The sequence below is a fragment of the Pseudomonas sp. AC136 genome, from assembly GCF_979258585.1.
In genome coordinates this window covers 3,826,091-4,287,463 of the sequence record NZ_OZ409865.1, presented here as the reverse complement: position 1 = coordinate 4,287,463, position 461,373 = coordinate 3,826,091, and the positions used below count along the sequence as shown (strand labels likewise).

Below are 461,373 nucleotides of genomic sequence, written 5' to 3'. Positions count from 1 at the left end.
CGGCCCTGGCCGAACAGTTGTTGGCGCAAGGCAACCGCCTCGCCCTCAGTGCGCGCCGTGTGGAACCGTTGCAAGCCCTGGCTGAGCGGTTTCCGGGACGCGTTCTGGTAGTGCCCGGTGACTTGGGCGAAGCCGAACAAGTGCGCGAGATCGGTGAGCAGATCGCCCAGCAATGGGGTGCGCTGGATGGCGCGATTCTGAATGCCGGCACCTGCGAATACATCGACGCTCAGCACTTCGAAGCGGCCATGATCGAGCGCGTCATGCGCGCCAACCTGCTGTCGGCCAGTTACTGCATTGAGGCGGCATTGCCGTTGTTGCGTGCAGGCCACCAGCCGCATTTGGTCGCCGTTGCCAGCTCGGTCACCTATTTGCCGTTGCCTCGCGCCGAAGCCTACGGTGCCTCGAAAGCGGCGCTGCGTTATCTGATGCAGGCGCTGCGCATTGACCTCGCCGCCGAGGGCATCGACGTCACGTTGGTGAGCCCGGGCTTTGTCGACACGCCGCTCACCGCGCGCAATGACTTCGCCATGCCGATGACCTGGACCGCTGAAAAAGCCGCCACACACATCGCCAAGCGCCTGCCAAAACGCCCCCACGAAATCGCGTTCCCCGGCCCTTTTATTGCCGTGCTCAAGCTGCTCGCCAGCCTGCCTTCCACCGTGCAATTGGCCATGGGTAAACGCATGGCCCGCACCTCTGAGCCTGCTCAGCATTCCGCCAAGGACGACGTATGAAAATTGCCATTATCGGCAGCGGTATTTCAGGGCTGACCAGCGCCTATCTGCTCAATCGCCAGCACGATATTCAGGTATTTGAAGCCAGCGATTGGATCGGAGGCCACACCCATACCGTGGACGTGCAGGTCGATGGCCGCGACTACGCGGTGGATACCGGTTTTATCGTGTTCAACGACTGGACCTACCCGAACTTCATTCGCTTGCTCGACAAACTGAAAGTGGCCTACCAACCCACCGAAATGAGCTTCTCGGTGCACGACCTGCAGAGCGGCGTGGAGTACAACGGCAACACGCTAAACAGCCTGTTCGCCCAGCGCCGCAATCTGCTTTCGCCGACGTTTTGGGGCATGTTGCGCGACATTCTTCGCTTCAACCGCGAAGCGCTGGCCGAGCTGGAAAACCAGCAAATCAACTCCGGCATGACGCTGGGGACTTATTTGAAAACGCGCGGCTATCGCCAGCGCTTTATCGACCATTACATCGTGCCGATGGGTGCGGCGATCTGGTCGATGTCGCTGGGCGAAATGCTCAATTTTCCGCTGCGTTTCTTTGTGCAGTTTTTCAAGAATCACGGCCTGCTGTCGGTGAACAACCGGCCGCAATGGCACGTGATCAGCGGCGGTTCGCGTGGTTATGTGGAGCCGCTGGTTGCGTCGTTCCGCCAGCACATCCGGCTCAATTGCCCGGTGCTGAAAGTGGAACGCGATGAGCTTGGCGTGACCGTGCACAGCGCCCAGGGCATCGAGCATTTCGACAAGGTGATTTTCGCCTGCCACAGCGACCAGGCGCTGCGCCTGCTCGACCAGCCGACGGCGGCGGAGCAAAGCGTTCTCGGCGCGTTGCCGTATGCCGAAAACGACGTGGTGCTGCACACCGATACGCGCCTGCTACCCAAGCGCCGCCTGGCCTGGGCCAGCTGGAACTACCGCCTCGACGGCAACCGCGAGCGCGCGGCGGCGGTGACGTACGACATGAACATTCTGCAAGGCATTCAGAGCGACACCACGTTCTGCGTGAGCCTGAATCAGAACGAGGTGATCGACCCGGCAAAGGTGCTGTCGCGCCACACCTATGCGCATCCGCAATACAGCCTGGCCGGCGTCGAAGCACAAGGGCGCTGGCACGAGCTGCTCGGGGTAAACCATACGTACTACTGCGGCGCCTACTGGGCCAACGGTTTTCATGAAGATGGCGTCGTCAGCGCCCTGCGCGTTGGGCAGGCGTTTGGCGAGGCGCTGCAATGAACAGCGCCTTATACAGCGGCTGGGTGCAGCACCGGCGCTTCAGCCCGCGCGCCCATGATTTCCGTTATCGCATGGGCTTTCTGTTTCTTGATCTGGATGAACAGGAGCAGGTGCTGGCGTTATCGCCATTGGCGGGGCGCAGTCGCTGGGCGCCGTTTGCGTTTCGCGAGACCGACTTTCTGCCGACCTTCACCGGCGCCGGCATTCGCCTGAGCGATGCCGTGCGCGGCGTGGTCAGCGAGGCCTTGGGCACGCCGCTGCTGGGCAGAATCTGCTTACTGGCACAGCCGCGCAGTTGGGGCGTGGCGTTTAATCCGGCGAGTTTTTTCTACTGCTATGACAGCGTCGGGCAGTTGCAGGCGGTGTTGTGCGAAGTCAGCAACACGCCGTGGCGCGAGCGTTATCACTATGTGTTGCCATGCGAAGACGGCCACTCCGGCCCGCACCATGTGCGGGTGGACAAGTCGTTCCATGTATCGCCGTTTTTGCCGCGCGATTTGCAGTACCGCATGACCTTCAGCCAGCCCACTGCACGCCTGGGCGTGTTCATGGCCGACTGGCAAGGCGAGCACAAACTGTTCGACGCCAGCCTGAGTCTGACGCGCAGCCCGCTGACGCGCGCGAGCCTGCACCGGCATTTGCTGAGCTTTCCCTGGATGACCGCCAAAACCGTGTTGGCCATCTACTGGCAGGCCCTGCGCCTGCTGCTTAAACGCACGCCCCTTTTCTCCCACCAGCCGGCGCAGGGTTCTGTGCGCGTGGCTTCGCCGGAAAGCCACCATGAAAAGCCCTAGCCTCAGCAGTAAAACCTTTTCCCGCACTGGCAATGGCATCGGCGCCGGCCTATTGCGCCGCGCCGTGTTGCGCCTGCTCGGGCAACTGCGCCACGGCCAACTGAGCATCGTCGAGAACGGCGAGCGCCTGGTGTTCGGCCAGCCTGGCGCTGAGCTGCAGGCGGAAATTCACGTGCTCGACCCGGCCCTGTGGTCGCTGGTCGCCAGCAATGGCTCGATTGGTTCCGGTGAAGCGTATATCCATGGCTATTGGAGTTCGCCGGACCTGACCGCCGTGGTGCGCGTGTTTGTGTGCAACCTCGATCTGCTCGATTCCATGGAGCGCGGCCTGGCACAACTGGGGCGACCGTTGGTGGCCGGCCTGCATTGGCTGAACCGCAACACACGCAAGGGCTCGCAGAAAAACATCGCGGCGCATTACGACTTGGGTAACGAGCTGTTCGAGCAGTTCCTCGACCCGACCATGATGTATTCCGCTGCCATGTTCCAACGCGCGGACGACACCCTGGAGCAGGCGCAGCTGAATAAGCTGGAACGCATCTGCCAGAAGCTCGCGCTAAAGCCGACCGACCACTTGCTGGAGATCGGCACCGGCTGGGGCAGCATGGCGATTTACGCGGCGGTGAATTACGGCTGCCAGGTGACCACCACCACGTTGTCGCGCGAGCAATATGCCTACACCCGTCAGCGCATTGAAGCGCAGGGGCTGCAAGATCGGGTGACGCTGCTGTTGCAGGACTACCGCGACCTGGTTGGCCAGTACGACAAATTGGTGTCCATCGAAATGATCGAAGCGGTGGGCCACAGCTTTCTGCCTACCTACTTCAAGCAATGCGCGCACCTGCTCAAAGACGATGGGTTGATGCTGCTGCAGGCCATCACCATCCGCGACCAGCGCTATGAGCAGGCCAAACGCAGTGTCGACTTCATTCAACGCTACATTTTCCCCGGCGGCGCCCTGCCCTCGCTGACCACCATGCTCACGGTGGTGACTGAAGAAACCGACATGAACCTTCTGCACATGGAAGACTTCGGCCTGCATTACGCCCGCACCTTGCGCCTGTGGCACGACAACCTGCGCAACGCCCGCCATGCCTTGCACGACAAGGGTTACGACGATTACTTCTTCCGCTTGTGGGAGTTTTACCTGTGTTACTGCGAGGGCGGTTTTATCGAGCGCACCATCGGCACCGCGCAGCTGCTATTGGCCAAACCAGCGGCGCAACCTGCGCCTTTGTTGGGCCGCTTTGACGCTTAAAACCGTGGCGAACGCCGTGCTATTTCAGCTCGGTTGGTTCGCGGGGGTATATAGCCCGCAATACCCGGCATTGCTGGGGATCATCGCACTGGTGGTGGTTATTCACCTGGCGTGGCTCGGGCGCGGCGAGTGGCGCTTGCTGCTGGCAGTAACGCTGCTGGGCACCGCCATCGACAGCGCCCTGATGCACGGCGGCCTGTTCGTGTTTGCCGAGGGGCAAGCGTTGCTGGGCGGCTGGCTGATTCCCGCCTGGTTGGTGCTGATGTGGACACTGCTGGCCACCACCTTGCGCCATTGTCTGGCCTGGACGGCACGGCCGCTGGGGCTGGCGTGCGTATTGGGCGCGGTGAGTGCGCCGCTGTCGTACTACGCCGGCGCTCGGCTCACCGGGGTGCAATTGCCCTTCGGGCTGGCGGCAAGTCTGCTGACCCTGGCGATGCTGTGGGCCGTGCTGTTTCCGTTGCTGCACGCCCTGGCGCGGCGCCTGCACCCGGACGAATAGCAGCCTGCGTCGGGCGGCAATCTGTACACTGTCGCCCCCATGAGCGACCTTCCTGCCATTCCCCTCGTCACCCTCGAGCCCACGCCTGCCGTGGCCTGCTCCAACTGCGCGGCGTGCTGCTGCCAGTTGGAAGTGATGCTGCTCACCGACACCGGCGTACCCGAGCGCTACATCGACACCGATGAGTGGGGCGGCGAGGTGATGGCGCGTCTCGACGACGGCTGGTGCATTGCGCTGGACCGCGACACGATGCGCTGCACCATCTACGAAAACCGGCCCTGGGTGTGCCGGATTTTTGAGACCGGCTCAGCGGAGTGCCTGGAAGAACGCCAACAGTTGTCGACCATTTACCGCTAATTCCCACAGCAGCATCGGTATAGTCGCACCTTAGACGTAACGGACAGGGACGCCCCACGTGCGCAGCATTGAACGCATTTACCCCAAAGACCTCAACCCGCAAAACCCCGACGACCACGCCACGCTGGCCATTCATATGCAGCGCTATGAATTCGCCTCGGGTTTGCTCAGTGGCGCGCGCGTTCTCGACATGGCCTGCGGCTGCGGTTACGGCACAGCGTTATTGGCCGAGCAGAACCCGGACAAGACTGTGATCGGCGTGGACATCGACCCCGACGCCATCGCCTACGCCCAGCAGCACTATCGGCTGAGCAACCTCAGCTACGTGTGCGCCAATGCCGAAACCTTCGCGGGCGAACAGGCGTTCGACACCATCGTCAGCCTGGAAACCATCGAACATTTGCCCAGCCCTGCCCGCCTCGTCGCCAACTACAGTCGCCTGTTGGCAAGCGGCGGTCAGGTGATTGCCTCGGTGCCGATTACGCCGACCCTGGACGGCAATCCCCATCACCTGCACGACTTCAGCAAAGGCTCGTTCGCGCGGCTGTTCCGCAGCCAAGGCCTGCGCTCGGTGAAGGAGCTCGAGCAAGTTCAGTGGTGGCAATTCAAGGGGCTGTTCAGCAAGAAAGCCGATCACCAGAAACAGCATCGCTCTGAAGGCGTGGGCAATGCGGTGTTGCAGTATTACCGGCGCCACCCGTTCTATCTGCTGGCGCGCCTGGGTTCGATGCTTCGCTATGGCTTTAGCAATCGCTACCTGACGTGCCAGTTCAAGGCGCAGTGATCGCGCCCTGAGTTCAGTCAGCTGCTACGGCGGCGAACCCAGCGCGAATCTCTTCTTCGGGCAACTGGTCACCGATAAACACGATCACGCTTTCGCGAACATCGTCGGCGAGCCATCCGCGGTCCCAGTCAAAGCCGTACAGGCGCAGCACGCCCTGGAACACCATGCGCCGGTCTTCGCCGGCAATGTTCAGCACGCCCTTGTAGCGCAGCAGCGAATTGCCGTGGGTTTCCAGCAGGTTTTCCATGAAGGCGCTGAGCTTGTCGATATCCAGCGGCTGCTCGCTTTTCAGCACCAGGGTGCCGATGCGGTCCGGGCTGGCGGCCGGGGTTAGCGGGCGCAGGCTGATGGTGGTGGGAAGGTCAGCGTTGAGGTTGAAGCCGCGTACATCCAGCAGTTCGGCCAAATCGATTTGACCATGTTCAACCACACGAATCGGCGCCCGGCGGTTGATGCGCCCGAGGCGCTGCACCAGCGCGTCGTAGTGCTCGTCGGTCACCAAGTCGCGCTTGCTCACCAGAATGCGATCGGCGAACCCAACCTGCGCCTGGGCGATGGGCTCGGCCAGGTGGCGCTCGGCATTGGCGGCGTCGACCACGGTGATGATGCCGTCGAGCACATAGCGCTCGCACAGTTCTTCCTCGGCGAAAAAGGTTTGCGCGACTGGCGCCGGGTCGGCCAGGCCGGTGCACTCGATCACCAGGCGATCGAACGCCAGCTCGCCGCTGTCCAGGCGATCCAGAAGCAGGTAGAGGGCTTTCTCCAGCTCGACGTGTATGGAGCAGCACACGCAGCCGTTGGCGAGGGTCATCACCTGCACCGGCTCGGTGCCGAGCAGTTCGCTGTCGATGGGCGTTTCGCTGAATTCGTTCTCGATGACTGCAATCTTCAGCCCGTGCTCTGCCTTGAGAATATGCCGCAGCAAGGTGGTTTTGCCGGCACCGAGAAACCCGCTGAGAACGGTGACCGGAATGGGAGCGTGACTCATGGTTACGTCCTGAACAGTGACGCCGTGGGGCGCCTGAATAGAAAACGCCACGACAAGCGTGGCGCCAGAAATTTCAACAGAAGAAAAGTGCGGTCGATTCAGCAGCAGCGAATGGGCCGCCCCTTTCCGCCGCCATAACGGGCTTCCTGACGTTCACGAAAGAACTCTTCGTACGTCATTACCGGTTTGTCCGGGTGCTTGTTGGCCATGTGTTCGACGTAATTGTCGTAATCGGGCATGCCCACCAGCATGCGCGCGGCCTGCCCCAGGTATTTGCCCATGCGACTCAGGTCATTGAACATGGTCTGTCCTCAATAAAGCGGGCCGGCGCGACGCCGGCCCGTGTCCACGCACGTGATTGGCTCAGATGTGCGGAATGGGTTCGAACGGGGTTTCCTTGTCGCTGCGCTCTGGGCGAACCCAGGCCGCGCGGCCAACCTTGATGGCGTAGAACAGCACGCTGAACACCACGAACAGGAACAGCACCGTGAGGGTGGCGTTGGTGTAGGCGTTGAAGATCACGTGCTGCATTTGCTCGGCATCTTTGGCCGGGGCGATCACTTGGCCTGCGGCCAATGCATCGCTGTATTTGCGACCCAGTGCCACGAAGCCCACTGCCGGGTTGCTGTCGAACAGTTTGATCAGGCCTGCGGTGGTGGTGCAGATTAGCAGCCAGGTGGCGGGCAACGCCGTGACCCAAGCGTACTGCTGACGCTTCATTTTGATCAGCACCACGGTGCCGAGCATCAGCGCGATGCCAGCCAGCATCTGGTTGGAAATACCGAACAGCGGCCACAACGTATTGATGCCGCCCAACGGATCGACTACGCCCTGGTACAGCAACCAGCCCCACATCGCTACGCAACCGCCCGTGGCAATGATGTTGGCGATCCAGGAATCGGTTTTGCGCAGCGCCGGCACGAAGTTGCCGAGCAGATCTTGCAGCATGAACCGACCGGCTCGGGTACCCGCATCGACCGCCGTGAGGATAAACAGCGCCTCGAACAGAATCGCGAAGTGGTACCAGAAGGCCATGGTGTTTTCACCCGGCAGCACCTGGTGAAGAATCTGCGCGATACCCACCGCCAACGTCGGCGCACCACCGGCACGCGCCAGAATGGTGGTTTCACCAATGTCACGCGCCGTGGCTTCCAGCACCTCGGGCGTGATCAGGAACCCCCAACTGCTGACCGTTGCCGCCACCGAGGCAACATCCGCACCCACTACAGCGGGTGGGCTGTTCATGGCGAAGTACACGCCCGGTTCAATCACCGAGGCAGCGACCATGGCCATGATTGCCACGAACGATTCCATCAACATGCCGCCGTAACCGATGTAGCGCGCATGGGACTCGCTCGCCAGCAGCTTCGGCGTGGTGCCCGAGGAGATCAGTGCGTGGAAACCAGACACCGCACCGCAGGCAATGGTGATGAACAGGAACGGGAACAAGCCGCCTTTCCACACCGGGCCGGTGCCGTCGACGAATTGCGTCAGCGCTGGCATTTTCAGATCGGGCATGGTGATCAGGATGCCCAGCGCCAAGGCGATGATGGTGCCGATCTTGAGGAAGGTAGACAGGTAGTCACGCGGGGCCAACAGCAACCACACCGGCAGCACCGACGCCACGGCGCCGTAGCCGATCAGCATCCAAGTGATTTCAATGCCGGTGAAAGTAAACATCGGCGCCCATTCCGGGCTGGCGGCAACCTGGCCGCCGAGCCAGATGGAACCGAGCAACAGCAGCAGGCCCACCACGGAGATCTCGCCAATTCGGCCCGGGCGGATATAGCGCATGTACACGCCCATGAGCATCGCGATCGGGATGGTCGCCATCACCGTGAACATACCCCACGGGCTCGACGCCAGGGCCTTCACCACGATCAGCGCCAGCACCGCAAGGATGATGATCATGATCAGGAACGCGCCGAACAGCGCAATGGTGCCGGGCACCTGGCCCATTTCTTCGCGCACCAGCTCACCGAGCGAGCGGCCGTTACGGCGCGTGGAAATGAACAGCACCATGAAGTCTTGTACCGCACCGGCGAGAATCACCCCCGCTATCAGCCAGAGCGTACCGGGCAGATACCCCATCTGCGCAGCAAGCACCGGGCCCACCAAGGGACCTGCGCCAGCGATAGCAGCGAAGTGGTGACCGAACAGAATGTGTTTGTTGGTCGGCACGTAGTCCAGACCATCGTTATTCAACACAGCGGGAGTGGCGCGGTTGGGGTCCAGCTGCATCACCTTATTGGCGATGAACAAACTGTAGTAACGGTAGGCAACCAGATAGAGGGCCACAGCGGCCACCACTATCCATAACGCGTTGATGGCTTCACCGCGGCGCAAGGCCACGACACCCAAGGCACCGGCGCCCACTACGGCCAACACTGCCCAAGGCAGATGGCGTAGGACGCTATTGTTATTGTTCATGGAAAACTCCGAATGGATGGACGTACAAGCGGCCTTTCGAGTTTAGACGTTTCCGTGCCGCAAGGTATCCGACGTTGGTCTAGGCGCAAAGAACAAGACCGTAGCGGCCAGAGAAATCTCTCTACGTAATGCCAAAACCGCAGGTTGATTGGTCGAGCCAAAGCGTGGTGTTGACATCGAAAACGGCACATCAACTCAAACCAATAACATTATTCGGCGACGTGAAAAACCTGGCAACTTCCACATGTCCTACGCCGATAAGACTAATTTCCCACGTTATATATTTCCACCTACAGCCATGTAGGCAGCAACTTACATCCGCAGGCGAACCACATTCTACTCGGTAGCACCAGGCACATTAAGAATGCACCTCCCCATAGATGCATAGATTACCGACCATGCGCCCATCTACCGTTTCACAAGCCAGCGACACCAAACCGATATTTTCACGACGCCACTTCTGCTCGCTCTCCGACGCGATAGGTAAAGCGGTGTTAATCGGCGTTTTCGCGAGCGCAGTTTCACCGTTGCTACAAGCGGCAGATCCAATTCCACGGATTAGCCCTATTGACCGCGAACAAGACTTGCAAAACAAACAGCGGCAACAGGAGGAAATAAACCGCCAACTCGACAAAAACCAACGGGATTCGCAGGCCCCTCAACTGCAACTGCCCGAGTCACCCGAGCCAACTGACAATGGGCCTAAGTTCCTGATCACTACAATCACAATCAATAGCGGTGATCACAGCAGTAGCACTGTCAATGTTGATGAGGTACTCGCTAAGTATAAAAACCGCGAGCTCGGCAGCAGCGATCTGTTCGGCTTGATTCGAGACGTCAGCAATCGATATACCGATGAAGGTTTTTCTACAACAACCGTCAGCCTTGTGCCAAAAAACATGAAGCAAGGCGAAGTAGAACTGAAGATAAATTGGGGCTACGTCGAGGGTTGGTTAATTAATGGAAAACCGCCCAGCGGCCCGTACCAGAAACTGTTAACCGAATCGGCCATGCCCGCACTTTCAGGCAAGCCATTAAATATTCGACAAGTTGACCAAATGGTAGAAAACCTTAATAACGCAGCGAAAACCGCCCGCGTTGATATTCAACCTTCTGAGCGTTTCGGTTATTCATATTTGAATTTGGTTATTGAAGACAAAGGGCTCCCGAGCGTCACGGTCAAGGTTGATAATTCTGGAATGGACAGCCCGAGCAAGGGCCGTTACCGCTTCAGCGCTTCGACCAGCATTAGTGATCTGTTACTGGGCAACGATACCGTCGGCCTTAACCTGAGTACCCGGCGCTATGAACTCAGTGAAAGCAATTCAGAGTACAACGCCGGTGTCACATACTCGGTTCCGTTCGGATTTTCTAAAATTGATCTTCGCTTCAACCATTCGCAGTACGAGCGCCTAACGCCTGGCGGTAACTACGGCACCTATAACACCAGCGGTGACTCGCAAACCTACGCTGCCAAGTTCAGCCATGTACTCAACCGCGGGAAAACGGACAAATTAACTGCATCAGCTGAAATAGAACACAAAGAAAGCGCCAACTATCTAGAAGATGCCTTTCTGGGTACTAATAGTATGCCTTATTCCAACGTCAAGTTCGGCCTGGAACATATCACGCAGCTCGCTGGCGGCTCCTTATATTCCGACGCCACGTTTAGCCAAGGCGTATCTGCCTGGGGTTCGAAACAAGCGGCTTACGACGAACACCACCAACCTAAACACTTTCAAAAGCTTGGATTCAATACAGCGTGGTCGCGTCCATTCAAATGGCAAGACAGGGACTTTAGCTTTTCGTCCCGGGTTGGCGGCCAGTACTCAAAAGATAACTTGTTAGTCGCTGAAAAAATGGGCCTTGGCGATGAATTCACCGTTAGAGGATTCAGGGGCCCGCCTCTATGGGGCGACCAAGGAATTTATATATCAAACACCTTGACGCGCTCACTGCAAATACTAGGAGGATCTATTTCTCCATTAATCGGCCTCGACTCCGGCTATGCGCGAGACGTAACCAAAGAGACAAACGGTGGCGCGATTGCCGGCTTAGCCATAGGAGCCAGCGGAAATTGGCGCTATGGCGGCACCTCAATAACGCTAGGCCTTCCGTTGTATATGCAGGATGAATTAAAGGACGGCAACGACAGTGCCGTCCTTTATATGAGCACCTACGTCAACTTTTAAACTATTTAGATTTTAGAGGATGCACTTTCATGAACAAAAATTGTTTTCGACTGATATTTAGCAAAACCATCGGCTGCTTGATCCCCGTCGCAGAAATCTGTACAGCGCAACGCAAACCCGGGCAAACACGGGGCGCATCCGCTACCAGTACACATCGCTGGGCTTTGAAAGCGCTGCCGCTCGCGCTGCTTGGAATCTTGCCCCAGGCATTCGCACAAATTGCGATAGCGCCGAACCAACAACAAGGTATGAGCCAATCCTCCAACGGCGTACCGGTGATGGAAATCGCCGAGGATGTTCATAACATGGAGCATGAGCGTGGCAGTTGGAGCGCTTCTGTAGGGGTCGCACTCACTACCAATGGAATTATCCAGCCAACCGGTAGCTTCTCGGCTTCTGGCGGCAAGGACTATGACGATAGCCGCCTGACCGCTGAGCAATCGGGTATCAGCTCCGGTTCCATGGACTTCTACGTAGGGGGCAACCAAACGCTTACCGGCGCTCACATTCTTAACTCTTCGGGTCAAGGCTCATATCGAGTAGAGGGCACCACTACGGCTGCTGCTCTGGATGACTTCCGTAACAAAGATGGTGGCTACGGTGGCGGAGGCGCTGGCGTGAGCAAGACGGGCGTGCCGTCGGTGACCATTCAGGCCGGTCGCGTTGATCAGGTTAAATACAACGCCACGCAAAACAGTACCGTCGACTTGGGTGGTATGGAGATGAGTGTGGGCGGCGGCGTGGTAGGGCAACTCAACCGCGACGGCAATAATCTGACTAACGTAACGCAGGATCGGAAGATCGCGGGTACCGACATTAAAATCGAGCTTAGCTTGCCGACCTATAACAAGCAGAAGAAGAAAAATAAAGTTGAGCCGCAGCGAACGCTTGCTGACACCGGCTCGGCAGACGCTCCATCGCGACCAACCAGCGCGGCGAGCGCAGACGTGGATGTGCCTAACGCTCCGTCTCGACCAACCAGCACGGCGAGCGCCGACGTTGACTTGCCGAACGTGCCGTCGCGGCCAACCAATGTGGCGAGCGCAGACGTGAGCGTGCCGACCGCAACCCGGCCCGCGAGCACAGACGTGGATGCTCCCGACGCATCATCCAAGCAGCCCGTCAGTACAGCGAGCGCAGACGTTGCGGTTAACGTGCCATCGAAAAAGCCGGCCGGCCAAGGTGGTAACGATTTGGCTCGCCACGTGACGTCGCAACAGGTCGGTACGCAGCTGAAAAATGCCTTGGCAAAACTCAACGCGTCTGACAACGCCACGGTGAACTCGCTGAAAACCGCGCCGGTGACCGTTAAGGTTATGGACGCCTCTGGCAAAACCGTTGACATAAAAGTCAGCGATGCCTCGTCCCTGCAACAGCTGCATGGGATGCGCGTCGTGACGGGTGAACAGGCGGTCGGCATCAAGCCGGAGGGGAGTCAGCACGGTAAAAGCTCAGAGACGTTCATCAATATTACGAAAGTATCGCCAGGGAAATTCATCTACAACTTCATAAGCAGGGAACCGGCGCCCTTGAAAAAGTAAGGCTCGTTAACGCAACAACGGTGGGTTCTCGCTAACCCACCAACTTCAACAAAAAAGGGCTGGTTTCTAACCAGCCCTTTTTTACGCCTGCAATTTAGCGTTGGACGCTAAGCCGGTTGCTTGGCATACCGTGCCAACTGGGCGTCTTTGCTCATCACATCCAGCGTATTGGCCAGCACCTGTTCGCTGGTCACGTCAGCCTTCGAGAAGATGCTGTCGAAGTTGGCGTGGGTCACCTGGGCAAAGTGCGCGCGGTCGCCTTTTTCAACGCCGAGCAACGTGGCGTAGGCGTCTAACGCTTCCCCCTGACCTTGGGCCATGTCTTCAGCAATTGAGTCGAGCATGCCGTTCATGGCCAGCATGGAGCGGCCGCCGTACCCGAGTTTTACGTGGGAGTCGCAGCCGTTGGTGCCAGAGGTGAGGCCAAACGTGGCGTTCCCGGAAGTGCCATTGGTGGTGGTCGCAAGCAGGTGCGGCGCCAAACCGCGCTGCCCTTCAAACAGCATGTTGCCCCACCCACAGCCACCGCCGCCGGCCTGATCGGCCTGGGCCGCAAAGCTGGCCGCGCTGAGTACTGCCACTATCAAACCTTTGCCAAGCAATCGCTTATCCATGTCTGCGCTCCGCAGTGATTGTTTTTTAAACGCTCTTGCAGCTTTGGTGACACATACCCCCCTGTCAAATCGACGCCGGACGACCGGTAGGCTTGGCACGCCCTCAGCGCTCATGCACCATGGCGCGCCGCCTCCCTTGAGCCCTGCCGCACGTGCCCGTTCCACTGCCTTTGTGGCGAACCCTTTGCGTCGTTTTTTTGGCCGTCATCACCCTGGCCGGCTGCGAGCGGCCGCCCGCGATTTCGCTGGATCAGCAGGTTTATATCTGGCAGCGGCAATGGCGTGCGAGCCATGCCCAAGCACTTGCGCAAAGCCATGCCGACTTTTCCACGCTGCGCATATTGGCCGCGCAACTGCATCCGCGCGAAGGATGGATTCAGGCACGCATCGACCCGCAGTTGCTCAAGCAAGATGGCCGGCCGCTGGTGGCGGTCATCCGCCTCGATGGTCAACTGCCCCGTCTCGACAGCGCCGCCATCGCCGCACAGATGCAGACCTTGATCAGCACCTGGCAGGCTATGGGCTTGAACCTGCGTGGCGTGGAAATTGACCACGACTGTGCAAGTAATCGGCTAAGCGAGTACGCCGCCTTGCTTCATACCCTGCGTAACCAAATCCCACACGACGTCACGCTGAGCATCACTGCCCTGCCCGCCTGGCTGAGCAGTCCGGCGCTGACCGCCGTGCTTGCCCAGGTCGACAGTTCGGTGCTGCAAGTGCACGCCGTTCGCCGCCCTTCGCTTGGCTTGTTCGAGCCAGAGCAGGCGCTGCGTTGGGCCGTTGCCTACGGCGCGCTTAGCCCGAAACCGTTTTTGCTTGCCCTTCCCGCCTATGGCGTGGCGCTGACCGACAACGGCGAGGTGGAAAGCGAAGCGCCGCTGATGCAAGGTGGCACGCGCCGCGAGCTGCAAGCCGATCCACACCAAGTGGCCGCATTGCTCAAGCAATTGCAAAGCACGCCCATCAATCACTTGACCGGGCTGATATGGTTTCGCCTGCCGCTGGCCGATGACCGCCGTGCCTGGCCGCTGGCAACCCTGCAAGCGGTGCTGCACCAGCAGCCGTTGCGCGGCGATGTGCAGGTCGTCGTGCTTGAGCAAGGTTCGCTGTATGAAGTGCGCGTGATCAACCGGGGCAACGCGTCCGCTCCGCTGCCCGCTGAACTGACGACGTCAGCCCAAGGCTGCGAAGCCGGCGACGGCGCGCGCGATTACCGCCTGCAACGTCCGCTCGACAACCCGCGCTTCGTGCGCCAACAGCCCGCCCAACTCGCCGCCGGCCAGACCCGCGTAGTCGGCTGGGTACGCTGCCACCATCTCGATCAAGGAGGATTTCGTGTCACACCTTAAGTTGCGTCGTCACGTGCTTGCCGTCGCCGTCAGTGCGGTTCTGGCGAGTGCCGCCGCCGAGGCCTGCGGCCCGGATTACCCGTTGCGATTGCTGGGCGACCGCGCCAACAGCCTGGCCGAGTTGCCTGAAAGCAACTTCACCTTCGAGGCCGGACGTCTCGCCGTCTCGGTGCCAGCCCTGAAGCCCGCAGCGCCAGCAGACACCGAGAGCCGCTGGGACGAGGCGCAAAACCGCTACCTCGACGAGCGGGAAGTGGCCGAGCCCAAAGGTTTAAGCCCTGAGCAAGTGGCGAAAATCGTCGAACTGCGCCAGCTCACCGACGCCGCTCAGGCCGAAGCAGCGGGCGCAAGCTTGCCCGCCGAGCTGCGCCTTTACACCGCCGGCGCGGTGGCGTTCGTGCAGGCGGACGATGCCACGGCGCAGGCCTATTTCCGTCAGGTGCTGGCGCTGCCGGCCGGCGAACGTCAGCTGCGCGGCGCCTGGGCGGCCTATTCCCTGGGACGCAGCCTGGCCCGTTCCGCCGACGCCGCGCGCGCCGCAGACCTCACCGATGAACAACTGACCCAAGCGCGCCAGGCAGATGTCGACGGCGCTAAACAAGCCTTCCAGCAAACCCGCCAACTGGTGCTCGACGGCGCCAGCGATGCCATGGAACTGGGCATCGCCAGCCTCGGCGAAGAAGCGCGCCTGGAGCTGGATGAAGGCGACTGGTCGGCTGCTATCGGGCTGTACGCCAGTCAGCTAAAACTCGGCTCCACCACCGGCTACAGCTCCATGAAGGCGCTTGCCGTCGATCTCAGCCAGATGCCGGAAGAGCAACTGGCGCCGCTGCTTCAGCAACTGCCGGTGCAGCGCCTGCTGACGGCGTACCTCATCAGCCATGCCGGCTGGTCGTACGGCGAGCAGCCAGTGGGCGAGCAAACCTTGGTGAAACTGCTGCAACGGGGCGACATTGCCAATATGGCCAACGCCGACCGCCTCGCCGCGTTGAGTTATCAAGTGGGCGACTACGCCGCCACCGCCGCCCTGCTCGAACATGCGCCCGACAATGGCCTGACGTGGTGGCTGCGGGCAAAAATCGCCTTGCGCAACGGCGATCAGAACAGCGCCAAGGCCGCCTATGCCAAAGCCGCCCAGGCCTTTCCTGAAGACGAGTCCTGGGGCTGGCGCCGCGACGCTAACTGGAACAGCGAAACCCTGCAGCCGCACTGCCGCGTCGAGGGCGAAGGCGCCATTCTGGCGCTGCAACGCGGCGACTACCTCGAAGCCTTCGAAGCCTTGTACCGCAGCGGCTATATCTACTGGGGCGACACGGCCGAAGTCGCCGAACGGGTGCTGACCACCGACGAGCTGAAAGCCTTCGTCGATGCCAACGTGCCGGCTCCGCCCTCGATTGCCACGCCGCCCGAGCCTTACGTTTACCAACCGCGCCCGGTTGCCGCCCAATTGCGGCAACTGTTGGCACGCCGCCTGTTGCGCGATGGGCGCTATGACGAGGCGCCGGACTATTTCTATGAAGTGAGCCTGCAAACAGCTGCCCGCGAGTACGGCCAAGCCCGGCAAGCGGCGCAGTCGCGCTGGACCGACACAGGCAAAGCCGAAGCGCTGTATCAGGCCGGTAAGCTGGCGCGCAGGCAAGGCATGGAGTTGCTCGGCTACGAAATGTCGCCCGACTTTGCCTGGTTCGACGGTATGTATTCCCTCGACCGGGTGCAGGTTCAGACGCCAGGTGGACTGTTGAGCCAAGCCGAAACCGAGCGGCAAAACGCCAACCTGGCGCAGCCCAACAACCGCTACCACTACCGCTGGGTCGCGGCCGAACTGGCTAACCAAGCCGCCGACTTGCTGCCGACCACCAGCCAGGCCTACGCCGCCACGCTGTGCCGCGCCACCGGCTGGATTATCTACAGCGACCTGCCGCTGGCGCAGCGCTATTACCAGCGTTACGTGGACAACGGACCAGTGGTGCCCTGGTCCGGAAATTTCGGCCAGAACTGCGAAGAGCCGGACTTCGAGCACGTCACCCAGCGCCTGTGGCAGTACCGCCTCGACACCACCTGGAAAGCCCTGCGCCCGTATAAATTTTGGCTGTTCGGCCTGGCGCTGGTCGCCGGCCTGGCAGTGGTCGGCTACCGGCGAAAAAAGCGCGCCGTCACACTTCAGCCACCGCAGCCATAGCCGGTGCCGTAGCCTTGGCTATAGTGATGGAACCGAAATGCCCCGATGAAATCGGATAGACACTGCCTACTGGAGCAAACCCCATGAGTGAGTCAACCAACGAGCGTCGGCGCTTCCAGCGCATTGCCTTCGACGCCAGCACCGAAATCGCCCAAGGCGATCAGCGCTGGACGGTTGAACTGCACGACCTTTCGCTAAAAGGCCTGCTGGTCCAGCGTCCGGAAAACTGGAACGGCGATGTCAGCCAGCCGTTCGACGCCCACGTGCACCTGAGCCCCGACGTTCATGTGCGTATGGAAGCCACCCTAGCCCGCGACGAAGGCGGTTTGCTGGGGTTCGAATGCCGGCACATCGACCTCGACTCGGTGAGCCATTTGCGCCGGCTAGTGGAGCTGAATCTGGGCGACGAAGATTTGCTCGAGCGTGAATTGACCTCGCTCGGCGAGGCCTGAGGGAAACGCGGTCGCTTCGGCTGGTTGGATCGTAATCGCCCTACTGACAGGGTTCTCCCGACAGAGCCTGGATCCCGAATCGTCGGACCGCCGCCTGCGCGGGGATGCCAGATTTAATCGACGTTCTAAGTCCCCCCACCGTCATCCTCGCGCAGGCGGGGATCCAGAATATTGCGACGAACGCCTATTCAGCCCCAACCAAGACTGCGCGTCATGAACAGCGCTGGCTTCGCCGGCCCTACTCAAACAACGCATCCAACGCCTGCTCCAACCGCGTCACCGCAATAATCTGCAGCCCAGGCGGCGACTCCTTCGGCGCGTTGCCTTTGGGCACGATGGCGCGTTTGAAGCCATGTTTAGCCGCCTCTTTCAGCCGTTCCTGCCCACTGGGCACCGGTCGCACTTCACCCGACAACCCCACCTCGCCAAACACCAGCAAGTCGTGGGGCAGCGGCCGGTTGCGCAGGCTCGACATCACGGCCGCCATCAGCGCCAAGTCGGACGCGGTTTCCATCACTTTCACGCCGCCGACCACGTTTAAAAACACGTCCTGGTCGTGGGTCGGAATACCGCCATGGCGGTGCAGGACGGCGAGCAGCATGGCCAGCCGGTTCTGGTCCAGGCCCAGGGTCACGCGCCTCGGGTTGGCCAGGTGGCTGGTGTCGACCAACGCCTGCACCTCAATCAACATCGGCCGCGTGCCTTCCCAGGTGGCCATCACCACGCTGCCCGGCACTTCTTCCTGAGCGCGGGTGAGGAAAATGGCCGAGGGGTTCGACACTTCCTTCAAGCCACGGTCTGTCATCGCGAACACGCCCAGCTCGTTCACCGCGCCAAAGCGATTTTTCACCGCCCGCAGTAAGCGCAGGCGACCGTCGGACTCGCCTTCGAAATACAGTACGGTATCGACCATATGTTCGAGCACACGCGGCCCCGCCAGCGCGCCTTCTTTGGTCACGTGGCCGACCAGAAAAATCGCCGTGCCGCTCTGTTTGGCATAGCGCACCAACAGCGCCGCGCTTTCGCGCACCTGTGCCACGCCGCCGGGCGCCGATTGCAGTTGTTCGGTAAAAATCGTCTGGATGGAGTCGATCACCATGACCTTGGGCTTTTCCACCCGCGCGGTGGCGATGATCGATTCGATGCAGGTTTCGGTCATCACCTTGAGCTTGTCTTCCGGCAAACCGAGGCGGCGGGCGCGCATGGCCACTTGTTGCTGCGATTCCTCGCCGGTGACGTACAGCGCCGGCAGGCGCGTGGCGATGTTGCAGAGGGTTTGCAGCAGGATGGTGGATTTGCCGATGCCGGGGTCGCCGCCGATCAGCACCACCGAGCCGTCGACCAGACCGCCGCCGAGCACGCGGTCCAGCTCCACCGAGGCGGTGGAAAAGCGCGGCATTTCTTCAACACTGACTTCGGCCAGGGTTTTGAGCTGCGCCTGTTGCCCAGCCCAACCGGCACGACCGCTGGCCGCCGTTTCGCTGCCGACCTCGATCATGCTTTCGACCAAGGTGTTCCAGGCGCCGCATTCGCCGCACTGGCCGGCCCATTTGGGGAAGGTCGCACCGCATTCGGTGCAGCCATACATACGCTTGGCCTTGGCCATCTCAACCCCCTCGCCGAAAAGCGCCGATGATAACGCAGCTACCCCGTTTCAACGCGGGGCGGGGGTGCGAATTTCGCCGGTGGCCAGCCGAGCGGCGCTGTTGCCCAGACCGTCTTCGGCGTTCAAATCCGCACCTTTGGCGGCCAGGGCATCGAGCAGTTCCGCGCGGTTGAACAGGCCGGCGTACATGGCGGCGGTTTGGCCGGCGCCGTTGCGTTGGTCCGGGTTGCAATCGGTTGCCAACAGGCGCCGCGCGATGCTCACCTCGCCCTTGAAAATGGCGCCCATCAAGGCGGTGTTGCCGCGTTGGTCTTGCTGACAGGCGTCGGCACCGGCCTGCAACAGCAGTTCCACCGCCGGTTGCTGGCCGTGGTAGGCCGCCAGAATCAGTGCGGTGTAGCCCTTCTCATCCTGGCTATCGAGCGGGTAATGGGCGTCGATAAACGTTTGCAGCACCGGCACATCGCCTGCCCGTGCGGCCTCGAAAAAGTAGCTGCGCAGTTGCGCCTGTACATCGGCGGGCTCGCTCGGAGTAGCCGCCGAAACCAGCACGCTGAATGCCAGCGCGCCGAGCAGTACAACGGTTCGAATAATCATCACAGCGCTCCTGAAAAAACGGCGGCCCTCAGCAGAAGGCCGCCGCTATTACCCTCAGTCCGACAGCTTGGCGGCCAAGGCTTTCACTCGCTCCAAGTCGCCCTTGGCGACCTTCGCCACACCCGTGCCGTATTCAGGGTCGGCCTTGTACAAGAACGACAGGATGATGTGCTTGCTCTCTTCATCGGTGGTGGCCAACGAGCCGCCGAAGCTTGCGATCAGATCATCGCGCTCTTTCTTGCTGTAAGAGCGGTACAGATCACCGGCCTGTTTGAAGTTTTGCTCGCGCTGAATCTTCTTCTGCTCGGTGCTGCCCGACAGCGGCAAGCTGCTGTAGCGCGCGCTGGCAACTTCTTCACGCGGCTCCAGGCGGCTGGGCTGATAGTTGACCCCCGAGGTGGTTTTGCCGCTGTTCATGGCGCCGTCCTGGTTGCCGTTATTAACCTTCACCCGTGGTTGGTTGATGGGCAACTGCAAGGCATTCGCGCCCAGGCGATAGAGCTGGGTATCGGCGTAGGAAAACACGCGACCCTGCAGCAAACGGTCTTCGGACGGTTCGATGCCAGGCACCAGATTGGCAGGCGCCATGGCCACCTGTTCAGTCTCTTGGAACACGTTGTCGGTATTGCGGTTAAGCACCATCTGCCCGACTTTGCGCTCGGGCACATCCGGCCAGATTTTCGTGGCGTCCAGCGGGTCGAAAGCGAACGAGCTCAGTTGTTCAGGCTTGAGCACTTGCACGTACAGATCCCATTTGGGGAAGTCGCCTTTTTTACTGTGCGCGATCAGATCATTGCCCAGGTGGCTGTAGTCCTTGCCCTGCACTTGCTCGACTTGTTTGGGGTCGAGGTTGTTAATGCCTTGCAAGGTTTTCCAGTGAAACTTCACATAATGGATTTCACCGTTGGCATTGACCAACTTGTACGCGTGCACACCATTACCGTCCATTTGCCGATAGCTGGCCGGGGTGCCGTAGTTGGAATACAGCTCGGTTAACGTACGGGTGGATTCAGGCACATGGGAGAAAAAATCAAACCGGCGCGAATCATCATCCAAGTTGGTACGCGGGTCCGGCTTAAAGGCGTGCACCATATCGGGAAACTTGATGGCATCGCGAATAAAGAAAGTTGGGAAGTTATTACCCACTAAGTCCCAGTTACCGTCGGCGGTGTAGAACTTGGTGGCAAAACCACGGGGGTCGCGCAGGGTTTCGGGGGAGTGGTTGCCGTGTACCACGGCGGAGAAACGCACGAACACCGGCGTGACTTCGCCGGCGGCAAACACCTTGGCTTTGCTCAGGTCGCTGAGGTCGTCGGTAACCGTGAACGTGCCATGGGCCCCGGTGCCACGGGCGTGTACGACGCGCTCAGGAATGCGCTCGCGGTCAAAGCGTTGGAGCTTTTGCAGCAGTTGTACGTCTTGCAGCAGCACCGGGCCCGTGGCGCCGGCCGTTTGCGAGTTCTGGTTGTCGCCCACCGCCGCGCCGTTGTCGCGCGTGAGCGTGGCGGCCTGAACGGAGAAGGAAAGAAACCCGACACAAAACAGTGAAGTGGCAGGAACAAGCGATTTTCTAGTCATGATCGTCTCCCTATTATTTTTAGCGCATCAGTTGCGCTTTAGGAGACTAGAGCGATACAGCCACGTTTCTAAATAGAAAACTTTAACCATCCCGATAAATAAAACTTCCTCGTTAGTTAATAACGTCAGGCGTATTCGCGCGAATAGCTTAATGAAAATGAAAGTTACTGACGCGAATCAATATGAAATAAAAGCCTGAGGGCGGACACGTTAAATTAGAAATATCCGATACGCAAACCGGTTCTTTCTTCCAATATATAAGCGACAAACGCGAACCAAACGCTGGACAACTATCAGGCTTGGTTCGCGAGGCTTCGCTAGCGGTCTTTGGCCGCCGCTTCCAACCGCTGGGCGATTTCCAGACTCAAGGTCACCCGCTCGTTTTTCAGCGCCTTGAGCGCCATGTCATCCATGGCGTGACGCCCGTCCTCCACCTGGAAAATCTGCTTATCCAGCGCCGCGTAGTTGGCGGCGAGTTTGCTGAAGTGCGCGTCCTGGCCCAGCAGCCGTTGCAGCTCGTCCTGATACTCAGGGTATTCCACATGCAGCGGATGGTGTTCGAGGGTCATAGGCCGTCTCCTGTCGCAATGGGTGGGTTGACTCTCTGACAGCCTAGACCAGCGGCAAAAACGGGGAACGCACAGCGCCAGGGCCGGTCACTTGAAGCTGGGAGCGGCGAAACGGGTGCTCTACACTGCCCCCCAACCATCATTAGCAACAGGGAGTCGATCTATGAGCATACTCAGCGAGTTCAAAGCGTTTGCAGTCAAAGGCAATGTCGTCGACATGGCGGTCGGTATCATCATCGGCGCCGCGTTCGGCAAGATTGTGTCGTCGTTTGTGGGCGATGTGATCATGCCGCCTCTGGGTCTGTTGATTGGCGGCGTCGATTTTTCCGACCTCGCCATCACCCTCAAAGCCGCCCAGGGCGACGCCCCGGCCGTGCTGCTGGCCTACGGCAAGTTCCTGCAAACCTGCCTGGACTTCGTGATCGTGGCCTTCGCCATTTTCATGGGCGTGAAAGTCATCAACAAACTGCACAAAGAACACGCCAAAGCGCCTGCTGCGCCGACGGCTGAAGTGGTGTTGCTGACCGAAATTCGCGACCTGCTGAAAACCGAGCAAGCGCCGGTGCCGCCTACCGTAGACAAGCAACAACCGCTCTGACTCTCGCCGTTCGGGGAGCGGCTTGAGCCGCTTCTAGAACAGGCTTTTGGCCAGGGTGGCCGCTGACATCAGCACCAGCACACCGCCGATCACGCCATGCAGCGCCATCGGTTTACGCCGAAACAACACCTGCCCCGCTACATTCCCCAGCAGCGCCGGCACCAGCAAGCTGGCCGCCAGACTCACGTGTTCGTGGCCGAGTACGTTCAGCCAGTACAAACTTCCCAGCGCCAGTACATCGCTCGCGGCAAAAAATACGATGGCGGTGGCCCGCACGCTTGCTGGCGAAAGCCCGCTGCGCAGCAAGTACACCACCACCGGCGGCCCACCCGCCGAGGCCATGGCCGTGACCAGCCCGGACACAAACCCGGCCGACATTGCCCAACCCGTCTTAACCTCACTGACCGCGACCGGTTTACGCCACAGCACCAGCACGCCGCCAACCAGGCAAAGCAGCGCCACCACGGGCGCCATCCACTGCTCCGGCACGCGAGCCAACGCCAGTGAACCCACCGGCACCGCCAGCACCATGCCCAGCACCAAGCGAATGCCCACGCCCCGGTGAACCTGTTTGGCCGCGCCCGACCACAGGCTCGCGCTGCACAGCAGATCGAGCAGCAGCACCACAGGAATTGCCAAGGCTGGCGGGCAGACGGCGAGCAAGCCCAACGCCAGCACCATGGCAAAACCGAAGCCGCTGTAGCCGCGCAAAAGACCGGCGACGAAGGCGAGTATCAACAGCATGTCAGGCGCCCCTGGTAGTGGTGGCGCGAGTGTAAGGAGGGGGCTCGCCTCGCTGCGAGGGCCAGATCGGCCAAGTTACCGAGCCAGCTGGCGCGTATTGCACCGTTTTTGCCCCCCGCCTCCGGAGCGCACCAAAATCGTGCGCACAACCGATTCGTTTGCCCATCCGCTCGCTGACAAAAGCTGATCAGCAGGCCAACAAACCCGCCACCCTTCGCAGCGTTCGCCAGCCGCGCGCACCGCTTCAGCGCAAGAGGCACGGCTATTGCTCTAGCCCCTAGGTCCGAATTGACCTAAGCCTTTGATGAACGCACCCCTTCCCCCAGCCCTGTTCACCCCCAACTGGCACGCCGAGTTGGAGCTGGCCTATGCCCGCCAGGGCGAGAGCACGCGCCCGGTCATGCGCCGACATCAAGGCCCGCTGCGGGTGCAAAAGCATTTGTATGCCGAAGGACCTGAGGTGTGTCAGCACATCATCGTGCACCCGCCGGGCGGCATTGCCGGTGGCGACCGCCTGAACATCAGCGTGCAGGTTCAGGACCACGCCTGGGCGCAGCTCACCAGCCCCGGCGCGGCCAAGTGGTATCGGGCCGCAGGGCCGGCGTTTCAGCAACTGATCATCGACGTCGCCGCCGGTGGCACCCTGGAATGGCTGCCGCAAGAGACCATCGTCTACTCCGCCGCCCAGGCCGAACTCACCACCTCAATCGAACTGCACGGCGACGCCCGCCTGATGTATTGGGACATGGTCGCCCTGGGCCGCCCGGCGGCTGGCGAGCGCTTCGACAAGGGCCACTTTCAAGCGCACCTGGACATCCGCCGCGACGGCACCTTGCTGTGGCACGAACGCCAACGGGTAATCGGCGGCGATGGCCTGCTCGACTCATCCATCGGCCTCGACGGCCACCCCGTATTTGCCACGCTGCTGATCACCGGCGAGCTGGACGCTGACTTACTTGAACAGTGCCGCGAACTCTGCGCCGGCCCCCATGCCCGCGTGCGCGGTGACCTTAGCCAATTGCCCGGTTTGCTGGTTGCACGCTGCCTCGCTGTCGAGGCGCTGCACGCGCGAGCCTGGCTGATCGATCTTTGGCGTGTGCTGCGCCCGGCCCTGCTGGGTCGCGCTGCCGTCGCGCCGCGAATCTGGAGTACCTGACCGATGGACCTGAGCCCACGCGAAAAAGACAAGCTGCTGATATTCACCGCCGGCCTGGTGGCCGAACGCCGCCTGGCGCGGGGCGTGAAGCTCAACTACCCCGAAGCCATGGCGTACATTTCCGCCGCCCTGCTCGAAGGCGCGCGCGACGGTCGCACCGTGGCCGAGCTGATGCATTTCGGCACCACCTTGCTCAGCCGCGAGCAGGTGATGGAAGGCATCCCCGAAATGATCGCGGAAATTCAGGTTGAAGCCACCTTTCCCGATGGTACAAAGCTGGTCACCGTTCACCAGCCCATCGCGTGAGATCAACCAGATGATTATTCGTGACGCCCTTGCCGCCGACCTGCCCGCCATCCGCGACATCTTCAACGACGCCGTGCTCAACACCACGGCCATCTGGATGGACAGCACGGTCGATCTCGCCAACCGCGAAGCCTGGTTCGCCGCCCGTGCGCAGCAGGGCTACCCGATTCTGGTGGTGCTCGACGACAGCAGCGAGGTGGTCGGCTACGCCTCGTTTGGCGATTGGCGCCCCTTCGACGGCTTCTGCAACACCGTCGAGCACTCGGTGTACGTGCGCGCCGACCAACGCGGCAAAGGCCTTGGCCCGTTGCTGATGCAAGCGCTGATCGGGCGGGCCAAAGGCTGCGGCAAACACGTGTTGGTGGCGGCGATTGAAAGCGGCAACGCCGCCTCGATTCGTCTGCACGAGCGCCTTGGTTTCAGCATCACCGGGCAGATGCCACAAGTGGGTCGCAAATTCGGCCGCTGGCTCGACCTGACCTTTATGCAACTGATCGTCACCCCTGAAAGGAGCGCGCCATGATTCCTGGGCAATACCAGATTCAAGACGGCGAAATCGAACTCAACGTCGGCCGCCGCACCGCCACGGTGAACGTCGCCAACAGCGGCGACCGGCCGATTCAGGTGGGCTCGCATTTCCATTTTTTCGAAACCAACGACGCCCTCACCTTCGACCGCGCGACCGCTCGCGGCATGCGCCTGAACATTCCCGCCGGCACCGCCGTGCGCTTTGAGCCGGGGCAGTCGCGGGATGTGGAACTGGTGGAGCTGGCCGGCTTGCGCCGGGTGTTCGGCTTTGCTGGGCGGGTGATGGGCGAGCTTTAAAGAGCCCCTCACCCCGGCCCTCTCCCGCAAGCGAGAGAGGGGGCGTTGGCTTGGCTCCCCTCGCCCATTTATGGGAGAGGGGCTGGGGGTGAGGGCAAGGGAACACACAGAAGCACTTCTGGAAACCGACTATGAAAATCAGCAGACAAGCCTACGCCGACATGTTCGGCCCCACCGTCGGCGACAAAGTGCGCCTGGCGGACACCGAGTTGTGGATCGAGGTGGAGAAAGACTTCACCAGCTACGGCGACGAGGTGAAGTTCGGCGGCGGCAAGGTGATTCGCGATGGCATGGGCCAAAGCCAACTGTGCGCCGCCGACGTGGTGGACACGGTGATCACCAACGCGCTGATCATCGATCACTGGGGCATCGTCAAAGCTGACGTCGGCCTCAAGGGCGGGCGCATCGCCGCCATCGGCAAAGCCGGCAACCCGGACATTCAACCTGAGGTCACCATCGCCATTGGCGGCGCCACCGAAGTGATTGCCGGCGAAGGCATGATCCTCACCGCTGGCGGCATCGACACGCACATCCACTTCATCTGCCCGCAGCAGATCGAAGAAGCCTTGATGAGCGGCACCACCACCATGATCGGCGGCGGCACCGGCCCGGCCACCGGCACCTACGCCACCACCGTCACGCCCGGCCCGTGGCACATGGCGCGCATGCTCCAGGCTGCCGACGCGTTCCCGATGAACATCGGCTTTACCGGCAAGGGCAACGTCAGCCTGCCGGAGCCGTTGATTGAACAGGTGAAAGCCGGCGCCATCGGCCTGAAGCTGCACGAAGACTGGGGTACCACGCCCGCGGCCATCGACAACTGCCTGAGCGTGGCCGACCAATACGACGTGCAGGTGGCGATTCACACCGACACCCTGAACGAATCAGGCTTTGTTGAAACCACCCTCGGCGCGTTCAAGGGCCGCACCATTCACACCTACCACACCGAAGGTGCCGGTGGCGGACATGCGCCGGACATCATCAAAGCGTGCAGCCTGCCCAACGTGTTGCCCAGCTCGACCAACCCGACGCGCCCGTTCACCCGCAACACCATCGACGAACACCTCGACATGCTTATGGTCTGCCACCACCTGGACCCGAGCATTGCCGAAGACGTGGCCTTCGCCGAAAGCCGCATCCGCCGCGAAACGATCGCCGCCGAAGACATTCTTCACGACCTCGGCGCCTTCTCCATGATCAGCTCCGACAGCCAGGCCATGGGCCGTGTCGGCGAGGTGATCACGCGCTGCTGGCAGACCGCCGACAAAATGAAAAAACAGCGCGGCGCCCTGCCCCAGGACGGTGCCGGCAACGACAACTTCCGGGTGAAACGCTACATCGCCAAATACACCATCAACCCGGCCATCACCCATGGCATCAGCCATGAAGTGGGCTCGATCGAAGTGGGCAAATTCGCCGACCTGGTGCTCTGGCGCCCGGCGTTTTTCGGCGTGAAACCCACGCTCATTCTCAAAGGCGGCGCCATTGCCGCCAGCCTGATGGGCGACGCCAACGCCTCGATTCCCACGCCGCAACCGGTGCACTACCGCCCCATGTTCGGCAGCTACGGCGGCATGTTGCACGCCACCAGCCTGACCTTCATCAGCCAAGCCGCCATGGACCTCGGCGTGCCGGAGCAGTTGGGGTTGAAGAAGCAGATTGGCGTGGTGAAAGGCTGTCGCAGCGTGCAAAAAAGCGACCTGATCCATAACGACTACACGCCACAGATTGATGTGGACCCGCAGACGTATCAGGTAAAGGCGGATGGGCAGTTGTTGTGGTGCGAGCCGGCGGATGTGCTGCCGATGGCGCAGCGGTATTTTCTGTTTTAGGGGGATGGTTTTGTTTTCCCCCGTGGGGAAAGGTGTGGTGGCTTTTACGGCGTCCCTTTCACGACTCTGGATCCCGAATCGTCGGACCGCCGCGTTCGCGAGGATGACGGAGGACTTTGCAAAAACCTCCGTCATCCCTGGCAATCGCCCCCTCACCCCCCCACACCCGTCATCCTCGCGCACGCGGGGATCCAGAATTTCGGACGGTACGCGCGTCTGAAAACCCCGACTATCCAAAACTCTGGCTTCCGAATCGTCGGACCGCCGCCTTCGCGGGAATGACGGATGACTATGCAAAAATCTCCGTCATCCCCGCGCAGGCGGGGATCCAGAACTTCGGACGGTACGCGAGTCTGAAACCCCGACTTATTCGAGACTCTGGATTCCGAATCGTCGGACCGCCGCCTTCGCGGGAATGACGGATGACTACGCAAAAACCTCCGTCATCCCCGCGCACGCGGGGATCCAGAATTTCGGACGGTACGCGCGTCTGAAAACCCCGACTAATCCAGGACTCTGGATTCCCGCGTGCGCGGGAATGACGGAGGTGTTTGCACAGTCACAGGTCATCCTCGCGCAGGCGCCGGTCCGACGATTCGGAATCCAGAATTTCGGACGGCACGCGAGTCTGAAAACCCCGACTCATTCAACTCGCCAAAATCACCGACTCAACCCCAACAACCCCCAACAATCCCCCACATACCAATCCGCCAACTCCGGCCACAAGTTCTCCGGCACATTCACCAACACAGTGTGGGTGCCAGCCGCCCGCCCGCTGTCCAAGTCAAAGCGGTAATCCCCAACCATCACCATCTCACTCGGCGACACCTGCCACTGCTCGGCCAAGTGCAACAACCCACCGGGATGCGGTTTTGGCGGCGCTTCATCACGCCCCAGCACATCCTCAACCGCGAAGCAGTCGCCCAAGCCGATGGCATCAAGCGTCAACAGCGCCAGCGAGTGCGCGTTGCGGGTCAGGATGCCGAGCTGATGGCCACGCCCGTGCAGCTCGCGCACCAACTCGACCGCCCCGGGCGCCGGCTGCGAATTCAGCGCCAGCTCGCGTTCGTGCTCCAGCAGCCACGCATGTTTGGCCGCCGCCACATCGGCCGGCAAAGCAGCAAGGTGATGAAGAATGTCGTCTTCGGGGGGAATGTCCAGATGCCGGCGGATGGCGGCAAAGTCATGCACGGCAATGGTCAACGTGCCGTCCATATCGAACACCCAATGGCGAATAGCGGCCAGGCTCATCAGTTCACTCCAGTGCGAGATAGCGCTGAAGTATACGGAGCATCAAGGCTAAAGCCTCTCCCACAGGCAATCACAAACCTGTAGGAGAGGCTTCAGCCTCGAGCTTTTTCCAACCGGCAACTCAGTAATTCAACGTCATGATGATGCTGTCCTGGTAATTCCCGGCTGGCACGTTTTGCTGCGTCGCGTCGATGAGCGCATCAAAGGTGAAGTTCTGCGCCAAGCCGGTGCCCAGAAATGCCATCGGTTGGGCAGCGTTCCAGATCACCGTGGTGTCCGGCTGATACAGGTTGTAGTTCATCCGATTCGCGCCGCTGGCCATGCGCCGCCAAGGGGCGAGGTAGTTGGCGCCGTTGTCGAAGCTGACGCTGTAGCCTTCGTTGTTGGTGCAGGTAACGTTGACGGTCTGGGTCACTTTGGCGAACTGGTTGACCAGGGCTTTGCTGCCGAAGTCGACGTCCAGGGTGGCGGTGTTGATGAGGCACGATTTGGTTACCACCAGCGTCAAGGTCGCACTGGTCAGAACTCCCGTGCCCCAGTTGGTAGGGTCGGTGCAAAACACAATGCCCAGCACCGGCGCGCAGGCTTGTACCAAGCCAGGCGAACGATCCCAGGCGCAGGCGCCGAGCAGGCCGCTGTCGCAGATGGCGTAGTACCAGCGAAAACTCACGGTGCCGGTGTAGGTGCCGGCTTGTACGTTTGGCCCCAACGGCACGGTGAAGTACAGGGCAATGCCGTTGCTGCCACCGCCCAGCGACAACACGGTAAGCCCGGTGGCGGTGCCGGTGACGCCGTTTTGCAGCGGCGCGCCGCCCTGGGTCGTGCTCACGGTGTAGGGAATGCTGTAGCCGCCGTTGGTGAGGTTGAGGCTGGCGGTGTCGAGCATCAGGCGAATATACGAGCCGGACAATAGCGACAGCCCACCCGTGCAACTGATGCCCGCTGCGCCGTAGTTGCCCACGGTGGTGGTTTTCAATGCCAGCGAGCTGACGGTGCCGAGGCTGACGTTGGTGGCGCCGGTGGTGCACACGGCGCTGGCCAGTCCGCTGGCGCTCAGCAGCAGCGCACCAAGCAACCAGCGGTGCAGGTGTCGAAGCAAGCCTGGCAGGCTTGAACGCGGTGATGTGGGGCGCATGTCAGCTCCTGTTTTTATAGGCTCAGCGGCAGGTCAACGGACCCACCAGACTGACTTCTTCATGGGTATCGGCCAGGGCGAACGCGGCTTTGCAGGCCTGGCCATCGGGACGCGTGACCAGCAATTGGTTCTGCGCGCTCAGCCCCTCGAAATACACCAGGCCGTCCCAGCCAACGAAGGCGCGCAGGCTGGTGCCTTCCACTTTCACTTCGCTGCCACGGGGAATCACTTCGCCACGGCTGTCGATGAGCACAATGCTGGCGGCCACCACGCGGTGCAGATCGAAGTTCAGGAGCGCCCCGCTGCCTTGGTGCACGGCGATTTTGCTTTCCACCTGCGGCACGCGGAAATTCGCCGGCAGGCCCAAGGGGTCGATTTCGTACTGACCGCCGTAATAAGACGGCACCGAAGGCACCAGCAAATGGCCGTTTTTGTTGGTGTTGCCCATTAGCTGATGCTCGAAACTCACCGGCACATCGCTTACCCCGTTGGTGCTGATCAGCACAAACGCATCGTCAACGCGGTTGCCGGGGAATACCTCGCCGTCCATGGCGATAAACGAGCCGGTGATATCGCCCCACTGGGTCAGGCGGCCGTCGTCGCGGTACACGCCGCCTTGCAGCTGGGCGTAGGGCGTGCGCCAGGTCAGGTCGGCCTGTTCGTAGGTGCCGCCGCCGGTGGCGTAGCCGAGGTTGTAGCCAACGCCACCACTGGGCGGCGGCGTGCGGCCGAAGTTCACCCGTTCGCGCAACTGGCCCTGGGTGTCGCGCTCGACGCTGGCGCTGAAGGTGGAGCGCACGTCGAACGGAATGATCAGTTGCATCACCGCCGAGTAACCCTCGCCGTCGAGGTCGCGGTTCATCGCCACGTACATGCTGCTGTTGCCCCACAGGCTGCGCGACCACGAAAGGTTAACCAGGCGCGTGCGCTGGCCGTCCATGGTTTCGCTGGCGAAGTAGCCGACGCCGACATTGCCGACGTTGCCGGGGCTGAAAGAGAAGGTGATCTGGTCACTGGATTTGGCCAGCGTCAGCTCATCGCGCCCCAGCTCCAGCGCGCTGAGCATGCTCACGTCGACAAAACCTTTGCTGCGCTCCACATGCTGGGCGCCGAAGCCAAAACGGTTGGAGTAATAGCTGTAACCGACGTTGGCTTGCTGGCCTTTGCTGCCCTCGTACTGGCTTTGCGCGAACGAGCTGCTGAGGGTGCCGAAATTGCCCAGGCCAACAGTGGCGCCGAGGCCGCCCAGGCGCAGCGCTTCGCCGAACTCGGCGTGGGTTTCAGCGGTGAAGAAATCGGTCACGCCGTAGCGGAACGTGCCGCTGGTGACCGACGCCCCGTAGGAGAAGTTCTTTAGCCCGTAGTCATCGCGCAATTTGCCGGCCGACACCGAGTAGTCGTAGAGGTCTTCCTGCAACAGGGAGTTGGTGACGTAGAACGGCACGTCGGTCGCCACCTGCCGGCCGAGGGCGTCGGTGGTGACGACGGTGGCGTTACCGGCACCGCTGATATACGGCACGTTGCTGACGGTGTACGGGCCGGGGTTGAGCTGGTCGCTGCTGACCTTGGCGTTGTTGATAAACAGGTCCACCGAGGTCGGCACGCTGGCCTCGCCGGTGAAGCGCGGCAGTGGATACGTGATCAGGTCCGGGCGCAGGGCGAAGTTGCGCGAGATCTGCACGCCGCCGATGCGCACGGCACTGTTCCAGGTCAGCGCGCCGGTGATCAGGTCGCCGGCGATGTAGCGCGTCATGGTTTCCTGATTGTTGTAGCGCCAGTAAGTGTCGTAGCGCATGTAGCCGTCCTGGTCGGCGCCCAGTTCGTTGAAGCTGTGGCGGTACACGCCGGTGTTGCCGAACACGCCAGCGCTACCAAACACGCGCTGTTCGAGGAAGGTGCTGAGGTAATGGGCGCCGTCATCGGTGTCGTTGTAATAGGCGTCGTAGTTGAACAGCAGCCCAAACGAGCTTTGCGCCGGCACCGAGGCGTAGACCGATCGCGCGCCGACCTGCTGTTCCGGCAGCCAGTCGCTGGGCAGCACCAGCTTCAGGCGCTGCAGTTCCTGGTCGTAGGTGAACTGCAATCCGCTGATGCTATCGAGCGCCAGCTCGCCGGTAGCGCCCTCCGGCACCCGCACGCCGACGGCGCGCAGGTCTTCGCTGTCCACGAAGTAGCGTTCGCCACGTACGGTCACTTGCGCCACGCGGTCACTGGGCAATTCATTCACCACCAATTCCAGAAACAAGGTGTATTCGCCGGCTGCGGCGTCCGCTGCCGCCGGTACGTCGGGCGTTGCCTCGGGCACTGCGCTGGGGCGCATTCGTGCGGCCGGCAAGCCGTCCAGCTCCGGCGCAGGTGCCGGCAACTGCGGCGCCCCGGCGGTTGCTGAAGGCGGCGTGGCGGCCACGGCGTCACGCAAGGGCATGGGCTCGTTTGCCGCGATCACCACTGTCGGCCCCGCCGTCGTTTGCTCAGGCGCGGCGGCCACCGGCACGGCAGGCGCGGCGGCCAAGGCGTCGCGCAAGGGCCACGGCATGGAGCTGGCCGCTTGCGCGCTGGGCAACCACACCGCCAGGCAGGTGAACAGCACATACGCGCCACCGGCGCCGCCCATAAAGGGCGACGGCGTCGGCGCTTCCCTGACGCTCCGCATCCGCTGTGCTGGCTATCGTTGCGGCGAAATCGGCTGGAGATCAGCCAGTTCGTTTATTCGGGCTTCCAACGCAAACGAGTCGCCCGCCACGGCGGCCGGCAACTCCCAACGCATTCGCGCACCGGGCAATACGTAACCGAGCAAGCCTTCGGCGATTACCGTGCGTTTTTCGCCCTGTTTTACCGACACGCTCGCCAATCGCGCGTGGGCTGGTCCCTGATTGTTGAGTAGCAGGAAGCGCTTGCCGCCCTCGTTCTGCACCTGGAAACGCAGGTCGGGTTTGAGCAGTTGAATGCCCGGTTCCGGCTTGCTGGCAGCGCTGGCCAGGCTTACGCCATCGCCGAACACGAACAGCGGCACGGAATAGCGCATCTGGAATTTCACGCCGAGGGCGGCATCGGTTTTGGCGTCGGGCGGCAACAATTCATCCACCAGCACGCGGAAGGTTTGTTCAGTGGCAGCGGGCACCGGCTGCATTTTCATCAGGCGGATCATCTGCCGCTTGCCCGGCTCGATGGTCGCTACCGGTGGGCTGGCGACCACGGTGCGCTGGGCGCTGAGCTGGTCGCCGTAGTCGGCCTGGCCCCAGGCCAATACCCGTATCTGCAGACTGATGGGCGCTTGCCCGCGGTTTTCCAGCCACAACGCGGCCGCTTTTTGCGTGCTCTCGATTTGCGGATTGATCGGCCAGATCAGCACCGAGCTGGCCGCCTGGACGAAGCTGCTGGCAACGGCGAGCAGCAGTGCGGCAGCGGGCAGAAGGCGATATCGGCTCCATGCGAACATTGGAAGCTCCTTGTAGGTTTTGCTCATTTCTTTCAGTTCAATAGGTGATGGTCACCGTCACCGTATCGCTGTAAACCCCGGCAGATGGCATTGGCGTAACGGCGAACAACCGCGCGAATACCGGGTACGCCACGGTTGCACTGCCGGCTGGGAAGGTCAGACTTTTTACCGTGCCGCCGTTGCTACCGTTTCCCCAAAGGGTAGTACCCGTGTCCTGGTACAGCTGGTAGCGCAAGGTTTCGGCGCCTTTGTTGAGGAAGCGACCGCTGGCGATGTTGCTGGTGTTAAGGCCGGCGCTGATGCCGATGGTCAGGCTGGTACCGGGCGTGCACTGGAGCAAAATCGAGCCGGCGCCCGTGGTGCTGGTCACATCGACATTGCTTGGCAGCAGGCTGACCTGGCCGAAATTGATGCTGCCAAAGGTGGTCACGTCCGCCCCGCCACTGCCCAGGATGCAGCCGTTGACGATGGCCGCCTTGACCAGAAAGTTCTTTTGAATGGGGGTGTCGTTGACATTGGTATCGGCGCAGCTGAAGGCGCTGAGCACCAGCAGCAAAGCACCGAGCAAACGGGCAAGCGTTGGCGCACGGAGGCGGTCCACGCTCATTACCAACTCACAGTCACGGTGACGGTATCGGTGTAAGTGCCGGGGGTGGGCGCGGCTTGTTTGGGCACGCGGCCGAACACTTGCAGGTATTGGTCGGCGCCATTGCCCGTGCCGGTGACGCCGGTGGTGTTATCCCAAATGACGCTGTACGCCGCCGAGGTGTAGAGGTTGTAGCTGATCTGCGCGGCGGCCGGCCCGGTCATGCGGCGCGCCGCCACGTTGCCGCTGCCGCCGGCACTGAGCAGCACGCGGTACGGCGTATTGAGCAAACAATTAACCCGCAGCGACCCGTTGCCGACGCTGCTGCTGGCTGACACCAGTGTGTTGAGGGAAAAGTAGGTACCGAAATTCAGCGTTCCGAATTGGCCCAGCGTGGTGGGCGCCGTGCTGCCGGCGCTGCACGCGGGAAGAACCTCGGCGCTAAGACCGATGGTGGCGGACTTGGTGACAGCGAAAGCGTCAGTGCTGCCCAGCATTACGCTGAACAGCAATAGCCACCGGCAAGACGGATCACGTAGGCAACGCATGGCAGATCCTGGCGTTGGAAAGCGTGGCAGTGGCGAACATCCGTGTTGCGCCGGTGAGCGGAGCCCTCGGGAAGGCGGCGACTTCAGCCCACTGCACGCGAACGTCCGGCGTTACCAGGTGATGGTCACTTGTACGGTGTCGGTGTAAGTACCGGTGGCCGGCGTGGTCTGGTTCGGCACACGGCCGTAAACCACCATGTCCTGATTCGCGCCGTTACCAACGCCTGCCAAGGCGGTGCCGCCATTGGTGCCATTGCCCCACGGCGTGGCGCGCGCGGCGTCCTGATACAGATTGTAAAGCACGTAATTGCCGCCACTGGCCATGCGCCGCTGGGTGCCGGTGCTATTCAGGCCGGAGTTCAGGGCAACGCTGTAGTTGGTGGCGTTGGCGCATTCGATGCCGAACGAGCTGCCGGCACTGGCACCCACCGACTGAGCGTCGATGTTGTTGGCCAAACTTGGGTAGGAGCCGAAGGTGATGCTGCCGAAGTTGTTGGTGGTGGCGTTGCTGGTGCCGTTATTCACGGTGCAGCCGGCGCCAATAATGATCTGGATGCCCAGTTGACCCTGCACGGATCCTGCTGCGTCCACCGTCAACGAGTACGGCACCAACAGCAAGGCAGGGAACAGCAGAAAGCGGCGTTTCATCTCTAAGAACTCCTACGAAATAGTCGCGTTTTCACGCTTAATTGCAACGTAGTAGAAATTCGGCCGCATTCAAAACAACTTTATGGCGTCAACTAACAAGCAAAACCGTGTCGGTAAAATCTGTAGGAGCAGTAAGTAATTGTTCTTTGGAACAGGTCGTTAGTTTTGTAAGTGAAAGTAGTCGGTTGCTGTAGCCAATCACTTACAAAACAAACCGCGATTAAGCCCCGAACAAACCCCGGCACGCGTTGTATTCCGAGGCTTAGAGAGGGGCTAACGGCAAATTGATATGTCAGATAAGCGTTTGTTGTCTCAACTGTTTTACAACAGCGCCGTAGACGAGGCGGCAACATTCCTATAGGCCGCCATATAGCGATTGGCACTAACTTTTATTTCAACTTGGTTTTAAACCGAGCGAATTAGCGCCAGTCTTCGCGCACTCTTGTCAGCCCTTCCTGCGCAACAGAAGCCACTAATTGACCCGCACGGTTAAAGATACTGCCGCGCGCAAAACCGCGGCCATTGCCCGACCATGGACTGTCCATCGCATAGAGCAGCCAGTCATCCATGCGCAGGTCGGCGTGAAACCACAGCGAATGGTCGAGGCTCGCCACCTGCATGAACTTCTGAAACACCGAGACCCCGTGAGGCAGCATCGAGGTGGTGAGCAAGTTGAAGTCCGAGGCGTACCCGAGCAGGTATTTATGCAGCTGGCGTTCATCCGGAAGGGTGCCGTCGGCGCGGAACCACACGTACTTGATCGGCTCGCGCACCACTGGCTCGAACGGATTGGCGATGGTCACCGGGCGAATTTCAATGGGCTTTGGGCTGGTGGCGCGTTCGAGCATGCGCGGCGGAATGAACTCGGCGGCTAGGGCGGCCAGCTCGGTTTCCGACTTGAGTTCTTCCGGGCCGGGCACGTCGGGCATTTGCAGCTGGTGGCTGAAGCCTTCTTCGTCGGTCTGGAACGAGGCGCTGCAGGTGAAGATTGGCGCGCCTTTCTGAATGGCGGTGACGCGACGGGTGCTGAAACTGCCGCCGTCACGCACGCGGTCCACCAAGTACACCACCGGCAAGCTGGCATCGCCCGGGCGCAAGAAATAACCGTGCAAGGAATGCACATGGCGCTCGGCGTCCACGGTCTGGCTGGCGGCCGACACACATTGGCCCAGCACCTGGCCGCCATAGAGTTGCCGAAAACCAAGGTCCTGGCTGACGCCACGGAACATATTTTCCTCGATCTGCTCCAGGCTCAGCAGGGCCACCAGATCATCGAGTAATTGGCTCATCGGTCTTCCTCATCACGCATTTATTCAGGCGGAGGGAATGGTAAAGGCTTTGCCGGCGGATGTCGGCTACTGGAGGAAAAAAGCCCGGTGGCCATTGGTCCAACCTCAGCGGCTATTACGCCAACCAGGTTTGGCGGCCAATGCGATACAGCACATGCGCACGCAGCGGATGTCCCGCCGGCAGGTTGGGGTGCTGAAAGTCGTCCGCCGGATCACGCCGCATGCCGATGCGCTCCATCACCCCGCGCGAGGCGGCGTTTGCCGGCACGGTAAAGGCCACCACTTCCGGCAACTCCAAGCGCTCAAACGCGCAGGCCAGCGAGGCCCGCGCCGCCTCGCTGGCAAAGCCTTGGCGCCAGCTGTCACGGGAAAGGCGCCAGCCTATTTCAATGGTCGGGCCATCCGCCCGGCAAAACGGCGCCTCGAAACCCACCCGTCCCAAACCGGTAAAGCCGATAAACGCTCCGTTGTCCTTGCGCTCCAGCGCCCACAAGCCAAAACCATGCTCGGCAAAGTGCGCCCGCACTCGCGCCATCAACGCGGCGGCTTCGGCGGTGCTTTGCGTGGCGGGGAAAAACCGCATCACCTCGGCGTCGGCAACCATTTCGGCGAAAGGCCGCAAGTCGTCGTCGCGCCAGGTGCGCAGCAGCAAACGCTCGGTGTGCAATTCAATCGGTGCGCTCATGCAAGGTTCCTTCACAGTGCTCGGCTTGAGGTCACCCGGTGGGCCGGGGATACTGGCGACCTCTTCTTATCGGTTCAATGTATGCGTGTGCCCCTGGTCTATCACGACGACTACAGTCCGCCCTTCCCGGCCAACCATCGTTTTCCGATGGAGAAATTTCGTCTGTTGCGTGACCACTTAATAGACAGCGGCTTGACCACAGACGCGCAACTTTTTCGCCCCGACATCTGCCCCGCCGACGTCCTCGCCCTGGCCCACGAACCGAGTTACATCGAACGTTTTCTCAGCGGCAACCTTAGCCACGACGAACAACGCCGCCTCGGCCTGCCCTGGAGCGAGGCGATTGCGCGGCGCACCGTGCGGGCGGTCGGCGGCTCACTGCTGACCGCCGAACTGGCCCTGCAACACGGCCTGGCCTGTCACTTGGCCGGCGGCACGCACCACGCCCATTACGACCACGCCGCCGGTTTCTGCATCTTCAACGACCTGGCCATCATCAGCCGCTACCTGCTCGAAGCCGGGCGAGTGAACTGCGTGCTGATCTTCGACTGCGATGTTCATCAGGGCGACGGCACCGCGCGCATTCTGGCCGACACGCCTGAAGCCGTGACGGTGTCGCTGCACTGCGAAAAGAACTTTCCCGCCCGAAAAGCTCAAAGCGATTGGGACATCCCATTGCCTATGGGCATGGGCGACGACGAGTACCTACAAGTAGTCGACGACACGCTCAATTATCTGCTGCCGCTGTATCAGCCCGATCTGGTGCTGTACGACGCCGGGGTCGACGTGCACAAAGACGACGCCCTCGGTTATTTGCAGCTCACCGACGCGGGCGTGGCCGCGCGTGACGAGCGCGTGATTCGGCACTGCCTGAGCCGGAGCATTCCGGTGATGGGCGTGATCGGCGGCGGCTACGACAAAGACCGCGTGGCGCTGGCACAGCGTCATGGAATTCTTCACCACAGCGCGCAACGGGTCTGGCAAAGCCAAACCTGATCGCGCCTCGAGGCACCTTTAACACCATGTACTACGGAGAAAAATTCAACGCCTGGACCCACCTGGTTGGCGCTGTGCTGGCCGCTATCGGCGCGGTGTGGCTGCTGGTATTGGCGAGCTTCACGGGCGATGTGTGGAAAATCGTCGGCGTCGCCATTTACGGCGTCACCCTGGTGCTGCTCTACAGCATTTCGACCCTCTACCACAGCGTGCGCGGCCCGGCGAAACGGCTGCTGCAAAAGCTCGATCACCTGTCCATCTACCTGCTGATTGCCGGCAGCTACACGCCGTTCTGCCTCATTACCTTGCGCGGGCCGTGGGGGTGGACGTTGTTCGGCATCGTCTGGGGGCTGGCCGTCATCGGCATGTTGCAGGAAATCAAACCGCGCTCCGAAGCGCGCGTGTTGTCGTTGATCATCTACGCCGTGATGGGCTGGATTGTGCTCATCGCCGTCAACCCACTCATCGCCGCCCTGGGCCTCACCGGCTTCAAATGGCTGGCTGCCGGCGGCGTGCTCTACACGGTGGGCATCATCTTCTTCGCCTTCGACAGCCGCTTCCGCCACTGGCATGGCATCTGGCATTTGTTCGTGATTGCCGGGAGCTTGCTGCACTTTGTGGCGATTCTGTTTTATGTGCTCTGAGCGGCGAATTGCCGTTGGCAGCAATCGCGGCTAAAGCCGCTCCCACAAAGTAGCGGTGCCTTTCTGTAGGAGCGGCTTTAGCCGCGATGGTGGCTCAGCCAACGCGTGCGGCGAGCCATGCTGGATTCCCACCTACGCGGAAATGACGGCGAAACTTCGTGGCGATTCTGTTTTATGTGCTCTGAGCGGCGAATTGCCGTTGGCAGCAATCGCGGCTAAAGCCGCTCCTACAGGGTAGAGGCGCCTTTCTGTAGGAGCGGCTTTAGCCGCGATGGTGGCTCAGCCAACGCGTGCGGCGAGCCATATTGGATTCCCACCTACGCGGATATGACGGCGAAACTCCAATCACCCCAACTCCACCAACCCCGTCCAGAACGCCCAAATAGCCAGCCCCGCCACCACCACCAACGCCCCGGCCGCCACCCCTTCAGCGCGAGAAAAGAACGGTACCTGTGGCCGACTTTCCCGATGTGCAAAACAAAACACCGGCAAGCCCAGCACAAACAATAAACTCGACATCAACACAAACTGCGGCCCCGCCGCATACAGCAACCACACCGCGTACACGCTGCCCAACACCCCACTGCGCAACGCCCTGCCCCGCTCCGCCATCTGCCCGTGCTGCAACGCAAAGCGCCACAAATAAGCGGTGCTCGCCAAGTAGGCCGGCAAGATCATTACGCCCGTCACGCTGATCAGCCAGATCCAGGCGTTCTCGGCAAACAGCACGACAAACACAATTACCTGCATCACCGCACTGGATAACCACAGCGACGGCGCCGGCGAGTGGAAGCGATTTTCACGGGCCAGAAAGCGCGGAAACACGCCATCTCTGGCGCCGGCAAACGGCAGCTCGGCCACCAGAATGGTCCACGCCAGCCAGCAACTGAGTAGGGAAATCAGCAGGGACACGATCACGAATAAAGCGCCCCAGCGCCCCACCAACCGCTCAAGAATGTAAGCCGCCGCCGGCTCATCCAGCGCGGCCAGCTCCGGCTGGGTCATAAAACCGAAGGGTAACGCCGAAAGCAGGAAATACAGCAGCGTGCACACCACCAAGCCGATGTAAGTGGCCTGGCTGACCTGTTGCGGCTTACGCGCGCGGGCCGACATCACCACCGCGCCTTCGATGCCGATAAATACCCACAAGGTCACGAGCATGGTGCTTTGCACCTGACTGGTGACGCTGCCCAATTGCTGGCCAACGCCCCAGACGTCGAGGCGAAACATGTCGGCTTTGACCATCACTGCCATGATCGCGATGGTCGCCAACAAGCTGCCGACGTTCAGCACACTGGCCACCGAGCCCAGCACCGCCGCGCGGCGCACGCCGAACAACACGGTGAAGTGCATCACCCAGATCAACAGCGACGCGCCGCCGATGGACAGCCAGTTCTTGCCGTCGCCAAACGCTGGAAATAGATAACCCAGCGATTTCATGATCAGCACCGCAAACGCGACGTTGCCAAACGCCGCGCTCAGCCAATAACCCCACGCCACCTGAAAGCCGGCCAGGTTGCCGAAGCCTTCGCGGGCGTAGGCGTAAACGCCGGCCGTAAGGTCGGGGCGTTGCGTCGAAAGCAGGCGAAAGCAATTGGCAAGAAAGAACATGCCGACCAACGTCAGCAGCCAGGCAATGGCGATCGCGCCGAGGCTGGCGTGGGCCGACATGTTTTGCGGCAGGTTGAAACCGCCGCCGCCAATCATGGAGCCGATCACCACACCGCTGAGCAGAAACAGCCCAAGCTTGGCCGGTGCTGCGCTGCTGTCATCGTTTGCCATCGCTCAATCCTTTGCGTTGCGTGCCCGCAGCTGAGTGTAGCGGCCGTTTTTGCCGGCCTCGGTTAGAATGCCGCACCTCCCAGTCGTAGCCCGCCGCCATGCCCGCATCTCAAGCCACCGCCTCCCTGCCCGTCGTCGTCATCGGTGGCGGCCCTGCTGGTCTGATGGCCGCCGAAGTGCTGGCGCTGGCCGGCATCCAGGTCGAGTTGTTCGACGCCATGCCCTCGGTCGGCCGCAAGTTTCTGCTGGCCGGCGTGGGCGGCATGAACATCACCCATGCTGAAGCCAAACCGGCATTTATCGGCCGCTACGGCAAACGGGCCGGCGAGATCGGCGAGCTACTCCATGACTTCGACGCCGAGCAGTTGCGCGCCTGGATTCACGGGCTGGGCATCGACACCTTCGTCGGCACCTCCGGCCGCGTTTTCCCCACCGACATGAAAGCTGCCCCGCTGCTGCGCGCCTGGCTCAAACGCCTGCGCGAACATGGCGTGGCGATTCATACGCGCCAGCGCTGGTTAGGCTGGAGCGCCGATGGCCGTCTGCGCCTGGCGGGCGTCGACGGCGAGCAGCTAATCGAAGCCCGTGCCGTGGTGCTGGCGCTGGGCGGCGGCAGTTGGGCGCGTTTGGGTTCCGATGGCGCCTGGCAGGCGCTGCTGGCCAAGCGCGGCGTGCCGTTGCAGCCTCTGCAACCGAGCAACTGCGGTTTCGAGGTGGCAGGCTGGAGCGCCGTATTCGCTGAGAAATTTGCCGGTGCGCCGGTTAAATCGTGCGCCCTCGCGCTGCCCGGCCAGGCGCCGCGCCTGGGCGAATTCGTGGTGACCGCGCACGGCGTGGAAGGCAGTTTGGTCTACGCCCTGTCGGCGCCGATCCGCGACACCCTCACCGAACACGGCAGCGCCACCGTCTACCTCGACCTGCTGCCGCATAAAAGCCCCGAGCAGGTATTGGCCCTGCTGCACAAACCTCGGGGCAGCAAATCCATCAGCAACCATTTGCGCAGTGCCCTCGGCCTGGATGGCGTGCGCGCCGGCCTGTTGCGCGAACTGACCGACGCCGCGACCTTCGCCGATTCGGCAAAGCTGGCCGCCGCCATCAAAGCGCTGCCGCTGACCGTGGTGCGCACCCGGCCCCTCGACGAAGCCATTAGCAGCGCAGGCGGCGTGCCGTTCGAAGCGCTTGACGCCCGCCTGATGCTCACCATCCTTCCCGGCGTGTTTTGCGCCGGCGAAATGCTCGACTGGGAAGCGCCCACCGGTGGCTATTTATTGACCGCCTGCTTTGCCAGCGGCCTTAAAGCGGGCAAAGGGGTCGTTGACTGGCTCGTTCAGTCTCAATAGAGCGGTTGATCCGCGGCGGCTTCTGAGCCGTCCTACAGTTCTGTTTCGCGCCAGTTTTTAACGTTGACCGATCTCCCCTGCGATGGACGCCGGTCATGAACAAGCACTGCTTTCGCCTTATCTTCAGCAAGACGCTGGGCTTTTTAATTCCTGTCGCCGAAATCGCCACCGCCCAGCGCAAAGCCGGGCGGCAACCAGCCAAACTCCGACGTCCAACCTTGATGCTGTCCTTGCTCCTCGCCGGTGCACCCGGCTGGGTCGCCGCCGAGATTTTGCTGGATCGAAATGTTGCCGGAACCAGCATGACGAGTGCTGCCAATGGCGTGCCCGTGATCGAGATCGCCAACAGCAAGGGCTCGGCCTTGATGAACCACGGAACCTTCCGGCGTTGGATAAGACTCTTGGCCTGGCGCTAACAGGGCCTGAGCTTCTTACACCAGCGCCCCTCACACCTGTATATGACGTCGATCAATTAACGCTGCCGGATTTATTGATCGGTTTTGAGCATCTGACGAACGTTGCAAGCGCTTCTAATCCGCCAAGCCTGGACGACGCATCAGAATCCTTTCTACCGACTACGCTAGTCGCCGCTCAACCGATTAAAAGAAAGAAAAAAGTCGCTACCCAGAGCAATGCGTTTGATAGTAACGATCCAAGCAATAAGCCCCGCCGCCTTACGGTGGAGGACATGGAAGCATGGGACGCCATGTCGGCGACAAAACAATTTGACGTGAAGGCCAGCCATTGGCTGAGGGCGCGCAACATCAATAAGAACTATCAAAAATACATAACAGTGGGCGGATTTACAGACAGTGGATATCGTTACTACGACAACATGAAACATGGCACCATTCGGCGCACTTTCGCGAAAGCTTACGAACACCCATCCGACTGGGCCGCACATGTATCAAGCGCAACCATTCAAGACGCCATGCGTCAATGGGAAGGGATGAGTTACCAGCACAGAAAAGCAATTGGACTCGACAATTGGCTGAAACAAAACAATTTAACTCAGCTAGATAGCGTCCTCTTCACCCGGTTCGGCTTATCCACAACCGGAAAAATGTACGCTAAATACATAGCAGCCCCAACTGCGAAGCGCGCAGAAACTGAACGCCCCTCCCGAGTGAAACCCGCCCCGACAAGTGTCATTAACCCTGAGCAGATACTCGCTTGGAACAACCTGACCCCAGCACAACAAGAAAGTGTGGGTGGCTGGCGCAACTGGGCGTCACTGCACGGGGTCATCCAGGACGGGCCCGTCACCGATACAGCGGATAACGTAGCGGCCACCTCGCCGATCACTTTGCCGGCAGGGGCAGACATCCAACTGGTGTCCCAGAATCCGATCCATTCTACTGAGACGGACAACTTGACCGAGCGAGATTTACTCGTCGGGTTTGAACATTTGATGCCGCCTTCAGCAACTGAACGGTCTGCCACACCGCCGCCCGCCGTCGTCTCCACGAGCGGCGAGACTATGCTGCCAACGCCCCCCAGCGCACCAACACCCGCTCAATCTGGGTCAAGTGATTCAAGCACAACGCCACCTGCAACCCAGGCACTGCCGGCAAAGAAAAAAGTATTCGGCATGCGCCCGCTTTTATCCGGCGCGCTGGAAAAAAATGAAGCGTTCATCACATTCGCCAAACAAGCCAATTTGATGAAAGAAGACGGCACCTACACGCGAACAGCGTTACAACAGATAACAAAGCTGCAAACTGAAAAAAGAGTACTTATTTCGCTTCGGCAAATAAACGAGCAACTGGCTGCTAACACGGCCATGACGGAACCGGAAAAACGACTACTGGCGGACAAGATTGCCAAGCAAAATAGCGCGCCTGTCGCCAATCTGAGGTTCTACGCCGCTAACCCATCTGAGCTTCAGAAAGCGCTTGAAGACCTAAGTGCAAAGTGGGACGACTGATCTTCGCAATGACTTCAGTGCGCCACACACGCGGATCGGCAGTAGCCGGTCCGCGGCTTCACACGCTGCGCTCGCCCGCAGCGCGGCGGGCGCGTCACCGAGTCACTTCAGGTACCACCCCCACGGCTCGGTGCCGATGTATTCGGTGACCTGTTTCACCTCCAGATAATTGTCCAGGCCCCAGCGGCCCAGCTCGCGGCCGATGCCACTTTGTTTCATGCCGCCCCATGGCGCCTGGTTGAAGGTGGGTTGCGAGCAATTCACCCACACGATGCCTGCGCGCAGACCATTAGCCACGCGCGTGGCGCGCTGCGGGTCGGCGCTCATCACGGCGCCGGCCAGGCCAAAGCGGCTGGCGTTGGCCATGCGAATGGCGTCGGCTTCGGTGGCAAAGCGCTTCACGCACAGCAGCGGCCCGAACACTTCCTCGCGCCAGATGATGCTGTTCTCGGCCGGCTCATCGAAAATCGCCGGCTCAATGAAATAACCGCGATCAAGATGCGCTGGGCGTTTGCCGCCGGTGAGCAATTTCGCGCCGCTGAGCTTGGCTTGTTCCACAAAGCCGATCACCTTTTCCAACTGCCCCTGGCTCACCAGCGGCCCGAGCAATACGCCCGGTTCCATGCCATTGCCGATGGTGATGGCGCGCGCGGCTTCCACCAGACGTTCGAGCAATTTATCGGCGATGCCCTGCTGCACCAGCAGCCGCGACGTGGCGCTGCACACTTGGCCCTGGTTCCAGAAAATACCGAACAGAATCCACTCCACCGCCGCCTCGATATCGGCATCGTCAAATACGATAAACGCCGACTTGCCGCCTAATTCGAGGCTGATGTTTTTGATGTCGGCAGCTGCGGCCGACATGATTTTCGCCCCGGTCGGCACGCTGCCGGTGAAGGCCAGTTTGTCCACTTGTGGGTGCTGACTGAGCGGACTGCCCGCCTCCGCGCCAAGCCCGGTGACGATGTTCAGCACGCCCGCCGGCAAACCGATACGGTCAGCGGCGGCGGCCAGTTCCAGGGCGGTGAGCGGCGTCAGTTCGGAAGGCTTGAGCACCACGGTGGCGCCCGCTGCCAACGCCGGGGCAACTTTCCACGAGGCCATGAGCAACGGGTAATTCCACGGGATTATCTGCCCGGCTACGCCAATCGGCTCGCGGCGGATATGGCAGCGAAAGCGCTCATCTGGCAATGCCAACGGTTCGTTCTGCTGACCATCCAGCTCGCGCGCCATGTCGGCGTAGTAGCGAAAGCAACCGATGGCATCGCCAATGTCCCACTGCGCTTCGGGCAGGGGTTTGCCGTTGTCGCGCACCTCCAATTTCGCCAGGTCGTCCTGGCTGCTTTCCAGTTCGCTGGCGAGCGCGTCCAGCCATTGGGCGCGCTCGGCGCCAGTGGTTTGCCCCCAGCCATTGTCGAACGCACGCCGCGCCGCGCGCACCGCGTGGTCGATGTCTTCTTCGGTGCCTGCTGGCACGCGCTGAATGACCGTTTCGGTGGCCGGGTCCAGCGTTTCGAAATGGCCGCCCAAATCGGGGCTCACCCATTGCCCGTTGATATACAGCTGATCGCGCATGACGCTCTCCTTACGCCGACACGCCGGCACGGCGGTTTTGCAAATAACGGGAGGTGAACAACAGCGCCAGAGAGGCGAGGATGATCACCGTGGATACGGCATTGATCTCCGGGGTAACGCCCCGGCGGATCGAGGAAAAAATGTAAATCGGCAAGGTGGTTTCCGACCCCGCGACGAAAAACGCGATGATGAAATCGTCAAAGCTGAAGGTGAACGCCAGCAGAAAACCGGCCATGATCGCCGGCGCAATCTGCGGCAGAATCACTCGCCAGAAGGTTTCCAGCGGCGGCGCGTAGAGGTCGGCCGAGGCTTCGAGCAGCGATTTATCCAGCGCATCGACTCGCGTGCGCACAATCACCATCACCAGCGCCATAGTGAACAGCGAGTGCGCCGCCACCACGGTGAAAAAGCCCATGCGCAGTTTCGGAATGCCCATGTCCAGCGCCGCCAGTAGCGGATTGAACAGGTCAAACAAAGTGATAAAGGCGATCAGCGTGGCGATGCCAATCACAATGCCGGGCACGATGATTGCGCAGTACGTCAGCGCATCGAACAGCATGCGCACGCGGCCGCTGACGCGCTGCAAGCCGAATACCGCCAAGGTGCCGAACAGGGTTGCCAGCGTGGCCGAGCACAGGGCGATCAGCGCGCTGTTGCCCAGCGCTTCCATGATGAACGGGTTTTCAAACGCCCGGCCAAACCACTGCGTCGAGCAGCATTCGAACGACAGGCCGCTGCGCCCGGCGTTGAAGCTGAACAGCATGATCAGGGCAATGGGCGCATACAGGAACAGGTACACCGACGTGGAATAACCACGCAGCCATAACGCTTTGTCGTTCATGTCAGAGCATCCCGTCTTGCTGGCGGCCGCCGTAGCGCGCCACCAATTTCAGATACACCGCGATAATCGCCAGCATCATCGCCACCAGGGTCATGGCCACCGCGCTGCCAAACGGCCAGTTGCGCGATTGCAGAAACAAGTCGACCAGCGCGTTGCCGACAAAGAACACCTTGCCGCCGCCCAAAATCGCCGGAATCAGGAACTCGCCCATCAGCAGGATGAACACCAGCATCACGCCGGTAATCACGCCCGGCGCAGACAACGGCAAGGTCACGCGGCGGAAGGTTTCCAGCGCGCCGGCGCCTAGGTCGTGGGACGCCTCAAGCAAGCGCTTATCGAGTTTTTCCAGGCTCACGTAGATGGGAAACACCATCAGCGGCAGGTAGCCGTAAACGATGCCGATCAGCACCGCCGTCGGCGTGTTGATCAGGCGCACGTCGTCCAGCCCCAGGCTGGCCAGCAGCGCGGGAATGCCCTTGCCGCTGAGGATGAAAATCCATGCGTAGGTGCGGATCAAAAAGCTGGTCCAGAACGGCACGATCACCAACGTCAGCAGCAGCGAGCGGTTGCGCCGCACCTTTACCGCGAGGAAATACGCCAGCGGATACGCCGCCAGCAGGCACACCAGCGTGCCCAACGGCGCCAGAATCAGCGTGTTGCTGAACGCCGCCGCGCGCGAGGCCAGATTTAGGTAATTGGCAAAGGTAAACGCCGGGCTGTAGCCGCCGACGGCGCTGCGCTCGCCGACGCTGAACAGCAGAATGACCACCAGCGGCATCAACAGCAGCAGCACGAACCACAGCGTCGAGGGCAACAGCAGCAGCCAGGTGATACGCCGACCGAGGCTGGCCGGTCGCGCCGGGGCAGGCGCGGCCGCCGTGGAGAGCGGTGCGCTAACGGCAATGTTCATGGGATTGTCCTTGGGCATTGTCATAGGGTCAGGCCTATTGATTCCTGTGGGAGCGGCTTTAGCCGCGATGCGTTTGCAGCCAAAGCATCGCGGCTAAAGCCGCTCCCACAGGGGGCCGGCGGTCTACGCCGCTTTAAATCGCGCCATCAATTCCGCCCGCACCGGGCTGGTAAGCGTGGCCGCGGCGCCAAATTCCAGGGCGCTGAGCAGTTCAGCGGCCGGGTACATGATTGGGTCGCTGAGCATTTCTTTGGGCAGCAAGGCGTCCACGCGTTTGTCGCCGCTCGGGTAGCCGTGGGCTTCGACTTCCAGTTTGTTCACCTGCGGGTTGAGCAGGAAGTTGATAAAGGCGTACGCCGCGTCGCGGTGTTCGGCGTCTTTGGGAATGGCGAAGAAGTCGCTCCACAATTCACCGCCTTCCTTGCCCAGAGTGAATTGCAGGTTCGGCAGGTCGCGGTGCAGTTGCGAGCCGTCGCCGGTCCAGCACATGGACATCCACGCGTCGCCGCTGCGCATGCTCGGCTGGTAGTCGGAGTTGATGGCGAACAGGTGCGGTTTCACTTCGATGAGCAGCTTTTCCGCGTCAGCCAGTTCTTTCTCATCCAGCGAGTTGAAGCTGTAGCCGAACGATTTCAGCGCGTTGCCGATCGCTGTCAGCTGGTAGTCGTGGACCATCACGCGGCCGGTGGCCGGGCCTTTGGCCAGGTCCCAGAATTCTTTCCAGGAGGCGGGTTTGCCTTTGATTTTCTGGTCGTCGTACACAAAGCCCGTGGTGCCCCAGTTCTTCGGCACGGCGTACACCTTGCCGTTGACGATGCCCTGTTCCATAAAGCGCTTTTCGTAGGCGTTGGGGTCGAAGTTGCTCAGGCGCGTGAGGTCCAGCGGCTCGATCAGCCCCAATTCGACGTAGGTGCTGATGGTGTAGTTGGTGGGCACGAACACGTCCCAGCCGCTGCCACCGGCTTGCAGTTTGGCGAGCATTTCTTCGTTGGAACCGAACACGCTCATTTGCACCTTGGCGCCCGTCTGGCTGGCGAAGGCTTCGAGGTTTTTCGCGTTGTGGTAGTTGGGCCAAGTGGCGATGGCCACGCGGTCGCCGATGGCGCCTTTTTCGGCAGCGAAGGCGTTGCTGGTGAGCATGCCGGGCATGTTGGTGGCGACCACTGCGGCGGCCACGCCCAGCCCGGTGCGGCCGAGGAAGTCGCGACGGGTGATTGAGCCGTTCTGCCAGCTACGCATCGTTTTTATGAAGTCTTTGCCATCCATCGGTCATCCCCTTAAACGTGTCGGTTAGTTATTGGTGTACCTGCTGAACTGCGCTGCCTATCAAAGCCCCATCGCCAAGCCATTGGCCTGGTCCCATCCAATCTGCACGGCGACGCCGTGTTCGAAACTTGCCTGGTTGTGTTCGCGCACTCGCGGCACGCGCACGCAGACGATGCCGAAGGGATCGGTGCGCACGCGGTATTCAGTGAGGTTGCCCAGATAAATGCGGTCTTCCACGCGACCGTTAAGGGTCACCTCGCGGCCCAGCGGCGTGTTGGCGGCGCCGATGCTGATCAACTCCGGGCGTACGGCAATGCAGCCTTCCACTTGCGGGCTCAAGGCCACACCGCTTGGGCTGCGCGGGCTGCTCAGTTGTAGGCCCTGGGCGGTTTCCAGTACCACGCTGTCGCCGTCGATACGGCGCACGGTGCCGCTGAACAGGTTGGATTCACCGATAAAGTCGGCGACGTAACGGCTGGCTGGGGTTTCGTAGAGTTGCTCGGGGCTGGCGGTCTGCACGATAAGGCCGTCCTGCATGACGCTGATGCTGTCGCTCATGGACAACGCCTCTTCCTGGTCGTGGGTAACCAGGACAAAGGTGATGCCCACCTCGCGCTGCAAACGCAGCAATTCGGACTGCATTTCCTTGCGCAGCTTGCGGTCCAGCGCGGCCAGGGGTTCGTCGAGCAGCAATACGGTTGGCTTGTTCACCAGCGCGCGGGCCAGGGCCACGCGTTGTTGTTGCCCGCCCGACAGCTCGCTCGGTTTGCGTTGCCCGTAGCCGCTGAGGCGAACCATTTCCAAGGCTTCGTCGGCCAGGCGGCGCTGTTGTTTTTTGTCTGGACGCGGGGTCTGGTAGCGCAGGCCATAGGCGATGTTGTCGGCCACGCTCAGGTGCGGGAACAACGCGTAGCTCTGGAACACCATGTTCACCGGCCGCTGGAACGCCGGCACGCCCGCCACCGAACGACCGGCGAGCAATACCTCGCCTTCGCACGGCTGCTCGAAGCCAGCAATCATGCGCAAGGTGGTGGTTTTGCCGCAGCCTGAGCTGCCGAGAAACGAATGAAAGGCGCCGCGCCGCACCTGGAAACTCACGCCGTTCACCGCCGGCGTGGCGCCGTAGCGCTTAACCACCTGACGGAATTCGATATCGAATGCTTGGCTGGAATCGCTCACCGCTCGCCCCTTTCTGGTTCTTATCTGCGTTGGGGAGAAACTAGCAACGGGGGTTTGCGGGCGTATATATCCCTTGAGGGATAGAGAGCCCATGAAAGCAAAAGCTCGAGGCTGAAGCCTCTCCTACAGAGTCGCGATTCAGTGTGGGAGAGGCTTTAGCCTCGATTGATGGCTCACGAAGCGTGGCGCAAGGCGAACTCTTCGCCGCCTTCGGACCCTGCCAGCTCGCGAATGAACAAGCCCAACAACTCGGCCTGGCTGCCAATACCCAGCTTGGCGTAAATGTTCTTACGGTGAATTTTCACCGTGCCGGGGCTGATTTCCAGCTGCTCGGCCACCGAGGCGCTGGAGTGGCCGCGCAACAGCAGCTGGACAATTTCCTGCTCGCGCGCGGTCAGGCTGTGGGCGCCGAACTGGTCGAAGGCGGCGCGAATTTTATGGTCAAGGTCTTGCGCCGGACGTTGCACCCGACACTCCTGCCACGCTTCCCGCACCACCTCGGTGACCACTGCCTCGGCGCATTCCAGCATCTGCACTTCATCGCGACTGAACGCCGGGCTGGTGGTGCTGCGCATCAGCGACAACACGCCTTTGGCGCCGTCGGCAAGGTCGACGAAAAACGCCACTTCTTCGGCCAGCCCGGTGAGCTGGTAATAGTTGAGGTAGTACTCGCCCAGATAGAAGTGGTCCGGCGCGAATTGGCGCAAGCGCCACAAGCCGGGCGGTTGGTCTCGGGTGCAGGCGAGGTAGAACGGGTCGAGCAAATAGGGGCCAACCTGGTAATCGTCGACGTAAATTTTGCGTTTATCCACAGCAAAAGTATCGAACAGCGCCAGCGGGCGGTGGTTGCCTTCGTAAATGAAGAGAACGAAATGGTCGACCGGGCAAATTTGCTTCAACCATTGGCTCAAGCCCTGCAAGCGCGGCCGGCCGCTCGGCAGGGTGAGCAAATGGGCGAATCCGGTGGTCCAGTGTTTCAGGTCCTTGTGGCGCATAGCGGTGCTGCTTCAGCCAAATGTTCAGAATAGCGAACAAGAATGCAGGTTTTGCGCCATTATCCTGAAACCCCCAGCCTGGCGCCCGATGGCACTTTTAACCGGCTCGGTGATGCACCAGCATGGGCCGATAAGCACCAGTAAACGTCACTGCAGGTAACGTCTGTTCCGCTGAGCGGCAACCAGCACTGACGACTATGCTTGCTTTCATTCGGTCAGCGGCTGGCCGCATTTCTTCTTGCTCATGGTGGTAACGCGATAGTGATTCCTTTGTTGGTCTGCGACGACTCCATGATGGCCCGCAAACAGTTGATCCGCTCACTCCCAGCGGATTGGCCGGTGTCCATCACCCAGGCCGCCCATGGTCAGGAAGCCATGCAGGCCATTCGCCAAGGCCTCGGCCAGGTGGTGTTGCTCGACCTGACCATGCCGGTGATGGACGGCTACGAAGTACTAGCCGCCCTGCGCGCCGAAGGCCTGGCGGCCAGTGTGGTGGTGGTTTCGGGTGATGTGCAGGAAGAAGCGATGCGCCGCGTGATGGAGTTGGGCGCGCTGGCCTTCATCAAAAAACCAGCCGAACCGGAAAAGCTGCGCGAAACCCTGCAACGCTTGAACTTACTCGGCCAGCCTGCCCCGCCCGCTGAAGTGCCGCTGCGCCCGGCCTTTGAGCTGAAAGTGAACTTCCGCGATGCCCTGCGTGAAATCACCAACGTGGCCATGGGCCGCGCCGCCGCGTTGCTGGCCAAGGTGCTGGGCGTGTTTGTCGAGCTGCCGGTGCCGACCGTCAACATCTTCGAAGTCAGCGAATTGCACATGACCCTGGCCGATGCGCAACGCGGCGAGCGCTACAGCGCGTTGTGCCAGGGCTTCATCGGCGACGGCATCGCTGGCGAGGCGCTGCTGCTGTTCCACGACTCCGAGATTGCCGATATCGGCCGCCTGTTCAAGTGGCAGCCCAAGGACGAACACGATGTATCGGAAATGCTCCTGGACCTGGCGAGCATTCTGATCGGCGCGTGCCTAAGCGGCATTTCCGAACAGATCGACGTACGCTTTTCCCAAGGCCACCCGCAATTGCTCGGCCTGCACAGCTCGATTGAAAGTTTGATCACGGTGAACAAACAGCGCTGGCGCAAAACCCTGGCGGTGGAGATCAGCTACAGCCTGGAGGGCCATAACGTGCACTTCGATTTGCTGCTGCTGTTTACCGAAGATTCGATTCAGCGCCTGACCTACAAAATCAATTACCTGATGAACTGAGACCCGGCCCATGCCTGCGCAGATCGACATCAAAGAAGTTCACTGGCTGCTGGATATCGTGCAATGCATCGATGTGGGCGTGATCGTACTCGACCGTCAATACCGCGTGGAAGTGTTTAACAGCTTTATGGAAAACCACTCCGGCCTGGGCCCGGATGAGGTACACGGCAAGTCGTTATTCGACTTGTTTAAAGAGATTGACGAAGACTGGTTTCGGCGCAAGGTCGACACCGTGGTCACGCTCGGCACCCGGGCGTTCAGCCTGTGGGAACAGCGGCCGTACCTGGTGCATTTCAAAAACTACCAACCCATCACCGGCCGCGCCGACTTTATGTACCAGAACGTCACCCTGCTGCCGCTGGCCTCTAGCGGCGGGCAGGTGGAGCACATTTGCGTGGTGATCTACGACGCGACTGAGGCGGCGGTGCATAAGCGCGTGTCGTGAGCCCCCGCCGCGCGCTTCGCGCTCGTTTTGTCCAGGCCAATCGCGGCTGAAGCCGCTCCCACACTTATCGCCCTGCACCTGTGGGAGCGGCTTTAGCCGCGATGCTCTTGACCTTAACCCCTGCGGTTCCAGGCCCGGCCAATCGCGGCTGAAGCCGCTGCCACACTTATCGCCCTGTACCTGTGGGAGCAGCTTTAACCGCGATGCTTTTGACCTCGATCCCTGCGGTTTCAGGCCCGGCCAATCGCGGCTGAAGCCGCTCCCACACTTATCGCCCTGCACCTGTGGGAGCGGCTTTAGCCGCGATGCTCTTGACCTCGACCCCTGCGGTTCCAGGCCCGGACAATCGCGGCTAAAGCCGCTCCTACAAAAAGCGGGGCGGTCGGTTATTTCTTCTTGCGCGGCCCGGTGTTAAAGCTGGGCACTTTGCGAATGGCTTTCACCGGTGCGTCCAGCGGCTCGGCGCTTTCGGTCCATTTGCCCAGGGTTTTCTTGCCGCCTCCGCCGCCGGTTTTTGGCTTTTTCGGTTTCTTCGGTTTTTTCAGCACCTGGCCGGTGGGGTCGGTCATCGGTACGCGGTGCTCGGGTTCGAAGTCTTGTTCTTCGCTGCGTTGCAGGGTCTGGCGGGTGAGCACTTCAATGGCCGACAGCAGCTGCACTTCATCGGCACATACCAGGGAAATCGCCTGACCGCTGTTGCCCGCGCGGCCGGTGCGGCCGATGCGGTGCACATAGTCTTCGGCCACGATGGGCAAATCGAAGTTGACCACCAGCGGCAGGTCGTCGATGTCCAGGCCGCGCGCCGCCACGTCGGTGGCGACCAATATTTGCACTTCACGGTTTTTGAACCGGTCCAGGGCGCGCTGGCGGGTGGCTTGCGGTTTGTCGCCGTGGATGCCATCAGCGTTGACGCCTTGCTGCTGCAGCATTTCGCAGAGCTGATCGACACCGTTACGGGTTTTGGCGAACACCAGCACCTGGCCCCAGCGGTGCTTTTTCAGCAGGTGGAAAAACAGCTCCGGCTTGCGCTTTTTATCCACCGGGATAATCCACTGCTTCACACTGCTGGCCGCCACGTTGCGCGGGCTCACTTCAATGCTCAGCGGGTCGTTGAGGGTGTTGCCGGCAAGCGCGCGAATGGCGTCCGAGAAGGTGGCGGAGAACAGCAAGGTTTGACGCTTTTTCGGCAGCGCCGCGTAGATATCGCGCAGTTCTTCAGAGAAGCCCAAGTCGAGCATGCGGTCGGCTTCATCGAGGATCAGGGTTTGCAGCTGGCCGAACTTGACGGCGTTCTGGCGGAACAGGTCAAGCAGCCGCCCCGGCGTGGCGACCAGAATATCGACGCCTTTGCGCAGCTTCATCATCTGCGGGTTGATGCTCACGCCGCCGTACACCGCGTAGGTGGTCAACGGCAGATTCTGCCCATACACACGAATGCTTTCGTGCACCTGCTCGGCCAGCTCGCGGGTCGGACACAGCACCAGCGCGCGCACCGAGTTGCTGGAAACGGTCGGCCCTTCGAGGGTCAAGCGCTGCAGCAGCGGCAAGGCGAAACCGGCGGTTTTACCGGTGCCGGTCTGGGCGGCGGCCATCAGGTCGCGGCCGGCCAGCACGGCCGGAATGGCCTGGGCCTGAATCGGCGACGGGGTTTTGTAGTCGAGCGCTTCGAGCGCGCGCAGCAGGGGTTCGATCAGACCAAGGGCGGCGAAAGTCATAAGGGTAACCAGGGGGCGTTGCCAGGAAAGCGCGCAGTTTACCCTGTCCGCTTCTTCAGGCGTTACGCGCCAGTTTCAGCGCTTCGCCAATTTTCGCGGCCGGCACTTTTTGCAGGCGGCACAACAGGTTGTGGGAGATGGCTTGAATGCCGTGCTCGTCGCGCAGTTGACCGGTCATAAACAGGGTGAGGTTGGCGGCCATTTCGGCGTCGGCCATGGCCCGGTGAGCCTTGCCGGTGACGGGCAAGCGCGCCCAGCTGTTGAGCGTGCCGAGCTTATGGTTCGGTGCCTGCGGCAACAACCGACGCGCCAGCAGCATGGAGCAGGCGAAGGTTTGCCGGCGCTGACGGCGGATCAGCGCGAGCTCGGCGTCCCAGAATTTTTGGTCGAACGAAGCGTTGTGCGCCACCAGCGGAATGTCGCCAACGAACTCGGCCACCGCCTCCATCACCTCATCGGCCGGCGGCGCGGCGCGCAACATGGCGTTGCTGATGCCGGTCAGGTTCTCAATGAACGGCGGCACCCACACGCCCGTTTTCATCAGGCTTTGAAAGCGCCCGACGATGCGCCCGTCTTCGACGATCACCGCCGCAATTTCAGTGGCTCGGCAACTCTGGCCAGGGGAAATGCCGGTGGTTTCGAAGTCGATTACAGCGATGGGTTCCACGGTCGGTCTCGGCGGTTTTCAACGGCCGCGTAGGTTAACAGCGTTTTCGCCTTCTAACGCCGCGCAGCCGACGCGCAGCCGGCCGGTAGTTACCGCAGCAGTAGCGCGCCTTCGATGGGTACATACCGCGTCGCCGCACGAACGAGCGACTGCGCCGTCAGCCCCGGCACGCCGTAGGCCACGGCTTCAGTGCCGTAGCTGCGAACCTTGTCGAGCAGCATGTCGAAGTCACCATCGCCCGAGGCCAGCACCACGCAGTCGACGCGCTGGGCGGCGTCCATGATGTCGATGGTGATGCCCACGTCCCAGTCGCCTTTGGCCGAGCCGTCGCTGCGTTGGATGTAGGGTTTAAGCCGCACGGTAAAGCCGAGGTTGCGCAGAATTTGCTGGAATTGCTGCTGCTTGGGATCGCCACGATCGATGGCGTAGGCGTACGCCTCGACAATTTCGCCGTGCTGGGCGATGTCTGCCCATAGCGCCGAGTAATTGAAGTGGCAGCCATGGGCCTGACGTACGGTGTAGTAAAGGTTCTGCACATCGGCGAACACGGCAATTCTTTTCACCAGCCTAACTCCTGGGCGGCCAAAGTGTGGGCAGTATGCCATCACCGCGTAGGAAATGGCCGAAGCAATCTGCCAACCGGTCGCCACAATTGGCCCGTTGGTGCACCGCCGCCCTTCGGCTACAGTGGCGGCCTTGCTCCTGCTGCCGTGACCGTTTGCGATGAATCCTTTTCCCGTTATCCGCGATGCCTGGTTCTTTTTCAGCCGTAACCTGCTGAGCATCGCCCTGCTCTGTCTGCCGCTGATCATGTTGGAAAGCCTGGCGCAATACGCCTTGGCCAGCGCCAGCGGGCCGGATACCTCGCCGGCTTACAGCGTGGTGATCGGCTTGTTTTTCTACCCGTTGTACACCGGCTCGCTGATTATTTTCCTGGCGGCGCGCAGCAGCGGTGAACAGCCGGCGCTCAGCAATGTGTGGGCACTGGCCCTCAGCCTGTGGCCGCGCTTTGCGGTGCTGGCGGCGCTCAGCACGTTGTTGATCATGGTGGGCATCAGCCTGATGGTGATTCCCGGCTTGTATGTGATCGTCAAGCTGGCCTTTTCCGAATACCTGCTGGTGCTGCGTGGCCTCAGCCCGCTGGCGGCGATGCGCGACAGCTTCAGCCAAACCAACGGCCATTTCGCGCGGATTCTGCTCTGTGTGCTGAGCGTGATGGTGCCGCTCTGGGCGCTGGATCTGCTGAGCTTCAACCTCGCTGGCAAAGACAACGAGCTGATGCTGTTCGTGCTGGATTGCGCCAACGGCTTCCTGCAGTTGTTCGCCAGTGTGGTGACGTTCCGGCTGTTTATGCTGATCAGCAGCGAAACGGCGCGCGGCTGATTTCCAGCTAGGCTTGGAGAGTGCCGTTTCCGGAGCCCAAGCCATGCCCGAGAGCAATCCCAGCGTTCTTTCCCACGTGTCTGTCGGTACCAATCACTTCGAGCGCGCGGTGGCGTTTTACGACCGGGTGCTGGCGACCCTGGGTTGCCAGCGGCTGTTGGAGCATCCCGGCGCCGTGGCGTACGGCCGCATGTACCCCGAGTTCTGGCTGCAAACCCCCTTCGACGAGCAACCCGCCACGGTCGGCAACGGCACGCACATTGGCTTTGTCGCCCAAGATAAAGCCTCGGTAGACGCCTTTTACGCCGCCGCCCTCAACGCCGGTGCCAGCGCTGATGGCCCACCCGGCCCGCGTCCGCACTATGGCGAGCAATATTACGGCTGCTTCGTGCGCGACCTGGACGGCCACAAAATCGAGGCCACCTATTGGGAAGCGACCTCGCTGTATGAAATCTATGTAGAGCCTCCGGCGGGCTGAAGCGCCCTAGCGCTGCGCCTGGTAGCGCTTGGCCTGGCGCGTGATCCAGCCCTCCGCCAGCATTTTCTTCAATGCCGCGCTCATCAGCGCCTGCTCGCTGGACTGCTCCAGCACGCGGGAAAAACCAATAAACAGTTCTGTTTTTGCCAGGGGCTGATAGCGGGTCTTGGCGATGGTGGCGGCGTATTGCGGCTGCAGCAGTTCATAGTCGACCTGGCAGTCGGTGCCGATAAAGGCGGCCAACCTTCCACGCAGCAACATTTCCAGCAACTGCTGCTCGTTGTTGACGCCGTGTTTGACCAAGGCGGTGTCGGAGTCGAACGGCTCGAAATAAACCGACTCATGGACGAAGCCGATCACTTTGCCTTGCAAGTCCGCGTAGCGCTGCACCTGGCCGGCCGCCGCACTGGCGGTATAGAACCGCGGTGCGCAGGCGTAATACGGGGTGGGCAGATACTGCACGTACTGTTCGCGGTCGGCGGTTTTCGCCAGGCCGATCATCAGGTCCGCGCGGCCTTGTTGCAGGTCCGCCAGCCCCCGCGCCCACGGTGCGCGCTGGATGTCGAAGTGCAGCCCGCTACGGCGCCCGATTTCATTCAGCACGTCGATATCCAGCCCCACCAGTTCGCCCTGCGCATTGAGCATGCGAAACGGCGGCCAGAGGTCGGTCATCACCCGCAACGGCGCGCGCTCGGCAGCAACCACGAGCTGGCAGAGCACGGTGAGCAGCAACAATGCCCAGCGCATTTATCATCCTTAATAAGAGGCCCGTACCCTTGGCTCGGGCGGGATTGTCGAGAGATCGTACAACCGCGGCGTAATCTACAGTGCTGTCTATGACATTCGCCAGCCACCCGGGCCATTTGGGCTAAACGCTGTGCTCGGTTATGCTCCGGTTCGCATCTTTCTCGCCAATTGGCCACTGCTCATGCCTGTGTTACGCCCGTTTCCGTTCCGAAAACTACTGCTGATCACCGTATTGTTTGCCGTTGCCCTTTGCGTGCTGGTGTACAGCATCACCTGGCACCCGGCCGACCGCGAACCCGCTGCGCTGAGTTGCGAGGCGAATACCGCCACGTTGCAACCCGGTCAGGCGCTCAAGGTGGTGACTTGGAACGTGCAATACCTGGCCGGCAAGCGCTACGTGTTCTGGTACGACCTGGCCGACGGCAGCGGCCCCGACACCCGCCCCACCGCCGCGGACCTGGCCTACAGCCTGGACGAAGTGGTGCGCATCCTGCGTGATGAACAGGCCGATGTCGTGCTGCTGCAAGAGCTGCACGAGAACACCAAGGCCACCGATTACCAAGACCAGATGGCCCTGCTGCATGAGCGGCTGGCCGACCTTTATCCGTGCAGCAGCCAAGCGTTCTACTGGAAAGCCTCGTTTGTGCCGCACCCGAAAATTCGCGGCAGCGTCGGCATGAAACTCGGCACCCTGAGCCGTTACCGCATCAGGCAGGCCGAGCGTTTGCAGCTGCCAACGCCGCCGGCTGATTTGCTCACGCGCCAGTTCAATCTCAAGCGCGCCATGCTGGTCAGCTACTTGCCGATCCGCGACGGTGGCCAAATGGCGGTAATCAACACCCACCTGGATGCCTTCGCCCAGGGCGACGACACCATGCAACGGCAAGTGGCGATGATCGACGAGCAGCTGCACGCCTTGAATGTCGCCAATACGCCGTGGTTGATCGGTGGGGATTTCAACCTGTTGCCGCCAGGCCAGTACGAACGGTTGTCCGAGCGTCAGCGCAGTTGGTATGCGCCGCAAAGCGAGCTGCAGGTGTTGGCAGGCAAGTACCCGATGATTCCGAGCCTTGAAGAAACCGGTGGCGCGAATCAGGCCGCGTGGTACACCCATTTCCCCAACGACCCGCAGGCCACCGGCCCCGACCGCACCCTCGACTACCTCTTCCACAGCCCGATGCTGGCGCGGGTAGCGGCGAATGTGCGGCAGGTGGATACCTTGCGTATCTCCGATCACCTGCCGCTGGTGGCGCGGTTTTTGTTGCCGGAAAAGGCGCAGCCGTAATGCAAAAGCATCGCGGCTGATCGGAATGCCGCCCAGCCGCTCCCACAGGTTTCGGGGTGATCCTGTGGGAGCGGCTTCAGCCGCGATTTCCTGCAAACGCTGCAATCCAAGCCGCTTCCACAGTAGCCGCGCTCGCTTTGTTTAAATCCTGAAACTACGTACCAACTGGCTTAGCTGCGCCGCCTGCTGTTCCAGCTCTTTGCACGCCTGCAAGGTGGTGCGCAGGTTTTCGACGCCGTCCTGGTTGAGGGTGTTGATTTCGGTGATGTCCATGTTGATGGTTTCAACCACGGCGGTTTGTTCTTCGGTGGCGGTGGCGACCGACTGGTTCATGCCGTCGATTTCGTCGATGCGACTGGTCACGCTGCCCAACCGCTCGCCGGCCAGATTGGCGACCTGCACGGTTTTGTCGCTCTGTTTCTGACTTTCTTCCATGGTGCTGACGGCGCTGCGGGCGCCGGTTTGCAGTTCGTCAATCATCTGCTGGACCTGCTGCGCCGACTCTTGTGTGCGGTGCGCCAGGTTACGCACTTCATCAGCCACCACGGCAAAACCGCGCCCCGCTTCACCGGCACGCGCGGCCTCGATGGCGGCGTTCAAGGCCAAGAGGTTGGTCTGCTGGGAAATGCCGGTGATCACTTCGAGAATCTGGCCGATGTTGGCCGTCTTGGCGTTCAACGTTTCGATGGTGCCGCACGACTCGCTGATTTTTTGCGACAGCTCGCGCATGGAGCTAATCGACCGGCCCAGCACTTGCTGCCCTTCGGCGGACAAGGCGCTGGCGTCGGCCGAGCTTTCCGAAGCGACGGCCGCATTGCGGGCAATTTCATGGGCGGCAGCGCCCAACTCGTTGATGGCCGCCGCCACGCTGGTGGTGCGCGAGGCCTGCTGGTCGGAGTTCTGCAACGAGGCATTGGAGGCGACCAGCACGCGGGACACCACTTCGTTTACGTGATGCGTGGCAGAAGAAACCTCTTTGATCGACTGGTGAATACGCTCAACGAAGCGGTTGAACGAGGTGCCCATCTGGCCGAACTCGTCCTGGCGCAACACCACCAGCCGCCGGGTCAGGTCGCCCTCGCCTTCGGCAATGTCCTGCATGGCCTTGCCCATGACAAACAACGGCTGCATCAGCACGCGGATCAGGAGGCTGAGCAAGGTGATGATGGCGATTACGGCAATCACGGTGGCCAAGGTGGCGGTTATGCGAAATTCCTTGAGCATCGAGAAGGCGAAGGACTGCTCCAGTGCCAAGCCCAGCTGCCAGTTCGCCGAGGCGATGCCTTGCATCGGGGTGAACTGCACCAGCATGTCTTCGCCATTGACTGTCACATCGCTGAGCCCGCTTTTGGCCACCAGACCGCTGCCCGGAAAGGCTTCGCCGAGGGTTTTGAGGATCAGGTCTTTGTTCGGGTGAATGAGGATTTTGCCGTCGCTGCTGACGATAAACGCGTGGCCGTGGCCGTCGAAGTCCAGCGAGTTGATGGTGGCGCTGACGCTGCCCAGATCAATGTCGGCCCCGGCCACGCCGATCACTTGCCCGCCTTGTTTGACCGGCGTGGCGACAGTAATCACCAGCTTGCCCGACGAAGCGGCAATGTAGGGTTCGGTGACCACGGTCTGCCCGGCGGCCATGGCGGCTTTGTACCAGCCACGCGCCCGGGGGTCGTAGTCTGCGGCGCGTGAGCCGGCCGGCACCGAGAACATCAGGCCGTCGGCGCCGCCGAAGTAGCTGAGCTGAAACGCCGTGCCATACACCGGCAGGCCGACGATTTGCTTGAGCGTGTCGGGCGCTGCGCCTTGCGCGCTGATTTGCTGCGCCATGGAGTCGACCAACGCCATGTTGCCGCGCAGCCAGGTCTGAATATTGGAGGTGGTCAGTGCGCCCAATTCGCCCATGGAGCGCTCGGCATCGACGCGCAGGGTTTGCCGTTGTCGGTAGTCGTTGAACAGCACAAACACGGTGAAGGCAAACACCACGGTTAAACCTGCCGCCAACAAAATCTTGTGGCGAAACTTCAGATTGAGCGCCATACCATCATTCTCCAGGGTGTTCGGCGAAACGGTTGAAGGGCAGCTATCGGCTGCCCTGGGCATTGCATGAGCGCCACTTAGCGGCGAGGTTTCGCGCGGGCGGTGGGCTCGGCGATCAGCGGGTCGTCAGGCCAGTAATGCTTGGGGTAACGCCCCTTCAATTCCTTTTTCACTTCGGCGTAGGTACTGCGCCAGAAGTTGGCCAGGTCTTGCGTCACCTGCACCGGTTTGCGCCCTGGTGAGAGTAGATGGAGTTTCACCACCTGGCGGCCATCGGCAATGCGCGGCGTGTCGGCCAGGCCGAACAGTTCTTGCATGCGCACCGCCAGCACGGGCGGCTCCTCGTTGTAATCGATGCCGATCCGCGAGCCGGACGGCACTTCAATGGCTTTCGGTGCGAGCTGTTCCAGACGCTGCGGCAGCGGCCAGGGCAGCAGCGTTTGCAGCATGTTGTGCAGGTCCAGCGCGGCGAAGTGGCTCAAGCGCGTGACCTTACCGAGATAAGGTTGCAGCCAGGTTTCCAGGCTCGCCAGCAAGGCCGCATCGCTGACGTCGGGCCATTCGCTGCTGGCGTTGTGGGCCAGGTCGAGGCGACGCAACAAGGCGATGCGCGCTTGCCACTGGCGCAGCTCTGGCGTCCAGGGCAACAGCTCCAGGCCTTTGCGGCGGACCAGGCCGAGCAAGGCGCGGCTGCGGGTGGCTTCGTCGAGGTCGGTCAGCGGCTCGCGGTTGAGCACCAGCTCGCCGACGCGCCATTGCCGTTCGGCTTTCAGCGCGCCCTGGCGTTCGTCCCATTCCAGTTCCTCGCGCACCGCCACTTGCTCGCGCAATACGCTGTCGAACAGCGCCGGCTCGAGTTCGGCGGCCAGGTAGATGCGCTCTTCGCGCTGGCCCTGGCGACTGCCCAATTCGGCAATCACCAGCCACGGCTGTTTCATCAATGCATCCGGCTCACCGAACTGCGCGGCGCGGCCATTGGCCAAGCGGTATTCGCCGCCGCCAGCCCGGCGCTGTTGGGCAACACGGTCGGGATAGGCGAAGGCCAGCAGTGCGCCCAGCCAGCGTGAGTGCTCGGGGTCGCTGACCGGTTCGGTGGGTTTGCCGCGCAGGTAGGAACGGAATTGTTTGGCCAGTTGCCGGGCACGCTGCACGCCACCCTGCCCGCCTCGCTGGCCGCGCTCTTCGCCGCTGAGCAGGGCCAGGCGGCTGTGCAAGTCCGCCCCGCCGCCGCGTTGGATGTCGCGCTCGCCGAGCAACGCGGCGATGTCGCAGGCCAAGTCGCCCAATCCCAACGCCTGGCCCCGCAGCAGCAAATGGGCGATGCGCGGATGGGCCGGCAGCTCGGCCATGGCCTGACCGTGGGACGTGAGCTGACCGTTTTCCTGCAAGGCACCGAGGCGCATGAGCAGGTCCTGCGCCTGGGCATACGAAGCGCTGGGCGGGGCGTCGAGCCAGGCCAGTTCTTGCGGCGTCACGCCCCAGCGCGCCAGTTGTAGGGCGAGGCCGGCGAGGTCGGCCTGCAGAATTTCGGCGCTGCCGTAGGCGGACATTTGTTCGTGCTGGGCCTGGGACCACAGGCGATAACACACGCCCGGTTGCAGACGACCGGCGCGGCCGGCGCGTTGGGTGGCGCTGGCGCGGGAGATGCGTTGGGTATCGAGGCGGGTCATGCCGCTACCCGGATCGAAACGCGGCACGCGGGCGAAACCGGCGTCCACCACCACGCGCACGCCATCGATGGTCAGGCTGGTTTCGGCGATGTTAGTGGCGAGCACCACTTTGCGTTTGCCCTCGGGCGCAGGCTCGATAGCGGCGCGTTGGGCGCGCAGGTCCAGATCGCCATGCAATGGGCACAACAGAATGTCGCTGCGCCCTTGCAGCGCTTCGGCCAGTTGATCGTTAACCCGACGGATCTCGCCCTGCCCCGGCAAAAACACCAAGACGCTGCCGGGTTCGTCGGTCAGCGCTTGCAACACCGTTTGCACGGTGCGCGGTTCGATGCCTTCTTTGGCATACGGGCCGGCCGGCTGGAACGGACGGCCCCAGTGGGTTTCCACCGGGAACATGCGCCCTTCACTGCGCACCACCGGCGCGTTGTCCAACAGCGCCGACAAGCGCTCGCCTTCCAGCGTGGCCGACATCAGCAGCACTTTCAGCGGCGGGTCGTCGCGTAATAAGGCGCGGCCGTTGAGGGTGAGGGCCAGGGCCAAATCGGCGTCCAGGCTGCGCTCGTGGTATTCGTCAAAAATCACCAGCCCTACGCCTTCGAGCGCCGGGTCGTCTTGCAAACGGCGGGCGAGAATGCCCTCGGTCACCACTTCAATACGGGTGGCCGCGCTCACTTTGCTTTCCAGGCGAATGCGATAGCCGACGGTGCCGCCCACCGCTTCGCCCAGTTCACTGGCCAGCCGTTCGGCGGCGGCGCGTGCCGCGAGACGGCGCGGTTCGAGCATGATGATCGACTGCCCGGCCAACCAGCTTTCGTTGAGCAACGCCAAGGGCACGCGCGTGGTTTTACCGGCACCGGGCGGCGCTTCAAGCACGGCTTCGTGGCGCTCGGCCAGGGCCGCGCGCAGGGCAGGCAAAACAGCGTCGATGGGCAGCGGAGTCATGGACATGGAAAGGTCATTGGCGGCGTTCACAGTGGGGCGGCGAGTATACCGGCGAACGGCCAGTCGCTACCTGTGGTCTTAGCTGGGCAGCGCTTGCTGCGCCGGGCGTGCCTGGCTTGTATAGTTGCCCACTTTCCAGATTCAGCGAGCGAAGGTCGGCCGCGAAACCGCCCCGACGCCGCGCATAATTTTTATCTCAAAGGAGTGTTTGCGATGCCCGTAAAGTCTCGTGTAATTGGTGGTGCATTGATCGTTGCCCTGCTCACTCAACTGAGCGCGTGCGGCAGCATTTTCTTCCCGGATCGCCGGGGCCAGATTGAAGGCAAAATCGACCCGGTGGTCGCCGGCCTCGACGCCATCGGCCTGCTGTTCTATGTGATTCCCGGCCTGATCGCGTTCGGTATCGACTTCGCCACGGGCGCCATCTACTTCCCCGAAGGCCAGAGCGCGCAAATCGATCCGCAAAAACTGCAAGACACCCTCGGCGCCGACGGCAAGGCCGACCCGGTTCGCCTCAAAGCCCTCATTCAACAGGAAACCGGTCGCACCCTGCCGCTGGATGACCCGCGCCTGATTCAGCACACCGGCAGCCTGCAACAGCTGGCCGCTTTCGGTCTGCGTCCCGCCGCATGAAATTAACCGCAGCGCATGAGCGCCTGCTGCGCCAAGCCACCTTCGCTTCGCTGGCGGTAGCGATCACCCTGATCGTGGCCAAAGGTGTGGCGTGGTGGTTAAGCGGTTCGGTCAGTTTGCTGGCGGGCCTCACCGACTCTCTGCTGGATGGCGCCGCCTCGCTGCTTAATTTGCTGGCGGTGCACTACTCGCTGCGTCCGGCCGACGATGACCACCGCTACGGCCACGGCAAAGCCGAGGCGTTGTCGGCGATTGCCCAAGCGCTGTTTATTGCCGTGAGTGCGGTGTTGGTGGCGGTGCAAGCCGTCGAGCATTTGCGTCACCCAGAACCGCTCGGTTCGCCCGAACTCGGCATTGCCGTGATGGTGCTGTCGCTGGCGCTGACCGTGGCGCTACTGGCTTTCCAATACCGTGTCATCCGCATCACCGGCTCCACGGCCATTCGCGCTGACTCCCTGCATTACCGCTCCGATTTGCTGCTTAACAGCAGCATTCTGCTGGCATTGGTGTTGGCCTGGTTTGGCTGGCAACAGTTGGACGCGTTGTTTGGGCTGGGCATTGCCGCTTACATACTCTGGAGCGCAGTGCAGATTGCGCGGGAGTCGGTGGCGGTGTTGATGGATGAAGAGCTGCCGGCCGACGTAAGCGCCAACATGCTTGAACTGGCCTGCCAAGTGCCCGGGGTGCTGGGTGCCCATGACTTACGCACACGCATCTCGGGCACGCATTGGTTTGTGCAGTTGCATTTGGAGTTGCCGGGAGAGCTGAGCCTGACGGTGGCTCATGAACTGTGCGAGCAAGTGGAAAAGGCGATTATTGCCGCTTATCCACGGGCTGAGGTGTTGGTGCATGCCGATCCGCAGGAAGTGGTTCGGCAGCGGGGATGAGTAGGAGATCAAGGTAACTGTAACGGTTTCAAAACCGCGTCATTCCCGCGAAAGCGACGATCTGACGACGGGGAATCCAGGCTGGAGCAGGTAAACGCGCTCGTCATGCAAGCCTGGATTCCCGCCTGCGCGGGAATGACGGTGGATGGGACGTAGACTGTGAAACACCCCAACTTATCGCAGGGATGAAGCCCAGCAGTGACGATCACGCAAACGTAATCTCGTCGCCATCGACTACGCCGGTCACGGTCGACCCCGGCGCAAACTTGCCGCTCAGGATCAGTTGCGCCAGCGGGTTTTCGATCCAGCGTTGCACGGCTCGTTTCAGCGGCCGCGCGCCGTAGACCGGGTCGTAACCCACGGCGATCAGCTTGTCCAACGCCTCATCGCTCAAGTCCAGGTTCAGCTCGCGCTCAGCCAGGCGTTTGCGCAGGCGGCCCAATTGAATCTGGGCGATGCCGGCAATCTGGTCACGGGCCAACGGCTCGAAAATCACCACTTCGTCGATACGGTTGATGAACTCCGGACGGAAGTGGTTGCTCACTGCGTCCATCACCGCCGCACGCTGCGCTTCCTGGTCGCCGACCAATTCCTGAATCTGCGCGGAACCGAGGTTCGAGGTCATCACGATCACGGTGTTGCGAAAATCCACGGTACGGCCGTGGCTGTCGGTCAGGCGGCCGTCTTCCAGCACTTGCAGCAGCACGTTGAAGACATCCGGGTGCGCCTTCTCCACTTCGTCGAGCAGCACCACCGAGTAAGGTTTACGCCGCACGGCTTCGGTGAGGTAACCGCCCTCTTCGTAGCCGACGTAACCTGGCGGTGCGCCGATCAGGCGGGCAACCGAGTGCTTCTCCATAAACTCCGACATGTCGATGCGCACCAGTGCTTCTTCGGTGTCGAACAGGAACTCGGCCAAGGCTTTGCACAGCTCGGTTTTACCCACCCCGGTCGGGCCGAGGAACAGGAACGAGCCGCTCGGCCGATCCGGGTCGGACAAACCGGCACGAGAACGGCGCACCGCGCTGGCCACGGCGGTCACGGCTTCGTTCTGGCCGATCACGCGCTGGTGCAGCAGGCTTTCCATTTTCAGCAGTTTGTCGCGCTCGCCTTCGAGCATTTTCGCCACGGGAATACCGGTCCACTTCGAGACGACTTCGGCAATTTCCTCTTCGGTCACGCGGCTGCGCAGCAATTGGTTTTCGGTTTTGCCGTGCTGGTCGACCATCTGCAGGCTGCGTTCAAGATCAGGAATGATGCTGTATTGCAGCTTGGCCATTTGCTCGAGATCGCTGCGACGGCGCGCGGTTTCCAGCTCTTGCCGGGCTTGCTCGATCTTTTGCTGAATTTGCGCGGAGCCTTGTACTTCAGCTTTCTCCGACTTCCAGATTTCTTCCAGATCGGCGTATTCGCGCTCGAACTTGGCGATGTCTTCCTGCAATTTGTCGAGGCGTTTGAGCGCCGCGTCGTCGCTTTCCTTTTTCAGCGCTTCACGTTCAACTTTCAGTTGAATCAAGCGACGTTCCAGGCGATCAAGCACCTCCGGCTTGGAGTCAATTTCCATGCGGATGCGGCTGGCGGCCTCGTCCATCAGGTCGATGGCTTTGTCGGGCAACTGGCGATCGGTGATGTACCGGTGGCTGAGTTTTACTGCGGCGATGATGGCGCCGTCGGTGATCGCCACTTTGTGGTGAACCTCGTAGCGCTCTTTCAGGCCACGCAAAATGGCGATGGTGTCTTCCTCGCTCGGCTCATCGACCAGCACTTTCTGGAAGCGACGCTCCAGCGCCGCGTCTTTTTCAATGAACTGGCGGTACTCGTTCAAGGTGGTGGCGCCCACGCAGTGCAGCTCGCCACGGGCCAGCGACGGTTTGAGCATGTTGCCGGCGTCCATAGCGCCTTCGGCCTTGCCGGCGCCGACCATGGTGTGCAGCTCGTCAATAAACAGAATGACGCGGCCTTCCTGTTTGGACAGTTCGTTGAGCACCGCTTTCAGGCGCTCTTCAAACTCGCCACGGAACTTGGCGCCGGCAATCAGCGCGCCCATGTCCAGCGACAGCAGGCGTTTGTCTTTAAGGCCGTCGGGCACTTCGCCGTTGACGATGCGCTGCGCCAAGCCTTCGGCGATGGCGGTTTTACCTACGCCGGGTTCGCCGATCAGCACGGGGTTGTTTTTGGTGCGGCGCTGCAACACTTGTATGGTGCGGCGAATTTCGTCGTCACGGCCGATCACCGGATCAAGCTTGCCTTCTTCAGCGCGCTTGGTGAGGTCGACAGTGTATTTGTCCAGTGCCTGACGCGACTCTTCCACGTTCGGGTCGTTGACCGCGTCGCCACCGCGCAGGTTGTTTACCGCGTTCTCAAGAGCCTTTTTGCTGACGCCCTGACCCAGCAGCAGCTTGCCGAGCTTGGTGTTTTCGTCCAACGCGGCGAGGAGCACCAGTTCGCTGGAAATGAACTGGTCGCCCTTCTGCTGCGACAGGCGATCGGCCTGATTGAGCAGGCGCGCCAGGTCTTGGGAGAGGTTAACGTCGCCCGTGGGGTTCTGGATTTTGGCCAGTTGATCGAGCTCTTTGGTCAGCGCCTGACGCAGGACATTTACGTCAAAACCGGTCTGCATCAGCAGCGATTTGATCGAGCCGCCTTGCTGTTCCAGTAAGGCCTGCATCAGGTGCAATGGCTCGATGGCGGCGTGGTCCATGCCCACGGCCAGAGACTGGGCGTCGGATAACGCCAACTGCAATTTGCTGGTTAAACGATCGATACGCATAGGTTTACCTTCCTTTAGAGGGCAGCCGGCGCAATGAACGCACCTGATAAAAAATGTCTGCCGGGATGCTCAAGTAAGTGAGGCCGATTGTTCGGGATTCAAGGTGCGCTGACGGCGAACGCGAACGAACGGGCCGACAAGGCGGCCGACCGGCATTTGAATTGACTGTAGTTGCAAGGACGGCGTGGCGCCGGGCTCAGCTCAGGGTGCGAGCCATACCAATGAGGCGAAACGGCCGGTGCGGGCGGCGCGGCGGTAGGAGAAAAAGCGTGAATCGCTGACGGTGCATAAGCCGCCACCGTACACCTCCGTTACGCCACGAGCGGCCAGGCGCAGGCGGGCGAGCTGATAAATGTCGGCAAGGTATTTCCCGGCATTGGCGCTCGGCACAAAGGCTTGTTCGGCTTCGGGCTGCACGGCCATAAAGGCCTCGCGCACCTCGGCGCCCACTTCAAAGGCTTGCGGGCCGATGGCGGGGCCGAGCCAGACGAGTACGTCGCTTGGCGGTACGGCGAGCGAGTCAAGCGTGGCTTCCAGCACGCCGTTAACCAGCCCGCGCCAGCCGGCGTGTGCCGCCGCCACACGGGTGCCAGCGCGGTCGCAGAACAGCGCGGGCAGGCAATCGGCGGTCATCACCGTGCAGGCGATGCCGGGCGTGGCGGTCCAGCTGGCATCGGCTTCGGCTACCTGAGCGGGATCGGCAGCGGCCACGGCAACGCCATGCACTTGTTTCAGCCAGGCAGGCTGACAGTGCAGTTGGGCGATGAGGGAATGGCGGTTGGCAGCGACCGCGCTAGCGTCATCACCGACATGGTCACCGAGGTTAAAGCTATCGAACGGGGCTTGGCTGACACCACCGGCGCGGGTGGTGACACAGGCTTTGACCTGCGCGGGCGCAGGCCAATCCGGCGTTAGCCAGAGGGAAGTTTGCTCAGCCGACACCGATTCAGCCGACAAAAGCTTCGCGGTCCTGGCGCAGCAACGACAGCAGCCAGACGAAGTCTTCCGGCAGCGGAGACTCCCACTTCATGCGCTGGCCCGTCACCGGGTGAGTCAGCTCAAGAAAGCGCGCGTGCAGCGCTTGGCGCGGGAATTCTTTCAACGCGAGCAACATGGTCGGGTTGGCGGCTGGCGGAATGCGGAAGCGGCCGCCGTACGCCGGATCGCCCACCAGCGGGAAGTTGATGTGCGCCATGTGCACGCGAATTTGGTGGGTGCGGCCGGTTTCGAGTTTGACCCGGGCGTGGGTGTGCGAGCGGAAGCGCTCCAGCACGCGGTAATGGCTGATGGCTTGTTTGCCGCCTTCCATTACAGCCATGCGCTGACGTTGCTGACCGTGGCGGCCGATCGGCGCGTCAATCTTGCCACCGGCGGTAATCACGCCAATGACGATGCATTCATAAATGCGGCTGACCGAACGTTTTTGCAGCTGGTCGACCAGTTGCGTTTGCGCCTGAATATTTTTCGCCACCACCATCAAGCCGGTGGTGTCTTTGTCCAGGCGATGGACGATGCCGGCGCGGGGCACATTAATAATGTCGGGCACATGGTGCAGCAGCGCATTGAGCAAGGTGCCGCTCTGGTGGCCCACGGCTGGGTGAACAACCAAACCCGCCGGCTTGTTGATGACCAGGATGTCGTCATCTTCGTAGACGATGTCCAGCTCGATGTCTTCGGCCACCCATTCGCCTTGTGCTTCCTGCTCGGCATTGAGCTCCAGGACGCTGCCGCCGTGCACGATGTCACGGGGGCGCACCACCTCGCCGTCCACCGTCAAAAGACCTTCTTTGATCCAGGCGGTAAGGCGCGAACGCGAGTGTTCACTGAAGAGTTGGGCGGCGACTTGGTCGAGGCGCTGGCCGCCCAATTCGGACGGAACCTCGGCGCGCATCTGGATGGCTAACTTATTAATTGGAGGAATGCTCGGTAACGGCGCGGCGTAGGCTTTGGTTTCGGCTACGCGCTTGTGGTTAAATACGGCGTCTTTGTCCCGGGGTAACCGGGGCGCTCATCATAACAGGACGGCTCTGCTCAAGACAGCCAGCCGTCACAGGGACGCAAGCCGCCATGCAAGTGAAACACCTGCTGCTGATCGCCATCCTCGCTCTCAACGTTGCTTGTTCTTCTAATGAAGTTGTAGACGAAAACCTGAGTGAGTCCGAGCTGTACCAGCAGGCACAGACCGATCTGGACAACAAGAGCTACACCAGCGCCGTCACAAAGCTGAAGGCATTGGAGTCCCGCTATCCGTTTGGCCGCTATGCCGAACAGGCGCAGTTGGAACTGATTTACGCCAACTACAAAAACGTTGAGCCGGAAGCTGCAAAGTCCGCCGCCGAGCGTTTCATCCGCCTGCATCCTCAACACCCGAACGTTGATTACGCCTATTACTTGAAAGGCCTGGCCTCGTTCGACCAGGACGTCGGCCTGCTGGCGCGCTTCCTGCCGCTGGACATGACCAAGCGCGACCCCGGTGCCGCCCGCGACTCTTTCAACGAGTTTGCCCAGCTCACCAGCCGCTTCCCCAACAGCCGTTACGCCCCCGACGCCAAGCAGCGCATGATTTACCTGCGCAACCTGCTGGCGGCCTATGAAGTACACGTGGGCCACTACTACCTGACGCGCCAGGCTTACGTAGCCGCCGCCAACCGCGGTCGTTATGTAGTTGAGAACTTCCAGGAAACCCCAGCCGTCGGCGATGGCCTGGCGATCATGACCGAGGCCTACCAGCGCCTGGCCCTGAACGACCTGGCTGATACCAGCCTGCAAACGCTGAAGCTCAACTACCCCGACCACCCGAGCCTGGTGGACGGCAAGTTCGTGCCCCAGGAAGACGAAGCCGACAACCGCAGCTGGCTGAGCAAAGCCACCCTGGGCCTGATCGAAAGCGACGCGCCGCTGCCACCGGGCGAAACCCGCGCCAGCCAAGACGTGATCAAGCAGTACCAGGATGCCGAACAGGAAATTCCGGAAGACTTGCTGCCGCCTGAAGACGAAAACAGCGAAGCCGAGGAAGAACACGAAGCGGAAGGCAATAACACCGACCGTTCCTGGTTCAGCTACATGACCTTTGGCGTGTTCGACTGAACACGCAACGGGTAATTAAAGAGGAGGCTTCGGCCTCCTTTTTTGTTGCCCGCGTTTTTGCCGGCGTAGCTTCACAGCCGGAACTCACGGACACAACGCACACCGTGCCATTTCCCGGCTGTGCGGGCGCCACCAGCTTGGCTAAACTGCCAGCCTCACGAAACGAAGAGTCAATTATGGGACGCTTGTTAATCTGGATCGGTTTGATCTGTGCCGTGTACTGGCTATGGCGCCGCGCAACGCGCCCCGCCCCGGCTAAACCGGGCCTTGAAGAAGCCGCGCCGATGGTGCGCTGCGCCCATTGCGGCGTGCACACGCCTCGCGTGAGCGCCGTCAACCAAGGCTCGCAATGGTTCTGCAGTCAGGTCCACCTCGAGCAGGGCGCTACCCGCAGTGACCGGTGAAACTCTGACCCTGAGCAGCCTGCAAGGGCAGCGAATTCTCAAGATCTACCACCTGTACCGCGTCGCGATCGGCGTGCTGCTGGTGGTACTGATCTACAGCGAGCTGGATAACCAGCTGCTGCAAATGGCCAACGACAGCCTGTTCAAATACGGCAGCTGGTTGTACCTGATCCTCAACGCGCTCATTGCTTTGGGCGTACGCCGACCGCAACACCTGGCGCAGGTGTTCAGCCTGAGCATGGTCGATGTGATCTTGCTGTCCGGCCTGTTCTACGCCGCTGGCGGCACGCCAAGCGGCATTGGCACGCTGCTCATCGTCGCGGTAGCCATTGCCAATATTCTGCTGCGTGGCCGCATCGGCCTGCTGATCGCAGCGGTTGCTGCAATCGGCATGATCTACCTGACCTTCTACCTGAGCCTGAGCAATCCAGCCGCATCGAGCCAGTACGTGCAAGCCGGGGCATTCGGCACGCTTTGCTTTGCCGCCGCGTTATTCGTCCAAGGCGTAACCCGGCGTTTGCAAGTCAGCGAAACCCTGGCAGAAAAGCGGGCGGCCGACGTTGCTAACCTCGAAGCCCTCAACGCCCTGATTCTGCAGCGCATGCGCACCGGCATTCTGGTGCTCGACGGTCAGCACCGCGTGCTCTTGGCAAACCAGGGCGCGCTCAGCCTGTTGGGCCGCGACGAACTGGCCGGCAAAATCCTCGACCCGCACAGCCCCGAGCTGGTCAAACGCCTTCAGCATTGGCAGCGCAACCCCACGTTGCGCCCCTCCAGCATGCAAGCCGTGAACGACGGCCCGGTGCTGCAGCCCAGTTTTGTCACCCTGCAGCGCGGCGAGAAACAAGACACGCTGGTCTTTCTTGACGATATCTCTCAAATCGCGCAGCAAGCGCAGCAACTCAAACTCGCCTCCCTCGGCCGCCTGACCGCCGGCATCGCCCATGAAATTCGTAACCCGCTGGGCGCCATCAGCCACGCCGCGCAGCTGCTGCAAGAATCCGAAGACCTCGATGGCCCCGACCTGCGCCTGGCGCAGATCATTCAGGACCATTCGCGGCGCATGAATCTGGTCATCGAAAACGTGCTGCAGCTGTCACGCCGGCGCCAGGCCGAGCCGCAACTGCTTGATCTCAAATACTGGCTGCACCGCTTCGCCAGCGAGTTCCGCACGACCACCAGCGAAAGCCAACTGCTGCACCTGGAAACCGCCGGCAGCACCATCCAGACCCGTATGGACCCCAATCAGCTGACCCAGGTGCTGACGAATCTGGTGGAAAACGGTTTGCGCCACAGTGCGATCAAGAACAAGCAAGGCCAGGTCTGGCTGAAGCTGTTCCGCGATCCTGACAGCGACCTGCCGATTCTCGAAGTACTGGACGACGGTGCCGGCGTACCGGCCGAACACAGGCAGAATATTTTCGAGCCCTTCTACACTACCGAAAACAAAGGCACGGGCCTCGGCCTGTACATTTCCCGCGAACTCTGTGAAAGCAACCAGGCCCGTCTGGATTACAAAACCCGCGATGTCGGCGGTGGCTGCTTCCGAATAACCTTCGCCCACCCGCGCAAATTGAGCTGACCATGACCGCCCGGCAAAAAGCCCTGATCGTCGACGACGAGCCCGATATCCGCGAGCTGCTGGAAATTACCCTCGGCCGCATGAAACTGGACACCCGCAGCGCGCGCAACGTCAAAGAAGCGCGCGAACTGTTGGCCCGCGAGCCATTCGACTTGTGCCTGACCGACATGCGCCTGCCCGACGGCACTGGGCTGGACCTGGTGCAGCACATTCAGCAGCGCCACCCGCAGGTGCCGGTGGCGATGATCACGGCTTACGGCAGTCTCGACACGGCGATCAACGCCCTCAAAGCCGGCGCCTTCGACTTCCTGACCAAACCGGTGGACCTCGGCCGCCTGCGGGAACTGGTCGCCACCGCCCTGCGTATTCGCAGCAACGACGGCGAGGAAGTCACCGTAGACAACCGCCTGCTCGGCGACTCGCCGCCCATGCGCGCGCTGCGCAAACAAATCTTCAAACTGGCGCGCAGCCAGGCGCCGGTTTACATCAGCGGCGAATCGGGCAGCGGTAAGGAATTGGTAGCACGCCTGATCCACGAACAAGGCCCGCGCACCGAACTGCCCTTCGTGCCCGTGAACTGCGGCGCGATCCCGTCCGAGCTGATGGAAAGCGAATTCTTCGGCCATAAAAAAGGCAGCTTCACCGGCGCCATCGAAGACAAACAAGGCCTGTTCCAAGCGGCCAACGGCGGCACCCTGTTCCTCGACGAAGTTGCCGACCTGCCGCTGGCCATGCAAGTGAAACTGCTGCGCGCCATTCAGGAAAAAGCCGTCCGCACCGTCGGCGGCCAGCAAGAAGTGGTGGTGGACGTGCGCATTCTCAGCGCCACTCACAAAGACCTCGCCGCCGAAGTGGCCGCCGGTCGCTTCCGCCAGGACTTGTACTACCGCCTGAACGTGATCGAGCTGCGGGTGCCGGCCCTGCGCGAACGTCGCGAAGACATCGCGCAACTGTGCGACGTGATGCTCAAGCGCCTCGCTGAGGGCACAGGCCTAGCCGCCGCCAGCCTCGACCCCGACGCCCTGGAAAAGCTGAAAAACTACCGCTTCCCCGGCAACGTGCGCGAACTGGAAAACATGCTGGAACGCGCGTACACCCTGTGCGAAGACGACCGCATTCAAGCCAGCGACCTGCGCTTGGCCGACGCCAGTGGCTCCGGCGAAAACGGCGAGGCGAGCCTGGCGCAAATCGACAATATCGAGGACTACCTCGAAAACATCGAACGCAACCTGATCATGCAAGCGCTCGAAGAAACCCGCTGGAACCGCACCGCGGCGGCCCAGCGCCTAGGGCTGACCTTCCGTTCCCTGCGCTACCGCCTGAAAAAGCTCGGCATCGACTGATCACAGCGCTTCGAGTCGACCCTGCGGCGCGTAAGGCGCGGGGTCGATGATGGGCGGGTTGCCCAGCATCAAATCCGTCAGCAACTGACAGGACGCCGGCGCCAGCACCAGCCCATTGCGGTAATGGCCGCAATTCAACCACAACCCCTCGAACCCCGGCACCGGCCCAATAAACGGAACGCCCTCCGGCGACCCCGGCCGCAACCCCGCCCAGTGCCCCACCACCTCGGCATCTGCCAAGGCCGGCAGCAATTCGATGGCCGACGCCTTCAAACTGGCGAGTGCCTCATCGGTAGGCGTCTTATCGAACCCGCAATGCTCCAGCGTGCTGCCGACCAGAATGTGGCCGTCCTTGCGCGGAATGGCGTAACGCCCCTTAGCCAACACCATGCTCGGCAAAAAGTCGGCAGCGCACTTGAACAGGATCATCTGACCTTTTACCGGCACCACGGGCAAGTCGAGCCCCAGCGTGGCAAGCAATTCGCCACTCCAGGCGCCGGCAGTAAGTACCACGCGTTCCGCGCGGATTTCGCCTTCGGCGGTGTGCACACCAACAATGGTGTCGCCCTCGCGAATAAACCCCGTAACCGGCGTTTGCTCACGCAGCGTGACGTTTGGCATCTGCATCAGCGCGGCACGCAGCGCTTTGACCAGGCGAGGATTACGGACGTTGGCAACGCCGTTCATGTGAACCGCGTGTTGATAGCCCGAACCGAGAACCGGAACGGCGCCGTACACCTCGCTCATCGGCACCGACGCCAATGGCCGACCGAGCGCTCGCGCCCAGGCCAGCGCTTGAGCCTCGTCGTCCAGATCCAGCCAATACAGTCCGGTGACGAAGACTTCGGGGTCTACCAGAGTTTCTGCCTTTAACTGTTCACCCAGGCCCGGGTAAAAATCTTGCGACCAATGAGCGAGCGCAGTAACCGCCTCGCTGTAGCGCCACGGGTAGAGTGGAGAAACGATGCCGCCGCCGGCCCAGGAAGATTCGCTGCCCATTGACTGGCGATCAAACAAGGTCACCTGTAGCCCTTTGCGCGCCAACATGAGGCCCGACAACAAACCGAGCACACCACCACCTACCACTACGTAAGACACAACCACCTCACTCGAATATGAAAAATAGTGCTGTCGCCGGCGCTGACGACGGCGGGTAAGAAGACGTTGCAACCCGTTCAGCAGCCACGTATCCATACGATGAATAAAAAGGCGCTAGACGGGATGTCTGATCAGCGCCAGCGGGACCCTAAAGCCCCCAGAGCCACTGGTTAGCAGGCAAGCGCGCCAATCGTCTCCGCGAAAAAACCACTCATCTCCTCCTGTACGACAAATCGTCCTTGCTCGTGGGAATCTTCCTACCAGTCATAGGAGTCGGTTTATGCGCGTCAAAAAATTATCCGAAGGATTCACCCTGGTGGAGCTGCTGATCGTCGTCGTGTTACTGGCGATCTTCGCATCCATAGCGATACCTTCGTTTACCGCCACCGTCAGAAACAGCAGGTTGCAGAGCTCGGCCAACGAGTTGCACACGCTGCTACTGTCCGCGCGCACCGATGCTGTGTCTAAGCGCAACCCGGTGACGGTGAAGCAGAACGACGACAACTCCTGGACCGCCGCTCAGGGGGGCGTGACCATCAACTCCGTCACGATCCCGACTAGCGTCGAGGTGGTTCCGACCGTAAAGACTATTACCTTCCAGCCTGACGGCACAGCAACAGCAGCTTCGATAGCCATCACCAATAACGAAGACGGCACGTCATATACCGTTTCCGTCACCCTGCCAGGGCTGATTAAAAATACCAAGTCGACGACCACCAGCCCGGAAGATCAGAAATGAACATGCGCTTTCGCAACCAGGGGTTCAGCCTGATCGAAGTTCTGATCACCGTCATTCTTATCAGTATTGGCGTCTTGGGCATGGTAGCCATGCAAGCCAAGTCCATCACTTACACCCAGGATTCTGTGCAGCGTAACGCTGCGGCGGCGCTTGCCGACGACCTGATGGAAATGATGAGAGCAGACAACGGTTCGGTTTCCGAATACTACAAAGCCGCTGGTGCTGATTTTCCAGACGTACCCGATTCCTGCACACCGCTGCCGACCAACTCCAAGGAGCGCTTGGGGTGCTGGGCTCAGCGGGCCGCAGAAGCACTTCCAGACGCGGGAAGTTTACTGAGTAGCGACTTCGTGATTGCAAAGACCGGTGATGCCGTACGTATTCAGTTGGCATGGCGCGTCAATGATGGCGAATGCATGGACGCCAATGCGGTGGATGGCGACGACAAGACCATCTGCCACTACCGCCTCACAGCCGAACTTTAAGGAAGCTTGACGATGCATAACAAACAAGCGGGCCTTTCGCTGATTGAGCTGATGGTAGCCATGCTAATCAGCAGCTTTTTAATACTTGGCGTCACGCAAATATTCATCAACAACAAGAACAACTACCGCTATCAACAAAGCCAAACTGAGAATCAGGAAAACGGTCGCTTTGCGCTAATGATGTTCGAAAAAGAACTGATGAAAACAGGCTTCCGCCGGCGTCCAGATCAAGCGCCGGAACAAGCGTTCCCAGCCATTAACTCCGGCGGGTGCGCATTCACGACGGGGCAGGCGATTTACAAAGTGGATGACAGCACCATTTGCCTGCGCTTCCAACCGCGCGACTTGGCTGAGCTCGATTGCACGGGTGCGGCGATAAGCGACCCGACTAACGTCGACGCGCCCTACAAAATTCCGAATGTTTCTTTTATTGAAAAAATTTCGGTCGTTGATGGGAACTTGGTCTGTAACGGGACCACGTTGATCGAGGGCGGCGTCGCCGGAATTAAACTCGATTTCGGGGTGGGTGCTTCAGGCGCCAAGAATGTCACCAGCTACACCGCTGACCCCGGCGTCGCGCCTATCAGAAGCCTGCGATATTCGGTTCTGCTGAGCAGTACGCAAAACAGCGTGGCGCAGGGCATTGAAAGCAAAGCCTGTGCGGAATGGCAGAAATTGACGGCAGCCGATGCAAGCCCATGTGTCAGCGACAAGATCTATCAAATTGTTAGCAGCGGCGTAACGTTAAGGAACCTGATGCCATGAAACAGTCATTTTCATTTCCTGGGCGCCAGCAAGGCGCTGTTCTTTTCGTCGCACTCATCATGCTGCTGATCATTACTGTGTTGGCTGTAAGCAGTATGCGTGGCGTGACGCTCGAAACGCGCATGACTGGCAACTTGATTGAACAAAAACGCTTAACCGCCGCCGCCGAGTCCGCTCTTCGCGAAGGAGAGCGGAAAATCAAGGTCAGCAATCAGCCACTCGTAGACTGTACGAGCAACCGCGCTGCGCCTTGCATTAAAGAAACCGCAGCGAAGTACACCAGCGATTTCTCTGTCTCGAACCTTTACGACTCTGCTGAGTTGGAAAGAAATGCACGCTGGTATATCAGAGACACCGGTGTAATCAGTTCATCGGACCCCGAGTGCTTCCTGACCGGGAAGAACTGCACAAACTATTACGAAGTAAATGGCCAGGCGTTCCAGAGCGCCGATCCAGCAGGCAAGACGTGCGGGCCTGACGCCCTGTGCATGCGTTCTGTCGAAGCCGCCATTTTTAACTAGCAGCCAAAGTTGGAGAACACCATGTTCCGTAAACCCATCTACCTCTTTGGCCTGCTAGCCGCCAGTCAACTAGCACACGCTGACATTGATCTCTCGCAAGTGCCTTTGTTCGTCAGCGAATCGACGCCGCCGATGAATATGTTGGTAATCGGTAAAGACCACAAGGTGTTCTTTCCCGCCTACAACGACTCCTCCGACTTGGACGGCGACGGCATCCTTGATATTTATTACAAGCCGTCGATTAAATACTTAGGTTACTTCGACTCTTACAAGTGCTACACCCACGATGGCACTAAATTTGTTCCGGAGTCGGTCACTACTGATAAACGATGCTCAACCCATGTTGGTAGATGGAGTGGCGACTTCCTCAACTATCAAACCACTTCCCGACTTGATGCATTGCGCAAGGTTCTATACGGCGGCTATCGCTCCACTGATGATGAAGCGAGCACCATTCTAGAACGCATTCCGTTGACATCCGACGCCCACACTTGGGGTAAGGAGTACTTAAGCGTAGCCCGGGACGGTTACAAGATTTCCGACTACACGCCGCTCGCGGAACCCACAAACGGTAAGTACATTCTTTTCGCTAACACCAGCATCAGCAGTGTGCCCAAGCTCCGTATTATCGACAGTCCGTTAAGCAACGCGTCGAACGGCAATTTCCGTATCTGGGGCTGGGTATCTCGTGAAGTTACCCAAGGCACGAACGCCATTACCAACGCCGCTTATGCCAACAAAACGATTGTTCCAACGTATGACCTGACCGTGCGCGTCCAGGCTTGCGTTACTGGACTGCTGGAGACCGATTGCAAGCAATATGTAACGGGCAATAAGCCGACAGGCTTGCTACACGATTACGGCGAAGCGGGGAAAATGTATTTCGGCCTGATGACTGGCACGTATGACAACAACATCAAAGGGGGAGTGCTGCGAAAAGCCATGGGCACTTTCGCTGACGAAATTAAAGCCTCTACAGGTCAATTTCGCGTTACAACGAACAATGTCAACGCCTATGTGAAACCTAACGGCATCGTGTCCAACTTGGACAAAATTCGCTTTTCTACCAACACCAACTGCGATGCGTTTACTACCCCACTGCCCAACTCCTCGTGTAAGGATTGGGGCAACCCTATCGGTGAGATGGCGTACGAAACCCTTCGCTACTTCAAGGGCTTGACGGCTCCCACCAGTGGGTATGCGGCAAGTACTACGGATACGGGCATGGGTTTAACCTCCGTTTCTCCCTGGACCGACCCGTATACTGATAAGTCGACCACGTGCTCCAAACCGTTTGTGACCATGGTCAGCGACGTTAACCCGAGTTACGACTCGAACTTGCCGGGAACTTCGTTCACAGCCAACGCCGACGGTGTGATTCCGAGCACGCTAACCGGTTTTAACGTAACAACTATTAGCGACGCTATATGGAACGCGGAAGTAGGCGGTACCAAGTCTGTCAATATCGGCGAAGCTATAGGAACAACCAACAACAATGCGCCGACCGCCAAATCGACCAGCAGCTTCGCGAAAATCCGTGGCCTTCCGGAAGAGCCTAACAAGGAAGGCAGCTACAGCAGCGCCGCCGTCTCCTACTACGGTAGCCGCAATTCGATAACCACTCGTGGCAACCACAAAGTACAGACATTCTCGGTGGCCTTGGCTTCAACCATCCCGCGACTGCAGGTAACCAGCAGTAAAGGCACCATTACGCTGGTCCCTTACGGCGTGGTTGTCACCAACAGCGTGACCGATCAGATCACTGGCTTCTATGTTGACTCCATGTCCAACATGCCGGGCCAAACCGTCGACCCGAGCATTAATGGCGGCAGGCAACAGATTATTTTCCGTGTGGTTTATGACGATGCCGCTCAAAGGAGCGACTACGACATGGACTCAATCATTTTATATACCGTCAAAGCTCTGGCTGACGGCAACATCAGCGTGCGCACACAAACCGAATACTCGGTGTCCGGCGCTACATCCCACCTCGGCTACACCATTGCCGGCACCCAGTACGACGGCATTTATCTGGAAGTGACTGGCGGCGGCAACTCGGTAGACGCACACCTCGCACTGGACACCCCGGATGGCAAAAACTCCGGTGGTTGCGCAACCACTCCAGCAAGCTGTGCGAGCCTGCCCGGCCGCAGAGACGGCAGTGCGCTGATTGGGTCCCGACCAGACTTCCACGAACGTATCTTTACCCCGTTCAAGGCGACGGCAGTTGCCAACTTGGAAAACCCGCTGTGGTACGCCGCCAAGTACGGCGCTACTACAGCGACGGCATGGGACGCTGACGCCAACGGGGTGCCAGACAACTATTTCCTGGTTAGCAACGCAGCAATGCTCAAAAGCCAACTGGACAAAGCGTTCAACGACATTCTCCAGCTGAACAACGCAGTCACGTCGGTGGCTGTAGATATTCCGCTGGAAAACAGCGCGGAAGAAGAAGACACCGCCTATGTTTACCGCACTAACTTCGACGCGCTCGGCTGGGGCGGCGATCTGATCAAACAAGTGAACACCACGACGGTGACAGGCGGAACCGCGGTTACCACCGTGGAGCCGGTGTGGAAGGCCGCTACGGAGCTCTCGACTTCGACGCGCGACATAAAAATGGCCAGCACGACGACTGCCAGCAAGTTGACCACGTTCAGCTGGACCGCCATGGCGGGTCAGTCTTACAACGGTATTAACTTGCAAACAGCCCTCAACACCAATACCTCCGGCGTGGTCGACAATTACGGACAAGCGCGCACCGCGTTTATTCGTGGCGACAGCTGCACCTCGCTTGCAGGGTGTGCCACGTTCCGCAATCGCTCATCCAAGCTCGGCGACATCATTAACTCGTCGCCAATTCTGGTTAAGGGCGCGCAGTACTTGGCGTACCGGGCTGGCACATTGGATGGAAGTAGCAGCAACGTAACCACCAACATTGCCACGTACAACCAGTTCATCACCAACATGAACAGTCGTACTCCGATCGTTTATGTCGGTGCGAACGACGGCATGCTGCACGCGTTCAATGCGACCACCGGCAAAGAGGTATTTGCCTTTGTGCCTTCAGCCGTGATTACAAACCTGAACAAACTGACTGCAGCAAGTTACGGCGCTGCTGATGGCAGCGCACCGCACCAGTACTACGTTGATAGCACTCCGGTAGTGGCTGACGTTTACTTCGGTAATGCGTGGCATACGGTATTGGTAAGTGGTCTGGGCGCGGGCGGCCGAGAGGTCTTCGCCCTGGATATCACGGACCCAAGCGCACCTAAATTGCTCTGGGAATTCACAAGCGTTAACGATGGGGACCTCGGCTTCACCGTCGCGAAACCAAGCATCGCCCGCCTGCATACCGGCGAATGGGCTGCGTTGATTCCTAACGGTTACAACAGCGCCAGTAACGGCGCGGGCAAAGCCGTACTGTTCGCGCTGAATATTCAAACCGGCGCACTGATCAAAAAGTTCAGTGCCGTGACCGATACCACGGAGGGGCTGGCCTCTGTTAGCAACGGACTATCAAACGTTAGGACTGCAGATTTCAACGGCGACGGCGTTACTGACTATGCCTACGCCGGCGACCTGCAGGGCAACCTCTGGCGCTTCGACCTGATTAACACAGCATCTGCAGCCCCGCTGTCGAAAACCAACGTGAGCGCTAATACGTTTGCCGTATCGTTTGGCGGCAAGCCGCTGTATGTAGCCAGAGATAGCAGTGGTGCTCGTCAACCCATTACGGCTGCACCGAGCTTGATCGCACATCCATCAGGTACCGGCTATCTCGCGACCTTTGGTACTGGCAAGTACTTGAGCAGCACCGACAAGGCATCCCCTTTCCAGACTCAATCGGTGTATGGCGTGTGGGATAGAAAAACCAATGGTCAAGCGACAAGCACGACAGTTCAACTGTCGCGTACAAAACTTCAAGCCCAGGTAATGTCCACCACGCAAACCCTGAGTGGAAGAAAAGTTCGCTATATCAGTCAAAATCCGGTGAACTGGTATGTGAATAACGCCGCTGATACGAGCGATGCCAGCGTCGATAAATACGGTTGGTATTTGGACTTGAAAACCGGCACAACGTCCGATGGCGAACGCATGGTGTACAACATGATTCCGTATGGTGACGGCCTGCTGTTCTCGACCATTACGCCGAACCAGACCACGTGCGCTGCAGGGCTCGACGGATTCACATACGGCGTAAATCCCACCACTGGCGGCCGCGCGGCGTACCCGATTTTCGATATCAACAATGACGGGGTCGTCGACAACAGCGACACCGATACGGACGGCAACGCTCCCTCTGGACTGGGTGACAACTCAGCTGGCGGCGGCACTGTCAAGAAAGACAAAAAATACGACCCGACCGGCGGCGGCACAGTTCTCAACCCTGGCCCCAATTCGAACGGTCGCCAAACCTGGCGGATGATTCCGGCCAACGTTACTCCATGAATCTAGGAGCAAGTATGAAACGGGTACAACAAGCCGGGTTCACGCTGATGGAGCTGATGATCGTGATCGCGATCATCGGCGTACTCGCGGCGATCTCGTTCCCGAGTTATCAGGAATATGTAATACGCGGCAATCGCACCGAGGCCATGGCCTTGTTAAACGAGGCTGCGGCACGTCAAGCTCGTTACCACGCGCAGAACAACGTATACGCCGATAGCGCAGAAAAGCTGAACATGGCCGACTACGTCGACAGTCTGAGCTATTACGGGTTGGCCTTCGGTAATGTGACCGCAAACACCTATACCTTGACTGCCACAAACGTACGGGCGCCGCAGAGCGGCGATAAAAAATGTAAATCCTTTATCCTTGATCAAGCCGGCACTAAAAGCGTGGAAGCCGGGGCGACTTCCACCGCAGCAGAATGCTGGAAATAAACGCTAGGCACTAAACGAAAAAGGCCACTCTTCGGAGTGGCCTTTTTCGTTTCTGCGGATTGATTCTGGAATTATATCGCCTTAACCCTCAACTCCTTCGGCATCGAAAACGTCACATTCTCCGGCCGCCCTTCCAGCTCTTCCGCGCCCGTAGCGCCCCACTCTCGCAGTTTCTGCACCACGCCAAGCACAAGCACCTCCGGCGCCGACGCACCGGCGGTAATGCCAATGCGCGCTTTGCCTTCAAACCAGCCTTGCTGCAAATCCTCAGCCCCATCAATCAGGTAGGCCGGGGTGCCCAGGCGCTCGGAAAGTTCGCGCAGGCGGTTGGAGTTGGAGCTGTTGGGGCTGCCGACGACGAGCACCACGTCGCACTCGCTGGCGAGCTGTTTGACGGCGTCCTGGCGGTTTTGCGTGGCGTAGCAGATGTCGTCTTTGCGTGGGCCGCCAATGCTGGGGAAGCGGCTGCGCAGGGCGTCGATGACGCGGCTGGTGTCGTCCATCGACAGCGTGGTCTGGGTGACGAAGGCCAGGGTTTCGGGGTTGCGCACTTGTAGGTTGGCGACATCTGTTTCGTCTTCAACCAGGTAGATGGCGCCGCCATTGCTGGCGTCGTATTGGCCCATGGTGCCTTCCACTTCCGGGTGGCCGGCGTGGCCGATGAGGATGCATTCGCGGCCGTCGCGGCTGTAGCGGGCAACCTCGATGTGCACCTTGGTCACCAGCGGGCACGTGGCGTCGAATACTTTCAGGCCGCGCGATTCGGCTTCTTTGCGTACGGCTTGGGAAACACCGTGGGCACTGAAGATGACGATGACGTTGTCGGGTACCTGGTCCAGTTCTTCAACGAAAATGGCGCCGCGGGCGCGCAGGTCTTCGACGACGAATTTGTTGTGGACCACTTCGTGGCGAACGTAGATCGGCGGGCCGAAAACTTCGAGGGCGCGGTTGACGATTTCAATCGCGCGGTCAACGCCAGCGCAGAAGCCGCGCGGGTTGGCGAGTTTGATTTGCATGGCTACTTCTTGCATGGGGCTTCTCTCTTCCGCCCCGAGGGCAGGTGCCAGGTCACCGGCGGGTCAGGCCGGTTTGACCTCGATGATTTCGACCTGAAAGCTCAGGGTCTTGCCGGCCAGCGGGTGGTTGAAGTCGATGGTGACCTGGCTGTCATCAAAGGCTTTGACCACCCCAGGCAGTTCGGTGTTGGCGGCGTCGTTGAAGATCACCAGCAGGCCATCCGACAACTCCATGCCTTCGAACTGCGAACGCGGCATCACTTGCACGTTTTGCGGGTTGGGCTGGCCGAAGCCGTGCTCCGGTTCCACTTGCAGGGTGCGCTTGTCGCCAGCCTTGAGGCCGAACAAGGCGGCTTCGAAGCCGGGCAACAGGTTGCCGTCGCCCACTTTGAAGGTGGCCGGTTTCTTGTCGAAGGTGCTGTCTACCACGTCGCCGTTTTCCAGGTTCAGGGCGAAGTGCAGGGTGACTTGTTTGTCCGGGCCGATACGCAGGGCGTCGTCAGTCATGGGCGGGCTCTCCGGCTTTTTTGCTTTTGAACATGTCCAGGGCCAGCAACACGGCGCCGACCGAGATGGCGCTGTCGGCGATGTTGAAGGCCGGGAAGTACCAGCGGTTCTGCCAGTGCACGAGGATAAAGTCGATGACGTGGCCGAGCACGATCCGGTCGTACAGGTTGCCCAGCGCGCCGCCGAGCACCAGCGACAGGGCCACGGCGAGCAGGGTTTCTTCAGGTTTGAGGCGCTTGAGCCAGACCACCAGCGTGGCGCTGACGGCCACGGCGATCAGGGCAAACAACCAGCGCTGCCAGCCAGAGCTGTCGGCCAGGAAACTGAAGGCAGCGCCGGTGTTGTAGGCCAGCGTCCAGCTGAAGAGGTCGGGAATGACCACGATCTGCTGATACAGGCTCAGGCTGTTTTCAAAGTAGAGCTTGGTGGCCTGATCGAGGATCAGCACCACCAGGCTCAGCCACAGCCAGGACAACCGGCCAAGACGGGCGTTAGGCATAGTGACGAACCTCGCCAGCGCCGCTGATGTTGTCGACGCAACGACCGCAGATTTCGGGGTGCTCCGGATTCACGCCGACGTCTTCACGGCAGTGCCAGCAGCGCGCGCACTTGGCGTGAGCTGATTTTACCACTTTGAGTTTCAGGCCGGCGACCTCGGTCACCACGGCGTCAGCTGGCGCGCTGGTTAATGGCGCTACGGCAGCGGTCGAGGTGATCAACACGAAGCGCAATTCGTTGCTGAGTTTGCCCAGGTCGCTGACCAGCGCGTCTTCGGCGTACAGGGTCACTTCGGCTTGCAGGTTGCCGCCGATAGCTTTGGCGGCGCGCTGGTTTTCCATTTCCTTGTTCACGGCCACTTTCACGGCCATGACGCGCTCCCAGTAAGCGCGGTCCAGCTCGAAGCCTTCCGGCAGCGCGGTGAGCCCTTCGTACCAGGTGTTGAGCATGACCGATTCGTTGCGCTCGCCCGGCAGGTATTCCCACAGCTCGTCAGCGGTGAACGCCAGGATCGGCGCGATCCAGCGCACCAGCGCTTCAGCGATGTGGAACAACGCGGTTTGGCACGAGCGACGCGCCTGGCTGTCGCTGGCGGTGGTGTACTGGCGGTCTTTGATGATGTCCAGGTAGAAGCCGCCCAGCTCCTGCACGCAGAAGTTGTGCACCTTGGAGTAGACGTTCCAGAAACGGTACTCGCCGTAGTGTTCCTGCAACTCGTTTTGCAGCAGCAGGGCACGGTCTACAGCCCAACGGTCCAGCGCCAGCATGTCTTCGGCCGGCAGCAGATCGGTGGCCGGGTTGAAGCCACTGAGGTTGGAGAGCAGGAAGCGCGCGGTGTTGCGGATGCGGCGATAAGCATCGGCGCTGCGCTGGAGAATCTGGTCGGAAACGGCCATTTCACCGGAGTAATCGGTGGCCGAAACCCACAGACGCATGATGTCGGCGCCCAGGGTGTCGTTGACCTTTTGCGGCGCGACGACGTTGCCCAGCGACTTGGACATTTTGCGACCGTTTTCGTCCACGGTGAAACCGTGGGTCAGCAGTTCGCGGTACGGGGCGTGGTCGTCCAGCATGCAGCCGGTCAGCAACGAGGAATGGAACCAGCCGCGGTGTTGGTCGGAACCTTCCAAGTACAGGTCGGCGCGCGGGCCGGACGCGTGGCCCATCGGGTGCGAACCCCGCAGCACGTGCCAGTGCGTAGTACCAGAGTCGAACCAGACGTCGAGGGTGTCGCTGATTTTGTCGTAATTGCCGGCTTCGTCGCCCAGCAGTTCAGTCGGGTCGAGTTTGAACCAGGCTTCGATGCCTTCGTGCTCGACGCGCTTGGCCACTTCTTCCATCAGTTCGACAGTGCGCGGGTGCAGTTCACCCGTGGCTTTGTCGAGGAAGAACGGGATCGGCACGCCCCAGTTGCGCTGACGCGAGATGCACCAGTCCGGGCGGTTGGCGATCATCGAATGCAGGCGCGCCTGGCCCCAGGCCGGCACGAACTGGGTGTCTTCGATGGCTTTTACCGCGCGTTGGCGCAGGGTGTTGCCGGTGTTGGGCTGTTTGTCCATGCCAACGAACCACTGCGCGGTGGCGCGGTAGATCAGCGGGGACTTGTGGCGCCAGCAGTGCATGTAGCTGTGGCTGATGGTTTCGGTGTGCATCAGCGCGCCCGCTTCGCTGAGTTTTTCAACGATGGCGGGGTTGGCTTTCCAGATGAACTGACCGCCGAAGAACGGCAGCGACTCAACGTACACGCCGTTGCTCTGCACGGGCGTGAGGATGTCGTCGTTGACCATGCCATAGCGTTTGCAGGTCACGAAGTCGTCTTCGCCGTAGGCCGGGGCGGAGTGAACCACGCCGGTGCCAGCGCCCAACTCGACGTACTCGGCCAGGTATACCGGCGAGAGGCGGTCGTAGAACGGGTGACGGAAATTGATCAGCTCAAGCGCAGCGCCGGGCGCCGTGGCAATCACCGTGCCCTCTAGGCCGTAACGGGTCAGGCAGGCTTGCACCAGTTCTTCAGCCAGGATCAGCAGCTTGTCGCCGACATCGACCAGGGCGTAGATGAATTCGGGATGGACGTTGAGCGCCTGGTTGGCCGGGATAGTCCACGGGGTGGTGGTCCAGATGACAATGGCTGCGGGCTTGCTCAGCGCGGGCAGACCGAATGCAGCGGCCAGTTTGGCGTCGTCGGCAATCGGGAACGCGACGTCGATGGTCGAGGATTTTTTGTCCTGGTATTCAACTTCGGCTTCAGCCAGGGCCGAGCCGCAATCGAAGCACCAGTTAACCGGCTTCAGACCTTTGAATACGAAACCGCCTTTGACCATTTCGGCCAGGGCGCGGATTTCGCCGGCTTCGTTGGCGAAATCCATGGTTTTGTACGGGTTGGCCCAATCGCCCAAAACGCCCAGGCGAATAAATTCGGCTTTCTGCCCTTCTACCTGCTCGGCGGCATAGGCGCGGCACAGTTCGCGGGTTTTGTCGGCGGGCAGGTTTTTGCCGTGGGTGACTTCCACTTTGTGCTCGATGGGCAGGCCGTGGCAGTCCCAGCCAGGCACGTACGGCGCGTCGAACCCGGACAGGGTTTTCGAGCGCACGATCATGTCTTTGAGAATTTTGTTAACCGCGTGACCGATGTGAATGGTGCCGTTGGCATAGGGCGGGCCGTCGTGCAGCACGAACTTGGGCCGGTCCTTACCAATCTCACGCAGCTTCTGGTACAGGCCAATGCTGTCCCAGCGCTGCAGAATCTGCGGTTCGCGCTGTGGCAGGCCGGCCTTCATTGGGAAGGCGGTATCCGGAAGGTTTAGCGTGGCTTTGTAGTCGGTCATTTCAGGCTCTTCACTTAAGCGGTTGACCCTGCCAAAGGGCACGGGCGGCGGCGACATCCGCGTGTATCGCCGTCTTCAGCGCCTCCAGGGAGGCGAAACGCTGCTCATCGCGCAGCTTGTGGTGGAACGCCACCGTCAAACGTCGGCCATAGAGATCGCCGACAAAATCCAAAAGGTGCACTTCCAGGTGCGCACTGCCATCACCTTGCACCGTGGGCCGCACGCCAATATTGGCGACGCCGGGCCAGGGTTTGCCGTCGAGCTCGACGGTTACCAAGTACACGCCTGTCAACGGCACACGACGCCGCTTGAGTTGTACGTTCGCCGTTGGCGTACCGAATTGGCGCGCCAGCTTCTGGCCGTGCAGCACGCGCCCGGAGATTTGAAACGGACGGCCCAACAGACGTTCAGCCAAGGCGAAATCGGCGGCTGCAAGCGACTCGCGAACCCGCGTACTGCTCACACGCAGCCCGTCGATTTCAACGGTGCTGGCCGCTTCCAGGGTGAACCCTTCAACCTGCGCGGCGGTTTGCAGAAAAGCGAAATCGCCGGCGCGGTCACAGCCGAAGCGGAAGTCATCGCCCACTTCGAGATGCTGCACGCCCAATCCTTCAAGCAGCACCGTCTGCACAAACTCGGCGGCGCTGAGTTCACGCAAACGGCGATTGAAAGACAGGCACAACACCCGATCAACCCCGGCTTCGGCGAACAAGACGAGCTTGTCCCGCAAACGCGTCAGGCGCGGTGGCGCGGTGTCGGGGCCGAAAAATTCACGGGGCTGTGGTTCGAAAATCACCACGCAACTGGGCACGCCCAATTCGTCCGCGCGCTCGCGCAGCCGCGCCAGGATGGCCTGGTGGCCACGGTGCACGCCGTCAAAATTGCCGATAGTGGCAACACAGCCTCGGTGTTGAGGCTGCAAGTTTTGAAGCCCTCGAACCAGCTGCATAGGACGCTTCTTGCTCACAAAGTGGGCGATTATACGCACACCCGACGCCGGACAACAGGCGACAGCGGATGCGGATGTACAGGCGAATAAATCTGCGTTTTACGTAGGGATTACGCCAGCGTACGGCGGGCGAAATCACGCAAACGGAAGCCCAACAACAGCAGCACGCCGAAATACGCGGCAATGCCACTGGCCACCAAAGCACCCAGACGAAGCAGGCGAATCAGCATGTCGCCCTGATCCCACGCGGGCATCCAGTGCATCACGGCAAGCAGCACAGCGGCCATCACCACCACGGCGACGACCAGCCGGATGAGAAACAGCGACCAGCCCGGCTGCGGCGTGAACAACTGCTGCTTGCGCAACTGCCAGAACAACAGGCCTGCATTCAGACAGGCCGCCAAGCCAATCGACAGCGCCAGCCCGGCGTGCGGGTAAGGCAAGGTGAAGAAGAACACCAGGTTCATCGCCTGAGTGGCTGCCAAGGTGACCAGCGCGATACGCACTGGCGTGGCGATGTTCTGCCGCGCATAGAAACCGGGCGCCAGCACTTTCACCAGAATGATGCCGAGCAGGCCCATCGAATAGGCGATAAGGGCGAACTGAGTCATTTGCGCGTCGTGCGCGCTGAACTTTCCGTACTGAAACAGCGAAACGGTCAATGGCTCGGAAATAATGGCCAACGCCAGAGCGCACGGCAGCGCCAGCAGAAAACAGAGCCGCAGCCCCCAATCCAGCAAGCGCGAGTATTCCTCGATATTTTTGCTGGAGAAGCTGCGCGACAGCGCCGGTAGCAGGATCGTCCCTAGCGCCACGCCCAGTACGCCGGACGGCAGTTCCATCAAGCGGTCGGCGTAGTACATCCACGACACGGAGCCGGCGACCAGAAAGGAGGCGAAAATGGTGTTGATGATCAGCGAAATCTGGCTGACCGATACGCCGAGAATGGCCGGCCCCATTTGCTTCATCACGCGCCACACACCTGCATCACGCAGGTTTAGGCGCGGCAGAACCAGCATGCCGATCTTTTTCAAGTGCGGCAGTTGATAAAGAAACTGCAGCAGACCGCCGACCAGCACCGCCCAACCGAGCGCCATGACCGGCGGGTTGAAATACGGGGTCAGGAACAGCGCGAACACGATCATGCTGATATTGAGCAGGGTCGGCACGAAAGCGGGTACGGAGAAGCGATTCCAGGTGTTGAGAATCGCGCCGGCCAGGGAAGCTAGCGAGATGAGCAATATATAAGGAAAGGTCACGCGCAGAAGTGATGAGGTCAGCTCGAATTTTTCCGGCGAGTCGACAAAGCCTGGCGCCGTTACCCAGATAACCCAAGGGGCAGCGATCATGCCCAGAGCAGTGACAACGGCCAATACCAGCGTCAGCAACCCGGACACATAGGCAATAAAGGTGCGCGTCGCCTCCTCGCCTTGCTGGGTTTTGTATTCCGCCAGAATCGGCACGAAGGCTTGGGAGAACGCGCCCTCGGCAAAAATGCGGCGCAGCAGGTTGGGCAGTTTGAACGCAACAAAGAAGGCGTCGGTGGCCATGCCGGCGCCGAAAATACGCGCGACAATGGTGTCGCGAACAAAGCCCAGTACCCGGGACAACATGGTCATCGAGCTGACCGCAGCCAGCGACTTGAGTAAATTCATAACGCTCGTTCTACCGCATCAAGTAAGCTGCGCCACCGCAAATGTCGGCGCCACCCTATGGGCCGCAAGGCAAAGGCGGCGAGTGTAGAACCGGCCGGCAAATAAATCACCCATGCAGGGTGTGCTCGCCCGTCGGACAGCGGATAGATCCTTAACCCGCAACACTGAACCGCGCTTGACAAGCCTTCGACACATCGGCATGATTCGCGGCCTTATTTGTTTAGTCATTTCCCCAAAGTTTCAAGGAGCTCGACGGTGGCCAATACACCTTCTGCCAAAAAACGCGCTAAACAGGCTGAGAAGCGTCGTAGCCATAACGCCAGCCTGCGCTCCATGGTTCGTACCTACATCAAGAACGTGGTCAAGGCTATCGACGCCAAAGACCTCGAACTTGCTCAAAAGGCTTACACCCTGGCTGTGCCCGTAATCGACCGTATGGCCGACAAAGGCATCATCCACAAGAACAAAGCAGCTCGTCATAAGAGCCGCCTGAACGGTCACATCAAGGATCTCAGCCAAGCTGCTGCTGCCTAAGTGTGATGCGTTGAAAAGACCGGTCTCAGGGCCGGTTTTTTATTGCCTGAAAATAGTGGCAGACAAAAAAGGCGAGCCTTGCGGTTCGCCTTTTCAGTTCAGGGCTGCTGCACCCAGGGCAGAATCGGAATGGCGGTTACCGCGTTTTGCGGGCTGCCTTCGATTACGCGGTCGCTATAAACGAGGTAGACCAGCGTGTTGCGCTTTTTGTCGAAGAACCGCACCACCTGCATGGTCTTGAACACCAGCGAAGTGCGCTCTTTAAACACCTCTTCGCCATCTTTCAAATTGTCCGGCACGTGAATCGGTCCGACCTGACGGCAGGCAATCGACGCCTCGGCACGGTCTTCCGCCAACCCCAACCCACCTTTGACGCCGCCGGTTTTGGCCCGTGACAGGTAGCAGGTCACGCCTTCAACCTTCGGATCATCAAACGCCTCGACGACAATCTTGTCGTTCGGCCCAACCCATTTGAAAACAGTCGACACCTGGCCGATTTCTTCCGCCGATGCCGCAAACGCCAAGGGCAGCAGTAAAGCACCCAACCATCCATTGATCACTCGCACTGCACTCTCCCTTCCCAGCCAACGGTGAAGCCGCCCCAAGGCGCGCTTACACCAGAATCAGATTGTCACGATGGACCAGCTCAGGCTCGTCGACATAACCCAACAGACGCTCAATGGCATCCGAGGGCTGACCGACAATCTTCTGCGCCTCGGCCGCACTGTAGTTCGCCAGACCGCGAGCAATTTCGCGCCCTTGCGGATCGACACACACGACCATTTCGCCGCGACGGAAGTTGCCCTGCACGCTTTTCACGCCAACCGGCAACAAGCTCTTGTGGCTTTCCAGCAGCGCTTTCACGGCGCCAGCATCAAGCTGCAGCGTACCGCGGGTTTGCAGATGCCCGGCCAGCCACTGCTTGCGCGCAGCGAGCAAACCGCGCTCAGGCGCCAACAACGTACCGAGCCGCTCCCCTGCTTTGAGCCGCGCCAAGACCTGCTCAATGGCGCCGCCGACAATAATCGTATGCGCACCGGAACGCGCCGCCAGTCGTGCCGCGCGCAGCTTGGTCTGCATACCGCCACGCCCCAGCGCACCGCCGACGCCGCCCGCCACTGCATCCAATGCAGGATCATCGGCACGCGCTTCGAAAATCAGCTGAGCATCAGGATTATGGCGCGGGTCGGCGTCGAACATGCCGTCGCGGTCCGTGAGAATTACCAGCAGATCGGCCTCCACCAGGTTGGCGACCAGCGCCGCCAGGGTGTCGTTATCGCCGAAGCGGATTTCGTCGGTGACCACGGTGTCGTTTTCGTTGATCACCGGGATCGCGCCCAGATCAACCAGGGTACGCAGCGTGCTACGGGCGTTCAGGTAACGCTTGCGGTCAGACAGGTCGTCATGGGTCAGCAAGATTTGCGCGGTATGCCGGCCGTGCTGCGCAAAGCTGGATTCCCAAGCCTGCACCAGGCCCATCTGCCCCACTGCTGCCGCCGCTTGCAGCTCATGGATAGCGCTCGGTCGCGACGCCCAGCCCAACCGGCTCATACCCGCCGCTACCGCACCCGACGACACCAGTACCAGCTCAACGCCAGCCTCGCGCAAGGCCACCATCTGCTCGACCCACACCGCCATTGCGCCGCGATCCAGGCCGCGCCCGTCAGCGGTCAACAGCGCACTACCGATCTTCACCACCCAGCGCTGAGCGCCAGTCACCTTGTCCCGCATGGTCATCCAACCCTGGCCAGTAGAGCGGCGCCGCGCCACTCGTGCGAATTAGTCAGCACAACGCCGCTAATTAGCGGCGTTGTGGTTTTACTCAGTCTCGGACGTAGATGATCTCTGGACCATCATCGTCATCTTCCTCATCCCAGAAGCCGTCGTCGTTATCGTCCGTACCGGCCACCTTGACGCCAGCGCGACGCAAGGCGCGCTTGTCGTCCAGTGCCTGCAACTGTGCACGCGCTTCATCTTCGATGCTCTGATCGAGTCGTGCCAGCTCAGCTGCGTATTGCGGCTCTTCGGCGATACGCACGGAACGCTCTTCGAGGTAGCGCATGATATCGAAGCAGAGCTTTTCTGTGCCTTCTTTACCAATCGCCGAAATCACATAAACCGGACCGGTCCACTGCAGACGATCAGTGATCTCCTTGATGCGAGCGTCTTGCTCTTCTTCAAGAATCTGGTCGGACTTGTTCAGCACCAACCAACGATCACGCTCAGCCAGCGACGGGCTGAATTTGCCCAACTCAGACACAATCGTTTCGGCTGCTTCGGCCGGATCGGAAAGGTCCAACGGCGCCATGTCGACGAGGTGCAGCAGCAAACGAGTGCGCGCCAAGTGCTTGAGGAAGCGAATGCCCAGGCCGGCGCCATCGGAAGCGCCTTCGATCAAGCCGGGAATGTCGGCAACCACGAAGCTCTTGTAGCGATCGACACTGACCACGCCCAGGTTTGGCACCAGCGTGGTGAACGGGTAGTCGGCCACCTTCGGCTTGGCGGCCGAAACCGAGCGAATAAAGGTACTTTTGCCGGCGTTCGGCAAGCCAAGCAGACCCACGTCTGCCAGCACTTTCAATTCCAGCTTGAGGTCGCGGGACTCGCCCGGCTTACCCAGGGTGGTCTGACGCGGCGCACGGTTGGTGCTGGATTTGAAACGGGTGTTGCCCAGACCATGCCAGCCGCCGTGGGCGACCATGATGCGCTGACCGTCTTTGGTCAGGTCACCGATGATTTCCTGGGTAGCGGCATCAATGATGGTGGTGCCGACCGGCACGCGCAGCACGGTATCTTCACCCTTGCGCCCGGTGCAGTCGGCGCTGCCGCCATTGGAGCCGCGCTCGGCGTCGAAGCGACGCGTGTAGCGGTAATCAACCAGGGTGTTGAGGTTTTCATCCGCGACCATGTACACGGAACCACCGTCGCCGCCATCGCCGCCGTTCGGTCCACCGTTCTCGATGAACTTCTCACGACGGAAGCTCATGCAACCGTTACCACCATCACCTGCTTTTACAAAAATCGATACTTCATCGACGAATTTCATCGGCACGCCTCCCGCCGCAATAGCGGGCTAGATAACACAAGGAACATAAGACTTTTGCAAAACCCAGCGAAACAGCTCCCGGTTGATTTTGCAAAAGCCTCAAGCTTTCAGAAACAAAAAAGCCCCGTCGCGAGACAGGGCTTTTCCAGCAACACCGCGATTAAGCCGCGATGACGCTCACGTAGCGACGACCGAAGGCGCCTTTAACTTCGAACTTGATCACGCCTTCGACTTTAGCGAACAGAGTGTGATCTTTACCCATGCCAACGCCGTAGCCAGCGTGGAATTGGGTACCGCGCTGACGCACGATGATGTTGCCTGCTTTGATAGCCTGGCCGCCATACATCTTCACGCCAAGGCGTTTAGATTCTGAGTCGCGACCGTTGCGGGTACTACCGCCAGCTTTTTTGTGTGCCATGAGTCAATACTCCTAATAAGGATTTGGGCCGAAAGAATTAGGCCGAAATACCAGTGATTTTGATCTCAGTGAACCACTGACGGTGGCCCTGACGCTTCATGTGGTGCTTGCGACGGCGGAACTTGATGATGGTCACTTTATCGTGGCGGCCTTGTGCAATCACTTCGGCTACAACTTTAGCGCCTTCAACAACCGGTGCGCCGATAGTCACGTCGTCACCATTGCCGATCAGCAGAACGCGATCGAAAGTAACGGCTTCGCCAGTGGCGATTTCGAGCTTTTCGATCTTGAGGTATTCACCTTCGGCGACTTTGTATTGCTTGCCACCGGTAACAATTACTGCGTACATAATTTTGCTCCGTTAATCCTGCTCACCCAGCGCTTTATAGGAATAGTCGTCGGCTGGCATGGCTGCTTGGGGCCGGAAGGACGCCCTTGCAATTGCGTAAGGCAGGTGCTGCCCAGGGAAGTTCAGGGGCCGCGATTGTACGCAAGGCTTTGGCCCCGCGCAAGCACCCGCAGCACTTGCCTTGACAGCCTTACACCTGCCCCCTAGCATGCCGCGCAACCTTCGAGGAGCACGTGTCACTGATGCAACCACAGGCCTTCTATAACGTGGTGGCGGACGATTTTACCGCCGTCGATGGCATTATCAGACGACAACTGGTCTCCCGCGTTCCTCTGGTAGAGAAAATAGGCGACTACATCATTTCCGCCGGCGGCAAGCGTTTGCGCCCGCTGCTGGTTCTGCTCTGCGGCAAAGCGCTGGGCGGCCAAGGTGATGATCTGCGTCTGTTGGCTGCCACCATCGAATTCCTTCACACCGCGACCCTGCTGCATGACGACGTTGTCGACATGTCGGGCATGCGCCGTGGCCGCTCGACCGCCAATGCGTTGTGGGGCAATGCGCCCAGCGTGCTGGTCGGCGACTTCCTTTATTCACGCTCGTTCGAAATGATGGTCGAGCTCGGTTCGCTACCGGTGATGCAGATTCTCTCACGCGCCACTCGCGTGATTGCCGAAGGCGAAGTGCTGCAGCTTTCCAAAGTGCGCGACGCCAGCACCACCGAAGAAACCTATATGGAAGTCATCCGCGGCAAAACCGCGATGCTTTTCGAGGCTTCGACCCACAGCGCCGCTGCCTTGATTGGCGCGAGCGCTGAACAGTCCACAGCGCTGCAAGCCTTTGGCGACAACCTTGGCGTGGCATTCCAGTTGGTGGACGACCTGCTCGACTACCGCGGCGACGCCGAAACCCTCGGCAAAAACGTGGGCGATGATCTGGCTGAGGGTAAACCGACGCTGCCATTGATCCACACCATGCGCGAAGGCACCGCTGAGCAAGCCAGCTTGGTCCGCACCGCCATTCAGAAAGGTGGCCTGGAAGACCTGGAAAGTATCCGCGCGGCTGTCGAAGCATCCGGCTCGCTGGATTACACCGCCAACCAGGCCCGTGACTACGCCGCTCGAGCGATTGCGTGTCTGGATGTACTGCCAGCCAGCGAATACAAAGACGCGCTGATTGAGCTCAGCGAATTCGCTGTCGCCCGCACCCACTAAGTTTCACGCAACCCCGAAAGCCCGGCCCAGCGCCGGGCTTTTTATTGCCGACAATCGTGCAATACGAACCGGCACAAATTAGACCTTGCTATTATCTCAATAGGAATTATTCTCATCAAACCAAAAGAAGGAGATGAGCCATGACCTATTTGATTGATGCTTGGCTAGACCGTCCGCACCCGTACCTGCGGATTCTGCACCGCGATACCGGGAAGGTTTGTGCCGTACTGGAAGAAGAAGCGCTGGACGAATTGCGCGAGCAGGGCGACCTGGATCTGTCCGGCCTGAGCTCCAGCGAGCCGACGGTACTCAAGGAGTTGGTACGCAACCTGTTCCTGTTCTGCTACTCCCGCGCGCTGCGCCCTTCTTCCGACCTGCACTGACCAGGAGCCCAGACCGTTGACGCACCTGCCCCGAAAAAACAAAAGGCCGAGAGCATTCACTCTCGGCCTTTTGCGTTCTGGGCAACCTGCTCGCTTACCGCAAGCCGCCTACTCCAAAACCGTAACGAGCGACGGTGTAGCAAGGCAAAAACAGGGGAGCAAGCGGAGTTGGCTGTAGCCAATGAGCATTGAGAGTCTGTTTTTAACGCCGCTAAACCGAGCGCAGTAGGTTTTTACAGAATTTCCAGCAGCTCTACGTCAAACACCAAAACACTGTGCGGCGGGATGCTGCCAACAGCCTGGCCGCCATAGGCCAGCTCGCTCGGTACGTACAGGCGCCATTTGCTGCCAGTGCCCATCAGTTGCAGCGCTTCGGTCCAACCAGCGATCACGCCACCCACCGGAAATTCAGCCGGTTGGCCACGATCGTACGAGCTGTCGAACACCGAACCGTCAGTCAGCGTGCCGTGGTAGTGGGTACGCACGGTGCTGTCGCGGGTTGGCTTGGCGCCGTCGCCAGCGGTCAGCACTTCGTATTGCAGACCCGATTCCAGGGTCACGATGCCGGCGCGCTTGGCGTTCTCAGCCAGGAACGCACGGCCTTCGCCAGCAGCGGCTTCAGCTTTGGCAGCTTGCTCGGCCTGCATGATTTCGCGGATCACTTTGAAGCTGGCCGACATGTCTTCCTGGCTAACGCGGCTGGCGTGGCCACGGAACGCGTCGGTCAGACCAACCAGAATGGCGTCGAGGCTCACGCCCGGTGGCGGGTTGTCGCGCAGTTGGTCGCCCAGTTGGCGGCCGATGCCGTAGCTGACGCGGCTCTCATCGGTGGTGAAGGTATCGATATTCTGTTCGGACATGGCGCTAACTCCGCTGAGGCCAAAAAAAGGTCGGCCAGCCTAGCACAGAAGCGCTGGCTGGCCGATGTGCAGCGAACCGGTCAGTGCTTGGTCAGCTTGTCCAGGTAACCCATGGCAAAGGCCGACACCACGAAGGTCATGTGAATGATCACGTACCACATCAAATATTCCGGCTCGATGTTCTTGGCATCCATAAACACCCGTAGCAGGTGAATGGAGGAAATGGCCACGATGGAGGCTGCCACTTTCATCTTCAGCGAGCTGGAATCCATCTTGCCCAGCCAGTTGAGCTTCTCCTTGCCCTCGTCAATGTCGAGTTGGGAAACGAAGTTCTCGTAGCCCGAAATCATCACCATCACCAGCAAGCCGCCTACCAGCGCCATATCGATCAACGACAGCAGCACGAGAATTAGCTCGGATTCTGCCAGGGCAAACACATTCGGCAGAACATGGAAAATCTCCTGGAAGAACTTCAGCGCCAATGCCAGCAACCCCAGCGACAAGCCGAAGTAGATCGGCGCCAGCAGCCAACGGGAGGCGTACATCGCGTTTTCAATAATGCGTTCCATGGTCGCTCACAGCAGGTCAAAAGTGAGCGCGAGTATACCCAGCGCACTTGACGAGACAAGGTGCGAACCGAGCGCAAAAAGTAACGGAATTGAACGGCCAGATCTTATCTACACGTTCTGTGGATAACGTTGTGGACGGCCTTCGGATAGACGGCTCCAGCAAGCGCCACGTCGGGCTTCTACGGGAACGCTCAAAAGCTGAGCAAAGATGACTTCTAAGTTTCCGGCCCGACTTGGTAATCGCCCAAGTGGCGGCCACGGTCAGCATTCACACGGCGCAATTCGGCTTGTAAATGCAGGCACCAAATAGCCGGTTCATCGCTCTCGCTGTAACCAAGCTCGGCGAGGTTAGCGGCGATTGCTGCGAGCACCTCTTCAGCCACGTAGGGCCCGTGGAATGGGCCTTGCGTTTTAATCGCAGAAGGTTGGGAGGCGGCCATTCCAGCACCACAAATGAGAACCCACAGCCCGTTTTCGCCTGCCAGCGGGCGGATCACGCATTCGATACGGGTGATCAGACCAAGACAATGACGGGTGAGGCAGAGGCGGCGCGGCATCACGGCGGCCCTCTTGTGGTGTGGGGTCAGACTACACCTGGCCCGGCGGTTCAGGGAAGCCTGCAGGTTATCCCCGCCGCTTGTGGATAACTCTGTGGATGGACCGTGGGAAAGCCGGCCCAGCCACCATCCGCTGTGGCCGGGCTCGAACTGCTCAATGACTGACCAGCCATCGGGCGATCATTCGATCATTTGACGTCGGCTTTTGACCCCGCTTTGCCGGTCAACACAGCGGCTGCTTCCGCTTCGACGCTCTTCTCTTCCTCTTCTTCGAGCCCCATTTCCGCAATTTCACGCAAGCGCTCCACTACCCGCGCATTCACGCTGCCTTCGGGGAACTCGCCGTTCTCGTCCGCCGTGCCGACCGCCTCGCCAACCAGCAGCCCCAGCGCCTCGTCCACCTGCCGAACGGCATACACGTTGAACAGCCCCGCGCGCACGGCTTGCAGCACGCGCTCGTCGAGCATCAGGGTCGCCACGTTGGCGTACGGAATGATCGCGCCCTGTTCGCCCGTCAGGCCACGCGCTTCACACAGTCGAAAGAAGCCTTCGATTTTCTCGTTAACGCCGCCGACCGCCTGCACTTCGCCGAACTGGTTGATGGAGCCGGTAATGGCGTAGCACTGCTTGAGCGGCGTGCGCGACAACGCGGAAATCAAGGTGCACACCTCGCCCAGCGAGGCGCTGTCGCCGTCCACGTAACCGTACGACTGCTCCAGCGCGATGCTCGCGGAAATGGCCAGGGGGAATTCCTGGGCGTAGCGGCTGCCGAGGTAGCCGGTGAGAATCATCACGCCCTTGGAGTGAATCGGCTGACCGAGATTGACCTCGCGCTCGATGTCGACAATCCCGCTGTTGCCCGGATACACCGTGGCCGAAATACGCGCCGGCACACCAAAGGCCGAGTCGCCCACTTCCAGCACGGTGAGGCCGTTGCACTTGCCGACGGCCGCGCCGGCGGTGTCGATCAGAATGATGCCCGCCAACATGTCATCGAGAATCCGCGCCGAGACGCGCCCGGTGCGCGTGGCTTTGGCTTTCAGCGCGCGCTCGATATGGCCGGCGTCGGTGACCGTGTCGTTGGCGAGCTGGCGAATAAAGTCTGCCTCGCTAACCAACTGGAACAAGTCGCCAATGCGCGCCGATAGCCGCCCCTGATGCTCGGCCAGGCGCGCGCTGTAGGTCGCCAAGCGCGCCACCGCATCGGCGGTCAGCGGCGCCATACCCTCCTCCGAGGTGCGGGTTTTCAACAGCTGGGCAAACTGCTCGAGGCTGTCGTCGTGCAGGGGAATGTCTTCGTCGAAATCCACCAGTACGCGAAACATCTCTTGGAAGTCCGGGTCGTGGTCTTGCAGGGCGTAGTACAGCTGGCGGGAGCCGATGATCACCACTTTGATATGGAGCGGAATCACTTGCGGCGTCAGCGTCACGGTGGCCAGGCGGCCCAGTTCACCGAGCGGCGATTCCATTTTCAATTTGCGCGCATGCAGGGCGCGCTTGAGCGCGTCCCACACAAACGGCTCACCGAGCATCTTTTCGGCTTCCAGTACCAGAAAACCGCCGTTGGCCCGGTGCAAAGCGCCTGGGCGCAACTGGCGATAGCTGGTGTAGAGCGCACCTTGGTCGGTGCTGTATTCGATGCGGCCAAACAGGTTGTCGTAGGTGGGGTGCGACTCGAATACCACCGGCGCGCCGCCGCTGGCGTGATGGCCGACCACCAGGCTCGGGCAGTACTGCTCTTGCAGGAATTTGCGCGCCTCGGCGTCGACTTTATCCACATCCACCAACTGCTCGACCACGGTCTTCAGCAGGTTGACTTGCACTGCTTGCAAATAGGCGCAGACACCGGCGTTTTCCGCGTACTTCTCCGACAGCGGCCCCAGCAACGGCTGCAGGCCCAAGGTGATGGTTTCTTCATTGAGCTGGCGCAGTTGGTTGCTCGACTCACGCTTCCACTGCGGCAGACTGGCCAGCTCTTCGTTCAGGCGCTCTTCCAACGCCGAAATGTCGGCGTGATAACGCTCGCGTTCGGCTTCAGGCAGTTGCGCAAACTCGGCCTCGTCCAGCGCCTTGCCTTCCTTCATTGGAGTGAAGGCGATATTGGTGCTGTCGCGGTACAGGGCGATTTCTTTTTCCAGCGACAGCCGCTCAATCACATCCAACGCACGGTCGTAGCGCTGATTGAAGGCGCGGTCGATGGCGCTCTTTTTTTGCTGGTAGGCCGGGTGCTCAAACACGGCCGGAAAGGTGGCCATCAGGTTGTCGATCAGGCCTTCGATATCGGCGATGAACGCCGTGGCGGTGCCTGGCGGCAATTCAAGCGCGCGGGGCTCGCGGGTTTCATCGAAGTGGTTGACGTACACCCAGTCCGACGGCGTTTCCAAACGCTTGCCTTCAGCCTTGAGGTAACGCTTAACAAAGGAGAAGCGGCCGGTGCCCGGCTCGCCCATAACAAATACGTTGTAACCGGGGCGCGGCATGGCCACACCAAACTGCAGCGCCTCTACCGCGCGCTCCTGGCCGAGTACGCCGCGGAACGGTTCCAGATCGTCGGTGATGGTGAATTTGAACTGACTAGCATCGAAGGGACGGGTTAGCGCGTCGGGCGCCAAGCGCAAGCCATTGGCAACGGGATCAGGCATCGAAAATCCTTAGTTCAGATGGGCAGTCATCGTTCGCGGCCATTCTGGCGCCGCCCGATTCTGTCTGGCAAGGCGTTCTTCCTTGACACCAACGCCCCGCCCTACAAAGCTCCGTGCACCGCGTTAGAAGAAGAACAACCACCTTGAAACGGACTTTATTCGCTCTGGCGTTAAGCCTCGCAGGCCTGGCCCACGCAGCCCCGACGCTGACGCACCAGCGCCTGCAAGCGCTGGCGAACGATCCGTACTGGATTGCGCTCAACCACTATGAAACCGGCAAGCTCGGCGGCTGGCGCAGCTATGTGGATGACCCGCATTTCTTCCTCGCACCCAACGGCGAGAGCCACCCGGACGCCGAGCTGGCCGCCACCCTGGCGGCTATTTACGCCGCGCCCGACAACGGCGATAAACATGCGCAGTGCGTGTACCCGGCACGCACCCGGTGGCTGCGCGAGCAGTTGCAGCTCAACGACCTGCCGACGCCCAATTGCAGCGAATTTAACGCCTGGTTCAAAGACATCGCCCCGCACAGCGCCGTGTTGATTTTTCCGGCGGCGTACCTCAACAGCCCGTCGTCCATGTTCGGCCACACCTTGCTGCGTATCGACCAGGCCGACATCGACAGCGACAACACTGCCCTGCTCAGTTACGCCCTGAACTTCGGCGCGTTTATCGAGGGCATGGACAACAGCATTCTGTATGCCTGGAAGGGCCTGATGGGCGGCTACCCCGGCCTGTTCGCGCTGGTGCCCTACAGGGAGAAACTCGCCGAATACCGCAGCCTGGAAAACCGTGATTTATGGGAATACCGGCTGAACCTGACGCCCACCGAAACCGCGCGCATGGTCGAACATGTGTGGGAGCTCAAACAGATCCGCTTCGACTATTTTTTCTTCGACGAAAACTGCTCCTTCCGCTTGCTCGAACTGCTGGAAATCGCCAGGCCAGGCCTGGAGCTGACCGAGCAATTCCCGATCACCGCCATTCCGACCGACACCGTGCGAGCGGTGAAAAATGCCGGCCTGGTTAACAGCATCGACTATCGCCCTTCGCGTGAGCGTGAATTGCTGGAGCGCGCCAAGCCGCTGAGTAGTGACGAACAACACTGGGCCCTGAAAGTGGCCGATGACCCGGCGCAGCTGCAAAGCCCGGCATTCATGCAGCTGGCCATTGATCGCCAGGCCTTGATTCAGGACGCCGCCTTTCGCCTGCAACGCTACCGCAGCGCCAGCGGCGAGCGAGACAGCGGCAGTGCTCAACGCAGCTATGCCTTGTTGAAAAGCATCAACCGCAACCCGCCGCCGCCGCTGACGGTCGAACGCCCAGGCTTGCCGGAACAGGGCCACGAGTCGCGCACCTGGCAACTCGGCGCCGGCAGCCGCGACGACCGCGCGTTCGCCGAGTACGGCCTGCGCATGGCCTACCACGACCTCAACGACAACCTCTACGGCTTCCCGCTCGGCGCGCAGATCGAAATCTTGCAACTCAAACTGCGCCAATACGAAGGCAACCATTGGCAGCTGCAACGGCTCGACCTGGCTAACATCCGCTCGCTGACGCCGCGCAACGAGCTGTTGCAGCCGTGGTCCTGGCAAGTGGCGAGCGGGCTGGAGCGGGTGCTGGGAGAAGACGGCGACGAGCGCCTGGTGCCCCACCTCAACGGTGGCGTGGGCGGCACCTGGGCGTTGACCGACGACACGCTGGGCTTTGCCCTCGGCACGGTGCGCATCGAGCACAACAGCGATTTTGCTGCGTTCGTGTCACCGGCCGCCGGCTTTAATACCGGGCTGCTGTGGAACAACCCGGTGGGCAACCTGAGCGTGGAAGCACGCGGGGACTACTTCGCCAATGGCGAGGTGCGGCGCAGCCTTAGCCTTAACCAGCAATGGGAAATATCGACGAATTTGGGCCTGCGCTTATCGGCCAAACGCGAATTCAGCCAGCTCGCCTCGCCTGAGAACGAAGTGAGCCTGGAAGTGAAGTTGTACCACTATTGAGCGTGGCGGCTGACGCTTGTTGGGCTTCGCTTCGCTCACCGAGCGCGGACCGACCCAACCTACGACTGATCCGTAGGTTGGGTCGGTCCGCGCTCGGTGAGCCCAGCGAAGCCCAACGGCGCCCCCGCTTCCACACAAGCTTTACGCCGTTTTGACGTTTTTCTCACAGAACCCCGCGCACACTCGCCCTACCCGTTGAGGAGAGTTCCCGTGCGCCCGTTCCTGTTGGTAATCCCCATTCTGGCGCTGCTCGGTGCCTGCCAAAGCAGCTACGACTATTTAGTCGGCCAGGGCTACCCCGAGCCGTTCGCCGCCGGATATTCCGACGGCTGCGGCAGTGGTCGTCAAGCGGCGGGCGCTATCAGTGGTGGCTTTAAAAAAGACGTGCCGCGCTACCTGAAAAGCGCGCAGTACGCGGAAGGCTGGACCGATGGTTTCCGCCAGTGCCAGACCGAAGCCGAGAGCGCGCAGTTGCGTGCGTATGAGGAGCATCGCAACAGCGACCGCGACGAGAAGTGGGAGCACGACACCGACCAAGCCATGGCCAAGGCGATGCGCTCCCACTAACGCCTGTTGTTACAGGCGCATACCCACGTCGATGGCGCGGCGGGCCAGGTTAAGCACGGTCGTGCTCAGCAGCTCCAGCACCCAACGCAAAAACGCCACGGTCAGGTTGGCCGCAGACGGCAAGGGCCGGCCGAGGAAGCGGAATATCTGCACGATCAGGCTGTTCAGCGAATCGCCAATGGCCGCGCACGCATTGGCGCCCGTGACCAATAGCCCAGCAATCTGGTCGAGCACCGTCATGGTCCCGGTAATTGCCGTGCCGGCGACCACACCGAGCGCCTTGCCGATCACGTACTGCATGGCCTGGGAAATCATCATCAGCGACGTCGCCGACAGCATCAGCACGCTGCCGTTGGCGTTTTTCAACCAAGCCTGCACATCGCGTTCGAGGGTCGTTTGCTGCACGCGGCGCAGCCCGCTCCAGGTCGCATCGCCAATGGTGGTTCGGTAGTTGCCCATCTTGTGCGCGTCGAACGAAAACGAGCTGCCCCACGGAAGCTGACACACCGGACCGTCATCGGGCGCGTGGGCGAAGGGGAAGATGGGAATCATGCTGACCGGATCGGCCAAGTGGTACACGCGATGGATATTTTCCGAACCCAACTTGCTCGTCAGGTTACGGGCAAAACCAGCTACGCCCACGCGTGGCGCGCCGAAGGTGTACAGCTTGACGTTGCCAATGCCGGCCTGACTGAGGTGATCCGCCGCCAATGAGGCGAGCGCGCCGCCCAGGCTGTGCCCTACGCAGTGAATGGTGCTTGGCTTGCGCCCGCGCATAAAGCGGTCGAGATCATCGCGAAACGATTTGAAGGTTTCGTTGAAACCGGCGTGCACCGGCCAGGCGCTTGGCCCCTGTTGCAGGCCGCAGTTGGCATCGGTGAGCCAATCCTGAGTGATGTCGGTACCGCGAAAGCCCAGCAGCACTTCGCCTTGTCGTGTGCCCAAGCCTTCAACGCCATAGGTGAAACCGGTGGTCTTGCGAATGATCGCGCCACTGGTGCCGGCAGACTGCTGCGCATTCTTGAAATCGAACAGGCCGCCCAAGCCCTCGGCCGAGGCGTAATCCTGCAGGGTTTCCGTCGAGCCCATGCCTTTGGCGTAATACACATGGAAGGCGACGCTGGCTGCTTGTTTAGGAGATAAAGAACTCAAACCTGATTCCCTTCTGGCTCTGAAACAATGAAGTCACTAATAGCCGAGCTACTAATGCCGTGATTATTTTTGCGGCACGCAAATACCGAAACTGCGAATTTCCGGATGGCCGACTGGCTCATCATTGAGGTCGCACACCAGATTCAGTGGCTGCCCTTTGAGTTCGCCGTTTTCGTCGTAGTTGTCCTTACCGTGCAACCAGCCTTTGTAGTCCTTGCCCTGATAAGACAGGCGCAGCTTCTGCTCGATGACCGGCTGATGCGGCAAGCCGGCGGTTAGCGATTTGCCGGTAATAACCGGAAAGCGGAAACGCCCTTCGGCGTCGGTGACCGCGACCTTGCTGCCTTTTTCGTCCTTCCAGTGCCAGTCGTACTCCTGCGTCACTTCAACCCCTTGCACGGGTTTGCCATCAAGCAGAACGATGCCGTTGACCTCGGAAAACAAATACAGCGTCTTGGAAAATGCCATTGCGTGTCCCTGTACCAATAGTCCCAATAGAAGCATTGCCATAGAGGCTGCGATGCGACTCATGTGTAGATCCCTCTGTATCGCGCCAGGCGGCACGTAACCGGCTTCGACCACAGGCTGACCGAAACGATCCAGCACCCGGCAAGTCGGCCGATCCTGGCCAGGCACGCAGCCTGGACGGACCCGAAGTATACCCAAGCGCTCGCCGGGCTCGCTGTGGCGCGACGAACAGATTGTCAGAGTTGGACGTGCGTCATGCTTTTTTCGTCGGCAAAACCTGACCACGCACGGCCTGCCAATCCAGACCGAAACGCGCCAGATATTTACGCAGGCGGTCAGCATCGTTGGGTTGCGCCTTGGCTTGGCGCGAAACGCCGAACAGCTGGCGGCCCGCCGCAGACAGGCTTTCGGCGTCGCGACAGACTTTTATCACCGCGTTGAGCTGCAAGCGGTCAAACAAATCCAGCTGTGCGCCCTCCTCGCCCAACAGCCCATCGACGTCGTCGCGCGCTGGTTTTACGCCCCAAGCGCTTTGCAGGCGGGCGATCTCTTCCTGCACCTGCGCCTCATCTATGCGCCCGCTGTCGGCGAGGGTCGCCATCCGTGTGATGGAAGCGGAAAGTTCGCGAAAGTTACCCTGCCACAGCGCTTCAGCCGAGCCGGCAAACGCCAGGTAGCGGCGCCGAGCTTCCAGATTGAAGCGCACCAGCCGGTTTTGCTCGCGGGCGTGCCGTTCCAGCTCGAAATCAATGTTGGGCTCAATGTCTTCACGCCGCCCTGCCAGGCCGGGCAAGGCGAAGGTCCAGAGATTGATTCGCGCGAACAGGTCTTCGCGAAACAAGCCCTGCGCTACCCGCTCACGCAAGTCGCGGTGAGTACCGGCAATCAATAGAAAATCACTTTGCGCCTCTTTGTCCGAGCCCAATGCAAAGAAACGTTTCTCCTCTACGGCTTTCAGCAGCATGGCCTGCTCATCGAGCCCGAGCTCACCGATTTCATCGAGAAACAGCATGCCGCCATCGGCCGAACGCAACAGGCCTTCGCGGGCATTTTGAGCGCCGGTAAACGCGCCCTTGGCGTGGCCGAACAACGCGGACATGGCGCCATCGCCACGCAGGGTGGCGCAGTTCACTTCAACAAAGCGCCCCTGAATCTGATGGCGGCTGCGCTTGAGCTCATAAATGCGTCGCGCCAGAAACGACTTGCCCGCGCCTGTGGGGCCCATGAGCAACATCGGAGCCCGGGAGCGCACGGCGACGCGCTCGATCTGTTCAATGGACTGGTTAAACGCCGCGTTTCGCGTCGCGATACCAGCCTTGAGAAAGGCCAGGCCTTCCAGACGCTCATGGCGAAAGCGCGAGGCGATCCGGTCGTAGCGCGACAGGTCGAGATCGATCAGCGCGTGCGTACCGGTTACCCGATCATCGTCGCTGCCTCGCCTGGACGGCGAGGTTTGCACCAGCCGCGCCGGCAGGTAGCGCGCTTCGGTCAACAAAAACCAGCAAATCTGCGCGACGTGGGTGCCGGTGGTGATGTGCACAAGGTAATCCTCGTGCTCGGTATCAAAGACATAGGCGCTGACGAAGTCATGCAGTGCGCCGTAGACCTCTTCGAAATCCCAGGCATTGCGCAACGCCATGGGGTGCAGGCGCACCTGGGTTTCCGGCGATACCTGGCGGATATCGTCAGCGATGCGCTCGGCCAGGCCGAGATCACGCGCGTCGGTGCCGTGGATCAGCTCCAGCCGATCAATAAGCAGCCCCTGCTGCTGGCACAAACCCACGCTTGGCCGCCAGTTACTCCAGCGGTTGGCGCCTTTTCCGACCCGGTCGAGGGTCGCGCCGAGAAAACCCATTGCCACTGTTTTGCGTGCCATTTCCTGGCTCCCGACCCGAACTCACTATCGAAACTTATCTTTTTGGATAAATGCCTATCTTAAAATATAGCCAAGTCGTTACACCTAAGCCTTTTGTTTTTCTAAAATCCTGATTTTTAACTTTAAAAACAACCACTTAAAAAAATTTAAAAATAGTGGCACGACATTCGCTATTACCGTTATGCCACATCGCCAAGCAGGCCTACGGGTAGAGGGTCAGACCTCTCCGGTGTGCAGACCCACCCAGCGTGTTGGTGCTGCATATGCCGCCGCTACAACGATATGGCAACGGTCCGGTAGCTCAGTCAGGTAGAGCACCACGCCTGGCGTGGAGGTCGCAGGTTCGAATCCTGCCCGGACATTGGATAGCTCAGCATGGTAGAGCAGCCCTTTCGGGGGCCGGCCGCGGGTTCGAATCCCGCTCCAAAACCGCCCTTCACGGCGCTTTAAAACATGAGCAATACCCGTCGACGGGGTGCCCGCATGCAGTGAGCACCCAGCCGGTCGGCCCGGCCAGCAGGCCGGACAGCGAGCAGAAGAACGTCGCGCTTCAAGGATGAAGCCAAACGCCCGGCATGGGCAGCGACACACCTTCACCCCGCCGCCCCCCCTGCCACGCTCGACCCACCGGCAACGTCGGCACCACTTAAAAGGAATTGAGCAAATGAACCTGTTTACCAAGCGTTTTGTTGTTAAGAAAAACCAGCGCGGCCTGCTGCTTCGCGACGGCGACTTCCATCGCGTGCTGCAACCTGGCGTGCACAAGCTGCGTGACTTCAGCGACCGCCTGAGCCTGGAGCTTTTCGATCTCAACAAGGCGTTGTTCGAACATCCGATGGCCAACTATCTGCGCAAGCATGAGCCCGCCTTGGTGAGCGAACATTTCGAATGCATGGACCTTGGCGAAACCCAAGTCGGCCTGCGCTACGAAGACGACAACCTGGTGGAAATACTTTCACCAGGCAGCCGCCGCCTGTACTGGAAAGGCCAGAGCGAGCAACGCCTGCAACGCATCGAATTGGGCCATACCTACCGACTCGACGCTGCGCTTACCGCCCAACTGGGCCAGATCGGCCTGCGCGGCAAAGGCATCGACGGCATGGCCGGCGTGCTGATTGTGCAAGTGCCGGCGTTTCAGGTCGGCGTATTGAAAGTGGACGGCAACCCGGCGCAACTGCTTGAAACCGGCAGCTACGGCTTCTGGCGCTTCAACCGGCAGATCGCTGTAGAACTGGTCGAAACCCGCATGCAGGTTATGGAAGTCAGCGGCCAGGAAATTCTGACCCGCGACAAAGTCAGCCTGCGCCTGAACCTGGCGGCCAACTGGCGCTATGACGATGTGCTGAAAGCGTTCTCGCAAATCGCCAAGCCGCTGGACCACTTGTACCGCGAACTGCAATTCGCCCTGCGTGCAGCCGTAGGCACCCGTACGCTGGATGAACTGCTGGAGAATAAACAGCTTATCGACGATACGGCCACCACTCTTCTGCATACCAAATTGCAGGGCACCGGTTTGCAGATCACTGGCCTTGGCGTGCGCGACATCATTTTGCCGGGCGAGATGAAAACCTTGCTGGCCAAAGTGGTAGAGGCGGAGAAAGCCGCGCAGGCGAACGTGATTCGCCGTCGCGAAGAAACCTCGGCGACCCGGTCTTTGCTTAACACGGCGAAGGTCATGGAAGAAAACCCGACGGCATTGCGCCTGAAGGAACTGGAAACCCTGGAGCGCGTGGCCGAGCGAATTGACCGAATCTCGGTATTTGGCGGTCTCGACCAAGTGCTTAACGGCTTGGTGACCATCGCCCCACGCTAGACGACGAACGAACAGCAACACCCCGGCGCAACAGACGCGCCGGCATCGGAATAAAGGAACAGCACCATGAGCACCAAGACCTATCAACTGCTGGAAGTGGCGAACGGAAAACCCATCAAGCTCTGGACCCAAGGCGTGCCGGTTGAAGACGAAGCGCGTCAGCAATTAATCAACACTGCGAAGATGCCATTTATCTTCAAACACCTGGCTGTGATGCCGGATGTGCACTTGGGCAAAGGCTCGACCATTGGCAGCGTGATTCCCACCCTCGGCGCCATTGTTCCGGCCGCTGTGGGCGTTGATATCGGCTGCGGAATGATCGCCACCCGCACCTCGCTGAAAGCTTCCGACCTGCCGGACAACCTCGCCGGCCTACGCAGCGCCATCGAACGTGCGGTGCCTCATGGCCGCACCAGCACCCGCTCCGGGCGCGACAAAGGCGCGTGGGAGAACGTACCCGACGCCGCCGATCAGGCGTGGGGTTCGCTGGACGGCCGCTTCAAGGTGATTACCGATAAATACCCGCGCCTGGCAAAAACCAACAACCGCGCGCACCTGGGAACGTTGGGAACCGGTAACCACTTTATCGAGGTGTGCTTGGATGAGGCCGACCGTGTCTGGTTTATGTTGCACAGCGGATCACGAGGCGTGGGAAACGCCATTGGTAACCTGTTTATAGAACTGGCCCAGGCCGACATGCGCCAGCATATCGCCGACTTGCCGCACCGCGACCTGGCGTACTTTCAGGAAGGCAGCGAGCACTTCGACGACTACGTGGAGGCAGTCGGCTGGGCGCAGGACTTCGCCAAGCAGAACCGCTTGCTGATGATGCAAGGCGTGATCAAAGCCACTCGCGCCGTGATCAGCAAACCCTTCGACGTGGATGTACAGGCAGTGAACTGCCACCACAACTATGTGCAAAAAGAACGGCACTTCGGTGAAGACGTATTGATCACCCGCAAGGGCGCGGTATCGGCGAAGAAAGGCGAGTTGGGGATTATTCCCGGTTCCATGGGCGCCAAGAGCTTTATCGTGCGCGGTCTCGGCAACGAGGAAGCGTTCTGCTCTTGCAGCCATGGCGCCGGCCGCGTGATGAGCCGCACCCAGGCGAAGAAGCAATTCAACGTCGAAGACCAGATCCGCGCCACCGCGCATGTGGAATGCCGTAAAGACGAAGCCGTGATCGACGAAATTCCGATGGCTTACAAAAACATCGATCAGGTGATGGACGCCCAACGTGAGCTGGTGGAAGTACTGCACACCTTGCGGCAGGTGGTGTGCGTTAAAGGATGAGGACGCTATGAAAATGCTAACGACCTGGCTGCAGCGGTTAAAAAAACCTACCAATAATCCTGTTGAGGACTGCTACCGACAGCGGGCCTTGGCGATGCTGGAAAACGCCAAAACCTTGGACGACTGGTGTTTGCTCAGCCACAACTACAACGGTTTCGTTCGAGAAGTCGCCGTGCGAACGCTCGCGCAAACACCGTGCACACAGTCGCTACTAGCTCTCATCGAACGGGCAAACGATTGGGTGGTCCAGGTGCGCGAGCTCGCCCAAGCCGCGCTCAAGGACTACCTGCAGCCGAAGTATCAATGCGAACTGCTGGAAGCACTGCCATCCTTTGTAGCGCTCCTTCACGAAGACAGAGACGACCATCGCGCCTTGGTAACGGCTGTTGAAGGTGTATTAATAGCCGCCCCTTCCCACGCCAAAAGTGTCGAACATTTGGAGAAGTTACACGGACGGACAGCACGTTTTCTGTTTGTCGCGCTGGCGCGCTCATCGGATGTCCCGCTTCTGCCCACGCTTCAGGCTGGACTGCGCCATAGGGATGTTTCGGTGCAACGGATGGCACTGCAAGCCGCTAGCCGACTGCCAGCAGACCAAGCGCGAGCGTTTTATCTAATTGCGCTGGACAAACGCGGCAGTGCTGCGCGCCTGTTGGCGTTGCGGGGGTTATACGAGCTGGACAAGGTTAGCCAGCAACCACATGCATTGCTCAGCACCGCACTGCTCGATCCATCGAGCTCCATCCGCAGCTTTGGCCGCTGGCAAGCACAGAACCTGAAAATCGACTTAGTCGACTTTCTGCTGCAACGCTTGCAACGACCTCTACCAGAATCCAAGCGCGCGTGGACAGGCCTGTTGGGCCTCGCGTGCGAAGTGAAGGCGCCGCAGGCAAGCAATCTTTTTGAGGAGGCGCTGAAACTGCCGAACGCCGATTTACGGGTGCTAGCACTGAAAGGATTGCAACTGACACTGCCGGACGGCGATATGACCTATGCCATGAACAGGCTTAACGACACTTCTTCGCGGGTGTTTAACTGCGCGGTAGAGATTCTGGAAAAACGCTACACCTGCGAAGAACTGCAACCGCTGTTAGAGCCGATCCTAAGTGATCCCAGCCAGATACCCGATCAGCAACGCCTAAGCTCCCTGCTTGGATTGCTACCCGGCTGGCGACAACTCGATTACCTACTGCGCTGGCATGAAACGACGAATGATCAGTCTGAACGATGGCTTCGGTTGATCGATACATGGGGTGAACAGCACAGCGGGCGCCTGGACTACACAACACCCAAGACTGAGCGGACACTGCTTTGGTCCCAAGTGATAAGCCTGGTAGCAAAGGGATACCTGCCAAAATCGATTCTGCTCGCAGGTGATTGACGACTTAGCGCCGACGAACCACCCCAAAAAAAACGGAGCCCTTGCGGCTCCGTTTTTTGTTCAACCCAACGCTTACTGCGCCAGTTTCTTGTGCCGTACCCGATGCGGCTGGGCGGCTGCGTCGCCGAGGCGTTTTTTGCGGTCGGCTTCGTATTCGGTGTAGTTGCCTTCGAAGAACACCGCTTGCGAGTCGTCTTCGTACGCGAGGATGTGAGTCGCTACGCGGTCCAGGAACCACCGATCGTGGGAGATCACAATGGCAGCGCCAGGGAAGTCGAGCAGCGCTTCTTCCAGCGAGCGCAGGGTTTCGACGTCGAGGTCGTTGGACGGTTCGTCGAGCAGCAACACGTTGGCGCCTTCTTTCAAGGTCAACGCCAGGTGCAAGCGGCCACGCTCACCACCGGAAAGGTCTTTGACGAACTTCTGCTGGTCGCCGCCTTTGAAGTTGAAGCGACCCACATAGGTACGCGACGGTACTTCGTAGTTGCCGATCTTGATCATGTCGGAACCGTCGGAAACCATTTCCCACACGGTTTTGTTGCCGTCGAGGTCGTCGCGGCTCTGGTCGACGCAGGCCAGTTTCACGGTTTCGCCCACTTCGATGCTGCCCGAATCCGGCGTTTCCTTGCCCATGAGCATGCGGAACAGGGTCGACTTACCGGCACCGTTACCACCGATCACGCCGACGATGGCGCCTTTGGGCATGCTGAACGACAGGTTGTCGATCAGCGCGCGGTCGCCGTAGCCTTTGCTGACGTTGACGAAGTCGATGACCTTGTCGCCCAGGCGCGGGCCAGCGGGAATGTAGATTTCGTTGGTTTCGCTGCGCTTCTGGAATTCCTGCGATTGCATTTCTTCGAAGCGTTGCAGACGGGCCTTGGATTTCGACTGGCGGGCTTTGGCGCCTTTGCGCACCCACTCCAGTTCTTCTTTCATGGCCTTTTCATGAGCCGACTGCTGCTTGGACTCTTGCGCCAAGCGGTCGGACTTAGCCTCCAGCCAGCCGGAATAGTTGCCTTCGTACGGAATGCCGGCGCCGCGGTCGAGTTCCAGAATCCAGCCGGCGACGTTGTCGAGGAAGTAACGGTCGTGCGTGATCGCTACCACGGTGCCGGGGAAGTCGTGGAGGAAGTGCTCCAGCCAGGCCACCGAGTCGGCGTCCAGGTGGTTGGTCGGTTCGTCGAGCAGCAGCATGTCCGGCGCGGACAGCAGCAAGCGGCACAGGGCGACGCGACGTTTCTCACCACCGGAGAGATGAACGACTTTTGCGTCCCAGGCCGGCAGACGCAAGGCGTCGGCAGCCACTTCCAGCTGACGCTCGAGGTTGTGGCCGTCGGAGGCTTGCAGAATGGCTTCCAGCTTGCCTTGTTCCGCGGCAAGGGCGTCGAAGTCGGCGTCTGGCTCGGCGTAGGCGGCGTATACCTCGTCGAGGCGCGCTTGGGCGTTTTTGATCACGCTCACGGCTTCTTCGACGACTTCGCGGACGGTTTTTTCTGGGTCCAGCTGCGGCTCTTGCGGCAGGTATCCGATGTTCAGGTCCGGCATCGCGCGGGCTTCGCCGTTAAATTCGGTGTCGACGCCCGCCATGATTTTCAGCAGCGTGGACTTACCCGAACCGTTGAGGCCGAGCACGCCGATTTTGGCGCCGGGGAAGAAAGAGAGAGAAATATTTTTAAGAATTTCCCGCTTCGGCGGCACTACTTTGCCCAGCCGATGCATGGTGTAGACGTATTGAGCCATGAGGAACCCAGCTTCTATGAGAGGTGTCTTGATAAGGGGAGGCACAAGCCGAAGGGCTTATGCGCAGCGATAAGTAGGTCAGCCTAGTCATCGCTTGGGCGCGAGCCAAGTGCCTGCAAGGCAACCGGTCGAGCGGGCTCACGCGTGTGCCGCAAAGCTACCGTAATGTGCCGAACAGGGCAAACCGGCACTCGTCGGCATAGCTGGCACTTTGCCACACATGTAGGCATTCTTAGCCGTTTTGGACGACCTGCCGCCGTTGGCAGCCGTTAACCTGCTACATCTGTAGTAGCCGTCAGCGCAGGATTTTCGCCAGTGCCTCGATCTCTCACCCATAAGCGCGTCCCCGGCGATCCACTCGCCGCTTCCTTGCCGAATTCGGTAAAGGGCGCATTGGTGGCGCTCGTTGTGTTGATGCTGGGTCTGCTGTTCTGGCAGCTGTATCACGAGGTGCAACAGAGCACCGACAACCGTGAAAAGCGTGAGCATGAGTACAGCCAGCAGTTGGCTGAGCACATTGGGCTGAACATTAAACTGCGCGCCGACGCTGCCCTCGCGTTGCTGAGCCAGACCGCCGCACAGCCGCCTGCCCCCGAGCAAACCGGTGAGTTGTTGGACAACCTGCGGGCCATCTTTCCGTCGTTACAGAGCATCGTCTGGTTGGACGCCGACGGCCGTTCGCTGGCTGATACTCAGCCCAATGCCACCGACGCGGCGTTCATTGCCGCTCTGCACCAGCGCAATCAGAGCCAGTCCTATCAATACGTGTTCAGCCCGGTTGGCGAGGGCATGATCTACGCCTATTTGCACAAGGCTGACGACTCCGGCGACTGGGTGGTTCGTATTGGCTTGGAGCAAGTACGCCGTACGTTGGGCGAGCTGTACACCGGCGAGCACCGCTGGCAACTGATCGACCATCAAAGCCACCGCGTTGTGGCGGAACACCCTATCCCCAGCGGCGGCGGTACGCAGCTGACTGGCCCGCTGCAAATAGCCGATTCCGTGCATCTGGTTCCCTTGCCCGGCACCGACTTGATGGTGCGCAGCCTGTTCGACCGCCAGCTCGGGTGGTCGGAGCAGTTGTCGGCCATCACCGGCAAGTTCCTGCTGTTTATGGCGTGCGCCTTCCTGGCCTTGCTGGCGCTGGTGCGGTTGCTGCGCGAACAGCGACGCCTGCGGGAAATGACCACGGCCTCGCGGCGTGAGCTGCGCGACGCCGCGACCGCGCTTGGCGCCATTGAAGAGCGCGTAGTGGTGACGGACGTGACCGGCCATGTGCGCTACCTGAACCCACAAGCGGCCGTGCTGTTTGGCATGCAGACCTATGAAGCGCGCGGCCGGCATTTGCTCGATCTGCTGCCGGGGCTTGATCCGGCGTTATTGACCGACGCTGAGCAGTTCGAAGACGGCAACCCCGAGTGGATTGAGCTGGAGCAGCACGACCAGGTGCGCGTGTTCAGCATCACCCGCAGCCTGTTCAAAGACGGCGAGGAACACAGCCAGCCAGGGCACGTGTGGGTGCTGCGCGATGCCACCGAGCAGCAGATGGCGCTGCACATTCTTGAAGACACGCGCCGCCGTTATCAGGACATTTTCGAAGGCAGCGGCGTGGCCCACTGCGTACTCGACCTGGCCGATCTGCGCACCTATCTGCACATTCACAACATCAACAGCCTGAGCGAGTTCGATCACTGGCTGCAAACCTACCCTCACCTGCACGAAGAGCTGATTCAGCACCTGCATATCACCGAACTCAACCAAGTGGCGCAGCAACTCCTGGGCGTTGAGTCCACGCGCGAGCTGTGGGATCACTTGGTGGATGTGGGCCCCATCGTGCCCGAGAACGTGCGTTATCAACTGATTGGCGCAGTGCTGAGCAAGCAACGGCAAATCGAGATGGAAAGCCAGATCCTCACACCGCAGGGCCACGAGCGTCATCTGTGGTTGGTGCTGCGCTTGCCCGAGCAGAACGATGATTTCCATGCGGTGACGGTGAGCATGAGCGACATCACCGCACGCAAGCGCATCGAACTGTCGCTGATCGAGCGCGAGCGTTTCTGGTCGGATGTGGCGCGCGCGGTACCCGACACGCTGTATGTGCACGACATGACCGACCGCCGCGTGCTGTTTAGCAATAACCGCCTCGGCCAGCAGTTGGGCTACAGCGGCAAAGAGCTGCGTGACATGCCCGGGCATTTCTGGGAAGTGGTGTTGCACCCCGACGACGCTGAGCAATACGCGCGCATGCGCAGCCTGCAACAGGTAGTGGGCGACGGTCACTTGCTGCAATGCCACCTGCGCTGGCGCCACCGCGACGGCAGCTGGCATTGGTTCGATATTCGCGAACAAGCCTTGAGCCGCACGCCCGAAGGCCGTGTGCATCGCCTGATCGGAGTGGCCAAAGATGTCACCGATCAGATCGAAGCCAGCGAGCTGATGCGCAACAACGAGCGACGTTATCGCTTACTGGCCGAGAACATCAGCGACGTTATCTTCACCACCGACAACAACCTGCAGCTCGACTACGTCAGCCCATCGGCGCTGGCCATGTTCGGCTATACGCCGGAATGGATTATCAGCAACGGCTTCCACCCGCTGGCGGCCAACCCGCGCCAGCTGGCCGATGTCGACCAGTTGCTGCTGCGGGTGCGCGCGGCATTAAGCGACCCGCAGCGCCTGCGCGACCTGCGTCAGCAATTGGCGACGCGGTTGTTTATGGTCGATTGCGTGCGCGCCGACGGCCACAAACTGCCGACCGAAATGCGCCTGACCTTGATGTGGGACCAGGACGGCCGCTTCGAAGGCATGCTCGGCGTGGGTCGCAATATCAGCCAGCAGCGCCGCGCCGAGAAAGATTTGCGCATGGCTGCCACGGTGTTCGAACACTCCACGGCAGCCATTCTGGTCACCGACCCGGCCGGCTATATCGTGCAGGTCAACGAAGCGTTTTGTCGGGTCAGCGGCTACACCAGCGCTCAGGTGCTCGACCAACAGCCGGGCATGTTGATGGCCGATGGGCAACAGACCAGCCACCAGGCGTACATCCTCAGTCAGCTCGGGCAGAACGGCAGTTGGGAAGGCGAGGTGTGGCTCAAACGTCGCAATCAGGAAAACTTCCCGGCCTGGGTGGGCATTACGGCGGTGCACGACGATGAAGGCGACCTGGTCAGCTACGTCAGCTTTTTCAGCGATATCAGTGAACGCAAAGCCAGCGAGCAACGCATTCACCGCCTGGCGTATTACGACGCCCTGACCAACCTGCCCAACCGCACGCTGTTCCAGGACCGTCTGCACACTGCCTTGCAGCATGCCGAGCGGCATCTGGAATGGGTGGTGCTGATGTTCCTCGACCTCGACCGCTTCAAACCGATCAACGACTCGCTCGGCCACGCCGCCGGCGACCGCATGCTCAAAGACGTGGCGCAGCGTCTGGCCGCCTGCGTTGAGGTGGAAGACACCGTCGCGCGCATGGGCGGCGATGAATTCACCTTACTGCTGCGCGCGCGCGACACCCGCGACGGCGCCCTCACCCGCGCCATTCACGTGGCCGAACAGATTCTGGCCAGCCTGTCGCAGCCGTTCATTCTTGAAGGCCGTGAGTTCTTCGTCACCGCCAGTATTGGCATCGCCCTCAGCCCGCAAGACGGCGACGAGCTGAGCCAATTGATGAAGAACGCCGACACCGCCATGTACCACGCCAAAGAGCGCGGCAAAAACAACTTCCAGTTTTATCAGGCCGCCATGAACGCCACGGCGCTGGAACGCCTGGAGCTGGAAAGCGACCTGCGCCACGCCCTTGATCAGAAGCAATTCGTGCTCTATTACCAGCCGCAATTCAGCGCCAACGGCCAACGGCTTATTGGCGCGGAAGCGTTGTTGCGCTGGCAGCACCCACACCGCGGCCTGGTGGCGCCGAATGAATTTATTCCGGTGCTCGAAGAGCTGGGCCTGGTGGTCGACGTGGGCGACTGGGTGTTGGTGGAAGCCTGCCGACAAATGAACGCCTGGCATGCGCAGGGTGTGAAGGTGCCGAAAGTGTCGGTCAACCTGTCGGCCCGGCAATTCGCCGAAGGCCAGCTCGGCCAACGCATCGCGCACATTCTGAAAACCAGTGGCTTGAGCCCGAGCTGCCTGGAGTTGGAGCTGACCGAAAGCATTCTGATGCGCGACGTGGAAGAAACCATGCAGGTGCTGGTGGGCTTCAAGCAGCTGGGGCTGAGCATTGCCGTGGACGACTTCGGCACCGGTTATTCCTCGCTCAATTACCTCAAGCAGTTCCCCATCGACGTGCTGAAAATCGACCGCAGTTTTGTCGATGGCCTGCCCAGCGGCGAGCAGGACGCGCAAATTGCCCGCGCCATTATCGCCATGGCCCACAGCCTCAACCTCGCGGTGATCGCCGAAGGCGTCGAAACCCAGGAACAGCTCGACTTCCTGCGCGAGCATGGCTGCGACGAAGTGCAGGGCTACCTGCTCGGCAAGCCCATGACCGCCCACCAACTGGCGGCTCAGTTCAGCGGCAACGCGCTGTTTATGCTGAGCTAAAGGTCTGCTGCGGGCTTTCCGGAAAAAATGCCAACACAATGAGCGGCACTTGTCGGGCACATGACCGACCGTCATGTGCCTGTTTCCGACGTTTCCGGTAGAATCGCCCGCTTCCAATCTTCGGGCCAGCACAACCGCTGCTGGGCTAAGGTCAGGCAGTTTGGCCGACGACCGGAAGATCGTTAATGACCTTTACAGGAGTCCGCCATGTTTAGCCGTTCCACGACTATCGCCACCTACGACGCCGAACTTTTTGCCGCCATGGAGCAAGAAGCTCAGCGCCAGGAAGAGCACATCGAGCTGATCGCCTCGGAGAACTACACCAGCCCGGCGGTGATGGAAGCGCAAGGTTCGTTGCTGACCAACAAGTACGCCGAAGGCTATCCGGGCAAGCGTTACTACGGTGGCTGCGAGTACGTGGATATTGTTGAGCAACTGGCCATCGACCGCGCCAAGCAGCTGTTCGGCGCCGACTACGCCAACGTGCAACCGCACGCCGGCTCGCAAGCCAACAGCGCCGTGTACCTGGCGCTGCTCAACGCAGGCGACACCATTCTGGGCATGAGCCTGGCCCACGGCGGCCACCTGACCCACGGTGCTTCGGTAAGCTCGTCGGGCAAGCTCTACAACGCCGTGCAGTACGGCATCGACGGCAACGGCTTGATCGACTACGACGAAGTCGAGCGCCTGGCCGTTGAGCACAAGCCAAAAATGATCGTGGCCGGCTTCTCGGCTTACTCGCAAATTCTCGACTTCGCTCGCTTCCGCGCCATCGCAGACAAAGTGGGCGCCTACCTGTTCGTGGACATGGCCCACGTCGCCGGCCTGGTTGCCGCTGGCGTTTACCCCAACCCGGTGCCGTTCGCTGACGTGGTCACCACCACGACGCACAAAACCCTGCGCGGCCCACGTGGCGGCTTGATCCTGGCCAAGGCCAACGCCGAAATCGAGAAGAAGCTGAACTCCGCCGTATTCCCGGGCGGCCAAGGCGGCCCGCTGGAGCACGTGATCGCCGCCAAAGCGATCTGCTTCAAAGAAGCGCTGCAACCAGAATTCAAAACCTACCAGCAGCAAGTGGTGAAAAACGCTAAGGCCATGGCCGGCGTGTTCATCGAACGCGGTTTTGACGTGGTGTCGGGCGGCACAGAAAACCACCTGTTCTTGCTGTCGCTGATCAAGCAGGACATTTCCGGTAAAGACGCCGATGCCGCTTTGGGCAAAGCCTTTATTACCGTGAACAAGAACTCGGTGCCTAACGATCCACGCTCGCCGTTCGTGACCTCCGGTCTGCGCTTCGGGACCCCGGCCGTCACCACCCGTGGCTTCAAGGAAGCAGAATGCCGCGAGTTGGCCGGCTGGATCTGCGACATCCTGGCGGACCTGAACAACGAAGCGGTAATCGACGCCGTGCGTGAGAAGGTCAAAGCCATCTGCGCCAAGCTGCCGGTTTACGGCAAATAAGCTCAAGCGCTGCCTTTATTCACGAAGGCGCAGAAACGAAAAAGCCCGGCCAAGAGCCGGGCTTTTTTATGCCTGCAGCATGGCCTTAGAAGGCGACGCGGTAGTGCACGGTGTACGCCTCAACACCATCGTTCGGCTGGCTGATACCGGCGTTGGAGTAGTGAATAGCGCGCAGGCCCACTTCCTGGCCGGCGAAGCGCAGGCCCAGGCCCAGGCGGTCTTCGAATTGGAAGGAGGAACCCAGATCGTTGGTTTCCAGCTCGGTGTTGGCGAACAGGGCCACGCCAATACCGGCTTCTACATAAGGGCGAACGTTTTCGCCGGCGAACTCGTAAACGAACACCGGGGCGAACGACACACTGTGGTTGCTGGAGGTTTTATCACCATCCCAGTACGTGTAACCCGCATCCCAGTAACCGGTCAGACGACCGACGTCGCTCTGCCACCAACTGGTGCCGAAATCGAACTGAGTACCCAAGCGGTAAACCATCGTCGAATCACCTGTTTGACCAATGGCCACGGTGACATCGGCGGCATGCGCGGAAAGGGACAAACCAAGGGAAAGGGCTGCAGACGCAACCAAGGAAATCAACTTCATCGCAACGTCCTTTGTATCAGGTTGATCACAGATATCTGCGTAACGGCTGAATTATAGAAATTTTGGCTATAAACGAAAGACTCAACCCGCATTAAACAGCATTGAAAACTCACCCATGTTCGTGGGAAACGGTTCCAAGTGCCGGTGACTCTACCGCCCTAGCGGCGCAACGCTGGCCTCTCTGCCAACTAGGAGCGGCAGTACCTGAATTAGGTTCGATAAATTTCCACTCGACCATAAACGGGTGGCGGAACCGGGCTGATCGGCGAGCAAATTCTGTTCGCTGAGCAGCCGTTGCAGCTGCCGAGCGACCGCCATGCCGGTGTCGATGAGGGTCACCGAGGGCGGTACCAATTCCAGCAATAAGGGTTTGATAAACGGGTAATGGGTACATCCCAGAATCAACGTGTCACACCCTTGCGCCAGCAGCGGCTCGACGTAACTGCGCAGCAGCTCACGAGTGACTTCGCTGTGCAGCTCGCCCGCTTCAATCAATTCAACCAACCCCGGGCAGGGCCGCGTGATAACCCGTACGTCGCTGGCGAAACGGTCGAGCAAGGCAGCGAACTTGGCGCTCTGCAAGGTGCCGGTCGTGGCCAGCACACCGACCACGCCGCTTCGTGTTGCCGCCGCAGCCGGCTTCACCGCGGGCTCCATGCCGATGATGGGCAATTGCGGATATTGCTCGCGCAGCTCGTTGATGCCCGCCGCGGTGGCGGTATTGCACGCCACCACAAGCGCCTTGGCGCCCTGCTCCATTAAAAAGTCGGTGATGACGGCGCTGCGCTGACGGATGAACTCAGGCGTTTTCTCGCCGTAGGGAACGTGGCCGCTGTCAGCGACATACAGCAAGGTTTCGTTGGGCAACAGGCGCTGAATCTCGCCCAGCACGGAGAGCCCGCCAACGCCCGAATCGAACACGCCGACCGGCGCCGACTTGCTCATGGGCGAGACCCGCACACCGCGCAGGCGGGGTCGCGTTTAACTCGCAACTCGCGAAAGCGCGAGCCCAGTGCGTCGATCAGCAACAGTCGGCCCACCAGCGGCTCACCAAAACCGGCGAGCAGCTTCAAGGCTTCAAGCGCCTGCAACGAGCCGACCAGTCCTACCAACGGCCCCACCACGCCGGCTTCGCTACAAGTCAGCTCAGCTTCGCTGCCATGCCCGTACAGACAGTGATAGCAAGGGCTGCTGGTTTGGCGCGGATCGAACACCGACAGCTGGCCTTCAAGGCGAATTGCCGCGCCACTCACCAGCGGCTTCCCGGCCGCGACGCAGGCGGCGTTCACCGCTTCGCGCGTGCCGAAATTGTCGGAGCAGTCCAGTACCAGATCCACCGCTGCAACGGCCGCGCTCATGCTGTCGGCATCCAGCGCTCGGCGGTGTGCGTGCAGGCTCACGTGGGGATTGATCGCCCGCAATCGGGATTGCATGGAGTCGACTTTGCTCTGGCCGACGCTGGCTGTGTCGTGGGCGATTTGGCGTTGCAGGTTGGTGACGTCGACGGTATCGAAGTCCGCGAGGTGCAATTCCCCGACGCCCGCCGCCGCCAGGTAAAGGGCCACTGGCGAACCAAGGCCGCCGAGCCCGACGATCAGCGCGCGGCTGTTTTTTAGCCGTAGCTGGCCGTCGATATCGATCTGGCTGAGCAGAATCTGCCGGCTGTAGCGCAGCAGTTCTTCATCCGTAAGCGAGTCATGCATTGTCGTAACGCCCCAGGCTGATTCGTTCATGGCCGCCCAAATCGCGACGGCTTTCAATGGCATTAAAGCCTTGTGCTGCCAGCAGCTCACGGACGGCGGCAGCCTGGTCAAAACCGTGTTCCAACAACAGCCAGCCGCCGGCAACCAGGTGCGCGGGAGCGTGCTGAATAATCAAGAGAATATCGTCCAGCCCATCCTGGCCCGACACTAACGCACTGGCCGGCTCGAAGCGCACGTCGCCCTCGTCCAGATGGTGGTCGTCGGCGCGTATATAAGGAGGGTTGCTGACGATCAGGGCGAAGCGCTGAGCAGCGACGGCGCTGAACCAGTGACTGTGGCGAAAGCCCGCATTGGTGAGTTTGAGGCGCAGCCGATTGCGCTCGGCCAACGCCACCGCTTCGGGCACGCGATCAACGCCCGTTACCGTCCAGCCCGGTCGTTCGGTCGCGAGGGCCAAGGCGATAGCGCCGGTACCCGTGCCTAGATCGAGCGCCGCGATAGGGTGATGCGGCAACAGCTCAAGCGCGGTTTCGACCAGTAGTTCGGTGTCGGGGCGAGGAATCAGGGTGTGCGGCGCCACTTCCAGGTCCAGGCTCCAGAAGCCTTGCTGGCCGAGAATGTAGGCGACAGGTTCGCCTCGTTGGCGGCGGGCAATGGCGACTTGAAAGCGTTGCAACTGTTCAGCATCGAGCTCGCGCTCCGGCCACGTGCGCAAGTAACTGCGCGGCTTGCCCAGCGCTGCGGCAAGCAAAAGCTCGACGTCCAATTGCGCGGTGTCTGAGCCTGGCAACGTCACGCTGGCCAGCAGGTGCTCAATGCTCGAGGCGCCGCCTTGGCCACTCAATCGTCAGTCCCCCAGCGCGGCCAGTTGGTCGGCCTGGTATTCGCTGAGCAGCGGTTCGATAACGGCGTCAACGCCACCGGCCAGCACGTCGTCCAGGTTATAGAGCGTGAGGTTGATACGGTGGTCGGTCACCCGGCCCTGAGGAAAGTTGTACGTACGGATGCGCTCGGAGCGATCACCCGAGCCAACGAGCAAGCGGCGCGTGTCCGAGATTTCTTTATGCGCCGCGGCTTCCTGTTGATCGTTGAGCTTGGCCGACAACCAGGCCATGGCCTTGGCGCGGTTCTTGTGCTGCGACCGCTCTTCCTGGCACTCGACAACGATGCCGGACGGAAGGTGGGTGATGCGGATCGCCGAGTCGGTTTTGTTTACGTGCTGACCGCCCGCGCCGGAAGAACGGTACGTGTCGACGCGCAAGTCTGCCGGATTGATTTCGATCGCTTGCTGCTCATCCGGCTCCGGCAACACCGCGACGGTGCAAGCGGACGTATGAATGCGCCCCTGCGACTCGGTTTCCGGCACGCGCTGCACGCGATGCGCGCCGGATTCGAATTTGAGTTTGGCGTACACGTTGTCGCCTTCTACGCGGGCGATCACTTCTTTATAGCCGCCGTGCTCGCCGATGTTTTCCGAAAGAATTTCCACGCGCCAGCCGCGTTTTTCGGCGTAGCGCGAGTACATGCGAAACAGGTCGCCAGAAAAAATCGCCGCCTCGTCGCCGCCAGTGCCGGCGCGCACTTCGAGGAACACGTTGCGGCCGTCGTTAGGGTCTTTGGGCAACAGCATGCGTTGCAGGCGGGCTTCCAGATCGGCCAGCAACTCTTTGCTGTCGGCTACTTCTTGCTCGGCCATTTCGCGCATGTCCGGGTCGCTGTCTTTGAGCAGCGCCTGGGCGCCCTGCATGTCGGCAGTGACTTTGCGGAATTCCTGCAACAGCTGCACCACCGGCTCGACCTCGGCGTACTCCTTGGAATACGCGCGGAACTTGCTCTGATCGCTGATCACCTCGGCGTCGCCCAGCAGCGCCGTCAGTTCTTCGTAGCGGTCGTGGATCATGTCCAGTTTATTCAGCAGTGACGCTTTCATTGCGGGGTTTTATCCGTGGTGCTCTCGTCGAGCGCAAAGAGTTCCTGGGCCACGGTCAACGCATCGATGCGCCCGTCAGCCGAGAGTTTTTTCAATTGCACGCTCGGCGCGTGCAGCAACTTATTGGTCAGGCCACGGGCCAGTTGCGCCAGCGCTTCTTCGGCCGAGATGCCATTGGCGAGCAGACGCTGCGCCTTGGCCAGCTCGTCATCGCGCAGCCGTTCGGCTTGCTGGCGGTACGCCTTGAGCACATCGACGGCAGCCAATTCACGCAGACGCGACATGAAGTCGCTGGTGCCGACGGCGACCAATTCTTCAGCGGCCTGGGCAGCGCCTTGGCGGCTTTTGAGGTTTTCGGCGATTACATCGTGGAGGTCGTCGACGGTATAGAGGTACACGTCGTCCAGCTCGCCCACTTCGGGCTCGATGTCGCGCGGCACGGCGATGTCGACCATAAAGATCGGTTTGTGCTTGCGCTGCTTCAGCGCACTTTCCACCGCACCTTTGCCGAGAATCGGCAACTGGCTGGCGGTAGAGCTGATGACGATATCGCTGCTGATCAGCTCTTGAGGAATCTCCGACAGCAACACCGCGTGGGCGCCGAACTGCTCGGCCAGTTGACTGGCGCGCTCAAGGGTTCGGTTGGCCACCACAATGCGTTTTACGCCCTGCTCATATAAATGCCGGGCCACCAGGGTGATGGTTTCGCCGGCACCAATCAGCAGGGCCTGACTGTTATTGAGGTTGCTGAAAATTTGCTTGGCCAGGCTGACGGCGGCGAAGGCCACGGACACCGGGTTCTCGCCAATGGCCGTGTCGGTGCGCACTTGTTTGGCGGTGCTGAACGTGGCTTGGAACAGGCGCCCAAGCAGCGGGCCGACGGTGCCGGCTTCACGGGCAACGGCGTAGGCAGATTTCATCTGACCGAGGATCTGTGGCTCGCCGAGCACCATGGAATCAAGGCCCGAGGCCACGCGCATCATGTGGCGCACGGCAGAGTCATCCTGGTGCACATAGGCGCAGGCTCGCAGTTCGTCGAGACTGAGGTTGTGATAATCGGCCAGCCAGGCCAGCACGCTATCGGCGGTCAGGCTGTCCTGCTCGATGTACAACTCGCTGCGGTTGCAGGTCGACAGAATGGCCGCCTCGCGGCTCGCGGTGCGCGCACACAATTGCTGCAATGCCTCAACCAACTGCTCCGGGGTGAACGCCACACGTTCGCGGACGTCCACCGAGGCGGTCTTGTGGTTGATACCGAGGGCAAGAAAGGTCATGCAGGGTCGCTGACAGAAACGGGAAGCCGCCAATTGTCCTACTTCACCAGAGTGAGAACAACCACCGCTCACTATTGTCCTAATAGCCGGTAGCCTGTCTCGCACAGCCAACCATAGATAGGCGCTTGCCCCATGGGTTTTGCCCCACGGCTTGTGTCATGATGCCCAGACCGCAGGTAAGTCGCCCTTTCCTATATATGAATAAATCGTTGCCATTGTTCGCCGCCGTCTTGTTTCTCGGGGGCTGCGCCAGCCTGAGCCCATCCAAGCAGGATGGCGTACCGCCGGTGGAAGACACCGCGCCGGTCGCCGTTGCCAAGCCTCAGGTGTACGGTTCGTTTAGCGAAGAAACGCTGCTTTCCTTGCTCACCGCCGAGCTTGCCGGGCAACGTAACCGCTTCGACATTGCCCTGGAAAATTACATTCAGCAGGCCAACGAAACCCAAGACGCCGCAGTCGCCGAGCGAGGGTTTCGCATCGCTGAGTACCTGGGCGCCGACGAACCCGCGCTGGAAATGTCGCTGATCTGGGCCAAGAACGCGCCAGAGAACCTTGAAGCGCAACGTGCCGCCGCCATTCAGTTGGCCCGCGCCGGTCGCTACGACGAATCCATGGTGTACATGGAAAAAGTGCTGCAAGGTCAAGGCGACACCCACTTCGATTTCCTTGCCCTCTCCGCTGCCGAAACCGATCCCGATACCCGCGCCGGTTTGCAACAAAGCTTCGACCGTTTGCTGGTGAAATACCCGGACAACGGTCAGCTGCTGTTCGGCAAAGCGCTGTTACTGCAGCAAGACGGACACCCCGACACCGCCCTTCAGTTGCTGGAAGATCAGAAAGCCGCGACCCATGACGTCGCCCCGCTGCTGCTACGCGCTCGCCTGCTGCAAAGCATGAAGCGCAGCGACGAAGCCATTCCGCTGTTGGAAAAAGGCATCAAGCAACACCCGGACGACAAGCGCCTGCGCTTGGCTTATGCGCGCCTTCTAGTCGAACAGAACCGCCTCGATGACGCCAAGGTCGAGTTCGCGTCCCTGGTTCAACAGTTTCCCGATGACGATGACCTGCGTTTCTCGCTGGCGTTGGTGTGCCTGGAAGCCGGGGCTTGGCAGGAAGCGATCGGCTATCTGCAGGACTTGGTTGAACGCGAGAGTCATGTTGACGCCGCGCACTTCAACCTCGGCCGCGCCTATGAAGAACTGAAAGACCCGAACAATGCCGTTCAGGAGTTCAGCCAAGTCGGCCCAGGTAACGATTATCTGCCGGCGCAGCTGCGTCAGGCCAACATTCTGTTCGACACCGGCCGCAGCAGCGAAGCCTCGAAGGTGCTCGCCGAAGCCCGCGAAACCCAGCCGGATTACGCCATTCAGCTGTACCTGATCGAAGCCGAAGCGCAGTCCAGCCGGCAGCATTACGACCAAGCCTGGGCGGTGATTCAGCGCGCACTGAAGCAGTACCCGGACGATCTGAACCTGCTCTACACCCGCTCGATGCTGGCCGAAAAGCGCAACGACCTGAAGCAGCTCGAAGCGGACCTGCGCACCATCCTCAGCCGCGAGCCGGACAACTCCATGGCGCTTAACGCGCTGGGCTACACGCTGGTCGACCGCACCACGCGCTATACCGAAGGCCGAGACCTGATTCAAAAAGCCCACAAACTGAGCCCCGACGATCCGGCGATTCTCGACAGCCTGGGTTGGGCCAACTACCGCACCGGCAATCTCGACGAAGCTGAGCGCCTATTGCGTCAGGCGTTGGAGCGTTTCCCCGACGCCGAAGTGGCAGCGCATTTGGGCGAAGTGCTTTGGGCCAACGGCAAGCAGTCCGAAGCTAAAAAAGTGTGGGCAGCGGCTCAAAAAGAACAGCCTGACAACTCCATCCTGCGCGAAACCCTGTTGCGCCTGACCGGTTCCGAGAAGCTTTAAATGCGTTTGCGCCACCTCATTGTTATCGGCCTGCTTGCCGCCCTCAGCGGCTGTGCCGGCCTCACCTCCCATGAATCGTTGGACGGCCAGGGCGACCCGGCCAAATGGCAGGCGCATAAAACGCGCACGGCTGCCCTGAACGGCTGGCAGATCAGCGGCAAGGTCGGGATACGCGCGCCAAAAGATTCAGGTAGCGGCACGCTGTTCTGGCTGCAGCGCCAAGATTATTTCGACATTCGCCTCTCCGGCCCACTGGGTCGCGGCGCCGCACGACTGACTGGCCACGCCGGCGACGTCACGCTGGAGGTAGCCAATCAGGGACGCTACCAAGCAGAAACGCCCGAGGCGCTGCTGGAAGAGCAACTCGGTTGGAAGCTGCCGATTTCACACCTGACCTGGTGGGTGCGCGGCCTTCCCGCGCCAGACAGCAAAAGCAGTCTCACGCTCGACAGCGAGAGCCACTTGCAACGTCTGAGTCAGGACGGTTGGCAGGTTGAGTACCTCAGCTATGCCGAGCAAAACGGTTATTGGCTGCCCGAGCGCATGAAGCTGCACGGCCGCGACCTCGACGTCACCCTGGTGATCAAGGACTGGCAGCCGCGCCAGCTTGGCCAGTGATGTCTGCTGCTCGCCTTACGCTGCCGGCACCGGCAAAACTCAACCTTATGCTGCACATCCTCGGCCGCCGCGCCGATGGTTATCACCAGCTGCAAACCCTGTTTCAGTTTCTCGATTACAGCGATGAGCTGACGTTCGCGCTGCGCGAAGACAGCGAGATTCGCCTGCACACCGACATCGAAGGCGTCCCCCACGACAGCAACCTGATCGTCAAAGCCGCACGCCAACTGCAAAGCAAAAGCACGTGCTCGCTGGGTGCCGATATCTGGCTGGAAAAACGTCTGCCCATGGGAGGCGGCATAGGTGGCGGCAGCTCCGACGCGGCTACTACATTGCTGGGGCTCAATCATATTTGGCAGCTCGGCTGGAGCCTCGACCAACTCGCCGAATTGGGCGTGAATCTGGGCGCCGATGTGCCCGTATTTGTGAAGGGTCATGCGGCATTTGCAGAAGGCGTTGGCGAGGTGCTGACCCCAGTGGAATTGGACGAACCGTGGTTTCTGGTGGCGATACCGCAAGTATCTGTCAGCACAGCAGAAATTTTCTCAGACCCGGAGTTGACACGCGATACTCCCGCGATTACATTGTCGGCCGTTCTCGAGCGGGGCGGTCGTAATGACTGTCAGTCGGTGGTCGAGAGGCGTTACCCAGATGTTCGTAACGCTTTGATCTTGCTAAACAAATTTGTTTCAGTTAGATTAACCGGCACTGGTTGTTGTGTTTTTGGGAGCTTCCCTAACAAAGCCGAAGCTGATAAAGTCGCGGCCCAACTTCCAGCCTCCCTGCCAGGGTTTGTTGCTAAAGGTTGTAACGTTTCGATGTTGCACCAGCGGTTACAAGCACTGTCCTGAGAAGCGGATGCTAAGCATCCAGTTGCACACTACAGGGGCGTCGCCAAGCGGTAAGGCAGCAGGTTTTGATCCTGCCATGCGTTGGTTCGAATCCAGCCGCCCCTGCCATTTTCTATACTCATCCAGGTATACCCTCAGCCGGCAGGTACTGCGCGTGTCCAAGATGATGGTCTTTACGGGGAATGCTAACCCCGATCTGGCGCGACGTATCGTACGTCAGCTGCATATCCCACTCGGCGATGCCTCCGTTGGAAAATTTTCCGATGGCGAAATCAGCATTGAAATCAACGAAAACGTTCGCGGTAAAGACGTCTTCCTGATCCAGCCGACATGCGCGCCAACCAACGATAACCTGATGGAACTGGTGGTAATGGCCGACGCCTTCCGCCGCTCCTCGGCTACTCGAATCACAGCCGTGATCCCCTACTTCGGTTACGCCCGCCAGGATCGCCGTCCGCGCTCCGCTCGCGTGGCAATCAGCGCCAAAGTGGTGGCTGACATGCTGACCGTCGTCGGTATCGACCGCGTTCTGACTGTTGATTTGCACGCCGACCAGATTCAGGGTTTCTTCGATATTCCGGTAGATAACATCTACGGTTCGCCAGTACTGGTGGACGACATCGAAGACCAACGTTTCGAAAATCTGATGATCGTGTCTCCGGACATTGGCGGTGTAGTGCGTGCTCGCGCTGTCGCCAAATCCTTGGGCGTGGATCTGGCCATCATCGACAAACGTCGTGAGAAGGCCAACCACTCCGAAGTGATGCACATCATTGGTGATGTTGAAGGCCGTACCTGCATCCTCGTGGATGACATGGTCGACACCGCTGGCACACTCTGCCACGCGGCCAAGGCTCTGAAAGAACACGGCGCTGCCAAGGTGTTTGCCTACGCAACGCACGCCGTTCTCTCCGGTCGCGCCATCGAGAACATCGAAAATTCCATGCTCGACGAACTGGTGGTAACAAACACCATCCCGTTGTCGGCAGCTGCTCAAGCCTGCAAACGTATCCGCCAATTGGATATCGCGCCGGTAGTCGCTGAGGCGGTACGCCGCATCAGCAATGAAGAATCGATCAGCGCGATGTTCCGCTAAGGGCTAAACCCCTGGCCACATGACGCAGAACGAAAGTGCCCCGCCTCGTGCGGGGCTTTTTGCCTCACCGCTTTCCATTGCCGGTCGCAAGCAATGAAGGCGGCGATGTTTATTTTGGAGATTCACCATGACTGATTTCGCCCTGAATGCTGAAGTGCGTTCCGACCTGGGGAAAGGTGCGAGCCGCCGCCTGCGTCGTCTCGCCGCCCAAGTTCCTGCCGTAGTTTACGGTGGCGACAAAGCGCCTGTTTCCATCACTTTGCTGGCTAAAGAAATCGCCAAGCTGCTGGAAAACGAAGCTGCCTACAGCCACGTCATCACCCTGACCGTTGGCGGCGCTGCTGAAACTGTAGTGATCAAAGCCCTGCAACGTCACCCGGCCAAAGGTCACGTGATGCACGCTGACTTCGTCCGCGTTATTGCTGGCCAGAAACTGACCGTCCTCGTTCCATTGCACTTCATCAACCAGGAAACTGCAGTTGGCGTGAAGCAGCAAGGTGGCGAAGTTTCCCACACCGCCGCTGAAGTTGAAGTGTCCTGCGAGGCTAAAGACCTGCCGGAATTCATCAACGTCGACATGGCTAAAGTAGAAATCGGTCAGATCGTTCACCTGTCGGACCTGACTCTGCCAGCTGGCGTTGAGCTGGTTGCTCTGGCACACGGCAAAGACTTGCCAGTTGCCAACATCCACGCTTCGCGCGTACCGAAAGAAGATGAAGCAGAAGGCGCAGCCGAGTAATTCTCGCCTCGTCTAAGGAAGGGCTCCTGTCGTGACTGCCGTACAACTGATCGTCGGCCTGGGTAATCCAGGCGCTGAATACGAACAGACCCGGCATAACGCAGGGGCCCTTTTTGTTGAGCGTCTCGCTGCGGCCCAACGGGTCAATCTGGTAGCAGAGCGCAAATTTTTCGGCCTGACGGCGCGTTTCAGCCATCAAGGTCACGATATTCGTCTGTTGATTCCCACTACCTATATGAACCGCAGCGGCCAGGCTGTTGCCGCCATGGCCGGTTTCTACCGCGTTCCGGTAGACGCCATTCTGGTAGCCCACGACGAACTCGACATGCCTCCCGGCGTCGCCAAATTCAAGCAAGGCGGCGGACACGGCGGGCACAACGGCTTGCGCGACATCATTGCGCAACTCGGCAATCAAAATACCTTTCACCGTTTGCGGCTTGGCATTGGCCACCCCGGTGAAGCCAGCAAGGTATCCGGCTTTGTACTGGGTCGTGCGCCTCGCGCCGAGCAGGACAAACTGGACGCCAGCATCGATTTTGCCCTCGGCGTGATGCCAGAGGTTTACGCCGGGGAATGGAACCGGGCGATGAAACTTCTGCACAGCCAAAAGGCTTGACCCTTCTTTTTAGCGAATTCACTTCCGCGAGGATTACACCATGGGATTTAACTGCGGCATCGTCGGCCTGCCCAACGTCGGCAAGTCCACCCTGTTCAACGCCCTGACCAAATCCGGTATCGCGGCGGAGAACTTCCCTTTCTGCACCATCGAGCCGAACAGCGGCATCGTGCCCATGCCGGACCCGCGTCTCGACGCCCTGGCGGCCATCGTCAATCCCAAGCGCATCCTGCCGACCACAATGGAATTCGTCGACATCGCAGGCCTGGTAGCCGGCGCGTCCAAAGGTGAAGGCCTGGGCAACAAATTCCTCGCCAACATTCGCGAGACTGACGCCATTGCCCACGTGGTGCGTTGCTTCGAAGACGACAACGTTATCCACGTTTCCAACAGCGTCGACCCCAAGCGCGACATCGAAATCATCGACCTGGAACTGATCTTCGCCGACCTCGACAGCTGTGAAAAACAACTGCAGAAAGTCACCCGCAACGCCAAGGGCGGCGACAAAGACGCCGTGGCTCAGAAAGCCTTGCTGGAACAACTGATCAACCACTTCACCGAAGGCAAGCCGGCACGCAGCCTGATGAAGAACATGAGCAGCGAAGAAAAGCTGATCATCCGTGGCTTCCACCTGCTGACCACCAAGCCGGTGATGTACATCGCCAACGTCGCCGAAGACGGCTTCGAGAACAACCCGCTGCTCGACGTGGTCAAGACCATCGCCGACGAAGAAGGCGCGATCGTGGTACCGGTCTGCAACAAGATCGAAGCGGAAATTGCCGAGCTTGATGACGGCGAAGAAAAAGACATGTTCCTCGAAGCCCTCGGCCTCGAAGAGCCTGGTCTGAACCGCGTGATTCGTGCCGGCTACGAAATGCTGCACCTTCAAACCTACTTCACCGCCGGCGTTGAAGAAGTGCGCGCCTGGACCGTGCGCGTCGGTGCCACCGCACCGCAAGCCGCTGGCGTGATTCACACCGACTTCGAAAAAGGCTTTATCCGCGCCGAAGTCATCGCCTACGACGACTTCATCCAGTTCAAAGGCGAAGCTGGCGCGAAAGAAGCCGGTAAATGGCGCCTGGAAGGCAAGGAGTACATCGTTAAAGACGGTGACGTCATGCACTTCCGCTTCAACGTCTGATCCGCTGAACAAAACCTCTGGGGGCTCGCCTCAGAGGTTTTGTGTTCACTACGCGCGCCGGGTTGTTCCTTGCCGGCACCAAACGCCCCACTTCCCCTACTTCACCTTAAGCGTGGCAAATTCATTTTTTGCCGCACTCAATGCGCGAATGAACTCACCGTTGGCATGTAAGGCCGCGACTATGGCTGCGCCCATGAGCTGCCCGGCTTGTACGTCGCTCTGCCAATGCGCGCCGCACACGACCCGACTGACGCCAAACTCATGCCCGCGCCGCAGCAGCGCAACCTGACGGGCAGGATTGATCTCGGCCAGCACCAAGGCAATTGCCCATCCGAACGAGGCATGCCCGGATGGATACGAGCCGGTAGTCGCCATCTTTTCATCACGCTCCGGCGTACACGAAGCCTCTTTGTAAACCACAAAGGGACGAACTCTTTGGTAGCCGTCTTTGGCAGTTCTTACCGCGTAATCTTGACTGTCCTGCAGCACTCCCTGCAAAAGCGCATACAGCTTTGGTGTATGCGCCTGGGAGATTTCCACGCCAAATGCCTCGCTAAATCCAGGCCGGAAATTTTCATAACTCGCATCGCGGCTGGCGAGCTCCACGCGTGCAGCGTCGCGCAATACACGTCCCGTTTCATAAGCGGCTTTGTCAGCCTGGAAAGCGACCGTGTTCTCCCCAGGCGGTGCGGGCAAGACGGCCAAGCTATCGGGCGCCGTTTCCGCGCTGAGGAATCCAGCCTGTTCGCTGGCTGATACGTTAAACGCCCAAAAAAGAGCGCTGAAAATGGTGGCGGATGTCATCAACGTAAACTTCATAAATTGCGTCCCAACTTAGCCAATTAGACAAACGCCGCCGCCTGCGCGGCAGCTAACCCAGCTTGAACATCGCGTTGGCGATAAGCGCGATGCCCAGCATCAAACACCCGACGCGCTCGCTGCCTCGTCTGGCCGAACAGAAGTGCAGGTTCCAGGCCCAGACCCCCAGCGGATTTCAACCCGGCGATTGGCCGTCCGCCCGCTCGTTGTTTCATCAGCGTTTACGGGCTGGCTGGCGGCGAGTCCCTGAATGGCCACGCACTCGTCAGCGATTCCCGCCATGCGCTGCAACCAGTCGCGCACAGCGGCGGCCCGGGCCAAAGACAGGCGCTGATTGACGTGCGCATCGCCCGATGCGTCGGTGTGGCCAGAGATCATGATCAGCCTGCCCGGCTGGGCCGCAAGGCGCGCCAGCGCGCCAATAAGCGCTTTGGTCGAGTCGGGCCCCAGCTCAGCGCTGCCGGCCGCGAATATCGTCAGCGTCGCCACATGAGCAGAAACCGCCGGCGCATCTGCGGCCAGCGGAAAAACGCTGCTCAATTCATACCCGCTGCGCTGCCCAACCCAGACACTGCCCCACGCCCCTAACCCGAGGATGCAGAGCGCGCCAGCCACTGCAAAAAACCGCGGCAGGCGCGAAGCCTCCGGTTGAAAGCGCATCGGCGACACACCGTCACGAACCGGCGGCGAAGGCGCCGCGAGCATCTGTCGCTGCCCACGGTGTATGGCGCTGCGCACCAATTGGCGCAGGCTGTGCAGCGCCACCACGGGAAGCCGTAGCTGGCTGTCCAGGCGCTCATGAAAATTGCCCAGTGCAGTTTCCAGCTCGGCCAGCAGCGGCAAGTCGTGGGCGTGAAAATTCCCACCGCGCAGCGGCCCCTGCAACTGAGTGAACACCCAGGTAAAAATCTCCAGTTTCGCCTGACTGCCAGGGGGCCAGGCGCGCGCACTGTGCAGGCGCACCACGCCATCCATCAGCGCCACACCTTCAAGCGTCCCCGCGACACCGAAGCGCTGACTGCGCGCCAATGCCATGCACGCCATCGTCTGAAGGTCGACACCGTTGCGTTGCAACAACGCCGTGCATAACCGCTCAACCTCCGCCCAGTTCACATCAGGGCGCGCCGGATGGTTGAGCTTGTTCAGCTCCTCGCGCAGCCTGCCGAATTCGGCGCAGGCATGAGGGTCGCCGCCCAGGCGCAGCGCGATGTCCGAGAGCGTCGCGTCCACTTCTCTCATTGCAGCGCCGCAAAGTGCTGCTTCAAGTGCCGCAGCACCACTTTCCCCTCTGGCGCCAGCTCCGTACCAAAGGTGGCGTGCTGGCCCGATTTCAACCGCACATCCAACGCGTAATCGAGATGCCCGGGGCGACTGGCCGGCAGCAAACGCATGACCACAGTGTCCAGGCGCGGCTCGTACTTGATCAACATCGCCTGCAATCGCCCCACCATGGCATGCGCCGTGCCGGTCACGCCGTGTAGAACCCGGTCCAGATCCGGAACGCCATAGTCCGGCAGGTGGCTGAGCGTTCCGGCGCGGCTGTTGAGCAGGCGCTGCACGTTATCGAGTACGGAAAGAATCACTTGGTCCTGCTCGCGCACCCGGTCCAGCGCCAACTCACCGGAAAAGTTTTGCAGCAGCAGCTCGTACAACGAAGGCCCCAGTTCGTCCACCGTCAGTCCTCCACCGATGCGTGCTGCTTTTTGTTGCGGGCCGCTTCGGCCAAAAAAAGAGTGTTGTCCGCCAACTCAACGATGCGGGCGCGGTCGGGATCCAGCTCATCGCGCGGCACGAGCAAACGCCACGAGTTCTGCGCCAGATCGGGTTGCCGATACAACGCCACAACCGCGACGTAACGCGCCTCGTTGTGCAGAGGCACGCTCAGTTGCGCGCCGCCTCCCGGCTTGATCACCACTGCCTGCTCGTCCACCAGGTCCGCGCTCAACGCCGAAGCGGCGGCGGTTACCAGCCGGTCGTAGCTCGCCTGTTCGAACGCGCGGCTATCGCGCAACTGGTAAATGCGCACCAGCGTCGCCACCGACAACGCATTCATCTCGGCGGAATCGGTGTTTAACGAGGCCCGGCCGGTGAAGTCCAAACGCAGGGTTTTCACCTGTTTGTAAAACACGGCTTTGGCCGTCGAGGTCGTGCCGTCGCCTACTGTTTGCACAAGCCCGCAGCCCCCCAGCGCCAGACTGATGACCAGTAAAACAGCGCGGCTAAAATCGGTAGGCAACATGCGTGCTCTCCCGCTTCAAGGGGTTGCCGTGCAGGCCTTGATACCGGCCCAGACTCACGGTAATCCGCGCCTCGCTATCAGCGCCGCTATCCAGCCGCGCTGTCATCCCAAGGCGCAGCGGTGTTTTGCCCAGCACTGGCTCAGGCAGGCAATTAAGCGGCGCCGACAACTGCAGCGTGGCGCAGCAGCGCCAGCCCAGATAAACGCGCAGCAACACCATCAAGTCCCGCAGCTGCTGTCCACCCGGCAGCCAGGCACAGGTCTGGGAAAGGTCTTGGGTGACCAGCGTCAGCAACACTTCGCTGTTCACGTCGGTACCCACACCTCCCAACACCACGCTCTGGCTCAGGCTCGGCCGCTGTTGAGCGCAAAGCACCGCGGCCGCTGCGAGCGGCACACGTCGCGGCCAATGAGGCGTTACCCCCACGCCAGTGCCGGGCGCCAGCAGGGTAACCAGCGCCTGCATGCCTTCGGCGTTGCGCGTCGGCAAGCTCATGACGCCAAGCAACGCTAGGAAGCGCGACACCGGCGTGCCGATGCGCTCGGCGGTGCCGGGAATGCCCAGTCCAACCAGGCCTAGCAAACATTGCGAGGTGGCATCGACGCCGCCCGGCTCAAAGGTCGCCGGGTAGGAGTACTTGCGCCAGATTCGGTAAAACTGGGTAAAAATCCGGTGGTTGAACACATCGAGAAACCCTTCAAGGGCCTCGTGCCCCTCCCGTCGTTGCGTTATGTCATCCAGATAAGCCGCCGGCATGGGCGAGTCGACGCCATACAGCCCCATCAACCGCGTACGAACGGTTGCCGGCGCCAGCGGACGGCGCTGGTCAAACTCGATACCCTTGAGCTCCCCGGCCGGAAAACCCATCCCCGGATCGGGCCGAAAACGCACCGCGTCATCGGCCGGGTTTGCTGTGCTGCCCAGCGGCGGATGGCCAGGCATCGCCAGCTCCAGCATCTGGCACAGGCGATACAAGCTGGCTTCGGCGACGCGACCTTGCAGGGCCGGCAGCAAACCGCTGCGTTTCAGCCGGGAATACGCAGACTGTGGTTCTCGTTCCATCGCAGGCACTTACCGGTGGGTTGAAGGATCAGCGTGAGCTGGTTGAACAGATGAACGTCGGCATACAGCGCGAAGAACCGGCTGAGCAATTCGCCGAATAGATGGATGTCGCCGTCGCCGCAAAAACCCCCGGCATCCAGCGTTACTTCGATGTCCACGCCACGCAGCAGAAAACCGCGTTCAAAGCGCTGGATCAGGTGATGACGCACCTCGACTATCGCCCCCAGTCGCCTTCGGTTCAGTTCGCTTTGGCTCCAGTCATACAGCGCCAGCGTGCCGCGCAGCACTTCGGCGCTGTCGAGCATCGACAAAAAGTTAGAGCCCAGATGGCTCAGCACGCGCCAATGAAAGCGGTCACGGTTCGGCGGATAACACGGCTGCGTGGGCGCACATAAATTGCGCGCGCGAATGGGCGTCTGGGTGGTTTGTACGACCGTATCGAGCAAGGCGCTTTGCAAGGCTTTGCGCGGCAGTTGCCCATTGGTGCCGGTCAAGCGCATCGACAGACTGCCCTGCTCATCCCGGCAATCAGTGGCAAACCCCTCGCCGCCCAGAATCAGCCAGGTATCGTGCAGCCCGTTCGCGCCGCGCTTGAGACGGGTGTGGAAAAAGCGCTCCGGCGCTTCGTCCCGCAGCATGCCGCCCTTGTGCCTGAAACTGGTAAACGGCACGTACGCGCGGTGTTCTGCATCGCGGGAGGAACTCACCTCGTCCACCGAATAAATCTCGGTATGGCCGTCCTGCAGCCGCATCGGCCGCAGCAGGTAGTCGCTTTGCAGCGGCGCCAGCGACAGCGGATCGGCCTCCAGGGCAAACAGGTTGATGACCGGCACGCAATGCAGACGCAGGTGCTCGGCATTGAGCGCGAATTGTTGCGGCCACTGCTCAGCCAGCACGACATCCAATTCAAACCCGCGCACGCTGGCGGCGAGCGTCAGTTGCTCCAGACCGCAGAGGGTCACGAACATGAATTTTTCGCGGAAACTGAAGTACTCAAGCAGCAGCTGGTAGCCACTGAACGAAGCATCGCCTTTAGGCCATAGGCGGTCGGAAGCGCCAAACCCTTTGGGCTTGAAATGCACATCCAGCGCCGTGCGATCCGTTTGCCCCGCTAGCCGCACATACACCGTTTGCGCGTGCAAGGTCAGCGCCTGATGCAGCGCGCAGGCAAGCGGCGAGTCGGCATTCAGATACACCGGCAAGCGGCTCAGATCGACTTGCGTCCAGTCCGCCAACGCCCCGCAGCTGAATCGCAGCCGCAGAACAGAACGGCCATCGGCCTCATGCCCCAGGCGCAGCGACTCCAGCGCAATCGGCTGCAAGGCAACGGGCTCGGTCGTGGTATAGCGGCAGCGCGTGCGTTGCGGCCCCACCGGCCGCGACAACACTTCAAAGCCGCGCGCGATGGTTTCGCTGCTCGCCATCTGCGCCACGTCCGGCGCCAGTTCCACCACCGACAGGGACGGAATGGTGCGCAAGTAATGCGGCCATAACAGACTGACCAGCCCCTCGGTCATTTCCGGCAAGTCGTCGTCGATCTTTTCGCGCAGGCGCCCCATTAGAAAGGCGAACCCTTCAAACAGCCGCTCCACGTAAGGATCGCGCGCGCCCGGTTTATCCAGATTGAGATGCGCGGCACGATCAGGGAACGCGTCGGCGAACTCCTTGCCGGCCTCACGCAGGTAACGCATTTCAGCGTCGAAATAGTGCAGGGTCAGGTTATCCATTTCGCTCGCGGGTCCCCCAGAAAAATCAGCCACACAACACCGCCGCGCGCAGTGGATCGATGGCTACCAGCGAGGCCAGCAGCGCGTCCATCCGCGAGCGTTGCGCCGCCTTGTCGGCTGTGGCTTGAGCGCCCCGTCCGCGGAGCAGTTTGAGCAGCCGCACCTTGACCTCGAATGCCAACTCGGGCTCCCACTCCACCAAGGCAAGTGCCTGGGCTCGGCGATCCAGTTCATCGAGCAAATGAATGGCTAATTCACTCTTGCCGCATTGCTCGGTGATTCGTGCCATCAGCAAACGCAGAAGCCAGCGCTGGCGACCGCTCTGTATGCCGGGGCGCGCCGCCAGCCACGCGAGTGCGGCGTCCACCCCGTCGCTGTCGGCTTGCGCCAGTGCCTCGTTTTCCCACTCCAGAATGTCATCTGTAACCGCCGCTACGGGTGTTGCTGGCGACAGCCATTGCCCTGGCGCCTGGCGTACATGCTGAGTGATCCATGCGCTGGTTGTGGCATCTGCGAAGGGCGACCCGTCGCTCCAGCACAACGTTTCCAAGCCCGGTACGCGATCAAGAAAAAGCGCCAGATCGCTTCGCACAACGTCGCCCCACGCATGCTGCGGCGCCGGTTGTTTGTCGAGCGCCTGGTGCACGTACCACTGCAGGTCGAGCCAGAAATGGTTAACGCCCTCGGCGTACACCCGCTCGGCCAGTTCCAGCAGTTCGCCCCAGCTTTGCTGCACGTACAGCCGACGCAGCTGTGCGCGGTAATCGGCACGCGGCGGTGCCAGGCGGGTATTCCCGGCAGCCCCCAGGGGCGGCGCCTGCTGCACCGTGTCCCAGCGCAGGCTTTTCATCAGCCGGTGGGCAGCCAGCCAGCCAGATGGCTGCGCGCGCAGGTAACCCGCCAGCATGCGGCCATGCTCAAGAAGATCGCGGCCGGATTGAATGGCAGTCGCCGGCACGCTGCGCTCATCAGCGGCGCTGTGCTGCGGCACCAGCGCATCAACGCCACCCGCCTGCGACAGGCGTTGCGCCAGCGCGGCATACAAGCCATCCAGACACGGACGCTGCTCGGGCGGCCAACTGCCAAGGCTTTGCTCCAGCCAGACCAGGGCTGCGACCGTGCGCTGCGCATCCGGCTTGGCCACTTCCGGATACAACGACAGACTCGCCAACACCTTCGCTCCGGCCAGCCACTCCACTGCCAACTTTTGCCCGCTGGGCCTTGCCGGCAACAATTGATTTGCGAACCGATCCACCAGAGCGGCCAACAGGTTCAGACCGTCGGCCAAACCCGCCTCGCCGTCTTGATGCAAACGAGCCCAGACGTAATAAGTGGCCACGCGCAAATCCTTGCAGCAGGTGGTGAGCACCGATTGGGCCAGGCTCGCGACGCGCGCTGCATTGGCGCCCGACAGCTTGTCCACCTCCTCGCGCATCTGCTGATAGTCATCGTGGTAGCCAGGGTCTGTGCCGACCGGCGGGTTGTGTTCCAACGGCAGCAACCAGGGCGCCCATTGCGCGGCCTGCTGCCGTGCCATCGCCAGCCCATCCACCTGCTCCAGGCAGTTGTCCACAAGGGTCTGCAAGGTCATAGCCGCTCCTGTCCGTCATCAGCGACCGCGCGCGTTGGAAGAAAAATATCCGTCGGCAGACGAAACCCGCGCAGACGCAACAACGCCAACGGCCCGGCATGTAACTCGGTGCGCAGGTGCCAGGTCAGCATCGAGCCATCAGGGGTCGCAACTTGCAGGCGGTAGCGGCTCTCGCTGTCATCCAGCGCAGTAGCCTGGGCACGTTCAAGCAGACGGATCAGGCCCCATGGCCCCTGAAAATCACCAAACAAGCGCTCGCCGCTATGGGTACTTGTCCACGTCACACTCGCGCCGGGATATTCGCCGCTGCCCGGCCATGTGAAGCGATGCCAGCTTTCCTTCTGGTTGAAGTAATGCAGTCGCTGGCCGTCGAGAATGAACAGGGTTTGCGCGACGTCCTGCACCGGTTTGGCCAACAGTTCAAAACTCAGCCCCATGCCACCGTCGGTGAACAACACGTCGGCCAATTCGCTGAGTTGCTCAACCGCATCGAGAAACGCCGGATTGAAAGACAGGCCCTGGCTATGGCGCGGATCGACCACCCAGCGCGTGCCCTCCTTGCGCAGGACGCCGGCCAACTGCTGCTGCAAAAATTGCTCGATGCGCCCCGAGTCGGCACGAATCATCTGCCCCAGCATTGGCAACGATGCGGTGTTGGTGGTGGCGGCGAAGGGATAACGGCCGGTGAATGACTTATCCCACAGGTCGACAATCGTCCGCTGCCACTGCCGATTGAGCGCACTGGCTGAAGGCTCCAGCACCTGTTGCCACGCCTGTTCCAAGGGCTGCACAAACAACGTCTGGCCGACGCCCGCCCACTCGGCGCCGAGGCTGGCGGCCAGAAGATTGCCGTAGGCACGCGTATCGGTGAGGTCTACACCCTTGCCTTGAAACACGGTTTGCGCCAAGGCTTGCGTCATGTGCTGCGGATCTTGGGCGGCGCTGATCTGTTGCAACGTCAGCCGCACCCGCGTTACCCGATTCAGAAATGCGTGAATGCTCAACGACTGCCCAGCCCCAGGCTCATCCTCGTTGCCCAGCAGTTTCAGCAGCGGACCAAACGTCGCATGCAGCGGCCCATCGGCACCGGGCAAGTGTTGATTGATGGCCGCCGCCGGTGTGTTCGCGAGAAGCTTTTGCGCCGAGTCGATCAGCGTATCGGTCAACGCCGACGTCCGCCCACCCGCCTGTCCCTGGAAGGCCAATGCATTGAGCAGCGCAATCAAGGGCGACTGGCGCACATCACTCATCAACGTCAGTTGATCAATCACGTCCGCCAGGCTGCTCGCGCGTTGCCACTGCAGGCTATTGAGAAACCTCAGCCAGGCGCTGCTGTAGTCCTGAAAGTAACGTGCGGTGAGACGCTGTTTCAGCTGCTGCGGCGTCAACTCGGGCATCAGTTCGGCGGGTGATTCGCTCAGCACCCAATCCACTTTTTCGCGGCGCGCCTCAGCGGCCTGTTCAATCGCCTGACGCACCTGGCCCTCCCAGGCCTGGCGGGTAAACTCCCCCGGCACCGTCACTGCACTTGCAAACAACGGCTGGGCATCCGCCTCGCTGGTCAGTTGCTCCACCCCCAGGGCTGGATAGTTATTGGCCGCCTCATCCAGCACCTGCTGATACAGATTGGACTCCGCGTTGCGCTGCCCCAATTGGCCCAGCAACACCTGACGCACCTGCGCGATCAGGCGCCGGTCAGGCTCGATGCGCCAGTGCGGGTACGTCGCCAATTGCGTCGCATAAAACCTCAGCAAACTGGCCGACAATCCTTGCCAATGGTCCGGCTGTACGTCGTGGTGCCCTGGTATTGCAAGCGCCAACGTGGCGGCAAGAAAGTCAGCTTCGCTGCGCTCCGGACGCGCCATCATCAAGTACGCTTTGAGCTGGTCGTAAGCTTGAGCCGCACGGGCTGATCGCTCCGGACTCTGCGGCGCCAAAGCCAGCAGCGCCGTCATCTGCCGATGCAGGCTGGCGGCCAGCGGATCGCGCAGCAGGCGGTTATTGGCTTCGACATAACGCGGCCAGAGCGCTGCGAGCAAATCGGCGTTTCGGCTCAAGCCCCAGCGCTGCTGCCACGGCACGCCATCGGCCGAGCGCTGGCGCAAGCGCGCCAACTCCCGCACCATTTCGTGCAGCGCAAGCAGTTGCTCATCCCCTCCTTGCGCCTGCTGCATCATCGTCAAGGTGTGCTGTGCCTGAGCGACCATCAGCCGGTTGCTGACAAACGACAGCAGCAACCCAACGCTCCACACGCAGGCCACTGACATTAGCGACGCATACAACACCCGTGGCGCGTTCCAGCCCAGCCGGCGCCCGCGCGCCCGATCACCCAGCACGCCCGCCCAGGCTGGCGAAAAAGCCCAGGTACGCTGATGGCTGGTCGGTGCACGCCCATGCGCTAGCGGACTGAACCAAATTCCACGCAGCGCCACTGCCGGATTGCGGCGATCAAACGACGGCACCAACGCCTGAGCCCAGCGCGTGACGCCTTCGGCTTGTAAATCGCGCGCAAGGCGCCAGAGAAAATCGTCTGACGGCAGGTTTTGCATCTGCGCCAAACCAAGCCGTCGCAACGGCGGCAGCACCTCACGCAAACAGGCCTGAAACTGCACAGCATCTGCTCGAGCGGGAAGCACGCGCCCCACCGTTTGTTGTGGCCGTTGCGCCTGCTCCCACTCGGTAGCACTGAGCTGCCACAGATGCAGCGGCGCTTGCCATCGCAGCGTTCGCATCACGCGCTGTAAAAGGCGCGTGCCGGTTGCGACAAAATCGGCCGTGTCACGCTGACCTTCGCTTAGTACCCAAATAAACCCATCCACAGGCCGCCAGGCCCGCAATGCGCGCCAGCGTTCCAAGCGTTCCAAGCGTTCCAAGCGTTCCGGCTCGACCGGACTTTGCGATGAACCGATCCACAGCAGCACCGTGTTCTGGTCATGCAGCCACAGCTTTTCAGCCAGGCCTGGCACCAGCGACTCGACCTGCTCAGGCTCGCCGAGCACCCACAACAGACGCACGCGCCGACGCCAAAACACGCCGAATTGTTCGCGCATGGCGGAGGCGATTTCCTCCCCAGGCCCATCGACCGGAAGCGGGCTCTGCCGGCGCCACCACACCGTTTGCATGGCGGCGCTCCAATGCCCGATGTGACCGTGGATAATCAGCCATGCCACGACGGCGAAAATGGCCAGTCCCGCCGCAACCAGTGCGAGGGTCGGAATCGCACGCTGCCAATCGATTTCATCCGCCGGGGCTGCGGAGTAAAGCCACCAGAGCAGCGCCGTCAGTGCCACCACCAGCACGGCGGCCAGCACCAGCAACGCAACCGGTTGCCACCTGAAAGAACGTGACGACTCAGACTGGTTCATGGGGCTTCACCACGCCAAGCGCGACGCTGTGCGTCGGGTCACTGGCCAGCCATGAACACGGCACGTCGTTGCACTGCGTATACCAACAGGCCAGCGTCAACGCGACCATCGCTTCCATATCGCCGAGCGCGCCGAAGTTGGCATCCTGTAAATGCTTGGTAAGGTCCCAGTCGGGGGCCTGCTCGTCGTGCAATTGCGGTTGGCTGAATGTGATGCAGGCTTGGGCAGGTTGTTGCAGTTCTGCCTGCTCCAGGGCACGCCTGCTCACATCGACTAACCGTTCGGCGCCGAGGGTCAGCCATTCGCCTCGCTGCAGGCGCGGCCCCCCGCTCGGGCCCAGCAGCCAAAGCAATGCCGCTTCGCCAGCGTTAGGGATGACGTCCAGCGATACACACGCGACGCAGAGAATGCGCGACTGCTGCGGGGCGTTTTGCAGGGCATCAATAGCCTCGTTCAGACTCTCGATCCCCCGCCACTGCTGCGGCTCGTCGGGCAGTCGCACCTGCGGCGCGAGCTCCGCGCAAAACGCCCGCCAGACTGAGGGCGCCCCTAACCAGTAACAGCGCATTAAATCACCGACCTCCGGCGCCGGGTTTTGCTCTTGCCAGCGCATGACCAGCAACCGAGCAAGCTGCATCTCGCGTTCGGCGCGCTGAACGCCGCGCACCAACGGCGACCGAATCGGTGCCGGCGCGCGCACCGCGTTGTGGGGCGGTAAATAAGTGAACGTAAAAAGCGCCGCCGCCGTTTCGACAGCGCTACAGGCCGGGCTGACCAGCACCGATTCGATCATCGACACCTGCTCACGGTGCTCCCGCCACCAGCGCCGCTGCACCTGCTCAGCGAACTGCGCATAGCGCTCGGCATTGGCTCGATTGGCATGGTGGTAAATCATCCGCAGCAACAGAGCCAACAGCCAGGACGCCAGCACAACCACAACACCACCCGCCGCCTGACGTGGCTCAACAAACGGCCCAACCTGCACGGCCGCCACACTGGCGAGGCAAAGCAATACGGCGCCGGCCATAAACCAGCGCCCATAGGCCGGACGGGCATTCAGTGGATAAGGATTAAAATGCGGCATCGTTTTCAAAGCCCGGCCTGCCTGCTTGAGCCGGGGCTTGAGGCTGCACGAACTTGCCGGCTACGAGGCGGCCGAGCATCGTGCAATCCGATTTTTGAAAGCGCTAAGAACCCCATGATTTTCCCGCCTGACGGGCAGGTATTTAACTGGGACATGAGGCAGGCTCCGGCAGGTGAAGCGGCGTTTTAATGGGGTATTCGGGGTTGCCGTAGTGGTAGCAGGAGGTGGTGACTTGTAACTCGTCGCATGGGAGAAAGTGGACTGTAATGCCGCAGGTTTTGTGGCCGGTGTAATCAGGGACTGCAACGTTTTTTGAGAGTTGGCGCTTTTGCGCTTTGATTTTTTTTGACCATTCCAAATATTTCGGCCAATCGCCAAATCCTGGAAAGTCCTTCGTGCTGCCCTGTCCGGTTTCCCAATCGACACGTACTGTCATACCTGGCGGCCAGTGCTCGGGAGCGAAATACCCCCCGCCGCCACCGCCACCTTGGTACGGGCCGATTACGTCAATCGCTGGATGCCCGTCGACGCTGAAGCGATTGATCGCCCAATGGGTGTGGTTAATTCCATAAATGAGGTCCGCCCGAACCTCCCCGCCACATAGCCCCAATGCGACGAGGCAGAGACTTCGCCAGAAGCCGCACAAATGGTGCGTTTGGCTAACGTGCCTAAGCCGCGTCATGGTCCACCTCCCCGTGGGTCAAGGCGCGTTCGGCTAGCCATTTATCGGTGCGCACTCGTTGGATCTCGGCCCAGCGCTCACTGATTTTCGCGGTCGGCGTCTGATAGGCAAACAGTTCGCGCATCTCCTGCTCGTTGAGCGCGATTTCTCGTCTGCTGGCATCCCCGAAAAACACCATGCGTTCGCGGAAAAAGCTGCCAAACGGCTCGCGTTTCCAGGAGTAAAGAAACCAGGCGCGCGAGTCATGTACATGCTCATCGAACAGAGCACGCAACAGCCCTACCGGGCTCGACGCGTTGCGGTTTTCGTCGACCTTGCCACGGCGGTGGTCATCAATGTGGCTATTGAAGCCGTCAGGCGGCGGAAATAGCTCCCTGACTCGCGCCCGACCAGCCGCCTTCAGTTGGCGGCACTCCACACCGACGTCGACGTGGTAATTTTCGAACACATCCGGCGAGCCGATTGCGGCCGGCACGACTCGGTCAATTCGGGAGGCCAGATGATTGAGGTCGCGAAAAGCTTCGCCGAACTCATTAGCCGCTTCGCGCAACTGAGTTTTCCCCAAGTCGGGATCGAAGTCTTTCGGGCCGGGAGGTAAAGGCTTGGGCGCCTGGCCTCGACGTTCCAGTTCCTGTTGCACGACACGCTCGGCGTCTACTGCTTGCTGTTTTTTGTTGCGGGCGGCTTTGGCAGCGTTCCGCACAACGAGATCAGCATGGGTGTCGCTCGCCTGGTTATAGAAGCTTGTGTGCTCCATGCTGAAGAAGGCGTAACGATCGATGCGCCAGGCGGTTAGCCAGCTGAGGTGAGCTTTTAGGGCCTGCTCAAGGAATACCGTCGCAACGATGGGACGATAGTCCGAATGTTTTTCCTGCGGTGACTGCTGGACTAGCGAAAGTCCAGCAGTCACGTGGTGCCAGGCGTTAAAGCGACTGACCAAGGCAGGGTCAAGAGCGAACTCACTAACTGCCGATAGGCGCATAACTCGCCAGGTTTCGTTCCGCATCGATTGAGTCAACGCGTCTTCGGGGACCTTTAAGGGCGCGCCATTTTCAAAAGCGTCGGCGTAAAGATCGTGCAAGACGACTTGCGATAACAGCAAGCCGTCACTGGTTTTATTCGCCTTGCCTTGATCTCCCGGCGGGTAACCACCACCGACGTCTGAATGCACCCCGGGGTAAACCACCTCTTGGCTATTTACAGGATATCCGCCACTAGGTCGGCGTATAGAATCCAGCGGAAAACACAACCGCTGTTCGTGGCCTGCCACCAAGTGCAAACAACGTTTAACGAGATTATTCCCCCCAGGTAACTGCTGATTTTTGTCGGCCCAACTCATATGGCCATCGGCCCCGGGCATCATTTCCGCCATGCCTACCGAGGCAACGGTGTCCAGGAGGCCCAGATACTGCACCCGGACGGGAAGGCGCAGGTCATCCACTTGTAACGCAGGCTGCGTTCGCTCGGTATGGCTGAGCAATTCGTTAAGCCACGTAACGAATGCTCGTGCTGCCGCAGCGCCTCGTGAAAAGCCGTACACATACAACTTAATGCCCACAAGTTTCGGCTTGCCCGCAAAGGGATGAAGCACCGCCGGCCCCAAAAGCGGGACCAACAAGCGAAGCTGACGATCAAACTCCCGAGTCCGACTTCGACGTGCAGCAATGCCCAACGTCGACCCCATTGCATCAATAGAAGCCTTGAGGGTCACCCCATCGAGCCTGGACAACCCTAACTCTCGACGCAGCGCATCGATAATCATCAGGAGTCCCCAGTTGATGCGCTCTTCGCCATGACGGGCAAAGGCCAGCCCGAGATCTGAATAGTCCAGGTCCCCGACCTCTGGAAAGGGTGTGCCAACGCCAGGCATATAGTATTTGTAATATTGCCCCTGCCCTGAACCAGGTGGGTCGAGCAAGCCCTCAGCGTTAGAGGCACCGCCTACATAGCCGTGTCCAATCGTGGCGCGAAATAGCCGCGCAATATTGGTGGGATGAGGAACGTCTGCCACAAACAAATCGTTAAAAAGATTGTTTCCGGTACCATCAAAAAACAAGCTGATGTGCAGCGTTTTGCAACAAGGCGGAGCTACGCGCAGGCCTGCAGCTTCTGAAAGAGCGCCGTGGTAATCACGCTCCATATCGCCTTGACGATGAATGTTCCAAACGACTTGTTCCGGCCGACTGGGCAATCGACCTTGCGCTGGGAATTCCGGCGGATACCACACCGGAGCGCGGGTCATTGAGGACATGACGTCGGCTCCGGCAGATGAAGCGGCGTCTTGATTGGGTATTCGGGATTGCCATAGTCGTAGCAGGATGTGCTGACTTGCAATTCATCGCACGGGAGAAAATGGACGGTGATGCCGCAGGTTTTTTCACCGGTGTAATTAGGCACCGACACAAACTTAGTAAGCCGGCGATCCTGCGCCTGCATCTTTTCTTTCCATGCGAGATATTTCGCTTCATCGGCAAAGCCGGGGAATCCCTTAGAACCCCCCAACCCAGTTTCCCAATCCACGCGCACCGCCATTCCAGGCTTCCATCGATTTGGGACCATATATCCCCAGCCGCCACCTCCCCCCTGGTATGGGTCAATACCGTCCATGGCCGGGCGCCCATCAACGCTAAAGCGGTTAATCGCCCAATGCGTGTGGTTAATGCCATTGATGCTTCCTGCCCAGCCGCTTTCGGCCAGCAGAGCCAGCGTTAGCGCAGCGCAAGAAGAGGCGAACAAATTCGTTGAGCGCCAGCGATGCGGGCGCTTTATTAGAGAAGTCATGAGCGGTGTTCCTTGAGCACATAGCGAACGCGAGATCGGCCTTTTGGGAAGATCGAAAGCAGGGCGATCTGGCCGCTTGCATAGGCATTTAGAAATACGGTCGCCGACGAGCGTTTCACTGCGGGCATGACGTCGGCTCCGGCAGATGAAGCGGCGTTTTAATGGGGTATTCGGGGTTGCCGTAGTGGTAGCAGGATGTGCTGACTTGTAATTCGTCGCAGGGCAGAAAGTGGATGGTGATGCCGCACACCTTTTGACCGGTGTAATCGGGTACGGGGACCAGCTTGCTCAGCTGACGGTTATGGGCCTCCATTTTTTCCACCCAAGCTTCATATATTGGCCAATCGGCGAACCCAGGAAAGCCCTCAGATCCGCCAACTCCGGTTTCCCAATCCACGCGCACTGTCATTCCAGGCGACCAATGCTGGGGAGCGAAATACCCTCCACCACCGCCGCCCCCTTGGTATGGGCTAATACCGTCAATCGCTGGATGGCCGTCGACACTGAAGCGATTAATGGCCCAATGGGTGTGGTTAATTCCATAAATAAGGTCCGCCCAGCTGGTTTCGGTAACAACAGCCAGGGTTAGTCCACAGTAAAAAACCACGGCTAAACGCCGAACTCCGACGTGCAAAGAGCGCCGAATCACCACGGTCATACGCCACCTTCTTTGTGCAAAAAATCAAGAGCAAACGCATCCCGCTGCGTGGACAGAATCAGGCCAACGCGGGTTGCTTCCAGCATGGCGACGTAGCAGGTCTGAAACCGGTGTTCGAGACTGAAATCAGCGGGAAACGCAGCCAACGGATCCTGTGTAAGCACAACGGCGTCGCTGGCGCAGGCGAGTGTTTCCAGTTGCGCGTCGGTTAGTTCGGCTATGTCGAGTTCGTCGCTGTATATGGGCGGCTCATCGAGCCCTTCCATTTGCTGGTGCGCACCATCCCGGTCGAGCCAATACCAGCTCACGGCTGGGCTAAGCAGCGGTTGCTGTTGAGCAGGCGTTAGCACGTGGCTGAAGAGCAGCGGGAAGAGGCGTGGGTCGTAGAACCGGAGGATGCCCGTCTGCCCGCCGTTGCACGCTTCCAGGCAGCGACTGAGGTACGAGCCAAGCGCTTGCAGACCCCACCTCGATACCAGCGCGACCATGCAGGTGCGCGGATCACGCTCAGCCATCAGCGCGCTGAGCCACAGTCGAATCAGGGGCGCATCGCGGTCTACTTGAATGAGCAGCGGCGCCAAATGAACCGCGTCTTCCTCAGGCAATCCCGCAAACAATGAATGGCAGGAAACGATGCTGAAAACGCCTGGCACCAGAGGCGCTTCGTTAATGGCCTGATCGATGATCAGGTACAACGCGGTGTTAGGTTGCGCGGCGCAGCACTGCTGTAGATCGTCGAGCCATGCCGCCAGCGATTCAGGCGTCATGGTTGCTGCCCCCGTGTCAGGAAACCAACGGAAGCGGCCGCCGCCTTGCGTATACAGTCTTCGCACACGAAGGTCGGCAATACGGGCAGCGGGAACGCCTGGGCGTCTGGCGTATGGAAATGATGCTGGCCTTTCAACGTCAGCTTGCCGGTGCTGTACAGCTCAACCTCGCCCTGTGCCGTGATGCGAATAAAGCCGCCGCCGCAGCCAAGGGTAATGCCGTTTTTGGCGGTAATTTGCATGTGACCTTGCGTGGTCTGCACGGTGAGATCGCGCTTGGCAATGATGTCGAGCACGCCATTGTGTGAGGCCATGGTCAGGGGGCCATCACCGGAGACCAGGCGCATTCCTTGCTGTTGGGCAACCAGCGAAATCGCCTGCCCGGCATGCACGCTCAGGCGCTGCGCTGCGGCCAAATTGATCTCATCCTGGCTTTGCAGATACAAGGCGCCGCCGCTTTTCAACAGCAGGCTAGCCGGCGTGACGGCGCTTATTCCTTGTGGAGCACTGAGTACGATGGCTGGGCCTTTAAGGCCTTTAGCATTGGCGTGCAGTTGCCGCAGGTCATTGAGCGAGGGTTGCAAGCAGTTATGCGCGGCGGCCACTTTCTGGCAATGCAGCAGTTGCTGTTCAGCACCTTCCAGCATCGCTGTGGCCGCCTGCATGGCGAGCACCTGGCCGCCGGCAACGCGCTGCTCGTCCGTGCTGATAAACAAGCCCTTCCCCGCCCGAATCGCGCCCCAGCCGTCGGTGCGCAATTCAAACCCTTCGCCGCGTTTGTGCCGGTCGCTATCGACAAGGTGGCCGAGGTTGAGTTGGCTTTTGCCGCTGTGCTCGGTGCTGAGCTTTATGTGCTCCTCACCCCGACTGTCGTCGAGCCGCAGTTTGTTGTTGGCAGGGGTGCGCAGCACGTTGCGCTTGTGGTTGCGCAGGGTGACGTGGTCGGCGTGCTCGCTGTCGTGCAGTGCATAGGCGATGTAGGGACGGTCGGGATCGCCTTGCTCGAAGGCAACCGCCACCTCGGTGCCGGCCAGCAACGGCAGATGCAGGCCGTGGGCAGCACCGGCATAGGGACGCGCAAGGCGCAGCCACAAACTTTCACCGCCGGCCGGCCACGTGCCGCGATCAAACAGGAAGCTGACTTTGTAGCGGCCATCTAGGTTGATATGGCTATAGGCATCATTGCTTTTGCGGCTGGTGATGCGGGCCGGCACCGTGCCCGCGATTTGCGGCTTTTGTGCAAGCGCCGGGCGGAAGCAGTACTGCTGCGAAAAAGGGATCGCGTTGAATTCCGCCGTCAGGCTGCAATCACGCGCGGCTGTGGTGATGAGTTCGGTAAGCACGGCGCCTGAGGAAAACGCCTGAGGCGCCCCATCACCGACTTTAAGCACTTGCCCTGGCGCCAAGCTGGCGCTGCTGCTGATACCGCTGAGCTTCGTTTGAAGATTCAGAAAGCGCTCATGCCTGAGCCGGGCGAAAAAGTGGCCACTCTCGCTGTCGCGGTTGTCCCGTTCGGCTAACGCTTCACCCATCGCACGATACGGTTCGCCAAATCGATAGGCGTCGCCGTAGGTGTTTTTAACGCTCGGATCGCCAGAGAACGCTCCGTTCAAGTCAGCGTTAGCATTGAGGGCGTTATAGCTGCGCACGCTGACCTGGCGTTCCACCACAGCGTGCTCGGACTGCAACCGCCAAACTCCATCCTGCCCACTGCTGGCGGTTCCCGATGGCGGCCGGTAGGGCAGTTCGATGCCAAATCGATAGGCGCGCTGATCATCGTGAAACTCGACCACTTCAATACCCAGGCGGTCGTCGCTGGCGAAGCGATACCAAATTCCCACCTCTGCCAGCAGCCTGGCGATAAACGCCAGGTCGCTTTCTCCGTATTGCATCACCTGATCGCGCTTGGGGTAGTCACGGTGCAAGGCGAAATACAGGTCCTGGCCGCGAAAGCCATGGTGGTCACGCAGGACGCTCTCGACGATTTCCGGCACGGACTGCTGTTGAAATAGGCGGTACTGCTGGCCGCGCGCCAACAGGGCGAGCCGTGGTTCCAAAATCACTTCGTAAATGGCCTGGTCATCGGACCCGGCCAAGCGCTTGAAGCCGGTGATTACCCCATACACGCTGCGTAGCGGCTTGACGGATTCGGCATCGCCCATCGGTAACAGCTGACGGTTCGGCGGTGCGTGCAGGCTAAAGCTGCCTTCCTGCCCAAGCATTTTCTGCGCAGCGATGTCCTGTTCGGTAGAAGTGAATTCGATGCGATAGACGAAAGGCTTGCTCAGCGCCTCCTCACCTCGAAATGCCAATACGTCAACCGGAATATCGACACTGCGAACCGTGAGCCGGTGGCGGCTGTGATCGAAAAACGGAACAGTGGAATTACTGGCCATGCACATCCCTCAAGCAAGCGAAGCCAGCGGCTGAACAAGCCGCTGCTGAGTGTTCATGCGCTCTGACGCTCGCTCCAGGAGTCGGAGTGAATGATGTTGCCGTCCTTGTAGGTCCAGGTGATTTTTTCGTAGCGCAGTTCGACCACTTCCAGGTGGTTGTGTTTCTCCTTCGAGGCTTCTTTTACGTCGTGCATTTTTGCCGCGACCTTCACCACCTTGACGTTCTCAAGCTTGGTGTTGAAGTACTCCACTTCCTGGCCGGCGTCGTCGATTCGGTACCATTTGAACTCGGCGCTTTTAAGGGTTTGTCCAGTGGTGACGGCCTTGAGCAGGTAAGGGCTCGATGCGTCGATTTCTTTCTGGAAAACAAACGGGGTATGAACCCGCGCGCCGGTCAGTTTCCCGGTGTTGTTGTCGGTGGGAATGAACACGCTGTGGTCCTGGGCAAGCACCTCGATGCTGCCTTCGCGTTTCTGTACATCCACTGAGCCCTTGATGGCAGCGCCGCCGTCATCCTGCAGCCACAAATAAACTGGAATAGCCATGTGAAAAAACTCCTTTTGGGGGGATAAAAGCCGCTGATAACGGCGGTTTCGACTCTGCCTGGACCGCAGGCAAACAGGCGGCAGGCTCAGGTACCAAACGGATGTCGACACGGCGATTGGCCGCGCGCCCGAATTCGGTGTCGTTACTGGAAATGGGTTGATTGGCGCCCAGGCCCTGGATGGCGAAGCAATTAGCCGGGATGCTGGTCATTTGCTGAATCCAGTCACGCACGGCGCTGGCTCGGGCCAATGAGAGCTGTTGGTTGCGTTCGGCCAGGCCTGCCGCATCGGTATGGCCGGTAATTAAAATCAGCCAGCCCGGCCGGGCCTTGATGGTGCTGATGGCCTTGATCAGCACAGTGGTGGAGTCAGGCTTCAAGGTGGCGCTGCCCACGGCGAACAACGACAGGCTGTCGAGTTGCAACGCGTCCTCGACCGTCGCGCCCGGCGACGCCGAACGAATAGAAGCGAGGGCATCCCGCACGGGTATTCGCAGCCGTTCACCCCGATAAAAACCGAGGCCAAGCGCCAGAGGTTCACCTTGGCGGTAGTAGTTATCCAGCACCGCTGCGTGCACGTGCAGCGCTGCCAGCGCGTCATCGTGTCTCGGGCTTATGGAGTCATGCACGCGAGCAACCTGGAAGCGACTGAGGTCGTCGCTGACCCGTCGCGCCAGTAGCGTGTTCTGCCAGGCGGAACTGGTCAATGCGATTGCGCCAGTCGCCGCAAACAGCCATGACGCAACGGCAATCGTGCGATGCAGAGGGGCCTGGTGCGGTCGAACCGACAACAGAGCCAATAGCGGATCAGGAAATGCCAGGCGCGTTACGGTATCGCCAACCGCCGGCGTGCACTCGCGTAGGCCAGTGTGCTGACCAAGCCATTGCTGCCATAAGTTATCGGGCACGCCGAACGCTGTTGCGGTAGATGCAGCAAACCGCAGGCCTGGGCTGTGCAGGGCGGGTCATAGGAGTCGGCCTCGGTTAGTGGCGCGATTACATGCTCGGCAATCCAAGCGATGCCAGCGTTCCATTGCACGACAGCACGCGCACGGCTCGCCTCGACCAGCAAGGTGGGCGCGTTGCGCTGCCAGGCAGCGAGGCGCAGCCGACTCCCCTGCTCCATGATCCATGGCTGCCCACCGCGAGGCTGCCAACCGAGCCAGGGAAGGTCGCTCTGCCCGGCGGGTAGGTAGCTGGCGATCAACAGAGGCAACGTCGCGCCGCGCCGGCGCGCGCGGGAAAGATCCTGCCGCAGCGCTTTCAAATCGGTGACCAACCCAGACCCTGTCGTGCGCTCACTCGGGTTGACCACGAGCATGACGCAGAGCTGGTTGGCCCACTCAGGTCGCTGCGCCAACACGGCAGTCACCACGTCCGGCAAACGGCTCGTTCGAGGCACCGCGAGATAACAACCCACATCGCTGTGGTGCACCGCCAACGCGTCGTCGTCGACATTGAACAACGACTTCGCACCGTCACCACAAACCAGTGCGATGGGATGTCGGTAGGACGATGGGGGCAAGGCCGCGCCTGCGGGCAAAGTCAGGGTTTCGCTCTGCGCTGCGACCTGCCGTCCCGCCCACGCGCAGCCCAGCGTAATGATGAATGCGACGGCAATACCCACCTGCACTAGGCCCAACCGTCGATGGGCAAGATGGCGATCAAGGCCCAGGCTAGCGCGCCGACCCACAACCATAGCGCGCGTATCAACGAGAGCATCATTGGCCCACCTGGCTAAGCATCAGGGCGTCGATCGCGCTAGCCAGAAAGTGATCCAGGCCCAACCACAGCACCAGCAACAAGGCCCCCGCACTCGCACCGTGAAACCACGGTGATTGCATCCAGCGTTTTGCTGGCCGCGAATGCTCGAGCGCAACGGCGTCGGTGCGCGCCAGTGCGTTATCCAACGGCGTCACCCATGCGCTTAGGGCGGCAACAATTTGCTCTCGCGCCGGGTCTTGCAGGTCGCCATACCGCCCTTTAAAGCCCAGCAGCAAAACCCGATGGAAGACGGTAAGAACCAGCAAGTCTGGAGCTGCTTCGCTTAGTACCTCACGAATGTTTTCGTAGAGTTTTTCGCCGGCCTGATGCTCCTTAAAAAACTTCGCTTGCAGCGGCTCGCGTTCCCAAGGGAGGCGGCACTCGCCTTCGGCGCGATTGAGCGCGGCTTCATCCAGCAGCGCACATTGCGCATGGGCGATCAGGTCAATGCTGCGTTGAGCGACCTTGGCCTCTTCAAGCGCACTGCGGACACGTTCGACCTGCTGAATGCAGTCGTCTCTGAGGCGCTGGTTTTCATTCGCCCGAGCACCATGGAGCAGTTGCACCGTCAGCAAGTAGCTGTCTTGAAGAAGTTCGTCGGTATCGACGGTTCGGCGCTGCGCGGAGTTCATGAGCGCAGCACCGCGAAGAGTTCGAGCTTGGCGTCCAGCAACGTCGCGGGCACATAGAATGCGCAGACGCCCGCGCCGAGCACGGCCTGCCCTTTCTCATGCTGCATGTCCAAGGCGAAGTACTGGTTCTCTAAACGCAATGGAATGGCCGCCGGCACATGGCTGAGCGGGCGAAGTGGCACGCCGTCGAGGGCAGCATTAACCAGGCGATCAACATCTTCCGGGGTGCCCGCTTTGCACAGGCGAGGGAATTGGTCGCGCAATTGCGCTGCCGGCAAGCGGCTGCGTACTGAAAGATAGAAATCAGCTCCGCCGTGCTCGCGCAGACGCGCGTCCAGCAGGTCGACTTGCCAGCGGTTGGCGCCGCTTTCTTCAAGCGCAAGGACCACGACGCGCGAGGGCAAGCTGGCTTCCAGCAAAGAAGAAAGCATGCGAATCAGCGGGGGAAAAACGGCCTGCAAATTGTCATGCCGGTAGGCGGGAATTTCGTTGATGTCGTGCTCAAGCGAAAAGGTCAGAAGCCCGCCCGCAAGCTTGACCAGCTCCCGATATACAAGCTCTGGCGGACGCTGGGGATGGGCTTTGATATCGGCGAGGATCGGTTGGTAGCTGTTCAAGGCGTTTAGAAGCCAGAACAGCGATACGTCCGCGACAGCGAAATCGGCCATGCGCTGATTGCTTTCCCGGCGCATGGCCATCAAGCGCTGCCGTTTCGTTGATAGCTGCGTCAACAGATTGTCCAGCTGCTCCATCAGCCCCACATGGGCGGAAAACCCGAGCAGAGGCGGCACATAGTCTGGGTCGATAGCCCAAACGCCCAGGTCATTACGCAGCAGCTGTACGAGCGGACAAACTAGGTATTCGCCGTTTTCGTCGGTTTCCAGCCGCAGGCAGACGTCATGCTCCAGCACACCCATCGACACGGCCTCATCGCCGAAGTGGTCGTGCACCTCGCGCCAAACCTGGCGATAACGGGTAGGTCGCTCACAGCGCGCGCCGTCAAACACGCAGTTGTTGCCGTTGCCGTGCTCCAAAGGCAACGCCAGCAGCACGGTCACACGCTGGCAGTCGCTGGCAACCAAGTCAGAAAGTGCGAGCGCCGGCGGAAGAGGATCTGCCCGCTGGGTGTCGATTGGCGTGCCATCAGGCATACGCAGGCAAAGCCCAACGGCTTTGATTTTTCCAAGTCGTAGCGCTTCATGATCGAAACTCACGGCTGTCACGCCCCAGGGGTGAACCAACGCCAGCTGAGCCACGCACGCGTTGTTCCACGCCTCCAGACGCGCTTGCTGCTGGAACTGCTGGGCCGAGAGCAACACGCCATTGGCCCAGAGAGGACGATCGATTCTCACCGCGGATTCCCGAGCGCCACGGTTTAAGCCTTGGCCTTGGGCATTTGCGACACCAGCGACAAGTTGATATCCATGCCTTCCACCTGGAAGTGCGGAACCGCATACAACTTGACGCGGAAAAAGCCGGGGTTGTCTTCGATGTCTTCAACCGTGACCTTGGCATCGCGCAGCGGATGGGAAGCTTGAAGATCGTCGCCGGGGTCGGTCATTTCGGTCACCAGACCGCCTACCCATTTATTCAGCTCCAGCTCCAGCAAGCGCCGGTCCTTGGTGGCACCGATGTTCTCGCGCTGAATCAGTTTCAGATAATGCGCGATGCGCGAGAGCAGGAAGATGTAGGGCAAGCGTGCGTTTATGCGGCTGTTGGCCGACGCATCCGCCGTGTCGTAAAGCGTGGGTTTTTGCGCGGAATTGGCAGAGAAAAAACAGGCGTAATCGCGATTCTTGTAATACGACAGCGGGATAAAGCCGAGATTGGCGAATTCGAATTCGCGGGTTTCCGGAATCATCACTTCTGACGGAATTTTTGCTTGGCTACCGACACCTAGGTCATACAGGTGTATGGGCAGATCAGTCACCGCGCCACCAGACTGCGGGCCACGAATCTGCACGCACCATCCGTTTTTGATAAAGCTCTTCACCATGTTGGTGGCGAAAGCGAACGAGGCGTTGGTCCACAGGTATTTATTGTGATCGGGCCCTTTGACATGTTCGACGTAATTGAAATTGCGCACCGGCACGGTGTCGGGCCCGTAAGGCAAGCGACCTAATACGCGTGGCAAGGTCAGGCCGATATAACGGGCATCGTCGCTTTCGCGGAAAGACTTCCATTTGATGTATTCAGCGCGGTCAAAGTAGTTGCCGATATCCTTGATGGCGGCGACTTCTTCCATCGAATTTTTCCCAAAAAAGGCTGGACCCACCGCCCCCACGAAAGGCATATGGGCCGCAGCCGAAACTTTGGAAATATTGCGCAGCAGGGCGATGTCTTGCGGGCTGCGATCGAACTCGTAGTCGGAAACAACCGCCGCTATCGGCTCACCGCCGGGCGTGTCGTATTCCTGAATGTAGCTATGCAGATAAAGGCCGCTTTGGGCGATTTCCGGTGCGTCTTCGAAGTCCTGAACCAAATGCTCTTTGCTGATATCCAGCAACTCGATACGCACGTTCTGACGAAAATCGGTTTGATCGACCAAGGACTTCACGCCCCGCCACGCCGATTCCACGCGCTGGAATTCTGGATGATGCAGGACCGCATCGAGCTGACGGCTGATTTTCTGATCAAGGGCGGCGATGTGTTCATCAAGCAATGTTCTATCGAGCCGCTCGACCTTTTGCGCAGCCTGTTCAAGCAAACGCATAAAGACATCGACCGCCGCCGTTACCCGTTCGTCGACGGAGACTTCGGACAACACATCATTATTCTGATACGGCTCCAATGCACCCAGGGACGAAACGGTGCTGAGATTGATCTTGCCGAATAAGTCGGCATATACGCTTCTATTTTCTGAGGACAGTACTTCAGCCCCCAGCGCAGAGGCGGGTGTATGTTCACGTGGCATTAGTTATTTCCTGAAAACTGACTAGTTAGTGAGCATCACTACTTAATGCGGATAACTCTAACCGCAGTTCGCCGCTCAACTGTTCGCTTTTAAGAATTTGTTCTAGCTCGTAGCGGAATGTCGCGTTATCCAGCAAGTTGGACTTCAAGTCGCGTAGCAGATTTCGCATCGCCAGCAAAGCGCGCAACTGCGGAATCTGCCGCGCCACCTGTTCAGGCTCAAAGTCTTTCATTTTCTGGAATAGGAGCTGAACACTGGCTTCTTCGCCGCCAGATGACAGCGTATCGGCCACGGCGATGTTCAACCTGGGGCAATACTCGCCTAAAACCTGGTCGAAATTGTTTTTGTCGACATTGACTTTGCTTCGCTGCGAAAGCGCGCGCTGTTCTCTTCCATTGCTGAAATCGCCGAGCACCATCAATTTCAACGGCAGCTCAACATTTTTACTTGCACCGCCAGTATGGAGATCTAGCCTGATATTAACCCTGGCTTTGGGGACTTCATCCTGAAAACTACTCATCATAGGAATTCGCTGTGCCGTTCACGCGCTTAATGAAACAGTTCATCAATGCAACCGCACTCAATGGACTCGTTCAAAAAACTTTGCCTACTTTTAAAAGTAATTGCTATACGAAAACATCAGGGAAGACGGAACCTACTTAAAGAAGCGAAAAAAGCCAGCAAACGTCCGCCCAACCACAAAACAAAAAATGAACGACAGGCCAAAAATTAAAAAAATTACAAACCTCATAACTACCGTAGTTTTTCTAATTTTCTCTACACCCATTCACTTTAAACTTCCCACACACAAAGAAGAGTTCCCCACCCCTAAAGATCCGTCTGACATTAATTAAACTGCTCCCTTGCCAGCGCCCGGGTATAAGCCCGAAGATGAGACCGATAAGCATCAGGCCTGGAGCGCCAATGAATTCGTCCACCCTGCCCCACGGCTCGCCACACGCGGCGGCCTTTGCCAGCGCCATCACCGCGCTGCTCGCCTCCGCCGCGAAATGGCCACACACACATGCCTGGGCCTGGTATCGGGTTAACGATCATTTGCACCTCAGCGGCCAGGGCGAACCGGGCGCTGACTGGCCGGCAAGCCTATCGCCGGATCAACTCGATGAGTTCTGTGAGCGTCGCCAATTGCAACGCTGGGCCACCGGCAGCGGCGAAAGCGTGCTGGGCTGGCTGCTTGCGCCGCAACAGTGCGGAACTGACGATGCCGGCGCTCTCGCGGAGCTGGCCCAGCAGCTCGCGCTGCAAACCCAGGGCATCACCTTGGCTCGTGCACAACTGACCCAGCGCGTGCTGTATGAAATTACCTATCTGGCCACCTCCACACGCGAACGCTCCGAATTTCTGATGGGCGTGCACAAGCAACTGGCCAGCCTGATCGACGCGGAGAATTTTTACCTGGCGCTGTACGACAGCGACACGCGCAAGATCACCTACCCGTACTACGTCGACATCATCGATACCGAGGCCCTGGAGTCCGAAACCTACGAGTACTTGAAGCCGGAGCATCTGTCGCTTACCGGCACGGTGCTCACCAGCGGCCAACCCCTGCTAATCGACGCAGCGGGTATCTACGCTGCCGAAGCCGAAGGGCGTTTTTTTTGCGTCGGGCACAAGCCGGAATTCTGGATGGGCGCGCCGCTGAAGAACGCTTCTGACGAAGTCTTCGGCATGCTCGCCATGCAGGTGTACGAAAAGTCCCGGGTCTACAACTCGGAAGACCGCGCGTTGTTTCTCGTCGTGGTGCGTCATGTGGCCATGGCGTTGGACCGCATTCTTCACCGTGCCGACCTTGAGGAAACCGTTTCGCGGCGAACGCTGCAGCTATCGGAGCTCAATCACACGCTGCGCCAGGAAGTGGCCGACCGAGAAAGGGCCGAACATCTCCAGAGCGCGCTGTTTCAGATCACCGAATTGTCCAGTCAGCCTGGGGAAATGGTCGATCTGTTCAGGGGCCTGCACAGCATCGTTGGCGAGCTGCTGTTCGCCCTCAACTTCTATATTGCGCAGTTCGACAGGCAGACCAACGAGGTCAGCTTTCCGTATTTCGTCGATGAACAACGCAGCGATCCGCCACCGTCGCGTCGCGGCCAGCGCGGCCTAACGGAGTATGTGATTCGGCAACGACGCCCATGCCTGATCGACTACGACGAAGCCTCACGATTGATGGACATCGGCGAAATCGAGCGCAGCAAAGAACCAGTGCGCTCGCAGTCGTGGCTGGGCATCCCGCTGTTTGCCGACAACGAAGTACGCGGTGTTCTGGTGGTGCAAAGTTACGAACCCAATGTGCGCTACACGCTCCGCGATCAGGAATTGCTGACCTTTGTATCGCGGCATATCGATACCGCGTTTTCCCGTCGCAACGCCGCCGAAGCGGTGCAGGCTGCCAACCTGCAACTGGAAGAACGCGTGCAAAGCCGAACTCGGGAACTCGACTTCGCCAACGCCAAGCTGCAACACGAAAACACCCATGACTCCCTGACCGGCCTGCCCAACCGCAGCCACTTGCAGCACCGGTTGAACCTCGCCTGGAATGACTTCCGCGACCACGGCAAACAGCTGGTGGTGATGTTTATCGACCTCGACCGTTTCAAGCTGATCAACGACAGCCTCGGCCACCACTTCGGCGACCTACTGCTCACCGAAGCCGCCTCCCGCCTGCGCGCCTGCCTGCGTGGCAGCGACCTGCTGGCGCGATTGGGCGGGGACGAGTTTGCCGTACTCGCTCCGGGCGCCCCGCTCGACGTCGCCATCGGTATTGCCGATCGCATCCTCACGGAATTCGACCTGCCGTTCGCCATCGACGGCCACACGCTGTTTTCCTCGTGCAGCATCGGCATCGTCAGCGCCGACCAGCAATTCCACCAGGAACCGGCAGACCTGCTGCGTGACGCCGACACGGCCATGTATCGGGTTAAAAATGCCGGGCGCGACAGCTTCGCCGTGTTCAACCAGGAACTGCGCCGCGAAGTGTCCGACCAAATGGAGCGCGAAGGCGCACTACGAAATGCACTAAAACGCAGCGATGAATTGGTGCCGTACTTCCAGCCCATCGTCAACGTTCGTACAGGTGAGTTGGTATCGCTGGAAGCATTGATTCGCTGGCATCAGCCCGACGGCACCGTCATCGCACCCGGTTATTTCCTGCCCGCGCTTGAAGGCCTGCGCCTGATCGGCCGGCTGGACTTGTACATGCTCAACTGCGTGGCCGAAATTCTCGCCCAGCCGCAGCACGCCAACTGGCCGACCGTGCACGTGAACTGCTCCAGCTACAGCATCACCCGCCCCGAATTCGCCGAAGAAGTGCTGAGCCTGCTGGCCCGCCACAACATCGCCCCGGCGCGCATCTGCCTGGAACTCACCGAAGGCGCCCTGGTGGCCGAACCGGCGCAAGCGCGACTGACCATGCAGCAGTTATCCGAACAAGGCATGAGCGTGGTGCTCGACGACTTCGGCTCCGGTTTTTCGTCCCTGAGCTACGTGCATCAGTACCAATTCAGCGGCTTGAAAATCGACAAATCTTTCATCTTCGAACTCACCACCAGCTCACGCAGCCGCGCGATTGTGCGCGCCATCGTGCGCATGGCCGAGTCGTTGGGGTTATCGGTGGTGGCGGAAGGGGTAGAAGACGAAGCGACATTGCAACTATTACGCGAGATCGGCGCAGGGCAAGCGCAAGGCTACTTCTTCGCCAAACCTCTGGCCCTGGAACAGCTCACGCAAAACCCGCTCATGCAACAAGGAAGCGTCGCCGCAAGCGACACCCACTAACTCTGTAAGCGCTTGATCATGCGTGCAAATTTACGGAAATTTCAGCTTGACAGCTAAGCCCCAGCCAAGAATAATGCGCGCCACTTGGCTACATAGCTCAGTTGGTTAGAGCATAGCATTCATAATGCTGGGGTCCGGGGTTCAAGTCCCTGTGTAGCCACCAAACAAAACAAAGGCTTACCTTCGGGTAGGCCTTTGTTGTTTCTGGGTAGTGACTACAAAGTGACTACACCGCGCCTACGCACACAGGCCCTTCCTGTGATGACGCCCGCCTACCCATGTAATATCTCGCGATCTCAATACAGCGAGCGACGGATACATGAACGAAAAATACAATCTGTTTTTCCGGATGGCAGGGCTAGTTATAGCCATATTGGTTATTTACGGGGTTATCGTGTATTTCTCCCTAAACAAATGGGACGAACGCGGCCAATTCGGCGACATGTTTGGAGCTACAAACACGCTATTTTCTGGCTTAGCGTTCGCAGCACTCATCTATACAGTGCATCTTCAAAGGATTGAGCTTTCCCTACAGCGTGACGAACTGAAAGAGACCCGACTGGAGCTGGCAAGGACGGCGGAAGCCCAGGAGAGGTCAGAAAAAAGCCTTGCCGCTACCGCAAAATCAAATCTTCTCGCTGCACAAATTTCCGCAATAGATAAAGCATTAAACATGCTCATGAAACAGAAGCACGATTACGACAACAGGGGCGCTTACCTTCTTGCATCCCAGTGGCCGGCCGATTACTACAAAGAGAAACTACCTAAAGAAATCAGAAAGCTAGAGCAGCGACTTTCAGATATCACTGTGCAAATCTTAGCTGCTAACGATACGTCTAATTAAGTTTAAGCTGAGCCAGCGGAGAAAAGCGTAACGCCGACTCCAGATGATCGGGTGACAGATGCGCATAGCGCATGGTCATCGCTATCGACGAATGCCCCAAGATCCGCTGAAGGCTGAGGATATCACCGCCGCCCATCATGTAATGGCTGGCAAAGGTGTGTCGCAGGATGTGGGTTAGCTGGCCTGGCGTGTTGAACCCACAGCGCTCATAGGCACCACGGAAGGCAGCACGGCACGACATGAACAGCCGCCCTCCCACAGGCATTCCCACCTTAAACGCTTCCGCTTCAACTTCCTGCGGGATCGGCACGGATCGAGACTTGCCATTCTTGGTGCGGTGAAAATGCACCTTCCCGCCGTAGATAGCCGAGCGTGTCAGGCTTTCCGCCTCGTCCCAGCGAGCGCCAGCAGCCAGGCATATCAGGGCAACCGGGTACGTGTGGTTATTGGTCGATTTGCGGCACTCATTCAGCAATTGGCCGACTTGCTCCAGGGTGAGAAACGACAGCTCCGTCTGGTCGGTCTTGATCTGTCTGATGTTGGCTAGAGGGTTGGTGCCAACCCATGCGCCGAGACGAATCAGCTCGGAAAACACCGCCGACAGGTATCGCTGTTCATGGTTAACCGTGTGCGGAGAAACGTCTTTGAGGCGGGCTTGTCTGTACCTGGCCCAAGCCAATGAATCGAACTCCGAAGCCCTAGGATTCCCCAAGCGTTCGACGACAGCTTGGGTTCGGGAAAGCCTGGCCTTTTCGTCTTTGAGCGAGCAGCCGTGGAGGTCGTACCAAACCTGCACCAGATCCAATAGACGATCATCGAGAGGCCGCCCGGTCTGGTTAAAGGTGTTGAAGTAATCCGACTCATACCGCTGGGCAGCGGATTTCGTCGCGAATCCCTTTTTCCGAATACGGCGGCCTGAACGGCCATCAACGTAGAAATCAGCAGTCCACGTTTTACCGTCCTTGCGAACACTCATACCGCCCTACCCCACCGAACACTTCGCTCTTCTAAGAGGGCTTTGATGTGTTTGTATAGGTCATGCTCGGTCATGTCCTTAGCGGCGTAGTGGTCGCGAATGACGACCCAGCAATCCCATTGCTGGAGCGTGGCGAAAGCCTTTTTTGCGCCCACCTTTTCCCTTGCCAGCAAGCTGACGAAGTTGCCCAGGAAAAGCTCCACGTTCTTACCGCTAAAGCCTCTGCTGGTCTTGTAATAGCGTTTGTAGTCGGTCTCGTCGAGCAGCGAATCGGCCTCAATTTCGACCTTCACGTCATCGCGAATAAGCGACCAGATGGGCATGAAATAACCCGGGCGGGCCAGCAGCTTGAACTGGGCCAAGCCGTACCGCCACAGACCGTCCAGATGGCAGGAAAACGCCTCAAACGACCGCGTGTCGATGGTGTTACCAGTAGCCAGGTCAGTGGACCCACTCGCGAACTGTTGGATGATGGAGTGGTGATACCGCAGCTCGATGCGCCAGACGTCTTGCTCCGGGTTGTAGTTGCTCGGGTCGTCTTGGTCGAACGAATCTCGGCGACGCCAGACGCTTTCCCAATAGTCGAGCTTGTCGGTAGCTCGGGCTTGCTCGGTTTTATTGTAGAGGCAGAGCTGCACACCGTTGGCCGAGCCAAACATAGAGGTCTCGCCACGTCCGTAGACGCTGGATTTCATGTGCCAATGCAGTTCATTGATGCCCGAGATATCACGATGGGTACGAGCTCGGCAGTGCATACGGGCCACCAGATCTTGCGGCGGTATCCAGCCCTGTAGATCTAGCGCCAGGTGTACCGCGCATTGGTTGATTTCCAAGTGTGAGAGCACAGCCTCAGCGTAGAAATCGAGCCGAGCTTGCAGGCGCGCAGGCGACAGGTTGTCGATGGCGTGGGGCGAGACTTCGATTTTCAGGTGTGGACCAATGCTGTCGATTTTGGCGTTGAAGTTCTTCACCAACAGGATGATGCCCAAATCGGCGTTCTGGAGCTTGTACTGGTAACCAGAGTCCTTCCCTACCCGCCCCGAATGCCAGCGCTGGCCAGCGAAATCGACAATGACGCCAGGGTTTTCAAAGAGCGCCATGATTTCCGGTCGGATCATGCCCTTGTACAGCTGGCGCACGGTATCGACGCCACAACGAAGCAGGCGAACGTCTGCCAGATCAACGAAACCCATTTGTTCTGGGTCGACAAAAAGACGACTTGCCGAATCGACCAAACCGGTCAGCAAGTTAATACGTGTGAAGTCTTTTATCTTGGCCATTTTTTCTAATTACTCTGGTTTAGTCTGGTCGTTCAGTTCGTTTTGTATGACGTGTTACAGGGACGTCACTCGGCGGCTCGCTTGCTCTGTACCGAGCCGCGCGCTCGCCGCCTTGCTCCTCAATTCAGGAGCGTCCTAGGCAACCGGCTGTTGTCCGGTATCGCAATCACACGGGTGCCCGAAATCTCGCTCACAGGAGCGGTAGCGTTGGTTTGGTAGGGGTTCGCTTGGGGTGTTGCGGATTGGATGGATTGGCCGCGCGCGAGCTGTTGCGCAGGCATTGCGCCCTTGCATACGGCTTGGCCTTCCCATTCCTTGTACTTGATGACCACATAGCACGGGCCGCGATAGCCAAGCTTGTAGCCAATGTCGATCAGCTCGTTTCCGGTCTGCCTGAACACCCGGCCTTCATCATCTTCGACCTTGAACATCACTTTGCGGGTGAACTGCCCATCACGGGTGCCTTCCACTACGGCCTCAACATAGATATGCCGACCATCGAAGGGATGGGCTAAGACAGGATCCAGTGGAGCACCAGACCGGCCACCCAGAGAAACAGGCAGTACATCAGCAGCCACGTTACTAATATTTTGAGCAGGCGCAGCAGCAGCCGGAGCAGCTTTTTCAGCGGCGGGAGCAGCAGTTTCTTTGTGGGCTCCAGCAGGGCCGAAATCAATTCCGCCGAGAGAAAATACAGCGACAAAAACGCTGGCAATAAATGCCAGGAGAAAAAGTAATTTAGGTGAACGGAAAAGGCTCTTACCGGCCGTGGTGTCTTGGGAGACGCCTGTAGCAGTGGATTGGTAGAGTCGGAAGGTGTCGGGCTTGATTCGCTTGTATTCAACGATGGTGCCTTCGGCTGGGGCGCGGTTGAGCTGGGCGTCATGCTGGGCCTCCTTATAGCGGCCAGATATGCCGATCACGGCAAGGTTTGAGTGCTTGTAGGCCATCTCGCTAGTCATCCGAATATCGTCACGGATGTAGCTGATGTTTGGGGTCGTTAGAACCACGTCCCAGTTCCAATGCCGGTGGCGGGTCCAGCCGTCGAGCCAATCCATGGGGCGATCCGCAGCGGCGGCCGCCTCACTACCACCCGGATAGTCGAATTGGGCTAGGTCTTTTTCCCGCCATGCCTTGGGGAAAACCAGTTGGGTTTCGTCAAAGATGATGAATGCGCCCCGCGGTGCCCATTGGAACCAAGAGCGCATCTTTTCCATGTCGGCACGAACCTCAAGGTCGAGGTTGATGATGTCTACCGACTCGGGCAGCTCGGGCATGACCTGTAAAACGCGCTCCAGCGTGAAGCCACGAATGTTGGTGATGATCAGCCGGCCGGCTTTGAGTGCGCGCACAGCATCGTCTTGGATAGCGCCGGATGTTTTGTAGGAGCCGTTCGGGCCGTGGTGAATTTTGATGGCCATCGTCAGCGACCCATGAACGGCACGAAGCGGAGCATGAAGCGTGTGGATAAAGCGGAGAACAGGATATTCAACGCTTGCGGGATGCCGAAGAAGGAAAGCCCGCTCAACACCTCCCCCGGTAAACCGGAATACATCTGCCGGATTTGCTGGGTAACGCCGATGCTGTTCACCACGTCTTGGGCGGCTTCATACGCCACTTGCAAAGCGAAGATTTGCATCTGGATATACGAGTACAGCGCGGCCTTGGTTGCGATCGCCATAAAGGTTTTGAGCAGGTCGTAAATACCAGTCGTGAGGAAGTCCCATACGTATTGGAAGAACAGGAAAATCTGGTCAATGGTGCTGCTGATCCATTCCACGGTTAGTCCCTCAAGATGATGAAGCCGGCCAAGATCGTTGCGCAGGCGAGCAGGATGTATTTCAGGTAAATGAGCTGGTCTTCGAAGTCGGCGGGGCAGAAATCGAGATTGGTGTTGATGTAGGGGCTACGGATAGGAATGTCGTAACAGGGCAGCTTTGCGCCACCCGTGCCGATGTTCAGGTCGAAGGCACCCGAAAACAGAGTTGAGTACTGGTTAATCAGGCTATCCAGTTGCTGGCGGCCTGCGTCTATCTTGGCCTGCCATGCCGCTTCCTCTTCGCCGAAGCCTTCGGATGCGTTACCCACGAGTTGCTTGGAGGGGCCGGCGATTTCGTCGTCGCCTTCTTCTTCCTCACCTTCGCCTTCACCCTCACCACTACCGGGCGTGCACTTGGCACCCTTACAGCTAGAGCTAGAGTCGCCGGGCGATCCGTCCGCGTTGGTGTGGTTGTTGTTGGTAGTGGTCGTAGTCGTCGTGGTGCAGCTGTTAACGCCGGTGCACTTGGTTTCGGTTTTGGTGGTCGTGGTCTGCGTGTCTTTTGAGCCATCCGGGTTGGAGGTCGTTTTGGTTTCGGTGTCGGTCTTTGTCTTGGTCGATTTTGGCTGTGTGATGACGCAGGTCCAGTTGCCTTGAACCGTCCCCCACTTGCAGTTTTCGTCGCCGTCTTGCTTAACCTCTTTGGTCTCGGTGCAGTTGTAGACCTTTACCGGCTTGCCATCAGCGGTTGTGCTATCTGGGCCGGCTTCGCACTTGTTCGAGGTTTCGACTTGAGGGGCGGTATCAGCCTTGGTGCAGTCGGACTCAAGATTGCATTCGGTGTAGCCCGCTGGGTTAGCTGCCGTGCATTGATTGCCGGTGTAGTTGCCGTCGTAGTAATACGTGGTCCGGCCACCAGTAGTTAGCGGGTTGGAGTTCGTGTGATAAGCAACAGAGCAGCCGTTGATGCAGGCCGAGCCAGGGAGGGGAACAGACGCAGAGATATTTGAAGCCCGGCCCGTTTTTTCGGTGCAAGGGTTGAAGGGAACGTCGCAGGAGCCTTTATCGGGGTTGTAGGTGGTGCCAGCCGGACAGCTAGTACCACTGCGCGTGATGTTCCATTCATAGTTAGAAGGGTTGTATGAACCGGGCATATTTACCCGCAGAACCTTGCACCTAAAAATAGTCTCGCTGAATTTATATAGACCCGTTTCGGTGTAAGCATAAACGGTAGTGGAAGCGTTGGAACGGGCGACAGCGCCGGTACAAGCAGCGGCGGGAGACGGATAATTAACATTCGCGTAAGCCCAAGAGTAATCAGCAGCGAAAGCCGATTGCGACGAAGCGAGCAAGGCCGCAAAAAAAAAGAAAGCGAGCTGTTTTTTCATGCCATAAAAAAGGAGCCTTTCGGCCCCTTTTCCCTCCAGATCAGAAGAACTCGCCGCAGCGGTAACCGGTGATGAAGGCCCCGGCCACGAATGCGCCGAGCCACACTGACCAGAGCATCTGTTACGACTTACGCAGCATGCCGAAGATGACGCCAGCGCAAGCCAGAACGGCCAGTGCCAGAGCGACATAACCGGCCACAGTGCCAGCGGAAGTAGCGCCGGCAGTGATTTGCTCTTCGATGCCGTCAGTGCTGATTGGGATGGCGGCAGCCATGGCCTGACCAGCGGAAAACAGAGCTACGCCAGTAGCGATGCCCAGGTTGCGAACGGTGTTGCTCAGTTGCAGTTTTTTCATTAGTTGTTACCTCATACGTCGAAGGATTGAGGCTATCCATCCACCGGATAGCCCGATTACGAACACCAGCAGCACACCGCCAAAACCAACGGCGAAGGCTTTTGGTGAAAAACCACCTGAGACCAGAATGTCTACATAGCCAGCGGCCTCAGGCGGAATCAGATAGGCCTGTTGCCATCCAAGTTGGGAGCAGCTGATAGAGGCATCAGCGTTAGTGACCCACTCCATGCAAACCTGAACAGCAACGACCATCAGTAGTTACCCACCAGAGGAAGGCCGCCGAACGCTTGCACCTGCGCTACCACCGAATCGGCAATGGCGAGGCCGTCAGAGAGGCCCCACAGGTAGCCGCCGATACCGGCTAAAGCAGCGATGAACAAATAGCGATGCATGGCAAACCCTCCCGTTTAGCCGTTACGCCTTGGGCGCTTCGGTGGTGGGTTTGCTTGGAGCTTGTTGGGGCGATTGAGTGGCAGTGCGGGGCTTGACCGACTCGATGTGCAGGGCAAGATTTTTGCCTTTGTTCTGGCCGCCACGGGCAACGTCGAAGGTGATGCGCACAGTTTCCAGCGGCGAGAAGTGAGCACCGGCAGCGAAGATTTCTTCGGCGGCGTCATCGTCGGCAGCCATGCCGATAATCGACAGGCCGTGCTCGGTTTTGCCGTCCGGCTCATCGCCGTAAAACACCTTGATGTACTTGGTGCCGCCTTCGCCGTCGAAGCGCTGAGTACCGAGAAATGCCACTTCCATAGTCGAACGAGCCATCGTTGTTTCCTCGCTTAATTGCGCGTTATTGCGCGGTTTTGCCTTTCAGCAGGCCGAGCGATCCCGAGCGGATGAACTTTGAAATTTCAAAGCCGCTGGGGTGAATCGGATTGCTGGGGTTTTGGTTACCGGCCTACTTGGCCGCTTGAAGCTTTAAAACCAAGGGCCATGCCCTTGTTATCCCGTTTCGTCACCCGTGACCGCGTCTGGTAAACCAGCCCCGGACACGGGCGACGATTTGGTTTGTCCGGTGCTTTCGATTGGTACATACCGAAAGCGCTTAAGGAACCGCCACCGAATCAGCAGATAGGTCAGCAGTGGGAAATTCAGAACCGCTCCGAGAAGAGCCCATTGGTTGATTGCCATCAGCTCAACTCTCCAGTTCGAACAGGTCGTACCGAGGCACGTAGGGCGTTGGCTTGCCGGTGTCGTACACAACGTTCCAGTACTTCGGGGGCCGGAGCGGTGGCGAATGTTTCTCGCAGATAAAGGCCGGCGTTACTTCCCACTCCGACAGCAAGACTTTCCAGACGCCAGCTACCCGGCCCATCTTTAAGGGGCGTATCGGGCGTGCTGACGCGGGGCGGCATAGCTCGCATCGTGTGGATGGGGAGGAAACGACGCTCACCATCGCGGCCTTTGACCAGCAGACAGAGCAGCCACAGCCCACGGAGTGCAGCAGATGCAGATAGGCGTTGAGCGTTTTCAAGGCTGGCCGCACTAGTCATCGGAATAGTCCCCGGCGCAGAAGATAGTTTTGCCACGGTCGATATCGCGGCGGATGCGGTGCAGGTTGATGACGCGACGGCGGCCAATTTTGACTGTAGGGATAGCGTTGGACTCTACCCAACCGCGCACCACGTCTTGGCTGATTTCCTCTAAGCCGATCATTTCGGCGAAAACGAGCTGGGAACAAAAAGGCGAATCACGGAAGTCAGTGACGCGCTGTGCATTTCCCTCTGCGTTGAAGCCCACTACCCCAGACTGTTCCATGGATGTACCCTATAAGCGTCGATTTATTAACTAAGTAATATTTACTAACCTGATAGCCATTATGCCTATCCTGTTACTAAGTACAATATACTAAGTAGAACTTTTTGGCATGATAAGAGAACGGCTTATAAGCCTTTTCGACTCCAAGCGGACTAGCGTCTGGTTTGAGAGAGAAACGGGGATCGACCGGTATCGCTGGGGAAACATCCGCAGCGGTAAAGCACGGCTATCAGATGCAGAGATGGAAGCGGTGGTAAAGCTGTTCCCTCACTATGCACTTTGGCTAGTGAGCGGGCAGGTAGCACCAGAATGTGGACAGACGAGTCCAGAATACGAAGAAGCTAACCGAAACTTGAAAGGTCAAAACGCGGGATAGCGATCACTCAAGAAGCAGCTAGGCGCTGGTATGCCCGAAGACCCAAGGAAGGAACATAAAAGCAGATGAAGTGGCGGGAAGTAGAGTATTAAGAAGATAAAGCTGAAAACGCACTAAGAAATAGTCAACTTAATATGCCAGGGAGAACCAAATGCCAAAAATAGATGAAATAGAAAATACCAGCCCCATCATAGAAAGATTTGAAATAACCAACCTAAACGGATATAAAAATTTAAAATTAACCTCAAAAAACTGTGTAAAAGTAATTGCCGCTGAAAATGGCACAGGAAAAACAACTTTACTAAATGCTTTACACGGATTACTTACCGGAAAACTAAAAGGACTTTTCACCCTTGATTTTTCCGAAGTAAAAATTAAATTCCGTGATCATGACGAGATCTCCGCAAGCAAAAAAGAACTATTCCCTGCGGGGCTCTTAAAAAGCATTAACAGTGACGCTAGTGATGAACTTCGCTCCTATGACATCACAGAACTAGAACTATACGAGCTGTTCGCTAACCTTGCAGATGGAAGCCGAGGCTCCGCCTCTCGGAGTGAAGCGTACAAAAAAGTTTTTAACAACTCCCCATATGACCATGAAGATACTATGGAGCTCTGCGAAAGAGCCTTTAATGATTATCAAACTTCTTCATCCTATTCCGACTTTTTTTTAAAAATAAAAACCATAACAAATGGAATAAGCGTTCTATATCTCCCAACGTTCCGTCGAATCGAGGCAGAATTCTCAGAATATAAAAACCTGAGAAACACTAGAAGCCGAAACAGAATAACTAGACTATCCTCCGATCCAGAAGTAGACAATTCAGGTCCCCTTATTTGGTTTGGAATGCAAGACGTAGAGGATGAGCTAGATAGAATTAAAGAAAAAATTAAGAACGACACTTTTTCTGCATATTCTGAAATCAGCGCACAATCTCTTGAAGCTCTTTTGTCGCCTGAAACTAAAGAGCCAGCCTCAATTAGGCATGATGATCAAGAGCTCAAGTCAGAGCTTAAGCTTGTGCTAGCGAGGCTTGGAAAATCTGAAAGTGATGCAGAAAGAAAAATTGAAAATTTGATTCAGAGCGGGGAAATCAACAACGAAGAATATAACTCTCTGCGCAACCATTTATCCCAACTACTTTCTATTTACAAGCAAACCCAGACAGACGAGCAGTCAATCGAAGGCTTTATAACTGTAATCAACAATTACTGGAAAGCATCCGCTGCTGAAAGCAACTCAAACGTAGAAAAAGAATTTACATTTGACAAGCTCGCCTTAAATGTATTCGTAAACAACATGTTTATAGACAAAGAAATTAAACTGGGAAATTTGTCGTCCGGCGAAAAACAGATAATATCAATCTTTGCAAAACTACATCTAAATCCGCAACGAAAATATATAGTACTTATTGACGAACCAGAACTATCGCTATCAATTGCATGGCAGAAGCTATTTCTCCCAGACATATTAGAGTCGCCTACATGCGCGCAGCTTATCGCAATCACTCACTCCCCCTTTATATTTGACAATGATTTAGACCAATACGCGGGAACCTTAAATATAAGCTACAGCAACAAAAAGGAGTGAGCATGGAAAGCATTGATAAGATGCGAGCCGAAAGGAAATCACCGCACGTAGCCCTACAAACTTACAACCTGATAAGATCAAAAAATCCAGACGTATTAATTTGTGTTTTTGAAGGCCCCGACGATATACCATTTTATGACACGCTACTTAGAAAGCTAAGAAGAAAACCAATCTATAAAAATTTTGCGGCCAAGGGAAAAGACCAAGTTCTCGGTCTGAGAGAAATACTCAAAAAAAATGAGGAGCAATCCAACAATAACGTCATCTACTTTGTTGATAAAGATTTCGATCACCTAAAAAATCACAAAGCAGGAGACGACATATACTGCACAAGCCATTATTCCATCGAAAATATTCTAGTATCCCCCCAGATACTGAGTGAAATCCTTGCAACCGAATTAAAGTGCGAACCGGAAGAACAAGAAACAGTACAGGCAATAATCGAAAACTTCACAATACTCCAACAAGATTTCTTCGAAAAAATAGAGCTACCTAACAAAATCATTTTCTATTGCAGAAAATCAAGTATAAAAATACCAAGTATAGGGTCAGCAAAAGAATATTTTTCGGTTACGGCAAGCAGTATAACGCTCAAGAGCGATGATTTTTACGATCTCTTAGGCTGGCCGCAAGAACTGGATCGATCAGAAATTATCACAATACAAGACGAATTTGAGAGTCTAGACCCGCGAAGAGACTGGAGGGGGAAATTTCTATTTTATTTCTTTCAAGAATATATAAAGTCTCATATAGAAGACAGAACATCTCCAACACCAAGAATTTTCTCGAAGCGAGTAAAAATTCAGTTTAACCCAAAAACAGATATTAGAACTTTTGCATTGCTCGCAGACATACCAGACTGCCTAGAAACTTTTGTTAACTCTCACTTTCCGAGAGACGTAAGTGAAAGTACAGAAAACTCAGAAGTCGCCCTAGCCTAGACTCAAAGTAACAAGGTGACTACATCAGCAGGTTTTACTGAAAGACTCTGGGTAAATCTGGAAACGACAACGCTGAAGCCCTAGTTTCATGGGCCTTTCTGGCCTGCTCAGGTTCCCCCTCGAGGATTCATAATGCTGGGGTCCGGGGTTCAAGTCCCTGTGTAGCCACCAAACAAAACAAAGGCTTACCTTCGGGTAGGCCTTTGTTGTTTCTGGCTTCTGATAATTCGCAGACAGCCTCCGAAAATATTCGATTTTCCGACCGAAGATGCCGAGAGAACCTTTGCTGGCTTCGGCTAGGTGTAGCACTTATGCCTGAGCTAACAGCGGCTCAATTTCCTGCTCGATCTCTTGCCCAGCCTCCGCGATCGCGATGATCAATGCGTACTCGCTTTGAAGATTCATCCAAAATTGCGGTGAAGTATCGAAATAACGGCCTAACCGAATTGCTATGTCTGCGGTCACGCCTCGCCTTTCGCGAACGATTTCATTAATCGTCGGCGTGGAGACGTGCAAGGCGCGGGCAAGTGCCGTAGGGGTAATGCATAACGGCTCAAGAAACTCCTCTCGCAAGATCTCTCCTGGGTGGATCGGGCGCATCCCGTTAGCAACCATGTGAAATCTCCTCAGTGGTAATCCACAATTTCAACGTTCTTCGGGCCGGTATCGGTCCAGACAAAGCAGATCCGAAACTGGTCGTTGATTCGAATGCTGTACTGACCCGCGCGATTTCCCAGCAATGCCTCAAGCATATTTCCTGGTGGCGACCTTAAATCGCGGAGGCCCGCGGCAGCGTTAAGCATCGCGAGCTTACGGGTCGCTACATTCAGAATGTTGCCCCAGCGCTTAGAACGGCCTGTTCCAAATAACGCTTCAGTATCCGTACAAGCAAAATTCAGAATCACGCTTTAATCCTTAACGTTAAGCGTTAATTTAGTATTCGGCATGGCGACCGTGACGTCAACAATTCGTGGTACCAACCGACCCGTAAGTAGGTTACGGGTCGTGCCTCGACGCTGCTGCGCTGCTTGAGAAATTGGCCCATTTCCATGCGAAACTCAGATCCTTCGCCCGACACAACTCCCCACATCGCGCAAAAAGGATTTCGCCGTGCTCTCCCGTTTCGTGCTGTCCGCCCTCTTCTTCTTGCTCTTCAGCGTCGCCCAACCCAGCCTTGCCAACACACCCTGTTCCGGCGCCAAAGGCGGCATCGCCCGTTGCGATGGTGAGCTGTTTGTTTGTCGTGATGGTTCGATCAGTGGGTCGAAGAAGAACTGTGCGGCGATCCATGGCGGGAGCCCTGCGCCTTTGAAGGCGGTGGGTGGGAACGCCGGTGGGGATTGTCCGTGTGGTGGCGGGACGTTGTGTGTCGGGCCGCGGGGTGGGGAGTTTTGTGTGACGCCGTCGGGAAATAAGAGTTATCGGCGTAAGTAGTCACGCGACCAATCCTTCGCTCCGCACTGGTCCAGGCAATTACTCCTATAATCGCGCGCGCTGGAAGCGGGCAGCCCTAGTGCAGAACATCCTTTCGCAGGCGTTTCCCGAGTACGCGTTGTGGCTGATATTGGGACGAAGGCCAGCAACTGAGCATCAAAGTCCAGACGGCATCGAGCCAGACTAAATTTCGTTAAAGCGCGCCTTGAGGCGAGCGGAGAAAACATGAGAGACGATTTCGACGACATCCGCGCCGAGCGCGACCGCCCTGTCCGTTCCGGTAGCTCGACCCATAGCAATCCTCATGCAGGGCTGTGGAAGCAGATCGCGCTGGGGCTTGTCGTCGGGTGGGTGGTGATTGCGGTTTTAAGCGTGTTGGGTTGGACGGTGTTTGGGCATCTAGCGTTGGGTACGTTGAAGTTTGGGGCGCCGTAGTCGAGGTGTTGATGGGCGGCTCAGGGGTTGAGCGAGGACAACGGGGTTGGCACCAGATTGAAGATTTAAGAGCTCGAGCCTGAAGCCTCTCCTATAGGACCTGGTCCGGCGGGATGGGCTTTGGGCTCGGGCTTTTTTGTTTCAGGGGGTGCGGCCGCCGTCGCTGTCGATGAAGCGGGCGATTTCGTCCAAGGCGGGGGCTTTGTAGCGCAGGGGGCGCGACAGGGCGGCGACGAGGCTGATATGGCTGACGTTGTCGTAGTAGTGCTCGCTCACCGGCACGCCGGCTTCTCGCAGGCGCTTAGCCAGGCCGCCGGTGTTGCGTTTCGGGTTGACGAGGTCGTCTTTTTCCGCGGCCATCAATAAGGCTGGCGGCGCGCTGGCGGTGACGTGGTTGATGGGTTGCGAGTCCGGCGGGCTGTTGGGGTGGAAGAACACGGGGCGCACGTCGGGGTTTTCGATGGGGAGAAAATCGTATGGGCCAGCCAGGCCGATCCAGCCGCGCATGTCGCTGGCGCTGAGGTTCACTTCGGCCAGCAGGCGCGGGTCGAGCGCGAGCATGGCGGCGTTGTAGCCGCCGGCGCTGTGGCCCATGACGAACATGTGTTCGGGATCGCCGCCATAAACGGCGATGTGCTGGTGTACCCAGGCGAAGGCGTGGGCGCCGTCTTTGAGGAAGTCGGGGTAGCGCACCTGCGGGTACAGGCGGTAGTCGGCGATGACTGCAACGTAGCCTTTGCTGGCCAGGGCTTCTCCGACGAAGCGGTAGTCGTTGCGCTCGCCGCTGTTCCAGCTGCCGCCGTAGAAGAACAGCACGACCGGCGTTGGGCCGGCTTTTTTGGCGGTGGGCACGTAGATGTCCAGGCGCTGACGGGGGTCGCTGCCGTAGGCAATGGCGCTGGTTTTGTTGTAGCTGTCGGTGGGGCTGATAGCGTTGAGCAGGCCCACGGGGGAGCAGGCGCTGAGGAAGGTGCTGAGGGCGAGGAAAAGCGGGGTGAGCAGTCGGCGCATAGAGGAAGTTGCTCTTGAGTTGGACTGCAGCAGGAGTGAACGCCTTGCCCTCTCCCCTAGCCCCTCTCCCGCAGGCGGGAGAGGGGAAACAAGCAATGATTACGAGGACAAGTACGAAGACCGTGTCAGCCCCAAACGCAATGCGTCGAGGAATTGGGTGCGTTCCCGTGGGCTGATCTTCGCGCTGGCGACTTTGTCGCGATAGTGAGTCATCAGCTCCTCGGGCGACAGGTGCACGTAACGCAGCATGTCTTCGATGGTGTCGTGGGTTTCGATACCGGCGTGGTACGCGGTGCCGTCCGGGTTCTGGTAGATGTTCACCGAGTCGGTGTCGCCGAACAGGTTGTGCATGTCGCCGAGAATTTCCTGGTAGGCGCCGACCAGGAAGATGCCGAGCAAGTAGTCTTCACCTTCGCGAACTTCGTGCACCGGCAGGCTGGTTTCGATGCTCTGCTCGTCGACGTATTGCTTGATCTTGCCGTCGGAGTCGCAGGTCAGGTCCTGCAGCACGGCGCGGCGCAGCGGTTCTTCGCCGAGACGGTGCAGCGGCAGAATCGGCAGCACCTGCCCGATGGCCCAGGTGTCCGGCAGGCTCTGGAATACCGAGAAGTTGCAGATGTATTTGTCGGCAAGCTTGTCGTTGAGCTCGTCGAGCACTTGGCGGTGCGAGCGCTGGCGGGCTTTGAGCGAGTTGTGCAGGCGACGGCACACGGCGAAGTAGCACTGCTCGGCCAGGGCTTTTTGGGTGAGGCTGATTTTGCCGTCGGCGTACTGGCTGGCCACGTCGCTCATGTAGTGGGTGGCGCGCCAGTAGGTTTCGGTGACCATTTCCAGGTCCGTCGGGCCCAGCAGGTCAACCAGCCATTGCACGGTTTCGGGCAAGGTTTCCTTGTCGTCGATGGCCGGCACTTCGTCGTTGTGCTTTTCCACGTCGGTCACTTGCACCACCAGCATGGCGTGGTGCGCGGTGAGCGAGCGGCCGCTTTCCGAGAAGATGTGCGGGTGCGGCAATTCCTGCGCGTCGCAGAATTCCTTGAGCATGCCAACCACAACACCGGCGTAGTCGTCCATGTCGTAGTTGATGGAGCTGGCGTTGCGCGAGTGGGTGCCGTCGTAGTCCACGCCCAGGCCGCCACCGACGTCGATGTGGTCAACCGGCAGGCCGAGGCCGCGCAGTTCGCCGTAGTAGCGGATGGCTTCTTTGAAGCCGTGCTGGTAGTCGGCCAGGTTGGCGATTTGCGAGCCCATGTGGAAGTGCAGCAAGCGAATGCCTTGGTCCAGGTTGGCGGCACGGAAGCGCTCGACCACGGACAACAGTTGCGCCGCCGACAGGCCGAACTTGGATTTCTCGCCGCCGGTATCCGCCCATTTGCTTGAGGCCAGCGACGACAGCCGAACGCGCAAACCTACCTGCGGCGCGACTTTAAGCTCGGCCGCTTCTTCGATCACCAGCTGAACTTCAGATTCTTTTTCGATGACGATGAAGACGTTGTGGCCGAGCTTCTGGCCCATTAGCGCCAGGCGGATGAATTCACGGTCTTTGTAGCCGTTGCACACGATGGTGCCGCCCTTCGGGGCCAGCGCCAGCACGGCCAGCAGCTCCGGCTTGGAGCCGGCTTCCAGGCCGATGGACACGTTCTGCGTGGCGATGATGTTTTCCACCACCGCTTCCTGCTGGTTGACCTTGATCGGGTACAGCGCGGTGTATTGGCTCTTGTATTCGAGGCGCGCGATGTTGGCGTCGAAGGCGCCGGTCAGCTGGCGCACGCGGTCTTGCAGAATGTCGGGGAAACGCACCAGCAGGGGCAGCGACAAGCCGCTCTGACGCAATTCTTCAACTTGCTCGAACAGGTCGATCGGCGCGCTGTTGGGGCCGCTGGGGCGCACTTCGACGCGGCCCGCTTCGTTGATGGCGAAATAGCCGGCGCCCCAATGGCGAATGCCGTAAACGCTGCGGCTGTCCGCAACGGTCCATTGGCTGCCGTCATCTTTACGTGTGCGTCGTACGGACATTCAGGTTCCCTTTTTGGAAGAATTCAAAAACGCCGGGCAGCCCCGACTCGAGCAAGGTAAGCAGTGGACATGACGATTACTGAGGTGTTCAGCCGCGTCGATGACGAACAAGGCACAGCGAAAGTTTAGGAGGCGACGGATCAGCCGCCGGATTTCTTCGCTTTGAAGCCTTGCTTGATCAGCTCATCAAGCAGCAGTTGCACGTGGTCGCCCTGGATTTCGATAACGCCGTCTTTCGCCGAGCCGCCACAACCGCAGCGCCGTTTAAGTTGGCTGGCCAATTCTTTAAGCGGCTCTTCGGCCAGGGGCACGCCCGTGATCGTGGTTACCGTTTTGCCGCCGCGACCTTTGGTTTCGCGGCGCACGCGGGCGATGCCATCCCCGTCGGGAATGGCGGTCTGTTTGCAGATGCAGGCGTCCACCGGTTTGCTGCAGTCGGGGCAATGCCGGCCTGCATCGGTGGAAAACACCAAACCGCCGAGGGCGGAAAACGACGAAGCTTTCTTGACCACCGGGTTGTCCTCGGTCAGGAAGGTCCAGCGCAGCGTTAGTAGGTGGACCTGAAAGCGACTAGCTGACGAGGTGTCAGCCGCGAAGCCCCACTCTGGCAGGGGCAGCGCACCTGGGCCGGGAGGCTCAGGCTTGAAAGGCGGCGCAGTGTACCGATAATTTTCGCTGTTGCTAATAGCCAATTTGCGCCATTAAACGCTGAATTCGCGACCTGCTGCACCGCTGCGTAAATAACGCTTGAAGGCTTCCAGGGAATCGGGACAAAACGGCTGGTTTTCAGCGGCGACCAAGACGGCTTCGATGGTGATGAAACGAGCTTCGAGCACCTCTTCAGGTTGCAGGCGCAACGGCGCATCCGACACGGCAGAAAACACCGCGCCCCAGAGACGATTGCCCGGCTGCTCGAAGAAAAATCGCCCGTGCTCACGCAGCGTTACACCGCCGACACCCAGCTCTTCTTCCAACTCGCGGGCGGCCGACTCGGCGTAGCTTTCGCCTCGCTGCACCATGCCGCCAGCGGCCACGTCCCAGTAACCGGGATACACCGCTTTGCTCAGGGTGCGACGGTGAATGCACAGCTCGCCGGCCGAGTTGAACAACAGAATGAACGTGCCGCGACCGATCAGGCCGCGCTCGCGAAGCTCGGCACGCGGCAGGCTGCCGAGTTCGTTGTCGGCTTCGTCCACCCAAGCGATGTGCTCGGCGTCGGAGGCGGCCCGGTGGGCCACCTCGTTGGCAGGTGCTTGGACCATCAACCCTGACTCAGCAGTTGACGCAGGTCGATGATGGCGGCGTTGGCGCGGGAGATGTAGTTGGCCATCACCAGCGAGTGGTTGGCGAGAATGCCGTAGCCGCTGCCGTTGAGCACCATCGGGCTCCACAGCGGTTCCTGGCACGCTTCCAGCTCACGAATGATCTGACGCACGCTAACGGTGGCGTTCTTTTTCGCCAGCACGTCGGCGAAGTCCACTTCAATGGCCCGCAAGATGTGCGACAGCGCCCAGGCCTGGCCGCGCGCTTCATAGAACACGTTGTCGATCTGCATCCACGGCGTTTCGTAGACTTCTTCACGCACAGCCGGCACGTCGCCCGCCGTCACGGTTTGCACCGGCTCCTTGGTGCCGCTGTTCAGGCGAACCTGACCGACGCTGGCAGACAAGCGTTGCGACAACGAGCCCAGGCGCGTGGCGGTGTCGCCCAGCCAGTTATTGAGGTTGTCGGCGCGGGTGTAGAACTGCGCGCTCGGCTGGTTCGGATCGGCCAGACGGGCGAGGTAACGGTCGAGAGATTTGACGCCTTCGCGGTATTCGGCTTCGGAGGCCGGCAGCGCCCAGCTTTTATTGTCGAAGTTGAAACGCGGCTCGGCCTTGGCCAGATCCGGGTCTTCGGTGGACTGGGTTTGCGAGCGAGCGAAGTCTTTACGCAGTGCGCGGGAAAGGTCGCGAACCTGCACCAGCGCGCCGTATTCGAAGCTCGGCATGTTGTCGAGCCAGAGGCCTGGCGGGGCGAGGTCGTTGGAGAGGTAGCCGCCTGGTTTGTCGAGCAGAGTCGACACGACTTTCTTCAGAGTTTCTACCGTGGTGTAACCGCTAACCAGTTGGCGATTGGCTTGTTGCGCCGCCTGTTGGGCGTTTTGCTGAACCTGGAACAAGCCGGGCTCTTGGCTCCACCACCAGCCGATCAGGCCCGCCACTATCAAATACAGCGCCAGCAAAGTGCCGAGGGCGCGGCTGACCCACAGGCCGCCAAAATAACTGCGGGCGCCGTCTACCGAGTTCCCGACGCCGTCGCGCACGGTGCTTGCGCGGTTCTTCCAATTCAACATGGCTTTGTCCTTTCAATCGAAGTCAGCAGTTCGACCACAGCCTCTACGGAGGGTGCCGCCTGATTGGCGCCTCTTTCTCGGAGTGCGCGGCGGGGCACTGTTCTTCTACGGCCCGCCGGGCACTATAAGGGAAGCGCTTGCGGATGCGCAGGGCGCCGACGCAAACTTAGCGCCGGTTGTGTAACAGGTTTGTCACCTATCAGACGTTTCTGCCGCCCGTCAAAGAATCGATGTACGACTGGCGTCAAATGATCGACGGTACTAGCCTGTAAGAGTGCCACTGGTAGCATAGCGCCACCATTCGAGCCGCCCATGCGGCACCGCCGTATCACAGAAGACGTCCGGCCATGTCCGAGCAAGAAGATCTCAGCAGTGACCGCCTCAAGCATCACTTTGCCCAGCGCGTAATTCACCAGGCGCGGCAAGTGCTCGAAGTGTGGCAGCGGCTGCAAGAGCGCGAATGGAATGACACGGAACTGGCCGAAGCCAACCTGCGTTTGCTGCGCTATGCCGAGCGTTTCGGCCAGGAAGACCACGCGCAATTGGCCCGCAGCATCGGCCAGTGCCTGGAAGCCAGCGGCGCCAACAAAGGCCGCCTGAATAGCGCGCTGATCACCGAACTCAATCAATTGATGCAGCGCCTGTCGCGCACCGGGCTGCGCCATGGCGATCAATACGAACAAACTTTCCTACCGCCGCTGCGCAAACCCGTTTATGTCGGTTTGCAGGATCGCGAGCGCGCCGAGCGCTTGGCCCAGCAGTTGGAATTCTTTGGCTTGAGCGCGCAGTCGTTCGGCAGTGTCAGCGCCTTTCGCGCGGCCATGCGCGAACGCCATCCGGCCGCCATTCTTATGGAAGTCGACTTCGCCGGCCCCGGCCAGGGCTTGGAGTTGGCGAACGAAATTCAGCAAGACCTCGAACAAAAACTGCCGCTGCTTTTTTATAGCGAAGAAGAAACCGACACCCCTACCCGCCTCGCCGCCGTGCGTGCCGGCGGGCAAGAATTCTTCACCGGCAGCCTGGATGCCTCCACCTTGCTGGAGCGTATTGAAGTGCTCACCCATGTGAGCCAGTACGAGCCCTTCCGCGTGCTGGTCATCGACGACTCCCGCGCCCAGGCCACGCACACCGAACGCGTGCTCAACAGCGCCGGCATCATCACCCACACGTTGACCGATCCGATCAAAACCATGAGCGTGCTGGCCGAGTTCCAGCCGGACCTGATCATCCTCGACATGTACATGCCCGAGTGCAACGGCACCGAGCTGGCCCAGGTGATTCGCCACAACGACCGTTACGTCAGCGTGCCGATTATTTACCTGTCGGCCGAAGACGATCTGGACAAGCAGCTCGATGCCATGAGCGAGGGCGGGGACGACTTCCTCACCAAACCGATCAAACCGCGCCACCTGATCGCAACCGTGCGCAATCGCGCCGAGCGGGCGCGGAATCTGAAATCACGCATGGTCCGCGACAGCCTCACCGGCCTGTACAACCACACGCACATTTTGCAGTTGCTCGACGACACCCGCATCCGCGCGCGCCGCGACAACCAGCCGGTGACGTTTGCCATGCTCGACATCGATCACTTCAAAAAAGTGAACGACGTATACGGCCACCCCATGGGCGACCGCGTGATCAAAAGCCTGGCCCTGTTCCTCAAACAGCGTCTGCGCAAAACCGATCATATCGGCCGTTATGGCGGCGAAGAATTCGCCGTGGTGCTGCCCAATACCGACGCCGCTACCGCTGCGAAAGTGCTCGACGGCATTCGTCAGCGCTTCGCCGAAATTCACTACCCGGCCTCGCCGCAGGATTTGTCCTGCACCTTCAGTTGCGGCATCGCTCAACTGATCGATGATGTGGACAGCAACGAGCTGTCCAAGCGTGCCGACCAGGCGCTCTACGTGGCCAAGCACGGCGGCCGCAATCGGGTCGACATTTTCAAAAGCTGACAACCGGCTCAGGAAAAAGCGTGACGCCCGTCACGCTGTCATCAGCTTGCAATGAAAGAGCAATAAATTCAGGACTTTACAGCCAGTCATGGCGTTTTGACGCCATGGGTTATCGGTCGAGTCCTCCCTATGCGCCTGAAGCAACTAACCAACCTCAACACCGCCCTGCTTGTCGCCGTTTGCCTGGCGTTGGGCGCCACGCTGTGGTGGTCGCAGCGGGCGCTGGAAAAGCCCTATCAGTTAATGGAGCAGTACCTGAGCCTGTCGCAGCGCTTCCAGTCTGAGGTGGCGACCAATATTCAGGACTACCTCGGCAGCGGCGATGCCCTGCGCCACAGCAGTGCCAGCCAGGCCATCGACGCCCTGCAACAAGCCACCGACGCGCTGCCCGAAGAATTGGCTGCCAATCTGCGCCCCAGCCTCAGTGATTTGCAGCGCTTCACCGGCACCGAACTGCTGGCGGCGGGCAAACTGGCCGGCGACCCGCAAGGGCTGTTGCTGCAAGCCGAGCGGGAAATTTCCGGCGCATTGGAACAACTCAGCGCCTATGCCGACAGCGCACCGGCGGACGCTAGCGCTGCCTACCGCGCGCCGCTGTTCAACGCTGCCGTGCACCTCACGCGCCTGAGCCATGCGCGCGGCAAGCTGGCAAGCAGCGGCCGCGACGAATTGGCCGGCGACGTGGAGCGCGAAGTGACGGTGCTCAGTCAGCAAGCCGATGCCCTGCAAGCACTGCCGCTGCTGGGCGTAGCCGATGCCAGCAATTCCGGTGCCGACGACTTCGCGGCGATGATGGGCATTGCCTCGGACACCAGCGCCACTCAAGCCGAGGACCGTGGCATTGCCCTCAAGCGCGACCTGGCTAGCCTGATCAAACGCTACCCAGCGGAATTGGCGCGCACCCGTGAACTGATCAAAAACCGTGGCGCGCTGATGAGCAAAACTCGCGACACGCTGGCCGCCACCCAGCAAGCGCTGGACGCCGTGGCGCCTGCGGTGCGCGCGGAATACGGCCGCATCCAGTTGCAAGTGCGCGCGTTGCAGGGCGCCATGATCGGCTTGATTCTGCTGATTGCGCTGGTCATCGACCGTATCCAGCGGCGCCTCAGCACGGTATTGAGCCGCCTGGCGCCGTCGCTGTCGGCCTGGGCGCAAGGCAACTTTGCCGATGCCATTGTGCTGGACTCGAAAACCCGAGAGCTGCGCGACATTGAAGAGTCGCTCAATCGCCTTCGCGCCTACTTGGTCGATTTGGTGGGCACCATTCGCCAGCACGCCGAGCAAGTGGCCGGCAGCAGCCGTGCGCTGGCCGAGCTGAGCAATGGCTTGCACAGCGGTGCCGAACGCCAGGCCGGTGATACCGAGCAGATTCGCGATGCGCTGGGCGATTTGGAGTCGACCATTCAACAAGTCGCCGGCGACGCCAGCCAGGCCGCAGACGCCAGTCGCGAAGCGGGCCGAGCGCTGGAGCAAGGGCAAACCGTAATCGGCCAGAGCCTGACCGGCATGCACATGCTGGTCAGCGAGGTGCAAGGCAATGCCCAGGCAATTGAACGGCTCGCTGAAGAAACCGCCACCATTGGCAGCGTACTCACCGTGATTCGCTCGATTGCCGACCAAACCAACTTGCTGGCCTTAAACGCCGCCATCGAAGCCGCGCGGGCTGGCGAAAGTGGCCGTGGATTTGCCGTGGTGGCCGAAGAGGTGCGCTCACTGGCCCAACGCACGGCCGGCGCCACGGGGGAAATTCAGCAACTGATCGGCCGCTTGCAGCAGGCAGCCGGGCACTCGCTGGAAGCCATGCGCGCCCAGGTTGGCCATGCCGAAGCCACGGCCAGCCAGGCAGAGGCGGCGGATGGCGCGCTGGATGAAATCGTCACCGCCATCCGCACCATCGCCACCATGGCCGAACGCATCGCCGACGCCACCGCGCAACAGAGCGGCGCGGTGAGTGAGATTCGTGGGCATAGCGAGCGGATTCATCAGTTGGGCGGCAGTAACCTTGAGCGCATTGGGCATGGGCGTAATCAGGGGGAACAGTTGCAGGCGTTGGGTGGGCAGTTGCATACGGCGGTGCAGCGGTTTCGGGTTTAGCGTTGGCGTTGCGCCCGCAATTCTGGACCGTCGAACCGACACTACGCGATTAAGGGCGGCCTTATTTTTCACCTATCGCCCCGCCATTCTGGATACCCGCCTTCGCGGGGATGACGGAGTGTTTTGACCAGACCACCGTCATCCTCGCGCAGGCGGGGATCCAGAGTTTCGGATTTGACTATGCTTGCGAACTTAACGCCGGCTAGCACGGATGGCGGCGCAGTCGACCAACCCAGTCGTTTCCCCGTGTCGATTCGCCCAAGGCCACGCGCCAACGCTTTCCGCTATGATTGCGCGCACTTTCTTTGCAGTGAGATTTCCATGCGCCGCCTGCTCAGCCTGTTTTTGCTGTTGCTCGCCCTGCCGGTCAGCGCCAGTCTTCTGGACAGCCGCCCCAGCGCCACCCTTGGCGCGCCGCTGAATAACAGCGCTGATTTCCTGCCGGTGCGCGAGGCGTTCAAGCTGAGCGTGGTGCAGAACACGGCGGACAAGGTCACCCTGCGCTTCGTCGCCACCGACGGCTATTACCTGTATCGCCACCAATTCAAATTCCGCATCGAGCCGGCGGACGTTGGCAATGGTCCGGCACAATTGCCGCCCGGTGAGAAAAAGCACGATCAGTATTTCGGCGACGTGGAGGTGTACCACGCCATCGTCGATATCGATCTGCCGCTGAAGAACAGTTACAACCTGCCCTATACGCTGTTTGTGACCTACCAAGGCTGCGCGGATAAAGGCCTTTGCTACGCGCCGGAAACCGAACGGCTTGAAATCGATGGCAAGGCGGTCGTGGCGCATGTTCAACCTGCCGCTAGCGCCGGCGCGTCGCCGAATCCAGTGAACACTTGGGACTGGCATGAAATCCTAGGTTTCTTCCTTGCAGGACTGACTCTGACCTTCACGCCCTGCGTGCTGCCAATGCTCCCGATTCTTTCTGGCGTTGTATTGCGTGGACAGATCGGAGGCGTTCGCGGTCTGACCCTGTCGCTCGCGTATGTGCTTCCGATGGCAGCTTGTTTTGCTTTGCTCGGCGCCCTCATGGGTCTGTTTGGCGCAGGACTGAACTTGCAAGCCCGTCTGCAATCTGCCTGGGTCTTAGTTCCGTTCGCGCTGTTCTTTGGTGTCTTTGCCCTGGCCATGTTCGGCGCATTCGAACTCCGCCTACCTCGTTTCATCAGCGAGCCGCTTGATCGCATGGCCAGCAGCGCTCAAGGTGGTTCGATGCGAGGCGCGGCATTACTTGGCGTGGTCTCAAGCTTACTGGTTTCACCATGCGTGTCTGCGCCGTTGGCCGGCGGGTTGCTTTACATCAGCGCAAGTGGTGACGCCGTCGGAGGCGCAGCAAGATTGTTCGCCTTGGGCCTGGGCATGGGCGCGCCGCTGGTGCTGTTTGCGGTTGGCGGCGGCACCTTGCTGCCCAAAGGCGGCAATTGGATGGTGACAGTGCGTAACGCCTTTGGCGTGTTGCTGCTCGCGGTGTCGGTGTGGATGCTCGAACGCGTGCTGCCTCCAAGCCTGGCGCTGGCGTTGTGGGGGCTGCTGGCGGTGGGCGTGGCGCTGTTTCTTGGCGCGCTGGAGTTCACCTACAAAGCGCCGCGCGCTCGGCTGGCGCAACTGCTCGGCCTAGTGTTGTTGGTGTATGGCGTGAGCGCGTGGGTCGGTGCGCTGCAGGGCGAAAGCGATCCGCTGCGCCCGCTGGGCAGAGCCTCGCAAACCGTCGCCACTACCGGCGCTGCACCCGTTGCCACAACTTGGCAGACAGTGAAAACGCCCGCCGAGCTGGACGCTGCACTCGCTGCGGCCAAAGCGGCAAATCAACCCTTGCTGCTCGATTGGTATGCCGATTGGTGCATCAGCTGCAAAGTGATCGAGCGCGAAGTGCTGCACGCGCCGGAAGTTACCAGCCAGCTCGGCCGCTACCGCCTGGTGCGTTTCGACATCACCGACAGCACCGAAGAACAACGCACCCTGCTGGACCGCTACAAGCTGTTCGGCCCGCCCGCCATTTTGTTTTTCGCACCTAACGGTGACGAATGGGCGGATATCCGTGTCGTAGGCGAGATTGATGCGGCGCAATTCGCCGAACGCCTGCGCAGCGCCGCCACGCGCTGACGAGCTGCACATATTTGCAGCAATCTGCTGCTATCGTGCTTGGTACTGCGTAGAACTGGACATGCGCAATCTGCCTGCGGCATAGTCCGGCGCAGCGTTGAATGGCAAAACAATAAGGAAACCTCCACATGGCCACCTTGCTGGTGCTGCATGGCCCCAACCTGAATTTGTTGGGCACGCGCGAACCAGGCGTCTATGGCGCCACCACGCTGGAACAGATCAACCTCGACCTTGAGCGCCGCGCCCGCGACGCCGGTCACCACCTGATGTATTTGCAGAGCAATGCCGAGTACGAGCTGATCGAGCGTATTCACGCCGCTCGCAACGAGGCGGTGGACTTCATTCTTATCAATCCCGCGGCTTTTACACACACAAGTGTCGCATTACGTGACGCGCTGCTAGCGGTGAGCATCCCATTCATCGAAGTACACCTGTCAAACGTGCACAAGCGCGAACCTTTCCGCCATCACTCCTACTTTTCGGATGTTGCTGTAGGTGTGATCTGCGGCCTTGGCGCCAGCGGTTACCGGCTGGCCCTGGAGGCTGCCCTGGAACAACTTGAACGCCCCTGACCTTTTCCTTGGGAGTTGCTTTTTATGGATATTCGTAAAGTTAAGAAATTGATCGAGCTGCTGGAAGAATCCGGCATCGATGAGCTGGAGATTCGTGAGGGCGAAGAGTCCGTACGCATCAGCCGTCATGGCAAACAGCCGCAATACGCCCCCGCCCCACAAATGTTCGCCGCCCCCGCTCCTGCTGCCGCACCCGTTGCCCCCGCCGCTGCAGTGGCAGACGCCGCACCGGTTGCCGCCAAGCTCAATGGCAACGTGGTTCGCTCGCCAATGGTCGGCACCTTCTACCGCACCCCGGCGCCAACCTCGCCAGCCTTCGTTGAAGTGGGCCAGACGGTGAAGAAAGGCGACATTCTGTGCATCGTCGAAGCCATGAAAATGATGAACCACATCGAAGCTGAAACCAGCGGCGTCATCGAATCCATCTTGGTGGAAAACGGCCAGCCGGTTGAGTACGACCAACCGCTGTTCACCATCGTTTGAACCGCGGAGAGCCTGCGATGTTGGAAAAAGTGCTGATCGCCAACCGCGGCGAAATTGCCTTGCGCATCCTGCGCGCTTGCAAGGAACTGGGCATCAAGACTGTCGCGGTGTACTCCACCGCCGACCGCGAACTGATGCACTTGGGCCTGGCAGACGAGACGGTGTGCATCGGTCCTGGCCCCGCTAACAAATCCTACCTGCATATTCCGGCGATCATCGCCGCCGCCGAAGTGACCGGCGCTACCGCCATTCACCCCGGCTACGGTTTCCTCGCGGAAAACGCCGACTTTGCCGAGCAGGTCGAGAAATCCGGTTTTGCCTTTATCGGCCCGAAAGCCGACACCATTCGCCTGATGGGCGACAAGGTTTCGGCCAAGCACGCCATGATCGAAGCCGGTGTGCCGACTGTTCCGGGTTCCGATGGCCCGCTGCCGGAAGACGAAGAAACCGCGCTGCGCATTGGCCGTGAAGTTGGCTACCCGGTGATCATCAAAGCCGCTGGCGGCGGCGGTGGTCGTGGTATGCGCGTGGTGCACGACGAAGACGACCTGATCAAATCGGCCAAGCTGACCCGCACCGAAGCCGGTGCAGCGTTCGGCAACCCGATGGTCTATCTGGAGAAGTTCCTCACCAACCCACGTCACGTGGAAGTGCAGGTGCTGTCCGACGGTCAGGGCAACGCCATTCACCTGGGTGACCGCGACTGCTCGCTGCAGCGCCGTCACCAGAAGGTATTGGAAGAAGCGCCGGCTCCGGGCATCGACGAAACCGCTCGCCAGGAAGTGTTCGCCCGTTGCGTTAAAGCCTGTATCGACATTGGCTACCGTGGCGCCGGCACCTTCGAGTTCCTGTACGAAAATGGCCGCTTCTACTTTATCGAGATGAACACCCGCGTTCAGGTGGAGCATCCGGTATCGGAAATGGTCACCGGCATCGACATCGTCAAGGAGATGCTCAGCATCGCCGCTGGCAACAAGTTGACGATCAAGCAGGAAGATGTGGTCATCCGTGGGCACGCCCTGGAATGCCGCATCAACGCCGAAGACCCGTCGACCTTTATGCCGAGCCCCGGCAAGGTCAAGCACTTCCATGCCCCTGGCGGCAATGGCGTGCGCGTGGATTCGCACCTGTACAGCGGCTACAGCGTTCCGCCGAACTATGACTCGTTGATCGGCAAGCTGATCACCTACGGGGCGACCCGCGACGAAGCCATGGCGCGCATGCGCAATGCGCTGGACGAGATTGTGGTCGACGGCATCAAGACCAACATCCCGTTGCACCGTGATCTGGTGAGGGACAAGGGTTTCTGTAAAGGTGGTGTCAACATTCACTACCTGGAAAAGAAACTCGGCATCCATTAAGTCGCTTTCCAGATGCATCTCTAGAGAAAGGCCGCTTCCCGCGGCCTTTTCTCGTTTCATAAGGACATGATTCATGGGCCTCAAAGCCGCCGCTGACAACACCCTCGCCGCCTTTGCCGAAGCGTTCAAGTGCCTGGGTCTCGCCATTCGCGACAGCCTTCGCCCTGGCATTCTGTTGCGCTCCGCGGGCCTGTGCGCCCTGGCGTTCGGGCTGTGGACGTGGGTGTTTTTCGAGTACTACGAGCAGATCGGCATCGGCTGTGGCGCCCTGTCGTTGTTCATCATTTACGGCGGCGTTGTGCTGGGCTTTTTGCCGAGTTTGAGTGGCGGCGGCGGTGGCAGCATGGGCGGCATGGCCGGACCGCTGGCGATGCTGGTGATGTATGTCGCGGCGCTGGCGCTGATCCTGTTTGTGCTGCTGTATACCGTCGCCATCGTCGCGACCATTCGCCTGGCGCTGCGCTGGGTGCTGATGGGCAAGGTGCGCGAGCGCTGTATTCGTCATTATCCGCAGTTGCAGCAGCGCGCCGAGCGCGACAGCAACCTGCTGCACGGCGTGCGATACGTGCTTGGGCCGTGGCTTGGCATTACGCTGGGCACGCTGGTTTGTCTGCTGATTCCCCTGCTCAATGGCGTGTTGCTGGTGGGGCTGCTGGCGTACTTGAACGTGCGTTTTCTGATTCCGGCGGCATTTTCCAGTCTGGCGACGTCGAACGAACAGTTGGGCGCGCTCGCCGATCGACGCGGCGCAATTCTGGCGTACGGCTTGCTGATTTTTCTGATCGCGCTGGTGCCGGTGCTCAATCTGTTGTTGCCGGCACTGCTCGCGGGGGGCGCCTGCCACCTGGGCTACCGTGGGCTAAATCGCACGCAAAGCCCGGCTGGTGCGGCGTCGGCACCTCAAGTAAGCTTGCCGCCCTGTTAAACGCCCGTCGTCTACAGTCCAGTCTTCTTACGTATCGCTTCGAGGTTGTTGTTATGCCGTGGTTACAAGTCCGTCTCGCCATAAGCCCGGAACAGGCAGAAACCTACGAAGACGCGCTGCTCTCGGTAGGCGCTGTTTCGGTGACCTTTATGGACGCCGAAGACCAGCCGATTTACGAACCGGACCTGGGCACCACCCCGCTGTGGTCGCGCACGCACTTGCTGGCGTTGTTCGAGGCGGATGTCGATGAAGCCAACCTGCTCGCGCACCTGACCCTACTCACCGGCGGCACGCTGCCGGACCATCAGGTCGAGCGCATTGAAGACCAGGACTGGGAACGCAGCTGGATGGACAACTTCCAGCCCATGCGCTTCGGTCAGCGCCTGTGGATTGTGCCGAGCTGGCACGCGGCGCCGGAACCGGACGCCGTCAACTTGCTGCTCGATCCGGGCCTGGCCTTTGGCACCGGCACTCACCCGACCACCGCGCTGTGCCTGGAATGGCTGGATGGCCAGGACATGCGAGGCGTTGAGGTGCTGGATTTCGGCTGCGGCTCGGGCATTCTCGCCATCGCCGCCCTGCTGCTGGGCGCCAAACACGCGGTAGGCACCGATATCGACCCGCAAGCCCTTGAGGCCTCGCGCGATAACGCCGGGCGCAATGGCATTGACCCGGCGCTGTTCCCGCTCTACTTGCCGGAAGATTTGCCGCGCATCCCGGCCGAAGTGGTCGTGGCGAACATTCTGGCCGGTCCACTGGTCCAACTCGCGGGGCAGATTACCGCCCTCGTGCAGCCAGGTGGCCGTCTGGCCTTGTCGGGCATTCTGGCCGAACAAGCCGAAGAGGTTCGCGCCGCCTACGCCGATGCGTTCGAGCTCGACCCCACGGCCGAGAAAGACGGCTGGGTGCGCATCAGTGGCCGCCGCCGCTGAGGCTCGCCTGCTGCGAACCTTGAGTTAAACTAGCCCCCGTTTTGTTTTGCGCACCCTCGGAATACTGCATGACCGCCAGCTTCGTCACCCAATGCCCACATTGCCGCACCAGCTTTCGCGTTAGCAGCACGCAGCTGGGTGCCGCGCATGGCGCTGTGCGTTGCGGGGCGTGTTTGCATGTATTCAATGCCGCGCAGCAGATTCTCGACGACAACCCGCTTCAGCCTAAAGCGCCTGCGCCCGCTGTCGCCACGCCGGTCAAGCCAGTGGCCGCCGCCGTAGCTGCACCCGCTCCGGCACCCGCTCCGCCCGCTCCAGCGGCGACAACGATTCCCACCGCAGGCAAAGCCACCAGCGAAACGTTGTGGATTCACGACGACCTCGACCTGGACAGCCTCGACGAAGAGCTGGCCAAGCTGGAGCAACAGGAATTTCAGCTGTCCCAAGAGTTTTTGTCCCTGGCTCCCGCCGCCGCCAATAAAGCGAAAGACGATTTCCTCAAAGCGCCGGATCGCATCGACGACCAGCACGATGAAGGCTGGGCCGAGGCCTTGCTGCGCAAGGAAACGGCTCCGCGCCCGAGCCAAGACGGCATCGAACCGCCAGCGCCGAGCCTCGCTCCGCCACCTCCGGTTTTCCGTGCCAAGCCGGTAGCGCCCGCTGCTCCGGTTGTAGCACCAGAGCCAATCGAAGACGAACCGGCGCTCGGCAATGGTCATATCGATGATGAAGACGACGACCTCGACCCCGCTTTCCGCCTTAGCGCTGACCGTGAGCTGGACCGTGCCGTCGATGAAGACGAAGACCGCGAGCACGAGCCTGAGCGGGATTTTTCTGCCGTTAAGAACCTGAACAAACCGTCCCGCGCCGAGCCCGCTTTGCGCGACGACAGCCTGTTCCACCTGGCCGACGACCCGCTGCAACTGGACTGGCAGGAACAGCGCAAACCTTGGGGCCGCTGGATCGGCTGGGGCTTGCTCAACCTGATCGGCGCCGCCGCCCTGGCAACGCAGTATGTGGCCTACCACTTCAACGAACTGGCCCGTCAAGACCAGTACCGCCCATGGTTCGAAGCCATGTGCCCCAACATTGGTTGCGAGCTGCCGTCCAAGGTGGAAATCAGCCTGATCAAAAGCAGCAACCTGGTGGTGCGCAGCCACCCGGACTTCAATGGCGCGCTGGTGGTGGACGCGATTATCTACAACCGCGCCACCTTCGCTCAGCCATTCCCGCTGCTGGAAATTCGCTTCGCCGACCTCAACGGTCAACTGCTTGCCAGTCGTCGCTTCAAACCCAGTGAATACCTCGCGGGCGAGTTGGCGGGCCAGGCCGAAATGCCACCGCAAACGCCGATTCACATCTCTCTGGATATCCTCGATCCAGGCAATAAAGCCGTGAATTACAGCTTGAGTTTTCACTCACCCGAGTAGTTTTCCACACGACATTTTTGCCATTTTGGCATTCGTTGGGCGACTTTTTGACCGGCCAAAACTGTTCATAATTTATCCAAAACAGCCTTTATCCAGTCATCGAGAGCGGGTATCATGCCCACCCTTTTTCGCAGTCTCAGATCCGCCTTTCTCAGCAGGGAAGCCCCATGTCGGCGGTACGCATCGGCCCATACACATTGCCTAATCAGTTGATCCTCGCCCCGATGGCGGGCGTCACTGATCGCCCGTTTCGCCAGCTGTGCCGGCGCCTCGGAGCTGGCATGGTGGTATCGGAGATGGTCACCAGCGACATGAGTTTGTGGAACACGCGCAAATCCAGTTTGCGCCTGATCCATGCCGACGATCCCGAGCCGCGCTCGGTGCAGATCGCCGGTGGCGACCCGCAGATGCTGGCCGATGCCGCACGGGCGAACGTGGAGCTGGGCGCGCAAATTATCGACATCAATATGGGTTGCCCGGCCAAGAAGGTCTGCAACAAGGCAGCGGGCTCTGCGCTGCTAAAAGACGAAGCGTTGGTGAGTGCGATTTTGCAGGCAGTGGTGGCCGCGGTAGACGTACCGGTAACCCTGAAAATTCGCACCGGTTGGGACCGCGACAACAAAAACGGCATCACCGTTGCGCGCATTGCCGAAGCATCCGGCATTACCGCGCTCGCCGTTCACGGTCGTACCCGCGCCGATCTGTACACCGGCGACGCTGAGTACGAGACCATCGCCGCAATCAAACAAGCGGTCTCGATTCCGGTGTTCGCCAATGGCGATATCACCTCGCCGCAAAAGGCCCGTGAGGTGCTCGATAGCACCGGAGCCGACGGTTTGTTGATTGGCCGCGCTGCTCAGGGCCGGCCATGGATCTTTCGCGAGATCGAGCATTACCTGCGCACCGGCACTCACCTGCCGGCGCCAACGCTGTATGAGGTGGAACGCATTCTGCTAGAGCATCTGGCCGAATTGCACAGTTTCTACGGTGACGTGATGGGCCCGCGAATCGCGCGCAAGCACGTTGGCTGGTACCTCGCCACCCTGCCGGGCGCCAGGGAGTTTCGCGCCCAATTCAATCGTCTGGAAAACACGGACGTGCAATGCGCCAGCGTTCGGCAGTTCTTCGCCGAACGTCACAACGATGGAGAAGAGGTGGCCGCATGACGATGATGACTGAGACTTTAGTGAGTGGAATTGCACCCGTGACCGATAACGTCAATTTGAAACAGCACCTCAACACACCCAGCGACGAAGGCCAGACCTTGCGCGGCAATGTGGAAAAGGCGCTGCACAACTACTTCGCCCACCTCGATGGGCAAGATGTGTGTGATGTCTACAACTTGGTGCTTTCCGAAGTCGAAGCACCGCTGCTGGAAACCGTGATGAATTACGTCAAGGGCAACCAGACCAAGGCTTCCGAATTGCTCGGCCTGAACCGCGGAACCTTGCGCAAAAAGCTCAAGCAATACGACCTGTTGTAAGCATGTATTCATACGAAGAAGGGCGGCCCGCAAGCCGCCCTTTTTTGCTGATTTCTTCGCTTTAGATGGAAACCGAGATGACCGACCAAACCACCCGCCTACCCGTTCGCCGTGCCTTGATCAGCGTTTCCGACAAGACCGGCATTCTCGAGTTCGCCCGTGAGCTGTCCGCCCTTGGCGTGGAAATTCTGTCCACCGGCGGTACCTTCAAACTGCTCAAGGACAACGGCGTAGCTGCTGTCGAAGTCGCCGACTACACCGGCTTCGCGGAAATGATGGATGGCCGGGTCAAGACCCTGCACCCGAAAATCCACGGCGGCATCCTGGGCCGTCGCGGCACCGACGATGCCATCATGGCCGAGCACGGCATCAAGCCGATCGACCTGGTGGCGGTCAATCTCTACCCCTTCGAAGCGACCATTTCCAAACCCGGCTGCGACCTGCCGACCGCCATCGAGAACATCGACATTGGCGGCCCGACCATGGTCCGCTCGGCGGCGAAAAACCATAAAGACGTGGCCATCGTGGTAAACGCCAGCGACTACGCCGACGTGCTGGAGAACCTCAAAGCCGGCGGCCTGACCTACGCGCAGCGCTTCGACCTGATGCTCAAAGCCTTCGAGCACACCGCCGCCTACGACGGCATGATCGCCAACTACATGGGCACTGTTAACCAGGCCGCTGAAACCCTGTCGACCTCCGACCGCAGCGAATTCCCGCGCACTTTCAACAGCCAGTTCATCAAGGCTCAGGAAATGCGCTACGGCGAGAACCCGCACCAAAGCGCGGCGTTCTACGTGGAAGCCAAGCCAGCCGAAGTCAGCGTGGCCACCGCCACCCAGCTGCAAGGCAAAGAGCTGTCGTTCAACAACGTGGCCGATACCGACGCCGCGCTGGAATGCGTGAAGAGCTTCGTGAAACCGGCCTGCGTAATCGTCAAACACGCCAACCCATGCGGCGTGGCCGTGGCGCTGGACAGCGAAGGCGGCATCCGTCAGGCCTATGAGCTGGCCTACGCCACCGACACCGAATCGGCCTTCGGCGGCATCATCGCCTTCAACCGTGAGCTGGACGCAGCGACCGCCAAAGCCATCGTCGACCGTCAGTTCGTGGAAGTTATCATCGCCCCGAGCGTCAGCGCCGAGGCCCGTGAAGTGGTCGCCGCCAAAGCCAACGTGCGCCTGCTGGCGTGCGGCCAGTGGAACGCCGAGCGCGCCGCTGCCTGGGACTACAAACGCGTTAACGGTGGCCTGCTGGTACAGAGCCGCGACATCGGCATGATCACCGCCGACGACCTGAAAGTGGTCACCCAGCGCGCCCCGACCGAGCAGGAAATTCACGACCTGATCTTCGCCTGGAAAGTGGCCAAGTACGTGAAATCCAACGCCATCATCTACGCCAAGAATCGCCAGACCATCGGTGTCGGGGCCGGCCAGATGAGCCGCGTTAACTCCGCCCGTATTGCTGCCATCAAAGCCGAACACGCTGGCCTGCAAGTGCAGGGTGCGGTGATGGCCTCCGACGCGTTTTTCCCGTTCCGGGATGGCATTGATAACGCGGCGAAAAACGGTATCACCGCCGTTATCCAGCCAGGCGGTTCGATGCGCGATAACGAAGTGATTGCAGCGGCCGATGAAGCCGGCATCGCCATGGTCTTCACCGGTATGCGCCACTTTAGACATTAAGACGGCTGCGCTGACGCAGGCATCTGCTGCGTTGGATTGGACTTTTGCGATGCTCATTGCCAGGCGGCAACTCCGCTCGCAAAAGCCCAATCCGCCTTGCATCTACCTACGTCATCGCACCCTCGATAGGCGTCGCCTGATTTTTAGCCCCCCGCGCTTCGGCGCCCCATAGAGGCTTACAGCATGAATGTATTGATCATTGGCAGTGGCGGTCGTGAACACGCCCTGGCGTGGAAAGTCGCACAAGATCCGCGTGTGGAAAAAGTATTCGTTGCCCCCGGCAACGCCGGCACCGCCACCGAAGCCAAGTGCGAAAACGTGGCCATCGACGTATTGGCGCTGGAGCAATTGGCGGACTTCGCTGAGAGGAATGTCAGCCTGACCATCGTTGGCCCGGAAGCACCGCTGGTGAAGGGCGTGGTCGATCTGTTCCGCAGCCGTAACCTGCGCTGCTTCGGCCCAACCGCAGGCGCGGCGCAGCTGGAAGGTTCGAAAGCGTTCACCAAAGACTTCCTCGCCCGCCACAACATTCCGACCGCCGAGTACCAGAACTTCACCGAAGTGGAGCCAGCCCTGGCTTACCTGCGTGAAAAAGGCGCACCGATCGTGATCAAGGCCGACGGCCTGGCCGCTGGCAAAGGCGTGATCGTGGCCATGACGCTGGAAGAAGCCGCAGACGCCGTGCGCGACATGCTCGCCGGCAACGCCTTTGGCGACGCCGGTTCGCGCGTGGTAATCGAAGAGTTCCTGGAAGGCGAAGAAGCCAGCTTTATCGTCATGGTCGACGGCAAGAACGTACTGCCAATGGCCACCAGCCAGGACCACAAACGTGTGGGCGATGCCGATACCGGCCCGAACACGGGCGGCATGGGCGCGTATTCGCCGGCGCCGGTGGTCACCGCCGAGGTGCACCAGCGCGCCATGGACGAAGTGATCTGGCCGACCGTTCGCGGCATGGCCGCTGAAGGCAACGTGTACACCGGCTTCCTGTACGCCGGTTTGATGATCGACAAGGCCGGCAAGCCGAAAGTCATCGAATTCAACTGCCGCTTCGGCGACCCGGAAACCCAGCCGATCATGCTGCGGTTGCAGTCGAGCCTGGTGCTGCTGATTGAAGGCGCGCTGGCCGAAGCGCTGGATAAAATCGAAGCGCAGTGGGACCCGCGTCCGAGCCTGGGCGTGGTGCTGGCCGCTGGCGGTTATCCTGGCGACTACGCCAAAGGCGTGGCCATCAATGGCTTGGCCGACGCGGTGTCCGAGCAGGGCAAAGTGTTCCACGCCGGCACTGCGCTGGAAGATGGCAAGGTCGTGACCGCAGGGGGTCGCGTGCTGTGCGCAACCGCGCTGGGCGAAACGGTTGGCGCCGCGCAGGCACATGCCTACGAGTTGGCGAAAAAAATCGACTGGGACGGCTGTTTCTACCGCACCGACATCGGTTATCGCGCCATTGCGCGGGAACGCGGCGAAGATTGACGAATTATTTACCCAATTAGTAGGCAATTACACACAAAAGGCAGCTCATTGAGCTGCCTTTTGCGTATTACCGGCCAAGCCAGGTTGGCTATAATCCGAGCACTTAAAGTTGAAGGGATTTCATTGTGCGTGGGCTCAGGATTGCCATAGGACTTGTTGCCAGCCTGCTACTGGCTGCGCTCTCACCACTGCCCGCGCTGGCAGCGGAGCAAGGCCAATGGTCTGCGCTGCTGGACAGCGACGCCAGCCTGCAACTCAACGACATCCGCGCCAATAACAGCGTCAGCCGTTTTTCTCCTGTCGACATCCAACAACTGGTCACCCCGGGCGGCAACGTAGCGCAATGGCTGCACACGCGCTTGCCAGGCAAAGACCGCGAACGCCTGCTGCGGGTATTTGCTCCTTACCTCGGCCACCTTGATCTCTACGTGCTGCGCGGCGACGAACTGCTGGCCAGCACGCGCACCGGCAGCCAGACGCCGCTCGCCGAACGCCCCCTGCCAAGCCGCGACTTTCTGCTTCCCCTGCCAGTGAGCAACGACACCCTCGATATTTACCTGCGCCTATCCAGCAGCCACGCGCTGCGGCCGGCCATCACCATTGACGACACCAGCGCCTTCGCCGCCGATGACAGCCGCGCGCTGTTTTACGGCATGTTGCTCGCCGCGTTTGGCTTGCTGCTGCTTTACAACCTGGTGCGCTTTGCCTACACGCGCATTCGCAGCAGTTTGTGGCTGGCGCTGGCGCAACTGAGCCTGCTGGGCACCACCAGTACGCTGCTCGGCATCAACGCCTCGTGGCTGGTGGGCTGGCCAGGCTTGCAGGTGCAAGCGGGGAATATCTCGATTCTGCTGGCGATTCTTTGCAGCCTGGCGTTCACCCTCAACTTCTTCCAGCGCGTGCAGCCCGTTGCGGTTTGGCGACGCTTGCTGCTGGCCGAGTGCGCGGCCATCGGTCTGCTCATTCTGCTGTTGCTGGCCGCCAGCCACGTACAGTTCAACCGCGTGGTGTATCTATTCGCCGCCATCAGCAGCCTGAGCGTGATGGCCGTAGCGGCTTATCACTGGATGCACGGCTACAAACCGGCGCGCCTGTTCACCCTGGCGCAGTTGATCTTCAATCTGGCGTTTGTCGGCGCCCTGCCCTCGCTGTTCGGCTATTGGTCTTACGATTCCGACTGGCTGGCTTTCAACCTGCTGTGCTTCGCCGCCGTCAGCGGCTTTCTGCAAAGCCAGGCGCTGGCCGAACGGCAGTTGCGTTTGCAGCACGAACACTTCAACTACAGCCGCGAACAAGCGGCGAGTTCGGCCGAGTTGCGCGCCAAGGCCGAGTTTCTGGCCAAGATCAGCCACGAAATTCGCACGCCTATGAATGGCGTGCTGGGCATGACCGAACTGCTGCTCGGCACTCAGCTGTCGACAAAACAGCGCGACTACGTGCAAACCATCCACAGCTCGGGCAACGAGCTGCTCACGCTGATCAACGAGATTCTCGACATCTCCAAGCTGGAGTCCGGGCAGATCGAGCTGGACGACGTGCAGTTCGACCTCAACGCACTGATCGACGACTGCCTCGACATCTTCCGCGCCAAAGCCGAGCAGCAAAAGGTCGAACTCATCAGCTTTATGCAGCCGCAAGTGCCGCGTGTAGTCAGCGGCGATCCAACGCGCCTGCGCCAAACGCTGCTGAGCCTGCTCGATAACGCCTTTAAACAGACCGACGAAGGCGAAATTCTGTTGGTTGTGGCCGTAGACACCAGCGGCGACGAACCGCGCCTGCGCATTGCCGTGCAAGACAGCGGCCGCTCGCTGGACAGCAACGAGCGCGACGCCCTGCTCAACGCCGAGCTGCACAGCAAAGACTTCCTCGCCGCCACCGGCGTTGGCGCCCGCCTGGGCCTGATCATCGCCCGCCAATTGGTGCGGTTGATGAACGGCACCTTTGGCATTCAAAGCGGCGGCAACCAGGGTAATACCTTGTGGCTGACCCTGCCGCTGGACGCCGAGCGCCTGGAAAACCCCACCGCCGACCTCGACGGCCCGCTGCAAGGCGCGCGGCTGTTGGTGGTGGACGACAACGAAACCTGCCGCAAAGTACTGCTGCAACAGTGCAGCGCCTGGGGCCTGACCGTCAGCGCCGTGCCGTCCGGCAAGGAAGCGCTGGCGTTGCTGCGTACCAAAGCCAACATCCGCGAATACTTCGACGTGGTGCTTCTGGACCAGGAAATGCCCGGCATGACCGGCATGCAGCTGGCGGCCAAGATCAAAGAAGACCCAAGCCTGAACCACGACGTGCTGCTGATCATGCTCACCGGTATCAGCAACGCGCCGAGCAAAATCATCGCCCGCAACGCTGGTATCAAACGCATTCTGGCCAAACCGGTGGCCGGCTACACACTGAAAACCACCCTTGCCGACGAGCTAGCGCAGCGCAAGCCGGGCCTGGAACCGCGCCACTATGCGCCGATGCCGGCGCCGCAGGAGTTCCCAGAAGACTTCCGCATTCTGGTGGCCGAAGACAACACCATTTCCACCAAAGTGATCCGCGGCATGCTGGGCAAACTTAACCTGCAACCGGACACCGCCAGCAACGGCGAAGAAGCCCTCAGCGCCATGAAAGCGCAGCAATACGACCTGGTGCTAATGGACTGCGAGATGCCGGTAATGGATGGTTTCTCCGCCACCGAACAACTGCGCGCCTGGGAAGCCCGGGAGCAACGCCAGCGCACCCCGGTGGTGGCATTGACTGCGCACATTTTGTCCGAACACAAAGAACGCGCGCGGCAAGTCGGCATGGATGGTCACATGGCCAAACCGGTGGAGCTGTCGAACCTGCGTGAGCTGGTGGAGCACTGGGTAGCCGAGCGCGACGCCCGCCGTCAGAATGAATCCGACCCGGCGCTACCCCACTAACGTTTCTCCGCCTTTTCGCCTGCGAGCCTGCCGATGTTGTCCACCTTGTTCAGCCTGTATCTGAAGATGCTAGTGCTCTACAGCCCGTTCTTCGTGCTGTCGGTTTTTATCGGCATGACCCGTGGTTACACGGTGAAAGAACGCAAACGCCTGGCTTGGAAGGTCGCCACCGGCGTGGTGGTGGCCAGTAGCGTGTTGTACCTGTTTGGGCAGAGCATTTTTACCGTGTTTGGCATCACCATCGACGCCTTCCGCATCGGCGCCGGCAGCGTGCTGTTTATCTCCGCGTTGGGCATGGCACAAGGTCGGCCGGTGGTGCAGAGCGACAACCAGCAGCAAGACGTGACCATCGTGCCGCTGACCATCCCCCTCACCGTCGGCCCCGGCACCATCGGCGCCATGCTGGTGATGGGCGCCGGTCAGCCGCACTGGGACAGCAAACTTGTGGCGCTGGTGGCCATCTTTCTTGCCAGCGTGACCGTAGGGTTGGTGCTGTACCTCAGCGACAAATTCGAACGGATTCTGGGCGATCAGGGGCTGGAGATTATTGGCCGGCTCATGGGCCTGTTCGTGTGTGCGCTGGCGGCGCAGATTATTTTTACGGGGATCAAGGGTTACCTGATCGCTCCGTAAATCTCGCCCTCCGTAACTTCTCGAAAACGCCCGTCATTCCCGCGCAGGCGGGAATCCAGAGTGTTGCAGGAGAACGCCGTTCGGCTGGATATTCTGGATCCCGGATCGCCGGACCGCCGCTTACGCGGGGATGACGGAGTGAAAGTTGAAGGTTACGAGCAAAAACCCTTCATCGTTTTCGCCAACCTCACCGCGCATCTCCTCACTCTCTCGCGTAAACTGCGCGGCCGTTTTTGCACCCGGAACCGACCATGACCAACACGCAACCTGCTCGTGCCTGTGGCATCGATTTCGGCACGTCCAATTCCACCGTCGGCTGGCTGCGCCCCGGCGAGGAATCGTTGATTGTGCTGGAAGACGGAAAAATCACCCTGCCGTCGGTGGTGTTTTTCAACTTCGAGGAACGTCGCCCTGTGTATGGCCGCCAGGCGCTGCAGGAGTATCTGGAAGGCTACGAAGGCCGCCTGATGCGCTCGCTGAAAAGCCTGCTGGGCTCCAAGTTGCTGAAAAGCGAAACGGCTGTGCTGGGCAGCAGCCTGCCGTTCAAAGACATCCTCGGCTATTTCATCGGCGAGCTGAAAACCCGCGCCGAAGCGGTCGCGGGTCGGCCGTTCGAGCAGGTAGTTCTGGGCCGTCCGGTGTTCTTCGTTGACGACGACGAAAAAGCCGACAAAGAAGCCGAAGACACCTTGGTCGCCGTGGCGAAAAAGCTCGGCTTCAGCGACGTGTCGTTCCAGTTCGAACCCATTGCCGCTGCCTTCGATTACGAAAGCACGCTGAGCCGCGAAGAGCTGGTGCTGATCGTCGACATCGGCGGCGGTACGTCGGACTTCTCCCTCATTCGTCTGGCGCCGGAACGGCACATGGTGGCCGAACGGCAAAGCGACATCCTCGCCACCGGCGGCGTGCACATTGGCGGTACCGACTTCGACAAACAGCTGAGCCTGGCCGGCGTGATGCCGCTGTTCGGCTACGGCAGCCGCATGAAAAACCAGGCCTACATGCCCACCAGTCACCACCTGAATATGGTGACCTGGCACACCATCAACGCCGTGTATTCCCAGCAAGCGCAAAACGCCCTGAAGAACATGCGCTACGACGCACTGGACACCGATGGTCTGGACCGTTTCTTCAAACTCATCGAACAGCGCGCCGGGCACTGGCTGGCGATGCAAGTTGAGCAAAGCAAAATCGAACTGACCGAAATGGACAGCCGCAATATTTCCCTGGAACGCATCGAGCCTGGGCTGGTGGCAGAGCTGAATCGCGAGCTGTTCGACGAGTCCATCGACGTGCTGCTGGGCAAGGTGAATGGCAGCGTGTTGCAGCTGCTCGCTGATGCGGGCGTGAGCACTGAAGACATCGACACGGTGTTTTTCACCGGCGGTTCGAGTGGCATTCCGGCGCTGCGGGGGAATATTCAGCGGCTGTTGCCGAATGCTCGGCATGCCGAAGGGGATACGTTCGGAAGCATCGGCAGTGGCCTGGCGATTGAGGCAAAGAAAAGGTACGGCTAAGCGCTTTTGATCTCTGTAGGAGAGGCTTCAGCCTCGATTGTCCTGGCTGCAAACGAGGTCTCCAAGAATCGCGGCTAAAGCCGCTCCTACAAAATCGCGATTCAGCTGACGTCCACAATCTCCGACTCCTGCCCATTCACCACAACCACCTCCCCCGCCAGCTTGCCGATCAGGCTTTTGCCCATGGGTGACTGGGGGGTGATGCTCATCACTTCGCCTTCATCCGTCTGCACTTTCAACCCGGCGCCGTCGGGCACGAGGTACAGGCGGCGCTGCTGGCCAGCGTCGTTTTCGAGCCGCACCAGCGCGCTCAGTTGAATGCCAGTTTCGGCATCGAATTCACGCAATTTCAGCGCGCGGAAAGCGATCAGCGCCTGTTCGATTTCCGCCACCCGCCGCGCCTGACCGTGCGCCAGGTAGCCCGCTTCCAACCCCAGGGTGTCGTATTTGTTTTCGGCGACGTTCTCTTCATGCGTGGCCGCTTCGTGGGCGGTTTGCAACGCCAGTTGCGCGTTATGCAGATCGGCCAAAAGCCGCTCGATGAATAGGCGGTGCAGGTCGGTTTTGGTCATGGGAAAAACAACTTGTGTGGGATCAGCCGGCCGCCATTGTGTCGCCCCACGCAGTGTTTATAAACGCCTTTTGCTAGAGTCCTCCCACCGGCCTCGGCCTACCTCACTGGAGTGCAGCATGTCCCTTTTCAAAGCATTGGCCATCGTCGTTTGCGCCACCCTGCTCAGCGCCTGCGGCCTCGGCGAAACCGCCGCCACGGCCGAACTGCAGGCCAAACAAGCGCAGCAGGCTCAGCAGCAGATGCAAGACATGCAAAAGCAGATCGACGCCGCTAATGCCGTAAACAACGAGCGTTTGAAGCAGGCGACCGAGCAGTAATTACCGCTTATTTTTTCTTCAGGCATTCGCTCATAAAGGCTTTGCGCTCGTCGCCTTTCAGCGTTTTGCTGGTGGCGTCGGCGTTGCAGGTTTTCATCCGTTCCTGTGGCGTGGTGGGCTTGGTCTCGGCTTTGAGGCAGGTGCTCATAAACGCTTTGCGTTCATCACCTTTAAGCGCTTTGGTGGTGGCGTCGGCATTGCAACTTTTCATCCGTTCTTGCGGGGTGGTGGCGAAGGCCGACGCATTCAGGGCAGACAACAGCAACAAGGCAGTGGCGAGACGGTGCATGGCAGTTCTCCTGGGTTAAAGCGCTGCGCTTGAGCGTAGCCACTGCCGGGCACTTTGCTCAGTTGGCCGGCACCAGGGTCATTTCCACCGGTTCGCCGGGGTTGAATTGGCGCAATTGCAGGATGTCTTTGGTGGCCATCAGCACTTCGGTTTTGTAGCGCTGCCCTTCTTCGATCATCACCAGATCCGTGCTGTCTTGCTGCCACTGGCCGAACGCTGGCTTGTTTCCAGCAGAAGCCAGCACCAGCGTGCCGTCGGACAGGAACACGTAAAGCATGCCTTTGCTCACGGTGGTCGATTCGCTGACGCTCCACACCCGGTTGACGAAGCTGGCAGGCTCCGGCGTTTCGGAGCAGGCGTTGAGCAACAGGGCGCCCAGCAGGGGCAACAGAAAACGTAAGCGGTTGGCGCGCATGGGAAGTCCTTGGTTCTTGTTATGGAATAGCTAAGGGGCAAAAAACTCGAACTTAGTTCCAGCGAGGCGGCTCAAAAAGTTGCAAGCCGACAACGGCTCCTCACAAGGAAAGACACCATGTCCAAGACCAAACTCCTCGCGGCTGCCTGTGCACTGGCAGCGGTTACAGGTTGCGCCAGCAAAGTGGAAAACCCGGTCGACTACGTTACCTACCGCAACGAGCCCCTGGCCAAGCAGGTAGATGTAGGCATGACCAAGTCAGAAGTGCTCACCGTTGGCGGCCCACCCTCCACCGAACTGAACCGCACCGTGCGTCCGGGTACCTGCAATAACTACGTGATGGAAAAAGACGGCGCCAAGCAGGTTTATTACGTGAGTTTTGATGCCAATGATCGCGTGGACGGCAAGGGCTTTATGACCTGCGAGCAAATGGAGCACAACGAGCGGGTTCAGTAGGACTTCGATCGGCTGCGCGTCGGCATTGCTGCGTTGAAATGTGTTTTTGAATGCTCATTGGCTACAGCCAACTGCGCTTCAAAAACACATTCCGCCTTGCACTGCTCTAGCTCGCTCGATCTGGATTGGCGGCGCGGCTGATATTTTTTTTGGATCAAGTGCTTCGCGAGCAAGCTCGCTCCTACGGATGCTTCGGCTTTTTGTAGGAGCGAGCTTGCTCGCGAAGCTTTTTTGTTTGGCTGGAATTTTGAGATCAAAAGCTCGCGGCTGAAGCCGCTCCTACAGGGGTGCGGTTTGTAGGAACGATGCTTTTGATCTCGACCTTCCCGCAATCGGCATTCCCTTTCACGATTCTGGATCCCCGCATGCGCGAGGATGACGGGTGTGGTCTGGAAAACACTCGTCATTCCCGCGCAGGCGAAAATCCAGAATCGCCAATCCAGCGCGTCGCGGCTTCACGATTCTGGATCCCCGCGTGCGCGAGGATGACGGGTGTGGTCTGGAAATCACTCGTCATTCCCGCGAAGGCGGGAATCCAGAATCGCCAATCCAGCGCGTCGCGGCAGGCCACACTCCATTCCTGTGGGCTTCAGCCGCGATGCTTTTTGGCTCAGCTCTCGCCCAGCGGCCGCAGGCGGTATTGGGGCGGAAGTTGTTCCATGCCGCTGACGGTGACGTTGAGGTTTTTCCAGCGGCCGTCCTTGATGCCGTAGATGCAGCCGTGTACGGAAAGGCTTTGACCGCGGTGCCAGGCGTTCTGGACGATGGTGGTGTGGCTGACGTTGGCCACTTGCTGGATCACGTTCAGTTCACACAAGCGGTCGACGCGCTCTTCTTCGGTGGGCAGCTGCGCCAGGTGATCGCGCTGCTCGTAGTAGAGGTCGCGGATGGTGCGGATCCAGCCGTCGATCAAGCCCAGTTGGGCGTCGTTCATCGAGGCGCGAACGCCGCCGCAGCCGTAGTGGCCGGTGACGAGGATGTGTTTGACCTTGAGTACGTCGACGGCGTACTGGATGACCGACATGCAGTTGAGGTCGGTGTGCAGCACCACGTTGGCGACGTTGCGGTGCACGAACAGATCGCCAGGCAACATGCCGACGATTTCGTTGGCGGGCACGCGGGCGTCGGAGCAGCCGATCCAGAGGTATTCCGGCACTTGCTGGCGGGCCAGCTTTTCGAAGAACTCAGGGTCTTCCTGCTTGATGGATTCGGCCCACCGCTCGTTGTTGTCAAACAGCTGCTGCAGATCGCTCATGTCAGTTCTCCCAGAAAGTCCGATGGGCACCCTACGGGGTGCCTGGTGCCTTTGACAAGCGCGCGGTGAGCCGGGTCACAGCGTTAAGCGCGACGCGGCCTGCGGCGAAAGGCCTGGCGCAGCAGCCACAGAATCAGCAGCACGCCCAGCAGCACCACCACGCTCACGCCCCATTGCAGCGTGCCGGCATAGCGAAACATCGCGGCCGGGGCAAAGCTCGGCGCGCGCACCATGCGCGACTCGGCCGCCGGGCCGCTGGTGGGAATGTCGGCCAGGCCGTCGCCGTTCAGGTCGGGCAAGCGGCGGATATGGTCGAGCAAGCCTTGCCATTCTTTGTATTCCTGCACGCCGGGGGTGTTGGGGTCGGCGTCGATGATGGCGTCGTTGAGCGCGGCCAGCGGCTGGCCGTTGGCGTCTTTGGGCACGACGGTCATCAGGCCTTTGCTGAGGTCGGAAATCAGCCAGGTAAAGCCGCCGACGTAGCTGCTGGCGCCAATGCTGTAGAGCCGCGGGTCGTCGAGATCGAGGTCGCGGTAACCGCGCACGGCGTCGCCCAGCTCAATTTTGCTCACCCGGTCGAACGGCACGCGGTAGGGGTTGTAGCTGAAGCGCAGGCCGGCCACGCGGGGGAAGTAGCTGTCGCTATCGCGCATCTGGTAAGCCAGCAGCAGCACTTCAAGAATGTCTTTCAGTTCTTTGCCGGTGACGTACACCTTGACCAGCGGATAGCCCGGCGCGTCGTCCAGTTGGCCGATGCCCAGCGGCGCGATACGGAACAGGTCGGACACCGCCTGAATGCCGGTGCGGCCTTTGATCATGTCGTCGCGGATGGTGCCGTTGCCGGTAAAAGCAATGTCGCTGCCCGTGGCGTCGCGCAGGGCGTCGGTCACCAGGTTGGCGAGAATCGGGTCGTCGTGCTCGCGGGTCAGGGTTTTATCCACGTTCGCCAGCGGCTGGTCGAAGCGGTAGCCCTTGGGTTCGAGCATCTGCTGGCTGACGTGCTGTTTGAAGTCGTCGACCAGGGTGGTGATGACGCCGTCGCCTGCGGTCTGGTCGTTAATCGGGTGCAGGCTGTAGTCGCGCACACGGGTTTTGCCGTCGTCGCCAAGGCTCATGTGCAGCTCGCCCAGGTACTGGATTTCCGAACCGGCTTGCACCACCGGCGTGTGGCCGTTGACCAGCACCGGCTGCGGCAAGGCGACGTGGGAATGGCCGCCCACCACGATGTCGATGCCCGGCACCTGCTCGACCATTTCCACTTCTTCACCGCGCCAGCTGCCGTCGTCTTGCTGGGCCACGCCCATGTGTGAAAGCAGGATGACCACGTCGACCTTGTCGTCTTCGCGCAGTTTCTTGACCATGGTTTTTGCGGTTTCGATGGGGTCGGCGAAGGTCACCGGTTTGGTCATCGGCGACACGGCAATGGCGTTGTAACCGAGCAAGCCGAACAGACCAAAGCGAATGCCGCCTTTCTCAACGATTTTGTACGGCACGATGCGGCCGGCGTCTTGCTGGGCTTTGAGGCTGTCGTCGGCGGGGTTGTTGGCGTCGAACTGAATGTTGCTGGCAATCACCGGCACCAGCGCATCGCCTTCGGCCTTGGCGGCCGCATTGAGCATGGCGGCCAGGCCAATGGGGCGGAAGTCGAATTCGTGGTTGCCGAGGGTGGTGGCGTCGTAGCCAATCTGGCTCATCAAACGCAGCTCGCTGCCGGCTTCACGGGTGATGGTGTGGAACAGCGTGCCCATGGTGAAGTCGCCGGCATCGAGCAGCAGCAACGGCTGCTCGATGCCGGCCGCCGCGCGACGGGCCTTTACCAGCGTGGCCAGCCGCGCCACGCCGCCCACGGTGCCGTCGTCGTTGACGGTGGCCGGGGTGTATTCGTTGTTTGGCCCAAACCCGAGCAGGCGCGACTGCCAGTCGTTGGTGTGCAGAATGGTGAAATCGCGCGGCGCAGCGTGGGCGCCGCTGGCGGTGAGCAGAAGCCCCAGAAGCGAGGCCAGTGATAGCAGGCGAACGAGCATGAACGAGTCCTTATTCATGGGCCCAACCGTCGGCCCGAAAACGTGGCCGGCAGTATGGGCGAGCCTGCGGCCCGTCACAGCGACCGAACGCGCCGGGCGCTGTAGCCGATCAAGTCAGGACCGTGGCGCTCAATCGAATAACGTGCAGGCCATCACCAGCGCATCTTCGCGGCCACCCGGCGCCGGGTAGTAGTCGCGACGCCGGCCAATTTCGTTGAAGCCATAACGCTCGTAAAGCCGATACGCCGCCAGGTTGCTGGCACGCACTTCCAGGAAGCATTCGCCCGCTTTCAATTCGATGGCCCGCTGCATCAGGCGCTCCAGCAGCAGCAACCCCAAACCCCGGCCCTGGCAGTGCGGAGCCACGGTGATATTGAGCAGATGGGCTTCGTCGATGATCACGCTCAATACAGCGTGGCCGACCTGGCGCTCGCCTTCGAACATCACCCAGCAGTCGTAGCTGCTCAGACCGTCGCTGAACAGCTTGCGTGACCACGGATGGCTGAAGGCGGCGCATTCGATTTGCACCACTTCGTCGAGATCCGCCTCGGTCATGGGGCGGATGAGTACGGTGTCATTCATGCAGCGACCCGGCCTCTTGCGTGTGCCAACGCCGCATCACGCGCTGCATGGCTTGCCACAGCGGCGCCTTGCGCGCCGGCTCGTCCATCAGCAGTTCCAGGCTCGGCAGCGCCCAGGCCGCGCCAAGGCCTTCAACCTGCAATTCGCGGTTGTACAGCTGCTCGTCTGCTTCGCCGGCAAAGCGGATGGCGGGCAAGCCGACCAGCCACAGGCATTTGCAGTCGGGCTCTTCTTCCAGGCGTGCCATCAGGAAACCTTGCACATATTCCAGCGCGGCTTGCGGGCCTTGATCGAGGTTGCCGCGCGCCAACAAGGGCCAGCGCACGGGTTCGCCGATAATTTGTGGGCTGTCGGGCAAGCCGGCGGCGCGCAGCAGGTCTTTGAGCAGTAGATAAGCAGGGTCGCGGGCGGCGAACGGTTCGCCGGTCGACAGCTCGGCAAGAATCACGCACGAGCCGGCACGCAGCAGTTGCAGGCTGAAACGCGGCGGCGCGACAGGGGCGACTTTGGCTGGCGCAGGGGCTGCATCGTCCTCGGCGGCGACCGCCGCGGGTTTGGCTTCGACGCGGGCGCTGGGGCGTGGCACTTCAATTTTCGGGCGTTCATTGACCACCGGCGCAGCGGGCGCGGCGACCGGTTCAGGCGCGCGCTCAACCGGTACTTCGGCAACGGCAACCGCAGGCTCGTCAGCCAGCGGTTCGAGCAGTTCCGGGCGCGAAGGCGCGGCGAACGGCAGGGCCACGCGCGGCAGCCAGTTGGCGACCTGCATGGCATTTAAATAGGCGCGGCGGCGCAGCTCAGTGATCACAGCAGCGCCTCGGGCAAGCAAGCATTCATGTCAACTCCACACACCTGCGCAAGGGCCGGTGTGACTGTCGCGAGGGAACGCGATTGTCGCCGGAATTGCCGGTGGCGGGAAGGCGCGACGTTACTGACCCATGGACTTGCGCAGCTCGGCGCAGTGGTCGATGTCGGCAACTGCCGGGGTGTACCAGACGTAATCGGCTGAGCTGGCCGGCACGGTCTTGCCGACTTCCGCCAGTATCAGCGTAACGTCGCCCTGCCCGGCGCCCAGGTCTGTCAGGTGCAGCGGCACGCCGACGTCTCGGCGCACATGAAACGCGCCGGCAAACAACAGCGCCGGTTGCGCGGCGGCTGATAGTTGCTGTGCCATGCGCCGGTCGCGTTGTTGCTGCACCGCCAACATGGCGGGCAATTGCGATTCCGGCAGCAAGCCGCAATGGGACTCGCGAATCTGTTCCGACAGCGGCCCTTGTACGCCTGGCGCTGTGGATGCCGTGCCGCTTAATACCGGCTTGGTTTTGTAGATGCCCATGATTTCGCTGCGGTCCAGGTTGGCCGCCAGCAAGGGATAGGGCTGGGCCAGCGCGTGCCGGACGATGGGGCCGTACATCGACCATTCCCAATTTTTCTGCCAGGCCAGCGCGGTGGGTAAATCGGTCGGCGCCTGGCCATGCGCCGCATCGACCTTGGCTTGTTGGTCCGGGTTGAGCATTTCCATCAGCACACTGCCTTGCGGGCGTTTGTGCTCCAGCGCTTGCAGCAGCCAGAGTTCCAGGGCGTGGTGATCGGGATTGTCGTGTTGCTCGCCAACCAGCACGCGCGGCGCCGGTGCCAGGCGCTCCACCAGTTGCTCGGGGCTCAGTTGCTCGCCGGTACGCAGATCGCGAATAACGCCGACGTCGGCGTGGTCACGGTCTTTTGGCGCTTGCCAGTCCGGCAGCGGCGGCAGGGCCTGGCAGCCCGTCAGAAACACACACAGCAGTAAAACGAAACGCATGGTCGCTCCTTGATAGCGGGGCTTAACGGGCAATGATCAGCGGATGGCCGCGCTCGGGGTGACGCTGCACCAGCACTTCCAAATCAAACACGGCGCGCAGCGGTTCGGCTTGCAGCACATCGTCCGGCGTACCGAGGGCGTGGGCGCCGCCGTTGTGCAACAGCAGCAGACGGTCGCAATAACGGGCGGCCAGGTTCAGGTCGTGGAGAATCACCAGCACCGCCACGCCGTTGGCGGCGATGTTGCGCGCGGCTTGCAGGGTGATGTGTTGGTGCAGCGGGTCGAGCATGGAGGTCGGCTCGTCCAGCAGCAGGGTTTGCCCGCTGGCGCCGGGCCAGAGCTGCGCCAGCACCCGCGCCAAGTGCACACGCTGGCGCTCGCCGCCGGACAATTCCAGGTAATTACGGCCGGCCAAATGCGCGGCATCGGCGGCGCCCAGCGCCTCGGCAATGATTTGCTCATCACGCAGGCGCCCGGTGGCGTGGGGCAAGCGGCCCATGCCGACGACGTCTTCGACGCGGAAGGCAAAGTTGAGGGTCGAGGTCTGCGGCAGAATCGCCAGACGCTGCGCGCGCTCCGGGCCGGTCCACTCGCTGAGCGGGCGGCCATCCAGGGTGATGCGCCCTTCGCTGGGTTTCAATTCGCCGCTCAGGGCGTCGAGCAACGTGCTTTTGCCGGCGCCGTTGGGGCCGAGCACGCCGAGCATTTCGCCGGGCTGCAGGGCCAGATTAATGCCGGTCAGCACGCGTTTGCTGCCGCGTTGGATGGTCAGGTTTTCGGCGCACAACATCAGGCGCGTCCTCGCAGCAGCAAATAAAGAAAGAACGGTGCACCGATCAGGGCGGTGACGATGCCGATCGGCAATTCAGCCGGCGCCAGCGCCAGCCGCGCGACCACGTCGGCGAACAGCAGCAACGCAGCACCCGCCAACGCCGAAGCCGGCAGCAATACGCGGTGGTCCGGACCGACCAGCAGGCGCACCAGGTGCGGAACCACCAAACCGATAAAGCCGATCATGCCGGCCGCCGCCACCGCAGCGCCGACACCGAGCGCGGTGCAAAACACCAGTTCGCGTTTGACCCGCTCGATATCAAAACCCAGGTGCCGCGCTTCCGATTCACCGAGCAGCAACGCATTCAACGCCTTCGCGCGTTTGGGCAGCCACAGGCCGACCGCCAGCGTAACCACCAGCAACGGCCAGAGCCGCGAATAGCTGGCGCCGTTGAGGCTGCCCAGGTTCCAGAATGTGAGGGTGCGCAGCGTGGCGTCGTCCGCCAGGTAAGTGAACAGGCCGATAACCGCGCCGGCCAGGGCGGTGAGCGCGATGCCGGCGAGCAGCATGGTCGACACGCTGGTCTGGCCGTTGCGGCTGCCGAGGCGATACACCAGCGCTGTCACTACCAGCCCGCCGGCAAAGGCGCTGACCGACAACACATACGGCGCGAACGCTTCCGGCACACCGCCCAACGAGGCGCCGCCGACAATCGCAATGGCCGCGCCAAGCGCCGCGCCGCTGGACACGCCGACCAGGCCGGGGTCGGCCAGCGGGTTGCGAAACAGCCCCTGCATCGCCACGCCGGCCAGCGCCAGCACGGCGCCCACCGCCAGGCCGAGCAAGGTTCGCGGCATCCGGATTTGGCCGATGATCAACTCGGCCTGGTCCAGCTCGGCCCCGCCCACCGGCGCGCCGAATACGCGCAGCGCGCCTTTGAGCGTGTCCAGCAGTGGCAAGCTCACCGGCCCGAGCGCCAGCGACAGCAGCAAGGCGAGCGAGAGCAGAAAGCCCAGTGCAATAAACAGTGAGCGCGGCAGTACAACTGGGTTCATGGTTGCGGCTTAGCGTCGGCAGTCAGGGGTTGCGCGGCAGGATAGAAGCCTGCGCCCAGGGTTGCCAGCGCGGCCGGAACACGCGGCCCCAAACCGCCCACCAGCAGGGTCGGATCGATTGCCAGCAGGCGGTCGTTTTTCGCGGCGCGGGTGGCGGCAAGTGCCGGGTTCTGTTTGAGCAGCGCCGCTTTCGCTTCGGCGCCGGCAATGCTGCGGTCGGCGAAAATAATCACCTCCGGGTCCAGCGCCAGCAACGCTTCGGTCGACAGCGCTTTGTAGCTGGAATGGGTGGTGACGCTGTGTCCGCCGGCCCGCTCGATCAACCAGGCGCCGAGGGTGTCTTGCCCAGCGGCCATGGGGCTGCTGCCGGCGTGGGATAACAACAGCAGCACACTCGGGGCGGCCGTGCTGGCTTGCGCGGCGCTCACCCAGTCGGCCTGGCTTTTCAAACGCTGTTGGTAGGCAGCGAACGCGGTGGCGGCGCGCGGTTGATCGCCCAGCAGCGTGCCGATGCGCTGGAGGCTGTGTTCCAGGGTCGGCAGATCGGCTTTGGTCGACAGCGACTCCACCGTTACGCCGGCACTTTTAACCTGTGCCAATACGGGCGGCGGGCCCATTTCTTCGCTGCCCACGAGCAGGTCCGGCTTAAGGCTCAAAATACCTTCGGCGGCCAGCTGACGTTGGTAGCCAATACTCGGCAGCTGCTTCAGTTCAGGCGGGTTAAGGCTGGTGGTGTCGACGCCCACCAGCTTGCTTTGCCCACCGAGCGTGACCACCCACTCGGTGATTGAGCCACCGGCACTGACCCAGCGCTGCGGCAGGGTGTCGGCGGCGAGCACCGTTTGGCTCAGAACAATGGCGCAGCACAGGCTGGCGAGACGAACAGACACACGCATAAAAAACTCCAGGAGGTCGGGGCACGGGTTCCACGAACCGCATAAAAAACCAGCCTGTACCTATATAGAAGGTACAGGCTGGTTGTGTAGCGCTGCGGCGCCGGGTTTAAACCGCGAGCACCGGCGGCGCTTCGGCCAGCGCGCGCCATTCGCTGAGTTCCGGCACGCCGGGTTTGCGCGCGCCGAACAGTTGCACGATCAGCTCGCCGTCCGCGTCGAAGGCTTCCCAGCTGGTGATCACGCCATCGCTGCTGGGTTTGCGCACACGCCACAGCTCGGCCACGGCGGGGGTTTTCAGGTGCAGGTTGAAGGCCGGGTCGAGCACGTTGAACCAGGTGTCCATCCAGCGCAGGTTTTTCACCGGGCCGCTGTGAATCTGAATGCAGTGGCGGTTGCCGACAAACACCATCAATGGCACGTCGGTGGCGCCCGCTGCTTCCATCAGTGTCGGCAATTCGGACGGAGCCAACGGCTCGGCCCACTGATGCCCGGCCAGACGTAGCGCTTGGGTGCGCGTGGTTTCATGCTTTTTCAGCAGCGCGAAAAAGTGGTGGGTGTCTTTCAGGGTGGACCAGCCGGCGCGCAGGGAGTCGACGTCGATCTCGGCGTCTGGCTTGGCCACCACCGGTTCCGGCATCGGCTGCAGTTCCAGCGTGGCGCTTTGCTCCTCGGCGCGGAAACGCTCGATCAGCGGTGCCCAGGCGGCTTCGTCACTGTCTTCGGTGAGGAAGACTTTATGCACGGCCATGCCTTGATGGTCGAACACCTGGATGCTGCGTTGCGTGCCTTTGCCGGTTTCTTCGGCGACCGCGAACACACTGGCCCAGCCGCCGAGGAACAGGCGCAGGTCGATGTCGGGGGAAACCACCAGGCCCATCTGCCCGTTCGCCATGACGGTGACGTCGCGGTAATAACCTTTGCGCTCGTGCACGCAGTGTTCATTGCGGGTCAGCGCCATCACGTAACCCAACTCGCCGAGCGCCGGTAACAACGTGGCCCACGCCGGGTTCAGGCGCACGGTATCAACACCCAAGCGGCTGGCGACCAGCTCGCCTTCGCTCACAGCCAAGTGTGCGGCGGCATCGCGGGCGCGCAGTTTCGGCTGTTCGCCGCGCAGGGTTTGCCAGGCCAGATACAGCGCGTTGGCAGCGGCGGTTGGGTGTGCAGCCTGAATGGCGCTCGTCATGGACAACTCCTCGATCAATCAACGGCTCGCCGTGAGGGCGAACTCAATAGGTATTTGCACGCGGCTCGGCACAGCGCGGCCGTCCACGGTTTCAGGGCGGAACTGCCAGTCGGCTACCGCCTCCAGCGCGGCTTCGTCCAGGCTTTCGACGCCGGAAGACCGCACAATTTGCAGCGCGCGCGGCTGGCCGCGCTCGTCCAGCCGCACCTCCAGCACTACAACGCCTTGCTGATTTCGACGCTTGGCCAGGTTCGGGTAACGCGGCTGTTTGGGCGCCTGTAAATAACTAGGGCGGTTGCTGAGCACTTCGGTTACCGCCGGTTTTGGCGCTGGAGACACGGGGCCGGCGGCGGTGGCGGTGGCGGCAGTAGGCAATACAACGTCGGCCGTTTCGTTTAGCACCGGCTTGGGCGGCGCGGGTTTCGTCACCGGCTTGCTTGGCTTGACCACCTGTTTGGCCACGGCGCGCGGCTCGGCTTTGCGTTCAACCATCACCGGTTTTGTTACGGGCGGAATCGGTGTGGCGGCGGGTTCGGGCAATGCCTTTTCCGGCTCGCTGGCAGGCGGCTGCATCGCCGCAACCGCTGCGGGTGTAGGCGCCGGAGGCAGCTGAATGATCATCGCCGCTGGCTGGTTATTCGCCACATTGCGGGCGCGACCCGGCTCTACGACGGGCTCGCGCAGCAGCAAACTCGCCGCCGCATGCAGCGTGAGCGAAAGCAGGAAATACACCGAGAAACGTCGCATCGGATGCCACGATCACCAAAAGTTAATCTATTTGATAATTGTTTGCATCTGCATGTCAATATCGTTAACGTGCGGCCCGATATCAAACCGGTGGCCAACGTAGCCGCCCGACGTTAACGATCTAGGAGTAGATCCATGTCCCTTCGTCCGCCCTTCGCCCGCAAGCCTTGGCTGGTGTTGCTGCTGCTTTCGCCCTCGCTGGCCGCCGCCGACAAAACGCCGACACAGTTCGACACGGTTACCGTCACCGCCACCCGCACCGAGCAAAAGCTTGATGAAGTGCCGAGCACCGTGTCGGTGATGACCGAGCGCGATATCGACCAGAACAACGTCAAAGACATCAAGGATCTGGTGCGTTACGAGCCAGGCGTTTCGGTGGGCGGCAGCGGCAGTCGATTCGGCTTGTCGGGCTTTACCATTCGCGGGATCGGCGGCAATCGCGTATTGACCCAAGTGGATGGCGTCGCCGTGCCGGACGCTTTTACGTTCGGGCCGTTTATGGAAGCGCGCCGCGACTACATCGACCCCGACACCATGAAGCAGGTCGAAATCATCCGTGGCCCCGCATCGTCTCTATACGGCAGCGATGCCATCGGCGGCGCGGTGAGTTTTCTCACCAAAGACGCGGCGGATTATCTGGAAGACGGCGACGATGCCTACGCCCGCCTGAAAACCGGTTTCGACACCTCCGACGACAGCTGGATGCGCAGCGCCACCGTTGCCGGCCGCCTGGGCAGCGTTGATGGCGTGGTGCATATCGGTCACCGCAATGGCCAGGAAGTGGATTCGTTTGGCGGGCGCGACGGCATTGGCGCCAGTCGCGGCGAAGCCAACCCGCAGGACTACAGCGCAGAAAACCTGCTGGTCAAAGGCGGCTGGAATTACTACGGCAACGACCGCCTGCAACTGACCTACGAGCGCTATTCCGTCGACACCGACACCCAGGTGCTCAGCGAATACAGCAACACCGCGGCCATCCGCACCTCCGATGCCATCGACAGCACCGACCGCGAGCGCTACAGCCTTCAGCACCAGTTCGAGTTGAATAGCTTGTTGGTGGACAAAGTGGACTGGCATCTGGATTACCAGGACAGCCAGATTCGCCAGCGTACCGAGCAGGAGCGTTTCGTTGCGTCCGCACTGCGCGACCGTTACCGCGATTCCAGCTACGAAGAAAAACTGTGGGTGCTTAACGCCAAGTTCGATAAAGCGTTCGCCACCGGCCCGGTTAACCATCAGCTGATTTATGGCTTCGACGTGAAGCGTTTGGAGAACAGCGATCTACGTCGCGGCGCCGAAACCATCCGTGCTACCGGCGCAGCAGTGCCGGTAGCGCCAGGTGGAGACGCCTTCCCGATCAGCGACTTCCCGGACCCAACCACCAAGGAATACGCGCTGTTTGCCCAGAACGAAATGACCATCGGCGCGTGGACCCTTCTGCCGGGCGTGCGGTATGACCGTTTCGAAATGAAGCCGCACGTCACCGACGAATACCTCAACAGCGGCGCCACCGATGCCAGCCCTGACGACACCAAAGACGAGCACATTTCGCCGAAGCTGGGCGTGACCTTCCAGGTCGACGATGCCCACAGCGTGTACGGTCAGTACGCAGCGGGCTTCCGCGCTCCGCAGGCAGTGGAAATGTTCGGCGAGTTCGTCAACAGCACCGCGCGCTACCGCACCATCGCCAACACCAGCCTGAAAGCGGAAACCAGCGACAGCTATGAGATCGGGTTGCGCGGTCAGTACCAGGTCGGCAGCTTTGGCGCCGCGCTGTTCTACAACCGTTACAAAGACTTTATCGAACAGCAGAGCCGCACCTCTGCGCTGGCGCCGGCGCTCACTACCGACTTCCAGTACGTCAACATGGACCGAGTCACCATCCGTGGTGCCGAGGCCAAAGGCGAGCTTTTCCTCGACCAGCTTGGCCTGCTGCCAGCGGGCTGGAAAGCCATTGGTACGGTGGCTTATGCCCGGGGCGAAGACGAAGGAACGGGCGAGCCTATTAATAGTGTCGACCCGCTCAAAGGCGTGTTCGGCCTGGGCTACGCCGCGCCAACCGGCAAGTTCGGCGGCAGCCTGAACTGGACACTGGTAGCGGCCAAGGAGCGGGTCAACAACAGTCCAACCAATGAAGGCGGCACACCCAGCCAGTACGAGCCCTCCGGTTACGGCGTGCTTGATCTGAACGGCTGGTGGCAGATGACTGAAGCGTTTTCGGTCAATGCCGGCCTGTATAACCTTGGCGACAAAGAGTACTGGCAATGGGGCGATGTTCGCGGCCTGACCTCCCTCAACACCGGCCTGGACCGCTACTCCCAACCCGGCCGCCACGCCGCAGTCAACTTCATCTGGGAAATCTGACTACCGCCCACCCTGGGTGCACGGGATAATCCCCGTTCACCTGGAGGCGTCTATGCAGTTTCTCTGCGCCCCGGAATCTTTGGCTGAAGGCCAGAGCCGGGGCTTTTTGTTGGGCGGGATAAAGCTGGTGGCCGTGCGCAAGCAAGGCCAGGTGTACATCTATATCAACCGCTGCCCGCACAAAGCTGTGTCGCTGGAATGGAAGGCGGATGAGTTTCTCGACAGCAGCCAGAGCCTGATTCAGTGCGCGCGCCATGGCGCCTTGTTTTTGATCGAGTCGGGCGAATGCATTACCGGCCCGTGTGAAGGCAAGGCGCTGACTGCCCTCGCCTGCCGCGAAGACGCCGCAGGCATTTGGGTCGAGGTGCCGGCTTAACGGTTAGAGCTGCACGTCGAGGCGGCGCGTCAGCCTGATCTCGGTCGGCGTCAGCACGGCGCCATAGGCGAGCACTTCGACGCCGGCCGCTTTGGCTTCCTTCAGCGCCTCGGCATAGGCCGCGTCAATTTCTCCGGCCGGGCGAACCGCGTCGATGTCCGACAGGTTCACGCAGTACAACTGCACGGCGCGAATGCCCTGGCGCGCCAGGCTGGACAGCTCGCGCAGGTGCTTGGCGCCGCGCTGGGTTTTGGCGTCGGGGAATGCGGCGACGCGGGTGCCGTCGAAACCCAGGGTCACGCTTTTCACTTCCACGTACGCCATGCCGCTTGGGTATTCGAGGCGGAAATCGATGCGGCTGCTTTCCTCGCCGTAGGGCACTTCACGCTTGAGCGTGGTGAAGCCGGCCAGCTCGCTGATCACGCCCTCGCGCAGCGCTTCTTCCACCAGCGGATTGGCCCGCGCCGTGTTTACGCAGGCCCAGCGGCCTTGCGGGGTTTCCGCCAGTTCCCAAGTGCCGGGCAACTTGCGTTTCGGGTCGCTGGAACGGCTGAACCACACGGCGCCGCCCTCGACCATGCAGTTGAACATGGAGCCGGTGTTGGGGCAGTGAATGGTCAGCAGCTCGCCGCTGGCGGTTTCGATGTCGGCGAGGAAGCGTTTGTAGCGGCGGATCAGGCGGCCTTCTTCCAGGGGCGGCGAAAACAGCATCAAGGCCGCCAGGTTTTCAGGCCGCGGGCGATACGCTCAACCGCTTCCTGCAAGCGTGGCAGGCTTTGGGTGTACGCAAAACGCACGTGATGGCCGGCTTGATAGCGACCGAAATCCAGGCCCGGCGTAAACGCCACATGCTCGGTTTCCAGGAAGTGCTGACAGAAGGCAAAGGCGTCGCCGCCAAACGCGCTGATGTCTGCATATAAATAGAAGGCGCCTTCCGGCTCCACGGCAATGCCGAAGCCGAGTTCGCGCAGGGCTGGCAATAGAAAGTCGCGCCGGCGCGCAAATTCGCCACGGCGCTGTTCGAGAATTTCCAGCGTGGCGGGTTCGAAGCAGGCCAGCGCCGCATGCTGGGCCATGCTCGGCGCGCTGATGTAGAGGTTCTGCGCCAGTTTCTCCAGTTCGCCCACCGCTTGCGGCGGCGCCACCAACCAACCCAGGCGCCAGCCGGTCATGCCGAAGTATTTCGAGAAACTGTTGAGCACGAAGGCGTCGTTGTCGACTTCCAACACGCTGGCGGCATCCACGCCGTAGGTCAGGCCGTGGTAGATCTCGTCCACCACCAAATGGCCGCCGTGACCCTTGATGGCTTTGGACAAACCGCCCAACTCTTCACGCGACAGCAAGGTGCCGGTCGGGTTGGCCGGCGATGCCACCAGGGCGCCGACGCTGTCGCGGTCCCAGTGGCGGTCGACCAGTTCAGGCGTCAGTTGGTAGCGCACGTCCGGGCCAACCGGCACCAACTGCGCAGCGCCTTCCACCAAGCGCAGGAAATGACGATTGCACGGGTAGCCTGGGTCGGCGAGCAGCCAGTGTTTGCCGGGGTCGACCAGCAAGGCGCTGGCCAGCAGCAACGCACCCGAACCGCCGGGCGTAATCAGGATGCGTTCGGGGTCTATGCTCAATCGGTAACGTTGCGCGTAGAAATTGGAAATCGCCTCGCGCAGGGCCGGCAAGCCACGGGCGGCGGTGTAGCGCGTATGGCCATCGGCCAAGGCGGCCTGGCCGGCAGCGACGATGGGCGCGGCGGTGGTGAAGTCCGGCTCGCCGATTTCCAGGTGGATGACATCATGGCCGTCGGCCTGCAACTGATTGGCCCGCGCCAGCAGCGCCATCACGTGAAACGGCTCAATCGCGCGGCTGCGAGCACTGTAGGGCGAAGTCATCGGCCTTCCTTATATAAGTTCAGGCGGCGATTCTACCCAACCAGTTGGCTAAACAGCAGCACGATGACAACCGGGAGTGGCATAGGCGAAGGCGATCTGGTAAGTTCGCCCGCTTGCAGCCGCAGGGCCGGCAATAAATGACGGCAATGGACAGTAATCCTGCGCAGTGGATTAGAGAGTTTTCAAGAGGCGGTCATCCATGCCCACCAAAGCAAAAGCAAAGAACGACCCGCTCAACCGTGGTTTCGAACCGTATAAAGAAACCAAGGGTGAGGAGTACATGAGTGAGCCAATGCGTGCGCACTTCACCAATATTCTGGGCAAGTGGAAGCTTGAGCTGATGCAGGAAGTCGATCGGACTGTGCATCACATGCAGGACGAAGCAGCGAACTTCCCTGACCCGGCCGACCGTGCCAGCCAGGAAGAAGAATTCAGCCTGGAACTGCGTGCCCGTGATCGTGAGCGCAAGCTGATCAAGAAAATCGACCAGACTCTTCAACTCATCGAAGACAACGAATATGGCTGGTGCGATTCCTGCGGCGTAGAGATCGGCATCCGCCGTCTTGAAGCCCGCCCTACCGCCACCCTTTGCATCGATTGCAAAACCCTGGCGGAAATCAAAGAAAAGCAGATCGGTTCCTGATCTGAGAACGGGGCGCTTAGGCGCCCCGCTTCATTTCTGTCATGACCTTTTCTCGCGTATGACCACTCCAGCCTACATCGGGCGCTTCGCCCCCACGCCCAGCGGCTACCTGCACTTCGGCTCGCTGGTGGCGGCCCTCGCTTCCTATCTCGACGCCAAAGCCTGCGGCGGCACCTGGCTGCTGCGCATGGAAGACATCGACCCTCCCCGCGAAGTACCCGGCGCCCAATCGGCCATTTTGCAGACCCTGGAAAGCTACGGCTTCGAATGGGACGGCGAACTGGTGCGCCAGAGCGAACGCCACGCGGTGTACGAAAGCGTGGTGCAGCGCCTGTTCAGCCAAGGTCTGGCCTACGCCTGCACCTGTTCGCGCAAGCAACTGGAAAATTACCAGGGCGTTTATCCAGGCTTCTGCCGCAATGCCGGGCATGAGCAGGAAGGCGCCGCCATTCGCCTGCGCGTGCCGGAACTTGAGTACCACTTTGTCGACCGCGTGCAAGGCGAGTACCGCCAGCACCTGGGCCGCGACGTCGGCGACTTTGTGATTCGCCGCCGCGATGGTTTGTACGCCTATCAACTGGCCGTGGTGCTGGATGACGCCTGGCAAGGGGTGACCGACATCGTTCGCGGCGCCGACCTGCTGGACTCCACGCCGCGCCAGCTGTACCTGCAAGAACTGCTCGGGCTGTCGCAGCCGCGTTATCTGCATGTGCCGCTGATTATTCAGCCCGATGGCCATAAGCTCGGAAAGTCGTACCGCTCGCCCCCGCTTGAAACCCACGAAGCGGCGCGCTTGCTGCTGCGGGCTTTGCGTGCGCTGGGGCAAGCGGTAGTGCCGGAACTGGACGACGCCACACCGGCAGAATTGCTGGCGTGGGGCATTCGTCACTGGGAAGTGGCGCGCATTCCGCGCACGCTGACGTTGGCGGAATCGCAACTGCGTTGACCTTGCTTAAGGGCATCGCGGCTAAAGCCGCTCCTACACAATCGCGGCGCCTGTGGGAGCGGCTTTAGCCGCGATAGCTTTTGCGCCCCGCTTCCAGCCCTGACCTTGCATCCGTTACCATCGCCGCTCGCCAACCACGAGAAACGGCATGTACATCTACCGATTGGTCTTACTTCTGGTGGTGGGGATTTACCTCTTCTCCCCCGCCATCATGGACTGGTGGATCGACCCGAGCGGCGCCTGGTATCGCCCGTACTTACTGTGGCTGATCCTTATCGTGGTGACCTTTATCTTGCAGAGCGGACGTGATGCTGACGAGCTTTAGCCTGAGTCAGCTGATTCTGATCAGCGCTGCCTATCTCCTTGTTCTGTTCGGCGTTGCCTGGATCAGCGAACGCGGCATCATCCCGCGCTGGATCGTCTCGCACCCGCTGACGTACACCTTGTCGCTCGGCGTCTATGCCAGCGCCTGGGCGTTCTACGGCACGGTCGGGCTGGCCTATCAATACGGTTTCGGTTTTCTCGCCAGCTACTTAGGCGTGTCGGGCGCGTTCTTGCTGGCACCGGTGTTGCTGTATCCGATTCTGCGCATCACCCGCACGTATCAGCTGTCGTCGCTGGCAGACCTGTTCGCCTTCCGCTTTCGCAGCACCTGGGCCGGTGCGCTGACCACGCTGTTTATGCTGATCGGCGTGTTACCGCTGTTGGCCCTGCAATTTCAGGCGGTGGCAGACTCCATCGGCATTCTCACCCGCGAACCGGTACACGAGCGGGTGGCGTTGAGTTACTGCGCGCTGATCACCCTGTTCACCATCTTGTTCGGCGCCCGCCACATCGCCACGCGCGGCAAGAATGAAGGCCTGGTGTTTGCCATCGCGTTTGAGTCCATCGTGAAAATGGTCGCCTTGGGCGGCATCGCGCTGTATGCCTTGTACGGCGTATTCGGCGGCCCGCACGAATTGGAACTATGGCTGCTGCAAAACCAGGCGACGCTCGCCGCGCTGCACACGCCGCTGCAAGAAGGCCCGTGGCGCACGCTGCTGCTGATCTTTTTCGCCTCGGCCATCGTGATGCCGCACATGTATCACATGACCTTCACGGAAAACCTCAACCCGCGCGCGATGGTCAGCGCCAGCTGGGGCTTGCCGCTGTTCCTGCTGCTGCTGAGTTTGACCGTGCCGCTGATTCTCTGGGCCGGACTGAAACTGGGCGCCACCACTAATCCCGAATATTTCACCCTAGGCATCGGCATTTCGGTGAACAACGACACGCTGGCGCTGCTGGCGTATGTCGGGGGGTTGTCGGCCTCCAGTGGTTTGATCATCGTCACCACCTTGGCGCTGTCGGGCATGGCGCTGAATCACCTGGTGTTACCGCTGTATCAGCCGCCGGCGCAAGGCAATATTTACCGCTGGCTGAAGTGGACCCGCCGCGCGCTGATCATCGCCATCATTGCCGCCGGTTATGGCTTCTATCTATTACTCGGCGCCGAGCAAGACTTGGCCAACCTCGGCATCGTCGCGTTTGTGGCCACCCTGCAATTTCTGCCTGGCGTGCTCTCGGTGCTGTACTGGCCAACGGCCAATCGCAAAGGCTTTATCGCCGGTTTGCTGGTGGGCATTTCGGTGTGGACCGCGAGCATGCTGTTACCGCTGATTGGTAACGTGCAGGGCATTTATATTCCGCTGTTCAACTTCGTCTACGTGCTGGACGACACCAGTTGGCACCTGGCGGCCATCGCCTCGCTGGCGGCCAACGTGCTGGTATTCACGCTGGTGTCGCTGTTCACCGAGTCGAGCCCGGAAGAAGAAAGCGCCGCCGAAGCCTGTGCTGTGGATAACGTGCGTCGCCCTCAGCGGCGTGAGCTGCTGGCCACCTCGCCGCAGGAATTCGCCACGCAATTGGCCAAACCGCTCGGCGCGAAAACGGCGCAGCGGGAAGTGGAACAGGCGTTGCGCGATTTGCATCTGCCGTTCGACGAAAACCGCCCCTACGCCTTGCGCCGCCTGCGCGACCGCATTGAAGCCAACCTCTCCGGCCTGATGGGCCCGAGCGTGGCGCAGGACATTGTCGAAACCTTCCTTCCTTATAAGTCCGGCAGCGAAAGCTACGTGACCGAAGACATTCACTTCATCGAAAACCGCCTTGAGGATTACCACTCGCGCCTGACCGGCCTGGCTGCCGAGCTCGATGCCCTGCGCCGTTACCACCGCCAGACCTTGCAAGAGCTGCCCATGGGCGTGTGCTCGCTGGCCAAGGACCAGGAAATTCTGATGTGGAACCGGGCCATGGAAGACCTCACCGGCATCGTCGCCCACCGCGTGGTCGGCTCGCGGCTTTCGACCATTGGCGAGCCGTGGAAAGGGCTGCTCGAAGGCTTCATCAACCTGCCCGACGAGCATTTGCATAAACAACGCCTGGGGCTGGACGGCCAGACGCGCTGGCTGAACCTGCACAAAGCCGCGATCGCCGAGCCTTTGGCGACCGGTAACACCGGTCTGGTGTTACTGGTCGAAGACCTCACCGAAACGCAGATGCTCGAAGACAAACTGGTGCACTCCGAACGCCTGGCGAGCATTGGCCGCCTGGCTGCGGGCGTGGCCCATGAAATCGGCAACCCAATTACCGGCATCGCTTGCCTGGCGCAAAACCTGCGCGAAGAACGGGAGAGCGACCCGGAGCTGGCGGAAATCAGCAGCCAGATCGTCGAGCAGACCAAACGGGTGTCGCGCATCGTGCAGTCACTGATGAGCTTTGCTCACGCGGGCGGCCGTCAACAGCCCGAAGAACCGGTATGCCTGGCCGAAGTGGCACAGGACGCCATCGGCTTGCTGGCGCTGAACCGGCGCAGCATCGAAGTGCAGTTCTTCAATTTATGCGACCCGGACCACTGGGCCGTGGGCGACCCGCAGCGTTTGGCGCAGGTGCTGATCAATTTGCTCTCCAACGCCCGCGACGCTTCGCCACCGCGCGGCGCCATTCGCGTGAAGAGTGAAGCCAGCGAACAGACGGTCGATTTGATCGTCGAAGATGAAGGTACCGGCATTCCCAAGGCGATCATGGATCGCCTGTTCGAACCGTTCTTTACCACCAAAGATCCCGGTGAAGGAACCGGCCTGGGCCTCGCTCTGGTCTATTCCATCGTTGAAGAGCATTATGGGCAAATTACAATCGACAGCCCGGCAGACCCGGAGCTACAACGCGGAACCCGTATTCGGGTAACGTTACCGCGACATGTCGAAGCGACGTCCGTAGTGACCAGAGATCGTCGAGAGAGCTGAATTCATGCCACATATTCTGATCGTCGAAGACGAGACCATTATCCGTTCCGCCCTGCGCCGCTTGTTGGAGCGCAACCAGTACGAAGTCAGCGAAGCCGGCTCCGTGCAGGAAGCCCAGGAACGGTTCAACATCCCCAGCTTTGACCTGATCGTCAGCGATTTGCGTCTACCCGGCGCGCCCGGCACCGAGCTGATCAAGCTCGGCCAAGGCATTCCGGTGCTGATCATGACCAGCTACGCGAGCCTGCGTTCAGCGGTCGATTCCATGAAAATGGGCGCAGTGGATTACATCGCCAAACCCTTCGACCACGACGAAATGCTCCAGGCCGTGGCACGCATTCTTCGCGACCGCCAAGACAACAAACCGGCCCTCGCCGTCAGCACCAGCAATGGCAACCGCGCCGGTGACAAAGCCGTAGCCGGTAACACCAACGGCGAAATCGGCATCATCGGCTCCAGCCCGTCGATGCAAGAGCTGTACAGCAAAATCCGCAAAGTCGCCCCCACCGATTCCACCGTGCTGGTTCAAGGCGAATCCGGCACCGGTAAAGAGTTGGTGGCGCGTGCGCTGCACAACCTGTCCAAACGCGCCAAAGCGCCGATGATTTCGGTGAACTGCGCGGCCATTCCTGAAACCCTGATCGAGTCCGAACTGTTCGGCCACGAGAAAGGCGCGTTCACGGGCGCCAGCGCCGGCCGCGCGGGCTTGGTGGAAGCGGCCGACGGCGGCACGCTGTTCCTCGACGAAATTGGTGAGCTGCCGCTGGAAGCCCAAGCGCGCTTGCTGCGCGTGTTGCAGGAAGGCGAGATTCGCCGTGTGGGTTCGGTACAGTCGCAAAAGGTCGATGTGCGTTTGATCGCCGCCACCCACCGCGACCTGAAAACCCTGGCCAAAACCGGCCAATTCCGTGAAGACCTTTTCTACCGCCTGCACGTTATCGCCCTGAAGCTGCCCGCTTTGCGCGAGCGCGGTGCCGACGTCAGCGAAATCGCTGCGCTGTTCCTGGCGCGCCAGTCGAGCAAAATGGGCCGCAGCGACCTGCGCTTCGCCCCCGACGCCGAGCAGGCGATTCGTCATTACACCTGGCCGGGTAACGTGCGCGAATTGGAAAACGCCATCGAGCGCGCCGTGATTCTGTGCGAAGGCTCGGATATTTCAGCCGAACTGCTGGGCATCGATATCGAGCTGGATGATCTGGAAGACGGCGACTTCCTCGGCGCCCCCGTTGCCCACAACAGCACCAACGCCCATGAGCCGACCGAAGACCTGTCGCTGGAAGACTACTTCCAGCACTTCGTTCTCGAGCACCAGGACCACATGACCGAAACCGAGCTGGCGCGCAAATTGGGCATCAGCCGCAAATGTCTGTGGGAACGCCGTCAGCGCCTGGGCATTCCACGGCGCAAAACCGGCGCGGCACTGGAAGGTTGACAGGTGAGCGGTAACAAGAAACGTACGCGCCGGGTCGCCACACTTTGTTACCGCTTCAACATCGCGTAACAAAGCCGGGTTTAACGGTAACGGAAACCCGGCTTTTTTGTGCCTGTTCTGACACAGTGAATTTAGCTAAGCCCTTGTTTTATAAGGATTCACAAAAACTGGCACGGCATCTGCTATATGTTTGGTACAACAACAATAACAAGCAACGCCCAAGACAATAAAAATAAGACGTAACGACTCCAGCACAACAAAAACAAAATCGCGGGAGGCGCAGCTAACTGATTCTTTTGGAGAGGAATGGCTTTTGGGGTTCGCCCCGCGACCAGGCTGAGAATAACAAGACTGCTTTCAGGCAGAGCCCGAACTGGTTGGATCGAATGATCATGGCTACATCAGCATCCAAAGCAATCCGTTTGCTATTAACCTCCAAATTGGAGGTTTTTCCTGAAGCCACTAGGCCGACGGAACGGGTCAACAAACAAAAACAACAAGCCCGACATAATAATAAAAACAAAGCACGCACCTACTTGGGGGGGAGCCTCGGCTCCCCCAGTAGCTTTCGCTACCACCCTCTCGCTTCCCCCCTTCTATATCGCGCTTTACGCCCAACCTCGCGGCGTCCTACACCATTCCCCGACACAATGCTAGAATCCGCAGCCTTCATGCGGTCATTTCCTTTTCTGGCCGATCATCCCGTCAAACAGTGCATCCCATGCTGAAAAAGCTGTTCCAGTCCTTACGCTCCCCATTGCGCCGCGCCAAGCAGCACCCGCGCAGCACCCCCGAAGTGGTGACCAGTCACCAGCATCCGTTGCGCCGCGCGCACATCAGTCGCTATGCGGTAAGCATCGTTGAGCGCCTGCAGAACGCCGGTTACCAGGCCTACCTGGTTGGCGGTTGCGTGCGCGACCTGCTGTTGGATATCGAGCCGAAAGACTTCGACGTCGCCACCAGCGCCACACCCGAGCAAGTGCGTGCCGAGTTCCGCAACGCCCGGGTCATCGGCCGCCGCTTCAAGTTGGTCCATGTGCACTTCGGCCGCGAAATTATCGAAGTGGCCACCTTCCGCGCCAACCACCCGGTGAGCGAAGAAGAGGAAGACAGCAACCAGTCTTCCCGCCACGAAAGCGGCCGCATCTTGCGCGACAACGTGTACGGCAGCCTGGAAGACGACGCCCAGCGCCGCGACTTCACCATCAACGCCCTGTATTTCGACGTAACCGGCGAGCGCATTCTCGATTACGCCCGCGGCATGCACGACATCCGTAACCGCCAGGTGCGCCTGATCGGCGACCCGGAGAAGCGTTACCTCGAAGACCCGGTGCGCATGCTGCGTGCGGTGCGCTTTGCCGCCAAGCTCGACTTCGATATCGAAAGCCACAGCGCCGAGCCGATTCCGCGCCTGGCAAAAATGCTGCGGGACATTCCCTCGGCGCGCCTGTTTGATGAAGTGCTCAAACTGTTCCTCTCCGGTTACGCCGAGCACGTGTTCGAGCTGCTGCTGGAGTACGACCTGTTCGAGCCGCTGTTCCCAGCCAGCGCCGCCGCCCTCAAGGCGAGCCCGGAATACACGTACAACCTGATCAGCCAGGCCTTGATCAACACCGATCAGCGCATTGAAGACGGCAAGCCGGTAACCCCGGCCTTCCTGTTCGCCGCCCTGCTCTGGCCGGCGCTGCCGGCCCGCGTGATCAAGCTGCAAGACCGTGGCATGCCGCCGATTCCGGCGATGCAAGAAGCGGCTCACGAACTGATCGCCGAGCAATGCCAACGCATCGCCGTGCCGAAGCGTTTCACCATTCCAATCCGCGAAATCTGGGACATGCAGGAGCGCCTGCCACGGCGCAGCGGCAAGCGTGCCGACCTGTTGCTGGAAAACCCACGTTTCCGCGCCGGCTACGATTTCCTGCTGCTGCGCGAGAGCGCCGGCGAGAAAACCAATGGCCTGGGGGACTGGTGGACCGACTACCAAGACTGCACTGACAGCGAACGCCGCCAGATGATTCGCGACCTCGCCGCCACTGGTGAAGACACCAGCACTGCACCGCGCAAACGTCGTCGCAGCGGTAGCAGTCGCAAACGCGGCGCCGCCCCGAGCCCGGCGCAAGACTGATGGAGCGGGTGTATATCGGCCTCGGTAGCAACTTGGCCGAACCACTGGAGCAGTTGCGCGGCGCCCTCGCGGCGCTGGCGCAGTTGCCCGATACCCAGTTGGTGAATTGCTCTTCCTTCTATAGCAGCGACCCGCTCGGCCCCGCCGACCAGCCCCGTTACGTCAATGCCGTCGCAGCGCTGGACACTTCCCTCAGGCCCCTGTCACTGCTCGATGCGTTGCAAGCCATCGAACTGGAACAGGGCCGCGAACGCAAAGCCGAACGCTGGGGTCCGCGAACCCTCGATCTGGACATTCTCGCCTTTGGCAAACTCGTGCTTGATGAACCCCGTTTGCAGGTGCCGCATTACCACATGCATGCCCGGCCGTTCGTCCTCTACCCGCTCGCCGAACTGGCCCCCGATCTGACCTTGGCCGATGGTCGCCGCCTGCGCGATCTGCTACTGGCCTGTCCCTTTGAAGGCCTGGAAAAACTGCCTGCCTCGCTGTAACCGCCGCCGTTGCTGGGCTCAGGTAGTAAAACTACAAGCCCCGCATTCGCGGTAACGCCAGTAACAAGTCGGTAACACCTGCAATTGACTTCGCCCTTTCGCATCACGACTATAGGCGTCCCGTTGCCCCGCGCCGGTGCGCGCGAGGCGCTAAGAGGACCAATATGATGCCTGACGTTACCCTGAGCACCCTGCAAGAGCTGAATCAAAAAGGCGAAAAAATCGTCATGCTCACTGCCTACGATGCCACCTTCGCCTCCGTTGCCGCGAAGGCCGGCGTCGAGGTGTTGCTGGTGGGCGATTCCCTCGGCATGGTTGTGCAAGGCCATGACAGCACCCTGCCGGTCAGCGTTGCGGATATGGCTTACCACACCGCCTGCGTAAAGCGCGGCAACAGTGGCGCGCTCATCGTTACCGACCTGCCCTTCATGGCCTACGCCACGCTTGAACAAGCGCTGGTCAACAGCGGCGCGCTGATGCAAGCCGGCGCCCATATGGTCAAGCTCGAAGGCGGCGGCTTCCTCGCTGAAACCGTGCGCCGCCTGGCTGAGAATGGCGTGCCAGTGTGCATGCACATGGGCCTGACGCCGCAGTCGGTCAACGTGCTCGGTGGTTATAAAGTGCAAGGTCGCAGCGAAGCTCAGGCGCGCCAACTGCGCAGCGACGCCATCGCCCTGGAACAAGCTGGCGCCGCCATGCTGCTGCTCGAATGCGTACCGAGCGAACTGGCCGCCGAAATCACCGAAGCGGTAAAAATTCCCGTCATCGGCATCGGTGCCGGTAACGCCACCGACGGCCAGGTTCTGGTGCTGCACGACATGCTCGGCCTGTCGCTCACCGGCCGCACGCCCAAGTTCGTGAAGAACTTTATGCAAGACCAGACCAGCATCGACGGCGCCATTCGCGCCTATGTCGCGGCGGTCAAAGATTCGTCATTCCCTGCCGCTGAACACGGATTCTCTGCATGAACACGGTTACCACCGTCCGCGAATTACGCGCCGCTGTTGCTCAAGCGCGTGCCGAGGGCAAAGACGTCGGCCTGGTGCCGACCATGGGCAATCTGCACGACGGCCACGCCAAGCTGGTGGAAAAAGCCGCCCAGCGCGTCGACTTCGTGGTTGCCAGCATCTTCGTTAACCCGTTGCAGTTCGGGCCGAAGGAAGACCTGGAAAACTACCCGCGCACCCTGGCCGCCGACAAAGAACGCCTGATTCAAGCCGGCTGCCAACTGCTGTTCGCGCCAAGCGTTGAAGAGATGTACCCCGACGGCATGGCAGCGCAGACCATCGTGCATGTGTCCGGCGTTTCCGAAGGCTTGTGTGGCGGCAGCCGCCCTGGGCACTTCGATGGCGTGTCGACCGTGGTGACTAAACTGTTCCAGATGGTGCAGCCGGACATCGCCATTTTCGGCCAGAAGGACTACCAGCAACTGGCCGTGATCCGCACCCTGGTGCGCGACCTGAACATGCCCATCCAGATTATCGGCGAGCCCACCGTGCGCGCCGAAGACGGCCTGGCGCTGTCTTCACGCAACGGTTATCTGGACGACACCCAGCGCGCCGCCGTTCCGGCCATCTACCAATGTCTGCAACAAATGGCCACCGCCATCAAAGCCGGCGCCCGCGATTTCGCGCCGCTGATCGAGCAAGGCCAGAAGCAACTGGAGGCCGCCGGTTTCCGTATGGATTACCTGGAAGTGCGCCGCTCCGACAATCTGCGCCCGGCCACTAAAGACGATCGCCACTTGGCCATTCTGGTCGCCGTGTTCGTCGGCACTACGCGCCTGATCGACAACGTCGTGTTCGAGTTGCCCGAAAGCGCCTGACCCATCCCGTACCGCTTATTAACCCCCGGCGCCCTTCCAACAACAAAAGGCGCCGTTGTTTAGCCTGCCGAGGCTCTTTAAAGGAAGCACGCCATGCACGCCATCATGCTCAAGGCCAAACTGCACCGCGCCGAAGTGACCCACGCCGTTCTCGATTACGAAGGCTCATGCGCCATTGACGGCGAGTGGCTCGACCTGGCCGGCATTCGGGAGTACGAGCAAATTCAGATTTACAACGTCGACAACGGTGAGCGCTTCACCACCTACGCCATCCGTGGCGAAGAAGGCTCGCGCATCATCTCGGTCAACGGCGCGGCCGCGCACAAAGCCCATGTCGGCCACCGCGTCATCATCTGCGCCTACGCCCACTACAGCGAAGCCGAACTGGTGAATTTCAAACCGCGCATGCTGTATATGGCGCCGGGCAATGAACTCAGTCACACCAGCGATGCCATACCGGTACAAGTTGCGTAAGCACAGGGCTATGATGCGTCCTGTTTTCCGCGCTGGAGCCCGGTTTACGGACGCTGATCGGGGATTGGCATGAAAACCGCTAAACCCCGTAACGCCCCCTAAGAAAAAGCCCGGAGCCGTCCGGGCTTTTTAATGGTCATAGGTTTCTCACGATTAGTCAGAAAGGAATTTGCAGGCTATGGCGTACTACCAACACCCTCACGACGTTACAACCTTGCCGGCCTGGCAGGCACTGCGCCAGCATCGCGAAGCCATGCAGAACTTCAGCATGCGCGAAGCCTTCAACTCCGATGACAAGCGCTTCGCCGAATTCTCGCTGAGCAGCTGCGGTCTGTTTCTTGATTACTCGAAAAACCTGATCACCACCGAAACCCGCGACCTGCTCGTCGCCCTGGCTGAAGAAGTCGGGCTGAAAGAAGCGATTGAGCAGTTGTTCGACGGCACCCTGGTAAACGCCTCGGAAGGCCGCCCGGCCCTGCACACCGCCCTACGTCGCCCGGTTGGCGAGCGCCTGATGGTCAACGGCGCCAATGTGATGCCCGACGTGCACCGCGTGCTGAACCAGATGACCGAGCTGGTCACCCGCATTCATAACGGCCTGTGGCGCGGTTACACCGAAAAGCCGATCACCGACGTGGTGAACATCGGCATCGGCGGCTCGTTCCTCGGCCCGCAGCTGGTGTCCGAAGCGCTGCTGCCCTACGCCCAGCAAGGCGTGCGCTGCCATTACCTGGCAAACATCGACGGCAGTGAATTCCACGAGCTGTCCGATGGCCTGAAAGCCGAGACCACGCTGTTCATCGTCTCGTCGAAATCGTTCAACACCCTCGAAACCCTGAAAAACGCTCAGGCCGCGCGCAGCTGGTACCTGGCGCAGGGCGGTTCGGAGGGCGATCTGTACAAACACTTCATCGCCGTTTCCAGCAACCGTGAGGCCGCCGTGGCCTTTGGTATTCGCGAAGAGAACATTTTCCCGATGTGGGATTGGGTAGGCGGGCGTTACTCGCTGTGGTCGGCCATCGGCTTGCCAATCGCCCTGGCCATCGGCATGTCCAACTTTAAAGAACTGCTCTCCGGCGCCTACAGCATGGACCAGCATTTCCAGACCGCGCCGTTCGAAAGCAACATGCCGGTGCTGCTGGCCCTGCTCGGCGTGTGGTACGGCAACTTCTGGAACGCGCAGAGCCACGCGATCCTTCCGTACGACCACTACCTGCGCAACATCACCAAGCACTTGCAGCAGTTGGACATGGAATCCAACGGGAAGAGCGTGCGCCAGGACGGCAGCGCCGTGACCTGCGATACCGGGCCGGTGATCTGGGGCGGCGTCGGCTGTAACGGTCAGCACGCTTACCACCAGTTACTGCACCAAGGCACCCAGCTGATTCCGGCCGACTTTATCGTGCCGGTGGTCAGCTACAACCCGGTGGCCGACCACCACCAATGGCTGTACGCCAACTGCCTGTCGCAAAGCCAGGCGTTGATGCTGGGTAAAACCCGCGAAGAAGCCGAAGCCGAACTGCGCAGCAAAGGCCTGCCGGAAGATGAAGTTCAGCGCCTGGCGCCGCACAAAGTCATCCCCGGCAACCGCCCGAGCAACACCTTGGCCATGGAACGCATCAGCCCTCGCCGTCTTGGCGGCCTGGTGGCGTTGTACGAACACAAAGTGTTCGTGCAGAGCGTGGTCTGGGGCATCAACGCCTTCGACCAGTGGGGCGTGGAGCTGGGCAAGGAATTGGGCAAGGGCGTGTACCAGCGTCTTACCGGCGGTAATGAACAGCCGGCGGAAGATGCGTCTACCCAAGGTTTGATCGATTACTTCCGCGGCCGTCACCGCGGGTGATGGGTTAGCGAGAACACAAAGCCGGCCTGCTTACACAGGCCGGCTTTTTTGTGGGTGCAGAATAAGAGCATCGCGGCTGAAGCCGCTCCCACAGGGGTTCAGCGATCTGTGGGAGCGGCTTTAGCCGCGATTCCTGCAAACGCCCGCATTTCGAGGGGTTGTACCTTTCATCGTCGCCAGTGCACCCTTACGGTCTATCTTTAGCTTCACGCTTTCCTACATCCTGCGGTCAAAACTAGCGGTCAACAAAAACAAGGACTCCGCCATGTTCAAGATCTCCGACCACCCGGTTGCCGATGCCGTGCGTGAACGCGCGCTGCTCGACAACGAGGGCTACCAGCGCCTGTACCAGCAATCCATCGAGCAGCCCGAGCAGTTCTGGGGCGAGCAGGCCAAAGCCTTTCTCGACTGGTTCCAACCATGGCGCAGCGTGTACCACGGCGATATGGCCACCGGCCACGCCAGCTGGTTCAAGGAAGGCAAACTCAACGTCAGCTACAACTGCATCGACCGCCACCTGGAAAAACGCGGCGACCAGGTGGCGATCATCTGGGAAGGCGACAACCCCAGCGAGTCGGCGCACATCACCTACAAAAAACTTCATCACCACGTTTGCCGCCTGGCCAATGTGCTGAAAAGCCGAGGCGTGCAGAAAGGCGACCGCGTGTGCATCTACATGCCCATGGTGCCGGAAGCCACCTATGCCATGCTCGCCTGCGCACGCATCGGCGCGGTGCATTCGGTGGTGTTCGGCGGCTTCTCGCCCGACGCCCTGCGCGACCGCATTCTGGATGCCGACTGCCGCACCGTGATCACCGCCGATGAAGGCGTGCGCGGCGGCAAATACGTGCCGCTGAAAAAGAACGTGGATAAAGCCCTGGAAAGCTGCCCCGGCGTTTCGACCGTGGTGGTAGTGCAACGCACCGAAGGCGATGTGGAATGGAATGAGGGGCGCGACCTCTGGTACCACGAAGCCGTACGCGGCGCTGACAGCGAATGCGCGCCAGAACCGATGGACGCCGAAGACCCGCTGTTCATCCTGTACACCTCCGGCTCCACCGGCAAACCCAAAGGCGTTTTGCACACCACCGGCGGCTACCTGCTGATGGCGGCCATGACCCACAAGTACGTGTTCGACTACCACGACGGTGACGTGTACTGGTGCACCGCCGACGTCGGCTGGGTCACGGGCCACAGCTACATCGTCTACGGCCCGTTGGCCAACGGCGCCACCACGCTGGTGTTCGAAGGCGTGCCGAATTACCCCGACAGCTCGCGTTTCTGGCAAGTGATCGACAAACACGAAGTGAACATTTTCTACACCGCGCCAACCGCGCTACGCGCCTTGATGCGCGAAGGCACCGGCCCGGTGGAAAAAACCTCGCGCGCCAGCCTGCGCCTGCTCGGCAGCGTCGGCGAGCCGATCAACCCGGAAGCCTGGGAATGGTATTTCAACGTGGTCGGCGAATGCCGCTGCCCAATTGTTGATACCTGGTGGCAGACCGAAACCGGCGGCATCATGCTCACCCCGCTGCCCGGCGCCACAGTGCTGAAACCGGGCGCGGCGACCAAGCCGTTCTTCGGCGTGCAGCCGGCGCTGCTGGATGAACACGGCAAGGAAATCGACGGCCCCGGCTCAGGCGTATTGGTGATCAAGGCCAGTTGGCCCAGCCAGATCCGCAGCGTGTATGGCGACCACCAGCGCATGATCGACACCTACTTCAAGCCCTACCCCGGTTACTACTTCGCTGGCGACGGCGCGCGCCGCGATGCCGACGGCGATTACTGGATCACCGGGCGTATCGACGATGTCATCAACGTGTCCGGCCACCGCATCGGCACCGCCGAAGTGGAAAGCGCGCTGGTATTGCACGATGCCGTGGCCGAAGCGGCAGTGGTTGGTTATCCCCACGACGTCAAAGGCCAAGGCATTTACGCGTTTGTGACGCTGATGCAGGGCATTGAGGTCAGCGACGAGCTGCAGAAAGAACTGCTCACCCTGGTCGGCAAGGAAATCGGCAGCTTCGCCAAACCGGAACTGCTGCAATGGGCACCGGGCTTGCCGAAAACCCGTTCGGGCAAAATCATGCGCCGCATCCTGCGCAAGATCGCCTGCAACGAACTCGACAGCCTGGGCGACACGTCGACGCTGGCCGACCCGTCGGTGGTCGATAGCCTTATCGACAACCGCCTCAACCGTTAGCCCGCTGTCCCCGGCATCGCGACCGCGGTGCCGGGTTCGTTTATGAAGTGAGTCATGGAATTTATTCGCCAGCGCATCGAGCGACAAATCTTCAGCCTTACGGGCCTTGCGCTCGGCCAAATCGACTTTGAACAACCGCCCGGCGACCCCGGCCTATTCGGCCCGGAAGCCGTGTGTTGGCGCGTGCACGGTGACTTCACCAGCATGATGGTCGGCGGCATCAGCGCCTTGCTGTTGCAAGCGCTGCATCCCTTGGCGCTGGCCGGCGTGTGGGATCACTCCAACTTTCGCGAAGACTTGCTTGGCCGCCTGCGCCGCACCGGGCAATTTATTTCCGGCACCACCTATGGCTCGACCCGAGACGCCAATTGGCTGATCGACAAAGTGCGCACCATTCACCTGCAAGTGACCGGCACCGCCGCCGATGGCCGCCCCTATGCGGCGAGTGATCCGGCGCTGTTGACCTGGGTGCACGTAGCGGAAGTGAGCAGCTTCCTGGCCGCTCATTTGCGCTACTTCAACCCGGATTTATCCGTGAGCGAGCAAGACCGTTACTACGCCGAAATTGCCTTGATCGCCGAGCGACTGGGCGCCACAAACGTGCCGCGCAGTTGCCAGGAAGTGGCCGATTACCTGGAACAGATTCGTCCGCAATTACGCTGCGATGAGCGCAGCCTGGAAATCCTGCGCGTGCTATTCAACGCGCCGGCGCCCAGCCACATCGCCAAGCCGTTCGGGGCGCTGATGATGCGCGCCGGGGTCGATCTGTTACCGCGCTGGGCGGCCGATATGCTTGGCCTGGAGTTGTCCGAACGCCAACGCCTGCTGATTCGTAGCGGCGTCAAACGCGGTGCGCCATTGCTGCGGTGGGCCGTGCGCGGCAGCGCCTTGATGCGCGCCCGGCGGCGCATGGGTTTGCCGCCCCTGCCCTGACCCACCAGTCAGCCAAGCCGGTGGCCGCGCCATTGCCGCCTATGCCACCATAACCGCCCGCCGCGGCCTGGCCGCGCCCTGCTCACATGAGGATTCGCGCCATGCAAGACGTCGTAATCGTAGCCGCCACCCGCACCGCCGTCGGCAGTTTCCAAGGCTCGCTGGCGAACATTCCCGCCGTTGATTTGGGCGCTGCCGTAATCCGCGCGCTGCTGGAAAAGACTGGCCTGGATGGCGCCGAAGTGGACGAAGTAATCCTCGGCCAAGTGCTCACCGCAGGCGCGGGACAAAACCCAGCGCGCCAAGCCGCGATCAAGGCGGGTTTGCCCGTCGCCGTTCCGGCACTGACGCTCAACAAAGTCTGCGGCTCCGGCCTGAAAGCGCTGCACCTCGGCGCCCAGGCTATTCGCTGTGGCGATGCCGACGTGATCATCGCTGGCGGCCAGGAAAACATGAGCCTGGCCCCGTATGTAATGCCGGGCGCCCGCACCGGTTTGCGCATGGGTCACGCGCAGGTGAAAGACAGCATGATCACCGACGGCCTGTGGGATGCCTTCAACGACTACCACATGGGCATCACCGCCGAGAATCTGGTGGAGAAATACGAGATTACTCGTGAAGCCCAAGACGCCTTCGCCGCCGGCTCGCAACAAAAAGCCGTAGCCGCCATTGAAGGTGGCCGTTTCAGCGACGAGATCACGCCGATCCTGATTCCGCAGCGCAAAGGCGACCCGGTTGCTTTTGCCACCGACGAACAACCCCGCGCCGGCACCACCGCCGAAGCGCTGGGCAAACTCAAACCCGCTTTCAAAAAAGACGGCACCGTCACCGCCGGCAACGCCTCCAGCCTCAACGACGGCGCCGCTGCCGTGATCCTCATGAGCGCCGACAAAGCCAAGGCTTTGGGCCTGCCCGTACTGGCAAAAATCGCCGCCTACGCCAATGCCGGCGTCGACCCCGCCATCATGGGCATCGCCCCGGTTTCGGCCACCAAACGCTGCCTGGAAAAAGCCGGCTGGACGCTGGACCAACTCGACCTGATCGAAGCCAACGAAGCGTTCGCCGCGCAGGCGTTGTCGGTCGGCAAAGAACTCGGCTGGGATGCAGCGAAGGTCAACGTTAACGGCGGCGCCATCGCTATCGGCCACCCCATCGGAGCGTCAGGCTGCCGCGTACTGGTGACCTTGCTGCACGAAATGATCAAGCGTGACGCCAAGAAAGGGCTGGCCACGTTGTGCATTGGTGGTGGGCAAGGTGTGGCGTTGGCGCTGGAACGCGAGTAAGCCAACGGCGGATATCTGCGCACCTGGGCCCCCACCTTCGCGGGGGAGACGATTACGGACACAAACTCCCGTCATTCCCGCGCAGGCGGGAATCCAGGTGCGCAGGTATTTGCCCATGACTTTCTTGGTAAACTGCGCGCCCTTAATTTCCCGAGCTGCGGCGCATGTCTTCTCTCGATCAGGCGCTGCGCGCCGCTCTCGTCAATCGCCATGCCCTGCTCGCCGAGCTGCACACCCAGGGCACCGACTGCTACCGCCTGTTCCACGGCAGCCAGGAAGGCGCGTCCGGCCTGACCATCGACCGTTACGGCCCGCAACTGCTGGTGCAGAGCTTCCACAGCCCGCTGGACCGCGACACCCTGCTGGCCGCCCACGCGCTGATCAACCGCGAACTCAACCTCGACCTGCTGCTGGTCTACAACGACCGTTCCGGCAGCAACTCGCGCATCGACCGCAGCGACGCCGTTTACCCAGCAGAACCCGCTGCGCTGGAAGCGTGCGCGGGTCACGAATGGGGCCTGAACTACCGCGTCCGTGGCCGCCACGCCGGGCAAGACCCGCTGCTGTTTCTCGACCTGCGCAACGCCCGCGGCTGGGTAAAAGACCACAGCGCCGGCAAGAGCGTGCTCAACCTGTTCGCCTACACCTGCGGCGTCGGCCTTAGCGCGGCGGCAGGCGGGGCGAGCGAGGTGTGCAATCTGGATTTCGCCGAAGGCAACCTGGCCGTCGGCAAGGAAAACGGCGCGCTCAACCCGACGCTGGCGCCGATGCAGTTCATTCAGTCCGATTATTTCCCCGCCATTCGCCAACTCGCCGGCCTGCCGATCAGCCAGCGGCGCGGGCAAAAACTGCCGAGCTACCCGCGCCTCGAACAACGCCACTACGACCTGGTGCTACTCGATCCGCCGGCCTGGGCGAAAAGCGCGTTTGGTACGGTCGATTTGCTGCGCGATTACCAAAGCCTGCTCAAGCCCGCGATTCTCGCCACCGCCGAAGACGGCGTGCTGATCTGCTGTAACAACCTGGCAAAGGTGGCCCTGGAAGATTGGCGAGATCAGGTGCTGCGTTGCGCCGAGAAAGCCGGTCGGCCGGTGCGCGACTGGCAGGTGATGCCGCCGGCTGCGGACTTTCCTTCGAGCGATGGTAAGCCGCCGCTGAAGACACTGATTTTGCAATTTTAAAAGCATCGCGGCTGAAGCCGCTCCCACAGTTCGCGCACTCTGTGGGAGCGGCTTTAGCCGCGATGCTTTCCATCCTACAAACGAAACATGCCGCACGTGCCGAACCTCAGGCCCGTGCCATACTCCAAGCCACTTCTCGCCAGGAAAGTTGAAGCGTCGCCATGCCCAAAGGATTGAAACGCGCCGTTGGCGCCCTGCTGATTGCCGTCGGTTTATATAGCCTGCTGGGCTTTCTGATTTTGCCGGGCATTGCCCTGCGTATCGCCAACCAGCAACTGGCGGCCATGGCCACGGTGCCAGCGAAACTGGAGCGTCTGGAGCTCAACCCATTCAGCCTGGAAGTCAGCGCCTGGGGCCTGCACATCGGCGAACCGGCCGCCGACCAGATTGGCTTTCAACGCCTGTACGCCAACCTGCAACTGGACAGCCTGTGGACCGGCGCCCTGCACCTGGCCGACGTTGAGTTGGAAAAGTCCCAAACTGCCGTGCAGTTCAGTAAAGACGGCACGCTAAATCTGACCCAGTTATTCAAACTTCCCACCAGCCCCGAGCCAGTCAAAGACCCGGACGCCAAGCCATTCCCGCTGCGCCTGGACCGTCTGCAACTGATTGAAGGCGCGCTGCAATTCGCCGATTTGCGCCCCAGCGAGCCCGTGCAGTTCGTGTACGACTCGATGAACCTTGAGCTCAAGCACCTGAGTACGCTGCCCGAAGACAACGCCGAAATGACCCTGGTCGCCAAAGGTCCGTACGGCGGGCAAGTCGACTGGTCCGGCAAGGTCAGCCTGTCGCCCATCACCTCCAGCGGTCAGCTGAAGATTACCGACGGCAATATGCAGGCCTTCTGGCCCTATGTGCGTGACGCGGTGCCGTTGGTGCTGGAGAAAGGCACCCTGAGCCTGAGCACCGATTACACGTTGGATTTGAGCCAAGGCACCAAGATGCTGCTCACCAATGCCACCCTCACCGTGGCACCTTTCGCCATCAAAGCCACCGACAATCGCCCGCGGGTCAATCTCGAGCGTTTGGAAGTCAGCGAAACCTCGGTGGACCTGGCCAAGCAACTGGTCACCATCGGCAAGATCCGCAGCCAGAATCTTGAAACCTGGGCCACGCGGGAAAAGGACGGCGAGCTGGATTGGCAGAAGCTGTTTGCCAGCAAACCGGTCAGCAAAAAAGTCGAGCCCGCGCCGGCCGCCGCCGTTGAGCAACCGGAAGGCACCGAAGCGCCAGCGCCCACGCCAGCGACCGACCCGAACGTGGTGGCCGCCAAGCAAGTGCCGCCCTCCAGCGAGCCGCCAAAGCCGTGGCAGGTGCTGTTGCAAGACACGCAACTGCGCGGTTACCGCATCCACCTGGCCGACCGCGTTCCGAAAGAAGCGGTGGCGCTGGACATCGGCCCGCTGAACCTCGACCTGCAAAAATTCGACAGCCTCAACGGTTCGCCTTTCACCCTCAAGCTCGACACGGGCGTGGGCAAGCAAGGCAAGATCACGGCCGCCGGGCAGGTCAATCTGAACCCGGTCAATGCGCAGCTGAAAGTCACCACCCAGGACATCGACCTGCGCGTGGCCCAGGCTTACCTCGATCCGTTTGTGCGCATCGAGCTGCGCAGCGGCTTGCTCGGCAGTGATTTGGCCGTCGACCTGAAAAGCACCGAACCGCTGGCGTTCAGCATCACGGGCCGCGCGCAGGTGAACCAGCTGCACACGCTCGACACCCTGAAAAGCCGCGATTTCGTGAAGTGGAAACAACTCACTCTGGACGGCCTGAACTACAAACACGGCGACGCGCTTGCCATCGAGAAGGTCAGCCTAGCCCAGCCCTACGCGCGCTTCATGATTAACGAAGACCGCAGCACCAACGTCAGCGATCTGGAAATCAAGCAACCCGACGAGCCAAACACCAGCGCGAAAAAACAACCGGCGCCAGCCGGCAAACCGCTGGGCATTCACATCGGCGGCATTGCCATCGACAACGGCTCGGCCAACTTTGCCGACTTCAGCCTGACGCCCAACTTCGGCACCGCTATTCAGCAGCTCAACGGGCAGATCGGCACCCTCGACAACCGCACCTCGCAACCGGCCAATGTGGATATCAAGGGCAAGGTCGATCGCTACGCGCCGGTGAGTATCGTCGGTAGCCTGAACCCGTTCGAACCACTTGACGCGTTGGACCTGACCACCAGCTTCAAACACGTCGAACTGACCACGCTGACGCCCTACTCCGGCAAGTTCGCGGGCTATCGCATCCGCAAAGGGCGGATCAATCTGGACCTGCATTACCGCATCGAAAAAGGTCAGCTGAACGCCGAGAACAAGCTGGTGGTGGAGAAGCTGCAACTGGGCGAGAAGGTCGACAGCCCGGACGCGGTGGACCTGCCGATTCGCTTAGCGGTGGCCCTGCTGAAAGACACCAGCGGCAAGATTCAGTTGGAGTTGCCGGTATCGGGCGACCTTAACAATCCGCAATTCAGCGTGATGCCGATTGTGTGGCAGACCCTGCGTAATCTGGTGCTGCGCGCGGCATCGGCACCGTTCAAATTTATCGCCGGCTTGGTTACTGGCGGCTCGGACGTGGACATCAGCACCGTGCAGTTCGCCGCCGGCAGCGCCAGCCTTGATGGCAGCGCCGAAAGCGGCTTGAACACGCTGTCTGCTGCGTTGAAAGAACGACCGCTGCTGCGCCTGGAAGTGGAAGGCCTGAGCGCCGCCAAAGCCGACGGCCCGCTGCTGGCCGAACAGCGTTTGCACCGCGAGTACCAGTACATCTACTACAAGATGCTGCAACGCCGTGGCGACAAAGTGCCCGCCAAAGCCGGCCTGCTTGAGGTGCCGGAAGATGAGCAAGCGCCGATGCTTGAAGGCATCTATCGCACTCGCCTGAAGAAGCAGCCGCCGGCTGAATGGGCGCAGTTGAGTGACGACGAACGCTCGGCCAAATTGCGCGCCGACCTGATAGCTCACTGGAGCAACAATGAGGTGTTACTGCGTAAGCTGGCCCAGGCCCGCGCGGCGACCATCAAGCATTATCTGGTGAGCAAAGGCGGTCTGGCGGACGAGCGCATCTACATGGTCGACGTCAGCCTGGGGGAACCGGAAAGCAACGGCCGGGTAGCTTCGCCGCTTAACCTCGACAGCGAATAATTCGTCGCGCTGCACGCCTTGCAACAGGGGGTGCAGCGCCGATCGGCAGTGTGACAGTGCCGATACACGGGTGTAGCCTATTGCCTACGTCGCCACCGGACACCTTCCGTGAAAACCTCCGCGTTTAACGCTGCTGCCCTCCTTGCCCTCCTTGCTAGCAACTACGCATTCGCCTCGGCCACCTTGCGTTGCGAAAGCGGCCTGATCAGCGTCGATGATCGTGCAGGCGAGGTGCAAAGCAAATGCGGCGAACCGCTGAGCCGCAACGTGGTGGCCAACAAAGTGGTGTACGGCTACTACGGCGAACGCAGCGAAGTGCTGGTGGAAGAATGGGCGTACGGCCCGCGCAACGGCATGTATTACTTCCTGCGGTTCGAAGGCAATCGGCTGGTGAACATCGACTCCAAACGGGGCGGCTAGTCGCCGCCCTCAAGCCAACAGGACAGGAAGCCCTGCCATGAAAAAACTGTTTTTACTGTGTTTGCCGTTACTGGCTATCGCCACCCAGAGCGAAGCATCGTTGCGCTGCGCCAAAGGCATCGCCAGCGAAGGCGACCGTACGATTGAAGTGCAAACCAAATGCGGTGATCCGGTGAGCAACAGCGTGATCGGGTACGTGAAAACCCGCACGGGCATCACCAGCACCGAAGTAGAAGTCCAGGAATGGGTTTATGGCCCGCGTGAGGGCGGGATGATGTATTTCCTGCGCTTCGAGGGTGGGCGGTTAGTGCGGATCGACAGCAAACGCGGCTAACACCGCTCGGGCTTGCCGGCGTCGGCCCATACGGCGTTGAAGCCCGAGACCAACTATCAAGTCATCGGAAGACGCCGTGCTCATCATCCCCGCCGAACACCCGCTGGACTGGAAAAAACCGCCCGTCATTACTCTGCTGCTGATCGTGCTCAATGTGCTGATTTACTTCGGCTACCAGAGCGGCGACAGCGCGCGGCAAGAGGTGGCGGTGAAGGCATATCTGGACGCCGGGTTGCTCAACCGCGAGAAGGCGCTGTTCGTTGAGTCATTCAGCCGCCGCAATAAACTCGACGACGACCAGCGCAAATGGCTGACCTCGGCGCCTCGCGTGCAGCTGGCGCAAGTGATCCTCGGCGACCTCGAATTCGAAAACACCCTGCACTACACGCCGGCCTATCAGGACGATCCCGCCTGGCAAGCCGACCGCGCCAGGGCCGAAGCCGCGCGCAACACCATGAGCAACTACCGCTTTGGCTTCATCCCAGCCAAGTTCACCGTGCAAGGCTTGTTCGGCGCGATGTTCCTACACGCCGACTTCGGGCACCTGGCGGGCAACATGTTGTTCCTGTTTATCTTCGGCTTCGCCCTGGAGCGCGCCCTAAGCCCAGCCGTTTACGTGGGCTTGTACCTGATGAGCGGCTTGGCCTCGCACCTGTTGTGGTGGGTCATGGACCCGGTATGGGCCACGGGTATTGGCGCGTCCGGCGCCATCGCCGGATTGATGGGCATGTACTTGGGCATTTACGGGCTGCGGCGGATCAATTTTTTCTACTGGCTGGGGCCGATGTTCGGCTACTTCCGTGCGCCGGCGTTGTGGATCCTGCCGATCTGGATGGGCAAAGAACTCTACGGCGTGCTGCTGGCTGACGACCACGTGAACTACTACGCGCACCTCGGCGGCATGGGCGCCGGGTTCCTCGCCGTGTGGTTGCCACGGCAAGTGGGCAAGCTGAAGGTCGACGAGGCGTACCTCAACAAGGAAGACCCGGACGCGCCGTTCAAACGCGAAGTGGCCGCGTTGGATAGCTTGATCGGTCAATTCAACCTGGAACAGGCGGCCGCGCGCGGACCCGATTTGCTCACGCGTTATCCCAACCGCCTGATACTGCTTGAGCGCCTATATCCGGTCGCCAAAAGCCGCGAAGACAAAGTGCTGCTCAGCGCCGTGCTCAAACAATTCTTCGCCCTGCCCCACGCCACCGCCAACCTACCGCAACTGCAACGCCTGGCCGACGACAGCGCACAGTTCGCCCTGCTGCAACACCCCGCCGTGCAACTGCACCTGCTGCAACGCCTGCTCCAAGCCCGGGACGGCGTGCGTGCGCTATCGACCTGGCGAAAACTCATCCAAACCCGCAACCGCCCGCCGCAGTTGCCCGCCCTGACCCTGCAACTGGCCAAACAGCTCGGCCAACAAGACGACCGAAGAAGCGTGGCCGAACTGCACGAATTTCTGCGCGCGGTTTATCCCGATGCCGAGCAGACGCAGCAGTTGGGCGTATATCAGCAGCACATCGCCCGGTAGCACCCATTTTTGTAGGAGCCAGCTTGCTGGCGAACCCTGCAAACCTCGGTCGAGATCATCGTTTGCAGGGGTTCGCGAGCAAGCTCGCTCCTACAGAGACCTGAAACTGTGGGAGCGGCTTTAGCCGAGATGCCTTTGCGTTTTCAGGCCCGGCCAATCGCGACTGAAGTCGCTCCTACAGTGGGTAGGTGATACTTGCTTTGCGAAGGTGGCCGTTACTCGCTCAAGGGTTTCGGGGCTAAGGTCGGGCAAGGCGCCCCGCAGCTTTTGAGCGCAGCGTAGTCCACTACGTGAGCATCAAAAGCGAGGAGCAACGCCGCCCGGCCGACGACCCGGAAGCCGTCCGGTTGTGCGCACACATAAAAAAACCCCGGACAGGTCCGGGGTTTTTAATGTGTGCTCACAACTTACTAGAGAAGTCGCGTAGCTCGTCCTGAGCTTTTTCTTTGCTCCACCCATAGCGCTCCTGAAGTTTCCCTGCCAGGTACTCGCTATGCCCTTCGGCGACATCCAAGTCGTCGTCCGTCAGGTCGCCCCAACGTTCCTTAATCTTGCCGTTGAGCTGTTTCCACTTGCCTTTGATCACGTCGGAATTCATGAGAAGTCCTCCTTTGATGGGGCGAACCAGGCGCCAGAATGACGCCTGGGGAATTGCTGTCTGGCGATCAACTGAATCGTTCAGTTGATGAATTAATCAGCCGATTTCAGGCCGTCGGCAGACACTGCCTTAACGCCTTTGATGCCTTTGGCTTTGGCAACGGCCAGGTCACGCTCGGCTTCGCTCTTAACGACGCCGGACAGGGCAACCACGCCTTTGTTGGTTTCAACTTTAATGTCCAGTGCGCTGAGTGCGCTGTCGGCCACGAAAGTGGATTTAACTTTGCTGGTGATCCAGGTATCGGTTACCGCTTCTTCAGCGTTGTCCACGGTGTCGCTGGCGGCCATCATCAGCGGCGCAGTCGAGGTGTGGGTGGTGTCGGCGAACGCCAGAGGCGTCATGCTCAGGCTCAGTGCGCCGGCAGTGGCAGCTGCAATAACCAATTTATTGAATGGCTTGTTCATAACGTCTCACTCCTGTTCATTTGAAAATTCCGCCGCCTGTCCTGGCTGCGGTTTCACAGTACATATCGCAAGCGCTGTGCCAGTTTTAAAAAGATAATTTAACCCTTTAAAATCAATCACTTAGTAAACATTCAAAACGAAGCGGATCGTGCAGATTGCAAGTTAGCCGCTTCGCTTACTTGCAAACTGCATGAACTGTCAGCCTTTGGTAGCCATTCGATCGAGAACCACCTGCAAATTGTTCACTTCGGTGATCAAGGGTGACTGCGGATAGCGGCCGCGCACGAAGGCCAACAGCTTCTGCGCCGGTTCTACTTGGCCAAGACCTTCGGCAAAGCCGCGTGCTGCGAGCAAATAGGCGCGAGGGATGTGCGGATAGTCGGGGAAGCGTTGGTGCAGGTTGCGCAGCAGGCTCAGGCCTTCGCGCGTACGGTGGCGGTCGAGCAAAGCGCCGGCAATGCGCTCGCATACCAGCGGATCGTCCGGCATGTAGTCGGGCTGAATCTTTCGCGCGTTAAGCAGCGCGGTGGAGGCCAAGGCCGGACTGCTGCGGGTCGCCAGCGGCAGGTAGTGAGCCAGGTGGCGCAGGCAGCGCTCGCGGGCGTTGAGGTTGAACAGCAACTGATGGAAACGCTCGTTGAGCTTGAGGTCATCGGGCGTGCGCTCCAGCGCCAGCGTAAGCGTTTCTAACGCGTGCTGACTTTGACCTTCTTTTATGCGGATTTCCGCCTCGGCCATGGCGCGGCGGCGCAGGTATTCAGCGGCGGGAAAACCGTTATGGCTGTCTTCCTCGGCCATTACGTAACCCAAGGCGCCCTGATACTGGAAAACCGCGTAGCCCATCATGGCGCACATCACCACGGTGAAATAACTGAACAGAAAGGCTGCGATGGGGAACAGCACGACCCGCGGCAAGCCGTGGGACAGCATCATTGTTACCCAGCTGGGCGACTGCCAGAGGATGAATAAAAACGCGCAGAGAATCAGGTAACGCCAGCCCATGGCTTTGATGACCTGGCCGACTTCCTCGGGGCTCAGCGCCGCGCCCAGTGTTTTATCCAGCGCCAGGCGAATAATGCTGGCGGGCATGACCAGTAGCAGTGAAATGTTAACGGCCCAATAGACCGCCTCGCTCTCGAAGTCGGCCGCGATCCACAGCGCCACGAAGCACAAAATGAACACCGCCATCTGTTTGAAAAACAGGCTGAAGCCCGAGCCAGTAAAGGCGCTGGCGAGCGAGGGCGCGGCTTTTTGCGCTTCGCTGCTGGCTTCGATAACGCTGTAGAAGTATTTGGTGGCGATGCTGAACAGCACCGTCCATAAAATCACCGAAGCCGGCATAAACAGGCTCGCCAGGGCGATCAGACCGCTAAAGGCCAAGGGGCCGGTTTGCAGCCCGTAAGCGAAAAACTGGGGGATGCGCTCCCAAAAGGGTTGCGCCGTATTAGCAGCACCAAGAAATTCCAGGCGGCCCGCGCACAGCGGACAGGTTGGGGTTTCTTCCGGTGCGTCGTCATTAAGCGGCGTACAGCAATCGCCGTAATGCCGGGGACACGTGTGGCACAGCCAGGTGGCGGGCTGCGTCGGGTGATAGTGGCAAAGACTTTTTTCCATGGAGGCAGCGTTCCTTGTTGCGTCTCGGCGTTCGGCGTCTCGGCCGCATGATGTGTTGAAAAACGATTTTCAGGGCAAAAAAAGAGGGCCGGTTAGGGCCCTCTCTTCAAACTGCGAACCCGTTCGGGTTAAACGCCAGAAGCTTTCGCCGCTGCTACGTCTTTGATCGACAGTTTGATACGGCCACGGTTGTCGACGTCCAGTACCAGCACTTCAACTTCCTGACCTTCTTTCAAGATGTCGGTCACTTTCTCAACGCGCGCGTCGCTCAGCATCGAGATGTGCACCAGACCGTCTTTGCCCGGCAGGATGTTTACGAATGCGCCGAAGTCGACGATGCGCTCAACCTTACCGACGTAGATTTTGCCGATTTCAGCCTCTGCGGTGATACCCAGAACGCGCTGACGTGCAGCTTCTGCCGCTTCTTTGGTTTCGCCGAAGATTTTGATCGAGCCGTCGTCTTCGATGTCGATCGAGGCTTTGGTTTCTTCGCAGATCGCGCGGATGGTTGCACCACCTTTGCCGATAACGTCGCGAATTTTGTCCTGGTCGATTTTCATCGCGATCATGGTCGGCGCGTTGGCCGACAGTTCGCTACGCGACGTGGAAATAACCTGGTTCATCTGACCGAGGATGTTCAGGCGAGCTTCCAGGGCTTGGCCCAGGGCGATCTCCATGATTTCTTCGGTGATGCCGTTGATCTTGATGTCCATCTGCAGCGCGGTAACACCTTTAGCGGTACCGGCCACTTTGAAGTCCATGTCGCCCAGGTGGTCTTCGTCACCGAGGATGTCGGTGAGGATGGCGAATTTCTCGCCTTCTTTAACCAGACCCATGGCGATACCGGCAACCGGCGCTTTCATCGGCACACCAGCGTCCATCAGGGCCAGGGAAGCACCGCACACGGAAGCCATGGAGCTGGAACCGTTGGACTCGGTGATTTCCGACACCACACGGATGGTGTACGGGAACGCATCAGCAGCAGGCAGCATGGCCTGAACCGAACGACGCGCCAGACGGCCGTGACCGATTTCGCGACGGCCAGTGGCGCCCATACGACCACACTCGCCCACCGAGTACGGAGGGAAGTTGTAGTGCAGCATGAAGGGGTCTTTGCGCTCGCCTTCGAGGGTGTCGAGCAGTTGTGCGTCACGCGCGGTGCCGAGGGTGGCAACGACCAGCGCCTGGGTTTCGCCACGGGTGAACAGGGCCGAACCGTGGGTGCGATCCAGAACGCCAACTTCGATGGCCAGCGGGCGAACGGTGCGGGTGTCGCGGCCGTCGATACGTGGCTTGCCGTTAACGATGTTTTCGCGAACGGTGCGGTATTCGATTTCGCCGAACGCGTCTTTCACTTCGCCAGCGGTAGGACCGCCTTCAACGGCGAACTTGGCAACAATCTGGTCTTTCAGCTCACCCAGACGGCCATAACGCTCATGCTTGATGGTGATGGTGTAAGCCTGGGAAATGGCCTCACCGAATTCGCTGCGGATTGCGTCCAGCAGGGCGGTGTTCTTGGCAGCAGGAGCCCAAGCCCAGGTCGGCTTGCCGCATTCGGCAGCCAGTTCGCCAACGGCTTTGATTACCGATTGGAACTCGTCGTGGGCGAACAGTACGGCGCCCAACATCTGGTCTTCGGTCAGCTCTTTGGCTTCGGATTCAACCATCAGCACGGCGTCTTTGGTACCGGCTACGACCATGTCCAGGCTCGAGGCCTTGAGTTGCTCGTAAGTCGGGTTCAGCAGGTAGCCAGTGCTTTCGTGGAAGGCCACGCGCGCGGCGCCAATCGGGCCTTCGAACGGGATGCCGGAGATAGCCAGGGCAGCCGAGGTGCCGATCATGGCAGCGATGTCCGGATCGGTTTTCTTGCTGGTGGAAACCACGGTGCAGATCACCTGAACTTCGTTCAGGAAACCTTCAGGAAACAGTGGGCGGATCGGACGGTCGATCAGGCGGGAAGTCAGAGTCTCTTTTTCAGAAGGACGCGCTTCACGCTTGAAGAAGCCGCCAGGGATTTTGCCGGCAGCGTAGGTTTTTTCTTGGTAGTGAACGGACAGCGGGAAGAATCCTTTGCTTGGGTCGGCTTGCTTGGCGCCAACCACGGTCACCAATACGCTGACGTCGTCGTCAACGGTGACCAGTACTGCGCCGGAGGCCTGACGGGCAATGCGGCCAGTCTCGAGAGTGACGGTCGATTGACCGAACTGGAATTTCTTGATTACCGGGTTCACGGTGTATTTACCTTCTTTTTGCCTTGGGGAAATCGTTTTCTTGCAGAATTCTTGGGCAACCACGGGGTTCGGACCCGCTACCTGTCCAGGGGTAACGCCTACAGCTCAAACAAAACGCAGGGTGCAGATAAAACTTGAGGCTGGAAGCCTGCCGTTAATCATCGGGCTGCGTGAGCATACCCAATCAATAACGACAAACAACCAACCTCTAGCAGCTTCGCTAAATTAGCGACGCAGGCCCAGACGACCGATCAAGGTGCTGTAGCGGGTAACGTCTTTGCCTTTGAGGTAGTCCAGCAGCTTACGACGCTGGTTTACCATGCGGATCAGACCACGACGGGAGTGGTGATCTTTACCGTTGGCTTTGAAGTGACCTTGCAGCTTGTTGATGTTGGCGGTCAGCAGTGCAACTTGCACTTCTGGCGAACCAGTATCACCAACGGCTTGTTGGTAGTCGGTAACGATTTGAGCTTTTTCTTCAACGCTGAGTGCCATGTGGGCTTCCTCTCAATTGAGAAACTGCATTCCAGTGAAGGCAGTTCCAATAGGCCGAGGACAAATCCTCGTATTAAAAAATGAGATGTGACCGTGCCTATTAACAGCCACCCTCGCCCACCCCGGTTGCCCGGAATGGTTCGGTCATTCTGACCGAATCAAACGACGCGGCGCGATGCGCCCGTCTTCACTCACTTCGCCAATTCCGATGAAGCGAGCCGTGTGATCGTATACGCGGACCATGCCACTTTGCGGCGAGTCCGGGGCACGTACCGCCTGCCCATGTAACCAGTAAAACGCGCTGTGCTCGGAGAACTGCACGCGAGCCCAATGTTCGAGGCCGCTGTCGGAGGGCAGCAAAAAGCGGTCAACCGCTTCGTTACCGCCATCGGCGTGCACCTGTTCCAGCTCGTCCAGCGTGACGGTTTGCGCCAACACGAATGGACCGGCCTGGGTACGGCGCAATTCTGCGACATGAGCGCCACATCCCAACGCCTGGCCGATGTCTTCCACCAGGGTCCGGATGTAGGTGCCTTTGCTGCAAGCCACTGACAAACGTGCCTGCTCGCCTTCGCAGCCCAGCATTTCCAGGCGCGCAATAGTAACAGAACGCGCTTCACGCTCCACTACCTCGCCCGCACGCGCCAGTTTGTAAAGCGGCTGGCCGTCTCGTTTGAGGGCAGAGTACATCGGCGGTATCTGGCTGATTTGCCCGCGAAAACGCGGCAGCACGGCTTCGATATCGTCACGACCAACGGTTACATCGCGACGCTCAATCACCTCGCCCTCGGCGTCCGCCGTGGTGGTGGTGACGCCCATCTGCATGACCGTCTCGTAGCCTTTGTCGGCATCGAGCAGGTACTGGGAGAATTTCGTCGCCTCACCGAAGCACAGCGGCAATACACCGGTGGCCAACGGGTCGAGGCTGCCGGTGTGCCCGGCTTTCTCGGCACTGAGCAACCAGCGCACCTTTTGCAGGGCGGCGTTTGAACTGAAGCCCTTAGGCTTGTCGAGCAGAATAATGCCGCTGACGTTCCGGCGAATGCGCTTGACCTGAACCAAGCCCTTACTCCTTCTCGGAAGCTGGGGCGTCGTCGACATAGACATGCTGACCGTCTTCGGCCACGGCACGCTCAATCAGCGCCGACAGATGCGCGCCGCGCATAACGCTTTCGTCGTAATGGAAATGCAGCTGCGGCACGCTGCGCAGCTTCATGGCGCGAGCCAATTGCATGCGCAGGAAACCGGCGGCGTCGTTCAGGGCCTTGACGTTCTGCGCGATTTCTTCGGCGGTGTCTTGGCCCATAACGGTGATGAAAATTTTGGCATGGCCGACGTCACGGCTCACGTCCACGGCGGTGACTGTTACCAGGCCGACACGCGGGTCTTTGACTTCGCGACGGATCAGTTGCGCGAGCTCGCGCTGCATCTGATCGCCAATGCGTTGGGTACGGCTATATTCTTTGGCCATCTAACTACCTGTTACCTCCCGCCACGGCGCATAACCCTGACGGTCTGAAAGCGGCAAACGCCCGGCCAGGCGTGAGCCGGACCGGGCGTTGCGTATAACGACTCGTGCTTAAAGGCTGCGAGCCACTTGGATCTTCTCAAACACTTCGATCTTGTCGCCGACCTTGACGTCGTTGTAGCTCTTGACGCCAATACCGCATTCCATGCCGGCACGAACTTCGGACGCGTCGTCTTTGAAGCGACGCAGCGATTCCAGCTCGCCTTCGAAGATAACGATGTCTTCACGCAGTACACGGATCGGACGGTTACGGAAGACCGTTCCTTCGATAACCATGCAACCGGCGATCGCACCAAACTTCGGCGAACGGAACACGTCACGAACTTCGGCGATACCGAGAATGTTCTCGCGAACATCGCTGCCAAGCATGCCGGTGAGGGCTTTCTTGACGTCTTCGATGATGTCGTAGATGACGTTGTAGTAACGCATGTCCAGGCTTTCCTGCTCGACGATCTTGCGAGCGCCGGCATCGGCACGCACGTTGAAGCCAAACAGAACAGCGTTGGAGGCGAGTGCCAGGTTGGCGTCGGACTCGGTGATACCACCGACACCGCCACCGACTACGCGCACTTGCACTTCGTCGTTACCCAGACCGTTGAGCGCACCTTGCAGAGCTTCCAACGAACCACGTACATCGGACTTGAGCACGATGTTGAGGGTTTTCTTCTCTTCCTGGCCCATGTTCTCGAAGATGTTTTCCAGCTTGCCAGCGTGGGCACGAGCCAGTTTCACTTCGCGGAACTTGCCTTGGCGGAACAGGGCGACTTCACGAGCTTTCTTCTCGTCAGCCACAACGCTCATCTCGTCGCCAGCATCCGGCGTGCCGTCGAGGCCGAGGATTTCGACTGGAATCGAAGGACCCGCTTCCTTGATGGACTTGCCGTTCTCGTCGAGCATGGCGCGAACGCGGCCGTAGTTCGAGCCGACCAGCACCATGTCGCCTTGACGCAAAGTACCGTCCTGAACCAGCACGGTGGCAACCGGGCCACGGCCTTTGTCCAGACGGGACTCAACCACCACACCACGGCCAGGAGCCGACGGCGTTGCAGTGAGTTCCAGTACTTCGGCTTGGAGCAAGACGGCTTCAAGCAGCTCGTCTACGCCGGTACCCATCTTCGCCGACACGTTCACGAACGGGTTGTCACCGCCCCACTCTTCCGGCGTCACGCCCTGAGCAGCCAGTTCGCTTTTGATGCGTTCCAGGTCAGCGCCAGGCTTGTCGATTTTGTTCACCGCAACAACCAACGGCACACCAGCGGCTTTCGCATGCTGAACGGCTTCGATGGTTTGTGGCATCACGCCGTCGTCGGCTGCGACTACCAGAATCACGATGTCGGTCGCCTTGGCACCACGAGCACGCATGGCGGTAAACGCGGCGTGACCAGGGGTATCGAGGAAGGTCACCATGCCGCGCTCGGTTTCTACGTGGTAGGCGCCGATGTGCTGGGTGATACCGCCCGCTTCGCCGGCCGCCACTTTGGCGCGACGGATGTAGTCGAGCAGCGAAGTTTTACCGTGGTCAACGTGGCCCATTACGGTCACAACCGGAGCACGGGAAATCGCTTCGCCTTCAAACTTCAGGGACTCGGCCAATTGCTCTTCAAGCGCGTTGTCGCTCACCAGCTTGACCTTGTGGCCAAGCTCTTCGGCGATCAACTGAGCGGTTTCCTGATCGAGCACTTGGTTGATGGTCACCGGAGTGCCCATCTTGAACATGAACTTGATCACTTCAGCCGCTTTAACCGACATCTGCTGAGCCAACTCGCCCACAGTGATGGTCTCGCCGATGGATACGTCGCGCACAACCGGACCGGTCGGGCTCTGGAAACCATGGGCATTGCGCTTTTTCAGCTTGGCTTTGCCACGACCGCCGCGACGGAAGCTGTCGCTTTCTTCGTCGGTGGTCCGTGGAGCAACGCGAGGCGCCGGAACCTTTTCCTTCTCTTTAACCGAAGGACGGTGCGCGGTGTTCTTGCGATCGCCGCCACGACGGTCGTCGTCGTTGCGCGGTTTGTCCGGACGGCGCTGTTCGTCTTTCTTGCGCTCTTCAACCGGCGCAACAACAGGCGGCAGCTCGATATCGGCAACAACGGGCTGAGGAGCAGGTGCGGCAGGCGCCGCCTCGGCAGCAGGCTCGTTGTTCGAAGCGCTGTTCTTACGCGCTTCTTCTTCGGCCTGACGCTTGGCTTCTTCAGCCGCTTTCAGACGCGCCTCTTCAGCCGCGCGCTCTTCTTGCTCGCGCTTCTGCTCGGCTTCGATCTCTTCGGAACTGCGCTTAACGAAGGTTTTCTTCTTGCGCACTTCAACGCTGATGGTTTTGCTTCCTGCTACACGCAGGGTGCTGGTGGTTTTACGCTGCAAGGTAATCTTGCGCGGCTCTTCCACTTTCTCGCCGTGACTGCTTTTGAGATGCGCCAACAGGGCTTGCTTCTCGCTGTCAGTCACAACTTGATCGGCACCCGTGTGCGGCAAACCCGCTTCGCGCATCTGCAGCAACAGACGCTCTACCGGGGTGGCGACCACTTGGGCCAGTTCTTTGACCGTGACTTGCGTCATGCACTTCTCTCCTCAGGCCGCCAACTTACTCGAACCAATGGGCTCGGGCGGCCATGATCAACTTGCCGGCACGCTCTGCGTCGATACCGTCGATGTCGAGCAGGTCGTCAATCGACTGCTCGGCCAGGTCTTCGCGGTTAATCACGCCGCGTACTGCCAGTTCTTGCGCCAACCCTTTGTCCATACCCTCAAGCGAGAGCAGGTCTTCGGCTGGTTGCGCGTCTGCCAGCTTTTCTTCCGTCGCAATGGCCTTGGTCAGCAGGCGATCTTTGGCGCGAGCGCGAAGCTCGGTGACGATTTCCTCGTCGAAGCCATCGATGCTGAGCATCTCTTCCATTGGGACATAGGCGATTTCTTCCAGGCTGGTGAAGCCTTCTTCTACCAACACCTGAGCAATATCTTCGTCGACTTCCAGCTCGTCGATGAAGTTCTGCAGGATGTCGCCAGTTTCAGCTTGCTGCTTGGCCTGAATATCCGCTTCGGTCATTACATTCAGTGTCCAGCCGGTCAACTGACTAGCCAAACGAACGTTCTGACCGCCACGGCCGATTGCTTGTGCCAGATTGTCTTCACCGACGGCGATGTCCATGGCATGGGCATCTTCGTCAACGATGATGGCGGCAACTTCGGCCGGTGACATGGCGTTGATCACGAACTGAGCAGGGTTGTCATCCCACAGCACGATATCGACACGCTCGCCGCCCAACTCACCCGACACCGCTTGTACACGCGAGCCGCGCATACCGATGCAGGCGCCTTGCGGGTCAATACGTTTGTCTTTGGAGCGCACGGCAATTTTGGCCCGCGAACCCGGATCACGGGAAGCGGCCATCACTTCAATAAGCTCTTCAGCGATTTCTGGCACTTCGATACGGAACAGTTCGATCAGCATTTCCGGCGCGGTGCGCGACAGGATCAGCTGAGGACCACGGTTCTCGGTGCGAATTTCTTTCAACAATGCACGCAGGCGAGCGCCAACGCGGAAGGTTTCGCGGGAGATGATGTCCTCGCGAGCCAGCAGCGCTTCAGCGTTGTTGCCCAGGTCAACGATGACGTTGTCGCGGGTAACTTTCTTCACGGTGCCGGAGATAATTTCGCCCAGACGTTCACGGTAAGCTTCGACCACTTGGGCGCGCTCAGCTTCACGAACTTTCTGCACGATAACTTGCTTGGCGGTTTGCGCCGCGATACGACCGAATTCGATCGACTCGATTTTTTCTTCGATGGTGTCGCCAAGCTGGGCATCAGGCTTGATTTCTCGTGCCTCGTCGAGCGTCAGCTCGGATGCCAGGTTGAACAGCGATTGATCATCAACCACGGTCCAGCAACGGAACGTTTCATAGCTGCCCGTTACACGATTGATCTCTACGCGAAGCTCAACTTCTACGTCGAAACGTTTTTTCGTTGCAGTGGCCAACGCCAACTCCAACGCCTCAAAAATCACGCCGGCCGGTACACCCTTTTCGTTGGATACCGACTCAACAACCAGCAGTACTTCTTTGCTCATCGTACGCCTCGCCTTTCGCAATCCATTGGATCCGCGGGATCCGCGTCTCAGTCAAAACTGGGAACAATATTGGCCTTGTCGATCGAATCGATCGGCAACAGGTATTCATGGTCATCAACCAGCACCACAACATCCTGTTCCTCTACTCCGCGAAGGAGGCCCTGAAAGTTACGCCGCCCATCAAAGGGAGAACGCAGTTTGATCTTTACTTGCTCACCGGCGTGCGCGGCGAACTGCTCAATCGTGAACAGCGGCCGGTCCATGCCTGGCGAAGACACCTCCAAGGTGTATTCGCTAGCTACCGGGTCTTCGACATCCAGGACACCGCTCAACTGGCGACTGACCTTTTCGCAATCTTCGACAAGAATGCCGTTGGCATGATCGATATAGACGCGAAGCAGGGAATGCCGCCCCTGGGACAGGAACTCGATACCCCAGCATTGATAGCCAAGGGCCTCGACTACCGGGGCCAGCAAGGCCTGCAACTCTTCTAGCTTGCTCGACACTTGAACCCCTCGTGCATGTCGTACAAATAAAAAATGGGCGAAACGCCCATCCCTTGAAGCCGCTGAACGTTACGCTCAACGACAAAACAGCCAAACCAACAAAGCAACCGGCTAACAAAAAGCCCCTAAAAAGGGGCTCCGCTACAATCGATTGCAGGGGAAGAAAGGTTAAACCAAACCTTCTTAGCCATGAGCCCATCGGGCTATCAAACGGCCGAACCCCACGTTAAAGCTGGGGCCGAAGTATACGACCGAAGTAGCGCGATGGTCAATCCAATCCCCAGCAACAGCAAAGCCCGCATGAAGCGGGCTTTGCTGTTTAATTGGTACCGAGAAGGGGACTCGAACCCCTACAGCCTATGGCCACTACCACCTCAAGGTAGCGTGTCTACCAATTCCACCACCTCGGCAATTAACGCACTTACTTCTGCTCTGGAGCTTGAGGTACGTCGCTAGCGTTAGACGCTGGCTTTTGCTCTTCGAGCACCGGCACATCTTCTGCGACCGGTTTTTGCTGCGGCACTTCCAACACCGCTGGATCTGGCAAACCTGCCTGACCCAACATGTGAGCTTTTTCCTTAGCAAAGAAGCCTAAGCCCAAGCTAGTAATGAAAAAAGCGGCTGCAAGTATAGCAGTAAAACGACTAAGAAAGGTAGAGGAACCTTGGCTACCAAAAACAGTGGCCGAAGCACCCGAACCAAACGAGGCACCGGCATCGGCACCTTTACCCTGCTGCAGCAATACGAGCGCAACTACGCCCAAAGCCGCCAGCAGATGCAGAACTACAACGATAGTTTCCAGCATTTCTTAGTTTCCTGCGGCGCGACAGATCGCACCAAACTCATCCGCATTCAGAGAGGCTCCACCAATGAGCCCCCCATCGATATCCGGCATGCCGAACAATTCAATCGCATTGGCCGCCTTAACACTGCCGCCATAAAGAATTCGTACACCGCGAGCCACTTCAGCATCGCTAGCGCTCAGTTGCGCACGAATAGCTGCGTGCACGTCCTGCGCCTGCTCTGGCGTTGCAGTTAGGCCCGTGCCAATGGCCCAGACCGGCTCGTACGCAATGACCGCACGAGCAAACACTTCAACACCGAGCGCTTCTATCACGCAGCTCACCTGGCGATTCACCACCTCGATGGTCTGACCTGCTTCGCGCTGCTCCAGGGTTTCCCCTATGCACAACACGGGCTTCAAACCAGAGGCTTGTACAGCGGCGAACTTACGAACAAGCAGGTCATCTGTTTCGCCCAGCACCTGACGGCGCTCGGAATGACCTACAAGTACAAACTCACATCCTGCATCTGCCAGCTGACTTGAGGCGATTTCGCCTGTCAGCGCTCCCTGCTCGGGAACAGCAGCGCAATTCTGCGCGCCTACGGCGATGGACTTGCCTTTCACGCCAGCCAACACGTCGTTGATATAAAGGCTTGGCGGAAAAACCGCTACCTCTACACCACCCGTCAAAGCCACCGCGTGCAAGCCATTGATCAACTCAGCGACGCTGGCGCGGGTACCGTGCATTTTCCAGTTACCAGCTACCAAAGGGCGACGCATGCTCTACCTCGTCGATCAAAGTGGGCGCAGATGCTACCCAAGACATTAAGGATTAGCAAGCCGAATCAGGCACAGACTTCGGTAACTATTTTAGCTAATTCATCAGCATAGCTACGCACCTGGGCTTCGTCGTCACCCTCGACCATCACACGAACCAAAGGTTCTGTGCCGGACTTACGCAACAACACGCGCCCACGCCCACCCATACGCTCGGTCACGCGGGCGCAGGCATCGGTAACTGACGGGTGAGAAACCGGGTCGACGCCACCAGCAAACCGCACGTTAACCAACACCTGCGGACATTTACGCAGCCCCTGCCGGGCCTCAGCCAGACTCTTACCCCAACGACGCAACGCCAACAGCACCTGCAACGCGGCAATGATGGCGTCCCCGGTAGTAGTGTGTTGGAAGCACACGATATGACCGGAGTTTTCACCGCCAATCTGCCAGTTACGCTCGAGCAGTTCGCTGATTACGTAGCGGTCGCCGACATTGGCGCGCACGAAGGGGATGTTCAGATCGGCCAGCGCCAACTCAAGCCCCAGATTGCTCATCAGCGTCCCAACGACGCCGCCCTGCAGCTTGCCGAGTTCTTGGAGATCTCGAGCAATGATGTACAGCAGCTCATCGCCATCGACCAGAGCCCCCGTGTGATCAACCATCAGCACACGGTCGGCATCTCCATCGAAGCCGATGCCAAGATCCGCACCATGCTCCACAACGGCTGCCTGCAGCGCGCCCATGTGCGTGGAGCCGCAGTCATCGTTGATATTCAGGCCGTTAGGGGAAGCGGACAGCACCGTGACGTGGGCGCCTAGTTCGCGAAATACGCTAGGCGCAATTTTGTAAGCAGCGCCATGAGCACAGTCCACCACCAGTTTTAAACCGGCGAAATCGGTGCTGGTTGGCACGCTGCTCTTACAGAATTCGATGTAGCGGCCAGCGGCGTCATTGATACGCGACACTTTCCCGAGCTTCGCCGACTCCACCACCGTCATCGGCGCGTCGAGCAGCTCTTCAATCATCAGCTCCAACTCGTCCGGCAATTTGGTGCCCTGGCCGGAGAAGAATTTGATGCCGTTGTCGTCGTGCGGGTTGTGCGAGGCGCTGATAACGATGCCCGCTTCAGCGTGGAAGGTGCGAGTCAGGTAGGCGATGGCTGGGGTCGGCATCGGGCCGAGCAACATCACGTCGGCGCCCGCAGCAGACAAACCCGCCTCCAAGGCAGACTCAAACATATAACCGGAAATTCGCGTGTCTTTACCGATAAGCACACGGCAGGCACCCTGCTTACGAAACGCCATGCCCGCCGCCCAGCCGAGCTTAAGCATGAAATCTGGAGTGATCGGGAATTGACCTACGCGCCCACGGATGCCGTCGGTGCCGAAATATTTTTTGCCCATTTGCTCTCCGATCTCCTTAATCTGCTGCTTGCACAGCAGCAATCATGCGCACCACGTCGACGGTTTCCGCCACGTCATGCACACGCAAAATATGTGCGCCCTTCGCTACTGCCAAAGCGGCCAATGCAAGACTGCCGTGCAGTCGGTCGCCGACTTCTCGACCCAGCGCCCGACCAATCATGCTTTTACGCGAGACGCCGACCAACAACGGCCGGCCGAGCGCGTGCAAGGCGTCCAAGTGCTTAAACAGCGACAGATTATGCTCAAACGTTTTGGCAAAGCCGAAACCAGGATCCAGCACTACACGCTCGGAGCCAATCCCAGCCGCTACACAAGCGGCCGTGCGCTCAGCCAGGAAGTCTCGCACCTCAGCCACGATATCTGCATACACCGGATTGTCTTGCATGGTGCCCGGCTCGCCGCGCATGTGCATCAGACACACCGGCAAGCGGGTGGCCGCTGCAGCTTCTAGCGCGCCGTCACGCTGCAACGAGCGGACGTCGTTGATCAGCCCGGCACCCAGCCGCGCTGACTCGCGAATCACAGCGGGTGTGGACGTATCGACAGAGATGATCACATCCAACTCGCGCGCAATCGCCTCGACCACCGGCGCCACGCGCTCCAATTCCTCAACCGGCGATACGGCCCGTGCTCCCGGGCGCGTTGACTCCCCGCCGACGTCGATAAGCGTAGCGCCTGCAGCCACCATGTCGGCGGCGTGACGCAACGCCAGATCGACGCGACTGAAGCGCCCGCCGTCAGAGAAAGAGTCGGGGGTCACGTTAAGAATGCCCATCACGTGCGGGCGGCTTAAATCAAGAAACCGGCTACCACAAGGTAGCCGGTTCGGGTGTTGCGTCAGAGACATGTCAGGCCTTAATGCTCAGCGGCTGGACCACCGATAGGTTTTTCAGGCACTTCAGCAGGATCTTGTTTGCTGATCGTAGAACCGGAATCGCCATCATCCTGCCAGTCGCGGGGCTCGCGTGGCGTGCGGCCATTCATGATGTCGTCGATTTGATCAGCATCGATCGTTTCGTATTTCATCAACGCGTCGCACATGGCGTTTAGCTTGTCGCGGTTTTCTTCGAGCAGACGTTTGGCGGTTCCGTAGCACTCGTCGATGATGCTGCGTACTTCCAGGTCGATCAATCGAGACGTGTCTGCAGACATGCTGCTCTGCTGACCGCCACCACCGCGACCCAAGAACACCTCACCGTCTTCTTCGGCATACATGAGCGGGCCTAGTTTTTCCGAGAGGCCCCACTTGGTCACCATATTTCGGGCAATCTGGCTGGCGCGCATGATGTCGTTCGAAGCGCCGGTGGTGACGCCGTCAAAACCCAACGTCATTTCTTCAGCAATACGGCCGCCGTACAGCGAGCAGATTTGGCTAATCAGCGCTCTCTTCGACAGGCTGTAGCGATCTTCTTCCGGCAGAAACATGGTGACGCCCAGCGCCCGACCACGAGGAATGATCGACACTTTGTAAACCGGGTCATGCTCAGGAACCAGGCGACCAACGATGGCGTGGCCTGCCTCATGGAACGCAGTATTGAGTTTCTCTTTCTCCGACATGACCATGGATTTGCGCTCAGCGCCCATCATGATTTTGTCTTTCGCCAGCTCAAACTCTTTCATTTCGACGATGCGCTTGCCAGCACGAGCCGCAAACAGCGAAGCCTCGTTGACCAGATTCGCCAGATCGGCACCGGAGAAACCCGGCGTACCACGAGCAATGACCGCAGGCTTAACGTTGTCGCCCATGGGCACTTTGCGCATGTGCACTTTCAGAATTTGTTCGCGACCGCGAATGTCTGGCAGCCCGACCACAACCTGACGGTCGAAACGACCGGGACGCAGCAAGGCAGGGTCCAGCACGTCCGGACGGTTAGTGGCGGCAATGACGATGATGCCGTCATTCATTTCGAAGCCGTCCATCTCAACCAGCAACTGGTTCAGTGTCTGCTCGCGCTCATCGTGACCACCGCCCATGCCGGCGCCACGATGGCGGCCGACGGCGTCGATTTCGTCGATGAAGATGATGCAAGGAGCGTGCTTTTTGGCTTGTTCGAACATATCGCGAACGCGGCTGGCGCCAACGCCGACGAACATTTCCACGAAGTCCGAACCGGAAATGGTGAAGAACGGAACCTTCGCCTCACCAGCAATGGCTTTAGCCAACAGAGTTTTACCCGTACCCGGTGGGCCCACCATCAATACGCCACGGGGAATACGGCCGCCCAGACGCTGGAATTTACCCGGATCACGCAGGAACTCGACGAGCTCGCCCACTTCTTCTTTAGCCTCGTCGCAGCCCGCAACGTCAGCCAGAGTGGTTTTGACCTGGTCTTCAGAAAGCAAGCGCGCCTTGCTTTTGCCGAAGCTCATCGGGCCGCCCTTGCCGCCCGCGCCGCCTTGCATCTGGCGCATGAAGAACATGAACACGGCGATGATTACCAAAATCGGGAAGCTGGCAACCAGCAACTGAGTCCAGATGCTCTGCTGCTCAGGCTTCTTGCCTTCGACGGTGACGTTGTTGTTGATCAGATCACCGATCAGCCCGCGGTCTTCGATCATCGGCCGCACTGTGGTGAACGGCTTGCCGTCAGTGCCAATGCCCGTAATGGTGAAGCCTTCGATGGTGACTTTTTGCACGCCGCCGTCTTTGACCTGCTCGATAAATTGCGAGTAGTTCAGGGTCTGGGGCTCGCTCGGACTGGAGAAATTGTTCATCACCGTCACCAGGACGGCAGCGATGATCAGCCACAAGATCAGGTTCTTTGCCATGTCGTTCAATTAGCTACCCTCTGAAGCAGGCCCCACGCGGGACGAACCTCGCATTACGGCTGGATATTGATCCGCCTAACTTACTACACAACTTCCGAACCTAGGCAGGAAGCGTCTGTAACCCTTTATGAGGCATTGCCGTGAAACGGCAAAACAACGCTCGACTCTTACAACGTTCGACTGAGCCCTGTCTTCAGGGGTTCAATCTTGCGCCCCGCGAAAGCCGCGAGCTAGCAGATATTGCTCGCGGGACCGGTCACGAGAAGACAGCGGCTTACGCATCTGCACCTTCTCGAACATGGTTCGCACTTGCTTGTGATACGTATCGAAGCCTTCACCCTGGAAGATTTTGATTAGGAAGTCGCCACCTGGACGTAAGACCTGACCTGCCAAATCCAGCGCTAACTCGCATAGATACATCGCACGCGCTTGATCCGCCATCTTCACCCCACTCATATTGGGGGCCATATCCGAAATCACAAGGTCCACCGGATGATCGCCGACCGCCTCGAGTATCTGGGCGAGGACGGACTCTTCCGTGAAATCGCCTTGAATAAAGGTGACGTCAGGAATGCTGTCCATTTCAAGGATATCGGAGGCTATCAGCCGACCTTTATCCCCGAGCACCCGACTGGTCACCTGCGACCAACCACCAGGAGCAGCGCCAAGGTCAATCACTGTGTTGCCGGGCCGCAAAATGCGATCTTTTTCCTGGATCTCTAACAATTTGTAGCTGGCACGGGAACGGTAGCCGTCCTTCTGCGCCATTTTTACGTACGGGTCGTTGAAATGCTCTTTCAACCAACCTTGACTTGTTTTGGAACGTGCCACTGGGCACCTCAACATTAACGGGGCGTGATTAACTGGGCGGTACCGAGGGCGCTCGGTTAAACTAGCCGCCGCTTTTTACAAGATCAGACGCAGGGGTCAGATTATGCCGCTCACTCAGGAGCAGAAGAAACAGTACAAATCTATCGGTCACCATCTAAAACCGGTATTGATTGTTGCTGACAATGGTTTGACCGAAGGTGTGCTCGCCGAACTGGAGCGCGCGCTGACTGATCACGAACTGATCAAGATTCAACTAAGAATCACCGAACGCGAAAGTCGCTTGGCTGCTATTGAAGAACTGTGCAAAACCGCGAAAAGCGATTTGGTGCAGGTCATCGGCAAGATGGCGCTTATCTACCGCAAGAATCCGAAAGTGAACAAACAGCTGTCGAACGTCACCCGTTTTAGCTGATTGCCATCACTCGTCAGTGGCGCGCCGTGCGTGCCCTGGCTGCCTCGCCGTCCGGCACTGGCTGTAGAACCAACAGCGCACCGCATAACGCTAAAACCAAAAACGAGAACAACTGCAACCGCAGGGCGTCCGGCTGCCAGCGATGCAGAGCGCCATACACCAGCGCCACGAGCAAACTCGCGACCAGAAGCTGACCGCGAACATCGCGCCACAACGATGAAATGCGCTCGGCCTGCAGCAATACAAGCATCTGCAGCACCAGCCCACCCGCTGCCAGTAACACCAGCAGCGGACTCAGCGTGTTGGCGATTTCCTCGACGAGCATCGGTGCAAGACCGATCCGCTCCAGCGCAGGCAATACCACGAAGTGAAGCAACCACAGGCCGCCAACCCAGAAAGTCTGAGCCAGCCGCCAGGTGACTACCCCAACATCGAGTGGACGGGCTTTAGATATGACGAACCTCGACAATCTCGTACTCAATCAACCCGCTCGGCGTACGCACTGGAACCACATCGCCTTCTTCCTTGGCGATCAATGCGCGAGCGATTGGTGAGCCTACGGAAATTTTCCCGAGCTTGATGTCCGCTTCGTCCTCACCAACGATCTGGTAGGTCACGCGCTCGTCAGTTTCAACGTTCGCAATTTCCACCGTGGTGCCGAAAATCACCTTGCCGGTTGGCGCGATGGCGGTCACGTCGATGACCTGAGCGTTTTGCAGCCGACCTTCGATATCGCGAATGCGCGCCTCAACCATACCCTGCTGTTCACGCGCGGCATGGTATTCAGCGTTTTCCTTCAGGTCACCCAATTCGCGGGCCGTGCCGATGTCCTGGCTGAGCTTCGGACGCACGACCTTGGTCAAGTGGGCGTGTTCTTCTTCCAGGGCGCGAGCGCCCTGAACGGTCATTGGGTACTTGATCATGCTTTCAATCCTGCATGCAGATCCTGCAAGCGGCGAACGGTCTTCTCGGGACCAAACTTCAGCGCTTCACAGATAGCCTCGCCCGCTGCAATCGTGGTGGTGCAGTAAATCTTGTGCTGCAGCGCGTTGCGGCGAATGGAGTAAGAGTCGGCGATCGACTGACGACCTTCAGTGGTGTTGATGATCAGCGTGACTTCGTCATTTTTGATCATGTCGACCACGTGCGGACGGCCTTCGGTCACCTTGTTCACACGACGCACTTTCAGGCCAGCCGCTTCGATCAGCTTGGCAGTGCCAGCAGTAGCGACGATTTCAAAACCCAAGCTAATCAGGTCGCGAGCGACGCCTGCAACCAGCGGTTTGTCATCGTCACGCACGCTGATAAAGGCGGTGCCGCCCGTTGGCAAGATTTCGCTGGCGCCCATCTGAGCTTTAGCGAACGCCTCGCCGAACGTGTCGCCCACGCCCATCACTTCACCGGTCGACTTCATCTCTGGGCCGAGGATCGGGTCAACGCCTGGGAACTTGGCGAACGGGAACACGGCTTCTTTCACGCTGTAGAAGTTCGGAATGATCTCTTCGGTCAGACCTACTTCTTTCAGGGTTTTGCCGGCCATGACGCGAGCCGCGATCATCGCCAGGGAAACGCCGATGCACTTGGACACGAACGGCACGGTACGCGAAGCACGCGGGTTCACTTCAATAACGAAGATGTCCTCGCCCTGCACGGCCATCTGCACGTTCATCAAACCCACTACACCGAGCTCCAAGGCCATCTTTTTGACCTGTTCGCGGATCTCGTTCTGGATGTGGGCTGGCAGCGAATACGGCGGCAGCGAGCAAGCCGAGTCACCGGAGTGAACGCCGGCCTGTTCGATGTGCTGCATGATGGCGCCGATAACTACTGTCTCGCCGTCGCACACCGCGTCGATGTCGACTTCGATGGCGCAGTTAAGGAAGTGATCAAGCAGCACAGGGCTGTCATTCGAGACCTGCACGGCCTCACGCAGATAGCGCTTGAGCTCTTCTTCTTCGTAGACGATTTCCATCGCCCGACCGCCCAGCACGTAGGACGGACGCACCACCAGCGGGTAACCAATTTTGTTGGCCGCGCGAATGGCTTCCTCTTCGCTGCGCACGGTGGCGTTCGGCGGCTGGCGCAAGTTCAGGCGCTCAACCATCTGCTGGAAGCGCTCGCGGTCTTCGGCGCGGTCGATGGCATCCGGCGAGGTGCCGATGATGGGCACACCAGCTTCTTCCAGGGCACGCGCCAGTTTCAGCGGGGTTTGGCCGCCGTACTGCACGATCACGCCTTTAGGCTGCTCAACGCGGACGATTTCAAGCACGTCTTCCAAGGTTACCGATTCAAAATACAGGCGGTCCGAGGTGTCGTAGTCGGTCGAAACGGTTTCCGGGTTGCAGTTGACCATGATGGTTTCGTAACCATCGTCGCGCATCGCCAAAGCGGCGTGTACGCAGCAGTAGTCAAACTCGATGCCCTGACCGATACGGTTCGGACCACCGCCCAGAATCATGATCTTGTCGCGGGTCGACGGATTCGCTTCGCACTCTTCCTCGTAGGTCGAATACATGTAAGCGGTGTCGGTGGAGAACTCGGCCGCACAGGTGTCCACGCGCTTGTAGACCGGCAGCACCTTCAACTTGTGACGGTGGCTGCGCAGGTTTTTCTCGGTCACACCCAGCAGCTTGGCCAAACGGGCGTCGGAGAAGCCCTTGCGCTTGAGCTTGTACATCACGTCGCGATCAATGGACGACAAGCCCATGGTCTTGATGCGCTCTTCGTCTTTGATCAGGTCCTCGATCTGCACCAGGAACCAGTGATCGATTTTGGTCAGCGCAAAAATGTCGTCGCAGCTCATGCCAGCGCGGAAGGCGTCGGCCACATACCAGATGCGCTCAGCGCCCGGCACGGTCAGCTCACGCTTGAGAATGCCCTTGGCTTCCGGATTACTCAGGTCGAGCTTCGGATCAAAGCCGTTCACACCCACTTCAAGACCGCGCAGAGCTTTCTGTACGGACTCTTGGAAGGTGCGACCGATGGCCATCACCTCACCGACCGATTTCATTTGCGTAGTCAGGCGGGCGTCGGCTTTCGGGAATTTCTCAAAGGCGAAACGAGGAATCTTGGTAACGACGTAGTCGATAGCCGGCTCGAACGAGGCCGGGGTTTTACCGCCAGTGATGTCGTTCTGCAGCTCGTCGAGGGTGTAACCAACTGCCAGCTTGGCGGCGACCTTGGCAATCGGGAAGCCGGTGGCTTTCGAGGCCAGCGCGGAGGAGCGAGAAACCCGTGGGTTCATCTCGATCACGACCATACGACCGGTGTCCGGGCAAATACCGAACTGCACGTTCGAGCCGCCAGTTTCAACGCCGATTTCACGCAGCACTGCCAGCGAGGCGTTGCGCAGAATCTGGTATTCCTTGTCGGTCAGGGTTTGCGCCGGAGCCACGGTGATGGAGTCACCGGTGTGCACGCCCATCGGGTCGAAGTTCTCGATGGAGCAAACGATGATGCAGTTGTCCTTTTTGTCGCGGACCACTTCCATCTCGTACTCTTTCCAGCCGATCAACGACTCGTCGATCAGCAGCTCTTTGGTCGGCGACAGATCCAGACCACGGGCGCAGATTTCTTCGAATTCTTCACGGTTGTAGGCGATACCGCCGCCCGTGCCGCCCATGGTGAAGGACGGACGGATAATGCACGGGAAGCCGAGCTTCTCGAGCACCGCGTTGGCCTCTTCCATGTTGTGGGCAATACCGGAGCGCGGACAGGCCAGGCCGATGTCTTTCATGGCCTTGTCAAAACGCGAGCGGTCTTCGGCTTTGTCGATGGTGTCGGCATTGGCGCCGATCATTTCCACGCCGAACTTTTCCAGAACGCCGTGGCGCTCCAGGTCCAGGGCGCAGTTCAGTGCGGTCTGGCCACCCATGGTTGGCAGCAGTGCGTCTGGACGCTCTTTTTCGATGATCTTGGCAACGGTTTGCCACTTGATCGGTTCGATGTACGTGGCGTCGGCCATGGCCGGGTCGGTCATGATGGTGGCCGGGTTGGAGTTCACCAGAATGACCCGGTAACCCTCTTCGCGCAGGGCCTTGCAGGCCTGGGCGCCGGAGTAATCGAACTCGCACGCCTGGCCGATAACGATGGGGCCGGCGCCGAGGATCAGGATGCTTTTAAGGTCTGTACGTTTTGGCATTTTCTACTCTCGAATCCTTTGGTCAGTCGGCAGGCTTAACGGCGCGCGGCCATGGCTTCGATGAATCGGTCAAACAAAGGAGCAACGTCCAGCGGACCCGGGCTCGCTTCAGGGTGGCCCTGGAAGCTGAAGGCAACCTTGTCGGTGCGCTCAATGCCTTGAAGGGTGCCGTCGAACAGCGACTTGTGCGTAGCGCGCAGGTTGGACGGCAAGGTTGCTTCGTCCACTGCGAAACCGTGGTTCTGGCTGGTGATCATCACCACGCCGGTGTCGAGGTCTTGAACCGGGTGGTTGGCACCGTGGTGACCATGACCCATTTTCACGGTCTTGGCGCCCGAGGCCAGCGCCAGCAATTGGTGGCCGAGGCAGATGCCGAATACCGGAATCTCGGTTTCCAGCACTTCTTTAATCGCTTGAATCGCGTAGTCGCACGGCTCCGGATCGCCTGGGCCGTTAGACAGGAAGACGCCGTCCGGCTGAAGCGCCAGCACTTCGCTGGCTGGCGTTTGCGCCGGCACCACGGTGACGCGGCAGCCACGCTCAACCAACATACGCAGGATGTTCAACTTCACGCCGTAGTCGAAGGCGACGACATGGTGCGGCAGCTCGCTGGCGTCGATATCCGGGTGGCTGTCGGTCTTCAGGTTCCAGACACTGGAGCGCCATTCGTAGCGCTCGGTGGAGCTGACCACTTTGGCCAAGTCCATGCCTTTCAAACCGGGAAAGCCACGCGCGGCTGCCAAGGCTTGCTCGTCGGAGATGTTGTCGCCAGCCAAGATGCAGCCGTTCTGGGCGCCTTTCTCACGCAGGATGCGGGTCAGGCGGCGCGTGTCGATACCGGCGATAGCCACAACGTTGTTGGCTTTCAGGTAATCCGACAGCGACATGGTGTTACGCCAGTTGCTTGCCACCAATGGGAGATCGCGTATCACCAGGCCGGCGGACCAGACGCGGTTCGACTCGGCGTCTTCCGGCGTGGTGCCGGTGTTGCCGATATGGGGATAAGTCAGGGTAACGATTTGTTGGGCATAGGAAGGATCGGTGAGGATTTCCTGATAGCCGGTCATAGCAGTATTGAACACCACCTCTCCGACGGTTTGACCGTCGATTCCAATGGCTTCGCCGCGAAAAATGCTGCCATCAGCAAGGGCGAGTATGGCTGGCTTAGTCAAGAAGACCTCCGGTAAATCAAGCCTGACGGGGCGTACGCAGGTTGTAAAAAAGCGGGATGACGCTTAGACACGTCACCCCGCTTTTTTGAGAATCACTTTTTCAAGTTAACTGCGCGCTTTTAGTGGACACACTAAAGCTGTAGCTTACAGAAAAAGGCATTTTTGGTCTACCCACGATGACAACCGTTTAGTCGTCTCAGTGCAGATCAAGCACATCCTGCATATCGTAAAGCCCCGCTGGCTTTTCGTTCAGCCACAGCGCCGAACGCACAGCGCCTCGCGCGAACGTCATGCGACTTGATGCTTTGTGCGTGATCTCAACGCGCTCGCCGTCGGCCGCAAACAGCACCGTGTGGTCGCCAACGATGTCCCCAGCGCGCACGGTAGCGAAGCCGATAGTTTCGCGATCTCGGGCTCCGGTCTGACCTTCACGACCGTATACCGCGACTTTCTGCAGATCACGCCCAAGCGCCTGCGCGACCACTTCGCCCATGCGCACAGCTGTGCCAGAGGGCGCGTCGACTTTATGCCGGTGGTGCGCTTCGAGGATTTCAATATCCACGTCGTCGCCCAACACGCGCGCGGCGGTATCGAGCAACTTCAAGCACAAATTGACGCCGACGCTGAAGTTGGCGGCGAAGACGATCGAGATGTCCTTGCCCGCGTCGGCCAGCCGCTGTTTTTCCTCAACGCTGAAACCGGTAGTGCCGATCACCATGGATTTGCCAGCCTTGCGGCAGACTTCCAGGTTTTTCAGGGTTACGGTGGGATGCGTGAAGTCGATAAGCACATCGAACTGCTCAACCACCTCGGCGAGGTCGCCCACCAGAATTACACCTAACTTGCCCATGCCAGCCAACTCGCCGACATCAGCACCGATCAGACTGCTGTCCGGGCGATCAATTGCGGCTGTCAGCTTGGCGCCATCGGCCTGCTGAATCGCCTCAATCAGGGTTTTGCCCATGCGCCCGGCGGCGCCCACTACGGCTATACGTTGCATTCATCCAGCTCCCAGCTAATAACTTGCAACCGGCGAAGCACTCAGACCTCGCCAGCTCCGTTTACACGTCGCCGAAGAAACGCTTCACGCCTTCAAACCAACCGCTCGCCTTGGGCGAATGGCTGTCGTCGGTGGCAAGCGATTTGCGGAATTCCTCCAGCAACTCGCGCTGACGTTTGTCCAGATTCACCGGCGTTTCCACCGCAACCCGGCACATCAAGTCCCCAGCACCACCACCTCGAACCGGTGCAACGCCCTTGCCGCGCAGACGGAACAGCTTGCCGGTTTGCGTACCTTCCGGAATCTTCAACTTCACGCGACCATCAAGGGTCGGCACTTCCAGTTCGCCACCCAGCGCCGCGTCGGCAAAGCTGATTGGCACGTCGCAGTACAGGTGCTTGCCGTCACGCTGGAAAATCGCGTGCTCGCGCACATTCACCACGACATACAGGTCGCCAGCCGGCCCGCCCATAGCGCCCGCCTCACCTTCGCCAGACAGGCGAATGCGGTCGCCAGTGTCCACGCCCGGCGGCACTTTAACCGACAAGGTTTTGTGTTCTTCAACACGACCATGACCATGGCAGGTGCCGCACGGGTCAGCGATCATCTTGCCGTTACCATGGCAACGCGGGCAGGTTTGCTGCACCGAGAAGAAGCCCTGCTGCATGCGCACCTGACCAATACCGCCACAGGTCGTACAGGTAACCGGACTGGTGCCCTTCTTGGCACCCGAACCATCGCAGGTTTTGCAGTTGACCAGCGTCGGCACGCGAATGGTGACGGTAGTGCCGCGTACGGCTTCTTCCAGATCGAGTTCCAGGGTGTAGCGCAAATCGCTGCCGCGCTGCGCACCGCCGCGCGAACCACCGCGGGCGCCGCCAAAGAAGTCGCTGAATACGTCGCCGAAAATGTCGGAGAAATTCGCCCCGCCAAAGCCGGCACCGCCAGCACCTGCGCCGCCCATGCTCGGGTCGACGCCGGCGTGACCATACTGGTCAAACGCCGCGCGCTTGTTGGCGTCGGACAGCACTTCATAGGCCTCATTGGCCTCTTTGAAGCGCTCTTCAGCTTCTTTGTCGCCAGGGTTCCGGTCCGGATGATGCTTCATCGCCAGGCGTCGGTAAGCCTTTTTCAGCTCGGCTTCGCTCGCGCCACGCTCAACACCCAACACTTCGTAAAAGTCACGCTTAGCCATAATTCTTCAACACTCTTAAATCGGCTTCTCCAGACACGCCAACGCGGGAGCAAGCTCCCGCGTGGCGGATAACGCCCGGCCAACTGGTTAGTTGGCCGGGCTGGAGAGCAAGCAAATGGACGCTTACTTGTTTTCCTTGACCTCTTCAAACTCGGCGTCGACTACATCGTCAGCGCCGCCTTTGGCTTCTTCCTGGCCAGGTGCCGCTTCGCCAGCCTGAGGCTGCTCGGCGTACATTTTCTGAGCCAGCGGAGCGGTCGCTTCGGAGAGCGCAGCCACTTTGGCGTCGATGGTTTCCTTGCTGTCGCCTTTGATAGCCACTTCAAGTTCACCTAGCGCTTTTTCAATCGCAGCTTTCTCATCCGCAGTGGCTTTGTCGCCCGCTTCGGTGATCATCTTACGGGTGGCGTGAACCAATGCGTCGCCTTGGTTACGAGCACCAGCCAGCTCTTCAAACTTGCGATCTTCCTCGGCATTGGCCTCGGCATCACGCACCATTTGTTCGATTTCTTCCTCGGACAGACCGGAGTTGGCCTTGATCACGATGGACTGCTGCTTGCCAGTGGCCTTGTCTTTCGCCGACACGTGCAGGATGCCGTTGGCGTCGATGTCGAAGGTCACTTCAATTTGCGGCACGCCACGCGGTGCTGGCGGAATCTCGGCGAGGTCGAACTTGCCCAGCGACTTGTTCTGCGCGGCTTGCTTACGCTCGCCCTGCAGCACGTGAATGGTCACGGCGCCCTGATTGTCGTCAGCGGTCGAGAACACTTGAGATTTCTTGGTAGGAATCGTGGTGTTTTTCTCGATCAGCGCGGTCATCACGCCGCCCATAGTTTCGATACCCAGGGTCAGCGGGCTAACGTCAAGCAGCAACACGTCTTTCACGTCGCCAGCCAACACGGCGCCTTGAATCGCAGCACCCATGGCCACGGCTTCGTCCGGGTTGACGTCTTTACGCGCTTCTTTACCGAAGAAATCGGTAACCAGCTTCTGCACCAGCGGCATACGGGTTTGACCACCGACGAGAATCACGTCGTGGATCGCGCCGACGTCGATACCGGCGTCTTTCAACGCAATACGGCAAGGCTCGATGGTGCGCTGCACCAGGTCTTCAACCAGCGACTCCAGCTTGGCGCGCGAAATCTTCACGTTCAAGTGCTTAGGACCGCTAGCGTCTGCAGTGATGTACGGCAGGTTGACGTCAGTCTGCTGAGCGGACGACAGCTCAATCTTGGCTTTTTCAGCAGCTTCTTTCAGACGCTGCATCGCCAACGGATCACCTTTAAGGTTGATGCCGCTTTCTTTCTTGAATTCGTCAACGAGGTAGTCGATCAGACGAATATCGAAGTCTTCACCACCCAGGAAAGTGTCGCCGTTAGTGGCCAACACTTCGAACTGGTGCTCGCCGTCGACTTCGGCAATTTCGATTACCGAGATATCGAAGGTACCGCCACCCAGGTCGTAAACGATCACAGTGTGATCGCCCTTAGCCTTGTCCATACCGTAAGCCAGAGCGGCTGCGGTTGGTTCGTTGATGATGCGCTTAACTTCCAGACCAGCAATGCGGCCGGCGTCTTTGGTGGCCTGGCGCTGGCTGTCGTTGAAGTAGGCCGGAACGGTGATTACCGCTTCGGTCACTGGCTCGCCGAGGTAGTCTTCGGCGGTTTTCTTCATTTTCTTCAGCACTTCGGCGGAAATCTGTGGCGGTGCCATTTTCTGGCCCTTCACTTCTACCCAAGCGTCGCCGTTGTCAGCTTTGACAATTTTATACGGCACCATCTCGATGTCTTTCTGTACGACGTTTTCTTCAAAACGACGACCGATCAGACGCTTCACCGCATACAAGGTGTTGTGCGGGTTGGTGACTGCCTGACGCTTGGCCGACTGACCAACAAGGATTTCGCCGTCGTTGGTGTAAGCAATGATCGAAGGAGTGGTACGCGCGCCCTCGGCGTTTTCCAACACCTTGACGCTGCCGTTTTCGAGGATCGAGACGCAGGAGTTGGTGGTCCCCAGGTCGATACCGATAATTCTGCCCATGTTTGCTCTCCTGAAACTGAATTTGGTTGCCGCAGCAGTGGTGGCTAACTGCGGTAGCACTTAAACGCTTGACTGATAAATGGGGGCCTTACGGCGAATTTCAAGCCTGCTCGTCAATCGAAGGTTGCGGCTCGGCTGGCGCCTTGCTGACCACCACCATCGCGGGGCGCAGCAAACGGCCATTGAGCAGATAACCTTTCTGGAACACTTTGAGCACGCTATTGGGCTCAACGTTGGTGGCCTCTTGCATTGCCATCGCCTGATGATGCTCGGCGTTGAACGGCGCGCCGTGCGGGTCAATGGCTTCGAGGTTGTAACGCTTGAGCGTGTCCTGGAACAGCTTGAGCGTCAGCTCGATGCCCTCACGTACAGGCTTGATCGCCTCGTCGTTGGGGTTGGACAGCTCCAGACCACGTTCAAGGCTGTCGACAACCGGCAGCAGGTCGTTGGCAAACTTTTCCAGCGCAAACTTGTGCGCCTTTTCAATATCCTGCTCGGCGCGGCGGCGCACGTTCTGCATGTCAGCCGCAACGCGCAACGCTTGGTCTTGAGCAGCAGCGAGCTGCTCTTCCAACGTTTGCACGCGGGCCGCCAGGTCTTCGCCCACCGCCGACTCGGCAGCATTTTCAATATCTGGATTCTGGGCGTTCTGGGTCTGTTCGTCGGCCATGCGGTTCTCCTCTTTATATCGCTTGCCTGCTCGGGCTAAACCGTTCCGAGCGGTGAGTATTCATGTCGCGAGCCTCAACTCACGGTTCTGCCGCTTATATGGGGCCACAATCTGACGATTCAAGAGCACGAGAGGATTGTCAGGCATAAAACAAACACTGTATAAATAACCAGACTTTATGCCTGGAGCCTCCGCCATGCTGGTACATCTTTCCGTACACAACTACGCCATCGTCGAGCACCTCGACCTCGAGCTGAATGGCGGAATGAGCGTGATCACCGGCGAAACCGGCGCCGGCAAATCCATCATGCTCGACGCCCTCGGCCTCACGCTCGGCGACCGCGCAGACAGCGGCGTGGTGCGCCCCGGCGCCGATAAAGCCGACATTCTCGCCAGCTTCGATCTCGCCGACATTCCCGAAGCCAAGGCCTGGCTGGCCGAGCGCGACCTGGACAATGACGGCCCGTGCATCCTGCGCCGCGTTATCACTGCCGAAGGCCGGTCACGCGGTTACATCAACGGCTCGCCGTGCCCGCAAGGCGACCTGAAAGCCATCGGTGAATTGCTCATCGATATCCACAACCAGCACGAACACCAATCCCTGCTAAAGCCGGAAACACACCGCCGCCTGCTGGATGAATTCGCCGGTAGCCAGGAGCTGGCGCGCCAGGTGCAACTAGCTGCGCAGCGCTGGAAACAAACTCGAAACGAGCTGGAGCGACTGTCCAGCGCCAGCGACGAGCAACGCGCGCGCCATCAGTTGCTCAGCTATCAGCTGGAAGAACTGGACAACCTCGGCCTCGGCGAAAATGAGTTGGAACAGCTTGAGCAGGAACACAAAACCCTGACAAATGCGGAGGGCCTTCTGAGCGCCTGCCGGCTGGTCATTGAGCAATGCAGCGAAAATGACGGTGGCAACGTGCTGTCTGCGCTGACCGGCAGCGTGAGCCGCCTGAGCAATTTCCGCAGCCAACCGGGCTCGCTGGGTGAAGCGGTAAACCTGCTCGCCAGCGCGCAGATTCAAGTGGAAGAAGCGGTTGGCGAACTGAATCGCTTCCTTGACCACTTCGACGCCGACCCCGAGCGTCTCCAGCTCTTGGAAGAACGCCTCGATACTATTTATACCTTGGCGCGCAAGCACCGCATTCTGCCCAGCGAACTGGCGAACCTGCAGCAGCAGTTGTTCGAGGAGCTGGAAAGCCTCAATGCAGACGACCAAGCCACCGAGCGACTCGCCGAAGAGCTGACGGCGTTCGCACGTCATTACCAGGAAAAAGCTGAAGAACTCAGCGCCCTTCGCCACGGCGCCGCCAGCAACCTGGCCCGCGCCGTCGAGGTAGAAATGCAGCGCCTGGGCATGCCCGGCGGACGTTTCACCATCGAACTGCACAACACCAACAGCACCGACCCGCACCCACAAGGTCTGGAACAGGTGGAATTTTTGGTCAGCGCCAACCCGGGCCAGCCGCTTAAAGCGTTGGCGAAGGTTGCCTCTGGCGGCGAGCTGTCGCGGATCAGCCTGGCGATTCAGGTAATCACGGCCCAAACCTCGCGCGTACCCACGTTGGTATTTGACGAAGTGGATGTCGGTATTGGCGGCCCAACGGCCGAAGTGGTCGGCCAATTGCTACGCCGGCTTGGTGAACGGGGCCAGGTGCTGACCGTGACGCACCTTCCGCAAGTGGCCGCGCAAGGGCATCAACATTTGTTCGTACACAAAGCGCGCGGTGATGGCGAAACCCACACGGCCGTGGCGACCCTCGACAGCGCCGGTCGCGTTGAAGAGGTGGCGCGGATGTTGGGCGGCGTGGATCTCACCGAAGAATCTCTGGCCCATGCGAAGAAAATGGTTAGCAGCGCTGCTGCCAACGCTTAAAAAACCGCCGCCATAAAAAACGCCGCGCTCTTTCGAGACGCGGCGTTTTTATTTCGTGAGTCTAAAACGTGGATTGGGGCTTCTGGGCTAGAACCAGGCAAGGCGAGCGACGGCAGAAAAGCACAGCGTACTCAAGTACGTGAGCATTTTATGGTTGCGCTCAACGCAGCATGGCCGACGACCAGAAGATTCCAATTTTACTGCGTATCTAAAAACGTGGATTGGGGCTTCTGGGCTAGAGCCAGGCAAGGCGAGCGACGGCAGAAAAGCGCAGCGTACTCAAGTACGTGAGCATTTTATGGTGGCGCTCAACGCAGCATGGCCGACGACCAGAAGATTCCAATCAACGTTTTTTGCGGACGTAGAGAACCAGGTTGTGATCCACCAGTTCGAAACCATGCTCACGCACGATTTCCTTCTGGCGCTTCTCGATTTCCGCATCGAAGAACTCGATCACTTCGCCGGAATCGACGCAGACCATGTGGTCGTGGTGACCGCCATCGGCCAATTCGAATACGGCATGACCGCCATCGAAGTTATGACGCACCACGAGACCAGCAGCTTCGAACTGAGTCAGTACACGGTAGACCGTGGCCAAGCCCACATCCTCGCCAGCCTCCATCAGTGCCTTGTAGACATCTTCCGCACTCATATGGCGCTGCTCTGCAGAGTCGAGCATCTGCAGAATCTTGACCCGCGGCAGGGTCACTTTCAGGCCAGCTTTACGTAGTTCGCTATTTTCTACCATGGTCAGCTTTCTCGTGGTTGCTGCTTCGCAGCTCCCTTCAATGCAGGTATGATCGGTGGCCAAATTGCCCAGCCAAGATAGTGGAAGTCTCCCACCGATGCAAAACACCAAGCTCTTGCTGACTAGCCTCACCGTTGTGGGCTTACTCGCACTCGCCGGCTGTTCATTCCCCGGGGTTTATAAAATCGACATCCAGCAGGGCAATGTCGTGACGCAGGACATGATAGACCAGTTGAAGCCTGGAATGACCAGACGCCAAGTGCGGTTTATCATGGGCAACCCGATGATTACCGACACCTTCCACGCCAACCGCTGGGACTACCTCTACAGCATCCAGCCCGGTGGCCGTCAGCGCTTGCAAGAACGCGTGAGCATCCTCTTCGACGCCAATGACCAACTGGCAGGCCTTTCCGGTGACTTCATGCCAGGCGTGAGCCGCGACCAGGAAATTCTCGGCCCGGATGACGCCCCAGCCGCAGCGCCGAAAGCGGAAGAAAAAGCCAAGCCCGAAGAGCCCGCCAAACCTGGCTCGCTGCTTGAGAAAATCCAGAAAGACGTTGACGTCGAAACCGTACCGGTTCCAACGCCAACTCCGCTGGAAACCTCGCCTCAGTAATCCTTTACTGGCGACACAAAAAAGCCCGGACCAGTCCGGGCTTTTTGTTGCCTGAAATTCGTAACCGAAGCGCAGAAGGCAGTGCGACGCTTCGCAAGCGAGCCAAGAACAAGGCTACTGCCGCTTAGCCGCCGCCTTTGCCGCTCGCTGCTTACGCACCTCTTTAGGATCGGCCAGCAAGGGCCGGTAAATTTCCACCCGATCCCCCTCCGCCAACACACGCACCTGCGGGTCTGCCAGCGTCTTGCCGAAGATTCCGAGCGGGCAGGTTTGCAGATCCAGTTCGGCAAACGTTGCCGTCAGGCCGCACCGCTCTACGGCTTGCCGCGCCGTCGTACCCGCCGGCACCTGCAACGGCAACAGGTGTTGCTCATCGGCCAGGGCATATACCACTTCAACCGTAATCAGCGCTTCAGCCATACAACTCTTTAGCCCGCTGGCAGAACGCATCCACCAAGGTGTTAGCAGCCTGGTTGAACAGCGGCCCCAGCGTGGCACGCACCAGTTGCCCGGAATACTCAAAGGAAAGGTCCAAGCTGATTTTGCAGGCCTTGTCGGTCAGCGCCTTGAACTGCCAGACGCCGTGCAATTCGGTGAATGGGCCTTCTTCCAGATTCATCTCGATGCTTTGGCCATTGACCAGCGTATTGCGTGTGACGAAGCGCTGGCTCAATCCACCTTTTGCCACTTCCAGACTCGCGCGCATCAAGGTGTCGGTTTCCTCGATCACGGTGGTCGAGGCGCACCAGGGTAGGAAGCCCGGGTAACTCGCCACGTCATTAACCAGGTCGAATAGCGCCTGGGCCGGATACGGCAGTAAAGCGGAGCGTTGAATATGGGTGGTCATGCAAATCTCACTTAAATAACTGCGTAGCGAACACGATGAGGATACCCAGCGGCGCGACATAACGCATAAGGAAGAAGGTAATGGCGAACAAGCGACGATTGCGCATCGCCAGTTCATCACGGACCGCCTCGCGTCCCATGATCCAGCCGGCGAACACCACGAAGGTCAGCGCGCCGAGCGGCAGCATGATGCGTGAGGTGAAAAAGTCGATGACGCCAAACAGGTCCAGCCCACCGGCAGCACCCCACTGATAAAGCTGAAACCCTTCGCCTTCACTGATAAAGAACTTGGCCTCTTTCCAAATGTTGAACGAGAACACCGTACCGAGCCCAACAAACCAGCAACTGAAGGCCAGCGCCGAGGTGATCTTGGCGCGACTGAAACGGGTGCGCTCAACCAGATAAGCCACCATCGGCTCCAACAGCGAAATCGCCGAACTCCAAGCCGCAACGGTGACAAGCACAAAAAACACCACGCCAATCACCTGACCGAACGCCACATTGCCAAAGGCGAGCGGCAAGGTAACGAACATCAGCCCCGGCCCTTCGCCCGCGTTCAAACCGGCGGCGAACACGATCGGGAACAACGCCAAGCCGGCGACCAGCGACACGAAGGTGTCCAGCAACGCGACACCCACTACCGTGCCGGTGATGGACGTTTGCTTGGGCATGTACGCCCCATACACCAGGATGGCGCCGATCCCCACGCTCAACGAGAAAAACGCGTGCCCCATAGCTGGCAGCAAACCATCCATGAGTTTCGAAGGGTCGAGGTGGAACATAAACCGCACGCCCTCCATGAAATGGCCGGTGGTCAGGCTGTAGCCGAGCAAAATCAGCAGCAGCACAAACAACAGCGGCATCATCACCCGCAGGCTGCTTTCCAGCCCTTCGACCACGCCGCGAGCGATCACCACAGCTGACAACAGCATGAAAGCAGAGTGCCAAAGGATCAGCCGCCAGGGGTCAGCCACCATATCGGCGAAATAGCGCGCGGCTTGTTCGCCATCGATGTTCTGAAATTTCCCCCAGCCAACGCCGAGGATGTAGTCCAAAGCCCAGCCGCCTACCACGCTATAAAAGGAAAGAATCAACAGCGCAGTGACCATTCCGGCGAACGCTGCCCATGACCATTTACCCGCATGGGCGGTGTGAGCGGCGAGCGCTCGCAGGGCGTTGGCAGGGCTCAAGCGGGAGCGGCGACCAATCAAGGTCTCCGCCACCATCACCGGCACACCCAGCAGCGCGATGCACAGCAAAAACATCAACACGAACGCGCCGCCGCCATACACGCCGGTCATGTACGGGAATTTCCAGATACTGCCCAGCCCTACCGCCGAGCCGGTTGCGGCGAAAATAAATACCCAGCGGCTAGCCCACGAGCCGTGAACCGAAACCTTGTCGCCTGCCATAAAAAACCTGCCGGTTGATGCGGCCCAAGGGAGGCCGAAAAGAAGAGGCGCGCATTGTCCGAGATTCACCCCTGCCCCTCAAGGGCACGCGCCGTGATGGCAACACGAGCAGCCTTAGCGTAGCGGCTGCGTAAACTGTCGCCAGCAGCAAGACTGTTGCTTATAATGCCGCGCCTATGGCCAAGCAAAAAAAACACCCTCAGGGCACCATCGCCCAAAACAAGAAAGCCCGTCACGACTACTTCATCGAACATAAATTCGAAGCAGGTCTGGTGCTCGCTGGCTGGGAAGTCAAAAGCCTGCGCGCCGGTAAAGCGCAGTTAGTCGACAGCTACGTATTGCTGAAAAACGACGAAGCCTGGCTCATCGGCGCGCACATCGCGCCCCTAACTGCCGCCAGCACCCACGTTATTGCCGACCCGGTTCGCACCCGCAAATTGCTGCTCAACAAGCGCGAAATCGAGAAGCTCACCTCCTCGGTGCAGCAGAAAGGTTACGCCTGCGTGGCGCTGTCCATTTATTGGAAAGCGCACCTGATCAAGTGCGAAATCGGCTTGGGCAAAGGTAAGAAGGAATACGACAAACGCCACACCGAGCGTGAGCGCGATTCCGACCGCGAGCTGCAACGCGCCGTCCGCACCAAAGGCAAGGACGACTAACACCGCCCAACCTGCTGCATCCAAAAGCATCGCGGCTGAAACCGCCCCCACGACTCGCACAGTCTGTAGGAGCGGTTTCAGCCGCGATGCTTTTTTGCTTCAGCGCGTTTAAAACCCCTGCCGCCGCTCCGCCCGCGCCACGCGCTGCGCCTCTTGCAGCCCTTCGGCCAGCACTTCCTGTACGTAATGAATATGGCGATTGGAAACTTCCCGCGCCTCTTCCGCGCGTCCGTCAATAATCGCTTGATACAGCTCGCCGTGCTGCTGCATAAGCATTTTCCGTGTCTCGCTGCGCAGGGCGTACATGCCGCCGATGTTGGTCACCACGTTGCGCTTAAGTAGGTCGAACAGCCCGCGAATGGTGTGGAGCAAAACTGCATTGTGGCTGGCTTCGGCAATGGCCAGATGAAAGCGCGCATCCGCCGCGCCCTCTTCGGCGCGACTGACTTTCCCTTCGCTGGCGTAGCACTGTTGCAGCGCTTCGAATGCCTCGCGCAGGCGCTGATGGTCCAGTTCAGTGGCCCGTTGCGCCGCATAAAACGCGCACGAGCCTTCCAGGGTGTGGCGAAACTCCAACAAGTCCCGTTGCGCCTCCGGGTTGCTCTCCAGCAGATGCAGCAGCGGATCACTGAAGGTCGAGCCCAGCGATTCCGCCACATAGTTACCGCCGCCCTGACGGCTGACTAGAAGCCCCTTGGCCGCCAGCTTCTGAATGGCTTCACGCAACGAAGGGCGCGACACACCGAATTGTTCCGCCAGCGTTCGCTCGGCCGGCAAACGCTCCCCTGCTTTGAGCGTGCCTTCCAAAATCATGCGTTCCAGCTGCGAAACGATATCGTCCGACAAGCGGCGCTGTTGAATATGACCGAACCCCATGCCTTTCTCCGCTACGCCCGATTTCAAATCGCGACCGTTCTGGCCTGCGCCTGAGACGCGTCGGCAGCAGCCTAACGACCGCGCCATTCATCTCACAAGAATTACCCGACTCCGCCCACCCCAAGACCAAAGTCGTATGTAGGCAAATTGACAGAGTCTGTGTAGGGCTTTTACCCTGAGCCGTCGAATTTGTAAATTGGTATGACCAATTAACCGACACGCAAGTTGAGCACACCCATCCCGCCACAAAGCGCCTGGACCGTGACCCAACACCCAGGCACACCCAACAATAATCAGGGAGCCAACCGACGATGCAAACCTGGCAACAGCTGTACACCCCACTGGGCAGTCTTGGGCTGTCCGCCCTGGCGGCCGTCGTACCGATCGTTTTCTTTTTCCTTGCGCTCGCCGTGTTTCGCCTCAAAGGCCACGTGGCGGGCAGCATCACCCTGGCGTTGTCGATCGTCATCGCCATCGTCGCCTTCCAGATGCCGGCGGACATGGCGTTTGCCGCCGCCGGCTACGGATTTATGTACGGCCTCTGGCCAATCGCGTGGATCATCGTCGCGGCGGTATTTCTCTACAAACTGACCGTGAAGAGCGGCCAGTTCGAAATCATCCGCAGCTCCGTGCTTTCCGTTACCGACGACCAACGCTTGCAGGTGTTGCTGATCGGTTTTGCTTTTGGCGCGTTCCTCGAAGGCGCGGCGGGCTTCGGCGCGCCGGTAGCGATTACCGCCGCGTTGCTGGTGGGCCTGGGCTTCAACCCGTTGTATGCGGCGGGCCTGTGCCTGATCGCCAACACCGCACCGGTGGCATTCGGCGCGCTGGGCATTCCGATCATCGTCGCAGGCCAGGTGACGGGTATCGACGCCTTCAAGATCGGCGCCATGGCCGGCCGCCAACTGCCGCTGCTGTCGGTGATCGTGCCGTTCTGGCTGGTGGCGATGATGGATGGCTGGCGCGGCATTAAAGAAACCTGGCCGGCAGCATTGGTGGCCGGGCTGTCGTTTGCGATCACTCAGTACTTCACCTCGAACTTCATCGGCCCGGAATTGCCCGACATCACCTCCGCACTCGTCAGCCTGGTGTCGCTCACCTTGTTCCTGAAAGTGTGGCAGCCGCGTCGCAGCGCCAATGCGCAAATTGCCGGCGCTACGGGTGGCAATGCAGTGGCGAGCGTGGGCGGTTTCGGCCAACCGCATACGACCACCGCTTCGCCCTATAGCCTGGGTGAAATATTCAAAGCCTGGTCGCCCTTCCTGATTCTCACCGTGCTGGTGACCATCTGGACGCTCAAGCCCTTCAAGGCCATGTTTGCGGCGGGCGGTGCGATGTACAGCACCGTGTTTAATTTCGCGATTCCGCACCTGGATCAGTTGGTGATCAAAACGGCGCCTATCGTTACAGCGCCAACGGCCATTCCGGCGATCTTCAAGCTCGATCCGATTTCAGCCACCGGCACGGCGATTTTCTTCTCAGCGCTCATCTCCATGCTGATCCTGAAAATCGACTTCAGAACTGGTCTGACCACTTTTAAAGAAACCCTGTACGAATTGCGCTGGCCGATCCTGTCCATCGGCATGGTGCTGGCCTTTGCCTTTGTCACCAACTACTCGGGCATGTCCTCGACCATGGCCTTGGTACTCGCTGGCACTGGCGCGGCCTTTCCGTTCTTCTCACCGTTTCTTGGCTGGCTGGGCGTGTTTCTGACCGGATCGGATACCTCCTCCAACGCGCTCTTTAGCTCGTTGCAAGCCACCACCGCGCATCAAATTGGTGTGAACGACACCCTGTTGGTGGCCGCCAATACCAGCGGCGGCGTGACGGGCAAAATGATCTCGCCGCAGTCAATTGCCGTGGCCTGCGCCGCGACCGGCCTGGTGGGCAAGGAGTCGGATCTGTTCCGCTTCACCCTCAAGCACAGCCTGATCTTCGCCGCTTTTGTCGGCCTGATCACCCTGGCCCAGGCTTATTGGCTTACCGGCATGTTGGTGCATTAAACCCGCTGGCGCCGCCCCGCCGCTGCGGGTGTCGGCGCTGAACTGAACGAGGCGGCTCGCCGCTTCGGGTCTTTTTCCACACGGGACGACCCTATGATTATTTCCGCTTCTTCCGACTACCGGATCGCCGCCCAACGCAAGCTGCCGCCGTTTCTCTTTCATTACATCGACGGTGGCGCCTACGCCGAGTACACCTTGCGGCGCAACGTAGAGGACTTGGCCAGCATCGCCCTGCGCCAGCGCGTCCTGCGCAATATGTCTGAGCTGAGCCTGGAAACCCGGCTATTCAACGAAACCTTGGCCATGCCCGTGGCGCTGTCACCTGTCGGCCTGACCGGCATGTATGCGCGCCGGGGCGAAGTGCAGGCCGCCAAAGCCGCCGCCGCCAAAGGTATTCCGTTCACCTTGTCGACCGTTTCGGTGTGCCCCATCGAAGAAGTAGCGCCCGCCATCGACCGCCCCATGTGGTTCCAGCTGTACGTGCTTAAAGACCGTGGCTTTATGAAAAACGCCCTGGAGCGCGCCAAGGCAGCCGGTGTGACCACACTGGTATTCACCGTCGACATGCCAGTGCCTGGCGCCCGCTACCGCGACGCCCATTCCGGCATGAGCGGCGCCAACGCGCCGATGCGCCGCATGTTGCAAGCCATTACCCATCCGAGCTGGGCGTGGGATGTCGGCCTGCTTGGCCGCCCGCACGACCTTGGCAACATCTCCGCGTACCGAGGCAACCCCACCGGGCTGGCCGACTACATTGGCTGGCTGGGTGCCAACTTCGACCCGTCGATTTCGTGGAAAGACCTGGAATGGATCCGCGATTTCTGGGACGGCCCGATGGTGATCAAAGGCATCCTCGACCCAGAAGACGCCAAAGACGCGGTGAAATTCGGCGCCGATGGCATCGTCGTCTCCAACCACGGTGGCCGTCAGCTCGACGGCGTATTGTCGAGCGCCCGCGCCATGCCGGCCATCGCCGACGCCGTCAAAGGCGACCTGGCGATTCTGGCTGACTCCGGCATTCGCAACGGCCTCGACGTGGTGCGCATGATCGCCCTGGGCGCAGACACGGTCATGCTCGGCCGCGCGTTTATTTACGCCCTGGCCGCAGCGGGCGGTGCCGGTGTGACTAACCTGCTGGAGCTGATCGAAAAGGAAATACGCGTGGCCATGGTGCTGACGGGCGCCAAAACCATCGCCGACATCAACGCCGACTCACTGGTGCGCGAACTCGGCCAGCCCGTGATTGAGCAATTTCAGCAGTAACCCGCGCCATCGTTCAGGAGTTGCCCTTTGAGTTTGCCCACTGCTTTCCTCGCCGCCGTCGAACAGCTGATTCCGCGCGAGCGGCGTTTCGACGACGCGCTGTCCACCTTGGCCTTCGGCACGGACGCCAGTTTCTATCGGCTGATTCCCAAGCTGGTCGTGCGTGTCGAAAGCGAAGACGAAGTGGTGCAACTGCTGCAACTGGCACACGCCGAACAGGTGCCGGTCACCTTTCGCGCGGCGGGCACCAGCTTGTCGGGCCAAGCCATCAGCGACTCGGTATTGATCGTGCTGGGCGATAACTGGAACGGCCGTGAGATTCGTCAGAACGGTGCGCAGATTCGTCTGCAACCTGGCGTCATCGGCGCCCAGGCCAACGCCTGGCTGGCGCCGTTCGGGCGCAAGATCGGCCCGGATCCAGCCTCGATCAACGCCTGCAAAATTGGCGGCATCGTCGCCAACAACGCCAGCGGCATGTGCTGCGGCACGGCGCAAAACACCTACCACACGCTCGGCGGCATGCGCCTGGTATTGGCCGACGGCACACGCCTGGACAGCGAAGACCCGGTCAGCGTCGCCGCCTTTCACGGCACCCATGGCGCCCTGTTGGAGCAGCTCGCTGAACTGGGCCGCAGCACCCGCGCAAACACCGAGCTGGCGGCGAAAATTCGGCACAAGTACCGCCTGAAAAACACCACCGGTTTGTCGCTCAACGCTCTGGTTGACTACGACCAGCCGCTCGACATCCTCACTCACCTGCTGGTGGGCTCCGAAGGCACGCTCGGCTTTATCAGCGCCGTGACCTACGACACCGTTATCGATCACCCGCATAAAGCCTCGGCGCTGATCGTATTCACCGATGTAGAGAGCTGCTGCAACGCCGTGACCGTGCTGAAAAGCCAACCGGTTTCAGCGGTGGAACTGCTCGACCGACGCAGTCTGCGCTCGGTGGAAAACAAAGTCGGCATGCCGGCATTCGTTCGCGAATTGTCAGCGGGCGCGTGCGCGTTGCTAATCGAATCCCGCGCGGCCAGCGACAGTCTGCTGCACGAACAAATCGGCCTGATCATGGCCTCGCTCGCCGGCTTTCCGGTGGAAAAACAGGTCGACTTCAGCACCGATCCGTCGGTGTACAACCAGCTCTGGGCGATTCGCAAAGACACCTTCCCCGCCGTCGGTGCGGTGCGCGAGACCGGCACCACGGTGGTCATTGAAGACGTGACCTTTCCGGTCGAACACCTGGCCACCGGCGTCAACCGCCTGATTGCCCTGTTCGACAAGCACCGCTACGACGAGGCGATCCTGTTCGGCCATGCGCTGGAGGGCAATTTACACTTCGTCTTCACCCAGGCCTTCGACACGCCGGAAAAAGTGGCGCGCTACTCGGCGTTTATGGACGACGTCGCGCAGCTTGTGGCGGTGGAATTTGGCGGGTCGCTGAAAGCGGAACACGGCACCGGGCGCAACATGGCGCCGTTCGTGGAATTGGAATGGGGCAGCGACGCGTATCAACTGATGTGGCAGCTCAAACGGCTGCTCGATCCGCGCGGCATTCTTAACCCGGACGTGGTGCTCAGCGAGGATCCGCAGGTGCACCTCAAGCACCTGAAACCGCTGCCGGCCGCCGACGAGATCGTCGACAAATGCATTGAGTGCGGCTTCTGCGAGCCGGTGTGTCCCTCGAAGGGCCTGACGCTGAGTCCGCGCCAACGCATCGTGATCTGGCGCGACATTCAAGCCAAGCAACGGGGTGGCCTCGACACCACCGACCTGGAGCGCGACTTCCACTACCAAGGCATCGACACCTGCGCCGCCACCGGCCTCTGTGCGCAGCGCTGTCCGGTCGGGATCAACACCGGCGAGCTGGTGAAAAAACTGCGCGCGCAAAGCGCCGACCAAGGCAAAGCCGCCGACTGGCTGAGCAACAATTTTCACACCGCCTTGCAAGGTGCGCGCTTCACCCTTCATGTCGCCAACGGCGCGCGCATGCTGCTCGGCGCGCCACGCCTGGCAAAGGTTTCGGCGTGGTTTAGCAAGGCCTCGAAACAGCGCGTTCCGCAGTGGTCACCGGCCATGCCGCAACCCGAACGGGCGGTTCGCTTCACCCCGCCCGTAGAAGATGCAAGGCCGCGCGTGGTGTACCTGGCAGCCTGTGTTTCCCGCGCCATGGGCCCCGCAGCGGCGGATCGTGAACAACAGTCGCTATTCGGCAAAACCCAAAGCTTGCTGGAAAAAGCCGGCTATCAAGTGGTGTTTCCGAGCAATCTGGACAACCTCTGCTGCGGCCAGCCCTTCGCCTCGAAAGGCTACAACGAGCAGGCAGACGCCAAACGCCAGGAACTGATCAACGCCCTGCTTGAAGCCAGCCGTGGCGGGCTCGACCCGATCTACTGCGACACCAGCCCGTGCACGCTTCGGCTGGTGCAAGACCTGAGCGAACCGCGCCTGGACCTTTACGATCCGGTGCGCTTCATCCGCACCCACTTGCTCGACAAGCTGACATTCGTGCCCCAGGACGCGCCCATCGCCGTACACGTAACGTGCAGCACCCAACACCTCGGCGAAAGCCAGGCGCTGATCGACCTGGCGCGCCTGTGCAGCAAAAATGTGGTGGTGCCCGAAGGCATTCATTGCTGCGGTTTCGCTGGCGACAAAGGCTTCACCACGCCGCAGTTGAACGCCCACGCCTTGCGCAGTTTGAAAGACGCCGTGCAGCACTGCGACGAAGGCATTTCCACCAGCCGCACCTGTGAAATTGGCCTGAGCCAACATAGCGGCATCGACTACCACAGCCTGGTGTATCTGGTGGATCGGGTGACGCAGCCGCGGGTGCCGTCGGCGTAGGGCCGGGCGGTTGGGATTCGGTGCGAGCAGGACGGCATTAGTGCATCGGGCCGATCGCGGCTGAAGCCGCTCCTACAAAAATCGGGTGAGAAAAGGCTGGAAAAAACACTGAACCGCTTCGTTTAGGTGAAAGTCCATCTGTATACGCCCGCTGATAAAGCGGGTTTTGACAGTCTCGCCCCCTCACGGCTCCGCGAGCCCCAACCCGGGGTTCTGGACGAGAGCTGCAGCCACGAGAAGGAGATTCACCATGAAGCGCACCGCCTTGCTGTACCCAGCGGCACTACTGTCCGCGACTCTGATGGCATCACCTGTTTTCGCCGCCGACCTGTGCGAAGCCAACCTGCAGAAAATCCAGGACACCCTGACCACCAAGCAGGCCACGATGAGCGAGTCGCTGAAGACTCAAGTGATGGAACTGCAAACCTCCGCCAAGCAAGCGAAAGCCGCTGGCGATGAGAAGAAATGCGTGGAAGCCTCGGCCATGGCCGTGCAACGCCTCGAAGCGCCGAACACCGAAGGCAGCGGCGACAGCGGTGGCGGCAGCGGCGGTAGCTGATTGTCGGTTTTCGCGTAAATGAAAAGCCGGCGTTCTGCCGGCTTTTTTGTGGATGGAATTTAGTCGCCGTCAGGCGTCTTGCGTCGCCCTACTGATCAATCACCACCACCTCCACCAAGAGCTTCATCGCCACTTGCCGCAGCTGTTGCAAGTCCACGGGCTTGGCCAGGCAGTCTTGCGCGCCACGGCGCAGAGCGTCGGCGAACACGTCTTCGTCGGCAGCGGCGCTCACCACCAAAACCGGCACATCGCTGAGGTGCGGGGTGCGGCGCAGCAGGTCGAGAATATGCAGGCCATCGCCGTCGGGCAGGTCGAGGTCGAGCAGCACCAGGTCCGGCGTGAAACTTTCGAGCATGGCGTACGCGCGCTGTATGGACGCGGCACCACGTACGTCCGCCATTCCGCGCAGGCCTTCCTGCAATACCCGCATGCACGCCGGGTGATCTTCCACACACAGCACGGCAGCCAATTCCTTGCTTTCCTTCGCGGCAACGGAGCTCGACGGCGCGCTGGTTTCCGGCGCGGCAGCGCTAGGCAGGTCGATCCAGAAACGACTGCCAATGCCCGGCGTGCTCATCAAGCCCAGCTCGCCGTCCATCAACTCCGCCAGTTCGCGGCTCAGCACCAAACCGATGCCGGCGCCGGGGATGGTCGAATTTTCCCAACCGAGGCGCTGAAACGGTTGGAACAGCCGGCTCTGTTGATCGTCGGTCAGGCCCGGCCCGGTGTCCTGCACCCATAGACGAATGCCGCTGGCGCGCACTTCGTAGCCGAGGCTGACCATGCCTTGCGGGCTGTTGTATTTAATCGCGTTGGACAGCAGGTTGAGCATCACCTGCCGCACCCGACGGACATCGGCCCAGACGTACATGCCGGACTGTTCCGACGCCATCACTTGCAACTGCTGGCCACGTTGAGAGGCTTCCGGCTGCACCAGCTCGGCACAACTGCGCAGCAGCTCCGCCACGTCGACAGAGGAAAACTGCAATTGCTGGCGCCGGCTTTCGATGCTGGAAAGATCAAGGATGTCTTCCACCAGCGAGGTCAAATGGCGACTGGCGTTAACGATCTCGCGGGCATAGTCGGCCTGCTGTTCGGCGCCGGGCTGCTCCTGGGCATCCAACTCGATCAATTGCGCAAAGCCGTAAATGGCGTTGAGCGGTGTGCGCAACTCGTGGCTCATGCTCGACAGGAAACGGCTCTTGGCCTGGCTGGCCTCTTGCGCCTCCAGGCTGGCGCGGCGCAGGTCTTCCTGCACTTGTTTGAGCCCGGAAATATCCACGTGGGTGCCGGCCACGCGCATGGGTCGACCTTGCGCATCGCGTTCCAGCACTTTGCCGCGACTGAGCAGCCAGACGTAATTGCCCTCGGCGTCGGCGAAGCGATATTGCGCCTCGAAGGTGTCTTCGGTGCTGTCGGCAAAACCGAAACGCAGCTGACGCAAGCGGTCGAGATCGTCGGGGTGCACGCGCTGGTTGAACTCGGCAAATGTCAGGCACTGGATATTCAGGCCGTAACGCTTCACGCCTCGCCCGCGCACGGTAATGGTCATGCTCCGCGCTTCAACTTCCCACAGGCTTTCGGTGGTGCTTTCGAGCACCAACTCCAGCTGTGCTTGCGCTTTGAAGCGCTCGTCTTCGCTGGCCTGGAGTTGCTGCCCGGTCTGCTGAGCCGCCTCGGCCATGTAGGCCAGTTCGTCGATCTCGATGTCGGTGGACTGCGGCTTGTAATTGCCTTTTCCCAGCTCGCCCATCATGTCCACCACATCCGCCATGGGCTTGGCCAATTTGGCCGTCAGCAGCCGTGAGCGCCGCCACATCCAGGCGAAGAACAGCAGGTAGAAAAACACCAGACCGGCGATCAGCAGGTAGCCAATCTGCTGGTAGCGCTCGGCCAGATTTTCGGTGGCCTGGAAGATGTTTGCTTCATCCACCACAACCATCAACCGCCAGCCGGTTTGCGGAATTTCGCTCCAGGCCACCAGTTGCTTACGGCCGCCCAGCATCACTTCTTTCACATCACTGCGGCTGGCGGTCATGGCTTGCAGCAACGGCTGCAAATCGCGGCGGTCTTTCAGGTCGAAGTCGTCGGGCTTGAGCACCTCGCGCCGCACCGCTTCGGCGTAGCTGTATTCGGTCAGTTCGTTAAGGCCGAAATCCTGCTCGCCGGCAGCGGGCAAGGCGATGACTTTCTGATCGCGGCTGACCAGCACGGCATAGCCATGCCAGGGCACTTGGAGGTTGCCGATCTCGCTGACCATCTGGCCGACCGTGATGTCGAGCCCCACCACACCTTCAAGAAAATTATCGCGGTACACCGGCGCCACCGCCGACATCATCCAGCCTTGGCCGGCGGGGTCGAGATACACGTCGGTCCACACCACCTTACGCTCGGGGTTGTGCTTGGCGTCGGCCAAGTAATAGAAGTTGTAATCAGGAATCACCATGTCGTGAGCATAGCGATCCGGCGTCATGAAGAACGGGTAGATGCGGTTGTAGCTGTCCCAACTGTTGAAATACAGCGCCGACACCAGCGGGTTGGCGTCGCGTATCCAGCGCATCAGTACGTCCACGCGGGACAGGCGCAGCACTTTGTCGTGGTCCTGTTTTTCCACCGGTGTGGCGTTGGAATAAAACGACGCCGCACGCCCCTCGTCGCGATGGCTGTAATGCACGCCGTCGGGCGTGGTGGAATAGCGTGAGCGTTCCAGTGCATCGGCCTGATACGTCAGGTCGGATAGCGCGCGCGTGGTCGCGGCCTGGTAGATTTTTGTCTGCGCCTCCAAGCCCTCGAGGCGCCGGCCAATGATCTCGCCCTCGCGTTGCACGGTGCCGGTTAAATCCTGGGCAGCGCGCTGTTGCAGGTAGTCCAACTGGGTGTCGCGAATGGCGGTATTGGTGAGCAGGTACACGGCAATGAGTACCGACTCCACCAGCACCAGCGGAATCAACGCACTTTGCAAAAACGCGCGCCAAATCCATTGGCGCAAGGGGTAACGCGGGCTACACGGCATAGGGCAGGTCTCAGCAATAACTGCACGTTACGACAGAATACTTATGAGCCTAATCTTATAGCCTGTTGGCGCCGATGGCGTACGGCAAGCTGGTCGACGCGCTGGAACCTTTGCAGTAGACTGCCGGTCCCAATCGTTAACCACGATAGGTTTTGGGGCCGATTAGGATTCGACGCCGGTTACAAAACTTGAGGGGCATGCCGAGTTGGTAACAGAACTCGTAAATCCACTGTTGCAAAACTCTATAATTGCCAATGATGACAATTACGGTGCCCAACTAGCTGCGTAAGCAGCCTAGTCGCACTTCTGGTAGCTTCGGCTCCAGCAATCATGAGGGGATGTCTGTAAACCCAAAATGATTGTCATATAGAACAGAATCGCCGCGTAGTACGTTGTGGACGAAACGGCTAAAACTTACACAACTCGCCCAAAGCACCCTGCCCGTCGGGCGGCTGAGGGTTAACTCAATAGACACGGCTAAGCATGTAGAACCGACAGCAGCGGACTGGCGGACGGGGGTTCAAATCCCCCCGGCTCCACCAAATAAAGAAACCCCGAAGGTGAAAACCTTCGGGGTTTTTCTTTGGGCGGTGGACTAGCGAAGTTGTCGCTCCAACCGCTACGACGCTGAGTCGTCTATTTAGCGCAAACGTCACTGCACGTCCCCAGGCAACCGCAGCGAAGCCAGATTGACGCAATCCTTTTCGTTGCGCTCAAGCCCGTGGCAGGTGCGTTTATAAGCTTGGTCCGCGGCATCTTTCAGCAGATTCCAATCCGATTCGCAGATCACTCCGCGCGCTAGCAGCTCATCGGCGCGCGTCATCAGGGTTCGATGGAAATCCTTCGGGAAGCCCAGGCGATACACGTCGTCTTCGAGCAGGTATCGCCAAGCTGCCATTTCCTTTGCACGTTCGGTTTCATTCATGGGCGCCGTCCTGCTCATCCCTCAGGCTTTTCGCCTGCATCAAGGGTTCAAGTCGGGGTCTTGGTTTTGGTGCGTTTCACCCGGCTCTCCAACCGGCCCGGTCGGCTGCGGCACCTTTTCTTTGTTGATGCCGGGCGGTGGTGCCAGTTGCAACACTTCGCTGGTGTACGCCCACTCTTGCTCGACACGTTCGGCACTGTCGTTTAGATGAGTGCCGTAGCTGGGAATAATCTGATGCAGCTTTTCCTGCCAGGCGGGCGTTTCTACTTGGTCTTTGAAGGACTTTTTCAGCACTTCAAGCATGATCGGCGCAGCGGTCGAAGCGCCCGGCGAAGCACCGAGCAGGCCGGCGATGGTGCCGTCCTGGGAGGTGACTACTTCTGTGCCCAGTTTCAGCACACCGCCTTTGTCTTCGTCTCGCTTGATGATCTGCACGCGCTGGCCGGCCTGTACCAAGTGCCAATCCTCTTTCTTGGCTTGTGGGAAGTACTGTTGCAGCGCTTCGAAACGGTCATCGTCCGATTGCATGACTTGGCCAATCAGGTACTGCACCAAGTCGAATTCACGCAACCCGACGCGAGTCATCGGCCAGACGTTCTCGGTGGTGGTGCTGCTAAAAAGATCCCAGAACGAGCCCTCTTTGAGGAATTTGGTGGAGAACGTGGCGAACGGTCCGAACAAGATTACGCGTTTGCCGTCGAGCACGCGGGTGTCCAGGTGCGGAACCGACATGGGCGGCGCCCCAGTCGGCGCGATGCCGTAGGCCTTGGCCATGTGCTGCTCGGCAATGGTCGGGTTTTCGGTGACCAGGAACGAGCCACCTACCGGGAAACCACCGTATTCGTGAGCTTCCGGAATGTCGGATTTCTGCAACAGTTTCAGCGCACCGCCGCCAGCGCCGACGAAGAGAAACTTGGTATCAGTGGCGCCCTCTGTGCCGTCTTTCAGGTTCTTGTATTCCACATGCCAGGAGCCGTCGTCGTTGCGGGTGATGTCCTGCACTTCGGTGGACAGTTTTAGCGCGAAGTTCGGCTGGCTCTGCAAATGGCTGACGAATTGGCGAGTGATTTCGCCAAAGTTCACGTCGGTGCCGATGGGGGTCCAGGTGGCGGCGAGCTTCTGGTTGGGGTCACGGCCTTCCATCATCAGCGGCACCCATTGCTTGATTTGCTCCGGGTCTTCGGAATACTGCATCGGCCGGAAAAGCGGACTCGCCTGCAGCGCCTCGTAGCGTTTTTTGAGGAATTGGATGTTTTCGTCGCCCCAGACAAAGCTCATATGCGGGGTGGAATTGATGAAGGAATGCGGGTTCTTCAGCGCACCCTTTTTCACTTGCCAGGCGAGGAATTGCCGGGTGATCTGGAACGATTCGTTAATCTCCACCGCCTTGCTGATCGTGACGTTGCCGTTCTCGTCCATTGGCGTGTAGTTCAACTCGGCCAATGCCGAGTGACCGGTGCCCGCGTTGTTCCAACCGTTGGAGCTTTCTTCGGCCACGCCGTCGAGGCGCTCGATCATTTCCATCGACCAACCAGGCTCCAGCTCGTTTAGCCAGATCGCCAAGGTCGAGCTCATGATGCCGCCGCCCACGAGTAGCACATCCACCTTCTTCGTTTCTTCGGCAAATGCGCTTTGCAAACCGAACGAAACAAACAGCCCTATCGAGGCCAGCTTAAAAGTCGTGTTCATGAATCACCTCTAAAAATCAGGGCACATACGCTTGGGAACGGGTCGAGCGGACAGCCTCTAAGGGTCTTAAAAAGTGGCAGCGGCTTCCCACGCTGCCGGCGAAGCGGGCGAGGAAATCTGCAGAAGTCAGAGAGTCGACGGCGAGGCTTCGGAGTTTGTTCAACCTCTGTGACCGTCGGCCGCGAGGTTGCGAATTCGACTAAAAGCACGTCGCCGCTTGCCGAACCCCCTAAGCGAATCGCTGCAGAAACGACGCGGGGTACGAGCAACGACACGGCGTGAACGATTTTCTTGACCTCCAGGTCAATTAGTTATCCGTTCACATGCAAAGGAAACTCGTCATGCCCCAATTCACCATTCATTACCGCTTCGAAGCCGAGCCTCGCTCGTACGCCATCGACACTGGAAACGCGCAACTCAGCCAGGCGCAGGCGGTGCGTCATCTTATTGAGCTGCACCATGGCGATGCCGAGAACAGCCTGCTGATGCCGGATGCCGAAGCCAGCGAAGCTGAGGTGCTGGAGCAGGCTGAAGTGCTTAAAATTACCGAGGTGCAGGTCAAAGCCGGCAGCGAATAGCGCTTTGCAGCTGCAAAAAAACGCCCGCTTCGTGAGAATGCGGGCTTTTTTTTATTCGGCGTTCAGGCGCTTGCCTATTCAGTGTCAGAGACGGGCGGACTGGCTTTCCCGTCGCGCTGCTCATCCCACCAGCGCATCACCTGCTCGCCAAATTCGGGCGGCGCTTTGCGGCCGAAGCGACGGGCAACGTCAAGCACGGTTTGCTGCGCCAGCGCTTCTTCCATGCGTTTTTGCGCCGTGAGCATCACCGCATGAACGCCGCAGGTTCCGGCCATTGCCCACTCGGGCGGGGAGCCGTCAAACACAGCGCAGCGCTCGCGCACGTTGCGGCAATCGAAGATGGATTTATCGCCATCAATGGCACGCACGATATCGAGCATGGTGATCTCGTCCGCCGGGCGCGCGAGCTTGAAGCCGCCGCGTACGCCCGTGGTGGCAACCACCAACTCGGCCTTGGCCAGCCGGGTGAAAATCTTCGCGAGCAGTTCCGGCGGTACGCCTTGCAATTGCGCCAAGGCACGCACGCTGGCCTCGCGGCTATCACCCTTCTCGTCCGCTAACCACAACATGCAGTGGATGCCGTACTCCACACCTGCGCTATACAAAGCCACTTAAAACTCCGACTAATTTGGTCGCAAAATGATGCGAAATCTCTGATATTTCATCAACAAAAAACACATTTAATTTTTTACATAAACGCAATTATTCACACGCAAGCAACTGTTATTTAAAGGGAAATACACCAAACACGCAAAGCGTCATCTTTTAGCCTAAAAAATCCACTTGAAGCGCATAACTCCGACAACTATAGTCGGCGTTACGAGAGCAACAGCCTGCCCGGGCCTAAGGCGATTGATGTACTCGTTCTTCAGCGACTTTTCCTTCCAATAAAAGAGATAAGAACATGAAACAACGCATTCTGATCGTCGGCGCGGGCTTCGCGGGTATGTGGAGCGCTCTAAGCGCAGCACGTCTGCTGGACCAACACCATCACACCGACACCGAAGTAGCGGTCCTCGCACCGCAAGCCGAGCTGCGCATTCGCCCGCGTTTCTATGAGCCCAACGTTCACGGCATGACTGCGCCGCTGGGCGAGCTGTTCGATGCGGTCGGTGTTCGCTTTGTGCAGGGCAGCGTGGAAGAAATTGACGTCGCCGGCAAGCAGATCGGTTACCGGGACGGCGCTGGCGTTCTCGCTACGCTCACTTACGACCGCCTGGTATTGGCCAGCGGCAGCAAGGTATGGCGGCCAGAGCTGCCAGGGCTTGAGCACGCGTTTGACGTCGATCAAATCGAACACGCCATGCAGTTGGAACAGCACCTGAACGCCCTCAGCCAACGCCCTGTCTCTACGGCGCGCAACACCGTGGTGGTGGCGGGTGGCGGATTTACCGGTATCGAAACGGCGACCGAAATGCCGGCGCGGCTGCGCGCAGCACTCGGGGCCGATGCGGATGTACGGGTGATTGTGGTTGATCGCGGCGGCCAAATCGGCGGCGCAATGGGCGATGGTCCCCAGCAGCTTGTTGCCCAGGCGTGTGAAGAACTGGGTGTCGAATGGCGGCTGAACAGCAGCGTCGCATCGGTAGACGCCACTGGCGTGACCCTCGCGGAGGGTCAACGTATCGAAGCCCACACCGTTATCTGGACCGTCGGCGTGCGGGCCAGCGCCCTCACGGCACAAGTGCCTGGCGAGCGGGATAACCAAGGCCGCTTGCACGTGGACCGGAACCTGAAAGTGCTGGGCCAGGCCGACGTTTATGCCACGGGCGATGTGGCCTACGCGCAGGTCGACGACAGCGGCAATTACGCGCTGATGACCTGCCAACATGCCATCGCCCTGGGCCGCTCGGCCGGCAATAACGCGGCCGCCGACTTGCTGGGCGTCGCGCCTATTGCTTACAGCCAGGTCAAGTACGTTACGTGCCTGGACTTGGGCGCTTGGGGAGCGGTGTTTACCGAGGGCTGGCAACGCGAGGTGAAATTTGTGCGCGATGAAGGCAAGCGGATCAAAAGTGAAATCAACGGCTTCTGGATTTATCCGCCTAAAGCCGATCGCGCCGAAGCGTTGGCGGCAGCCGATCCGTTGATCCCTGTGGTGGCGTAAGCGGGAAAACAGGCGCACCAAGACCGTTGCTGCTCCCCCCGCGAATACTCTGCCGCGCGTGCAGGATTCTATGCAGAGAAGCCCTGCACGCGCGACGGACCTTCTAGTTTTTCTGGCAGTGCATCGGGGTCGCCTCATAGCCCCAGACAACCGTTGCGCCGTCGTCATGCAGTTCGAACGATTCATTGCGGCCCTGGTACTCGCTGCTAGCGCCCATCGAGCGTGCGAACATCAACGAGGTGCTGTCGCCGTAGCTCGCTATCAGGGTGGAAGGCTGTGTCGGGTAAAACGTGGCGGTGACGACGTTGGTGGCCTTGTTATCGCAGACAAAACGTATCGGCCCCTTACCCGCCACCAGCGCGTAATGCGCCTGCAACTCGGCGATGCGGCGCCGGTAGCTGTCGGTCAGGCACTGGTTTTTGTCACCGGTCTTCCAGCATTCATCACGCGCTTTCAGCCAGCCACGCTGCTCTGCTTTGAGAGTGGACGGCTTTTCGCTTTTGGCCTTGGCTTGGGCCTGCTTGTAGACCCGTGCCAAGTCATCGTCCAGCGCGCTCAGCGCGGGCGTTTTACACACCAACGCTTCAACGCTGCCGGCGGCCACCTTGGCGCAGTTGAACGATGCCGCGTTCGCGTAACTTACCGGCCACAGCGCCGAAAAAAGCGCCAGGCCAAACACTCGAAATTTCAGATTCATCATGCCCCTCCCGTTAAACGACCCCCGATTGAGCAGCCTGATACCAAACCCAGCCGAGCTGATTTCAGGCCGGTTCGACCGTGGCAGCATAACGCGGGTAGTCGCTGTAGCCCCGCTCGTTACCGCCGAATAGCTGACTGGCGTCAAAGCCTGCCAATGGCCAGCCATGGAGCAGCCGGGCGGGCAAATCGGGATTGGCGACGAAGGCTCTGCCGAACGCAACCAGGTCTGCAAGGCCGGCAGCCAAAATGGCCTCGGCGCGTTGCAAGTCGTAGCGTCCAGCCACAATTACCCGCCCCTGATAAACCGCCCTCAATTGATGACGAAAGTCTTCTGGCACCTGCGGTGCGTCATCCCAATCAGCCTCGGCTAGGTGGATATAACTCACGCCCAAGCCCTGCAGTTTCTGTGCAGCCAACAGAATCGTCGGGATAACGTCAGGACAATTCATACCGCGTGCGGTGATAAAGGGTGCCATGCGAACGCCGGTCCGCGCCGCACCAATTTCCTCGGCAATGCCACTCGCCACTTCGTACAGAAACCGCACGCGGTTATCGCGGCTGCCGCCGTACTGGTCTTCGCGCAAATTAGAGGTGGTGCGCAGGAACTCATCGATCAGGTAACCATTACCGGCATGGATTTCCACTCCGTCGAAACCAGCAACCATCGCGTTGCGGGCAGCGCGGCGGTAATCGCCGATCACGCTGTTGATGTCTTCAAGCGACAGCGCGCGCGGCATGCTCACATCGACCATGCGGCCCACACCGTCGTCACCGACCACCCATACCTGCGCGTCGGCTTTGATGGCCGAAGGCGCGACCGGCGTTTGGTCGGCGTGAAAGCTGTGGTGCGACATACGCCCCACATGCCACAGCTGGATGAAAATTCGACCGCCCTGCGCGTGCACCGCGTCGGTCACGCGCTTCCAGCCGGCGACCTGTTCTGCGTTGTAGATGCCCGGCGTAAAGCTGTATCCCTTGCCTTGCGGGCTTATTTGCGTGGCTTCGGTGACGATCAAGCCGGCACTGGCGCGCTGGGCGTAATACTCGGCCATCAGTTGATTGGGCACGTCGCCGGGCTGGTCGGTGCGCGACCGCGTCATCGGCGCCATCACGATTCGGTTAGGCAGTTGCTGCGTGCCCAGTTGCAGAGGTTCAAACAGGTGGGGAGCCATGTTCATGAGTCGATTCCTTGATTAAGTGACGACGGTAAACGTGGCCGTACCATCACCGATCTCACAGCGGGCAAACACCCAGCCGCCTGAGAAGCACCTTCAAGGAATGATTAAAAATGTGCGCTTTCTGCGACGCGTAGTGAGCGCGAAGGGCGCTTAGTCAGAAAGACGACTTGGCATTCGGCTCGCGCTCCGAATGGTGCACGCGGCAACCTTTGCGCTGACGAATTTCCTCATCACTGGGGCGCACATGTTCGAACTCGAAGACCCCGTCGCTGTACACCACGAGATAGCCCCATTCCAACTGCATTTCTCCCTGCCCCGGTAATGGCGGCTTGGCCCACCACGGCTCTCGACTGACGATGGTTCGCATACTTCCCCCTCACTGAAACGGGTCGACGGCTTCAGGCGTTTGACCCCTTAACCCTAGATTCTTCTGCGTTTCTGTCACGCCGAAATCCCACTTGCGTTCGTGCAACAGCGCCCTTGCAGTTCTGCAAAGTGCCCGTGCAGCCCTGTCTATTCCGAACCTTTCGCCGTACCGCCATCATTTGCTCACGGTCTGGCACACAGCGCAGACCCACCTTACGGCACTACCTAATTCGGTTTCTCAATTCTTTAAGGAGCTTCACCATGAAACTGCAAAAAACCCTGATCGCCGCCGCCATGACGTTATCGTTCAACGCCGCGTTTGCCGCTGGCAGCCCAGGCGTGGAGCAGGACACTCAGGCCTTTCTGCAGGCCCTGGAAGCCGGTGGCGGCAAACCGCTTGAGCAGATGACACCTAAAGATGCACGCGCTGTGCTGACCGGCGCACAGGCTTCGGTGAAGTTCGATCTTTCCGATACGCAGGTAGAAGACAAAGTCATCAACGCCGACGGCCAGAGCATCAAGCTGACCATCGTGCGCCCGGCCGGCGTTACCGGCACCTTGCCTGTCTTTATGTTTTTCCACGGTGGTGGCTGGGTGCTGGGCGACTACCCAACCCACGCCCGTTTGATTCACGACCTAGTGGTGAATTCTGGTGCGGTCGCGGTGTATGTCGACTACACGCCGTCGCCTGAAGCGCACTACCCCACTGCCATCAACCAAGCGTACGCAGCGACCAAATGGGTGGCTGAGCACGGTCAGGAAATCAATGTGGACGGCACTCGCTTGGCCGTTGCCGGTAATAGCGTGGGCGGCAACATGACCGCTGCGGTGGCGCTGATGGCCAAAGAAAAAGGCACACCAAAACTGCGCTTCCAGGCCCTGCTGTGGCCAGTGACGGATGCCAACTTGGAAACCCGTTCGTATAACCAATTTGCCCAGGGCCACTTCCTCACCAAACCGCTGATGAAATGGTTCTGGAATAACTACACCACCGACGCCAAAGAACGCGCCAACATCCACGTGTCGCCGCTGCGTGCCAGCCTGGACCAACTCAAAGGCTTGCCGCCAACCCTGATCCAGACCGCCGAGTTCGACGTGCTGCGTGATGAAGGCGAAGCGTACGGCCGTAAGCTCGATGCGGCAGGCGTGGAAGTCACCACTACCCGCTACAACGGCATGATCCATGACTTCGGTTTGCTCAACCCGCTGGCCCACATCAGCGGCGCGAAATCGGCGATGTTGCAAGCCGGTGGCGAACTGAAAAAACACCTGCAATAACCCAACGCGGAAAACCAAAAAGCCGCCGACGCGAAAACGTCGGCGGCTTTTTCATGCCTGCGAAACGGGCCGCTAGGTACGCTGTAACCAACTTAGGAATTTGCCCTTCTTCACTTCTGCCGGCTTTTGCAACAGCAACGAATCGGTGGCGCTCATGCGAAAGGCGTGCAGCTTCGTCAAGGCGCTCGACACCTCAGTGCTTTCTTGCAGGCAATGCTGAAACTGCTCTTTTTCGATGAGATAAATAATCGCGGAGGTGAGCGCAACGAAACGGCCATGGGACGGCACGCCGTCGGTGACGCCCTCCTCGCCCAATACTTCGCCGGGGCCCATGCGCCCCGCCTCGACGAAATCGCCGCCATTGGCCGGCACCGACGCCGACACCACACCGGTGCCGATCACCATCAGATGCTCGGACACCTGCTCAAAATCCAGCACCACTTGCCCGGCCACAAAGCGTTGCGCCTGCATGTGCTGGCTGAGTTCGTCTTTCTGATCGCCGCTAAGGGATCTGAAGATTTTCACGTCATCCAATACCGCACGCATCCGGCTCGCCGGCACTTCGCTGCCGCGCTGCACGCCCGCCGCTTCGAGATGCCGATGGGCAAGGTCGAACATCAGGTTGCGCGCTTCGGCACTGCTGCTGCCCGCCGCGATAAAGCCGCTGGCTTCGTATTCAACCGACTCCAGATCCGAACCTTTTACCGAGACACGGCCCGGCGGCTTGGGCAGCAGCGCGCGAACGCCCTGCAAGGTTTTTTCCAGCGCCTCGATGACCACGCGCGGACGCACCGCAGCCGGCACGCTAATGCTGATAGAAACGCCCTGCACATTAGCCGCGCGATTAAGGTTGATGACCTTGGTTTTTGCGGCCACCGAGTTGGGGATCACCACTGTGCTGCCCTGCGCGGTGCGCAGGTAAGTGGCGCGCCAGTCGATCTCAATAACCTGGCCTTCCACGCCGTCAATGCTGATCCAGTCATCCAGTCGATACGGCTTGGTGGTGTTCAGCACGATGCCGGAGAACACATCGCTCAAGGTGCTCTGCAAGGCCAAGCCGATCACGATGGCGACAATGCCCGAGGTGGCGAGCAAGCCCTTGACCGGCAGTTGCATCACATACGCCGCTGCGGCTACGGCGGCGAGTAGGAAAATCAGCGCCCCGAGTACGTCTTGCAACAGCCGTCCGGTATGGCCGCTGCGCGGCATCAGCACCACGCCCATCAGCACCGTGCCCGCGCGCGCGAGCATCAGCCACCAGGCGATGCCCAATACCGAACCGAGCACATTCAGCGCCGGCGTCTGCCAGGGCGGCGGCAGCAACGGGCTAAGACCGGCTTCAACAATCACCAGGCTGTAAGCAAGGAAAAACACCACACGCAGCACCACGCGCCAGAGTTTGGCGTCGGCCGGCAGCAGTCGCCAGGCGGCGATGTCCACCAGCAGCAAGGCGGCGGCGATTAGCAGCAGATGACTGTTGATCAGCTCGAACATGGGTCTTCCTGATTCAAAGGGGCGGCGCCGGCGCGCGACATTCACCGCGCAAGCGTACAGCGTCTTTTTCGAACACGTCTTTCAACCAGTTGGCCACCGCCTGAAAACGGCCGATGCGCCCGGCGTCACGGTGGCTCAGCAACCAGACTTCGCGGTGCACTTCCACATCATCGCTGAGGCGTTTGAGCTGGATGCGGTCACCCAGCAAGCAGGGCAACAAGGCCAGCCCCAAACCGGTTTCGCAGGCATTGACCAGTGTGCTGACGCTACTCACCCGCAACGGGTAGTGGGCCAGCGGCGCAATGTCGCGCAGCCAGCGCATCTCGGCCATCTCCGACAATTCTTCGCCGTAGGCCAACCAGGGTTGTTCGCACCAGAGATCACGAGGAATGTCGGCGAACCGCTCGGCGCCATACACGGCAAAACCCAGCTCACCGATTTTGCGCATCACCAAGGCCGCGTCATCGTGCGGACGCGCCAGGCGCAAGGCGAAGTCTGCTTCGCGACGGGTGAACGACAGCGCCTGATTCGCCACCAGCAATTGCAGCTGCAGCTGCGGATGGCATTCCATCAGCGCCGGCATGTGTTCGACCAGCCAATGGCTGAACAGGAAATCGATGGAGGTGATGCGCACCGGCCCGGCCACGCCGTCGGCCTCGCTGCAGGTGTCGAGCAGCATGCTTTTCACATCGCCCAGCACGCGCTCGGCATAGGTGAGAAACACCGTGCCGGCTTCGGTGGCGTGGTAGCCGGAGTTGTCGCGAATAAACAGCCGGCGCTGCAGTGCCGACTCGGCGGCCGCAAGACGCCGGCTCATGGTCGACGGGTCGATACCCAACGTGCGCCCGGCCGCGCTCATGCTGCCTTCGCGCGCCAAAGCCAGCAGGAGCGGAATGTCGTTCCAGTCAAAATTAGTAGCGTCGGGCCCCACGGGTACTCCTTGTCCTCAGAACGAGGTGACAAACAAACCGGTATCGTTACCGCCGGTTAGCGGACAAGGATAGGATTTTGGTGCTGACCTGTGGAAGGAATTTGCGGGAGACGAGCAAACGGCAAGGCCGCGTGGCTTATTGGCTCGAAGCCGGCGCGACCACGGTGCACCATAACGGCTTATCACCGGCACCTTCACCACTGACCACCAATTGAGCCCGCGCCGTCGCCGACGCCGACTCGACGGCAGCCGCGATTGCCAACCAGGGTGCGCAATCCCCGGACTGCCCGAGCAGTGCGTCCAGCCGATGCATGCCGTGCTCGTCCGTCAACGGCATCGCCAGCTCGCCAAGCACGGTTGCCAGCTCCGTCTCGCGAGCAGCGTGTACGCCGGCTGACCAAACTGTCCCTACCGCAGAGGCCTCGACCGGAACCCATTCCAGCGCCTGGGAAACCGCGTACCTCAGGCCCGCCTGGGTGGGCGCATGTTCCTGTTCAGGACGATGCAAATACGCCAATGGCCTGGCAGGTGGCGACGTTGGGTTTGCAAGCAACAACCCGACCGCGACCTCAGCACTTTCAGCAATCTCAGCAGGCCCCACCCGTAGCGCCACCACCAGCAACAGGGCGTCAACTTTCCCATCCGAATCCAGCCGCCGATCCGCCACGGCCAGCCCACTTCCCTCTAAACGCCTCAGCTTTTGCTGAATGCCCGCCGCGCGCCACGCTTGCTCCCAAAGGGCTTGCATATGTTCCAGCGGAACCTCGCCGGATAGCTGCAGCAGCAGATCCAGAGGCTTGTTCGCGGGAAACAACTGCAGCGCGGGCGCCAGCTCATCGAGAATTTTCGCCAATATCGTCTCGACAACTTGCGCGGGCGTGTCACCTTCCTCACGAGCAAGATGGCTGTGCCGCAAAGACTCCCCTGCCCATGTCGGCTGAGCGCGTACAGCCGACTTCCCGTTACTTAATGCCGCCAACTGCGCGTCGCCGTTATTTTCATCCACGTCGCGCAGTGCGGTATGCAAGCTGACCGCCACTACGTGTTGAAATCGACGCCCTACCACCATCGCATCCGCAAGTTCGCCATGCCGTATACGGCGCCAGCGCTCTACCGTAGCGAAGTCGGACATAAAAACAAAAATGCGCCCGACAAACAAAACCAGCCATACAAGCAATGACGCGGCAATGGCTTCAATCCAGAAACGCTCAGGCAGAGGAGCGCGGAAGTCCTCCAGCATCAGAAACTGCACGCACAGAACACACCCCATCACAAAAGCCAGCGTCAGAAGCCAAGCCACAACGCCCGGACTGGCGAACCCGGGCGCCGGTGCCATTACCTTGTCGATCCTGACAGCCATCAGCTTGCATCCACTGTTGGTAAGGAAGAAATCAGCGCACAACCGCACGCGCACTTGTGCCCATGGAAAGCGACAGGCACGTTGTTGTCGCAAAACGACGGATCGCCTTGGACAATAACGGAGGGGCCATGTCCGGGCAGCGGGCAACTGACTTGATCACCAACGCGCGCCCCGCCCAGCTTGTCAAAAATCATCTCGGCGGAGCCTGCAAGTACAACCCCGCCACCTGTAGTTTTGTCGCCGATACGGATAATGCCGTTCATAAGCCTATTCACTTTTAATTGTTGACGGTGGACCCGAGATCTTTAACTGCTCGATTTAAATACCTTCTTTCGCCAAAAAAGTTATCTGCACAGCCGATGGGTTCGAACCGATAGAAATTGGCGCGATTTATTTTAAATTAACCCAACTCGGGCAGAGCAAACATTTGCGGTCTATTCGACTATTGATGTATTACGGGCCAGTCTCAGATTGGCTCTGCTCGATAGCTATGTATGCACTGTCTATCAGATAATTTATCCCGGGGCCGTCACACCATTTGTTAATAACTTCATGCCCGTTGTCCGTGACGATTAACTTGTATCCTGAAAGGCCGTGATCCTCAAAAGCATATACTTTTTTGCCATCTCTAAAGCGCAGAGATGCGCTCTGGCCGTCCGCAGGTGCATATATCGTCAATCTTCCTCGCGGCGGCAACTTTTGCGCGGAAACGTAAATTCCGCTTCCGCACCTGGAATTCCATAGCGGTACTGAACGCAACCCAAATCGGGCGATGTATTACCTTTTGCGCATACTGAAGCTACTCGACCGTCATAGTCATTTGGCGTTGGCCCAGCATCTAGCGATGCAACTAATATAGACTGTCTCGCCCCTTACGCACATAGTTTCCGTGAGATTCAAATAACGGGTTCTCGCCTCAATATGCGGCACCAAGAAAAAAGAAGCGAGCATCAGTGAGAATAAATTTAGATGCTTTCTCATTTTAAAATCTCCGCATTCCATAGATGGTGTCTCGGGTGGCTTTCGTTTGTCGGAGATACTTCGCTGCACCGAGATGTTTAACGTTTCTTGTCGATGGTGGCCAAGCCTTTAAAACTACAATCGAATGGCTCGGTCGGACCTATCACGTCATCGAAAAGCTTTCGCAGTTTAGGGAAGCGTAGATTTATTGGCTCGAGCAAACTCATCGTCGATATCTTTAATTGCTCGACTTAGATAGCGTTTTTCGCCGAAAGAGTTATCTGCGCAATCGATGGTATCTAATCGCTTGTTTCTTTCTGTGAGCGAAAAAAAGGCAATGGCCCCGTATTTCTCTTCCGGGACTCCCAATATGTATGCGTACTCTCCGGCCCGATATCCGAAATATGTTGTATATGTACCTAAATCAACCCATCGAGTAAGGGGGGACGCTTGCGTAAACTCAATGACCGGGCCAAGTTTTTCAGGTGTGCCGCTTCGATAGACGACCTTGTCCCCGTCCGCCGCACATATCGACATTGTCGTTTTATTTCTTTCTATTTGACAGGTCGCGATCATTGTCTCGCCCGATACGCAAAGGCTTTCATCTTCAGCCCTTAAACTCCCTGAGGTCGTCCAGCTAACAAGTATGGCCAAGTAAAAGAAATAAGCAGTTTTCATTTAAATACTTCCTCACAAAGCTTGAAAGCGGCCTCTCGCTCTGCGAGCCCCATCTTTCCGCCGTTCACGTAGCGGGTTACTAGCTTTACATCTTCCAAACCTCCTCCTTCTTCAAATTTAACAACATCGCGCAACCAGAACCACATAGCGCTCCTTATAGCTGTCGGCATCTCATTCAATAAATGCGGATTGCCCAAGACGTCAGGGGCCTCGTCGACCCAAAGAGTTTTATGCGAAGACATAAAGTCGGCGTACTTTTTGAAACCTGTCAGCTGAATTAAACCTCGCCCTCGGTAGTTGTACCCATCCTCTTGAGACGATGCGCGGTTTCCGTTCAGATTTTGGAAGTGCTTTCGCCCGATCGAATATTGGTTAGCTCCGCGAATAATTTTTCCGCTGTCATCTTTCAGGTAACCATCAGCTATCGCTTCTTCGGGGTGATTTCTATAGTAGACGCTAAATTTCTTCAGCGTTTCGGGCGAATACTCCCAGCTTTCCGTTACTGCTTTCATCTTCGGGCCTACTTCGCCTTTAATCTGAGCAAAGAAATGCCGCTGCCTCAACCGCGTGTCCAGCTTGAATTCAACTAAACGATCGTTGACTTCGCTTAGCACGGCATGGATATCTTCATCCGTCGCGGAGGGGAATATTTGCTTTAGCTGCTTGTAGGTTATTCGCAGTGGATTCTTCTCCGACAACATGCCCAGCAACCAAACCGGATGAAAGTGATACATCTGCCCATGCCCAGGCAATCCTAACTTCTCTCCTGCCTCAGTCATCCAGTCAAACTGTTCAATTCGTTCTTTCTCCGCCTCCCAGTTTAGGTTCTTGCTTATATTGCTTCGGTTAGTCAGCTTATCCAGCGCACTTAGTTTTTGTGGGCGGTACATCCATTCGCTTTCGCTGAATAAAATGACGCTGGCAACCTGTTGCGCATAGGCGGGAAGTTGGATGGCTTGCTGTACGTCGTTGGCGGTCAGTGGGTGGCCGTTGTCGAGGTCGATTTTTTCATGAAGTGCGGTTTTCAGTGGTCCTTTGTCGCCTTTCTCGGCCATGCGCCCGAACCGTGCCAAGTCTTCTTCGTTGAGGCGGTTTTTGACGCAAAGCTGGGAAGCGAACAGCTGTTCCAGGGAGTTGCTGTTGAACACGATATCCCAGTCTTTCCACGCCCAGGGGCTATGCCATTCGACGCCTTGCGCGTGTTCGCATACCCAGCCGCTCAGCAGGATTCGATTGATGTCGTGGAACAGGCCGTCCAGTCGGTACCAGGTACAGGCCGCTTCGCCGTGCTTCGCTGGAACACGGATTTTGTTTTCTGCGGGGAGGGAGTCGATGAGGTTGCGGGGCAGCAACAGGGGTGCGGCGCTCAAGCTGTTTTGCCAGTATTTGCTCGGTGGCTGGGCGATGCCAAAGTGGGGTTGGTCGGCGACTACCATCGTGCCTTTGGGGAAGTGCAGCCAGGTTTTTTCTGCGTCGGGTAGCCGTTGCGCCCACGCGCGGCTCGCTTCGATAAAGGCGGGTACGCCGCTGGGGCTGAATACCTCCAAGTGCAGTTTCTTTTCGGGTTGGTGCTCGCCAACCTCCTGATACAGACCGATGTGGCCGATCAGGTCGCCTGCCTTGATGGGTACCGGTTTTTCCAGCACTACGGTGTGGTTCTGCGCCTGGGGTTCACGCACGCGTTTCAGCGACTTGTTAGCGACGTACTGGTTGACGCGTTCCAGTTTGCGGAAATCGCCTTTGCCGCTAACGGTAATTTGGGAAAAGTGCGGCAGCTTGCCGATAATTTCGCTGTTCACGCTGGCCTCAGCGCGAACGTTTAGCCCGCCGGGATTGGTGTCGACCCAACACTCGCCTTGCGGGGTTGGCTTTAGAAACCGGGCGGCGACGTAGCCTTTTAGCTCGCCTTGAGCATCCTGCAAGTACGCCGGGCCCACGCCTTCCAGCCGAACGAATTTGCCTTCGGCACGCAGATTTACAGCTGTGCCGCGCGGCAAAAAACCGAGCACTGCATCGCCTTTATTCCCCCACACCGTCGCACCGCCTTCGTCCAGCGGGCGCCCTGCTGCAGTGGTGTCGTACGGGTTGGCGCGGCGCAAATCGTTGGCGTCTTCGCTTACCTCGCACGCGAATGGGAGGGTCCAGAATTCGGGACGCTTGGTCAGCGGGGCGTCTTTGTAATCGGCCCAGTCCTGCAGGTGCATATACAGGCTGTACAGGATCAAACGGGGCTGCGTGTCGGCATTGCCCGCAATCGGTGGCGGCTGAAGGCAATGGCGAACCAGCACGAAGTTGCGTGAGGCCGGCTTGGCAATGGTCTGGCGATTGTCGCTGTAACGCACGGTGGGCGCCGTGTCGTCGATGCGATAGGCCACCACTTCGCCGTCGGCCAGGCAGTGCACGCTGGTTTGGTCCAACGTGCCGGCGGTGCCACCGTCGAAATGCACGCCGTTATGCCAAAGGCCATTTCGCCCTAGGGGGAAGTAGCCGGAGGTGGCTTTGGCTAACTGGGTCAGTTGCAGCAGTGGGTTGCTGGTGTCCTTAAATGGGTGACTCCAGTTTTGCACGGGCGCCAATTCCGGATACGTCGGCGCAGCGGGCGGTGTCGGGCAAACGGGCATGGGTGTTTTAGGGAACACCGCGTCTGGCCCGGATATCGCCACGGCTTGGCGGAGTTTGGCGATTAAGCTGAACATCGTTGCGAAATGCTCCTGATTTTAGCCGGCGTTCAACCGGAGAAGCCCACGTCGTCGGCAGACTCGGTGTGCGGCTCAGTCAATGGCGGGAGAGTGGTTCTAGCGGCGGCCGACGTGGCTGGGCCGCTCTTGTTTAGGTGCGCGGCCTTGATGAGAAAATCCCCGCTAGTCCCTGACTCAATGCCGTGCCCGTCAATGGCGATGTAACTTCCTGCTCCGTTGAGCACGATTTTCTTTTTGGCTGTGATGTGAATTTCATCGTCGGTGCTGGTGATGCTCAGCGCTTGCCGCGCCAGCAGTTCAAGCGTGTCATTTTGTGCCTGGACGGTGACCGGCCCCTGATTGGCGATCAGTTTGATGCCGAGCTTGCGCACGAACAGGCTCAAGCCCTGCCCCACACCGATGAACAGACGCCTGGCGACGCTGATGTCGGCTTGATTGCCGGCGTTGACCATGACGTTGCGTCGGGCGGCCAGCTGTAGGTGCTCGCCGCTGACCAGCGCAATGCCTTGTGGCGCACTGATGAGGGCGACGGCGGCTTTCAGCTGGTCCAGTTGGTCGCGCATCAGGCTCAACTGCGCCTGCACGTCCGCCGGTTCGGCCGTTGCGGTTTGCGCATCGTCCGAGAGCTGTCGCAACTGCTCGCCGGCTTCCTGCAAATGGTCCATCGCGGTGCGCATGTCGAGCATCGGGCCCTGCGCGCCGGCTTGTTTGTCGGCGCTGATAAAGACACCGGCGCCGGCCCGAATTGCGGCATGGCCGTCGGTGCGCAATTCGGCCCCTTCGCCACGTTTTGCTTTCTCGCCGTCTACCAGGTGCCCGAGGTTGAGCTGGCTTTTGCCGCTGTGTTCGGTGCTGAGTTTGATGTGCTCTTCGCCGCGGGTGTCGTCCAGCCGCAGCTTGTTGTTGCTGGGTGTACGCAGCACGTTGCGCTTGTGGTTGCGCCGGGTGACGAGGTCGGGATGCTGACTGTCATGCAGCGCATGGGCGATATAAGGACGGTCCGGGTCACCGTGTTCAAACGCAATAGCCACCTCGGCGCCCGCAAGCAGCGGCATGTGCAGACCGTAGGTATGGCCAGCGTAGGGCCGTGCCAACCGCAGCCACAGGCTTTCGTTTCCGGCCGCCCAACTGGCGCGGTCGAACAGGAACCTGACTTTGTAGCGGCCATGAAGGTCGATGTGACCATAAGGATCGTTAGCGTTTTTGGCAGTGATGCGCGCAGGAACGGTGCCGGCAATGGAAGGCTTGGCCAATAACGGCGGGCGGAAGCAGTAAACCGGCGAATAGGGAATGGCCTGGAAATGCACGTCGAGGCTGCTGTCTCGCGCCGCATTCAACGTCAGTCGCGTGATAACCGCACCCGCAGAAAATGCGTGTGGCGCGCCACCCATTACCTTCAGCACGTGCCCCGCCATCACGCCGGCATGGGCACTGACGCCGCTGAGCCGAACCTGGCTATTGAGGTACTGCTCATGGCGCAAGCGGGCGAAAAACGCCCCGGTTTCGGTGGGCACGTGTGCGCCAGTGGCATAACGGTCCCCTATCTCGCGGTAGGGTTCGTTGAATAGATAGGCGTGGCCGTGGGTGCTTTTTGCGCCCTGGCTGAGATCTATCTCGGTGTCCATCTGCGCAGCGGCATCGGTGTAAACGTAACTGCGAACCGCCACTTCGCGCTCAACGACCTGATGGTTGCACTGTAAGTCCCACACTGCGTCTGCGTCGTCACTGCTCACGCCCGACGGCGTGCGACAAGGCAATTCAAGCCCGAACGTATAGCGCGACTGGTCGTCATGAAACTCGATCACATCGATTCGCAAGCGGTCATCGCTGACGAAACGAAACCAGATGCCAACCTCAGCGAGCAGACGGCAGATAAACGCCAAGTCGCTTTCTGCGTACTGCATCACTTGTTCGCGCTGGGGATATTCGCGAACTAAGTTGAGGAAGAAATCCTGGCCGCGAAATCCATGGCGGTCGCGCAAAATGCTCTCGACGATCTGCGGCACGCTTTGCTGCTGGTACACGCAGAACTGCTGCCCACGACCGAGCAAGGCGAAGCGAGGCTCCAGCGTCACTTCGTAGCGCGCCTCGTCGCGCGAACCGGACACCCGTTTAAACCCCGTCAGCACGCCGTACAGCGTACGCAACGGTTTTGCCTCGGGCATCTCGAAGCCGCGCAGCGGAGGGGGTTCAGGCCGGGCAAAAAGACTGAAACTGGCCTGCTTGCCAAGCAGTTGTTCGGCGTCGATATCTTGCGCCGTGCACGTGAATTCGATGGCGTAGCGAAACAGCTCGCTAAGGCCTTCGTCGCCCCGGAAAGCCAGAACGTCGAGGTGAAGGTCGTTATCCCAAACCCGCAAAATATGGCGGCTGTGGTCGAAAAACGGGCGCATGAAAAGCCTCATCGCGATGAGCGCGTGCGATATAAACGCAGGCGCAAAAAACGAGCGAGAAGCGAGGACCACTCGGCTCGTTGGCGATGAAGTAGAACTGGCGAGCAACAGCGGCGAAGCCAGACGCCTCGCAAAGCCGCAAGGGCAAATCACGGTTTGCCTCGCGACTTTGCTTACGGTGCCTTATAGGTTAGAGGCGACTGGTTGCTGAGAAGGTGCGGCCGGCTCGTTGAGGATTAATGTTGTAGCCGGTATCCGGTGCGGAATATCTGCCCAACAATGACGACGCACACCAGCAGAAACGCCAGCAAAAAGGCGATGTCGACCATGGGGTTGAATTCAGTGATGTCGAAGAACGCCCAGCGAAAGGCGTCCACCAGATACACCACCGGGTTGAACAGGCTGATGGTCTGCCAGGTGGGCGGCAGCATGTTCAGCGAGTAGAAACTGCCGCCTAAAAACGTCAGCGGCGTGATGACCAGCGAGGGCACGACTTCGAGCTTGTCCCAGCCGTCGACGCACAGGCCGACGATAAAGCCGAGCATGCTGAACGACACCGCGCAGAGCAACAAAATGCCAAACGCCCAGAACGGATGCGCCACTTCATACGGTACGAACACGCGCGCGGTGATCAGAATGGCGACGGCCAGCACCATCGACTTGACTACCGCCGCGCCGACGTAGCCGAAGACGATTTCGGTGGGCGACAGCGGCGCTGACAAAATCTCGTAAATCGCGCCGGAATAGCGCGGCATGTAAATGCCAAAAGCGGCGTTGGAGACGCTTTGCGTCAGCACCGCCAGCAAGGTCAGGCCGGGCACGATAAAGCTGCCGTACGGGATGCTGCCGATTTCCGCCATGCGCGATCCGATGGCGGAACCGAACACCACAAAATACAAGGCGGTGGCCAATACCGGCGCCGCCAGGCTTTGCATCAGGGTGCGGGCAGAGCGGGCCATTTCGAAGCGGAAGATGGCGTAGATGGAGTAGAAATTCATGCGGGCTTTCTCAGCAGTTCGACAAAGATGTCCTCAAGCGAGCTTTCCGAGGTGTGCAGGTCTTTGAAGTCGATATCGTTGGCGGCCAGACGCCGCAGGAAGTCGGCGATGCCTTGGTTGTTGCGCGCGACATCGAGGACCAATTCGCGGCCTTGGTCGGCTAATTCCACCGGGAAACCGGCCAAGTCTGCCGGCAGTTCTGTGAGCGGCTGCTGCAATTGCAGGCGCAACTGGCGACGGCCCAGGCGCGCCATCAGATCAGTTTTATTTTCCACCAGCAGCAAACGGCCATCGCTGATCACGCCCACGCGGTCGGCCATTTCTTCGGCTTCTTCGAGGTAGTGAGTGGTCAGCACAATGGTCACGCCACGGTCGCGCAGGCGGCGCACCATGGTCCACATGTCGCGGCGCAATTCCACGTCGACGCCGGCGGTGGGCTCGTCGAGAAACAACACTTGCGGCTCATGGGCCAGCGCCTTGGCGATCATTACCCGGCGCCGCATGCCGCCCGATAACGTCATGGTGGCGTCGTCGCGTTTATTCCACAGAGACAGGTCGCGCAAAATTTGTTCGAGCAGCTCGGGCGCGGGGGGCTTGCCAAATAAACCGCGGCTGAAGCGCACGCTCGACAGCACGCTTTCAAAGCCTTCGTTGACCATTTCCTGCGGCACCAAACCGACCTTGGCACGCGCCTCGCGGTATTGGCGGGGCAGTTCCAGCCCGTCGATAAAGATGCTGCCGCCAGTGGGTTTGACCAGGCCGCAAATGGCGCCGATCAACGTGGACTTGCCGGCGCCGTTGGGGCCCAGCAAGGCGAAAATTTCACCGTGTTGAATTTCCAGATCGACCCCGCGCAAGGCTTGAAAGCCGTTGGCGTAGGTCTTTTCCAAGCCCCGAAGGGATATAGCGCTGCTCATGCAGAATCACCCAAGCATTCAGTAATTTTGCTGCGCAACCAACGTTGCGCAGGGTCCATATCCTGGGTTGCGCCCCAGGCCATGGACAGATCATAAACCGGCGCCTCGAAGGGCAGTTCGTCAACACGCAAACCACCGTTGGAGGTCAGCGCGGCGGCGGCATAATCCGGCACCGTGGCGACCATACGCGTACCGGGCAACAACTGGCTCAAACCGTAGAACTGCGGCACCGCCAATTTCACCTGACGGCTGCGTCCGCGCTTGGCCAGTTCCTCGTCGATAAAACCGCTGAGGTCACCGGCGAAGGTCACCAGCGCGTGGGGACGGTCGCAGTAGTCGTCCATGGTCATGGGCGTGTTTTCGGTATCGCCGCGCACCATTACCGAACGGCTGCGACGCAGGGTTTTGCATTTGGCATTGGCGGGCAGGTCGCCGGTGTAGCAGATGCCAAGGGAGATTTCGCCGGCCGACAGTTGGTTGCAAATCGACAAGTAGTGCGTGCGGCGAACCACCAGCGTGATATGCGGCGCTTCAACGCTGAGCACGCGCATCAGTTGCGGCAGCAAGCCCAGCTCGACGTCGTCGCTCAAACCGATGCGGAACACTTCCCGGCTGGTGCAGGGGTCGAACTCCACGCTTTGGCCGATGGCGGAGGAGATGGTGTCCAGCGCCGGACGCAGCAAGCCTTCCAGTTCGATGGCTCGCGGCGTGGGCTCCATACTGCGGCCCACGCGCACGAACAGTGGATCGTTGTACAAGGTGCGCAGGCGGCCGAGGGCGGCGCTCACTGCCGGTTGGCCCAAAAACAAACGCTCCGCCGCGCGGCTGACATTGCGCTCGATCATCATCATTTCGAAAACGATCAGCAGGTTGAGGTCTACGCGGCGAAGGTCTATGCGGTTCATGAGTGGGGCTCCCTGTGGTGTGGGAGCCATGATCGTCCGCTTGGCTTGGCGTGAGAATAGACACGCCTGCATAGCCGCCGTGCAGAAATGCAAGGCGCCTGCGCCACTAGGGCTGACGCGAGTTTCGTGGTTGAAAACGAACAGAATCAGTTCTCGGCTTTGCCCTTGGCAGCCTCAAGTTCTTTCATGCGTTTGTCGTACAAATCGCAATGGCTGTCGCGGTCGGCCGAGTCGGTATCCAGGCGCATCTTTTCGACCTCATCGTTGATCTCTTTGGCTTTCTGCGGATTTTGCTCGGTGAGCTGATGCACCTTGGCCGCCAGTTGCTGCGCCTTTTGCTCGGCTTCTTCAGGCGTACAGCTGGCCCAGGTGGACCCTGCGGCAAGCAGAGTGGCGGCGGCGGTAATGCTCAATAGAAGCTTCATGGTCCTGTCCTTTGGCGTGATGGCTCTCATGGGGTTGAGGACTGAGCACGGCAGAAAGTTCAGGCGAAACGACGGAAGACGGGCGATGGCGTGCGCTCGGGAAATCGCGGCTAAAGCCGCTCCCACAGGATTTCGGCGTCCTGTAGGAGCGGCTTTAGCCGCGAGCTTCCTAAGCTCAGAAATCACCGTTTCCAGGCCCGGCCAATCGCGGCTAAAGCCGTCCCACAGGATTTCGGTGTCCTGTAGGAGCGGCTTTAGCCGCGAGCTTTTCGCGCACACGAAAAAACTCCCGCCTCGAAGTATCGAGGCGGAAGTGTTCATACGCCGCAGCGTTTAGCCATTAATGACCTTCAGAGGCATTGAACATGGTCTTGGCGTAGATCAGGCCCAGGCCGTATGCGCCGCCGTGGGCGATGGAGGTTTTGACGGTTTCGTCGTAGGTCTCGCCGCGTGCCCAGTCACGTTGCAATTCAAGCAGGTATTGCAGCGAGGTCATCGGGCGGGCGCCCAATTGCACCATGCGCTGGATTGCCATTTCGTGGGCTTCTACCGACACGTCACCACAGGCGTCAGCGATGAAGTACACCTCGAAACCCTGATCCAGGGCAGACAGCGCTGGGCCTACGATGCAGACCGAGGTCCACAAGCCGGCGAGGACGATTTTCTGTTTGCCGGCGGCGTTAACTTGCACCGCAATGCGCTCGTCTTCCCAGGTGTTCATGCTGGTGCGGTCGATGATGGTGTGCTCAGGAAATACCGATTTGATTTCATCGAAAATCGGACCGGAGAAGCTCTTCTCGGCGACGGTGGTGAGGATGGTCGACACCTTGAATTCACGTGCTGCCTTGGCGACCAGTGCAGCGTTGTTGCGCAGGGTAGTGGCATCAATCGACTTGGTCGCGAAGGACATCTGCGATTGGTGGTCGATCATGATCAGGGTGTGGTCGTCGTGGTTCAGAAGGGTTTTGCCTGGAACTGCTTTTGCGATTGCCATGGGTAGATTTCCTTTTAGTCGTAATGGTCTGAGTAGCGGGTTTAGTTGAATTCGTTGGCTTGTTTGCAAACCGTGGAGCCATGATGCCCGGCCGCCAGAAAGCCCGGAATAGACAGGGCTGCACGGGCACTTTGCAGAATTGCAAAGGGCCTGGATTGATGTTTTGTGCGAAGGGAATGACAGGGGCAATCGCGGGGATTAAGGCGTTTCCAGGAATCGAGGCCAACGCCTTTCCCACACCAAACGCTGCCCCTGTAGGAGAGGCTTCAGCCTCGATGCTGTTGATCTGCGAAGCCCAACGGCGATCTCAGAACAGATCCAACTGCCCACCCACCAACGTGCCGAAGTCGTCATCGACGAAGGGCAGAATCGCGTCTGCCACTGGCTGCAGCTGGCGTGTCAGGTAGTGGTCGTAGTCGATGGGTGAGGTGACCGCTTCCAGCGGCTGCGGGCCGGCCAGGGTAATCAGGTAGCTGATCCAGCCGCCGCGCTGGTATTGCCGGGGCCGGCCAAGCTCGGCGTTATAGGCATCGGCAATACGCGCAGCGCGTACGTGGGGCGGCACGTTGCGTTCGTAGTCATCCAGCGGGCGACGCAGGCGTTTGCGATACACCAGGAGGTCGTCCTGCTCACCGGCCAGCGTCGCGGCCACGAAGTCGCGCACGTAGGCTTGGTAGGGTTGCCGGCGAAAGATGCGTTCGTACAGTTGTTGCTGGAACTGCTGCGCCAGCGGCGACCAATCGGTGCGCACTGATTCCAATCCTTTGTAAACCATCTGCTCGCCCATCAAACCGGCGTAGCGCTTCTTGCTGCCCTCCTCCGCGCCGCGAATGGTCGGCATCAGAAAGCGGCGAAAATGGGTTTCGTATTGCAGCTCCAGGGCGCTGGTCAAACCGAGTTCTTCGGTGAGGTGCTTGCGCCACCAGTCGTTGACCATCTGCACCAAACCGCGACCGATCACGCCGGCCTCATCGTCGCTGTGTTCGCGACCGAGCCAAACGAAGGTGGAGTCGGTGTCGCCATAGATAACGGTGTGGCCCTGGGCTTCGATCAGCTCGCGGGTCTTGTGCATGATCTGGTGGCCGCGCAGGGTGATGGACGACGCCAGGCGGGGATCGAAGAATCGACAACCGCTGGAGCCGAGCACGCCGTAAAAGGCGTTCATGATGATCTTCAGCGCTTGCGACAGTGGCTTGTTGTTGTCGCGTTTCGCCTGCTCCCGCCCTTCGGCCACGCGCGAAACAATGGCGGGCAGGCAATGCCGCTGGCGGGAAAAACGCGCGCCGCGAAAGCCTTCAACCGTGGCGCCCTCGTCGCTCTCGCGCAGCCCTTCGACCAGGCCAACCGGGTCGATGAGAAAGGTGCGAATAATCGAGGGGTACAGGCTCTTGTAATCCAGCACCAGCACCGACTCGTACAAGCCTGGTCGCGAGTCCATGACGAAGCCACCGGGGCTGGCTTCAGGCGGGCGCTCGCCGAGGTTAGGCGCGACGAAACCCTGACGGTGCATCAGCGGCATATACAAATGGGTAAAGGCCGCCACCGAACCGCCGCTGCGGTCGGCGGGCAGGCCGGTGACGCTGGCGCGTTCGAGCAAAAAGCTCAGCAGTTCGGTTTTGCCGAAGATGCGCGTGACCAGCTCGCAATCTTTGAGGTTGTAGCGCGCGAGGGCCGGTTTGTCCTCGGCGAACATGCGGTCGATTTCGTCCATGCGCTGATACGGCGTGGAAATATCCTTGCCTTCGCCGAGCAAGGTTTGCGCGACGTTTTCCAGGCTGAACGAAGGAAAGCTCCAGGTCGCCGAACGCAGCGCTTCGATGCCATCGATGATCAACCGCCCGGCCGCCTCGGCGAAAAAATGGTTGGTGCGTGCGCCGTGTTCGCGCCAGCCCATGGCCTCGCCGTCGCGGCCCAAGCGCAGTGGAATTTGTAGTTTTTGCGAATGCTCCAGCAGCACGCGCAAGTCGAACTGCACCACGTTCCAGCCAATGATGGCGTCGGGGTCGTGGGTCGCCAGCCAGGTGTTCAGGCGTTCGAGCAACTGCCCGCGCGTGTCGCAATATTCGAGGTCGAAATTCACCGCGCTGTCGTCGGCATTAGGCGGGCCAAGCATGTACACCTGACGCTGGCCGCAGCCTTCGATGGCGATGGAATACAACTCGCCATGGCGGGTGGTTTCGATGTCGAGCGAGGCCAGTTTCAACTGCGGGCGGTAGTCGGGGTCGGGCTTGAGTTGCGCATCATCGAAACCGCCCTGCCCGTCCGGCGTGCCGGAAAACAGCACCGGCGCAGTAATAAAACGCTCCATCAGATAGCGCTCGGGCGGGCGAATGTCGGCTTCGTACACATCGACGCCGACACTGCGCAGCAGCTTGTCGATGTTCATCAATTGCCGATGCTGACGGGTGTAGACGCCAAGCACCGGGCGGTGATGAAAGTCCTGCAATTGCAGTTCGCGCAGCTCGACGTCTTTCTCTTTGCCCAACATGCCTTCAACCCGCAAACGCTGCTCGGCTGGCACAAATGCGACCGAGGTTTGCATCGGCAAACGCAGCAGTCGCGGGCCGTCGTCGGTGGCCACCCAGAAGCTCACCTGCGTGCCCGCCGGGGTGTCACGCCAGTGCCGCGAAAGCAGAAAGCCGCGCTGTAGGGGTTGCGCCGTCATGAAGGTGCCGAGAGCCGCGTCAGAAAGAACGAACGATTCTACTGTATCGATATACAGACGGCCGCTTGTTTTTCCGCCTCCGTGGCTTACAGCGTTGCGCCAATCCGACAGACGTTATGGCCAAAACCCGCGTTACGGGGGTCTAGAAAACCGAAAGCAACCCGGCCTTCCCACGGAGATTTGCCCATGCAGCTCAAAGGTTCCTGCCATTGCGGCGCCGTCGCCTTCAGCCTCACCAGCCAACATCCGTACCCGTATCAGCGCTGTTATTGCTCGATTTGTCGCAAGACCCAGGGCGGTGGCGGTTACGCCATCAACCTCAGTGGTGACGCACGCAGCATGAAAGTGCGCGGGCGCAAACACATCAGCATTTACCACGCGAAAATCAAACCCACCGGCGCCGGCCGCGCCCGCATCAGCAGCGCCGAACGGCATTTCTGCAACCAGTGCGGCAGCGCCTTATGGCTGTTCAGCCCGGAATGGCCGGAGCTGATTCACCCGTTCGCCAGCGCCATCGACAGTGAGCTGCCGGTGCCACCCGAGCACACCCATTTGCTGCTCGACTCCAAAGCCAGTTGGGTGGAGGTCGACAAGCGCAAGGGCGACAAAACGTTCGAGGGTTTCCCCAAGGAATCGATTGCGCAGTGGCATCAACGGTTGGGGTTGGAGACTTAATGCATAGGGCCGTAGGGCGGCCGATTGAACAGTTGCAGCGTGTCGATAAGCGCATCAGGCATTACCCGCACGCTGCCGGTAAACGGGCAGTCCATGGCCATCACCAGCAACAGTCCAAAGCCGATTACCGCCGCGAGGCTGCCGGTCATGCAGGCCTGGCTGCGGTTGTGCCCGGTGCGCAACGCCACCGCAAACGCCACGGTGATTAGCCCTCCACCCAACAACAAGCCCCACATGAGCGCGGGCAATTGCGAACGGCTGTCTCGCAGGCGATTGCGCCGGTGATCGTTAAGGTCCACGACGTGCTGGTAGAAGTGCTCGCCACGGGTGTGCTGAGTGGGTTCGCTCAGTTCGAGCTGATGATGCACATGCCACAATTCATTCAGGGCAATCGCCACTTCAATGCTGCTTTGCCCGTTTTCCATGGTTCGCCATTCGGTGTCGATCACGCGATTGGCGTAGGCGTCGAGCGCCGTTTGCAGGTCGGTTTGGTGTGGCAGCGGCAGTTGCTGGGCCAGGCGGTACAAGCGACCCAGGGCGTTGGACTCGCGCGATACGTTGCTGGCCGCCGCGTCAAACTCGGCATACACCGCCGAAATTGTGAAGGCCAAGGTAATGCCGAACACGGCGCCCACCGTTTGGAAGATCGACAACCCCACGCCGTTGTCGTCGCTCGGTTGCGGGCAGTAGCGGTTGACCAGCAACGAGGCACCAGCGGCCAGCACGCCGCTGCCGACCACCAGCACCAAAAATAATGTCCACAGGGGAAATGAGAGCAGGTACATCTGCATGGATAGTCCTTGGGTTAGCCAGCAAACATCGCCAATTCGCTTGGCGACAACGCTCAGCAGCCTTGCCCAACACCCTCGCTCACACCATCCGTCGCTACGCAGCCAACCGTGGGTTATTGCCTGAATCGTCTGGGAAAACCGGGCGGCAAACGCTTGCCGCTGCTGGCAAGCTCACGCCGCCTGCCTCGCGCCGAGGCGCGCCGTAACACGTGTTCTAGAGCCATCGCGCAAGTTGGCCCGTGATGTGCAGTCACGGCTGCACCTACTCGTTAACGGCAAACACCCATGACCAGCGTATCGAGCAACCTTTCGCTGCTGAGCTTTATCAACTCGATCTCTAAATCGGAAACCAGCGACAGCACCAAACCCGCCCCCGGCACCGGCAGCAGCACCGCGCCGGCAACGGACACGGCGGCTGAAGAAGACAAAGACCCGATTGGTGAATTGCGCAAATACGCGGCTGCCATCGTCGCGCAGTCACGCGGCGGCTTGTTTACCGCGCTGGCTGGTGGCGAGCAGACCAGCCCCGCCCCGTCGGCCGGCTTCAACGGCGCCAACAGCCAGAGCGCCATTCAACTGCCCGACGTGGCGAGCATGAACCGCGACGACGCCGCCAGCTTGCTGCCACAGGTGCAGAAGCTGATCGACAAGGGCTTGAGTGATTCGGTGGCAGTGGCCGGCTTTAACGGGGACAAACAAACCGAGTCGCTGGAGACTTACCGCGACTGGCTGCAAAGCAAAGCCGGCATCAGCATTTACGTGTGAGCGTCGGGGCCGCGCTTTCAGAAGGCGTAGCGGTACTGCACCTGAACGCCGAACACCGGGCGCTGCTCATGGAAGGTTGAGGCCCGCGCGTGAACCTGAGCGGCCACGCTGCTGGCTGGGGTGAGCGCGTAACGGCTGCCGGCAGTTGCGCTGGGTACGAGGTAACGCTGACGCAACGGGCTGCGCACCTCGAACTGCTGCAACCCTGGAATATCGGACTGACCCTGGAACACCGGGGCGTCTTCGTTGAGCAGTACATCCATGGCTAGCGTGGCCGTCAGGGTCAGTTGCGGGTCGACCGGCAGGCTGCCGCGCAGCGTGGCGGTGGCGTAGGTTTGCTCACTGCGCGCGCCCTCAATATTCAACGGCAAGGCGACGTTGCGCTCTTCAAAGCCACGGTGTGTCCCTTGCACATGGGTAAGCGCCAACTCCGGCACCAGCCGTGAATCGCCGACCGCCACGCTATAGCCCACCGCCAACCGCTGCGCCGTGGCTTTGATCGCCACCTGCGACGAGACGATTTGTACGTCGGTGTCGTGCTCGCCCCGCTGGAAGCGGCTTTCGCCTGTACTCAGCGACGCACCGAGGTCGGCCAGCCAGCCGGTTTCGGTGTCGGCGTGCTGCTGGTAGGCGACCCACAGGCCAAGGCCGTGGGCCCGGTCTTCATGGCGACGCCCATCCGCTTCAGCCCAGGCCACGTTCAGCCCCACGGCCACCTGGGCATTCAGCCGCCGCCCCGCTCCCAGTTGACCGATTCGCTGGCGGCCATCTGCCACTGACTCGCCCGTGCTCACTGCACCGTCGGCGCTCAGGCAATAGCGTTGCGCCGCACCCGGCAGGCAGTGTTGTTCCAGCAATAAGCGCGCACGGCGGGCCTGCATGGCCAGCAGATCGGTGCTGGTGTTGGCGCTTTGGATGACCGAGGTTTGCAGGTTGCCCAGATCCTGAATGGGCGCCAATCCGCCGGCCGAAGCCTTCCAGATAAACGCCCGCTCGCCCAGGCTGTTGTCCGCCGTACCGACGACCACGTTGCCGTCGGCACTCACGCCCGTGGCTTCGCTGAAACTGCCGCCAGTCAGCAGGCCAAGGCTGGCCATGCCCGTAGCGGCGGTCCAGCGATAGGCGCGGGACGAATCGTCGACCAAGGTGGACGTGCCCACCACCACCGAACCATCAGCGCTCACGCCGTTAGCCGAACTCATGACGCCGCCCAGCGAGCCGAGGTCCTGCATGCCGGTGGCCGATGTCCAGCGAAACGCCGCGAGGTTGCTGCTGCCCACCACCACAGTGCCGTCGGCGTTTACTGCAAATGCACCGCTGGACGTACTGCCCGGCAGCGTGCCCAAGTCGACCATGGTGCCACCTTCCCAGCGGAACGCGCGGGTGCCGCCCGTGGCTGCGGCGCTGCCGACGATCACGGTGCCGTCGCTGCTAATGGCCGACGCCACGCTGGAGCCGCCGACGCTCAGGCTGCCAAGGTCGTGCATGCCCAGGGCTGCCGTCCAACGAAAGGCGCGACGCAGTGCAGCGCCGTCGTTCGCCTCCCCCACCACCACGTTGCCATCGGCGCTAACGCCCCAAGCAATGCTGTGGGTACCGCCCAAGTCGCCGAGTGCTTGCACACCACTGAGTGCATCCCAACGAAACGCCTGCTGCGCCGCGTTCGAACCGGTGCCACCGACGATCACACTGCCGTCGAAATTCAGCGCATTGGCCGAGCCTTGAATGGCGACGCCGTTGAGACCCACCATGCCGGCTTCGTCAGTCCAGCGAAAAATCCAGGGCGTGTAGGCCGCATCCCAACCCTGCCCAACGACCACCTTGCCGTTGCCGCTCACCGCATTGGCGCGGCTGCCACTACCGGCGGGTAACAGGCCTAGATCGGACATTACAGGGAGTGGCGCGGTACTCGCCGCCGCCAGGCCGCTTGTGAGGAACACAACGCACGCGCTGAAAAGGACTACATGAACTGGAGGAAACGAGAAGGTTTTCATCGGAAGATGCCTATGGCGAAAGAGCCGCAAGCATCGTAAGAACGAGCGCATTGGGTATGTAGGAATACCCTTACAAACTGGTCAGGCTATAAGTCAAGCATGCTCAAGACTTGAAGACCGTTGCTTATAAAAAGTATGGAATTGGTAGGGCGATCTATAGAACCGAGAAAAACTTCAACATACGTCGAATATATATGAGAACACTGGCCATCGGGCACCCTAATCCTCATGAATGGATTTGCTCTTCCAAAACTAACCAGGCTTATTTTTATGCGGGACTCTACTCTCGCTGTTGCACTCGGGCATCAGCAGTGACAGCGTCAACGACGCCCATTAACTCCTCCCCTACTTCTGGTAGGAACCGCTTAATATACGCAGCGACTGCATCATTCTTTAGGAGACGGGAGATATATCCTTTGGCTACGACCAAAACCAGCATCGTCTCTCCGAGACCGTCTTCAATCGAGTGATAATTTTGATATAGTTTTTCCATCTCGCGCTCCATCCGGGTAATATCCTGAGCGGGAAAATTCGGCGCAGATTTTCTTCTCCTCTTCTCGCTAAGCTGGTCAGACGGGGTCATTGCGAACATCATTTTCGCATATCTAACCGTGTAGCAATCGGCAGCCATCATCATTTCTGCGGTTTCTATTTGGCGCATAGGCTTCATGTTTTTTAGAACTGCAAAAACAGCACGCGGCACTACTTTTGTTTTCAGAAGACTAATTACTTCAGGAGTAATGCCTACAAGTAGATTTTGGCTTTCGCGCACTCGACCAATATTCATATTCAGGCTTTTTGCTATTCTATCTGCAGTCACGCCCTTGCCTATCGCTTCTAGAATCATCTTGTGTTCTTGCACTGCAGTTAGCCTGTTAATTTGACGATTATAAGTAAAACCCTCGTCTTCGGTCGCGATCAGACATAGAGCCTCAACAGCCCCTAACTCGCGCAATGCTTCAAGCCGCAGATGTCCATCGAGTAAAATATATGTTTTTGAGGCGCTCCCGCTTCCACCACCAGGGTATATCGCTATAGGCTCGACGACCCCTATCTCTTCGATAGAAGCCAAAACTGTTTTGTACTTAATAGAGCCGAGCACGTCCTTGCTCACCTTATGAGTGGGCATAATTTGAGAAATCGGCACCGCGCAAATATTGGACTCGAAAGCATGCCTGACATTTTTCATGCTGCTACCTCCGCATATACACGCTGGGATAAGACCTCAGGCATATCACTCAACCCCTCGTTTTGCAGCAAGGCTTGAAAGTAATCCTCAGAAAGCAATTTCCTAAGGGCTGTAATGATAAACAGAAGACGCTGTTGGTTAATTTCAGATTTTTTAATAATTAAGTGCTGACGCCCAACCTCTTGCTGATAGGTCTTTAACAATTGCGCAGGTGTTGTGATGCGCTCGGTTGTAGCCCTTGACGTTGAAAACTTTTTCCCAAACGCCTTGCGCTTTTCTAGTAGCCTTCTGACCTTAAGTAGCTGATCTCCTCGAAGCACACCGGTCTCATAGGCTTCTAGCATAGCGGCTTGAGTTTCACCGTCATTTGACTTCGCAACCTTTGTTGCTATTGAAAGTGGAAGCCATCCTTTTTCGACGGCGGAAATTAGCCGATCCTCCCCCTGATTTAGCAGGATTAATATGCATGCTATATAAGTAGACTGAAGCCCGGTTTTATTTGAAATTTCCTTGGGCGTATAACCTCGCTGAGAAAGCTCGTTTATAGCCGCCAAAAGATCCCTATTAGAATGGCGCCGGCGCGCTAGATTCTCAATTAAGCTTATCAAATATCTGTCTGCTTCTATTGCAGAAACCTGTACACACGGAATGGTCGTTTCACCTAGCGCCAAAAAAGCTTCAAATCTGCCTTGACCGCATATCAAATCGAAAGAATCGCCATTCGGCGTTACGGTAATTGGTCTTTTCAAGCCTACGGTAGAAATATTTTCCACGAGCCGCGCAAATACTTGTTGATTGCGGCTTCGCGGATTAAGGACTCTAATCTTCTCCAAGGGCACGTTCTGTATTGGCTCAGCATTACCAATGTGCAGCGCCGCGCATTCATTTGGATTTAGGTTCTTCATTTTTTCCTCCAACTATCGTTACTCTTCTACTGAGCGCACCTATGACATCCAAATTATCAAACCTGTACTGCTCCAACTCTCGCAAATCTTCGTCTTTCATGTTCAGCACAGTACGATCCAGTGCTCCCGTAGGTATAACCAAATAATCTTTTACCGCTTCCTCTCCTGGATACATGCGCACCACGAGATTTAAGTCAGGATTTAGCTCAAGAGCCAGCCTCGCCTGCCATTGATACTTCAGAAAGCGAGATGGTTTATATCTAATCACCACAACCGACATTAAAATCTCATCATTTATCACCAATAAACTATTATCATTGTTTACCGAAACGCTTGCGCCTGAACTTCTGATAACTCCTGCGACTCTCTCGACACAGATCGCAACTCTGCCTTTAAGACGTTTGTCCGCATCGAAATAGGAATAGTCTCTCGTAGACCTGTATCCCGCCAATTCAAAAGCACGCCGTAAGGTTCCGAATCGGGAAATGTATAACGAGCGAGATGAAGTTGATTTATCGGCATTAATTAGAACGGCCGATAAATAGCCATGACGAGCAAGAAGTGCTTTAAGATCGTCAATTAACTGCTCATCAGACAGAACAGCTGACCTACGGTTAATAATCTCGCGAGCAGCGAAAAAAGTTTCATCATTAATTATGGGACAGAACGCCTTTTTGGCCCTAATCCATTCATTCTCCGGATTGTCTCGCTTAAACTGTTTTAACTTCGCGGATGTTTTATTCCACAAATTATTTCCTATATATCGCTCACTCTTTAGGACTGAATCCACGCGACCAGAATTCCAGGGAGTAGGCTTACACCACGCAACGCCCTGCTCGTTTAATAAGCGCGCTATCGCTCCAACCTTTAATTTCTCCTCGATGAAAAGTCTGAAAATCTCACGCACAACCTTCTGCTCCTTCTCTGGACCAGGGATGAGGACTACTCGATCCGTTTGAATGCTCTTCATCTCTCCGTTACTCAGAATGGCTTTTGGATGACCGCATTGATCGATTAGCTGGCGTCGGTATCCGTATCCCGGCTGACCACCTTGCTTGTAACCAAGACTAATTAGACGGGCCTGCCCTGCAAAGACTTTTACTGACAGTTCTCGGCTGTACTCTCCAGCCATCATTCGCTTAACACTCTTCAAAATACTTGAGATAGGCGAACCATCATTCTTGAACTGCTCGGCGCAATATTCGACTGCAACTCCAGCTTGACGACACCGAACCTCATACGTCGCGCTTTCATCAGGATCTTGAAAACGCCCCCACCTGCTTACGTCGTAGACCAAGACGATTTGATATTCGAAACGACAACTAGCGACGTCGTTAAATAACTGCTGCAAAGCTTTTCGCCCGCTCAAAGTGAGGCCGCTCTTTCCCGCATCGGTATAAACCTTAGTTATCTCGTAGCCGTTCTGCTCGGCATATAATTTTATTATATCGAGCTGGTTTTCCGTCGAATATTGCTGATGCTCAGTGGACATCCGCACATAAGCGGCCGCATATCTCGGACGCGCTTCAGGTATTAAATATTCAGACTGAGGTTTTCTTGGAGGCATGAGGATGGCTCAGAGACTCCCGCTTGTCGGATGTTATTGCTGCTTGTTCAAAGTCGTTAAGAATGCACTTTCATGACCATAGAAGAAGGTCTCGGAAAAATGATTACTAAAATGGGCAATGAATTTCCAAACGGCGTAGGCAGCGTCTTGTACGCGAACGCCATCGCAGCGGCATTACGAACCGAACTCGGGCAGACTCGCTGCGCTTTGAAGACCTTGCAAAAATGGACTGATGCCAATGAGCGAACGGCAAAAAACTGGTTAGCAGGAACGCATGGTCCGAGTGGGTATCACCTCATCATGCTGGCCGCACGTTCCGAAAAGGTCTTACAAATGTTTTTGCATTTGGCCCAACGTCAAGAGGTAATCGTCGCCCTTTCGCTGCCAGTGCTTCGGACAAGCTTGCTTCAAACGGTAGCGCTGTTAGACGAATATCTTTCGATCTCGGCAGCAGTTAAATAGATTGGTGCTCCACGCTTCACGCTTCATGTTCATGTTCATGTTCATGTCGAATAAATCGCGCATTACTGAACTCGCTAAGAGTAGCTTGCTAGACGCGTCGAAACGGAAAAAGCTGGTTAGCGTTTCGGATTTTTCGGCTGATGGCCTCAATTCCCTCGGTCTAACCTAGCGTTAAATGCGGAAGGTTCTCTCACCTGCTAGCGTTCTTGAAAACCGCCCCTCTGAATGGTGAAAAAATGCGTGAGCTTTCTGATACCGAAAAGAAGCTAGCCCTCCTTGTAATCCGTGAAATGGACAAGAACGGGCGAAGCCTAAAGGACGTCGAGCGGGGAGCTGATGCTGTTTTGAAGGTCTTCAGAGATTTCACAGATGCCCCCCGCCCGCACCCAGTGAAGCGAATAATCTACGCGCTACTCTTTCCATTTAGTAAACCGCCCCTCTTTAACAATCAATACTCGCTCCGCAATGTCGATAAGCGTCCAGCAAGAAATGCTTCCTACTTTAACGAAAGCTTTGTGGTTACCTCGTCGAACCGAAAAGCCCTAGTTAGATACACCTGGGGCTATGTTCCTCATCCAGTCATCGTGAAGGTGCAAGCACTTGTCGAACGTGAGCAGGGCGCTGGATTCGACATCGTGGCAGGCGAGGCATACGGCCCGTTCAGTTCGCAGGAAACAGCTAATGGTGCGGCGATAGTTATCGCCACATCTTGGTTTGAAAAATATCTTCTTTAGCGCAAACCAAGTTCGCCGTACATTTTGAGCGTGTCCGCTGTTCAATGCGCGGAACGCTTACGACGTCTGCGGCCAATTTCGACCCGCAACGCCAGCCCGGCCAATGGCTGGGCGTGCAGGAAGCGCTGGGAATGCTGGTTGACCCCAGCAGTTGGCAGGTTGACGCCTATATCGAGCAAGACCAAGTACACCGCTTGCGCATTGGCGATGCCGTGCGCTTCTACCCTGACGGCCACCCGATGGCCGTCAGGGCACGTGTTGAACATCGGCAGCACCCGCGCCAATCAACTCAACCACCGCATGCTCGCCTCGCGCTTCGGCGGCCCGGTGCCGACCACCACACATGGGGGCGCGCTGGTGCCAACCGATGCGTTGTTTCAGGTACTGATTCAGCTCGACCTACCGCCGCCCTCGCTGCACGAAACCCGTGGGCACGTGAAGATCGAGGGCCAGCGGCGCAGCCTGTTGGCCGACGGCGCGACCCATGTGGCGGCGGTGTTGATGCGCGAGAGCGGCTTCTAGCTGCTTAGGTGGCGTCGGCGTGGCTAACCATGCCTTTGATCACCACGGCGACGCTGGCCACTGCCGCCGGCAGCACCAGCGCAGTGAGCACCTGCTCGAAATTCCAGCCCAAGCCCAGCAAGGTGGCGCCGATCCAGGCACCGAGAATGGCGCCGAAGCGGCCAATGCCGAGCATCCATGACACGCCAGTGGCGCGGCCCTGGGTCGGGTAGAAACGTGCCGCCAACGATGGCATCGCCGATTGCGCGCCGTTGATGCACATGCCGGCCAACAGCACCAAGGTCGCCAACACCGTGACCTTGCCCAGGCTCTGCCCGACGAAATAAGCAAACACGCCGGCCAGCAGGTAGAACGTGCCGATGACTTTGTGCGGATTGAATTTATCCATCGCCCAGCCCACGCCAACGGCACTGAGCACGCCGCCAAACTGGAACAACGCACCGATAAACGCCGCCTGCTCCATGCTCGCGCCGCTGTCGCGCATCAACGTCGGCAACCAGCTGGTGAGCAGGTAAACGATGACCAGGCCCATGAAATAGGTCAGCCACAGCAACAACGTGCCGGCGCTGTAAGTGCCGGAAAACACCACCTTCAGCACGTTGCGGCTCTGCACGGTTTTCTGCTCCGGCACGCTGAAGTCATTGGCTAGGCCCACTTCAGCCGGCGCGATGGGCGCCAGCACCTTGCGCACCTTGTCGGCGCCGCGATTGCGCACCACCAGAAAACGCGCCGACTCCGGCAGCCACACCAGCAATACCACCGCCAGAATCAACGGCAAGATGCCGCCCAGCAGCAGCAAGCTGTGCCAGCCGAACGCCGGAATCATCTTCGCCGAAATAAACCCGCCGCCGGCCATGCCCAGGTTGAAGCCGCAAAACATGCTGGTCACCAGCAGCGACTTCAAACGCTCCGGGGTGTACTCGGACAGCAGCGTGGTGGCATTCGGCATCGCCGCGCCCAGGCCCAAGCCGGTGAGCAGACGCAGCACCAGCAATTGATCGAGGCTGGTACTGAACGCGGAAATCAGGCTGAAGAAACCAAACAAGCCGACCGCCACGACCAGCACGACCTTGCGCCCGAAGCGGTCAGCCAGCGGCCCGGAGCCGAGGGCGCCGAAGACCATGCCAATCAGCGCGGCGCTCATCACCGGGCCGAGGCTGGCGCGATCCACGCCCCAGTCCTGCGTAAGCGCGGGGGCGATAAAGCCCATGGCGGCGGTGTCGAGGCCGTCGAGGAAAACGATGAGAAAACACAGCAGCACGATCTTCCACTGGTAACGGGAAAGCGGCTGGGCGTTGATAAAGGTTTGTACGTCGAGCGTGCCGGTGGTGGGCACGTGAGCAGGGCTGGTCATGCGAGCAATTCCTGTGAGTTTTTCTTCGCCATGGCACTGCAGGCGAATGGAACAGGAATGAGGGACGGGCTGGACAGGCGCTGCGCAGCAGACATCAGCGAAGCGCGGGTGCGCTGCGGTGAACGCAAATCCATGGCTGGCTCTCATTTGTTTTTATTGGAAGCAAAGCGTGGTCGCACGGAACGACCGAAGGCCAACAGTACGCAGCGGGATGGGGGCGATTCAATCCGATAATCGACTAATTGGGCGTTTATCGAACACTTGTGGATCGACGTGACGCCTCGCCCTCACCCCCCGCCCTCTCCCGCAAGCGGGCGAGGGAGCTTGACCGCTAGCCCTCACCCCTAGCCCCTCTCCCGCCTGCGGGAGAGGGGCTAGGGGTGAGGGCTAGCGGTTAATGAAACAACCGCGTACTCAACTCCTTGCTCGCCTCCAACAACACCGGCAAAAAGCGCGTCTCCAACTCCTGCCGCGACACCCGCCCCGCGTGGGTGCCCACGTTCAACGCCGCCAGCACCTGGCCGGCTGAATCTTTCAGCGGCACCGCAATCGAGCGCAGCCCCACTTCCAGTTCCTGGTCAATGATCACCCAGCCCTGCTGGCGGATCTCGGCCACACTGGCGCGCAGCGCATCCGGCGTGTGCACGGTGCGGCTGGTTTTGATCTGCATCTCGGCGTGGTCGATGTAATCGTCCAGCGCGGCGTCATCCAGCGCGGCCAGCAAAATGCGGCCCATCGAGGTGCAGTACGCCGGTAAACGACTGCCGACGCTGAGGTCCACCGAGATCAAACGCTGCGGTGTCGCCGAGCGGGCGATGTAGAGAATTTCGTCGCCTTCCAGCGTGGCCATGGAGCAGGCCTCGTGCAGCTGTTCGCTGAGTCGGTCGAGAATCGGTTGCGCGGTAACGGCCAAGGGCGTCGACGACAAATAGGCGTGGCCCAAGGTCAGCACTTTAGGCAGCAGCGAGTAGGTGCGCCCGTCGGTGGTCACGTAACCCAGGCTCATCAGCGTGTGCAGGCAACGGCGCACGGCGGCACGGGGGATTTCCGTGCGGTGGCTGATCTGGGCGATGGTCAGGTGGCGTTTGCGTTCCTGAAACGCATGAATCACCGCCAGCCCACGGGCCAGGGAGGTCATGAAATTCGGGTCGCCGGTGAAGGCTTCGATGCGTTTGGCCGGCGAGGCAATAATCGGCGGCGCCAGGGGTGGCAGGGTGATGCGGGCTTCGTCAGTCATGTTGTTATAGGTCTCGTGCAGCCTGGCCAGAAACGCTCTGGATGAAGTGTGGCCGATTATCGAACCGAAGTTCGATTATCGCAATTGACCCTCTCGGGCACGGCGCCTACCGTGACGCCGCTGCGCCCACATCGGTGGCGGCACAGGTTCGGCTCACAAGGCTGGGCCTTGGAAATACCTCGGTGTTTCCCTTCTCTGTCCGAGCCCTGCCACCGCCGCGCTACCCGCGCGTCGGCAGGCCGGCTCAATTTCCCTGCAACGGTTTAGAAGGTCTGCGCAGTGAGCTGACGCAAGCGGCTGCGGGTGCGCACAAAGTCCAGGTGCGAGCCGGGCCGACACACTTCGTCCAATTCGGCTTCACAGCCAAGCAGCAAATTCACGCCGCTGTCGTAGGCGATGTCGACGAAGTTGAGGATGCGTTGCTGCACGTCGATGCCTTCGCTATCCAGCCGCGGCACGCCATAAATGGCGATGCGCCGGAAGCGTTGGCAGAGCCAAAGAAAGTCCGAACTGGAATGGGGATGGCGGCACAGCTCATCGAAATCCAGCAACGCGCGGTTGCCCTCGTAAGCCTGCACACGCAGCGGATGGTGATTGACCGCCAGCACGGCGTCGCGCTCAACCGCCGCGCTGAACTCCAACTGCTGCTCCAACCAATCGCTCAGTGCCGGGCACAACGGCCAGGCGTAATGCCCCCACGCTTCCTGGGCCCCGGCACGCTCGCGGTAGTCTTCGCCGGCATCCAGATTAAGCACGGTGAACCGCGATTCCAGCAGCTCGATGGCCGGTTTGAAACGGTCGCGATACAGCGGATTCGGGCACAGGTTGATCGGCGCGTAGTTCGAGGTGCAGACCAACCCCACGCCTTCGTCCACCAGCACCTTGAGCAAGCGGCCAAGCAACATGGCATCGGCGATGTCATGCACATGGAATTCGTCGAAGCACAGTAAACGCGCCTCCTGCGCCACCTCACGGGCGACGCGCACCAACGGCTCGCTCTGCCCGGTAAAAGCGCCCATGCGCTGCTGCACCTCCTGCAAAAACGCATGAAAATGCACGCGGCGCTTGGCTTGCACGGGTGCGGCGGCGAAGAAGGTGTCCATCACAAAACTCTTGCCGCGCCCCACGCCGCCCCACAGATAAATGCCGGCAACGGGCTTGCGCAGCCAACCACGACGCCCCGCCAGCCAGGCGTCTAGCCAGCTGGCGAGGGTATCGATGGCGGCTTGTTGCGCGTTGTCGGCCCGGTAACCCCGGGCTTCCAGCGCATCACTGAAGCGCCGCTGAATGCGCAGGCCAACGGGCTCGGCGTTATCGGACGTCAAAACCCACCCTTAGAAATCAAAGAAAACCGTCTCACCTTCGCCCTGAATACGGATATCGAAGCGGTAAGCCAGCTTGCCGTCAACCTCGCAGCGCGTGGCGATCAGGGTTTCGCGGCGCTGCGGCTGCTCGATCAGATTGAGCACCGGGCACTGCGCATTGGCTTGAGCCTCGTCATCGAAATACAAGCGCGTGTGCAGGTGAATATTGATGCCCCGGGCAAACAACGACACGTTGATATGCGGCGCCATCGGCACACCCGCCGCGTTTTTCACCACGCCGGGTTTGATGGTGTGCAGCGTCCACTCACCGGCATCAAAGGTGGTGGCGGTACGGCCGAAGCTATTGAACGGTTTTTCCAGGTTGTAATCGGCGTCGTACTGGCCTTCGTGGTTGGCTTGCCAGAACTCCAGAAACGAATCGCGCACCAGATGACCGTTGCCGTCGTACACATTTCCCAGCAGCACAATGTGCTCGCCTGGCGCGTCGGGCTTGGCCATCTCGTTCCAGATTTCCTGCTCACGCGGCGGGTTGCCGGCCGCGCTCAGGGCCAGGCCGATGTGCACATACGGGCCTGCGGTTTGCGAGGGGGTTTCGTTCAGCAATTGAATAGGCATGGACTCACCCTGCTTAAATGTTTTCGAAGTGGGTCTTGCGCTGCCCGCGCAACACGATATCGAAGCGATACGCCAGGCAATCCATCGGATTGGCCGCGCTCATATCGAGCTTGGCGATCAGGCTTTGTACCGCCTCCGGATTGGCAATCGACTTCACGATCGGGCACATCGGAATCAGCGGATCGCCTTCGAAATACAGCTGCGTAATCAAGCGCGTGGCGATCGACGGGCCGCTGATGGAGAAGTGGATATGCGCCGGGCGCCAGTCGTTCGGGCCGTTGCGCCACGGGTACGGGCCGGGCTTGATGGTGCGGAAGCTGTAATAACCGTCGCGGTCGGTGAGGGCACGGCCCACGCCGCCGAAATTCGGGTCCAGCGGCGCCAGGTAACGGTCGTTCTTATGGCGATAGCGGCCACCGGCATTGGCCTGCCACATCTCCACCAACGTATGGGGAATTGGCTTGCCGTACTGGTCGCACACACGACCCGCCACGATGATGCGCTCGCCCACCGGCAAACTGCCGTTGTTGAAATTGAGGAGCAGATCGTTGTCGTGCTCGCCCATTTTCAGATGGGAAAAGTCAGGGCCGGTGGTTTCGGAAACAGATTGCGGAATGCTCACCAACGCTTGGCGCGGCGAACGGGGCACAGAGGTTTTGTAGTCAGGCGTCAGGGCTTTGGGGTGCCAATTGCGGTCACGGATGACGAAGCGACTGCTGTCTGTATCAGACATGTCCTTCTCCTTTGTTAGATTTATCGGACAAACAAGATGGCTAGTCTGCTGCGACAAAGCGACGCGGGAAAATGAAAGTTAAACGGCCATCCATAACCAAATGGTTATGGAAATCGCTTTTCCCGATACGCCTGCCCCACCTCGCGCAGCACCTCCACGCTCCAGTGCGCCGCCAGCGACAACGGCAACGCCGCGTTACTGCAAATGCCCACCGAACCGCCCGGCTCCTTGATGCCCAGCTGCAACTCGGCGAGATCGCCATTGGCCAGATCCAGCTGCACCGCGTCGTAGGGCGCAATCCACACCGCGTCGCTGCTTTGCACGTACCGGCGACTCAAGCTCAACGACAACGTCTCCAGCCGCTGGCGCGGTTGGGCGATACCGCACTGCACGAACAGCGCGTCGGCGTATTTGCGAATGGTGGTGCCGGCCAGGGGCAGCACCAGCGGATAATCCTGCAATGACTGCTGGGCCTGAGCTTCGCTCAACAACGGGTGGCCGGCGCGCACCACCAGGGTCATCGACTCGCTGTACAGATGCTCGAACGTCAGCCCTTGAATTTGCGGGCTGTCGGTCATGCGGCCGACCACCAAATCCAACTCGCCCACATGCAGCTGCGACAACAAATACGCGCTTGGCCCCGTGACCACGCTGGCCACCAGTGCCGGGTGCCGCTCGTGAAGCCGGCGCACCACCTCGGGAATCAGCAGGCTTTCCACCGTCGACAACACGCCCAGGCGCACCGTGCCGGACTCGTGCTCGCCGCTGCGCAAACTGTTCACCCCGTCGCGCAGCGCCTGCACGCACGGGCCGGCATAGCGCATAAACGCCACGCCTGCCTCGGTGAGCGCCACGCCGGCCTTGCTGCGTTCAAAAAGCGTGGCGCCGAGCAGTTCTTCCAGTTCTTTCAGCGTTTTGGAAATGGCCGGCTGGCTCACCGCCAGCTTATCTGCCGCGCGCGCCAAGGTGCCCTGACGGGCGACTTCGAGGAAACACACCAGGTGGCGGAATTTGATGCGGGTATCGATGTTCATAGGCTTCAGCCCTCGCGCGGGCAACCAGTCTGCAAGGGAAGGCAGCCCGAGACAACTGCATGCGGTTTGCCCCACCTGCCCTGCTCTGCTAGCCTCCCGCCCGTTCCAGCCTGCCGAGACCCCTGCCCATGGCCCGCAAAAAAGCCGCCGTCGATTTCGAACAATCCCTTGCCGAGTTGCAGACCCTGGTCGAGCGCTTGGAAAACGGCGAGTTGTCGCTCGAGGATTCGCTCACCGCGTTTGAGCAAGGCATCCGCCTGACGCGTGAATGCCAGGGCGCGTTGGCGCAGGCGGAACAGAAGGTGCAAATCCTCTTGGAGCGCGACGGCGAGCTGGAGGAAGCTCCCTTCGACGCGGACGAGCAAGCATGATCGCGGCGTACCAGAAAACCTGCCAGACCCGCGTGGATGCCAAGCTCGACGAGCTGTTCCACGCACCCCGCCCCGAACTCTCGACCATTTACCAAGTCATGCGCTACAGCGTCATCAACGGCGGCAAGCGCGTGCGTCCGCTGTTGGTGTATGCCGCGTGCGAAGCGCTGGGCGGTAAGCCCGAACGGGCCGATGCGGCGGCCTGCGCGGTCGAGTTGATTCACGCTTATTCCCTGGTGCACGACGACCTGCCCGCCATGGACGACGACGACCTACGTCGCGGCCAGCCCACCACCCACAAAGCCTTCGATGAAGCCAGCGCGATCCTGGCCGGCGACGGCCTGCAAACCCTGGCCTTTGATGTACTCGCCGATGCCCAGCGCAACCCGCTGGACGCCGAGGTGCGCCTGGACATGATCAGCAGCCTGAGCAAAGCGGCGGGCCCGGCCGGCATGGTCGGCGGCCAGGCCATCGACCTTGGCTCTGTTGGCCAATGGCTCGACCAGCACGCATTGGAAGTGATGCACCGGCACAAAACCGGCGCGCTTATAGAAGCCAGCGTGCGCCTCGGCGCCCTGGCCAGCGGTGAAGCCGACGCCCTGTCGCTACGCGCACTGCAAGAGTATGCGCAGGCCGTGGGCCTGGCCTTTCAGGTGCAGGACGACATTCTCGACGTCGAAAGCGACACCGCCACGCTGGGCAAAACCCAGGGCAAAGACGAAGCCAACCACAAACCCACCTACCCGGCCTTGCTCGGCTTGGACGCGGCCAAATCGTACGCGCTGGAATTGCGCGACCTCGCCCTGCACGCCTTGCGCCCCTTTGGTGAAGCGGCTGAGCCGTTGCGCGATCTGGCGCGGTATATCGTTGAGCGACGCAGCTAAAAGCGCCCCTCACTCGCCCTTCGGGCACCTTCTCGCGCATCGGGAGAGGGGAATGGCCGGCACCTTCGCGCCAAGCTGAACCGGTCCACTATCACCCCCGCCACTGCCCCGCCATTCGCCCCAGCCAGCAAGCTTTCGCTGCAGGCTGGCCGGCGCCTAAGCTCTACGCCCTGAACGAATGCCAATAAAAACCAGGGAGCAGCCATGCCCATTCGTAATCTGCTGATCGCCAACCGTGGCGAGATCGCCATTCGCATTGCCCGCGCCGCCGCTGAGTTGGATATCCGCAGCGTGGCGATATATGCCGAGGACGAAGCGGCGGCGTTGCATACGCGCAAGGCCGATGTGGCGGTGAGTCTTAGCGGCCGGGGCGTGAGCGCTTATCTGGACATGCAGCAGATCATCGCCATCGCTCAGGCCCAAGGCTGCGATGCGGTGCACCCCGGCTATGGCTTTCTCGCTGAGAACGCCGAGTTCGCGCGGCTGTGCAAAGCGGCCGGGCTGATTTTCGTGGGTCCCGATGCCGCCGTGCTGGAGCAATTCGGCGACAAAACCCAAGCGCGCACCTTGGCCATCCGCTGCGGCGTGCCATTGGCCAGCGGCACCAATCAGCCCACCAGCCTGGCCCGCGCCCAGTCGTTTATGGCCGAGCTGAACGGCGGCGCGATGATGATCAAAGCCCTGGCCGGCGGCGGCGGGCGCGGTATGCGTGCGGTGCACAGCAGTGATGAGGTGGCCGAGGCCTACGCCCGCTGCCAATCGGAAGCCAAGGCGGCGTTTGGCAATGGCGACCTGTATGTCGAGCGGCTGATTCGCAATGCGCGGCATATCGAAGTGCAAGTGCTGGGCGACGGTGAAGAGGTGGTGCACCTGTGGGAGCGCGACTGCACGTTGCAGCGGCGCAATCAGAAGCTGGTGGAAATCGCCCCCAGCCCAACCCTTGAAACCGCCGTGCGCGAGGCGATGCTCGAAGCCGCGCTTAAACTGGCGCGCGCCGTGAATTACAAAACCCTCGGCACCTTCGAATTTCTGCTCGACGCCGACAACGGCGACTTCGTGTTCATGGAAGCCAACCCGCGCTTGCAGGTGGAGCACACCGTCACCGAAGCAGTCACCGGCATCGACCTGGTGCAAGCGCAACTGCGCGTGGCCGGTGGCGCGAGCCTGGCTGAGCTGGGCTTGCAGCAAGCGCACATTCCGGCGCCACGCGGGTTCGCCGTGCAGGTGCGGATCAACTTGGAAAGCATGAACGCCGATGGCAGCGTGCAACCCGCCGCCGGCCTGTTGAGCGCCTACGAGCCGCCCAGCGGCGCGGGCATTCGCGTCGACGGCTGCGGTTACAGCGGTTACGCCACCAGCAGCAGCTACGACTCGCTGCTGGCCAAACTCATCGTGCACGCCAACGACGCCTATTCCGCCGTGCTACGCCGCGCCTACCGGGCGTTGTGCGAATTCCGCCTGGAAGGCGTGGCGAGCAATATCCACTTTCTACAAAACCTGTTGCGCCACCCGCACGTGCAGCGCAACGAGGTGACCACCCGTTTTGTTGAAACGCAGATCAGCGACTTGCTGGCGCCGCAGGAACAGGCGCACCGCCACCTGTTTTTCCCCCAAGCCTCGGGCGCCGCTCAGCCACTGCAAACCGCCGATACGCCCATTGGCTGCATCGCCCTCGACGCGCCGAGCGCCGGTGTGGTGGTCAGCCTGGATGTGCAGGCCGGCGATGAAGTGGCGGTGGGCCAGAGCATCGCCGTGCTGGAGGCGATGAAGATGGAGTTTGTGGTGAAGGCGGCCCACAGCGGCATCGTTCACAGCCTGGCCGTCGCGCCGGGCGACAACCTGTTCGCCAACCAGCCGCTGGTGTTCATTCAGCCGGCCGACGTCGCGCAACAACAGCACCACACCGAAGAAAGCATCGACCTCGACCACATCCGCGCCGACCTCGCCGAAGTGCTCGAACGCAACGCCCTGACCCGCGACGAACGCCGTCCGCAGGCGGTGGCCAAGCGGCGCAAAACCGGACAACGCACCACCCGCGAAAACCTCGATGACTTGCTGGATGCCGACAGCTTTATCGAATACGGCGCCCTCGCCCTGGCCGCACGGCGGCGCCGCAACTCGGTGGACGACCTGATCGCACAAAGCCCGGCCGACGGCTTGGTCAGCGGCATCGGCACCGTCAACGCCGCGCAGTTCGGTGCCGAGCACAGCCGCTGCATGGCCATCGCCTACGACTACACCGTGTTCGCCGGCACCCAGGGCGTGATGAACCACAAGAAAACCGACCGCATGTTGCAGCTCGCCGAGCAGTGGCGCCTGCCCGTGGTGCTGTTTGCCGAAGGCGGCGGCGGACGGCCCGGCGACACCGATTTCGTCGGCGTGGCGGGCCTGGACTGCCACACCTTTATCGGCATGGCCAAGCTGTCCGGCCTGGTGCCGCTGGTGGGCGTGGTGTCGGGCCGTTGCTTCGCCGGCAACGCGGCACTGCTCGGCTGCTGCGACGTCATCATCGCCACCGCCAACGCCAGCATCGGCATGGCCGGCCCGGCCATGATCGAAGGCGGCGGGCTGGGCACGTTTACCCCGGAGCAGGTTGGGCCGGTGAGTGTGCAAGGGCCGAATGGCGTGGTCGACATCGCCGTCGCCGACGAAGCCGAGGCGGTGCGCGCCGCCAAGCAATACCTGTCGTATTTCCAAGGCCCGCTCAGCGACTGGCAATGCGCCGACCAGCGCGAGCTGCGCCAAGTGATTCCGGAAAATCGCCTGCGCATTTATGACATTCGCCAGGTGATCGCCACCCTCGCCGACCACGACTCGGTATTGGAACTGCGCCGCCAGTTCGCGCCCGGTTTGATCACCGCGTTTATTCGAATCGAGGGCCAGCCGTTCGGCCTGATCGCCAACAACCCCGCGCACCTGGGCGGCGCCATCGACGCGGTGGCCGGCGATAAAGCCGCGCGCTTTATGCAGCTGTGCGACGCCTTCGATATTCCGCTGCTGTCGCTGTGCGACACGCCTGGCTTTATGGTCGGCCCGGACGCCGAAAAGCAGGCAACCGTGCGCCATGTGTCGCGCATGTTCGTCACCGCCGCCAGCCTCAGCGTGCCGTTCTTCACCGTGGTATTGCGCAAAGGCTACGGCCTTGGCGCGCAGGCGATGGCCGCCGGCAGCTTCCACTCACCGCTGTTCACCATCGCCTGGCCCAGCGCTGAATTTGGCGCGATGGGGCTTGAAGGCGCCGTGCGGCTTGGCTTCTCCAAAGAGCTGGCGGCGCTGGAAGATCCCGCGCAACGGCAAAAACTCTTCGACAAGTTAGTGGCCAAGGCCTACCAGGCCGGCAAAGGCATCAACATGGCCAGCTACCTGGAAATCGACGCCGTGATCGACCCTGTGGAAACCCGCGGCTGGCTGGTACGCGGCCTCAACGCCGCCCCGCGCCCGGCCAAACGTGACGGCAAAAAACGCTCCTTCGTGGACACTTGGTGACCGCTATGAATCAGTTCGAACAGCAACGCCTCGACGTAAACGGCATCACCCTTAGCGTGTACAGCGCCGGCCCGGAAAATGGGCGGCCGGTGTGGCTGCTGCACGGTTTCCCCGAATGCTGGTACTCGTGGCGCAGCCAGATGACGGCACTGGCCGAAGCCGGTTACCGCGTATATGCCCCGGAAATGCGCGGCTACGGCGACAGCACCGCGCCTGAGGAAATCGAGGCGTATCAGATTCTGACCCTGTGCGCCGACATCCAGGGCGCCATGGACCTGCTCGGCCACACCGACGCCTGCGTCATCGGCCACGACTGGGGCGCGCCGGTGGCCTGGCACCTGGGGTTGCTGGAACCGCAGCGAGTCAGTGTGCTGGGCGCCATGTCCGTGCCCTTCGGCGGCCGCCCGAAACGCCCCGCCATCGACATCATGCGCGAGGCCAACGCCGGGCGATTCAACTACATCGTCTACTTCCAGGAACCGGGCGCGGCCGAAGCCGAACTGAACGCCGACATCGAACGCAGCATGCGCCTGCTGATCGGCGGCACCGGCGAGGTGTTCCTGCAACCCAAACCCGCCGACGCCCGCTTACTGGAAGGCGTACCCACGCCCACCACCTTTCCCGACTGGTGCAACGAAACCGACTTCGCCGTATACCGCGACACCCTGAGCAAACACGGCTTCCATGGCCCGCTGAACTGGTACCGCAACTTCCGCACCAACTGGGAAACCACCGAATTCCTCGCCGGACGGCAGGTGCTGCAACCGACCGTGTTTCTGCTGGGCGAAGACGACCCGGTCGGCAAGTTGGAGGCGTATACCATCAAGAAAATGGGCGAGCTGGTGCCGCGTCTGGAACAGCACGTACTCAAAGAGTGCGGGCACTGGATACAGAACGAACAGGCAGAGCGGGTGAACGGGATTTTGTTGGAGTTTTTGCGGCGGCATTACGCGGCGTGATGGCCGCTGGCGGAGCAAAAAAATCAAAAGCTCGCGGCTGAAGCCGCTCCCACAGGTTCAGAGATGCGTCGAAAATGAGCTTTCTGTGGGAGCCGCTTCAGCCGCGAGTTTTTGATCTGGCTTTTGATCTGGCTAGTGATCTACGGCTTGTGATCTACCGCTTGTGATCTACCCGCCCCGTTTATCGCAGGCCGAGTGGAGTCGACGTGGAGGGGGTTGAGCGGCCGGGAGCCGCGAAAGGCGTGTCGGGCCAAGGATGGCCCGTCTCGCCGTGCCCCCGGAGCGTCGGCGGAATGAGGGAAGTCGGAGCGCAGCGCAGACCCAAGGTAGGGGCTAGACCTTTTGGTTACTTTTGGGTGGTCCGGCAATCCGGCAATGCTAAAAGTGACTCGCGCGTAAGGCGCGAAACCAAAACGTTCAGCTCACGCGGTAATGAATACCTCCACGCCATCTACCGCGCTCGACCCGAGACTCTGGATCCCGAATTGTCGGACCACCGCCTGCGCGGGGATGACGGTGGGTTGCCAACGGCCAGGGACATCCCCGGAAATCCCCCGGACATCGGTATTTCCTTCCCCCCTTCACACCCACCCTACGAAAAGCCCTACCGCATCAGGTAAACTGCGCCATCTTTTATACCTATAACGATTTGCCTGATGCCGACGACGTTTCACGAGTTCCCCCGCGAACGCCCCGCTACGCCGCTGCTCGACCGTGCAGAGACGCCTGTTGGTCTGCGTCGCCTGGGCGAAGCCGAGCTGGAAATCCTCGCTGATGAGCTGCGCCAGGAGCTGCTGTATACCGTTGGCAAAACCGGCGGACACTTCGGTGCCGGCCTGGGTGTCATCGAGCTCACCATCGCGCTGCACTATGTGTTCGACACCCCGGACGACCGGCTGGTGTGGGACGTAGGCCATCAGGCGTATCCGCATAAAATCCTCACCGGGCGCCGCGAGCTGATGCACACGCTGCGGCAGAAAGACGGCATCGCCGCCTTCCCGCGTCGCAGTGAAAGCGAGTACGACACCTTTGGCGTCGGCCATTCCAGCACCTCCATCAGCGCCGCGCTGGGCATGGCGATTGCCGCTCAGTTGCAAGGCAGCAAGCGCAAGTCGGTGGCGGTAATCGGTGATGGCGCGCTGACGGCGGGCATGGCGTTCGAGGCGTTGAACCACGCCTCCGACGTGAAGGCCAACATGCTCGTGGTGCTCAACGACAACGACATGTCGATTTCGAAAAACGTCGGCGGTCTGTCCAATCACCTGGCGAAAATTCTCTCCAGCCGCACCTACGCCAACATGCGCGAGGGCAGCAAAAAAGTGCTGTCACGCCTGCCGGGCGCCTGGGAAATCGCGCGTAAAACCGAAGAACACGCCAAAGGCATGTTGGTGTCGGGCACCTTGTTCGAAGAGCTGGGCTGGAACTATATCGGGCCTATCGACGGTCACGACCTGCCGACGCTGATTACCACTTTGCGCAATATGCGCGAGCTGGAAGGCCCGCAGTTCCTGCATGTGATCACCAAAAAAGGCAAAGGCTTCGCGCCGGCCGAGCTGGACCCGATTGGTTACCACGCCATCACCAAGCTGGAGCCGGTCAACGCGCCAGCCGTGCCGAAAAAGCCCAGCGGGCCGAAGTATTCGGCGGTGTTTGGCCAGTGGCTGTGTGACATGGCCGAGGCCGATGCGCGCCTGACGGGCATCACCCCGGCGATGAAAGAAGGCTCGGATCTGGTCGCCTTCAGCGAGCGTTTTCCGCAGCGCTATTTCGACGTAGCGATTGCCGAGCAGCACGCCGTCACCCTCGCCGCCGGCATGGCCTGCGAAGGCGCGAAGCCGGTGGTGGCGATTTATTCGACGTTCTTGCAGCGTGGTTACGACCAGCTGATTCACGACGTGGCGGTGCAGCATCTGGATGTGCTGTTCGCCATTGACCGCGCGGGCCTGGTGGGCGAAGACGGTCCGACCCACGCCGGCAGTTTCGATTTGTCTTACCTGCGCTGCATTCCCGGCATTCTGGTGATGACGCCAAGCGACGAAAACGAGCTGCGCCGTATGCTGACCACCGGCTACCTGTTCAACGGCCCGGCGGCGGTGCGTTACCCGCGCGGCTCGGGTCCCAATGCGGCGATCGACCCCGCCTTGGTGCCATTGGAAATCGGCAAAGGCGTGGTCCGCCGCAAGGGCCAGGGCGTCGCGCTGTTGGTGTTCGGCGTGCAACTGGCCGATGCGCTGCTGGTGGCCGAGAAGCTGGATGCCACGGTGGTGGACATGCGCTTCGTCAAACCCCTGGACGAAGCCCTGGTTCGCCAGATGGCGGCTGAACATGAGCTGCTGGTGACCGTCGAAGAAAACGCCATCATGGGTGGCGCGGGCGCGGCGGTTAGCGAGTTTTTGGCGCGCGAGAATCTGCTCAAGCCCGTGCTGCACCTGGGCTTGCCGGATATCTACGTGGAACATGCCAAGCCGCAGACCATGCTGGCTGAATGTGGGCTGGACGCTGCGGGTATCGAGGCGGCGGTTCGCGAGCGCCTGGCGCTGCTCGAGCCGGCCGGCTTGCCGCCCACCCTTACGGCGTAAACGCTTCGCCATGAAAAAGGCCGGTCAATTGACCGGCCTTTTCGTTTAGATCACCCGCGAGAATCGCTGGCTGTTCTGCTCGCTTAAATAGTGATCGAACAGCATGCACACCGAGCGCACCAGCAAGCGCCCGGCGGGCAGCACCTGAATGGCGTTGTCGCTCAAGGCGATCAGACCGTCCCGCGCGAACTGCTGCAGCTGCGGCCACACCTCGTTGAAGTAACCGCGAAACTCGATGTTGAACGCACTTTCGATCAGGCTGAAATCGAGCTTGAAGGCGCAGATCAGTTGCTGGATGACGGCACGGCGAATGCGGTCGTCATCGTTGCACAACAGCCCACGCACCACGGCTGAATGGCCTTCGTCGATGGCGGCCATATAAAGCGGCAGGTCGCTGCTGTTCTGGCAGTACACATCGCCCAACTGGCTGATGGCCGACACGCCCAAGCCCACCAGGTCGCAATGCCCATGGGTGGTGTAGCCCTGGAAGTTGCGCCGCAACATGCCATCTTCCTGCGCCACCGCCAGTTCGTCGTCCGGCAGGGCGAAGTGATCCATGCCGATGTACACATAGCCCGCCGCTGTCAGCTGTTCGATGCTGCGCTGAAGCATTTCCAGCTTGGCTGCCGGGCTTGGCAGGTCGTCCGCGCTGATGCGCCGTTGCGGCTTAAAGCGCTCCGGCAAGTGGGCGTAGTTGAAGAGCGACAGGCGATCCGGTTGCAGCTCAATCACCTTGTCTACGGTGCGGGCAAAACGGTCGGGCGTCTGTTTCGGCAGGCCGTAAATCAGGTCGATGTTCACCGAGCGAAATTGCAGGGTCCACGCCGCTTCGACGATGGCGCGGGTCTGCTCAAAGCTTTGCAGGCGGTTGACGGCTTGTTGCACCTGCGGGTCGAGGTCTTGAACGCCCAGGCTGACGCGGTTGAAGCCCAGTTCGCGGAGCAGGCCCATGGTCGACCAATCGGCTTCGCGCGGGTCGATCTCGATGCCGTAGTCGCCGCTGTCACCGTCGAGCAGGGTGAAGTTTTCGCGCAGGTGCTGCATCAATTCGCGCAGCTCGGTGTGGCCAAGAAAGGTTGGCGTGCCGCCGCCGAAATGCAGTTGCTCGACTACCTGGCGACGGTCGAGCTGACTGGCGACGCGGCTGATTTCTTCATGCAGGCGCTGCAAATACGGCACCGCGCGACCACGGTCTTTGGTGATCACCTTGTTACAGCCGCAGTAGTAGCAAATGTTGGCGCAGAACGGCACGTGCACATACACCGACAACGGCCGCAACGCCGCGCGGCTTTCGCTCAGGGCATGCACCAAGGCGCTGCCGGCGACGTTTTCGTTGAATTGCAACGCGGTGGGGTATGAGGTGTAGCGAGGACCGGGGCGGTCGTAACGGCGAATCAGGTCAGCATCCCAATGAATGGCGTCGAGCATGGCGGCGGTCCGGTGCAGTGCGTGGGCGGCCAGTCTAGGAAGCTGCGACAAAGCGGATCTTGACTTGACGCAACCCGACGGAAAATCCCTACAGGAGAACCGACGTCTGACATGCACCAATACGGCGCACCCCCAGCACTGCGGCCGGCTCGAGGCAACACCTTTCGGAGGAAAGTACGTACGTCCCATCTGGAAAAGCGACATTCATCTGGCGAAATGCGTCATTGCGCCATCAATCGGCCAGTAGCGGCGCCTTTCGGTCCTGTTATTGCAATAAGCGCACGCTAGACAAAGCACTGCCCTTTGTCATTTGCGAGCACCGACATGCACCTTAAAAGTCACGAGATGGCCCTCAGCGGCCGCGAGAAGCGTTGGCTGCCCTGGTGGGGCACGCACAACAAATGGGCCTTGCGCTGGGCCAGCCTGATCAACCGCAACCAGGCGGCGCGACTGGAAAAAACCTTTACCGGCATGGCCAACACGCGCGCGCAGTTGTTGCTCGGCTGGACGCAGCAACATTGGCAGCAACTGCATCAGGTAGCGGCAACGCTGAGCGAGCAATGGCCGCGCGTGGATGCCGCCCAGTTGCAGCGCATTGCCGAGCCGATGCGCGAGGTGTCGGAGCTGTTTGTGGTCAGCGCCGACGGCACGTTGCTCGCCTCCACCCATGCGCCGCGAGTGGGGCAACGCCACGACGCCAAAGCGCTGGCCGCCGGTCTTCGCGCGCCGTTTCTGCTCGGGCCTTACAAAGATCAAGTCACCGCCACGCTCGGTGCCACCACCTCGCGCTTCCATGACGCCGTGACGCTGATGTTTCACCAGCCGCTGATCGTCGCCGGCAAAACCGTCGCCTGCCTGTGCGCGCGCATTCCCAACGATGTGATGAGCGACTTGATCCAACGCGAAGCCGGCCACGTGTACCGCGACTCCGGCGACAACTATTTATTTATGATCAAGTCGGTGTATGACCCGGCCATCGCGCCCGGCACCGCGCTGTCGCGCTCACGCTTTGAAGACAGCACCTTCAGCGCTGGCGAAAACCTCAAGGACGGCGTGCACACCCCGTTCGGCACCGTGCGCGTTACCCAGCACACCGAATTCGAACTGCGCTTTACCGACCCCGCCACCCAGGAGTTGCACCCCGGCGTGCGCGAAACCATGCGCTGCGGCAGCAACCTGTTCGTGCTGTATCCCGGCTACCCGGATTACCGCCGCGTGCCCGTAGTCGGCGCCGGCCTGACCCTCAACCTGCCCGGGTCGCCCGATACCTGGGGGATGATGTGCGAGGGCGATCTGGAAGAGGTGTATCGCCCGCGCAGCCTCAGTTACACCTTGCTCAAAGCGCTGCTGCTGAATGTCGGGGTCGCCGCCGCGTTGCTGTACGGCGCCCACGCCGGCCTGGGCTGGCAAGGTGAACATTTGCCTTGGGCGCTGTTTGGCGTGAGCGCGCTGGTGTTGTTCAACTTCTGGTACTTCAGCCTGCGTCCGCGCAGCCAGAAATTGCAGGCGCTGTGCGACTTCTTCCTGGACACCGCCGAATGCGGCGCGCCGCTGAGCAACCGCTTCAGCGCCACCCATTTGCAAGCCGATGAAACCGGCTCGCTGGCCGGCTGGGTCAACAGCTTCGTCGACAAGATGGACGACACCATGCAGAGCATCGTCTCTGCCGGCAGCGCGCTGCACCACACCAGCGCCGCGCTCAACCAGACCTCCAGCACCGTAAGCCTGTGCGCCAACCAGCAGAACAGCGCCGCCCAAGCGACCGCCGAAGCCACCCAAGGGGTTAGCCACAGCATCAGCGCCATGACTGAGCACATCCTGGGCAGCGAACATGCCTCGCAACAAGCGCTGCAACTGGCCAAGGAAGGCGCCAGCGTGGTGCAGCAGACCACCGAACAAATCAGCCGCCTGGCCAGCCTGGTCAGCGATGCCACCCGCACTATCGAAGGCCTGAGCCAACACACGGTGGCGGTGCAGAGCATCAGCGAAACCATTCGCGGCATCGCCGAACAAACCAACCTGTTGGCGCTCAACGCCGCCATTGAAGCCGCGCGGGCCGGCGAGTCGGGACGTGGCTTTGCCGTGGTTGCCGAGGAAGTGCGCAACCTCGCCCAGCGCACCGCCGAGGCCACGCACGCTATCGCCCAGAGCCTGCACAGCATGCGTCAGCAAGCCGTGCAGGCGGTTGGCTCGATGCAGCAATGCCAAACCAGCGTCGGCACCAGCGTTGACCAAGCCACGCAGGCTAACCAGGCGTTGCAGCGCATTCATGAGGAGGTGGCGGGCATGCAAATGCAGATCGGCGAAATCAGCCGCGCCATGCAATCGCAGCGCGACCAAGCTCAAGCCGCCAATCTGCAAGCGCAAACCATCAGTTCAGGCGCGGGCCAAAGCGCCGAAGCCGCAAACCAGACCCAGCTCGCCGCCCGTGCTCTGGAGCGGTTGGTGCTCGACCTGCACAAAGCCGCCAGCCGGCTTGGGCAGGCAGAGCCAAGCGCGTAAACCGCGTTTGCTGCAACGCCCCACCCTCTTGACCCACCCCGCCGCCACCGCTACGGTGCGCGGCGTTTATCCACGCAGGTGCGTCCGGCTCACACGAGCCCGGCGTTAAACGGGAAGCCGGTGCGCTCCATAGGAGCCATCCCGGCGCTGCCCCCGCAACGGTAATCGACCGCAGCCACGCTGCATGCCCGATCGACACACCACTGGGTTGTTTCCTGGGAAGGTGATCGCGGCAGGAAAGGATGCCCTTTCAGTCGAGAGCCCGGAGACCGGCCTGCATGGAATCGACTGGTGTTGCGGAGGGCAGCACCATCAAGCGCAGGCGCCTTCAAGCGCCACGCTTGCCCATGCCCTCCTCAAAAATCTTTTGAGGAATACTCCATGAAGTACCGACATCTCGCCCTGCCCGCGCTGCTGCTGCCCGCTGTGGTGCAGGCGCAAAGCACTGACCAAGTGCTGAAGCTGCAAGAAATGGTCATCACCTCCGGCCGCAACGCCGAGCCGTTAGCGCAGGCCACCGCTGCTGCCAAGGTGTTCACCCGTGCTGACATCGAGCGTTTGCAGCCCCGCTCCATCACCGACCTGCTCACCCGCGTGCCTGGCGTGCAACTGGTGCAGAACGGTGGGCGCGGCAGCAACACCTCACTGTTTATTCGGGGCAGCAGCAACACTCAAAGCCTAATTCTGGTGGACGGCCAACGCATCGGTTCGGCCTCCGATGGCGGCGCCAGTCTGCAGTTTTTAAGCCTCGAACAAATCGAACGCATCGAGGTGGTACGCGGCTCGCGCTCGGCCTTGTATGGCAGCGATGCCATTGGCGGCGTGGTGCAGATTTTCACCCGTCGCGGCGACAGCGGCCTGCAACCGCGCCTGGCCGTGAGCGCCGGAAGTCACCAAAGCTGGCAGCGCAGCCTGGGCCTCAGTGGCGGCGATGAACAGACGCGCTTCAGCCTCAACGGCAGCCTCGACGAAACCGCCGGCAGCGACCGCACCGGCCAGTCCTACGATTCCGACAGCGACCACGACGCCTACCGCAACAAAGCCTTGAGCTTCAACCTCAGCCACCAATTCAACGAGCGCGTCGAAGGCGGCGTCAGCCTGCTGGACCAACGCGGCCGCAACGAGTACGACAACCCGTTCGGTCGCTTCGACATGAGCACCTTCCTCAGCTATCCGCAGCAGCCTTACACCGACTTCACCCTCAGCAGCGCCAGCGGTTTTGTCGACGCGCAGTTCAACGACCTCTGGAGCAGTCGCTGGGAAGTCGGCCACAGCGAAAGCCGGCAGAAAAGCCAAGACAAACTCAGCGACGAAGTGAGCGTGTTCAACACCTACCGCGACTCCGTGTCGTGGTTGAACACCTTGGAACTAGGCGAGCAGCACACCGTGCTCGCCGGGGTCGATTTCTACGAGGACCAATTGCACAGCAGCACCCAATACAACCAACAAACCCGTTGGAACCAGGCCGCTTTTGCACAACATCGTTTCCAGGGCGAGTGGTTCGCCACCGAGCTGGGATTGCGCCGAGACAAGAATGAACAGTTCGGTAGCGAGAACACCTGGAACGGCGCGTTGACCGTGCCGGTGGGCGACAGCACATCGGTGATCGCCTCCTACAGCGAAGGCTTCCGCGCACCGACTTACAACGAGCTGTACTGGCCGGATGACGGTAATGGCTATGTCGGCAATCCGGGCCTGTCACCCGAGCACTCGAAAACTTACGAGCTGCAAGTGCGCGGCGAGTACCTGGCCACGCGCTGGAGCCTGGCCGCTTACCGCAACGACGTACGCGACCTGATCAGCACCGTGCTCTGCGACCCGGCGACGTTTTTGTACTGCGCGGTGAACCTCAACACCGCGCGCTTACAAGGCGTGGAGCTGACGCTGGAGCGCGACGTGCTCGGCTGGCAAGCCTCGGCCAACGCCACCTGGCTCGACGCCCGCGACCGCGAAACCGGCCACGCCTTGCCGCGCCGGGCCAAGCGCACCTTGAACCTGGACCTCGATCGCCGCTTTGGCGCAGTGAGCCTCGGCGCCAATTGGCAAGCCGTGAGCGGCAGCTACGACGACGTGGGTAATACGCGGGAATTGCCCGGATATGGACTGCTGGGGTTGCGCAGCAGTTGGCAGGCGTCGGGGGAGCTGGTGCTGAATTTTAGTGTCGATAACGTGCTGGATAAAGACTACAGCCGGGCGCTGTACAACCATGACGGCGAGTACCACGGGTATCGGGAGGATGGGCGCACGGCGACGCTTGGGTTTGTGTGGACGCCGGCGATTTAGGCGTTTGCAGGAATCGCGGCTGAAGCCGCTCCTACAGTTTTATAAACCGCGCGCGCGTCCCCTGTGGGAGCGGCATAAGCGGCCAAAGAGTTGCGTAAAGACCACAATTCTGGATCCCCGCATGCGCGAGGATGACGGGGGAAATGACATAAACCTCCGTCATTCCCGCGCAGGCGGGAATCCAGAATTTCGAGCCGGGCGCGCTTCATGAAAATACCGGCTAAGCGCTTCAAACCGCTCAACGCATCCCCGCCAACGCCTCACAAAGCCGCTCAGTCGCCCCAAGCATCTGCAAACTCGGCCGCTCAATGCCTTTATCCGGCAGCACCAGCAATTGCCCACGCCGCACCGCTTTAAGCTGTGGCCAGCGCGCCCAACTTTCCAATTGCGCCTGATCGCCACCAACAATCACATGGGGATCGCGCTGCAGCACCGCTTCCACACTCACTTGCGGCGCGGGCAGCGCCACGTCGGCAAATACGTTTTTCGCCCCGCATACGCCCAGCGCATCACTGATGATCTGCGCCCCACCCACCGTGTACAGCGGCGAGTTCCAGACCTGATAGAACACCGGCAACGGCTCATCACGCCGGTAGCGCTGTTGCAGCGATGCCAGGCGCTGGCGGAATGCATCGGCGCGCTCGCGGCCGTTTTCAGCGCGGCCTACCCGCTCGCCGATGGCCTGAAACTGCTCGGCCAGTTGCGACAAGGTGTGGGGCTGGGCCTCGAACAGCGGAATGCCGAAGCCGATCAGTTGTTGGCGTTGCGCGGCGCTGATGCTGTCGGGCCAGAGCAGCAGCAAGTCAGGCTTGAGTGCCAGCAGCCCTTCCATTTCCAGCTGACCGTAGCGGCCCACCGAAGGCAGCGCGGCCAAGGCAGCCGGGCGTTCACCACCGTCGAGTACGCCAACCAGCAAGTCGGCGGCATCCAGTTCGAGCATGACTTCGCTAAGCGATGGCGCCAGGCTCACCACGCGCAACTGCGCCGCTGCCGGCCAGGTCAGCGTGCACAGCAGGCAGGCGAGCAGGAGGCGCATCAGCTGAGTTGGCGAGGGATACGGTAGAGCGCCAGCAGCACCACGCTGGCCAGCGCGAGGAGAATCAGCGGAATGGCTTCCAGGCCGGTAAACACGGCGATGGCGGCGATCCAGGCGGGCAGGCCTGCACCGAGAAAAGCCAGACGACGCCGAGCGGCGAGGTCCAGCCAGGCGGCGGGTTCTTCCGGGGTGTCGAGGGCTTGTTCGGTGGCGATCAGGCCGCGCTTGTAGGCGCTGAATAACGGCAGGCTGACGAACAGGGAAGCCAGGCCACCGATGAACAGCGGCATGGCCAGCACCGACACGGTTTTATCGGCGCCGAACAGCAGGTTGACGATAAACACTGGCGCCAAGGTGAGCGCCAGTTGCCGCCACCACAGCAGGTCGAGCCGCTTGCGCACCTCGTTGCGGGTCACAGGCTTTCCTCGGCCTCGCCTTGGTGTTGGTTGCCCAACAGGTGCCCGAGTTTTCCGGCCTTGGTCGCCAGGTAGTACTTGTTGTGCGGGTTGTGTTCGATTTGCAGCGGCTTGCGCTCGGCCACCGGAATGCCCATATCGGCCAGCGCTTTGAGTTTGCGCGGGTTGTTGGTCATCAGCTTCAGCGAGGTGATGCCCAGATGGTTGAGCATCGGCAGGCAGATCGAGTAATCACGCTGGTCTGCGCCAAAGCCCAGACGCTCGTTGGCTTCGACGGTGTCGGCGCCGCCGTCTTGCAGTTCATAGGCGCGGATTTTGTTCATCAGGCCAATGCCACGGCCTTCCTGACGCAGGTACAGCAGCACGCCGCGGCCTTCTTTGGCGATGGCAGCCAACGCCGCTTCCAGTTGAAAACCACAGTCGCAGCGCAGGCTGAACAGGGCATCACCGGTGAGGCATTCGGAGTGCAAACGGCCCAGCACTGGCGCGCCGTCAGCCACATCGCCGAGAGTCAGCGCGACGTGTTCACGGCCGGTGCCTTCTTCAAGAAAGCCATGCATGGTGAAGACGGCAAAGGGAGTGGGCAGTTGGGAGGCGGCGACGAAGACGACAGACACCGTATGCTCCTAATAAGGAAATGGCGGAAATTTCGCACGGGGGCGGCATTGTAGCAGCAGGCTTTGCGCGTCGGTCAGCCTGAATTGCTGGCTATAAAGATCAAAGTGGTTGATCGATATAGCCTCATTGCAACCAATCGACCACCACGCGCGTGGCCGCCGCCAGCGTTTCGTTACGCGGGCTTGCGTCCTTGATGGTTTGCGTCAGGTACAGCGTCAGCACAACGGGCGCTTTGCCGGGTGGCCAGAGCACAGCCACATCGTTGGTGGTGCCGTAATCGCCAGTGCCGGTTTTATCGCCGACCTGCCAATTCGCCGGTACGCCAGCGCGGATACGCGTGGCCCCCGTGGTGTTGCCCCGCAGCCAGGTTTGCAGTTGCTGGCGCTGCGAATCCGGCAAGGCGTCACCGACAACAAGACGTTGCAGGCTGTGGGCCATGGCGAGCGGCGTGGTGGTGTCGCGCAGGTCGCCGGGAATGGCGCTGTTCAATTCGGTTTCCCAGCGTTCCAGGCGGAAGTGATGGTCGCCGATGGAGCGGGCAAAGGTGGTCAGCCCTTCCGGGCCGTCGAGCAATTTCATCAGCAGGTTGGCGGCGCTGTTGTCGCTGTACTGCACGGTAGCGGCGCACAGCTCGGCGACGGTCATGCCGTCTTGCACGTGCTTTTCGCTGACCGGCGAGTACGAGACCAAGTCACTTTTGCGATAGGTGATGCGCTCGTCCAACAGCCCTGGCGTTAACACGCTGCGTTGCAAAATGGCCCCGGCGAGCATGGCCTTGAAGGTGCTGCACAAGGGGAAAGGTTCGTCGCCCCGGTAACTGAGCACCTCGCCGTTGCCGGTGTTCAGCGCCACCACGCCAAGGCGGCCAGCGAAGGTGGTTTCCAGCTGTTTGAGGCGTTGCACCGCATCGCTCGACTCAACGGCCCAGGCAGGCAATAGCGGCAATGCAGCGGCGGCGAGGAGAAAGGTGCGGCGTTTCAAGAGAAGCGTCATAGGCCTAGTTTTTCGATTCCAGAATCAAAACGCCCTGCTCTTCGCGCCAGCGCACGCGGTTGAGAAAGCTCATACCGAGCAGCGCTTCGGTGGGGGCTGGGCCGTCCAGTACGGTGGCTTCGACGCCGAGCAGTTCCAGGGCGCCGACTTTCACTCGGTCCAGCGAAACGCGCCAGGCGTTGGCGGTGCCGCTGGCGGTGCTGACGACAGTGGGTTTGCCCACGGCGCGGTAGTCGATGCCCAACTGCCGGGCTTGCGAGTCGTTCATGGCGACGGTGGTGGCGCCGGTGTCGACCAGAAATTGCACCGGCTGGCCGTTGGCCGAACCGGCAATCCAGTAATGCCCGCCCAAGCCTTTGGCGATGCTCACCTGGGTTTTGGTGGGAATGGCAAAGCCCTGGCTGTATTCGCGTTCCAGCGGATACAGACGTTCCACGCCATCCACGCGCAGCACCGCGCCTCTGCCGTCCGCGCTGACCACCACCACGCCGCCGGGGCCGGTTTTGCCGACCTTCACCAGCTTGCGCTCGCCATCGACGTTGATCACCGCCGCGCCCGGGAACAGGCCGACCACCATGACCTGTTCGGCCGCCGTGGCCACGCCGAATGAAAGCAGGCTCATCAGCCCGGCAGCCAGCGCGTACTTCCTGTGCTTTGTCATAGCGTCGATGCCTGTTGCGTGGTGGTTATTCAAAAGGGATAGGGTTGCTGCCAGCGCTCGAAAATGGGCCGCAGGCTGCCGTCTCTCACCAGCAGCTCCATGCGCGCGTCGTATACCCGGGCCAGCGCGTGACCATCAGCGGTATCGGCAAAACCCAGGTACAGCGGCAAGTCAGTCAGCTCGGTGGCGCGAAAGCGCGTGGCGTCGTCGGCCTCCTCGAGCACTTCTTGCACTTCGGTGCGGGCGTCGAGGTAGAAATCGACGTGCTTGAGTTCCAGCATCGAGAGGATACCGTCGCGCCGATAAACTTCTTGGTAGTGGTTCAAATGCGGCAGATATTTTTCGTAGGCATAACCGCGCACCCAGGCCAGGCGAAAGGTGCCGACGTTTTGCAGGTTGATGGCCGGCGCATCGGCCAGGCCCAGGGCGCTGATGCGGTCGGCGTCATAGTGCCAGCGTGGGTAAAACACGCCGTCCTGGATCTCGTTCATGTACGAGCCCACGAACGCGTCGGCGCCGCCGCGCTGCACCAGGCCGACCGAGCGGGTGTAAGGAACGCTGTGAATGTTCAGGCGAATGCCGGCGGGTTCGAACACGGCGCGCAGAATATCCCAGGCCATGCCGCTGCCGTCGGCATTGGTGTGGTCAACCCACACCTCACTGGCCAGGCGGATTTGCGTGGGCGTGGCGGCTTGCGCCATCGGTCCGCCAGCCGCCACAAGCAGCGCCACCGCCATGAGCCGAGCGAACCACTTGCCTGTTAACCACTTGCCACGCATAGCCCGTTCCCTTAAACGCCGCCGTGCCACTTAGCTTGCCACTGAGTGCACCCAGTATTGGGCCCAGCCCCACACCACCAGTTGCATGGCCAGCCAGGCGAACACCCCGGCCAGCAGGTCGTCGAGCATGATGCCGACGCCGCCGTGCACATGCCGGTCGATCCAGCGGATCGGCCACGGCTTGAGGATGTCGAAAATGCGGAACATGACAAAGCCTAGCAGCAACCAGCCCCAGCCTTCCGGCACCAGCCAGAGGGTGATCCACATGCCGACCATTTCGTCCCAGACGATGCCTTCGTGGTCATGCACACGCAAATCATCGGCCACTTTGCCGCACAGCCAGAAGCCGAACAGCATGGTCACGCCGAGCATCAGCCAGTAGCCCCAGTCGGGCAGCATTTGCCACAGCGGAATAAAGGGCAGCGCCACCAACGAACCCCAGGTGCCCGGTGCTTTGGGCAAGGTGCCCGAGCCAAACCCGAAGGCCAGGAAATGCCACGGATTGCGCCACACCGAAGGCGGAGCGTCAGGAACCGTTTTCTTGCTAGGTTGCGTCACCCGAGCCCCCAAAATGTAAAAAGCCGCGCGAAGAAGGCGCAAGGCTATGACCGGATGAATCCAGGAAGTGCACCCCTTTTCCGCTTTCCACTCGACCGATGACCGTCACCGGCCAGCCGTCTTGCTGAAGCAAGGCGAGGTGCCTGGGCGGTAAGGTAAAGGCCAGCACGTAATCATCGCCACCGCTGGCAGCGCACTGCCAGGCGGCGTCGCAATCCAGCCAGGCCGATACGGCCGGCGACAACGGTAAGCGATCCCGCTCGATGTGCAAGGCCACGCCCGAGGCCAAGGCGATATGGCCGCAATCGGCAAGCAAGCCATCGGAAATATCCAGGGCTGCCGTGGCCTTGCCGCGCAGCGCCTGGCCCAGCGCCAATTGCGGCTGCGGTGACCAATAGCGCGCCAGCAGCGGCTCGGCAATCTGCGCGGCGGCCGCGCGCTGCCCGAGCACCAACGGCAACGCCGCCGCCGCATCGCCCAATGCACCGCCCACACAGAGCAAATCGCCCACCTGAGCGCCCGCACGGGTCAGCGCCTGCCCGGCTGGCAGGCGGCCAAATACGGTGAGGGTCAGGGTCAGCGGCCCGCGCGTGGTGTCGCCGCCAATCAGGCGCATCGAACAGGCCTGCGCCATTTCGTTGAGGCCGGCGGCGAAGGCTTGCAGCCAATCGGCATCGGCCTGCGGCAGGGTTAGGGCGAGGGTAAAACCAATGGGCGCAGCACCCATGGCAGCGAGGTCGCTGGTGGACACCGCCAGCGCGCGCTGCCCGAGCAGGAATGCATCGCACGCTTCAGGAAAATGCACACCGACCACGAGCGTGTCGGTGGAAATCGCCAGCTGTTCGCCAGCGTTCAGGGCCAGCAGCGCGCAATCGTCGCCAATGCCCTGCACCACGGCCTCGCCAGGCTGCGCACAGGGCGCAGCGGCGAAGTAGCGGCGGATCAGCTCGAACTCACCCACGGCTCCGGTCAACGCTTGTTGGCGTTGACTTCAGCAGCGCGTAAACGCGGTGCCAATTTGTCCAACACACCGTTGACGAACTTGTGTCCGTCGGTAGCGCCGAACACTTTGGCCAGCTCGATACCTTCGTTGATCACCACGCGATACGGCACGTCGATACGCTTGAGCATTTCAAACGTGGACAAGCGCAGGATGGCCAGCTCAACCGGGTCGAGCTCGTCCTGAGCGCGGTCCAGGCAAGGCGCGAACGCCTCGTCAATTTCAGTTTTGTGCGCCGGCACGCCGTGCAGAATTTCACGGAAGTAGGCGCCGTCTACGCTGGTGAAATCGTTGTCGACGCGAAACTGCGCTTCGATTTCATTCACCGACTGCCCTGCCAGGTGCCACTGATACAACGCCTGCATGGCCAGGCTGCGCGCCTGACGGCGGGCCGCGATCTTGCCGGTGGGCGCGTTCGGGCTTTTCTCTGCCGGCGGGTTGAAGCTGTCGTCTTCGTCGTTAATCACTTGGCCTCCAACTGCGCCAGCAGGCTGACCATTTCCAGGGCGGAAAGGGCCGCTTCAGCGCCTTTGTTGCCGGCTTTAGTGCCGGAACGTTCGATGGCTTGCTCGATGGAATCGACGGTCAGTACGCCGAAAGCAACCGGCACGCCGAACTCCATGGACACCTGGGCCAGGCCCTTGGTGCATTCACCGGCGACGTATTCGAAGTGCGGAGTGCCGCCACGAATCACTGCGCCCAGGGCGATGATGGCCGAGTACTCGCTGCGCTGAGCGACTTTCTGGGCAACCAACGGAATTTCAAACGCACCCGGCGCGCGGATGATGGTGATGTCGCTTTCGCTCACGCCGTGACGCACCAGGGCGTCTACGGCACCGCTCACCAGGCTTTCGACCACGAAGCTGTTGAAACGGCCTACCACCAGCGCATAGCTGCCTTTGGGGGCAATGAAAGTACCTTCGATGGTCTTCAGGGTCATGGCGTTCTCGTATTGAAAGAGCAATTTAGAGTTAAGAGCCTGGGTGGGCATTTGCCCAATCCCCCGGCTATTTAAAAATTCAGGACCGTCGCGAGCGAAGGTCAGGCAAGGCAAAAACGGGTATCGAACACGTTTTTAACGCCGCATGACCCAGCGCAGCAGGTACCTCGGGTTATTCGGAGGGCAGGTATTCTACAACTTCCAGGTCAAAGCCCGATATCGCGTTGAACTTCACCGGTGAACTCAGCAAGCGCATTTTGCGCACGCCCAGGTCACGCAGAATCTGCGAGCCGGCGCCCACGGTGCTGTAGGTGGTAGCGCTGGCTTTTTGTTCGCCGCCCAACTGTTGCTCCAGGTGCGCGAGCAAGTCGGAACCGGTCAACTGGTTACCCAACAGCAGCACCACGCCGCTGCCGGCCTCGGCCACTTTGGTCATGGCGGCGCGCAGGCTCCAGCGGCCCGGTTGTTTCACCATCAGCAAGTCGCGCAGCGGTTCCATGCTGTGCACGCGCACCAGCGTGGGCTCTTCCGGGCAGATTTTGCCGAGGGTCAGCGCCATGTGAATGTCGCCTTCGACCGAGTCGCGGTAGGTCACCAGGTTGAAGTGGCCCAGCTCGCTGTCCAGCGATTGCTCGGAAATACGCTCCACGGTGTGTTCGTGAATCAGGCGGTAATGGATCAAGTCGGCGATGGTGCCGATCTTGATGTCATGCAGCTCGGCAAACGCTTCCAGCTCGGCGCGGCGCGACATGGTGCCGTCGTCGTTCATGATTTCGCAGATCACTCCGCTCGGCTCGAAGCCGCCCAGGCGCGCCAGGTCGCAGGCCGCTTCGGTGTGGCCAGCGCGGGCTAGCACACCGCCCGGTTGCGCCATCAGCGGGAAAATGTGGCCGGGGCTGACGATGTCGTCGGCCTTGGCGTCTTTCGCGGCAGCGGCTTGCACGGTGCGGGCGCGGTCGGCAGCGGAGATGCCGGTGGTCACGCCGGTGGCCGCCTCGATGGAGACGGTGAACTTGGTGCCAAAGCCCGAGCCGTTGCGCGGCGCCATCAACGGCAGCTTGAGGGTTTCGCAACGCTCGCGGCTCATGGGCATGCAGATCAGCCCGCGGGCGTGCTTGGCCATGAAGTTGATGTGTTCAGCGGTGACGCATTCGGAGGCGATGATCAGGTCGCCTTCGTTCTCGCGGTCTTCGTCATCCATGAGGATGACCATTTTGCCGGCGCGAATATCGGCAACCAATTCTTCGATGCTGTTAAGAGCCATGGGGCGTGCCTTACGTCGTAATTAGCGGTAGCCGTGTTCGGCCAGGAAAGTTTCGGTCAGGCCGGACGAACCGTGCGCTGCCGCAGTGGCCTCGGCGGCTTTGTCACCGAGCAGCAAACGCTCCAGGTAACGCGCCAGCAGATCGACCTCAAGGTTCACCCGGCGACCCGGCCGGTAGTCGGCCATGATGGTTTCGCCCAGGGTGTGCGGCACGATGGTCAGCTCGAACTCGGCGCCATTGACGCCGTTCACCGTCAGGCTGGTGCCGTCGACGGTGATCGAGCCTTTCAGGGCGATGTACTTGGCCAGCTCACGCGGGGCGCGGATGCGAAATTGCACGGCGCGGGCGTTGTCTTCGCGGGCGATCACTTCGCCGACGCCGTCAACGTGGCCGCTAACCAAGTGGCCACCCAGGCGACTGCTGGGTGTCAGGGCTTTTTCCAGGTTGACCTTGCTGCCCGCTTTCAAGTCGTTGAAGGCGCTGCAGGCCAGGGTTTCGCGGCTGACGTCAGCCCAGAAACCATCGCCCGGCAATTGCACGGCAGTCAGGCATACGCCGTTCACGGCAATGCTGTCGCCGAGCTTGACGTCGGCCAGGTCGAGCTTGCCGGTTTCCACGTACACGCGTACGTCGCCGCCTTTGGGGGTCAGGGCGCGAATGGTGCCGAGGGCTTCGATTATTCCGGTGAACATGCGGCCTCCTCAGAAAGAGGTGCCGGAAAAACAGCACGATTAAGCATGGATCGAACTCCTGTTTAATAAAAAACAGGGCGTGTTGGATCGAAAGGGATGTCTCAAACGGGCGCACGCACGCGTGGGCCCTGGCAGGCAATCCCGTTCTCTCTTTATCCGGACTATGACCGTCGGCCTCGGAATCACACCGAGTCTGCTGACCTTGCCGCTGCCGTTGTCGGCTGCCGCAAGCGCTCGCGGGCTAAGCGCATTGCGCGCCATTACCGCCGGTGGGGAATCGCACCCCGCCCTGAGAACGTTCAGCCATCTGCATGGCTGGGCTGCGTTTTTACCACAACTCGCCGTTTGATTGCATCTATGTAGGGGCATTCAGATGGCTGCGTAGCCGATCAGCTGGGTTTATCCGGCACGGCGATGATTCGCCAGTCGTCGCCCACGGCGCGCATCTCGATAATCTTCAACGGCGCGGCTTCGGCCATGCGTGCCAGCGGCATGTCCAGCAAGGGGCGAGCACTGGAGCCGAGGAATTTGGCGGCCACGAACAGCTGGAATTCATCCACCAGGCCCAAGCGCGCGAAGGCGCCCGCCAGGCGCGGACCTGCCTCCACCAACACTTCGTTAACGCCCTGGCCTGCCAGCTCGGCGAGCAGCTTGCGCAAGTCGACATGCCCATTGCTGCCGGGGATGGCCAGCAGCGTGTGGCCTTCTTCCAGGAAACGATCACGGGCAGACGCCGCCGCGCAGGTGGCCACCAACGCCGCGCCGGCCTGGTAGAACGGCGCGCTCAGCGGAACGCGCAAGCGGCCGTCGACCAGCACGCGCAGTGGCGGGCGGGTCATGGCCAGCGCGGTGAGTTCAGCGTTCAGGCCCAGCTCATCGGGGCGCACGGTGAGCCGCGCGCCGTCGGCCAACACCGTGTCAGCGCCGGTCAGCACCACGCTGGCTTGGGCGCGCAAGCGCTGCACGGCGGCACGCGCTGCCGGGCCGGTAATCCACTGGCTTTCGCCGCTAGCCATGGCCGTGCGCCCGTCCAGACTCATGGCCAACTTCACCCGCACGAACGGCAGGCCTTTTTCCATGCGTTTGATAAACCCGGCGTTCAAGGCGCGGGCTTCGGCTTCCATCACGCCGCTGTGCACGGTGATGCCGGCTTGCATCAAGCGCAGCAAGCCGCGACCGGACACCTCGGGATTGGGGTCTTGCATGGCCGCCACCACGCGGCCCACGCCGGCATTCACCAACGCATCGGCACACGGCGGCGTGCGGCCATGGTGGCTGCACGGTTCAAGGGTGACGTAGGCCGTGGCGCCCTGGGCTTTGGCGCCGGCCTGGCGCAAGGCGTGCACTTCGGCGTGGGGCTCACCGGCGCGGGCATGCCAGCCTTCGCCGACAATTTTGCCGTTGGCGACGATGACGCAGCCGACACGCGGATTGGGATGGGTGGAGTAGATGCCTTTGCGCGCCAGTTCCAGCGCGCGGGCCATGAATTGCGGGTCAGCCGCGGCCTGTTCGGAAGTCGGCATTCAGTCTTGCGCCGGTTCGCGGGAGAGGCGGTCGATTTCCTCGCGGAATTCGTTGAGATCCTGGAAGCGGCGGTAAACGGAAGCGAAGCGGATATAGGCGACTTCATCAAGCTTTTGCAGCTCGGTCATCACCAGCTCCCCCAGCACCCGCGACTTGATTTCGCGCTCACCCGTGGCGCGCATCTTGTGCTTGATGTGGGCGATGGCGGCTTCGAGTCGCTCGATGCTGACCGGGCGTTTTTCCAGCGCGCGTTGCATGCCGGCGCGTAACTTTTCTTCATCGAATGGTTGGCGGCTGCCGTCTTGCTTAATCAGGCGCGGCATCACCAGTTCGGCGGTTTCAAAGGTGGTGAAACGCTCTTCGCAGGCCAGGCATTCCCGGCGGCGGCGAACCTGTTCGCCCTCGGCGACCAATCGCGAATCGATAACCTTGGTGTCGTTGGCGCCGCAGAAGGGACAGTGCATAAAATAAATGGCAACAAAATGAAGGAGGGGCCATGGTAGCGCATCCCACTGGCAAGACAACCCGGCTACTTTGCGGTATACAAGCGCCCGCCTCACATTCGCGCCACGGCTGATGGAATTCTCTATGTTTCGCCCATTCGTTCTGCTTTGTGCCTTCTCGCTGCTCGCCGCCTGCGCCAGCGAAACCCCGACGCCCGTCGTTGCGCCCGTCGCCAGCAAACCCGCCGCAGCGCCGGCGCCGGAGCCTGCGCCGCTGCCCGCCAACCTGCGCGAGCTGACCGGCAATCTGGTGGACGTTCCCGCTGGCGCCAACGTTGAACTGGCGTTGCTGGTGATCGACGAACGCGACCGCCCGCAACAGCTTTTGGGCAATATCAGCGTGCAGGGCACCGGCCGCTTGCTGCCGTTCCACCTGCCGTTCAACCCCGACTCCTTCCCGGCCGATGCGCGCGTTGAACTGCATGGCCGCGTGACCCAGTCGGCGCAGTTGATCCTGCGCCTGAATCCGCTGCGCATTACCTCGCCCAGCACCCAACAAGTCGGCAATCTGCGTTTCGAAACCGCACCATGACGCCACCGCTTGACCTGCAAGCAGCGTTGAGCGAATTGCTTGGCGATGCGCAGTTGGTGGCCGAAACCTTGCCCGGCACCGACCTGCGTTTATGGCTGATTGACGCCAACAACATGGACCGCGCCTTCACCCCCGAAGAAACCCGGCGCATTCTCGAAGACCCGCCCTACTGGTGCTTTTGCTGGGCCAGCGGCCTGGTACTGGCGCGCTTTTTCGCCGACCACCCCGAGTGGGTCGCCGGTAAACGGGTGTTGGATTTCGGAGCCGGCTCGGGCGTTGCCGCCATCGCGGCGGCCAAGGCTGGCGCGGTGGAGGTGGTGGCGTGCGATCTCGATCCGGTGGCCCTGGCCGCGTGCCGTGCCAATGCTGAACTCAACGGCGTGTCGCTGACGTATTCGGAAGACTTCTTTGCCGAGCGGGACCGCTTCGATTTGATCATCGTCGCCGACGTGCTGTACGACCGCGCCAACCTGCCCTTGCTTGACCACTTTCTGAGTCGCGGCCGCGAAGCGTTGGTTGCCGACTCACGCGTGCGCGACTTCAATCACCCGCTGTACCGGCGCCTGGATATTCTCGAAGCCTGCACCTGGCCGGATCTGGCCGAGCCGGAAGAGTTTCGCTACGTCAGCCTTTACCACGCTGCCCGTTAGCGGCCGTGGCTGGCGAATTGCGGTACCAAGCTGTTCGCCCCGTACGCCGGCAGCCACAACCAACCGCTCACGCCGAGCATCAGTAGCACCAGCAGCGCCGCCAGAAACGGTGTGCTGTTGAGCGCGGCGCGGTAACGGGTTGGCACCACGGTGGGCATGTGCCGTTGTTGCAGCGTGAGCCAGATGGCGGGGGCGATACACAAGGTGGAAACCGTAGCGGTGAGCAAGCCCGCAACCAAGGCGCCGGCTTCGGTAGCAGAAAGCGGCCCCGCTCCCAGCGTGCCGGCGACCAATAGCGCCGCTAACGCGCCGTAGCGCCAACGCTGCAGCAGCTCGACAGCGCTGCAATTAGCCAGGCGCGACAACGACAGCGGGCTGTCTGGCTGGCGGCCGTCCAACGCCACTACGATCAGCGCGAACAGGCGTTGCTTGGCCCACCAGGAACCGCCGACCACGGCGAGCGCGACGGCAAACGCGGACGGGCCCGCATTCACTTCGAACAACGCAAAAAAACCCAGCAGCGCCAGCGCATCCAGCGCGAGCGCAAGCCCGACCGCCATGGCCAGCGCCGCAGAGGTTCGCGACGCCCGCCAGGCGGCGAGGCCCAACACCACCGCAAGCACGCCAGCGAGCCCGCCATCACCAATGGCGTAGTTGCGCCAAAACAGCCCGACGGCATCGGCGTAAAGCGCGCCTGCCACGACGACACACGCCGCCAGTAGCACCGCTGCCTTTCCCAGGCCAACAAAATTGAAAACGCGAGGTGTCGTGGCAATCATGCCGGAAGGTCCAAAACAGGGCGCCTGGATGCCGGAGAAACCGAGCGTCTGCGCAGATGACGCGCAGTCTAAGAACACGAATGTGAAGAACGTGTTAAAGCGCCATCAAGGCGTGCGGCGTATCGACATCGCGCAGGATGCCGGCATCGTCCACGGCAACCCGACGCAACGCTTGAGCATTGGCCTGCACCACGACTTTCGCACCGTTGTCGCCCGTTAGCTGCAAGAGCTGTGACCAGAAGGTGCGACCGAAAATAACCGGGTGGCCGGGCTCCCCGTTAAACGTCGGCACGATGATCCGTTGCGGATCGGCCTGCGCCAGCAGGTGACGGAACGTGCCGGGCTGAATCCATGGCATGTCGCCCAGCAGAATGGCGACGGCATCGGCATCGCTGGTTTGCATCAAGGCCGCGACGCCGTCGGCCAGGCTGTGGCCCATGCCGCTGGCCGCCGATGCGCTGAATACGGTCCTGATAGCCGTCGGCAGTTGAAACCGCGACACGTCGTCATCACCGCGCAGCACCAGCCACAGCTCGCTCAGGTGCTCAGCAGCGGCATCAACGCTGGCGGCTAATAGCGGCTGCCCGGAGGGCAACACGGCCTGGCGCTTGTCGGCGCCGAAGCGTTTCGACTGGCCGGCGGCGAGCATCAGCCCGACAACGTTCGACGGTTTCATGCAAGGGACACCACGATTGGGACGCGCCGAGCATATCGCAGCGCGCGTTGGTTGGCCGCTGGCGGCGAGCTTTAGATCGAACGGATCCGCCCCACACCGCTCATAACTTCGAGAGCACTTTCAAGGGCGCGAGCATGCAATCGCTGGACATTCAGGTATGCCGCCAGGCGCGCGCGTGGTTAGCCCAAGGGCGCGGCGTGTGGTTATGCACGGTGCTAAATACCTTTGGCTCGGCGCCACGTGGGCCCGGCGCGATGTTGGTCGCGCTGAGTTCCGGCGAGCTCAAAGGCTCGCTTTCCGGCGGCTGCGTAGAGGAAGACTTTCTCGCGCGATTGTGCGCGGGCGGCTTCGATGCAGTGAACCAAGTGGTGCGCTATGGCGACGGCGGCCTGGCGCCGACACGCGCCCTGCCCTGCGGCGGCGTGCTGGATATTCTGCTCGAACACCTGCCCGCCGATGCCCAGGCCGATGAGCACCTGGCGGCGCTGGAAGGCGCGTTGGAGGGCGGCGAACTGCTCACCCGAGTGGTCACGCTGGGCGGCCAGCAGCGCTATTTGGCCTCGGGCAACATGGGCCAGCCACGGGTGCAACAACTCGGGGTTCAGGTGCATATCCGAGTGGGTGCGGTGCAGCGTTTGCTGCTGGCGGGTTGGTCGCCGGTGGCGGAGTACTGCGCCAGTTTTGCCCTGGCGTTGGGCTTTGAAGTAGTGCTGTGCGAGCCGCGTGCCGAGGTGTTGGAAGGTGTGTCGCTGCCAGGCGTTGAAGTGGTGGAGATGCTGCCCGCGCTGTACATCGCCAACGGCGGCTGCCACCGCGCGACGGCGGTGGTGGCCCTCACGCACGACCCGCGTCTGGACGACCTTACGCTCATGGAAGCGGTGCGCACCGAGGCGTTTTATATCGGCGCCATGGGCTCACAGCGCACCAGTGGCAAGCGGCGCGAGCGGCTGGCGCGCGTGGGCGGCCTGACCGACCCGGCGCTGCAACGGGTGCATGCGCCTATTGGTCTGCACCTGGGCAGCAAGACGCCTGCGGAAATCGCCCTGGCTGTCATGGCCGACATTCTGCGCGTAGCCAACGGCGTGACGGCCGCTCAACTGGCCGCCAGCCTGACGCCGCGCGAGCTTGGGCGTGAGGCGGTGAACGCCTGACGCGCTGACTGCTACGAATCGACCTGACCGCCCCTGGTTTTCAGCGAGGGGCGTCCCCACCTATAGTTGACGCCCGGTGCTGGAAGCGATTCCGGCATTACCCATTTTCGCGTTTCGAGACTAAGCATGAGCCAGGACACGCCCTATATTTTCGACGTCAGCACGGCCAACTTCGACCAGCTGGTGATCCAGAATTCGTTCCACAAGCCGGTGTTGGTGGACTTCTGGGCCGAGTGGTGCGCGCCGTGCAAAGCCTTGATGCCAATGCTGGCGCAGATTGCCGAGGGCTATCGCGGCGAGCTGCTGCTGGCCAAGGTGAACTGCGACCTGGAGCCCGACGTGGTCGCCCGCTTCGGCATTCGCAGCCTGCCGACGGTGGTGCTGTTCAAGAATGGTCAGCCGGTTGATGGCTTTCAGGGTGCGCAGCCGGAATCGGCGATTCGCGCCATTCTCCAGCCCCACGTGGCCGAGCCGGCGCCGCTGGCCGCTGACCCGTTTGAAACAGCACAAGCGCTGTTCGCCGAAGGGCGCATTGGCGATGCGGAAAATCTGCTGCGCGAAATTCTTGCCGCTGACAGCGAAAAGCCAGCCGCGCTGATTCTGTATGCCCGCTGCCTGGCGGAGCGCGGTGAGTTGGACGAAGCGCAAAGCGTGCTGGATGCGGTGAAGGGCGACAGCCACAAGCAAGACCTCGCCAGCGCTCGTGCGCAGCTGACGTTCTTGCGCCAAGCCGCCGACCTGCCAGACGCCGCCGCGCTAAAAGCGCGCTTGGCACAGAACGCCGAAGATGATGAGGCGATCTATCAACTGGCGATTCAGCAACTGGCGCGCCAGCAATACGAGCCGGCGCTCGACGCGCTGATGAAGCTGTTCGTGCGTAATCGCAACTATGGCGATGGCGTGCCGCACAAGACGTTGTTGCAGGTGTTCGACTTGCTCGGCAACGACAATCCGTTGGTCACGCTGTTCCGCCGCAAGCTGTATCAAGCGCTGTATTAACCGTCGCGCCTTAGCCCACCCAGCGATACACCGGCGCGTCTGCGCCGGCTTCCACCGCTACCAGCGCCGAATGCCGCAAGCGCACCAGCAAACGCTTGGCGGCGCTGGCATTGCCGGTTAACGCCTGCAACTCGCCCAGCAACGTGGGTCCATCGATACTGCCGGCACTGCGCACCAGCTCCTGCACCACTAACCATTGTTTGTCGTCTGGCGAGTGGGCCGCCGCCGTCGCGGCGGGTTTGGCTTGCTCGGCCACGGGTTGAGCGGGCAAATGGGCCGCGAGTTGCGCCCAGTCTTGCGGATCCAGCTCCAGGGTCAGATCGACCGGCCAAGCGCCGATTGTTCCTTTGATACGCACCATTCCAAGCCCTCCGACAAAAGTGCGGCCATGCTCCCACGGGTGAAGTCGTTCTCCAAGCAGGCTAGGCAAGCGGCAATTTGAGTTATAACATAACATCTCAATTCAGCCGTTTTGCCGGAGTTTCCCTTCATGCGCCGTTTGCTGCTCGCTCTGCCGTTTGCCCTGTTGCCGCTGGCTATCGCTCAAGCCGCTGACAGTCATGATGACCATGTTGAAGAGCACGCCAGCCTCGGCACCCACGAACACGGTGTCGGCCGTTTGAACGCGGCGCTGGATGGCAACACGCTGGAGTTGGAGCTGGAAAACCCGTCGATGAACCTCGTGGGGTTCGAGCACGTTGCCAAAGTGGCAGTGGACCAAGCCACCGTCGCCGCCGCGCGGGCGGATCTGGAAAAACCCCTGAGCCTGTTCGGCCTGCCGGCTGCGGCAAAGTGCAGCGTGACCTCCGTGAAGCTGCACAGCCCGCTATTCGGCGACAAGCCAGACGCCGATGACGAAGACCACGACCACGACCACGACCACGACCACGACCACGACCACGACGAGCATGCCGCCGGTGATGGCGAGGAACATGAGCACGAACATCACCACAGCGAGATCCACGCCAGCTATCAACTGAACTGCGCCGCCCCGCAAGCCCTGACCAGCCTCGACCTTGCGCCGCTGTTCAAACGCTTCCCCTCGCTGCATCAGGTTCAAGCACAATTGATCGGCCCGAACGGCCAGCAAGGCGCGGAACTCAGCGAAAAAAGCCCACGCCTGAACTTCTGATTCGGCCGCGCTCTAACAGCCAGCGCTAGCCGCCCGCTCCCATGCAAATGGGGACGGGCGGCTTCGATTTCGCCCCACGTCCCTTAAAGATGCCCGCCCATGACAGCGCCTCTTCTGCTCCTTCGTGACCTCGGTTTCGCCTGGCCTGGCCAAGCAGAATTACTCGATATTCCTGCCTTTCACCTCGCACCCGGTGAAACCTTGTTTCTCAAAGGCCCGAGCGGCAGCGGCAAAACCACGCTGCTGGGTTTGCTCGGCGGTGTGCAGAAACCCAGTCGCGGCAGCATCACATTATTGGGGCAGGAGCTGACCGAACTGTCGGCCGGCGCCCGCGATCATTTCCGCGTCGACCACACCGGCTACATCTTTCAGCAATTCAACCTGCTGCCGTTTCTCTCGGTGCGTGAAAACGTCGAATTGCCGTGCCATTTTTCCAAGCAGCGTACCCAGCGTGCCAAGCAGCGCCACGGCAGCGTGCACCAGGCCGCCTGCGCGCTGTTGGCACATTTGGGGTTGAAGGACGACTTGCTTGAACGCCGCGCCGATTCGCTGTCCATCGGCCAACAACAGCGAGTGGCGGCGGCGCGTGCGTTGATCGGCCAGCCCGAACTGGTGATCGCCGACGAACCCACCTCCGCACTGGATGCCGATGCCCGCGAGGCGTTCTTGCAGTTGCTGTTCGCCGAATGCCGCGCAGCCGGTTCCAGCCTGCTTTTTGTTAGCCACGATCAAAGCCTGGCGCCGTTGTTTGACCGCCACTTGTCCCTGGCTGAACTCAATCGCGCGGCCTCGCCCGCTGCGGAGGTTTGAGATGTATTTGTTCCGCCTCGCCATGGCCAGCCTGGCCAACCGCCGCTTTACCGCCCTGCTCACCGTATTCGCCATCGCCCTGTCGGTGTGCTTGCTGCTGGCCGTTGAGCGCGTGCGCACCGAAGCGCGCGCCAGTTTCGCCAGCACCATCAGCGGCACCGACCTGGTCGTGGGCGCGCGCTCCGGCTCGATCAACTTGCTGCTGTATTCGGTGTTTCGCATCGGCAACGCCACCAACAATATTCGCTGGGACAGCTTCGAACACTTCGCCAACAGCAAACAGGTGAAGTGGGCCATCCCCATGTCGCTCGGCGACTCGCACCGTGGCTACCGCGTGATGGGGACCACCGGCGCGTACTTTGAGCATTACCACTATGGCCGCGGCCAGGCGCTGCAGCTGGCCAGCGGCCGTGCGTTCGACACCGACCCGTTCGAAGTGGTGCTCGGCGCCGAAGTAGCCGAGGCGCTGAAGTACAAACTGGGCGAAAAAATCGTGCTGGCCCATGGCGTGGCCAGCATCAGCCTGGTCAAACACGACGACAAACCGTTCACCGTCGTCGGCATTTTGCAGCGCACCGGCACGCCGGTAGACCGTACCTTGCACATCAGCCTCGGCGGTATGGAAGCGCTGCACATCGACTGGAAAAACGGCGTGCCGGCGCGCGGTGCGGGACGCATCAGCGCCGACCAGGCGCGCAACATGGACCTCACACCGCAAGCGATTACGGCGTTTATGCTCGGCCTGAACAACAAAATCGCCACGTTCAGCGTGCAGCGTGAAATCAATGAATTTCGCGGCGAGCCACTGCTGGCGATCCTGCCGGGCGTGGCGCTCCAAGAGTTGTGGAGCTTGATGGGCACGGCTGAAAAAGCGTTATTTGTGGTGTCGCTGTTCGTGGTGATTACCGGCCTGATCGGCATGCTCACGGCCATTCTCACGAGCCTGAACGAGCGTCGCCGCGAGATGGCAATTCTCCGCTCAGTGGGCGCGCGGCCTTGGCATATCGCCAGTTTGCTGGTGCTCGAAGCCTTCGCTCTGGCATGCTCCGGCGTCGTGCTCGGCACGCTGTTGCTGTACGTTGGCATCGGCGCTGCGCAAGGCTACGTGCAGGCCAACTACGGCATCTTTCTGCCACTGGCCCTGCCGAGTGCTTATGAATGGACGCTGCTGGGTGGCATTCTCGGCGCCGCGCTGCTGATGGGCGCGATTCCAGCCTGGCGTGCGTACCGACAATCGCTGGCAGATGGCCTGTCCATCCGCGTGTAGATCAACCGTTGTAACCGTTTAAGGATTCCGACCATGTTGCGCCCGTTCTTCACCGCCCTGCTGCTGGCGCCGCTGCTCACGCTCAGCGCCTGGGCCGCCGATGTGCGCGAACTCACTTGGTCGGAAATGGTGCCGCCCGACGCCCCGGTTGCCACCCAGCCGGCCGCGCCCATGCACGATTTGTCTCAGCTCGCCGATGCACTGGCCGCCGAGCAGGCACCGGCGGCCAAACAGCAATCGCCCGCCGCGCCGGTGGTGCCAGCGCTGGATGGCCAGCAGGTGAAATTGCCGGGCTATATCGTGCCCCTGGAAGTCAGCGAAGAAGGCCGCGTGACCGAGTTTCTGCTGGTGCCCTATTTCGGCGCCTGCATCCATGTGCCGCCACCGCCTTCCAACCAGATCGTGCACGTGACCAGCGAGCTGGGCGTGCTGATGGACGCGCTGTATCAGCCGTTCTGGGTCGAAGGCCCCTTGCAAGTGAAGAACAGCACCAGCGAGCTGGCCGACGCGGGCTACCAGATGGACGCGAGCAAAATCTATCCGTATGAAACACCCGATAGCTGAGTAGGCCTCGTCTCAAAACGCACCCGACAAGGCGTGCATCAATTCATTGTCCCAAATCAAGATAGCCAGCTACGCATCCTTTGATACTGACGCCATTCAAACGTTAGTCACGAAGGAGTACTCCCCATGTCCAAGGCCCTGTTCGCCGCCTCTTTGCTGGCGGTCGCGCTGATCTCCCCGGTAGCTCATGCCTACGAGGCCGGCGACATCATTCTGCGCGCTGGCGCCATTACCGTTGACCCGCACGAAAACAGCGGCCGTATCGATCACTCAGTGCTCGGCAAGGTCGACGGCAGCAAGGCCACCCTCGATAGCAACACGCAGCTGGGCCTGAACTTCGCCTACATGGTTACCCCTCAGCTCGGCATCGAATTGCTCGCAGCTACCCCCTTCAGCCACGACGTCGGAGTTAAAGGCATGCCCGGCGCCTTCGCAGGCCTGAACGGCAAACTCGGCAGCCTGAAACATCTGCCGCCCACCTTGAGCCTTGTGTACTACCCGATGGAGAGCAAGTCTGCGTTCCAGCCTTACGTTGGCGCCGGCATCAACTACACCTGGTTTTTCGACGACAAACTCAGCAGCGAAGCCGAAAGCAAAGGCTTCAGTGGTCTGGACATGAAAGATTCGTGGGGCCTGGCAGGCCAAGTCGGTATGGACTACATGCTGACCGACAAAATCATGCTCAACGCCCAAGTGCGCTACATCGACATCGACACCACCGGCACCACCCACCTGGCCGGCGACAAAGTGAAGGTTGATGTAGACGTCGATCCATGGGTTTACATGGTGGGTCTCGGCTACAAGTTCTGACCACCGCAACACGAAAAAAGGCGCCTCGACAGGCGCCTTTTTCATGTCCGTCATTTAGCGGCGGGCAAAAAAAAGCGGCACCGCCAAGGCGATGCCGCTGCTCTTACGGGGAAGAGAATCACGGAGTTGCTACATCCTGCCCACGCGCTGAATTGCGCGAGCAGGGGTTAGATCACTTCTCGATGATTGCAGTCACACCCTGCCCGCCAGCGGCACAAATTGAAATCAAGCCGCGCCCGCTTTCAGCCACCGAAAGCAGCTTCGCCAGGTTAGCGACGATGCGCCCGCCAGTGGCCGCGAACGGATGCCCTGCCGCCAACGAGCTGCCCTTCACATTCATTTTGCTGCGATCAATCGAGCCCAACGGCGCGTCCAGGCCGAGGCGGGTTTTGCAGTAGTCGGCGTCTTCCCAGGCTTTGAGCGTGCACAGCACTTGAGCGGCGAACGCTTCGTGAATTTCGTAGTAATCGAAGTCCTGCAAGGTCAGGCCGTTGCGTTTGAGTAGGCGTGGCACGGCGTACACCGGCGCCATCAGCAGCCCTTCTTTGCCGTCGACGAAATCCACCGCCGCCGCTTCGCCATCACGGAAGTAGGCAAGAATCGGCAACCCTCGCGCCTTGGCCCACTCCTCGCTGGCCAGCAGCACCACCGAGGCGCCGTCGGTGAGCGGCGTCGAGTTGGCGGCGGTCAGGGTGCCGCGCGGGCCTTTCTCGAATACCGGTTTCAGGGTCGAGAGTTTTTCCAGACTGATGTCGGCGCGCAGGTTCTGGTCGCGGGTCAGGCCCAGGTACGGCGTAAGCAAATCGTCTTGCCAGCCTTCGGCGTACGCGGCAGCCAGCTTCTGGTGACTGGCGACGGCGAGCTGGTCTTGTTCGTCGCGTGGAATCGACCAGGTTTGCGCCATCAGTTCGCAATGTTCGCCCATCGACAGCCCAGTGCGCGGCTCACCATTGCGTGGAATATGCGGCGCCAGGTGATGCGGGCGAATCTGCAGCAGCGCTTTGACTTTGTCTCCCGTGCTCTTGGCGCGGTTGGCTTGTAGCAGAATTTTGCGCAGGCCTTCGTTCACGCCAATCGGCGCATCGGAGGTGGTGTCCACGCCACCGGCAATGGCGCTGTCGATTTGTCCCAGGGCGATTTTGTTGGCCACCAGAATCGCCGCTTCCAGTCCGGTGCCGCAGGCTTGCTGAATGTCATAGGCCGGGGTTTCAGGCGCCAGGCGCGAGCCCAGCACGCACTCGCGGGTCAGGTTGAAGTCGCGCGAATGCTTGAGCACCGCGCCAGCCACCACCTCACCGATGATCTCGCCGTGCAGTTTGTAACGCTCGATCAAACCTTCCAGGGCAGCGGTGAGCATTTCCTGGTTACTGGTGGTGGCGTACACGGTGTTGGAACGGGCGAAGGGAATACGGTTGCCGCCGACAATGGCGACCCGGCGCAGCTGGGTCATGTGAGACTCCTTGAGAAAAACCTGGTCACAAGCTACGCCAAGACTAGCTTGCCCGGACGTTGTCGCATTGGCCGCCTTGCCAGTGCCGCAAGCGGCGCGGTCAATTGCGCGCGCTGTCGGTCTGCGTAGAGTGAGCCTACATTTGATTCTCCTGCTGGAGCTTTCTGCCATGTCTGATCGTTACCTGAACTTCGCCAATTCCCCCACCGGTCGCCGCCTGGTCGGTGCCCTCGGCCTGCCCTCGCCGGTGCGGCTGGAGCGCTGGACGGCCGGGCGCATGCGGCCGGTCGACGGGGCGCTGCTGATCAGTGGCGGCGTGTTGGCCGAAGCCACCAGCACCTTTCTCAACCGTCTCACCGATCAGGCTTTTGCCAGCGAAGACGGCCTGTTCGGCCTGAGCCGCTGGACCGCCGAACACGGCCCCAAGCTCAAAGCGCTGGTGTTCGACGCCAGCGCCATCACCTCGGCCGATGAGTTGAAACAGCTGCGTGCGTTTTTCCAGCCGGCGCTCAAAGGGCTTGATATGTGTCCGCGCGTGGTCGTGCTGGGGCGTGCGCCGGAGTCGCTAAAGGACCCGTTCGCCGCCAGCGCCCAGCGCTCACTGGAAGGGTTCACCCGCTCGCTCGGCAAGGAAATCCGCCGTGGCGGCAGCGTGCAGTTGCTGTATGTGAGCAAGGGCGCCGAAGACCAGTTGGAAGGCGCGCTGCGGTTTTTCCTGTCGCCTAAAAGCGCTTACGTCTCCGGGCAAGTGGTGCGCCTGAATGCCAACAGCGCTCAGGTGAACGACTGGAGCCGCCCGCTCGGCGGCAAAACGGCTTTGGTGACGGGCGCCAGCCGTGGCATTGGCGCCTCCATCGCAGAAACCTTGGCCCGCGACGGCGCCAGCGTGGTGTTGCTGGATGTGCCAGCCATGAAAGAAGCGCTCGACGCCCTCGCCGCCCGCCTCGGTGGACGCAGCGTAGCGCTGGACATCTGCGCGCCGGACGCCGCCGAACACTTGCTCGCCGCCTTGCCAGATGGCGTTGATATCGTGGTGCACAACGCCGGCATTACTCGCGATAAAACCCTGGCAAAAATGAGCGACGCGTTCTGGGATTCGGTCATCGACGTTAACCTGCGCGCCCCGGAAATTCTCACCAAAGCGCTGCTCGATGGCGGCAAGCTCAACGACAACGGCCGCGTCGTGCTGCTCGCCTCCATCAGCGGCATCGCCGGCAACATGGGCCAGAGCAACTATGCAGTGAGCAAGGCTGGGCTAATCGGTTTGGCGGCGGCCTGGGCGCCGGCTCTGGCCAAGCGCGGCATCAGCATCAACGCCGTGGCGCCGGGCTTTATCGAAACGCAGATGACCGCGGCCATTCCGCTGACCATCCGCGAAGCCGGGCGGCGTATGAACTCGATGGGCCAAGGCGGCTTGCCGCAGGATGTCGCCGAGGCCGTGGCCTGGTTTGCCCAGCCCACCAGCGGCGGCGTAAGTGGGCAGGTGCTGCGCGTGTGCGGGCAGAGTTTGCTCGGCGCGTGACCTGGCAGGATCAGGACTTGCCGCGCTTTCTGAACTCAACGGGGGTTTCGCCAACCCAGCGTTTGAAGGCGCGGTAGAAGGTGCTGGGTTCGGAAAAACCGGTGCGTTCGACGATCACTTCGATGCGCTCGTCAGTCTTGAGCAGCAGCTCTTTCGCCAGCCGGCAGCGGTAGTCGGTCACCAAGTCGTTAAAGCGCACGCCGGCCATGGCCAGGCGCTCGCGCAGGCGCCGGGGCGGCATATTCAGGCGGCCCGCCACTTGTTCGAGCGTGGCGCCGCTGTCGACCAGCAACTCGCCGATCAATTCGCGCACCTGGCGCACCAAATCCAGCCGCTCCACTTCGGCCAACTGCCGGCGCGCCAGCGACTCGTGCATACGCAGCAGTTCGGGCGCAGCGTGGCGGGATGCGTGGTTCAGCACGTCGGCATCAAATTGCAGCGCGTAGCGGTCGGCGCCCAATTGCGCCGGGCAACCGTACACCTCGAGGTAACGGCTGGGCGCGGCGCCTTCGCTGTGGATAAGTTGCACCAGGCGCGGCTTGAACTGGCCTTCGGTGAGCGCGGCAAACAGGCGGATCACCGCGCCGGCGAGCATTTCGGGGAAGTGCCGGGGCACGCCGGCCGGCATGCCCAGCTCCAGCGTCGCGAGGTCGCCGTCAACGTCCAGGCTTGCGTTAAGGGTGTCCGAGAGTAAGCGCACGTAGCGCAAGGCGTGGCGCAGGCCGTCGCCGAAGGTTTCGCTGGAGAGAAACAGGTATTCCAGCAACAGACCGTGGAAGGCAGGCAGGTGCTGGGCCAGGTACAGGCCGACATCGTCTTCGCCACATTCTTCGCTGGCGGCTTTCCAGAACAACGCCTGCGCCGAATGGGGAAAGCGCCCGGCAGGCAAACCACCAGGCGGCAACCCAACCCGCGCCAGCACCCGATCAGGATCGGTTCCGCTGGCCCGCAGGGCGTCGATCACCGGGCGCATCAGCGCCACATCGTCGGTCAGATCACGCGTCATTTTAGGATTCTTATAGGTTCGTGAGGCGCGGCCATCTTAGGCAGTTTTGCCCCGCAGGCTCAAGGCCGCACATTTGCCGATTGGCTGGCCTGCCGGCGGCTCGGGCCGAGCGGCCAATGTGGCACGGCGTTGGCAGTCTAAGCTGCTGGCATTCGCGGTTTTTGTGAAAATCAGGAGGATGCTTATGACCACCACGTGGCTCGACCTACCCGCCCCCCCTGCCCTGCCGGGCTTGTTCGCGCGTGCCGCCGTGCGTCGGGGCGTGCGTGGGCAGACCTTGCCGGACCTGGGTTTGCGCTGCGCCGTAAACGTGGAGGCGAAGAAACTTGAGCGTTATCGCCAGCTCTGCGGCCTCAACGACGACGGCCATTTGCCGCCCGTTTATCCACATATCCTGGCGTTTCCCTTGCAAATGCAGCTGCTGACCGACAGCAGCTTTCCGTTTCCCTTGCTCGGCCTGGTGCATCTGGAAAACCGCATCCGTGGCGTGCGGCCTTTGGGCGGCATGGGGCCGTTTATTGCCAGCGTGCATGTAGAAAATCTGCAGCCACACGAAAAAGGCGCCGTGTTCAGCCTGGTCACCCGCCTGGAAGACCAGCTCGGTCTGCTGTGGGAAGGCGACAGCCGCATCCTCTGCCGTGGGGTAAAACTGTCGGGGCAGCCGGCTGAACGCAGCGAAGAAATTACCTTGCCGCTGGAAGACATTGCCCACTGGCAAGCGCCCGCCGATATCGGCCGCCGCTACGCCGCCGTGGCGGGCGATTACAACCCGATTCACCTGTCAGCCCTGAGCGCCAAGCTGTTCGGTTTCCCGCGCGCCATCGCACATGGTTTATGGAACAAGGGACGCGCCCTGGCCGCGCTCGGCGAGCGTCTGCCGGCCTCCGGCTATGTGGTCGATGTGCGCTTTCAAAAACCAGTGCTGCTGCCCAGTGCCGTCACCCTACAAGCGAGCAACCCGGCCAGCAGCGGCCAGTTCAAGCTGGTGGGCAACCACGACGTGCCGCACATGAGCGGTAGCTGGCGACTGATCTAGCCCCATGAAACAATGCGGCCCTTCTGCCCGGAGCGCCGCATGAACCTCGACGAACTCACCACCCGCCTGCACGCCATTCGTGACGCCAACGACTGGCGCGGTTTCCACAGCCCGAAAAACCTGGCCATGGCCGCCAGTGTGGAAATGGCGGAACTGGTGGAGATTTTTCAATGGCTAAGCGAGGACGAGTCGCGCCAGCTTCCGGCTGAAAAACTCGCTCATGCCGGCCAGGAAATCGGCGACGTCGTGCTGTATCTGCTGCTGATGTGCAGCGAACTCGGCCTCGACATGAATGAGGTGGTGCGCGCCAAACTTGCCGACAACGAGCGACGGTTCGCCAAATGAGTGATCGCCATTTCGACGAACTGGCCACCCGCTTCGCCGAGAAAATTTATGGCGGCGCGAAAGGGGCCATTCGCCTGGCCGTGCTCCAGGCTGACCTCGCCGAAGCGCTGCCCGACCGCCCGCTGCGTGTTCTGGATATCGGCGCCGGGCTTGGCCATATGTCGTTGTGGCTGGCTGAACGGGGCCACCACGTAACCGTGACCGAACCGGCAGAACCGATGCTGCAAGGCGCCCGCGAACGCTTCGCCGCAGCGGGTGTACCGGCCGAATTCATCCAGGCGCCATGGCAAGACTTGCTCGGTCAACTCACCGACCGCTACGACCTCGTGGTGTGCCACGCCGTGTTGGAGTGGCTCGCCGAGCCCCATGCCATTCTGCCGGTGTTGCACCAGCTCACCGCGCCGGGCGGCTGGCTGTCGCTGGCCTTTTACAACAAAGACGCGCTGATCTACCGCAACCTGCTCAAAGGCCATTTCCGCAAATTGCGCAAAGAAGAGTTCGCCGGCGAGAAACAAAGCCTCACGCCGCAGATGCCGCTTGACCCACGCGAACTGGCGACGCAACTCGCCACGGCTTGGCGAGTCGAAAGCCAGAGCGGCGTGCGGGTTTTTCACGACTACATGCCCAGCGACTTTCAGCACAAAGCGCAGTTGCTCGACCTGCTGGAAATGGAACTGGCTCACCGTCGCCATCCAAGTTTCATGGGCCTCGGCCGCTACCTGCATTGGATTTGCCGCCCGCTGTAACGCGGCGGCGCTGCCGTAAAAATGAGGTGCGCATGATGAACTGCCGTTTGCTTCTGCTGACCTGCTGCCTGGGCCTGGCGGCTTGCCAAAGCCAAAACCCCTACACCGCCACGTCCAACCCCCTGCCCCCGGCGCCAACAGCAGCGGCGCAGACGCTCGACCTGAGTGCTTATCCGGCGGCACCTCGTGATTACGGGCGCTACCAAACGTGGGCATGGGAGAACGGGCGCTTGCCCGGCGGTACGGCTGGCGCCACGCCGGAGCAGATGGCCGATATTCTCAGCAACAGCCTCGACCAACGCGGCCTGCGTCCGGCTCGCCAAGGCGCCGTAGCCGATGTGCAGGTGCGCGCCGATGTGCGTGTCGAACGGCGTCTGCGCCAGGAGCGCGACGACTACGGCTCGTATTACGGCCGCGGGCCATACGGCAACAATTACGGCGGTGTGTATGGCAGCGTTCCGGTCATGCGCACTTACGAAGAAGAGGTGCAGGTGGTGCGCATCGAGCTGATCGATGCGCGCAACCACCAAAGCATCTGGAATGGCAGCGCCGAAACCGCCCACCGTGGCAGCCAGAGCGAGCGCGTAGACGCGTTGCGCTCAGCCGTGAACAAAGCCCTCAGCGCGTATCCGCCTCGCTGAGTCATCACTACACTTCAGCGCAGCACCCGCGCTTTGAAGGGAGATTTGCCATGAAACGACTGCTGGTCATTCCCCTGCTTCTGCTGTTGGCCGCTTGCCAGAACGCCCAGCTCAATCAGGATTTCGACAAGAACCGCGACTTCGCCGCGTACCGCACCTTCACCTGGAAAGAGCCGGCCTTGCAGTACAGCCCGGATGATCCACGGATTAAAAGCGACCTCACTGAACAGCGCATTCGTGCGGCAGTCAGCGAGCAGCTCGATCAGCGCGGTGTGCGCTTGGCCCCGGCCGGCGGCAAAGGCGACGTGACCGTGCAAGCGTGGTTGATTGTCGAAAACCGTACCGATCAGGTGAGCACCACCTACGGTGGCGCCTGGGGCGGTTATTGGAATGGTTACTGGGGCGGCCCGGGATACACCGAAACCCGCAACGTCGACTACAAAGTCGGCACCGTGCAGGTTGATTTATTCGATGCCAAAGATGGCAAATTGGTGTGGCGCGGCAGCGCCGAGCAGATCGTGCGCAACAACCAATCCACACCGGTTGAGCGCGAGGCGGCGATTCGCGACACCGTGGCGAAAATCCTCAGCCAGTATCCGCCGCGCTGACTTCAGTGGCAGCGGCTTCAGCCGCGATGCTCTTGATCGATCTTAAAAGCATCGCGGCTAATCGGAATGCCGCCCAGCCGCTCCTACAGGGATCTTGCGCTAGCCGTTACTGTTCGCCAGTACGCTCACGCTCCATCGCTTCACCACTGGCGCGACGCTGATCTTCCAGCGTGCCGCCCGTGTTGGTTCCGCTGCCCGTGCCGGTGCCAATGCTGCCCGAGCCCTGGTTATTCATCTGGCCGCCATTCATGTTGCCGCCGTTGTTATTGGTGCCATTGGTATTGGTGTCGGCGCCGTTGTTGATGGTGCCGCTGCTGTTGGTGTTGTTGTTGTAGCCGTTGCTGTTGAAGCCATTGGTGTTCGAGCCGTTAGTGGTGGCGCCGCCGCTGTTCACGCCGTTGCCTGTGTTACCGGCGCCAGTTCCGCCTTGGCTCGCAGCCCCACCAGGGTTCGCGCCTTGGACCGCACGACCGGGCGCGCCACCATCCAAGGCAAAGCTTGAGGCGCTCGCGCTCAAGGCCAGTACAAATGCCGCGCCCAACAAGGCCGGCTTGCGATTGAATCGGTTCATCTGTCACTCCCCGAGCCGCAGGCTCATTGTCTGATGTACTCACGTTGGGCCGCTGCGCTACGCAGGAAGTGCAAGGTGTTTGACGAATGGTCGCTACGCGCACAGCGCAAAGCTGGCCAAGTGATAGCGTTTTGATATTTTTTTCACCGGCGAAGCACTATGCTCCGTGAATGCAGATTCCTGTGATCACAAAAAATGACCGACGCCGAATTACCGCGTTCACCCCAGGCCTTCGCCCTTTGGCGTGAAGTTCAAGACACTTGCGTGCGCACGCGCCTTGGCGGCATCTATTACCTACTGGCCTGGCTCCTGACGTGGCTGTTCAGCCCCGCGCCAGGTTCTCTGCTCATCACTGGTATCGCCGGCAGCCTGCTTTTCGCCGGGCTGATGACCGCACGCTTACTGCATACGCCGCCGCACGCTCAGAGTCAGGAACAGCTGCAACGCTGGCTCGACCGCCACTGGGGTTTGGTGCTGCTGACCGCGTTGTGCTGGGGCCAAGCCCACGCCTGGGCGCTGTACAGCGACGCTTTCGCCGACTCGGCCATGATCGCCACCCTCAGCACCGTGGCCTTCAGCACGGCGATGACCTTCAATTTCGCCATGCGCAAGAAGCGCGCGTTCATCGCCATTCTGCTGCTGTATGTACCCGGCCTGGCCGTGATGGCCTTGGACTGGCGCGACGGCCACACGCAGTTGGTGACGCTGTTGTTCTACCTCAGCTACTTGCTGCTGGCCCTGAACCGCAGCCACCGCGAGTACCTCGGCACGCTGAATTTGGAGCTGCGCCTGCTGCAGCAACAGGCCACGCTCGACCAACTGAGCCGCACCGATACGCTGACGCAGCTGGGCAACCGCTACCAATTCAACAGCCTGTTCCAGAACATGGTGGCCACCGCCAAGCGCACCGGCGAACCGCTGGCGCTGGTGCTGCTGGATATAGACTTTTTCAAGAAAGTGAACGACCAGCGCGGCCATTCCGGCGGCGATGCCTGCCTCAGTGAATTCGCCCAGCGCATGCGCCAGGTGTTTCGCCGTGACAGCGACGCGCTGTTGCGTTTGGGCGGTGAGGAGTTCGGCGTGCTTATGCCCAACACCTCGCTGGAACAGGCGCAAGCATTGGCCGAGCAGTTCCGCCAAGACCTGGCCAGCAACGGCATTGACCTACAGGGTGAGCACCTGCCGCTGACCACCAGCGTTGGCGTCGGTCGCTTCGATGCGAAGCGCGACCACGACGCCGAGCATTTCTTCCAGCGCGTCGACCGCGCGCTCTACCAAGCCAAAGCCAATGGCCGCGACCGCCTGGAAGTGGCGGCTACGGCTTAAGGCCGCTCGATCCCGTGCTTGTGCAACTTGCGGTACAGCGTGTTACGGCTGATGCCCAATTGCTCGGCCGTGCGGCTCATGTGCCAGTGCTGCTGATTGAGCGTCGCCAGCAAAGTACTGCGCTCGGCGGCGTTCAGCGGCGCCTCGGTCTGCAGGGTCGCCGGTCGTTGCCGCTGGCGCAGCTCAGCCGGTAACTCACTAAGGCTGATGCGCTCGCCCTCACACAAGGCCACCAGCGTGCGCAGCACATTGCGCAGCTGCCGAACATTGCCGGGCCAGGCGTAATCGAGCAGCGCCTGGCGCGCGTCGGCGTCCAAGCGCAGGGTTTGGCCCTGGCTTTCCTCAGCTAGCAAATGCGCCAGCAACTGCTCGCGGTCGCTACGCTCGCGCAACGGCGGCAGCGTTAGCACCAGGCCGTTGAGGCGGTAAAACAAGTCTTCGCGAAAACTGCCAGCGGCCACGTGTTCGCCCAGTTCGCGGTGCGTGGCGCTGATCACGCGTACGTTCACCGCCTGCGCCGTGCCGCCGATAGGCACCACTTCACGCTCTTCTAGCACGCGCAACAGGCGGGTTTGCATGGCCAGTGGCATGTCGCCGATTTCATCGAGAAACAGGGTGCCGCCGTCGGCCTGTTGCAGCTTGCCGCTCATGCCTTCCTTGCGCGCGCCGGTAAAACTGCCGCCGCGATACCCAAACAGCTCGCTCTCGATCAGGCTCTCCGGAATCGCCGCGCAGTTGAGCGCGACAAACGCCTTGCCAACACGCGAACTGGCCTGGTGAATGGCCTTGGCGAAGGCCTCTTTACCGGTGCCGGTTTCGCCGTTGATAAGCAGCGGCACGTCGCGCTCGTAAACCCGCAAGGCGCGACGAAACTCGCGCTGCAAGGCCACATCGGCCACGCACAAGCTGGCGGGAATGTCGGCCGGCAATTGCTTGCTGGCCAAGCGGCTGATGGACGGGCTGAGGGCGCTCGGTTGGCTGCGCGCCACCCCGCGTAGTTGGGCGAACAAGGCGCGGCCATTGTGGGTGCGCAGCGGCCAACTGCTGGCAAGGTTGGCGCGGCCTAGCAACTCGTCCAGACGGCAATCAAAAAAGCTTTCCAACGGCTTGCCGATCAGGTTGCCGCGCTGGTCGCCGAGCAGGTTCATGGCGCTCTGGTTCACCGCGCTGATGCGCCCGTCACCGTCGAACGCCAGCAGGCCTTCGCTGAACAACCCAACGTATTCGGCCTGCACGTGGAAGCGCAGCAAATACTGGCCCTCGAAGCGCCGCAGGAAATAGCAGCTCTCGATCATCTTGGCCGACAGGTTGACCAGCGCCATGGTGTGAAACTGGCTCTGGCGCGAAACGTCTGCGCGCGCCGACGACACGTCCAGCACGGCGAGCAAATCGCCCTGGCAGTCGAACACCGGACTGGCCGAGCAGGTGAGCCCGGTGTGCTGGCCGCGAAAGTGTTCGTCCTGGTGAATAGTCAGCGCCTGGCGTTCGATCAGGCAGGTGCCGATGCCGTTGGTGCCCTCGCAGGCTTCGCTCCAGTCGGCGCCCAGCCACAGGCCGGCGCGCTCGAAACTTTTGCGCTCAGAGTTGCCGGTCACGCTGTTAAGAATGACGCCGCGCGCATCGGTGAGCAGCACGGCATGACCGGCGCCGGCCAGTTGCTGATAGAGGCTGGTCATCTCGCCGCTGGCAATCTCCAGCACCTGCTGCAACCGCTCGCGACGTTCCAGCACGCGCGCATGTTCCAGCACGGTGGGCGCCATGGTTTGGCCGGGATCGAGGTGATGGTCCTGCAGACAGCGCAGCCACGAGCGGGCGATGGAGGGGTCGGCGGCAGGCCCGTCGAATTGGGCTTTGCCTTGGGCCAGCGTCATCACCTGTTGGGTGTGACGGTTGAATTGACTCTGCATTGTTATTGTTCTCCGCAGTGTGCGCTTGGCTGGTTATCGAGCGGTTTGCCGTTTCGAGCGCCAAGGCCGCGCTGAGCATAGCCTGCCCGCCGCGCGGCGGCTGTACCAAGAATGGGACAAACTGTCACCGCCGCTGTTGCATATCCGCCCGCTCATTAACCAATCGCGCCAAAGCCCCGGCGCAGAGCGGCCGCCAATCCGCTGTCAGCCGCCATTCGGGCGTTTTCAATGAGGCCTGGCTCAGGGCTTGCTCTACGCTTAACCCAGCGCAATTGAACGCGCTTCCTAAAAGCACAAAAAAGCCAGGAGAACTTCACCATGCAATACGCACATCCGGGCACCAGCGGCGCCATCGTTTCCTTCAAGAACCGCTACGGCAACTACATCAACGGTGAGTTCGTGGCCCCGGTAAAAGGCCAGTACTTCACCAATACTTCGCCGGTTAACGGCAAGCCTATCGCCGAATTCCCCCGCTCCACTGCCGAAGACATCGACAAAGCCCTCGACGCCGCCCACGCCGCCGCAGACGCCTGGGGCAAAACCTCGGCGCAAGACCGCGCGCTGGTGTTGCTGAAAATCGCCGACCGCATTGAAGCCAACCTCGAAGTGCTGGCCGTCACCGAAACCTGGGACAACGGCAAAGCGGTACGCGAAACCCTGAACGCTGACATTCCATTGGCTGCCGACCATTTCCGCTACTTCGCCGGCTGCCTGCGCGCGCAGGAAGGTTCGGCGGCAGAAATCACCGAACACACTGTGGCGTACCACATTCACGAACCGCTAGGCGTGGTCGGGCAGATCATTCCGTGGAACTTCCCCCTGCTCATGGCCGCCTGGAAACTCGCCCCGGCACTCGCCGCAGGCAACTGCGTGGTGCTCAAGCCCGCCGAGCAAACCCCGCTGGGCATTTGCGTGCTGCTGGAACTGGTTGGCGACTTGCTGCCACCGGGCGTACTCAATGTGGTGCAAGGCTTTGGCAAGGAAGCAGGCGAGGCGCTGGCCACCAGCAAACGCATCGCCAAAATCGCCTTCACCGGCTCGACGCCTGTGGGCTCGCACATCATGAAATGCGCGGCGGAAAACATTATTCCGAGCACCGTGGAGCTGGGCGGCAAGAGCCCGAATATCTTTTTCGAAGACATCATGCAGGCCGAGCCGAGCTTTATCGAAAAGGCCGCCGAAGGCTTGGTGCTGGCGTTCTTCAACCAGGGCGAAGTGTGCACCTGCCCGTCGCGCGCACTGGTGCAGGAGTCGATCTATCCGGCATTCATGCAGGAAGTGATGAAGAAGATCAGCCAGATCAAACGTGGCGACCCGCTCGACACCGACACCATGGTCGGCGCCCAGGCCTCCGAGCAGCAATTCGACAAAATTCTCTCGTACCTGGAAATCGCCAAAAGCGAAGGGGCAGAGCTGCTGACCGGCGGCAAGGTTGAGCAATTGTCGGGCGACCTGTCGTCGGGCTATTACATCCAGCCGACCCTGCTCAAGGGCAACAACAAAATGCGCGTGTTCCAGGAAGAAATCTTTGGCCCGGTGGTGAGCATTACCACCTTCAAAGATGAAGCCGAAGCGCTGGCGATTGCCAACGATACGGAGTTTGGCCTGGGCGCCGGCCTGTGGACGCGTGACATCAACCGCGCCTATCGCGTGGGCCGTGCCATCAAGGCGGGGCGCGTGTGGACCAACTGCTACCACCTGTATCCGGCGCATGCGGCCTTTGGCGGCTACAAGAAATCCGGCGTGGGGCGCGAGACGCACAAGATGATGTTGGACCACTACCAGCAGACCAAGAATTTGCTGGTGAGCTACGACATTAATCCGTTGGGGTTTTTCTAAGAGGCTGAACGGCCCCTCACCCCCAGCCCCTCTCCCGCAAGCGGGCGAGGGGAGCCAGTTCGCGTTTTGCCTGTAGACACCGATCTGCTCCCTCTCCCGCTTGCGGGAGAGGGTTGGGGTGAGGGTGCTTTTGCTGCACCATTTCCGCGCCCCACCACCCCTGCCTAAAACACCGACCCACCAGTCACTTCCACGCAAAAACCAAAAACGACCCACACCCTTTCCAAACGCGACCTTTTCCCACCGCGCCGCAACATTTTGTTGCGCCTGGCATGGCCGTTGCGTGATGGCACCTGTCTTTCTGAACGGTTCACCACTCAGGGCGGGTCCATACATGACTACAACAACACAACTAAAACCCACGCTTGGCACCCTGCATTTATGGGGCATTGCCGTAGGCCTGGTGATTTCCGGCGAGTACTTTGGCTGGAGCTATGGCTGGGGCACCGCTGGCACGTTGGGCTTTCTCGTCACCGCATTGATGGTGGCGGCGATGTACACCTGTTTTATCTTCAGCTTCACCGAACTGACCACCGCCATTCCCCACGCCGGCGGCCCGTTCGCGTACAGCCGTCGTGCCTTCGGCGAGAAGGCGGGCTTGATTGCCGGCCTGGCCACGCTGATCGAGTTCGTGTTCGCGCCACCCGCCATTGCCATGGCTATCGGTGCTTACCTGAACGTGCAGTTCCCGGCACTGGACCCCAAGCACGCCGCCGTCGGCGCGTACTTTGTGTTTATGACCTTGAACATTCTCGGCGTGCGCATCGCCGCCACCTTCGAGTTGGTGGTCACCGTGCTCGCCGTGGCTGAACTGCTGGTGTTTATGGGCGTTGTGGCGCCGGGCTTCAGCTTCAGTAACTTCGTGCTCAACGGCTGGTCTGGCCAGAACGAGTTCAGCGCGGCGTCGATTTCCGGCATCTTCGCGGCCATTCCGTTTGCCATCTGGTTCTTCCTGGCCATCGAAGGCGCGGCCATGGCGGCCGAGGAAGCGAAAGACCCGAAACGCACCATCCCTAAAGCCTATATCAGCGGCATTCTGACCCTGGTGTTCCTCGCCGTGGGCGTGATGATCATGGCCGGTGGCGTAGGCGACTGGACCAAGCTCTCAGGCATCAACGACCCGCTGCCACAAGCGATGAAAGCCGTGGTCGGGGAAAACTCCGGCTGGATGCACATGCTGGTGTGGATCGGCCTGTTCGGCCTGGTGGCGAGCTTCCACGGCATCATCCTCGGTTACTCCCGTCAGTTCTTCGCCCTGGCCCGCGCTGGCTACTTGCCTAAAGGCCTGGCGAAACTGTCGCGCTTCCAGACACCGCACCGCGCCATCATCGTCGGCGGCCTGGTGGGCATCGCCGCCATCTACAGCGACGGCCTGATTAACCTCCAGGGCATGAGCCTGACTGCCGCGATGATCACCATGTCGGTGTTCGGCGCCATCGTGATGTACATCATCAGCATGCTCAGCCTGTTCAAGCTGCGTAAATCCGAGCCGAACCTGGAGCGCACCTTCCGCGCGCCGGGCTATCCGATCATCCCAGGCATTGCCCTGGCGCTGGCATTGGTGTGTCTGGTGGCGATGGCCTACTTCAACCCCACCATTGGCTTGATCTTCCTGGGCTTCATGGCGGTGGGCTTCGTCTACTTCCTGTTGACCGCTACCCAGCGCGCCAACGCGCCAGCAGACGCCATGCTCAACGGCGTCTGATCGCCCGTCTTTAATCAACGTTCGACCTGGGCCCGCATTGCGGGCCCAGTCTTTGCAGCGAGAAAAAGTGAAGCAAGCCCCATCTGCGATGCGCTTACCGGCTAAGGTTTCAGAACACTCATGTTTTAAAACCAAGCACATGGCAAATGGGCTTTTGCAGCCACAAGAAGGAGTGCCTATGGCCAGTTTTTCCCACGCAGTGGGCAACGAAACCTATCGGTTCGACAGCCTCAAGGAAGTAATGGCCAAGGCCAGCCCCGCGCGCTCGGGCGACTACCTGGCTGAAGTTGCGGCCAGCAACGACGGCGAGCGCGTCGCCGCGCAAATGGCCCTGGCGGATATCCCGCTCAAACACTTTCTCGATGAAGCGCTGATTCCGTATGAACAGGATGAAGTCACCCGCCTGATCATCGACACCCACGACGCCCTCGCCTTCGCCCCGGTCAGTCACCTGACCGTGGGTGGCTTTCGCGACTGGTTGCTCAGTGACCACGCCAACGAGAACAGCTTGCGCGCGCTGGCGCCGGGGCTGACGCCGGAGATGGCAGCGGCGGTGTCTAAAATAATGCGGGTGCAGGATCTGGTGTTGGTGGCGCAGAAGATTCGCGTGGTCACGCAATTTCGCGGCACGCTGGGTTTGCAGGGGCGTTTGTCCACCCGCTTGCAGCCGAACCACCCCACTGACGAGCCCGCCGGCATTGCCGCGAGCATTCTTGACGGCCTGCTGTACGGCAATGGCGACGCCATGATCGGCATCAACCCGGCCACCGACAGCATCGCTTCGATCTGCGCCATGTTGGAAATGCTCGACGCCATCATTCAGCGCTACGAAATCCCCACCCAGGCCTGCGTGCTGACCCACGTCACCACCTCGATTGCCGCCATTGAACGCGGCGTGCCGCTGGACCTGGTGTTTCAGTCCATCGCCGGCACCGAGGCGGCCAATGCCAGTTTCGGCATCAGCCTGAACGTGCTGCAAGAAGGCTACGAAGCGGGGCTGAGCCTCAAGCGCGGCACGCTGGGCAACAACCTGATGTATTTCGAAACCGGCCAGGGCAGCGCGCTGTCGGCCAACGCGCACCACGGCGTTGACCAACAAACCTGCGAAACCCGCGCCTATGCGGTGGCGCGGCATTTCAAGCCGTTTCTGGTCAACACCGTGGTCGGCTTTATCGGCCCGGAGTACCTGTACAACGGCAAGCAGATCATTCGCGCCGGGCTGGAAGATCACTTCTGCGGCAAGTTGCTGGGCGTGCCGATGGGTTGCGACATTTGCTACACCAACCATGCCGAGGCCGATCAGGACGACATGGACACGCTGCTGACCTTGCTGGGCGTGGCGGGCATCAACTTCATCATGGGCATTCCGGGCTCGGACGACATCATGCTCAATTACCAGACCACCTCGTTTCACGACGCGCTGTATGCCCGGCAAACCCTGGGCCTGCGCCCGGCGCCGGAGTTCGAAGCCTGGCTGCAACGCATGGGCATCTTCACCCAGGCCGATGGCCGCGTGCGCTTTGGCGAGCAGCTGCCGCCCGCGTTTCGCCAAGCGTTGGCGCAGTTGAATTAATTTCCGCCCCACCTGTGGGAGAGGCTTCAGCCTTGATGTTTGTGCTTTAAGAGCATCGAGGCTGAAGCCTCTCCCACAGGTCGCGTAAGGACGAACGATGGAAAACGAAATCACCGGCAGCATCGACAACCCCTGGCAGGAATTACGCCGCCTCACGCCAGCGCGCATCGCCTTGGGCCGCGCCGGCACCAGCCTGCCAACCCGTGCGCAACTCGATTTCCAATTCGCCCACGCCCAGGCGCGCGATGCCGTGCACCTGCCGTTCGACCACGCCGTCCTCAGCGCGCAACTGGCCGAACGTGGGAGCGACACGCTGCTGCTGCACAGCGCCGCCGCCGACCGCCACAGTTACCTGCAACGGCCAGACCTGGGCCGTAAGCTCAACGAGGAATCGGCGCAAGCCTTGCGCGACTATGCCCAGGCCAACCCCGGCGGCGTTGACCTGGCCATTGTCATCGCCGATGGCCTCTCCGCCTTGGCGGTGCATCGCCACAGCCTGCCGTTTTTGCAGCGTTTTGAAGAACAGGCGGCGGCCGATAACTGGAGCCTGTCGCCGGTGGTGCTGGTGGAACAGGGACGCGTGGCGGTGGCCGACGAAGTGGGGCAGCTGCTGGGCGCCAAGATGGTGGTGATCCTAATCGGCGAACGGCCGGGGTTGAGCTCGCCCGACAGCCTGGGCCTGTACTTCACCTATGCGCCCAAGGTGGGTTTGACCGATGCCTACCGCAACTGCATTTCCAATGTGCGCCTCGAAGGCCTGAGTTATGGCATGGCGGCCCATCGCCTGCTGTACTTGATGCGCGAGGCGTGTCGGCGGCAGTTGTCTGGCGTGCACCTTAAGGACGAAGCCGAAGTGCACAGCCTGGATTCGGAAAACCCTCAGGACATGCGCCACAACTTCTTACTCGACGCACCGAAGTCATAACCGCCACCGTCAGAATCAAACGCTTGCTTGGATTGCGCTTTCTAGCCACCACAGGCAGCATCTCGGCAACCCTGGCCGTGCCCCGCGCCGCCAGCGCAGCCCTTATTCATTGCAGTCGAGGCCACCATGCGCATTGTCCAAGCCACTCTGGAACACCTGGATCTGTTGACGCCGTTGTTCGTCAAATACCGCGAGTTCTATGGTGAGCTGCCGTTCCCGGACTCCTCGCGCAAATTTCTGGAAGTGCGCCTGCGCCGTAAAGAGTCCGTCATTTACCTGGCCCTGGCGGACGACGAAGACAAGCTGATGGGCTTTTGCCAGCTGTACCCGAGCTATTCCTCGCTGTCGCTCAAACGTGTGTGGATTCTCAACGACATCTATGTGGCCGAAGACGCGCGCCGGCAGTTGGTGGCGGATCGTCTGCTGCAAACGGCGAAGAAAATGGCCAAGGAAACCAACGCCGTGCGCATGCGCGTGTCCACCAGCAGCAACAACGAGGTGGCGCAGAAGGTGTACGAGTCCATCGGTTTTCGCGAAGACAGCCAATTCAAAAACTACGTGCTGCCCATCAACAGCGACTGACTTAAACCGTTCATACGGCCGCGCTAGGCTCAAGCGCGGCGTCAAGCGTGGGCGCTGCAATATGGGGCGCACCAACGCAGGGCAGTGAATTAGGCGGGTTGGCCATCGGTCGTTTCGACAGACATCTGTTGCAACAAACTGCAGCGCGACCCCCAGACCTTGCTCTTATAATGCCGACCGACCTACCGGCTATCGAACGCCAGTGCTCTTTTCCCTCAGCGCAATAGGCGTCATATGGAATTCAACCCGATTGATCTGATTCTGCACCTGGACAATTACCTGGCCGTGCTGGTGGCCAACTATGGCGTGTGGATTTACGCCATCTTGTTCCTGGTTATTTTTTGCGAAACCGGCCTGGTGGTGATGCCGTTTTTGCCAGGCGACTCGCTGCTGTTTATCGCCGGCGCCATGTGCGCCACCGGCAGCATGGACCCGGTGCTGCTGGCCGGCCTGCTGATGTTCGCCGCCGTGCTGGGCGATAGCACCAACTATGTGATCGGGCGAAATGTGGGCGAGCGGCTGTTCAGCAACCCCAAATCGAAAATCTTCCGCCGCGACTACCTGCAACGCACCCACGACTTCTACGACCGCCACGGCGGCAAAACCGTAACCCTGGCGCGCTTCCTGCCCATCGTCCGTACCTTCGCGCCTTTCGTTGCGGGCATCGGCCGTATGCCGTATCTGCGTTTCCTCGGCTTCAGCGCCTTGGGCACCGTGGCGTGGGTAGGCGGTTTGGTGACGTTGGGCTACTTCTTCGGCAACGCGCCGTTTGTGAAAGACAACCTGTCACTGATGATTCTCGTGGTGATCGGCTTGAGCTTGCTGCCCATGGTGATTGGCTGGCTGCACCATCGCCTGCGCCCGGAAGCCGCGCCCGACTCGGCCAACTGATCAGCCCGCGCCATGTGGTTTCTTCGCGGCTGGCGTGAGCGTCGGATTCTTGAAAAGCACCCGGTCCCGCCCCAAAGCTGGGCGCGGGTGGTGCGGCGGTTGCCGATACTCGAAGGCTTGAGTGACGAGGAATTGCAGCGACTGAAGCGTCGCGCCGTGCTGTTCATTCACGCCAAACGCCTGACCGCCCTGCCCGGCGTCGAGCTGCACGGTGACGATCGCCTGCACCTCGCCGCCCTCGCCCAATTGCCGTTGCTGCACTTGCCGGACCTCGACTGGTATCAGGGCTTCCATGAGATCGTGCTGTACCCCGGCGACTTCGTCAGCCCTCAACGCCATCGCGACCCCAACGGCATCGAGCATGAGTGGGACGGCGAGCACAGCGGCGAAGCGTGGCTGCAAGGCCCGGTGATTCTCGCCTGGCCCGGCGTGCTCAGCAGCGGCAACTGGGACGGCTACAACCTGGTGATTCACGAACTGGCGCACAAGCTGGACATGCTCAACGGCGATGCCAATGGCTTGCCGCCGCTGCATCGCTCGATGCGCCTGGAAGAATGGTCGAGCGCCATGCAAAGCGCGTACGACGACCTGAACCGCCAACTGGATGACAACCCCGACGCCGAAACCGCCATCGACCCCTACGCGGCCGAAAACCCGGCGGAGTTCTTTGCCGTCACCAGCGAATACTTCTTTAGCGCCCCGGATCAGCTGATGCAGGCCTACCCAAATGTGTACGTGCAACTGCAAACGTTCTACCGACAAGACCCGCTTCAACGACTGCGCCGCCTCGAACAGCACGCCGTTTCAGGGCAGAACGAGACCAACGGCTGAGTCGCCAAGCATGGTAACGGCGGGCGAATATGCCTATAATCGCGCCCACTTTTTGGCCGGTAACCGGCCAAGTTTGATTGGCCAACCTAGGGAAGCGAACCCATGAGCTACAGCAAGATCCCGGCCGGCAAAGACCTGCCGAACGACATCTACGTCGCCATCGAGATTCCGGCCAACCACGCGCCGATCAAATACGAAATCGACAAAGACAGCGACTGCCTGTTCGTCGACCGTTTCATGGCCACCCCCATGTTCTACCCAGCCAACTACGGCTACATCCCCAACACCCTGGCGGATGACGGCGACCCCCTCGACGTATTGGTCGTTACCCCGTACCCAGTTTCCCCAGGCGCAGTGATTCGCGCGCGCCCAGTCGGCGTTCTGCACATGACCGACGAAGCCGGCGGCGACGCCAAACTGATCGCCGTACCACACGACAAGCTGTCGCAGCTGTATGTCGACATCAAGGAATACACCGACCTGCCCCCGCTGTTGCTTGAGCAAATCAAGCACTTCTTCGAGAACTACAAAGATCTCGAGAAAGGCAAATGGGTCAAGGTTGAAGGCTGGGGCAACGCGGAAGCGGCCCGTGCTGAGATTTTGAAGGCGGTTGCGGCTTACCAAAAATAAGCCAAAACAGCCCACAAAAAGCCGGCCACAAGCCGGCTTTTCGTTATTAAGCGATTGGCTGCGCGTCGGCGGGGCTGCGTTAAAAAAAGGTTTTGAATGCTCATGGGCTACAGCCCACTGCGCTTCAAAACCTTTTTTTGCTCGGCCTGACTAGGATTGCCCCGCTCTAGCTCGCTCAATCTTGAGATGTGCTGGAGCGACTATTTTTTAGAAACTCGCTTCCGTTTTTTTGTAGGAGCGGCTTTAGCCGCGATGCTCTTAGCAGCGCCCCCATTCCTCTAAGCAAACGCCCCCACTCGCTCCGCATTTTCCTGCGTCGCCGCAAACATACTCACGGCTTCCACTGCCCCACTGGCGCCATCGCGGATTTGTACGATTACGGCGCCGGCCTGGTCGGCGAGGGTGACGCCGTGGTTTGCCACTTCCTGGGTCAGGTTCATGCTGGTCACGGCTTCGCGGGTTTCTTTGAGAATCTGCCCGATCAGTTCGGCGATCTCGGCGGTGGAGCCGCTGGTGCGCCCGGCCAGTTGCCGCACTTCGTCGGCCACCACGGCAAAACCTCGGCCCTGATCGCCCGCCCGTGCTGCTTCAATAGCGGCGTTAAGCGCGAGCAGGTTGGTTTGGTCGGCGATGCCGCGAATGGTGTTAACGATGGCGGTGATTTGCTCGGAACGTGCGCCCAGTTGCGTGATGAGCTTGGCCGAAGCGCCGATGTTTTCGGCGATCTGACGCATTTCCCGCGCGGTTTCCTGAATCACTTGCGTACCGTGTTCGGCGGTTTTCTCGGTTTCAGCGGAGATGTGATAAGCACGCGAGGCGCTGCGGGCGTCGTTCTGTTGTTTTTCGACACGCTCGGTGATGTCGCTGGCGAACTTCACGATTTTGCACAGCTTGCCTTCGGCGTCGTACACCGGGTTGTAGGTCGCTTCCAACCACACCACCCGACCATGTTTGGCCAATCGCTTGAACTGCCCACCGCGAATTTCGCCGCGATTCAGCCCGCGCCAAAGGTCGGCATATTCCGCGCTCTTGACCAGCGCCGCCTCGCAAAACAGTTTGTGCGGCTTGCCGACAATCTCATTAAGGCCGTAGCCCATGGTGTGCACGAAGTTTTCGTTGGCCGTGAGAATGTTGCCGTGCAGATCGAACTCCACAATCGCCATGGCCCGATCAATCGCCACCAGCTTGGCGCGGGCATCGCGCTCGCGAATGAGTTTCTCGGTGACGTCCATGGCGTACTTCACCACCTTCAGCACGCGGCCATTGGCATCCAGCACCGGGTTGTAGCTGGCTTCCAACCACACGTTCTGGCCTTTGCTATCCAGGCGCTGAAAGGTGCCGGAAACAAATTCACCCGCCCGCAGCGCCGTCCAGAAATCACTGTATTGCTTGCTGCCGACATGGGCAGGCGTGCAGAACTCGCGATGCGCTTTGCCCGCCACTTGGTCGGCGCGGTAACCCATCACGTTCAAAAAATTCTGATTGGCGCGGATAACCCGGCCTTCCAAATCAAACTCTACAACCGCCATCGAGCGCTCCAGCGCAGCCATCAATCCTTTGAATCCCTCCACTTCAGCCGTCCTGGCTGTCAGCTCAAGCTTCAAATTCTTGGAAAACATTGCATGACCTCATTCATGGAGTCGGGCGGCGGTGTAGGGAAATGGGTGGCCGACTGACATCAGCGCGACATTATCAAAATACTTGTACAAACCGAATGCCCTCGTACAAGTATTTTGATTGGGGTAGACGAGCGGCACACGACGCTCGGCAGACACGCAGCTGGCGCAGCGAAGGGAGGGAAATACACCTGTGCGAAAAGATTACGCACGAAAAGTGGACAGATCGACCCGTGAACGTTGGCGGCTTAGGGTTCAGCCACACCGTTTCGTTGGAGGTTTGATCATGTGGTTTATCAACGCAGCTCTGAATAACGCGCACATTCTGCTCGCCGTTGCCGCCTTCTTTTGGCTGACGGCGCATCTGGCCTACGGCTCGGCCGAGTAAGTGGGCGCGTTAGTAAAGCCAAGGCTGCAAGGCATCGATATTGGCCACCACAATCTGCTGGGCGCTGGCTTTGCTTTGCACCTTGGTCGCGTCGAGTTGGTAGCGCTGCAGCACGTACTGCACCAGCGCGCCACGGCTAGCGACCCGAAGCTGGCCCTCGTGCATGCCGTAGTCGATTTCGATGATCGCTTTCTGCTCGGCACTCAGGCGTGAATCCGGTTCGATAATCACGTCGACCTGCGCCGCCCAGCCAGCGTCGGACTCAATGCCGTGTTCAGACTCATCCAGCACATCAGGCACGCCGCGCAGGCGGCTCAATACAAAATCACGGTAGTCGCGGTTCTTCTCGCAATAGGCGCGCACGTGCCAGCGCATTCCGGTGTACACCAAGGTGTGCGGCGCGATCAGGCGCGTCTCGGCGAGCGGATTGGCCAGCGACACGTATTCACACTCCAAACGCAGCCCTTCGCGGCAGGCGCGCAACAGCGGGCGTAGCACCTGTGGGCGCACCGAGCGGTCGGGCACGGTCAGCACTTCGGTATGGGCATAGGCCAATGCCAAGCCCTCGATGTGCGGCGCCCGCTCGTGGTTTTGGTTAAGCAGGTGCAAATAGGCGCTGGCGCTGTCGTCAATAAACAGTGGCTTGAACGTTGCGCTGGGCACGTAGCCCTTCAGGTGCTTGTCGTAGTCGAGGTTATTCGGCGCGTATTCGCTGAGGTAACTGTTGATATCTTTCGAGGCCTGCTGCCGGCTGATGCCAAAGCTTTGCATCAGATGCCCCGTGGTTAGCCGCCCCTCCCACCACGCCACGGTTTCGATCAGGCGATAACGCAGGGCCAGGTCCCAACGGACCTGCTCGATCGATTGCTTGCGTTTCATGGCAGCCTCAAAGCGTTGAACGACGCTGCGTAATTAACATGGATATGTCTTAAATGACTACACATGTGGACGATCGTTGGGCTTCGCGCTGCTCAACTCAACCTACGAGCCTGGCGTAGGTTGGGTTGAGCGCAGCGAAGCCCAACGATCACCGCAACGCCTTTTCCCACACCGCATTACGAAATGCCGCCTCGTTTTGCATCCTCGCGCCAGCCACTTGCGCCGATGCGACACCATTTCGGCAGGCAGCCAAATAGCCACTTGGGCGGTCTTGGCTGCTCTTCCGACGCTATGCTAGGTTGCAGCCTCGCCAGGAAAGTCGCCGCATTCAGCGCACCCAAGAACAAGAGGACACCCCATGGCCGAGGCAACGCCCGCGCTCGAAATCCGTAATCTGCACAAACGCTACGGCGACCTCGAGGTGCTCAAGGGCATCTCGCTTACCGCCCGTGACGGCGACGTGATCTCGATCCTCGGCTCTTCCGGTTCTGGCAAATCCACTTTTCTGCGCTGCATCAACCTGCTGGAAAACCCACACAAGGGCGAAATCCTAGTGGCCGGCGAAGCGCTCAAGCTCAAAGCGGGCAAGCACGGCGAACTGGTCGCGGCGGACAACAAGCAGATCAACCGCCTGCGCAGCGAAATTGGCTTTGTGTTCCAGAACTTCAACCTGTGGCCGCACATGACGGTGCTCGACAACATCATCGAGGCGCCGCGTCGCGTGCTGGGTTTGAGCAAAGCCGAAGCCACCGAAAGGGCCGAAGCGTTGCTGGCCAAAGTGGGCATCGGCGACAAACGCCACGTGTACCCGGCGCAACTGTCCGGCGGCCAACAGCAGCGCGCCGCCATCGCCCGCACCCTGGCCATGCAACCCAAAGTGATTCTGTTCGACGAGCCCACCTCGGCACTCGACCCGGAAATGGTCCAGGAAGTGCTTAATGTTATTCGCGCGCTCGCCGAAGAAGGCCGGACCATGCTGCTGGTCACCCACGAAATGAATTTCGCCCGCCAGGTGTCCAGTGAAGTGGTGTTTCTGCACCAGGGCCTGGTGGAGGAACAAGGATCGCCCGAGCAGGTGTTCAGCAATCCGAACTCGGCGCGCTGCAAGCAATTCATGTCCAGCAATCGCTAACACGGAGCAACAACCCCATGCAGAACTACAAAAAGATACTGCTGGCCGCGGCCGCTACCCTGGCGTTCGGCACTGGTGCCGTCGCCGCTGACAAACTGAAAATCGGCACCGAAGGCGCCTACCCACCGTTCAACCTGATCGACGCGAGCGGCCAGGTCGGCGGCTTCGACGTAGAAATTGCCCAAGCCTTGTGCGCAAAAATGAAGGCCGAGTGCGAAGTGGTCACCTCCGATTGGGACGGCATCATTCCCGCCCTGAACGCCAAGAAGTTCGACTTCCTCGCCGCCTCGATGTCGATCACCGAAGAACGTAAGAACGCCGTCGACTTCACCGACGCGTACTACACCAACAAGCTGCAATTCATTGCCCCCAAAGACAAACCGTTCAAAACCGACAAGGCCAGCCTCAAAGGCAAAGTGATCGGTGCCCAGCGCGCCACCATCGCCGGCACCTGGCTGGAAGACAACATGGCCGATGTCGTCGACATCAAGCTCTACGACACCCAGGAAAACGCCTACCTCGACCTGGCCTCCGGCCGCGTTGATGGCGTGCTCGCCGACAAATTCGTGAACTGGGAATGGCTGAAAAGCGAAACCGGTAAAAGCTTCGAATTCAAAGGCGACCCGGTGTTCGACAACGACAAAATCGCCATCGCCGTCCGCAAAAAAGACCCGCTGCGCGAGAAGTTGAATGCCGCGCTGAAGGAAATCATTGCGGACGGGACCTATAAGAAGATCAACGACAAATACTTCCCCTTTAGCATCTACTAAGCGGCCTCCTGGCCGTCGGCCATGCTGCGTTGAAACCGCGCCGGGCGTGCTCACGTACCAAAGTAGTTGAAGTGCTTAGGTACGCTGCGCTGCCCGGCGCGATTTCGCCTTGCCTGGCTCTAGCCCAGAAGCCCTCGAATATTGGGCTCCCTCGCCTCTTCAAAGCAGTAAAAATCGATGATCTTTGATCTTCATGGATTCGGTCCCGCTCTGATGGCGGGCACCTTGATGACCATCAAGCTGGCGCTCAGTGCGCTGTGTTTGGGGCTGGTGCTCGGCCTGCTCGGTGCGCTGGCTAAGACTTCTCAGCTCAAGCCTCTGCAATGGCTGGGCGGTACCTATTCGACCCTGGTGCGCGGTGTTCCCGAGCTGCTGTGGGTGTTGCTGATCTACTACGGCACCGTAGAAGTGATGCGCAGCCTTGGCGAAGCCATTGGCGTGGAAGGGCTGGAACTAAGCGCTTTCGCGGCCGGCACCATTGCGCTCGGCCTGTGCTTCGGCTCGTATGCCACCGAGGTGTTTCGCGGCGCGATCCTGGCCATTCCCCGCGGCCACCGCGAAGCCGGCCAGGCTCTGGGGCTGTCCAAGGGCCGCACGTTCTGGCGGATCATCCTGCCGCAAATGTGGCGCATCGCCCTGCCGGGCCTAGGCAACCTGTTCATGATTTTGATGAAGGACACCGCGCTGGTGTCGGTGATCGGTCTGGAAGAGCTGATGCGTCGCTCGCAGATCGGTGTCACCGCGAGCAAGCAAGCCTTCACTTTTTATCTGGTCGCCGCGTTTATCTACCTGGGGCTGACCGTAATCGCCATGACTGGCATGTATTTCATTGAAAGACGCGCTGGCCGCGGCTTCGTAAGGAGCACGTGATGAGCTGGCTGAAAAAGAACCGAACCGAGGTGATCACCGCGCTAGTGCTTGTCCTCTTGGCCTTGGGCTTGTTCGCGATGCTGAGGGATATGAAGTGGCCGGTTATCATCAAATACCTGCCGCGCCTGTTCGACGGCGCCATCCTAACGCTCGAGCTGGTCGCCTTTGCCGTGATCGCCGGCCTGATCCTGGCGCTGCCCATGGGTATCGCTCGCGCTTCCCGACACTGGTACGTACGCGCCCTGCCCTACGGCTACATTTTCTTCTTTCGCGGTACGCCGCTGTTGGTGCAGTTGTTCCTCGTGTATTACGGCGCTGCGCAATTCGACGTGGTGCGCCAAGGCCCGTTGTGGCCCTACCTGCGCGATCCGTACTGGTGCGCGGTGCTGACCATGACTCTGCACACCGCCGCCTATATTGCCGAGATTCTGCGCGGCGCTATTCAAGCCGTGCCGCCAGGCGAAGTGGAAGCGGCGCGCGCGCTGGGCATGTCGCGCGCGCAAGCCATGCTGCACATTATTCTTCCCCGCGCCGCGCGCATCGGCCTGCCGGCCTACAGCAACGAAGTGATCCTGATGCTCAAAGCCAGCGCCCTGGCGAGCACCATCACTCTGCTGGAACTCACCGGGATGGCGCGCACGATCATCGCCCGCACCTACTTGCCGGTAGAGATTTTCTTCGCCGCCGGCCTGTTCTACCTCGCCATCGCCTTCGTGCTGGTGAAGGGTTTCAAACTGCTGGAACTCCGGCTGCGCGTCGACGCCACGCAAGGCCGCTAGAATAGGCGCCCGCCCATGCGCCACCTCGGCCATGGGCAATCGCCACCCTCAAGCTGTTCGCCATGACCGACTCCGCCGTACTCACAGGCTCCGCCCTGCTGCAGCGCTTTCACGCGCTGGATGATTTTCTGCTGCGCCATCAACCGCTCTGGCGACCGCGACCGTTTACCCACCTGCAACTGCCGTGGGAGGAGGATCACCCCGAGCTTGCGGCCTGGTTGCGCGGACGCTCACTGGCCGAGGCCGAAGCCGCGCACAACCATCCGCAGCAGCTGCAAGCGCCCGCGCCGTTCGGTGAGTTGGCCGCGCAGTCCGCCGCATTGGCTAACGTCGGTGCATTGCCAACAGCGAACCGAGCCGCACCGTCGGCCCACTTCTCGGTGGATATTCCGGGCCGCAAATGGGAGCAGATCCGAGCCTTCGCCAGTTGCCTGAACTTCGCCGAAGCACCGCAGCACTGGCTGGACTGGTGCGCCGGCAAAGGACACCTGGGCCATTTGCTGGCCCTCGAAGGCCAGCCGCTTACCTGCCTGGAACACGACGCGACGCTGGTAGAAGCGGGCATCCAACTGGCACGTCGCCGCGGGATAAACAGCCAGCACATCGAACAAGACGTGCTCGCCGAAACCGCCAACCAGCACGTTCACCCAGAGCAAACACCGGTTGCCCTGCATGCATGCGGCGACCTGCACGTGCGTCTGCTTCGCCTGGCGAGCAACGCCAGCTGCCGGCAACTGGCCGTCGCGCCATGCTGCTACAACCGCATCGCGGCCACGCACTACCAGGCGTTATCCACAGCGGGCCAGGCTTCGGCATTGCAACTATCCATCGACGACCTCGGCCTGCCGCTAAGCGAAACCGTCACCGCAGGTGCGCGCGTGCGACGCCAACGCGACACCTCCATGGCCCGCCGCCTGGCCTTCGACCTGTTGCAACGTGAACTGCGCGCAGTGGACGACTACCTGCCGACACCGTCGTTGCCAGTCGCCTGGCTACACAAAGACTTCGCCGACTACTGCCGCGACCTTGCCCAACTCAAAGCATTGCCCGCTCCCGCCCAGCGCGACTGGAAAGCCCTCGAACAGAAAGGCTGGGCGCGCCTGGCCGAGGTGCGCAATTTGGAACTGGTGCGAGGCCTGTTTCGACGACCGCTCGAAATCTGGCTATTGCTAGACCGCGCCCTGTTTTTGCAAGAGCGTGGCTACAACGTTCACCTCGGACAGTTCTGCGTAGGCCATGTCAGCCCACGCAACCTGATGCTTCTGGCAGAACGGTAAAAGTTGCCCACACAATCTGTGGATAACTTTGTTGATAGTTTCTGGGCAACCTCGGCAAAGCCTGGTGCTACTAGGGCTCGCAAAACGTGATTATTTTTTAATCAGACCTAAAACATCAACAAAACCAGTAAGTTAGCAGCGCTTGTCAAGTACTCACATTAAAGGGGCTCGCTTGCCTGGCGTCTCATCGCAATTGTGCATAAGCCTATGCCGACCCGTTCAAATCCAAGCAAAAAATCACCGTAGATCAGGCCTTTACTCGCCGCTTCTAATGGATATAATGGCGGCCCTGAAATGCCGGTATAGCTCAGCTGGTAGAGCAACTGACTTGTAATCAGTAGGTCCCGGGTTCGATTCCTGGTGCCGGCACCATATAAAAGAAAGGCCTTCGAGAAATCGAAGGCCTTTTTTGTTGCCTGGCGTTTGGCTAACCACGCTGGACGGGTATACGCGACAAATCAGTTTCCTCTGCTGCGAAAGCAACCATCGCTCAAAAGCCTCAACTGTCCCCTGCGCAATTCCACCGCCTGAATTGCGCTGACCTATGCTCTCGGTGCGCGGCTGTTCAAGCCGCAAATCAGGGAGAAGCCATGCAGATCCTCGCCCTCTTGCTAATCGTGATGTGCGCGCTGAGCGGCTGCGGTGTGGTTAAGGTCGATCGCGAAATGAAGCAGGCCAGGGCGGACTTGGTGTTAGTGGCTGGCCATCTGAGTGTTAACGAATCTGGCCGTAGCGCGCTGGTGGCGCTGCTGGATAGCCAGGGCAAGCTGCTCACTTACCGAATCGCCGCCCCTGGCGAAGATTTCTATTTCACCCAGCCGGTCGGCAGTTATCAGTTGCTCGCTTTTGACGACCGCAATGGCAACCTGGTGCTCGATGCCGACGAGCCCCGTCAATGGTTAACCACCGCCCGCACTTCGCCGCTGTACGTGCAACCGGACGCTGACACGCGGAAGCGGCTGAGCCAGGGCAACGTCGTTCGGCTAACGGCTGACAGCCTGAGCCAGGCGCCAGCGGTGGATTTGAATTTGCAGGTGCTGCACCGCGAGCGCCCGCAGATGCAGCGCAACTACCTGCAGCCGGTGGGTTTTGCCGATCCGCGATTCAGTGCCCAGAGCACGCAGCTGGGCATGTGGCAGCCGCTGACTTTTTTGCGGGATATCGGTTACGGGCTTTATTTGTTGGCGCCGTGGGATGAGCGTAAGGAGCCGGTGTTTTTGGTCCATGGCATTAACTCATCGCCACAGGTCTGGCAGGAGGTCGCCGCCGGCATCGATCAGAATCGCTTTCAGATCGTGCTGTATCACTACCCTGGCGGCCTGCCGCTGAATAACAGCGCCTATCTGCTGAGTGTCGGCATCCGCGATATTCAGCGGCGCTACAACCCATCGCGCATGCACGTAATGGCTCACAGCATGGGCGGTCTGGTAGCTAGACGGGCGCTGCAAATGCTGGATGAACAGGCCAGCCAATCGGTTTGCCTATTCGTCACGCTGTCGACGCCCTGGGATGGCCATCCCTCTGCGGCCAAGGGCCTTGAAAACGTGCCGTTAGAAGTTCCGGTGTGGAAAGACATGGCGCCGGGCAGCCCGTATTTGCACCAGCTATTCGCCACCCCGTTGCCCGCTCACATTCGCCAGTGGCTGTTGGTCAGCTACGGCGGCAATCGCCGCCTGCTGCCAGAGCCCAATGACGGCGTGGTGCCGCTCGCGAGCGAGTTGCGCAACGCGGCTCAGGACGAAGCGACCCATATGTATTTATTGAATGAAGATCACGTCAGCATTTTGCAGAGCCGACGCACCCGCGAGCTGCTCGACCGTGCCTGGCAGCAGTTGCCCAAGCGGGGGTGCGCGCCGCCAGCGCAGCGATGACGAAGATTTGCAACTAAGCTCCTGCCGTCGGAGCGACATCGCGCGTGGTCGCGCCCCTGTGGACGAGGAAGCCGTGCAATGGACAGTTCGCCTAAACCGTTCCAACCGGCCACCGTTCTGGTGGTCGACGATACGCCCGACAACCTGATGTTGATGACCGAGCTGCTTAAAGACCATTACCGGGTCAAAGCGGCCAACAGCGGTGAAAAAGCGTTGCGAATCTTGCAGGCTGACCCGCTGCCCGATCTGATTTTGCTCGACATCATGATGCCCGGGCTATCGGGTCATCAGGTCGCGCACCAGCTGCAACAGACGCCGCGCACCCGTGATATTCCGATCATCTTCCTCACGGCCTTGGCCTCTCTGGCCGATGAGATTCAGGGCCTGGAACTGGGGGCGGTGGACTACATCACCAAGCCGATCAGCCCACCGCTGGTAATGGCCCGCGTTGAAACCCAACTAAAGATCAAGGCGGCGGCGGATTTCCTGCGCGATCAGAACGACTTTCTGGAGCAGGAAGTTCAGCGCCGCACCCGCGAAGTGGCGGCCATTCAAGACGTCACCATTCAGGCCATGGCCTCGCTGGCGGAAACCCGCGACAACGAAACCGGCAACCATATTCGCCGTACCCAGCACTACATCAAGCTGCTGGCTGAGCTGTTGCGAGACCACGTGCGCTTTCGCCACTTCCTCACCGACGAGACCATCGAGCTGCTGTTCAAATCGGCACCGCTGCATGACATCGGCAAGATCGGCATTCCCGACCATATCCTGCTCAAGCCAGGGCGGTTTACCGAGCAAGAGTTCGAGATCATGAAAACCCACACCACCTTGGGACGTGACGCGATTCAGCACGCGGAGGATCAGTTGGGCATCTCGGTGGACTTCCTCAAGCTGGCCAAAGAGATTGCCTATGGTCATCAGGAGAAATGGGACGGCAGTGGTTATCCCGAAGGCCTGGCGGCCGACGACATTCCTATAAGCGCGCGGATGATGGCGGTCGCCGATGTCTACGACGCGTTGATCAGCCGGCGCGTGTACAAACCCGGCATGCCCCACGAGCAAGCCGTGGAACTCATTCGCCAGGGACGCGGCTCGCATTTCGACCCGGACATCTGCGACGCCTTTTTAGGTTGCCCCGAGCGGTTTCGCGCGATCGCCGAACGTTTCTCCGACACCGAATTGGATATGGCCAAGCAACGCGCTGCGATGGAGCACATTGCCGAGGAACCGTGAGCCCGAGTGCTCGCTGTGGGTTGCGCATGGATCACTAAGGAAGCGTCATGGCCAAATTGTTCGCGTTGCTGGAGCGTCAGCCCTTACTGCACAAGCTGGTGCTCAGCTTTGCGGCGTTGCTCCTACTGGTGTTGGTGCTGGGGGTACAGAGCCTGCGTACCCAGGAGTCGCTCAAGCGCGAAATGCAGAAGTTGTATCGCCAGGATCTGGTGGGCTTGCAACAGCTGCTTGAGGCGCGCGTGCAACTGCCCCACCAGATGCATGCCTTGCAGCGAGCGGTGGCGACCAACAGTGGTGAGGTGCGCATCGCGGCGGTCGCGCAGTTGAATTCTTCCCAGCAGCGTATGCAACAAGCTCTGGCCCAGGCGCGCCCCACCCTGCGCGTGCAAAACAGCCTGGTACGTCTGGCCGAATTCGAAGTGCTGTTCGAACGCCTCAAGCGCGACGGCGACCAAGCGCTGGACCTGGCCGGCCGAGGCTACCAGGGCCAAGCCCTGACGCTGATCAGCAGCGGCGAATTTCAGGCCATGGTGCAGAACGCCGATGCGCTGCTCCATGACCTTGCCGATACCAAAGAAACCTTTATCCATGACACCGCCATGGACATCGCCGACTTCGCCCAGCGCAGCACTGTGAACACCCATGTGCTGCTGGTGGGCGGGCTGACCCTGGCGCTGCTGCTGTCATGGTTAGCCAGCCGCTCGATTCGCCAGCCGCTGAACCGCGTGCGCACGGCGGTAGATGAGCTGGCCGAAGGACGGCTGGATCGTTATATCCCTCACACCGACTTCCAAAACGAGACCGGCGACCTGGCGCGGGCGATTGCCAAGCTGCAAACCGAATCGCAGCAACTTGAACGCCAGCGTTGGGTGAAAGCACACACCTCGGCCCTGCAAGTGGACCTGCAACAGGCCGAAACCCCTCAACAGCTGGCGCAGGCTTTTTTTGCCCACATCGCGCCGCAACTCGACATGTGCCAGGGCGCGTTGTACGCCTTGTACGAAGACTCGCCGCGCCTGCACTTGCTTGGCGGTTACGCGGTGGACAGCGCCCACCCGCTGCCGGCTGAATTGGCCCTTGGCGAAGGACTGCTAGGCCAGTGCGCGCTGGATCAGCAACCGCGTCAGCTCAGTGACTTGCCCGAAGCGTTCTGGCATGTGCGCGCACAACTGGGCGCCACGCCGGCGAGCCATTTGCTGGTGCAGCCGGTGCTGCGCGGCGAGCGTTTGCTGGGCGTGTTGGAGATGGCCGGATTTCGCCCGTTGCAAGAACACCAGACACTGCTGCTGCACGAAGTGCTGCCACGACTGGCCGGCGCCATCGCCATTATTGAGCGCAGCGAAGCGGCCAAAACGCTGCTGCAAGAAACCCGGCGCCAGGCTGATGAAATGGGCGCCCAGGCCCTGCAACTGGAGCGTCAGGCGCAGGCGTTGGAGGCCCAACAGGTGGCCCTGCGTGCCACCGAAGCCTGGTACCGCGGCATTATCGAGGCCGCGCCCGATGGCATGCTGATCGTCGGCGCAGACGGCTGCATCTTGATGAGCAATCCGCAACTGGACGCCCTGTTCGGTTATCTGCCGGGCGAACTGATCGGCTCGAGTATCGAGCGCTTGGTGCCGCCCGCTATCCGCGAGCGGCACGTGAGCCTGCGCGATGGCTTTATCGCCAGCGGCGGAACCCGGCAGATGGGCGGCGAGGCAGAAGACCTGCGAGGTGTGCGCAAAGATGGAAGCCTGTTCTCGGTGGAGATCGGCCTGTCGCATCTGCCACAGCTGGAGGGCCGCGGCGTTTGCGTGTGCGCCTCGGTGCGCGACGTTAGCGAGCGGCGGGCTATGGAAAGCAAACTGCGCATTGCCAGCGAACGTCTCAACCTGGCGCAAGAGGCCGGCGACATCGGCCTGTTCGACGTCGACCTTATCAGCGGTAGCAATTACTGGACGCCGCAGCTGGAAAAAATGTTCGGCCTCGAACCCGGCGAATTCGGCGGTTCGCTGGAGCACTGGCGGGCGCTGGTCCATCCCGATGACGTGGCCTACGCCAGCAGCGTGTTCGACAGCGCCGTACAAAGCGGCAGCGACCGCGCCGAGTTTGATTTCCGCATCGTGCGCAAGAACGATGGCGCGGTGTGCACCTTCAGGTCGCTCAGCCGCTTCACCCGCGCCGCGGACGGCACACCGGTGCGCGCCACCGGCGTCAATATCGATGTCACGGCGCTCGTCCAGGCACGCGCCGTAGCCGAAGAAGCCACGCAGGCCAAGAGCGAATTCCTGGCCAACATGAGCCACGAAATCCGCACGCCGATGAACGCCATTATCGGCATGAGCCACCTGGCCCTGCGGACCGAACTGGACAACCGCCAGCGCAACTACATCGAGAAAGTCCATCGCTCGGCGCAAAACCTGCTGGGCATCATTAACGACATCCTCGACTTTTCCAAAATCGAGGCCGGCAAGATGGGCCTCGAGTTGATTCCCTTCCGACTGGAGGACGTGCTCGACAGCTTCGCCAGCATGGTCGGTCTCAAAGCGGAGGACAAAGGGTTGGAATTGCTGTTCCGCACGCCACCCGACCTGCCCACGGCGCTGGTGGGCGACCCTCTGCGCCTGGGGCAGGTGCTGCTTAACCTGGGCAACAACGCGAGCAAATTTGCCGAGCAGGGTGAAATCGTGGTCAGCGTCGAGCGGGTCGGCGGCGACCAGCAGCACGCACAGTTGCTGTTCTCGGTACGCGACAGCGGTATCGGCATGAGCGAGGAACAGTGCGCGCGCCTGTTCCAGTCGTTCAGCCAGGCCGACAGTTCGATCACCCGCAAATACGGCGGCACGGGCTTGGGGCTGGCCATTTCCAAAAGCCTCGTGGAATTGATGGACGGTGAAATCTGGGTAGAAAGCGAGCTGGGCAGCGGCTCGACTTTCTATTTTCGGGTCACCCTGGGCCTCGGCGATGTACAGCCGCGGCGAATGTTCACCGTCGACGAACTGCTGGGCGTGCGCGTGCTGGTGGTAGATGACAACGCCAGCGCGCGCGAAATCCTGTCCGGCATGGCCAGCGGTTTCGGCGTCGAGGTGGACGTGGCGGAAAGCGGCCCCGCAGCGCTGCGCTTGCTGACCGACAACCAGCAAAAACACCTGAGCTACGACTTAGTGCTGATGGACTGGCGCATGCCCGGCATGGACGGCGTCGAAACCGTGCGGCAAATGCACGAGGCCAATCTGCCGCACACGCCGTCGGTCATAATGGTCACCGCCTTTGGCCGCGAAGAGGTGCGCGAGCAGGCCGAACGCCGCGGCGTGGAATTGCCGCACGTGCTGACCAAACCGGTCACCCCCTCGACCTTGCTTGAGGCCATAGGGATTGCGCTTGGACGCGGCGTGCCGAGCGACAGCCGCGCTGGCGAGCGCGTCGAGGAAAGCACCCAGGCCATCACCAGTCTGCGTGGCGCCCGGGTGTTGTTGGTGGAAGACAACGAACTGAACCGCGAGCTGGCCATCGAGCTTCTTGAGGACGCCGGCATAGAAGTATGTCTGGCGTTTGACGGCCAGCAGGCCCTGGATTGGCTGGCCGAGCATGACGATATCGACGGTGTGTTGATGGACTGCCAGATGCCGGTGATGGACGGTTACACCGCGACGCAGCGAATACGCGAGCAAACCCGGTTTGCCGATTTGCCGGTATTAGCAATGACCGCCAACGCCATGGACGGCGACCGCGAGCAGGCGCTGGCCAGTGGCATGAACGATCACATTTCCAAGCCGCTCAACGTCGCGGCCATGTTCGCGACCCTGGCCAAATGGATTCGCCCGGCAGCCCAACGCGCGGTGCCGTCGGTGAACCTTGCCCCGCCCTCGACCCAGACTTTGCCAGCGCAGTTGCCCGGCATCGACATGGCCGCCGGTTTGGCCACCTGCGTCGGCAAGACAGAGCTGTACCTGCGCCTGCTGCGCAAATTCCGCACCAGCCAGGCAGATTTTCGCGGCGATTTCCTGGCCGCCTGCGCCGGTGCAGATGCCACCGCACCGGCGCGGGTTGCGCACACCTTGCGCGGCACCGCCGGCAACATCGGCGCCAAACACGTCGCCAATGCGGCGGCAGCGCTGGAGCGCGCCAGCTTAAGCGGGGCGATAGAACAACTGCCGAAACTGCTGGAGGACGTGGGCCACCACTTGGCCCCAGTGCTGGTCGGCCTGGCTGTTCTGGGAGAGGCGCAAACAGTCCAGCTGTCGACCGTGGCCGAGACACTGAGCGACGAGTTGCTCGCGCAACTGGCGACCGTGCACCGCTTGCTAGCCGAAAGCGACACCGCCGTGCTGGCCGCCCTACGCCGCCTGCAAAGCCAGACCACCGACGCCGCTGTAGCCAACCACCTGCTGCGCATCGCACGGTACACCGAACAATTCGAGTTCGACGAAGCGCTGCAGGTAATGCAAGAGCTGGAGGCCAGCGTGAATGCCAGGCTTGCTCAGGTATGACCTGAAGACGTCACACGCTCGCCGCGCTCATTCCTAAGTCAGCGCATCCCAAGTTCCGGACAGTGTGTTTAGCGACGTCAACCGTCCGTTGCTTGAAGATCGTGGAGGGTTGCGAATGGGAGTTAACGGCCAGGAGCGGACGGTCACGAACAACTGCTATCGGCCAGAAGCGGACGTCTTAAGTTCGGAAACCAAACTCTTCCCTATCCGGTAGTAAACATTATCGGATATCGCTTAACGTAGTCGTCACTCAACAGCCCCACTCGTCACCACGGTGAATTTGCGGCTGAAGGCCAAAACCTCACAGGTGGCGGTGTGTCCTGCCGGTATCGAAACGCCGTCCCCTGCCTTCATTTCAAAACGCTCGCCGGTATCCATAGTGATGGCGATGTGGCCCTCAATCAGTACGAAGGCTTCGTCATTGTCGAAGCGCCAGTGAAACTTCCCTGGTTGCGAGGTAAAGAACGCCACAGCTTTGTATGGGGTCTTTACGCCTACGGTTCTCAACAACTTCATCTGCGTATCGGGGTTACCCTCAATCAGGTCATCGCCTAGCGGGTAGGCAAGCCATCCCTCGGGCGCATTCAGCGATGCCAACGAGACAGAATCAATCGGGTTCGGCAGTTGGGGACGTGCAGTCATCTTTGTAACCTCGGGGCTTTTCATGTGGATATGCGACTATGTCAAGTGGCATAGTCGTGCCTGAGGCTACATCAAAATATGACAGGTGGCATAGTTTTTCATGAGCACTTCAACACGTGACCGAATGATTGTCGGTGCCGCAGATCTTTTAAGACGCAAGGGCATGACCGCCACAAGCATGCGAGAAGTGGTGCGCCACTCGAATACGCCTCGCGGCTCCATTGCGCACCACTTTCCTGGTGGTAAGCGGCAGCTACTTGAAGCCGCGATAGAACATGCGGGCCGAGAGGTTAGTGAGCCGTTGGCGCTGTTACTGGCAAAACTTGGCCCAGTCAAAGGCATGCAGCACTTCGTAGGGTTATGGAGGGCGACGCTGGAAGAAACAAATTTCGAGGCAGGTTGCGCGGTGCTGGCGGTGGCTGTCGAACACTACGCGTCCGACCAGCGAAGTGAGTCTGAAGGCGAGCTGGAGGCGCAAATCCAGTCTCAGCTGTTGGACCAGGCCAATGGCATCTTTATCGAATGGCAGGAGATCGTTGCTCACTCACTTCGAGATGCGGGCTTACCATCAGCACGCTCACGTAGCCTAGCGTTGCTGGCGATTGCCTCGATCGAAGGCTCCGTTGCACTGTGCCGTGCAGCCCGCAGTGCAGAGCCGCTTGACCTAATCTGGATAGAGCTCAAACACAGTTTTGAGCAGGCGTTGCTCTAAGCAACAACCGCGTCTGCAGGCTGCAGTTGCTGCACTCCCCGCTCGATTACCGCATCGATGTAACTGGGGTCGTTGTAGATGCGCGCGAGCAAAATCGCGCCTTCGAAATCGGCCACCAGTTGTCTGGCCATACGCTGTGCGTTTTCTTGGGCATACGTTGCGCTGTACAGCACCGCGAAGGCTCTGACCCAGTCATCCAGGAATTTGCGAATCGGCTCCATCAGCTCCACTTTGCCGTAGGTCGCGTCGATCGCCACAACCCCCATCAGGCACCCAATCGAGTCGTCCTGAAAAAGCTTCTTGGCCTTGCGTCCCATACTGCTCAGCCGTTGGGGTACTGCCAGGCTTTCGTCAAAGGCAATGGAAAACAGCGCCTGCTGAAGACGCTCATGAGTCCATGCCAACACATCCCGCAGAAGGGATTCCTTGTTCGGGTAGTGATGGTAGAACGACGCCTTAGTAAGCCCACACGCAGACGACAACGCATCCATCGTAGTGCCGTGGTAGCCGAGACGCTTGAAGGTGTTAGCGCAACGTTGCAGTAACTCGTCGCGCGGGATTTTCAGTGGACGCACGGACTACTCCTTAGCTCAATCATGCGCATTGATTCTATGTCATAAGCCTTGGCATCTCAATTTGACGGTTACCGAATGTTTGTTTAGTTTCTGCAAACCGAACGAACGGTAAGTAACTGCGAGCCACCTGGTATTCCAGGCGCAGCCCTAACAACGCCAAGAGAATTTCACTGTGAGCGAAGCCAACAGCGGTCCAGGTCGTGTCACCCTTGAGCAACGTGGTCACCTGTTTCTGATCGGCCTTGATCGCGCCGGAAAACGTAACGCCTTCGACAGCGCCATGCTCACCGACTTCGCATTGGCCGTCGGCGAGTTTGAACGTAACGATGATGCGCGCTGCGCGGTCGTATTTGCCCATGGTGATCACTTCACCGCTGGCCTGGATTTGATGGAGCTGAGCCCGAAACTGGCTTCAGGTGGTTTCAAGTACCCAGAAGAAGGCATCGACCCCTGGGGCGTATCCAAGCCCAGACGCACCAAGCCAGTAGTCCTTGCCGTGCAAGGAACTTGCTGGACCGCCGGTATCGAGTTGGTACTCAACGCTGACATCGCGATTGCTGCCAGCAACACTCGCTTCGCCCACCTGGAAGTGCTGCGCGGCATTCCGCCGTCCGGTGGTTCCACTGTTCGCTTCACTCAGGCGGCGGGCTGGACCAACGCCATGCGTTACATGCTGACCGGTGAAGAGTTTGGCGCGGAAGAAGCCTTGGCTATGCGCTTGCTAACGGAGGTTGTCGAGCCTGGCCAGGAACTGGCTCGTGCCATTGAGTACGCAGAGCGCATCGCGAAAGCAGCGCCGCTCGCTATCAAGGCCACGCTGCAATCTGCTTTCCAAGCACGCGACGAAGGCGACGACGCTGCCCTCTCGCAACTTAACGAACTGCTGTTCTCACTCATCAAGACTGAAGACGTTCGTGAAGGTGTGATGGCGATGATGCAAAAACGCGAACCTGCTTTTAAAGGCCGTTGATATCGGCGAGGCAGCCCCGGGGATATTGCGAGTACCCAGCCCCGCTGCTGCCTTTCGATAACTGTTGCAGGCAACGAAGCTGCATCCATCTTCAATACGCTGTAGAGGGAACAGGGATGAATGGCTCGGATACCGAGAGCGTCCAGCTGAAGCTGGTCAGTTCCGCTCAGGAAGGTACAACGCTCCCCAATCTCGGAGTAAGCACCCTCGACGAACTGCTGCACCACAGCGCCGCCAGAGTACCGAATGCCATAGCACTTTCCGCTCTCGGTCAGAACATCAGCTACGCAAAGCTGCAGGACCTGAGCACGGCAGTAGCAACCTGGCTAATCAACCAAGGGCTGCAGCCGGGCGCACGTGTCGCGGTGGCTTTGCCAAACATGCTCGCGCACCCCATTGCCTGCCTGGGGATCATTCGCGCTGGGCTTACGGCCGTTTGCGTCAATCCGCTGTATACCGCGCAAGAGCTGGCGCAAGTCTTTAGAGACAGCGAGATCAAAGCGGTCTTTCTATTTGCCCCCATGAGCGAGAGCGTGCAGCGCGCCATGCGCGAGGCCGGCATCAGCCTTTCTGTGTGCGTTAAACCGGGGGATCAACTTGGCTGGCGCCGCCTGTTTTTCAACTGGATAGCTCGCCGCCGTACTGGTGTTGTGACGCCGCAGGTCGAAGGCGCAGTTGCCTGGAAAAACGTGGTGAACACGCCCGCTATCGACTTTGCAAAACGTCCTGCGATCACCCCTGAACAGACTGCCTTGATGATCTATAGCGGCGGTACGACCGGGCAACCGAAGGGTGTCCCTATCGGCCACAGGGCAATGCTGTACAACATTGCCCAACAACAGGTGGCGCTGCGCTCGCACCTTAGTAAGGTTCCCGAGTCCGACTATCAATTGCTGCTTGCCGTGCCCCTTTATCACATCCTTGGGCTTGGCAATTTGCTGTTCACGTTGAGCCGCGGCGGCAAGGCCGTTCTGGTGATGAACCCACGCGATACCGTGGCCTTCGTCAAAGAATGGTCCAGGCATCAAGTGAGCAGCTTCCCAGCCGTCAATACGCTGTACAACGCCCTACTCGACAACCCCGCGTTCCGGGATCTGGACTTCCGCAAACTGGTTGTCTGCCTAGGCGCCGGCATGCCTGTAAGCCAAACGACCGCTGAACGATGGCATCAGGCCACGGGCTGCCATCTCACCGAAGCCTACGGGATGACCGAAACCGGTTTGATCAGTTGCAACCTGGCGGGCGAGTCCCGGCCTGGCTCGGTAGGTATTCCTGTCGCCGGAATGGAAATCTCGTTGCGTGATGACGATGGCCGTCCTGTCACCATTGGCGATGGAGAGATCTGCGTACGCAGTCCGGCCATCATGGCTGGTTACTGGCGGCGGCCGGAAGACAACGTCAGCGCGTTCACAGAAGACGGCTTTTTCCGTACCGGTGATATCGGTCTGTTTGATCACGATGGCTATTTGCGCCTGGTCGACCGCAAGAAAGAAATGATCATTTCCTCGGGGTTCAAGGTGTTCCCTTCGGAGATCGAGCGAGTCCTCAACGCCCACCCTGGGGTGCTGGAATCAGCGGTGGTCCCATCCCCTGACGACAAGGCGGGCGAAGTACCTATTGCCTATGTCGTCGCACGCCACACCCATCTCGATGAAGCACACGTACTCGCTCACTGCGCGGCGCACCTGGTCAGCTATAAACGCCCGCGCCGGGTGATCTTTCGTCCCGAATTACCCAAGAGCAACGTGGGCAAAATCCTTCGCAAAGAGCTGATAGCCACTGAACAGCTGGAACCCTCTTTATGAGCACAAGTAAGTCCGCCATGAACCTTTCAATGATCGACCCCTTTTCACTGCAGGCCGACGACGGTTTCCGTTTGGCCGCCACCCGTTACTCCGCGCAAGGTACGTTGCAGGGCAACCTGGTCATGGCCGGCGCCACTGGTGTGCAGCAGCGTTTCTACCGACGTTTTGCTCTTCACGCCGCCGCCCAGGGCTTCAATGTACTGACGCTAGATTATCGGGGTGTCGGTGAGTCGGCGCCGAAGACGCTCAAAGGTTTTGAGATGTCCTATCTGGATTGGGGCCTACGAGACCTGGCCGCGGCGGTCGATTTTATCGACGAAGGCACGACTCCGATCTACTGGATGGGGCACTCCTTTGGCGGCCATGCCCTGGGCCTGCTGCCCAACCACCACAAAATCACTGCCGCTTACTGCTTCGGCACTGGCGCCGGTTGGGCTGGCTGGATGCCCAGACTCGAGGCCTTCAAGGTGCGCTTCTTGTGGACGTGGGTCCTGCCGCTGATCGTCAGGTGGAAAGGCTATATGGCTTGGAGTGTGTTGGGCATGGGGGATGACCTGCCCCTGGGCGTCTACAAAGATTGGAAACGTTGGTGCGCACACCCCCACTATTTCTTTGATGACCCCACCATGACGGCCATTGCCGGGCGTTACGCGCAGGTACGCGTGCCTTGCGTATTCGCCAACGCAGTGGATGACAGCTGGGCGCCGCCGATATCGCGAGACGCCTTTATCAAGGGCTATAGCGCTGCGCAACTACAGACCCTCGACCTTGCGCCGGCGTCGCACAAACACCCCATCGGCCATATGGGCTACTTCCGCGCTTCGGCCACCACCATGTGGGACGAGGCCCTGAACTGGCTGGCCGACCATCGCAATGCCGCCGCAACAAATCGTCGTTCAGGTACCGAGGGCGGACAATGAGCGTCGGCTCTATTGCCCTACCGATGGCCGAGACCAGCGAGCTGTTTCGCACGCTGGTGGAAAGTCGCCGAGCCGTACGTCGTTTCACTGTCGACAAGGTGCCCGAGGACGTCATTCGGGCGTGCCTGGAGCTTGCCGTATTGGCACCCAGCTCCTGCAATCTACAGCCCTGGTCATTTCAGGTGGTGCGCGACCCGGCCTTGCTGCAGCAATTACACCCCGTCTGCTTAGGCCAGAGCGCCGCCAAGGCGCCGCTGATAGTCGCTGTACTGGCTCGAACCGGCACGTGGAAGCAGGCCTGCGCCGACGTGCTGCGGTTTTGGCCGGAGCCCGCGGTGCCGCCGGCCGTCGAACGCTTTTACACAGGCCCCGCCCTGTTCCAATACAACCAGGGTTGGCTGGGGTGGCGAGGACTACTAAAGCGCCCACTGCTCTGGCTAACAGGGCTTCGGCGCGCCGTCATGCGGGCTCCAAGCAGCCCTCAACAGATGCGCCTGTGGGCGGTGAAGTCGACGGCATTGGCGGCGCAGAATCTGATGCTGGCTTTCCAGAGCCATGGCTACAGCACGTGCCCCATGGAGGGTTTTGACGAGCAGCGGCTAAAACGCGTGCTGCCCATTCCCAACGATGCAATCCCGATCATGCTCCTGGCGGTTGGCCTGCCGGCTGATCGCGCCGTCTACAACCCGCGTTTACGCTTTCCCCTGGACCACAGCGTGTCGTGGCACTAAACCGCTGCAAATAACAATAACAAGAGGGTTACAGTCATGCCGTTCACTCAAATCGACTACGAAATACAGGGCCCGATAAGGGTCATTCGCTTCAACCGACCGGACAAGCGCAACTGCATTGGGCCAACCACGCACCTCGAACTGATTGAAGCCTGGACTCGGTTTCGCGATGACCCTGATGCACTCGTTGCGATTATTACCGGGGCAGGTGACAAAGCTTTCTGTGCTGGCGGTGATCTGGAAGCAGGCTTTGATCTGGTGCCCTCCACCGCTGAGGAAATCGCTGCCCACAACCGTGGCGAACGCACGGGCATTCTGGGCCCGAGCCGCTGGACCGACATCTACAAACCGGTGATCGCAGCGGTCAACGGTGCCGCTTATGCTGGCGGGCTTGAATGGGCTTGTTTTGCGGACATGCGTATCGCCGAAGAGCACGCTTCGTTCGGCGTCACCTGTCGGCGCTGGAATATAGGTTTGGCCGATGGTGGCAGTCAGCGTCTGCCACGCATTGTCGGTATGGGGCGGGCCATGGAGCTGATCCTTACCGGCAAAGTCATCTCGGCGTCCGAGGCACTCGCCATCGGCCTGGCTAATGAAGTGGTACCCAAGGGCCGCTCGCTGGCACGTGCCATGGAGCTGGCCCAGTTTCTCTGCACCCTCCCCCAACCGGCCATGCGCTCCGACAAAGAGGCTGCCGTACGCGGTTACGGTCAACCGCTGGCCGAAGGTTTGCGCATCGAAGCGGAGTGTTTCAACCACTCCATTCATCAGCCGGAAACCCGCGAAGGCCTGCGCCGCTTTCTCGAACGTGATCACCCCGATCGCTCTGCCGACACGCTCGCCAAAACACCTGGCCTGATCAGAGACTGAGGAGAACCACCATGCGCTTTGACCTTTTGCTGCAACTGCATCTTTACGCCGTAGCCTTCTGGCTGGGCGTGGTTTCCGTTGAATTCCTGCTTGAACAAAGCCGCGCACAGGGCCGCAGCCAAGGCTTTACCGTTGCCAAGTTGCACCGTCAGATCGATCTGTTTTTCGAAACACCCGCGTTCAGCATGGCCCTGGTAACCGGCCTTCTGCTTATCGAGCCTTCCCGCTTCGACGGCATTTACGCGTTAAAGGTGGTAGCGGGCTGCTTCGCTGTGCTCGGCAACTTCATGTGTCTTGTACCCGTTCTGAGGCGCAGTGCGGCGGCAGACAAGGACGATCTATCCGATGTAATCCGCCAATCCAGACTGATCGACATCATTTCGGTGACAGCCATCCCTGCGGGCCTGCTTGCACTGGGTTGCGGGGTTTATCTAGCGCTACAACGCTAGGTTTTCCCCAGCTCCCCGCCAGCGCTGGGCTGTTCACCCTGGTATGAGCGTGCCCTCATACCTCTTTTTAGCCGCCGCTTAGGCGGCTCTTTTTTGCCGATTCTCTCCGAAAGACTATGTCTGCTTTTGGCCGATTGCGGCCTCTGCTGAACGGCCGCAATCGGTTGTGGACTCAACCGGTGGATGCAGGCAGGACGTTCCAGCGCCCCCTAACCCTGCCCCGCCAACCACTGTTCATACGCCTGGGTCATGGCCTGCCAGGTCTGTGGGTCGGCGGGAATCAGGTGTTCGATCCGCAGCGAGGCCACGGTGATGTCCTGCGGCATACCGAAGGTGGTGAAGGTGGACAGGAAGGTCAACTCCTGTCCCTGCCGGCTGCGCACGCGGGTTAGTACTACGGGCGCTAACGCTGTGCTGGTCGGAAGCCCGGTGGGCGTCGGCAGTTGCTGAAGCAGCGCCAACAGCTCGGGTTGGTCGATGGCTTCTCGGCTGGCGCGTCGCCAGGCGAGGGTGCGGATTTCGTCGGCGTTGATCAGGTGATCGCCCAGGCCGCCAGGGCTCAGTAGCGTGCTCAGCAGGTTGCGGCCCGCCTCACTGCCGGGGGCGAGGCCGACCATGGCAAACAGCAAGCCGGTGCTCACATTGGCCGCGGTGATATCCCAGTTGCTGGCGATCACGATGGCAGGGGCGGGATTGTTGGCCTGCAAAATATGCCGGATTGCGTCCTCCACCATCGCCATCTCTGGTGCCTCGATGGACGAGGCTGTGTAACGGGGTGCGTACCCCGCGGCCAGGAATACGGCATTGCTTTGTTCCAGCGGCGCATCGAGGGCCGACAGCAGCGCATGCAACGTGCTGGTGCTGGCGTTTGCGCGGCCGGTTTCAATGCAACTGAGGTGGCGCTGGGACACGCCGCCAAGGAGCGCCAGCTGCAGTTGACTAATGCCCGCTTGCTGGCGGAGCACGCGCAACTGGGTGCCCGCCGTGGTAGCAGCACAGGTGGCGGAACGATGGAAGTGACGGCTACTCATGCAGCTACCTTGACTGCCCGTGCGAGAGAGGTCGATGACCTGAGAGGTCATTGAGCGGCGAGGAACCCTATCACTATTGTGAGCGGCACACCCACCTAGGAGCGCGCCTTGAAAATGCCCTTTCTCGCCCTCGCTGTGCTGTTGCCCTTCTCGCTGTATACCGGCTGGACGCTGCTAACGGCGGAGCAATCGCTGCTCGCTTTTGGTCTGGAGCTAATAGCCCGTGCCGACACCGCCCAGGTGCTGATTGATCTTTACGTGATGGCCGCGTTGGCCTGCGTGTGGATGATCAAGGACAGTCGCTGCCGAGGGAGGTCTTTGTGGACAGTGCTGCCTTATGTGCTGGTGACGCTGGTGTTCGTCTCCATCGGCCCGCTGCTGTATTTGGTGATCCTTGGCTTTTCGCGCAAGGACAAAACATGAGCGTCGACATGGCTGTGCTCGCCAGCTGTGTGGTGCTGCTGTTCGTGAAGATGTTAGAACAAAGGGGACGAATTTATTAAACAGCTCTAATTTAGAGTCGTTTAACAAACCCGCCCCTTTGTTTCCGCTGTTCAACAACACCCATTTCTCACCTCCCTTGCGATTTCATAAAACTTACACTGCAATAATAAAAATGACTCACCAACACCGAATAAAGCAAGGAGAAAAATATAAAGCTCTTCCTACTTAAAACAAGAACAACATAACCAAATTTCGCCCCTCCCATTCCGTCGCTGGAAAAAACACCGCATGGGATAAGGAAAAAGCAAAAAAACAAACAAAGCAGCCCCCATAAAAAAACACTGCAGTCATACTGGCTCCACTAGGATGTCTCTTCTCAATCTTGGTTTTAAATCTCCCCCACCGGATAAAAATAAAAACCAATATAACTGGTACTAAAAAAAGCCCAAATCATTGATGGGGCGTACGACCTATCGACACCGAGGTTACCGCCACAAAAAAACATCAAAGACACAGCTAGCTGTTCCCATTCTAATAAAACAAAATGCTGGGTGTAGAAAGCCGTCATCATACCCACCCAAACAAGCACAAACACCTTGGAGTAGGATGAATCAAAATCTAAAAATTTACTTACCAAACGAGCACCTTTTTTATTTGAAAACTATCGCAGCCATTAATTAAACGAGAACAAAGTGGACAATTTATTAAACAGCTCTAATTTGGAGTCGTTTACAAAGCCATCCTCTTTGTTTTCGGCAGGGTTTTGGGCTAACGGCGGCCACTTTCGGCGGCCCTGCTGCCGAATGAACTAACCACGCCAGGCCTTACCCAACGACACCGCCTGGACAAATGCCGCCACCTGCCGCACGCCGCGCAAATGAACAACCGGCACCTGCGGGTTTACCGCCAGCCGAGCCGCCTCGATTCCGGCCCGATAGCTTGCGTCGAAATGCCAGACGTAGCGCAAAAACGTTAGAAATTCGCGGTCGATTTTCTCCCGGCAGCCGGCCGGCATATCGGGGCGGGGGCGGTTTAGCGCGCTGCGGATCAGTACGCGGCGCAGACAGGTGATGCGCGGCGTGTCGAGCCAGATCACCAGATCGGCACGCGGCAGGCGCAGGTCGAAGGTCCGCCGCGGGTAGTTGCCTTCACATATCCAGGCATCACGAGCCACCGCCTCGCGAACGCGCTGGCGAAATTGTTCACCATCGGGCTCGACCCAGTTGGGTTGCCAGAACAGTTTATCGAGGTGCACCACCGGCAGACTAAGCCGTCGACCCAGCTCGCGGGCCAGCGTGGATTTTCCGCTACCGGCGTTGCCCACAATGACAATCCGTTGCATGGGGCTTTCCTGCCGCAAAATTGGCCGACGATTATGACGTGGAAATGGGGATCTAGCGCATGCTCCAGCGGATCCCCTTCACAGCGCCACCTACCAGCGCGCTACAAATCAGCGTCTATGCTGCCTCCATGCGACGAACAGCAAGGAGCTAGGCGATGTTAGATACAAACATTTCCGCAAGGGCACTATCCGGTGGTTTGCTCGATGTTTTGATCCGCGCCGGATTGATTACGGTGCTGGTGCTGTTCTGCTTCGAGATCTTTCATCCGTTCCTTAATCTGATGCTCTGGGCCGTGATTCTGGCCATCACCATTTACCCGCTGCACACGCTGTTAAAGCGCAAGTTGGGCGATAAGGATGGGCTCACCGCGACGCTGATCATCGTGGTCGCCCTCGGCTTGTTGATGGTGCCTATCTACTTGCTGGGCACCTCGATCAGTGAGTCGGTCAACGGCGCGCTGGCAATTCTCAAGGCCGATAGCGTGGCTATTCCTCTGCCAAACGAAAAAATCGCCTCCTTGCCGCTCATTGGCAAACCGCTCTATTCGTTTTGGTTGGAGTCGGCGTCCGACATGAGCAGCGTGCTGATGAAGTTGATGCCGCATCTCAAAACACTCGGTTTGGCGTTGCTGAGCAAGATGGCGGGGGTGGGTGTGGGGTTTTTATTGTTTATCGGTGCCCTGATCGTTGCCGGCGTGCTCATGGCCTACGGCGCCAGCGGTGAACGCAGCGCCACCGCCATCGCTAGCCGCCTCTCCGGTCCTGAGCGTGGCCCGCGCATTACTACACTGTGCACAGCCACCATCCGAGCGGTCGCCCAAGGCGTGGTGGGCATCGCGTTTATCCAGATGCTGTTTGTTGGTGGGCGTCGGCTTCGTGCTCATGGGGGTGCCCGGTGCCGGGCTGCTGGCGCTGATTGCGCTGTTGATGGGGATCATGCAGTTGCCGGTCATACTCGTGACGCTGCCGGTAATCGCCTATGTCTTTGCCACCGACGGCACCACATTCGGCACTGTCGTGTTTTGCATTTACAGCCTGATTGCCGGTATGTCCGACAACATCCTCAAGCCATTGATGCTCGGCCGTGGCGTCGATGTGCCGATGCCGGTCATCCTGATTGGCGCCTTGGGCGGGATGGTCAGTGGCGGTTTCATCGGGCTTTTCATTGGCCCGGTAATGCTGGCAGTCGCCTATCAACTGTTCTGGCAATGGGTCGACGACCAGCCGCACATTGAAGTCTTGGATGAACAACTGAGCGAAGGCAAAAGGTAGAGCGAGAAAAGCGGTCGATTCATTTGCTGCTCCGTTTCCACATGGGCAGAAACACAGAGTAAGGACCATAAAACCGACCACTGCTCTTGCCTCCGCTGGCTGCGCCCCATAAGCGGAACGCCTTGGAAAAATCAGTGGCGTTGTAGGTTTTGCGATGGGGCCGGGTGGCAATCGACCCGTACCTTGTAGACCCACATCAATACCCGTTCTGCCCACCCTTTTTAGAATCGCGCGCCCTAACTCTGTCAGGCGATTCTCTATGCACTCTTCCCATTCTCCTGAATTGCTGTGCCCTGCCGGTACGTTAAAGGCCATGCGCTACGCCTTCGCCTATGGCGCCGACGCCGTTTACGCCGGTCAGCCCCGTTACAGCTTGCGGGTTCGCAATAACGAGTTCGATCACGCCAACCTGGCACTTGGTATTGCCGAGGCCCACGCCCAGGGCAAGCGCTTCTATGTGGTGGTGAACATTGCTCCGCATAACGCCAAATTACGCACCTTTCTCAAAGATCTGGCGCCCGTGGTGGCGATGGGGCCGGATGCGCTGATCATGTCCGACCCCGGCCTGATAATGCTGGCGCGCGGTCACTTCCCGGAGATTCCGATTCATCTGTCCGTTCAGGCCAACGCGGTGAATTGGGCCAGCGTGAAGTTCTGGCAGCAGCAGGGGCTGAGCCGGGTGATTCTGTCGCGCGAGTTGTCGCTAGATGAAATCGAAGAAATCCGTCGTCAGGTACCGACCATGGAGCTTGAGGTATTCGTGCACGGAGCGCTGTGCATGGCGTATTCGGGACGCTGTCTGCTGTCGGGCTATATCAATCATCGCGACCCAAATCAGGGCACCTGCACCAACGCGTGTCGTTGGAAGTACCAGGCGCATGAGGGCCAGGCGAATGAGCTGGGGCAAATCGTGCGGACCTGCACGCCCACCTTGGGCGAAGGCGCGAGCACCGACCGGCTGTTTTTGCTTGAGGACGATAGCCGCCCCGGGGAGTTGATGGAGGCGTCTGAAGACGAGCACGGCACCTACATTATGAATTCCAAAGACCTGCGCGCCGTGCAGCATGTGCCGCGCCTTGTGCAAAAGGGCGTGCACTCGCTGAAGATCGAGGGCCGCACCAAAAGCCACTTTTATGTGGCCCGCACCGCCCAGGTTTATCGCCGCGCAATCGACGACGCAGTGGCGGGCAAGCCGTTCGATGCGCAGCTGTTTACCGAACTGGAGTCGCTGGCAAACCGCGGTTACACCGAAGGCTTCCTGCGCCGCCATGTGCATGATGACTATCAGAATTATCAGACCGGCAACTCGCGCGCCGAGCGCCAACAGTTCGTCGGCGAGCTCACCGGGGAATGGCGCGGGGAACTGGCTCAGGTGCGGGTCAAAAATCGCTTCGCCATTGGCGATCAATTGGAACTGATGACGCCGCGTGGCAACCAACACTTCACTCTGACAGCGCTGCAGACGCAGCTCGGCGAAGAGGCGAGCGTCGCGCCGGGGGACGGTCATGTGATGTACCTTGCCCTGCCGCCGACAGCGGACGTCCGTTTCGGTTTGCTCATGCGCACGCTGACGCCGGATGCGTGACAATGCGCAGCTCGTCTGAGTGCAGCTGCCGGCACTGGGTGTTGGCCGCTTCATTGCAAGTACGCTTGATTGCACGAACGTTAAACGCGGCAGCGGACCCGGCCACGTCAGCGAAACAGTCATCGAGTTCCGGTATTTTTTGGCAATAAACTCTATTGCCAAAGGCGTCTAAAACAAGCCGTTCAGCGGATACCTTACGGCTTTTGGCACGACAGTTTCGACAGTGCCCGACAGGCCAACTAGCGTTTTTCTTACCATCGCTGAATTTCATTGAAAGGGGGTAGCTCATGAAAACGACTGTTCGCTCTACAACCCTGCTGCTCCTGCTCAGCGCAGGCGCATGCACGATGCAAGCGACGCACGCGGCGACACTGATGCGCGCGGCTGATTTTATTGATTCGCAAGGCGTGAATTTGCACGTCAGTCAGGGGTCGTCGAATTACTCGAAACCGTCCATGGTTATCGCGGATATGAATTACCTGGGCATCAAAAATGCCCGCGACAGCTTGAATAGTTTCTGGGGCAATCCGCCCTACCAGTACTACACCGTGCTCGCCAAGGCGGGCATCAAGTGGAACTACATCAGCGCCGTGGGCAGCACCCGCTCGCCGCAAACCATCTCCACATTTCTAAGCAACGTGGCCAAGGTCGAAACGGCGGTGCCGGGTTCCACCCTGGCGGTTGAAGGTCCTAACGAGATCAACAACTTTCCGCTGACGTGGGCGCCGGATGGCACCAAAGGTTTGCCGGCGGCGCTGTCTTATCAGGCCGAGCTGTACAAGCAGACCAAATCACATCCACTGCTGCAAAACGTCAAAGTCTTTTATTTCACCGGCTTTAACGCTGGCGGCATTCCGAAAGGGCCGGACCCAGCCGTGACGCCCGGCCTTGCCGATTACAACAACCAGCATCCCTACCCGGGCCCTGCCAAGCCGCCAACCCGCTGGATGAAACGCAGCGTAGCGCTGGGCAATACACCCGGCGGCAAGGGGCCTGCGGTGTATACGGAAACGGGTTATCAGTCGCCGAAAACCAATTCGCAGCAGAGCGCTGCCTGGTTGCTGAACATTTTTGTCAGCGGTGCGTTCAACGATATCTACCGCACTTACGTGTATCAATTGATGGACGAAAACGACGGTTACGGCCTGTTTAGCAAGGCTGACAATGCGCCAACGTCCGCCGCCACCGCGCTGCATAACATGAACAGCATTCTGGCCGACCCGGCGCCCGATGCGGCCACGTTCGAGCCGCTGAAAATCTTGCAGTACTCGACGGTGGGCATTCCCAGCACCGGCAACAGCATGGCGATCATCAAGGCCAACACCGAAACCAACATTATTGTCTGGGCTGAGCCGGAAGGCGTGCCCGGCGCGCCAACGTTGGTTGGGGTAAACCTGGGTGAAGTGCAGACGACGGTGAACATTTATGACCCGATCATTGGCAAGGAGCCGATTCAAACCTTGCGCAACGTGAACTCGGTGCGAGTCAGCGTTACCGACCACCCGATCATCATCCAGGTGCCGGCGTCGAACGTAACCGCACGTGCGGCAGCGAAAGCCACCGCCACGGCCGCCGCGAAAAAAGCACAGGCCAAGTAGGAAGACGAAACGCCGCCGCCTCACCCGCGGCGGCGTTTTGCCGTCTGCGCTCCAGTGCCCGTCAGGCTTGCTTCTTGCCCAACGTGCCGACAAGCTAAGCGCCTGCGAACTCAATAGGCCTTCCGGCATGCGAATTCTGATTACGGGCGGCGCGGGCTTCATTGGCTCAGCGTTGATTCGCCATCTGCTGCACCACACTGAGCACCAGGTGCTCAATCTCGACAAGCTGACCTACGCCGGCAATCTCGAGTCCCTCGCCAGCATTGCCAGTCACCCGCGCTATCGTTTCGCGCAGCTCGACATCGCAGATCAACCCGGCGTACGCGCCCTGCTCGATGAGTTCCAGCCAGAAGCGGTCATGCACTTGGCGGCGGAGTCGCATGTCGACCGCTCCATTGACGGCCCATCGGCCTTTATTCAAACCAACATCGTCGGCACCTACGCCCTGCTCGAAGCCACTCGCAGCTACTGGCAAGGTCTGGCAGACGATGCGAAACAGGCGTTTCGCTTCCACCATATTTCCACGGATGAAGTGTTCGGCGATCTGCATGGCGTCGACGACCTGTTCACAGAAACCACGCCTTACGCGCCCAGCTCGCCATACTCCGCCAGCAAAGCGGCGTCGGACCATCTGGTACGCGCCTGGCAGCGCACCTACAACCTGCCGGTATTGGTCACCAACTGCTCCAACAACTATGGTCCGTATCACTTCCCGGAGAAGCTGATCCCGCTGGTGATCCTCAACGCGTTGGAAGGTAAACCACTGCCGGTGTACGGCAATGGAGCGCAAGTTCGCGACTGGCTGTTCGTTGAAGACCACGCCCGCGCACTGCTTAAAGTGGTGACCGAGGGTAAGGTTGGCGAGACCTACAATATTGGCGGCCACAACGAGCAAAAAAACATCGATGTGGTACGCGCCATTTGTGCCCTGCTCGAGGAGTTGGCGCCCGAAAAACCAAGCGGCGTTGAGCGCTACGAACACCTGATCACATTCGTAAAAGATCGCCCCGGGCATGACCTGCGCTACGCCATCGATGCCAGCAAGATCGAACGCGAACTGGGGTGGGTGCCGCAAGAAACATTTGCCACCGGACTGCGCAAAACCGTGCAGTGGTACTTGAATAACCTCGACTGGTGTCGCCACGTGCAAGACGGCAGCTATCAGCGCGAACGCCTCGGCGCCACCTCGGAGTAGCAATCATGCGGAGCACTGCACAATGAAAGGAATCATCTTGGCCGGCGGTTCAGGCACGCGCTTGCACCCCATCACGCTCGGCGTCTCCAAGCAGTTGCTGCCCATTTATGACAAGCCGATGGTGTACTACCCGATCTCCGTGCTGATGTTGGCCGGCATCAAGGACATCCTGCTGATTTCCACGCCCCACGATTTACCGCAATTTGAAAAAATGCTCGGCGACGGCAGTCAGTTCGGCGTCAATTTTAGCTATGCCGCGCAGCCCTCGCCCGACGGTTTGGCCCAGGCGTTTCTGATTGGCGAACAGTTCATTGGCGACGACTCGGTGTGCCTGATTCTGGGCGACAACATTTTCCACGGTCATCGATTCACCGAGCAACTGCAGCGCGCCGCCAGTCTCGCCAGCGGTGCAACGGTGTTTGGTTATTGGGTAAAAGACCCGGAGCGCTTCGGCGTCATCGAATTCGACGCTGACGGCACGGCGGTTTCCATTGAGGAAAAACCCGCCCAGCCCAAGTCCAGTTATGCCGTGACTGGCCTGTATTTTTACGACAACGACGTGATCGAAATTGCCAGAGCCGTGAAACCTTCGCACCGTGGCGAATTAGAAATTACCGACGTTAACAACGCGTACATGCAGCGCGGTGATCTTCGCGTCGAACGTTTCGGTCGCGGTTTTGCCTGGCTGGACACCGGCACCCACGACAGCCTGCTCGACGCATCGCAATACGTGCAAACCATCGAGCACCGGCAAGGCCTGAAGGTGGCGTGCCTTGAAGAGATTGCGTTCCAGAATGGCTGGATCGACCGCGACGGACTGCTGATGCAGGCCAAGGCATTCGGCAAAACCGGCTATGGTCAGTACCTCTATCGTTTGGCCGGAGAACAGGTGTGAAGGTTACCCCGACCGAACTGCCTGACGTGCTGATCATCGAGCCGAAAGTGTTCAGTGATGCGCGCGGTTTTTTCTACGAGAGTTTCAACGCCCTTGCGTTCAATGCGGCCACCGGCATCGACTGCCAATTCGTGCAAGACAACCACTCGCGCTCACAGCGCGGTGTGTTGCGCGGCCTGCATTATCAAATTGAGCAGGCGCAAGGAAAACTGGTTCGCGTGACCGCCGGCGAGGTGCTGGACATCGCCGTCGACATCCGCCGCAGTTCGCCAACCTTTGGTCGGTGGGTGGGCGTGCGCCTGTCGGCCGAAAACAAACGTCAGCTGTGGATTCCCACCGGCTACGCCCATGGCTTTCTGGTGGTCAGTGACTTCGCGGAATTCCTGTACAAAACCACCGATTACTACGCGCCGGCTTTTGAGCGCTGCATCCGCTGGAACGACCCGACGCTGGCCATCGACTGGGAATTGAGCGAGGCGCCACAGCTGTCCGGTAAAGACCAGGCAGGCACGCCGTTCCAAGACGCGGAACTGTTTCCATGAGGGTGCTGATCACCGGCCGTAACGGCCAGCTTGCCCAGGCGTTACTCAGCGGCCTACAAGGGGTTGGCGAGCTCACGTGCCTGGGTCGCGCCGAGCTGGACCTGGCGGATGTGCACGCGGTGCGCGCTAACATTCGCGCCCTGCGGCCGGACCTGATCATCAATGCCGCGGCATACACCGCTGTTGACGCCGCCGAGACGGACGCCGCGCAAGCCTTTGCGATCAACGCCACCGCCCCCGGCGTGCTGGCAGAAGAAGCCAAGGCCTTGGGCGTGCCGTTGATTCACTATTCCACCGACTATGTGTTCGACGGCACCAAGGACGCGCCGTATGTGGAGGAAGACGCGCCGCATCCGCTCAGCATTTATGGCCAGAGCAAACTCGCCGGTGAGCAAGCGGTGGTCGCCGCTGGAGGCGACTTTCTGATTCTGCGCACCAGCTGGGTGTATTCCCGATACGGCCGCAACTTTCTGCTGACCATGCAGCGCCTCTTGCAAGAGCGCGACGAGGTGCGCGTGGTCAGCGATCAGATCGGCGCGCCGACTTGGGCCGGCACACTCGCCACGACGACGCGCGCCGTGATTGACCGCTGGCAACGCGGTACGCCGGGGCCGTGGGGCACGTATCACCTGACGGCGCTGGGTGAAACGTCGTGGTTCGGTTTTGCCAGCGCCATTGGCGAACAGCTTAAAAATGCGGGTAAGCCGTGCGCTCGCTTGGTGCCCATCGCCAGTAGCGAATACCCGACGCCCGCGCAGCGCCCGCTTAATTCCCGGCTGGCGTGTTCGAGGCTGCAAGCCGCGTGGAATCTGCACCTGCCGCACTGGCAAACCGCGCTTGCCGATTGCTTGCACGATGCCGACTAATTCGCCCTTGCGGCGCCCACGCTGGCGCAGTCTGCTGCTGCTCGCCGCGCTGCTGGCGCCGCTGCTATGGCCGCTGCAACAACTGGCCGAGCGTTACTACAGCAGCGAGTTGGTTGAGCAGAATCGTCAGACCTTGGACCTGTATGTGGCGAACCTGCTGGGCAGCCTGCGGCGTTATGAAGTGCTGCCTCCAATCCTCGGCGACCTACCGGCGCTGCGCGGCGTGTTATCGCACCCGCAGAATCTGGACGCGCAAGTGCACGCCAATCAGTTGCTCGAAGAGGTGCGCGGGCAGACTGGCGCAGATTCCATTTATTTGATGGACGCCGAAGGCACCACGCTGGCCGCGTCCAACTGGCGGCAAAGCGACAGTTTTGTCGGTCGTAACTTTGCTTTTCGTCCGTACTTTCGCGAAGCGGTCACCGGCCACCTTGGCCGATTCTTCGGCCTAGGCACCACCTCCGGCAAACGCGGTTATTACTTCGCGGCGGCGGTAAGAGAGGGCGATAACGTCATCGGCGCGTTGGTGGTGAAGGTCGATCTGGACACCACCGAAACCCTCTGGGGCAACACGCCCGAGCAGTTGCTGGTCACGGACAGCAATGGCGTGGTGATCCTGACCTCTCGAGCCGATTGGCGCTTTCGCGCCAGCCGCGATCTATCCGAGCAGGAACGGCGTGAAATCGCAGCCAACAAACCGTATCCGACCCTCGAACCGCAAGCGCTGAAACTCAACGGTGACGCCTGGATTATTCAAAGCCGCAGCTTGGAAGAAACCGGCTGGACGGTGAGCATTCTGGCGCCTGCCGAGCAGATTTCACGGCCGGTACAAACCGCCGTGGCCGTGGGCGGCGCGACCCTGCTCGTGCTGATTTTGCTGCTGGGGCTGATGATGCAGCGCCGCCGTCATTATCTGGAGCGAATCGCCATCGACGCGCGTGCTCGTCGAGAACTGGAGATCCGCGTGCTCGACCGCACGCGGGATCTGGAGACCTTGAACACGCGCTTGAAAAGCGAAGTGCTGGAGCGCGAACACGCGCAACAGGAACTGCTGCGCGCCCAAGATGAATTGGTGCAAGCGGGCAAGCTGTCGGCATTGGGCACTATGTCGGCGAGCATCAGCCACGAACTCAACCAGCCGCTGGCCGCTATCCGCAGTTACGCCGAGAACGCCTCGGTGTTACTCGACCACCAGCGCACCGATGATGCACGCGGCAATTTGAAACTGATCGGCGAGCTGACAGGGCGGATGTCCTCGATCATTGCACACCTACGCGCATTCGCCCGACGCGACCGCCACGCCCCGGAAAGCGTTGCCTTACAACCGGCTTTAGACGATGCCTTGGCCCTGTTGGCCAAGCGCCGACGCGCCATGGATGTTGAGCTAATTCGCGACCTGCCCGATGCGACCCTGTGGGTGCAAGCTGGCGAAACCCGGTTGCGCCAGGTGCTCGGCAATGTGCTCGCCAATGCCTTGGATGCGCTGGTTGAGAAAGCGCCGCCACGCCGTATTTGGCTCAGTGCGGTGAGCGACGAACAGGGCGTGCACCTGAGCATTCGCGACAATGGCCCAGGGTTTTCCAACGACGCCCTCACGCATGCACGAGAACCTTTTTTCACCACCAAAACCAGTGCGCAAGGCTTGGGGTTGGGCTTGGCGATTTGCGAGACATTGATGCGCGCGCTAGATGGTGAGCTGCACCTGGCCAACCACCCACAAGGCGGCGCCGACATTGTGCTGCACCTGAAAACCGCCGCGCCCGGCGTAACCCAGCAACCCTCAGAGGATCCCACCGTATGATCGACAGCGCCTTCGATAGCCGTGCTCAGGTTCTGTTGATCGACGACGACCCACACCTGCGCCAAGCTCTCAGCCAAACGTTGGATTTGGCCGGCTTGAACGTGTGCAGCCTGGCGAGCGCTAAAGGACTGGCCGGGAGTATTTCGCGCGACTGGCCCGGGGTGGTGGTGAGCGATATTCGGATGCCAGGCGTTGATGGGCTCGAATTGCTCGCGCAGCTGCATGAACAGGACAGCGATTTGCCCGTGCTGCTGATCACCGGTCACGGCGACGTGCCGCTGGCGGTGCAAGCCATGCGCGCGGGCGCTTACGACTTTCTGGAAAAACCGTTTGCCAGTGACGACTTGCTCGACAGCGTACGCCGCGCGCTGGCGGTGCGCCGCCTGGTGCTGGAAAATCGTAGCTTGCGGTTGGCATTGGCTGATCGCAGCGAATTGTCTGCGCGGTTGGTGGGCCAGTCGCCCAGCATCCAGCGCTTGCGCGAGCAAATCGGCGCCCTGGCAGCCATTCATGCCGACGTACTGATTCTTGGCGAAACCGGCACGGGTAAAGAAGTCGTTGCCCGCGCGCTGCACGATTTATCCCACCGGCGTAACGGGCCATTTGTCGCCATCAACGCCGGTGCCCTGGCGGAATCGGTGGTCGAAAGCGAGTTGTTTGGCCATGAACCGGGCGCCTTTACCGGCGCGCAAAAGCGGCGCATCGGCAAGTTTGAATTCGCTAACGGCGGCACGTTGTTTCTCGATGAAATCGAAAGCATGAGTTTGGACGTGCAGGTGAAATTGCTGCGCTTGCTGCAAGAGCGTGTCGTTGAGCGGCTGGGCGGAAACCAATTGATACCATTGGACATCCGCGTAATCGCCGCCAGCAAGGAAGACCTGCGCCAAAGCGCAGACCAAGGCCGTTTCCGCGCCGATCTTTATTACCGTTTGAACGTGGCGCCCTTGCGCATCCCGCCATTGCGCGAACGGGGCGAAGACGCGCTACTGCTCTTTCAACACTTCGCCGAAGCAGCCAGCTCACGGCACCAGTTGCCGGTTCGCGACTTGCAACCCAGCCAACGCGCCACGCTGATGTGCCATACCTGGCCGGGCAATGTGCGTGAATTGCAGAACGCGGCTGAGCGCTTTGCCTTAGGCCTGGAGCTATCGCTGGAAAGCGCCACGCCAGCGCCTGCCGTGACCGCCAGCGGAGGCCTCAGCGAACAGGTGGAAGCATTCGAGCGCGCGTTGATTAGTGCCGAATTGGCCCGGCCCCATAACTCGTTGCGCAGCCTGGCAGAAGCCCTCGGGCTTCCTCGCAAAACATTGCACGACAAGCTGCGTAAACACGGGTTGAGTGCCAGTCAGGACGACCTCGAGTAAACCCCAAACGTCTCCGTTTCAGCGCTCCCTTGGTCGTTGCAGTCAAGGGCTGGCCACCTGCTGCCTGCCTTTTCTGCGTTACAGGGACATGGCCGTTTTAGACCCGTTCGAAATCACTGCTCCGCCTGCTATTTCCTTCCTTCGCAGTGGCTGTTCGCCACCCTATATCACCCGCCAGCCGTAGCCCTTGCGCATTTTCGATTCCCGTCTAGCGTTTGGTTCTGGCAGTGGTACTGACGTGCTTGTCGCCCACAAGTGGGTCAAGTATCGACAACACCAAACTGTGGTAGTCCCCTCATCTCAGAAGTCAGGAATGCCAACATGGAAAGTTAGCTAGCTATTGATTCAGGTCAGCCCCCTACCCGCTCGACCGCGCGTAGATTCACGGTAACCCTTCTGAATGGATGATCGTCATGTCTGACTCAGCCCACAAACTTCGACTCGGCGCGCTGGTTGCCCTAGTCGTCGGTTCAATGATCGGCGGCGGGATCTTCTCCCTACCGCAAAATATGGCCGCTAGCGCCGACGTCGGAGCCGTTTTGATCGGCTGGGCGATCACCGCAGTCGGCATGCTCACCCTGGCCTTCGTCTTCCAAACCCTCGCCAACCGAAAACCCAACTTGGACGGCGGGGTTTACGCCTACGCCAAAGCTGGTTTCGGCGACTACATGGGCTTTTCCTCAGCCTGGGGTTACTGGATCAGTGCCTGGCTCGGAAACGTTGGTTATTTCGTTTTGCTGTTCAGCACCCTGGGTTATTTCTTTCCCGTCTTCGGAGAAGGCAATACACCGGCTGCAATCATCGGTGCTTCCGCCCTACTCTGGGCAGTTCACTTCCTGGTTCTACGCGGCGTGAAAGAGGCCGCATTTATCAATCTGGTAACTACCGTCGCCAAGATCGTGCCCCTTGTTCTCTTCATTCTTATCGCCTTCTTCGCATTCAAGCTCGACATCTTCACCGCTGATATTTGGGGCTTGAAAAACCCAGACCTCGGCAGCGTGATGGATCAAGTACGCAACATGATGCTGGTCACCGTCTGGGTATTCATCGGCATTGAAGGCGCGAGCATTTTCTCAGCCCGCGCCGAGAAACGCTCAGATGTCGGCAAGGCGACCATCATCGGTTTTATCAGCGTGCTACTGATTCTGGTGCTGGTGAACGTTCTCTCCCTGGGCATCATGACCCAACCGGAATTGGCCAAACTGCAGAACCCTTCGATGGCTGCCGTGCTTGAGCACGTGGTCGGACATTGGGGCGCAGTGCTGATCAGCGTCGGCCTCATTATCTCCTTGCTCGGTGCGCTGCTCTCTTGGGTGCTTCTGTGTGCAGAGATTCTTTTCGCCGCAGCAAACGACCACACCATGCCGGCCTTTTTGCGCAAAGAAAACGCTAACAAAGCGCCTATCAACGCGCTGTGGCTGACCAACGCCATGGTGCAGATATTCCTGATCATCACGCTGTTTTCGGCTAGCACCTACCTGTCGCTCATCTACCTCGCCACCTCAATGATTCTGGTGCCGTACCTGTGGTCAGCCGCGTATGCATTGCTGTTGGCCGTTCGTGGTGAAACCTACGAGCAAGCTGCCAAAGAGCGCCGCAAAGATTTCGCAATCGCCATCATCGCAGTGATCTACGCGGTATGGCTGGTGTACGCCGGTGGCACCAAATACCTCCTGCTTTCTGCACTTCTTTATGCCCCAGGAGCAATTCTGTTCGCCAAGGCCAAGCGTGAAGTAGGCCAACCCATTTTTACCCAGATCGAGAAATGCATTTTCGCTCTGGTGGTAATCGGCGCCCTTGTAGCGGCCTACGGGCTCTACGACGGCTTCCTGACTTTGTAATTACGAAAATCGAAGGAACCTGCCATGTCTCAAGTAAAACTCGGCGTTCATTCCGAAGCCGGCAAATTGCACAAAGTGATGGTTTGCTCACCCGGCCTGGCGCATCAACGCCTCACACCTACCAATTGCGATGAGCTGCTTTTCGATGACGTGCTCTGGGTAAGCCAGGCCAAGCGCGACCATTTCGACTTCGTCACCAAGATGCGCGAGCGCGGCGTCGAAGTAGTGGAAATGCACAATTTGCTCACCGAAACCGTCTCGATTCCCGAAGCTCGTAATTGGATCCTGGACCGCAAGGTCACCGCCAATCACGTTGGTTTGGGCCTGGTCAACGAACTGCGCTCCTGGCTGGAGAGCCTTGAGCCCCGCGCGCTGGCCCAGTACCTCATCGGCGGCGTCGCTGGCAGTGATCTTCCGGGTAGCTTCGGTGGTAAAGCCATCGAGATGTTCCGCGACTACCTAGGCAGCTCGAGCTTCATTCTGCCGCCACTGCCCAATACTCAGTTCACCCGCGACAACAGTTGCTGGATTTACGGCGGCGTCAGCCTGAACCCCATGTACTGGCCAGCTCGTCGCCAGGAAACACTGCTCGTGACGGCCATTTACAAATTCCACCCAGACTTTGCCAACGAAGACTTCAAGGTCTGGTACGGCGACCCTGACAAAGACCATGGCGCGGCCTCGCTGGAAGGCGGCGACGTGATGCCAATCGGGAATGGCGTCGTGCTGGTCGGCATGGGCGAGCGCACCACCCACCAGGCCGTAGCGCAGTTAGCGCAGTCGTTGTTCGCAAACAAAGCGGCCGAACGCGTCATCGTTGCAGGCTTGCCTAAATCCCGTGCTGCCATGCACCTGGACACGGTCTTTAGCTTCTGCGATCGCGACCTGGTAACCGTATTCGCCGAGGCGGTAGACGCCATCGTTCCGTTCAGCATCCGTCCCGATGAAAGCCGCTCCGACGGCCTGGATGCGCGACGAGAAGACAAACATTTCATCGAAGTTGTAGGCGAAGCGCTGAACCTTAAAAAACTGCGTGTGGTTCCTACTGGCGGTAACTCGTTCGAAGCCGAACGCGAACAGTGGGATGACGGCAACAACGTCGTCGCGCTCGAACCGGGCGTGGTGGTCGGCTATGACCGCAACACCTACACCAACACGTTGCTGCGCAAAGCAGGCGTTGAAGTCATCACCATCAGTGCCGGTGAACTTGGCCGCGGCCGCGGCGGTGGTCACTGCATGACCTGCCCAATCATTCGCGACCCTATCGATTACTAAGTGCCCTGATTGAAAAGGTGCTGCCAGCCAGGCAGCACCGATACCGAATCCAATTTAGTAGGAGTATGAAAAATGGCGTTTAACATGCACAACCGCAGCCTGCTCAGCTTGATGCACCACACTCAACGCGAGCTGCGCTTCCTGCTGGACTTGTCCCGCGACCTTAAACGAGCCAAGTACACCGGCACCGAGCAGCAACACCTGAAGCGCAAAAATATCGCGCTGATCTTCGAAAAAACCTCTACCCGCACCCGTTGCGCATTCGAAGTGGCCGCCTACGACCAAGGCGCCAACGTCACCTACATTGATCCGCAATCTTCGCAAATTGGCCACAAAGAAAGCATGAAAGACACTGCCCGCGTGCTGGGTCGCATGTTTGATGCCATTGAATACCGTGGTTATGGTCAGGAAATTGTCGAAGAGCTGGCGGCGTACGCCGGTGTCCCAGTGTTCAACGGCTTGACCGCCGAGTTTCACCCCACCCAAATGATCGCTGACGTTCTCACCATGCGTGAAAACAGCGACAAACCGCTGCACGACATCAGCTACGCGTACCTGGGCGACGCCCGCAACAACATGGGTAACTCGCTGCTGCTGATCGGCGCCAAGCTGGGCATGGATGTACGCATCGGCGCACCAAAAGCGCTGTGGCCAACCGATGAGCTGGTCGCGCAGTGCCAAGGCTTCGCCAAAGAGAGCGGCGCTCGCATTACCCTCACTGAAGACCCACAGGAAGCGGTTAAAGGCGTGGATTTCATTCACACCGACGTGTGGGTATCCATGGGTGAACCGCTGGAAGCTTGGGACGAGCGCATCAAGCAGTTGCTGCCTTACCAGGTAAACGCCGACCTGATGAAAGCTGCTGGCAATCCCCGCGTGAAGTTCATGCACTGCCTGCCGGCTTTCCACAACAGCGAAACCAAAGTGGGCAAGGACATCGCCAGCCGTTATCCGCATTTGGCCAATGGCGTTGAGGTTACCGAAGACGTCTTCGAGTCGCCTTACAACATTGCGTTTGAGCAAGCCGAAAACCGCATGCACACCATCAAAGCGATTCTGGTCGCGGCTATGGCCGACATCTGACCCTCTGCGGCGTGGCTTCCATTGCCACGCCGCAGCCCCCTTTTTTATATTTTTCAGGAGAACGCTCATGCGCATTGTCGTCGCTTTGGGTGGGAACGCCCTATTGCGTCGTGGTGAACCCATGACTGCTGATAACCAACGTGAAAACGTCCGTATTGCTGTTGAACAAATTGCCAAAATCGCTCCGGGCAACCAACTCGTGATCGCCCACGGCAACGGCCCGCAAGTAGGGCTGTTGGCGCTGCAAGCGGCGGCGTACACCTCAGTGAATCCTTACCCGCTGGACGTGCTCGGCGCAGAAACCGAAGGCATGATCGGCTACATGATTGAACAGGAGCTGGGCAACCTGCTGCCGTTTGAAGTGCCGTTTGCCACGCTGCTTACCCAAGTGGAAGTCGATTCCAACGACCCCGCTTTCAGCAACCCTACCAAGCCAATCGGCCCGGTTTATTCAAAAGAAGATGCCGAACGCCTTGCCGCCGAAAAAGGTTGGAGCATCGCGCCAGACGGCGATAAATACCGCCGCGTAGTAGCCAGCCCTCGCCCTAAGCAAATCTTTGAGATCCGCCCCGTTAAGTGGCTGCTGGATCACGGCACCATAGTCATTTGCGCCGGCGGCGGCGGTATTCCGACTCGATACAATGCCGAAGGCAAACTTGAAGGCGTGGAAGCGGTAATCGACAAAGATTTGTGCTCGGCATTGCTGGCTGAGCAACTGACTTCCGACCTGTTGGTAATTGCCACCGACGTCGACGCCACATACATCGACTGGGGCAAGCCCACCCAAAAAGCCATTGCTGAGGCGCACCCCGATGAGCTTGAACGCTTAGGTTTTGCCGCTGGTTCCATGGGGCCAAAAGTGCAGGCCGCTTGCGAGTTTGCGCGCAACACCGGCAAGGTCGCGGTGATTGGTTCGCTCGCCGACATCGAAGCCATCGTTCAAGGCAAAGCAGGTACTCGCGTTTCCACTGCAAGCACCGAAGTGATCTACCGCTAACAACGTGCTGGATGGGCCGCGCCTCAGGCAAGGCCCATCCGACCGTCACGAGCCTTACAACGACCGCCCGTAACAAACCCCGCAAAAATCCCTCCTACGCCCCTGCTTCAAACCTAGCCAAACGCCCCTGCAAATATCAGCGCTTCAGCCGTTTCGCTGCAATCAATCAGCCCTTCCTTACAGCCAGACGAGCAGCCTTGACGGCCAACAACCTTGCCGTTGACAGTGACTCATTAGTCACAGCTCGCGTCAGCATAGTCTCTCGATCAAGCGTGCCCACTTAACGGGGCCGTCATCATCATTTCAATTGATCGACAATCGGCAAGCCTTTTTCAGCCTAGCCGGCTTGCCCTGGTACTTTTTAAGGAGTTTGCGCTAGATGTCTCGACTTCCAGTCATCGTAGGGTTTGGTGGGTATAACGCCGCAGGCCGTAGCTCCTTCCACCACGGTTTTCGTCGCACCGTGCTGGAGTCGATGGACGCCGCCGCCCGGCTCGAAACCCTGGTCGGCCTGGCGGTGATGATGAAGTTGGTTAGCTATGTAAACGGCGCTTATCAGGACGCTGCCGGCAAAAGCTTGGCTGCAGCTGATATCGAAGCACGTTTCGGCCCGCAGATTTTGCAGTCCACGTTGGTTCGCCGGATCGAAAAGCAGCACCTGGACCCCGACGCCGTGCACTGGCAGAAAAACCTTGAGGTCTACACCAGCCCCACCCAGCCGCTGACCTTTATTGCCCAACGCAAACAATTGCCCGAACCGCTGCCCGCCAACTGGGCGGTGGAAACTCTCGAAGGCAACCAGGTGCAAGTCACGCTACACGGCAGCTGCGAATTCAAAGTCGACAGCTATCGGGCGCTGAGCGTGAAGTCCGCCGGCCAGTTGCCGACCGGTTTCGAGCCGAGCGAGCTGTACAACTCCCGCTTCCACCCGCGCGGCCTGCAGATGTCGGTTGTCGCCGCGACGGATGCCCTGCGCTCTACCGGCTTGGACTGGCAAACCATTGTCAGCCACGTTCAGCCCGATGAAGTCGCGGTGTTCTCCGGCAGCATCATGAGCCAGCTCGACGAAAACGGTTTTGGCGGCCTGATGCAATCGCGCCTCAAGGGCCAACGTGTGTCAGCCAAGCAGTTACCGCTGGGCTTCAACAGCATGCCGACTGACTTTATCAACGCGTACGTGCTCGGCAGCGTGGGCACTACGGGCAGCGTGACCGGCGCCTGCGCCACCTTCCTCTACAACCTGCAAAAAGCCATTGATGTGATTGCCGCCGGCCAGGTTCGCGTGGCCATCGTTGGCAACAGCGAAGCGCCGATCCTGTCGGAGTGCATCGAGGGTTATAGCGCCATGGGCGCCCTGGCTACCGAAGAAGGCTTGCGCCTGATTGAAGGCCGTGACGACGTCAATTTCCGCCGCGCGAGCCGCCCGTTCGGCGAAAACTGCGGCTTTACCTTGGCCGAATCCGCGCAATACGTGGTGCTGATGGACGACGCCCTGGCGCTGGAGTTGGGCGCCGATATCCACGGTGCGGTTGCTGATGTGTTCATCAACGCCGACGGCTTCAAGAAATCCATTTCTGCACCCGGCCCGGGCAACTACCTCACCGTCGCCAAGGCTGTCGCCAGCGCGGTACAAATTGTCGGTTTGGAAAGCGTGCAAAAACGCAGCTTTATTCACGCCCACGGCTCCAGCACACCGGCCAACCGCGTGACTGAATCGGAATTGCTAGACCGCGTCGCCGCCGCCTTCGATATCAAGAGCTGGCCGGTCACGGCGGTAAAAGCCTTCGTAGGCCACTCCCTCGCCACAGCCAGCGGCGATCAGTTGATTTCGGCGCTGGGCTCGTTCAAGTACGGCATTATTCCCGGCATCAAAACCATCGACGCCGTTGCCCCGGACGTGCACCAGCAGCACCTGGCGATCGCCACGCAGGACCGCGACGTGGGCGCCGAGCAGTTGGAGGTGTGCTTTATCAATTCCAAGGGCTTTGGCGGCAACAACGCCAGCGGCGTGATTCTCGCGCCCCATGTCGCCGAGCGCATGCTGAAAAAGCGCCATGGCGAAACGGCTTTTGCTGATTATGTGGCTCGTCGCGAGCAAACCCGCGCCAACGCCAAAGCCTACGACCAGCGTGCGCTGCATGGCCAACTCGACATCATCTACAACTTTGGCCAGGACATGATCGAAGACCAGGCCATCGAGATTACCGCCGAGCAGATGCGCATTCCAGGCTTCAGTCAGCCGCTGGTGTTCAAAAAAGACGAGCGTTTCAAGGACATGCTTTAAAGGCAATCGAGGCTAACGCCTCTTCCACACCAACTGCGTGTTGATGGAAGAGGCTTTCACTTCAAGGGGTTCACGCACTCAAGCCCTTTGCCAAGCGCAGCAAGTCCCCGCGCCACGCCGCACCCGCCGGCAGGGCCAAAAAGAACGGATTGAGGAACGATTCACGGGCTTCGTACGTGAGCACCTCGCCGTGAATATCCAGCACCTCGCCGCCAGCACCTTCCAGCACGCCTTGCGCGGCGGCGGTGTCCCATTGCGAAGTTGGCGCCAGCCGTGGATAGCAATCCGCCGCACCCTCGGCGAGCAAGCAGAACTTCAGCGAGCTGCCCACATTGGCGAGTTGCAAGTCGCCGAACAGCAGGCTCAGCCCCGCCAGCAATTGCTCTTGCTCAGGGCTGGAATGGCGCCGACTGGCCACCACGGTAAACCCCTGCTCCGGCGCGTTGCGCACGTGCACCGCTTGCGGTTGACCATGGGCATCGCAGCGCCAGGCACCGAGGTTGGCGCCGCCGTAGAAGTAACGGCCGGTGGTGGGCATGCCGACTACGCCGAACAGCACCTTGCCGTTTTCTACCAGCGCGACGTTGACGGTGAACTCGTCGCTGCCGCTGATAAATTCCTTGGTGCCGTCCAACGGATCGACCACCCACCAGCGCGTCCAGCCGGCGCGTTCGCTCAGGGGAATGTCAGCGGCTTCTTCAGATAACACCGGAATGCTTGGATCCAGGGCCGTGAGGCCGGCCGCCAGAATGTGGTGCGCGGCCAGGTCGGCAGCAGTCACCGGGGAGTCATCGGCCTTGGCGGTTACCGCCACGCCACTGCGCCAATACGGAAGAATGGCCGCGCCCGCTTCACGGGCCAGGGCGACCACTTGTTCCATCAGCGGCAGCAGGCTCACGAGCGCACCGCCGGGGTGAATTCGCCGCGCTGAGTCAGCACGTCACGCGCCAAGTACAGCGCAGCCAGCGCGCGGCCTTCGCTGAATTGTGGATGCTGCGCCAGGCTCGACAATTCGTGCAGGCTGAAGCGCTCAACCCCCATTGGCTCAGGCTCATCGCCGGGCAGCGTTTCGGGGTAAAGATCACGCGCCAGAACCACCTGAATCACCTGGCTCATATAACCGGGCGACAGCGACAGCTCAGTCAGCCGCTCCAATTTATGAGCGCCAAACCCGGCCTCTTCTTTGAGCTCACGGTTGGCAGCGTCCAGCACGTCCTCGCCCGGCTCGATCAGCCCTTTAGGGCATGAGAGCTGGTAATCGTCCGTACCGGCGCAGAACTCTTCCACCAGCAGTACGTGCTCGGCGTCGGCCATTGCCACGATCATTACCGCACCGTAGCCAACGCCTTTGCCCACCAGTCTTTCGTAGGTGCGTTCGACGCCATTGCTGAAACGCAGCTGCAGCTCCTCGACGCGGAACAGGCGGCTACTGGCCACTATTTCGCGGTTGAGGACGGTGGGCTTCTGACGCATGGGACGGCTCCTTGGCGTGACCTGGCGGGTTATCATAACGCGGCTTTTCGGATTGTCGCCGCGCCGGATTACGCTTGCTGACCAGATCACGCCTCTTTTCCTTACAGCGTGTGTGAAAAACGCCACTTCCCCTGCAGAGCTATCGTTATGTCCCACCTGCCATGGTCTTCCATCGACACCGTTCTGCTCGACATGGACGGCACGTTGCTGGATCTGCACTTCGACAACCACTTCTGGCTTGAGCACTTGCCGCAGCGCTACGCCGACGTGCACGGCCTCAGCCGCGAGCAGGCGAATGCTCACATGCTGCCGCTGTTTCGCGATCACGCCGGCCAGCTCAATTGGTACTGCACCGACTTCTGGACCGCTCAACTCAACCTGCCGATTCGCGAGCTGAAACGGGAAGTGGCGCACCTAATTTCCCTGCGCCCCGACGCCGACAAGTTTCTCGTCGCCCTGCGCCAGGCCGGCAAGCGTGTGGTGCTAATCACCAATGCGCACCGCGACTCGCTGTCGCTGAAAATGGAGCGCATCGAATTAGCGCCTTATTTCGACCGCCTGATCAGCTCCCACGACTATGGTTTTCCGAAAGAAGACCAACGCTTTTGGGCGGCCCTGCAAAACGACTTCGCCTTCGAGCCTGAGCGCAGCCTGTTTATCGACGACAGCCTGCCGATTTTGCGCAGCGCTCGGGAGTACGGCGTCGCGCACCTGCTGGCCGTGCGCGAGCCCGATAGCCGCAAGGGCCCCAAAGACACCGAAGAATTCAGCGCAGTGGAAGACTACCGTTTGCTAATCGACGGCCTGCTTTAAGCCATACGCCCGCCAGTTGAGGTACCGATGGACATCAAGCAGCTCAAATTCCTCATCGCCCTCGATGAAACCCGGCACTTCGGCCAGGCGGCGGCGCGCTGTCACGTCACTCAGCCGACCCTGTCGATGCGTTTGCGCAGCCTCGAAGAAGAACTGCAGCTGCCGCTGGTGGTACGCGGTCAGCGCTTCGAAGGGTTCACCGAAGCGGGCGAGCGCGTGCTGGCCTGGGCACGCACCGTGCTGGCGGCGTTTGACGGGCTGAATGCCGAGGCGGCGGCCTGCCGTGGCAGCCTGATTGGCACCTTGCGCCTGGGCGTAGTGCCGCTGTCCAGCTACGACCCAGTGCCGCTGTTGCAGCGCCTGCACACGCAGCACCCCAGCTTGCGCTTCGAACTCTCGGCGCTCAGTTCCGAGCAGATTCTTGAGCACTTGGCGAGCAACCGGCTCGACCTCGGCGTGTCGTACCTCGACCGCCTGAACGCGGAACATTTCGACAGCCTCAACTTGATGCAAACGCGCATGGGCCTGCTGTACGACCAGCGCTTCTTCCGTTTCGAAGCGGCTGAACTGACCTGGGAAGCGCTGATCAATCTGCCGCTGGGACTGTTATCCAGCGGCATGCACTTTCGCCAATCGATCAACCACAACTTCCGCAGCCGGGGCCTGACGCCCACGCCGCTGCTGGAAACCGACGTGGTGCATCAATTGGTGCAGGCCGTTCACGGCGGCCTGTGCTGCGCGATCATGCCGCTCTATAGCGGCGTCGATATGCTCACCAAACACCTGCGCCTTCAGCCCATCGAAAACGCCCAAACCCTGGCGCCGCTGGGCCTGATCATGCGCAAAAGCGCCCCGCGCTCCGCACTCGCCGAAGCCTGCTTCCAAGAAGCCGGCGCCATGCTGCTCGAATCGTAGCCAACACGCACCGCTCTCTGTGGGAGCGGCTTTAGCCGCGATTCCTGGAAACCTCGGCACTTGAAAATCGCAGCTAATCGGAATGCCGCCAAGCCGCGCCACAAAACCTGCAATTCACCGCCCATCGACGCCCTCTATCACCGCATCAGAACTAGCGATTAGACGCCGACCGACGGGCGGCCTAGGCTGTTCAAATAACGATCAACCGAACCTCGTGCAACTCGGTGACGACAATGAACAGCAAACGCCAGCCTCTTACGTCGGCCTCCGCCTGCGTTCCCCTATCTCCTTCAGAACAAGCCAGTCATGGCTACCGCTTTTACGAGCTGGAGCACGGCGCTGCTGCGTCTGTGGAATTGGCGGAGGAAGTGGCGCTGGCGATTTCGTTTAATGGGATCAACCAGGCGGTCATGCTGGTGTCGCCCACCGACCTGGAAGACTTCGTTGTAGGGTTTAGCCTCGCCAACGGTATCGTTGAGTCGATTGACGAGATTTATGACGTCGCCCTCAGCGGCACCGACTCAGCCCGCCAGGCAGACCTGCAAATCAGCAGCCGCGCCTTCTGGGAACTCAAGCAGCAACGCCGCCAGCTCACCGGCACCAGCGGCTGCGGTTTGTGTGGCGTCGAAGCGGTTGAACAGGCGCTGCCATCGCTCACTCCTTTAAAGCCTGCCCCCTTGCCGCCCGCTGCCTGGCTGGTCGACTTACGCCAGCGCATCACTGTTTTCCAACCGCTGGGCCAGCACTGCGGCGCGGTGCACGCGGCGGTGTTTATGAACGGTCAGGGCGAGCTGCTGTTGGGCCGCGAAGATATCGGCCGGCATAACGCGTTGGACAAACTCATCGGCGCCCTCCTACGCCAACAGATTTCAACCGCCGGCGGCCTCGCCCTGGTGACCAGCCGATGCAGCCTGGAGCTCATCCAGAAAGTGCTGCGCGCCGGCATTACCACCCTCGTCAGCCTTTCGGCGCCCACCGGCCTGGCCGTGCAATGGGCGCGTCGGCATCACCTCAATTTGATCCACCTGCCGCACAAGAATGCGCCGCGGGTGTACAGCCCGGAGTTCGCGCAATGACCCATCACGTCGACACCCACCCCACTCAGCGCTACAAGCCCTACAAAGGCGCGGCCGGCGGTTGGGGCGCGCTAAAAAGCGTGGCGCACTTCTGGCTGGACAGTGACAACGCGCTGAAGAACATCCGCACCCTGCTGAAAACCAACCAGCACGGCGGCTTCGACTGCCCCGGCTGCGCCTGGGGCGAGTCGGCGGAAAGCGGCATGGTCAAGTTCTGCGAGAACGGCGCCAAGGCGGTGAACTGGGAAGCCACCAAGCGCCGAGTTGATGCCGCGTTCTTCGCCAAACACAGCGTCACCACGCTGCGTGAGCAAAGCGATTACTGGCTCGAATACCAAGGCCGCCTGACCGAGCCGATGGTGTACGACCCCGCCAGCGATCACTACAAGCCGATTGCCTGGGACGCCGCGTTCGAGCTCATCGCCCAGCACCTCAACCAGTTGGCCAGCCCCAATCAGGCCGAGTTCTACACCTCGGGCCGCGCCAGCAACGAGGCGGCGTTTCTCTATCAATTGTTCGTGCGCGCCTACGGCACGAACAATTTCCCCGACTGCTCGAACATGTGCCACGAAGCCAGTGGCGTGGCCTTGGGGCAAAGCGTCGGCGTGGGCAAGGGCACGGTGACCTTTGACGACTTCGAGCATGCCGACGCCATTTTCGTCATCGGCCAAAACCCCGGCACCAACCACCCGCGCATGCTTGAACCGCTGCGCGAAGCGGTAAAACGCGGCGCCCAGGTGGTGTGTTTGAACCCGCTGAAAGAGCGCGGCCTGGAGCGTTTCCAGAACCCGCAACACGCTCTGGAAATGCTCAGCAACGGCGACCGTCCGACCAATACCGCGTTCTACCGCCCGGCCTTGGGTGGCGACATGGCGGCGCTGCGCGGCATGGCCAAATTCCTGCTTAAGTGGGAGCGCGAGGCGCAAGCCAAAGGCAAATCGACCGTGTTTGATCAGGCGTTCATCGCCCAGCACACCACCCAGGTTGAAGCGTATTTAGAGGTCGTCGAAGCCACCAGTTGGGAGCACATCATCGCCCAGTCTGGCTTGAGCAAAGCCGACATCGAAGCCATGGCGCACACCTATCGCCAGGCCGACCGCGTGATCATGTGCTGGGCCATGGGCATCACCCAGCACCGCCATTCGGTGCCGACCATTCAGGAAATCGCCAACCTGATGCTGCTGCGCGGCAACGTCGGTAAACCAGGCGCCGGCCTGTGTCCGGTGCGCGGCCACAGCAACGTGCAGGGCGACCGCACCATGGGCATCAATGATCGCCCGCCGGCGTTTTTCCTCGACGCCCTGGAGCGGCGCTTCGACTTCAAAGTGCCGCGTGAATTCGGCCACAACACCGTGGAAGCCATTCACGCCATGCTCGACGGCGACGCCAAGGTATTTATCGGCCTGGGCGGCAACTTCGCCCAAGCCACACCCGACACGCCGCGCGCGCACCAAGCGCTGCAGAACTGCGACCTGACGGTGCAGATCAGCACCAAGCTCAACCGCAGCCACCTGACCATCGGCAAGCAGGCGCTAATCTTGCCGTGCCTGGGCCGTACCGATATCGACCAGCAAGCCGGCGGTCCGCAAGCCGTTACCGTGGAAGACTCCTTCAGCATGGTGCACGCCTCCAACGGCCAGTTGCAGCCGCTGAGCAAGCAGATGCGCTCGGAGCCCGCCATTGTCGCCGGCATCGCCGCCGCCACGCTGGGCAACAAGCCAGTGAACTGGAACTGGCTGATTGAGGACTACGACCGCATCCGCGAGCTGATCGCCGACGTCGTGCCGGGCTTCCAGGGCTTCAACCAACGCGCCCGCGACCCAGGCGGTTTCTACTTGGGCAACGCTGCTGGCCAGCGGCGCTGGAACACGGCGTCTGGCCTGGCCGTGTTCAAGGCCAACCTGTTGCCGGAAGACCTGATTCACGAAGGCATTCGCGCCCGTGGCGAAGTGCCGGACCTAATCCTGCAAACCCTGCGCTCGCACGACCAGTACAACACCACTATTTACGGCCTCGACGACCGCTACCGTGGCGTCAAAGGTCAGCGCGACGTGGTGTTTGCCAACGAGGCGGACATCATTCGGCTGGGCTACAAACCGGGGCAGAAGGTCGACGTGTTGTCGCTGTGGGGCGATGGCCGCGAGCGGCGCATCAGCGGCTTTACCTTGCTGGCATTCGATATTCCGGCCGGGCAGGCGGCGGCTTATTACCCCGAGACCAATCCGCTGGTGCCGCTGGAGAGCGTCGGCGAGGGCAGCTTTACGCCGACCTCGAAGTTTGTGGCCATCCGCCTGGAACCGGCTCGGGATAACGGCCGGATCATCTGACCGAGGTTATTGGGCGCGCGCTTCGGTTATCCACGGCTCGAAGCGCTTGCCGAAGGTCACGTCCACGCTGACCTTGTTGCGCTCTTCAGCCGTCCGGTCGTACGGATTCCAGGCACTGAACACCGTACGCCAGCGACTCGGCACGCTGACTTCAGCCAGCTCGAAATACAGGGTGTAGTCGTCTGGCGTCGGCACACCGGCACTCCATTTGAAGCCTGCGCGCACGCTGGCGCGGGCCAGGCTGTAGCGACTGCGGTCCGGATAACGCTGGCGCAAGCTGTCGGCGTCCAGGCCGGCGTCGACCACATACAGCCGCGTGTTGTTGGCCTTGAAGCGACTCAGTTGGTATTCCGCGTTGTCCAGCGCCTGTTTTGCCTCCGGGCTGTCGGGCGCAGCGGCAAACTGGATCTGCGCCTGTTTCAGCTCGGCTTCGGCGGCTGTCAGTTCGGTCTGGTATTGCTCGCCGTTCAGCTCCAGCACCACTAGCGCCTCGCGCTCCCAACGGTCGCGCCTGTACGTTTCGCCGTGCTCGCCGATTTCAAAACCCAGCTCGCGCAGTTTGTCGCGGTTTACCCAGCCGTCCGCCAGGCGTGCATCCAGCTCCAGCATCTGGCCAGCGGCGTCGTTGTTGTTCATCACGCTGTTGTAGGCCACCGACAACTCACGTTCCGACAAGCGCAACACACTGTCCGGCTCGCCACTGCGGTTGTAATACACGCCGCCAAGGGCCACGGCATTGCTCAGCAGAATCAGCCCGGCGCCGAGCCAGAAGGTTCGTTTCAACGGGCTCATAGCGCACCCCCGCGCGTTTTCACGCCGTAAATTCGCAGCCGCTGCAACAGCACCAGCAGCAACACCGCAATCACGCCGATGGCGAGGAAGAACAGGTATTTGGGCAGCGTTTCCCACCACCAGTCGAACAGCTTGGTGTACAGAAACAGCACGCCAAACACCACGCTGGTGGTGCTCACCTCGCGCCAACCGGCGCGAATACCCAGCCATACGCCGAGTCCGGCGAGAACAAAGCCCAGGTATTGATACAGCGACTCCACCGCGCTGGCTTCCAGCGGCAGGTAACTGCCCTCGCCCCAGAACGACAGCACCAGCACCGGCAGAAACACGAACAGCAGCGCAAACACGCGGTACAACGCGGCAAAGCCATGGAAGCGCGCGTGATTGATCACCAGCGGCAAGCAGAACAGCACCAGCGCCGAGGGGAAGAAATTCTCTGGGCGCCGCCCCACCGACAACCAATAGCCGCCGCCGAACGCGCCGACCCGCGCAGCGATATAACCGCCCACGCAGATCAGCCCCGCGGCCAACAACAAGCGCAGGTTGCATTGATAGGCCAACAAAAACGCGAGAGCGGCCCAGGGGATCAGGGCTTTGTCTGAGGGCGTGATATTGAAAATCTGCCCGGCCAGGGACAGGTTCAGCACAAACGCCACGAAGCAGATCAGCGCCGCCAACTTGGTGTAGTAGCCGCTACGGTCGTGGCCGTGCAGCCATACCGTGAGGGCAAAGGTGCCGAGCGTGGTGCCCAGCAACATGGCCACTTGTTGGCCTTCGCTGAACACGCCCCAGAACTGGTGGAAGAGGAAAAACAAACTGGCCGCCAGCGCCAACGCACCGAACAACGAGGCGACGCGCATGCCAAGCGACAGCTGACGCGAACGCTCGTCGGCATCGATATTCAGGGTGGCGGAGAAGTGGTTCAGCAACTGCCGATGGTGGTCATCGACTCGCTGGCGCTGTTCGGCGTCGAGGGTAAGCACCTGCTCGGTTTGCAGTTGCTTGAGTTCCTGGCGGAACGCTTCGATTTGCCCGAGTCGTTGCTGTGCCTGTTCGGCGTTCATGCCTGCTCCTTGGCGAGGGAAAGTGCAGGCGATTCTGGCAGAAAGACGCTGAGGGGAATACAGGCTCTGGCAGTGAGATCGTTTGTAAAAATCGAGGCTGAAGCCTCTCCCACAGAATCAGTGAAATAGGCATCACGCTGGCGATTCGGCGCGCCGAAACCTGCTCTACAAGAGCACTAAGACTCGACCGAAAATGCAAAAGTTTCCGAGCGAAAACATATATTTACGAAACGTGATAAACCCCCTACCGCACGTCGTTTGCCGCTTGTTTGTGTAACCAAGCGCATACACGATCGGCGCGTCTTTCCTACATAGGCTCGTTCCTGCATGAAGTACTCGCGCATGTTCCTGTTGTCCCTTGGCTTGCTTGGCAGCCAGGCGTTTGCAGCCGAAGGCAATACCGAAGCCGGTATTGGCGGCGCATTGGGCGGTGTGTTGGGGTCGGTGGTGGGCGAACAGGTGGGCGGTTCCACCGGTGCCGCGATTGGTGCCGGCGTTGGCGGTGCGGCTGGCGGCGCAGTGGGCGCGCGCAAAGGCAACAAGACCGAAGCGGCCATCGGCGGTGGCTTGGGCGCTGCCGGCGGTAACGTGATCGGCAACAAGATCGGTGGCAGCACCGGCGGCATCGTCGGCGCTGGTTTGGGCGGCGCAGCAGGTGGCGCGCTGGGTAACAACTACGGCAGCGCCAGCCGGGCCGACGATGAACGTGAGAGCCACGGCAAGCGTCGTAATTATCGGCACGACAATGGCCATCACTACGGCCATAAAAAACACAAACATCGTCGTCACGACTGAACAAAAAAACCGCCCGGATGGGCGGTTTTTTTTCGAGGATTGCGGGGCGGCCCATCGCGGCTAAAGCCGCTCCCACAGTAACCGCCAACCTGTAGGAGCGGCTTTAGCCGCGATAGCCCCACCGCATTCGCAAATCTGTAGGAGCGGCTTTAGCCGCGATTCCTGCAAACGCCGAACCCAACCCCTACGAAGCTACTACCAACTCCCCCATCGCCTTGCGCAGCCCATCCGGAATACTCACCGGCCGGTTGGTTTCGCGATCGACAAACACATGCACAAAGCGCCCCGCCGCGCAGGCTTCCTGCTCGCTGGCCTTGAACACCGCCAGCTCGTATTGCACCGAACTGTTGCCCAGTTTCCCTACCCGCAAACCAATGTCGATGCGGTCGGGAAAGGCGATGGAGGCGAAGTAGTCGCACGAGGAGCTGACCACAAAACCCACCACTGGCCCGCTGTGAATATCCAGGCCGCCGACTTCGATTAGGTAGGTGTTCACCGCGCTGTCGAAGAAGCTGTAGTAGGTCACGTTGTTCACATGGCCATACACATCGTTGTCGTGCCAGCGCGTGGTAATCGGCTGGAAGTGGGCGTAGTCGCTGCGCAGGTGTTGGCGGTCGGTCATGGGCGTGCTCGCATCAAGGTAATCAGTAGGCGGCGTGGTAAATCGCCAGGGCGTCGGCTTCGGTGATTTCGCGCGGGTTATTCACCAGCAGGCGCTGTTGCAGCATGGCGTCGCTGGCCAGTTGCGCGAGCATTTCCTGCGGCACACCGGCATCGCGCAGGCGGCTTGGCAGGCCGTGGCGTTCGTTTAGCGCCGACAGCTCGGTGATGAATTGCTCAGTCAGGCTCGCGGTATCGCCGGCTTGCAGCTTGTCACCCAGCAACAGCGGCGCCAGCTCGGCGTACAGCGCGCTGGCCGCCGAGGCGTTGAAGCGCAGCACGTGCGGCAGCACCAGCGCGTTGCTCAGGCCATGAGGAATGTGGAAGTGCCCACCCAGCGGATAGGCCAGCGCATGCACGGCCGCAACCGGGGCGTTGGCAAACGCCTGACCGGCCAGCAACGCACCCAGCAGCATGGCTTGGCGGGCGCTGCGGTTCTGGCCGTTGTGCACGGCTTCATGCAGGTTGGCGGCGAGCAGGCGCAAGGCTTCGCGTGCGAGCAAATCGGAAAGCGGGTTTTTCTTCAGGGCGCTGGTGTACGACTCTATGGCATGCACCATGGCGTCGATGCCGGTGGCGGCGGTGACTGCGGGCGGCAGGCCGAGGGTGAGGTCGGCGTCCAACAGCGCCAGGTCGGGCAACAGCAGCGGCGAAACCACACCCATTTTGGTGGTTTCGCCGGTGGTGATAATGGCGATCTGCGTCACTTCAGAACCGGTGCCGGCGGTGGTCGGCACCTGAATCAACGGCAAGCGCTGACCGCGTGCGTTGCCCACGCCGTAGATATCTTTCAACGACTGACTGCACGCCGGGTGCGCCAGCAGCGCCACGAGCTTGGCAACGTCCATGGAGCTGCCGCCACCAAAACCGATGATCAGTTCTGCGCCCAATTCACGGGCTTGCTGAACGGCTTGCAGCACGATGGCTTCGGGTGGGTCGGCGACCACTTGGTCGAACACCGCCACGCTCAGGCCTTCGTCGGCAAAACCCGGCAATACGTCGTTGAGCAAACCGAACTTGGTGATGCCCGGGTCAGTTACGACCAGCACCGAGTGGGCGCCGCGCTCGCGGCACAAGGCGGCCAAGCGGCGTGCCGAGCCGGATTCGCAGATGATCTGCGCGGTGGTGGCGAAACTGAAAGGATGCATGGCGTTCTCCTTAGGTGAATGGCGCGCTCACGGTTGAGCGGCAGCTGTCGGTGTGGCGCCGCCAGGCGATACGGACGGCTGGCGGGCAAAGAAATTCCAGATGGCCTCGGGGCCGTTAAAGCCCTCGGTGTTGCGGCCCAGCAAGCGTGGGGCGCGGTACATGGGCTGCGGCACCAAATGCCCGCCGCCGGCCAGCGCGTAAAGCGCCACTTCGTGTTTACCCGGTGCTTGCCATTGCTGCAAACGCACCGCCTCGCTCGGGTGTTGTTCTTGCGTGGCCTTCGCAGGGTAACCGTTCAAGCCGGCGAAGTAGGCGGCGGTGTCGCCCGCCGACCGCACCGTGCCTCGGTTGCCCAGCCCAAACAGGGTGACCTTGCCGCCGTTAAACGGGTTGATTGGGTCGTCTGTGCCGTTGACTACCAGCACCGATGCCGGCTGCCCGCTGGTTTCGCACGCCAGGTTGTCGCCCGTCGGCAAGTTCGCCGCCACTGCCGCCACGCCCGCAAGCAGATTCGGCTGCTCCAGGGCAAAGCGGAAACCCAGGTGCCCGCCGCTGGAGTAACCGGTGAGAAATGCCCGCGAGCGGTCGATCTGGTGTTGCTGGGCGAAGCGTTGAATCAGCGCGGCGATAAAGCCTTTGTCGTCGATGTTCTGCTGACGCGCGGCGTAGTCGGCGACCAGGCGGCAGTCGTTCCAGTTTTTCTCGAACCCTTGCGGATAAACCACCACGAAACCGTGGGCGTCGGCCAAGCGCTCGAATTCGTAGCCGGTGTACACGCGGATGTCGTCGCTGGTCTGCAACGAGCCGTGCAGCACAAATACCAGCGGTGCGTTGGCTTTCAGGTTTTTCGGGATGTAGTAGCTGAACTGGCGGTCCAGCGCGCCGACCTGGATGTGGTCGTGTTGCACGGTGGCGCTCAGGGCCGGCGGGTTGGGCCGGGGGGCGTAGGCGAAGTAGGCGTATAGGCAGGCCAACAGGCCTAGCAGCACGATTAGTGCACGGAAGAGCTTTTTCAATCGGCACCCTCTTTTTTATTGTTATGGATGATCGACTGAAGATTCTGGATCCGACGAATCGGAATCCAGAATCTCGAGCCGTACGCTTAGAACGCGAAATGCGCCTCCGGCAACGCCATCAGGCAATCCGCGCCGCCCAGTACCATTTCGCGGTGGCTGCTCACGCGCGGCAATACGCGGCGCATGTAGAAGCGGGCGCTGTGCAGTTTGGCTTGGTAGAACTCGGCCTCGCCGGCACCGGCGTCCAATGCATCTTGGGCGCGGGCGGCGGCTTGTAGCCACAGGCCGGCCAGCAGCAGGTACGAGCTGTATTGCAGGAAGTCGACCGAGCAGGCGCCGATCTCTTGCGGGTCGCGGTTGCTGGCGGCGAGCACTTGTGCGGTCAGGTCGCGCCATTCGTGCAGGCGTTCTTGCAGCGGTTGCACCAGGTCGGCGAGCTGGCTGCGGCTGGCTTGCGCGTCGCACAGGGCGGCGAATTCGTCTTGCAGGGCGTTCAGTTCCGCACCGCCGTCGCCCATCAGTTTGCGGCGAATGAAGTCCAGCGCTTGGATGCCGTTGGTGCCTTCGTAGATTTGCGTGATGCGGCTGTCGCGCATCAGTTGCTCCATGCCCCACTCGCGGATGTAGCCGTGACCGCCGTAAATCTGCACGCCGAGGCTGGCCACTTCCTGGCCCATGTCGGTAAAGAACGATTTGACGATGGGAATCAGCAGCGCCACGCGCTTGCTGGCCACTTTGCGCTCGGCCGGATCGGGATGGCCGTGTTCCAGGTCGAGCTGGCGCGCGGTGTAGGCGGCGAGCATGCGGCTGCCTTCCACCAAGGTTTTCTGGGTAAGCAACATGCGGCGCACGTCGGGGTGCACGATGATCGGGTCGGCTGCTTTGTCCGGTGCCGCCGCGCCAGTAAGGGCGCGCGATTGCAGGCGCTCACGGGCGTAAGCCAAGGCGCCCTGGTAGGAGCGTTCGGCCACGCCGAGACCTTGCAGGCCGACCTGGAAACGGGCGTCGTTCATCATGGTGAACATGCACGCCAGGCCCTGGTTGGCCGAGCCCACCAGCCAGCCTTTGGCGCCGTCGAAGTTCATCACGCAGGTAGCGGCGCCTTTGATACCCATTTTGTGTTCGATGGCGCCGCAGCTCAGGGTGTTTTTCTCACCCGGCGCGCCGTTGGATTTGGCGATGTATTTGGGCACCAGAAACAGGCTGATGCCTTTCACACCAGCCGGTGCATCGGGCAGACGGGCAAGTACGAGGTGGACGATGTTTTCCGACATGTCCTGCTCGCCGCCGCTGATGAAAATTTTGCTGCCGGTGATCGCGTAGCTGCCATCGGCCTGCGGCTCGGCCTTGGTGCGCAGCAGCGCGAGGTCGGTGCCGGCTTGCGGTTCGGTGAGGCACATGGTGCCGGTCCAGCTGCCGTTGACCATCTTGCCCAGGTACGCACTTTTCAGTTCTTCGCTGCCGTGTTTGTACAGCGCCAGCACCGCGCCTTCGGTAAGGCCCGAGTACACGCGAAACGACAGGCTCGCGGCCATGAGCATTTCGTGGAAGCTGGCCGCGACCATTTGCGGGAAGCCTTGGCCGCCGTATTGGGTGGGGCCGGTCATGCTGGCCCAGCCGTTGTCCACGTATTGCTGGTAAGCGTCGCGGAAACCGGTGGGCGTGGTCACCGCGCCGTTAATCAGGGTGACGCCTTCTTCATCGCTGTTGCGGTTGAGCGGTGCGATCACTTCGCCGGTGTAGCGCGCCGCTTCTTCCAGCACGCCATCGACCAGTTCGCGGTCCAGGCCGTTATCGAGCAGTTCGCAGTGGGCGCCGACGTCGAACATTTCATGCAGTACAAAGCGCATGTCGCGCAGGGGGGCTTGGTAGCTCATAGCGAACCCTCTTTAACATCGGAGAAACGTTTGCCGCTGGTGGCCAGCTTTTCAATCAGCGCAGCCGGCTGCCAGTGGTTGCCAAAGTGGCTTTGCAGGGCGTGCAGGCGCGCAAGAATGTCGTCCACGCCCTGGCTGTCGGCCCAAGTCATGGGGCCGCCTTTGTCTTGCGGGAAGCCGTAGCCGTTGAGGTAGACCAGGTCGACGTCATGGCTGTTGGCGGCGATGTTTTCTTCGAGAATTTTCGCGCCTTCGTTCACCAGCGCCAGCAGGCAGCGCTCGAGGATTTCTTCTTGGCCGATGGAGCGGCGTTTAAAGCCCAGCCCTTCGGACACCTGCAGCACCAGCGCGTCCACTTCCGGGTCGTGCTCGGCCTGGCGGCTGCCTTCGGCGTAGCGGTAGTAACCCATGCGCGACTTCTGCCCGAAGCGGCCCAGTTCGCACAGGTGGTTGTCCACTTGCACGGCTGGGTCATCCTGGCCCTTGCCGGCCAAACCACGGGCGCGCCATTCCAGGTCGATGCCGACCACGTCGTACATGCGAAACGGGCCCATGGCGAAACCGAAGCCTTGCAGTGCGGCGTCCACTTGATGCGGATACGCGCCTTCCAGCAGCAACATGCGCGCCTCACGCACGTAGGTGGCGAGCATGCGGTTGCCGATAAAGCCGTCGCAGTTGCCGGCTACCACGCTGACTTTGCCGATGCGTTTGCCGAGGGCGACGGCGGCGTCGAGTACGGCCTTGGCGGTTTTCTCGCCACGCACAATTTCCAGCAATTTCATGATGTGCGCGGGGCTGAAGAAGTGCAGGCCCAGTACGTGGTCGGGGCGCTGGGTGACGGCGGCGATGGCGTCGATGTCGAGCGCCGAGGTATTGCTCGCCAGGATCGCGCCCTGCTTCACGGTTTCGTCCAGGGTGCGGAAAATTTGCTGCTTGAGTTCGAGGTTTTCGTACACCGCCTCGATCACTAGATCGGCTTCGGCCAGCGCGGCGTAATCGCCAATGGGCGTGACGCATGCCAGGCGAGCGGCGGATTGTTCCTCGGTGATGCGACCAAGCTTGACGTTGTGCGCGTTGGTGTCGGCAACCACACCCATGGCCTGTTCGAGCATCTGCGCGTTGTTGTCCAGCCACAGCACGCGAATGCCGGCGTTGGCCAGGCTCATAACAATGCCACGGCCCATGGTGCCCGCGCCGATGACGGCGGCGCGCTGAATATCGTAGGTGCTCTGGGTCATTTTGGACTCCTTATTGTTCAGGTGCGGGCAGGTAGCGGGCGCCGCTCACGCAAATACAAAACGCCCAACACCATAAGGAAAGCGCTACTATTTTTGAAATTTAGTCTTGTGATATTTGGCATTCACCCAATGAATATCTCCACCTTCGACCTCAACTTGCTGCGCGTGCTGGATGCGTTGCTGCGTGAATGCAACGTCTCCCGCGCGGCGGAACGCTTGTCCCTGAGCCAACCGGCGGTGAGTAATGCGCTGAATCGTCTGCGCGTCCTGCTCGACGATCCGCTGCTGGTGCGCGTTGGTCGCGCCATGCAGCCAACGCCCCGGGCGCAGGCGCTGGCGGGGCCGATCCGGGCGGCGTTGCAGCAGATCGAACAAAGCCTGAGCGCCGGCGAAATTTTCGAGCCGGCGCGCAGCAAACAGCGGTTCAACATTGCCGTGACCGACTACGTTGAGCTGATTTGCATGCCGCGCCTGATCGAGCAGCTTAGTCGGCTGGCGCCGGGTATTCGTATCGAAATCCATCACCTGAGCCCGACCTTGCCCAGCGAGGCGCTGGACAAAGGCGAGCTGGACTTGGTGCTCGGCCGCTTCGAAGAAATTCCCCCGCGTTTCGCCCGCCGCCATTGGATGAGCGAAACGCTGCAATTGGCCGTGCGTACCGGGCACCCGCTCTTTGTCGATGACGCACCGCTCGACCTAGAGCGCTTCCTGGCTCTGCGCCACCTCTGGGTACACGGCGGGCAAACGCGCGGCATGGTCGACCAGTGGCTGGGCGAACAGGGCCTGAGCCGCACCATCACCTACACCACGCCCAACTACTTGCAAGCGGCGCATATCGTGGCGACGAGTGAGCTGGCGGCGGTGCTGCCCAGCCAACTGGCGCGACATTTCGCCGAGCTGCTGCCGTTAATGCTGTGGGATTTGCCGATGCCGCTGGGGCCGTTTCACCTGGAAATCGTTCATCTCGGGCAGCGTTTGCGCGACCCGGCGTTGCAGTGGTTGGTGGAGCAGATCATGCAAATCGGCAAGCCTGAGCACTAAATCGGCAACCGGAAGGGCGACGTTCGTCGGGTTCTGGCGCAGGTCATGGGTTGCGAGCAGCGTCGAGTCGACATCAACGGCTTTCCCCGGCCTTTTTCGACCGATCCGCTACAGGCCGCGAGCCGTGGGCGATCAAGCGCAGCGGCGCGCTGGCTGGATAAACGCCCGTCAGCGATACGGCGAAAAAGTTCTAGAACATCTGCTTTGGCTCCATATGCCACATCCGCCTAAAGGCACGCGCCAGCCGCACTTACACTGACGTTCCCAGGCCATGAAACCAGGGAGAACGTCATGCCCTTAGCCATCGACAGCGTGAACAACGCCTATTACACCAGCACACCGTTAGTGCGAAGTCCGTTCCAGACCACCCCAACCGATGGGGCGGCAGCCACCTCGCTGGCGGAGCGGTTGGCGGCAAACAACGAAGCCGCACTGGCCCGTCAGCAGGAACTGCAAGAGCAACGTGAGTTGCGGGCGCAGGAACAGCGGGAGCTGCAACAACAGCGTCAGGCTGAATTGCGAGATGCCCGGCAGCAGCAGATCGAAGAGCTGCAAGATCAGTTAGCGCAGGCACGTCAGGCAGCCTTTGACGCATTGCAGGACGACATCAATAACCCCTTCTCGCCCGAGAACCTGGCACGTCAGCAGTTGGAGGTGGACAACAATCCACAGTCCTTCGGGCTTGACCCCAATCAGGTCACGACGCGAGTCGCGACCCAAGCGATTTCGGTTTATCAAGAAACGCAGAATGGGCCGGATCTGCTTAATCGTGGATTGGTGGCTTAAACCCGATCGAGGCTAAAGCCTCTCCTACAGAAGCCGCGTTTTTGTGGAGAGGTTTTAGCCTCGGTGAAGGCGCGCAGAAAAACATGGACCCTTTAGCGCAGCGTCCGGTCAATGGTTGTAGACCTACCTAAAGGAGTACCAACCATGAAAAAGTGGATCTTTGCTGCCTGCTGCTTGCTGACCCTTTCCGGCTGCGCCAGCGACTACATTATCAACACCACCGACGGCCAAATGATCAATGCTCAAGGCAAGCCGGAGCTGGATGAAGAAACCGGCCTGCTGGAATACGAAGATGCCGAAGGCAATTCGCAACAGATTCCGCAGACCCAAGTGCGTCAACTGATCGAGCGTTAATGCCGATTCACTGAGCAAAAAAAACCGCCCCTGGAGGCGGTTTTTTTATGGCCGGCTGATATCGGCCGGTGCTCATCAATCTTTGCCAAGTGCGTCCTGCTTGGCGAGGAATTCTTCCTGCAACAACGCGTCGGGGTCCTCGCCTGTGTCTTCGTTGAGCTCGGTAGGCATGTGGCCGGTGGACACGGTTTTCGCGTCGAGGCGGCCCATCAAATGTTCGAGGGCGTGGCGCATTTTTTCGGCGGCGCCTTCAACGGCCAGGTCCAGCGATTCAGCTTTGTGGGTTACCGAAATGGGCTGATGGCCTTTCGGGCGAGCCTCGATCTGGCAGCGTTTGTCTTCGGAACCGGACTTGGCGCCGTTTTCATCGCTGAGGTGAATTTCCAACCGGGTGAGAAAGTCATCGTACCGTTCCAGCCGATCCGTTACCGCTGCACCTACCCACTCCTGGAGACGGGCACTGCCTTGCATATCGTTACTGTTGACTTGAACTTGCATAGCTACCTCGTTTACGACGGTTGTAGGTATTGGAGGCCAGGTATACAGGCAAGGTTCAGGCAAAGCACTGATGTATGTCGCGCGGGATGTTTCTGATGCAGGGCGTGCTCTCACAAGGGTTGCCGCGCCCATAAAAAAACCGCCCGAAGGCGGCTTTTTAAAACAGCGGTCTCTTACAACTGAGGACCAGCGTTTTTGATGGCGTCGGAAACTTCAAACTTCTTAAAGTTCTCGATGAACTGTTGCGCCAGACCTTTGGCAGCTTCGTCGTAAGCGTTGCCATCGGTCCAGGTGTTGCGCGGGTTCAACAGCTTGGTTTCAACGCCTGGTACCGATTTCGGTACGTTGAGGTTGATGATCGGCAGGTGTTCGGTTTCGGTGCCAATCAACGCGCCGCTTTGAATCGCTGCAATCACGCCACGGGTGGTGGGGATGTTGAAGCGGTTACCAACGCCGTAGCCGCCGCCAGTCCAGCCGGTGTTAACCAGGTAAACCTTGGAGCCGAAGCCACGGATGCGTTTGATCAGCAGCTCAGCGTATTCGCCAGCCGGACGCGGGAAGAACGGTGCGCCGAAGCAGGTGGAGAAGGTCGACTTGATGCCGCCGCCCGAGCCCATTTCAGTGGAGCCGACCAGTGCGGTGTAACCCGACAGGAAGTGATACGCCGCTTGCTCTTCGTTGAGGATCGACACCGGTGGCAGCACGCCAGTCAGGTCGCAGGTCAGGAAGATCACAGCGTTCGGCTCGCCGCCGAGGTTTTTCTCGGAGCGCTTGTCGACCAGCTCGATCGGGTAAGCAGCACGGCTGTTTTGAGTCAGGCTGTCGTCGGCGTAGTTCGGCAGACGGGTAACCGGGTCGAGAACAACGTTTTCCAGTACGGCGCCGAACTGAATGGCTTTCCAGATTACTGGCTCGTTCTTCTGCGACAGGTCGATGCACTTGGCGTAGCAGCCGCCTTCGATGTTGAACACACTGCCAACGCCCCAGCCGTGTTCGTCGTCACCGATCAGGTAACGGCTTTCATCGGCCGACAGGGTGGTTTTACCAGTGCCCGACAGACCGAAGAACAAGGTCACGTCGCCTTCTTCGCCGATGTTGGCGGCGCAGTGCATGGGCAGCACGTCAACGGCCGGCAGCAGGAAGTTCTGCACGGAGAACATGGCTTTCTTCATTTCGCCGGCGTAGCGCATGCCAGCGATCAGCACTTTCTTGGCGGCGAAGTTGAGGATCACGCAACCGTCGGAGTTGGTGCCGTCACGCTCAGGTACGCATTCGAAGCCTGGAACGTTGAGCACTTGCCACTCGGTTTTGCTGCTCGGGTTGTAGGCGGCCGGTTCAATGAACAGGCAGCGGCCGAACAGGTTGTGCCAGGCGGTGGTGGTGGTCATTTTCACCGGCAGGTAGTGGGCTGGATCAGCGCCTACATGCACGTGCGAGACAAAACGGTCGGTCGCGCCGGCGAACGCTTCAACGCGCTCCCACAGGGCGTCGAACTTGTCAGCAGGGAACTTGCGGTTGATCGGGCCCCAGGCAATAGCCGAAGAAGTGCTGGGTTCGTCAACGATGAAACGGTCGACCGGCGAGCGGCCAGTGCGGTGGCCAGTACGAACAACCAGCGAGCCGTTGGCGGCAAGTTCGCCTTCGCCACGACGGATGGCTTCTTCAACCAGTTGTGCGGCGGAAATGTCGGTATAAACGGCGTTATTGGCTTGCGTCATATGGGGTCCCCGTCGGCCTGAAGCCGAGCCTCCAAACGTTTTGTAGTAACGATCAAAAAACTACTACATCTAAAAAAGTGGCCGGATTATGCCAGAAAGCACAATTCAGGTGCAGCCTCTATCACTTCACTGGGCGTTAAACGCCCTGCATTATCAGTGCCGAGTATCGGAGGGGGATTTCACCCCGCCACCGGCGAACAGCTGCGCGACATCTGCCGCATCGAACGCATAGCGCTCGTTGCAGAACTGGCAGTCGATGACGATGCTGCCGCCACTTTCCACCAGCAGTGCTTCGGCATCCGCCTCGCCCAGACTGACCAGTGCGTTGGCTGAGCGGTCCCGCGAGCAGCTGCATTTGAATTGCAGCGGTTGCGGGTCGAACAGGCGCAGGGTTTCCTCGTGGTAGAGACGGTGCAGCAAGGTCGGGTTGTCCAACCCCAGCTGCTCCTCGGCACTCAAGGTATCGGCCAGCACGGTGACGTGCTGCCAGCTGGCGGCGCGGTCTTCCGGATCGGTGAGGCGTTCGGCCGGCAGTTGCTGCAAAAGCAGGCCCCGGGCACGACGTCCATCAGCGTTGAGCCAGAAGCGTGTCGGCAGTTGCTCAGATGTCGCGAAGTAGTCAGACAGGCATTCCGACAAATTGATTCCGTCGAGACCAACAATCCCTTGATAACGCTGCCCTTTGCTGGGATCGACGATAAGCGTGAGCACGCCTTCGGGCATCAGCTCACGCAGGCCGGCGTCGGGAGTGATCTGCTCTTCGTGGTAACGGGCGATGCCGCGCAGCTCGCGGTTGCTCGAACATTCCACCATCAGCAACGGCACGGCGCCGGAGCTGCGCGCCTGCAATACCAGCAAGCCATCGAACTTCATGGTGCCGACCAGCAGCGCGGCCGCGGCCAGCAGCTCGCCGAGCAATTGCGCCACCGGTTCCGGGTAGGGGTGTTTGGCCAGCACGTGGGCGTAGCTTTCACCGAGGGACACCAGTTCGCCGCGCACATCGCTGTCATCGAACATAAAGCGTTGGGAAAAATCAGACATAGCGGATTCGCAACCTTTGCCAGGGCCGGCGATTTTATGCGCAAAGCCCAACGGCGACCAAGCGCGTCTTCTCTATCAGGGGTGCGGGTCGCGTCTATGACTGACAGGCGCCGATTGGCGGTAGGCTACAGGCCGCGATCACCCCGGAACTGGAATAGCTGACGGCGCTGTTTCTTGCTCGGCCGGCCATCGGTTTCCACGCCGATGTTGCCGGCTTTGCGCTGCGCGGCGGCTTCTTCGCGACGGGCGATGCTCTCGGCCGTCTCGCTGTATAAAAGCTGCGCTTCGGGTGCACCACGGCGCACGGCCGACAATGCCTGCACCACCACCGTGCGCTCGTCGAAGCCGATGCGGATTTGTATTTCATCGCCAACCTTCGGCTCCTTGCCGGGCTTGCAGCGCTCGCCCCGGCAATGCACTTTGCCGCCTTCTATTGCTTCTTTGGCTTGCGCGCGGGTTTTGAAAAAGCGCGCGGCCCACAGCCATTTGTCCAGGCGTACTTTGTTGTCGTCGTCGCTGTCTTTCATGAATCGCCTTATGGTTTCGTGACGCTCTTACGGTAACCCGCATCGGCAGATGCGGTTGTCATACTGCCCGGCTAGAATCCGATCACCTCTTGGGGAATGCCGCCTTTGAAGACGTTCGACCAACTCACGGTAATCGGCCTGCGGGAATGGATTGCCCTGCCCGATCTTGGCGTGGCCGGCTTGCGCGCCAAGGTCGACACCGGCGCCAGCACCTCCAGCCTGCACGCCACCGACATTCTGCCATTTGAACGCGATGGCCAGCCCTGGGTTCGGTTTACCGCGCACCTGGGCACCTTGGTGCAGCTGCGTCACCGACGCTGCGAAGCGCCGCTTGTAGCAGTTAAAACCATTAAGAGCTCCAACGGTCAGACCCAAAGCCGCTACGTGATCCGCACCAGCCTGGCACTGGGCGATCGGGTGTGGCAGGTGGAATTCACCCTGGCCTGTCGCAAGGCCATGCGCTATCGCTTGCTACTCGGTTCCAAAGCGCTGATTGACGGCCAACTGGTGGTCAATCCGGGCCTAAGTTACATCCAAGACAAACCGGCGTTCCCGGCCTCCTCTACTTCCACAGGTGCTGCATGAAGATCGCTGTGCTGTCGCGTAACCCGCGTCTGTATTCCACCCGACGCCTGGTTGAAGCCGGAGAGGCGCGCGGTCATGAAATGGTGGTGATCGACACCCTGCGCGCCTATATGAACATCGCCAGCCACAAGCCGCAGATTCACTACCGCGGCAAACCGCTGGAAGGCTTCGATGCGGTGATCCCGCGCATCGGCGCCTCGGTCACCTTTTATGGCTGCGCGGTGCTGCGCCAGTTTGAAATGATGGGCGTGTTCCCGCTTAACGAGTCGGTGGCCATCGCCCGCTCGCGGGACAAACTGCGCTCGCTGCAACTGCTTTCCCGTCGAGGCATCGGCCTGCCGGTGACCGGTTTTGCCCACTCCCCCGATGACATTCCCGACCTGATCCGCATGGTCAATGGCGCGCCGTTGGTGATCAAAGTGCTCGAAGGCACACAAGGCATCGGCGTGGTGCTGTGTGAAACCGAAAAGGCGGCGGAGTCGGTGATCGAGGCCTTTATGGGCCTGAAGCAAAACATCATGGTGCAGGAATATATAAAGGAAGCCGGCGGCGCCGATATTCGCTGCTTTGTGGTTGGCGACAAAGTGATCGCCTCCATGAAGCGTCAGGCCAAGCCCGGCGAATTCCGCTCCAACCTGCACCGTGGCGGCACGGCCAGCCTGATCAAAATCACCCCGGAAGAACGCATGACCGCCATCCGCGCCGCCAAGGTGATGGGCCTTAGCGTGGCAGGCGTGGACATCCTGCGCTCCAACCACGGCCCGCTGGTGATGGAAGTGAATTCCTCACCCGGGCTCGAAGGCATTGAAGTGACCACCGGCAAAGACGTCGGCAGCATCATCATTCAACACCTCGAAAACGGCGGCCCGAACATGGTGCGCACCAAAGGCAAAGGCTAACGCGACATAACCTTTTTTGTGGGAGCGGCTTTAGCCGCGATGCTCTTGAAGCAAAGCATCGTGGCTGATCGAAACGCCGCCCAGCCGTTCCTACAAAACCGCACGTTCCTTAAAACACATACGGCACAAACATCTTCGTGCGCTGCATGTACTCGCGATACGCCTGCCCAAAAAACTCGGTGCATTCGGCTTCATCGCGCCGGGCCGCCAGGTACAAAAACACACTCGCGCCCAGCGCCAGCAGCACGGTGAGCACCGTCACCTGTTTAAAGCAGATGCCCCACGCCAGCAGCAACAGCGAGCAAAACAGCGGATGGCGGATCAGCGCATAAATGCCGCCGGTGACCAACTGCGACGTGCGTTCGAAGGTGAACAGCTCTTCATCGGTGCGTTTTTCTGTACTCGGGCGGCCATCGCGGCGCAGCTGATATACGCCGAGCCCGAGCGTCCACAGCGACAAAAACAGCAGTACCCAAGACACATCCTGGTTCCAGGAAAATCGGTCGACAAACCACACCGGCGCATTCAGCACCAGCAGCGCCAGCATCAGTTCCCAAGCCCAGAAACGGTAAAAACCGTGTGACTGCGGATGGCGCATAGAGCGCCACGAAATGCCCACCAGCACGCCCGACCCCAGGGCGAACGCCAGCCATTGTTGCCACATATCCCTCTCCTTTTATCGTGCCCCGGCGCCACGCTTATCGCAGGCGCTGCGCCGCTTGCAGGCCCTCTGTTACACTGCCGGCCCACCAAATTTCGACTCCGGCAGGCAATGGATCGCACCGCACTGCACACGCTGCTGCCCCACCAGGGCAACGCCCTCTGGCTGGATTGCCTGCTCGCCCATGACGCTCAACGCATCCAGGGTTTGAGCGCATGGAAGTACCTGGCCGCGTTCGGTGCCGATGCTTCACCGTGCTTGTTATTCGAAGCCGCCGCCCAATTGTGCGGCGCGCATGGTGCCTTATACGGCGACGACAGTGCCATCGAAATGGCCTTGGTCGGCAAGCTCTCACAGCTGCACCTGCACCATGAACCGAGTGCTCGCGACGGCCAGTTGTTAGTCGAAGCCACCCAGGAAGCACTCAGCCCGGCCGGCGCCTTGTATGGCTTCAGCATTCACGCGGGCGACCACCTGCTGCTGGACGGCAAACTGCTGCTGGTGCTCGTCCGTGCTTGAACTGCGCTCCCTCAGTTATAGCTACCCCGGCGCCACCCGCGCGGCCTTGTCCGGCATCGACCTGCAACTGCAAGCGGGCCAATGCCTGGGCCTGCTGGGCAGCAACGGCGCCGGCAAAACCACCCTGCTCTCACTGCTCAGCAATGTGCTGGCCACGCAGCAAGGGGAAATCGTTTGGGAAGGCCCGCGCAGCCTGGCGCTGGTGCCGCAGCAGTTGGCGTTTTATGCGGGCCTGAAGGTCGGTGAAAACCTCCATCTGTTTGCCGACCTGTACCGCCTGCGCGGCAGTGAGCGTCGTGAGCGATTGGCGATGTGCGTGGAATGCACCGGCCTGGCCGACAAGCTCAATCGCCGCGCCGATAGCCTTTCCGGCGGCGAACAACGACGGTTGAATTTCGCCATCGGTTTGCTGCAACCGGCCCAGGTGTACCTGTTCGACGAAGCCACGGTTGGAGTCGATGCCCAGAGCCGGCAACTACTCTTGGCCGCCGTGGAGCAACTGACCGCCAGCGGCAAAGCGGTGATCTACACCAGCCATTACTTGGAAGAAGTCGAGCGCGTGGCGCAGCGTATTGTGCTGCTGCACGAAGGCCAGGTGCGCCTGGACCTCGACACCTCCACGCTGCTCGGCGCCGACCACGGCCTGCTGGTGGAGTGGCCGCAGCACGTTCCCGAAGGCTTCGAAGCACTGCTGATCGCGCTGCACCTGCGCGCTGAAATGCTGCCCCATGGCGTGCGCATCGCGGCGTTGAATGCCGAGCAGTTTGCCGCCATCAGTCAGTTCGTCAGCGGCCAAATTCCGCTGCCCACTGTGATGCGTTTCGGTCGTCCCTCGCTGGAGCAGCTGTACCTGCGGTTGAACGGGGGCCAGCTATGAGACTGCTCGCGCTGATTCGTAAAGAGGCGTTGCTGCTGGCACGCGACCCTCACGCCCTGGCCGTGCTGTTCATCATGCCGGCGCTGTTTCTGCTGCTGATGGCCGGCGCGATGTCGAGCTATATGCAAGACCGCCTGCCGCCCTTACAGCTGAGCCTGGACGCCCCGCAAGCCAGCGAGGCCAGCGCCTTCTTTCGCACCGCTTTGCAGGCGCAATTGCCGGATAGCCAGATCGGCTCCGGCCGGGCAACGGGCGTCGCGACCGTGCGGTTGGCCGACGATTTTTCCGAAACGCTGCTGACTGCGCCGCACCAGGGTCCGAGCCTTAGTTTCCCAGCGCAGTTTGATCGCTTGTCGCGCCAGCGTTTGCACAGCGCCGTGAGCATCGCGCTGGCGCAAACCCGGCTGCTCGCCTACCTGCAAGACAGCGGCGCCATCGACCCGCAACTGAGCGCCGCCGAACGCCTGGCGCTGGTGCAGCAGCGCACGCAAAGCCAGATCGACGAGCAGCAGCAGTTAGCCAACGGCGACCTCAGTGCCCAGGCCAACGCCACGCAAATGAGCGTGCCGGCGTGGCTGATTTTCGGCATGTTCTTCGTCGTGCTGCCGATGGCCGGTGGCTTTCAGCGCGAACAACAAAGCGGCACGCTGCTGCGCTTGCGCTGTCTAGGGTTAAGCCTGAGCACGTTGGTGCTGAGCAAAGTGCTGCCATATATGGCGCTGAACCTGCTGCAATTCGCCGCGCTGCTGGCGTTGGGCGTGTACGGCTTGCCACTGCTGGGCCTGGAGCCGCTGAGTTTGCCGGGCAACGGCGTGGCGTACGGCGTGCTCGCGCTTAGCATTGCGCTGACCACCAGTTGCCTCGGCCTGTTGCTGGCGGCGTTGGCCCGCAGTGCTGAACAAGCGCTGTTGCTGGGCGGCGGTATGAATATTTTGTTAGCGGCCATCGGCGGCATCATGGTGCCCAAAAGCGTGATGCCGGCGGCCATGGCCCAGGTGGCCAACGTTTCACCCATGAGCTGGGCGCTGGACGCCTTTCTCACGTTGCTGGTGGGCCATGGCTCACTGGCCGACATCGCGCCTTACTGCCTTCGCCTGCTGCTGCTTGCCGCAGTGCTGGGAACGGTGGGGCTGTATCTGTTCAAGCAGCGAGTGCAGCACACGCAATGGACCACACACTACTAGAACAACAGCTCAAGCAATTGCTGATCCGTGAATGCGACAAGGAAGACGATATCGACTGGCAAAGCATTGCCGACGATGAGCCGCTGTTCGGCCCCAAAAGCCGCATTCAAATGGACAGCCTTGATGCGCTGCAAGTGTCGCTTGCCCTGCAACAGCACTACGGCGTGCGCATTGAAGGGGCGAAAGACGGCCGGCGCATTCTCAACACCATCGCCACCATCGCCGCCTATATCAGGCAAGCGCAGTGACGCCGGTTTACCTGCAACGCGGCGCCCTGCAATGCGCGCTCGGCGACACCTTGGCCAGTGCCAGCCTGGCCCTGAGCCAAGGCGTGCACCCGCAAGGCCAGCCGTTTTTGCTGCATGAGTTGCAGCAACCGCGCACCTACCTGCACGTAGCCGGCAACGCCGAAGATTTCGACGCGCGCATGGATCGGTTGCTGAGCGAAACCCTCGGCTACGGCCATAGCGCGCTGGACGATTGCTTGCTGATCGTCGCCAGCACCAGCCTCGACATCACCGAACTGGAAGCGCAGGCCCGCGCCCAAGGCCACTTCCTGCCAGACAACTCCACCTCGCTCGACCGCGTCGCCGAGCAGCTGCGCGAGCGCTGGGGTTTTGCCGACGCCTTCACCCTCAACACCGCCTGCACCAGCGCGGCCAATGGCCTGCTGTACGGTGCTCGCTTGTTGTCAGGCGGGCAATTTTCCCGCGCCGTCGTCATCGCCTTTGAAACCCCAAGCGCGTTGGCCATGCAAGGCTTCGGCGCCCTCGACTTGCTCAGTCCCAGCGGCGACTACCGCCCGTTCCACCCGCAACGCGACGGCCTGGTGCTCGGCGAAACCTACGCCGCCGCCCTGCTCGCGTTGCAGCCTGGCGACGCACCGCTGGCTCGTCTGCTCGGCGGCTTCAGCGCGTGCGACACCACCAGCCTGACCACCACTCGCGAAGACGGCAGCCATATCGACTGGGTAATGCAGCAGGCCTTGCGCAGCGCCGACCGCAGCGCAAGCGAGGTGGCCCTGGTGAAACTGCACGGCACCGCCACCCAAGCCAACGACCACGCCGAAGGCAACGGCATGCTCAGCCTGTATGGCGAACACATGCCGGCGCTGTGCGTGCTCAAGCCGTGGCTCGGCCACACCCTCGGCGCCTGCGGCGTGAGCGAAACCCTGCTGCTGATGCACGCTTTGCAACACGCGGCATTGCCCGGTCTGGACTACGCCGACGCGGCGAGCCTGCCCCTGAGCGGCGAGCCGATTGCTTTGGCGGAAGACGCCATTGTGCTGGCCAATTTCTTTGGCTTCGGCGGCAACAACGCCACCCTTGTTATGCAGTGCTGCGCCGCTGGAGAACCGCAATGAACGTAATTGCAGCCAGTGAAATTCGCGGCTCGTCGGGCGTCACTGACAAAGACCTGAAAGCCGCGCTAAGCCAATGGCTAAGCACCCCACCACGCCGCATCGACCGCCTGATCTTCCAGGCCCTGCTCGCCGCCGCCGCGATCAAGCAACACGTGCGCCGCGATTGCGGCTTGTACCTGGCCTCCCGGCACCCGGCACGCCCAACCATGATCGCGTTGCTGGAAGCGGTCTGCGCCCATCACAAACAACCCAAACCCTTCGAGTTCGTTAACAGCGTGAGCAACGCGGCCGGCTTTCACGTAGCGCAGCAACTGGGGCTGGACGGACCCAACCTGTTTATTGGTGCCGGGCCGCGGGTGTGGTCACAACTGCTGGGGCTCGCGCGCACCGATCTGGCCGATGGCGTGGTTAGCCAGGCGCTGTTGATTGTGGTGGATGAGCAGGAGGGGTTTTGTGTGCAAGGTGTGTTGGTGGAAGGGGATGGCGTGGCTGCTGGCGGGTTTGATGAGCTGGTGCGTGGGGTTGCGGTGGAGCGGCTGGATTTGAACGTAACGCTTTAAACCGCTGCCCTCTCCCCAACCCTCTCCCGCAGGCGGGAGAGGGAGCTGATCGAAGTTCGCCGGGAGACGTCACCCCTCGCCCGCGCGCGGGAGAGGGGCCGGGGGAGAGGGCCAGGGCAGACGCCTATTTACGCTTGGCCCACGCCCCCAACTCTTTCATCAACCCCCTTTCCTGCACCGCAATCGCCCGCAACGAATCCGCAATCGGCGCAAAATTCGGTGCCTCGGTTTTACTCCGGCACGCACGCACGCACGCCGAGGCAAATTGCCGCCAGTTGTCGCCAATGGCGGTCAGTTGCACCGACGCTTCCTGCAAGCTGGCATCGCCCAGCTTCTCCCCCGCTTCCTGCAAAAAGCTCGCGTACATAAAGCGAAAACCGGCGCCGCCGGTGCCGATTTCTTCTTGCATGCGCACGATGTGGGTGAGGTACAGGCGGTTGTATTTCACCTGGCTCGGGTCGAGCTGTTCGACTTTGCTGGCCAGATGCTGAATGCCGCGCACGCCGATCCAGGGCAGCGGCATGCCGTCAAGAATGCGCGTGGTCGACAGTACGCTCTGGCGAATCAGGCGGTTCCAGTCTTGCTCAAGTGGCACGTCGTCGAGCCAGTACATCAGGCCTTTGGCGGCCAACGCGCCTTTGGCAAAGCGGGCTTTTTGCAGGTCTTCGGCGGCGCAGCGCACCGGCTCTTCGAACACCGGGTCGCTGATCAGGTACTCGTTGCCTTCACGCCCGTAAGCCAGCAGGTTGTGGGCGTTGAAGTGAAAGCGCATCTCTGGCGGAAAGTACGGCAGCCAGAACACTGAGCTTTGCAGACCGGCCAGGCGGCCGCCGTCCAACGCAGCGTCGAGGGCCAGGCGGCCCTGTTCAGGCTTGCTGAAGGTTTGCGTGTGCAGCTTGGCGCCCAGGCGTTTGCTCAAGGTTTTGATCAGGTACTTGGGCGGCATCCGGTAGGCAATCAGCGGCATGCCGCTGAGCTTGACGATGGGCAGGTAGGCGAACGCCAGGCCCGAGGCCAAGCCAAAGGCCATCGGCTCGCTCATCGGCAGACCGGCATGGGTCAGCAGACTGGCCATTACACCGCTTTCACAGTGGGCGCTCTGGCGGTGTTGGAAGCTGCTCATACCGGATCCTTGGTGTGCTGATTGTTGGAGTGCTGACTCTTGGATTGCTGATATTGGGTCAAGTCGGCCAGCGGCAAACCGAACGCGTCGGCATAGCGGGCCAGAATGGCGGCCGACAGCCCCCGGTAAACAGCCGGACGAAAGTGCCGGCGAATACGCCATTGCCACAGCCCGGTAATTTGCGCGAGCGCCGGTTCATCCAGGCGGTAGCGGTACATCAGAAATTTCAGAGCCGACAACTCTCCACGTTGCCAGGCGGCGTGGGCGTCGGCTTCGAGACCTTCAAGCTCTTCCACGGCCAATTGCGTGGCGAAGGCTTCGGGCTCCCAGCCATCGCTCTGCAAGCCTTGGTAATGACCGTCGGCATCCACGGCGTAGACCAACTTGCTGTGCCCGCCGTAGGTAGAACTGTGGTCTTGCGGCACTTCATCAAGCTTCATGGCCAACCACCGTCAGGTGCATAAACGCACTGGAGAAACGCCCGCTTTCCGGCACGTAGCAGAGCAAGCGTTGACCGCTGTGCAGGCGGCCGCCGTTAAAGAGCTCTTCGAGCATGATAAAAATCGACGCCGCGCCGGTGTTGCCCTTGGTGGTGAGGTTGGTGAACCAACGCTCTTGGGGAATCGGCAGGTCGGCGTTGGCCAGGCCAACCGCCAGGCGGTCGCGGAAAAAGGCAGAGGAATAGTGCGGCAGGAACAGGTCGATGTCGTCGGCATGCAAGGCGCGCTTGGACATGATTCGCTGCAACGCCTGCTCGACGGTGTATTTGACGATGTTGTCGTTGAGCAGTTTGACGTTCTGCTTGATCGCCATCACCGAGCGGCGGCCACGCTCGTCGGCGTCGTAGCGGCTCCAGCCTGTAAGCTGGCCGTCTTGCATGTCGGCGCCGGCATACATGCACGCCGGCATCTGGTCGGCGAACGAGTAGATATCCAACCAATCAATGCGCAGGCTCAGGCCCTTGGCGTTGGGCTGCAGCTGCACCAGCACGGCGCCGGCGCCATCGGAAAGCATCCAGCGCAGAAAGTCTTTTTCAAAGGCGATTTCCGGGTGGTTTTCCAGCTCTTCAACCCGGCTCTCGTATTCCGCGTTGAAGTTTTTTGCCTGCATCAATACCGAGGCCACCTCCGAGCCACAGGCCACCGCGTTGCGGCTCTCGCCGCTGGCGACACTGAGCCAGGCGTATTTCAGGGCGGTCATGCCGCACAGGCAAATGCCGGCGGTGGACACCACTTCGCACGGCGGATTGCCCAGCTCGCCATGCACCATGACGGCGTGGTTGGGCATGACCTGGTCCGGTGACGAGCTGCTGGCCACCAGGCAGTCGAGCTGCTCAAGCTCAAAGCCATTACCGGCCAAGCCACGAATGGCGGCGGCGCTGACTTGGGCGTTGGTCATGCTCGGCTCGCCAGTGGCGGGGTCGATCACGTAGTGGCGTTGCTGAATGCCATTGCTGCGCAGCACCAGCTTGCGCGCGCGCGAGGGGCGCGGGCCGACCATGCCCAGGCGCGCTTCCATGGTGTCGTTGTCGACAGCGTCATGGGGCAGGTAGGCGCTGATGCGGTTGATGAATACGGGTTGAACCACGGGACGTCCTCGAGTCACTTCAGGGCGCGCGGCACGGTGCAATAACCACCGGCGATGCGCTCTTCACTCACCGGATGGGCCGGCAAAATAAGCTTTCTGTCGTTGGGTGCGGGTTTTGAATACCGGCGCCAGGAGTTTTTTCAGCACGGCGCCCAAGGGCACCACGGTCACGATCAGGCACAGCAAAAACACCACGTACACCACCAAGCCCAGGCCGCGACGCAGGCTTTGCTGGGGGCCGATGGCGGCGAGCAGGCGGCTCCACAGTTGGAAGCTGCGGTTGCCCACGGTTTCGCTGCCGATCAATTTTTCGTCCACGCGCACCGCGCCCAGCCCTTGCAGCATCGGTTCGCGCAGGGGCTTGTCATCAGCGGTCAAGCGACGGGCAATGGCCTCGCCAAAGCGGCTGGAGGCGGCAATTTCGGCCTCATCGATACCGGCGCGCGGCACCCAGCTGTAGGGTTTCTGCCGGCCGGTGAACATCCACAACGGCGTCGACAGAAAGCTGGCGGCGGTGCCGCAGGCGTCGGTCAGCGCCACGTTGTCGAGCAGGCGTGCGCCCAGTTCGGTAAGTCGCGCTTTGAGTTTTTCCTGCGCCATCAGCCACATGTTGCGGCAGCCAATTACCGTGACCACCGGCGTGTCGCGCAGCAACTGCGCCGCTTGCGGCGTGGCGAGAAAACTGGTGATAGGCAGCGAGGGCGTGAGGAACCACACCTGATAGGCGAGGATGACTAAGTCGTAACGTTTTGCGGCATCGACGGTCAGTGGTTTTAAGGGCTGGGCGCGCATCAGCACGGTTTCCGGGAAGATTCGGAAAAAGCTGAGAAAGGGCCAGGGAAACGGGTAAGGTTGCGCCGGCTCGATGGCCAGAAAGTCCACCTGAACGTCGTCGCGCTGCAACAGAGGTCCGCACACGGCATTAACCAGCCGGCTCAACTGCCCTGTTTGCGAATAGTGAACCACCAACACCTGACGCATAGCGCGCGCAATCCTTGCAACAAAGTGTCGGAATTATGCCACAGAGAATTCATACGCCCGTAGCCACGCTCGCCAGAACTGCCGGCTTGTTCCTGTTACTCGTCGGGGCGCAGGCCTGGGCTGGCGACATTGTGGTCAGCATCGACGGCGTTAAGGCCGATGGCGAACTGGGTGTCGCCTTGGTCTTTGCCGATCAGAAAGAGTGGCCGCAAACGGTGCTGCGCGAAGTTCACAGCCAGGACTCGACGGTGCGACTGCGCAATTTGCCGCCGGGGCGCTATGCGCTGCAGGTGTTTCAGGACACCAACGGCAACGGCCAGCTCGACCTCAGCCCGCGCGGCATTCCACTGGAGCCGGTCGGCTTTTCCAGCAACCCCTCGTTACTGCTCGGCAAGCCGACGCCGCTCAAGTGCGGGTTTGAACATGGGGCTGGGGATACGCAGGTGCAGATCCAGCTAAAGGCGAAAGAGCCCAAGCAATAACGCGGCTCGTGTAGGAGAGGCTTTAGCCTCGAGCTTTTAGCGTCGAGAGCATCGCGGCTAAAGCCGCTCCTACAGGTTCCCTTGCTACTTCTTGATCGACCCATCCGGCGTGCGCCAGATCAGTTTGCCGGTTTCATAGCCTTGGCCTTTGGCGACTTCGAGCAGCTTGTCGCGCATGCCGGGTTTCAGCTCCGGTGTGCGCGACAGCAGCCACAGGTATTCGTGGTCCGGGCTGCCGACCATGGCGGTTTCGTAGTCGTCGTCCAGGTAAAGCACCCAGTACTGACCCTTGGTCACGCCGGGCAGCACATCACTTACCCAGTTATCGAACGTCACCCAGAGCTTGTCGGTTTTGCCTTCAACCTGCGGCACCGCCTCGCCTTTGGCTTCCTGCCATTCGCCTTCCAGCGTGCGGCAGCGGTTGAGCACGCCGACTTTGCCGTCGGCTTGCAGGGTGTAGTGGGCTTCGGATTGGGCGCAGTCACGCTGGAAGAACATCGGCAAACGCGCCGCTTCATACCAGGTGCCTTGGTAGCGTTCGAGGTCTACCTTTTCCACGGTTTTCGGCGGCACCGGGCCGGTGCCGGAGTTGGCGCAGCCGCTGAGCAGCAGCGCGGCCAGTAATGTCAGACGCAAACGCATAAGCGAGCTCCTTATTTCAGACCATGGCCTGCGAACACCACCACTTTTTCGCCGGCGTATTGAATGCTGATGTAGCGTTTTTCATCGCCCCAGGTGCAGCTGGTAAGGCCCAGGGCGCCAGAGCAGTCGGCCGGCGAACCGAGCAGGCTTTCGACCTCGCCTTTGCTCATGCCGACCTGAATTTTTGAGTAGTTGTCTTGGTTGATCTTGCTGCACGCGGTGATCAGCACACAGGCTGACAAGAGCAAGAAACGACGCAGGGTCATGGAAGAACTCCAAGGCAGGAAAAGTAGGGGCAGGCGACAAGCAACTGCCTGCTTGGACGTCAGAAGCCGGAACCCGGTTCCTTGAGATAGGAAATTTCCTCGGCCGCACTGTCACGACCAAGTGCCTGATTTCGATGGGGAAAACGCCCGAACCGAGCGATCACCTGTTGATGCCGGCGGGCGTGATCAAGGGTGTTCTCGAAGTACGCACGCTCATCCGCGTCCACTTGCTCGAGCAAGGCGGCGAAGCACTCGACAGACAAGTCTTGGGCGGCGAGGTTTTCGGTGTGTTCGAGCACCAGGAACACGAAGAGTTGCTCCACGGGCGCCAGTGCTTGATCCCAACCAGCGGCCAAACCACGGGCCACTAACTGCTGAGCGCGCGCATCACCGGAATAGGCGAACGGGCTGTCGCGGTGAATCATGCGGGGCAACTGGTCGAGCAGCAGAATGAGTGCAAGCCAGCCCTCGGCGGTTTCCGTCCAGCCTTCCAATTCCCCCGCCAGTGCTTGGCGCACCAGCGGCGAAAACTGTTCACGGGCGTATTCGTCTTGGGCAGCGTGCTTGCCGAACCACAGGCGATTCTGCAACTCGGCAACCTCGGCCGCCGTTTCACCGGAACCAAACCACCAGTCCAGCAACGGCTGCCAAGGGGCGCTCACGGCTTAACCCTGATGGTAAGCAGTGACGCGCTCGACT

The 461,373-nt window shown here is 60.3% G+C and carries 418 protein-coding genes, 6 tRNA genes, 1 other RNA gene, 7 pseudogenes and 2 riboswitches (2 of these 434 only partly in view); of the genes and pseudogenes, 203 read left to right on the top strand and 229 right to left on the bottom strand.

What is annotated here, in order from left to right:
* The 7 genes in view from ACZZZU_RS19205 to ACZZZU_RS19175 are tightly spaced (at most 58 nt apart) and all read left to right on the top strand, a layout consistent with a single transcriptional unit that may run on beyond the window.
* Positions 1-737: the 3' portion of an SDR family NAD(P)-dependent oxidoreductase gene (locus ACZZZU_RS19205; RefSeq protein ID WP_463551517.1), read on the top strand. Its footprint begins 52 nt before the window's first position; only the last 737 of its 789 coding nucleotides appear in the window; its start codon lies beyond the left edge, outside the window; it ends in the stop codon at positions 735-737.
* Positions 734-1,984, top strand: coding sequence for an NAD(P)/FAD-dependent oxidoreductase (locus tag ACZZZU_RS19200; RefSeq protein WP_463551516.1), 1,251 nt, complete (start codon positions 734-736; stop codon positions 1,982-1,984). Before ACZZZU_RS19205 ends, ACZZZU_RS19200 begins: the two co-directional genes overlap by 4 nt.
* The gene (locus tag ACZZZU_RS19195; RefSeq protein WP_463551515.1) at positions 1,981-2,778 is read left to right on the top strand and encodes a DUF1365 domain-containing protein; all 798 of its coding nucleotides are present in this window, start codon (positions 1,981-1,983) and stop codon (positions 2,776-2,778) included. Before ACZZZU_RS19200 ends, ACZZZU_RS19195 begins: the two co-directional genes overlap by 4 nt.
* The gene (locus ACZZZU_RS19190; protein WP_463551514.1) at positions 2,765-4,036 is read left to right on the top strand and encodes a class I SAM-dependent methyltransferase; all 1,272 of its coding nucleotides are present in this window, start codon (positions 2,765-2,767) and stop codon (positions 4,034-4,036) included. Before ACZZZU_RS19195 ends, ACZZZU_RS19190 begins: the two co-directional genes overlap by 14 nt.
* Positions 4,037-4,052: 16 nt before the next feature.
* The gene (locus tag ACZZZU_RS19185) at positions 4,053-4,538 is read left to right on the top strand and encodes a DUF2878 domain-containing protein (RefSeq protein WP_463551513.1); all 486 of its coding nucleotides are present in this window, start codon (positions 4,053-4,055) and stop codon (positions 4,536-4,538) included.
* A gap of 39 nt (positions 4,539-4,577) precedes the next feature.
* Positions 4,578-4,895, top strand: a complete 318-nt coding sequence (locus tag ACZZZU_RS19180; protein ID WP_122492890.1) for a YkgJ family cysteine cluster protein — start codon at positions 4,578-4,580, stop codon at positions 4,893-4,895.
* Between the two features lie 58 nt (positions 4,896-4,953).
* On the top strand, positions 4,954-5,679 hold the full coding sequence (locus tag ACZZZU_RS19175) for a class I SAM-dependent methyltransferase (protein WP_463551512.1): 726 nt from the start codon (positions 4,954-4,956) through the stop codon (positions 5,677-5,679).
* 13 nt (positions 5,680-5,692) lie between these two features.
* Here the strand turns inward: ACZZZU_RS19175 and yjiA are convergent, their stop codons facing one another.
* From yjiA to ACZZZU_RS19160, 3 genes are all read right to left on the bottom strand, one after another.
* Positions 5,693-6,667: a GTPase gene (yjiA, locus tag ACZZZU_RS19170; RefSeq protein WP_463551511.1), complete on the bottom strand. Its 975-nt coding sequence runs from the start codon at positions 6,665-6,667 to the stop codon at positions 5,693-5,695.
* Positions 6,668-6,765: 98 nt separating this feature from the next.
* Positions 6,766-6,969, bottom strand: coding sequence for a YbdD/YjiX family protein (locus ACZZZU_RS19165; RefSeq protein WP_122452145.1), 204 nt, complete (start codon positions 6,967-6,969; stop codon positions 6,766-6,768).
* Between the two features lie 61 nt (positions 6,970-7,030).
* Complete coding sequence (locus ACZZZU_RS19160) at positions 7,031-9,097, bottom strand: carbon starvation CstA family protein (RefSeq protein ID WP_122492893.1); 2,067 nt, start codon at positions 9,095-9,097, stop codon at positions 7,031-7,033.
* 398 nt (positions 9,098-9,495) lie between these two features.
* Between ACZZZU_RS19160 and ACZZZU_RS19155 the strand changes: the two genes are divergently transcribed.
* Together ACZZZU_RS19155 and ACZZZU_RS19150 are read left to right on the top strand one after the other, a co-directional pair.
* Positions 9,496-11,289 (top strand): ShlB/FhaC/HecB family hemolysin secretion/activation protein, encoded by a 1,794-nt coding sequence (locus tag ACZZZU_RS19155; RefSeq protein WP_463551510.1) that lies wholly within the window; start codon positions 9,496-9,498, stop codon positions 11,287-11,289.
* Positions 11,290-11,318: 29 nt separating this feature from the next.
* Complete coding sequence (locus tag ACZZZU_RS19150; RefSeq protein ID WP_463551509.1) at positions 11,319-12,830, top strand: ESPR-type extended signal peptide-containing protein; 1,512 nt, start codon at positions 11,319-11,321, stop codon at positions 12,828-12,830.
* 107 nt (positions 12,831-12,937) lie between these two features.
* Here ACZZZU_RS19150 and ACZZZU_RS19145 read toward each other — a convergent pair whose 3' ends face one another.
* On the bottom strand, positions 12,938-13,444 hold the full coding sequence (locus ACZZZU_RS19145) for a DUF3015 domain-containing protein (RefSeq protein ID WP_122492896.1): 507 nt from the start codon (positions 13,442-13,444) through the stop codon (positions 12,938-12,940).
* Positions 13,445-13,641: 197 nt separating this feature from the next.
* Between ACZZZU_RS19145 and ACZZZU_RS19140 the strand changes: the two genes are divergently transcribed.
* From ACZZZU_RS19140 to ACZZZU_RS19130, 3 genes are all read left to right on the top strand, one after another.
* Positions 13,642-14,793, top strand: coding sequence for a DUF3142 domain-containing protein (locus tag ACZZZU_RS19140; RefSeq protein ID WP_463551508.1), 1,152 nt, complete (start codon positions 13,642-13,644; stop codon positions 14,791-14,793).
* Positions 14,780-16,972: a hypothetical protein gene (locus ACZZZU_RS19135; RefSeq protein WP_463551507.1), complete on the top strand. Its 2,193-nt coding sequence runs from the start codon at positions 14,780-14,782 to the stop codon at positions 16,970-16,972. The genes ACZZZU_RS19140 and ACZZZU_RS19135 overlap by 14 nt, the downstream gene beginning before the upstream one ends.
* A gap of 83 nt (positions 16,973-17,055) precedes the next feature.
* The gene (locus ACZZZU_RS19130) at positions 17,056-17,424 is read left to right on the top strand and encodes a PilZ domain-containing protein (RefSeq protein ID WP_122492899.1); all 369 of its coding nucleotides are present in this window, start codon (positions 17,056-17,058) and stop codon (positions 17,422-17,424) included.
* Between the two features lie 238 nt (positions 17,425-17,662).
* Here ACZZZU_RS19130 and radA read toward each other — a convergent pair whose 3' ends face one another.
* From radA to ACZZZU_RS19110, 4 genes are all read right to left on the bottom strand, one after another.
* Positions 17,663-19,030 carry a DNA repair protein RadA gene (gene radA / locus ACZZZU_RS19125; RefSeq protein WP_122492900.1) on the bottom strand — a complete coding sequence of 456 codons (1,368 nt, stop codon included), beginning with the start codon at positions 19,028-19,030 and terminating at the stop codon, positions 17,663-17,665.
* A gap of 48 nt (positions 19,031-19,078) precedes the next feature.
* On the bottom strand, positions 19,079-19,627 hold the full coding sequence (locus ACZZZU_RS19120) for an ankyrin repeat domain-containing protein (RefSeq protein WP_463551506.1): 549 nt from the start codon (positions 19,625-19,627) through the stop codon (positions 19,079-19,081).
* A 54-nt stretch (positions 19,628-19,681) separates the two neighbouring features.
* Entirely contained in the window at positions 19,682-21,205 is a 1,524-nt protein-coding gene (katB, locus tag ACZZZU_RS19115) for a catalase KatB (protein ID WP_463551505.1), read from the bottom strand.
* 317 nt (positions 21,206-21,522) lie between these two features.
* On the bottom strand, positions 21,523-21,774 hold the full coding sequence (locus ACZZZU_RS19110; RefSeq protein WP_463551504.1) for a YdcH family protein: 252 nt from the start codon (positions 21,772-21,774) through the stop codon (positions 21,523-21,525).
* Positions 21,775-21,937: 163 nt separating this feature from the next.
* Between ACZZZU_RS19110 and mscL the strand changes: the two genes are divergently transcribed.
* Positions 21,938-22,372 carry a large-conductance mechanosensitive channel protein MscL gene (mscL, locus tag ACZZZU_RS19105; protein WP_122492904.1) on the top strand — a complete coding sequence of 145 codons (435 nt, stop codon included), beginning with the start codon at positions 21,938-21,940 and terminating at the stop codon, positions 22,370-22,372.
* 33 nt (positions 22,373-22,405) lie between these two features.
* Here mscL and ACZZZU_RS19100 read toward each other — a convergent pair whose 3' ends face one another.
* Positions 22,406-23,116: a sulfite exporter TauE/SafE family protein gene (locus tag ACZZZU_RS19100; RefSeq protein WP_122492905.1), complete on the bottom strand. Its 711-nt coding sequence runs from the start codon at positions 23,114-23,116 to the stop codon at positions 22,406-22,408.
* 304 nt (positions 23,117-23,420) lie between these two features.
* Here ACZZZU_RS19100 and ACZZZU_RS19095 point away from each other — a divergent pair, with 304 nt between their 5' ends.
* From ACZZZU_RS19095 to ureC, 5 genes are all read left to right on the top strand, one after another.
* Positions 23,421-24,272 carry an urease accessory protein UreD gene (locus ACZZZU_RS19095; RefSeq protein WP_463551503.1) on the top strand — a complete coding sequence of 284 codons (852 nt, stop codon included), beginning with the start codon at positions 23,421-23,423 and terminating at the stop codon, positions 24,270-24,272.
* Between the two features lie 3 nt (positions 24,273-24,275).
* Complete coding sequence (ureA, locus tag ACZZZU_RS19090) at positions 24,276-24,578, top strand: urease subunit gamma (protein ID WP_463551502.1); 303 nt, start codon at positions 24,276-24,278, stop codon at positions 24,576-24,578.
* 10 nt (positions 24,579-24,588) lie between these two features.
* Positions 24,589-25,101, top strand: a complete 513-nt coding sequence (locus ACZZZU_RS19085) for an N-acetyltransferase family protein (RefSeq protein WP_463541180.1) — start codon at positions 24,589-24,591, stop codon at positions 25,099-25,101.
* Positions 25,098-25,403 (top strand): urease subunit beta, encoded by a 306-nt coding sequence (locus tag ACZZZU_RS19080; protein WP_463551501.1) that lies wholly within the window; start codon positions 25,098-25,100, stop codon positions 25,401-25,403. Before ACZZZU_RS19085 ends, ACZZZU_RS19080 begins: the two co-directional genes overlap by 4 nt.
* A 131-nt stretch (positions 25,404-25,534) precedes the next feature.
* Entirely contained in the window at positions 25,535-27,235 is a 1,701-nt protein-coding gene (gene ureC, locus ACZZZU_RS19075) for an urease subunit alpha (protein ID WP_463551500.1), read from the top strand.
* Positions 27,236-27,895: 660 nt separating this feature from the next.
* Here the strand turns inward: ureC and ACZZZU_RS19070 are convergent.
* The 9 genes from ACZZZU_RS19070 to ACZZZU_RS19030 form a co-directional block, all read right to left on the bottom strand.
* On the bottom strand, positions 27,896-28,486 hold the full coding sequence (locus tag ACZZZU_RS19070) for an HAD family hydrolase (RefSeq protein WP_463381780.1): 591 nt from the start codon (positions 28,484-28,486) through the stop codon (positions 27,896-27,898).
* Between the two features lie 121 nt (positions 28,487-28,607).
* The gene (locus ACZZZU_RS19065; RefSeq protein WP_122492911.1) at positions 28,608-29,621 is read right to left on the bottom strand and encodes a Csu type fimbrial protein; all 1,014 of its coding nucleotides are present in this window, start codon (positions 29,619-29,621) and stop codon (positions 28,608-28,610) included.
* A 22-nt stretch (positions 29,622-29,643) separates the two neighbouring features.
* Entirely contained in the window at positions 29,644-31,941 is a 2,298-nt protein-coding gene (locus tag ACZZZU_RS19060) for a fimbria/pilus outer membrane usher protein (protein ID WP_463552158.1), read from the bottom strand.
* A 345-nt stretch (positions 31,942-32,286) separates the two neighbouring features.
* Positions 32,287-33,060 (bottom strand): fimbrial biogenesis chaperone, encoded by a 774-nt coding sequence (locus ACZZZU_RS19055; RefSeq protein ID WP_463551499.1) that lies wholly within the window; start codon positions 33,058-33,060, stop codon positions 32,287-32,289.
* Positions 33,061-33,097: 37 nt separating this feature from the next.
* A complete protein-coding gene (locus ACZZZU_RS19050; RefSeq protein WP_463551498.1) occupies positions 33,098-33,661 on the bottom strand; it encodes a Csu type fimbrial protein in 564 nt (187 codons plus the stop codon).
* Positions 33,662-33,666: 5 nt separating this feature from the next.
* The gene (locus ACZZZU_RS19045) at positions 33,667-34,143 is read right to left on the bottom strand and encodes a Csu type fimbrial protein (RefSeq protein ID WP_463552157.1); all 477 of its coding nucleotides are present in this window, start codon (positions 34,141-34,143) and stop codon (positions 33,667-33,669) included.
* Positions 34,144-34,305: 162 nt separating this feature from the next.
* The gene (locus ACZZZU_RS19040; protein WP_463381777.1) at positions 34,306-34,842 is read right to left on the bottom strand and encodes a Csu type fimbrial protein; all 537 of its coding nucleotides are present in this window, start codon (positions 34,840-34,842) and stop codon (positions 34,306-34,308) included.
* 419 nt (positions 34,843-35,261) lie between these two features.
* The gene (gene tesB / locus ACZZZU_RS19035) at positions 35,262-36,131 is read right to left on the bottom strand and encodes an acyl-CoA thioesterase II (protein ID WP_463381776.1); all 870 of its coding nucleotides are present in this window, start codon (positions 36,129-36,131) and stop codon (positions 35,262-35,264) included.
* Between the two features lie 115 nt (positions 36,132-36,246).
* Positions 36,247-36,816, bottom strand: a complete 570-nt coding sequence (locus ACZZZU_RS19030; protein ID WP_122492916.1) for a GNAT family N-acetyltransferase — start codon at positions 36,814-36,816, stop codon at positions 36,247-36,249.
* Between the two features lie 81 nt (positions 36,817-36,897).
* On the opposite strand from ACZZZU_RS19030, the gene ACZZZU_RS19025 reads away from it, so the two are divergent.
* Together ACZZZU_RS19025 and trhA are read left to right on the top strand one after the other, a co-directional pair.
* Positions 36,898-37,812, top strand: coding sequence for a histone deacetylase family protein (locus ACZZZU_RS19025; protein ID WP_463381774.1), 915 nt, complete (start codon positions 36,898-36,900; stop codon positions 37,810-37,812).
* 26 nt (positions 37,813-37,838) lie between these two features.
* Complete coding sequence (gene trhA, locus ACZZZU_RS19020) at positions 37,839-38,456, top strand: PAQR family membrane homeostasis protein TrhA (RefSeq protein ID WP_463381773.1); 618 nt, start codon at positions 37,839-37,841, stop codon at positions 38,454-38,456.
* A 345-nt stretch (positions 38,457-38,801) separates the two neighbouring features.
* On the opposite strand, the gene ACZZZU_RS19015 is transcribed toward trhA, so the two are convergent.
* Complete coding sequence (locus tag ACZZZU_RS19015; protein ID WP_463551497.1) at positions 38,802-40,238, bottom strand: basic amino acid/polyamine antiporter; 1,437 nt, start codon at positions 40,236-40,238, stop codon at positions 38,802-38,804.
* A 98-nt stretch (positions 40,239-40,336) separates the two neighbouring features.
* On the opposite strand from ACZZZU_RS19015, the gene ACZZZU_RS19010 reads away from it, so the two are divergent.
* The 3 genes from ACZZZU_RS19010 to ACZZZU_RS19000 all read left to right on the top strand — a co-directional run bounded on the left by ACZZZU_RS19010 (position 40,337) and on the right by ACZZZU_RS19000 (position 43,505).
* Positions 40,337-41,578, top strand: coding sequence for a TIGR03862 family flavoprotein (locus ACZZZU_RS19010; protein ID WP_463551496.1), 1,242 nt, complete (start codon positions 40,337-40,339; stop codon positions 41,576-41,578).
* A gap of 95 nt (positions 41,579-41,673) precedes the next feature.
* On the top strand, positions 41,674-41,994 hold the full coding sequence (locus tag ACZZZU_RS19005) for an ESPR domain-containing protein (RefSeq protein ID WP_463551495.1): 321 nt from the start codon (positions 41,674-41,676) through the stop codon (positions 41,992-41,994).
* Entirely contained in the window at positions 41,967-43,505 is a 1,539-nt protein-coding gene (locus ACZZZU_RS19000) for a hypothetical protein (protein WP_463551494.1), read from the top strand. Before ACZZZU_RS19005 ends, ACZZZU_RS19000 begins: the two co-directional genes overlap by 28 nt.
* Before the next feature lie 102 nt (positions 43,506-43,607).
* Here the strand turns inward: ACZZZU_RS19000 and ACZZZU_RS18995 are convergent, their stop codons facing one another.
* The 6 genes from ACZZZU_RS18995 to ACZZZU_RS18970 all read right to left on the bottom strand — a co-directional run bounded on the left by ACZZZU_RS18995 (position 43,608) and on the right by ACZZZU_RS18970 (position 50,271).
* The gene (locus ACZZZU_RS18995) at positions 43,608-45,080 is read right to left on the bottom strand and encodes an aldehyde dehydrogenase family protein (protein ID WP_463551493.1); all 1,473 of its coding nucleotides are present in this window, start codon (positions 45,078-45,080) and stop codon (positions 43,608-43,610) included.
* Positions 45,081-45,090: 10 nt separating this feature from the next.
* On the bottom strand, positions 45,091-45,921 hold the full coding sequence (locus tag ACZZZU_RS18990; protein WP_463551492.1) for an ABC transporter permease: 831 nt from the start codon (positions 45,919-45,921) through the stop codon (positions 45,091-45,093).
* Between the two features lies 1 nt (position 45,922).
* Positions 45,923-46,831, bottom strand: coding sequence for an ABC transporter permease (locus tag ACZZZU_RS18985; RefSeq protein ID WP_463551491.1), 909 nt, complete (start codon positions 46,829-46,831; stop codon positions 45,923-45,925).
* A gap of 123 nt (positions 46,832-46,954) precedes the next feature.
* Entirely contained in the window at positions 46,955-48,097 is a 1,143-nt protein-coding gene (locus ACZZZU_RS18980) for an ABC transporter substrate-binding protein (RefSeq protein WP_463551490.1), read from the bottom strand.
* A 60-nt stretch (positions 48,098-48,157) separates the two neighbouring features.
* Entirely contained in the window at positions 48,158-49,276 is a 1,119-nt protein-coding gene (locus ACZZZU_RS18975; protein WP_463551489.1) for an ABC transporter ATP-binding protein, read from the bottom strand.
* A 173-nt stretch (positions 49,277-49,449) separates the two neighbouring features.
* Positions 49,450-50,271 (bottom strand): LuxR C-terminal-related transcriptional regulator, encoded by an 822-nt coding sequence (locus tag ACZZZU_RS18970; RefSeq protein ID WP_463551488.1) that lies wholly within the window; start codon positions 50,269-50,271, stop codon positions 49,450-49,452.
* A 261-nt stretch (positions 50,272-50,532) separates the two neighbouring features.
* On the opposite strand from ACZZZU_RS18970, the gene ACZZZU_RS18965 reads away from it, so the two are divergent.
* The gene (locus ACZZZU_RS18965) at positions 50,533-51,531 is read left to right on the top strand and encodes a response regulator (RefSeq protein WP_463551487.1); all 999 of its coding nucleotides are present in this window, start codon (positions 50,533-50,535) and stop codon (positions 51,529-51,531) included.
* A 10-nt stretch (positions 51,532-51,541) separates the two neighbouring features.
* Positions 51,542-51,976: a PAS domain-containing protein gene (locus ACZZZU_RS18960; RefSeq protein ID WP_122492929.1), complete on the top strand. Its 435-nt coding sequence runs from the start codon at positions 51,542-51,544 to the stop codon at positions 51,974-51,976.
* 386 nt (positions 51,977-52,362) lie between these two features.
* Here ACZZZU_RS18960 and ACZZZU_RS18955 read toward each other — a convergent pair whose 3' ends face one another.
* The 3 genes from ACZZZU_RS18955 to ACZZZU_RS18945 form a co-directional block, all read right to left on the bottom strand.
* Complete coding sequence (locus ACZZZU_RS18955) at positions 52,363-53,691, bottom strand: DEAD/DEAH box helicase (protein ID WP_463551486.1); 1,329 nt, start codon at positions 53,689-53,691, stop codon at positions 52,363-52,365.
* 55 nt (positions 53,692-53,746) lie between these two features.
* A complete protein-coding gene (locus tag ACZZZU_RS18950; protein WP_463381761.1) occupies positions 53,747-54,358 on the bottom strand; it encodes a 3'-5' exonuclease in 612 nt (203 codons plus the stop codon).
* An 89-nt stretch (positions 54,359-54,447) separates the two neighbouring features.
* On the bottom strand, positions 54,448-54,963 hold the full coding sequence (locus tag ACZZZU_RS18945) for a LabA-like NYN domain-containing protein (protein WP_206000744.1): 516 nt from the start codon (positions 54,961-54,963) through the stop codon (positions 54,448-54,450).
* A gap of 118 nt (positions 54,964-55,081) precedes the next feature.
* On the opposite strand from ACZZZU_RS18945, the gene ACZZZU_RS18940 reads away from it, so the two are divergent.
* Both ACZZZU_RS18940 and ACZZZU_RS18935 read left to right on the top strand, forming a co-directional pair.
* The gene (locus ACZZZU_RS18940) at positions 55,082-55,741 is read left to right on the top strand and encodes a YciC family protein (protein ID WP_463551485.1); all 660 of its coding nucleotides are present in this window, start codon (positions 55,082-55,084) and stop codon (positions 55,739-55,741) included.
* Positions 55,742-55,784: 43 nt separating this feature from the next.
* Positions 55,785-56,219 carry a VOC family protein gene (locus ACZZZU_RS18935; RefSeq protein ID WP_463381759.1) on the top strand — a complete coding sequence of 145 codons (435 nt, stop codon included), beginning with the start codon at positions 55,785-55,787 and terminating at the stop codon, positions 56,217-56,219.
* A 6-nt stretch (positions 56,220-56,225) separates the two neighbouring features.
* On the opposite strand, the gene ACZZZU_RS18930 is transcribed toward ACZZZU_RS18935, so the two are convergent.
* Positions 56,226-56,966: a transporter substrate-binding domain-containing protein gene (locus ACZZZU_RS18930; RefSeq protein WP_122492935.1), complete on the bottom strand. Its 741-nt coding sequence runs from the start codon at positions 56,964-56,966 to the stop codon at positions 56,226-56,228.
* A 181-nt stretch (positions 56,967-57,147) separates the two neighbouring features.
* Here ACZZZU_RS18930 and ACZZZU_RS18925 point away from each other — a divergent pair, with 181 nt between their 5' ends.
* Positions 57,148-58,251, top strand: coding sequence for an endonuclease/exonuclease/phosphatase family protein (locus tag ACZZZU_RS18925; RefSeq protein ID WP_463551484.1), 1,104 nt, complete (start codon positions 57,148-57,150; stop codon positions 58,249-58,251).
* A gap of 141 nt (positions 58,252-58,392) precedes the next feature.
* Here ACZZZU_RS18925 and ACZZZU_RS18920 read toward each other — a convergent pair.
* The 3 genes and pseudogenes from ACZZZU_RS18920 to hrpB form a co-directional block, all read right to left on the bottom strand.
* Positions 58,393-58,983: pseudogene (locus ACZZZU_RS18920) on the bottom strand (methyl-accepting chemotaxis protein); the annotation flags it as partial.
* 264 nt (positions 58,984-59,247) lie between these two features.
* Positions 59,248-60,150 (bottom strand): annotated as a pseudogene (locus tag ACZZZU_RS18915) (cache domain-containing protein); the annotation flags it as partial.
* A 212-nt stretch (positions 60,151-60,362) separates the two neighbouring features.
* Positions 60,363-62,897 carry an ATP-dependent helicase HrpB gene (gene hrpB, locus ACZZZU_RS18910; RefSeq protein WP_463552156.1) on the bottom strand — a complete coding sequence of 845 codons (2,535 nt, stop codon included), beginning with the start codon at positions 62,895-62,897 and terminating at the stop codon, positions 60,363-60,365.
* Positions 62,898-63,110: 213 nt separating this feature from the next.
* On the opposite strand from hrpB, the gene ACZZZU_RS18905 reads away from it, so the two are divergent.
* Both ACZZZU_RS18905 and ACZZZU_RS18900 read left to right on the top strand, forming a co-directional pair.
* Positions 63,111-63,530 carry a polyribonucleotide nucleotidyltransferase gene (locus ACZZZU_RS18905; RefSeq protein ID WP_122492937.1) on the top strand — a complete coding sequence of 140 codons (420 nt, stop codon included), beginning with the start codon at positions 63,111-63,113 and terminating at the stop codon, positions 63,528-63,530.
* Positions 63,527-64,417, top strand: coding sequence for a cation diffusion facilitator family transporter (locus ACZZZU_RS18900; protein WP_463551483.1), 891 nt, complete (start codon positions 63,527-63,529; stop codon positions 64,415-64,417). Before ACZZZU_RS18905 ends, ACZZZU_RS18900 begins: the two co-directional genes overlap by 4 nt.
* 205 nt (positions 64,418-64,622) lie before the next feature.
* Here the strand turns inward: ACZZZU_RS18900 and clpB are convergent, their stop codons facing one another.
* The 3 genes from clpB to rluD all read right to left on the bottom strand — a co-directional run bounded on the left by clpB (position 64,623) and on the right by rluD (position 69,078).
* Complete coding sequence (gene clpB, locus ACZZZU_RS18895) at positions 64,623-67,187, bottom strand: ATP-dependent chaperone ClpB (RefSeq protein ID WP_463381756.1); 2,565 nt, start codon at positions 67,185-67,187, stop codon at positions 64,623-64,625.
* A 201-nt stretch (positions 67,188-67,388) separates the two neighbouring features.
* Positions 67,389-68,144, bottom strand: a complete 756-nt coding sequence (gene pgeF, locus ACZZZU_RS18890) for a peptidoglycan editing factor PgeF (RefSeq protein WP_463551482.1) — start codon at positions 68,142-68,144, stop codon at positions 67,389-67,391.
* Positions 68,134-69,078, bottom strand: coding sequence for a 23S rRNA pseudouridine(1911/1915/1917) synthase RluD (gene rluD, locus ACZZZU_RS18885; RefSeq protein ID WP_463551481.1), 945 nt, complete (start codon positions 69,076-69,078; stop codon positions 68,134-68,136). Before rluD ends, pgeF begins: the two co-directional genes overlap by 11 nt.
* Positions 69,079-69,254: 176 nt before the next feature.
* Between rluD and ACZZZU_RS18880 the strand changes: the two genes are divergently transcribed.
* The 4 genes from ACZZZU_RS18880 to ACZZZU_RS18865 all read left to right on the top strand — a co-directional run bounded on the left by ACZZZU_RS18880 (position 69,255) and on the right by ACZZZU_RS18865 (position 73,603).
* Complete coding sequence (locus ACZZZU_RS18880) at positions 69,255-70,274, top strand: outer membrane protein assembly factor BamD (protein ID WP_122492941.1); 1,020 nt, start codon at positions 69,255-69,257, stop codon at positions 70,272-70,274.
* A 176-nt stretch (positions 70,275-70,450) separates the two neighbouring features.
* Positions 70,451-70,678 carry a PP0621 family protein gene (locus ACZZZU_RS18875; protein ID WP_122492942.1) on the top strand — a complete coding sequence of 76 codons (228 nt, stop codon included), beginning with the start codon at positions 70,451-70,453 and terminating at the stop codon, positions 70,676-70,678.
* Complete coding sequence (locus ACZZZU_RS18870; RefSeq protein WP_463551480.1) at positions 70,668-72,260, top strand: sensor histidine kinase; 1,593 nt, start codon at positions 70,668-70,670, stop codon at positions 72,258-72,260. The genes ACZZZU_RS18875 and ACZZZU_RS18870 overlap by 11 nt, the downstream gene beginning before the upstream one ends.
* A gap of 2 nt (positions 72,261-72,262) precedes the next feature.
* On the top strand, positions 72,263-73,603 hold the full coding sequence (locus ACZZZU_RS18865) for a sigma-54-dependent transcriptional regulator (RefSeq protein ID WP_122492944.1): 1,341 nt from the start codon (positions 72,263-72,265) through the stop codon (positions 73,601-73,603).
* Here the strand turns inward: ACZZZU_RS18865 and thiO are convergent, their stop codons facing one another.
* Complete coding sequence (gene thiO / locus ACZZZU_RS18860; protein ID WP_463551479.1) at positions 73,604-74,701, bottom strand: glycine oxidase ThiO; 1,098 nt, start codon at positions 74,699-74,701, stop codon at positions 73,604-73,606.
* A 280-nt stretch (positions 74,702-74,981) separates the two neighbouring features.
* On the opposite strand from thiO, the gene ACZZZU_RS18855 reads away from it, so the two are divergent.
* From ACZZZU_RS18855 to ACZZZU_RS18830, 6 genes are read left to right on the top strand one after another with little or no spacing between them, the layout of a single operon-like run.
* A complete protein-coding gene (locus tag ACZZZU_RS18855) occupies positions 74,982-75,440 on the top strand; it encodes a GspH/FimT family pseudopilin (protein WP_463551478.1) in 459 nt (152 codons plus the stop codon).
* A 2-nt stretch (positions 75,441-75,442) separates the two neighbouring features.
* Positions 75,443-75,925 (top strand): type IV pilus modification protein PilV, encoded by a 483-nt coding sequence (pilV, locus tag ACZZZU_RS18850; protein WP_463552155.1) that lies wholly within the window; start codon positions 75,443-75,445, stop codon positions 75,923-75,925.
* A gap of 12 nt (positions 75,926-75,937) precedes the next feature.
* The gene (locus tag ACZZZU_RS18845; RefSeq protein ID WP_463551477.1) at positions 75,938-76,690 is read left to right on the top strand and encodes a PilW family protein; all 753 of its coding nucleotides are present in this window, start codon (positions 75,938-75,940) and stop codon (positions 76,688-76,690) included.
* Positions 76,687-77,211 (top strand): pilus assembly PilX family protein, encoded by a 525-nt coding sequence (locus tag ACZZZU_RS18840; protein WP_463551476.1) that lies wholly within the window; start codon positions 76,687-76,689, stop codon positions 77,209-77,211. The genes ACZZZU_RS18845 and ACZZZU_RS18840 overlap by 4 nt, the downstream gene beginning before the upstream one ends.
* A gap of 21 nt (positions 77,212-77,232) precedes the next feature.
* On the top strand, positions 77,233-81,663 hold the full coding sequence (locus ACZZZU_RS18835; RefSeq protein ID WP_463551475.1) for a pilus assembly protein: 4,431 nt from the start codon (positions 77,233-77,235) through the stop codon (positions 81,661-81,663).
* Between the two features lie 14 nt (positions 81,664-81,677).
* Positions 81,678-82,097: a type IV pilin protein gene (locus tag ACZZZU_RS18830; protein ID WP_463551474.1), complete on the top strand. Its 420-nt coding sequence runs from the start codon at positions 81,678-81,680 to the stop codon at positions 82,095-82,097.
* A gap of 71 nt (positions 82,098-82,168) precedes the next feature.
* Here ACZZZU_RS18830 and ispH read toward each other — a convergent pair whose 3' ends face one another.
* The 6 genes from ispH to murJ all read right to left on the bottom strand — a co-directional run bounded on the left by ispH (position 82,169) and on the right by murJ (position 89,547).
* Entirely contained in the window at positions 82,169-83,113 is a 945-nt protein-coding gene (gene ispH, locus ACZZZU_RS18825) for a 4-hydroxy-3-methylbut-2-enyl diphosphate reductase (protein ID WP_122493142.1), read from the bottom strand.
* A 63-nt stretch (positions 83,114-83,176) separates the two neighbouring features.
* Positions 83,177-83,620 carry an FKBP-type peptidyl-prolyl cis-trans isomerase gene (locus ACZZZU_RS18820; protein WP_122492951.1) on the bottom strand — a complete coding sequence of 148 codons (444 nt, stop codon included), beginning with the start codon at positions 83,618-83,620 and terminating at the stop codon, positions 83,177-83,179.
* Positions 83,613-84,119: a signal peptidase II gene (gene lspA, locus ACZZZU_RS18815; protein WP_122492952.1), complete on the bottom strand. Its 507-nt coding sequence runs from the start codon at positions 84,117-84,119 to the stop codon at positions 83,613-83,615. The genes ACZZZU_RS18820 and lspA overlap by 8 nt, the downstream gene beginning before the upstream one ends.
* A complete protein-coding gene (ileS, locus tag ACZZZU_RS18810; protein ID WP_463551473.1) occupies positions 84,112-86,943 on the bottom strand; it encodes an isoleucine--tRNA ligase in 2,832 nt (943 codons plus the stop codon). Before ileS ends, lspA begins: the two co-directional genes overlap by 8 nt.
* A gap of 10 nt (positions 86,944-86,953) precedes the next feature.
* Positions 86,954-87,892, bottom strand: a complete 939-nt coding sequence (gene ribF / locus ACZZZU_RS18805) for a bifunctional riboflavin kinase/FAD synthetase (RefSeq protein WP_122492954.1) — start codon at positions 87,890-87,892, stop codon at positions 86,954-86,956.
* Between the two features lie 110 nt (positions 87,893-88,002).
* The gene (gene murJ, locus ACZZZU_RS18800; protein ID WP_463551472.1) at positions 88,003-89,547 is read right to left on the bottom strand and encodes a murein biosynthesis integral membrane protein MurJ; all 1,545 of its coding nucleotides are present in this window, start codon (positions 89,545-89,547) and stop codon (positions 88,003-88,005) included.
* 255 nt (positions 89,548-89,802) lie between these two features.
* On the opposite strand from murJ, the gene rpsT reads away from it, so the two are divergent.
* Complete coding sequence (gene rpsT / locus ACZZZU_RS18795; protein ID WP_122450168.1) at positions 89,803-90,081, top strand: 30S ribosomal protein S20; 279 nt, start codon at positions 89,803-89,805, stop codon at positions 90,079-90,081.
* Positions 90,082-90,179: 98 nt separating this feature from the next.
* On the opposite strand, the gene ACZZZU_RS18790 is transcribed toward rpsT, so the two are convergent.
* From ACZZZU_RS18790 to rplU, 5 genes are all read right to left on the bottom strand, one after another.
* Positions 90,180-90,647 carry a CreA family protein gene (locus tag ACZZZU_RS18790; protein WP_122450169.1) on the bottom strand — a complete coding sequence of 156 codons (468 nt, stop codon included), beginning with the start codon at positions 90,645-90,647 and terminating at the stop codon, positions 90,180-90,182.
* A 46-nt stretch (positions 90,648-90,693) separates the two neighbouring features.
* Positions 90,694-91,812 carry a glutamate 5-kinase gene (proB, locus tag ACZZZU_RS18785; RefSeq protein WP_122450214.1) on the bottom strand — a complete coding sequence of 373 codons (1,119 nt, stop codon included), beginning with the start codon at positions 91,810-91,812 and terminating at the stop codon, positions 90,694-90,696.
* A 91-nt stretch (positions 91,813-91,903) separates the two neighbouring features.
* Positions 91,904-93,127 carry an Obg family GTPase CgtA gene (cgtA, locus tag ACZZZU_RS18780; protein ID WP_122450170.1) on the bottom strand — a complete coding sequence of 408 codons (1,224 nt, stop codon included), beginning with the start codon at positions 93,125-93,127 and terminating at the stop codon, positions 91,904-91,906.
* Between the two features lie 160 nt (positions 93,128-93,287).
* Positions 93,288-93,545 (bottom strand): 50S ribosomal protein L27, encoded by a 258-nt coding sequence (rpmA, locus tag ACZZZU_RS18775; RefSeq protein WP_122450171.1) that lies wholly within the window; start codon positions 93,543-93,545, stop codon positions 93,288-93,290.
* 37 nt (positions 93,546-93,582) lie between these two features.
* On the bottom strand, positions 93,583-93,894 hold the full coding sequence (gene rplU / locus ACZZZU_RS18770) for a 50S ribosomal protein L21 (RefSeq protein WP_108098632.1): 312 nt from the start codon (positions 93,892-93,894) through the stop codon (positions 93,583-93,585).
* A 242-nt stretch (positions 93,895-94,136) separates the two neighbouring features.
* Here rplU and ACZZZU_RS18765 point away from each other — a divergent pair, with 242 nt between their 5' ends.
* Positions 94,137-95,105, top strand: a complete 969-nt coding sequence (locus ACZZZU_RS18765; protein WP_463551471.1) for a polyprenyl synthetase family protein — start codon at positions 94,137-94,139, stop codon at positions 95,103-95,105.
* Positions 95,106-95,245: 140 nt separating this feature from the next.
* Positions 95,246-95,488, top strand: a complete 243-nt coding sequence (locus tag ACZZZU_RS18760) for a PA4570 family protein (protein ID WP_122450173.1) — start codon at positions 95,246-95,248, stop codon at positions 95,486-95,488.
* A 233-nt stretch (positions 95,489-95,721) separates the two neighbouring features.
* On the opposite strand, the gene ACZZZU_RS18755 is transcribed toward ACZZZU_RS18760, so the two are convergent.
* From ACZZZU_RS18755 to ACZZZU_RS18740, 4 genes are all read right to left on the bottom strand, one after another.
* Positions 95,722-96,348, bottom strand: coding sequence for an FKBP-type peptidyl-prolyl cis-trans isomerase (locus ACZZZU_RS18755; protein ID WP_122450174.1), 627 nt, complete (start codon positions 96,346-96,348; stop codon positions 95,722-95,724).
* An 80-nt stretch (positions 96,349-96,428) separates the two neighbouring features.
* On the bottom strand, positions 96,429-96,917 hold the full coding sequence (locus ACZZZU_RS18750; RefSeq protein WP_122450175.1) for a TIGR00645 family protein: 489 nt from the start codon (positions 96,915-96,917) through the stop codon (positions 96,429-96,431).
* 215 nt (positions 96,918-97,132) lie between these two features.
* Positions 97,133-97,474 carry a PA4575 family protein gene (locus ACZZZU_RS18745; RefSeq protein ID WP_122492960.1) on the bottom strand — a complete coding sequence of 114 codons (342 nt, stop codon included), beginning with the start codon at positions 97,472-97,474 and terminating at the stop codon, positions 97,133-97,135.
* 188 nt (positions 97,475-97,662) lie between these two features.
* Complete coding sequence (locus ACZZZU_RS18740) at positions 97,663-100,116, bottom strand: Lon protease family protein (protein ID WP_463551470.1); 2,454 nt, start codon at positions 100,114-100,116, stop codon at positions 97,663-97,665.
* A gap of 143 nt (positions 100,117-100,259) precedes the next feature.
* Between ACZZZU_RS18740 and ACZZZU_RS18735 the strand changes: the two genes are divergently transcribed.
* Together ACZZZU_RS18735 and ACZZZU_RS18730 are read left to right on the top strand one after the other, a co-directional pair.
* Positions 100,260-102,113 carry an Lnb N-terminal periplasmic domain-containing protein gene (locus tag ACZZZU_RS18735; protein ID WP_463551469.1) on the top strand — a complete coding sequence of 618 codons (1,854 nt, stop codon included), beginning with the start codon at positions 100,260-100,262 and terminating at the stop codon, positions 102,111-102,113.
* 210 nt (positions 102,114-102,323) lie between these two features.
* Positions 102,324-102,680, top strand: coding sequence for a hypothetical protein (locus tag ACZZZU_RS18730; RefSeq protein ID WP_463551468.1), 357 nt, complete (start codon positions 102,324-102,326; stop codon positions 102,678-102,680).
* Positions 102,681-102,689: 9 nt separating this feature from the next.
* Here ACZZZU_RS18730 and ACZZZU_RS18725 read toward each other — a convergent pair whose 3' ends face one another.
* The 3 genes from ACZZZU_RS18725 to rtcR all read right to left on the bottom strand — a co-directional run bounded on the left by ACZZZU_RS18725 (position 102,690) and on the right by rtcR (position 106,176).
* Entirely contained in the window at positions 102,690-103,832 is a 1,143-nt protein-coding gene (locus ACZZZU_RS18725; protein ID WP_463381735.1) for a lipase family protein, read from the bottom strand.
* A 63-nt stretch (positions 103,833-103,895) separates the two neighbouring features.
* Positions 103,896-104,300 (bottom strand): DUF6795 domain-containing protein, encoded by a 405-nt coding sequence (locus ACZZZU_RS18720; protein ID WP_463551467.1) that lies wholly within the window; start codon positions 104,298-104,300, stop codon positions 103,896-103,898.
* 253 nt (positions 104,301-104,553) lie between these two features.
* Complete coding sequence (gene rtcR / locus ACZZZU_RS18715; protein WP_463551466.1) at positions 104,554-106,176, bottom strand: RNA repair transcriptional activator RtcR; 1,623 nt, start codon at positions 106,174-106,176, stop codon at positions 104,554-104,556.
* A 289-nt stretch (positions 106,177-106,465) separates the two neighbouring features.
* Here rtcR and ACZZZU_RS18710 point away from each other — a divergent pair.
* The 5 genes from ACZZZU_RS18710 (at position 106,466) to ACZZZU_RS18690 (ending at position 110,663) form a co-directional block, all read left to right on the top strand.
* Positions 106,466-106,538 (top strand) — tRNA-Gln (locus ACZZZU_RS18710).
* Positions 106,536-106,605: transfer RNA gene (locus ACZZZU_RS18705), tRNA-OTHER, on the top strand. The genes ACZZZU_RS18710 and ACZZZU_RS18705 overlap by 3 nt, the downstream gene beginning before the upstream one ends.
* A gap of 235 nt (positions 106,606-106,840) precedes the next feature.
* On the top strand, positions 106,841-107,989 hold the full coding sequence (locus ACZZZU_RS18700; protein WP_463551465.1) for a slipin family protein: 1,149 nt from the start codon (positions 106,841-106,843) through the stop codon (positions 107,987-107,989).
* 66 nt (positions 107,990-108,055) lie between these two features.
* Positions 108,056-109,282 (top strand): RtcB family protein, encoded by a 1,227-nt coding sequence (locus tag ACZZZU_RS18695; protein ID WP_463551464.1) that lies wholly within the window; start codon positions 108,056-108,058, stop codon positions 109,280-109,282.
* A 7-nt stretch (positions 109,283-109,289) separates the two neighbouring features.
* Positions 109,290-110,663, top strand: coding sequence for a HEAT repeat domain-containing protein (locus ACZZZU_RS18690; protein ID WP_463551463.1), 1,374 nt, complete (start codon positions 109,290-109,292; stop codon positions 110,661-110,663).
* Between the two features lie 72 nt (positions 110,664-110,735).
* Here the strand turns inward: ACZZZU_RS18690 and ettA are convergent, their stop codons facing one another.
* A complete protein-coding gene (ettA, locus tag ACZZZU_RS18685; protein WP_110617354.1) occupies positions 110,736-112,403 on the bottom strand; it encodes an energy-dependent translational throttle protein EttA in 1,668 nt (555 codons plus the stop codon).
* A 414-nt stretch (positions 112,404-112,817) separates the two neighbouring features.
* Here ettA and ACZZZU_RS18680 point away from each other — a divergent pair, with 414 nt between their 5' ends.
* Positions 112,818-116,948, top strand: a complete 4,131-nt coding sequence (locus tag ACZZZU_RS18680; RefSeq protein ID WP_463552154.1) for a sensor domain-containing protein — start codon at positions 112,818-112,820, stop codon at positions 116,946-116,948.
* A 207-nt stretch (positions 116,949-117,155) separates the two neighbouring features.
* Positions 117,156-118,409 (top strand): serine hydroxymethyltransferase, encoded by a 1,254-nt coding sequence (gene glyA / locus ACZZZU_RS18675; RefSeq protein ID WP_463551462.1) that lies wholly within the window; start codon positions 117,156-117,158, stop codon positions 118,407-118,409.
* 85 nt (positions 118,410-118,494) lie between these two features.
* Here glyA and ACZZZU_RS18670 read toward each other — a convergent pair whose 3' ends face one another.
* The 6 genes from ACZZZU_RS18670 to hemA form a co-directional block, all read right to left on the bottom strand.
* Positions 118,495-119,007, bottom strand: coding sequence for an acyloxyacyl hydrolase (locus ACZZZU_RS18670; RefSeq protein ID WP_122492971.1), 513 nt, complete (start codon positions 119,005-119,007; stop codon positions 118,495-118,497).
* Positions 119,008-119,157: 150 nt separating this feature from the next.
* Positions 119,158-119,952, bottom strand: coding sequence for a glutamate racemase (gene murI / locus ACZZZU_RS18665; RefSeq protein WP_463551461.1), 795 nt, complete (start codon positions 119,950-119,952; stop codon positions 119,158-119,160).
* The gene (locus ACZZZU_RS18660) at positions 119,949-120,710 is read right to left on the bottom strand and encodes a molybdopterin-synthase adenylyltransferase MoeB (protein ID WP_463551460.1); all 762 of its coding nucleotides are present in this window, start codon (positions 120,708-120,710) and stop codon (positions 119,949-119,951) included. Before ACZZZU_RS18660 ends, murI begins: the two co-directional genes overlap by 4 nt.
* Positions 120,703-121,554 carry a peptide chain release factor N(5)-glutamine methyltransferase gene (gene prmC / locus ACZZZU_RS18655; RefSeq protein WP_463551459.1) on the bottom strand — a complete coding sequence of 284 codons (852 nt, stop codon included), beginning with the start codon at positions 121,552-121,554 and terminating at the stop codon, positions 120,703-120,705. The genes ACZZZU_RS18660 and prmC overlap by 8 nt, the downstream gene beginning before the upstream one ends.
* 3 nt (positions 121,555-121,557) lie before the next feature.
* A complete protein-coding gene (gene prfA, locus ACZZZU_RS18650) occupies positions 121,558-122,640 on the bottom strand; it encodes a peptide chain release factor 1 (RefSeq protein WP_463381728.1) in 1,083 nt (360 codons plus the stop codon).
* Positions 122,637-123,914: a glutamyl-tRNA reductase gene (gene hemA / locus ACZZZU_RS18645; protein ID WP_463551458.1), complete on the bottom strand. Its 1,278-nt coding sequence runs from the start codon at positions 123,912-123,914 to the stop codon at positions 122,637-122,639. Before hemA ends, prfA begins: the two co-directional genes overlap by 4 nt.
* A gap of 197 nt (positions 123,915-124,111) precedes the next feature.
* Between hemA and ACZZZU_RS18640 the strand changes: the two genes are divergently transcribed.
* The 8 genes from ACZZZU_RS18640 (at position 124,112) to ychF (ending at position 130,900) form a co-directional block, all read left to right on the top strand.
* Positions 124,112-125,839, top strand: a complete 1,728-nt coding sequence (locus ACZZZU_RS18640; RefSeq protein ID WP_463551457.1) for a tetratricopeptide repeat protein — start codon at positions 124,112-124,114, stop codon at positions 125,837-125,839.
* Positions 125,840-126,457 (top strand): lipoprotein insertase outer membrane protein LolB, encoded by a 618-nt coding sequence (lolB, locus tag ACZZZU_RS18635; RefSeq protein WP_122492978.1) that lies wholly within the window; start codon positions 125,840-125,842, stop codon positions 126,455-126,457.
* A complete protein-coding gene (gene ispE, locus ACZZZU_RS18630) occupies positions 126,457-127,308 on the top strand; it encodes a 4-(cytidine 5'-diphospho)-2-C-methyl-D-erythritol kinase (protein WP_463551456.1) in 852 nt (283 codons plus the stop codon). Before lolB ends, ispE begins: the two co-directional genes overlap by 1 nt.
* A gap of 33 nt (positions 127,309-127,341) precedes the next feature.
* Positions 127,342-127,416 (top strand) — tRNA-Gln (locus ACZZZU_RS18625).
* 46 nt (positions 127,417-127,462) lie between these two features.
* Positions 127,463-128,404 carry a ribose-phosphate pyrophosphokinase gene (locus ACZZZU_RS18620; RefSeq protein ID WP_108098481.1) on the top strand — a complete coding sequence of 314 codons (942 nt, stop codon included), beginning with the start codon at positions 127,463-127,465 and terminating at the stop codon, positions 128,402-128,404.
* Positions 128,405-128,531: 127 nt separating this feature from the next.
* Positions 128,532-129,143 carry a 50S ribosomal protein L25/general stress protein Ctc gene (locus ACZZZU_RS18615; RefSeq protein WP_463551455.1) on the top strand — a complete coding sequence of 204 codons (612 nt, stop codon included), beginning with the start codon at positions 128,532-128,534 and terminating at the stop codon, positions 129,141-129,143.
* Between the two features lie 31 nt (positions 129,144-129,174).
* Positions 129,175-129,759 carry an aminoacyl-tRNA hydrolase gene (gene pth / locus ACZZZU_RS18610; RefSeq protein WP_122492981.1) on the top strand — a complete coding sequence of 195 codons (585 nt, stop codon included), beginning with the start codon at positions 129,175-129,177 and terminating at the stop codon, positions 129,757-129,759.
* 40 nt (positions 129,760-129,799) lie between these two features.
* Complete coding sequence (ychF, locus tag ACZZZU_RS18605) at positions 129,800-130,900, top strand: redox-regulated ATPase YchF (protein ID WP_122492982.1); 1,101 nt, start codon at positions 129,800-129,802, stop codon at positions 130,898-130,900.
* Between the two features lie 96 nt (positions 130,901-130,996).
* Here the strand turns inward: ychF and ACZZZU_RS18600 are convergent, their stop codons facing one another.
* The 22 genes from ACZZZU_RS18600 to tssB form a co-directional block, all read right to left on the bottom strand.
* Positions 130,997-131,719, bottom strand: coding sequence for an acid phosphatase (locus tag ACZZZU_RS18600; RefSeq protein ID WP_463551454.1), 723 nt, complete (start codon positions 131,717-131,719; stop codon positions 130,997-130,999).
* 99 nt (positions 131,720-131,818) lie between these two features.
* Entirely contained in the window at positions 131,819-132,949 is a 1,131-nt protein-coding gene (locus ACZZZU_RS18595) for an OmpA family protein (RefSeq protein WP_463551453.1), read from the bottom strand.
* A gap of 5 nt (positions 132,950-132,954) precedes the next feature.
* Positions 132,955-133,392 carry a type VI secretion system baseplate subunit TssE gene (tssE, locus tag ACZZZU_RS18590; RefSeq protein WP_463551452.1) on the bottom strand — a complete coding sequence of 146 codons (438 nt, stop codon included), beginning with the start codon at positions 133,390-133,392 and terminating at the stop codon, positions 132,955-132,957.
* A gap of 2 nt (positions 133,393-133,394) precedes the next feature.
* Positions 133,395-133,958: a type VI secretion system lipoprotein TssJ gene (tssJ, locus tag ACZZZU_RS18585; RefSeq protein ID WP_463551451.1), complete on the bottom strand. Its 564-nt coding sequence runs from the start codon at positions 133,956-133,958 to the stop codon at positions 133,395-133,397.
* Positions 133,939-135,021 (bottom strand): type VI secretion system baseplate subunit TssG, encoded by a 1,083-nt coding sequence (gene tssG, locus ACZZZU_RS18580; protein WP_463551450.1) that lies wholly within the window; start codon positions 135,019-135,021, stop codon positions 133,939-133,941. The genes tssJ and tssG overlap by 20 nt, the downstream gene beginning before the upstream one ends.
* Positions 134,985-136,748: a type VI secretion system baseplate subunit TssF gene (gene tssF / locus ACZZZU_RS18575; protein ID WP_463551449.1), complete on the bottom strand. Its 1,764-nt coding sequence runs from the start codon at positions 136,746-136,748 to the stop codon at positions 134,985-134,987. Before tssF ends, tssG begins: the two co-directional genes overlap by 37 nt.
* 25 nt (positions 136,749-136,773) lie before the next feature.
* Entirely contained in the window at positions 136,774-138,339 is a 1,566-nt protein-coding gene (gene tssA, locus ACZZZU_RS18570) for a type VI secretion system protein TssA (protein WP_463551448.1), read from the bottom strand.
* Complete coding sequence (locus ACZZZU_RS18565) at positions 138,336-141,704, bottom strand: ImcF-related family protein (protein WP_463551447.1); 3,369 nt, start codon at positions 141,702-141,704, stop codon at positions 138,336-138,338. The genes tssA and ACZZZU_RS18565 overlap by 4 nt, the downstream gene beginning before the upstream one ends.
* On the bottom strand, positions 141,691-142,797 hold the full coding sequence (locus ACZZZU_RS18560) for a hypothetical protein (protein WP_463551446.1): 1,107 nt from the start codon (positions 142,795-142,797) through the stop codon (positions 141,691-141,693). The genes ACZZZU_RS18565 and ACZZZU_RS18560 overlap by 14 nt, the downstream gene beginning before the upstream one ends.
* A gap of 133 nt (positions 142,798-142,930) precedes the next feature.
* Positions 142,931-143,470: a DUF3304 domain-containing protein gene (locus ACZZZU_RS18555; RefSeq protein WP_463551445.1), complete on the bottom strand. Its 540-nt coding sequence runs from the start codon at positions 143,468-143,470 to the stop codon at positions 142,931-142,933.
* On the bottom strand, positions 143,457-145,721 hold the full coding sequence (locus ACZZZU_RS18550) for a T6SS phospholipase effector Tle1-like catalytic domain-containing protein (RefSeq protein WP_463551444.1): 2,265 nt from the start codon (positions 145,719-145,721) through the stop codon (positions 143,457-143,459). Before ACZZZU_RS18550 ends, ACZZZU_RS18555 begins: the two co-directional genes overlap by 14 nt.
* Positions 145,709-146,251 carry a DUF3304 domain-containing protein gene (locus tag ACZZZU_RS18545; RefSeq protein WP_463551443.1) on the bottom strand — a complete coding sequence of 181 codons (543 nt, stop codon included), beginning with the start codon at positions 146,249-146,251 and terminating at the stop codon, positions 145,709-145,711. Before ACZZZU_RS18545 ends, ACZZZU_RS18550 begins: the two co-directional genes overlap by 13 nt.
* A gap of 115 nt (positions 146,252-146,366) precedes the next feature.
* On the bottom strand, positions 146,367-146,909 hold the full coding sequence (locus ACZZZU_RS18540; RefSeq protein WP_463551442.1) for a DUF3304 domain-containing protein: 543 nt from the start codon (positions 146,907-146,909) through the stop codon (positions 146,367-146,369).
* Positions 146,906-147,676, bottom strand: a complete 771-nt coding sequence (locus ACZZZU_RS18535; protein ID WP_463551441.1) for a DUF4123 domain-containing protein — start codon at positions 147,674-147,676, stop codon at positions 146,906-146,908. The genes ACZZZU_RS18540 and ACZZZU_RS18535 overlap by 4 nt, the downstream gene beginning before the upstream one ends.
* Positions 147,673-150,072, bottom strand: coding sequence for a type VI secretion system Vgr family protein (locus ACZZZU_RS18530; RefSeq protein ID WP_463551440.1), 2,400 nt, complete (start codon positions 150,070-150,072; stop codon positions 147,673-147,675). The genes ACZZZU_RS18535 and ACZZZU_RS18530 overlap by 4 nt, the downstream gene beginning before the upstream one ends.
* Positions 150,073-150,125: 53 nt before the next feature.
* On the bottom strand, positions 150,126-150,617 hold the full coding sequence (locus ACZZZU_RS18525; RefSeq protein ID WP_463551439.1) for an Hcp family type VI secretion system effector: 492 nt from the start codon (positions 150,615-150,617) through the stop codon (positions 150,126-150,128).
* Positions 150,583-151,323: an OmpA family protein gene (locus tag ACZZZU_RS18520; RefSeq protein WP_463551438.1), complete on the bottom strand. Its 741-nt coding sequence runs from the start codon at positions 151,321-151,323 to the stop codon at positions 150,583-150,585. The genes ACZZZU_RS18525 and ACZZZU_RS18520 overlap by 35 nt, the downstream gene beginning before the upstream one ends.
* A gap of 119 nt (positions 151,324-151,442) precedes the next feature.
* Positions 151,443-152,141, bottom strand: coding sequence for a hypothetical protein (locus ACZZZU_RS18515; RefSeq protein WP_463551437.1), 699 nt, complete (start codon positions 152,139-152,141; stop codon positions 151,443-151,445).
* 196 nt (positions 152,142-152,337) lie between these two features.
* Positions 152,338-153,012, bottom strand: coding sequence for a type VI secretion system protein TssL, short form (gene tssL, locus ACZZZU_RS18510; protein ID WP_463551436.1), 675 nt, complete (start codon positions 153,010-153,012; stop codon positions 152,338-152,340).
* Entirely contained in the window at positions 153,009-154,364 is a 1,356-nt protein-coding gene (tssK, locus tag ACZZZU_RS18505; protein WP_463551435.1) for a type VI secretion system baseplate subunit TssK, read from the bottom strand. Before tssK ends, tssL begins: the two co-directional genes overlap by 4 nt.
* A 23-nt stretch (positions 154,365-154,387) precedes the next feature.
* Complete coding sequence (gene tssC / locus ACZZZU_RS18500) at positions 154,388-155,926, bottom strand: type VI secretion system contractile sheath large subunit (protein WP_463551434.1); 1,539 nt, start codon at positions 155,924-155,926, stop codon at positions 154,388-154,390.
* Between the two features lie 25 nt (positions 155,927-155,951).
* A complete protein-coding gene (gene tssB, locus ACZZZU_RS18495) occupies positions 155,952-156,446 on the bottom strand; it encodes a type VI secretion system contractile sheath small subunit (protein ID WP_463551433.1) in 495 nt (164 codons plus the stop codon).
* A gap of 404 nt (positions 156,447-156,850) precedes the next feature.
* On the opposite strand from tssB, the gene ACZZZU_RS18490 reads away from it, so the two are divergent.
* From ACZZZU_RS18490 to ACZZZU_RS18480, 3 genes are all read left to right on the top strand, one after another.
* Positions 156,851-159,718, top strand: a complete 2,868-nt coding sequence (locus ACZZZU_RS18490) for a bifunctional diguanylate cyclase/phosphodiesterase (RefSeq protein WP_463551432.1) — start codon at positions 156,851-156,853, stop codon at positions 159,716-159,718.
* Between the two features lie 86 nt (positions 159,719-159,804).
* Positions 159,805-159,881: transfer RNA gene (locus ACZZZU_RS18485), tRNA-Met, on the top strand.
* 156 nt (positions 159,882-160,037) lie between these two features.
* The gene (locus tag ACZZZU_RS18480; protein ID WP_463551431.1) at positions 160,038-160,562 is read left to right on the top strand and encodes a hypothetical protein; all 525 of its coding nucleotides are present in this window, start codon (positions 160,038-160,040) and stop codon (positions 160,560-160,562) included.
* On the opposite strand, the gene ACZZZU_RS18475 is transcribed toward ACZZZU_RS18480, so the two are convergent.
* From ACZZZU_RS18475 to ACZZZU_RS18430, 10 genes are all read right to left on the bottom strand, one after another.
* The gene (locus ACZZZU_RS18475; protein WP_463551430.1) at positions 160,555-161,538 is read right to left on the bottom strand and encodes a phage integrase; all 984 of its coding nucleotides are present in this window, start codon (positions 161,536-161,538) and stop codon (positions 160,555-160,557) included. The genes ACZZZU_RS18480 and ACZZZU_RS18475 overlap by 8 nt on opposite strands.
* Positions 161,535-162,818, bottom strand: coding sequence for a hypothetical protein (locus ACZZZU_RS18470; RefSeq protein WP_463551429.1), 1,284 nt, complete (start codon positions 162,816-162,818; stop codon positions 161,535-161,537). The genes ACZZZU_RS18475 and ACZZZU_RS18470 overlap by 4 nt, the downstream gene beginning before the upstream one ends.
* Before the next feature lie 119 nt (positions 162,819-162,937).
* The gene (locus ACZZZU_RS18465; RefSeq protein WP_463551428.1) at positions 162,938-164,239 is read right to left on the bottom strand and encodes a zonular occludens toxin domain-containing protein; all 1,302 of its coding nucleotides are present in this window, start codon (positions 164,237-164,239) and stop codon (positions 162,938-162,940) included.
* Between the two features lie 2 nt (positions 164,240-164,241).
* Positions 164,242-164,598, bottom strand: a complete 357-nt coding sequence (locus tag ACZZZU_RS18460) for a DUF2523 family protein (protein WP_463551427.1) — start codon at positions 164,596-164,598, stop codon at positions 164,242-164,244.
* A 2-nt stretch (positions 164,599-164,600) separates the two neighbouring features.
* On the bottom strand, positions 164,601-165,965 hold the full coding sequence (locus ACZZZU_RS18455; RefSeq protein ID WP_463551426.1) for a hypothetical protein: 1,365 nt from the start codon (positions 165,963-165,965) through the stop codon (positions 164,601-164,603).
* A 121-nt stretch (positions 165,966-166,086) separates the two neighbouring features.
* Positions 166,087-166,320: a hypothetical protein gene (locus ACZZZU_RS18450; RefSeq protein WP_463551425.1), complete on the bottom strand. Its 234-nt coding sequence runs from the start codon at positions 166,318-166,320 to the stop codon at positions 166,087-166,089.
* Between the two features lie 251 nt (positions 166,321-166,571).
* The gene (locus ACZZZU_RS18445) at positions 166,572-166,712 is read right to left on the bottom strand and encodes a hypothetical protein (protein WP_463551424.1); all 141 of its coding nucleotides are present in this window, start codon (positions 166,710-166,712) and stop codon (positions 166,572-166,574) included.
* A 22-nt stretch (positions 166,713-166,734) separates the two neighbouring features.
* Positions 166,735-167,085 carry a hypothetical protein gene (locus tag ACZZZU_RS18440; RefSeq protein WP_463551423.1) on the bottom strand — a complete coding sequence of 117 codons (351 nt, stop codon included), beginning with the start codon at positions 167,083-167,085 and terminating at the stop codon, positions 166,735-166,737.
* Positions 167,086-167,455: 370 nt separating this feature from the next.
* The gene (gene pflM / locus ACZZZU_RS18435) at positions 167,456-167,806 is read right to left on the bottom strand and encodes a lysogeny maintenance protein PflM (RefSeq protein WP_463551422.1); all 351 of its coding nucleotides are present in this window, start codon (positions 167,804-167,806) and stop codon (positions 167,456-167,458) included.
* The gene (locus tag ACZZZU_RS18430; RefSeq protein ID WP_463551421.1) at positions 167,806-168,078 is read right to left on the bottom strand and encodes a DNA-binding protein; all 273 of its coding nucleotides are present in this window, start codon (positions 168,076-168,078) and stop codon (positions 167,806-167,808) included. The genes pflM and ACZZZU_RS18430 overlap by 1 nt, the downstream gene beginning before the upstream one ends.
* Positions 168,079-168,605: 527 nt before the next feature.
* On the opposite strand from ACZZZU_RS18430, the gene ACZZZU_RS18425 reads away from it, so the two are divergent.
* Positions 168,606-170,045, top strand: a complete 1,440-nt coding sequence (locus ACZZZU_RS18425) for an AAA family ATPase (RefSeq protein ID WP_463551420.1) — start codon at positions 168,606-168,608, stop codon at positions 170,043-170,045.
* 2 nt (positions 170,046-170,047) lie between these two features.
* On the top strand, positions 170,048-170,986 hold the full coding sequence (locus ACZZZU_RS18420; protein WP_463551419.1) for a DUF4435 domain-containing protein: 939 nt from the start codon (positions 170,048-170,050) through the stop codon (positions 170,984-170,986).
* Between the two features lie 309 nt (positions 170,987-171,295).
* Here the strand turns inward: ACZZZU_RS18420 and ACZZZU_RS18415 are convergent, their stop codons facing one another.
* Both ACZZZU_RS18415 and ACZZZU_RS18410 read right to left on the bottom strand, forming a co-directional pair.
* A complete protein-coding gene (locus tag ACZZZU_RS18415; RefSeq protein ID WP_463551418.1) occupies positions 171,296-171,601 on the bottom strand; it encodes a HigA family addiction module antitoxin in 306 nt (101 codons plus the stop codon).
* An 11-nt stretch (positions 171,602-171,612) separates the two neighbouring features.
* Positions 171,613-171,891, bottom strand: a complete 279-nt coding sequence (locus tag ACZZZU_RS18410; RefSeq protein ID WP_122493004.1) for a type II toxin-antitoxin system RelE/ParE family toxin — start codon at positions 171,889-171,891, stop codon at positions 171,613-171,615.
* A 220-nt stretch (positions 171,892-172,111) separates the two neighbouring features.
* Here ACZZZU_RS18410 and ACZZZU_RS18405 point away from each other — a divergent pair, with 220 nt between their 5' ends.
* Positions 172,112-172,420 (top strand): YdcA family protein, encoded by a 309-nt coding sequence (locus tag ACZZZU_RS18405; RefSeq protein ID WP_463552153.1) that lies wholly within the window; start codon positions 172,112-172,114, stop codon positions 172,418-172,420.
* 225 nt (positions 172,421-172,645) lie between these two features.
* Positions 172,646-172,855, top strand: coding sequence for a hypothetical protein (locus ACZZZU_RS18400; protein WP_122493005.1), 210 nt, complete (start codon positions 172,646-172,648; stop codon positions 172,853-172,855).
* 141 nt (positions 172,856-172,996) lie between these two features.
* On the opposite strand, the gene ACZZZU_RS18395 is transcribed toward ACZZZU_RS18400, so the two are convergent.
* The 5 genes from ACZZZU_RS18395 to ACZZZU_RS18375 all read right to left on the bottom strand — a co-directional run bounded on the left by ACZZZU_RS18395 (position 172,997) and on the right by ACZZZU_RS18375 (position 178,214).
* Positions 172,997-173,866, bottom strand: a complete 870-nt coding sequence (locus tag ACZZZU_RS18395; RefSeq protein WP_122493006.1) for an alpha/beta hydrolase — start codon at positions 173,864-173,866, stop codon at positions 172,997-172,999.
* A 99-nt stretch (positions 173,867-173,965) separates the two neighbouring features.
* Entirely contained in the window at positions 173,966-175,879 is a 1,914-nt protein-coding gene (gene speA / locus ACZZZU_RS18390; protein WP_463381718.1) for an arginine decarboxylase, read from the bottom strand.
* A 140-nt stretch (positions 175,880-176,019) separates the two neighbouring features.
* Positions 176,020-176,391, bottom strand: a complete 372-nt coding sequence (locus ACZZZU_RS18385; RefSeq protein WP_122493008.1) for a translation initiation factor Sui1 — start codon at positions 176,389-176,391, stop codon at positions 176,020-176,022.
* Positions 176,392-176,580: 189 nt separating this feature from the next.
* Positions 176,581-177,141, bottom strand: coding sequence for an NUDIX hydrolase (locus ACZZZU_RS18380; protein ID WP_463551417.1), 561 nt, complete (start codon positions 177,139-177,141; stop codon positions 176,581-176,583).
* On the bottom strand, positions 177,141-178,214 hold the full coding sequence (locus tag ACZZZU_RS18375) for a DUF2333 family protein (RefSeq protein ID WP_122493010.1): 1,074 nt from the start codon (positions 178,212-178,214) through the stop codon (positions 177,141-177,143). The genes ACZZZU_RS18380 and ACZZZU_RS18375 overlap by 1 nt, the downstream gene beginning before the upstream one ends.
* Before the next feature lie 347 nt (positions 178,215-178,561).
* Between ACZZZU_RS18375 and ACZZZU_RS18370 the strand changes: the two genes are divergently transcribed.
* The 16 genes from ACZZZU_RS18370 to ACZZZU_RS18295 all read left to right on the top strand — a co-directional run bounded on the left by ACZZZU_RS18370 (position 178,562) and on the right by ACZZZU_RS18295 (position 199,781).
* Positions 178,562-180,169 (top strand): response regulator, encoded by a 1,608-nt coding sequence (locus ACZZZU_RS18370; protein WP_122493011.1) that lies wholly within the window; start codon positions 178,562-178,564, stop codon positions 180,167-180,169.
* A gap of 129 nt (positions 180,170-180,298) precedes the next feature.
* Complete coding sequence (locus ACZZZU_RS18365; RefSeq protein ID WP_463551416.1) at positions 180,299-182,263, top strand: methyl-accepting chemotaxis protein; 1,965 nt, start codon at positions 180,299-180,301, stop codon at positions 182,261-182,263.
* Positions 182,264-182,584: 321 nt separating this feature from the next.
* Entirely contained in the window at positions 182,585-184,375 is a 1,791-nt protein-coding gene (locus ACZZZU_RS18360; protein ID WP_463551415.1) for a protein-disulfide reductase DsbD, read from the top strand.
* A gap of 128 nt (positions 184,376-184,503) precedes the next feature.
* Entirely contained in the window at positions 184,504-184,947 is a 444-nt protein-coding gene (gene aroQ / locus ACZZZU_RS18355; RefSeq protein WP_122454105.1) for a type II 3-dehydroquinate dehydratase, read from the top strand.
* A 24-nt stretch (positions 184,948-184,971) separates the two neighbouring features.
* A complete protein-coding gene (gene accB, locus ACZZZU_RS18350) occupies positions 184,972-185,430 on the top strand; it encodes an acetyl-CoA carboxylase biotin carboxyl carrier protein (RefSeq protein WP_122493014.1) in 459 nt (152 codons plus the stop codon).
* A 17-nt stretch (positions 185,431-185,447) separates the two neighbouring features.
* Positions 185,448-186,791, top strand: a complete 1,344-nt coding sequence (gene accC / locus ACZZZU_RS18345; RefSeq protein WP_463551414.1) for an acetyl-CoA carboxylase biotin carboxylase subunit — start codon at positions 185,448-185,450, stop codon at positions 186,789-186,791.
* A 73-nt stretch (positions 186,792-186,864) separates the two neighbouring features.
* Positions 186,865-187,716, top strand: a complete 852-nt coding sequence (locus ACZZZU_RS18340) for an EI24 domain-containing protein (RefSeq protein WP_463551413.1) — start codon at positions 186,865-186,867, stop codon at positions 187,714-187,716.
* Between the two features lie 53 nt (positions 187,717-187,769).
* Positions 187,770-188,648, top strand: a complete 879-nt coding sequence (gene prmA / locus ACZZZU_RS18335; RefSeq protein WP_463551412.1) for a 50S ribosomal protein L11 methyltransferase — start codon at positions 187,770-187,772, stop codon at positions 188,646-188,648.
* Between the two features lie 68 nt (positions 188,649-188,716).
* Positions 188,717-190,078, top strand: coding sequence for a DUF3426 domain-containing protein (locus ACZZZU_RS18330; RefSeq protein WP_463551411.1), 1,362 nt, complete (start codon positions 188,717-188,719; stop codon positions 190,076-190,078).
* Positions 190,079-190,245: 167 nt separating this feature from the next.
* Positions 190,246-191,244: a tRNA dihydrouridine synthase DusB gene (dusB, locus tag ACZZZU_RS18325; protein WP_463551410.1), complete on the top strand. Its 999-nt coding sequence runs from the start codon at positions 190,246-190,248 to the stop codon at positions 191,242-191,244.
* On the top strand, positions 191,241-191,561 hold the full coding sequence (fis, locus tag ACZZZU_RS18320; RefSeq protein WP_108098422.1) for a DNA-binding transcriptional regulator Fis: 321 nt from the start codon (positions 191,241-191,243) through the stop codon (positions 191,559-191,561). The genes dusB and fis overlap by 4 nt, the downstream gene beginning before the upstream one ends.
* 77 nt (positions 191,562-191,638) lie before the next feature.
* On the top strand, positions 191,639-193,246 hold the full coding sequence (gene purH / locus ACZZZU_RS18315; protein WP_122493020.1) for a bifunctional phosphoribosylaminoimidazolecarboxamide formyltransferase/IMP cyclohydrolase: 1,608 nt from the start codon (positions 191,639-191,641) through the stop codon (positions 193,244-193,246).
* Between the two features lie 183 nt (positions 193,247-193,429).
* Positions 193,430-194,719 carry a phosphoribosylamine--glycine ligase gene (gene purD, locus ACZZZU_RS18310; RefSeq protein ID WP_463551409.1) on the top strand — a complete coding sequence of 430 codons (1,290 nt, stop codon included), beginning with the start codon at positions 193,430-193,432 and terminating at the stop codon, positions 194,717-194,719.
* Positions 194,720-194,844: 125 nt separating this feature from the next.
* A complete protein-coding gene (locus ACZZZU_RS18305) occupies positions 194,845-197,631 on the top strand; it encodes a hybrid sensor histidine kinase/response regulator (protein ID WP_122493022.1) in 2,787 nt (928 codons plus the stop codon).
* Between the two features lie 33 nt (positions 197,632-197,664).
* A complete protein-coding gene (locus ACZZZU_RS18300; RefSeq protein WP_463551408.1) occupies positions 197,665-198,264 on the top strand; it encodes a MarC family protein in 600 nt (199 codons plus the stop codon).
* Positions 198,265-198,515: 251 nt separating this feature from the next.
* A complete protein-coding gene (locus ACZZZU_RS18295; RefSeq protein WP_463551407.1) occupies positions 198,516-199,781 on the top strand; it encodes an Hsp70 family protein in 1,266 nt (421 codons plus the stop codon).
* A 101-nt stretch (positions 199,782-199,882) separates the two neighbouring features.
* Here the strand turns inward: ACZZZU_RS18295 and ACZZZU_RS18290 are convergent, their stop codons facing one another.
* The gene (locus ACZZZU_RS18290; protein WP_463551406.1) at positions 199,883-200,353 is read right to left on the bottom strand and encodes a GreA/GreB family elongation factor; all 471 of its coding nucleotides are present in this window, start codon (positions 200,351-200,353) and stop codon (positions 199,883-199,885) included.
* Between the two features lie 118 nt (positions 200,354-200,471).
* Here ACZZZU_RS18290 and ACZZZU_RS18285 point away from each other — a divergent pair, with 118 nt between their 5' ends.
* Positions 200,472-200,672 carry a hypothetical protein gene (locus ACZZZU_RS18285; protein WP_463551405.1) on the top strand — a complete coding sequence of 67 codons (201 nt, stop codon included), beginning with the start codon at positions 200,472-200,474 and terminating at the stop codon, positions 200,670-200,672.
* 7 nt (positions 200,673-200,679) lie between these two features.
* Here the strand turns inward: ACZZZU_RS18285 and ACZZZU_RS18280 are convergent, their stop codons facing one another.
* Both ACZZZU_RS18280 and ACZZZU_RS18275 read right to left on the bottom strand, forming a co-directional pair.
* On the bottom strand, positions 200,680-200,961 hold the full coding sequence (locus ACZZZU_RS18280; protein WP_122493026.1) for a PsiF family protein: 282 nt from the start codon (positions 200,959-200,961) through the stop codon (positions 200,680-200,682).
* A gap of 58 nt (positions 200,962-201,019) precedes the next feature.
* The gene (locus tag ACZZZU_RS18275; protein WP_463551404.1) at positions 201,020-201,376 is read right to left on the bottom strand and encodes a hypothetical protein; all 357 of its coding nucleotides are present in this window, start codon (positions 201,374-201,376) and stop codon (positions 201,020-201,022) included.
* Positions 201,377-201,493: 117 nt separating this feature from the next.
* Between ACZZZU_RS18275 and osmE the strand changes: the two genes are divergently transcribed.
* Positions 201,494-201,832, top strand: coding sequence for an osmotically-inducible lipoprotein OsmE (gene osmE, locus ACZZZU_RS18270; RefSeq protein WP_122454090.1), 339 nt, complete (start codon positions 201,494-201,496; stop codon positions 201,830-201,832).
* A 403-nt stretch (positions 201,833-202,235) separates the two neighbouring features.
* On the opposite strand, the gene ACZZZU_RS18265 is transcribed toward osmE, so the two are convergent.
* The 11 genes from ACZZZU_RS18265 to ACZZZU_RS18215 all read right to left on the bottom strand — a co-directional run bounded on the left by ACZZZU_RS18265 (position 202,236) and on the right by ACZZZU_RS18215 (position 212,150).
* Entirely contained in the window at positions 202,236-202,403 is a 168-nt protein-coding gene (locus ACZZZU_RS18265; protein WP_463551403.1) for a hypothetical protein, read from the bottom strand.
* A gap of 39 nt (positions 202,404-202,442) precedes the next feature.
* Entirely contained in the window at positions 202,443-203,087 is a 645-nt protein-coding gene (gene can / locus ACZZZU_RS18260; protein ID WP_122493028.1) for a carbonate dehydratase, read from the bottom strand.
* Positions 203,088-203,170: 83 nt separating this feature from the next.
* Positions 203,171-205,111 carry a bifunctional metallophosphatase/5'-nucleotidase gene (locus ACZZZU_RS18255; protein ID WP_463551402.1) on the bottom strand — a complete coding sequence of 647 codons (1,941 nt, stop codon included), beginning with the start codon at positions 205,109-205,111 and terminating at the stop codon, positions 203,171-203,173.
* A gap of 129 nt (positions 205,112-205,240) precedes the next feature.
* Positions 205,241-205,693 carry a ribosomal protein S18-alanine N-acetyltransferase gene (gene rimI / locus ACZZZU_RS18250; protein ID WP_463551401.1) on the bottom strand — a complete coding sequence of 151 codons (453 nt, stop codon included), beginning with the start codon at positions 205,691-205,693 and terminating at the stop codon, positions 205,241-205,243.
* Positions 205,686-206,501, bottom strand: coding sequence for an energy transducer TonB (locus ACZZZU_RS18245; RefSeq protein WP_463551400.1), 816 nt, complete (start codon positions 206,499-206,501; stop codon positions 205,686-205,688). Before ACZZZU_RS18245 ends, rimI begins: the two co-directional genes overlap by 8 nt.
* 120 nt (positions 206,502-206,621) lie before the next feature.
* Positions 206,622-207,494 carry a ChaN family lipoprotein gene (locus tag ACZZZU_RS18240; protein WP_463551399.1) on the bottom strand — a complete coding sequence of 291 codons (873 nt, stop codon included), beginning with the start codon at positions 207,492-207,494 and terminating at the stop codon, positions 206,622-206,624.
* Between the two features lie 22 nt (positions 207,495-207,516).
* On the bottom strand, positions 207,517-208,284 hold the full coding sequence (locus ACZZZU_RS18235; RefSeq protein WP_463551398.1) for a heme ABC transporter ATP-binding protein: 768 nt from the start codon (positions 208,282-208,284) through the stop codon (positions 207,517-207,519).
* A complete protein-coding gene (locus ACZZZU_RS18230) occupies positions 208,284-209,321 on the bottom strand; it encodes a FecCD family ABC transporter permease (RefSeq protein ID WP_122493034.1) in 1,038 nt (345 codons plus the stop codon). The genes ACZZZU_RS18235 and ACZZZU_RS18230 overlap by 1 nt, the downstream gene beginning before the upstream one ends.
* On the bottom strand, positions 209,318-210,217 hold the full coding sequence (locus tag ACZZZU_RS18225) for a heme/hemin ABC transporter substrate-binding protein (protein WP_463551397.1): 900 nt from the start codon (positions 210,215-210,217) through the stop codon (positions 209,318-209,320). Before ACZZZU_RS18225 ends, ACZZZU_RS18230 begins: the two co-directional genes overlap by 4 nt.
* Before the next feature lie 106 nt (positions 210,218-210,323).
* A complete protein-coding gene (locus ACZZZU_RS18220) occupies positions 210,324-211,403 on the bottom strand; it encodes a hemin-degrading factor (protein ID WP_463551396.1) in 1,080 nt (359 codons plus the stop codon).
* An 18-nt stretch (positions 211,404-211,421) separates the two neighbouring features.
* Complete coding sequence (locus tag ACZZZU_RS18215) at positions 211,422-212,150, bottom strand: energy transducer TonB (protein ID WP_463551395.1); 729 nt, start codon at positions 212,148-212,150, stop codon at positions 211,422-211,424.
* A gap of 135 nt (positions 212,151-212,285) precedes the next feature.
* Between ACZZZU_RS18215 and ACZZZU_RS18210 the strand changes: the two genes are divergently transcribed.
* A complete protein-coding gene (locus ACZZZU_RS18210) occupies positions 212,286-214,514 on the top strand; it encodes a TonB-dependent hemoglobin/transferrin/lactoferrin family receptor (RefSeq protein WP_463551394.1) in 2,229 nt (742 codons plus the stop codon).
* A 52-nt stretch (positions 214,515-214,566) separates the two neighbouring features.
* On the top strand, positions 214,567-214,890 hold the full coding sequence (locus ACZZZU_RS18205) for a Rieske (2Fe-2S) protein (RefSeq protein WP_463551393.1): 324 nt from the start codon (positions 214,567-214,569) through the stop codon (positions 214,888-214,890).
* Positions 214,891-214,893: 3 nt separating this feature from the next.
* Here the strand turns inward: ACZZZU_RS18205 and sfsA are convergent, their stop codons facing one another.
* Entirely contained in the window at positions 214,894-215,601 is a 708-nt protein-coding gene (gene sfsA / locus ACZZZU_RS18200; RefSeq protein ID WP_463551392.1) for a DNA/RNA nuclease SfsA, read from the bottom strand.
* A complete protein-coding gene (locus tag ACZZZU_RS18195) occupies positions 215,601-216,773 on the bottom strand; it encodes a pyridoxal phosphate-dependent aminotransferase (protein WP_122493041.1) in 1,173 nt (390 codons plus the stop codon). Before ACZZZU_RS18195 ends, sfsA begins: the two co-directional genes overlap by 1 nt.
* Before the next feature lie 199 nt (positions 216,774-216,972).
* On the opposite strand from ACZZZU_RS18195, the gene dksA reads away from it, so the two are divergent.
* The 19 genes from dksA to ACZZZU_RS18100 all read left to right on the top strand — a co-directional run bounded on the left by dksA (position 216,973) and on the right by ACZZZU_RS18100 (position 240,855).
* Complete coding sequence (dksA, locus tag ACZZZU_RS18190) at positions 216,973-217,416, top strand: RNA polymerase-binding protein DksA (RefSeq protein ID WP_122454075.1); 444 nt, start codon at positions 216,973-216,975, stop codon at positions 217,414-217,416.
* Between the two features lie 58 nt (positions 217,417-217,474).
* Positions 217,475-218,362: a tRNA glutamyl-Q(34) synthetase GluQRS gene (gene gluQRS, locus ACZZZU_RS18185; protein ID WP_463551391.1), complete on the top strand. Its 888-nt coding sequence runs from the start codon at positions 217,475-217,477 to the stop codon at positions 218,360-218,362.
* Between the two features lie 148 nt (positions 218,363-218,510).
* Positions 218,511-218,687 (top strand): hypothetical protein, encoded by a 177-nt coding sequence (locus tag ACZZZU_RS18180; RefSeq protein ID WP_122454073.1) that lies wholly within the window; start codon positions 218,511-218,513, stop codon positions 218,685-218,687.
* A complete protein-coding gene (locus tag ACZZZU_RS18175; RefSeq protein WP_463551390.1) occupies positions 218,671-221,643 on the top strand; it encodes a sensor histidine kinase in 2,973 nt (990 codons plus the stop codon). Before ACZZZU_RS18180 ends, ACZZZU_RS18175 begins: the two co-directional genes overlap by 17 nt.
* Before the next feature lie 4 nt (positions 221,644-221,647).
* Positions 221,648-223,075, top strand: a complete 1,428-nt coding sequence (locus ACZZZU_RS18170) for a sigma-54-dependent transcriptional regulator (RefSeq protein WP_463551389.1) — start codon at positions 221,648-221,650, stop codon at positions 223,073-223,075.
* Positions 223,076-223,796: 721 nt separating this feature from the next.
* Positions 223,797-225,197: a polynucleotide adenylyltransferase PcnB gene (locus ACZZZU_RS18165; RefSeq protein ID WP_122454070.1), complete on the top strand. Its 1,401-nt coding sequence runs from the start codon at positions 223,797-223,799 to the stop codon at positions 225,195-225,197.
* Positions 225,197-225,688 carry a 2-amino-4-hydroxy-6-hydroxymethyldihydropteridine diphosphokinase gene (folK, locus tag ACZZZU_RS18160; RefSeq protein WP_463551388.1) on the top strand — a complete coding sequence of 164 codons (492 nt, stop codon included), beginning with the start codon at positions 225,197-225,199 and terminating at the stop codon, positions 225,686-225,688. The genes ACZZZU_RS18165 and folK overlap by 1 nt, the downstream gene beginning before the upstream one ends.
* Positions 225,689-225,855: 167 nt before the next feature.
* Positions 225,856-226,656: a 3-methyl-2-oxobutanoate hydroxymethyltransferase gene (gene panB, locus ACZZZU_RS18155; protein ID WP_122493146.1), complete on the top strand. Its 801-nt coding sequence runs from the start codon at positions 225,856-225,858 to the stop codon at positions 226,654-226,656.
* Positions 226,653-227,513: a pantoate--beta-alanine ligase gene (panC, locus tag ACZZZU_RS18150; RefSeq protein ID WP_463381687.1), complete on the top strand. Its 861-nt coding sequence runs from the start codon at positions 226,653-226,655 to the stop codon at positions 227,511-227,513. Before panB ends, panC begins: the two co-directional genes overlap by 4 nt.
* Positions 227,514-227,606: 93 nt before the next feature.
* Positions 227,607-227,987, top strand: a complete 381-nt coding sequence (panD, locus tag ACZZZU_RS18145; RefSeq protein WP_122454067.1) for an aspartate 1-decarboxylase — start codon at positions 227,607-227,609, stop codon at positions 227,985-227,987.
* 178 nt (positions 227,988-228,165) lie between these two features.
* Positions 228,166-229,830, top strand: coding sequence for a glucose-6-phosphate isomerase (pgi, locus tag ACZZZU_RS18140; RefSeq protein ID WP_463551387.1), 1,665 nt, complete (start codon positions 228,166-228,168; stop codon positions 229,828-229,830).
* A gap of 265 nt (positions 229,831-230,095) precedes the next feature.
* The gene (gene acs / locus ACZZZU_RS18135) at positions 230,096-232,033 is read left to right on the top strand and encodes an acetate--CoA ligase (protein ID WP_463551386.1); all 1,938 of its coding nucleotides are present in this window, start codon (positions 230,096-230,098) and stop codon (positions 232,031-232,033) included.
* Between the two features lie 54 nt (positions 232,034-232,087).
* The gene (locus ACZZZU_RS18130) at positions 232,088-232,966 is read left to right on the top strand and encodes an oxygenase MpaB family protein (protein ID WP_463551385.1); all 879 of its coding nucleotides are present in this window, start codon (positions 232,088-232,090) and stop codon (positions 232,964-232,966) included.
* 101 nt (positions 232,967-233,067) lie between these two features.
* Positions 233,068-234,249 (top strand): acetyl-CoA C-acetyltransferase, encoded by a 1,182-nt coding sequence (locus ACZZZU_RS18125; protein WP_463551384.1) that lies wholly within the window; start codon positions 233,068-233,070, stop codon positions 234,247-234,249.
* A gap of 164 nt (positions 234,250-234,413) precedes the next feature.
* Positions 234,414-235,430 (top strand): class I SAM-dependent rRNA methyltransferase, encoded by a 1,017-nt coding sequence (locus tag ACZZZU_RS18120; RefSeq protein ID WP_463551383.1) that lies wholly within the window; start codon positions 234,414-234,416, stop codon positions 235,428-235,430.
* A 161-nt stretch (positions 235,431-235,591) separates the two neighbouring features.
* Positions 235,592-238,576: a DUF748 domain-containing protein gene (locus tag ACZZZU_RS18115; protein WP_463551382.1), complete on the top strand. Its 2,985-nt coding sequence runs from the start codon at positions 235,592-235,594 to the stop codon at positions 238,574-238,576.
* 108 nt (positions 238,577-238,684) lie between these two features.
* Positions 238,685-238,996, top strand: coding sequence for a DUF2845 domain-containing protein (locus ACZZZU_RS18110; RefSeq protein WP_463551381.1), 312 nt, complete (start codon positions 238,685-238,687; stop codon positions 238,994-238,996).
* Positions 238,997-239,033: 37 nt separating this feature from the next.
* On the top strand, positions 239,034-239,330 hold the full coding sequence (locus tag ACZZZU_RS18105; protein ID WP_122493055.1) for a DUF2845 domain-containing protein: 297 nt from the start codon (positions 239,034-239,036) through the stop codon (positions 239,328-239,330).
* 76 nt (positions 239,331-239,406) lie between these two features.
* Entirely contained in the window at positions 239,407-240,855 is a 1,449-nt protein-coding gene (locus ACZZZU_RS18100) for a rhomboid family intramembrane serine protease (RefSeq protein ID WP_463551380.1), read from the top strand.
* A 400-nt stretch (positions 240,856-241,255) separates the two neighbouring features.
* On the opposite strand, the gene ACZZZU_RS18095 is transcribed toward ACZZZU_RS18100, so the two are convergent.
* The 17 genes from ACZZZU_RS18095 to rlmE form a co-directional block, all read right to left on the bottom strand.
* Positions 241,256-241,453 (bottom strand): CsbD family protein, encoded by a 198-nt coding sequence (locus ACZZZU_RS18095; protein WP_122454057.1) that lies wholly within the window; start codon positions 241,451-241,453, stop codon positions 241,256-241,258.
* Positions 241,454-241,545: 92 nt separating this feature from the next.
* The gene (locus ACZZZU_RS18090) at positions 241,546-241,917 is read right to left on the bottom strand and encodes a BON domain-containing protein (RefSeq protein ID WP_122454056.1); all 372 of its coding nucleotides are present in this window, start codon (positions 241,915-241,917) and stop codon (positions 241,546-241,548) included.
* Positions 241,918-242,115: 198 nt separating this feature from the next.
* Positions 242,116-243,531, bottom strand: a complete 1,416-nt coding sequence (locus ACZZZU_RS18085) for a hypothetical protein (protein ID WP_463381679.1) — start codon at positions 243,529-243,531, stop codon at positions 242,116-242,118.
* A gap of 128 nt (positions 243,532-243,659) precedes the next feature.
* Positions 243,660-245,762: a polyribonucleotide nucleotidyltransferase gene (pnp, locus tag ACZZZU_RS18080; RefSeq protein WP_122493058.1), complete on the bottom strand. Its 2,103-nt coding sequence runs from the start codon at positions 245,760-245,762 to the stop codon at positions 243,660-243,662.
* 225 nt (positions 245,763-245,987) lie between these two features.
* Positions 245,988-246,257: a 30S ribosomal protein S15 gene (rpsO, locus tag ACZZZU_RS18075; protein WP_010447232.1), complete on the bottom strand. Its 270-nt coding sequence runs from the start codon at positions 246,255-246,257 to the stop codon at positions 245,988-245,990.
* A gap of 144 nt (positions 246,258-246,401) precedes the next feature.
* On the bottom strand, positions 246,402-247,319 hold the full coding sequence (gene truB, locus ACZZZU_RS18070) for a tRNA pseudouridine(55) synthase TruB (RefSeq protein WP_463551379.1): 918 nt from the start codon (positions 247,317-247,319) through the stop codon (positions 246,402-246,404).
* A gap of 4 nt (positions 247,320-247,323) precedes the next feature.
* Entirely contained in the window at positions 247,324-247,728 is a 405-nt protein-coding gene (rbfA, locus tag ACZZZU_RS18065) for a 30S ribosome-binding factor RbfA (RefSeq protein ID WP_463551378.1), read from the bottom strand.
* Positions 247,729-247,836: 108 nt separating this feature from the next.
* On the bottom strand, positions 247,837-250,341 hold the full coding sequence (infB, locus tag ACZZZU_RS18060) for a translation initiation factor IF-2 (RefSeq protein ID WP_122493061.1): 2,505 nt from the start codon (positions 250,339-250,341) through the stop codon (positions 247,837-247,839).
* 25 nt (positions 250,342-250,366) lie between these two features.
* Positions 250,367-251,848, bottom strand: a complete 1,482-nt coding sequence (gene nusA / locus ACZZZU_RS18055) for a transcription termination factor NusA (RefSeq protein ID WP_122493062.1) — start codon at positions 251,846-251,848, stop codon at positions 250,367-250,369.
* A 47-nt stretch (positions 251,849-251,895) separates the two neighbouring features.
* Positions 251,896-252,354 (bottom strand): ribosome maturation factor RimP, encoded by a 459-nt coding sequence (gene rimP / locus ACZZZU_RS18050; protein ID WP_108098208.1) that lies wholly within the window; start codon positions 252,352-252,354, stop codon positions 251,896-251,898.
* 324 nt (positions 252,355-252,678) lie between these two features.
* Positions 252,679-252,764, bottom strand: a tRNA-Leu gene (locus ACZZZU_RS18045).
* Between the two features lie 11 nt (positions 252,765-252,775).
* Positions 252,776-253,159 carry a preprotein translocase subunit SecG gene (secG, locus tag ACZZZU_RS18040; RefSeq protein ID WP_122493063.1) on the bottom strand — a complete coding sequence of 128 codons (384 nt, stop codon included), beginning with the start codon at positions 253,157-253,159 and terminating at the stop codon, positions 252,776-252,778.
* A 3-nt stretch (positions 253,160-253,162) separates the two neighbouring features.
* Entirely contained in the window at positions 253,163-253,918 is a 756-nt protein-coding gene (tpiA, locus tag ACZZZU_RS18035) for a triose-phosphate isomerase (protein ID WP_463551377.1), read from the bottom strand.
* Between the two features lie 65 nt (positions 253,919-253,983).
* On the bottom strand, positions 253,984-255,321 hold the full coding sequence (gene glmM, locus ACZZZU_RS18030; RefSeq protein ID WP_122493065.1) for a phosphoglucosamine mutase: 1,338 nt from the start codon (positions 255,319-255,321) through the stop codon (positions 253,984-253,986).
* 16 nt (positions 255,322-255,337) lie between these two features.
* Complete coding sequence (gene folP, locus ACZZZU_RS18025; protein ID WP_463381676.1) at positions 255,338-256,189, bottom strand: dihydropteroate synthase; 852 nt, start codon at positions 256,187-256,189, stop codon at positions 255,338-255,340.
* Positions 256,190-256,197: 8 nt separating this feature from the next.
* On the bottom strand, positions 256,198-258,111 hold the full coding sequence (ftsH, locus tag ACZZZU_RS18020) for an ATP-dependent zinc metalloprotease FtsH (protein ID WP_122493067.1): 1,914 nt from the start codon (positions 258,109-258,111) through the stop codon (positions 256,198-256,200).
* Between the two features lie 201 nt (positions 258,112-258,312).
* Positions 258,313-258,942: a 23S rRNA (uridine(2552)-2'-O)-methyltransferase RlmE gene (rlmE, locus tag ACZZZU_RS18015; RefSeq protein ID WP_122493068.1), complete on the bottom strand. Its 630-nt coding sequence runs from the start codon at positions 258,940-258,942 to the stop codon at positions 258,313-258,315.
* Positions 258,943-259,045: 103 nt separating this feature from the next.
* Here rlmE and yhbY point away from each other — a divergent pair, with 103 nt between their 5' ends.
* Complete coding sequence (gene yhbY, locus ACZZZU_RS18010) at positions 259,046-259,354, top strand: ribosome assembly RNA-binding protein YhbY (protein ID WP_122493069.1); 309 nt, start codon at positions 259,046-259,048, stop codon at positions 259,352-259,354.
* Positions 259,355-259,367: 13 nt separating this feature from the next.
* On the opposite strand, the gene ACZZZU_RS18005 is transcribed toward yhbY, so the two are convergent.
* From ACZZZU_RS18005 to grpE, 8 genes are all read right to left on the bottom strand, one after another.
* Positions 259,368-259,730, bottom strand: a complete 363-nt coding sequence (locus ACZZZU_RS18005; protein WP_463381674.1) for an MFS transporter — start codon at positions 259,728-259,730, stop codon at positions 259,368-259,370.
* Positions 259,731-259,800: 70 nt separating this feature from the next.
* On the bottom strand, positions 259,801-260,277 hold the full coding sequence (gene greA / locus ACZZZU_RS18000) for a transcription elongation factor GreA (RefSeq protein WP_463381673.1): 477 nt from the start codon (positions 260,275-260,277) through the stop codon (positions 259,801-259,803).
* The gene (gene carB, locus ACZZZU_RS17995; protein WP_122493072.1) at positions 260,274-263,495 is read right to left on the bottom strand and encodes a carbamoyl-phosphate synthase large subunit; all 3,222 of its coding nucleotides are present in this window, start codon (positions 263,493-263,495) and stop codon (positions 260,274-260,276) included. The genes greA and carB overlap by 4 nt, the downstream gene beginning before the upstream one ends.
* 35 nt (positions 263,496-263,530) lie before the next feature.
* The gene (carA, locus tag ACZZZU_RS17990) at positions 263,531-264,667 is read right to left on the bottom strand and encodes a glutamine-hydrolyzing carbamoyl-phosphate synthase small subunit (protein ID WP_122493073.1); all 1,137 of its coding nucleotides are present in this window, start codon (positions 264,665-264,667) and stop codon (positions 263,531-263,533) included.
* Between the two features lie 196 nt (positions 264,668-264,863).
* Positions 264,864-265,667, bottom strand: a complete 804-nt coding sequence (gene dapB / locus ACZZZU_RS17985) for a 4-hydroxy-tetrahydrodipicolinate reductase (protein WP_463381671.1) — start codon at positions 265,665-265,667, stop codon at positions 264,864-264,866.
* Between the two features lie 61 nt (positions 265,668-265,728).
* The gene (gene dnaJ / locus ACZZZU_RS17980; RefSeq protein ID WP_463381670.1) at positions 265,729-266,862 is read right to left on the bottom strand and encodes a molecular chaperone DnaJ; all 1,134 of its coding nucleotides are present in this window, start codon (positions 266,860-266,862) and stop codon (positions 265,729-265,731) included.
* A 123-nt stretch (positions 266,863-266,985) separates the two neighbouring features.
* Positions 266,986-268,902, bottom strand: coding sequence for a molecular chaperone DnaK (dnaK, locus tag ACZZZU_RS17975; protein WP_122493075.1), 1,917 nt, complete (start codon positions 268,900-268,902; stop codon positions 266,986-266,988).
* Positions 268,903-269,002: 100 nt separating this feature from the next.
* Positions 269,003-269,632: a nucleotide exchange factor GrpE gene (gene grpE / locus ACZZZU_RS17970; RefSeq protein WP_277342729.1), complete on the bottom strand. Its 630-nt coding sequence runs from the start codon at positions 269,630-269,632 to the stop codon at positions 269,003-269,005.
* Between the two features lie 136 nt (positions 269,633-269,768).
* On the opposite strand from grpE, the gene recN reads away from it, so the two are divergent.
* On the top strand, positions 269,769-271,448 hold the full coding sequence (gene recN, locus ACZZZU_RS17965; RefSeq protein ID WP_463381669.1) for a DNA repair protein RecN: 1,680 nt from the start codon (positions 269,769-269,771) through the stop codon (positions 271,446-271,448).
* Positions 271,449-271,791: 343 nt separating this feature from the next.
* Here the strand turns inward: recN and fur are convergent, their stop codons facing one another.
* Positions 271,792-272,196: a ferric iron uptake transcriptional regulator gene (gene fur, locus ACZZZU_RS17960; RefSeq protein WP_122454032.1), complete on the bottom strand. Its 405-nt coding sequence runs from the start codon at positions 272,194-272,196 to the stop codon at positions 271,792-271,794.
* 97 nt (positions 272,197-272,293) lie between these two features.
* Here fur and ACZZZU_RS17955 point away from each other — a divergent pair, with 97 nt between their 5' ends.
* Positions 272,294-272,812, top strand: coding sequence for an outer membrane protein assembly factor BamE (locus ACZZZU_RS17955; RefSeq protein WP_463541048.1), 519 nt, complete (start codon positions 272,294-272,296; stop codon positions 272,810-272,812).
* A gap of 114 nt (positions 272,813-272,926) precedes the next feature.
* Here the strand turns inward: ACZZZU_RS17955 and ACZZZU_RS17950 are convergent, their stop codons facing one another.
* From ACZZZU_RS17950 to ACZZZU_RS17940, 3 genes are read right to left on the bottom strand one after another with little or no spacing between them, the layout of a single operon-like run.
* On the bottom strand, positions 272,927-273,232 hold the full coding sequence (locus ACZZZU_RS17950; RefSeq protein ID WP_463551376.1) for an RnfH family protein: 306 nt from the start codon (positions 273,230-273,232) through the stop codon (positions 272,927-272,929).
* Positions 273,225-273,659: a type II toxin-antitoxin system RatA family toxin gene (locus ACZZZU_RS17945; RefSeq protein WP_463551375.1), complete on the bottom strand. Its 435-nt coding sequence runs from the start codon at positions 273,657-273,659 to the stop codon at positions 273,225-273,227. The genes ACZZZU_RS17950 and ACZZZU_RS17945 overlap by 8 nt, the downstream gene beginning before the upstream one ends.
* Before the next feature lie 7 nt (positions 273,660-273,666).
* A complete protein-coding gene (locus tag ACZZZU_RS17940; protein WP_463551374.1) occupies positions 273,667-275,070 on the bottom strand; it encodes a sodium-dependent transporter in 1,404 nt (467 codons plus the stop codon).
* Positions 275,071-275,246: 176 nt separating this feature from the next.
* Between ACZZZU_RS17940 and smpB the strand changes: the two genes are divergently transcribed.
* A complete protein-coding gene (smpB, locus tag ACZZZU_RS17935; protein ID WP_122493082.1) occupies positions 275,247-275,729 on the top strand; it encodes an SsrA-binding protein SmpB in 483 nt (160 codons plus the stop codon).
* Positions 275,730-275,837: 108 nt separating this feature from the next.
* Here the strand turns inward: smpB and ACZZZU_RS17930 are convergent, their stop codons facing one another.
* Positions 275,838-276,605 (bottom strand): FCD domain-containing protein, encoded by a 768-nt coding sequence (locus ACZZZU_RS17930; protein ID WP_122493083.1) that lies wholly within the window; start codon positions 276,603-276,605, stop codon positions 275,838-275,840.
* A 311-nt stretch (positions 276,606-276,916) separates the two neighbouring features.
* Between ACZZZU_RS17930 and ACZZZU_RS17925 the strand changes: the two genes are divergently transcribed.
* The 4 genes from ACZZZU_RS17925 to ACZZZU_RS17910 all read left to right on the top strand — a co-directional run bounded on the left by ACZZZU_RS17925 (position 276,917) and on the right by ACZZZU_RS17910 (position 283,274).
* Entirely contained in the window at positions 276,917-278,608 is a 1,692-nt protein-coding gene (locus ACZZZU_RS17925) for a lactate permease LctP family transporter (RefSeq protein ID WP_463551373.1), read from the top strand.
* Positions 278,609-278,701: 93 nt separating this feature from the next.
* Positions 278,702-279,871 (top strand): FMN-dependent L-lactate dehydrogenase LldD, encoded by a 1,170-nt coding sequence (lldD, locus tag ACZZZU_RS17920; RefSeq protein WP_122493085.1) that lies wholly within the window; start codon positions 278,702-278,704, stop codon positions 279,869-279,871.
* 27 nt (positions 279,872-279,898) lie between these two features.
* Positions 279,899-282,715, top strand: a complete 2,817-nt coding sequence (locus tag ACZZZU_RS17915) for an FAD-binding and (Fe-S)-binding domain-containing protein (protein WP_463551372.1) — start codon at positions 279,899-279,901, stop codon at positions 282,713-282,715.
* Positions 282,716-282,965: 250 nt separating this feature from the next.
* A complete protein-coding gene (locus tag ACZZZU_RS17910) occupies positions 282,966-283,274 on the top strand; it encodes a hypothetical protein (RefSeq protein WP_122493087.1) in 309 nt (102 codons plus the stop codon).
* Between the two features lie 88 nt (positions 283,275-283,362).
* Here the strand turns inward: ACZZZU_RS17910 and ACZZZU_RS17905 are convergent, their stop codons facing one another.
* Complete coding sequence (locus tag ACZZZU_RS17905) at positions 283,363-286,287, bottom strand: response regulator (protein ID WP_463551371.1); 2,925 nt, start codon at positions 286,285-286,287, stop codon at positions 283,363-283,365.
* Positions 286,288-286,441: 154 nt separating this feature from the next.
* On the opposite strand from ACZZZU_RS17905, the gene ssrA reads away from it, so the two are divergent.
* Positions 286,442-286,829: a transfer-messenger RNA gene (ssrA, locus tag ACZZZU_RS17900) on the top strand.
* A gap of 110 nt (positions 286,830-286,939) precedes the next feature.
* On the opposite strand, the gene ACZZZU_RS17895 is transcribed toward ssrA, so the two are convergent.
* Together ACZZZU_RS17895 and mqo are read right to left on the bottom strand one after the other, a co-directional pair.
* Complete coding sequence (locus ACZZZU_RS17895) at positions 286,940-287,212, bottom strand: hypothetical protein (protein WP_463551370.1); 273 nt, start codon at positions 287,210-287,212, stop codon at positions 286,940-286,942.
* Between the two features lie 39 nt (positions 287,213-287,251).
* Positions 287,252-288,901, bottom strand: a complete 1,650-nt coding sequence (gene mqo, locus ACZZZU_RS17890) for a malate dehydrogenase (quinone) (protein ID WP_463551369.1) — start codon at positions 288,899-288,901, stop codon at positions 287,252-287,254.
* 341 nt (positions 288,902-289,242) lie between these two features.
* On the opposite strand from mqo, the gene ACZZZU_RS17885 reads away from it, so the two are divergent.
* Complete coding sequence (locus tag ACZZZU_RS17885; protein WP_463551368.1) at positions 289,243-289,479, top strand: hypothetical protein; 237 nt, start codon at positions 289,243-289,245, stop codon at positions 289,477-289,479.
* Positions 289,480-289,553: 74 nt separating this feature from the next.
* On the opposite strand, the gene ACZZZU_RS17880 is transcribed toward ACZZZU_RS17885, so the two are convergent.
* On the bottom strand, positions 289,554-290,090 hold the full coding sequence (locus ACZZZU_RS17880; protein ID WP_463381660.1) for an RrF2 family transcriptional regulator: 537 nt from the start codon (positions 290,088-290,090) through the stop codon (positions 289,554-289,556).
* Between the two features lie 293 nt (positions 290,091-290,383).
* Here ACZZZU_RS17880 and ACZZZU_RS17875 point away from each other — a divergent pair, with 293 nt between their 5' ends.
* Entirely contained in the window at positions 290,384-291,586 is a 1,203-nt protein-coding gene (locus ACZZZU_RS17875; protein ID WP_463551367.1) for an NAD(P)/FAD-dependent oxidoreductase, read from the top strand.
* A 103-nt stretch (positions 291,587-291,689) separates the two neighbouring features.
* On the opposite strand, the gene ACZZZU_RS17870 is transcribed toward ACZZZU_RS17875, so the two are convergent.
* The 3 genes from ACZZZU_RS17870 to ACZZZU_RS17860 form a co-directional block, all read right to left on the bottom strand.
* Positions 291,690-292,283: a lysozyme inhibitor LprI family protein gene (locus tag ACZZZU_RS17870; protein ID WP_463551366.1), complete on the bottom strand. Its 594-nt coding sequence runs from the start codon at positions 292,281-292,283 to the stop codon at positions 291,690-291,692.
* 64 nt (positions 292,284-292,347) lie between these two features.
* Positions 292,348-293,457 carry an alkene reductase gene (locus ACZZZU_RS17865; protein ID WP_463552152.1) on the bottom strand — a complete coding sequence of 370 codons (1,110 nt, stop codon included), beginning with the start codon at positions 293,455-293,457 and terminating at the stop codon, positions 292,348-292,350.
* A 160-nt stretch (positions 293,458-293,617) separates the two neighbouring features.
* On the bottom strand, positions 293,618-293,830 hold the full coding sequence (locus ACZZZU_RS17860; protein ID WP_122493102.1) for a hypothetical protein: 213 nt from the start codon (positions 293,828-293,830) through the stop codon (positions 293,618-293,620).
* 260 nt (positions 293,831-294,090) lie between these two features.
* Here ACZZZU_RS17860 and ACZZZU_RS17855 point away from each other — a divergent pair, with 260 nt between their 5' ends.
* Entirely contained in the window at positions 294,091-295,107 is a 1,017-nt protein-coding gene (locus ACZZZU_RS17855; protein WP_463551365.1) for an alpha/beta hydrolase, read from the top strand.
* A gap of 72 nt (positions 295,108-295,179) precedes the next feature.
* Here the strand turns inward: ACZZZU_RS17855 and ACZZZU_RS17850 are convergent, their stop codons facing one another.
* The 13 genes from ACZZZU_RS17850 to ACZZZU_RS17790 form a co-directional block, all read right to left on the bottom strand.
* A complete protein-coding gene (locus tag ACZZZU_RS17850; RefSeq protein WP_463551364.1) occupies positions 295,180-296,601 on the bottom strand; it encodes a mechanosensitive ion channel domain-containing protein in 1,422 nt (473 codons plus the stop codon).
* 13 nt (positions 296,602-296,614) lie between these two features.
* Positions 296,615-297,532: a LysR family transcriptional regulator gene (locus ACZZZU_RS17845; protein ID WP_463551363.1), complete on the bottom strand. Its 918-nt coding sequence runs from the start codon at positions 297,530-297,532 to the stop codon at positions 296,615-296,617.
* 136 nt (positions 297,533-297,668) lie between these two features.
* Positions 297,669-298,892, bottom strand: coding sequence for a hypothetical protein (locus ACZZZU_RS17840; protein WP_463551362.1), 1,224 nt, complete (start codon positions 298,890-298,892; stop codon positions 297,669-297,671).
* Entirely contained in the window at positions 298,892-299,155 is a 264-nt protein-coding gene (locus ACZZZU_RS17835) for a PAAR domain-containing protein (protein WP_463551361.1), read from the bottom strand. The genes ACZZZU_RS17840 and ACZZZU_RS17835 overlap by 1 nt, the downstream gene beginning before the upstream one ends.
* Positions 299,156-300,041: 886 nt before the next feature.
* Entirely contained in the window at positions 300,042-300,530 is a 489-nt protein-coding gene (locus ACZZZU_RS17830; protein ID WP_463551360.1) for a hypothetical protein, read from the bottom strand.
* A complete protein-coding gene (locus ACZZZU_RS17825; RefSeq protein WP_463551359.1) occupies positions 300,527-303,226 on the bottom strand; it encodes a hypothetical protein in 2,700 nt (899 codons plus the stop codon). Before ACZZZU_RS17825 ends, ACZZZU_RS17830 begins: the two co-directional genes overlap by 4 nt.
* A 32-nt stretch (positions 303,227-303,258) precedes the next feature.
* Positions 303,259-305,622, bottom strand: a complete 2,364-nt coding sequence (locus ACZZZU_RS17820; RefSeq protein ID WP_463551358.1) for a type VI secretion system Vgr family protein — start codon at positions 305,620-305,622, stop codon at positions 303,259-303,261.
* A 236-nt stretch (positions 305,623-305,858) separates the two neighbouring features.
* Complete coding sequence (locus tag ACZZZU_RS17815; protein ID WP_463381649.1) at positions 305,859-306,620, bottom strand: ABC transporter permease; 762 nt, start codon at positions 306,618-306,620, stop codon at positions 305,859-305,861.
* Complete coding sequence (locus ACZZZU_RS17810; RefSeq protein ID WP_463541030.1) at positions 306,617-307,537, bottom strand: ABC transporter ATP-binding protein; 921 nt, start codon at positions 307,535-307,537, stop codon at positions 306,617-306,619. The genes ACZZZU_RS17815 and ACZZZU_RS17810 overlap by 4 nt, the downstream gene beginning before the upstream one ends.
* Entirely contained in the window at positions 307,534-308,442 is a 909-nt protein-coding gene (locus ACZZZU_RS17805) for a LysR substrate-binding domain-containing protein (protein ID WP_122493407.1), read from the bottom strand. The genes ACZZZU_RS17810 and ACZZZU_RS17805 overlap by 4 nt, the downstream gene beginning before the upstream one ends.
* A gap of 146 nt (positions 308,443-308,588) precedes the next feature.
* The gene (locus ACZZZU_RS17800) at positions 308,589-308,867 is read right to left on the bottom strand and encodes a hypothetical protein (RefSeq protein WP_122493408.1); all 279 of its coding nucleotides are present in this window, start codon (positions 308,865-308,867) and stop codon (positions 308,589-308,591) included.
* A gap of 340 nt (positions 308,868-309,207) precedes the next feature.
* Positions 309,208-309,861: a hydrolase gene (locus ACZZZU_RS17795; protein ID WP_122493409.1), complete on the bottom strand. Its 654-nt coding sequence runs from the start codon at positions 309,859-309,861 to the stop codon at positions 309,208-309,210.
* A gap of 307 nt (positions 309,862-310,168) precedes the next feature.
* Entirely contained in the window at positions 310,169-312,526 is a 2,358-nt protein-coding gene (locus ACZZZU_RS17790; RefSeq protein WP_463551357.1) for a DNA polymerase II, read from the bottom strand.
* Between the two features lie 186 nt (positions 312,527-312,712).
* Between ACZZZU_RS17790 and ACZZZU_RS17785 the strand changes: the two genes are divergently transcribed.
* Positions 312,713-313,201 (top strand): GFA family protein, encoded by a 489-nt coding sequence (locus ACZZZU_RS17785; RefSeq protein ID WP_122493411.1) that lies wholly within the window; start codon positions 312,713-312,715, stop codon positions 313,199-313,201.
* Here the strand turns inward: ACZZZU_RS17785 and ACZZZU_RS17780 are convergent.
* Positions 313,198-313,992 carry a bestrophin-like domain gene (locus ACZZZU_RS17780; RefSeq protein ID WP_463551356.1) on the bottom strand — a complete coding sequence of 265 codons (795 nt, stop codon included), beginning with the start codon at positions 313,990-313,992 and terminating at the stop codon, positions 313,198-313,200. The genes ACZZZU_RS17785 and ACZZZU_RS17780 overlap by 4 nt on opposite strands.
* Positions 313,993-314,277: 285 nt before the next feature.
* Here ACZZZU_RS17780 and ACZZZU_RS17775 point away from each other — a divergent pair, with 285 nt between their 5' ends.
* Positions 314,278-314,757: a hypothetical protein gene (locus ACZZZU_RS17775; RefSeq protein ID WP_463551355.1), complete on the top strand. Its 480-nt coding sequence runs from the start codon at positions 314,278-314,280 to the stop codon at positions 314,755-314,757.
* A 17-nt stretch (positions 314,758-314,774) separates the two neighbouring features.
* Here ACZZZU_RS17775 and ACZZZU_RS17770 read toward each other — a convergent pair whose 3' ends face one another.
* The 4 genes from ACZZZU_RS17770 to ACZZZU_RS17755 form a co-directional block, all read right to left on the bottom strand.
* Positions 314,775-316,646: a hypothetical protein gene (locus ACZZZU_RS17770; RefSeq protein WP_463551354.1), complete on the bottom strand. Its 1,872-nt coding sequence runs from the start codon at positions 316,644-316,646 to the stop codon at positions 314,775-314,777.
* Positions 316,647-317,031: 385 nt separating this feature from the next.
* Positions 317,032-317,940: a ParB/RepB/Spo0J family partition protein gene (locus ACZZZU_RS17765; RefSeq protein WP_463551353.1), complete on the bottom strand. Its 909-nt coding sequence runs from the start codon at positions 317,938-317,940 to the stop codon at positions 317,032-317,034.
* Positions 317,937-318,845, bottom strand: coding sequence for a ParB/RepB/Spo0J family partition protein (locus ACZZZU_RS17760; RefSeq protein ID WP_463551352.1), 909 nt, complete (start codon positions 318,843-318,845; stop codon positions 317,937-317,939). The genes ACZZZU_RS17765 and ACZZZU_RS17760 overlap by 4 nt, the downstream gene beginning before the upstream one ends.
* Complete coding sequence (locus ACZZZU_RS17755; protein ID WP_463551351.1) at positions 318,823-320,412, bottom strand: recombinase family protein; 1,590 nt, start codon at positions 320,410-320,412, stop codon at positions 318,823-318,825. The genes ACZZZU_RS17760 and ACZZZU_RS17755 overlap by 23 nt, the downstream gene beginning before the upstream one ends.
* Positions 320,413-320,484: 72 nt before the next feature.
* Here ACZZZU_RS17755 and ACZZZU_RS17750 point away from each other — a divergent pair, with 72 nt between their 5' ends.
* The 4 genes and pseudogenes from ACZZZU_RS17750 (at position 320,485) to ACZZZU_RS17735 (ending at position 322,130) form a co-directional block, all read left to right on the top strand.
* Entirely contained in the window at positions 320,485-320,874 is a 390-nt protein-coding gene (locus ACZZZU_RS17750; protein WP_463551350.1) for a hypothetical protein, read from the top strand.
* A gap of 236 nt (positions 320,875-321,110) precedes the next feature.
* Positions 321,111-321,608 (top strand): hypothetical protein, encoded by a 498-nt coding sequence (locus ACZZZU_RS17745; protein WP_463551349.1) that lies wholly within the window; start codon positions 321,111-321,113, stop codon positions 321,606-321,608.
* Positions 321,609-321,652: 44 nt separating this feature from the next.
* Positions 321,653-321,811: pseudogene (locus ACZZZU_RS17740) on the top strand (hypothetical protein); the annotation flags it as partial.
* 55 nt (positions 321,812-321,866) lie between these two features.
* Entirely contained in the window at positions 321,867-322,130 is a 264-nt protein-coding gene (locus tag ACZZZU_RS17735) for a hypothetical protein (RefSeq protein ID WP_463552184.1), read from the top strand.
* 4 nt (positions 322,131-322,134) lie between these two features.
* Here the strand turns inward: ACZZZU_RS17735 and pcaK are convergent, their stop codons facing one another.
* From pcaK to pcaQ, 7 genes and pseudogenes are all read right to left on the bottom strand, one after another.
* Positions 322,135-323,484: a 4-hydroxybenzoate transporter PcaK gene (pcaK, locus tag ACZZZU_RS17730; RefSeq protein ID WP_463551348.1), complete on the bottom strand. Its 1,350-nt coding sequence runs from the start codon at positions 323,482-323,484 to the stop codon at positions 322,135-322,137.
* Positions 323,481-323,618, bottom strand: coding sequence for a hypothetical protein (locus ACZZZU_RS17725; protein ID WP_463551347.1), 138 nt, complete (start codon positions 323,616-323,618; stop codon positions 323,481-323,483). The genes pcaK and ACZZZU_RS17725 overlap by 4 nt, the downstream gene beginning before the upstream one ends.
* Positions 323,619-323,878: 260 nt before the next feature.
* Positions 323,879-324,707, bottom strand: a pseudogene (locus ACZZZU_RS17720) (IclR family transcriptional regulator domain-containing protein); the annotation flags it as partial.
* A 277-nt stretch (positions 324,708-324,984) separates the two neighbouring features.
* Positions 324,985-326,046, bottom strand: a complete 1,062-nt coding sequence (gene zapE / locus ACZZZU_RS17715) for a cell division protein ZapE (protein ID WP_463551346.1) — start codon at positions 326,044-326,046, stop codon at positions 324,985-324,987.
* 9 nt (positions 326,047-326,055) lie between these two features.
* The gene (pcaG, locus tag ACZZZU_RS17710) at positions 326,056-326,661 is read right to left on the bottom strand and encodes a protocatechuate 3,4-dioxygenase subunit alpha (RefSeq protein WP_463551345.1); all 606 of its coding nucleotides are present in this window, start codon (positions 326,659-326,661) and stop codon (positions 326,056-326,058) included.
* Positions 326,662-326,674: 13 nt separating this feature from the next.
* Positions 326,675-327,394: a protocatechuate 3,4-dioxygenase subunit beta gene (gene pcaH, locus ACZZZU_RS17705; protein ID WP_463551344.1), complete on the bottom strand. Its 720-nt coding sequence runs from the start codon at positions 327,392-327,394 to the stop codon at positions 326,675-326,677.
* Between the two features lie 104 nt (positions 327,395-327,498).
* Entirely contained in the window at positions 327,499-328,428 is a 930-nt protein-coding gene (pcaQ, locus tag ACZZZU_RS17700; RefSeq protein ID WP_463551343.1) for a pca operon transcription factor PcaQ, read from the bottom strand.
* 128 nt (positions 328,429-328,556) lie between these two features.
* Here pcaQ and ACZZZU_RS17695 point away from each other — a divergent pair, with 128 nt between their 5' ends.
* The 5 genes from ACZZZU_RS17695 (at position 328,557) to dxs (ending at position 336,707) form a co-directional block, all read left to right on the top strand.
* Positions 328,557-328,799, top strand: a complete 243-nt coding sequence (locus ACZZZU_RS17695) for an exodeoxyribonuclease VII small subunit (RefSeq protein WP_122453977.1) — start codon at positions 328,557-328,559, stop codon at positions 328,797-328,799.
* Positions 328,796-329,683, top strand: a complete 888-nt coding sequence (gene ispA / locus ACZZZU_RS17690) for a (2E,6E)-farnesyl diphosphate synthase (RefSeq protein WP_463551342.1) — start codon at positions 328,796-328,798, stop codon at positions 329,681-329,683. The genes ACZZZU_RS17695 and ispA overlap by 4 nt, the downstream gene beginning before the upstream one ends.
* Positions 329,684-329,887: 204 nt before the next feature.
* Positions 329,888-333,169 (top strand): acetyl-CoA carboxylase family protein, encoded by a 3,282-nt coding sequence (locus ACZZZU_RS17685; RefSeq protein ID WP_463551341.1) that lies wholly within the window; start codon positions 329,888-329,890, stop codon positions 333,167-333,169.
* Between the two features lie 5 nt (positions 333,170-333,174).
* Positions 333,175-334,128, top strand: coding sequence for an alpha/beta fold hydrolase (locus ACZZZU_RS17680; protein ID WP_463551340.1), 954 nt, complete (start codon positions 333,175-333,177; stop codon positions 334,126-334,128).
* A gap of 656 nt (positions 334,129-334,784) precedes the next feature.
* Complete coding sequence (gene dxs, locus ACZZZU_RS17675) at positions 334,785-336,707, top strand: 1-deoxy-D-xylulose-5-phosphate synthase (protein ID WP_463551339.1); 1,923 nt, start codon at positions 334,785-334,787, stop codon at positions 336,705-336,707.
* 45 nt (positions 336,708-336,752) lie between these two features.
* On the opposite strand, the gene hemN is transcribed toward dxs, so the two are convergent.
* A complete protein-coding gene (gene hemN / locus ACZZZU_RS17670) occupies positions 336,753-338,135 on the bottom strand; it encodes an oxygen-independent coproporphyrinogen III oxidase (protein ID WP_463551338.1) in 1,383 nt (460 codons plus the stop codon).
* Positions 338,136-338,459: 324 nt separating this feature from the next.
* Here hemN and ACZZZU_RS17665 point away from each other — a divergent pair, with 324 nt between their 5' ends.
* Both ACZZZU_RS17665 and ACZZZU_RS17660 read left to right on the top strand, forming a co-directional pair.
* Positions 338,460-340,637, top strand: a complete 2,178-nt coding sequence (locus tag ACZZZU_RS17665; protein ID WP_463551337.1) for a methyl-accepting chemotaxis protein — start codon at positions 338,460-338,462, stop codon at positions 340,635-340,637.
* A 59-nt stretch (positions 340,638-340,696) separates the two neighbouring features.
* Positions 340,697-340,929, top strand: a riboswitch (cobalamin riboswitch).
* Positions 340,930-341,018: 89 nt separating this feature from the next.
* The gene (locus ACZZZU_RS17660) at positions 341,019-342,920 is read left to right on the top strand and encodes a TonB-dependent receptor domain-containing protein (RefSeq protein WP_463551336.1); all 1,902 of its coding nucleotides are present in this window, start codon (positions 341,019-341,021) and stop codon (positions 342,918-342,920) included.
* Positions 342,921-343,158: 238 nt separating this feature from the next.
* Here the strand turns inward: ACZZZU_RS17660 and ACZZZU_RS17655 are convergent, their stop codons facing one another.
* The 14 genes from ACZZZU_RS17655 to nrdR form a co-directional block, all read right to left on the bottom strand.
* Positions 343,159-343,959: a cobalamin-binding protein gene (locus ACZZZU_RS17655; protein ID WP_463552151.1), complete on the bottom strand. Its 801-nt coding sequence runs from the start codon at positions 343,957-343,959 to the stop codon at positions 343,159-343,161.
* Positions 343,956-344,372 (bottom strand): MFS transporter, encoded by a 417-nt coding sequence (locus tag ACZZZU_RS17650; protein WP_463551335.1) that lies wholly within the window; start codon positions 344,370-344,372, stop codon positions 343,956-343,958. The genes ACZZZU_RS17655 and ACZZZU_RS17650 overlap by 4 nt, the downstream gene beginning before the upstream one ends.
* Entirely contained in the window at positions 344,369-344,989 is a 621-nt protein-coding gene (gene ribA, locus ACZZZU_RS17645; RefSeq protein ID WP_122493436.1) for a GTP cyclohydrolase II, read from the bottom strand. Before ribA ends, ACZZZU_RS17650 begins: the two co-directional genes overlap by 4 nt.
* A gap of 124 nt (positions 344,990-345,113) precedes the next feature.
* Positions 345,114-345,983, bottom strand: a complete 870-nt coding sequence (gene bla / locus ACZZZU_RS17640) for a class A beta-lactamase (protein ID WP_463551334.1) — start codon at positions 345,981-345,983, stop codon at positions 345,114-345,116.
* Between the two features lie 4 nt (positions 345,984-345,987).
* Positions 345,988-346,605, bottom strand: coding sequence for a retropepsin-like aspartic protease family protein (locus ACZZZU_RS17635; RefSeq protein ID WP_463384627.1), 618 nt, complete (start codon positions 346,603-346,605; stop codon positions 345,988-345,990).
* 68 nt (positions 346,606-346,673) lie between these two features.
* Entirely contained in the window at positions 346,674-347,423 is a 750-nt protein-coding gene (locus ACZZZU_RS17630; RefSeq protein WP_463551333.1) for a substrate-binding periplasmic protein, read from the bottom strand.
* A gap of 30 nt (positions 347,424-347,453) precedes the next feature.
* Positions 347,454-347,981, bottom strand: coding sequence for a phosphatidylglycerophosphatase A family protein (locus tag ACZZZU_RS17625; RefSeq protein WP_122493439.1), 528 nt, complete (start codon positions 347,979-347,981; stop codon positions 347,454-347,456).
* A complete protein-coding gene (gene thiL, locus ACZZZU_RS17620) occupies positions 347,968-348,942 on the bottom strand; it encodes a thiamine-phosphate kinase (RefSeq protein ID WP_463551332.1) in 975 nt (324 codons plus the stop codon). The genes ACZZZU_RS17625 and thiL overlap by 14 nt, the downstream gene beginning before the upstream one ends.
* Before the next feature lie 8 nt (positions 348,943-348,950).
* Entirely contained in the window at positions 348,951-349,448 is a 498-nt protein-coding gene (gene nusB / locus ACZZZU_RS17615; RefSeq protein WP_463551331.1) for a transcription antitermination factor NusB, read from the bottom strand.
* Entirely contained in the window at positions 349,445-349,921 is a 477-nt protein-coding gene (ribH, locus tag ACZZZU_RS17610; RefSeq protein WP_110617310.1) for a 6,7-dimethyl-8-ribityllumazine synthase, read from the bottom strand. The genes nusB and ribH overlap by 4 nt, the downstream gene beginning before the upstream one ends.
* Before the next feature lie 172 nt (positions 349,922-350,093).
* Positions 350,094-351,185 (bottom strand): bifunctional 3,4-dihydroxy-2-butanone-4-phosphate synthase/GTP cyclohydrolase II, encoded by a 1,092-nt coding sequence (ribBA, locus tag ACZZZU_RS17605; protein WP_122453958.1) that lies wholly within the window; start codon positions 351,183-351,185, stop codon positions 350,094-350,096.
* A gap of 21 nt (positions 351,186-351,206) precedes the next feature.
* The gene (locus ACZZZU_RS17600) at positions 351,207-351,878 is read right to left on the bottom strand and encodes a riboflavin synthase (protein WP_122493442.1); all 672 of its coding nucleotides are present in this window, start codon (positions 351,876-351,878) and stop codon (positions 351,207-351,209) included.
* A 139-nt stretch (positions 351,879-352,017) separates the two neighbouring features.
* Positions 352,018-352,179: riboswitch (FMN riboswitch) on the bottom strand.
* 88 nt (positions 352,180-352,267) lie between these two features.
* Positions 352,268-353,401, bottom strand: a complete 1,134-nt coding sequence (gene ribD, locus ACZZZU_RS17595) for a bifunctional diaminohydroxyphosphoribosylaminopyrimidine deaminase/5-amino-6-(5-phosphoribosylamino)uracil reductase RibD (protein ID WP_463551330.1) — start codon at positions 353,399-353,401, stop codon at positions 352,268-352,270.
* Positions 353,402-353,866 carry a transcriptional regulator NrdR gene (gene nrdR / locus ACZZZU_RS17590; RefSeq protein ID WP_162998791.1) on the bottom strand — a complete coding sequence of 155 codons (465 nt, stop codon included), beginning with the start codon at positions 353,864-353,866 and terminating at the stop codon, positions 353,402-353,404.
* 124 nt (positions 353,867-353,990) lie between these two features.
* Here nrdR and ACZZZU_RS17585 point away from each other — a divergent pair, with 124 nt between their 5' ends.
* Positions 353,991-354,437 (top strand): YbaY family lipoprotein, encoded by a 447-nt coding sequence (locus ACZZZU_RS17585; RefSeq protein WP_463381621.1) that lies wholly within the window; start codon positions 353,991-353,993, stop codon positions 354,435-354,437.
* Positions 354,434-355,087 carry a class I SAM-dependent methyltransferase gene (locus ACZZZU_RS17580; RefSeq protein ID WP_463551329.1) on the top strand — a complete coding sequence of 218 codons (654 nt, stop codon included), beginning with the start codon at positions 354,434-354,436 and terminating at the stop codon, positions 355,085-355,087. Before ACZZZU_RS17585 ends, ACZZZU_RS17580 begins: the two co-directional genes overlap by 4 nt.
* Here the strand turns inward: ACZZZU_RS17580 and ACZZZU_RS17575 are convergent.
* Both ACZZZU_RS17575 and ACZZZU_RS17570 read right to left on the bottom strand, forming a co-directional pair.
* The gene (locus ACZZZU_RS17575; RefSeq protein WP_463381619.1) at positions 355,084-355,866 is read right to left on the bottom strand and encodes a hypothetical protein; all 783 of its coding nucleotides are present in this window, start codon (positions 355,864-355,866) and stop codon (positions 355,084-355,086) included. The two genes, ACZZZU_RS17580 and ACZZZU_RS17575, sit on opposite strands and share 4 nt — an antisense overlap.
* A 94-nt stretch (positions 355,867-355,960) precedes the next feature.
* Positions 355,961-356,542: a nucleotidyltransferase family protein gene (locus ACZZZU_RS17570; RefSeq protein WP_463381618.1), complete on the bottom strand. Its 582-nt coding sequence runs from the start codon at positions 356,540-356,542 to the stop codon at positions 355,961-355,963.
* Positions 356,543-356,676: 134 nt separating this feature from the next.
* On the opposite strand from ACZZZU_RS17570, the gene ACZZZU_RS17565 reads away from it, so the two are divergent.
* Both ACZZZU_RS17565 and trxA read left to right on the top strand, forming a co-directional pair.
* Positions 356,677-357,693: an XdhC family protein gene (locus ACZZZU_RS17565; protein ID WP_463551328.1), complete on the top strand. Its 1,017-nt coding sequence runs from the start codon at positions 356,677-356,679 to the stop codon at positions 357,691-357,693.
* Between the two features lie 126 nt (positions 357,694-357,819).
* Positions 357,820-358,692 carry a thioredoxin gene (trxA, locus tag ACZZZU_RS17560; protein ID WP_463551327.1) on the top strand — a complete coding sequence of 291 codons (873 nt, stop codon included), beginning with the start codon at positions 357,820-357,822 and terminating at the stop codon, positions 358,690-358,692.
* 10 nt (positions 358,693-358,702) lie between these two features.
* Here trxA and ACZZZU_RS17555 read toward each other — a convergent pair whose 3' ends face one another.
* Positions 358,703-359,053 (bottom strand): hypothetical protein, encoded by a 351-nt coding sequence (locus tag ACZZZU_RS17555; RefSeq protein WP_463551326.1) that lies wholly within the window; start codon positions 359,051-359,053, stop codon positions 358,703-358,705.
* A gap of 129 nt (positions 359,054-359,182) precedes the next feature.
* Here ACZZZU_RS17555 and ACZZZU_RS17550 point away from each other — a divergent pair, with 129 nt between their 5' ends.
* The 5 genes from ACZZZU_RS17550 to ACZZZU_RS17530 all read left to right on the top strand — a co-directional run bounded on the left by ACZZZU_RS17550 (position 359,183) and on the right by ACZZZU_RS17530 (position 363,275).
* Positions 359,183-359,824, top strand: a complete 642-nt coding sequence (locus ACZZZU_RS17550) for a DUF2796 domain-containing protein (protein ID WP_463551325.1) — start codon at positions 359,183-359,185, stop codon at positions 359,822-359,824.
* A 99-nt stretch (positions 359,825-359,923) separates the two neighbouring features.
* Positions 359,924-360,634: an ABC transporter ATP-binding protein gene (locus tag ACZZZU_RS17545; RefSeq protein WP_463551324.1), complete on the top strand. Its 711-nt coding sequence runs from the start codon at positions 359,924-359,926 to the stop codon at positions 360,632-360,634.
* A 1-nt stretch (position 360,635) separates the two neighbouring features.
* Positions 360,636-361,901, top strand: coding sequence for an ABC transporter permease (locus tag ACZZZU_RS17540; RefSeq protein WP_463551323.1), 1,266 nt, complete (start codon positions 360,636-360,638; stop codon positions 361,899-361,901).
* Positions 361,902-361,934: 33 nt separating this feature from the next.
* Positions 361,935-362,465, top strand: a complete 531-nt coding sequence (locus ACZZZU_RS17535) for a DUF3299 domain-containing protein (protein WP_463381611.1) — start codon at positions 361,935-361,937, stop codon at positions 362,463-362,465.
* A 126-nt stretch (positions 362,466-362,591) separates the two neighbouring features.
* Entirely contained in the window at positions 362,592-363,275 is a 684-nt protein-coding gene (locus tag ACZZZU_RS17530; protein WP_463551322.1) for an OmpW/AlkL family protein, read from the top strand.
* Positions 363,276-363,447: 172 nt separating this feature from the next.
* Here the strand turns inward: ACZZZU_RS17530 and ACZZZU_RS17525 are convergent, their stop codons facing one another.
* Positions 363,448-364,725 carry an acetyl-CoA C-acetyltransferase gene (locus ACZZZU_RS17525; protein WP_463551321.1) on the bottom strand — a complete coding sequence of 426 codons (1,278 nt, stop codon included), beginning with the start codon at positions 364,723-364,725 and terminating at the stop codon, positions 363,448-363,450.
* Between the two features lie 169 nt (positions 364,726-364,894).
* Here ACZZZU_RS17525 and ACZZZU_RS17520 point away from each other — a divergent pair, with 169 nt between their 5' ends.
* Positions 364,895-366,247 carry a 3-oxoacyl-ACP reductase gene (locus ACZZZU_RS17520; protein WP_463551320.1) on the top strand — a complete coding sequence of 451 codons (1,353 nt, stop codon included), beginning with the start codon at positions 364,895-364,897 and terminating at the stop codon, positions 366,245-366,247.
* Positions 366,248-366,257: 10 nt separating this feature from the next.
* Here the strand turns inward: ACZZZU_RS17520 and ACZZZU_RS17515 are convergent, their stop codons facing one another.
* Positions 366,258-367,253, bottom strand: coding sequence for an AraC family transcriptional regulator (locus ACZZZU_RS17515; RefSeq protein ID WP_463551319.1), 996 nt, complete (start codon positions 367,251-367,253; stop codon positions 366,258-366,260).
* A gap of 184 nt (positions 367,254-367,437) precedes the next feature.
* On the opposite strand from ACZZZU_RS17515, the gene ACZZZU_RS17510 reads away from it, so the two are divergent.
* Genes ACZZZU_RS17510 through ACZZZU_RS17490 form a run of 5 tightly spaced genes read left to right on the top strand, consistent with a single transcriptional unit; the run spans position 367,438 to position 370,629 of the window.
* Positions 367,438-368,289 carry a MaoC family dehydratase gene (locus tag ACZZZU_RS17510; protein ID WP_463551318.1) on the top strand — a complete coding sequence of 284 codons (852 nt, stop codon included), beginning with the start codon at positions 367,438-367,440 and terminating at the stop codon, positions 368,287-368,289.
* Positions 368,290-368,328: 39 nt separating this feature from the next.
* Positions 368,329-368,634 carry a nucleotide pyrophosphohydrolase gene (locus ACZZZU_RS17505; protein ID WP_122493460.1) on the top strand — a complete coding sequence of 102 codons (306 nt, stop codon included), beginning with the start codon at positions 368,329-368,331 and terminating at the stop codon, positions 368,632-368,634.
* Complete coding sequence (locus ACZZZU_RS17500; protein ID WP_463381603.1) at positions 368,631-369,380, top strand: methyltransferase domain-containing protein; 750 nt, start codon at positions 368,631-368,633, stop codon at positions 369,378-369,380. The genes ACZZZU_RS17505 and ACZZZU_RS17500 overlap by 4 nt, the downstream gene beginning before the upstream one ends.
* A 35-nt stretch (positions 369,381-369,415) precedes the next feature.
* Positions 369,416-370,021, top strand: coding sequence for a DUF4136 domain-containing protein (locus ACZZZU_RS17495; protein WP_463552150.1), 606 nt, complete (start codon positions 369,416-369,418; stop codon positions 370,019-370,021).
* Positions 370,022-370,071: 50 nt separating this feature from the next.
* Complete coding sequence (locus tag ACZZZU_RS17490) at positions 370,072-370,629, top strand: DUF4136 domain-containing protein (RefSeq protein ID WP_463551317.1); 558 nt, start codon at positions 370,072-370,074, stop codon at positions 370,627-370,629.
* 106 nt (positions 370,630-370,735) lie between these two features.
* Here the strand turns inward: ACZZZU_RS17490 and ACZZZU_RS17485 are convergent, their stop codons facing one another.
* Positions 370,736-371,200: a hypothetical protein gene (locus ACZZZU_RS17485; RefSeq protein ID WP_463551316.1), complete on the bottom strand. Its 465-nt coding sequence runs from the start codon at positions 371,198-371,200 to the stop codon at positions 370,736-370,738.
* Between the two features lie 195 nt (positions 371,201-371,395).
* Here ACZZZU_RS17485 and ACZZZU_RS17480 point away from each other — a divergent pair, with 195 nt between their 5' ends.
* Positions 371,396-372,526, top strand: coding sequence for a GGDEF domain-containing protein (locus ACZZZU_RS17480; RefSeq protein WP_463551315.1), 1,131 nt, complete (start codon positions 371,396-371,398; stop codon positions 372,524-372,526).
* On the opposite strand, the gene ACZZZU_RS17475 is transcribed toward ACZZZU_RS17480, so the two are convergent.
* On the bottom strand, positions 372,523-374,433 hold the full coding sequence (locus tag ACZZZU_RS17475) for a sigma-54-dependent Fis family transcriptional regulator (RefSeq protein WP_463551314.1): 1,911 nt from the start codon (positions 374,431-374,433) through the stop codon (positions 372,523-372,525). The two genes, ACZZZU_RS17480 and ACZZZU_RS17475, sit on opposite strands and share 4 nt — an antisense overlap.
* Positions 374,434-374,751: 318 nt before the next feature.
* Here ACZZZU_RS17475 and exaC point away from each other — a divergent pair, with 318 nt between their 5' ends.
* The 8 genes from exaC to ppa all read left to right on the top strand — a co-directional run bounded on the left by exaC (position 374,752) and on the right by ppa (position 383,409).
* The gene (gene exaC / locus ACZZZU_RS17470; RefSeq protein WP_463551313.1) at positions 374,752-376,272 is read left to right on the top strand and encodes an acetaldehyde dehydrogenase ExaC; all 1,521 of its coding nucleotides are present in this window, start codon (positions 374,752-374,754) and stop codon (positions 376,270-376,272) included.
* A 334-nt stretch (positions 376,273-376,606) separates the two neighbouring features.
* The gene (eat, locus tag ACZZZU_RS17465) at positions 376,607-377,977 is read left to right on the top strand and encodes an ethanolamine permease (RefSeq protein ID WP_463551312.1); all 1,371 of its coding nucleotides are present in this window, start codon (positions 376,607-376,609) and stop codon (positions 377,975-377,977) included.
* Positions 377,978-378,155: 178 nt separating this feature from the next.
* Positions 378,156-379,550, top strand: a complete 1,395-nt coding sequence (locus ACZZZU_RS17460; RefSeq protein ID WP_463551311.1) for an ethanolamine ammonia-lyase subunit EutB — start codon at positions 378,156-378,158, stop codon at positions 379,548-379,550.
* A gap of 97 nt (positions 379,551-379,647) precedes the next feature.
* On the top strand, positions 379,648-380,475 hold the full coding sequence (gene eutC, locus ACZZZU_RS17455) for an ethanolamine ammonia-lyase subunit EutC (protein ID WP_463551310.1): 828 nt from the start codon (positions 379,648-379,650) through the stop codon (positions 380,473-380,475).
* Positions 380,476-380,601: 126 nt separating this feature from the next.
* Complete coding sequence (locus tag ACZZZU_RS17450; RefSeq protein WP_122453926.1) at positions 380,602-381,057, top strand: GNAT family N-acetyltransferase; 456 nt, start codon at positions 380,602-380,604, stop codon at positions 381,055-381,057.
* Between the two features lie 234 nt (positions 381,058-381,291).
* Positions 381,292-381,948, top strand: coding sequence for a DedA family protein (locus tag ACZZZU_RS17445; protein ID WP_122493470.1), 657 nt, complete (start codon positions 381,292-381,294; stop codon positions 381,946-381,948).
* Between the two features lie 12 nt (positions 381,949-381,960).
* Complete coding sequence (locus ACZZZU_RS17440; protein WP_463551309.1) at positions 381,961-382,779, top strand: M90 family metallopeptidase; 819 nt, start codon at positions 381,961-381,963, stop codon at positions 382,777-382,779.
* Positions 382,780-382,881: 102 nt separating this feature from the next.
* Positions 382,882-383,409 carry an inorganic diphosphatase gene (gene ppa, locus ACZZZU_RS17435; protein ID WP_122453923.1) on the top strand — a complete coding sequence of 176 codons (528 nt, stop codon included), beginning with the start codon at positions 382,882-382,884 and terminating at the stop codon, positions 383,407-383,409.
* Between the two features lie 278 nt (positions 383,410-383,687).
* Here the strand turns inward: ppa and ACZZZU_RS17430 are convergent.
* The 3 genes and pseudogenes from ACZZZU_RS17430 to ACZZZU_RS17420 all read right to left on the bottom strand — a co-directional run.
* A pseudogene (locus ACZZZU_RS17430) lies at positions 383,688-384,149 on the bottom strand (methyl-accepting chemotaxis protein); the annotation flags it as partial.
* Positions 384,150-384,254: 105 nt separating this feature from the next.
* Positions 384,255-384,959: pseudogene (locus ACZZZU_RS17425) on the bottom strand (PAS domain-containing protein); the annotation flags it as partial.
* Between the two features lie 463 nt (positions 384,960-385,422).
* Positions 385,423-386,292 carry a helix-turn-helix transcriptional regulator gene (locus ACZZZU_RS17420; protein WP_463551308.1) on the bottom strand — a complete coding sequence of 290 codons (870 nt, stop codon included), beginning with the start codon at positions 386,290-386,292 and terminating at the stop codon, positions 385,423-385,425.
* A gap of 358 nt (positions 386,293-386,650) precedes the next feature.
* Here ACZZZU_RS17420 and ACZZZU_RS17415 point away from each other — a divergent pair, with 358 nt between their 5' ends.
* The 9 genes from ACZZZU_RS17415 to ACZZZU_RS17375 all read left to right on the top strand — a co-directional run bounded on the left by ACZZZU_RS17415 (position 386,651) and on the right by ACZZZU_RS17375 (position 398,696).
* Positions 386,651-387,424, top strand: a complete 774-nt coding sequence (locus ACZZZU_RS17415) for an ABC transporter ATP-binding protein (RefSeq protein WP_122493474.1) — start codon at positions 386,651-386,653, stop codon at positions 387,422-387,424.
* 17 nt (positions 387,425-387,441) lie between these two features.
* A complete protein-coding gene (locus ACZZZU_RS17410) occupies positions 387,442-388,194 on the top strand; it encodes an ABC transporter substrate-binding protein (RefSeq protein WP_463551307.1) in 753 nt (250 codons plus the stop codon).
* A 177-nt stretch (positions 388,195-388,371) separates the two neighbouring features.
* The gene (locus tag ACZZZU_RS17405; RefSeq protein WP_463551306.1) at positions 388,372-389,064 is read left to right on the top strand and encodes an ABC transporter permease; all 693 of its coding nucleotides are present in this window, start codon (positions 388,372-388,374) and stop codon (positions 389,062-389,064) included.
* Positions 389,065-389,153: 89 nt separating this feature from the next.
* Positions 389,154-389,843 carry an ABC transporter permease gene (locus ACZZZU_RS17400; RefSeq protein ID WP_463552149.1) on the top strand — a complete coding sequence of 230 codons (690 nt, stop codon included), beginning with the start codon at positions 389,154-389,156 and terminating at the stop codon, positions 389,841-389,843.
* A gap of 62 nt (positions 389,844-389,905) precedes the next feature.
* Positions 389,906-391,120 (top strand): methyltransferase, encoded by a 1,215-nt coding sequence (locus tag ACZZZU_RS17395; protein WP_463551305.1) that lies wholly within the window; start codon positions 389,906-389,908, stop codon positions 391,118-391,120.
* 296 nt (positions 391,121-391,416) lie between these two features.
* Positions 391,417-391,492, top strand: a tRNA-Thr gene (locus ACZZZU_RS17390).
* A 218-nt stretch (positions 391,493-391,710) separates the two neighbouring features.
* On the top strand, positions 391,711-392,991 hold the full coding sequence (locus ACZZZU_RS17385; RefSeq protein WP_463551304.1) for an esterase/lipase family protein: 1,281 nt from the start codon (positions 391,711-391,713) through the stop codon (positions 392,989-392,991).
* A 78-nt stretch (positions 392,992-393,069) separates the two neighbouring features.
* Entirely contained in the window at positions 393,070-394,227 is a 1,158-nt protein-coding gene (locus tag ACZZZU_RS17380; RefSeq protein WP_463551303.1) for a response regulator, read from the top strand.
* 47 nt (positions 394,228-394,274) lie between these two features.
* A complete protein-coding gene (locus tag ACZZZU_RS17375; protein ID WP_463551302.1) occupies positions 394,275-398,696 on the top strand; it encodes a response regulator in 4,422 nt (1,473 codons plus the stop codon).
* A 246-nt stretch (positions 398,697-398,942) separates the two neighbouring features.
* Here the strand turns inward: ACZZZU_RS17375 and ACZZZU_RS17370 are convergent, their stop codons facing one another.
* On the bottom strand, positions 398,943-399,338 hold the full coding sequence (locus tag ACZZZU_RS17370; protein WP_463551301.1) for a cupin domain-containing protein: 396 nt from the start codon (positions 399,336-399,338) through the stop codon (positions 398,943-398,945).
* A 100-nt stretch (positions 399,339-399,438) separates the two neighbouring features.
* Here ACZZZU_RS17370 and ACZZZU_RS17365 point away from each other — a divergent pair, with 100 nt between their 5' ends.
* Entirely contained in the window at positions 399,439-400,050 is a 612-nt protein-coding gene (locus tag ACZZZU_RS17365; protein ID WP_463551300.1) for a TetR/AcrR family transcriptional regulator, read from the top strand.
* Here ACZZZU_RS17365 and ACZZZU_RS17360 read toward each other — a convergent pair.
* Complete coding sequence (locus ACZZZU_RS17360; protein WP_463551299.1) at positions 400,047-400,625, bottom strand: TetR/AcrR family transcriptional regulator; 579 nt, start codon at positions 400,623-400,625, stop codon at positions 400,047-400,049. The genes ACZZZU_RS17365 and ACZZZU_RS17360 overlap by 4 nt on opposite strands.
* A 172-nt stretch (positions 400,626-400,797) precedes the next feature.
* Here ACZZZU_RS17360 and ACZZZU_RS17355 point away from each other — a divergent pair, with 172 nt between their 5' ends.
* The 6 genes from ACZZZU_RS17355 to ACZZZU_RS17330 all read left to right on the top strand — a co-directional run bounded on the left by ACZZZU_RS17355 (position 400,798) and on the right by ACZZZU_RS17330 (position 406,370).
* Positions 400,798-401,595, top strand: coding sequence for a crotonase/enoyl-CoA hydratase family protein (locus ACZZZU_RS17355; RefSeq protein ID WP_463551298.1), 798 nt, complete (start codon positions 400,798-400,800; stop codon positions 401,593-401,595).
* A 116-nt stretch (positions 401,596-401,711) separates the two neighbouring features.
* Positions 401,712-403,400 (top strand): AMP-binding protein, encoded by a 1,689-nt coding sequence (locus ACZZZU_RS17350; RefSeq protein WP_463551297.1) that lies wholly within the window; start codon positions 401,712-401,714, stop codon positions 403,398-403,400.
* Positions 403,397-404,320, top strand: a complete 924-nt coding sequence (locus ACZZZU_RS17345; RefSeq protein ID WP_463551296.1) for an alpha/beta hydrolase family protein — start codon at positions 403,397-403,399, stop codon at positions 404,318-404,320. Before ACZZZU_RS17350 ends, ACZZZU_RS17345 begins: the two co-directional genes overlap by 4 nt.
* Positions 404,317-405,051: a nitroreductase family protein gene (locus ACZZZU_RS17340; protein WP_463551295.1), complete on the top strand. Its 735-nt coding sequence runs from the start codon at positions 404,317-404,319 to the stop codon at positions 405,049-405,051. Before ACZZZU_RS17345 ends, ACZZZU_RS17340 begins: the two co-directional genes overlap by 4 nt.
* 36 nt (positions 405,052-405,087) lie before the next feature.
* Entirely contained in the window at positions 405,088-405,921 is an 834-nt protein-coding gene (locus ACZZZU_RS17335) for an enoyl-CoA hydratase/isomerase family protein (protein ID WP_463551294.1), read from the top strand.
* 11 nt (positions 405,922-405,932) lie between these two features.
* Positions 405,933-406,370 carry a hypothetical protein gene (locus ACZZZU_RS17330; RefSeq protein WP_463551293.1) on the top strand — a complete coding sequence of 146 codons (438 nt, stop codon included), beginning with the start codon at positions 405,933-405,935 and terminating at the stop codon, positions 406,368-406,370.
* A gap of 209 nt (positions 406,371-406,579) precedes the next feature.
* On the opposite strand, the gene ACZZZU_RS17325 is transcribed toward ACZZZU_RS17330, so the two are convergent.
* Entirely contained in the window at positions 406,580-407,401 is an 822-nt protein-coding gene (locus ACZZZU_RS17325; RefSeq protein WP_463551292.1) for an MmyB family transcriptional regulator, read from the bottom strand.
* Between the two features lie 114 nt (positions 407,402-407,515).
* Between ACZZZU_RS17325 and ACZZZU_RS17320 the strand changes: the two genes are divergently transcribed.
* A complete protein-coding gene (locus ACZZZU_RS17320; RefSeq protein ID WP_463552148.1) occupies positions 407,516-407,824 on the top strand; it encodes a DUF2834 domain-containing protein in 309 nt (102 codons plus the stop codon).
* Positions 407,825-408,653: 829 nt separating this feature from the next.
* Here the strand turns inward: ACZZZU_RS17320 and ACZZZU_RS17315 are convergent.
* Complete coding sequence (locus ACZZZU_RS17315; protein ID WP_463551291.1) at positions 408,654-409,187, bottom strand: P-loop NTPase family protein; 534 nt, start codon at positions 409,185-409,187, stop codon at positions 408,654-408,656.
* 155 nt (positions 409,188-409,342) lie between these two features.
* Here ACZZZU_RS17315 and ACZZZU_RS17310 point away from each other — a divergent pair.
* The 14 genes and pseudogenes from ACZZZU_RS17310 to ACZZZU_RS17245 all read left to right on the top strand — a co-directional run bounded on the left by ACZZZU_RS17310 (position 409,343) and on the right by ACZZZU_RS17245 (position 427,785).
* Positions 409,343-410,459 (top strand): annotated as a pseudogene (locus tag ACZZZU_RS17310) (AI-2E family transporter).
* Positions 410,460-410,718: 259 nt separating this feature from the next.
* Positions 410,719-412,044, top strand: coding sequence for a prephenate-dependent tRNA uridine(34) hydroxylase TrhP (gene trhP, locus ACZZZU_RS17305; protein ID WP_463551290.1), 1,326 nt, complete (start codon positions 410,719-410,721; stop codon positions 412,042-412,044).
* A gap of 347 nt (positions 412,045-412,391) precedes the next feature.
* On the top strand, positions 412,392-413,642 hold the full coding sequence (locus ACZZZU_RS17300; protein ID WP_463384622.1) for a hypothetical protein: 1,251 nt from the start codon (positions 412,392-412,394) through the stop codon (positions 413,640-413,642).
* 127 nt (positions 413,643-413,769) lie between these two features.
* Entirely contained in the window at positions 413,770-414,837 is a 1,068-nt protein-coding gene (gene rfbB / locus ACZZZU_RS17295) for a dTDP-glucose 4,6-dehydratase (RefSeq protein ID WP_463551289.1), read from the top strand.
* Positions 414,838-414,859: 22 nt separating this feature from the next.
* The gene (gene rfbA / locus ACZZZU_RS17290) at positions 414,860-415,732 is read left to right on the top strand and encodes a glucose-1-phosphate thymidylyltransferase RfbA (RefSeq protein WP_463551288.1); all 873 of its coding nucleotides are present in this window, start codon (positions 414,860-414,862) and stop codon (positions 415,730-415,732) included.
* Complete coding sequence (rfbC, locus tag ACZZZU_RS17285) at positions 415,729-416,274, top strand: dTDP-4-dehydrorhamnose 3,5-epimerase (protein WP_122493482.1); 546 nt, start codon at positions 415,729-415,731, stop codon at positions 416,272-416,274. Before rfbA ends, rfbC begins: the two co-directional genes overlap by 4 nt.
* A complete protein-coding gene (rfbD, locus tag ACZZZU_RS17280) occupies positions 416,271-417,140 on the top strand; it encodes a dTDP-4-dehydrorhamnose reductase (protein ID WP_463551287.1) in 870 nt (289 codons plus the stop codon). Before rfbC ends, rfbD begins: the two co-directional genes overlap by 4 nt.
* Positions 417,130-418,941 carry a sensor histidine kinase gene (locus ACZZZU_RS17275; protein WP_463551286.1) on the top strand — a complete coding sequence of 604 codons (1,812 nt, stop codon included), beginning with the start codon at positions 417,130-417,132 and terminating at the stop codon, positions 418,939-418,941. The genes rfbD and ACZZZU_RS17275 overlap by 11 nt, the downstream gene beginning before the upstream one ends.
* Complete coding sequence (locus ACZZZU_RS17270; RefSeq protein ID WP_463551285.1) at positions 418,938-420,305, top strand: sigma-54-dependent transcriptional regulator; 1,368 nt, start codon at positions 418,938-418,940, stop codon at positions 420,303-420,305. The genes ACZZZU_RS17275 and ACZZZU_RS17270 overlap by 4 nt, the downstream gene beginning before the upstream one ends.
* Before the next feature lie 413 nt (positions 420,306-420,718).
* A complete protein-coding gene (gene arcD / locus ACZZZU_RS17265) occupies positions 420,719-422,146 on the top strand; it encodes an arginine-ornithine antiporter (protein ID WP_463384616.1) in 1,428 nt (475 codons plus the stop codon).
* 24 nt (positions 422,147-422,170) lie between these two features.
* On the top strand, positions 422,171-423,421 hold the full coding sequence (gene arcA / locus ACZZZU_RS17260; protein ID WP_122493487.1) for an arginine deiminase: 1,251 nt from the start codon (positions 422,171-422,173) through the stop codon (positions 423,419-423,421).
* Positions 423,422-423,493: 72 nt separating this feature from the next.
* Complete coding sequence (locus ACZZZU_RS17255) at positions 423,494-424,504, top strand: ornithine carbamoyltransferase (protein ID WP_122493488.1); 1,011 nt, start codon at positions 423,494-423,496, stop codon at positions 424,502-424,504.
* A gap of 67 nt (positions 424,505-424,571) precedes the next feature.
* A complete protein-coding gene (gene arcC, locus ACZZZU_RS17250; RefSeq protein WP_122493489.1) occupies positions 424,572-425,501 on the top strand; it encodes a carbamate kinase in 930 nt (309 codons plus the stop codon).
* Between the two features lie 379 nt (positions 425,502-425,880).
* Positions 425,881-427,785, top strand: a complete 1,905-nt coding sequence (locus ACZZZU_RS17245; RefSeq protein ID WP_463551284.1) for a beta-ketoacyl synthase — start codon at positions 425,881-425,883, stop codon at positions 427,783-427,785.
* A 70-nt stretch (positions 427,786-427,855) separates the two neighbouring features.
* Here the strand turns inward: ACZZZU_RS17245 and cysQ are convergent, their stop codons facing one another.
* Positions 427,856-428,665 (bottom strand): 3'(2'),5'-bisphosphate nucleotidase CysQ, encoded by an 810-nt coding sequence (cysQ, locus tag ACZZZU_RS17240; RefSeq protein WP_463552147.1) that lies wholly within the window; start codon positions 428,663-428,665, stop codon positions 427,856-427,858.
* A 14-nt stretch (positions 428,666-428,679) separates the two neighbouring features.
* Positions 428,680-429,258, bottom strand: coding sequence for an ADP compounds hydrolase NudE (gene nudE, locus ACZZZU_RS17235; protein WP_463384613.1), 579 nt, complete (start codon positions 429,256-429,258; stop codon positions 428,680-428,682).
* 147 nt (positions 429,259-429,405) lie between these two features.
* Between nudE and yrfG the strand changes: the two genes are divergently transcribed.
* The 4 genes from yrfG (at position 429,406) to ACZZZU_RS17215 (ending at position 434,389) form a co-directional block, all read left to right on the top strand.
* The gene (yrfG, locus tag ACZZZU_RS17230; RefSeq protein ID WP_122453901.1) at positions 429,406-430,071 is read left to right on the top strand and encodes a GMP/IMP nucleotidase; all 666 of its coding nucleotides are present in this window, start codon (positions 429,406-429,408) and stop codon (positions 430,069-430,071) included.
* Between the two features lie 27 nt (positions 430,072-430,098).
* Positions 430,099-430,986 (top strand): LysR family transcriptional regulator, encoded by an 888-nt coding sequence (locus ACZZZU_RS17225; protein ID WP_463551283.1) that lies wholly within the window; start codon positions 430,099-430,101, stop codon positions 430,984-430,986.
* A 233-nt stretch (positions 430,987-431,219) separates the two neighbouring features.
* Positions 431,220-432,062 (top strand): formate dehydrogenase accessory sulfurtransferase FdhD, encoded by an 843-nt coding sequence (gene fdhD, locus ACZZZU_RS17220; protein ID WP_463551282.1) that lies wholly within the window; start codon positions 431,220-431,222, stop codon positions 432,060-432,062.
* Positions 432,059-434,389: an FdhF/YdeP family oxidoreductase gene (locus ACZZZU_RS17215; RefSeq protein WP_463551281.1), complete on the top strand. Its 2,331-nt coding sequence runs from the start codon at positions 432,059-432,061 to the stop codon at positions 434,387-434,389. The genes fdhD and ACZZZU_RS17215 overlap by 4 nt, the downstream gene beginning before the upstream one ends.
* A gap of 6 nt (positions 434,390-434,395) precedes the next feature.
* On the opposite strand, the gene ACZZZU_RS17210 is transcribed toward ACZZZU_RS17215, so the two are convergent.
* Together ACZZZU_RS17210 and ACZZZU_RS17205 are read right to left on the bottom strand one after the other, a co-directional pair.
* Complete coding sequence (locus ACZZZU_RS17210) at positions 434,396-435,181, bottom strand: DUF4824 family protein (RefSeq protein ID WP_463551280.1); 786 nt, start codon at positions 435,179-435,181, stop codon at positions 434,396-434,398.
* Positions 435,178-436,245, bottom strand: a complete 1,068-nt coding sequence (locus ACZZZU_RS17205) for a DUF2157 domain-containing protein (protein ID WP_463551279.1) — start codon at positions 436,243-436,245, stop codon at positions 435,178-435,180. Before ACZZZU_RS17205 ends, ACZZZU_RS17210 begins: the two co-directional genes overlap by 4 nt.
* A gap of 327 nt (positions 436,246-436,572) precedes the next feature.
* On the opposite strand from ACZZZU_RS17205, the gene ACZZZU_RS17200 reads away from it, so the two are divergent.
* Positions 436,573-437,040: a glycine zipper domain-containing protein gene (locus ACZZZU_RS17200; protein WP_122453895.1), complete on the top strand. Its 468-nt coding sequence runs from the start codon at positions 436,573-436,575 to the stop codon at positions 437,038-437,040.
* Positions 437,041-437,224: 184 nt separating this feature from the next.
* Here the strand turns inward: ACZZZU_RS17200 and ACZZZU_RS17195 are convergent, their stop codons facing one another.
* The 5 genes from ACZZZU_RS17195 to ACZZZU_RS17175 form a co-directional block, all read right to left on the bottom strand.
* Positions 437,225-437,662, bottom strand: a complete 438-nt coding sequence (locus ACZZZU_RS17195; protein ID WP_463551278.1) for an acyl-CoA thioesterase — start codon at positions 437,660-437,662, stop codon at positions 437,225-437,227.
* Between the two features lie 22 nt (positions 437,663-437,684).
* Positions 437,685-438,848 carry an iron-containing alcohol dehydrogenase gene (locus ACZZZU_RS17190; protein ID WP_463551277.1) on the bottom strand — a complete coding sequence of 388 codons (1,164 nt, stop codon included), beginning with the start codon at positions 438,846-438,848 and terminating at the stop codon, positions 437,685-437,687.
* A gap of 27 nt (positions 438,849-438,875) precedes the next feature.
* Positions 438,876-439,865 (bottom strand): CE1 family esterase, encoded by a 990-nt coding sequence (locus tag ACZZZU_RS17185; protein ID WP_463551276.1) that lies wholly within the window; start codon positions 439,863-439,865, stop codon positions 438,876-438,878.
* A gap of 86 nt (positions 439,866-439,951) precedes the next feature.
* Positions 439,952-441,742: an acyl-CoA dehydrogenase C-terminal domain-containing protein gene (locus tag ACZZZU_RS17180; protein WP_122493500.1), complete on the bottom strand. Its 1,791-nt coding sequence runs from the start codon at positions 441,740-441,742 to the stop codon at positions 439,952-439,954.
* Positions 441,739-442,980 carry a 3-hydroxyacyl-CoA dehydrogenase gene (locus ACZZZU_RS17175; protein ID WP_463551275.1) on the bottom strand — a complete coding sequence of 414 codons (1,242 nt, stop codon included), beginning with the start codon at positions 442,978-442,980 and terminating at the stop codon, positions 441,739-441,741. Before ACZZZU_RS17175 ends, ACZZZU_RS17180 begins: the two co-directional genes overlap by 4 nt.
* A 129-nt stretch (positions 442,981-443,109) precedes the next feature.
* Between ACZZZU_RS17175 and ACZZZU_RS17170 the strand changes: the two genes are divergently transcribed.
* The 3 genes from ACZZZU_RS17170 to ACZZZU_RS17160 all read left to right on the top strand — a co-directional run bounded on the left by ACZZZU_RS17170 (position 443,110) and on the right by ACZZZU_RS17160 (position 445,161).
* Positions 443,110-444,021, top strand: a complete 912-nt coding sequence (locus tag ACZZZU_RS17170; RefSeq protein ID WP_463551274.1) for a LysR family transcriptional regulator — start codon at positions 443,110-443,112, stop codon at positions 444,019-444,021.
* Positions 444,022-444,312: 291 nt separating this feature from the next.
* Positions 444,313-444,807, top strand: a complete 495-nt coding sequence (locus ACZZZU_RS17165) for a hypothetical protein (protein ID WP_463384602.1) — start codon at positions 444,313-444,315, stop codon at positions 444,805-444,807.
* 144 nt (positions 444,808-444,951) lie between these two features.
* The gene (locus ACZZZU_RS17160; RefSeq protein ID WP_122453887.1) at positions 444,952-445,161 is read left to right on the top strand and encodes a YgdI/YgdR family lipoprotein; all 210 of its coding nucleotides are present in this window, start codon (positions 444,952-444,954) and stop codon (positions 445,159-445,161) included.
* Between the two features lie 75 nt (positions 445,162-445,236).
* Here ACZZZU_RS17160 and ACZZZU_RS17155 read toward each other — a convergent pair whose 3' ends face one another.
* From ACZZZU_RS17155 to ACZZZU_RS17140, 4 genes are all read right to left on the bottom strand, one after another.
* The gene (locus tag ACZZZU_RS17155; RefSeq protein WP_463540943.1) at positions 445,237-445,659 is read right to left on the bottom strand and encodes an HPF/RaiA family ribosome-associated protein; all 423 of its coding nucleotides are present in this window, start codon (positions 445,657-445,659) and stop codon (positions 445,237-445,239) included.
* Positions 445,660-445,832: 173 nt separating this feature from the next.
* Positions 445,833-447,377, bottom strand: a complete 1,545-nt coding sequence (locus tag ACZZZU_RS17150; RefSeq protein ID WP_463384600.1) for a phosphoenolpyruvate carboxykinase — start codon at positions 447,375-447,377, stop codon at positions 445,833-445,835.
* A gap of 153 nt (positions 447,378-447,530) precedes the next feature.
* Positions 447,531-448,418: an Hsp33 family molecular chaperone HslO gene (gene hslO, locus ACZZZU_RS17145; protein WP_463551273.1), complete on the bottom strand. Its 888-nt coding sequence runs from the start codon at positions 448,416-448,418 to the stop codon at positions 447,531-447,533.
* Positions 448,419-448,543: 125 nt separating this feature from the next.
* Positions 448,544-448,945: a S4 domain-containing protein gene (locus ACZZZU_RS17140; RefSeq protein ID WP_122493506.1), complete on the bottom strand. Its 402-nt coding sequence runs from the start codon at positions 448,943-448,945 to the stop codon at positions 448,544-448,546.
* A 105-nt stretch (positions 448,946-449,050) separates the two neighbouring features.
* Here ACZZZU_RS17140 and rimB point away from each other — a divergent pair, with 105 nt between their 5' ends.
* Together rimB and rimK are read left to right on the top strand one after the other, a co-directional pair.
* A complete protein-coding gene (rimB, locus tag ACZZZU_RS17135) occupies positions 449,051-449,530 on the top strand; it encodes a retropepsin-like aspartic endopeptidase RimB (protein ID WP_122454126.1) in 480 nt (159 codons plus the stop codon).
* A complete protein-coding gene (rimK, locus tag ACZZZU_RS17130) occupies positions 449,527-450,429 on the top strand; it encodes a 30S ribosomal protein S6--L-glutamate ligase (RefSeq protein ID WP_122493507.1) in 903 nt (300 codons plus the stop codon). The genes rimB and rimK overlap by 4 nt, the downstream gene beginning before the upstream one ends.
* Before the next feature lie 109 nt (positions 450,430-450,538).
* Here the strand turns inward: rimK and ACZZZU_RS17125 are convergent, their stop codons facing one another.
* Complete coding sequence (locus ACZZZU_RS17125) at positions 450,539-451,093, bottom strand: methyltransferase family protein (RefSeq protein WP_122493508.1); 555 nt, start codon at positions 451,091-451,093, stop codon at positions 450,539-450,541.
* Between the two features lie 108 nt (positions 451,094-451,201).
* Here ACZZZU_RS17125 and ACZZZU_RS17120 point away from each other — a divergent pair, with 108 nt between their 5' ends.
* The 6 genes from ACZZZU_RS17120 to ACZZZU_RS17095 are packed head-to-tail and all read left to right on the top strand — an operon-like array spanning position 451,202 to position 455,593.
* Positions 451,202-451,609, top strand: coding sequence for a beta-hydroxyacyl-ACP dehydratase (locus ACZZZU_RS17120; protein ID WP_463384597.1), 408 nt, complete (start codon positions 451,202-451,204; stop codon positions 451,607-451,609).
* Entirely contained in the window at positions 451,602-452,486 is an 885-nt protein-coding gene (locus tag ACZZZU_RS17115; protein ID WP_463551272.1) for an ABC transporter ATP-binding protein, read from the top strand. Before ACZZZU_RS17120 ends, ACZZZU_RS17115 begins: the two co-directional genes overlap by 8 nt.
* On the top strand, positions 452,483-453,670 hold the full coding sequence (locus tag ACZZZU_RS17110) for an ABC transporter permease (RefSeq protein WP_463551271.1): 1,188 nt from the start codon (positions 452,483-452,485) through the stop codon (positions 453,668-453,670). Before ACZZZU_RS17115 ends, ACZZZU_RS17110 begins: the two co-directional genes overlap by 4 nt.
* Entirely contained in the window at positions 453,652-453,918 is a 267-nt protein-coding gene (locus ACZZZU_RS17105; protein WP_122453878.1) for an acyl carrier protein, read from the top strand. Before ACZZZU_RS17110 ends, ACZZZU_RS17105 begins: the two co-directional genes overlap by 19 nt.
* The gene (locus tag ACZZZU_RS17100) at positions 453,915-455,033 is read left to right on the top strand and encodes a beta-ketoacyl synthase N-terminal-like domain-containing protein (RefSeq protein WP_463551270.1); all 1,119 of its coding nucleotides are present in this window, start codon (positions 453,915-453,917) and stop codon (positions 455,031-455,033) included. The genes ACZZZU_RS17105 and ACZZZU_RS17100 overlap by 4 nt, the downstream gene beginning before the upstream one ends.
* Positions 455,030-455,593, top strand: a complete 564-nt coding sequence (locus ACZZZU_RS17095) for a hypothetical protein (protein ID WP_463551269.1) — start codon at positions 455,030-455,032, stop codon at positions 455,591-455,593. Before ACZZZU_RS17100 ends, ACZZZU_RS17095 begins: the two co-directional genes overlap by 4 nt.
* Positions 455,594-455,717: 124 nt before the next feature.
* Here ACZZZU_RS17095 and darH read toward each other — a convergent pair whose 3' ends face one another.
* The 4 genes from darH to ACZZZU_RS17075 form a co-directional block, all read right to left on the bottom strand.
* Positions 455,718-456,716 carry a BtrH-related acyltransferase DarH gene (gene darH / locus ACZZZU_RS17090; RefSeq protein WP_463551268.1) on the bottom strand — a complete coding sequence of 333 codons (999 nt, stop codon included), beginning with the start codon at positions 456,714-456,716 and terminating at the stop codon, positions 455,718-455,720.
* Positions 456,713-457,156: a DarG family dialkylresorcinol biosynthesis protein gene (locus ACZZZU_RS17085; RefSeq protein WP_463551267.1), complete on the bottom strand. Its 444-nt coding sequence runs from the start codon at positions 457,154-457,156 to the stop codon at positions 456,713-456,715. Before ACZZZU_RS17085 ends, darH begins: the two co-directional genes overlap by 4 nt.
* Positions 457,146-458,303, bottom strand: a complete 1,158-nt coding sequence (locus ACZZZU_RS17080; RefSeq protein ID WP_463551266.1) for a beta-ketoacyl-ACP synthase III — start codon at positions 458,301-458,303, stop codon at positions 457,146-457,148. The genes ACZZZU_RS17085 and ACZZZU_RS17080 overlap by 11 nt, the downstream gene beginning before the upstream one ends.
* A gap of 63 nt (positions 458,304-458,366) precedes the next feature.
* Positions 458,367-459,284, bottom strand: coding sequence for a dialkylrecorsinol condensing enzyme (locus ACZZZU_RS17075; protein ID WP_463551265.1), 918 nt, complete (start codon positions 459,282-459,284; stop codon positions 458,367-458,369).
* A gap of 35 nt (positions 459,285-459,319) precedes the next feature.
* Between ACZZZU_RS17075 and ACZZZU_RS17070 the strand changes: the two genes are divergently transcribed.
* A complete protein-coding gene (locus ACZZZU_RS17070; RefSeq protein ID WP_463551264.1) occupies positions 459,320-459,766 on the top strand; it encodes a DUF2141 domain-containing protein in 447 nt (148 codons plus the stop codon).
* 84 nt (positions 459,767-459,850) lie between these two features.
* On the opposite strand, the gene ACZZZU_RS17065 is transcribed toward ACZZZU_RS17070, so the two are convergent.
* The 4 genes in view from ACZZZU_RS17065 to ACZZZU_RS17050 are tightly spaced (at most 59 nt apart) and all read right to left on the bottom strand, a layout consistent with a single transcriptional unit that may run on beyond the window.
* Positions 459,851-460,408, bottom strand: coding sequence for a lipocalin family protein (locus tag ACZZZU_RS17065; protein WP_122493519.1), 558 nt, complete (start codon positions 460,406-460,408; stop codon positions 459,851-459,853).
* A gap of 11 nt (positions 460,409-460,419) precedes the next feature.
* Positions 460,420-460,674 carry an outer membrane protein assembly factor BamE domain-containing protein gene (gene bamE / locus ACZZZU_RS17060; RefSeq protein ID WP_463551263.1) on the bottom strand — a complete coding sequence of 85 codons (255 nt, stop codon included), beginning with the start codon at positions 460,672-460,674 and terminating at the stop codon, positions 460,420-460,422.
* A 59-nt stretch (positions 460,675-460,733) separates the two neighbouring features.
* Complete coding sequence (locus ACZZZU_RS17055; RefSeq protein WP_463551262.1) at positions 460,734-461,336, bottom strand: DUF924 family protein; 603 nt, start codon at positions 461,334-461,336, stop codon at positions 460,734-460,736.
* A gap of 3 nt (positions 461,337-461,339) precedes the next feature.
* Positions 461,340-461,373: the end of a class 1 fructose-bisphosphatase gene (locus ACZZZU_RS17050; protein ID WP_122453869.1), read on the bottom strand. 977 nt of this gene lie beyond the right edge of the window; the window shows 34 of its 1,011 coding nt (coding positions 978-1,011); its start codon lies beyond the right edge, outside the window; it ends in the stop codon at positions 461,340-461,342.

Coding starts and splice junctions, on each gene's coding strand:
- ACZZZU_RS19200 (WP_463551516.1), top strand. CDS start 734: ATGAAAATTGCCATTATCGGCAGCGGTATTTCAGGGCTGACCAGCGCC.
- ACZZZU_RS19195 (WP_463551515.1), top strand. CDS start 1,981: ATGAACAGCGCCTTATACAGCGGCTGGGTGCAGCACCGGCGCTTCAGC.
- ACZZZU_RS19190 (WP_463551514.1), top strand. CDS start 2,765: ATGAAAAGCCCTAGCCTCAGCAGTAAAACCTTTTCCCGCACTGGCAAT.
- ACZZZU_RS19180 (WP_122492890.1), top strand. CDS start 4,578: ATGAGCGACCTTCCTGCCATTCCCCTCGTCACCCTCGAGCCCACGCCT.
- yjiA (WP_463551511.1), bottom strand. CDS start 6,667: ATGAGTCACGCTCCCATTCCGGTCACCGTTCTCAGCGGGTTTCTCGGT.
- ACZZZU_RS19165 (WP_122452145.1), bottom strand. CDS start 6,969: ATGTTCAATGACCTGAGTCGCATGGGCAAATACCTGGGGCAGGCCGCG.
- ACZZZU_RS19160 (WP_122492893.1), bottom strand. CDS start 9,097: ATGAACAATAACAATAGCGTCCTACGCCATCTGCCTTGGGCAGTGTTG.
- ACZZZU_RS19155 (WP_463551510.1), top strand. CDS start 9,496: ATGCGCCCATCTACCGTTTCACAAGCCAGCGACACCAAACCGATATTT.
- ACZZZU_RS19150 (WP_463551509.1), top strand. CDS start 11,319: ATGAACAAAAATTGTTTTCGACTGATATTTAGCAAAACCATCGGCTGC.
- ACZZZU_RS19145 (WP_122492896.1), bottom strand. CDS start 13,444: ATGGATAAGCGATTGCTTGGCAAAGGTTTGATAGTGGCAGTACTCAGC.
- ACZZZU_RS19130 (WP_122492899.1), top strand. CDS start 17,056: ATGAGTGAGTCAACCAACGAGCGTCGGCGCTTCCAGCGCATTGCCTTC.
- radA (WP_122492900.1), bottom strand. CDS start 19,030: ATGGCCAAGGCCAAGCGTATGTATGGCTGCACCGAATGCGGTGCGACC.
- ACZZZU_RS19120 (WP_463551506.1), bottom strand. CDS start 19,627: ATGATTATTCGAACCGTTGTACTGCTCGGCGCGCTGGCATTCAGCGTG.
- katB (WP_463551505.1), bottom strand. CDS start 21,205: ATGACTAGAAAATCGCTTGTTCCTGCCACTTCACTGTTTTGTGTCGGG.
- ACZZZU_RS19110 (WP_463551504.1), bottom strand. CDS start 21,774: ATGACCCTCGAACACCATCCGCTGCATGTGGAATACCCTGAGTATCAG.
- mscL (WP_122492904.1), top strand. CDS start 21,938: ATGAGCATACTCAGCGAGTTCAAAGCGTTTGCAGTCAAAGGCAATGTC.
- ACZZZU_RS19100 (WP_122492905.1), bottom strand. CDS start 23,116: ATGCTGTTGATACTCGCCTTCGTCGCCGGTCTTTTGCGCGGCTACAGC.
- ACZZZU_RS19095 (WP_463551503.1), top strand. CDS start 23,421: ATGAACGCACCCCTTCCCCCAGCCCTGTTCACCCCCAACTGGCACGCC.
- ureA (WP_463551502.1), top strand. CDS start 24,276: ATGGACCTGAGCCCACGCGAAAAAGACAAGCTGCTGATATTCACCGCC.
- ACZZZU_RS19085 (WP_463541180.1), top strand. CDS start 24,589: ATGATTATTCGTGACGCCCTTGCCGCCGACCTGCCCGCCATCCGCGAC.
- ACZZZU_RS19080 (WP_463551501.1), top strand. CDS start 25,098: ATGATTCCTGGGCAATACCAGATTCAAGACGGCGAAATCGAACTCAAC.
- ureC (WP_463551500.1), top strand. CDS start 25,535: ATGAAAATCAGCAGACAAGCCTACGCCGACATGTTCGGCCCCACCGTC.
- ACZZZU_RS19070 (WP_463381780.1), bottom strand. CDS start 28,486: ATGAGCCTGGCCGCTATTCGCCATTGGGTGTTCGATATGGACGGCACG.
- ACZZZU_RS19065 (WP_122492911.1), bottom strand. CDS start 29,621: ATGCGCCCCACATCACCGCGTTCAAGCCTGCCAGGCTTGCTTCGACAC.
- ACZZZU_RS19060 (WP_463552158.1), bottom strand. CDS start 31,941: ATGCGCCCCAGCGCAGTGCCCGAGGCAACGCCCGACGTACCGGCGGCA.
- ACZZZU_RS19055 (WP_463551499.1), bottom strand. CDS start 33,060: ATGTTCGCATGGAGCCGATATCGCCTTCTGCCCGCTGCCGCACTGCTG.
- ACZZZU_RS19045 (WP_463552157.1), bottom strand. CDS start 34,143: ATGCTGGGCAGCACTGACGCTTTCGCTGTCACCAAGTCCGCCACCATC.
- ACZZZU_RS19040 (WP_463381777.1), bottom strand. CDS start 34,842: ATGAAACGCCGCTTTCTGCTGTTCCCTGCCTTGCTGTTGGTGCCGTAC.
- tesB (WP_463381776.1), bottom strand. CDS start 36,131: ATGAGCCAATTACTCGATGATCTGGTGGCCCTGCTGAGCCTGGAGCAG.
- ACZZZU_RS19030 (WP_122492916.1), bottom strand. CDS start 36,816: ATGAGCGCACCGATTGAATTGCACACCGAGCGTTTGCTGCTGCGCACC.
- ACZZZU_RS19025 (WP_463381774.1), top strand. CDS start 36,898: ATGCGTGTGCCCCTGGTCTATCACGACGACTACAGTCCGCCCTTCCCG.
- trhA (WP_463381773.1), top strand. CDS start 37,839: ATGTACTACGGAGAAAAATTCAACGCCTGGACCCACCTGGTTGGCGCT.
- ACZZZU_RS19015 (WP_463551497.1), bottom strand. CDS start 40,238: ATGGCAAACGATGACAGCAGCGCAGCACCGGCCAAGCTTGGGCTGTTT.
- ACZZZU_RS19010 (WP_463551496.1), top strand. CDS start 40,337: ATGCCCGCATCTCAAGCCACCGCCTCCCTGCCCGTCGTCGTCATCGGT.
- ACZZZU_RS19005 (WP_463551495.1), top strand. CDS start 41,674: ATGAACAAGCACTGCTTTCGCCTTATCTTCAGCAAGACGCTGGGCTTT.
- ACZZZU_RS18995 (WP_463551493.1), bottom strand. CDS start 45,080: ATGCGCGATCAGCTGTATATCAACGGGCAATGGGTGAGCCCCGATTTG.
- ACZZZU_RS18990 (WP_463551492.1), bottom strand. CDS start 45,921: ATGAACGACAAAGCGTTATGGCTGCGTGGTTATTCCACGTCGGTGTAC.
- ACZZZU_RS18985 (WP_463551491.1), bottom strand. CDS start 46,831: ATGAACATTGCCGTTAGCGCACCGCTCTCCACGGCGGCCGCGCCTGCC.
- ACZZZU_RS18980 (WP_463551490.1), bottom strand. CDS start 48,097: ATGGATGGCAAAGACTTCATAAAAACGATGCGTAGCTGGCAGAACGGC.
- ACZZZU_RS18970 (WP_463551488.1), bottom strand. CDS start 50,271: ATGCGCCACAAGGACCTGAAACACTGGACCACCGGATTCGCCCATTTG.
- ACZZZU_RS18960 (WP_122492929.1), top strand. CDS start 51,542: ATGCCTGCGCAGATCGACATCAAAGAAGTTCACTGGCTGCTGGATATC.
- ACZZZU_RS18955 (WP_463551486.1), bottom strand. CDS start 53,691: ATGACTTTCGCCGCCCTTGGTCTGATCGAACCCCTGCTGCGCGCGCTC.
- ACZZZU_RS18945 (WP_206000744.1), bottom strand. CDS start 54,963: ATGGCATACTGCCCACACTTTGGCCGCCCAGGAGTTAGGCTGGTGAAA.
- ACZZZU_RS18940 (WP_463551485.1), top strand. CDS start 55,082: ATGAATCCTTTTCCCGTTATCCGCGATGCCTGGTTCTTTTTCAGCCGT.
- ACZZZU_RS18935 (WP_463381759.1), top strand. CDS start 55,785: ATGCCCGAGAGCAATCCCAGCGTTCTTTCCCACGTGTCTGTCGGTACC.
- ACZZZU_RS18930 (WP_122492935.1), bottom strand. CDS start 56,966: ATGCGCTGGGCATTGTTGCTGCTCACCGTGCTCTGCCAGCTCGTGGTT.
- ACZZZU_RS18925 (WP_463551484.1), top strand. CDS start 57,148: ATGCCTGTGTTACGCCCGTTTCCGTTCCGAAAACTACTGCTGATCACC.
- hrpB (WP_463552156.1), bottom strand. CDS start 62,897: ATGACTCCGCTGCCCATCGACGCTGTTTTGCCTGCCCTGCGCGCGGCC.
- ACZZZU_RS18905 (WP_122492937.1), top strand. CDS start 63,111: ATGCCCGTAAAGTCTCGTGTAATTGGTGGTGCATTGATCGTTGCCCTG.
- ACZZZU_RS18900 (WP_463551483.1), top strand. CDS start 63,527: ATGAAATTAACCGCAGCGCATGAGCGCCTGCTGCGCCAAGCCACCTTC.
- clpB (WP_463381756.1), bottom strand. CDS start 67,187: ATGCGTATCGATCGTTTAACCAGCAAATTGCAGTTGGCGTTATCCGAC.
- rluD (WP_463551481.1), bottom strand. CDS start 69,078: ATGCGCGCCGAGGTTCCGTCCGAATTGGGCGGCCAGCGCCTCGACCAA.
- ACZZZU_RS18880 (WP_122492941.1), top strand. CDS start 69,255: ATGCAAGTGAAACACCTGCTGCTGATCGCCATCCTCGCTCTCAACGTT.
- ACZZZU_RS18875 (WP_122492942.1), top strand. CDS start 70,451: ATGGGACGCTTGTTAATCTGGATCGGTTTGATCTGTGCCGTGTACTGG.
- ACZZZU_RS18865 (WP_122492944.1), top strand. CDS start 72,263: ATGACCGCCCGGCAAAAAGCCCTGATCGTCGACGACGAGCCCGATATC.
- ACZZZU_RS18855 (WP_463551478.1), top strand. CDS start 74,982: ATGCGCGTCAAAAAATTATCCGAAGGATTCACCCTGGTGGAGCTGCTG.
- pilV (WP_463552155.1), top strand. CDS start 75,443: ATGCGCTTTCGCAACCAGGGGTTCAGCCTGATCGAAGTTCTGATCACC.
- ACZZZU_RS18845 (WP_463551477.1), top strand. CDS start 75,938: ATGCATAACAAACAAGCGGGCCTTTCGCTGATTGAGCTGATGGTAGCC.
- ACZZZU_RS18840 (WP_463551476.1), top strand. CDS start 76,687: ATGAAACAGTCATTTTCATTTCCTGGGCGCCAGCAAGGCGCTGTTCTT.
- ACZZZU_RS18835 (WP_463551475.1), top strand. CDS start 77,233: ATGTTCCGTAAACCCATCTACCTCTTTGGCCTGCTAGCCGCCAGTCAA.
- ACZZZU_RS18830 (WP_463551474.1), top strand. CDS start 81,678: ATGAAACGGGTACAACAAGCCGGGTTCACGCTGATGGAGCTGATGATC.
- ispH (WP_122493142.1), bottom strand. CDS start 83,113: ATGCAAATCAAACTCGCCAACCCGCGCGGCTTCTGCGCTGGCGTTGAC.
- ACZZZU_RS18820 (WP_122492951.1), bottom strand. CDS start 83,620: ATGACTGACGACGCCCTGCGTATCGGCCCGGACAAACAAGTCACCCTG.
- lspA (WP_122492952.1), bottom strand. CDS start 84,119: ATGCCTAACGCCCGTCTTGGCCGGTTGTCCTGGCTGTGGCTGAGCCTG.
- ileS (WP_463551473.1), bottom strand. CDS start 86,943: ATGACCGACTACAAAGCCACGCTAAACCTTCCGGATACCGCCTTCCCA.
- ribF (WP_122492954.1), bottom strand. CDS start 87,892: ATGCAGCTGGTTCGAGGGCTTCAAAACTTGCAGCCTCAACACCGAGGC.
- murJ (WP_463551472.1), bottom strand. CDS start 89,547: ATGAATTTACTCAAGTCGCTGGCTGCGGTCAGCTCGATGACCATGTTG.
- proB (WP_122450214.1), bottom strand. CDS start 91,812: ATGCGGGACAAGGTGACTGGCGCTCAGCGCTGGGTGGTGAAGATCGGT.
- cgtA (WP_122450170.1), bottom strand. CDS start 93,127: ATGAAATTCGTCGATGAAGTATCGATTTTTGTAAAAGCAGGTGATGGT.
- rpmA (WP_122450171.1), bottom strand. CDS start 93,545: ATGGCACACAAAAAAGCTGGCGGTAGTACCCGCAACGGTCGCGACTCA.
- rplU (WP_108098632.1), bottom strand. CDS start 93,894: ATGTACGCAGTAATTGTTACCGGTGGCAAGCAATACAAAGTCGCCGAA.
- ACZZZU_RS18765 (WP_463551471.1), top strand. CDS start 94,137: ATGCAACCACAGGCCTTCTATAACGTGGTGGCGGACGATTTTACCGCC.
- ACZZZU_RS18760 (WP_122450173.1), top strand. CDS start 95,246: ATGACCTATTTGATTGATGCTTGGCTAGACCGTCCGCACCCGTACCTG.
- ACZZZU_RS18755 (WP_122450174.1), bottom strand. CDS start 96,348: ATGTCCGAACAGAATATCGATACCTTCACCACCGATGAGAGCCGCGTC.
- ACZZZU_RS18750 (WP_122450175.1), bottom strand. CDS start 96,917: ATGGAACGCATTATTGAAAACGCGATGTACGCCTCCCGTTGGCTGCTG.
- ACZZZU_RS18745 (WP_122492960.1), bottom strand. CDS start 97,474: ATGCCGCGCCGCCTCTGCCTCACCCGTCATTGTCTTGGTCTGATCACC.
- ACZZZU_RS18740 (WP_463551470.1), bottom strand. CDS start 100,116: ATGCCTGATCCCGTTGCCAATGGCTTGCGCTTGGCGCCCGACGCGCTA.
- ACZZZU_RS18720 (WP_463551467.1), bottom strand. CDS start 104,300: ATGGCATTTTCCAAGACGCTGTATTTGTTTTCCGAGGTCAACGGCATC.
- rtcR (WP_463551466.1), bottom strand. CDS start 106,176: ATGGCACGCAAAACAGTGGCAATGGGTTTTCTCGGCGCGACCCTCGAC.
- ACZZZU_RS18700 (WP_463551465.1), top strand. CDS start 106,841: ATGAACCTGTTTACCAAGCGTTTTGTTGTTAAGAAAAACCAGCGCGGC.
- ACZZZU_RS18695 (WP_463551464.1), top strand. CDS start 108,056: ATGAGCACCAAGACCTATCAACTGCTGGAAGTGGCGAACGGAAAACCC.
- ACZZZU_RS18690 (WP_463551463.1), top strand. CDS start 109,290: ATGAAAATGCTAACGACCTGGCTGCAGCGGTTAAAAAAACCTACCAAT.
- ettA (WP_110617354.1), bottom strand. CDS start 112,403: ATGGCTCAATACGTCTACACCATGCATCGGCTGGGCAAAGTAGTGCCG.
- ACZZZU_RS18680 (WP_463552154.1), top strand. CDS start 112,818: ATGCTGGGTCTGCTGTTCTGGCAGCTGTATCACGAGGTGCAACAGAGC.
- glyA (WP_463551462.1), top strand. CDS start 117,156: ATGTTTAGCCGTTCCACGACTATCGCCACCTACGACGCCGAACTTTTT.
- ACZZZU_RS18670 (WP_122492971.1), bottom strand. CDS start 119,007: ATGAAGTTGATTTCCTTGGTTGCGTCTGCAGCCCTTTCCCTTGGTTTG.
- murI (WP_463551461.1), bottom strand. CDS start 119,952: ATGAGCAAGTCGGCGCCGGTCGGCGTGTTCGATTCGGGCGTTGGCGGG.
- ACZZZU_RS18660 (WP_463551460.1), bottom strand. CDS start 120,710: ATGCATGACTCGCTTACGGATGAAGAACTGCTGCGCTACAGCCGGCAG.
- prfA (WP_463381728.1), bottom strand. CDS start 122,640: ATGAAAGCGTCACTGCTGAATAAACTGGACATGATCCACGACCGCTAC.
- hemA (WP_463551458.1), bottom strand. CDS start 123,914: ATGACCTTTCTTGCCCTCGGTATCAACCACAAGACCGCCTCGGTGGAC.
- ACZZZU_RS18640 (WP_463551457.1), top strand. CDS start 124,112: ATGAATAAATCGTTGCCATTGTTCGCCGCCGTCTTGTTTCTCGGGGGC.
- lolB (WP_122492978.1), top strand. CDS start 125,840: ATGCGTTTGCGCCACCTCATTGTTATCGGCCTGCTTGCCGCCCTCAGC.
- ispE (WP_463551456.1), top strand. CDS start 126,457: ATGTCTGCTGCTCGCCTTACGCTGCCGGCACCGGCAAAACTCAACCTT.
- ACZZZU_RS18615 (WP_463551455.1), top strand. CDS start 128,532: ATGACTGATTTCGCCCTGAATGCTGAAGTGCGTTCCGACCTGGGGAAA.
- ychF (WP_122492982.1), top strand. CDS start 129,800: ATGGGATTTAACTGCGGCATCGTCGGCCTGCCCAACGTCGGCAAGTCC.
- ACZZZU_RS18600 (WP_463551454.1), bottom strand. CDS start 131,719: ATGAAGTTTACGTTGATGACATCCGCCACCATTTTCAGCGCTCTTTTT.
- tssJ (WP_463551451.1), bottom strand. CDS start 133,958: ATGTTGCCTACCGATTTTAGCCGCGCTGTTTTACTGGTCATCAGTCTG.
- tssG (WP_463551450.1), bottom strand. CDS start 135,021: ATGGAACGAGAACCACAGTCTGCGTATTCCCGGCTGAAACGCAGCGGT.
- tssF (WP_463551449.1), bottom strand. CDS start 136,748: ATGGATAACCTGACCCTGCACTATTTCGACGCTGAAATGCGTTACCTG.
- tssA (WP_463551448.1), bottom strand. CDS start 138,339: ATGACCTTGCAGACCCTTGTGGACAACTGCCTGGAGCAGGTGGATGGG.
- ACZZZU_RS18565 (WP_463551447.1), bottom strand. CDS start 141,704: ATGAACCAGTCTGAGTCGTCACGTTCTTTCAGGTGGCAACCGGTTGCG.
- ACZZZU_RS18555 (WP_463551445.1), bottom strand. CDS start 143,470: ATGACGCGGCTTAGGCACGTTAGCCAAACGCACCATTTGTGCGGCTTC.
- ACZZZU_RS18550 (WP_463551444.1), bottom strand. CDS start 145,721: ATGTCCTCAATGACCCGCGCTCCGGTGTGGTATCCGCCGGAATTCCCA.
- ACZZZU_RS18545 (WP_463551443.1), bottom strand. CDS start 146,251: ATGACTTCTCTAATAAAGCGCCCGCATCGCTGGCGCTCAACGAATTTG.
- ACZZZU_RS18540 (WP_463551442.1), bottom strand. CDS start 146,909: ATGACCGTGGTGATTCGGCGCTCTTTGCACGTCGGAGTTCGGCGTTTA.
- ACZZZU_RS18535 (WP_463551441.1), bottom strand. CDS start 147,676: ATGACGCCTGAATCGCTGGCGGCATGGCTCGACGATCTACAGCAGTGC.
- ACZZZU_RS18530 (WP_463551440.1), bottom strand. CDS start 150,072: ATGGCCAGTAATTCCACTGTTCCGTTTTTCGATCACAGCCGCCACCGG.
- ACZZZU_RS18525 (WP_463551439.1), bottom strand. CDS start 150,617: ATGGCTATTCCAGTTTATTTGTGGCTGCAGGATGACGGCGGCGCTGCC.
- tssL (WP_463551436.1), bottom strand. CDS start 153,012: ATGAACTCCGCGCAGCGCCGAACCGTCGATACCGACGAACTTCTTCAA.
- tssC (WP_463551434.1), bottom strand. CDS start 155,926: ATGCCACGTGAACATACACCCGCCTCTGCGCTGGGGGCTGAAGTACTG.
- tssB (WP_463551433.1), bottom strand. CDS start 156,446: ATGAGTAGTTTTCAGGATGAAGTCCCCAAAGCCAGGGTTAATATCAGG.
- ACZZZU_RS18490 (WP_463551432.1), top strand. CDS start 156,851: ATGAATTCGTCCACCCTGCCCCACGGCTCGCCACACGCGGCGGCCTTT.
- ACZZZU_RS18480 (WP_463551431.1), top strand. CDS start 160,038: ATGAACGAAAAATACAATCTGTTTTTCCGGATGGCAGGGCTAGTTATA.
- ACZZZU_RS18475 (WP_463551430.1), bottom strand. CDS start 161,538: ATGAGTGTTCGCAAGGACGGTAAAACGTGGACTGCTGATTTCTACGTT.
- ACZZZU_RS18470 (WP_463551429.1), bottom strand. CDS start 162,818: ATGGCCAAGATAAAAGACTTCACACGTATTAACTTGCTGACCGGTTTG.
- ACZZZU_RS18465 (WP_463551428.1), bottom strand. CDS start 164,239: ATGGCCATCAAAATTCACCACGGCCCGAACGGCTCCTACAAAACATCC.
- ACZZZU_RS18455 (WP_463551426.1), bottom strand. CDS start 165,965: ATGAAAAAACAGCTCGCTTTCTTTTTTTTTGCGGCCTTGCTCGCTTCG.
- ACZZZU_RS18450 (WP_463551425.1), bottom strand. CDS start 166,320: ATGAAAAAACTGCAACTGAGCAACACCGTTCGCAACCTGGGCATCGCT.
- ACZZZU_RS18445 (WP_463551424.1), bottom strand. CDS start 166,712: ATGCATCGCTATTTGTTCATCGCTGCTTTAGCCGGTATCGGCGGCTAC.
- ACZZZU_RS18440 (WP_463551423.1), bottom strand. CDS start 167,085: ATGGCTCGTTCGACTATGGAAGTGGCATTTCTCGGTACTCAGCGCTTC.
- ACZZZU_RS18430 (WP_463551421.1), bottom strand. CDS start 168,078: ATGGAACAGTCTGGGGTAGTGGGCTTCAACGCAGAGGGAAATGCACAG.
- ACZZZU_RS18425 (WP_463551420.1), top strand. CDS start 168,606: ATGCCAAAAATAGATGAAATAGAAAATACCAGCCCCATCATAGAAAGA.
- ACZZZU_RS18420 (WP_463551419.1), top strand. CDS start 170,048: ATGGAAAGCATTGATAAGATGCGAGCCGAAAGGAAATCACCGCACGTA.
- ACZZZU_RS18415 (WP_463551418.1), bottom strand. CDS start 171,601: ATGGTTGCTAACGGGATGCGCCCGATCCACCCAGGAGAGATCTTGCGA.
- ACZZZU_RS18400 (WP_122493005.1), top strand. CDS start 172,646: ATGAGAGACGATTTCGACGACATCCGCGCCGAGCGCGACCGCCCTGTC.
- ACZZZU_RS18395 (WP_122493006.1), bottom strand. CDS start 173,866: ATGCGCCGACTGCTCACCCCGCTTTTCCTCGCCCTCAGCACCTTCCTC.
- speA (WP_463381718.1), bottom strand. CDS start 175,879: ATGTCCGTACGACGCACACGTAAAGATGACGGCAGCCAATGGACCGTT.
- ACZZZU_RS18380 (WP_463551417.1), bottom strand. CDS start 177,141: ATGGTCCAAGCACCTGCCAACGAGGTGGCCCACCGGGCCGCCTCCGAC.
- ACZZZU_RS18375 (WP_122493010.1), bottom strand. CDS start 178,214: ATGTTGAATTGGAAGAACCGCGCAAGCACCGTGCGCGACGGCGTCGGG.
- ACZZZU_RS18370 (WP_122493011.1), top strand. CDS start 178,562: ATGTCCGAGCAAGAAGATCTCAGCAGTGACCGCCTCAAGCATCACTTT.
- ACZZZU_RS18365 (WP_463551416.1), top strand. CDS start 180,299: ATGCGCCTGAAGCAACTAACCAACCTCAACACCGCCCTGCTTGTCGCC.
- ACZZZU_RS18360 (WP_463551415.1), top strand. CDS start 182,585: ATGCGCCGCCTGCTCAGCCTGTTTTTGCTGTTGCTCGCCCTGCCGGTC.
- aroQ (WP_122454105.1), top strand. CDS start 184,504: ATGGCCACCTTGCTGGTGCTGCATGGCCCCAACCTGAATTTGTTGGGC.
- accB (WP_122493014.1), top strand. CDS start 184,972: ATGGATATTCGTAAAGTTAAGAAATTGATCGAGCTGCTGGAAGAATCC.
- accC (WP_463551414.1), top strand. CDS start 185,448: ATGTTGGAAAAAGTGCTGATCGCCAACCGCGGCGAAATTGCCTTGCGC.
- ACZZZU_RS18340 (WP_463551413.1), top strand. CDS start 186,865: ATGGGCCTCAAAGCCGCCGCTGACAACACCCTCGCCGCCTTTGCCGAA.
- prmA (WP_463551412.1), top strand. CDS start 187,770: ATGCCGTGGTTACAAGTCCGTCTCGCCATAAGCCCGGAACAGGCAGAA.
- ACZZZU_RS18330 (WP_463551411.1), top strand. CDS start 188,717: ATGACCGCCAGCTTCGTCACCCAATGCCCACATTGCCGCACCAGCTTT.
- dusB (WP_463551410.1), top strand. CDS start 190,246: ATGTCGGCGGTACGCATCGGCCCATACACATTGCCTAATCAGTTGATC.
- fis (WP_108098422.1), top strand. CDS start 191,241: ATGACGATGATGACTGAGACTTTAGTGAGTGGAATTGCACCCGTGACC.
- purH (WP_122493020.1), top strand. CDS start 191,639: ATGACCGACCAAACCACCCGCCTACCCGTTCGCCGTGCCTTGATCAGC.
- purD (WP_463551409.1), top strand. CDS start 193,430: ATGAATGTATTGATCATTGGCAGTGGCGGTCGTGAACACGCCCTGGCG.
- ACZZZU_RS18300 (WP_463551408.1), top strand. CDS start 197,665: ATGTTGTCCACCTTGTTCAGCCTGTATCTGAAGATGCTAGTGCTCTAC.
- ACZZZU_RS18295 (WP_463551407.1), top strand. CDS start 198,516: ATGACCAACACGCAACCTGCTCGTGCCTGTGGCATCGATTTCGGCACG.
- ACZZZU_RS18290 (WP_463551406.1), bottom strand. CDS start 200,353: ATGACCAAAACCGACCTGCACCGCCTATTCATCGAGCGGCTTTTGGCC.
- ACZZZU_RS18285 (WP_463551405.1), top strand. CDS start 200,472: ATGTCCCTTTTCAAAGCATTGGCCATCGTCGTTTGCGCCACCCTGCTC.
- ACZZZU_RS18280 (WP_122493026.1), bottom strand. CDS start 200,961: ATGCACCGTCTCGCCACTGCCTTGTTGCTGTTGTCTGCCCTGAATGCG.
- ACZZZU_RS18275 (WP_463551404.1), bottom strand. CDS start 201,376: ATGCGCGCCAACCGCTTACGTTTTCTGTTGCCCCTGCTGGGCGCCCTG.
- osmE (WP_122454090.1), top strand. CDS start 201,494: ATGTCCAAGACCAAACTCCTCGCGGCTGCCTGTGCACTGGCAGCGGTT.
- can (WP_122493028.1), bottom strand. CDS start 203,087: ATGAGCGATCTGCAGCAGCTGTTTGACAACAACGAGCGGTGGGCCGAA.
- ACZZZU_RS18255 (WP_463551402.1), bottom strand. CDS start 205,111: ATGCTCGTTCGCCTGCTATCACTGGCCTCGCTTCTGGGGCTTCTGCTC.
- rimI (WP_463551401.1), bottom strand. CDS start 205,693: ATGAATGACACCGTACTCATCCGCCCCATGACCGAGGCGGATCTCGAC.
- ACZZZU_RS18240 (WP_463551399.1), bottom strand. CDS start 207,494: ATGCGTTTCGTTTTACTGCTGTGTGTGTTTCTGACGGGCTGCCAGGCC.
- ACZZZU_RS18235 (WP_463551398.1), bottom strand. CDS start 208,284: ATGTTGTGCGCCGAAAACCTGACCATCCAACGCGGCAGCAAACGCGTG.
- ACZZZU_RS18230 (WP_122493034.1), bottom strand. CDS start 209,321: ATGAACCCAGTTGTACTGCCGCGCTCACTGTTTATTGCACTGGGCTTT.
- ACZZZU_RS18225 (WP_463551397.1), bottom strand. CDS start 210,217: ATGCGTGTGTCTGTTCGTCTCGCCAGCCTGTGCTGCGCCATTGTTCTG.
- ACZZZU_RS18220 (WP_463551396.1), bottom strand. CDS start 211,403: ATGACGAGCGCCATTCAGGCTGCACACCCAACCGCCGCTGCCAACGCG.
- ACZZZU_RS18215 (WP_463551395.1), bottom strand. CDS start 212,150: ATGCGACGTTTCTCGGTGTATTTCCTGCTTTCGCTCACGCTGCATGCG.
- ACZZZU_RS18210 (WP_463551394.1), top strand. CDS start 212,286: ATGTCCCTTCGTCCGCCCTTCGCCCGCAAGCCTTGGCTGGTGTTGCTG.
- ACZZZU_RS18205 (WP_463551393.1), top strand. CDS start 214,567: ATGCAGTTTCTCTGCGCCCCGGAATCTTTGGCTGAAGGCCAGAGCCGG.
- sfsA (WP_463551392.1), bottom strand. CDS start 215,601: ATGCTGTTTTCGCCGCCCCTGGAAGAAGGCCGCCTGATCCGCCGCTAC.
- ACZZZU_RS18195 (WP_122493041.1), bottom strand. CDS start 216,773: ATGACTTCGCCCTACAGTGCTCGCAGCCGCGCGATTGAGCCGTTTCAC.
- dksA (WP_122454075.1), top strand. CDS start 216,973: ATGCCCACCAAAGCAAAAGCAAAGAACGACCCGCTCAACCGTGGTTTC.
- gluQRS (WP_463551391.1), top strand. CDS start 217,475: ATGACCACTCCAGCCTACATCGGGCGCTTCGCCCCCACGCCCAGCGGC.
- ACZZZU_RS18180 (WP_122454073.1), top strand. CDS start 218,511: ATGTACATCTACCGATTGGTCTTACTTCTGGTGGTGGGGATTTACCTC.
- ACZZZU_RS18175 (WP_463551390.1), top strand. CDS start 218,671: ATGCTGACGAGCTTTAGCCTGAGTCAGCTGATTCTGATCAGCGCTGCC.
- ACZZZU_RS18170 (WP_463551389.1), top strand. CDS start 221,648: ATGCCACATATTCTGATCGTCGAAGACGAGACCATTATCCGTTCCGCC.
- ACZZZU_RS18165 (WP_122454070.1), top strand. CDS start 223,797: ATGCTGAAAAAGCTGTTCCAGTCCTTACGCTCCCCATTGCGCCGCGCC.
- folK (WP_463551388.1), top strand. CDS start 225,197: ATGGAGCGGGTGTATATCGGCCTCGGTAGCAACTTGGCCGAACCACTG.
- panB (WP_122493146.1), top strand. CDS start 225,856: ATGCCTGACGTTACCCTGAGCACCCTGCAAGAGCTGAATCAAAAAGGC.
- panC (WP_463381687.1), top strand. CDS start 226,653: ATGAACACGGTTACCACCGTCCGCGAATTACGCGCCGCTGTTGCTCAA.
- panD (WP_122454067.1), top strand. CDS start 227,607: ATGCACGCCATCATGCTCAAGGCCAAACTGCACCGCGCCGAAGTGACC.
- pgi (WP_463551387.1), top strand. CDS start 228,166: ATGGCGTACTACCAACACCCTCACGACGTTACAACCTTGCCGGCCTGG.
- acs (WP_463551386.1), top strand. CDS start 230,096: ATGTTCAAGATCTCCGACCACCCGGTTGCCGATGCCGTGCGTGAACGC.
- ACZZZU_RS18130 (WP_463551385.1), top strand. CDS start 232,088: ATGGAATTTATTCGCCAGCGCATCGAGCGACAAATCTTCAGCCTTACG.
- ACZZZU_RS18125 (WP_463551384.1), top strand. CDS start 233,068: ATGCAAGACGTCGTAATCGTAGCCGCCACCCGCACCGCCGTCGGCAGT.
- ACZZZU_RS18120 (WP_463551383.1), top strand. CDS start 234,414: ATGTCTTCTCTCGATCAGGCGCTGCGCGCCGCTCTCGTCAATCGCCAT.
- ACZZZU_RS18115 (WP_463551382.1), top strand. CDS start 235,592: ATGCCCAAAGGATTGAAACGCGCCGTTGGCGCCCTGCTGATTGCCGTC.
- ACZZZU_RS18105 (WP_122493055.1), top strand. CDS start 239,034: ATGAAAAAACTGTTTTTACTGTGTTTGCCGTTACTGGCTATCGCCACC.
- ACZZZU_RS18095 (WP_122454057.1), bottom strand. CDS start 241,453: ATGAATTCCGACGTGATCAAAGGCAAGTGGAAACAGCTCAACGGCAAG.
- ACZZZU_RS18090 (WP_122454056.1), bottom strand. CDS start 241,917: ATGAACAAGCCATTCAATAAATTGGTTATTGCAGCTGCCACTGCCGGC.
- ACZZZU_RS18085 (WP_463381679.1), bottom strand. CDS start 243,531: ATGGAAAAAAGTCTTTGCCACTATCACCCGACGCAGCCCGCCACCTGG.
- rpsO (WP_010447232.1), bottom strand. CDS start 246,257: ATGGCACTCAGCGTTGAAGAAAAAGCTCAAATCGTTACCGACTACCAA.
- rbfA (WP_463551378.1), bottom strand. CDS start 247,728: ATGGCCAAAGAATATAGCCGTACCCAACGCATTGGCGATCAGATGCAG.
- infB (WP_122493061.1), bottom strand. CDS start 250,341: ATGACGCAAGTCACGGTCAAAGAACTGGCCCAAGTGGTCGCCACCCCG.
- nusA (WP_122493062.1), bottom strand. CDS start 251,848: ATGAGCAAAGAAGTACTGCTGGTTGTTGAGTCGGTATCCAACGAAAAG.
- secG (WP_122493063.1), bottom strand. CDS start 253,159: ATGCTGGAAACTATCGTTGTAGTTCTGCATCTGCTGGCGGCTTTGGGC.
- tpiA (WP_463551377.1), bottom strand. CDS start 253,918: ATGCGTCGCCCTTTGGTAGCTGGTAACTGGAAAATGCACGGTACCCGC.
- glmM (WP_122493065.1), bottom strand. CDS start 255,321: ATGGGCAAAAAATATTTCGGCACCGACGGCATCCGTGGGCGCGTAGGT.
- folP (WP_463381676.1), bottom strand. CDS start 256,189: ATGTCTCTGACGCAACACCCGAACCGGCTACCTTGTGGTAGCCGGTTT.
- ftsH (WP_122493067.1), bottom strand. CDS start 258,111: ATGGCAAAGAACCTGATCTTGTGGCTGATCATCGCTGCCGTCCTGGTG.
- yhbY (WP_122493069.1), top strand. CDS start 259,046: ATGCCGCTCACTCAGGAGCAGAAGAAACAGTACAAATCTATCGGTCAC.
- greA (WP_463381673.1), bottom strand. CDS start 260,277: ATGATCAAGTACCCAATGACCGTTCAGGGCGCTCGCGCCCTGGAAGAA.
- carB (WP_122493072.1), bottom strand. CDS start 263,495: ATGCCAAAACGTACAGACCTTAAAAGCATCCTGATCCTCGGCGCCGGC.
- dapB (WP_463381671.1), bottom strand. CDS start 265,667: ATGCAACGTATAGCCGTAGTGGGCGCCGCCGGGCGCATGGGCAAAACC.
- dnaJ (WP_463381670.1), bottom strand. CDS start 266,862: ATGGCTAAGCGTGACTTTTACGAAGTGTTGGGTGTTGAGCGTGGCGCG.
- dnaK (WP_122493075.1), bottom strand. CDS start 268,902: ATGGGCAGAATTATCGGTATCGACCTGGGGACCACCAACTCCTGCGTC.
- recN (WP_463381669.1), top strand. CDS start 269,769: ATGCTGGTACATCTTTCCGTACACAACTACGCCATCGTCGAGCACCTC.
- fur (WP_122454032.1), bottom strand. CDS start 272,196: ATGGTAGAAAATAGCGAACTACGTAAAGCTGGCCTGAAAGTGACCCTG.
- ACZZZU_RS17955 (WP_463541048.1), top strand. CDS start 272,294: ATGCAAAACACCAAGCTCTTGCTGACTAGCCTCACCGTTGTGGGCTTA.
- ACZZZU_RS17950 (WP_463551376.1), bottom strand. CDS start 273,232: ATGGCTGAAGCGCTGATTACGGTTGAAGTGGTATATGCCCTGGCCGAT.
- ACZZZU_RS17945 (WP_463551375.1), bottom strand. CDS start 273,659: ATGACCACCCATATTCAACGCTCCGCTTTACTGCCGTATCCGGCCCAG.
- ACZZZU_RS17940 (WP_463551374.1), bottom strand. CDS start 275,070: ATGGCAGGCGACAAGGTTTCGGTTCACGGCTCGTGGGCTAGCCGCTGG.
- smpB (WP_122493082.1), top strand. CDS start 275,247: ATGGCCAAGCAAAAAAAACACCCTCAGGGCACCATCGCCCAAAACAAG.
- ACZZZU_RS17930 (WP_122493083.1), bottom strand. CDS start 276,605: ATGGGGTTCGGTCATATTCAACAGCGCCGCTTGTCGGACGATATCGTT.
- ACZZZU_RS17925 (WP_463551373.1), top strand. CDS start 276,917: ATGCAAACCTGGCAACAGCTGTACACCCCACTGGGCAGTCTTGGGCTG.
- lldD (WP_122493085.1), top strand. CDS start 278,702: ATGATTATTTCCGCTTCTTCCGACTACCGGATCGCCGCCCAACGCAAG.
- ACZZZU_RS17910 (WP_122493087.1), top strand. CDS start 282,966: ATGAAGCGCACCGCCTTGCTGTACCCAGCGGCACTACTGTCCGCGACT.
- ACZZZU_RS17905 (WP_463551371.1), bottom strand. CDS start 286,287: ATGCCGTGTAGCCCGCGTTACCCCTTGCGCCAATGGATTTGGCGCGCG.
- ACZZZU_RS17895 (WP_463551370.1), bottom strand. CDS start 287,212: ATGAATGAAACCGAACGTGCAAAGGAAATGGCAGCTTGGCGATACCTG.
- mqo (WP_463551369.1), bottom strand. CDS start 288,901: ATGAACACGACTTTTAAGCTGGCCTCGATAGGGCTGTTTGTTTCGTTC.
- ACZZZU_RS17885 (WP_463551368.1), top strand. CDS start 289,243: ATGCCCCAATTCACCATTCATTACCGCTTCGAAGCCGAGCCTCGCTCG.
- ACZZZU_RS17875 (WP_463551367.1), top strand. CDS start 290,384: ATGAAACAACGCATTCTGATCGTCGGCGCGGGCTTCGCGGGTATGTGG.
- ACZZZU_RS17870 (WP_463551366.1), bottom strand. CDS start 292,283: ATGAATCTGAAATTTCGAGTGTTTGGCCTGGCGCTTTTTTCGGCGCTG.
- ACZZZU_RS17865 (WP_463552152.1), bottom strand. CDS start 293,457: ATGGCTCCCCACCTGTTTGAACCTCTGCAACTGGGCACGCAGCAACTG.
- ACZZZU_RS17860 (WP_122493102.1), bottom strand. CDS start 293,830: ATGCGAACCATCGTCAGTCGAGAGCCGTGGTGGGCCAAGCCGCCATTA.
- ACZZZU_RS17855 (WP_463551365.1), top strand. CDS start 294,091: ATGAAACTGCAAAAAACCCTGATCGCCGCCGCCATGACGTTATCGTTC.
- ACZZZU_RS17850 (WP_463551364.1), bottom strand. CDS start 296,601: ATGTTCGAGCTGATCAACAGTCATCTGCTGCTAATCGCCGCCGCCTTG.
- ACZZZU_RS17840 (WP_463551362.1), bottom strand. CDS start 298,892: ATGGCTGTCAGGATCGACAAGGTAATGGCACCGGCGCCCGGGTTCGCC.
- ACZZZU_RS17835 (WP_463551361.1), bottom strand. CDS start 299,155: ATGAACGGCATTATCCGTATCGGCGACAAAACTACAGGTGGCGGGGTT.
- ACZZZU_RS17830 (WP_463551360.1), bottom strand. CDS start 300,530: ATGAAAACTGCTTATTTCTTTTACTTGGCCATACTTGTTAGCTGGACG.
- ACZZZU_RS17825 (WP_463551359.1), bottom strand. CDS start 303,226: ATGTTCAGCTTAATCGCCAAACTCCGCCAAGCCGTGGCGATATCCGGG.
- ACZZZU_RS17820 (WP_463551358.1), bottom strand. CDS start 305,622: ATGCGCCCGTTTTTCGACCACAGCCGCCATATTTTGCGGGTTTGGGAT.
- ACZZZU_RS17815 (WP_463381649.1), bottom strand. CDS start 306,620: ATGAATTTCTACTCCATCTACGCCATCTTCCGCTTCGAAATGGCCCGC.
- ACZZZU_RS17810 (WP_463541030.1), bottom strand. CDS start 307,537: ATGAGCAGCGCTATATCCCTTCGGGGCTTGGAAAAGACCTACGCCAAC.
- ACZZZU_RS17805 (WP_122493407.1), bottom strand. CDS start 308,442: ATGAACCGCATAGACCTTCGCCGCGTAGACCTCAACCTGCTGATCGTT.
- ACZZZU_RS17800 (WP_122493408.1), bottom strand. CDS start 308,867: ATGAAGCTTCTATTGAGCATTACCGCCGCCGCCACTCTGCTTGCCGCA.
- ACZZZU_RS17795 (WP_122493409.1), bottom strand. CDS start 309,861: ATGGCAATCGCAAAAGCAGTTCCAGGCAAAACCCTTCTGAACCACGAC.
- ACZZZU_RS17790 (WP_463551357.1), bottom strand. CDS start 312,526: ATGACGGCGCAACCCCTACAGCGCGGCTTTCTGCTTTCGCGGCACTGG.
- ACZZZU_RS17785 (WP_122493411.1), top strand. CDS start 312,713: ATGCAGCTCAAAGGTTCCTGCCATTGCGGCGCCGTCGCCTTCAGCCTC.
- ACZZZU_RS17780 (WP_463551356.1), bottom strand. CDS start 313,992: ATGCAGATGTACCTGCTCTCATTTCCCCTGTGGACATTATTTTTGGTG.
- ACZZZU_RS17775 (WP_463551355.1), top strand. CDS start 314,278: ATGACCAGCGTATCGAGCAACCTTTCGCTGCTGAGCTTTATCAACTCG.
- ACZZZU_RS17770 (WP_463551354.1), bottom strand. CDS start 316,646: ATGTCCGATCTAGGCCTGTTACCCGCCGGTAGTGGCAGCCGCGCCAAT.
- ACZZZU_RS17765 (WP_463551353.1), bottom strand. CDS start 317,940: ATGAAAAATGTCAGGCATGCTTTCGAGTCCAATATTTGCGCGGTGCCG.
- ACZZZU_RS17760 (WP_463551352.1), bottom strand. CDS start 318,845: ATGAAGAACCTAAATCCAAATGAATGCGCGGCGCTGCACATTGGTAAT.
- ACZZZU_RS17755 (WP_463551351.1), bottom strand. CDS start 320,412: ATGCCTCCAAGAAAACCTCAGTCTGAATATTTAATACCTGAAGCGCGT.
- ACZZZU_RS17750 (WP_463551350.1), top strand. CDS start 320,485: ATGACCATAGAAGAAGGTCTCGGAAAAATGATTACTAAAATGGGCAAT.
- ACZZZU_RS17745 (WP_463551349.1), top strand. CDS start 321,111: ATGCGTGAGCTTTCTGATACCGAAAAGAAGCTAGCCCTCCTTGTAATC.
- pcaK (WP_463551348.1), bottom strand. CDS start 323,484: ATGACCAGCCCTGCTCACGTGCCCACCACCGGCACGCTCGACGTACAA.
- ACZZZU_RS17725 (WP_463551347.1), bottom strand. CDS start 323,618: ATGGATTTGCGTTCACCGCAGCGCACCCGCGCTTCGCTGATGTCTGCT.
- pcaG (WP_463551345.1), bottom strand. CDS start 326,661: ATGCCTATTCAATTGCTGAACGAAACCCCCTCGCAAACCGCAGGCCCG.
- pcaH (WP_463551344.1), bottom strand. CDS start 327,394: ATGTCTGATACAGACAGCAGTCGCTTCGTCATCCGTGACCGCAATTGG.
- pcaQ (WP_463551343.1), bottom strand. CDS start 328,428: ATGAACATCGATACCCGCATCAAATTCCGCCACCTGGTGTGTTTCCTC.
- ACZZZU_RS17695 (WP_122453977.1), top strand. CDS start 328,557: ATGGCCCGCAAAAAAGCCGCCGTCGATTTCGAACAATCCCTTGCCGAG.
- ispA (WP_463551342.1), top strand. CDS start 328,796: ATGATCGCGGCGTACCAGAAAACCTGCCAGACCCGCGTGGATGCCAAG.
- ACZZZU_RS17685 (WP_463551341.1), top strand. CDS start 329,888: ATGCCCATTCGTAATCTGCTGATCGCCAACCGTGGCGAGATCGCCATT.
- ACZZZU_RS17680 (WP_463551340.1), top strand. CDS start 333,175: ATGAATCAGTTCGAACAGCAACGCCTCGACGTAAACGGCATCACCCTT.
- dxs (WP_463551339.1), top strand. CDS start 334,785: ATGCCGACGACGTTTCACGAGTTCCCCCGCGAACGCCCCGCTACGCCG.
- hemN (WP_463551338.1), bottom strand. CDS start 338,135: ATGCTCGACGCCATTCATTGGGATGCTGACCTGATTCGCCGTTACGAC.
- ACZZZU_RS17665 (WP_463551337.1), top strand. CDS start 338,460: ATGCACCTTAAAAGTCACGAGATGGCCCTCAGCGGCCGCGAGAAGCGT.
- ACZZZU_RS17660 (WP_463551336.1), top strand. CDS start 341,019: ATGAAGTACCGACATCTCGCCCTGCCCGCGCTGCTGCTGCCCGCTGTG.
- bla (WP_463551334.1), bottom strand. CDS start 345,983: ATGACGCTTCTCTTGAAACGCCGCACCTTTCTCCTCGCCGCCGCTGCA.
- ACZZZU_RS17635 (WP_463384627.1), bottom strand. CDS start 346,605: ATGAGCCTGCTTTCATTCGGCGTGGCCACGGCGGCCGAACAGGTCATG.
- ACZZZU_RS17630 (WP_463551333.1), bottom strand. CDS start 347,423: ATGCGTGGCAAGTGGTTAACAGGCAAGTGGTTCGCTCGGCTCATGGCG.
- ribH (WP_110617310.1), bottom strand. CDS start 349,921: ATGACCCTGAAGACCATCGAAGGTACTTTCATTGCCCCCAAAGGCAGC.
- ribBA (WP_122453958.1), bottom strand. CDS start 351,185: ATGGCTCTTAACAGCATCGAAGAATTGGTTGCCGATATTCGCGCCGGC.
- ACZZZU_RS17600 (WP_122493442.1), bottom strand. CDS start 351,878: ATGTTCACCGGAATAATCGAAGCCCTCGGCACCATTCGCGCCCTGACC.
- ribD (WP_463551330.1), bottom strand. CDS start 353,401: ATGCCGACTTCCGAACAGGCCGCGGCTGACCCGCAATTCATGGCCCGC.
- nrdR (WP_162998791.1), bottom strand. CDS start 353,866: ATGCACTGTCCCTTCTGCGGCGCCAACGACACCAAGGTTATCGATTCG.
- ACZZZU_RS17585 (WP_463381621.1), top strand. CDS start 353,991: ATGTTTCGCCCATTCGTTCTGCTTTGTGCCTTCTCGCTGCTCGCCGCC.
- ACZZZU_RS17580 (WP_463551329.1), top strand. CDS start 354,434: ATGACGCCACCGCTTGACCTGCAAGCAGCGTTGAGCGAATTGCTTGGC.
- ACZZZU_RS17575 (WP_463381619.1), bottom strand. CDS start 355,866: ATGATTGCCACGACACCTCGCGTTTTCAATTTTGTTGGCCTGGGAAAG.
- ACZZZU_RS17570 (WP_463381618.1), bottom strand. CDS start 356,542: ATGAAACCGTCGAACGTTGTCGGGCTGATGCTCGCCGCCGGCCAGTCG.
- ACZZZU_RS17565 (WP_463551328.1), top strand. CDS start 356,677: ATGCAATCGCTGGACATTCAGGTATGCCGCCAGGCGCGCGCGTGGTTA.
- trxA (WP_463551327.1), top strand. CDS start 357,820: ATGAGCCAGGACACGCCCTATATTTTCGACGTCAGCACGGCCAACTTC.
- ACZZZU_RS17555 (WP_463551326.1), bottom strand. CDS start 359,053: ATGGTGCGTATCAAAGGAACAATCGGCGCTTGGCCGGTCGATCTGACC.
- ACZZZU_RS17550 (WP_463551325.1), top strand. CDS start 359,183: ATGCGCCGTTTGCTGCTCGCTCTGCCGTTTGCCCTGTTGCCGCTGGCT.
- ACZZZU_RS17545 (WP_463551324.1), top strand. CDS start 359,924: ATGACAGCGCCTCTTCTGCTCCTTCGTGACCTCGGTTTCGCCTGGCCT.
- ACZZZU_RS17540 (WP_463551323.1), top strand. CDS start 360,636: ATGTATTTGTTCCGCCTCGCCATGGCCAGCCTGGCCAACCGCCGCTTT.
- ACZZZU_RS17535 (WP_463381611.1), top strand. CDS start 361,935: ATGTTGCGCCCGTTCTTCACCGCCCTGCTGCTGGCGCCGCTGCTCACG.
- ACZZZU_RS17530 (WP_463551322.1), top strand. CDS start 362,592: ATGTCCAAGGCCCTGTTCGCCGCCTCTTTGCTGGCGGTCGCGCTGATC.
- ACZZZU_RS17525 (WP_463551321.1), bottom strand. CDS start 364,725: ATGACCCAGCTGCGCCGGGTCGCCATTGTCGGCGGCAACCGTATTCCC.
- ACZZZU_RS17520 (WP_463551320.1), top strand. CDS start 364,895: ATGTCTGATCGTTACCTGAACTTCGCCAATTCCCCCACCGGTCGCCGC.
- ACZZZU_RS17515 (WP_463551319.1), bottom strand. CDS start 367,253: ATGACGCGTGATCTGACCGACGATGTGGCGCTGATGCGCCCGGTGATC.
- ACZZZU_RS17510 (WP_463551318.1), top strand. CDS start 367,438: ATGACCACCACGTGGCTCGACCTACCCGCCCCCCCTGCCCTGCCGGGC.
- ACZZZU_RS17505 (WP_122493460.1), top strand. CDS start 368,329: ATGAACCTCGACGAACTCACCACCCGCCTGCACGCCATTCGTGACGCC.
- ACZZZU_RS17500 (WP_463381603.1), top strand. CDS start 368,631: ATGAGTGATCGCCATTTCGACGAACTGGCCACCCGCTTCGCCGAGAAA.
- ACZZZU_RS17495 (WP_463552150.1), top strand. CDS start 369,416: ATGAACTGCCGTTTGCTTCTGCTGACCTGCTGCCTGGGCCTGGCGGCT.
- ACZZZU_RS17490 (WP_463551317.1), top strand. CDS start 370,072: ATGAAACGACTGCTGGTCATTCCCCTGCTTCTGCTGTTGGCCGCTTGC.
- ACZZZU_RS17485 (WP_463551316.1), bottom strand. CDS start 371,200: ATGAACCGATTCAATCGCAAGCCGGCCTTGTTGGGCGCGGCATTTGTA.
- ACZZZU_RS17480 (WP_463551315.1), top strand. CDS start 371,396: ATGACCGACGCCGAATTACCGCGTTCACCCCAGGCCTTCGCCCTTTGG.
- ACZZZU_RS17475 (WP_463551314.1), bottom strand. CDS start 374,433: ATGCAGAGTCAATTCAACCGTCACACCCAACAGGTGATGACGCTGGCC.
- exaC (WP_463551313.1), top strand. CDS start 374,752: ATGCAATACGCACATCCGGGCACCAGCGGCGCCATCGTTTCCTTCAAG.
- eat (WP_463551312.1), top strand. CDS start 376,607: ATGACTACAACAACACAACTAAAACCCACGCTTGGCACCCTGCATTTA.
- ACZZZU_RS17460 (WP_463551311.1), top strand. CDS start 378,156: ATGGCCAGTTTTTCCCACGCAGTGGGCAACGAAACCTATCGGTTCGAC.
- eutC (WP_463551310.1), top strand. CDS start 379,648: ATGGAAAACGAAATCACCGGCAGCATCGACAACCCCTGGCAGGAATTA.
- ACZZZU_RS17450 (WP_122453926.1), top strand. CDS start 380,602: ATGCGCATTGTCCAAGCCACTCTGGAACACCTGGATCTGTTGACGCCG.
- ACZZZU_RS17445 (WP_122493470.1), top strand. CDS start 381,292: ATGGAATTCAACCCGATTGATCTGATTCTGCACCTGGACAATTACCTG.
- ACZZZU_RS17440 (WP_463551309.1), top strand. CDS start 381,961: ATGTGGTTTCTTCGCGGCTGGCGTGAGCGTCGGATTCTTGAAAAGCAC.
- ppa (WP_122453923.1), top strand. CDS start 382,882: ATGAGCTACAGCAAGATCCCGGCCGGCAAAGACCTGCCGAACGACATC.
- ACZZZU_RS17420 (WP_463551308.1), bottom strand. CDS start 386,292: ATGAAACGCAAGCAATCGATCGAGCAGGTCCGTTGGGACCTGGCCCTG.
- ACZZZU_RS17415 (WP_122493474.1), top strand. CDS start 386,651: ATGGCCGAGGCAACGCCCGCGCTCGAAATCCGTAATCTGCACAAACGC.
- ACZZZU_RS17410 (WP_463551307.1), top strand. CDS start 387,442: ATGCAGAACTACAAAAAGATACTGCTGGCCGCGGCCGCTACCCTGGCG.
- ACZZZU_RS17405 (WP_463551306.1), top strand. CDS start 388,372: ATGATCTTTGATCTTCATGGATTCGGTCCCGCTCTGATGGCGGGCACC.
- ACZZZU_RS17400 (WP_463552149.1), top strand. CDS start 389,154: ATGAAGTGGCCGGTTATCATCAAATACCTGCCGCGCCTGTTCGACGGC.
- ACZZZU_RS17395 (WP_463551305.1), top strand. CDS start 389,906: ATGACCGACTCCGCCGTACTCACAGGCTCCGCCCTGCTGCAGCGCTTT.
- ACZZZU_RS17385 (WP_463551304.1), top strand. CDS start 391,711: ATGCAGATCCTCGCCCTCTTGCTAATCGTGATGTGCGCGCTGAGCGGC.
- ACZZZU_RS17380 (WP_463551303.1), top strand. CDS start 393,070: ATGGACAGTTCGCCTAAACCGTTCCAACCGGCCACCGTTCTGGTGGTC.
- ACZZZU_RS17375 (WP_463551302.1), top strand. CDS start 394,275: ATGGCCAAATTGTTCGCGTTGCTGGAGCGTCAGCCCTTACTGCACAAG.
- ACZZZU_RS17370 (WP_463551301.1), bottom strand. CDS start 399,338: ATGACTGCACGTCCCCAACTGCCGAACCCGATTGATTCTGTCTCGTTG.
- ACZZZU_RS17365 (WP_463551300.1), top strand. CDS start 399,439: ATGAGCACTTCAACACGTGACCGAATGATTGTCGGTGCCGCAGATCTT.
- ACZZZU_RS17350 (WP_463551297.1), top strand. CDS start 401,712: ATGAATGGCTCGGATACCGAGAGCGTCCAGCTGAAGCTGGTCAGTTCC.
- ACZZZU_RS17345 (WP_463551296.1), top strand. CDS start 403,397: ATGAGCACAAGTAAGTCCGCCATGAACCTTTCAATGATCGACCCCTTT.
- ACZZZU_RS17340 (WP_463551295.1), top strand. CDS start 404,317: ATGAGCGTCGGCTCTATTGCCCTACCGATGGCCGAGACCAGCGAGCTG.
- ACZZZU_RS17335 (WP_463551294.1), top strand. CDS start 405,088: ATGCCGTTCACTCAAATCGACTACGAAATACAGGGCCCGATAAGGGTC.
- ACZZZU_RS17330 (WP_463551293.1), top strand. CDS start 405,933: ATGCGCTTTGACCTTTTGCTGCAACTGCATCTTTACGCCGTAGCCTTC.
- ACZZZU_RS17325 (WP_463551292.1), bottom strand. CDS start 407,401: ATGAGTAGCCGTCACTTCCATCGTTCCGCCACCTGTGCTGCTACCACG.
- ACZZZU_RS17320 (WP_463552148.1), top strand. CDS start 407,516: ATGCCCTTTCTCGCCCTCGCTGTGCTGTTGCCCTTCTCGCTGTATACC.
- ACZZZU_RS17315 (WP_463551291.1), bottom strand. CDS start 409,187: ATGCAACGGATTGTCATTGTGGGCAACGCCGGTAGCGGAAAATCCACG.
- trhP (WP_463551290.1), top strand. CDS start 410,719: ATGCACTCTTCCCATTCTCCTGAATTGCTGTGCCCTGCCGGTACGTTA.
- ACZZZU_RS17300 (WP_463384622.1), top strand. CDS start 412,392: ATGCAAGCGACGCACGCGGCGACACTGATGCGCGCGGCTGATTTTATT.
- rfbB (WP_463551289.1), top strand. CDS start 413,770: ATGCGAATTCTGATTACGGGCGGCGCGGGCTTCATTGGCTCAGCGTTG.
- rfbA (WP_463551288.1), top strand. CDS start 414,860: ATGAAAGGAATCATCTTGGCCGGCGGTTCAGGCACGCGCTTGCACCCC.
- rfbD (WP_463551287.1), top strand. CDS start 416,271: ATGAGGGTGCTGATCACCGGCCGTAACGGCCAGCTTGCCCAGGCGTTA.
- ACZZZU_RS17275 (WP_463551286.1), top strand. CDS start 417,130: ATGCCGACTAATTCGCCCTTGCGGCGCCCACGCTGGCGCAGTCTGCTG.
- ACZZZU_RS17270 (WP_463551285.1), top strand. CDS start 418,938: ATGATCGACAGCGCCTTCGATAGCCGTGCTCAGGTTCTGTTGATCGAC.
- arcD (WP_463384616.1), top strand. CDS start 420,719: ATGTCTGACTCAGCCCACAAACTTCGACTCGGCGCGCTGGTTGCCCTA.
- arcA (WP_122493487.1), top strand. CDS start 422,171: ATGTCTCAAGTAAAACTCGGCGTTCATTCCGAAGCCGGCAAATTGCAC.
- ACZZZU_RS17255 (WP_122493488.1), top strand. CDS start 423,494: ATGGCGTTTAACATGCACAACCGCAGCCTGCTCAGCTTGATGCACCAC.
- arcC (WP_122493489.1), top strand. CDS start 424,572: ATGCGCATTGTCGTCGCTTTGGGTGGGAACGCCCTATTGCGTCGTGGT.
- ACZZZU_RS17245 (WP_463551284.1), top strand. CDS start 425,881: ATGTCTCGACTTCCAGTCATCGTAGGGTTTGGTGGGTATAACGCCGCA.
- cysQ (WP_463552147.1), bottom strand. CDS start 428,665: ATGGAACAAGTGGTCGCCCTGGCCCGTGAAGCGGGCGCGGCCATTCTT.
- nudE (WP_463384613.1), bottom strand. CDS start 429,258: ATGCGTCAGAAGCCCACCGTCCTCAACCGCGAAATAGTGGCCAGTAGC.
- yrfG (WP_122453901.1), top strand. CDS start 429,406: ATGTCCCACCTGCCATGGTCTTCCATCGACACCGTTCTGCTCGACATG.
- ACZZZU_RS17225 (WP_463551283.1), top strand. CDS start 430,099: ATGGACATCAAGCAGCTCAAATTCCTCATCGCCCTCGATGAAACCCGG.
- fdhD (WP_463551282.1), top strand. CDS start 431,220: ATGAACAGCAAACGCCAGCCTCTTACGTCGGCCTCCGCCTGCGTTCCC.
- ACZZZU_RS17215 (WP_463551281.1), top strand. CDS start 432,059: ATGACCCATCACGTCGACACCCACCCCACTCAGCGCTACAAGCCCTAC.
- ACZZZU_RS17210 (WP_463551280.1), bottom strand. CDS start 435,181: ATGAGCCCGTTGAAACGAACCTTCTGGCTCGGCGCCGGGCTGATTCTG.
- ACZZZU_RS17205 (WP_463551279.1), bottom strand. CDS start 436,245: ATGAACGCCGAACAGGCACAGCAACGACTCGGGCAAATCGAAGCGTTC.
- ACZZZU_RS17200 (WP_122453895.1), top strand. CDS start 436,573: ATGAAGTACTCGCGCATGTTCCTGTTGTCCCTTGGCTTGCTTGGCAGC.
- ACZZZU_RS17195 (WP_463551278.1), bottom strand. CDS start 437,662: ATGACCGACCGCCAACACCTGCGCAGCGACTACGCCCACTTCCAGCCG.
- ACZZZU_RS17190 (WP_463551277.1), bottom strand. CDS start 438,848: ATGCATCCTTTCAGTTTCGCCACCACCGCGCAGATCATCTGCGAATCC.
- ACZZZU_RS17180 (WP_122493500.1), bottom strand. CDS start 441,742: ATGAGCTACCAAGCCCCCCTGCGCGACATGCGCTTTGTACTGCATGAA.
- ACZZZU_RS17175 (WP_463551275.1), bottom strand. CDS start 442,980: ATGACCCAGAGCACCTACGATATTCAGCGCGCCGCCGTCATCGGCGCG.
- ACZZZU_RS17170 (WP_463551274.1), top strand. CDS start 443,110: ATGAATATCTCCACCTTCGACCTCAACTTGCTGCGCGTGCTGGATGCG.
- ACZZZU_RS17165 (WP_463384602.1), top strand. CDS start 444,313: ATGCCCTTAGCCATCGACAGCGTGAACAACGCCTATTACACCAGCACA.
- ACZZZU_RS17160 (WP_122453887.1), top strand. CDS start 444,952: ATGAAAAAGTGGATCTTTGCTGCCTGCTGCTTGCTGACCCTTTCCGGC.
- ACZZZU_RS17155 (WP_463540943.1), bottom strand. CDS start 445,659: ATGCAAGTTCAAGTCAACAGTAACGATATGCAAGGCAGTGCCCGTCTC.
- ACZZZU_RS17150 (WP_463384600.1), bottom strand. CDS start 447,377: ATGACGCAAGCCAATAACGCCGTTTATACCGACATTTCCGCCGCACAA.
- hslO (WP_463551273.1), bottom strand. CDS start 448,418: ATGTCTGATTTTTCCCAACGCTTTATGTTCGATGACAGCGATGTGCGC.
- ACZZZU_RS17140 (WP_122493506.1), bottom strand. CDS start 448,945: ATGAAAGACAGCGACGACGACAACAAAGTACGCCTGGACAAATGGCTG.
- rimK (WP_122493507.1), top strand. CDS start 449,527: ATGAAGATCGCTGTGCTGTCGCGTAACCCGCGTCTGTATTCCACCCGA.
- ACZZZU_RS17125 (WP_122493508.1), bottom strand. CDS start 451,093: ATGTGGCAACAATGGCTGGCGTTCGCCCTGGGGTCGGGCGTGCTGGTG.
- ACZZZU_RS17120 (WP_463384597.1), top strand. CDS start 451,202: ATGGATCGCACCGCACTGCACACGCTGCTGCCCCACCAGGGCAACGCC.
- ACZZZU_RS17110 (WP_463551271.1), top strand. CDS start 452,483: ATGAGACTGCTCGCGCTGATTCGTAAAGAGGCGTTGCTGCTGGCACGC.
- ACZZZU_RS17105 (WP_122453878.1), top strand. CDS start 453,652: ATGGACCACACACTACTAGAACAACAGCTCAAGCAATTGCTGATCCGT.
- ACZZZU_RS17095 (WP_463551269.1), top strand. CDS start 455,030: ATGAACGTAATTGCAGCCAGTGAAATTCGCGGCTCGTCGGGCGTCACT.
- darH (WP_463551268.1), bottom strand. CDS start 456,716: ATGAGCAGCTTCCAACACCGCCAGAGCGCCCACTGTGAAAGCGGTGTA.
- ACZZZU_RS17085 (WP_463551267.1), bottom strand. CDS start 457,156: ATGAAGCTTGATGAAGTGCCGCAAGACCACAGTTCTACCTACGGCGGG.
- ACZZZU_RS17075 (WP_463551265.1), bottom strand. CDS start 459,284: ATGCGTCAGGTGTTGGTGGTTCACTATTCGCAAACAGGGCAGTTGAGC.
- ACZZZU_RS17070 (WP_463551264.1), top strand. CDS start 459,320: ATGCCACAGAGAATTCATACGCCCGTAGCCACGCTCGCCAGAACTGCC.
- ACZZZU_RS17065 (WP_122493519.1), bottom strand. CDS start 460,408: ATGCGTTTGCGTCTGACATTACTGGCCGCGCTGCTGCTCAGCGGCTGC.
- bamE (WP_463551263.1), bottom strand. CDS start 460,674: ATGACCCTGCGTCGTTTCTTGCTCTTGTCAGCCTGTGTGCTGATCACC.